The organism is Roseicella sp. DB1501, assembly GCF_013112485.1.
Taxonomy (GTDB): Bacteria; Pseudomonadota; Alphaproteobacteria; order Acetobacterales; family Acetobacteraceae; genus Paracraurococcus.
This window is the reverse complement of sequence record NZ_JABFHG010000001.1, coordinates 166,314-610,143: the sequence shown is the minus strand read 5'-3', so window position 1 is coordinate 610,143 and position 443,830 is coordinate 166,314. Positions and strand designations below refer to the sequence as shown.

Here is a 443,830-nt window from a genome sequence, read left to right as displayed (position 1 = left end):
CTGGTCGACCGGCCGGACCGCGGCGGCCGGGTGCAGATCCTGAACGTGCATCTCCGCCGGGTGAAGCTGGCGCCGGAGGTGGAGCCGGAGAAGATCGCCGCCCTGACGCCGGGCTTCACCGGCGCCGACCTCGCCAACCTGGTGAACGAGGCGGCGCTCCTCGCCACGCGGCGCGGTGCGACGGCGGTGGGCATGCAGGATTTCGGCAATGCGGTGGAGCGCATCGTCGCCGGGCTCGAGAAGCGCAACCGGCTGCTGAACCCGCGCGAGCGCGACATCGTGGCGCATCACGAGATCGGCCATGCCCTGGTCGCCATGTCCCTGCCCGGCAGCGACCCGGTGCACAAGGTCTCCATCATCCCGCGCGGCATCGGCGCCCTCGGCTACACCATCCAGCGCCCGACCGAGGACCGCTTCCTGATGACGCGGGAGGAGCTGGAGCGGAAGATGATGGTCCTGCTCGGCGGGCGGGCGGCGGAGCTGGTGGTCTACGGCCATCTCTCGACCGGCGCCGCGGACGACCTGCAGCGCGTGACCGACATCGCCCGCGGCATGGTCACGCGCTACGGCATGTCCGAGGCGCTCGGGAGCGTCGCCTATGAGCGCGACCCGCGCAGCATGCTCGCCGGGCCGACCCCGCTGCTCGGCGGGCCGCCCGGCCATGACTATGGCGAGGCCGCCGGCAATGCGATCGATGCCGAGGTGCGGCGCATCGTCGATTCGGCGCTGGAGCGGACCGTGGCGCTGATCCGCGAGCGGCGCGAGGCGCTGGAGCGGACGGCGCAGCGGCTGCTGGAGAAGGAGACGCTGGAGGAGGCCGAGCTGGTCCAGCTCCTCGGGGTGACGCCGCGACCGGCGAAGGAGGCGGCGGAATAGAAGCCGGCCGGCGCTTCAGCCGCGCGCCGGGCCGAAGATGCGGCCGAGATGCGCCTCCAGGCCGGGCTCCCGCCAGTCCGGTCCGCGCCAGCCGATATAGCCGTCCGGTCGTATCAGGTGGCAGGCCGCGGCCGCGCCATAGGCCCGGGCCTGGTGCCCCTCGGCATCCTGCACCAGGGCGATGCCCGGTTCCTCGCCAAGCCCCTCCACGCCGGTGACGGCGACCACCCGCAGCCGATCGCCCAGGCGGTCGCGCAACGCCCGCACCCGGTCGCCGAGCGCCGCCAGTTCTGCGGCGGCACCCGCTTCCGGCAGGCGGACCAGCAACACATGCGCCGTGCCGCGCAGCAGGTCGAAGAGGCGCAAGGGAAAGCCGAAGCCGCGGCGGCGCAGCCCCTCGGCGTCCGGCGCGCGGTCGCCGGCCATCGGCAGGGCCAGCTCCGCCGCGCCGCCCGCCTCCGTCACCCAGGCCGTGCCGCGATAGGTCAGCGGGATCTGCGTATCCGCCAGCCGGTCCGGCGCGCCGCCCGCCTCCCGTCCGAAGCCGGCGGTGGCCGCGGTGGTGCGGGCGATCACCGCCGCGCCGACCGGCCGTCGCTCCGCCTCGTAGCTGTCGAGCAGGGCGGGCAGCGCAGCGCCGTCGAGGACCAAGGCCAGCTTCCAGGCGAGGTTGTAGGCGTCCTGGATGCCGGTGTTCATGCCCTGGCCGCCGGTCGGCGGATGGATATGCGCCGCATCGCCGGCGATGAAGCAGCGCCCCACCCGGTAATGCGCGGCGAGCCGCATGCTGATGCGGAAGATGGAGGACCAGCGGAGATCGGAGAGCGGCGGGCGATCCGGCAGCAGGTCGTCCGCCACGGCCTGGAGCTGCGGCAGGCTGGGCCCTTTGGTTTCGGCCTGGATTCCGTGGCCGGTGCCGCCCGCCGGAACGAGCTCGGGCGGCGCCACCATGGTGACGCGGTAGCGGCCATGCTCCGGCAGCGGCACGGCGACGAGGAGGTCGGGCGGCGCGTCCTCATGCAGGCGGAGCGCCCGGAAGGCCGTGCCATAGGGGAGGTCCCAGCCGATATGCACGTCGCCCAGCATGAAGGTCATCGGCAGGGCCTCGCCCTCGAAGCCGATGCCGAGCGCGCGCCGCACCGCGCTATGGGCGCCGTCGCAACCGATGACGTAGCGGAAGCGGGCCTCCCCCTCCCGGCCATCGGCGCCGGCGAGGCGGGCGGAGACGCCCTCCGCCTCCTGCGTGAGGCCCGTCAGGGCAATGCCGCGCTCGATGCCGATGCCGAAGCGATGGAGATGCGCGGTGAGCAGGCGCTCGGTCTCGTATTGCGGCAGGCCGAGCTGCGAAAAGGGCATGGCGGGCAGATCGGGCCGGGCATCCATGGGGGGACGGCCATGGATCACGGAGCGCAGGCCGGTGAGCCAGAGCCCGGCATCGACCATCTCCCGGGCGATGCCCATATCCTCCCAGACCTCGATGGTGCGCGGCGTGACGCCGATGGCGCGGCAATAGGGCGAGGGGGCGGGCATCCGGTCGATGATGCGGCAGCGCCTGCCATGCCGGGCCAGCTCGCAGGCCATCGTCAACCCGACCGGCCCTGCGCCGACCACCAGAACGTCTTCCATGCGCGCCTCGCCGTTGCGGCGGCGAGCTTAGCGCTAGGCTCGGCCGGCGCCGTGCGGGAATCCGGGCCGGCCCAGGATTTTCAACGAGGACTGGAGCGTGATCGCTTGAGGTGGAAACACCGAAAAGCGTGACTCACGCGATCAAACAGCGGCCTGGACCATGATCCGCGACCCTGTGTGAGCGGATCATGGTCCAGGGGCGGCGGGGCCGCGTCTCGCCCTGCGGTCGTCATGGCGCCTGCCACCTCCCCGGTTCACGCCTTGCCCACGCCCTTGTTGACCAGGGAGAGATCGAAAGCCTGCCGCCAGTCGAGCCCCTTCGGCAGCACCCCCACCTCGGCCATGGCGGCGTAGAAGCGGCCCCAGCGCTCCTCCGTCATGGCGCCGATGCCGAGCCGGGCGGCGTCGCCGGAGCGGAGGATGCCCGCCTCATTCATCATGCGCGTGCCGAAGGCGATCAGCTCATCGCCCATCTCGGGATTCTGCGCCTTGATCAGGGCATTGGCGGCCGCCGTGTCGAAGCCGCCGGCCGGGCCCTTCAGATACTGGTCCCAGCCTTCCATCGAGGCATCGACGAAGCGCTGGATCACCTCGCGCCGCTCGGCGAGCGTCTTCGCGCCGATATTGATGGTGGTGCCGTAATTCTCGAAGCCGGCATCGTGCAGCAGCAGCGTGTCCGGCGTCAGCCCGGCCTGCCGGAGGGAGAAGGGCTCGCTGCCGAGATAGCCCTGCTGCACCAGCATCCGGTCGGCCAGGAAGGGCTGCAGGTTGAAGGTATAGGGACGGATCTGCTCATCCTTCAGCCCGTATTTCCGCCGCAGGAAAGGCCACCAGGTCACCCGCGGCTCGGCGCTGATCAGGATGGTGCGGCCGCGCAGCGCCTCGAATCCGGTGAAGCCGGTGCCCGGGTGCGCGATCAGCACCACCATGTCCTTCTGGAAGACCGCGCCGATGCAGAGGAAGGGCAGCTTCTCGCGCACGAAATTCAGGGCGGCGAGCCCGTTGCCCATCGCCATGTCAACCCGCCCGCCGAGCAGGAGCTGGGCCGGGTTGATCTGCGGGCCGCCGGTGCGCAGCTCGACCTCAAGCCCGGCCTTGCGATAAAGGCCGGCGGCCTCCGCCTGGTAGAAGCCGCCATGCTCGGCCTGGGCGCGCCAGTTGGTGATGAAGCTCACCTTGTCCAGGCGCGGCTGGGCCCGCGCCGGCCCGGCGGCGACCAGCAGGGGCGCCCCGGCGCCGAGCAGGCCGAGCGCGGCGCGGCGCGAGACGATGTGGCGTTGCGCGGTCATGCGGTCCTCCCCCGACAGGCGGTGGCCGAGGGTGCCACGCCCGGCCGCCGGCGCAAGCGCCGGCCGTCTTCAGGGGCGCAGGCGCAGCGGCCGGATCAGCATGAGCGCCGCGCCGAAGCCCCAGGCGCCGTTGTAGAGCAGGCCACGCCAGGGGATGGCGCCTTTCCAGAGCGGCAGGCCCTTCAGCCAGGGCACTAGCGACACCGCGACGGCGGTCAGCGCCAGGGCCCCGAAGACGGTCGAGAACAGGATGGCCCGCACCCGCGCCCAGGTGAGGAGCAGGGCGAGGACCCCGCCCCAGACCCCGCCCCAGAAGCTCTGCGAGAGGATGGTCGGCACGCCGAGCGGGCGGGTCGGCGCCATGTTGAAGGGCGGCGCGGTCCGGCCGAGGGCCGCGACCACGGCGGGAATGTCGTTGCCGACATGGTAGAGCAGGAAGGCTGTGCCCTGGTGGAAGATGGGCACTGCCAGGAAGCCGGCGACGAAGCCGGCGAGGATGATGCGACGCATGGCGACGGTGGTGGCTCCCTCTGTCCGGGGCACCTTGCCGTGCGGCGCCGGCCCGCGCACCCTGCCGCACCGATAGGTCCTGAGAGGGGGATGCCGTGAACGGAGCCGAGAGTCTGGTCAAGACCCTGTTGGGGAGCGGCGTCGATGTCTGCTTCGCCAATCCGGGCACCAGCGAGATGCATTTCGTTGCCGCGCTGGACCGGGTGCCCGGCATGCGCTGCGTCCTCGGCCTGCAGGAGAACATCGTCACCGGCGCCGCCGATGGCTACTGGCGCATGGCCGGGAAGCCGGCCTGCACGCTGCTGCATTGCGGCCCGGGCCTCGCCAACGGCCTCGCTGGGCTGCACGACGCGCGCCGGGCCCGCTCGGGCATCGTCAACGTGGTCGGCGACCAGGCGGTCTATCACCGGCCCTTCGACGCCCCCCTGACCGCCGATACCGAGGGCTGGGCGCGGGGCGCCTCGGCCTGGGTCCGCACCTCAAGCCGGTCCGAGGATGTCGGGGGCGATGCCGCGATCGCGGTGCAGGCGGCGCGCACCTCGCCCGGCCAGGTGGCCACCCTGGTGCTGCCCTCCGACAGCTCCTGGAACGAGGGCGGCGTGGTGGCCGCGGCGCTGCCCGTGCCGGCGGTGCCGCAGGCCGATCCGCACGCCATCCGCCAGGCGGCGCGGCTGCTGCGGGAGAAGCGCAATGTCCTGCTGCTGCTCGGCGGCCTCGCCCTGCGCGAGGGGGCGCAGCGCGAGGCGCAGCGCATCGCCGCCGCCACCGGGGCGAAGCTGCTGGCGGAGGGCTCCAACGCCCGGATCGAGCGCGGCCGGGGCCGCCTGCCGCTGGAGCGGGTGCCCTATGTGAACGAGCTCGCGGTGAAGACCCTCGAGCCCTACGAGCACATCATCCTGGTCAATGCCAAGGAGCCGATCGGCTTCTTCGGCTATCCGGGCAAGCCCAGCCGCTTCTGGCAGCCGGGCTGCGAGCTGCACCTGCTGACCCGGCTGGAGCAGGATGCCGAGACGGCGCTGCGGGCGCTGGCCGAGGAGCTCGGCGCGCCCGCCGCCGCCATGCCCGATCCCGGCCGGCGGCCGGAGGCGCCGCGCGGCGCGCTCAGCCCGGAAGGCCTCGCCCGCGCCGTCGCCGCGCTGATGCCCGAGGGGGCGGTCGTGGTCGATGAATCCGTCACCTATGGCCGCGGCTTCTTCGCCGAGACCCATGCCGCCCCGCCGCATGACTGGCTGCAGAATTGCGGCGGCGCCATCGGCTATGGCCCGCCGGTCGCGACCGGGGCGGCGATCGGCGCCGGCGGCCGGCGGATCATCGCCCTGCAGGCGGATGGCAGCGCCATGTACACGCCGCAGGCCCTCTGGACCCAGGCGCGGGAGAAGCTGCCGATCACAACCGTGATCCTCTCGAACCGGAAGTATCAGATCCTGATCGGCGAGTACCAGAATGTCGGCGCCAATCCGGGCCGCACGGCCATGGACATGCTCGACCTGGGCAATCCCGATATCGGCTGGGTGCAGCTTGCCAACAGCATGGGTGTCGAGGCGACCCAGGCGGCGAATCTCGAGACGCTCGGCGATCTCATGGCGCAGTCCTTCAGCCGCCCCGGTCCCTTCCTGATCGAATTGCTGATCTGAGCGGATGGGCAGCGGCGCCCGCCGGAAGGGGCGCCGCCGGACCGGAGACCCTGCCGGCGCGGCCTCATCCGGCGCATGCTGTGCCGCAATATGAGACTGCGCGCGTGAAACAAGATGTCCTACCGTTCAGGTTTCGCGCAATGTGCGGGTAAGTCGCCTTGGTGCATGGTCGTGCCAGGTCCGGGACAAGCATGTCCCGGCGGCCCCACCTGCGTTATCTCGGCGCGTCAAGGCAGGGCAGGGGGCACGAGACATGCGGCAGGCGGCGAGTTTCGAGCAGACATGAATATGGTGCACCAGCCGCATCCAGCGCCCGAGGCCAAGGTCGCGCGACCATCGGCGCCGAATGCGGCGCCGCCGCCCGCGCCCGCCGCCCCACCATCCCCGGCCTTGGTCGAGTCGCCCGCCGCGCGGCCATCGGCGCGGCGCTACTGGCTGCCCTCGGTGCTGCTGCTCGCCGCAGCCCTCGGGGTCGGCGGCTACTACTACACGCATCGCGAGCGCCCGGTGCCCACCTCGCCGCCGGCCACAGTCACCGAGCCGCTGTCGCAGGGCGAGTTCCGCCTGTCCGACAACGAGATGCGCGCCCTCCGGATCGAGGAGATGCATCTGCGGGACTTCCGCGCCGAGCGGGTCGCGGAAGGGCGTATCGCCTATAATGACGACCGCGCGACGCCCGTCTTCTCGCCCTATAACGGCCGCGTGATCCGTGCCGAGGCGCGCATGGGCGACATGGTGAAGGCCGGCGACACCCTGTTCGAAATCGAGACGACCGATCTCGCCGGCGCCGCCAACGACCTTCTCTCGGCGGCCGATGCCGCCAACAAGGCGCGCGCCACCCTCGACCAGGCGAAGCGGGAGGAGACGCGGCAGGCCAATCTCTTCTCCGCCCGCGCCGCCTCGCAGCGCGATGTCGAGCAGGCCCGCGTCGGCGCCGCCACCGCGGCCGACGACCTGCGCAGCGCCCAGGCGACCCTCGCCGCCGCCCGGGACAAGCTGCGCGTGCTCGGCCGCAGCGCCGAGGAGATCGCGCGCATCGAGCAGACCCGCATGGTGAATGCGGTGGTGCCGGTGCTCGCCCCGATCGGCGGCACGGTGACGCAGCGCAAGGTCGGCCCAGGCCAGTGGCTCTCGAGCGGCTCTTCCGACCCGGTCTATACCATCGCCGATCTCTCCACCATGTGGCTGATCGCCGCGGTGCGGGAGCTCGACGCTCCCCTCATCAAGGTCGGCCAGCAGGTGCAGGTCTCGGTCGGCGCCCTGCCCGACCGGGTCTTCGATGCGAAGATCACCGCGACCAGCGCCGGGCTCGACCCGGCGACGCGCCGCATGACGGTCCGGGCCGAGGTGAAGGATCCCGACCGGCTGCTGAAGCCCGAGATGTTCGCCACCTTCCGCATCGAGGTGGGCGAGGAGCAGCGCGCCGTCGCGGTGCCGGTGAATGCCCTGATCTTCCGCGGCCCCGAGGCGAGCGTCTGGGTGGCCCTCGACGGCAACCGCTTCATGCTGCGCAAGGTCAAGACCGGCATCCGCAGCGGCGACATGGTCGAGGTGACCGAGGGGCTGAAGGAAGGCGAGCACGTGGTGACCGGCGGCGCCTTGTTCATCGACCGGGCCGCGAGAATCGACTGACCGGCGTCAACGGCTGGCGAAGCCGGCATCGCTTCGGTCATGATGCCGCGGGGCGCGGCATCAGGCCGCCCCGCACGCGGCCAGGACAGGACCAATGCGCCAGATCGTCGCCTTCTCGCTGCAGCGCCGGCCGCTGGTCATCCTGCTGTTCTTCGTCTTCATCATCCTCGGCCTGGTGGGCTTCACCCGCCTGAACATCGAGGCCTATCCGGACCCGGTGCCGCCGCAGGTCGTCATCATCACCCAGAATCCCGGCCAGAGCGCCGAGGAGATCGAGCGCTACGTCACCATCCCGATCGAGGTGGCGATGGCCGGCCTGCCGAACCTGACCTCGGTGCGCTCGACCAGCCTCTTCGGCCTCTCGGACGTGCGGGTGCAGTTCAACTTCAACTTCACCTATGACCAGGCGCTGCAGCAGGTGCTCAACCGGCTCGGGCAGCTCCAGGGCCTTCCGGAAGGGGTGGAGCCCGAGATCTCGCCGCTCAGCCCGATCGGCGAGATCATGCGCTACCGTCTGGTCGGGCCGCCCGGCTACTCGCTCGCCGATCTCAAGACCCTGCAGGACTGGGTGCTCGACCGCCGCTTCAAGCGCGTGCCGGGGGTGATCGACGTCACCTCCTTCGGCGGCCTGACCAAGAGCTACAACATCATCGTCGACCTGCACCGCATGGCGGCGCACAACCTGACCCTGCCGCAGGTGATCGAGGCGGTGCGCTCGGGCAACGCCACCGTCGGCGCCGGCATCATCCGCATCGGGCCGCAGGCGGCGGTGGTGCAGGGGATCGGCCTGATCCGCAGCCTCGACGACATCCGCGGCGTGGTGGTGGCGGCCGAGGGCGGCATGCCCGTGCTGCTCTCCGACATCGCCGATGTCGAGATCGGCAACACGCCGCGCCTCGGCATCGCCGGGCATGAGGGGGATGACGACGTGGTGCTGGCCACGGTGCTGATGCGCCGCGGCGAGCAGACCCTGCCGACCATCCGCGGCGTGCAGCGGGAGGTGGCGCGGATCAATGCCGGCGGCATCCTGCCGCCCGGCGTCCGGATCGTCCCCCTCTACGACCGGGAAGACCTGGTCAAGATCACCACCCGGACCGTGGTGCACAACATCATCGAGGGCGTGCTGCTGATCCTGGTGATCCAGTACCTCTTCCTCGGGGATTTCCGCGGCGCCCTGGTGGTGGCGGCGACCATCCCCTTCGCCTTCCTCTTCGCCATCCTGCTGATGCTCATCCGCGGCGAGAGCGCCAACCTGCTCTCGCTCGGTGCCCTCGATTTCGGCCTGCTGGTGGATGCGACGGTCATCATGGTGGAGAACATCTACCGCCATCTCGGCCTCGCCCGGCAATCGGCGCACCGCTACGTGCCGCCGGCCGGCTCGAAGGAGCTCTCCGGCCTCTCGCTCACCGTCCTGCGGGCGGCGGGGGAGGTGGACAAAGCGATCTTCTTCTCGGCGCTCATCATCATCGCCGCCTTCATCCCGCTCTTCACCCTTGGCGGCATCGAGGGGCGGATCTTCGGCCCGATGTCGAAGACCTATGCCTATGCGATCATCGGCGCCCTGCTGGCGACCTTCACCGTCACCCCCGCCCTTGCCGCGGCGATGCTGAAGGAGGACAGCCGGGAGCGGGACACGCCGGTGGTCCGCGCCCTCCGCTGGGGGCATCGGCGGCTCTACGGCCTCGCCATGCGCGCCCGCGCGATCTGCCTCGGCCTCGCCGCCATCACCTTCGCCGGCGCGCTCCTGCTGCTCTCGACGCTCGGCGCCGAGTTCCTGCCGGCCCTCGAGGAGGGCAATCTCTGGGTCCGGGCCACCATGCCCGGCACGATCTCGCTCGAGGAGGGCAACGGCACGGTCAACCGTATCCGCGCCGCGCTGCTCGAATTCCCCGAGGTCATCACCGCCACCTCGCAGCAGGGCCGGCCGGATGACGGAACCGACAGCGCCGGCTTCTTCAATGCGGAGTTCTTCCTGCCGCTGCGGCCGCCGGAGGAATGGACCACCGCGCCGACCCGCGACGGGCTGGTGCATGCCATGCAGGAACGGCTCTCGCGCGAGTTCGTCGGCATCGAGTTCAGCTACGCCCAGGCGATCAGCGACAACGTCCAGGAGGCCGCCTCGGGTGTGAAGGGCGCCAATGCGATCAAGGTCTTCGGGCCGGAGCTCGACATCATCGCCCGCAAGGCGGAGGAGATCCGGCGGGTCCTGGCGGGGGTGGAGGGCGTCGCCGACCTCGCCGTCTTCCGCTCGCTCGGCCAGCCGACCGTCGCGGTGCAGATCGACCGGGCCCGGGCCGCGCGCTTCGGTCTCTCGGTCGGCGACATCAACGAGGTGGTGCAGGCGGCCATCGGCGGCGCCGAGGCCGGGCGCGTCTACGAGCCGGGCGGCGACCGCAATTTCCCGCTCATCATCCGCTTCGCCGCGCCCTTCCGCGACAGCCTCGATGCGATCGCCCGCATCCCGATCGGCGCCGGCGGCGCGGCGACCCTCGCCGATGTGGCGACGATCCGCCTCGTCTCGGGCGTTTCCTACATCTACCGCGAGGATGCCAGCCGCTACGTCCCCATCCGCTTCTCGGTCCGCGGCCGCGACCCGGCGAGCACGGTGGCCGAGGCGCAGGAGCTGGTGGAGCAGCAGGTCGAGCTGCCGCCGGGCTACCGGCTGGACTGGGTGGGCGAGTTTCGTAATCTGCAGGATGCGATCGGGCGCCTGATGGTGGTGGTGCCGGCGGCGCTCGCCCTCATCCTGGTGCTGCTCTATGTGCAGTTCAACACGCTGCGCGAGACGCTGCTGGTCTTCGCCATCGTGCCGCTCTCCCTCACCGGCGGCATCGCGGCGCTGGCCGTGGCCGGGCTCAATTTCTCGGTGCCGGCGGCGATCGGCTTCCTCGCGCTGTTCGGCATCACGGTGATGGAGGGCATCATCATGCTCTCGCATTTCAACCATCTGCGGCTTGAGGGGATGCCCTGGCGCACCGCCCTCGACCAGGCCGGCACCGACCGCATGCGGCCGGTCTTCATGACCTGCTTCGCCTCCTTCACCGGCCTGCTGCCCATGGCGCTGGCCACCGGCATCGGCGCGGATGTGCAGAAGCCGCTCGCCCTGGTCGTCGTCGGCGGCATCGGCCTGGTGCCGCTCTTCATCCTCGTGGTCTTCCCCGTCATGATCGATCTCTTCGGCAAGCCGCGGCATCTGCGGCAGGAGTCCCTCGGCACCCGGTCGGTGGGCGCGCGGGCATGACGGGGTGGCGGGCCTGGCTGCTGCTCGGCCTGGCCGTGCTGGGCCCGCCCATGCCCGTGCCGCAGGCCCTGGCCGAGACGAAGCCGCCATCCGGGCCGCCATCCGGGCCGCCATCGGGGCCGCAGCCGGCGGGCAGCCTGCCCCTGCCGGTCGGGCACGGAGCCCAGCCGCTGACGCTCGAGCAGGCCGAGCGGATGCTGATCGACCGCAACCTCGCCGTCATTGCCGCGCGGCGGGGCGTGGACGCCGCCCGCGCCAACCAGCTCGTCGCCTCTTCCCTGCCGCCGCCGCAATTCCAGGTCGGCAACAGCTTCGCGCAGTTCAACGAGACCAGGGCCGGCGCCGTCAAGGGCGCGCGCTTCCTCAGCCCGTCCAACAACATCGCCGTCGGCCTGCAGGTGCTGGTCGAGCGCGGCAGCAAGCGCACGCTGCGCACCCGCCTCGCCGAGACCCAGATCGGCACCGCCGAGGCGCAGGTGCTGGACACGCTGCGCATCCAGCTCTTCACCCTGCGCCAGGCCTTCCTCGGCTCGCTTCTCGCGCGGGCCAATCTGGAAGTGGCGCTCGGCAACCGGCTGAGCCTCGACCGGACGGAGACGCTGCTGCGCCGGCAGCTCCGCGACGGCGCGATCCCGGAGGGCGACCTGCTGCGCTTCCAGGCGAGCCGGCTGCAATTCGAGCCCGACGTCACCAACAACGCCCAGGCCTATGCCGCCGGCATCGCCTCGGTGGCGGCGCTGCTCGCCGCCGATCCGGCCGCCTTCCAGCCCGGCGCCGGGCAGATCCAGGCGCTCGGCATCCGTCCCACCGTGCCATCGGCCCTGGCGCCGCCGCCGCCCGGCCCGCGCGGCCCGGCCGGCACGCCGCCCGGACCGGCCAGCGCCCCGACGACGGTGCAGACCATCCTCTCGCCGGTCGCCTTCGACCTGCGCGGCCGCTTCGACCTGGTGCCCTCCCTCGGCATCGGCCGCGACGAGCTGGCGCAGGCGATCGAGAACCGCGCCGATGTGGTGGCGGCGCAGCGCCAGGTGGCCGCCGCCAATTCCAACCGGCTGCTGGCCGAGGCGTCGCGGTCGCGCGACGTCACGGTCTATGGCGGCTGGTCGCGCTCCCGCCTGTCGCAGGACCTGCCGAATTCCCGCGACCAGCTCAATGCCACGGACAGCTTCGCCGTCCAGCTCTCGGTGCCGATCTTCACGCGCCAGATCGTCGAGGGGAATGTCGGGATCGCCGCCGCGCAGGCCGGGCAGGCCGAGGCCCAGGCCCGGGCGGCGCTGCTGCAGGCACGGGCCGACTTCGCCACGGCCTGGGCCAGCTACGAGCAGGCGCGGGCGTTGCTGAACCTCTATACCGGCGGCGCCCTGAACCGGGCCGAGGAGGCCTATCGCAGCACCGAGCAGGCCTATCTGGCGGGCGGGCGGACGCTGCTCGACGTGCTGGATGCGTTGCGGACGCTGAATGCGACGCGGGTGCAGGCGAACCAGGCGCGCTACGCCTATCTGCTCGCCCTGGCGCAACTCGAACAGGCGACCGGCGTCTCCGGCATCGCGCCGCGGCTGTGAGGCGGTACCGCACGACCGGCGCGGTGCGGTATCACCCGGAGGGGAGGGAGGTGCTCGCCAGGTTGCGGCGACACCGAATTCTCCCCACCCTGTGCCGGGCAGTCAGAAGGGAAGAATCGCGCATGGTCCGTATCGCATTTTGCATCGGCGTCCTTGGCCTCCTCGCGGCCTGCAGCCCGAGCTTCGGCAGCGGCCAGCCGCGCGAGGTCGTCTACGTGCCGGCGGGCAGCCCGCCGCCGCGCTGACGCCGCGCGTCAAGGCGCTCCGCCAAGGGGCCGCACGGCTGGGACGTGATCGTGCGGGGCGCGGTGGAACGCCCCGCCGCCGGTCCGTCCGGCAGGCGGGCCAGCCGAGACGCCGCCGGCGCCGCCACGCAGGCGATGGGGCGCGCGAGCTGCGCCAGCACCTCGCCGGCCAGCAGGGCGCTCTCCGGTCGCACCGGCAGCCCCGCCGCCTGCAGCCCCTCCGCCGCCCAGCGGTTGCAGGTGTAGAGCAGCGAATAGCCGCGCGCGGCTTTGTAGAAGAAGCTGCCCATCAGCGCCTCCTCGCGGGCCGGCAGCATCCGTCCCTCGGTATCGCGGGCGAAGCTGTCGGCCAGGAAGCGGACCATCCCCTCGCGCCCCCCGGGCGGCAGGGCGAGGGCGAACACGCGGCCCGGATAGGCCTCGGGCGGCGGGACGGTCAGCCCTGTCACCTGGATGACGCCGGGCCCGGGAATCGGGCCGAGCAGCCATTCCTCGAAGGCGCCGGTTCCCGCCAGCATGAATCCGTACTTGCCGAAGCCGAAGGCCAGCGCATCGGCGCCGGGAAAGGCGGCGGCGAAGCGGGCGAGCGGGCCGTCGAGGGCATGGCGGCGCATGGCCAGCTCCAGGTGCCAGCCATGGCTGACCACCCAGGCCTCGGTTTCCGCGGCAGCCTCCGTCGGGCAGGGCGGCGGCGGGGGCAGGGCGCAGCCGGCAAGGACCAGGGGAGCAGCCAGGGGCGCGAGCAGGGCCATGGCCTGGCGTCGCCCCACAGCCTTGCGACACCCCGGAGCGAAGCCGATAGTCATGCCGAATGCCGGGATCCCGCGCAGCCCGCGGCGGTGGATCGCATGCGGCGGGGGAGGGCGGCAAGCGGGAGAGACGATCCATGGACATGCAGATCCGCGGCAAGCGGGTGCTGGTCACCGGCGGCTCGAAAGGCATCGGGCTGGCCTGTGCCGAGGCCTTCGCGGCGGAGGGGTGCGACCTCGTCCTCGCCTCGCGCGACGCCGCGGCGCTGGAACAGGCCGCCGGGACGATCCGCGGCCGGCACCAGGTGAACATCGCCATCCAGGCCGGCGACCTCGCCGATCCGGCGGCGCGCATCGCGCTGCAGGCGGCGCATCCGGAGATCGACGTGCTGGTGAACAATGCCGGCGCCATCCCGGGCGGCACGCTGCACGACATCAGCCTGGAGCGCTGGCAGCAGGCCTGGGCGCTGAAGGTCTTCGGCTACATCCATCTGACGCAGCTCTACCTGCCGGCCATGGAGGCGCGGCGCGACGGCGTCGTCGTCAACATCATCGGCATGGCGGGCCGGGCGCCGCGGGCCGACTACATCTGCGGCGCCGCCGGCAATGCCTCGCTGATCGCCTTCACCGCGGCGCTCGGCGGTAAGGCGCCGGACAGCAATGTCCGCGTCGTCGGCATCGCGCCGGGCGCCACCATGACGGAGCGGATCATCACCCTTTCGAAGTCGCGGGCGAAGACGAAATGGGGCGATGAGGGCCGCTGGGAGGAGATGCTTTCCGGCCTGCCGCTCGGCCGGGCGGGCAAGCCGGAGGAGATTGCCGACCTCGCCGTCTTCTGCGCCAGCCCGCGCGGCGGCTATCTCTCCGGCACGACCATCGAGGTGGATGCCGGCGCGCAGTTCCGCGGCTGACGGCGGGGGACGCGGCGATGGAGTTTCGTCTGACCGAGGCGCAACGCGCCCTGATCGCGCCGGTGCGGGAGATGGCGCAGACCCGCTTCCGCGCGCGCGCGCTCCGCTGGATGGATGGCAGCTTCCCCTGGGAGAACATCCGCGACCTGGCCGGGCTCGGCGTACTCGGGATGACGGTGCCGGAGGAGTATGGCGGCCTCGGCCTGCCGGTCTTCGAGACGGCGCTCATCCTCGAGGAGATCGCCAAGGTCTGCTACCCGACCGCCATGGCCGTGCTGGGCGAGGCCGGGGTGCAGACGCGGGTGATCGCCCGCTACGCGCCCGAGGGCATCCGTGCCCGCATCCTGCCGGCCGTGGTCAGCGGCGACTGCATCCTCTCGATCTGCATGACCGAGCCGCATGCCGGCACCGACGTGGCGAATTACCGCACCAACGCGGTGATCAAGGGCGATCGCGTCCTGGTGAACGGCGCGAAGACCCTGATCTCCCGTGCCGAGGAGGCGGGGATGTTCGTGGTCTTCACCCGCATCGACGGAAGGCCGGGGCGGGAGGGCATCGGCTGCGTGCTGGTCGAGCGCGGCACGCCCGGCCTCGCCGTGACCGGCACCTACCACACCTTGGGCGGCGAGAACCTGCACGAGGTACGCTTCGAGGATGTCGAACTGCCGCTCGAGAACCTCGTCATCCGCGAGGACGGGTTCAAGCGGCTGCTCTCCGCCTTCAACACCCAGCGCTGCCTCAACCCGGCGATCAGCCTCGGCCTCGCCGAGGGCGCCTTCGACGAGGCCTTGCGCTATGTGCGGGACCGCCCGGTCTTCGGCCGGCCGATCGCCGACTTCCAGGGCGTGCGCTGGAAGCTCGCCGACATGTACAAGGAGATCGAGGCGGCGCGCGGGCTGCTCTGGCGCGCCTGCATGACCGCCGACCCCTTCCCCGATCCCTTCCTGGCGGCGACCGCCAAGGTCTTCTGCAACGAGATGGCGATCCGGGTGACGAGCGAGGCGGTGCAGCTGCATGGCGGCTTCGGCTTCACCGACGAATACCCGGTCTCCCGCCTCTATCGCGGCGCCCGCTACGGCAGTCTCGGCGGCGGCGCCACCGAAACGCTGCGCGACCTCATCGGCCGCAAGCTGACGGGCGAGGAGCCAGGGCCGGACGGCATCATGGGCCTCGGCTATTTCTAGAGCAATTTGCCTTCAGAGCATCTTCACCCGATCAGATGGGTCCATCTGATCGGGAGCTGCTCTGAGGCGCCGCCTCCAACGCCGCGACGAGGAGCTGCAGCAACTCGCGGCCGAAAGCGCGCATGTTGGCGACGCGGTCGGGGCTGCCGGTCTCGATGGTGAGGGTCTTCGCCACCGGCCCGGCGACGGCGAAAACGCCATGCCCAGCGGCATGGCCATAGCGGTTGCCGGTGGGACCAGCGGCTCCTGCCTCGCCAAGCGCCCAGGTGGTGCCGAGGCGGCTGCGCGCGCCCTCGGCGAGCAGCGCCGCCATCTCCTCCGAGGCCGGGGCGGCGCCCTTCAGCGCGGCGGTGGGGATGCCGAGCAGCGCCTCCCGCGCCGCCCGCGTGTAGACCACGCTGCCGCCGAGGAAATAGGCGGAGGCGCCCGGCACCGCGAGCAGCGCGGCGGAGACGAGGCCGCCGCTCGAGCTCTCGGCGACGGCGATGGTCTCGCCGCGCGCCTTCAGCAGCGCCCCGGCCCGGGCGGCGATCGGAAGCAGGCTGTCCATGGTGTTCCTCCGGTGTCGGGGGGGAGGCTATCGCGGCCGGCGGCGCGGCGGAACCGCAGGCCAGGCGAAGAGGACGTCGCCGGGACTTTTGCGCTGCCGAATGATTGACAGATATATCACCGCCATGCTCGCCTCCGTATCAAGCCCCGGCACGGGGCGCGGAGGACGTCGTGCATGCCCGCATCCCTGTCCGATGCCGAGGTGGCGGAGTACCGAAGGCTCGGCTACCGCTTTCCGATCCGGGCCTTCTCCGCCACGGAGGCGGAGGGGCTTCTGGCGCGGTTGCGGGCGACCGAGGCCAGGCTCGGCGGCAGCCTGTCCGGCCGCATGAACCAGAAGCCGCATCTGCTCTTCCCCTGGGCGCATGCGGTGGTCACCCATCCGGCGGTGCTCGATGCGGTGGAGAGCGTGCTCGGCCCCGACCTGCTCTGCTGGGGCAGCCAGTTCTTCATGAAGGGGGCGGGCGACCCGGCCTATGTTTCCTGGCACCAGGACGGCACCTATTGGGGCCTCTCCAGCCCCGACGTGGTCACCGCCTGGATCGCCCTTACCCCGAGCCTGCCGGAGAGCAGCAACATGCGGGTGGTGCCGGGCACGCATCTCTCGCCGGTGCCGCATACCGATACCTTCGCCGCCGACAACCTGCTCTCCCGCGGCCAGGAGGTGGCGGTCGAGGTGGATGAGCGGGATGCGGTCGACATCACCCTGCAGCCCGGCGAGATGAGTCTGCACCACGTGCTGATCGTGCATGGCTCGGAACCCAACCGGGCGAGCTGGCCGCGCATCGGCTTCGCCATCCGCTACGTCCCGACCCATGTCCGCCAGCAGGGCGGCGAGAAGGACAGCGCACTGCTGGTCCGCGGCACCGACCGCCACGGGCATTTCGAGCATGAGCTGCCGCCCGAGGAGGAGCTGCATCCGGCGGCGCTGGCGCGGCACGCGGCCATCCTCGACCGCCAGCTCGCCATCCTCTACCGCGGCGCCGGGCAGACGGGAAAGCTGGGGGCGACGGTCAAGGCGATGTAGCGCCGGCAAGCCGGGGAGGGGACAGATGAGAACCACACGCCGCGCGGTGCTCGCCGCGACGCTCGCCGCGCCGGCCCTGGCGCGGGCGCAATCGACCATCCGCATCCGCTTCGCCCACAGCCTCTCGACCGTCGAGCCGGCGCATCAGGCGGCGGAGTTCTTCGCCAGGAACGTCGCGGCGCGGACCAACAACCGCGTGCAGATCGAGGTCTTCCCGGGCGAGCAGCTCGGCAGCGGCCGCGACGTGAACGAGATGATCCGCCAGGGCGCCAATGTGATGAACATCACGGACCCGGGCTACCTCTCGGATTTCGTGCCGGATGTCGGCATCCTGAACGGCCCCTATCTGGTCGAGGAGTATGACCAGTTCGGCCGGCTGCTCGACAGCGACTGGTATCGCGGCGTGGATGCGGCGCTGCAGAAGGCGGGCTTCCGGATGGTCATGATGGGGGCCTATTTCGGCGCCCGGCACATGATCGCCGACCGGCCGATCCGCCGCCCCGCCGAGATGGCCGGCATGACGGTGCGCGTGCCGCCGAACCAGATGTGGATCGAGACCTTCCGCAGTCTCGGCGCCCGGCCGACCACGGTGCAGTGGAGCGACATCTACAACGCGCTGCAGCAGAACGTGGTGCAGGCGGCCGAGGCGCCCTATGGCTCGCTCTGGGGCGCGCGGCTGCAGGAGGTGCGCAAGGTCATCTCCGCCACCGGGCATTTCCAGGCGCTGACCGGCTGGCCGATCAACAACGGCTATTTCAACCGCCTGCCGGCCGAGGTGCGGACCGTGCTGCTGGAGGAGGGCGGCAAGGCGCAGCAGGAGCAGACGCGCCTCACGCGCGAGCAGGAGGCGGGCTTCGTCGAGCGCTTCCGCGGCGCCGGCGTCGAGATCGTGACCGATCTCGACCATGCCGCCTTCCGGAACGCCTCGGCCGCGACCTACAAGGCCTTCCCGAAATGGACGCCCGGCCTCTACGACACCGTGCGGAAGCTGCTGGCATGAGCCTCGGCATCCGCCGCGCCCTGGGCCGGCTGGACGAGCTCATCGCCATGCTCGCCCTGCTGGTCACGGTCGCTGCGGTCGGCTGGGGCGTGGTGACGCGCTACGTCACCGCCCAGCCCGCCGTCTGGTCGAGCGAGGTCGCGGCCATCGCCTTCGCCTGGCTGACCTTCTTCGGCGCCTCCGCCTGCTTTCGGTACAACGCGCATCCCTCGATCGACATGCTGGTGCAGCGCCTGCCGCGCGGCCCGCAGCGCTGGGTGCGCTTCGGGGTCGATCTGCTGGTCGCCGGCTTCCTCGCCTATTTCTGCTGGCTGGGGATCGACTTCTCGCTCGCCGCCTGGGAGAACCCGACCGCCGTGCTGCGCCTGCCGATGACGGTGGTCTACGCCCCGGTGACGTTGGCGACGGCGATGATGTTGGCCCGCCACCTGTCCAACATGCGCCGGCCGCTGGCCCTGCCCGAGAGGGCGATGGCATGATGCGGCACCGCCCGGGGGAGGCCCGCGCATGACCATGGCGCTGCCCTCGATCCTGCTGGTCCTGCTCTTCGCGCTGAACCTGCCGGTCGCCTTCGCCATCGCCATCTCGGCGCTGTCCTTCTTCTTCCTCTCGGACGGGCTGCCGCTCGACATCTTCTTCCAGAAGATGGTGGCCGCGACCGAGAGCTACCCGCTGCTGGCCGTGCCCTTCTTCGTGCTGGCCGGCTCGCTGATGAACGCCGCCGGGATCACCCGGCGGCTGCTGCACCTGGCGGATGCGCTGGTCGGGCACCTGACCGGCGCGCTGGCCCAGGCCTGCACCGTGCTGGCGACGCTGCTCGGCGGGCTTACCGCCTCCTCCTCGGCCGATGCGGCGATGCTCTCTAAGCTGTTCGGGCCGGAGATGCTGCGCCGCGGCTATTCCGCCGCCTTCGCCGCCGCCATCACCTCCTCGGCCGCCATCATCACCGCGCTGATCCCGCCGGGAATCGGGCTGATCATCTACGGCTACCTGGCGGATGTCTCGGTCGGGCGGCTCTTCCTCGCCGGCGTCGTGCCCGGGCTGCTGCTCGCCGGCTCGCTCTTCCTCACCACCTGGTGGATCGCCCGCCGCCGCGGCTACCGGCCGTCGCGGCCGCATTTCGCCGGCTGGGGCGAGGTCGGGCGGGCGGCGAAGGAGGCAATCTGGGCGCTGCTGATCCCGGTCTTCATCATCCTCGGCCTGCGCTACGGCATCTTCACCGCCACCGAGGCCGGGGCCATCACCGTCCTCATCACCCTCCTGATCGGCGCCCTGGTCTATCGCGAACTCTCCTGGGCCAAGCTGCCCGGCGTGCTGCGGGAGACGGTGCTCGACACCTCCTCGGTGATGCTGCTGATCTGCGCCGCCTCGGCCTTCGGCTTCTACCTGGCCTGGGAGCGGCTGCCGCCAGCCATGGCGAGCTGGATGGTCGGGCTGACGCGCGACCCGCAGATGCTGCTCCTGCTGATCAACGTGTTGCTGATCGTGCTGGGGACGGCGGTGGAGGGCACCGCGGCGCTGATCATCCTGACCCCGATCTTCGTGCCGGTGATCCTGCAATTCGGCATCGACCCGGTGCAGTTCGGCATCGTGCTGGTGACCAACCTCACCATCGCCGGCATCACGCCGCCGGTCGGGCAGATGATGTTCATCTCCTGCGCCGTGCTGCGGGTGCCGATGGAGGTCTATTCCGTCGAGATCCTGCCCTTCCTCGGCGCCATGACGGCGGTGCTGCTGCTGATCACCTTCCTCCCCGGCCTCTCGCTCTGGCTGCCAAACCTGGTCATGGGGCCCTGATCCGCGGGCGTTGACGCCGGGGCGGGGGATGCCAGGATCGGCGGCCGGAGGACACGCCATGCCGAGGACCGGGCCAGCCAGCATGCGGGGGGGCGATGCGCCCGGGCCGGCCGGCCTGCCGGCGCTCCGCCGCCGCACCCTGCTCGGCGCGGCGCTGGCGGTGCCGCATCTCGCCCGGGCCGAGGCGGCGGGCTGGCCGGATCGGCCGGTGCGCGTCGTCGTGCCCTTCCCGCCGGGCGGCTCCAACGACGTGGTGGCGCGGCCGTTGGCCGAGCGGCTGCAGGCGAAGCTCGGCCAGCCCTTCGTCGTCGAGAATCGCGGCGGCGCCGGGGGCGCCATCGGCGCGGCGCAGGTCGCCCAGGCGCCGGCGGATGGCTACACGCTGATGGTCACCTCCTCCTCCTTCGCCACCACCGCCGTGGTGCAGAAGCCGGCCTGGGATGCCGAGGGCAGCTTCGATGCCATCGCCGTCCTCGCCCGCGCGCCCTTCTTCATCATGGTGAATCCGACCCTGCCGGTGCGCGACCTGCCGGGGCTGATCCGCCTGGCACGGGAGAAGCCGGGCGGGCTGGACTATGGCAGCTCGGGCGCGGGCGGGATCAACCACTTCATCAGCGAGTATTTCTGCCAGGCGGCCGGCATCCGCATGAGCCACGTGCCCTATCGCGGCACCGCGCCGGCGGTGACCGACCTCGTCGCCGGCAACATCCAGGTGATGATCACCACCGTCGCCAGTGCCAATGCCGCGATCCGCGACGGGCGGGTGCGCGTCATCGCCGCCACTGCCCCGAGCCCCACCGAGCGCGGCGGCCTGCCGCCCGAGGTGCCGGCGGTGCCCACGGCGCGCGAGCTCGGGGTGGATTACGAGGTGGCGATCTGGTGGGGGCTGCTGGCGCCGAAGGGCGTGCCGCCCGCCATCCGCCAAGCGATCCACGCCGCGGCCAATGAGGCGCTGGCCGATCCCGGCCTGAAGCGGGTCTATGACGCCGAGGGGGCGGTGCCCGCACCCGGGCCGCCTGAGGAATTCGCCGCCGTGCTGCATGCCGATCTGGCCCGCTGGCGCAAGCTGGCCGAGGCGGCCAATATCCGCGCAGAATGACCACGCACCACATGCCGCATCGCCGCGACTTCGACCCCGACGCCACCGGCGCCCTGCAGGGGCTGAGGGTGGTCGACCTCTCCCGCCTGGTGGCGGGCAACCTGTTGACCAAGGTGCTGGCCGATCACGGCGCCGAGGTGATCAAGGTCGAGCCGCCTGAGGGCGACACGCTGCGCGCCTGGCGGACGCAGGGCATCTCGCTCGACTGGAAGACGCTCAGCCGCAACAAGCTTTCGGTCTGTCTGGCGCTGCGCGACCCCGCGGCCGTCGAGGTGGTGAAGCAGCTCGCCGCCACGGCGGCCCTCTTCGTCGAGAGCTTCCGCCCCGGGGTGCTGGAGGCGATGGGGCTGGCGCCGGCGGTGCTGCTGGAGATCAACCCGCGCCTCGTCATCACCCGCGTCAGCGGCTGGGGCCAGGACGGGCCCTACCGGCACAAGCCCGGCTTCGGCACGCTGGTGGAGGGGTATTCCGGCTTCGCCGCGGTCAACGGCTTCGCCGACCGCGAGCCGGTGCTGCCGCCCATGTACATGGCGGATGGCTATGCCGGGCTCTACGGGGCCGCCGCGGCGATGATCGCACTGCGCCATGCCGAGGCGACGGGGCAGGGGCAGGTGATCGACCTCGCCCTGTTCGACCCCATCCATGTGATGATGGAGCCGCAGCACGCGAAGTGGCAGCTCACCCATAAGCTGAAGCCGCGCACCGGCAGCCGCAGCACCAACGCCGTGCCGCGCAACGCCTATCGCACCAGGGATGGCGGCTGGGTCTGCCTCTCCGCCTCGACCCAGGGGATGACGGAGAAGCTGCTGCGCTCCATGGGCCGGGAGGAGCTCATCGCCGATCCCCGCTTCCGCACCAATGCCGACCGCGTCCGCCATGCCGAGGCGCTGGATTGCATCATCGCCGACTACATCTCCGCCCTGACGCTGGAGGAGACGCTGGCGCATTTCGACCGGGCCGGCGTCACCATCGGCCCGATCATGGATGCCGAGATGCTCTCGCGGGACCGCTATGTGGCGGAGCGGGAGGCCGTCATCGAGGTGCCGGATGCCGAGATGCCCTCGGGCTGGTTCCCGATGCATGGCATGGTGCCACGCCTCTCCGGCACGCCCGGCATCCTGGCCCGGCCGGCGCCGCGGCTCGGCGAGCACAACGAGGCGATCCTGGCGCCGGTCCTGGGCGAGATGGAACTGGCGCGGCTACGATCGGCGAGGGTGGTGCAGGACCCCTGAGGCGGGGAACGGCCCGGCGCCCTCGGGGGCTGAAAAAGCCCGGATGCGGAACCACAATTCGGCCCTGGGGTTTTGCGATCAGGTGGCAATGCGTCAGGAGGTACCCCGAGATGCGCCTCGAAGGTGAACGCGAGAGCGAGAACGTCGAAGACCGTCGCGGCGGCGGCGGCTTCGGCGGCGGGCGCGGCATCCCGATCGGGGTCACCGGCGGCGGCCTCGGCACGGTCGCCATCATCCTCCTTGCCCTCTTCTTCGGCGTCGATCCGCGCGTCATCCTGGGCGGCGGCGATGCCCCGCCGCCGCAGAGCCAGGTGACGGAGAACCGGCCGGGACCCGACGCGACCCAGGACGACGGCCAGCGCCGCTTCGTGTCGCAGGTGCTGGCGACGACCGAGGACACCTGGACCGACATCTTTCGCCGGGCCAACCGGCAATATGATCCGCCCAACCTCGTGCTGTTCAGCGGCGGGACACAGAGCGCCTGCGGCTTCGCGCAGACGGCGGTCGGCCCCTTCTATTGCCCGAACGACCGTAAGGTCTATCTCGACACCGCCTTCTTCCGCGACATGGAGCGCAAGCTCGGTGCGCCGGGCGAGTTCGCCCGCGCCTATGTCATCGCGCACGAGGTCGGGCACCACGTGCAGAACGAGCTTGGCATCCTGCAGCGCGTCAACCAGGAGCGGCGCGGCATGAGCGAGGCGGAGTCGAACGCCTTGCAGGTGAGGGTGGAGCTGCAGGCGGATTGCTTCGCCGGCATCTGGGCGAACCATACCGAACAGATGCGCCGGTTCCTCGAGCCAGGCGACGTCGAATCCGGGATCGGCGCCGCCGCCGCGGTGGGCGACGACCGGCTGCAGCGCCGCGCCCAAGGCTATGTGGTGCCGGAAGGCTTCACCCATGGCAGCTCGGCGCAACGGGTGCGGTGGTTCCGCACTGGGCTCGAGAGCGGCGATGTCCGACGCTGTGACACCTTCAGCACTGACCGGTTGTGACGGAACGCGTCGTGTAATCCGCCGTTAGGGGGAGGCTTGCGGGCGTCAAGCCCGCGCCGACCAGTCAAACGGGAAAACACAGATGCGCACGACGCTTTTTCGCCTGGCGCTGCTGGGCTCGGTAGTTGCCGCCCCGGCTCTGGCACAGACCTCTCCCGCAACGCCTGATCGTACCGCGCCGCCGGCTGCGACTGAGGGCAGCACGCGCCCCGGCATGACGCCGGCCGTGCCCGAGACCCGCAGCGGCGCCACTATGCCGGGCCGCGATGCCACCTCTGGTGCGGCCACGCCGAATCGTGACGCGAACAGCGGCAATGCTGCCGTGCGGCTCGATGATGGCACCCGCACCGCTGCCTCGCCTGCCCCTGGTGCCAACAGCTTCACCGAAGGTCAGGCGAAGAGCCGGATCGAGGCCGCCGGCTTCACCAATGTCTCCGACCTGCAGAAGGACGACCAGGGCGTCTGGCGCGGCCGCGCCCAGAAGAATGGTCAGCAGATGAGCGTCGCCCTCGACTATCAGGGCAACGTCGTCCCGCAGGCTGGCCGCTGACCTAGACACAGGAAACGGAGTAGTCCCATGGCAACCCGCACCATTGCGCGGCTTTTCGACAGCTACGCGGATGCCTCCGCGGCCGTGCGCGATCTTGAGGCCGCGGGCTTCGAGCGTGACGATATCAGCCTGATCGCCAATCGCGGCGAGGAGGCCCCAGCCGGTACCACGGCGGCTGATACCACGACGACGACCGGCAGCGAGACCGGCACGGGCGCCGGCACTGGCGCCACGCTCGGCACCCTCGTCGGCGGCGGTGCCGGCCTGCTCGCTGGCCTCGGCTCTCTCGCCATTCCGGGGATCGGTCCGATCGTCGCCGCTGGCTGGCTCGTCGCCACCCTGACCGGCGCCGGCGTCGGCGCGGCGGCCGGCGGGTTGCTCGGCGCGCTCACCGGCTCCGGCCTCTCGGAGGAAGAGAGCCATGTCTATGCCGAGGGCGTGCGCCGCGGCGGCAACCTCGTGACCGTGCGGGCCGATGAGAGCCGCGCGGCCGAGGTCGAGACGATCATGGCGCGCCACAATGCCACGACGGCCGAGACGCGCGGCGCGGATTATCGTGCCGGTGGCTGGAGCCGCTACGACGACACGGCCGATCCGGCGACGGGTCTGGGGACCGGGGCCGGCGTCGGCACCACCACGGCGGCAGGCCAGATGGGCACGCGGACAAGCGATTATCCTTCGACGGATGCCGCGATCGGTGGCCAGCCGGACGGCACGCCTGGCAACCCGCCCGGCACCAAGCTGTCGCGCGCGGCCGACAGCGCGCTCGGCACCAATACGAGCGGCGCGCATCCGGAGAACGAGGTGCCGCGCGACACCAAGGACCCGGCGCCCCGCATCGGCCGGTAAGTATTCCGCCAGGGCATCGCGCCCCGGCTCCTGCTCAGCGGGCACGCGCCAGCAGGCGTCGTGCCCGTTCGACAACCGGCTCGTCGATCATCTGGCCCTCGAAGGAGACGGCGCCGAGACCCTGGGCCAGCGCGGCCTCGAAGGCCGCGACCATGCGGCGCGCCCGCTCCACCTCCTCGGGCCGCGCGCCATATTCCTCGTTCACCACTGGGACCTGGGCCGGGTGGACACAGCTCGCGCAGGCGAAGCCGAGGGCGCGGGAGCGCCGCAGCATCTCCCTGTAGCCGTCGAGATCGGAAATCCCCGCGACGGTGCCGATAAAGCCGAGCGGCAGGATGCCGGCTGCCCGCGCCGCGAGCACCGCCAGCATCTTCGGCACGTAGAGGGCATCCGGCGTCGGCTCCATGCCGAGATCGGTAGCGAGGTCCTCGCCGCCGGCGCCGAGCGCGACCAGACGCGCATCGGCCCGCGCGATCGCTTCCATTACGGCCAGCGCGTGCGCCGTCTCGACCAGGCCGATGAAGCGGGTGCGCCCGACCGGCACGCCATGCGCCGCCTCGGACTCGCCTGTCATCTCGGCCAACAGCCGGACATGGTCTGGGCCCATCAGCTTGGTCAGCACGAGCACATCGGCCCCGGCCGCCACGGCCGCGTCGATGTCGAGCGCCGCCATGCGCAGCGGCCGGTTGATCCTCACGCAGACATCGGCCCCACCCTGCCGCACCATGGGCACGGCGCGGTCCAGCGCGGCGCGCGCGGCCGGCTTCTCGGCTGGCGCCACGGCATCCTCGAGATCGAGGATGATCGCATCGGCGCCGCGGCTATGCGCCTTGGCCACGAAGCTCTCGCGCGTGGCCGGGACGTAGAGAAGGGACCGCCAGGAGGGAAGGGTGCGCATGGCGGCAGGCTAGAGCAGATCGCGGGAGGGCGCGAAGGCCCGGACGCATGAATCGGCTCTAGAAACAACAGGCTACAGCGGGTTGCGTTCGCTCTTGAAGGCAACCCGCTGTAGATGCAGATCGCGGGAGGGCACGAAGGCCTGGATGCGTGAAGCTGCTAGCGTAGCGCGGCCGGGCGCCCTGCCGGCGAGTTTGCTTGCGGCACCCGCGCATGCGCGCGTATGCAGAAGCATGCCACGTTTTGCGAAATCCCCGATGCCGGAGCCGGCCGGCAGCCTCGCCGAGCGGGCCTACGACCTGTTCCGCGACGGGTTGCGGCGCGGCGCCTTCCGCCCCGGTCAGCGGCTGCTGGAGACCGATCTCGCCGAGCAGCTCGGCATGAGCCGCACCCCGGTCCGGGAGGCCATCCGGCGCCTGCAATCCGAGGGGCTGGTCGCGCATCTCCCGGCCCGCGGCCTCTGCGTGGCCATGTACGACGCGGCTGAGGTGGACGAGCTCTATGTCATGCGCGAGGCGCTGGAGGGCACCGCAGCCCGTCTTGCCGCCCAGCATGCTGGCCGGGCCGAGATCCTGCTGCTGCAGGCCATGCTCGACCAGGAGGCGGGACTCACCGGCGAGGCGGCGGCCGAGCACAACCGCCGCTTCCATCGCGCCCTGCACCAGGCGGCCCATAACCGGTACCTGCTGCGCTCGCTCTCGGCCATCTCGGATGCATTGCTGCTGCTCGGCCCGACCACGCTCCAGACCCCCGGCCGCGCGGTGGCGGCGCGGGAGGAGCATGCGCGGGTCGTCGCGGCCATCGCGGGACGCGACAGCGCCGCGGCGGAGAACGCGGCGCGGGCGCATATCGCCGCGGCCCATGCGGCACGGCTGGCGATGGCGGCGGCGGAGCCGGCCTGACTTCCACCCCCTTTTTGGCCCCCTTGGGCCGTGCGGCCGGATCGGCGGTGGACTCTGCGGTGGGTCTCTGTATACATGCGTGCACAAAGAGGCGCCAGGAAGGACAGGCGAATGGCCACGACCGGAACCGAGGAATTCGACGTCATCGTGGTGGGCGGCGGCAATGCCGCCTTCTGCGCCGCGCTCTCGGCCCAGGAGCAGGGGGCGCGGGTGGTGGTGCTCGAGCGCGCGCCCGAGGACGAGGCCGGGGGCAACACCCGCTTCACCGCCGGCAACATCCGCTTCGCCTATCGCGGCGTCGAGGACCTGAAGGCGATCATGCCTGAGCTGACGGAGGCCGAGATCGCCATCACCGATTTCGGCACCTATACCGAGGACCAGTTCTTCGACGACATGTTCCGGGTGACGCGCAACCGGACTGATCCGGACCTGTGCGAGATCCTAGTGCGCCGCAGCTTCGAGACGATGAAGTGGCTGCACGGCAAGGGCGTGAAATTCGCCCCCATCTGGGGCCAGCAGGCCTTCAAGATCGATGGCAGGTTCAAGTTCTGGGGCGGGCTGACCGTCGCCGCCTATGGCGGCGGGCCGGGCCTGGTGCAGGCCGAGACGGAGGCGGCGAAGAAGCGCGGCATCGAGATCCGCTACGCCACCCGGGCGCAGAAGATCCTGTATGACGGTTTCAAGGTCGAGGGCGTGCGGGTGAAGTCGCCCGGCCGCATCTACGACATCAAGGCGCCGAGCGTGATCCTCGCCGCCGGCGGCTTCCAGGGCGATGCCGAGATGCGCACCCGCTATCTCGGCCCCGGCTGGGAGCTGGCCAAGGTCCGCGGTACCCGCTTCAACACCGGCGACGGCATCAAGATGGCGCTCGATATCGGCGCCTCGCCCTTCGGCAATTACTCGGGCTGCCATGCCGTGCAGTGGGACTTCAACGCGCCGGAATATGGCGATCTCGCCGTCGGCGATGCCTTCCAGAAGCATTCCTATCCCTGGTCGGTGCTGATCAACGCCAATGGGAAGCGCTTCCTCGACGAGGGGGCGGATTTCCGCAACTACACCTATGCGAAATACGGCCGCGTGGTGCTGGAGCAGCCGGGCAATTTCGCCTGGCAGGTCTTCGACGCGAAGGTGCAGAAGCAGCTCCGCGACGAGTACCGCATCAAGCAGGTGACCAAGGTGCGAGCCGACACGCTGGAGGAGCTGGCCGGGAAGCTGGAAGGCGTCGACGGCAAGGCCTTCCTCGAGGAGATTCGCGCCTACAACGCCGCCGTGCGCCGGGACATCCCCTTCAACCCGAACATCAAGGACGGGCGCTGCACCGAGGGGCTGGCGGTCAACAAGAGCAACTGGGCCAACACCATCGATGAGGGGCCCTTCGAGGCTTTCCAGGTGGGCTGCGGCATTACCTTCACCTTCGGCGGCCTGCGCATCGACACCGAGGCGCGGGTGCTGGATGCCGATCAGGAGCCGATCCAGGGGCTCTATGCCTGCGGCGAACTGGTCGGCGGCATCTTCTACTTCAACTATCCGGGCGGGTCGGGGCTCATCAACGGCGCGGTCTTCGGCAAGCTTGCCGGCGCGACGGCGATGGCCGACCTGAAATCCAACGCCGGTGGGGCAGCGGCCCCGCAGGCCGCCCGCGGCTGAGGCGGGATGGGGAGGGGGCGCAGCGTCGCCCCCTTCATGGTTATTCGGGGCGGATGTTCGCCGCCTTCACCACCGGGCCCCAGCGCTCGTATTCAGCGGCGACGAACCGGCCGGTCTCGGCCGGCGACATCCAGATCGGCTCGCTGCCCATGTCGCTCAGACGCTGGGCGATCGCCGGGACGCCGAGGATCTCGTTGAGTGCGGGCGCCAGTTTCTCGGCCACCTCCGGCGGCGTGCCGCGCGGGGCGAAGAGGCCGGTCCAGGACCGGACCGCATAGTCGGGGACGCCCTGTTCCTGGATGGTCGGGATCTCCGGCCGGCTCCGCACCCGCTCGGCCGAGCCGACGGCGAGCATCCGCACCTGCCCGGTCGCGGCGGGGCCGGAGACGGTGGGCAAGTTGAGGAAGACCATCGGCACCGTGCCGGCGATGAGATCGGCGATGGCCTGGCCGCCGCCGCGATAGGGCACATGCGTCAGGTCGAGGCCGGTGCGCAGCCTGAACAGCTCCCCCGCCAGGTGGTTGGAGGAGCCGACGCCCGAGGAGCCGAAGCTGACGCCGCCCTTGGTGCCGCGCGCCTTCTCGATCAGGGCCGGGACGCTGTCGACGCCGAAGGCCCTGGACACGGCGAGGACGTTCGGCACGTCGACCAGCATGCAGACCGGCTCGAGCGCCTGCTGCACGTCATAGCCGAGGTCGCGGGCGATCAGCGGATGGAAGACATGGTTCGAGGCGGAGGAGACGAGGAGCGTCAGCCCGTCCGGCCGCGCCCGCGCCGCGATCCCCATGCCGAGGCTGCCGCCGCCGCCGGGCCGGTTCTCCACCACGAAGGGCTGGCCGAAGCGGGCTTCCAGCACCGGGGCGAGCAGCCGCGCGGCGACATCGTTCGACCCGCCAGGCGCCCAGGGCACGATCAGCGTGACCGGCCGGGAGGGCCAGGCCTCTTGCGCCCGGCCGGGCAGCGGCAGCAGGAACGCGGGAGCGGCGAGGGTGGCGCGGCGGCCGATGCCCGGCATGCGAGGGAGCTCCGTCAGTCCAACGCCACGCTATAGGGCCGCGCCTCCGGGCGTGGAAGCGGCGTGCGGCGCCAGGGGCGGGACCGGGGCCACTGGGGCGGCCAGCATCAGCCCTTGAACAGGCTGAGCAGCGATTGCGGCGCGCCATTGGCGATGCCGAGCGCCTGGGTGCCGAGCTGCTGGCGGATCTGCAGGGCCTGCAGCCTGGCGCTCTCCTTCGCCATGTCGGCATCGACCAGCGCGCCGAGGCCGCTTTCCTGGGCGTCCAGGATCGCCTTGTTGTAGCTGATCTGGCTGTCGATGTAGTTCGAGTACGAGCCGAAATTGTTGAGTTGCGTCAGGGTGTTGGTGATCGCCTTCCCGACCGCGCCGCCGGAGGTCAGGGCCGCCTTGGCCGCGCCCGCGCTCCAGCTATTGGCGCCGGAGACCGCGCTGTAGACCTGGGCGAGGGCGGAGAAGCTGTTGAAGCTGTACAAGGTGCCGCTGTCGTTCGAGACCACCTTGATGGCGGTGGCATTGGCATCGTCGAGGATGTTCAGCCCGTTGTAGCTGGCATCCTTGATGAAGGCCTGGATGTTGTTGGTCAGCTCCTTCGCCGTCGCCTGGTACTGGGTGCGCTGGTCGTCCGTCAGGGTGCCGTCGGCGAGCTTGACGACGAGGGTCTTGAGCGTCTGCAGCGTGGTCGAGACCTTGTCGAGCGCGGCCTGGGTCACGTCCAGCAGGCCCTTCACGCCGCCGAGCTGCTGGTTGGCGGAGGTGGTGGCCGCCATGTCGCCGCGGATGCGCTCGGCCACCGCATAGGCGGCGCCGTCGTCGCGCGCATCGGAGACCCGGTAGCCGGTCGAGATGCGCTTCTGCGTCGCGGCAAGCTCGTCCGAGGTCCGGTTCAGGGACTGCAGCGCCACCATGGCGCCGGTATTCGTGTTCACCGAATTCAACGGCATGGAGATTTTCTCCGCAAGGGCAACCCGCTTCCTGGGTCTCGTGCGGCAGGATCAGGGAGGCGGAATGAAGACCCAGTTAAGCCGGTGGTCGATACGTCGCCACACGCAACGACCCGCATGCAGAGAACGGCACGCAAAGAATTGACCCCCCACTGGGCCCACGGCCCGCTAGCGGTGACCCGGAATGGAACGGTACGCGGCGCCGTCGCGGCATCAACCCAGGGGGCGAAGCGAGGGGGGCGAGGCGACATGACGGGGCTTGACGCGGCATCGCCGGAGAGACGACTGACACGGCCATGAGCGATGCTGCGCGCCAATCGGGCAATTTCACCGCCACCCGATTCCCGATTCCGGGACCTGTCCTGGTGACGCCGAAGCGGTTCGGCGACCACCGCGGCTTCTTCCTTGAGACCTACAGCGCCCGGGACTTCGCCGTGCTCGGCATCCCGGACGTCTTCGTGCAGGACAACCACTCCCTCTCGGCCCAGCCCGGCACGATCCGCGGCCTGCACTTCCAGCTGCCGCCGCATCCGCAGGCCAAGCTGGTGCGGGTGCTGCGGGGCGCCATCCTCGACATCGCAGTGGATATCCGGCGCTCCTCGCCAAGCTACGGCCGCCATGTCGCGGCCGAGCTCACGGCGGAGAATGCGCAGCAGCTCTATGTGCCGGTCGGCTTCGCGCACGGCTTCTGCACCCTGGTCCCGGACACCGAGGTGGCCTACAAGGTCACCGATCTCTATGCACCGGAATGCGACCGCGGCATTGCCTGGAACGACCCAGACCTGGCGCTGCCTTGGCCCTTCGATGCCGCTTCCGTCCATCTCTCGGACAAGGACCGGCGGGCGCCGCGGCTCCGCGATCTTCCCCAGGGCTTCGACTGAGGCGATGCGGGGCCGGACCGGCGACGGCGCCATCCGGCATGGCGGCCCCTCCGGGCCGGATCCGGGGCGCTGGCGGGCATCCCGCCATCATCCGGCCGGCGCATGACCGGCCCCCTCTCCGCCGCCGGCAGGCTCGTCCCGGCGGGCGAGGCATGTAGACCAGACAGAGGTTTCTTCCATGCGAATCCTGGTCACCGGCGGCGCCGGCTTCATCGGCTCCGCCGTTACCCGGCTGCTGGTCCTCGAGCGCGGCGCGACCGTGCTCGTCGTCGACAAGCTCACCTATGCCGGCGACCGCCGCTCCATCCGCGACTGCGAGGGCCGGAACGGCTTCCGCTTTCTTGAAGCGGATATCTGCGACCTGGAGCGCATGCGCGCGACGATGGCCGAGTTCCGCCCCGATGCGGTGATGCACCTCGCCGCCGAGAGCCATGTCGACCGCTCCATCACCGGCGCGGCGGATTTCATCCAGACCAACATCAACGGCACCTTCGCGATGCTCGAGGCGGCGCGCGCCTACCATGCCGGGCTGGACGCGGCCGGGCAGGCCGGCTTCCGCTTCCACCACATCTCGACCGACGAGGTCTTCGGCTCGCTCGGGCCGGAGGGGGCCTTCAGCGAGACCACCGCCTATGACCCGCGCTCGCCCTATTCGGCGAGCAAGGCGGCCTCCGACCACCTGGTGCGCGCCTGGCACGAGACCTATGGGCTGCCGGTGCTGGTCACCAATTGCTCGAACAATTACGGGCCCTACCATTTCCCCGAGAAGCTGATCCCGCTCATCATCCTCAACGCGCTCGAGGGCCGGCCGCTGCCCGTTTATGGCGACGGCAGCAACATCCGCGACTGGCTGCATGTCGAGGACCATGCCCGCGCCCTGGCGCTGGTGGTCGAGCGCGGCCGGATCGGCGAGACCTACTGCATCGGCGGCCGGGCGGAGCGGCGGAACCTGCAGGTGGTCGAGACCATCTGCGACCTGCTGGACCAGCGCCGGCCGGCAGCGACGCCGCGGCGGGCGCTGATCCGCTTCGTCGCCGACCGCCCGGGCCACGACCGGCGCTACGCCATCGATTGCGGCAAGATCGAGCGCGAGCTCGGCTGGCGGCAGCAGCAGAGCTTCGAGACCGGCATCGCCGCCACCATCGACTGGTATCTGGCGAATGAGTGGTGGTGGCGCCCGCTGCGCGAGGGAAAATACGCCGGCGAGCGGCTGGGCCTGATCCCAGAGGCCGCCGGGAAGGGAGGCGCCTGATGCGGGTTCTCGTCATCGGCCGCACCGGCCAGATCGCCACCGAGCTGCTGCCGCGCCTGGCCGCGGCAGGGCACGAGGCGGTGGCGCTGGAGCCGCCGGAATTCGACATGACCGATGCCGGGCAGGTCGCCGCCGCCTTCGCCCGCCACCGCCCGGAGGCGGTGGTGAACTGCGCCGCCTACACCGCCGTCGACCGCGCCGAGGACGAGCGGGACCTCGCCTTCGCGGTGAACGCGACGGGGCCCCGCCTGCTCGGCGAGGCGGCGGCCGCCGCCGATGTGCCGGTCGTCCACTACTCCACCGACTACGTCTTCGACGGCAGCAAGGACACGCCCTATACCGAGGCGGACCCGCCGAACCCGGTCGGGGTCTACGGCGCCTCGAAGCTCGCCGGCGAGCAGGCGCTGCACGCGGCCCAGCCGCGCTCCGTCACGCTCCGCACCGCCTGGGTCTGCTCGCCGCACGGCAACAACTTCGTCAAGACCATGCTGCGCTTCGGACGCGAGCGGCCGGGGATGCGGGTGGTCGCCGACCAGCACGGCGCCCCGACCTTCGCCGCCGATCTCGCCGCGGCGGCGGTCGCGCTGCTGCCGCGCCTCGCCGCGGCGCCGGCCGGCGACCCGCTCTTCGGCGTCACGCATCTCACCGGCATGCCCTACACCACCTGGCACGGCTTCGCCGAGGCGATCTTCGCCGGCGCCGCCCGCCGTGGCCAGAAGGCGCCGAGGCTCATCGCCATCACCACCGCCGACTACCCGACCAAGGCGCGGCGGCCAGCCAATTCCCGCCTCGACTGCACGCGCGCCGCCACGGTGCTCGGCCTGCCGCCGCAGGACTGGCGCGCCGGGCTCGAGCGCTGCCTCGACGCATTGATGAAGGAGTCCGCAGCATGAAGGGCATCGTCCTCGCCGGCGGCAGCGGCACGCGGCTCTACCCGGCGACGCTCGCCGTCTCCAAGCAGCTGCTGCCGGTCTACGACAAGCCCATGGTCTACTACCCGCTCTCGGTGCTGATGCTGGCCGGGATCCGGGAGATCATGGTGATCTCCACTCCGCATGACATGCCGCTCTTCCAGCGCCTGCTCGGCGACGGCAGCCAGTGGGGCATCCGGCTGGAATACATGGTGCAGGAGACGCCGAACGGCATCGCCATGGCGCTGGTCCTCGCCGAGGAGTTCCTCGCCGGCGGCCCCTCCGCCCTGGTGCTCGGCGACAACATCTTCCATGGCGACGAGCTCGATGCCCGCATGGCCTCCGTCGCCACCGAGCGCGGCGCCGCCGTCTTCGCCTACCGCGTCGCCGATCCCGAGCGCTACGGCGTGGCGGAGTTCGACGCCGAGGGCCGGGCGTTGTCGATCGAGGAGAAGCCGGTCAAGCCGAAATCCGACTGGGCGGTGACCGGCCTCTATTTCTACGACGGCCGGGCGCCACAGATCGCCCGGCAGCTCAAGCCCTCGCCGCGCGGCGAGCTTGAGATCACGGATCTCAACAAGGCCTATCTCGCCGAGGGCACGCTGCGCGTGGCGCGCCTCGGCCGCGGCTATGCCTGGCTCGACACCGGCACGCATGACAGCATGTTGGAAGCGGCCGAGTTCGTGCGCGCCATCGAGAAGCGCACCGGCCAGAAGGTCGCTTCGCCCGAGGAGGTGGCCTGGCGCAAGGGCTTCATCACCGACGAGCAGCTCCTGCAGGTGGCAAGGCCGCTGCGCAACAGCGGCTATGGCCGCTACCTGGAATACCTGCTGCAGCACGCGAACGGCTGAGAACTCCCCACAAGACCGCTTCGCGGCTTTGTGGGGGGCCATGACGCCCCTCGGGCAAGGCACGTCACAGCCTGCTGCGGCCAGGCCGCGGCAGGGCAACGGGCAGCGACGGTTCTGATAGAGCGTGATCGCTTGAGGTGGACTCACCGAAAAGGAGTGAATCAGGCGGTCAAACAACGGCCTGGACCATGATCCGCGACTCTGTGTGAGCGGATCAGGTCCAGGCGCTCTGAACCCCGCCGCGGGGCTGAACCCGAGGCCCCGCCCTCAACCATCGGGCGGGGCGGCGTGAAGGCTGCTCGGTGGCAGGTGGATCACGCAGCGTAGGCCGCGATCCCAGTCCCGCTCGATCCGGCCGCCGAGCTGGTCGCGCACCGTCGCCTCGACGATGCGCTGCCCGAGGCCGCCGCGCATCGGCTCCGGCCGCGCCGCCCCATCCTCCCGTGCCTCGTCCTCCTGCTCCTCCCAGGCCAGCCGCAGCCCGCCTTCCGGGGTGAGGGACCAGGCGAGGGCGAGCCGCCCGCCCGGATGCGACAGCGCGCCGTGCCGCCGCGAATGGCTTGCCAGCTCATGCAGCACCATGGCGAAGGGCTGCGCCGCGATCGCCGCCAGCGTCACCTCCGGCCCCTCCAGGCCGGGCGGCGGCGGACCATCAGCGGCGGGACGGGCGAGCTCGCCCTCCAGCAACGGCCGCAGCGGCGCCCCCTGCCAGCGGGACCGGGCGAGGAGGGTATGCGCCCGCGCCATGGCGGCGATCCGCGCCTCCACCCGCGGCACCAGCGTCGCCGGCTCCTCGTTGCGGCTGAGCCGCAGCAGGGCCTGCACCACGGCGAGGGTGTTCTTCGCCCGGTGGTCGACCTCGCGCAGCAGCAGGTGCTGGTCCTCCTCCGTCCGGCGGCGGGCGGTGATGTCGGCGAGCACGCCGTGCCAGGTCGTGCCCCAGGGATGCGGGACCGGCTGGGCGCGCAGCTCGATCCAGCGGGCCGCGGCGCCCGGCCGGCTGGCAAGGCGGAGCGTGCACTGCGCCGGCGCGCCCCGGCTGCGGGCTTCCTCGATCGCGGCGGCGAGGCGGGGCCGGTCGGCCGGGTCGATGCGCGACTCCAGTGAGGCGAGGCCGTCGCCGCTGGCCGGGCAGCCGAGGATCGTCTGCGCCCGGGCGTCGCAGCGCAGCCGGTCCTCCTCCTCCGCCCAGGACCAGCAGCCGAGGCCGGAGGCGCCGAGGAGCAGGCGAAGCTGCGCCTCGCTCTCCGCCGCCGCCGCGGCATGGCGCCGCTCGCGCCGATGCAGCAGCAGGGCGCCGCCGAGCAGCGTCAGCGTCAGCGCGCCGGCGAGGAGGGGCAGCAGCCCAGCATGTGGCGCCGTGGCGACCCGCATGGCGCGGACGCGCAGGGGCCAGCCGGGGACCGCCTGCTCGACGGCGAGGATCGCCGAGGCGCCCGCCGGCGCCGCGGGGCTGCGCCCGAGAACGCGCCCCTCCGCATCGAGCAGCGCGATCCAGGCATCGGGCGGGGCCGCCTCGGCGAGGAGCGTCGCCAGCGCCGAGGCCTCGGCCAGTCGCCGCGCCGCCGCCTGCGAGGGCAGGACGCTGGCCAGGTGGGCCGCCGTCGCGCCGGCCTGCCGCGACAGCCGCGCGGTCTCGGTGGCGAGCAGCGGCGAGAGCTGGCCGAGGGGCAGCAGCGCCAGGGGCAGCAGCACCGCCGCCAGCATCAGCAGCGAGGATCCCCGCAGCCGACCCGCGCTGGCGCGGGGGCGGGAGGGAGTCTCGGATCGCGCTGCCGCGGGCAGCCTTTGCATGGTTACGCTGAAGCCCACCCTGGGCGCCTGTCACCGCTCCGTCGCGCCCCGTGCGCAACGCCGTCGGATAGAAGTCTTACTCATTGCGAAGCCGATCACAGGTAGAAAGACCGTGAGAGAATATCTCGTCGCAGAGCCGTGGCCAGAGCAGATCCCCTTCGAGTGGAGACACTCGCACGGGTGCAGGCGCTCCGGGCAGGCTGCATCGACAGCTCCGGCCGGGGCTCCTATCCTGCGGCGCCGTCGCGGCTGCATCCCGGCTGCCGGCGATGCGAGCCGGACGGCCGCGCCGGGTATCCGGCGCGCCCCTGCCTGCGGCGGAGATCCGACCGGATGCCCGATGCCCCCCGTGACCTTGCGCATGACGCCCCGGCCCCCGGCGAGGTGCGACTCGTGCAGCCCGGGCTGTTGCGGGCCCGCATGCCGCTGCCCTTCCCGCCGAGCCATGTGAACATCTGGCTGCTCGAGCATGAGGGGGGCTGGCTGGCGATCGACACCTCGGTCTCCGGCCGCGCCTCGCGCGAGCTCTGGGACCAGGTTCTGGCGCAGCCGGAGCTCGGCGGCCGGCCGCTGACCGCCCTGCTGGTCACGCATTTCCATCCCGACCATATCGGCCTGACCGGCTGGCTCTGCGCCCGCTTCGGCATCCTGCCGATGATGACCCGCATCGAATGGCTGATGGCCCGGGCGCTCTGGTACGACAGCGGCCCCGACATGATGGCGCAGCAGATCGCGCATTACACGCGGGCCGGCTGCCCGGCCGACTACCTCTCCTTCGTCGAGGGCCGCGGCGCCCTCTACCAGCGGGCCGTGGGCGAGCTGCCGCGGGCCTTCCACGCGCTGAAGGACGGGCGGGAGGTGCGGATCGGCGGCAGCGCCTGGCAGGTCATCACCGGCGCCGGCCATGCGCCGGACATGGCGACCCTGTTCTGCGCCGAGCGCGGCGTGCTGATCTCGGCCGACCAGATCCTGCCGCGCATCTCGCCCTATATCGGCCTGCATCCCGGCGAGCCGGAGGCCGATCCGCTCGGCGACTTCCTCGCCAGCAACGAGCGCTTCCGCGCCCTGCCGGAGAACACGCTGGTGCTGCCCTCGCATGGCGAGCCCTTCTCGACCCTGCATCGCCGCCTCGACCAGCTCGCCGGCCACCATGCCGAGCGGCTCGACACCCTGGCCGAGGCCTGCCGCGAGCCGCTCACCGCCTTCGAGGCGGCGCAGGTGCTGTTCCCCCGCGCCTCGGGGGAGATCGCGCAGACGGGCTTCACGGTGGGCGAGACGCTGGCGCATCTTCGCCGGCTGGAGCGGCAGGGCCGGCTGGCCGTCGAGCCCGGCCCCGGCGAGACGGCGCGGTTCCGGACGCGGAGCTAGTGTCCAAGGTTCTGCATGGAGCCTGACGTCCTCATCGTTGGCGCTGGCGCGGCCGGCATCGCCGCGGCGCGCCGGCTGCAGGCGCTCGGCCGCAGCGTCCGGCTGCTGGAGGCCGGGCGGCGCCTCGGCGGCCGCGCCTGGACCGAGGCGGCCCAGCTCGGTGCCCCCTTCGACCATGGCGCCTCCTGGATCCATGTCGCCGAGCGCAACCCGCTGACGCCCATCGCTCGCCGCCTCGGCTTCATCCTGCGCGACGAGCGCCGACGGGTGCGCGACATCCTGCTCTGGCGCGGCCAGGTGGCGGGCGCGGCCGAACGCGCCGCGCATGACGCCGCCTGCGAGGCCTGGGAGGCGGCGGCCGAGGCGGAGGATGCCCGCCGCCGCGCCAGCGGCGAGCCCGACATCGCCCTCGCCGCCGCGGTGCCGCGCGACGGGCCCTGGGATGCCACCGTCTCGCACTGGTTCAGCGCCATCATCTCGGGCGTCGAAGCGGAGCGGTTCAGCCTGCGCGACTACGTCGCCACCGCCCTCGACGGCGCTAACCTGCAGCTCGCCGAGGGCTTCGGCACGCTGGTCGCCCGGCTCGGCGAGGGGTTGCCGGTCAGCTTCGGCGCCGCGGTGGAGCGGCTGCGCTGGGACGGGCCGGGTGTGGTGGCAGAGGGCGGGTTCGGGACGCTGCGCGCCGGCGCCGCCATCGTCACCGTCTCGACCGGCGTGCTGGCCGCGGGCGGCCTCCGCTTCACGCCTGGCCTGCCGGCGCCGGTGCAGGCGGCGATCGAGGGATTGCCGCAGGGCCTGCTGAGCAAGATCGCGCTGCGGGCGGCGGGGCCCGGCCGGCTCGGCCTCGGCGCCTTCGCCCGGCTCGGCCGCAGCCTCGATGCGCCCGGCGATGCGCCGCTTTCCTGGATGCTCTGGCCCTGGGGGCGCGACCACGCCATCGGCTTCCTCGGCGGCGAGGCGGCCTGGGCGCTGGCCCGGGAGGGGCCCGCCGCGGCCGAGGCGCATGCGCGGGCGGAGCTCGCCCGCTATGTCGGCGCCGCCGAGGTGGCACGCTGCTTTGGTCCCGAAGCGAGGGGGCCGGGCGCGGTGGTGACGGGCTGGGCGGAGGACCCGCTCTTCCTCGGCGCCTACAGCCATGCCCGCATCGGCTGCCACGGCGCCCGCGCCGCGCTGCGCGATGCCGAGCTGGCGGCCGGCCGGCTCCGCTTCGCCGGGGAGGCCTGCCACAGCCGCCTGGCCGGGACGGTTGGCGGCGCCTGGGAGAGCGGCGAGCGGGCGGCCGGGGCGGTGCACGCCGCGCTCGGCTGAGGCCGGCGCGGCAGGGGAGGCGCAGCGTGCCAGCCGCATGACGCCGGGCCCGCTTCGAGGCATGCTGGCGACAATGTCGACTCCGCCACAAGCCGCTGCGGCAAGGGCGCTGCCGGCCACGGCCGCATCCCTGCCGCTCCCCGCCGCCGGCAGCGTGCCGCAGGCCATGCTGTGGATGCTGGCCTCCGGCCTGCTCTTCACCGCGCTCAACGCCCTGCTGCGCAGCCTGGCACAGCAGCTCGACCCCTTCGTCGTGCAGTTCCTGCGCTATGCCGCGGGGGCGCTGGCGATGCTGCCCTTCATCCTGCGCTCGGGCTTCGCCGCCTACCGGCCGAAGGGGCTCGGCGGCCAGCTCTGGCGCGGCGCGGTGCATGCCTCCGGCCTGGTGCTGTGGTTCTTCGCCATCCCGCACGTGCCGATGGCCGAGATGACGGCGCTCGGCTTCACCACGCCGCTCTTCATCATGCTCGGCGCCATCCTCTTCCTCGGGGAGCGCATGGTGGCGGCGCGCTGGCTGGCGGCGCTGGCCGGCTTCCTCGGCGTGCTGGTGGTGGTCTCGCCGGGGTTGACCGGGGCGGGCGGGCCCTATGGGCTGGTGATGCTCGCCTCCTCGCCGCTCTTCGCCGCCTCCTTCCTCATCACCAAGGCGCTGACCCGGCGCGACCCGCCGCAGGTGATCGTGGTCTGGCAGGCGCTGACCGTCATGCTGTTCAGCCTGCCCCTGGCGCTGCTCGCCTGGGACTGGCCGACGCCGCTGCAATGGGGGCTGTTCCTCATCACCGGCATCCTCGGCTCGGCCGGGCATTTCTGCCTGACGCGCGCCTTCTCGCTGGCCGATCTCTCGGCGACGCAGCCGGTGAAATTCCTCGAGCTGCTCTGGTCCGCCGGCGCCGGCTTCCTGGTCTGGGGCGAGGTGCCGGGGCCGGCGACCCTGCTCGGCGGCGCCATCATCTTCGCCGCGACGAGCTGGATCGCGCGGCGGGAATCGCGCCGGCGGCGGTGAGCCGCCGGCCCCCCTCCTCCGTTCAGCCTCCCTTGTTCAACCCTGCGCCTTCGCCTCGCGACGGCGCTTGTGCAGGATGAACTCGGTGTAGCCGTTGGGCTGGGTCGTGCCCTCGAAGACCAGGTCGCGGGCCGCCTTGAAGGCCGGGCCGTCGAAGCCCGGCGCCATCGGCCGGTAGGCCGGGTCGCCGGCATTCTGCTTGTCCACCACGGCCGCCATACGGCGCAGCGTCTCCTCCACCTGCTCGCGCGTGGCGATGCCGTGGCGCAGCCAGTTGGCGATGTGCTGGGCGCTGATGCGCAGCGTCGCCCGGTCCTCCATCAGCCCGACATCGTTGATGTCCGGCACCTTGGAGCAGCCCACGCCCTGATCGACCCAGCGGACCACGTAGCCGAGGATGCCCTGGGCATTGTTGTCGAGCTCGGCCTTCACCGCATCGGCGGGGAAGTTGGTGTCCGCCGCCAGCGGCAGGGTGAGGATGTCGCCGAGCTTCGCCCGCGGCCCGCCCTTGGCCAGCTCCTCCTGCCGCGCCGCGACATCCACCTCGTGGTAGTGCAGCGCATGCAGCGTCGCGGCGGTGGGGGAGGGGACCCAGGCGGTGTTGGCGCCGGCCTTGGGGTGGCCGACCTTCTGCTCCAGCATCGCCGCCATGGCGTCCGGCGCCGCCCACATGCCCTTGCCGATCTGCGCCCGGCCGCGCAGCCCGCAGGCGAGGCCGGTATCGACGTTGTTGTCCTCATAGGCCTTGATCCAGGCCGCGCCCTTCATGTCGTTCTTGCGGATGACCGGGCCGGCCTCCATGGCGGTGTGGATCTCGTCGCCGGTGCGGTCGAGGAAGCCGGTGTTGATGAACACGACCCGGTCGCGCGCCGCCCGGATGCATTCCTTGAGGTTCACCGTGGTGCGGCGCTCCTCGTCCATGATGCCCATCTTGATGGTGTCGCGCGGCAGGCCGAAGGCGTCCTCCACCCGGCCGAACAGCTCGTTCGCCCAGGCGACCTCCTCCGGCCCGTGCATCTTCGGCTTGACGATGTAGACGCTGCCGGCGCGGCTGTTGCGGCCCTTGCCCGGGCCGCGCAGGTCGTGCAGCGCGATCGCCACGGTGCACATGGCATCCAGGATGGTCTCGGGCGTCTCCTGACCGCCCTCGGTCACCACGTCGGTCATCATGTGGTGGCCGACATTGCGCACCAGCATGAGCGAGCGGCCATGCAGCGTCACCGCCCCACCCGCCGGCTTCAGATAGGTGCGGTCCGGGTTCAGCCGGCGGATCAGGGTCTTGCCGCCCTTCTCCAGGCTCGCCTCGAGCGCGCCGTTCATCAGGCCGAGCCAGTTGCGGTAGACCTCGACCTTGTCCTCGGCATCCACCGCCGCGACACTGTCCTCGCAGTCGATGATGGTGGTGACGGCGCTCTCCAGCACCAGGTCCGCGATGCCGGCCGGGTCGTCCTTGCCGATCGGGTGGTCGCGGTCGATCCTGAGCTCGGCATGCAGCCCGTGATGGACGAAGAGGATCGCCTCCGGGGCCGCCGCCTCGCCCTGGTAGCCGACGCACTGGCCGGGCTGGGCGAGGCCGAGGCTGCGGCCATCCTTCAGCGTGACGGCGAGCGCCCCGGCGGTGATGGCATAGCCCTTGGCGTCGCGGTGCGAGGCGCCGCCGGCCAGCGGCGCGATGCGGTCGAGCACGCCGCGGGCGTAGTCGATCACCTTCTTCCCGCGCGCCGGGTTGTAGCCCTTGCCGCGGGCGGCGCCGTCGGTCTCCGGGATGGCGTCCGTGCCGTAGAGCGCGTCGTACAGGCTGCCCCAGCGGGCATTGGCGGCGTTCAGCGCGTAGCGGGCGTTGGAGACCGGGACGACGAGCTGCGGGCCGGCGATCTGGCCGAACTCGGCATCGATGTCGGTGGTGCCGACCTGGAAATCCGGCCCGGGCGGGACGAGGTAGCCGATCTCCTCCAGGAAGGCCTTGTAGGCCGCGGCATCGACCGGCCTGGCCGGATGCGCCTTGTGCCAGGCATCGATCTTCGCCTGGATCTCGTCGCGCTTCCGCAGCAGCGCCGCGTTGCGCGGGCCGAGATCCTTCAGGATGGCGGCATAGGAGGACCAGAAGCGGTCGGAGGTCACGCCGGTGCCGGGCAGGGCCTCCTTCTCCAGGAAGTCGTACAGGCTCCGCGCGACCTTGAGGCCCGCAACCTCCATCGTATCCGCCATCGATCGCCTCCGTCTCTGGGAGCCCCGGCCCGGCCGGGGAAAGGATGGGCGCGCCCCAGGGGACGCCGCCGCTGCCGGCCCGCCCCCGGGCAGCCGCCCGGTGATCCGCTTCGCGCCGCGGCCGGATCCGGCCGCGGCGGCGAGACCACTAGGCGGAAACCCCAGACGACGCAAAGGGGTCGTGCAAGTGGGGACGCGCGGGACGGGGGCCGCCGCATCCACGGCCCGGCCTGGGCTTCCGCATCCCCGGATGGGGGCGCAAATTAGCGCCCGGTGTCCCGATCTCGATGTCCTGCGGACCTCGCCATCAGGCCACTGGCCTTTCATTTCAGTGGCCTGCTTGTCATTTCAGTGGCCTGCTTGTCCGCCGCGTTCTTGGGTGAACCCACGAACGCAGCGGGCAGGACACCAGCAGGTCCAGGAGCCGCGATGACCCCGACCGATCCCGCCCTCATGTCGGCCGAGACCTTGCTCGGCCTCTATGCCCGCCGGGCGCTCTCGCCGGTGGAGGCGCTGCAGGCGGTGCTGCAACGGGTGGCGCTCTACAACCCCTGGGTCAATGCCTTCGCGGTCATGAACCCACGCGCCCTGCAGCAGGCGGGGGAGAGCGAGGCGCGCTGGAGGGCGGGGCGGCCGATCGGGCTGCTCGACGGCGTGCCGGCGACGGTGAAGGACCTGCTGAACCTCGCCGGCTTCCCGACCCGGCGCGGCAGCAAGACCACCGCGGCGACGCCCGCCACTGAGGATGCACCGGCCGTCCTCGGCCTGAAGGAGGCGGGCGCGGTTATCCTCGGCAAGACCACCACCACCGAATTCGGCTGGAAGTCGCCCGGCGACTGCCCGCTGCACGGCATCACCCGCAACCCCTGGAACCGCGAACGGACGGTCGGCGGCAGCAGCAGCGGCGCCGGCGCGGCCGGGGCGGCCTGCTTCGGGCCGCTGCATGTCGGCACCGATGCCGGTGGCTCCATCCGCATCCCGGCCGCCTTCTGCGGGCTGGTCGGGCTGAAGCCCTCCTTCGGCCGCATCCCGCAATGGCCGCTCGGCGCCTTCGCCGGCGTTGCCTGCGCCGGGCCGATGACCCGCACCGTGCGCGACGCGGCGCTGATGTTCTCGGCCATGGCGCGGCACGACCTGCGCGACCCCTTCTGCCTGCCGGACGTGTCCGGCATCCCCGGCGGCGACTGGCGGCAGGGTATCGAGGGCGGCGTCGCCGGCATGCGCGTCGCGCTGGTCCGCCGCCTCGGCTTCGCGCCGCCGCTGGATGCGGATGGCGAGGCGGCGCTGGCCGGCGCGGCGCGGCTGCTGCAGGAGCAGGGGGCGATCGTCGAGGAGGCGGATCCGGAGCTGCCGGATACGCGGCCGATCTTCGGCCGGGTCTGGGGCGTCGCCCTGGCCCGGTTGGTGGCGACGACGCCGCCCGAGAAGCGGGCGCTGCTCGATGCCGGCCTCGCGGAGGTGGCCGAGCGCGAGGGCGGGATGCTCGCCACCGACTTCCTCGGCGCCGAGGCGCTGCGGATCGAGGCGGCGCACGCCATGGCGCGCTTCCAGCAGCGCTACGACCTCCTGCTCACCGCCTGCACCCCGACCGCCGCCTTCGCCGCCGACCAGCCGACGCTGCGGCCGACCGAGGCGCTGTGGCGCGACTGGGCGCCCTGGACCTTCGCCTTCAACCTGACCCGGCAGCCGGCGGTCAGCGTGCCGGTCGGGCTCGACGCGCATGGCATGCCGCGGGCGGTGCAGGTGGCGGCGGCGCTCTACCGCGACGACCTGGCGTTGCGGGCGGCCCGGGCGCTGGAGCGGGCGGCGGAGATGCCGCTGGCGGCGCCGGGCTGATAGTCCCTTGATTATATCCCCTGGTCATTTGGGCCCGAGCCGGCATGCTCGTCGGCCATCGCCGGGCAGGAGGAGACGCGCCGGATGCGGCTGGTGACCTTCAGGAAGCCTCAGAAACTCGGGACGCATATCGGCGCGCTGCGCGAGGACGGGGCGGTGCTCGACCTCGCCGCCGTCGATCCGGCGCTCGCGGGCGGCAACATGCCGGCCTTCATCGCCGGCGGCGCCCCGGCGCTGCAGCATGCGCGGGCGGCGCTGGCCAGGGCGCCGGTCGCCGAGGATGCGGTGCTCTGCGCCCCGATCCCCCGCCCGCCGAAGAACGTCTTCTGCGTCGGCAAGAACTACCACGAGCATGCGAAGGAGTTCGCCGGCTCCGGCTTCGATGCCTCGGCGAAGGAGGTGGTGCCGGAGGCGCCGGTGGTGTTCAGCAAGCCGGCCACCGCCATCATCGCCCATGGCGAGACCATCCCGGCGCATCTCGACCCGACCGGCTCGACCGATTACGAGGGCGAGCTCGCCGTCGTCATCGGCCAGGGCGGCCGCGGCATCCCGGCGGAGCGGGCGCTGCGGCACGTCTTCGGCTACACCATCGTCAACGACGTCACCGCCCGCACACTGCAGCACCGGCACCGGCAATGGGTGCTGGGCAAGGGCATCGACGGCTTCTGCCCGATGGGCCCGGCGATCCTGACGGCGGATGCGGTGCCGGACCCGAAGGCGCTGCGGGTGGTGACGCATGTGAACGGCGAGAAGCGCCAGGACGCGCCGGTGGCCGACCTCATCTTCGACATCCCGACGCTGATCGCGGCGATCTCGGCCGGCATCACGCTCGAGCCAGGCGACGTCATCGCGACCGGTACGCCGGTCGGCGTCGGCATCGGCTTCACCCCGCCGAAATTCCTGAAGGCGGGCGATGTGGTGCGGGTGGAGATCGCGGGGATCGGAGTGCTGGAGAACCCGGTCGGCTGAGGATCGGGGCCGGCTGGCAAGGATTGAATCACGCTCGGCCCGGCCGGGCCGGCCATGCTCTACTCGCCCGGCAGAAGAACCGAACCGGGAGACGTCCTTGCATCGCCGCCCCTTGCTGGCCGCCGCCCTCGCCGCGGCGGCGCTGCCCCGCGCCGGCACCGCCGAGCCCGATTTCCCCGGCCGCGCCGTCACCCTCGTCGTCGCCTTCCCACCGGGCGGGCAGGGCGATGTGGTGGCGCGGCCGGTCGCGGCCGGGCTGGAGCGGCTGTGGCGGCAGCCGGTGCCGGTGGTGAACCGCGCCGGCGCCTCCGGGGAGATCGGCTACGCCTCCGTCGCCCGCGCCGCGCCGGATGGGCACACGCTGCTGATGGGCCTCGCCTCGCTCGCCGTCATCCCGGAGGCGGCCCGGCTCTTCGGCCGGCAGGCCGCCTATGAGATCGACCAGCTCGCCCCCATCGCCCTCCTCACCGCCGACCCGACCTTCCTCGCCGTGCCCGCCGGCGCGCCCTGGGGGAGCCTCGACGATTTTCTCGCCGATGCGCGGCGCCGGCCGGGGGCGATCGCCTATTCCTCCTCCGGCCATTACGGCGCGCTGCACCTGCCGATGGCGATGCTCACCACCGCCGCCGGGATCGAGCTGCTGCACGTTCCCTTCCAGGGCGGCGGCCCGGCCCTGACGGCGCTGCTCTCCGGCCAGGTGATGGCCATGGCGAGCGGGCCGGGGCCGCTGACGCCGCATCTGCGCTCCGGCGCGCTGCGCGTGCTGGCGAGCTGGGGGGCCAGGCGCATCCCCGGCTTCGAGGCGGTGCCGACGCTCCGCGAGGCGGGCTTCGCCGAGGCGGAATACTATATCTGGGCCGGCATCCTCGCCCCGGCCGGCACGCCGCCGGCGCTGCAGGCGGCGCTGCGGCGCGGCATGGCCGCGGCGGCGGCCGATCCCGAGGTGCGGCGGGCCCTGGCGGCCGGCGGCAATGCGCTCGACTACCGCGACGGCAAGGCCTTCGCCGCCTTCTTCCGGGAGGATACGGCGCGGCTGGTGCGCGCGGTGAACCGGATCGGCAAGGTGGAGTAGAGCAGATCGCGGCAGGGCAGGACCGCCCGGACGCCTGAATCCGCTCTTGAAACAACACGCTGAAGCGGAGAGCGTTCGATCTTGAACGCTGCTCCGCTGTCGCCGCCCGGCGAGGCTTGCCAGCGACGGCCCCCGGACGCAGGCTCCGGCCCCGTCCATCGACGGAGCGCCGCATGACCGCCGAGAGCCCGGAAACCGCCATTACCGCCTGGCTCGCCACGCAGCAGGGGGCGATGCTGCGCCTGCTGGAAGCCATGGTGAACACCGATGGCGGCAGCTACGACAAGGCCGGCGTCGATGCCGTGGGCGCGCTGGTCCGCGCCGCGCTGGCCGAGCACGGCATCCCGGTCGAGGTGGTGCCGCGGGCGAAGCATGGCGATTGCCTGAAGGCGCGGGTCGAGGGCGGCGATGGCCTCGCCGCCGGCAACCAGCAGCGCGCCATCGTGCTGATGGGCCATCGCGACACGGTCTTCCCCAAGGGCGAGCCGGAGCGCCGGCCCTTCCGCATCGAGGGCGGCATCGCCACCGGCCCCGGCGTCGCCGACATGAAGGCGGGGCTGGTGATGAACGTCTTCGTGCTCATCGCCTTCCGAAAATTCGGCGGCGCCCCCGGGCCGCTGCTCGGCCTCTTCACCGGCGACGAGGAGATCGGCAGCCCCGAAGGACGCGAGGTGATCGAGGCGGTGGCGCGCGAGGCGCGGGTGGTGTTCAACGCCGAGCCCGGCCGGCCCTCGGGCAATGTCGTCACCGGGCGCAAGGGCGGCGTCTTCTCCATCTTCGACATCGAGGGTAAGGCGGCGCATTCCGGCGGCAATTTCGAGGCCGGGATCAGCGCCATCGAGGAGCTGGCGCGCAAGATCCAGGCGATCCACGCGCTGACCGACCTCAGGCGCGGCATCACCCTGAATGTCGGCCTGGTCTCGGGCGGGCAGAGCGTGAACACCGTCGCTCCCTGGGCGCAGGGGCAGATCGACCTGCGCTATGTCGAGCCCGGCGACCGCGACGAGATCATGGGCAGGATCCACGAGATCATTGCCCGTAGCCATGTCCCCGGCACGCGGGCGCGGCTCGCCATCCGGGGCGAGTTCCTGCCGCTGACCCAGAGCCCGGCGGCGGCGCGGCTGTTCGAACTCTATGTCGGGGCGGCGCGCGAGAGCGGGCTCGCGGTCGGCGGCGAGTTCTCCGGCGGCTGCGCCGATTCCGGCTTCACCGCGGCGGTCGGGGCGCCGACCATCTGCGCCGTCGGGCCGATCGGCGGCAAGGCGCACAGCCCGGAGGAGTATCTCGAGGTCGCCAGCATGGTGCCGCGCGCCCAGGCCATGGCCCGGGCGATCCTGCATCTGGATGCGGCCGGGCTATAGTTCTCCCCACAAAGCCGCTTCGCGGCTTCGCGGGGGCCCCATGGAGTCCCTCCTGCCCAAGATGCGTCACAGCCTGCCGCGCCAGAGCCGCGGCAGGGCAACGGGCGGCGACGGTTCCGATGGGCGCTTTTGGGCGGGGCCGTGTCGGCGGCTCTCGTGCCGCCTTGGGAACGCCTGGAGTGTGATCGCTTGAGGTGGACTCACCGGAAAGCGTGACTCACGCGATCACACAACGGCCTGGACCATGATCCGCGATCCTGTGTGAGCGGATCATGGTCTAGCGCAGGTCGGCGTCGTTGCGCCGGCTGACCTTCATCGCCAGAACGACCACGCCGCCGATGAGGAAGAGCACGCCGAGGATGGTGAGCCAGGTCGGGCCCTGGCCGGCTCCGAGCATGAGCGCCAGGAGGCCGATGATGAGGAGGACGATGTCTCCCGGCTTCTTGGCCAGCAGATTGGGCCTGTCGGCGGCAGTGGTCGGCATGAACGGCCTCCCAGGTCAGTGAGGGAATGCATCGGCCACGCCAGGATGACGCATCTATCGGAGTGCCAGCCGGGGATGTCGTTGGCGGCGTTGCGCGCCTGCCGCCCGGATGCCAGTCTTGCCGCAGCGCAGCATGGCCGGAGCGGAGATGCAGTTCGCCCTCTTCAACCTGATGAGCCTGAACCATGCCGGCGAGCAGCCGGCGGCGGTGCTGGCGAATGCCGTCCGGCAGGTGCGCATGGCGGAGGAACTCGGCTTCGATGCCGCCTGGTTCGCCGAGCACCACTTCTCCTCCGCCTCGGTCTGCGCCTCGCCGCTGATGATGGCCATGCATTGCGCCGCGGTGACGCGCCGCATCCGCCTCGGTCCCGCCGTGGTCGTGCTGCCGCTGCACCACCCGCTCCGCGTCGCGCAGGAGGTGGCGATGCTGGACCAGATCAGCGGCGGGCGGGTGCTGCTCGGCTTCGGGCCCGGGCACCAGCCGCATGAGTTCCGCAGCCTCGGCGTGCCGCTCGAGAGCCGCTACGACCGCCTGCTCGAGGGCTGGGACATCGTCGAGCAGGCGCTGACCACCGGTCGGGTCCGGCATCTCGGCGCGCAGTACCGGATCGAGGACACGCCGGTCGTCGCGCGTACCCTCTCGGGCGCGATGCCGCCGATGTTCGTCGCCTCGGCGACGCCGGCGGTGCTGGCGCGTGCCGTGCGGGCCGGCGCGACGCCGATGATCAGCCAGGGCTACCGCACCGGGGCGCAGGCGGTCGCGATGCGGGAGGGCATCCTCGCCGCCTGGCGCGCGGCCGGCGGGCCGGAGCCGATGCCGCTCGGCATCCAGCGCTATCTCTTCGTCACCGAGGATGCGGCGGAGGCGCGGCAGGCGGCGGAGGGCATGCTGAACCTCGCCCGCAACACCCTCTCGCTCCGCAACGAGACCCCGCCGCGCGACGGCGCGCGCCTCCGCCCCGTGCCCTTCGAGGGGGAGCCGAGCATCGACTGGCTGCTGGAACACGGGCTCATCGGCGCGCCGGAGAAGGTCGCCGCGCAGCTCGCCGCCGATATGCGGCTGCTGCGGCCGACGCATTACAGCCTCTATATGGGCTTCTCCGGCCTGCCCGCGCCGGCGGTGGAGCGCGCCCTGCGTCGCTTCGGGGAGGAGGTGCTGCCGCGGCTGCGGGAGGCGGCGAGCCGCCAGGCGCTCGCCGCCTGACGGCGACAGCGCCTGCATCGAGGCGGGGAGGGCCCATACTGCGGAGACGTGACGCCGCCAGACTGCAACGGGGCGGCATTCTGCAGGCAAAGCAATCCGCTGTAGTATGCTGCAGCCGGCGGCGTGACCCAGGCGCCGCGCCGCGAAGGCCGGTTGCCGCGCCTCGATGCAACCAAACTGGATTGACATTTCGCCCCGTCACCTGGATTAGCGGCGCAGGCCGCATGCCATGCTTTGGGGAATCAGATGGACCGCGCGCAGGCTGAGCGCATCCTCCTAGGCAAGGGCTGGCTTGCCGCGCAGACGCCGGATTTCCGCAACGCCTTCCTGGCCGGCGCCGAGCTCGTGCGGCTGGAGAAGGGCCGGTTCCTCTTCCATGCTGGCGATCCGCCCGACGGAATCTACGGCGTCGCCGCCGGAAGCCTCGCCGTCTACGTCATGACGTCGCGCAACGGGCCGGATCTCGCGCATATCCTGCATCCGGGCTGTTGGTGCGGCGAGGGATCGGCCCTGGACACGCCCCGGCATCTCCTCACCGTCTGCGCCATGGAAGCGGCCACCGCGCTGCACCTGCCGGTGGATGCGGCGCGGCGGCTCCTGTATTCGAGCGCCGAGGCGGCGCGCCGCTTCGGCGCGCTCGGGCAGATCGCGCTGCAGACGGCCTATGCGAATGTCTCCGATCTGATGATCCGCCGGGTCGATCGCCGAGTCGGCGCGGTGCTGCTGCGCGTATCCGGCGCGCTGTCCGAGGAGGTGCTGGCGCCGACCGGCGACATCCGGCTGACGCAGGGTCAGCTCGGCCAGATGGCGAATGCCTCGCGCGACCTGGTGAACCGGACCCTGGCGGAATTCGAGGCCGCGGGCTGGGTGCGGCTGGGCTACAACCGCATCGCCATCCTCGATCCGGTCGCCCTGGCGGATTTCGCCTTCGCCCGGGCCTGAGCGCGGCCGGCGGCGCGCCGCCTCGCCTCATACCAACGGCCGTTGATGTCGACCCATCAGCGGCCCCTGTCGCTGCCCCTGGGCGCCGGGCGGTTTGCTCCGCAAACCTTGGCTAGGCCACACTGGCGGCGGCGCCCATTCGGGCGCTCGGCATGAATGGGTCATTCATGCCGTTGGCATCAGGCGGCGAGCCGGACATGGCTCCGGCACTGCATCAGCGGCTGGATGCGCTGGCCGAACTTGTCCATGCCGAGCAGGAAGTCGTCGAAGGTCAGCATCAGCCCCTTCACGCCCGGCATGGTCGCCGCCTCGTCCAGCATGCGCGCGACATTGGCGTAGGAGCCGACCAGCGTGCCCATGTTGAAGTTGATCGGCGAGGGCGAGCGCTGGATCGCCGCCGCCATGGAGGTCGCCTCGGTGTTCACGTCATTGGCGGCATGGCCGAGCAGATGCGCCAGCGCCTCGCGGTCGGCGCCCTGGTTGTAGAGGTCCCATTTGGCCAGCGCCGCCTCGTCGGTCTCCTCGGCGATGACCATGTAGAGGATGTAGCTGCCGACATCGCGGCCGGTCTTCGCCGCCTGGGCCAGCATCCGGCGCGGCACGTCGATGCATTTCTGCGGCTCGTTCACCCCCTCGCCAAGGGCGAAGTTGTAGTCGCAATACTGCGCGGCGAACTCCATGCCGCGGTCGCTCTGCCCGGCCGAGACCAGCCGGATCGGCGCCATCGGGGCGGGTGAGAGGCGGCAGTCCTCCATCTGGAAGAACTCGCCCTTGAGGTCGGAACGGCCGGTCCCCCACAGCTCCTTCATGACGCGCACATATTCGGTGCTGTAGTCGTAGCGCCTGCCGAAATACTGGTCGCCGGGCCAGAGGCCCATCTGGCTGTACTCCACCTTGTGCCAGCCGGAGACGATGTTCACCCCGAAGCGGCCGCCGGAGATGCTGTCGATGGTGACCGCCATGCGGGCAACGATCGCGGGCGGGATGGTGAGCACGGCGGTCGAGGCGAAGAGGCGGATCCGCTTCGTCACCGCGGCGAGGCCGGCCATCAGGGTGAAGCTCTCGAGCCCATGGTCCCAGAAGCCGGTCTTCCCGCCGAAGCCGTGCAGCTTGATCATCGAGAGGGCGAAGTCGAAGCCGTAGCCCTCCGCCTTCTGCACCACCTGCCTGTTGAGCTCGAAGCTCGGCATGTACTGGGGCGAGGTGGCGGAGATGATCCAGCCATTGTTGTTGATCGGGATGAAGACGCCGATATCCATGGCGGCACTCCTCTCGCTGCGGGCCGCCATGGCCCAGCAAGCGGCGTGCCGCCCCGGGGCGTGGAGCCCGGCGTGGAGCCGGGCGTGGGGCCGGGCGCGGGGCCGGGGCAGGGGCAGACACCGGCGCCGCGATCGGGCAGCCTCGGTGCCTCACCGCGAGGAGAACGGGCGCATGCCGAACGGCACCACCCCCCAGGCCCCGGCTTCAGGCCCAGGCGCCCAGCCCTGGGAATGGCCCGAGCCGGAATGGCGCCGCATCCTCGGCCATGCCCGCGCCGGCCGCAGCCTGCGCCCCGCCGCCTGGCCGGGCGGCGCCCGCTGCTGCGTCGCGCTGTCCTTCGATGCCGACCACGAGACGCTGACGCTGCGCGACGGCGATACCAGCCCGATGCGGCTCAGCCAGGGGCAGTACGGCCATCGCCAGGGCGTGCCGCGACTGCGCGCGCTGCTCGCCCGCCACGGGATCCCCGCCAGCTTCTTCTACCCCGCCGTCTCCGCGCTGCTCTATCCTGAGGAGGTGCGGGCGGTGGCCGATGAAGGCCATGAGATCGGCATCCATTCCTGGATCCACGAGGCCAATACCGGCCTGCCGCCCGGCATCGAGCGCGACCTGACCTTCCGCGCCGCCGAGGTGCTGGAGCGCCTCGCCGGCCGCCGCCCCGTCGGCATCCGCACCGCGAGTTGGGACTTCTCCACCGACACGCTGCCGATCATCCGCGAGCTCGGCCTGCTCTACGACAGCAGCTGATGGCCGATGACGATCCCTACGAGCTGCTCGACCAGGGCCAGCCGACCGGTATCGTCGAGCTGCCGCCGGAGTGGATCCGCGACGACGCGCCCTATTTCAACTTCCTCCGCTTCAGCGCGCTGCGCCCCTACACGCCGCCCTCGGCGGTGGAGGAGATCTTCCGCGCCGAGTTCGACGCTGCCTGGGAGGAGGGCGGGCTGTTCCTGCTCACCATGCACCCGCACATCATCGGCCATCGCAGCCGCATCGGCCTGCTCGACCGGCTTGTCCGGCACATCCGCGACCGGGGCGATGCCTGGTTCGCCACCCATGAGGCGGTGGCGCGGCATGTGAAGGCCGCCGCCGGCTCCTGACGCGGCCGCGGCGGCGGACAGGGGGGATCAGGCGGCGGCGGCGGATGGCGGGAAGCGGGTTCCGGTCAGCGCCTCGAAGGCCTGGCGGTAGGCCGGCGTCGCCGCCTCCTCGGCGAAGGTGAGGCGGATGCCGCGCATGTCCACCTCCCGCACCTCGAAGGCGATGCGCGCCTGGTGCTGCGGCAGCGTCAGCACCCCGGCGGTGCCGGGCGGCACCGCGGGAACGCCGGTGACCAGGGCGCCATGCGCCGAGAGATTGAGCAGCACCGCCTCCGCCCGCACCGTGCCGGCCTCGATCAGGCAGGGCTCGCGGACCGGGAAGCATGGTTCCAGCCGACGGTCGGCCTCGCCCATGGAGCTGCGCACCACGCCCTGCAGCGCGGCCCGCAGCAGGCGCAGGCCGCGATCCACCTCGCCGGTGCCGTCGCGCAGCTCCGTCGCGCGCGCGCCGGCGGCGAGGGCATCCCGCGCCACCGCGTCGATGCGGCCGGCCATCTCCCGCACCTCCTCGCCATTGGCGGCGACGTTGCGGGCGATCTCCTGCGTCGCCGCGCCCTGCTGCTCGACCGCCGCGCGATCACCCCGGCGCTGTCGGAGATGCGGCCGATGGCCCGGCCCATCCCGGCGACCGCATGCACCGCCGCATCCGTCGCCGCGGCGATGCCGCTGAGCTGGCGCGAGATGTCCTCGGTGGCGCGGGCGGTCTGCGCCGCGAGCTGCTTCACCTCGCCCGCGACCACCGCGAAACCCTTGCCGGCATCGCCGGCGCGGGCCGCCTCGATGGTGGCGTTGAGGGCGAGCAGGTTGGTCTTGGCGGCGACGTCGCCGATCAGGTGCACCACCTCGTTGACCCGCCCGGCCGCCTCGGCGAGGGAGGTGATGGTGGTCTCCGCGGCGCGGCCCCCTTCCACCGCCTCGCCGACCACCTCGCGCGCATGCGCCGTCTGCGCCGTGATCTCGCGGATGGAGGCGGCGAGCTCCTCGGTCGCCGCCGCCACCGCCTGGGTGTTCTCGAGCGCCCGGCCGGAGGCCCGCGCGGAGGCCTCGGCATGCTCGCCGAGCCGGGTGGCCGCCTTGGCCACCTCGGCCGCCTGCGAGGCCATGCTGCCGGCGCGGCTGGCGACCGCATCGACCGCCGCCTCCGCCTCCGCCTCCACCTTGCCCGCCATCTCCCGCACGGCAGCGCAGCGTGCCTCGGCGCGCCGGTCGAGTTCGCTATGCTCCTGCTCGGCATAGGCGAGGCGGGCGCCGAGGGCCCGCAGCAGGCTCACGACCCGGCGGAATTCCCGTGCCTCCGGATGGGCGACGCGGTCCTGCTGCTCGCCGCGGCTCATCGCCTGCAGCGTCGCCTCGACGGCGCCGAGATGCCACCGCAGGCTGCGGAAGCCGAGCAGCCCGAGCCCCGCCAGGATGGCCAGCCCGGCCAGCCCGACGGCCGGCACCAGCCAGAGCCGCCAGAGGAAGCTCGCCTCCGATGCGGCGCGCGCCGCTTCCGTGCCCTCGGCCTGCAGGGCCGACAGGCGCAGGCCGAGCGCCGCCACCGCCTCGGCGAGCGGCACCAGCCGCGCCCGCAGATGCGCCCGGAGCCCGAGGCCGTCCTTCCGCTCCGCCAGGGCGAGGGCGGGCTCGATGCCCTCGGCCAGCAGGCGCTGCCGTGCCGTGACGAACTCCGCGGCCAGCGCCGCCTCCTCGGGCGCGCGGAGATGCGCGGCGATCCCCGGCCAGGCCGCGGCGATCCGGTCGAGCTGCTGGCGCACGGCGGCGATCCGCGGCGCGACATCGGTGCCGCTCAGCAGCTCGCCGGGCATGAGGGAGACCTGCAGCACCGCCTCCCGGCCGAGGTCGCGCGTCTCCGCGAGGCTCACCGCCGGCAGCATGTGCTCCTCATAGACGCGGCGCAGCCCGGCATCGCTCGCGGCCATGCCCGACATGCCGAGCCAGCCGACCAGGCCGAGGGTCGCCACCGCCGCGGCGGCGGCGGCGCAGAGCCGGCCGGTGACGCTGCGGCCCAGTTCGGCCAGGCGATGCTGCCAGCCTTGCCGCACCAGCTCGCCGTCGCGCAGGCCGATCCGCCGGCTGCCCTGGCGCAGCGCCGCATGGGCGGCCTCGGCCGCGGCGACCGCGGCCCGGTCGGGGCGGGTCCGGATGGAGATGTAGCCGGTGACCTTCCCGAACTCGACCAGGGGCGTGACATTGGCCCGCACCCAATAGAAGTCGCCGTTCTTGGCGCGGTTCTTCACCAGCCCTTCCCAGGGCCGGCCGGCCTTGAGCGTGGCCCAGAGGTCGCGGAAGGCCGCCTGGGGCATGTGCGGGTGCCGCACCAGGTTGTGCGGCGAGCCCTCCAGCTCCTCGGCGGTGAAGCCGCTCACCTCGACGAAGGCCGGGTTGGCGAAGAGGATGCGGCCGCCGGTATCGGTGCCGGAGACGAGCACCTCGGTTTCGGGCACCAGGATCTCGCGGTCGGTGATCGGCTCGTTCAGCCGCATGAAGGGGCTCCTCGGGAAGCGTGCGTCCCGGGGAGAATGCGGCGCGGTAGGCTAATGCCCCTTCAACGCCCGCCGGCTCCTCACCCCCCCGCCACCGCCGCGCTCCAGGGGCTGGCGGCGTCGCTGATGCCGACCACCTCGCCGGGGCCGCGGCGGATCAGGTTGGGGCAAGCGAAGTTGATCGGCATGACGCCATGCTCCACCAGCTCGACCGGTCCCGCCCCGCGCAGCGCCGCCAGCACCGGCTCGGGCAGCCGGCGGTCGGCGCTGATGCCCTCGGGACCGGAGACGTCGATGCGCGGATGATGCGCCGCCGCCTCCGGGTCCATGCCGAAATCGGCGACGAAGGCGAGGAGCTGGAACACCGCGGCCATGATGCGCCGCCCGCCCGAGGCGCCGACCGCGATCTCCGGCTGGCCACCGCTCGCCGCGATGACGGGGCACATGTTGTTCAGCGGCCGCTTGCCGGGACCGATGGCGTTCGGCGTGCCGGGGATCGGGTCGAACCACATGACGCCGTTGTTCATCATGATGCCCGTGCCGGGCAGCATGACGCGCGAGCCCATGGAGGAGAGCAGCGTCGTCGTCATCGCGATGGTCAGCCCGTCCTTGTCGCAGGCGGTCAGGTGCGTGGTGCAGCTATCCGCGCCTTTCGGCTCGGCATCGCCGAGGCCGGCGAGGCGCTCGGCATAGGCGTCCTGCATCGCCCTGCCGAGGCTGGCATACCAGGCCGGCGAGGGTTCGGCGCCCGACCAGTCGGCATCGGCCATGCGCTCCAGCACGCGGCGAAGCGTCGGCGCGGCGGTCAGCCCGTTGACCAGCATCAGCTCGCGCCCACGCCAGGGAACGGCGACGGAGGGCAGGAGGCGGGCCTGGCACCCGGCCAGGTCGGCGGCCGAGAGCACGCCGCCCATCGCCCGGACATCGGCCGCGATCTGCGCCGCGATCTCGCCCTCGTAGAAGTCGCGCAGCCCGGCCTGCTGCAGCCGCTCCAGCGTCGCCGGCAGCTGGCCGAGCAGGAAGCTGCCGGGCGTGCCCTGATAGGGTGGCACCGGCGGCAAGCCGTTCGGCAGGTAGACCCGCGCGCTCTCCGGATAGAGCCGCAGCACGGCGGCGGAGGAGGCGACCTTCAGCGTGGTGTACCAATCCTGCGGCAGGCCGCGCCGGGCCAGCGCCAGGGCCGGGGCCAGCACCTCGCGCATCGGCAGCCGCCCGTAGCGCTCGTGCAGCAGGGCGTAGCCGGCCACCGCCGAGGGAATGACGAAGGAGAGCGGGCCGTGGACATTCCGGTCGCCCTCCACCTCCGGCCAGGGGAAGAGGTCGCGCTTCATCCCGCCGGTCAGCGGGAAGGCGCTGGGATCGAGGCCAGCGGGCGAGACCGGGCCGAAATCCAGCGTCTCGGCGCGGGCCATGCCGGGCTTCATCACCTGCGCGAAGCCGATGCCGCCGAGGCCAGAATTCCACGGCTCGACCGCGGCGAGGGCGAAGGCGGCGGCGACCGCGGCATCGGCGGCGGTGCCGCCGGCCTCGAGCATGGCGGCGCCGGCCTCGGCCGCCGACTTCACCTGCGAGACCACCATGCCGCCGGCGCCGCGCGCGGCTGGCTTGCGCAGCAGCCAGTTCTGGGTGACGTGCGGGGGGAGGGTGTCCGGCATGGCCTGGCTCCGGCGAGTGGGGCGGTCACCGGCATGCTCCCGCTGCTCGCCGCCGGCCGCAAGCCCAGGCAGCGGTGCGCGGGGCCGTGGCGAACCGCCCGGCGCGAACCCGCCCGCGCCCCTGCGACGCCGCCGCGCGGGGGGGGGGCGTTCAGAGGGCCGGGATGCGGCGCCGCTCCGCGACCAGCGTCTCGAAGTCGAGCCGTGCATAGCGCTCGATATGCTCGACCAGGGTGGCGATCGCGGCCGCCTCGTCGCCGGCATCGAGCGCCTCGAGCAGCGCCTCATGCGCCTCGTTCTGCGGGATGCCGCCCTGCAGGTGCAGCGCTAGGCCCCAGACCACGGCGAGCTGCCGCGCCAGGCCCTGCCAGAGGGCCAGCAGGGAGGGGTTGCCGGAGGCGCGGCAGAGCTCGGCATGGAACTCCACCTCGGCCAGCACCGGCATGGCCGGGTCGGTTGCCTCCAGCGCATAGGCGAAGGCGGCGGCAGCGACGCGCAATCGGTCGAAGCGCTCCCGGCCGCCGGGCTGGGCCAGCGCCTCGCGCACCGCCAGCGTCTCGAGCGAGAGGCGGACCCGCATCAGGGCGGCGACGCCCCGGTTGCTGACCCGCATGAGCCGCATGCCCTTGTAGGGCGTGCTGACGACGATGCCCTGGCTCTCGAGCAGCCGCAGCGCCTCCCGCACCGGGACGCGGCTGATCCCGAGATCGCGGGCGATCTCCGCCTCCACCAGACGGTCATCGGGCAGGAAGATGCCGCGCGCGGCACCGGCCACGATGGCTTCCGCCGCCTGCTCGACCATGGTCCGCGGTTGTACCGGCACCAGGCGGCGCGGTTCGGCGCCGATGCCGGATCTTAGCAAACCCACCGGCGCGCCGGCCCGCGCGCGGAGGTCTCGAACTGTCACTGACATGGCTCCCGATCCGCTCGCGAACACGAGAAGTCTAAATTCAACTTCCTGGTTTTGGAAGCAAAGCCGCAGCGGGAGCCGCGGCCGGGGAAACGCCACATGGCTGTTCAGGCGTTGTCCTATACAACCATAAGTAGAATTTCCGGACAAGAATAATCGTGTCGAGGCCTTTCCGACCCTGCGAATCAGGCGAATGCATACAGTATGTCTCGTATTCGATACGGACTGCGCAACGCAACGCAGGCCCAGGCTGGCCGCGACAAAGCTGCAACAGTAGCGTGATAAAATTCCTGCCGGTCTATTCCCGCCAGGGACGGCGACTCCAGAGGCGGCGCAGATTCGCCTCCATCTCGCCGATCATCGCCGCATAGGCGCCGCCCAGCAGGATGCGCAGCGGCATGCCCGCCCGCTCGGCATCCCGGCGGAAATCCGGCTCGTCCAGCGCCGCCGCGAAGGCCGCCTCCAGCCGCGCGCGCATCGGCCCCGGCAGGCCGGGGGTGCCGATGAAGCCGCGGCTGGCCCCGGCGATCAGGTCGAAACCCTGCTCGCGGAAGGTCGGCACCTGTGGCAGCGGCGCGAATCGGGCGGCGGCGGCGAGGCCGAGGGCGCGGATCCGCCCCTCCTGCTGCAGCGGCAGGTGCTCGCTGATATTGCCGACCAGCAGGTCGAGATGGCCGCCGAGCAGCGCCTGGATCGCCGGCGCGCTGCCGGTGAAGGGGACATGCACCATGGGGGGCGTGCCGGCCCAGTCCTCGAAGGCCAGCATGGCGATGTGGTCGTCCCCGCCGACCCCGGTGCTGCCATAGGTGAGCGCCCCCGGCCGCGCCCGTGCCGCGGCGACCAACTCGGCGAGGCTCCGCAACGGCGAGCCGGCGAGCACGAAGACGGTGTTGGGGTCGTCGACGACATTGGCGAGCCACGTGAAATTGGCGCTGCGGTAGCGGACCTGCCGTTCGATCGGCAGGGCGGGCAGGGCCGGCGCGGTGATGCAGCCGAGCGTGTAGCCGTCCGGCGCCGCGTTGAAGATCGCCTCGTTGCCGATCTGCGTGCCGGCGCCCGGGCGGTTGATCACCAGGAAGCGGGCGCCCTCGCCGAGATGCGCGCAGACATGCGGCATCAGCAGCCGCGCCAGCGCATCCAGCGCGCCGCCGGGCGGGACCGGCACCACCACCTCGATCGGCCGCTCGGCCGGCCAGGCCGGGGCGGCGGGCTGCGCCCGGCCGATGCCCGGCAGGAGGGCGGGGCCGGCGAGCGCGGCGAGGCGGGCGACGGCCTGGCGTCGGCGGATCATGATGGGCGGTCCTCCCGGGACGATTTTGCCCCGAGCCTCGCCGCCCGGCCCCGGCTGCGCAAGCGGCTACTCCTTCCAGGGATGCCTGGCCCAGAGCCGCCGCAGCGTGGCGAGGTCGGCCGCCATCATCGCCGCATAGGCCTCGCCGATCAGCGGGCGCAGCGGCAGGTTCAGCTTCGCCGCCTCGGCGACGAAGGCCGGGTCGGCCAGGGCAGCGCGGAAGGCGGCGCGCAGCGCCTCGGCGATCTCCACCGGCAGGCCGGGCGGGCCGGCGATGCCGCGGGCGCTGCCGCCGAGGATGTCGAAGCCCTGCTCGCGGAAGGTCGGCACCGCCGCCGCGGCAGACCAGCGCTGCGGCCCGGCCTGGCCGAGGCAGCGCAGGCGGCCCTCCCGCAGCAGGGGCAGGCCCTCGCCCATGTTGAAGCTGCCGATCGGCAGGCGGCCGCCGAGCAGGTCGCGCAGGGTCGGCGCCGTGCCGTTATAGGGGACATGGACCAGCCGCGTGCCGGTGGCCTCCTCGAAGGAGAGTTGCAGGATGTGGTCGTCCGACCCGACGCCGGCCGTGCCGACCCCATAGGCCTCGGGCCGCGCCCGCGCCGCCGCGGCGAGGTCGGCGAGGCCCTGCCAGGGGCTGTCGGGATGCACCCAGAAGGCGGCCGGGTCGTCGACGACATTGGCGATGTAGGTGAAGGCCTCCGGCCGGTAGCGGGGTGTCCGCTCGATGCTGATGGCGTTCATCGCGGTGTTGGTGGCGGCGCCGAGCGTGTAGCCGTCCGGCGCGGCGTTGAAATTCGCCTCGAAGCCGAGCTGCCCGCCGGCGCCGGGCCGGTTGGTCACCACGAAGCGCGCCCCGGGCAGGTGCGGCGCCACCGCCTGCAGCACGCCGCGCACCATGGTGTCGACGCCGCCGCCGGCCGGGAAGGGGACGAAGACCTCGATCGGTCGGGCGGTCGGCCAGGACGCCCCGGCGCCGCTCTGGGCCAGGGCAGGGGTGGCGAGGAGGCCGAGCGGGGCGGCGAGCAGCCGGCGGCGTGATGGCATGGACATGGTCTCCCTCGGCCCGGTCCCGGCCGCCCGGACATCTCTCCGCTGGCCTTCGCCGGTGTCATCCCCGGCTCCTCCCCTGGGCATCGCCGGCAGGCTGCGGTACCCCCTGCGGCAGAGGCAAGGGCGGGGGCAGGACATGACGCCGGCGGAACGCAAGGAATTCGGGGTCGAGGGCGACTGGGCCGCCTGGCGCCGGCACCGCATCCGCTGGTCCGAATGCGATGCGCTCGGCCATGCCAACAACACGGCTTATCTCACCCTTTGCGAGGATCTCCGCGTCGGGCCGGGCTGGTCGGCGCTCGGCGGCCGCTTCGCCGGCGATGCGGTGAGCCCGGTCGTGGCGCAGATCGAGGCACGCTACCTCCGCGCCCTGGTCTTCGAGGACGAGGCGCTGCTGACGCTCCGCTTCGCCTCGGTGAAGCGCACCAGCTTCGTGCACGACTACGCGGTGTGGAAGGGCGGGCTCTGCTTCTCCTGCCGCACCGTGCTGGTGGCGGTGCGGCAGGATACCGGCGAGCGGGTGCCGGTGCCACCGGCGATCCGCGCCGCCATGCTGGCCGCCGGCGCGAAGGACGAGGCGGGCTAGGATGCTGCGGCGGCTGCGCCGCTGGGCCCGGGGCATCCGCCGCGACGCGCATGCGCTCTGGCTCGCCGCGCACGACCCGCGCACCCCCTGGTCGGCGCGGCTGCTCGCCTTCCTGCTCGCCGCCTATGCCCTCTCGCCCATCGACCTGATCCCGGATGCCATCCCGGTGCTTGGCCTGCTGGACGAGGCGGTGCTGCTGCCGCTCGGCCTGCTGCTCGCGGCGCGGCTGATCCCGCCGCCGCTGCTCGCCGAGTTCCGCGCCCGGGCCGCGGCCGCGGCGGCGCGGCCGGTCAGCCGGGCCGGCGCGGCGTTGGTCGTGTCGCTCTGGCTGCTCGGCGCGGCCGGGCTGCTCTGGTGGCTCTGGCCGCGGCTGGCGGGCTGAGGCCGCCGCCCGCCGCCGGCATCAGAGGCCACGCTCGGCCCGCGTCGCCGCCAGGTCGTCCGCGATGAAGGCCTCGATGATCTCCTCCAGGCTCTCCTGCTCGGAGAAGCCGAGCAGCCGCCGCGCCCGCTCGGCGGTGAAGCTGGCCGGCCAGGTGCCGACGATCGCCTCGATCGCCGGGTCGGGCGCGTGCCGCACCCGCGCCCGCGCCTCCGGCCCGGCGACGGTCTCGAGCGCGCTCAGCATCTTGCCCACCGTCGCGCTCCGCCCCGGCGGGTTGATGCCGCGGTCGAGGCCGAGCGCCTTGGTGTCCATGGTCATGGCGTGCAGGAACCAGTCGACGGCGCGGCGCGGCGAGCAGATCCAGAGCGCGAAGGCCTCGCCCACCGGCAGCTCGGTCTCGAGGCCGAGCAGCGGCTCGCGCAGGATCGCCGAGACGAAGGAGGAAGCGGCCTTGTTCGGCCGGCCGGGGCGGATGATCACGGTGGGCAGGCGGATGCTCACCGCATCGACGAAGCCCTTGCGCGAGGCGTCCTGCAGCAGCAGCTCGCCCATCGCCTTCTCGGCGCCGTAGCTGTTGCCGGGGAGCTGGCGGGCATCGTCCTCCAGCCGCGCCTCCTGCCCGCCGCTGAAGCTGGCGACGGAGGAGGTGAAGACCACCCTGGGCGGCGCCGGCAAGGCGCGGCAGGCCTGCAGCACCGCCAGCGTGCCGTGCAGGTTCACCGTCAGGCCGAGGTCGAAATCCGCCTCGGCCTGGGCCGAGACCACGGCGGCCAGATGCACCACCACCTCTGTCCCCGGCGGCAGGGCGCCCTTCACCGCCTCCGGATCGGCGATGTTCCCGGCCAGGCAGCGCACGGGGAAGGGGGCCTCGAGCGGCGGCGGGGCGTCGAGGTCGAAGAGGGTCAGGCCGGTGATCGCCTTGCCGCCGAGCTGCCCGTCCTGCGCCAGGCGCCGCGCCAGCTTGCGGCCGAGGAAGCCCCCGCCGCCCAGGATCGTGATCTGCATGGCCACCTCCCCTCCTCGCGCCGCGCGCGGACCGCCTTCCATGTCGCGCCTTGGCAGGATCGGTGCAAGCGGGCCATTTTCGCCCCGCCATGACCATTCCCCGTCGCTCCTACCGATTGCTGCTCAACCGCCATGCCGGGGTCCCCGGCGTGGTCGTCCTCCCCGAATCCGGTTTCCGCCGGGCGAAGGAGGAGATCACCGCCTGGCCCGGCTATGCGCCGACGCCCCTCCTCGCCCTGCCCGAGCTCGCCGCCGGCGCCCGGGTGGCGGAGATCCGCTGGAAGGACGAGGGCAGCCGCTTCGGCCTCGGCAGCTTCAAGGCGCTTGGCGGCGCCTATGCGGTGATGCGTCTGCTGCAGGCCGAGCTGGCGCGGCGCGGCATCGCCAATGCGGCAACGGCGGCGGAACTGGCCGAGGGCACCTACCGGGAGGCGACGCAGGCCATCACTGTGACCTGCGCGACCGACGGCAACCATGGCCGCAGCGTCGCCTGGGGGGCGCAGCGCTTCGGCGCCCGCTGCGTCATCTTCGTCCATGCCGAGGTGAGCCAGGGCCGGCGCGACGCCATCGCCCGCTACGGCGCCGAGATCCGCGAGGTGCCCGGCACCTATGACGACGCGGTGCGGGCGGCGCAGCGGGCCGCCGAGGCGGAGCGCTGGTTCGTCGTCTCCGACACCTCCTATGCCGGCTATACCGAGGTGCCGCGCGACGTCATGCAGGGCTACCGACTGATGGCCGAGGAGGCGGCCGAGGCGCTGGACCGGCCGCCGACGCATGTCTTCATCCAGGGCGGCGTCGGCGGCCTCGCCGCTGCCGTCTCGGTGCAGATGCGCGCCCGCTACCGGGCGGAGGCGCCGCGGCTCATCGTGGTGGAGCCGGAGCGGGCGGCCTGCCTGCTGGCCAGCGCCGAGGCGGGGCAGCCCACCGCGATCGAGGGCGAGCTCGACACGCTGATGGCCGGCCTTGCCTGCGGCGAGCCGAGCCTGCTCGCCTGGCAGGAGCTGGAGCGGGCGGCCTTCGCCTGGATGGCGGTGCCGGACGAATCGGCGGTCGACTGCATGAAGCTGCTGGCGCGGCGCGAGCCGAAGGTGGTGGCCGGGGAGAGCGCGGTGGCCGGCCTGGCCGGGCTGCTGCTCGCCGCCCGCGATCCCTTCGGCCGCTCCATGCTGGGGCTGGAGGAGGGGAGCCGCATCCTGCTCTTCGGCACCGAGGGCGCGACCGACCCGGCGCTCTACGAGCGGCTGGTCGGCTGACCCGGGCGGCGTAACGAGGCGCCCCGGCCTGCATCCCGGCGGGGCCTGCGCCGTTTCCGCCCCGTCCCACTGGGAGGAGGCAGGCTCATGCGACCGACGCGCGAGAACATCCGCGAGCATATGGAGGTGATCGGGGCGGATGGCGGCCATGTCGGCACCGTCGACCACCTCGATGGCGAGCGCATCAAGCTCACCCGCACCGATCGCGGCTCGGGCGGCCGGCATCACTGGCTGCCGCTCTCCATGGTGGCGGATATCGAGGGCGAGACCCTGCGCCTCACCGTGCCGCTCGACCGTGTCGCCGGCTACTGGCAGAACGAGGACGGCTATACCGGCCCGATCGAGAGCGACGAGGCGGAGACGCGCGGCATGGGCGACGCGCTGCGGGGCAAGGAGCCCGGCCGCTAGACCATGATCCGCTCACACAGGATCGCGGATCATGGTCCAGGCCGTTGTTTGATCGCGTGATTCACGTTTTTCGGTGAGTCCACCTCAAGCGATCACGCTCCAGCACCGGACGCGGTTAGGGCGGCCGGCGGGCCGCCCTGCCGTTCAGCAGCACCCACCCGGCGGCACACAGTGCGGTGCGATGACCCTGGCTGGCGCGTCATCATGCTTGCCCCCTTCATCGTTCTGTCGTTCTTCTGTCACAGCGACGCAATCGATGGCGGCTACTGGCCGCCCACCGCAGAACGGGACAGGGAGAGACCACGCCGCCATGCAGCGCCGTTCCTTCATGGCCGGGGCCGCCGCCCTCGGCCTCGCCACGCCGACCTCGCTCCGGGCCCAAAGCCGCACCGAGATCCAGTTCTGGCACGCCATGCCGGGGGTGCTGGGCGAGGTGGTCGCCGAGCAGGTGAAGCGCTTCAACGCCAGCCAGTCGGCCGTGACCGTCGTGCCGAGCTTCAAGGGCGGCTACATCGACACCATGACCGGCGCCATCGCCGCCTGGCGGGCCGGCAACGCGCCGCATATCGTGCAGGTCTTCGAGGTCGGCACCGCGACGATGATGTCGGCCGGCCCCGCCATCCGGCCGGTGCACGAGCTGCTGGGCGAGAACGGCGTGGCGCTCGACCCGAAGCGCTACCTAGCGGGAGTGCGCGGCTATTACAGCGACACGAAGGGCCGGCTGATCTCCATGCCCTTCAACTCCTCCTCCGCCATCATGTTCCTGAACCTCGACGCCTTCGCCAAGGCCGGGCTCTCGACCACCGATCTGCCGACGACCTGGGCGCAGCTCCGCCAGGCCTCGGAGAAGCTGAAGGCGGTGACGGCCACCCCAGTGCCGATGACCACCTCCTGGCCGACCTGGGTGATGTTCGAGCAGATGGCGGCTATGCACGACGTGCCCTTCGCCACCCTGGCCAACGGCTTCGAGGGGCTGGGGACCGAGCTGCGGCTCACCGGCCCGCTCTTCGTCAAGCAGGTCGAGTACCTGCTGGCGGCGCAGAAGGACGGGCTGTTCCGCTATGGTGGCCGCGACAACGCTGCGGACGGGCTCTTCGTCGCCGGCGAGGCGGCGATCAGCTTCATGTCCTCCTCCCTCCGCTCCCGGCTGGAGAAGGAGGCGAAGTTCAAATGGGCCGCGGTGCCGCTGCCCTATCACGACGACCTGACGAAGAGCCCGAAGAACGGCGTCATCGGCGGCGCCAGCCTCTGGACGCTCACCGCCCGCAACCGCACGCCGGCGGAGTACAAGGCGGTCGCCGCCTATTTCCAGTTCATCTCCGAGGCCGAGCAGGACCTCTGGTGGCACAAGTCGACCGGCTACGTGCCGATCACCCTCGCCGGCTACGAGAAGGCCAGGGCCGAGGGCTACTACGCGCAGAACCCGGGCGCCGATGCCGCCATCATCCAGCTCTCCCGCGCCGAGCCGACGCCGAACAGCATGGGCTTCCGGCTCGGCGGCATGGTGGAGATCCGCAACATCATCCAGGAGGAGCTGGAGAAGGCGCTGCAGGGCCAGCAGGGCGCGGCCCAGGCGCTGGAGAGCGCCAACCGGCGCGGCAACGTCGTGCTGCGGAATTTCGAGAAGGCGAACAAGGCCTGATAGGCCGGAGGCCGGCGGGGTGGAACGCAAGACCGTCTTCAAGGGCAGGCTGCTGCCCTACCTGCTGGTGGCGCCGCAGCTCCTCATCACCATCGTCTTCTTCTTCTGGCCGGCGGGGCAGGCGGTGTGGTTCGCCTTCCTGCGCCAGGACGCCTTCGGCATCCGCACCAGCTTCGTCGGCCTCGAGAATTTCCAGGACCTCTTCGCCGATCCGCTCTACCTCGAGACCTTGCGCAACACCCTGGTCTTCGCGGCGGGGGTGAGCTGCATCGCCCTCGGCACCGCGCTGCTGCTGGCGGTGATGGCGGACCGGCAGATCCGCGGCGCCGGCCTCTACCGGACCCTGCTGGTCTGGCCCTATGCCATCGCGCCGGCCATCGCCGCGGTGCTGTGGATCTTCCTGTTCCACCCGCAGATCGGGATGCTCGGCCGCGCCCTCAACGGCGCCGGCATTCCCTTCGACTACAAGCTGAACGGCAACCAGGCGATGCTGGTGGTCATCCTCGCCGCCGCCTGGAAGCAGGTCTCCTACAACTTCATCTTCTTCCTGGCCGGGCTGCAGAGCATCCCGAAATCGGTGCTGGAGGCCGCCGCCATCGACGGCGCCCGGCCGGCCTACCGCTTCTGGACCGTCACCTTCCCGCTGCTCTCGCCGACCACCTTCTTCCTGCTCGTCGTCAACCTGGTCTATGCCTTCTTCGAGACCTTCGGCGTCATCGACGCGCTGACCAAGGGCGGGCCGGGCCGGGCGACGGAGACGCTGATCTACCGCGCCTATATCGATGGCCGGGTGAATCTCGACCTCGGCATGTCCTCGGCCCAGTCGGTGGTGCTGATGCTCGTCGTCATCCTCCTCACCGCCGTCCAGTTCCGGTTCATCGAGCGCCGTGTCCACTACTGACGCCCGCGCCGCCCGGACGGCCGCGCCCGGGCGCGAGGGAGGCACGGACTGGCTCGCCCATGCCGTCCTGCTGCTCGGCACCGTGCTCTTCGCCCTGCCGCTCTGGATCGTGCTCATGGGCTCGAGCCACGACGCCGCCACCATCGGCCGCGGCGAGGTGCCGCTGCTGCCCGGCCCGCATGCGGCGGAGAACTACGCCGCCGCCTGGAGCCGCGGCACCACCGGCGTGCCGGTCGCCCGGATGCTGTGGAACAGCACTGTCATGGCGCTCTGCGTCGCGGTCGGGAAGATCGCCATCTCCATCCTCTCGGCCTATGCGGTGGTCTTCTTCCGCTTCCCCGGCCGCAACCTGGTGTTCTGGTCGATCTTCATCACCCTGATGCTGCCGGTCGAGGTGCGGATCTTCCCGACCTTCAAAGTCGTCTCCGACCTCGGCCTGGTGAACACCTATGCCGGCCTCATCGTCCCGATCATCGCCTCGGCCACCGCGACGCTGCTGTTCCGGCAGTTCTTCCTCACCATCCCCGACGAGTTCGTCGAGGCGGCCAAGATGGACGGCGCCGGGCCGCTGCGCTTCTTCCGCGACGTGGTGCTGCCGCTGTCGCGCACCAACATGGCGGCGCTCTTCGTCATCCTCTTCGTCTATGGCTGGAACCAGTATCTCTGGCCGCTGCTGGTCGCCACCTCGGAGGATGTCGAGACGGTGGTGATCGGCATGGTGAAGATGATCGGCTCGGAATCCAACACCGACTGGAGCCTGGTCATGACCACCTGCGTGCTGGCGCTGCTGCCGCCCGTCGCGGTCGTGCTGCTCATGCAGCGCTGGTTCGTCAAGGGCCTGACGGAGACGGAGAAGTAATGGCGACGCTGGACCTCGCGGGCATCCGCAAGTCCTTCGGCCCGGTGGAGGTGCTGCACGGCGTCGACCTCGCCGTCCGGGACGGCGAGATGATCGTCATCGTCGGCGCCTCGGGCTGCGGCAAGTCGACGCTGCTGCGCATCGTGGCGGGGCTGGAGAGCCCGAGCGGCGGCCGCGTCGCCATCGCCGGCCGCGACGTCACCGCGCTCGAGCCGGCGGAGCGGGACATCGCCATGGTGTTCCAGAACTACGCGCTCTACCCGCACATGACCGTCGCCCAGAACATGGGCTATGGGCTGAAGATCCGCGGCCTGCCGCGGGCCGAGATTGAGCGGCGGGTGCGCGAGGCGGCGGCGCTGCTCGGCATCGAGGCGCTGCTCGACCGCCGGCCGCGGCAGCTTTCGGGCGGCCAGCGCCAGCGCGTCGCCATGGGCCGCGCCATCGTGCGTGAGCCCAAGCTTTTTCTCTTCGACGAGCCGCTCTCCAACCTCGACGCCAAGCTGCGGGTGCAGATGCGCGCCGAGATCCGCCGGCTGCAGAAGCGGCTCGGCGTCACCAGCCTCTTCGTCACCCATGACCAGGTGGAGGCGATGACCCTCGGCGACCGCCTCGTCGTCATGCATCAGGGCCATGCGGCGCAGGTGGCGACGCCGATGGAGGTGTTCGAGCGCCCGGCCGACACCTATGTCGCCGGCTTCATCGGCAGCCCGGCGATGAACTTCCTGTCCGGGCGGCTGGCCGAGGGCGGACGGGCCGTCGCGCTCGGGGCCGGGCCGCTGATCCGCTTCGCCGACGGGCCGCGCCCGGGGCAGGAGGGCGAGCCCGTCACCATCGGCATCCGGCCGGAGCATGTGCGGCCCGATCCGGCGGGCCTGGCCCTGGCGATCGACCTGGTCGAGCCGCTGGGCTCGGAGACGGTGGTGCATGGCCGGCTGCCAGGGGGCGAGGCGCTGGTGGTGAAGCTGGCCGGCGCCGCGCCGCGCGACGGGGCCCTGGCCGTCGCCCTCCCGCCCGAGGCGCTGCACGTCTTCCGCGCCGAGGATGGGAAGCGCCTGGATCCCTGAGCGCGGAACGGCAAGGGGGCAGCCCCGGGCGGAGCCGCCCCGCGCTGTCGCCGGAACCGTCGGTCTCAGGCGCTGATCATCAGCAGCGCCTGCCGCCGCACATCCTCGACCCGCCGAGTCCAGCCGCGGCCGAAGCGGGCGAAGGTCGGGAGGCCGCGATAATGGTCGAGCCGCGCCTGGGCCAGCGCCTCGACCAGCGGCGCCGCCTCGGCCGCCGTCGTCGCCCGCAGCGTATAGGGCCCGACCGCGCCGTCCGGCTTCACGCCGACCGCCCGCTGCAGCATCTTCACCGAGGTGCCCGGCCCGGCATTCACGCCGAAATCGAAGACCATCAGGTCGATGCCGCGCGGCAGGTCCTCGCAGCGCATCAGGTTCCAGTACTGGGCGCGGTAGATCTCCTTCGCCTCCTCGGCCGAGAGGTTGCGCACCTCCTCCGCCGTCACCGGCCGGCCCCGCCAGGCGGCGAGGCAGTGCTCGGTGATGCCCATCTGCGTCGCGCCGCCCGGATCGGCGGCGTCGTTGGAGAAGCCGCCCTCCTGCTTCAGCACCACCTGCAGGCAGAGGTCGAAGCGGCTGGGCTGGCCGGGGACCGGGGCCGTCTTGCTGCCGGCGAGCCTGGCGAAGGGCGCCGCGGCCAGGGCATCGAGCGCGCCGGCCGGGACGCGCGGCGCGCTCGCCTGGGCCTGCTGCAGCGTGGCGACCGTGCGGTCCTTCTCGCGCGAGCCCTGGCTGGAGCCGAGCCAGAAATTCACCACCGCCGTGAAGCCCGCGACCAGCGCGCCGACGACGACGTTGAGCAGCGTCAGCGTCGTCGGGTCGCCGCCCGCGGGCGGGAAGCGCACCAGCCAGGCGGTGAAGCCGAAGAAGCCGGCCAGCACCAGGGCCGAGACCGCGGCCGGCGTGGCGGCGACGATGCTGGCCGAGACGCCCGGGGCGAGCAGGGCGGCCGACAGGGTCGAGCCAGCGCGGGCGCGGTCGGCCACCTCGGCGCGCAGCGTCTCCAGCAGGGATTGCCGCTCCGAGGCCGCGTCCTGGACCTGCAGCGCCTGGTACTGCACGCGGATCTCCTCCAGCCGGAGGCGGAGCGCGGCGGCCTTGGCGGCATCCTCCTGCACCTGGCGCGCGGCGGCCGCCGGATCGGCGGTGCCGGCCACCTGCTGGACGGCATCCGCGACCTTGCCGGCAAGCTCGCCGGCGCGGCGGCCGCCGAACAGGCCGACCAGCTCCGGCACCAGCGCGCCGGCCAGGGAGATGAGGGGGATGAGGGGAAGCATGGGGGCACTCCTTCCCGGCCATGGCCCCCGCCGGGCGCGGGCGCCTCGTTAGGAAAACGTACCCAATTCGCGCGCGCAATTACAAGGAAATTATTCTCCTGCAGGAGTAGAAGGGTATATCTTTCAGCCGACCGCGCCCATCCGTCCCTTCAGCGGCGCCACCGCCGCCTCGGCCGGACCCACCGCGACCTGCCGGCCGCCCTGCCATTGCAGCAGGATGGGCCGCGCCCGGGTGTTCTGTCCCTTCTCGTCGAAACGGATGCCCCAGCCGTTGATGGTGCCGCCCTCGGCGATGTCGGTGGCCTGCAGGGCGGCGCGGATCTTCTCCTTCTCGGTCGCCGCGGCGCGCTGGATGGCATCGAAGGCGGCCCGGGCGCCGACATAGTTCGACATGCTGCTGCCCGAGCGCGGATCGCTGCCGTAGCGCTTGCGGTAGAGCTCGAGGAAGGGCTTCACCCCCGGCGCCAGCCGCTCGTTCACCTCGAACTGCGGCACGTCCACATTCAGCGTGCCCTCGAAATCCGGGCCGATCGCATGCGCCGTGTCGGTCAGGCTGTAGCCGGCGCCGGCGCCGACCACCATGCGCGGCCGCCAGCCCGCCTCGTGAAAGCCCCGGTAGAGCAGCAGGATGTCGTTCTGGTAGCCGGTATGCAGCAGCACCTCGGTCTTGAGGTCCTTCAGCCGCTGCACGAGGGGCGGCCATTCGACACTGCGGATGGAATAGGTGAGGCGCTCCGCCAGCGTCATGCCGCGGGCCTTGAGCTGCGCCTCCTGAGCGCCGGCGACCGACTGGCCGTAGAGACTGTCCTCGTGCAGCACCGCGACGGTGAGGCTGCCGAGCGGCTTGTTCCAGGCCGCGCTCAGCGGCTCAGCGACGGCATCGACGGCCATCCGCCCCACTTCCGAGGCGCGCGGGCAGGTCCGCACCAGCAGGCGGAAGCCGCGATCGGTGATCGGGTCCGCGATGGCGCCGAGCTCAATATAGGGCACGCCCTGCAACTCGGCGGCCTGGGTCGCGGCGAAGGAGAGGGGCGAGGCGCAGGTGCCGAACAGCGCCACCACCCGCTCCGTGCCCTGCAGGCGCTTCACCTCGGCCTGGGCCTGGGCGGCCTCCGCGGCATCGCCCCGGACCAGGCGGATCGGCTTGCCGAGCAGCCCGCCGGCGGCGTTGCGCTCCTCCGCCGCCAGTTCGAGGCCGCGGAAATGCTCGTCGCCGAGCAGGGCGAGCGGCCCGGTGAAGGGAAAGAGGGCGCCGAGGCGGAGGCTGTTGCCACCCTCGGCCTGCTGCGCCAGCGCGGGGGCGCCGAAGGCCAGGGCGGTGAGGCCGCCGAGGAGCGGGCGGCGGGCGATCCGGGCCATGCCAGTCCCTTCGACGCGTGGCGGTAGGGCCGGATACTCCCCGTGCCGGAGCGCCGACGCAACCCCGTGCGGCATCGGGCCTCGCCGGCTTGACGGTGCCGGCTTGACGGGGCGCGGCCTGGCGCGGAACCTCCGCCGCCCGCCCGGAGGATGAGGAAACGCCATGCCGCCCCTGCCCGAGACCATGACCTTCATCGACCATGGGGCCGGCGGCGCGGCGGAGGTGCTGGTGCCGAAGACCGGCCCGCTGCCGCGGCCCAAGGCGGATGAGGTGCTGATCCGGGTGCTGGCCACCGGGGTGAACCGGCCGGACGTGCAGCAGCGCAAGGGCGACTACCCGCCGCCGCCGGGCGCGAGCCCGGTCATCGGCCTCGAGACGGCCGGCGAGGTGGTCGCGGCCGGCCCCGAGGCGGCGCCCTGGAAGCCCGGCGACCGGGTCTGCGCGCTGACCAATGGCGGCGCCTATGCCGAATACTGCGTCGCGCCGGCGGCGCAGTGCCTGCCCTGGCCGAAGGGCTACGACGCGATCCGGGCGGCGGCGCTGCCCGAGACCTTCTTCACCGTCTGGGCCAATCTCTTCGGGCATGGAAGGCTGCAGGCCGGGGAGACGGCGCTGATCCATGGCGGCACCTCCGGCATCGGCGTCACCGCCATCCAGCTCGCCAAGGCCTTCGGCGCGCGGGTGATCGCGACCGCCGGCAGCGAGGAGAAGTGCCGCGCCTGCCGCGAGCTCGGCGCCGATGTCGCGGTGAACTACCGCGCCGAGGATTTCGTCGAGGCGGTGAAGCGCGAGACCGGCGGCAAGCTCGCCGATGTGGTGCTCGACATGGTCGGCGCCGAGTATTTCGGCCGCAACCTGCGCTGCCTCGGCATGGATGGGCGCCTCGTCCTCATCGCCTTCCTCGGCGGCTTCGAGGCGGCGAAAGTGGATCTCCGTCCCATCATGACGCGGCGCCTGACGGTGACCGGCAGCACCATGCGGCCGCGCACCACGGCGCAGAAGGGCGCGATCGCCGCGGCGCTGCGCGAGAAGGTCTGGCCGCTGCTCGAGGCCGGCAAGGTCGCGCCGCCGATCTACAAGGTCTTCCCGCTGCGCGAGGCGGCGGCGGCGCATGCGTTGATGGAGAGCAGCCAGCATATCGGCAAGATCATGCTGCAGGTGGCCGATTAGGGCTGCGGCGCATGGCGGCGGCTGAACCGCTCGCGGCGCGTCCGCCGGCGGCGCCCCACCCGGCCGCGGACCGGCGGCTGGCGGCGGGCCTGCCCTATCTCGCCGTCTCCGTCTGCCTGTTCGGCGGCATCTGGCCGGTGACCAAGGCGGCGCTGGCGCATGCGACACCGCTCTGGTTCGCGGTGAACCGGGCCGGGCTGGCCGCCATCGCCTCGGCCCTGCTGCTCGCCGCGATGCGCCGGCTGCGCTGGCCGGAGCGCGGCGACCTGCCCTGCATCATCGGCATCGGCCTGCTGCAACTCGGCGCCTTCTTCGCCCTGACGCATCTGGCGCTGGCCTGGGTGCCGGCGGGCCGCACCGCCATCCTCGCCAATGTCACGGTGTTCTGGCTGATCCCGCTCTCGGTCTGGCTGCTCGGCGACCGGGTCTCGCGGCAGCAATGGCTGGCGGTGCTGGTCGGGCTGTGCGGCGTGCTGGTGCTGATGCGGATCTGGGACGTGCTCGACCAGGCGGGTGGTCTCGGCTCCGGCATGCTGCTCGGCTATGCCATGCTGCTCGGCGCGAGCCTGTGCTGGAGCCTCGCCATCCTGGTCACGCGGCGCTTCCCGCCGCGGCAGCCGGTGCTGCACCTGCTGCCCTGGAGCTTCGCCATCGGCACCGCGCTGCTGCTGCCGCTCGCCCTGTGGCGCGAGCCGGCGGGGGGGATCGGCGCCGCCTCCTGGCCGCATGCCGCCTTCGTCGGCGCCGTCGCGGCGCCGATCGGCACCTGGGCGACGATCGAGGCCGGGCGCCGGCTTTCGGGCATCATGGCCTCGGTCGGCTTCCTCGCCGTGCCGGCGCTCGGCGTCGCCCTGTCGAATCTCTGGCTGGGCGAGGCGCTGGGCTGGGACGTGCTCGCCGGCGGCCTGCTGATCGGCGGGAGTGTCGCGCTGGCAGCGCGCGGATGAGGCGATGGGGCAGGGAGGGCGCGGCATGCGGCTGAACGCGGTCGAGGCTGGGGAGGGCGCGCCCCTCGCCTTGCTGCACGGGCTCTTCGGCGCCGCGGGGAATTGGGGGACGATCCAGAAGCGCCTCGCCGCGGCGCACCGGGTGATCGCGCTCGACCTGCGCAACCATGGCGCCTCGGGCCGCGACGCCGCCATGGACTATCCGGCCATGGCGGATGACGTGGCGGCGACGCTCGAGGCGCTCGGCGCCGCGCCGGCGGCGGTGCTCGGCCATTCCATGGGCGGCAAGGCGGCGATGGCGCTCGCCTTGGCCCGGCCGGCGCTGGTGCGCCGGCTGATCGTCGCCGACATCGCGCCCGTGGCCTATCCGCCCGGCCTGCGGGAGTATGTCGCGGCGATGCAGGCGGTGCCGCTGCATCCCGGCCTGACCCGGCGGGAGGCGGATGCGGCCCTGGCCCCGGCGGTGCCGGAGGCCGGCATCCGCGCCTTCCTGCTGCAGAACCTCCGGCTCGGCGGGGAGGGGCCGCAGTGGCGCCTCGGGCTCGCGGAGATCGCCGACGCCATGCCGGTGATCGAGGGCTTCCCGGACCTCGCCGGCCGCTACGAGGGCCCGGTGCTGGTGCTGCGCGGCGAGCGCTCCGCCTATGTCCGGCCGGAGCACGAGGCCCGTTTCCGCGCCCTCTTCCCCGCGGTGGAATTCGCCACCGTGCCGGCGGCCGGGCACTGGGTGCATGCGGAGAACCCGGCGGGCTTCCTCGCCCTGGTCGAGCCTTTCCTCGGCGCCGGCTGACGGCGCCGGCCGCGGCTCAGGCCGCGACGCCGCCGAGCTCGACCAGCGTCAGCTCGGGCGGCATGCCGAGCCGCAGCGGCAGCATGGAATTGCCGAGGCCGCCGGAGACGACCAAGTGCCGGCCCTCCTCCTCGATGGCGCCATAGGCGTAGCGGTTGCCGAAGCGGCTCGGCACCACCGGGGAGTAGCCGCCGATGCGCACCTGGCCGCCATGGGTATGGCCGGAGAGCGTCACCGCCACCCGCGCCGGCACCTGCGGGAAGATGTCGGGCTCATGCGCGAGCAGGATCGCCGGCGCGTCATCGGTGAAGGCGGCGAGGGTCGCGGCGAGGTCGTCGGCGCCGCGATAGGCGCCGCGCCGCGCCCGGTAGGCCCATTGGCTGCCGAGGCCGCCCAGCCAGACCGGCTGGCCGCGATGCACCAGCCGCCGCGCCGCATTGTGCAGCACCGGCAGGCCGGCGTCGGCGAAATCGTCCGCGGCCTCCGGCAGCCCCGGGCCGCCGGCCTGGGTCGCGGCATCCTCCCACCAGTCATGGTTGCCGAGGATGGCGTGCACGCCGAGGGGCGCGCGCAGCCCCGCCAGCACCTCGGCCACGGCGCGGAAGCCGGGGCGGCCGGGGGTGAAGCGGTGGTCGGCCAGGTAGTCGCCGAGCAGCACGACGAGGTCCGGCCGCAGCGCATTGGTCGTCGCCACGACCTGCGACAGGCGGCCGAGCGTGGCCAGCGGGCCGCCGCAATGCGGATCGGCGATGAGGGCGATACTGAGGGGCAGGTCCGCGGGCCAGCTGGCGGGCGCCAGCCGGTGGCGCACCAGGCGCAGCGGCGGCTGCGGCACCGCGCCGGGGTCACGGCCGAAGACGATGCCGCCGAAGGCGCCGAGGCCGGTCCCAGCACCGGCGCCGCGCAGCACCGTGCGCCGCCGCAGGCGCGCCCGCCAGCGGAGCCCGGTCATCCCCTCGCGGGCCAAGGCCGCCACATCACCGTCCATTCCAGTCCCCGTCCTGCCCGACCTCGCCGCCGCCCGGCGCATCCCACGCCCAGGCGACTCAATCCCCGCCCATGGCGCGGCCGCGCCCGGCGGCGACCATGCCTTGCTGCGTCCCTGCGTCCCGTGCGGATTGCTGCGCGTCCGGCCGCGATCCGGGGTGCCGAACCCGGCCGGGCCCGTCCCCCAATCTGCCTCGCGAGTTGCTGCCGAACTCCGAAGCGTCCGGCGCGACGCCGTGCCGCGGCGCCCGCGAAGCGGCTGCTTCTTACACAAGCCGGCGCGGCGACGCCACCGGAAGCGGGTAGCGTGGCATCGCCGGAGTGGGGGGGCGCGATGCCGAACCCGCATGGCGGCGCCGGCCCGGGCCGCCGGTGGCTTGCGCGACCCGGTCAGGCCAGCGGGCAGCCGCCCTCGGCGAGAGGCCGGAAGGCCTCCTCCGCCGGCGTGGTGGCGACCAAGCGGTAATAGTCGAAGGGCGCCCGCGACTCCTCCGGCCGCTTTACCTCGAAGAGATAGGCGGGGTGCAGCTTGCGCCCGTCCTTGCGGATGCTGCCGGCGCCGAAGCAGTCGTCATCGGTCGGCATCGCCTTCATCGCCGCGACGGTCTCCTGCCCGCTCTCCTTCGCCCGGGCGGTGCCCATCGCGGCGCAGGCCTTCAGGTAGTGCAGGGTCGCGGCATAGCCGCCGGCATTCATCTGGTTCGGGCAGGCGCCGCCGGTCCGCGCCTTCACCCGGTCCCAGAAGGCGCGGGTGCGGTCGTTGAGGTCCCAGTAGAAGCTCTCGGTCAGGCGCAGCCCCCGCGCCACCGGCAGACCCATGGTGTGGATGTCGGTGAGGTAGGCAAGCATGAGCGCGATCTTCATGCCGCGCTTCGGCAGGCCGAATTCCTGCGCCTGCTTCACCGCATTCACCGTGTCGTTGCCGGCATTGGCGAGGCCGAGCACCTTCGCCCCGCTCGCCTGCGCCTGCAGCAGCAGGGCGGAGAAATCCGTGGTCTGCGGGAAGGGGTAGCGGACCGCGCCCAGCACCTTGCCGCCCGCCGCCTCGATGAAGCCGCGCGCCTCGCGCTCGATGATATGGCCGAAGGCGTAGTCGGCGGTGATGAAGAACCAGGAGGTCCCGCCATCCTTCACCATCGCCGCGCTCGTCGCCTTGGAGAGCATGTAGGTGTCGTAGGTCCATTGCACCGTGTTCGGCGAGCATTGCGCGCCGGTCAACGCCGCGGTGGAGGCGCCGGAGGCGAGGAAGACCTTGTTCTTCTCCCGCGCGACGCCGGAGACCGCGAGCCCGACGGCCGAGTTGTTGACATCGACCACCGCATCGACCTCGCGCTGGTCGAACCACTGCCGCACGGTGTTGGCGCCGACATCGGTCTTGTTCTGGTGGTCGGCCTGCAGCAACTCGACGCGCAGGCCGGGATGCGCGGCCATCGCCTCGGCCACCGCCTGCTGCACGCAGGCAAGGGTGGTCGGGCCGGACCAGTCGCGATAGGGGCCGGAGAAGTCGGAGAGCACGCCGAGCCGGATCACCGGCGCCGCCCCGGTCTGGGCGCGGGCGCGGGCCAGCGGCAAGGCGAGGCCGGCGGCGGCAAGGCCGCGGCGGGTGAAACCTCGGGTCATGGACGATGCTCCCGGCGTCGTTCTCGTTGCGCCGGCAGCATGCGCGAAAGCCGCGTTCCTGGGAACCGAGCCTATTGCGGCTTGAAGGTGCTGCGCTTGGCGGCATCCGCCGTGCGCCAGAGATACCAGGCGGCGACGCTGCGCCAGGGCGCCCAGGACTCGCCGATGGCGGCGAGCTCCTTCGGCTTCGGCTGGACCTCGAGCCCGACCGCGACCTTCCAGCCCTCGCGCACGCCGAAATCGTCGACCGGCAGGATGTCGGGCCGGCCAAGGGTGAAGATCAGCAGCATCTCGACCGTCCAACGGCCGACGCCGCGGATGGCGACGAGGCGCTCGATCAGCGCCGCATCCGAGAGCTGGGCGCAGCCCGCGCGCGTCGGCACCAGCCCGCCCACGGATTTCTCGGCGATGTCGCGGATGGCGGCGATCTTGGATTGCGAGAAGCCGCAGGCGCGCATCGCCTCGGCGCTGGTCGCCAGCACCGTCTCGGGCGAGGGGAAGGCCTGCGTCGGATGCAGCGCCAGGAAGCGGCCGAGGATCGCCTCCGCCGCCCGGCCATGCACCTGCTGATGCGCGATGGCGCGCACCAGCGCCTCGTAGGGCTCGCGCTCCACCGGCGCCAGGGTGCAGGCGCCGATCCGCTTCATCCAGGGTTTCAGCGCCGGGTCCTTGCGGAGATGCCGCTCCGCCTTGGCCCAAGGACCGGCAGGCTGGCCGCCGCGGCCGAATTGGGCCGGCGCCGCACCCGTGCCGACGGTCTCGACCATCAGTCCACCGAAACCCCGGCCTCCTTGGCCATTTTCAGCCAGGTCGATTGCTCGCGCTCGAGCCAGGCCGGCACCTCGGCCGTCGGCACCAGCAGCGGATCGACATAGCTGGCGCGCAGCTTGGCCTGGGTCGCCTCGTCCATCGCCGCGGCGAAGGCCTGGCGGAGGCGCGCCACCACCGGCTCCGGCGTGCGGCGATGCACCAGCAGCGTGTTCCAGACCGAGACGGCATAGCCCTTGATGCCCGCCTCGGCGATGGTCGGCACCTCGGGCAGGGCTGAGGCGCGGGTCGCGGTGCTGACGCCGAGCGCGCGGAAGGTGCCGGCCTGCACCTGCTGCGTCGAGGTGGCGGTGGTGTCGAAGAGGAAGTCCACCTCGGCGGCGAGAAGCGCGGCGACGGCCGGCGAGGAGCCGCGATAGGGCACATGCGTCGCCTCGAAGCCGGCGAGGCGCTGCAGCAGCGTCGCGCAGAGATGCGAGGAGCTGCCGTTGCCGACCGAGCCGTAGATCAGCCCGCCCTTCTTGCCGCGCGCCACCAGCTCGGCGACCGAGCGGACATCGAGCCGCTTCGGGTTGACCGAGAGCACGTTGGCCATGTCGTTGATGGTGCCGAGCGGCAGGAAGTCCCGCATCAGGTCGACGCCGGAATTGGCGTAGAGCAGCGGATTCACGCCGAACATGGCGGCGGTGCCGATCAGCAGCGTGTAGCCGTCCGGCTCGGCATTGCTCGCCGCCTGGGCGCCGATGTTGCCGCCGGCCCCGGCGCGGTTCTCCACCACCACCGGCTGGCCGAGGCGCTGGCCGAGCGGCTCGGCGAGGATGCGGGCGACGATGTCGGTCACGCCGCCGGGCGGATAGCCGACGATCATCCGCACCGGATGGTCGGGGAAGCCGGATTGGGCGCCGGATTGGGCGAGGGACGGCGTGGCCAGCAGGGCGGCAGCGGTGCCGAGCGCGGCGCGGCGGGTGAGCATCGGAGGTTTCCTGGCTGGGTGCTGCTCCCGATCCCGGCCGCGTGGCGCGCCGGGAAGGGAGATGCGGCATCTTGGCGCCCAGGGATGAACGCGCTGTTGCTCTAGCAAGCGGCCTTCAACGCAGCAACAGCGTGGCTGCCCAGCCGATGCCGAGCACCATCGCCAGGGAGGGCCAGAGCAGCCGCCAGAGCTGCGCCGGGCGGGTGCCGTCGGCGAGCAGGCCGCAGACCAGGGCGGTGACGCCGAGGCTCGCCGGCACGCTGGCGGCGCCGGCGAAATTCTGCACCGCCGGGGCAAGCAGCGGCGGCAGGCCGGCGGCCTCGCCGAGCGCGACCTGCACCGGCATCAGTGCGCCGTTGGAGCCGACATTGCTGCCGGTGACGAGGCCCGAGAGCAACGCGAAGGGCGCGATGGCGAGCGGCGCCAGCGGCCCGAGCGCTGCCGCGGCGGCCCCGGCCAGCGCCGCGGCGGCGCCGCTCGCCGCCAGCAGCCGGCCGAGCAGGACATAGAGCAGCAGCGCGATGGCCGGCCGCCGCGCCCGGCGCAGCGCCTCGTGGGTCCGTGCCAGGCCGTCGCGGCGGCCAAGCAGCAGCCCGCCCGCGACCAGCCAGAGCACCACGGCGACATGGGTGAGCGGCAGGCCGGGATAGTCGGGGAAGGGATGCAGCGCCGGCGCTCCGGGCCAGAGCCGCGCCGCCAGCAGGCAGAGGGTCAGCAGCAGGTAGGGCGCCGCCCGGTCGAGCGCAGCCCGCGGATGCCGCGGCGGGTCGGCGCGCCAGAAGGCCCAGAGCATGACGGGCCCGGCCGAGAGGATGCCGGCCAGCTCGAAGGGCAGGGTCGCGGCGGCCAGCAGCAGCAGCCCGCCGAGCGCACCCAGCATGGCGGCTTGCGCCACCCGCTCGCGCCCGGGCACCGGCAGCCCGGCCCGCGCCGAGAGCGACCAGAGGAGCGGCGCCAGCAGCAGCAGCCAGGCCGCGGTCATCCAGGCATTGAGCCAGGACAGGGTCTGCGCCGGCACGCCGGCCAAGGTGGCGCCGAGCGCGGTGCCGGGGCCGAGGCCGCCCCAGGGGATCATCACCAGGGATTGCAGGGCGAGCGCCCCGGCCGCCCCCCCGCCGAACCCCATGCGCCGGAGCGCGGAGAGGGCGAAGACGGCGCCCACCCCGAAGCCGGTGACGCTCTCGAGGAAGGCGCCCATCGGCAGGGCGACCGCGAAGACCCGCGCCGGGCTGGGCGGACGCGCCCCGGCACCCTCTTCCTCCGGCGCGGTCGCGGCGGCGTGGAACAGCAGGCCGCCCGTGACGACGGCGACCGGCTGCAGCCCGAGGAAGAGCCAGCGCAGCGCCTGGTCGCGCAGGAAGCCGGGCAGCGCCGTGGGATCCGGCAGCGAGACCAGCACCGCGGGAAGGCTGGCGGCGAGGGCGATCAGGCAGGCGCCGACCGGCCCCGCCCGGCCGCTGCTGAGCAGGCCGAGAAGCAGCAGCAGCGGCAACGCCTGCAGCGCCAGCGTCACCGGCTTGCCTGGCCGGGCGCGGCGCGGGAGGCTCGCCGCCCATGGCCGATCTCTACGCCGCCTATGGCAGCAATCTCCAGCACGCGCAGATGCGGCAGCGCTGCCCCGGCGCAGAGGCGGCGGGCGCGCTGCTGCTGCCGGGCTGGCGGCTGGTGCTGCGGCGCTTCGCGCGGATCGAGCCCGATCCGGATGCCTCCTGCCCGGTCGGGCTCTGGCGCGTGGCGCCCGCGCATCTCGCCACGCTCGATCGGCTTGAGGGCACGCCCCGGGTCTACGAGCGCCGGCGCCTGGCGCTGCCGGACGGGGGCGCGGCCTGGATCTATATCGAGCGCCTGGACCGTCCCGGCCCGCCCGTGCCCGGCTATGTCGAGCGGCTGCGGCAGGGCTACCGGGATTTCGGCCTGGATCCGGCGCCGCTGGACGCGGCCATCGCCCGCGGCGGCTGAGGCCCGGTCGCCGGGTTGTTCGGCCGGCATCCCGATGCCCCGGCCGGCGTTGCCCTGCCGCCCGCCACGTCCCTCGCCGCCCGCCATTCCGTTTCCCCTCGGGCCGGCAGCCTGAGGCGGCGGGGCCGTGCCGGCAAGCCGGGCGGCCGATCGAGGAGCGAGACGCGATGGCAGGGGAGGAGGCGGCGCCGCTGGTCCTGACGCTCGGCCTGGATGCGGCGACTCAGGCCTGGCTGGAGGCGCTGCGGCAGCGGCATTTCCCGCCCGATCGCAACCGGGTGCCGGCGCATGTCACGCTCTTCCACGCGCTGCCGGGCGGCGCGGCGGCGGAGATCTGGGCAACCCTGGCCGATGAGGCGGCGGCGCTGCCGCCGGCCCCGGTGACGGTCGGGCCGCCGCGGCTGCTCGGCCGCGGCGTTGCGCTGGCGATCGCGTCGCCGACGATCGCCGCGCTGCGGGCGCGCCTCGGCGCCGCCTGGCAGGGCTGGCTGACGGCGCAGGACCGGCAGCCCTGGCGCCCGCATGCCACGGTGCAGAACAAGGTCGCGCCCGAGGCGGCGCGCGCCCTGCACCGGCAGCTCACCGTCGAGACGGCGGTGCGAAGCGCGCGGGCGGCGGCGCTGCTGCTCTGGCACTATCGCGGGCCGCGCGCCGGTGGGGAGAGCGACTGGGAGGCGGCGGCGCGGCTGCCCTTCGGCGCCAAAGAAAGAGGGCACTGAACGGGGCTACTCGCGCGGGCCCGCATGAATGGCGTTGGCATGAAGGCGCCCATCGGAACCGTCGCTGCCCGGTGCCCTGCCGCGGCGAAGACGCGGCAGGCTGTGATGTCCGTTGGGCGCGGCTCGCCGCGGCAGGCCGTGACGTCCCTTGGGCGCGGCTTCGCCGCGGCGGGCCGTGACGCGCTCGGGGCAGGCAGCGAATCACGGCGCCCCCGCAAAGCCGCGACGCGGTTTCGTGGGGAGTCTCACGCCACCTGCAGCAGCCCGGCGATCAGCTTCGCCCGCGGCACCAGGCTGGAGATCAGCAGGTGCTCCTCCAGCGTGTGCCCTCCCGCGCCCTGCACGCCGAGCCCATCGAGCGTCGGGATGCCCATGGCGCCGGTGAAATTGCCGTCCGAGCCGCCACCCGCACTCTGATGCGCGATGTCGAAGCCGATGCGCTGGGCGATCTGCCGCGCCGTGCCGTAAAGCGCCATGACCTTCTCGTCCGGTTCCCAGACCGGCCGCGTCACGCCGCGCGTCACGGCGAGCTGCACGTCGTTCCCGGTCGGGCGCAGCGACAGCATCTTCTCCACCGCCTCGTCGAGATCCTCCTGCCGCTTGGCCATGGAGAGGCTCTCGGCATCGCAATAGGTGGCGACGCAGTTCACCCATTGCCCGCCATGGATGACGCCGACCGAATAGGTGACGGCGTCGCTGGTCATCGCCTCGATCGCCACCACCTGCCGGCACATCTCGCGGATCGCGCTGCGGCCATCGGCGAGGCGCGCGCCGGCATGGCTCGGCTTGCCGGTGGTGCGCAGGTTGAAGCGGGCGATGGCGTAGCGGCCGGTCACCACGCCGCCATCCGGCCGCGCCGGCTCCGGCACCAGCACCACGGCATGCCTGGCCGCTTCCGCCTCGATCAGGTCGCGCGTCGAGGGGCTGCCCACCTCCTCGTCGCTGGTCAGCAGCACCGTCACCGGCCGGCGGGTGGCGATGCCGGCGCGGATGAGCTGGCGGATCGCCTCGACGGCGATCCAGTTGCCGCCCTTCATGTCGTAGACGCCGGGGCCGTAGAGCCGGTCGCCCTCGCGCCGCCAGGGCAGCGGCTCCAGCGTGCCGATCGGGTGCACCGTGTCGAGATGGCCCATCACCAGGATGCCGGGCTCCTGCGGGCGCGGATGCGGGAAGCTTGCCCGCACGCAGTCGCCGAAGCCCATGCGGCCGGGGATGGTCTCGACCCGCGCGCCCATCAGGGCGAGGTCGCGGGCGGCGATGCCCATCATCCGGTTGACCGCGGCGGCATCGAAGGTCGGGCTCTCGCACTCCACCCAGTGGCGCAGCCCGGGCAGCATCGCCTCGGCATCGAAGGGCAGGTCGAGGGCGGGCGCGTCCATCGCTATCTCCTGGCTTGTCGCGGCAAGCCTCCCGCGCCCGGGCCGCGGCATCAAGGGGCCGGGCCCCAAGGCGGGATCGGCTGGCGCCGAGGGAGGGAGGGCGCCGCCGGGGCGGGCACGCCACGGCCCGGATCATTTGCAGGCTGCACGGCCGACGTGCATTTGCACGCTCTACGCTTGTCCTGTCCTTGGTCTAGACTGCCGGCATGACCCCCCCTCGTCGCCTCGTGCCGCAGGCCGGCCCCTCCGTCTGGACCGGCGCCGCGCTCACCCCCGCCGATTGGATGCTGCCGATCGGCGTGGATGCGACGGCCGCGCTCGCCGCCGCGCTCGCCGCCCTCGATGGCCGCCCGCCCGCGGGCCCGGCCGATGCCGCGCTGCCCGGCCTGGCGCCGGTGCTGCGCGAGGTGGCCGAGCGGCTCGAGCACGGCCGCGGCTTCGTCCTGCTCCGCGGCCTCGACCTGGAGCGGCTGCCGGGTCCGGCCGCGGAGGGGGCGCTGCTGCTACTCGGCGCGCATCTCGGCATCAGCCTGCCGCAGGATGCGGCGGGCGGCTGCATCGGGCGGCTCGCCGGCCCCGGCACGGAGGCCGCGACGCCGCCGCGCTTCCACGCCGATCCGGCGGATGCGGTGGCGCTGCTCTGCCTGCGGCAGCGGCGCGAGGGCGGCGCGGTGACGCTGGTCTCGGCGCCGGCGCTGCACAACGCGCTGCTGAAATCCGACCGCGCGGCGCTCGCCGTGCTGCATGCCGGCCTGCCGCACCGGACCGGCGAGGGCGCGACGGCGCAGATCCCGGTCTTCAGCACCGCGAGCGGCAGCTTCGTCGGCCGCTACGACCGGGCGGCGCTGCCGGAGACGGGGCTGGAGCCGGCGCATGACCAGGCGCTCGCGGCCCTCGACGCGGCCGCGGCGGCGCCCGGCCAGGCGCTCTCCCTCGCCTTGCATGCGGGCGACGTGCTCTTCCTCAACCCGCATCTCGTCTGGAAGCAGGTGATCACCGGCGAAGCGCCGGAGAGCCCGGGCGCGGCCCGCGAATTGCTCCGCCTCTGGCTGGCCGTGCCCGGCTCGCGCGCCCTGCCGGAGAGCTTCGGCGTGGTCTTCGGCCCGACGGCGGCCGGCGCGACGCGCGGCGGCGTGCCGCAGGCGGGCGGCATGGTCGGCGGCTGAGCGCGTCGCGCCGCCCCTTCATCCCGCCGCGCCGAAGGAGACCGTTCTATGCCCGCCCCGATCCGACTCCTGGTGGCGAATGCCAACACCACCGACGCGATCACCGATCTCTGCGCCGCGGCCGCCCGCGCCGCCGCCGCGCCGGGCACCGAGATCGTCCCGGCGACGCCGCGCTTCGGGCCGGCGGTGATCGCCACGCGGGCCGAGGGCGCGATCGCCGCGCATGGCCTGCTGGCGCTGCTCGCCGAGCATGCCGGCGCGGTGGATGGCGTCCTGCTTGCCGTCTCGCATGACACGGCGCTGGAAGCGGCGCGGCAGCTCCTGCCCTGCCCGGTGGTCGGCATGACCGAGGCGGCCTGCTTCGCCGCCTGCCTGCTCGGCGGCCGCTTCGGGTTGGTGACGATGGGCAGCGTCGATCCCTACCGCGAGCGGATCGCGCAGCATGGCCTCGCCACCCGCCTCGCCGCGCTGCGCGGCATCGCTCTGACGCCGCAGGATGCGGTGCGCGACCCGGAGGCGGTGGCGCGGCAGATGGATGCGGCGATCGCCGAGGTGGTGGCGGAGGGGGCGGATGCCGTGGTGCTCGGCGGCGCCGCGCTCGCCGGCATGGGGCCGAGGCTGCAACGCGCAGCGCGGGTGCCGCTGCTGGATGGCATCGCCTGCGGCGTGAAGCTGCTGGAGATGCTGGTCGCGCTCCGGCCGCCGAAGCCGCTGACCGGCAGCTATGCGCCGCCGCTGGGACGGGAGAGCAAGGGCCTGGATCCGGCGCTCGCCGCCCTGCTGCGGAGGGCCTGAGCGCGCCGGCTGGTCGCCGCGCCGCCGGGTCGATACGGGTCGGGCAAACCACGGGAGGTTCGTTGCTTCGTCCTGTCCTGTCAGGCCTCAGCGTGCTGCTCTGGCTGCCGGCGCTCGGCCTCGGCGCCATCCTGCTGCTCGGCCATCTCGACCTCGCCGGCTTGGCGGCGGCCCGGGCCGCCGCCACGCTGGGCCGGGCGGTGACGATCGAGTCGCTGCGCCTGGCGCCCGATCGCTGGCTGCGACTCGAGCTGCGCGGACTGCGGGTCGCCAATCTCGAGGGCGGCACGCGGCCGGAGATGCTGGTGCTGCACCGGGCGGCGCTGGAGCTGGACCTGCTCTCCCTCCTCCACGGCCCGCCGCATCTGCGCGCGGTCGAGGTCGAGGGCGCGAGCCTCTATCTCGAGCATGTCCGCGACGGCCGGAAGAACTGGCAATTCGGCCCGGCCCGGCCGGCGGCCGACGCGCCGCCCGACCGCAGCGGCGTGCCGATGCTCTTGGACGCCGCGCTGCGCGACAGCGAGATCGTCATCCGCACCAGTCGCGGCCATCTGCTGCGCACCGCCCTGCACCGGGCGACGATCCGGGCCGAGGATGCGGCGAGCCCGATCCGCATCGAGGCCGCCGGCGCCTATAACGACATCGGCGTCGGGCTCGAGGGCGAGCTCGACTCCATCGCCCGGCTGCGCGATGCCGGCCGGCCCTTCGGCACGCGCCTGCACCTCGCCTCGGGCGATACGCGGCTCGACTTCACGGGCGAGATGCAGGACCCCTTCGACATCGATGGGGCGGAGGGCCATGCGGTGCTGCGCGCGCCGACGCTCGACCGGCTGCTCGCGTTCGGCGGCGCCGATTCGGCGATCGCGGGCGGGCTCGATCTCGAAGGGCGGCTGGTGCATCGCGGGCCGGTCTGGCGGCTGACCGAGGGGCGCGGGCGGCTGGAGGGCGAGACGGTCGCGGTGCGCCTGGCGCAGTTCACCGAGGGCGTCCGGGGCGAGCCGGATGCCGTCGCGCTCGATCTCGGCCTCGGCCGGCTCGACCTCAACCGCCGGCTCGCCGCCGGCCCGCGCCAGAGCGAGGCGGAGGCGGACCTGCCGCTGGCCGTCAGTGCCTCGCCCGATCCGCTGCTCGCGGCCCGGATCACCGTCGAGGAGCTGCTCTATTCGCGGCTGGAGGCGCGCGACGTCGTCCTCGAGGCCTCGCTCCAGCCGAGCCGTATCGCCGTCACCACCCTGGCGCTCAGCACCAGCGGCGCCCGGCTGCGCGCCAGCGGACGCGTGGATGGCCGCGGCAATGGCGGCGTGGTGAATGCCGAGGTGCGCATGGAGGAGGGCGATGTCGATACCATGCGGCGTGTTCTCGGCCTGCGGCCGCTGCCCCTCGCCGGGCGGCTCGATGGCTGGGTCACGGCCCAGGGCGAGGGCGAGCGGCTGAATGCCGCGGCGCGTGGGGCGCAGGTCTCGGCCGTGCTCGCCATGCAGCAGGGGCAGGTCGCGCGCGAGGTGATCGAGATGGCCTCGACCGATATCCGCCTGCTCTTCCGCCGCGCCCGCGGCATGACGCCCGTCTCCTGCCTGCTCGGCGTGCTGGAGATGCGGGCCGGGGTCGGCGAGGTGGCGCCGCTGCGCATCCGCTCGGCCGAGGGGCAGGTGGCGGGCACGGCCAGCTTCGACCTGAACCGCCGGCAGCTCGACCTGGTGATCGGCAGCCTGCGCAGCACGACGAGCTTCTGGGCGCTCGACATCCCGATGCGCGTGTTCGGCAGCTTCGCCAATCCGACCATCCGGCCGGCGCGCTGGTCGGCGGATGGCCGGGCGCGGCTCGCCGCCGCCGATGCGGTGGCGCCGCTGCCGCCGCGGCTGCGCGACTTCGCGCAGCGCAACCCCTGCTTCCAGGCGGCGGCTATTCCAGCCGCGCCCCCGAGATCCGCACCACCTCCGCCCACTTCGCGTTCTCGCTCGCAATGAAGCGGCCGAATTCCTCGGGGTCCATCGGCCGCGGCGCGCTGCCGATCTCGCGCAGCTTCGCCTGCACTGGCGCCTCGGCGAGGGCGCGCAGGGTGGCGCCGGCCACCGCGTCGATCACCGGCCGCGGCACCTTGGCCGGCGCCTGCAGGCCGAACCAGGCCACCGCCTCGAAGCCCTTGAGGCCGAGCGTCGCGCCCGCCTCGGCAACCGTCGGCGTCTCCGGCGCGGTGAACCAGCGCTCCTTCGAGGTGACGGCGAGCAGGCGGAGCGCGCCGGAGGCGAGGTGCGGCAGATAGGCCGGCAGGTTGTCGACCGCGACCTGCAGGCGCCCGGCGAGCAGCTCCGGGATCACCGCGCCGGTGCCGCGATAGGGCACGTGCTGCAGGTCGATGCCGGCGCGGGACTTCAGCAGCTCGCCGCAGAGATGGCCGGAGGTGCCGTTGCCCGGCGTGCCGTAATTCATGCCGCCCGGATCACCCTTCGCCAGGGCGACCAGCTCGGCCAGGCTCTGCGCCGGCACCCGGGCATCGACGATGATGCCGTTCGCCACCTCGTTCACCAGCGCGATCGGCGCGAGGTCCTTCTGCGCGTCATAGGGCAGCTTCTGGTAGAGGTACTGGTTGATGCTGGCCGTGCCGATCGTCGCCATCAGCAGGGTGTGGCCGTCCGGCTCCGCCTTGGCGACGGCATCGGCGCCGAGATTGCCGCCGGCGCCGGCGCGGTTGTCGATCACCACCGGCTGGCCGAGCAGGGTGCCGAGCTGCTCGGCGATGACCCGGGCGGTCACGTCGGTGGCGCCGCCGGCCTGGAAGGGCACGATGAGCCGGATCGGCCGGTCGGGCCAGGAAGCGGCGGCGGCCGGCCGGACATGCAGCAGGCTGGGCGCGGCGAGGAGGGGAAGGGCGCCCAGCAGGGTGCGGCGGGTCGTTCTCATGGGGCGGGGCGGTTACCCCGCGGCAGCGTCTGCGGCAAGGCCGAACCGACCGCCGCAGGGGTTGCGGCGCGCGCCGCCCCGGCCTTCGATGCCGCCGATGCCTTGCCCACGCGCGCAGACGAAGGATGTCCATGGGATGCCAAGGCGCCGGTCGCCGCCCGGCGCCGGCGCGGTGGCACGGCCGGGCCGTGGCGGCTGGCGCCGCCGCCTGGCGCTGTTGGCCGCCGGCCTGGCGGGTCTTGGCCTCGCCGGTCTCGCGGCCGGGTGGGCGGGCCTGTGGCCGGAGGATGCCGTGGCGCGCGGCGGCCGGCTCTATGCCGCGAATTGCGCGGCCTGCCATGGCGCCGCCTTGCAGGGCGTGGAGGCTCCGCCGGCCATGGGGCGTGAGCCGCGGCGCGCCGCCCCGCCGCTCGGCTCTTCCGGTCATGCCTGGCAGCACGGCGATGCCGAGTTGCTGGCGATGATGATGGATGGCTCGGGGGATGCCGCGGGCATGCCGGGCTTCGCCGGGCGGCTCGAGGTGGCGGAGGCGCGCGCCATCCTCGCCTTCGTGAAGCAGCACTGGCCGCCGGGCATGCGGATCGCCCAGTCGCTGCTCAATCCCGGCGCGGAGAGGGTGATCGCGGCCCTGACGCGGGAGGGGACCGAGTGGACCTTCCCGCCGGACTGCCGGCCGCCGGGGCAGTCTCTGCCGGCCGCCCCCCCGAACCAGCCGTAAGGCCCGGCGCCGCGCCTATTCCGCCGAGGCGCCGGAGCGCTTGACCACCTCGGCCCATTTGGCGATCTCAGCGCGGACGAAGGCCTTGAAGGCGGCTGGGCTGGTGCCGCCATCCGCGGTCAGGCCCGGCGGCATGCCGCCGAGATCGGCGACCTTCTCCCGCGTCGCCGGCTCCTTCATGATCGCGTCGATTTCCTTCCCGAGCCGGTCGATGATCGGCTGCGGCGTCTTGAGTGGCACCTGGATGCCGAACCAGGCGGTGGCCAGCACGTCGGGGAAGCCGGCCTCGGCGGTGGTCGGCACGTTGGGCAGGGCGGGCGAGCGGGTCTTGGTGGTGACGGCGAGCGGGCGCAGCCGGCCGTCCCGGATATGGCCGATCACCGAGGGCAGGTTGTCGATCCCGACCTCGATCCGGCCGGCGATGACCTCCTGCAGCATCGGCCCGGCGCCGCGGAAGGGGACGTGGATGAGGTCGATGCCGGCCACGGCCTTCAGCAGCTCACCGGTCATGTGCAGCGAGGTCCCGGCGCCCGAGCTGCCGTAATTGAGCTGGCCCGGCTTCGACTTGGCGAGGGCGACCAGCTCCTGCAGCGTCTTCGCCGGCAGGGCGTTGGTGACGAAGATCAGGTTCGGCACCTGCGTCATCAGCCCGACATCGATCAGGTCATCGGGCTTGTAGGGCATCTTGGCGCCGTAGAGGCTGTAGTTGATGGCGCCGGAGGAGACGGTGCACATCAGCAGCGTGTAGCCGTCCGGCTCGGCCTTCACGACATAGTCCGAGCCGACATTGCCGCCGGCGCCGGGACGGTTCTCCACCACCACCGGCTGGCCGAGATGCGCGGTCAGGCGCTCGGCGAGGATGCGGGCGGCGATGTCGGTGGTGCCGGCCGGGGTGAAGGGCACGACGATGCGCACCGGGCGGGACGGCCAGGGCTCCTCGGCCCTGGCGGGGGCGATGGCAGGGGTGATGGCGGGGAGGGCGAGCAGCCCGGCACTGGTGGCGAGCGTGGCACGGCGGGTGATCATGGTGGCTTTTCTCCCGGTCTTCGGCGCCGCGCCCCGGCAGGAGGGGGCGGCGCCGTTCTTGCGTTTCTCTTGCGTTCCCGGCGGCACGATGCCGGAGGGGCATGCCGGCAGGCCCGGCCCGCCGCCCTATCCCTATCCATCGGCCGGTATCCATCGACCGGCCCGGGCGATCAATCCGGTATTGTGCCGCTCGGCGAAGGATCATGCCACCGGATGCTGTATGCGCGGTGAACGCCGCCCGCCCCGTCCCGGTGCCGCGGCGGCGCTTCCGCCCTGGGCGGGGGCTTCCCCCTCGACCGATCACATTCGGCAGATGACCGGCAGCCCGGCCGGGGGCGGCCGGTACCGCGCCGGTGCTGCCCGCCCGACGCAGCGGGACGCGCCTCAGCCCGCTCCGGCCGGGCTTCGGCGGCCTTGTCGCGGGGGAACTCCCCGCCGCTTCGACCGATCACCCGGCGGGGTCGCCGCGCGGCTGCCGGGCCGGCGAGGCTTGCCCAATGGGCGGGACGGACTGTAGGCAGCGCGCGACGAAGTCCTGTGGCTGCTGCATGATGGGCAGCTGGTGATCGGGGCAGACGGGGGCGCCGCCGGATGCAACTTGTCAGGCTGTATGGACGGGTCCTGGGACTGCTGAAGTCCGACAAATGGGTGGCGATCGGGATGACCGTCGCCAATGTCGCCATGGCCGGGCTCATCTTCCTCGAGCCCGTGCTGTTCGGCCGGGTGGTCGACGTGCTGACCCGCGCCGCCTACATGACGCGCGAGGCGGTCTGGTCCGAGGCGCTCGCCCTGCTCGCGCTCTGGGCGGCGGTCGGGCTGTCGGGCATCGGCGCCAATGTGGCGGTCTCGCTGCTCGCCGACCGCATGGCGCACCGCAACCGTCTCGCGGCCATGGCGCGCTACTTCCAGCACGTTCTGTCCCTGCCGCTCTCCTTCCACGGCGACATCCAGTCCGGCCGGCTGATGAAGGTTATGCTGACGGGCACCGACAACCTGTTCAGCATGTGGCTCAGCTTCTTCCGCGACCACATGTCGACCTTCATCGCGGCGCTGATCCTGATGCCGCTGACGCTGGCGATGAACTGGCGGCTGGGCCTGCTGCTGGTGGTGCTGGTGGTGGTCTTCGCGGTGCTGATCACCCTCATCATCCAGAAGACCGAGAACGCCCAGGCCCAGGTGGAGCGCTTCCAGACCCAGCTCGCCGGCAATGCGCAGGACGCGCTCTCGAACGTCGTTGTCGTCCAGTCCTTCACCCGCCTGAACTCCGAGGCGCGGATGTTCGGCGACATCGTCCGCCAGGTGCTGGACCACCAGTTCCCGGTGCTGAACTGGTGGGCGCTGGTTTCGGTGCTGACGCGCGCCGCCAGCACCATCACCACCATCTCGATCTTCATGCTCGGCACGGTGCTGCACCTGGACGGCAAGGCCTCGGTCGGCGAGATCGTCAGCTTCATGGGCTTCGCCAACCTCGTCATCGGCAAGCTCGAGGCGGCGGTCGCCTTCGTCTCGCGCCTGGTCTTCCAGGCGCCGGCCATCCAGCAATTCTTCGAGGTGCTGGACGCCAGGAGCAGCGTGCCGGAGAAGCCGGGCGCCGCGGCGCTCTCCGACGTGAAGGGCGAGGTCGCCTTCGAGAACGTCTCCTTCGCCTATCCCGGCGGGCCGCGCATCCTCTCCGACGTGTCCTTCCGGGCGGCGCCGGGGCGGACCCTGGCGCTGGTCGGGCAGACGGGCGCGGGCAAGTCCACCGCCATGGCGCTGCTGCAGCGGCTATGGGACCCGAGCGGCGGCCGGGTGACGATTGATGGCCACGACCTGCGCGACGTCACCATCGAGAGCCTGCGGCACAATATCGGCGTGGTGTTCCAGGAGAGCATGCTCTTCAACCGCACCATCAGGGACAACCTGCTGGTCGGGCGGCCGGGCGCGACCCAGGACGAGATCGAGCGGGCCTGCCGCATGGCCGAGGCGCATGACTTCATCACCCGCCAGCCGCGCGGCTACGACACGCTGGTCGGGGAGCGGGGCGCCAGCCTCTCGGGCGGCCAGCGGCAGCGGCTCGCCATCGCGCGCGCCCTGCTGAAGGACCCGCCGATCCTGATCCTGGACGAGGCGACCAGCGCGCTCGACGCCGCGACCGAGGCCCGGGTGCAGAAGGCGCTGAAGGCGCTGATGGCGGGCCGCACCACCTTCATCATCGCCCATCGGCTCTCCACGGTCCGGGATGCGGACGAGATCATGGTCTTCGAGAGCGGCCAGATCGCCGAGCGGGGCACCTTCGATGCGCTGGTCCGCCAGGGCGGCCGCTTCGCCGAGCTGGTGCGGACCCAGCTCACCAGCGCCGAGCCGATGAACGAGGCCGTGAAGGCGGCCGAATAGGCCTCGCCGACCGGAGCGGATGGTTGCGAGGCGCGTTTTCCTTGCAACCGCGCGGCCGGCGGGCGCAGCCTTGCCCCACGGCGCGGAGCGCAGCGTCCGGGAGGGCTGGCACATGATCATTGGCGCGATCCTGAAGGGCAAGGGCACCGAGGTGGTCTCGGTGGGCCCGGCCGATACGGTGCTGTCCGTCGCCCGCGTGCTGAGCGAGCGCCGCATCGGCGCCGCCCTGGTGCGCGACGCCGGCGGCGCGCTGCTCGGCATCGTCAGCGAGCGGGATATCGTGCGCGGCATGGCGGCGCATGGCCCTGGCACCACGGGCCTGGCTGTCGAGGAGTTCATGACGCGCGAGCTCGTCACCGTGGCGCCGCAGACCTTGGTGACGCATGCCCTCGCCCTCATCACCCGTCGGCGCATCCGCCACCTGCCGGTGCTGGAGGGCGAGAAGCTGGTCGGGCTGGTGTCGATCGGCGACCTGGTGAAGGCGCGGATCGATGAGGCCGAGCAGGAGGCCGAGGAGCTGAAGGCCTATGTCGCCGCGGCGGGATAGGCCGCGGGCCCGGCCCTGCCGGGCGGCTTGACCTGCCGCAAGGACGGGTGCGAGAGGCCGGGCCGATACTCCTGCGATCGCAAGCGGAGGAATCCGATGAGCAACCGCAAGACCCTACAGGCCCTGTTCGCGCATCCGGTCAGCGCCAACCTCGACCCGAAACATGTCTTCGCGGCGATCGAGGATCTCGGCGCCGAGGTGACGCATGGCGGCCATGGCCAGATCATCGTGAGCCTCAACGGCCATACCCATGGCTTCCATGACAGCCGCCACAGCCTCTCCAAGGACGAGGTGGTGGCGATCCGCCAGTTCCTGCTCGGCGCCGGGGTCGAGCCGCCGCGGCATTGAGCCCGGCCGCTTGGCCGTGGCATGGGGCTTGCCGGCCTGGGCCCGCCGCGCCTTGATGGCGCGGCAGCCAGACCCGGGGTACCGACCATGCCGATCTCCCGCCGCGCCGCCCTCGCGGCGCCCGCCTTCCTTGCTTTCGCCCGCGGCGCCCATGCCCAGGGCGCGACGCGCTGGCAGATGGCCACGCCCTATCCGGACGGGAATTTCCATACCCGCAACATCCGTGAATTCGCCGAGGACATCGAGAAGGCGAGCGGCGGCCGCCTGGCGATCACAGTGCATAGCAACGCCTCGCTGCTGCCCATGCCGCAGATCAAGCGCGGCGTGCAGACCGGCCAGGTGCAGCTCGGCGAGATCCTGCTCGCCGCCTATTCCAACGAGGATCCCTTCTTCGACGCGGATTCGCTGCCCTTCCTGGCGCCCGACCTCGCCGGCGCGCGCAAGCTCGCCGGCCTGCAGCGGCCCTTCATCGAGCAGCGCTTCGCCAAGCAGGGCGTCTCCCTGCTCTACACCGTCGGCTGGCCGGCGGCGGGCTTCTACACCCAGGTGCCGATCACCAGCCTCGACGTCTTCAAGGGCAGCCGCTTCCGCACCTTCAGCCCGATGACCAACCGCTTCGCTGCGCTGATCCAGGCGAATCCAGTGCTGGTGCAGCAGGCCGAGCTCGCCCAGGCCTTCGCCACCGGCATCGCCACCGCCATGGTGACGAGCGCGCAGACCGGCGTCGACACCTCCGCCTGGGATTACTGCAAGGTCTTCACGCCGGCGAATTTCTCCATGACGAAAAATGCGGTGATGGTCTCGCGCCGCGCCATGGAGACCCTGCCGAAGGATGTGCAGGAGGTGGTCGTCGCGGCGGCGAAGCGCGCCGAGGATCGCGGCTGGGGCTATGCGCAGGAGGCCCAGGATTCGACGCAGGCGCGCCTGGCCGAGAAGGGGCTGACGATCGGCAGCATCCCGCCCGAGGTCCGCGCCGAGCTGCACAAGATCGGCGCGACCATGGCCGAGGAATGGGTCGTCAAGGCCGGCCCGGATGGGCGCAAGCTGATCGATTCCCTGCACGCGAGCTGACATCCCCGGGGCCGCATCCCCGAATTCGTCCCTGGATGCGGCGGCCCGATCGGGGCGGCGGCACGGCGATGCCCGGATCGCTGGCGGCGCGCCGGCCGCGCCTCGGCAAGCGGCATCCGCTGCACAAGCTCGCGGCAAGCCCTGCACGGCGCGGCGCGATGGGCGGGGCGAGGCCCCTTGCCTGGCCCCGAGGCCGCACGCATCGTGCGGCCGTCGCTTTCTGGAAAGGGCGTCCCGCATGCGCCGCCTGCTCGATGCCCTCTATGCCGTCGGCGCCGCGCTCGCCGCGCTGTCGCTCTTCGCCATCTTCCTGGTGATGATGGCGCAGGTCGCGATGCGCGAGATGGAGATGCAGCTTCCCGCCGCCGACGACATCAGCGCCTATCTCTGCGTCGCCACCACCTTCTTCGCCCTGGCCGCCACCTTCCGGCGCGGCGAGCTGATCCGGGTCGGCATGCTGATCGAGCGGTTCGGCCCCGGGGCCCGGCGCATCGCCGAGGCCGTGGTGCTGGTTCTGGCCGCGGTGATCATGGCCTATGTCACCCGCTGGACCTTTTCCGACATGCTCTTCTCCTACGAGATCGAGGAGGTGGCGCAGGGCACGGTGCCGATCCCGCTCTGGATCCCGAAGCTCGCCATGCCGATCGGCGCCGGCCTGCTGCTGGTGGCGATCCTCGACGAGCTGGTGACGGTGCTGCGCGGCCGGAAGCCGGGTTATGTGGTCGCGGCCGAGGAGCGCGCGGCGGCCGGCGACTTCTCGGCGGAGGTCTGAGCGGTGGATCTCCTGACCTTCGCCCTGCTGCTGCTCGTCCTGCTGTGCCTGCTGCTCGGCGCCGGGCTGTGGATCTCGATGTCGCTCGCCGCCGTCGGCTATGTGGCGATGGCCTTCGTGCATCCGACGCCCGGCCTCTTCCTCGCCTCGGCCTTCTGGGAGTCGACCGGCTCTTGGACCCTCGCGGCGCTGCCGATGTTCGTCTGGATGGGCGAGATCCTGTTCCGCACCAAGCTGTCGGAGGAGCTCTTCAACGGCCTCGCGCCCTGGGTGCGCCGCATCCCCGGCGGGCTGCTGCATGTCAACATCCTCGCCTGCGGCATCTTCGGCAGCGTCTCCGGCTCCAGCGCAGCCACCTGCGCGACCGTCTCCAAGATCGCGCTGCCGGAGCTGAAGCGCCGCGGCTATGACGAGGATGTCGCGATCGGCAGCCTCGCCACCTCGGGCACACTCGGCATCCTCATCCCGCCCTCCATCATCATGGTGGTCTATGCGGTGGCGGCCGAGGTCTCGATCATCCGCGTCTTCATCGCCGGCTGCCTGCCCGGGCTGATCGTGATGCTGCTCTTCAGCGCCTATATCGCCATCTGGGCGCTACTGAACCCGGACAAGCAGCCGCCGCCGGAGCCGCGGATGCCGCTCTTGTCCAAGCTGCGGCAGAGCGCGCAGCTCATCCCCTGCACCATCCTCATCATCGTGGTCATCGGCACCATGTTCGCCGGCTGGGCCACGGCGACGGAGGCCGCGGCCTTCGGCGTGCTTGGCTCCCTGCTGATGGCGCTCGGGCGGCGCACCGGCTGGGGCGTGCTGGCGCTCGGCGCCCTGCTCTGGATCGGCGGGGTGATCGTGTTCCACCAGGCGCTGGCCTTCGCCTTCTTCGCCCTGCTCGGCATCGCGGCCGGGGAGCGCATCCTCACCTGGCAGAACTTCCTCGACAGCGTGAAGGGCGCGACCCGGCTGTCCTGCATGATCATGTTCATCCTGGCCGGCGCCGCCTTCCTGACCAAGGCGATGGCGCTGACCGGCATCCCGGCGGCGCTCGCCGAGGCGGTCGCGCACATGAATCTGGGGCCCTATGGCCTGATCGCGGTGCTGACGGTCGTCTATGTCATCCTCGGCACCGCGCTCGACGGCGTCTCGATGATCGTGCTGACCACCTCCATCGTCATCCCGCTGGTCCAGCATGCCGGCTTCGACCTGGTCTGGTTCGGCATCTTCATCGTGCTGCTGGTCGAGATCGCCGAGATTACCCCGCCGGTCGGCTTCAACCTCTTCGTCATGCAGACCATGACGGGGAAGGAGCAGACCGAGGTTGCGATGGCCTCGCTGCCCTTCTTCCTGATGCTGGTGCTGACGGTGGTGCTCTGCACCCTGTTCCCGGTGACGCTCGTCACCGGCCTGCCCGACTGGCTGCTCGCGCGTTGACCCGCCCGGACCTCGATCCGGGCGGGCCTCTGGGCCCGAGCATTTTCCGCTCACCTGCGTTCGCGGCAAATACTCCGGCCTGTCATTTCAAAGCATCTTCACCCGATCAGGTGGTTCCACCTGATCGGGATGTGCTCTAGAGCGTGATCGCTTGAGGTGAAACACCGAAAAGCGTGAATCACGCGATCAGACAACGGTCTAGCGAGCCGGCGCCGGCGCGGAGGAGCCGGACGGCGTCGTGGCGGCAGAGCCGGTGGTCGCGGTGCTGTTGCTCGAGGCCGGCGTGCCGACCATGCCGCCGCCCATGAAGGCGCGGTCGCGCTCATTGCGCGGCTCGTTGCGGGCGGCCGTCTGAGACGACTTCCTTTGGGTCCTGGCGCTGCTCTTGCTCTTCTCGTCGAGCGGCGTGCGGACCTCGGGGTTCTTCCAGACCGGCTTGCCGAGATTGACGTCGCTGGGCGAGGTCGTAGCGCCGGCCACGGCGCCCGCGCCGCCGCCGATCGCCGCGCCGGCCAGCGCGCCGACCGGGCCGCCCAGGGCGCCGATGCCGGCACCGGTCGCCGCGCCGGCCGCGGCGCCTCCCGTGGTCCTGTCCGTGCTGTTGGTGCCGCAGGCGGCCAGACTCGTCGCCAGAGCCAGGGCACCGAACAATCTGCCCATCATCCTTGCGCCTCCTCATCCATCTCCGGGCAAACGCAATTCCGGCGCTTTGCACGGAACCATCGTCGGCCCGCAACGGCGCAACGTGGCGCCACGGATTTAGTTGCGTATCCGGCTACTACCCGGCCTTGTGATGGCAGCGCGGCCAGCGGCGCCGGCTGCGGCGGCAACCGGCCCGGCGGGCCGGGCTTGTCTCGCCGGCCTGCATCAGGGCTCTGGACGCTGGCCTGCCACGCGTCTTGCATAGGGGCGGATCGCCGGCCGGCGCCCTGGAACCACGGCCCCGGTCCCGGACACGAGGCGGAGATGAGAACCCGATGCAGCCACCCATTCCCATCCGCGAGCCGGCCTGGCTGCGGGAGTTCAAGGCCTTCATCATGCGGGGCAGCGTGGTCGACCTCGCGGTCGGCCTCGTGGTTGGCGCCGCCTTCACCTCGATCGTCACCTCCTTCGTCGAGGACATCATCAACCCGCTGATCGGCCTGCTCATCGGCGGGGTCGATTTCTCGAACGTCTTCGTGGTGATGAGCGGCGAGCGCCGGGCCTCGCTGCAGGCGACGCGCGACGGCGGCGCCGCGGTACTCGCCGTCGGCAGCTTCATCAACACAATCATCAAGTTCCTGATCGTGTCCTTCGCCATCTTCTGGGTGGTCAAGGCGCTGTCGAAGCTGCGGGTCTCGGAGCTGGGCAAGGTCGAGACGCCGCCGCCCGGCCCGACCCCGACCGAGAGCCTGCTCGCCGAGATCCGCGACGAACTCAAGACGCAGCGCGGGCTGCCGGGCGCCCCACCCGCCACGCCCCGGCCATTGGCCTGAGGCGGAGGCCGACGCCCCGGTCCGGCCCGCCGGCCGGGGCGTCAGGCCCAGCGGCCGGCCTTGGCCTCGGTGATGCGGTCCTCGACCCGCCGCACGCCCGGCACCCCGGCCGCGATCGCCTCCAGGCCGCGGCGCACGGCCCGGGAATGGCAGAAGCCGTAGAGGGTGACCACGCCCTCGGCGACCTCGAAGAACACATAGGGCGCATCGGCCCAGGGCAGCCGGGCCATCTCGGCGGAGACCGCGCTGCGGATCGCCTGGTCGGATGTCTCGGCGGCCGGGGAGAGCAGGGCGCGCAACAAATCGGCGCGTGACAGGATCCCGACCAGGATGCCGTCCTGCACCACCGGCAGGCGGCGTATGTTGCGCGCTTCCAGCATATGCGCCGCATGCTCGAGCGGCACTTCCTCGGTCACGGTGACGACCTCGCGGGTCATGATGTCGCCGGCCGTCGAGCCATGCCCGGCGGCATAGCGGGCGGCGGCCCGCTCGCGATCGTAGAAGAGGGCGCGCCAGAAGCCTGTCTCCGGCCGGTCGCCGGTGGAAAGCCGGCGGATCAGGTCGGCTTCGGAAACGATGCCGTGCAGCATGCCCCAGCTATCGGTGACGGGCACGGCGGAGATGCCGCGATCGGCGAGCAGCCGGGCGACGGCCATCACGGGGGTGTCGGCCGGAACCGAGATTACCTTGCGGCTCATGACGTCACGGACCTGCATGGTCTTGCCCTTCCCTCAGGAGGTGCGGCGGCGGTCCGCCGCATGGGCTGAAACTGCCACGAACACAGGCAGGTTGCCTTGCGCAGGGTCAAGTCCCGCCTGCCGATCCGAACCGAATTCCCCTGGGGAAACCTGGCCCGGGCCTGGAGCGGCGAACCCAGGCGGCCGGTGCCCGGCGCTGCGGCTCAGGCGGCGTCCTGCTGTGCCCGCCGCACCGCATCGGCGGCCCGCTCCGCCGGGCCGCGCGGATCTCCGAGCACGGCGCGGATCCGCGTCTCCTCCAGGTCGAGCTCCCGCTCGAGCCGGTACAGCGCGTGGGCGTGCAGCTCTCCCGCCCGGGCATGCGCGATCAGCCGCTTCCGCGCCGCCTCGATCGCCGCCAGCCGCAGGCGCCGGCGCGAGGCGCGCTCGGCCGTGGCCGCGGCGTCGTGCGAGGCGACGCGGTGGAGATGCATCGCCCGGTCGCGGAATTCCGGCACGAGCTCGCGGGCGATCGCGCCCTCCAGCGGATCGTCGAGATGGCGCTCGATCTCCGCGAGGGCCGCGGCCGCGATGATGCGCCGGCCTTCCGCCTCATCCGGATCGACCCCGCCCTCGGGCGGCGGTTCCTCGAGCCCGAGCCGGCGGATCAGCCATTCCAGCGTGGTGCCCTGCAGGACCAGGGTCGCCAGGATCGTGACGAAGGCGAGGAAGACCAGCAGGTCCCGCTCCGGGATCTCGAGCGGCAGGGCGAGCGCGGCGGCGAGGCTGACCACGCCCCGCATGCCAGCCCAGGACAGCACCGTGGCGTGGCGCCAGGAGGGTACGGGGTCATGCCGGGCGATGGCCGGGATCAGCCGGGTGAGCCAGCTGCTCGGAAAGACCCAGAGGAAGCGCGAGAGGATGACGGTGGCGGCAATCGCGCCGCCGATCAGCAGCAGCTGCGTCGCGCCCTTGCCGGCGATGTCGGACAGGACCTGATTGAGCTGCAGGCCGATGAGGATGAAGACGAGGCTGTTCAGCACGAATTCGACGAAGCCCCAGACCGCCTGGGCGCTCAACCGGCTGCGCGAGGTGAGCAAGGTGTGCTGCGCCTGGCCCATCGCCAGGCCGGCGGTCACCACCGCGAGCACGCCGGAGACGCCGGCGCTCTCCGCGGCGAGATAGGCGGCATAGGCGGCGAGGAAGCTGGTCGTCACCTCCAGCATCGGGTCGTCGAGCCGGCGCATGGCCGCGATGGTCAGCCGGCCGACCGCCCAGCCGATGGCGATGCCGCCGGCGCCGAGGAGGAGGAAGGTCAGCCCGCCATCGAGGGGCATGATGCTGTCCCGCGCCACCGCCGCCGCGACGGCGAGCCGGTACAGCACGAGGGAGGAGGCATCGTTCACCAGGCTTTCCCCCTGCAGCACGGTGACGATGCGCTTCGGCAGCCGCAGGCGTTGCAGCACCGCCTCCGCCGCCACCGCATCCGGCGGGGCGACGATGGCGCCGAGCGCGATGGCGACCGACCAGGGAAGCTCCGGCAGGAATTGCCGCAGGACGCAGGCGACGCAGAGCGCGGTGAAGAACACGGCCCCGATTGCCAGCGCCAGGATGGGCCGCAGGCTACGCCGGAAGGCCCGCCAGTCGGTGCGCCAGGCGCTCGCCTGCAGCAGCGGCGGCAGGAAGAGGGCGAGAGCCAGATCGGGATCGAGCCGGATCGAAGGCAGTCCCGGAACCAGCGCGATCACCATGCCGCCGATCACCAGGATCACCGCATAGGGCAGGCCGAGCCGGCGGGAGACCAGGGCGAAGCCGATGCAGGCGGCGACCAGGACCAGCAGCGTCTCGACCAGGCCCATGCACCGCCCCCGGAACACGTCGTAGCGCAGCGCGACGGTCCGTCCGTATGGAGCGGTCGCCTGATGCGTCGTCTCGCGGGCTTTCCGCCCATCCGGGCGACGCCGCCCGGGCGGTACCGGGTCTAGCCCGGATCACGGGCGGGCGCGAACGCCCGGATGCGCGAAAAACAAGGAGCTGCGGCGATGCCGCGCCGATCCGGGCCGCCATCCTGCCCGAACGGCGGAGTGGCCCCGCTGCCGCGCCCCGCCCATCTTGTTGTCACCATGCTGGATATACCTCAATCCTCGGGCGATGCGCCGCTGCTGGACGCCTATTCCCGCGCCGTGACGGCTGCCGTGGAGGCGGTCGGGCCGGCCGTGGTGCATGTGGCGGTGCGCGGAAACCGTGGTGGCGGCGCCGGCTCCGGCGTCATCGTCTCGCCGGACGGGCTCGTCCTGACCAATGCGCATGTCGTCGCCGAGGCCGGGACGGTGCAGGTCACCGCGGCCGAGGGCCGGCCGATGGCGGCGCAGGTCCTCGGGATGGATGCCGATACCGATCTCGCCCTGCTGCGGGCGGAGAGCGCGGCGGCGCTGCCGGCGGCCTCGCTCGGCGACTCGGCGGCGCTGCGGGTCGGGCAGGTCGCCATCGCCATTGGCAACCCGCTCGGCTTCTCCTCGACCGTCACCGCCGGCGTGGTCAGCGCCCTCGGCCGCAGCCTGCCGGGGCGCGGCGGCCGGCCGATCGAGGATCTCGTCCAGACCGATGCGGCGCTCAATCCGGGCAATTCGGGCGGCGCACTGGTCGACAGCGCGGGCCAGGTGATCGGCATCAACACGGCCATCATCGCGGGAGCGCAGGGCCTCTGCTTCGCCGTCGCGGCCAATACCGCGCGGCTGGTGCTCGGTCAGCTCATCCGCTTCGGCCGGGTGCGCCGCGCCGCGCTCGGCCTCACCGGCCAGCGCGAGGCGGTGCCGCGGCGCTTCGCCCGCGCTCTCGGGATCGAGCAGGCGCATAGCGTGCTGGTCGCCGCCGTGCAGCCGGGCGGTCCCGCCGATCGCGCTGGCATCGCACCCGGCGATCTGCTGATCGCCATTGCCGGCGAGCCGGTGACCGGGGTCGACGCCCTGCTGCGCTGGCTCACCGGCGACCGGGTCGGGGTGGCGGCCGAGGCGCTGGTCCTGCGGCGCGGCGATCCGCGGCGGTTGGCCGTGGTGCCGTCCGAGCGCGCGTGAGGCCGGGACGATCCGCGCCGGCGGCACGCCCGGTCAATGCGATGCATCCGCCTGGAGCGTGATCGCTTGAGGTAGCCTCGCCGAAAAACGTGAATCACGCGACCAAACCACGGCCTGGACCATGATCCGTGAACCTGTGTGAGCGGATCATGGTCTAGCGGCGGCGGCCGAGCAGCACCATGGCGAAGACCAGCGTGGCGATGATGGCGATGCCGACCATGCCCTCGATCACGTCGAAATTCGGCGCGTCGCGGGCCACGAAGAGGGCGGTGATTGCCCCGGCGCCAAGCAGCACGACCCTGACAAGCATGGCCTCGGCTCCTTCATCGGCCAGCCCGGCACGGTTCGCCGCGGCCGGCCAGCCAGCCTCGGGCGTCGTCAGGCGTCCCGGTCGGCATCCTTCGGAATGATGGCCTGCACCGGCTCGAAGCCTTCGAACTCGGGATGGCCGAGATAGAGCGGCCGCGTCGTGCCGGCATGGCGATGTGCCAGGCGGAAGGCCTCGGACCGCGTCCAGGCCTCGAAATCTTCGCGCGAGCGCCAGATGGTGTGCGAGGCGTAGAGGACGTGATCCTCCCGCTGCGGCCCCTTCAGCAGGTGAAATTCGACGAAGCCTGGCACCCCGTCCAGATGGCTGTCGCGGGTCAGCCACATGGTCTCGAACTCGGTTTCCAGGCCGGAGGCGACGCGGAAGCGGTTCATGGCGATGAACATGGCATTCTCCTCGCTCGGCGGCTGCCATCACAGCAGGCGAACAGTCTCCCGGCCACCCTGCGGCTCCGGCATGGAAAAGAAAAGGCCGCCCCGGATGCCGGGGCGGCCTGCAAGGTCGGGTCGCGGCCGGCGGCTCAGCCCGCCATCGCCGCTTCCTTCCCCTTGCGCAGGTTGGGCAGCATCATCGCCAGCAGGGCGATGGCCGCGATGGCCAGCAGCGTCGCGCTGATCGGCCGCTGCAGGAAGACCATCGGGTCGCCGCGCGAGAGCAGCATGGCGCGGCGGAGATGCTCCTCCATCATCGGGCCGAGCACGAAGCCGATCAGCAGCGGCGCCGGCTCCATCCGCAGCTTGTTGCAGAAGTAGCCGAAGATGGCGAAGAGCACGGTGGAGTAGACGTCGAAGACGTTGTTGTTCACCGAGTAGGCGCCGATGCAGCAGAAGACCAGGATCGACGGGTAGAGGAACTTGTAGGGCACCTGCAGCAGCTTCACCCACATGCCGATCATCGGCAGGTTGATGACCAGCAGCATGACATTGCCGATCCACATGGAGCAGATCAGGCCCCAGAACAGGTCGGGCTGCGATTCCACCATGCGCGGCCCGGGCTGGATGCCCTGGATGATGAGGGCGCCGACCATCAGCGCCATGACGGCGTTGGCCGGAATGCCGAGGGTGAGCAGCGGGATGAAGCTGGTCTGCGCCGCGGCGTTGTTGGCCGCTTCCGGCCCCGCCACGCCCTCGATCGCGCCCTGGCCGAACATGTGCCGGCCCTTCGACATCTTCCGCTCCATCATGTAGGAGCCGAAGGCCGCGAGCGAGGCGCCGCCGCCCGGCAGGATGCCGAGCACCGAGCCCACCACCGTGCCGCGCAGCACCGATGGCGTCGCCCGCTTCCACTCCTCCTTGGTCAGCCAGAGGCTGTCGACCTTGGTCTTCAGCACCGACCGCGCCTCGGGCCGCTCGAGGTTGAGGATGATCTCGGCGATGCCGAACATGCCCATGGCCAGCGCGACGAAGCTGATGCCGTCAGACAGCTCGGGGATGCCGAAGGTGAAGCGCTGCTGGCCGGTCTGCACATCCGTGCCGACGAGGCCGAGCAGCACGCCCATCACCACCATCGCCACCGACTTCAGCACCGAGCCCTGCGCCAGCACCGCCGATATGATCAGGCCGAGCAGCATCAGCGAGAAGTAGTCGGCCGGGCCGAAGGACAGGGCAACCGAGGTCAGCAGCGGGCCGGAGGCGGCGACCAGGACGGTGGCGACCGACCCGGCGAAGAAGGAGCCCAGTGCCGAGGTGGCCAGCGCCGCGCCGGCCCGCCCGTTGCGGGCCATCTTGTAGCCCTCGAGCGTCGTCACCACCGAGCTGATCTCACCGGGGAGGTTCAGCAGGATGGCCGTGGTCGAGCCGCCATACTGCGCGCCGTAATAGATGCCGGCGAGCATGATGATGGCGGTGGTCGCCGGCTGGCCGAAGGTGATCGGCAACAGCAGCGAGATGGTGGCGACCGGCCCGATGCCCGGCAGCACGCCGATGGCGGTGCCGATCAGCGCGCCGATCAGCGCAAAGAGCAGGTTCTGGAAACTCAGCGCGACGCCGAAGCCGTGCGCCAGATTGCCTAGGATATCCATGGTCCGTGTGGCTCCCTCCCGGCGCCTGGTTCAGAATTGCGGCCAGACGGCCACGCGGATGTCGAGCTGCTTGATGAAGACCCACCAGCAGAGCGCGAGCAGGAACACCGCCATGCCCAGCACGCCGAGCGGGCGCTGCCGGTGCTCCGGCTCGGCCATGGCGGAGAGGATGATGGTGGCGATCAGCGCCAGCATCAGCCCGCCCCGCTCCAGCAGCAGGCAGAAGGCGCACATCGCGGCGCAGATGTAGCCCATCAGCCGCCAGCCCCTGGCGATGCAGATCACCAGGAAGCCGACCAGCATCCCGAGGCCGAGATCGGCATAGGATGTGGTGAAGAAGCTGCTGAGATGCGGCGCCGCCAGCATCGCAGCGGTGCCCGCGACGATGCCGAGCGCCAGGGTGCCGATCTCGAACCCCGTCCATTTCTCCAGCGGGTCCGGCCCGTTGAAGAAGGCGATCCCGAGCACCAGGATGCCGAGGCCGATCTGGATCCAGAAGACCAGCATCGGCATGTAGCCTGGACCCATCCGCCGGGCGCTGCCGAGCGCATGGTCCTGATTGAGCCAGAGGCCGACTGCCGCCAGCAGAATCAGGAACACGCCTGCGGCAATGTCCTTCGCGTTCAGTTTCATGCGACGACCTTTCTCGGCTCCCACCGTCCCGGCGCGATGCTCCGGGCGTTGTCTTCCCCATAGCCAGCCCGCCAGCGCCCGGAGGGCCTGTCAGGCTCACCCAATGGCCGCGCGGATCCCCCGCCGCCCGCAGGACCGATGCCTGGCGCGGGTGGCGGATCGAGCGCGGCCGGTCTCAAGCGACCTGCGCGCCGGCGGCGAGGGCCACCGGCGCCCGGCGGACGCAGCCTGTCCGCAGGCATTCCGCATCGGCGAATGGGCCGTGCATGCCAGCCGCCTCGCCGGTCTCGGCGAAGCCGGCCCGCGGCGCCGGCGCGGCCAGCACCAGGCGGACCGTGGCGGCCGCCGGCAGGCCGGCCGGCTTCGACAGCCAGGAGCGGGACGGGCCGATCGGATCAGCGCCCCGTTCATGACATGCCGGCAAGACCAGGAGCGCTGCGTGCCGCGTCTCGGCGGAAAGCGCAAGAGTGCAGGCCGCGCCATGCCGCTTCGCGGCAGGACCGATGCCGGGCGGCGAGGGCGGGAGAAGGACGGCCGGCCAAGCGATTGGCGAGACCATGCGCCGGCGACGCTGGCGGTTCACATCTGCGCCGGCGGCAGCGGCCAGGCGGGCCGCATAGCGAAGCGGCGCGCGCGCGACGCCCTCCGACGACAGCGCAATCCCGCCGGGCTCTGCCACCGTGACGCCATGGTCCCGGTCCAGGATGTGCTGGCCGCCCGGCGAGACGGCGCCGATTGCCGCTTGCCGAACGGCGCGATCCGCGCGGCGAAGCCGGGCTTGCTCGCGACGGGAAGCGCCGGCCATCCGCGCGCGCGCAGCCTCGGGCAGCGCCAAGAAGGCGCCGCCTGCGAGCAGGGCTCGGCGTGACGGAAACCCGGACATTCTCCTCCCCAGACGGGCGCGTTGCGTATCGCATGCCGGGCGGCGGGCCGGCAAGCCGCGCCCCGGCGTGTTGCGCCGCGGTATATGGGACGCACTGCGCTGGACAGGGCACCGGCTTCCCGCGATCCTCCGACCCTCCGCTGCCTGGGATTGCACCATGTCGGCCGCTCACTCCGAACGATTGAAAAATGACCCCGAGACGCGCATCCGCGATGCGGTCGCGGCGATCGAGCCGGGGTTGGTCGCCATCCGCCGCGACATCCATGCCCATCCCGAGCTCGGCTTCGAGGAGGTGCGCACCAGCGGGATCGTGGCGGCGGAGCTCGCGCGCATGGGCATTCCGCACCGCACCGGCATCGGCCGCACCGGCGTGGTCGGCGTGATCGAAGGCGGCCGACCGGGGCCGACGCTGGCCATCCGCGCCGACATGGACGCGCTGCCGATCCAGGAGGAAACGGGCCTCGACTTCGCCAGCACCGTACCGGGGAAGATGCATGCCTGCGGCCATGACATCCACACGACGACGCTGCTCGGCGTCGGCGAGGTGCTGAAGGATCTGGCGCCGCAGCTCGCCGGGCGGGTCCTGCTGGTCTTCCAGCCGGCCGAGGAGGCGCTGGGCGGCGCCGCCGCGATGATCGCCGACGGCGTCCTCGATGGCGTGGACATGGCGCTCGGCTTCCACAACCACCCGGACATAGCGGTCGGCCGCTTCGCCTATGTGCGCGGCTCGACCCTGGCCGCCGCCGACCGCTTCGACCTCATCATCCGCGGCAAGAGCGGCCATGCGGCGCATCCCGAGCTCGCGGTCGATCCCATCGTTGCCGCCGGCGCCTTCATCGGCCAGGCGCAGACCGTGGTGAGCCGGGAGATCGACCCGCTGCTGCCCGCCGTCGTCACCATCGGCATGGTGCATGGCGGCACCGCTCCCAACATCATCCCCGAGACGGTGACGCTGAAGGGAACGGTGCGCACGCTGCACCCGCAGGCGCGCGACGCGGCGGAGGCGGCGTTGAAGCGGCTGGCGGCCGGGCTGGACGCGATGCACCGTACGCGCTCGCAGATCGACTACCGCCGCGGCGTGCCGCCGCTGGTCAATGCCGAGAGCGTGCTGGAGCCTGCCCTCGCCGCGGTCCGCCGGCAGCTCGGCGACGTCCTCGCCGAGGGGCGGCCGAGCATGGGGGCCGAGGATTTCGCCGAATTCGCCGAGCGGGTCCCGGCCTTCCACCTGCGCGTCGGCAGCGGCGCGCCGGGCCGCGACGACCATCTGCACAACGACCGCTACCAGCCCGACGAGCGCTGCATCGGCCTCGGCGTGCAGGCCCTCTCGCGCATCGCCCTGGACATGCTGGCGTGACGCCGGCTTCACGCCGCGCATGAGGGTCTGCGTCTACGGCGCGGGCGCCATCGGCGGCCATGTCGCGGCCCGGCTGGCCCGTGGCGGCGCGGAGGTCTCCGTCATCGCCCGCGGCGCCCATCTCGCGGCGATCCGCGAGCATGGGCTGACCGTCGAGGCGGCGGATGGCGTGCTGCAATGCCGGCCGCGGGCGAGCGAGGAGCCCGGCGCGCTCGGGCCGCAGGATGCCGTCATCGTCACCGTCAAGGCGCCCGCCCTGCCGCAGGTCGCCGCCGGCATTGCGCCGCTGCTCGGCCCGGAGACCGCAGTCGCCTTCGTCATGAACGGCCTGCCCTGGTGGTATTTCGACCGCACGGAGCGGGAGGGCGAGCGGCTGCCCGCGCTCGATCCGAGCGAGGCGCTGCGTCGGGCGGTCGGCATCCCGCGCACCCTCGGCGGCGTCGTCTATGCCGCGGCCAGCGTCACCGCGCCCGGCGTGATCCGGGCGCTGGCGCCCGACAGCCGGGTGGTGCTCGGCGAGCTCGACGGCGCCATGACGCCGCGGCTGGCGGCGCTGGCCGGGGCCATCTCGGCCGGCGGCATGCGCGGCGAGGCGGTGCCCGATATCCGTCGGGCGGTCTGGACCAAGCTGCTCGGCAACCTGATGACCGGGCCGCTCTGCCTGCTCGCCCGGTCCTGCATGCAGGACACGCTCGCCGCGCCGGCGCTGCGCGCGGCGGCCGTGACCATCGCGCGGGAGGTCTTGGCCCTCGCGGCCGCCCATGGCCAGCCGATCGCCGGCGACGCGCCCGAGGCGCGCATCGCCCGCTCCGCCGGGCTGCGCCACCGCCCGTCCATCCTGCAGGACCTGGAAGGCGGGCGGCCGATGGAGGTGGAGGCGCTGTTCCAGGCGCCGCTGGCGCTGGCCCGCGCCGCCGGCGTGCCGGTGCCGATGCTGGAGGTGATGGTCGCGCTCGCCGCGCGCGCCGCGACCGAGGCCGGGCTCTACGCGCCGCCCGGCGGACTGGCGGACAGGAAGGGATAGGGAGGCGATGCGGCTCTGCATCTTCGGCGCCGGGGCGATCGGCGGGCATCTGGCGGGCCGGCTCGCCAAGGGCGGCGCCGAGCTGTCGATCGTGGCGCGCGGCGCGCATCTGGCGGCGATCCGCGAGCGCGGGCTGCTGGTGCGCGCCGCCGATGGCGAGATCCATGTGCGGCCCAAGGCCAGCGACGACCCGGCCGCGCTCGGGCCGCAGGATGCCGTCATCGTCTGCACCAAGGTGCCGGCGCTCGGCAGCGTCGCCCGCGCCATCGGCCCGCTGCTCGGGCCGGAGACGCCGGTCGCCTTCGTCACCAACGGCATCCCCTGGTGGTACTTCGCCGCGCATGGCGGGCCGGAGGAAGGGCAGCGCGTGCCGGAAGCCGATCCGGATGGCAGCGTCTGGGAGCGGATCGGGCCGCGGCGCGCCATCGGCGGCGTCATCTACTCCGCCTGCCACGTGCCGGAGCCGGGCGTGATCGAGGTGACGAGCAAGGGCAGCAAGCTCATCCTCGGCGAGCCGGATGGCAGCCGCTCCGACCGCGCTACCGCCCTGGCGGGCGCCTTCAAGGCTGGCGGCCTGCCCTGCAGCGTCTCGGAGAAGATCCGCACCGAGGTCTGGGGCAAGCTGCTGAACAACCTCTCCAACGGCCCGATATGCCTGCTGACGCGGCGCGACATGCGCGACACCTTCCGCGACGCCGCGGTGCGTGAGGCGGCAGTGCAGGTGGTGCGCGAGGGCATGGCGATCGCGGCCAGCCTCGGCCGGCCGGTCGGCGGCACGCCGGAGGAGCGCGTGACCCTCTCGGCCGACATCCCGCACAAGCCCTCCATCCTGCAGGATCTCGAGGCGGGGCGGCCGATGGAGGTGGATGCGCTGTTCCAGGTGGTGTTGCGCCTCGCCCGCGAGCGCGGCGTTCCGGCGCCGACGCTCGGCCTCTTCGTGGCGATGGCGGCGCAGGCGGCCGAGGCCGCCGGCCTGTACCGGCGCGCGGCGGGCTGAGTCGTGGCGCCCCTCTCCGATCGCCCCGTGCTCGACCATCTCGTCATCGATGTGCGCGACCGGATGGCGGCGGGGGCAGCGCGCCTCGCCGCGCTCGGCTTCCAGCTCACGCCGATGGGCCGGCACAGCCTCGGCTCGGCCAACCATCTCGCCGTCCTTGCCGAGGATTACCTCGAGCTGCTCGGCACCGACGTGCCGGGCGGCGCGCTGCGGCCGGACATCGCCTCCTATCCTATTGGGATGAACGGGCTGGTCTTCAGGACCGCGGATGCCGAGGCGCTCTCGGCCCGGTTGGTCGCGCGCGGCGTGCCGGCCCTGCCGGCGCAGAGCTTCCACCGGCCGGTCGAGCTGCCGGATGGCGGGCGCGAGGATGCGCGCTTCCGCACCGTGCGCATGGACCGCGCCGCCGCCTTCGACGGCCGGCTCTACTGGTGCGAACACCTGACGCCGCAGCATGTCTGGCGCCCGGAATGGCAGCGCCATCCGAACGGCGCGCAATCCATCGCCCGGGTGCTGCTCGCCGTCCGCGACCCCGAGCGCCAAGCGGCGATGGTCCGCCGCATCCATGGCGAGGCGGCGGTCACCATCGCGCCGGATGGACGCGCTCGGCTGCCCTGCGGGCCGGTGCTGGTCGAGTTCGCGCCGCATGCCGCGGTTGCGGCGGAACTCGGTGCGGCGGCGCCCGATCCCGCCGGGCGCGGCGATCACCTCGTCCTGGTGAGCTTGCGGGTGCGGGATTTGGCGGCGACCGCCGCGGTGCTGCGGGCGGCCGGCATCGCGGCGGAGACGGTGCCCGGCGGGCTGCGGGTGGCGGCCGAGTCCACCCTGAACGTCGCGGTCGATTTTACCACCTGATCTTTCCGTTGCGCCGCTGCCGCGCTGCCGGCTTCTCGTGCAACGGGCCTGTCACGGTGGAACGGAAGGCAGGTTTCGGGCGTCTCCCCTCTAGCCCCGCGCGAGCCTGGTCCCAGGCGAGGGAGAGTGCCGCATGGATCTGTCTCTGAGTTCCAAGGATCGCCTGAGCGATACGGCAGGGCGTTGCGACCCGCCGCCACCACCGCCGCGCGACGATGCGAGCGCCGCGTCCCGGTCACGGGCAGGGGATCGCCCCTGGCGCGATCGTCGCAAGGCGGTCTTCGACATCGCCGATTTCCGCGCCATCGCCGATTTCGCCGGCATCCGGCAAAAGCCGCGACGCGGGCGCTAGACCATGATCCGCTCACACTGGGTCGCGGATCATGGTCCAGGCCGTTGTTTGATCGCGTGATGCACGTTTTTCGGTGAGTCCATCTCGAGCGATCACGCTCTAAGGCAACCCTACCCGGTCGGGCTCCACACCGGGCAGGCGGGGCAGGGCGGTCTGGCCGAGCACCCATCCCTCCCAGCGCCGGATCCAGGGATCCGCCGGCACGAAATCCGGGCGGATCCCGTCGAGGACGCCGATCAGGCCGAGCAGGCCAATGACGGAATCGAATCGGTCCTCGCCCGCCGCATCAGCGCCGAAGCCGGTGCGCACTGCCGCCTCCAGTGCCGGGTCAGGCACCACCTGCCGGGCCACCATGGCGGCGAGCAGGGCAGGCGCCAGGGCTTGCCGCGCCGACACGACCCGCTTGCTGCCGGCGAGTTTGAGGCCGCAATGGCGCAGCGCCTCCGCCGGATAGACCTCGGCCAGCACGGCGCATCCCGGCGCCAGCAACGCATGCAGACCGCCCTCGAAGGGCCAGAGCCGGATGGGCGCGCCGCTGCCCAGGGCCGGGAGCAGCCAATCCCGCCAGGCGGTGATCGCCGCCTTGCCCGACTGGTTGGCGCCGAGCGTCCAGAAGAGCGGCGCCCCGGCCGGCCGTTCCGCCGTCGCCCGATCGCACCAGCGGGAGAGATCCTGCGGCCCGGCGAGGCCGAGCGCCGCGGCATGCGCCGCCCGGGTCATGCCGGCGATGCCGCGGGCGGGATAGAAGGGGCTGGCGGCGGCGACCGTCTCCAGCCCGGCATTCACCACGAAGAATTCCGGGCGCGCGGCGAGGCCGTGCAGGAAATCGGGAAAGCCGGATTCCGGCCGCGCCGCGGCATAGGCCCGCGGCAGGCCAAGCGGCAGGTCGAGCCCGAGCGCCACCGGCAGCCCAGGGCGCAGCAGCCGCGGCAGCAGCGCCGGGAGATCGCCGACCGGCTCCGGCGCGGCCGCCCGCCATTGTCCTTGCGTCCAGCGGGCCCAAGTCAACCAACGCTTGCGCGGATCCATGCTCCAATCCGCATGCGCGGCGATCATGTCGCCATGGTGGGCGGAGCGAGCGACCGGGCGATCCTGGGCGTCGCCATTGGCAGGAGGGGAGAGCGTCATGGCGGAAGTGGCTGAGGCTGGCGTCCGGATGCCGGCGGGATCGGCGCCCGCAAGCTATGGCACCGGCGCCAAATGGTTCCACTGGATCACGGTGCTGCTGCTGGCGATCGCCCTGCCGGTCGGCTTCGTCATCCAGCACATCAAGGACGACCACAAGACGATCTTCTACACGATCCATGAATCCGCAGGGCTGACCATCCTCCTCGTCGCCCTGGCGCGGCTGGCCTGGCGGCTGCGGCATCCGCCGCCACCCCTGCCGCCGCATGTGCCGCGGGCCCTGCAACGCGTCGCCGCCGCGGTGCATCACAGCCTCTACGCGCTACTGATTCTGCAGCCGATCCTCGGCTTCGTCGCCACCAATGCCTGGGGCTTCCCGCTGCGCGGCGACAGCGCCTATCTCGGCTTCATCGACCTGCCGCAGATCATGGAGAAGAACGAGGGCCTGGCCGGGGTGCTGCAGACGCTCCACACCATCGGCGGCTGGGCCATCCTGGTGCTGCTGGTGCTGCATGTCTGCGGCGTGGTCTTCCACCAGGCGATCCGCCGCGACGGAACGCTGCTGCGGATGGTTTGATGCTCCGGGCTGCCAGCGCCCCGCCGGCGGGCCGGTCCAAGCCGGCCCTTAAAACGTCTATCAGAACTGTCGCTTCCCGTTGCCCTGCTGCGGCTTGGCCGCGGCAGGCTGTGACGCATCTTGGGCAAGGGGAGCCTCATGGGGTCCCCGCAAAGCCGCGAAGCGGTTTCGTGGGGAGTACTTATCTCGAGTTTGGCCATTCAAGCGGCGTGGCAGAGCGCGTATGCGATGCCCTCGCGGAGAGCTGGCGAGAGTTTTGTGGTCTCGACGGACTGCCGGGACATGACAAAACCCTGCTCGCTCCAGATCGCGCGTCGTACTGCGGCGAGGCTGTCGGCAAAGGTCGGCCGCTGCTTGTGGTATCAAGCGCTGGTCGAGACCGCGATCCGGGCACGGTCGTCGAGGCGCGACGCCAGCAGGGTGACGATCGAGAACAACCCGAGCAGGCATGGCGTGGTGCGGGCGATGGCCTTGTCCGACCACTGCCGCTGGGTCTCCACACCGAGGTGGTCGCGGACCTCGCGGAAGGTGACCTCGAGCTGCCAGCGCTGGATGAACCAGCGGATGATCTGCAGCGGCTCCTGCGCTGGATTGGTGCAGAGCAGGGCCTGCGGGTCGAAGCGTCGGCAGGGATCGCGCAGCAGCACCCAGCGGATCGGCACGACCGGCATGCCGCTGTGGCGCCAGACGGCGGTATCAGAGTAGATTTCCACCACGCGATCGCCCTCGCCGTACCAGCCCGGCACGGTCAGGCGCTGCCAGCGGGTGGTCCTGTCGGCCAGCACCTCGGCCAGGGTCGGCAAGCGCTCGCCCTTGATCCGAGGCCGCCCGAGGGTGCCGGGCCGCCGCGGCGGAGCCGGCTGGTAGAGGGCCGCGTCGAGGCGCAGGCGGGTGACGCAGGTGACCTCCTGCCGGAGCAGGGCAGCCAGGAACTCCAGGGCGGAGAAGCCGCTGTCGGTTACGAGAACAAGCTGCCGCTCCGGCATCCAGCGGCGGGCCTGCAGGACCAGTTGCCGGCCCCGGTCGGTGAGCTTCTTGTGGCGCAGCCCGCGCTCGCGGCAGTACCGCTCCGAAGGGGCGAGGGCGGTCAGGAACGGCAGCGCCCAGACCCGCCCGGCCCAGGAGACCGGCACCAGCAGCATCAGGCTGAGCCAGCGCAGGCCGCTGGCCTTGACGAAGTGGCCGTGGCTGGAGCGGACCGGGTCCCGGTAGATGCCCTTGGCGCTGATGCGCTTGCCACGCCGGCGCTCGATCGTGTCATCGAGGCCCAGCAGCACCGGCCCCGCCGGCACGAAGGCGTCCAGCAGCAAGCCAAGCAGCACTCGCGCCGCTGCCCGGCCGCTCCAGGCGGCCCGGCTGAGGATGCGATGGTAGTTGACGAATCGCCGCTCCCGGCTGCGTCCGGTGATCCGCAGAATGCTCGTCACCGTGCGCTGGCCCGGAGCGAGAATGGCCCCGGTCAGCAGAACCTGCGCATGCCGCCAACTCCGTTGGAAGAACAGCGGCGCGAAGCATAGGATCACCGCGGCGAAGCGGGCCGGCAGGCGTGGCATGGTGGCTGTCCTTTGGCCGGGACGCCCCAGCTTAGCCAGTCACTCGCTCCGCCGCTTCAGCCCCCGCAAATGGCCAAACTCGAGCTTAGAGCGGCTTCTGGGCCTTCTCGAGGAGCCGGGCGAAGAAGCCGGGCTTCCGGCCGGGCGGCGCCGCCTGGCGGGCCTTCTCCAGTTCCGCGCGCTCCAGCGCGGCATCCTTTTCCTTGTTGGCGAGCCACTTCTCCAGGCTCATGCCCGCCTTGGCCGCCCGCTTCGCCTCATAGGCACGCTGGGCTTCCGTCATCTTGCGTTGATCCATGGGACCCTCATCGGTGCCTGCCCATGTGCCGGCAACGCCGCCGCTCGGCAAGCAGGGGCTTGATGCCGAGGGAGGATCGCGTCCCTATGCGCGCCATGGAAGCGCGCGTGAAAGCGGGAATCTGGGTCTCGATGGCCCTGCGCCTGGCGGATATCGCCGGCCGGAGCGGCGCCGTGCTGCGCAAGGGGGACCCGGATTCGGGCGGCATCCTTTGCGTCCTGCGCGGCCGGGAGGGCCTGGTCGTGCTGAGCCAGGTGCGGGATGCCGAGGGCCGGCCGGCTTGGCTGCGCGGCACCGGCGCCCAGCCGGTTGATCAGGCTGCCGCTGACGCTTATGTCGAGCGGCAGGTCAAGCGCGACCCGGATCTCTGGGTGGTGGAGTTCGAGGCGCCGGACCTGGCGCCGCCCTTCGAGGGCCGCATGTTGTAGGCCCCTTCGTTCTGTTTTCCGGACACATCTGGAATCGCAACATTGTGTTGGCGATCCAACGCTTCCGTGAGGTGCGTTTTTTCGCGCGACAGTTTCAATTGCGCGCAACGGATCGGGAGTCGCGCAGGTTTGCGCATATCCTGGTCAGCCTGCCCATCAATTGCCGGAGGTCGATTTGGCAACGCCCCGCCCCATCCTGATCGTGGAGGACGATGCCGCCCTGCGCGCGACCCTCGCCGAGCAGATCGCCCTCGAAGGCGATTTCACGGCCGACGAGGCCGAGAGCGCGACCGAGGCGGCGGCCAAGCTGGCCGATGCCGATGCCCGCTACGACGCGATCCTGCTCGATATCGGCCTGCCCGATGCCGATGGGCGCGACTTCTGCGCCAAGCTGCGGCGCGATGGCATGCGCATGCCGGTCATCATGCTGACCGGCGCCGATGCCGAGCAGGACATCGTGCGCGGCCTCGATTCCGGGGCCAACGACTATGTCGCCAAGCCCTTCCGCCTGCCGGAATTGCTGGCGCGGGTGCGGGCGCAGCTGCGGGTCTTCGACAATTCCGAGGACGCCGTCTTCACCATCGGGCCCTATCTCTTCCGCCCCTCCGCGAAGGTGCTGCTGGAGCCGACCCGGAACCGCAAGGTGCGCCTCACCGACAAGGAGAGCGCGATCCTGAAATTCCTCTACCGGGCCGGCGGCAAGCCGGTGCAGCGGCAGGTGCTGCTGAATGAGGTCTGGGGGTATAACAGCAATGTGACCACCCACACCCTCGAGACGCATATCTACCGCCTGCGCCAGAAGATCGAGCCGGACCCGACCCGCGCCCGGCTGCTGCTGACCGAGGGCGGCGGCTACAAGCTCGAGCCGGGCACCAGCGCCGCCTGACCGGCGCCGCTACCGGAGCCGGATCGGGGCCGCGGCAGCGATGCCGCGGCCCTTTCGCGTTTTCCAGTCGGCTCGGTCAGCGGTCGGTCAGGCGGAATTCGATGCGCCGGTTGCGCGCCAGCGCCTCGGGCGAATCGCCCGTGTCGATCGGCTGGTTGTCGCCGAAGGCCGTGGCGGCGACGCGGTTGGCCGGCAGCCCCTCCGCCATCAGCAGCTGCGCCACGGCGATGGCGCGGGCGGCCGAGAGCTCCCAGTTCGTCGCATAGCGCGCCCCCGGCAGCATGGGCGTGCGGTCGGCATGGCCGTCGACGCGCAGCAGCCAGTTCACGTCGGGCGGGATCTTCCGCGCGATGTCCTGCAACACCCGGGCGATGGCCCGGATCTGCTGCTGGCCGGCGGTGGAGAGATCGGCGGAGCCCGGCGGGAAGAGCACCTCCGACTGCAGCACGAAGCGGTCGCCGACGATCCGCACCTCCGGCCGGTCGCCGAGCACGTCGCGCAGCCGGCCGAAGAAATCGCTGCGGTAGCGCTGCAGCTCCTCGACTCGCGCCGCCAGCGCCGCGTTCAGCCGGGCGCCGAGGGTAGTGATCTGCGCATCCTTGTCGCGGCCCGCGGTCTCCGCGGCATCGAGCGCCGCGGCCAGCCGGCCGATCTGGTTGCGCAGCTCCTCGACCTGGCGGGTCAGCAGCGCCACCTGGGCGCGCGCACTCTCGGCCAGCCGCGTCTGTTCCGCGGCGTTGCGCTCCGCCGCCTCGCGCCGCTGCGCCTCGGTCGCGGTGGTGCCCTCGGCGGCGGTCCGGGCGCGGGCCTGGTCATCGGCGCGCTGCATCGCCTCCTGCGCCTGCTTCTCGAGCTGATCCCGCAGGGCGGTGAGGCTGCGCACCTGCTCGGACAACCGGGCGACATCGGCGAGGCGCGCCTCGATCGTGGCCTTGTCGGCCGTCACCGTGCGGTTCAGCGTCGCCATCTCGGCCTGCATGGCGGCGAGCTGCTTCTGCGCCTGGGCGAGCCGCGCCTGGGCGTCCTGCAATTGCCGGGCGAGGCCGGCGAGCTCCTGCCGCGCCGTCTCGGTCGCGCCGCGGCTCTCGGCGAGCTGCCGGCCGAGCTCGGCCACCCGCGCATCGCTCTGCTGCCGCGCCGCCTGCTCAGCGGTCAGGCTGCGGCCGGTCTCGGCCAGGCGCCGCACGGTCTGGGCGGCGTCGCCGCCGACATTCTCGGCCCGGCTCAGCGCCGCGGAGAGCTGCTGCTCCAGCGAGGCCACGCGCTCGGCATTGCCGCGGCCGGCGAGCTCGAGATCGATCAGCCGCACCGCCAGCCGCTCGCGCTCCGCCTGCGCCGCGTCGCGCTCGCCGCCGAGCCGGTCGCGCTCCTCGCGCGTCTCCCGCAGCTGGGCGGTGAGCTGGTCGCGGGCGGTGGCGGCGTCGCGCAGCTCCTCCGTCGTGCGCGCGAGGGTGCTGCGCAGCTCTGCGGCCTGGCCGCGCTCCAGCGCCAGCATCTCCGCCAGCTCGGCGACCTGCGCGTTCAGCCGGTCCAGCGCCCGGTCGCGCGAGGAGAGGGCGACGCTGAGGAAACCCTGGGCCAGCACGAAGACCAGCAGGACGAAGATGATGACCATGAGCAGCGTGGACAGCGCGTCCACATAGCCCGGCCAGGCATCCAGCCCGCCGCCGCGCGAGCGGCGCGAGCTCAGCGCCACGGCGCGCGCGCCCGCCTCATCGCGGCGCCTCCTCGGCGAGTGCTGCGATGGTGCGCGCGACCAGCTTGATCTCGCTGCGCAGCTCCGCCGTCGCCTGGGCGCGGCCGTTGGTCAGCTCCTCCAGCAGCCGCGCGAGATAGATCTCGGTGTTGCGCAGATGGCCACGCACCACCTCGTCCCCGGCCGGCGCGCCCGACGCATCGGCGAGGCGCTGCAGCACCGGGCCGAGCGAGGCCTGCTGCTCGGCGACGCGCAGCATCAGCGACTGGCTGGTGCGGATCTGGTCGGTCAGCACGGAGAGCCGCTCGGTCAGCGTCATCATGGCGTTGCTGGTCTGCGTCCGTCCTTCCTCGCCGCGGGCCAGGATGCGTTGCAGCCCTTCGAGGTTCTCGGCCGTCTGCTCGAGCAGCGCCTGGACATAGGCGGGCACGTTGCCGCCCTCGCCGCTGCCGTCGCCGAGTACGCCGGAGGAGAGGCGGGTGATGCCGGCCAGCCATTCCTCCAGCTCGTAATAGAAGCGGTTCTGCGCCTGGCCGGCGGTGAGGTCGAGGAAGCCGAGGACGAGGGCGCCGGCGAGGCCGAGCATGGAGGAGGAGAAGGCCGTCCCCATGCCCTTCAGCGGCTGCGCCAGCCCGCTCTTCAGCTGGGTGAAGAGCTGGTTCAGGTCGCCCGACCCGACCGACATGTTGCCGATGACGTCGGAGACCGAGCCGATGGTCAGCAGCAGGCCCCAGAAGGTACCGAGCAGGCCGAGGAAGATCAGCAGCCCGGTCATGTAGCGCGACAGCTCGCGGCTCTCGTCGAGCCGCGAGGCGATGCCGTCCAGCACGCTTCGCATCGCCGGGGCCGAGAGGCTGAGGCGCTCGGACCGCCGGGCCTGGAACATGCTCGCCATCGGCCCGAGCAGCCGCGGCACCGGCATGGCCGGGGCGCCGAGCTTCGGGCTGCGGAAATGCTCCAGCCAGTCCACCTCCGGCCGCAGGGTCAGCACCTGGCGCAGGTTCCACAGGATGCCGATGAACAGCACGCCGAGGATCAGGCTGTTCAGCACCAGGTTGGTGGCGAAGGCGGCGGCGAGCTGCGGTGCGAGCAGCGCGGCAAGCGCGATGACCACGGCGAGGAAGCCGAGCATGCGCCAGAGGAAGCGGAGGGGAGGGGTCATCGGCCCTGGCCTTGCCCGTCAGCGCTGCGGGGGTGCGGCCGGGAGACCCGGCGGCTGCACGTCGACGGCATCCGCCGCCTCCGGCGTCCGGCCCATCGGCCGCACGTCGATGCGGGTGGCGGCGAGGCCGCCGCTCACCAGCGCCTCCTTCACCGCGAGGCCGCGGGCGAGGCTGAGCCGGCGGGCCGCCGAGACATCCTTCACCGGGCCGCTGACCTGGGCGAGCAGCGTCACCCGCCCTTCCGGCACGGCGGCGAGGCCGCGGCCGAGCCTGGCGAGCGAAGCCTCGGCGCCCGGCGGCGGCGCCTCCGTCCCGGCGGGGAAGCTGAGGCGCCAGCCGCCCGCGGGCAGGGCTTCGAGGCCGGCCGGCATCGGGATGGCCAGCACGGCTGGCGAGGGGCCGGTGGCCTTGCCCCTGGCCGGGCCATGCGAGAGGTCGGCGGGATGCGGCGGGGCGGGCGCCGGATCGGCAGGGCTCTCCTCGGCCGTGGCGGGGCTGCGTGCCGGCTGTGCGCCCGCGGCGGCAGGGAGGAGCAGGGCCGCGAGGAGGATCACCCCGGGCGGTCGCCCTCTCCGGACTGGCTTGCTGCGCAACACGCCCGATTCCGCCCCCGTTCCTGCCGCTGAAGCAGATCGCCGCAGGGTGGAATCACCCGGAGGCGAGACTCTGCTCTGCAAACAACCAGTTAAAGCGCGTTCCGCTGTTCCGGTCAGAGTGAATGCGCTGTAGCGGGCGCGGCATGCCCAGCCTGCCCCGATGGCCAGGGTAGGGGATCGGCTTCGGCTTGGAAACTCAACCCACGGAGGGGGGCGCCACGGAAGGGTGGGCTTCGGCGCTGCGGCTGCGGGCGGCGCCGGCCGCGGCGATCCCTTCCTGCACCACCTCGCGCAGCTTCGGCTGCAGGGTCGGGTTGCCGGCCACCACCATGCCCTCGGCATAGGGATCGCCGCCTTCGGGATCGGTGACGAAGCCGCCGGCCTCGCGGAGCAGGATCAGCCCCGCCGCGATGTCCCACTTCTTCAGCCCCAGCTCCCAGAAGCCATCATAGCGGCCGGCCGCGGTCCAGGCGAGGTCGAGCGCCGCCGCGCCGAAGCGGCGCACCCCCGCCACCTGCGGCATGAGCCGCGCCAGGATCTGCGAGAACTCCGCCTTGCGCGGCACGCCGGCGAAGGGGATGCCGGTGGCGAAGAGCGCCTCCTTCATGTCGCGACGGGCGGAGACCCGCAGGCGGCGGTCGTTGAGGAAGGCGCCGACGCCCTTCTCGGCCCAGAACATCTCATCGGCGGCGGGATTGTAGATGACGCCGGCCATGATCTCGGTGCGCTCGGCGTCGATGCGCTTCTCGATGCCAACCGAGACCGCCCAGTGCGGGATGCCGTGCAGGAAATTGCTGGTGCCGTCGAGCGGATCGACCACCCAGCGCCATTCCCAGTCGGCGGAGCCGTGCTCGCCGCTCTCCTCCATCAGGAAGGCGAAATTCGGCCGCGCGCGGGAGAGTTCGGCGCGCAGCGTCTCCTCCGCCCGCAGGTCGGCGGCGGAGACGAAATCGCCGGGGCCCTTCACCGAGACCTGCAGCTGCTCCACCTCGCCGAAATCGCGCAGCAGGCGGCGGCCGGCCTTCTGCACGGCGTTCACCACGACGTTGAGGGCGGGGGAGAGGCGGGGGGAGGGGGGCATGGGGAACCGGGCGGCAGGATGAAGAAGGGGATGGGCGGCGGTGCGCCCCGCCGCGGGCCGCGGGGCGGCGCCCGCGGCGGGGCGGCTCAGGTCGCGGCGCTACTTCGCGCGCTCGACATAGGAGGCGTCCTCGGTCTTCACCACGATCTTGTCGCCCGCGGTGACGAAGGGCGGCACCATGGTCTTCACGCCGTTCGAGAGCATGGCCGGCTTGTAGGAGGAGGAGGCGGTCTGGCCCTTCACCACCGGATCGGCCTCGGTCACCTCGAGCACCACGGATTCCGGCAGGGACATCGCCACCGGCTCGCCCTCGATCAGGCGGACGTTGACGGTCATGCCCTCGACCAGGAAGGGCAGCCGGTCGCCGAGGATGTCCTTCGAGACATGCGTCTGCTCATAAGTCTCGGGATGCATCAGGACGAGCTGCTCGCCCTCGGCATAGGAGAAGGTGTATTCCTCATCCGCCGTCTCCAGCCGCTCCACGGTATCCGCGGTGCGCCAGCGCTGGTCCTTCTTGGCGCCGGTCTTGACGTTGCGCATCTCCACCTGGATGACGGCCGCGCCCTTGCCCGGGATCATGATGTTCTGCTTGAGGATGGTGTAGCGCTGGCCTTCGAATTCGATGACCATGCCGGCACGCATCTGGTTGGCCTGCATCTTTGCCATGGGTGGGCGACCTGTCCGGTGGATGAATGAGCGGGCGCGCACCGGCACCCTGCGACGGCAGGGCCTGCACGGCACGGCAAGGGGCCGGGTTTTAGGGGGTCGGGCGCGGCGAGGGAAGGGGGCGCGGCCGATGCCGCCGGCGCCCGGGCTGCCGGCCGTTCAGTTGCGGAGCAGCGCCTTCAACGTCCAGACCGTGCCCTGCGCCAAGCCAGCCGGCATGACGGGCCGGCCCGCGACCCGGACCTCGACATCGGGATCGTAGAGGCCGGGCATCGTCACCACGCTCAGCCGGATGTTCGGCCCAACCAGCCGGCAGGTCTCGGCGATGATGCGGTCGATCGCCGCGCGGTCGTTGTCGTCGAGGGCGCGGCGCAGCGCCGCGACCTGGTCCTGGCGGCGGCAGAGCGCCGTCGCATCCGTGGTGAAGACGGGGCGGTCGAACCGCACCCCCTCCTGTGCCCGGCCGGGGCCGCCAGGGGCGATGAGGGCCGAAGCCACGAGGAAAGAGAGAAGAGCGCCGCGCATGGGCCGCCTCCATCGACCGGATGCCCGGTTGGTGCCACAGCGCCGCGCCCGGCAGGCATCACCGTTGCGCAATGAAACCGGTCTGTGAAGGGCGCTGGATGCCTTCGATGCGGTCCAGAGACGGGAACGCCATCGCCCGGGAATATCACGTCATCGGGAGTGAGCGGGGGCGCAATCCGATCCAGACCGGCGGATATGCGGCACTCCAGGGCTTTTCGTATCCCAAAGGACCCGATAATCAATCAAAACGATCAAGTCGCGGCCTGCTGTGCCGATACCGTTGAGCAGTCGGGCTTCAAAAGCTTTATAAAAGCTATGTCGGAATGATCTGGTTCACGCATGGTCATGCTGCGGTGCCACACGCAGAGCGCGAATTTCTCTCCGCAACGCACCTGAATCCATCATTGGCCCGTTCCCCAGGCGGTTGCGATCAGGCTATAATCCAGCCCGCCGGGGCGACCCCCCTTGCCCCTGCCACGACTGGACGAAGCAAAGCGAGATTCTGGGATGGAACGTGTGACCAGCCTCCCGGGCATCCGCCCGCTGGCACTGCCGCGCCTGCCGGCCGACTTCTTCGCGCCGCCCCGCGATCCAGGGGCCCCCGAGCCGCTCGGCCTCGAATGGCCCCGGCGGGGCGGGCCCTTCCGCCTCACCGGCTGCCCGGAGAGCCAGGCGGCCTTCCGCGCCGCGCTGGCCGAGTACGAGGCGGCCGAGGCCGCGGCGGCCCTGGCCCGGCGCTCGGGCGACCTCCGAGGCTTCTTCGCCGCGATGACCGAGACCCATCGCTGCTACGCCGTGCTCGAGGGCTTCGGTCTCGCCGGGGCCGATCTGGCGCGGCTGCAGGCGCTGGCGCGGCGCCGCGGCCGCGAGGCCGCCCGGCGCGAGCGGACCGCCGAGGCGGCCTGACGCCCTCCGGCCGGGCCGGGCACGATCCGGCCCCGCCAGAGGACTGCTATTCCCGCTCGTAGATGAGCCGCGCCCGCACCGTGCCGGGCAGCGCCCGCAGCTCGGCCAGGATCGCCTCCGCCTCGCTCCGCGCCTCGACGCTCTCGACCACGACGTAACCGAGCTCGCCATAGGTCTGGTAGTATTGCGCGGCGATGTTCAGCCCGCGCCGGCCGAAGGCCTCGTTGATGCGCGAGAGCATGCCGGGCGTGTCGCGGTGGACATGGGTCCAGCGCGCCCCGGTCGGCCGGGCCGGGAGCTGCACCTGCGGGAAGTTCACCGCTCCGACCGTCGAGCCGCTGTCGCTGTACTCGATCAGCTTGCGCGCGACCTCCTGGCCGATGCGCGACTGCGCCTCCTGCGTGCTGCCGCCGATATGCGGGGTCAGGATGACGTTGGGCAGGCCCTGGACCGGGCTGCGGAACGGCTCGCCGTTGCGCGCCGGCTCCTCGGGGAAGACATCGGCGGCGAAGCCGAGCAGGTGCCGCGCGCGCAGCGCCGCCGCCACCGCATCGAGATCGACCAGGGAGCCGCGGGCGTTGTTGATCAGGATGCTGCCCGGCTTCATGGCGCGGATCTCGGCGGCGCCGATCATGCCGATGGTCGCCGGCGTCTCCGGCACGTGCAGGGTCACGATATCGGCCTCGGCCAGGAGCTCGCCGAGCGAGGCGCAGGGCCTGGCATTGCCGTGCGGCAGTTTGGTGGTGTGGTCGAAATAGAGCACCCGCATGCCGAAGGCCTCGGCGAGCACCGAGAGCTGGCTGCCGATATTGCCGTAGCCGACGATGCCGAGGGTGCGGCCGCGCACCTCGAAGCTGCCCTCGGCCGACTTGTCCCAGCCGCCCTGATGCGCCGAGCGCGAGCGGTCCGGGATGCCGCGCAGCAGCATGACGATCTCCCCCATCACCAACTCGGCGACCGAGCGGGTGTTGGAGAAGGGGGCGTTGAAGACCGGGATGCCGCGGGTGCGGGTGGTCTCCAGATCGACCTGGTTGGTGCCGATGCAGAAGCAGCCCACCGTGATCAGCCGGTCCGCCGCCGCCAGGGCCTCGCCCTTGAGCTGGGTGCGGGAGCGGATGCCAAGCATGTGCACGCCGTGCAGCGCCTCGGCCAGGGCCGGCCCGTCCAGCGCCTTGGTCAGCCGGGTAACGTTCTCGTAGCCCGCCGCGGCCAGGAGCTCGACGGCGCTCTCGGAAACGCCCTCAAGCAGCAGGACGCGGATGCGCTCCTTTGGCAGGGAGATGCGGTCGGACATGGCGGGCTCCGGAAGGCCGGCGCCGCCCAGGACGGAAGGGGGGCTCGGCCGCGAGGGCGGGCTTCTAGGCCGGATCGGCGGCTGGCGGAAGCATGCCGGGCGCGACCCGGGCCTGTGCAAATCGAGGGGCTCTATCCTGGGGCTGGCGCGGCGCCGGATCCCGGCTGCGGTAGCGGGCGACATCCTGCCCCGCCGGCACCTTCTGGAAGACCAGGAAGTAGCTGTGGTTCTTCCGCGCATGCACCTGCCGCAGCAGCCGGGCGATGCCCGGCCGGTTCGGCCGCATCAGCACGAAGAGATCGCGGGCATAGAAGCCCAGGCCCGCCAACCCGGTGACGATCTGCACATGGGTCAGCTCCTGCCGGTTGGCGCTGACCTCGTCCTGGCATTTGACGATGAGGATGCCGTGGTCGCGCAGCACCCGCCGGGCTTCGCGCGCCGCATCCAGGTAGAGGTCGAGCACCGCCTGGTGCCAGCGGCCGCCGCCCGGCCCCTCGCGCCCGCCGCCGGCATCGTAATAGCGGCGCAGCGCGGCATGGCTGCCGAGCCCGCCGCGGGTCTCCGCCTTCGGGCGCAGCAACCCCTCCATATAGGGCGGGTCGAGCACCAGCGCGTCGAGGCTGCCATCGGCATGCGGCAGGGCGCGGCAATCCGTGCCGGTGGCGAGGTCGCTCGCCAGCACCCGGTAGCGGCCGGGCGGCACCTCGCGCCAGAAGACGCCGCCGCCATAGGTGACGTCGGCGACGAGCGAGCCTTCCGGCACGTGCAGGGCGAGGATCTGCGAAAAGAGCGCGGCATTGCCGCCGGCATGGGCGGAGAGCACGACATCGGCGCTGGCCGCGCCGCCCTGCACCCGCCGCTTCCGCGCCGGCGGCGACGCCGTCGCCGGTCCTGGCGCGGAGCCTGGTGCCTGTCCTGGCGCGGGGCCTGGCGCGGGGCCTGGCGCCGGCGCATCCTCGGCCTCGCTCACGCCTCCTCCGGCCCTCCGGACCGCAGGCCGCGGATCGCGGCCTCGAGCGCCGCCGGATCGGGCGCGGCGTGCCAGGTCGCGGTGGCGTTCACCGCATGCGCGAGGCGTCGCTTGTACTCGGCGCGCGGGATCTCATGCGCGCCGAACTGCGCCAGGTGCTCGGTGAGGAACTGGCTGTCGAGCAGGGTGAAGCCGCCGAGGCGCAGCCGCGCCACCAGGTGCACCAGCGCCACCTTCGAGGCGTCGCGGGCGCGGCTGAACATGCTCTCGCCGAAGAAGGCGCCGCCGAGCACCACGCCGTAGAGGCCGCCGATCAGCGCGTCCTCCTGCCAAACCTCGATGGAATGCGCATGGCCCTGTCGATGCAGGGCGAGGAAGAGGAACTCGATCTCCGGGTTGATCCAGGTATCCTCCCGGCCCGGGGCGGGGGCGGCGCAGCCGGCGATGGCGGCGGCGAAATCCGCATCCGCCGTCACCCGGTAGGGACCCGACAGCACGGTGCGCAGCAGGCGCCGCGGCATGTGGAAGCCGGCATCGAGCGGGATGACGCCCCGCCGCTCCGGGTCGAGCCAGTAGAGCCGGTCGCCGCGCCGGCTCTCCGCCATGGGAAAGAGCCCGGCGCGGTAGGCGCGCAGCATCAGGTCGGGTGTGATGTCGATCTGCCGGCGGCTCATGCGGCGACGCCCCCCGCCCCGCCGCCCGGGGGCGCGGGATGGCTCGGCACGGGGGGGTGGTCCCGCACAGCGGCGGGACGATGGCTCGGCATGTGGCAAGTATAGACAGCGGCGGGCTGGCGCGTCACGCCGGGCGTCGCGGCCCGGCCGGGGCGCTACCGGGCCGGGTTGCGGCGGGCGACGAACTGCTCCAGCCAGTGGATCGTGTAGTCCCCGGCCTGGAATTCCGGGTCCTCCATGATCGCCAGATGCAGCGGCAGGGTGGTCTCGATGCCGTCCACCACCATCTCGGCGAGGCTGCGCCGCAGCCGCGCGATCGCCTCGGCCCGGGTCCCGCCATGCACCACCAGCTTGGCGATCAGGCTGTCGTAATGCGGCGGCACGGCGTAGCCGGAATAGAGCGCGCTGTCGACGCGCACGCCGAGCCCGCCCGGCGCGTGGTAGGTGGTGACGCGGCCCGGCGAGGGCAGGAAGGTGTCCGGGTTCTCGGCGGTGATCCGGCACTCGATGGCATGGCCCTGGAAACGGATCTCCGACTGGCCGTAGCCGAGGCGCTCGCCGGCGGCGACGCGGAGCTGCTCCTTCACCAGGTCGATGCCGCAGACCATCTCGGTCACCGGATGCTCGACCTGCAGCCGGGTGTTCATCTCGATGAAGGCGAATTGCCCGTCCTGCCAGAGGAATTCGAGCGTGCCGGCATTGCGGTAGCCGAGCTGCTTGAGCGCCCGCGTGACCTGCGCGCCGAGCGCGTCGCGCTGCGCCGCGTCGAGCACCGGCGAGCCGGCCTCCTCGACCAGCTTCTGGTGGCGCCGCTGCAGCGAGCAGTCGCGCTCGCCGAAATGCACCACATGGCCATGCGTGTCGGCCAGCACCTGCAACTCGATGTGCCGCGGCCGGTCGAGATACTTCTCCAGGTAGACGGCGTCGTCGCCGAAGGCGGCCTTGGCCTCGGTGCGGGCGACGCGCCAGGCCTCCTCGAGCCCGGACTCGTCCTGCGCCACCTTCATGCCGCGGCCGCCGCCGCCGGCCGCCGCCTTGATCAGCACGGGATACATCACCTCCGCCGCCACCTGCCGCGCCTCCTCGAGCGAGGCGAGGGCGCCGAGGCTGCCGGGGACGAGCGGCACGCCGAGGCGCCGCATCGCGTCCTTGGCGGCGATCTTGTCGCCCATCATCCGGATGTGCTCCGGGCGCGGGCCGATGAAGACGAAGCCGTGCGCCTCCACCATCTCGGCGAAATTCGCATTCTCCGAGAGGAAGCCGTAGCCGGGATGGATCGCGTCCGCCCCGGTGATCGCCGCCGCCGAGAGGATGGCGGCGACGTTCAGGTAGCTCTCGCGCGCCGGGGGCGGGCCGATGCAGACGCTCTCATCGGCGAGGCGCACATGCATCGCCGCGGCATCGGCGGTGGAATGCACCGCGACGGTGCGGATGCCCATCTCCTGGCAGGCGCGGTGGATCCGCAGCGCGATCTCGCCGCGGTTCGCGATCAGCACCTTTCCGATCTTCATACGGCCCTCATGCGGCGCAGCCGCGGCCGGAGGCTGACCAGGAAATGCTGGCCGCGCCTTCCCGCCCCGCGGCGCATCACTCGACGATCATCAGCGGCTCGCCATATTCCACGGGCGTGCCGGTCTCGATCAGGATGCGCGTCACGGTGCCGGAGCGCGGCGCCTTGATCTGGTTGAAGGTCTTCATCGCCTCGACCAGGAGCAGGGTCTGCCCCTGCGTCACCCGGCTCCCGAGCGCGACGAAGGGGGGCTGGCCCGGCTCCGGCGACAGATAGGCGACGCCGACCATGGGCGAGGCGACCAGCCCCGGATGCTTGGCAAGGTCGATGCTCTCCTCGGCCGGCGCCGCCGCCGGGGCCGGCACGGCCGCGGGCGCCGCCGGGGCTGGCGCGGCCTGCGGCAGGCCGGCGGGCCAGGCCATCTGCATCGCCGGCGCCGGCGCCGGCGGCAGGGTGCGCGCCACCCGGATGCGGCTGTCCTTCTCGACCAGCTCGATCTCCGTCAGGTCAGTGTCCTTGAGGATCTGCGCCAGGGCGCGGATCGCCTCGGGATCGAACTGGATGCCGTTGCTCATTCGTCGTCGTCCGGATCCTCGGCGTCCTCGAGCAGCCCCGCCATGGCCTGCATCGCCAGGGCGTAGCCCCGGATGCCGAGGCCGGCGATGACGCCGGTGGCCGCCTTCGACACATAGCTGTGGTGCCGGAATTCCTCCCGGCGGTGGATGTTGGTGATATGCACCTCGATCACCGGCAGGCCGACGGCCAGCAGCGCATCGAGCAGGGCGATGGAGGTGGTGGTGTAGCCCGCCGGATTGATGATGATCCCGGCCGCCCGCCCGCGGCATTCCTGGACCCAGGTGACCAGCTCGCCCTCGCCGTTGGTCTGCCGGAAATCGATCGCCAGCCCCAGCTCGTCGGCGGTCTCGGCGCAGAGCGCCTCGACGTCGTCGAGCGTCGCACGGCCGTATTTCTCCGGCTCGCGCGTGCCGAGCATGTTCAGGTTCGGGCCGTTCAGAACGGCAATGAGCGGCGGGTTCACGGCAGGGTGTCCTGTCGGGGAGGAAGCGGGGCTAGCACGGGGGGTTTTCGTGCCGCAAGCGGCAGGGGGCGCCCGGCGGCCCGGGCGCCTTGTCGCGGGGGGTCGGCTTCGCCATCTTCGCAGGCATGGAGGACACGATTTCCATCATGGTGAATGGCGAGCCACGGGAGATTCCCGGCCCCGCCACCGTTGCCGACCTGCTGGCGCGAATCGGCCTCGACACGCGCAAGGTGGCGGTCGAGCGCAACCTCGAGATCGTCCCCCGCTCCACCTATGCCGCCACGGCCCTGACCGCCGGCGACCGGCTGGAGATTGTGCATTTCATCGGCGGAGGCTGAGCATGGATGGCATCCCGACGGGGACGGCGGCCCAGGACGACAGCTGGGAGGTGGCCGGCCTGCGCTTCCGCTCCCGGCTCATCGTCGGCACCGGCCGCTACAAGGATCTGGAGGAGACCGGCCGGGCGATCGAGGCCTCCGGGGCGGAGATCGTCACCGTCGCGGTGCGGCGGGTCAATCTCGGCGACCCGAACGCCCCGATGCTGCAGGATTACGTCGACCCCAAGCGCTACACCTACCTGCCGAATACGGCGGGCTGCTTCACCGCCCAGGATGCGGTGCGCACCCTGCGCCTGGCACGGGAGGCCGGGGGTTGGAACCTGGTGAAGCTTGAGGTGCTGGGGCCGCCGCCCTTCCTCTATCCCGACATGCGGGCGACCTTCGAAGCGCTGGAGGCGCTGCTGAAGGACGGCTTCCAGGTCATGGTCTATTGCTCGGACGACCCGATCGCGGCGAAGCGGCTGGAGGAGATGGGCGCGGTCGCGGTGATGCCGCTCGGGGCGCCGATCGGCTCCGGGCTCGGCATCCAGAACCCGGTGATGATCCGGGCGATCATCGAGAACGCCAAGGTGCCGGTGCTGGTCGATGCCGGGGTCGGCACGGCGAGCGATGCCAGCCTCGCCATGGAGCTCGGCTGCGACGCGGTGCTGATGAACAGCGCCATCGCCCATGCGAAGGACCCGGTGCGCATGGCGCGGGCGATGAAGGCGGCGGTGGAGGCGGGAAGGCTGGCCTGGCTCGCCGGCCGGATGCCGCGGCAATACGCCGCCGATCCCTCGAGCCCGCTGCAGAGCGGGCTGATCACCCGCTGAGGCGCGGCGCGGCCGTGGCGCCGCGCCGTCTGCCCAACCACCGCAATCCACCGTCCTGACCTGCTTTCCCCCGCCGGCGGCCTTCGCCGGCGGGGCGCCGGCATGCGCCCTGGCGACGCGGCCGGTGCCGCTGCCGATGGCGAATCGGCGCCTCATCCTGGCCGGTGAATTCCCGGCCACAAAGGCCTCCCGCAGGGCTTTCAGCCTGAGGGCAAGCGCCGCCCCGGGGGAGATTCCGGCCGGTGCCGATGGTTCCTGGAAAAATATCCGGCCGACCGTGTTTTTCCGCTTTGCAGTCCCGAGGGCGGACCCTATATGCCGCGTCAGACGCAGTACGCACGTGCCTCTGGCCCCAAGCCCACGGAATTCCGGCGCCCCTCCACAACGGCGCCATACTCGGGATCACCGCGGCGCAAGGTTTACGCAACGACGTCAAGCGTTCTGGCAACCCCGTTTGGCCCGTCCCGTAAGGGAGGCAGGCCGGACGGTTCACTTGGTCGCTGGTTCGTTCGACCGTTTCGTCAACTTGGGGCCGCCATACCCGGTCGGGGGGCGGTCCTTTCCGTCTCTGGAGGGTGTGGCATGACCCCGAAGGTCGCCCGCTACCTGCGCGACATCGCGCCTGCTACCCCGTGTCTCGTCCTCGACGTGGACCGCGTGGAAGAGAACTATCGCCGGTTGATGGCGGCGATGCCGCTGGCCCGCATCTACTACGCCGTGAAGGCCAATCCGGCGGCGCCGGTGCTGGCGCGGCTGGCGGGGCTCGGCTCCTCCTTCGACGCCGCCAGCCTCGAGGAGGTCGAGGCCTGCCTGGCCGCCGGGGCGCGGCCGGAGGCGATCTCCTTCGGCAACACGGTGAAGAAGGAGAGCGCCATCTGCGCCGCCCATGCGGCCGGGGTGCGCATGTACGCCTTCGATTCCGAGCCGGAGTTGCGCAAGCTCGCGCGCAGCGCCCCAGGCGCGCGCGTCTATTGCCGCATCCTGGTCGGCAATGACGGGGCGGAATGGCCGCTCAGCCGGAAATTCGGCTGCGAGGTCGAGATGGCGAAGGCGCTGATGGTGCAGGCGGGCGAGCTCGGCCTCGACCCCTACGGCATCTCCTTCCATGTCGGCAGCCAGCAGACCCGCACCGGCGCCTATGAGGCGGCGATTGCTCGCGTCGGCATGCTCTTCACCGATCTGCGCGAGGCCGGGGTGAACCTGCGCATGGTCAATCTCGGCGGCGGCTATCCGGTGCGCTATCGCTCCGAGGTGCCGGCGATCGACGAGATCGGGGACGCCATCATGGGCGCCATGGTGCAGGCCTTCGGCAATGCGCTGCCGGAGATGGTGATCGAGCCGGGCCGCTTCATCGTCGGCGATGCCGGCGTCGTCTCCTCCGAGGTGGTGCTGGTCTCCCGCAAGGCCGAGAACGACCCGGTGCGCTGGGTCTATCTTGATATCGGCCGCTTCGGCGGCCTGGCCGAGACCGAGGGCGAGGCGATCAAATACGCCTTCCGCACGCCGCATGACGGCGACGCGGACGGGCCGGTGACCATCGCCGGGCCGACCTGCGACAGCACCGACACGCTCTACGAGAAGTCGAATTACCGGCTGCCGCTGGCGCTCGAGAGCGGTGACCGGATCGAACTGCTCTCGACCGGCGCCTATGTGACGACCTATGCCAGCCAGGCCTTCAACGGCTTCCGTCCCCTGGCCGAGCACTACGTATAACGGTGGACCGGGGCAGGCAGCGTCCTGCCCTGGTCGCACCAAAATCCTTACGTTCACAACTCGTGCCGGGGCGATTAAGCTCCCGTCATGGACGAGATCGACCGGAACCTGACCGTTGCCCTGCAACTCGATGGCAGCGCCGGGCTGGCCGAGCTTGCCAAGGTCGCTGGCCTGTCAGTCTCGGCGACCGCCGAGCGGGTGAAGCGGCTGGAGGAGCGCGGCGTGATCCGCGGCTGGCGGGCCGATCTCGATCCCGCCCAGGCCGGCTGCCCGCTGCTGGCGCATGTCCTGGCTGCCGTCGCGCCCGGCGCCGAGGATGCCGGCTTCCGCGAGGCCATCCAGCAGCAGGAGGCGGTGCTGGAATGTCATGCCGTCAGCGGGAGCTGGACCTATCTGCTGAAGCTGCGCCTGCCCGATCTCGCAGCGCTCGACCGTTTCCTGAACGAGCAGCTGCGCGTCCTGCCCGGCGTGCAGCGCATCGAGACGCTGCTCACCATCGCCACGGTGAAGGAGACCTCGATCCTCCCCGTGGCGCCGGCCGATCCGGAGGAGTGAGGGCGGGCAAAAGCCCGCCGCCCGTCACTTCGCCCGTTACTTCGCTGGCCGCGTCGACATCGCCAGGGTGCGCTCGTCCATCCGCGCATCGTAGGCGAGGCCTTTCCGCAGTGCCCAGCTGTTCACCAGCTGGAAGAGTGGGATGATGGCGACATCGTCCGTCGCCATCTTCACCGCCTGGCGCAGCAGCCCCTCCCGGGTCTTGTCGTCGATGGTCGAGGCGGCGCGCGCGGTCAGCGCATCCAGCTCGGGATTCGCGTAGCGGCCCGAATTGCTCGCCCCGGTCCGTTTCTCGCGGTCGAAGGTGCCGAGGATGTTGACGAGCGCGTAGCTCGCCTCGCCGGTGACGCTGCCCCAGCCGGCCAGGCGGATGGCGTAGTCCTGCCGGTTGGAGCGCAGCGAGAAGCTGGCCCAGGGCACCGCCTCCACCTCGGTGCGCAGGCCGATACGGCTGAACATCTGCGCCACCGCCTGCGCGGTCTTGGCGTCGTTCGGATAGCGGTCGTTCGGGCTGTGCAGGGTCATGCGGAAGCCCTGCGGGAAGCCGGCCTCGGCCAGGAGCTTCCTCGCGCCGTCCGGATCATAGGCGGGCGGCCTCACCTCCGGATTGTAGCCGAAGGTGCCCTCCGGCAGCCATTGCCCGGTCGGCTGCGCCGTCCCCTCCATGATGCGCTGCGCCAGGGCCTCGCGGTTGATCGCCATGGAAAGGGCGCGGCGGATGCGGAGGTCGTTGAACGGATTGCCGGGCAGCGGCTTGCCGTCATTGTCGCTGACGAAGGGCACGTCGCCCTGCCGCGAGCGGTCCATGACGAGGTAGATCATCCGCAGCCCCTGGATCTCGGAGACGGTGATCCGGCTCTCCCGCTTCAGCCGGGCGAGATCGGTCGAGGGCACCTGGTCGATCAGGTCGACATCGCCGGCGAGCAGCGCCGCGCTGCGGGCGCCGTCATTGCCGATGAAGCGGTAGTTCACCCGCTCCCAGGGCTCCGGGCCGCGGAAATAGGCCTCGTTGCGGGCGAGCTCGGTGCGGTCGCCGGGGCGGTAGGCCAGCATGCGGTAGGGGCCGGTGCCGATCGCCGCCTTGCCGCTGTTGAAATCCTCCGTCGAGGCGCCCTCGGCCGCATGCTTGGCGATGATGGCGACCGAGGCGAGCTCGGTCGGCAGCAGCGGATGCGGCCTGGCGGTGTGGAAGCGGAGGGTCAGCGGGTCCACCACCTCCACCCGCTCGATGGCGCGGACGAAGCCGCCGAAGCCGCCCGGGCTGCCCGGCACGTTCGGGGTGCGCTGAATGGTGAAGGCGACGTCCTCGGCGGTGAAGTCGCGGCCGTCATGCCATTTGACGCCGGGGCGGAGCCTGAACTCCCAGACCGTGTCAGAGAGGACGCGCCAGCTCTCGGCGAGCCCCGGATAGGGCTGCGCCCTGGCGTCGCGCTCCACCAGCCGGTCGAAGATGTGCATCGACAGGCTATTGTTCGGCGAGGCGTTGTAGAAATGCGGATCCACCGAGGTGACCGCGCCGCCGATGCCGATGTTCAGCACCCGCCCTTCCTGCTGCGCGGCAGCGGGAGCGGCCGCCCCGAGCAGGAGGGCGATCGCGGTGGGCAGCATGGGTCGGCGGCGCATGGGGTTCTCCTCGGCTGGCCCGAGCCTAGCGGCCGCTTGGGGACCGGCCAACGGCCATGTCCGTGGCAGCGCGGGCGATGGCTGGCGCGAAATCGGGCAGGGGCGTCTGGACCGGCGCCGCCCGCAGCGGGCGGCCATGGCGCTGCGTCTTTCGGCCGCCGAGGGAAGGCTGCTAGCATCGCCGGTGCTGGGTTCCGGGGGGCGATATGGGCGGATGCTTTCGCGCGGCGCTGAGCGGCGCCGTACTCGCATGGATGCTGCTGCCCGGCATGCCGGCCCGGGCGCAGGAGCTGACCATGGCGGTTGGCGCGCCGGTCACTTCGCTCGACCCGCATTACCACCAGCTCTCGCCCAATACCGCGGTCGCGCAGATGATCTTCAGCGGGCTGACCGCGACCGACGGGCATGCCCGCATCGTCCCGGATCTCGCGGAGAGCTGGCGCGCGGTGGATGCGACGACCTGGGAGTTCAGGCTGCGCCCCGGCGTCCGCTTCCACAACGGCAGCGACTTCACCGCAGAGGACGTCGCCTTCACCTTCCAGCGCGTCCCGAACGTGCCGAACTCCCCCTCCTCCTACGCGATCTACACGCGGCCGATCCGCGAGGTGCAGGTCGTCGATGCCCATACGCTGCGGCTGAAGACCGCCGCGCCCTATCCGCTGATGCCGACCGACCTCGTCAGCGTCATGATCCTCGATGCCGAGACGCATGCGAAGGCGACGACGGAAGGCTTCAATGCCGGGCCGATGGCGGTCGGCACCGGCCCCTTCCGTATGGTGAGCCACCGCAATGGCGACCGCATCCTCTTCGAGCGCAACGAGGGATACTTCGGCACGCCGCCCGCCTGGCAGCGGGTGACCTACCGCATGATCACCAACGACGCGGCGCGCACCGCGGCGCTGCTCGCCGGCGACGTCGCCTTCATCGACCAGGTGCCGACCAGCGACCTGGCGAAGCTGCGCGGCGATGCCCGGGTGGCGCTGTCGGAGATCACCGGCCTGCGCCTGATCTATCTCGCGCTCGACCATGCGCGGCGCGAGGCCTCGCCCTTCGTCGCCGACAATGAGGGCAAGCCGCTGCCGCGCAACCCGCTGCAGGATGTGCGGGTGCGGCGCGCCCTGTCGATGGCGATCGACCGCGGCGCCATCGTCGAGCGGGTGATGGAGGGGGCGGCGATCCCGGCCGGGCAGTTCCTGCCGGAAGGCAGCTTCTCCTACGTCTCCGACCTCGCGCCGACCCCCTACGACCCGGAGGGTGCGAAGCGGCTGCTGGCGGAGGCCGGCTTCCCGCAGGGCTTCCGCATCACCCTGCACGGGCCGAACGACCGCTACCCGAACGATGCCCGCATCATCCAGGCGATCGGCCAGATGTGGAGCCGGGCCGGGGTGCGCACGGCGGTCGAGGCGCAGCCCTGGACCACCTTCATCGCCCGCGCCGGGAAGCAGGAATTCTCGATCTTCCTGCAGGGCTGGGGCAGCAGCTCGGGGGAGGGGTCCAACCCGCTCCGCAACCTCACCGCGACGCCGGACCGGGAGAAGGGCTACGGCGCCTCCAACCGTGGCCGCTATTCAAATCCCGAGGTCGACCGCCTGCTCGGCGAGGCGATGCAGGAGCTCGACGACGCGAAGCGGGAGGCGCTGCTGCAGGCGGCGACGCGGGTCGCCTTCGAGGATGTCGGCATCCTGCCGCTGCACATCCAGAAGAATGTCTGGGCCATGCGCAAGGGGTTGGCGCATGGCCCGCGGGCCGATGAGCTGACGCGGGCGCAGGACATCCGCCCGGCGGGGGCCACGCGATGACCGTCTTCCTGCTGCGCCGGCTGCTTCAGGCGGCCGCGGTGGTGCTGGTGATGTCGCTGCTGGTCTTCCTCGGCGTCTACGCCATCGGCGACCCGGTCGAGATCCTGATCAGCCCCGAGGCTGACCAGATCGAGCGCGAGCGGGCCATCCAGGCTCTCGGTCTCGACCTGCCGCTCTGGCAGCAATACCTCGTCTTCCTCGGCCGGGCGCTGCAGGGCGATCTCGGCCTCAGCTTCGTCTTCAACGAGCCGGCGCTGCGGCTGATCCTGGACCGCATGCCGGCGACGCTGGAGCTGGCGGTTGGGGCGACGCTGGTGGCGCTGGTGATCGGCCTGCCGCTCGGCCTCTATGCCGGGTTGCGGCCGCATTCGCCCGTCTCCAAGGGCATCCTCGCCGGCAGCATCCTCGGCTTCTCGCTGCCCACCTTCTGGGTCGGGCTGATGCTCATCATGGTCTTCGCTGTGCAGCTCGGCTGGCTGCCGAGCACCGGGCGGGGGGAGACGGTGACCGTGCTCGGCATGCGCTGGAGCTTCCTGACGCGCGACGGGCTGGCGCATATGGTCATGCCGACGGTCAATCTCAGCCTCTTCAAGACCAGCCTCGTCATCCGCCTGACCCGCGCCGGGGTGCGGGAGACGATGCTGATGGACTACGTGAAATTCGCCCGCGCCAAGGGGCTCTCGCCGGCGCGGATCACCTTCGTCCACGTCTTCAAGAACATCCTGATCCCCGTGGTGACGGTGGTCGGGCTGGAATTCGGCGGCACCATCGCCTTCTCGGTCGTCACCGAGAGCGTCTTCGCCTGGCCGGGCATGGGCAAGCTGATCATCGACAGCATCAACGTGCTCGACCGGCCGGTGATGGTCGCCTACCTGATGATCATCGTGCTGATGTTCATCACCATCAACCTCGTGGTGGACATCACCTATTCGCTGCTCGATCCGCGCGTCCGGCTGGAGGGCAAGTCATGAGCAGCACCGCCGCCGGCTCGCCCCTCGCGCGCCCGCAGGCCGCCGCGGTCGAGACGCCGCTGCGGCGCTTCATCTCGGAATTCGCCGAGAGCCGCCTCGCGCTCTTCGGCCTCGGCCTCTTCCTGCTCATCGTCGCCGCCGCCCTTCTCGCCCCCTGGATCGCGCCGCAGAATCCCTACGATCTCGCCCAGCTCGACATCATGGACGGGCGGCTCGAGCCAGGCTCGCGCAACGGCGCCGATACCTTCATCTACTGGCTCGGCACCGACGACCAGGGCCGGGACATGCTCTCGGGCATCCTCTACGGGCTGCGCATCTCGCTCAGCGTCGGCGCCGGCTCGGCGATCCTCGCCTGCCTCGTCGGCGCCTCGCTCGGCATGCTCGCCGCCTATGCCGGCGGCCGGACCGACGGGCTGATCATGCGGCTCGTCGACCTGCAGCTCTCCTTTCCGGCGATCCTCGCGGCGCTGATGATCCTCGCCTTTCTCGGCAAGGGCATCCTCAACGTCGTCATCGCCCTCGTCGTGGTCGAATGGGCCTATTACGCCCGCACCGTCCGCGGCACGGCACTGGTCGAGCGGCGGCGGGAGTACATCGAGGCGGCGCAATGCCTCGCCCTGCCGACGCGGCGCATCATCTTCCGCCACCTGCTGCCGAACTGCCTGCCACCGCTCATCGTCGTCGGCACCATGCAGGTCGCCCGCGCCATCGCGCTGGAGGCGACGCTCTCCTTCCTCGGCCTCGGCGTGCCGATCACGGAACCCTCGCTCGGCCTGCTCATCGCCAATGGCTATGAATACATGCTCTCGGGCAAGTACTGGATCAGCTTCTATCCGGGAATCGCGCTGCTGGTCACCATCGTCTCCATCAACCTCGTCGGCGACCAGCTCCGCGACGTGCTGAATCCGAGGCTGAAGAAATGAGCCCGCCGACCCTGCAGGTGCGGAACCTGAAGACGCATTTCTTCACCCGCGCCGGCGTGGTCCGGGCGGTGGACGACGTTTCCTTCACGGTCGAGAGCGGCAAGGTGCTCGGGCTGGTCGGCGAGAGCGGATCGGGCAAGTCGGTCACCGGCTTCTCCATCCTCGGCCTGGTCGATCCGCCCGGCCGCGTCACCGGCGGCAGCATCCTGTTCAAGGGGCAGGATCTCGCGACGCTCTCGGAGGCAGCGATGCGCCGGCTGCGCGGCAACCGCATCGCCATGATCTTCCAGGACCCGATGATGACGCTGAACCCGGTCCTGCGCATCGACACCCAGATGATCGAGACGGTGCTGGCGCATGCGAAGGTCAGCCGCGAGGAGGCGCGGCAGCGCGCCCGCGACGCGCTCGGCCAGGTCGGCATCCCGAGCCCGGAGGAACGGCTGCACGCCTATCCGCACCAGTTCTCGGGCGGCATGCGCCAGCGCGTCGCCATCGCCATCGCCCTGCTGCACAAGCCCGACCTCATCGTGGCGGACGAGCCGACCACCGCCCTCGACGTGACGATCCAGGGGCAGATCCTGGCCGAGGCGCAGAAGCTCTGCGCCGAGAGCGGCACGGCGCTGATCTGGATCACCCATGATCTCTCGGTCGTCGCCGGCCTCGCCGACGACATCGCGGTGATGTATGCCGGGAAGGTGGTGGAGCAGGGGCCGGTCGTCGACGTGCTGGACGCGCCGCTGCATCCCTACACGGTCGGGCTGATCGGCAGCGTGCCGAGCCGCAACCATCGCGGCGAGCCGCTGCGGCAGATCCCCGGCATGACGCCCTCGCTGCTGAACCTCCCCGCCGGCTGCGCCTTCCGCGCCCGCTGCCCGCGCGCCGAGGCACGCTGCGCCGAGCCGCCGCCCTTCGCGGAATACCGGCCCGGCCGCTTCGCCCGCTGCATCCACCCCTACCAGGAGGCGGTGGCGGCATGAGCGAGACCCTGGCGCCGCCGCCTCCTGCCCTGCAGGAGGCGCCGCCGATCATCGAGCTGCGCGGCGTCTCCCGCCGCTTCGCCACCAGCCTCGACTTCGCGGCGAAGCTGGCGCGGCGGCTCGGCCTGCCGGTGCGGGAGGAGGTCGTCCATGCCGTGGACGGGGTCGATCTCAGCATCCGCAAGGGCGAGGTGGTGGGGCTGGTCGGCGAGAGCGGCTGCGGCAAGTCGACCCTCGGCCGCATGGTCGCCGGCATCCTGCCGCCGAGCGCGGGCAGCGTGCTCTGGTGGGGGCGCGACCTGCATGGCCTCTCGGGGGCGGAGGCGCGGCAGGCGAAGCTGCGCACCCAGATGATCTTCCAGGATCCCTACGCCTCGCTCAACCCGCGGCTCAAGGTGGCAGAGATCGTGGGAGAGGCGCCGCAATATCACGGCCTGGTCCGGCGCGGCGGGCTGGATGCCTATGTGGACGAGCAGCTGCGCCGCGCCGGGCTCGACCCCACGCTGAAGCGGCGCTACCCGCACCAGTTCTCCGGCGGCCAACGGCAGCGCATCGGCATCGCCCGGGCGCTCGCGGTGCAGCCGGACTTCCTGATCTGCGACGAGGCCGTGGCGGCGCTCGACGTCTCGATCCAGGCGCAGATCCTCAACCTCTTCATGAAGCTCCGGCGCGAGCTCGACCTGACCTACCTGTTCATCAGCCACGATCTCGGCGTGGTCGAGCATCTCTCGGACCGGGTGGTGATCATGTATCTCGGACGGGTCGTCGAGGAGGCGCCGGCCGAGGAGGTCTTCCAGCGGCCCAACCACCCCTATACGCGCGCCCTGCTGGCCGAGGTGCCGCGGATCGAGGCGCGCAAGCGCGCCTTCTCCGGCGTGAAGGGCGAGATTCCCTCGCCGCTCAACCCGCCCCCCGGTTGCCACTTCCACCCGCGCTGCCCGCATGCCTTCGAGCGCTGCCGGATCGAGCGGCCGGCGCTGCGCGAGGTCGCGCCGGGCCATCGCTCCGCCTGCCACCTGAACGACGCCGCATGACCCGCATCCTCGCCCCCGTTCTCGCCTGCATGCTGCTCCTAACCCTTGCCGCCTGCGTCGCCGGCGAGGGGTCGAGCGGCCCCTATGTCGGCGGCAGCCTCGGGGGCAATGTCCGCACGCCGTCGCGCGACCGCTGAGGGTTCAGCCGCGCCGTGCCGCGACGGTGAAGGCGGCGGCGGCGAGCAGCGCCAGGGCGGCGAAGAGCCAGGGGACCGGCGCATAGCTCCCGGCGCCCTCCCAGATCAGGGCGAGCAGCAGGGGCGCCGCGGTGCGCGGCAGCACGGTCGCCACGCTGAGGGCGCCGGTGATGGCGCCATAGCCCTCGCGGCCGAGGATCTCCGCCACGCCCGCAGCGCGCACGATGGTCATCAGCCCGTCCGCCACCGCCCAGGCCAGGGCGTAGAGCGCCAGCCAGGCCAGCTCCGGCGGGGCCAGCGCGAGGATGAGCATGCCGAGCGGCGCCAGCAGCGTCGCCAGGGTGCCGACGCCGCGCATGGTCACCCGCCGGCCGAGGCCGAACAGCGCCAGCCGGGCGGCGACCTGGAAGGGACCGTGCAGCGCGACGACCAGCAGCACGCTCGCCTCCGGCAGCGCGCGCTCGCGCAGCAGCGGGATGGCATGCGCGCCGAGGCCGGTGGCGATGAAGGCATGCGCCGCGAAGCAGGCGGCGAGGCCGAGGAAGGCGGGGCCGCGCACCACGGCGCCAAGCCGGAAGGGCGCCGCCGGGCGTGCCGGGTCGCGCGGCTGCGGCGGCGGCAGCAGCCAGAGCGCCAGCAGGCCGGGGATGAGCTGCAGCCCGGCGAGGCCGAGCAGCGCGCCGCGCCAGCCGAGCGCCGCGATCAGCGCCGCGCCGAGCGGGACGAAGACGGTGCCGGTAAAGCCGGTGATGAAGGTGATGCCGGCGATGCTGCGATTGGCGTCGCGCGCCGCATTGACGACGACCGCCATGGCCGGGCCCCAGAGCGCCGCCGCCTGGGCGAGGCCCATCGCCGCCCAGAGCAGCCAGTAGAGCGCCAGGCTGTCCGTCGCCGACCACAGCGCCAGCAGCGCGGCGCCCAGCCAGGCGCCGGCGGCGAGCAGGCCACGGCCGCCATGCCGGTCGACATGCCGGCCGACCGGGATGGCGGCGATGCCCGAGACCAGCAGGGCGAGGGTCAGCCCGGCATTGATCTCGGCCCGCGACCAGCCGAGCTCGGCCTCCATCGGCGCGCCGAAGAGCGGGAAGACGGAGAAGAGCGTGCCCCAGCCGATGGTCTGGCCGATGGCGATACCGAGGACGAGGCGGAGGTCGCTCGCCGGCGTCACGGGCGGCAGGTCCAGCTGGTCGCTGTTCTGGTGTCGAGCCTGGCGTCGGGACCGGTGGGAGGGCGGCTCGGCAGGGCGGGCATCGGCGTCCAGGGCTGCGGCGCGTTGCTCTATACGGTGAACTGCTCGGCGATGATCCGCTCGCTCAGCCCGTGATCGGGATCGAAGAGCAGGGTCAGCGCGACGCTGCGATCCTCCCGCACCTCGACGCGGCGGACGTCCCGCACCTCGGTATAGTCGGCGACCGCCGCGACCGGGCGCTTCTCCGCCTCGAGGATCTCGAACACCACCGCCGCCTCGCCCGGCAGCAGCGCGCCGCGCCAGCGCCGCGGCCGGAAGGCGGAGATCGGCGTCAGCGGCATCAGATTGGCGCCGAGCGGCACGATCGGCCCATGCGCCGAGAGGTTGTAGGCGGTGCTGCCGGCCGGCGTCGCCACCAGGACGCCGTCGCAGATCAGCTCCGGCAGCCGCACCTTGCCATCGACCAGGATGCGCACCTTGGCGGCCTGGCGGGTCTCGCGCAGCAGCGAGACCTCGTTGATCGCCAGCGCCTCGGCGGTGCCGCCGATCTCGGTGCTCGCCCGCATGCGCAGCGGGTGCAGCACCGCCGCCTGCGCCTCGGCCAGCCGCTCCTCCAGCCGCTCCTCGCGGAACTCGTTCATCAGGAAGCCGACGCTGCCGCAATTCATCCCGTAGACCGGGATGTTGTGGCCGAGCCAGCGATGCTGCGTCTCCAGCATGCCGCCGTCGCCGCCGAGCGCGACGATGGCCGCCGCCTGCTCCGGCGGCACCTCGCCATAGCGGGCGACGAGCCGCGCCCGGGCGGCGCGCGCCACATCGGTGGCGGCGGCGTGGAAGGCAATGCGGCCGCGGACATCCTCGGTCCGCCGGGCGACGGGCTGCGGGAAGGGGAGGGGGACCGGGACGTCGCTCACGCGGCGCTCACAGCGCGATCGGTCGCGCTACGCGATGCTCAAGGACCGGCATGTCGCGTCGGACGCGGGCGGTGACCGCCGGGTTGATCCGCGCCGTCGCCCAGCCGATCCCGTCCGAGGCCTTGGCGACCACATGGCCCCAGGGGTCGGCCACCAGCGAATGCCCGTAGACCGATCGCATGGCGCCGCGCTCCTCGTACTGGCCGGTGGAGGCGGCGGCGAGGATCCAGCACTGGCTCTCGATCGCCCGGGCGCGCATCAGCACCTCCCAGTGGTCCTTGCCGGTCTGCAGGGTGAAGTTGGAGGGCACGAAGATCGCCTCCGCGCCGAGCCGGCGCAGCGCCAGGTATTCCTCGGCGAAGCGGATGTCGTAGCAGATGGTGCAGCCGAAGGTGATGCCGCCGGCCTCGAAGGTCACCAGCCGGTCGCCGGCGCCGTAGAGGGCGCTCTCGCGATAGCCGGTGCCGTCCGGCCCGGTGATGTCGAAGAGGTGGATCTTGCGGTAGCGCGCGATCTCGCGGCCGGAGGGGTCGAAGACGACCGTGGTGTTGAACAGCCTCTCGCCGCCATCCTCGATCATCGAGCCGCCATGGACATGGATGCCGTGCTCGCGCGCGAGGCCGCGCAGCAACTCGTAGGCCGGCCCGCCCGGCGCGGCGGAGCCTTCGGGCGGCAGCACCTCCGCCGCGGCCCGGCGGCTGTCCCGCCCGCCGCCGAGATTGGTCCAGGTCTCCGGCAGGGTGACGAGGCCCGGCCGGTCCGCCTCGACCGCCGCCGCGACCAGCCGGCGCGCCTGATCGAGATTGGCCGCCTTGTCGCTGCCCTGGTTCATCTGGATGACGCTGACGCGCATGCGACCCCCCTTGCCGGTGCCGGCATCAAGCCCCGGCGGGGCGCCGGGGGCAAGCGAGGCCGTGCCGCCTGGTCGCGCCGCTCCCGGTCAGCGCCGTCCCCGTCAGCGGCGACGGTCGCCCGGCCAGTCCAGCCGCGGCTCGGCCCGGCCGCCGCGCGAGGGCTCCGGCCAGGCGGCGGGCGGCGGCACGGGGGGAGTGACCCGGGGCGGCTCCTCCTCCGCCCGGTTGCGCCGCGGCAGCTCCACCCAGTCATCGGCGACGGCCCGCCGCGGCGCCCCGGAGAGCTGCAGGGAGAGACTGCGGATCTCGGCCTGGATCTCGTCGAGCTGCGCCTCGAGCGAATCCAGCCGGCCCTTGAGGCCGAAGACGCTGAAGGGCATCAGCAGATAGGCGAGGCCGGCCAGCAGCAGCAGGAGCAGGGCGAGCAGCCCGGTCCAGCCCGGCAGGCCGGGGATGGCGAGCCGCGATGCGAGTTCCTGCAGCAGGGCCATGGGCGGTGCACCTCGGCATGGGGCGCCGGGATTGCCGCCCCGGCCGGATCAGCCGCCGGTCACACTCATGTGCCGGCCGACCGAAGGTCGGTTATGCCGCCGGTCGATGATGAAGTCATGTCCCTTCGGCTTCCGCGCGATCGCCGCGGCGATGGCGGCCTGCAGCTGGGCGTCGTCCACCGAGGGGTCGCGGAGCAGGGCGCGGAAATCGGCCGAATCCTCCTGGCCGAGGCACATGTACAGCGTCCCGGTGCAGGTCAGCCGCACCCGGTTGCAGCTTTCGCAGAAATTATGAGTCATCGGCGTGATGAAGCCGATGCGGGTGCCGGTCTCCTTCACCGCGTAGTAGCGGGCCGGGCCGCCGGTGCGGTAGTCGGTCTCCTCCAGCGTCCAATGCTCGCGCAGGCGGGAGCGCACCAGGGAGAGCGGCAGGTACTGGTCGGTGCGGTCGCCGGTGATGTCGCCCATCGGCATGGTCTCGATCAGGCAGAGATCGAAGCCGTGCTCGCCGCACCAGGCCAGCATGCGGTCATACTCGCCCTCGTTCACCCCCTTGAGGGCAACGGCGTTGATCTTCACGGCGAGGCCGGCCGCCTTGGCGGCGAAGATCCCGTCCAGCACCTTCTCCAGCGCGCCCCAGCGGGTGACCGCGTGGAACAGGCCCGGATCGAGCGTGTCGAGCGAGACATTGATCCGCCGCACCCCGGCCGCGTAGAGCGGCTCGGCCATCTGGCCGAGCTGGGTGCCGTTGGTGGTGACCGTCAGCTCCCGCAGCCCGCCGGCGCCGATCCGGGCGCCGAGGCTCCGGAACAGCGACAGCACGTTCTTGCGGACCAGCGGCTCGCCACCGGTCAGCCGGATCTTCTCCACCCCGAGCCCGATGAAGGCGCCGCACAGCCGGTCCAGCTCCTCGAGCGTCAGCACCTCCCGCTTCGGCAGGAAGGTCATGTCCTCCGCCATGCAGTAGACGCAGCGAAGGTCGCACCGGTCGGTGACGGAAACGCGCAGGTAGGAGATCCGTCGGCCGAACGGATCGATCATGGACAGCATTCCCCGTGCAGAGGGTTTCGGTTCATTGCCAGGCATTTGGGCCGCGCCCCCGGCGGACCGCAAGCCCCCGGCCCGCCGCGCCCGGCGCGGGGCTGCCCTGCGCCCGATAGCTCGCGCCCGGTAGCTCGCGCCCGATGGCCTGCACCCGTGCCCCGGCCGGCGGTCAGCCCTCCTCCACCACCTCCAGCTCGACCAGCGCGGCATTGATCAGCAGCTTGCCGGCATGCTCGAAATTAACGGTGATCCGGTTGCCGATGACGGACTGGACCTGCCCCTCGCCCCAATCGGGGCGGTCCGGATGGCGCACGCGCATGCCCGGTTCGATGATGCTGGGCACTTCCCCTCCTGGTTCATAAATGATGACAGGTCCCGCCAAGTTCCGGCAATCTAGACACGTTTGGCGGGATATGGAGCCGCCCGGACCGATTTGCGGTTGCTCATGGCCGGCAGGGTCGCGCCAGCGAAGGACGCCCCCGGCCGGGCGGATGGTCGGCCCCGTCGCACGGGTCGCGCGGGGGCAGACGGCGCTCCCGCGACAGGACAGGAAGCGTTCCATGGTTGCGGAAACCCAGCTTGCCGAGGCGCTGGCCGCCCGTCTCTGCCACGATCTCGGTGGCGCCGTCGGCACCCTCGCCGGCACGCTCGACCTGGTGGGCGAGGGCGATACCGATCTGCTCGGCCTGGCGCGCGAGACGGCCATCGGCCTGCGCCAGCGGCTTTGCCTCTTCGCCGCCGCCTGGGGCGGGGTTGCCTCCGAGCTCGGCGCCGAGGAGATCGCCGCCCTCCTCGCCGGGGCGCCGAGCGCCGGGCGCGTCGCCTTCCACCTGGCCGCGCTGGCGCCGGGCACGACCCTGCCGGCGCCGCTGGTGCCGCTGGCGTTGAACGCGGCGCTACTCGGGGCGGAGGCGCTGCCGCGCGGCGGCACCGTGCTGCTCGGCGGCTCGGCCGAGGATGGGCTGGTGGTCAGCCCGGCCGGCCGCGACGCCGCCTGGCCCGCCGGGCTGCGCGCACTCTTCGCTGGCGCGACGGCCACCGAGGGGCCGCGCGGCATCCTGGCGCCGCTGCTGCTGGGGCAGGCGGCCGAGCGCGGCTGGCAGGTCGCCTTCGGGCCCAGCGTGGCGACGGGGCTGCCGGCGCTGCGGCTGGAGCCGCCGGGCGGCTGAGCGTGATCGCCGGATCGGGCAAGCCCCTCCGATCGGCGGCACGCGTTCCCCTATCCGCTTTACGAAATCTTCGCCCGCATCGCCCAGTCTGTCGGCTCGCCCGGCGCCGTCGCGGCGCGCCAGCGAGGGATGAGAATGGACGACCTGCTCGCCGACTTCCTGACCGAGACGAATGAGGGGCTGCTCGCCCTGGATGCCGCCCTGGTGCGGCTGGAACGCGCACCGCAGGGTGCCGCGACGCTCTCCGAGGTTTTCCGGATCGTCCATACCATCAAGGGCACCTGCGGCTTCCTCGGCCTGACGCGGCTGGAGCGGGTGGCGCATGCGGCGGAGAACGTCCTCGGCCGCTACCGCGACGGCACGCTGCCGGTGACGCAGGGGGGCATCTCGCTGATCCTCGCGGCGCTCGACGCCATCCGCGGCATCGTCGCGGGGCTCGAGGCGACGGGGCAGGAGCCGGCCGGCGAGGATGCGCCGCTGATCGCCCGCCTCGATGCCGAGGCCGAGGGACAGGCGCCACCCGCCGCCCTGGCGCCCCCATCGGCGCCGTCCCCGGCCGCCGCGCCCGAGCCGGACCCGGTGCCGGCCGCGCCCGGCGGCGCCTCGCCGCCGCAGACGATCCGCGTCTCGGTCGAGGTGCTCGAGGATCTGATGATGCTGGTCTCGGAGCTGGTGCTGACGCGCAACCAGCTCCTGCAGCTCGCCCGCGCTCGCGAGGACAGCGCCTTCGCCGTGCCGCTGCAGCGCCTCTCGCACATCACCACCGATCTGCAGGAAGGGGTGATGAAGACGCGCATGCAGCCGATCGGACATGCCTGGGCGAAGCTGCCGCGCCTGGTCCGCGACCTCGGCCTCGAGCTCGGCAAGAAGATCGCGCTTGAGATGCGCGGCGCCGAGACCGAGCTCGACCGGCAGGTGCTCGAGCTGATCAAGGATCCGCTGACGCACATGGTCCGCAACTCCGGCGACCACGGGCTGGAACGGCCGGAGGAGCGGCTGCTGGCTGGCAAGCCGGAGACCGGCCGCATCACGCTCGATGCGCGGCACGAGGGCGGGCACATCGTCATCGAGATCGGCGATGACGGTCGCGGGCTGAATGCCGAGCGCATCCGGCAGAAGGTGCTGGCGCAAGGCCTGGCCACCGAAGCCGAGCTCGCCGGCATGTCGGAGCGCGAGATCCACCGCTTCATCTTCCGGCCGGGCTTCTCGACCGCCGCCGCGGTGACCGCCGTCTCCGGCCGCGGCGTCGGCATGGACGTCGTCAAGACCAACATGGAGCGGATCGGCGGCACCATCGACATCCGCTCGCGCGAGGGCCGCGGTACCAGCTTCGTCATCAAGATTCCGCTGACGCTCGCCATCGTCTCGGCGCTGATCGTCGAGGCGGGGGGCGAGCGCTTCGCCATCCCGCAGATCGGCGTGGTCGAGCTCGTCCGGGTGGGCAGCGAGGGCGCGGCGCAGATCGAGCACATCAAGGACGCGCCGGTGCTGCGGCTGCGCGACCGGCTGCTGCCGCTCGTCGACCTGGCGGGGCTGCTGCGGCTGCGGCCGGCGGCCGGGGCGGGCAGCGGCTTCGTCGTCGTCACCCAGGTCGGCGCGCATGTGCTCGGCATCATCGTCGACCGCGTCTTCGATACCGAGGAGATCGTGGTGAAGCCCGTGGCGCCGATCCTGCGCCATGTGACGATGTTCGGCGGCAACACCATCCTCGGCGACGGCAGCGTCATCATGATCCTCGACCCGAACGGGATCGCCCGGGCGACCGGCCTCGGCGCCGATGCCGCCGAGGCGGAGGCCGAGCGCGAGGCGGTGCCGCAGGCCGGGGCGACCTCCGAGGCGGGCACGGCGCTGCTGCTCTTCCGGGCGGGGGACGCCACGCCGAAGGCGGTGCCGCTCGGCCTCGTCGCGCGGCTCGAGGATGTCGAGGCGGGGCGCATCGAGCAGGTCGGCGGCCGCCCGCTGGTGCAGTATCGCGGCCGGCTGATGCCGCTGCTGCCGCTTTCCGGCCATTGGGACCCGGCGCTCGCGCCGCCGCGGCAGCCGGTGCTCGTCTTCGGCGATGGCGAGCGCTCGATGGGCGTCATGGTCGACGAGATCCTCGACGTCGTCGAGGCGCGGCTGACCATCGATCCCGCCGGCGAGCGGCCAGGCTATCTCGGCAGCGCGGTCGTCGCCGGGCGGGTGACGGAGCTGCTCGACACCGCCTGGTGGCTGCGCGAGGCGGGCGAGGACTGGTTCGGCGGCGCGGCCAGGACCGGCAGCGGCCGGCGCGTGCTGCTCGTCGAGGACAGCGCCTTCTTCCGCAACCTGGTCGTCCCGGCGCTCAGCGCCGCCGGCTATGCCGTGACCGCGGTGCCCGATGCGGCGGAGGCGCTGCGGCTGCGCGACGGCGGCCAGGGCTTCGACGCCATCCTGTCGGACATCACCATGCCGGGCATGGACGGCTTCGCCTTCGCTCGCGCCCTGCGGCAAGAGGGTCCCTGGCGCGACCTGCCGCTGATCGCCCTGACCAGCCGCGGCGCGCCCGAGGATATCGAGCGCGGCCGCAGCGCCGGCTTCACCGACTACGTGGCGAAATTCGACCGTGCGGCGCTGCTTGAGAGCCTCGCCCAATGCCTCGCGGCACCGGTCCTGGCCTGAGCGAAGGAGGAGGGCGTGATGCACCAGGACATGGCCGCCGTCGCCGGGGGCCTCGCCGCCGCGCGCCCGGGGCGTGGCCCCGCCGCGGCGGACGAGGCCTTCCTCACCCTCGTCGTCGCCGGGCAGCTCTGCGGCGTGCCCGTGCTGGCCGTGCGCGACGTGCTGGGCAGCCAGGCCATCACCCGCATCCCGCTCGCGCCGCCCGAGGTGGCGGGCAGTCTCAACCTGCGCGGCCGCATCGTGACGGCGATCGATCTCCGCCGCCGGCTGGGCCTGCCTCCGCGGGAGGAGGGCACCGCGATGAGCGTGGTGGTCGAGCGCGAGGACGAGCTCTACTCGCTGCTGGCCGATTCGGTGGGCGAGGTCCTGCCGCTGCCGGCGCGGGATCGGGCGCCCAACCCGCCGACGCTCGATCCGCTCTGGCAGGGCGTGGCGCGCGGCGTGCACCGGCTGGGCGAGAAGCTGCTGATCCTGCTCGATGTCGAGCAGGTCCTGGCGATCGGCGCGTGACCATGGCGGGGGCGGAGGGCACCATCCTGGTGGTCGATGACAGCCGGGTGGTGCGGAAGGCGGCGCGGCGCATCCCCGAGACGCTCGGCTTCCAGGTGAGCGAGGCGGAGGACGGCGCCCAGGCACTGGCGGCCTGCCGCGCGGCGATGCCGCGCGCGGTGCTGCTCGACTGGAACATGCCGGTCCTGGACGGCATCGGCTTCCTGCGCGCCGCCCGCGCCGAATTCGGGCCGGACCGGCCGGTGGTGGTGCTCTGCACGACGGAGGCGGCGATGGAGCGCATCATGGAGGCGCTCGAGGCCGGGGCCCAGGAATACATCATGAAGCCCTTCGACGCGGTGCTGCTGCAGGACAAGCTGGTCCAGGCCGGGCTGCTGCCGGACCTCGCCGCGTGACCGATCCCAGCCCGTCCGCCATCTCGGTCATGCTGTGCGACGACAGCGCGACGGTGCGCAACGCCTTGGCCCGGCTGCTCGAGACCGATCCGGCGATCCGCGTCACCCTCAGGGCGGCGAACGGCGCCGAGGCGGTCTCGGCCCTCGCCCGCCTGCCGGCCGCGGCGCGGCCGCAGATCGTGCTGCTCGACCTCGAGATGCCGGTGATGGACGGCATGACCGCCCTGCCGCTGCTGCTGCGGCAGGCGCCGCGTCCGGCGGTGATCGTCGCCAGCGCCCTGACGCAGCGCGGCGCCGCGGCGGCGATGGCCGCGCTTCGCGCCGGCGCCGTCGACTACATCCCGAAACCGGCCGCGGCCGGGGGCGGCCTCGCCGATCCCGCCTTCCGCGCCGAGTTGCTGGCCAAGGTGCGGGGATGGGCGCGCATGGGCCGCGCCGCCCGGCCGGCCGCGGCGCCGCCCTCGATCGAGCCGGCGGCGCTGCGCCGCGGGATGCGTGCCATCGGCATCGGCAGCTCGACCGGCGGGCCGGCGGCGCTGACGGCGCTGCTGCAGGGGCTCAGCCGGCCGCCGCCGGTGCCGGTGCTGGTGACGCAGCACATGCCGGCCCGCTTCACCACCATGCTGGCCGATCATCTGGACCGGCTCGGGCACCTGCCCTGCGCCGAGGCGCGGGATGGCGAGGCGCTGCGGCCGGGCCGCCTCTACCTCGCGCCCGGCGACCGGCACCTGTTGGCCGAGAGCCGCGGCGGCGGGCTTGTCGCCCGGCTGTCCGACGCGCCGCCCGAGCATTTCTGCCGGCCGGCGGTCGATCCGATGCTGCGCAGCCTGGCCGCCGCCTGCGGCGGGGCGGTGCTGGCGGTGATCCTCACCGGCATGGGACAGGACGGGCTGCTCGGCTGCCAAGCTGTGGCCGAGGCCGGCGGCCTGGTGCTGGCGCAGGACGAGGCGAGCTCGGTGGTCTGGGGGATGCCGGGCGCGGTGGCCCGCGCCGGGCTCGCGCAGCGGCTGCTGCCGCCGGCCGGGCTGGCGGCGCAACTCCTCGCCCTCGGCGCGGCGCGCGCGGGATGCGCGGCATGAACCCGCGCAGCTTCGCCTTCGTCGCCGAGCTGGTGAAGGGCCGCTCCGGCCTCGTCCTCACCGCCGAGCAGGGCTACATGCTGGAGACGCGCCTCGGCCCCATCCTCAGGCGCGAGGGGCTGGCGGGGCTGGAGGCGCTGGTTGAGCGGCTGAAGGGGCCCGGCGGGCACCGCCTCGCCGAGGCGGTGACCGAGGCCCTGACCACCAACGAGAGCTCCTTCTTCCGCGACGGCAAGCCCTTCGAGCATCTGCGGCGCATCCTGCCGGGGCTGGCGGCCGCCCGCGGCGCCGGGGCACCCTTGCGGATCTGGTCGGCCGCCTGCTCGACGGGGCAGGAGGCCTATTCCATCGCGATGATCCTGGCCGAGCTGGCGCCGCTGCCGGGCGGCGTCCGCGCCGAGATCCTCGGCACCGATATCGCGCAGGAGGTGGTGGCGCGCGCCCGGCAGGGGCTCTTCTCGCAATTCGAGGTGCAGCGTGGCCTGCCGGCGCGGCTGCTCGTCCGGCATTTCCGCCAGGAGGAGGGGCGGTGGCAGGTGGCGCCGGAACTCCGCGGCATGGCCCGCTTCGAACGCTGGAACCTGCTCTCCGACCTGCGGCCGCTCGGCCGGTTCGACGTGATCTTCTGCCGCAACGTGCTGATCTACTTCGATGCCCCGACCAAGACCCGGGTGCTCGAGGCGATGGCGGCGCAGCTCGCCCCGGATGGCGTCCTCTATCTCGGCGGGGCGGAGACGGTCCTCGGCCTGACCGGGCGGCTGGTGGCGGTGCCGGGCGAGCGCGGCGTGTACCGGCGGGCGGAGGCGGTGGCGCTGGCGGGATAAGCCGCGCCGCGGCGCGATGGGCGTATCGCGTCAGGACATGCCGGCCCGGCGGCGCGCATTCGCCGCGGCCAGGGCGCCAGGCGGGGCGGGTCGATCATCCATGGCAGCGATGGGATTGGCGGCGATCGCGCCGGCGCCGTGGCGGATGGGGCAGGGTGGGCCGCCGACGCGGACAGGCCCGGCGCGCCCGGCCTTGGGCGGGGCAGTCTTGCGGCTCCGACCCGGCTCAGGCGGCGGCCGCCGTTGTCGTCGTCTCCACCGCCGGCGCCATGTCCATTCGGGCCGTCGCCGCGCTCGGCTCGCGCAGCACGTAGCCGCGGCCCCAGACCGTGCCGATCAGGTTGTCCGCGCCGGCCTGGGCCAGCTTCTTGCGCAGCTTGCAGATGAAGACGTCGATGATCTTCACCTCCGGCTCGTCCATGCCGCCATACAGGTGGTTGAGGAAGCCTTCCTTGGTCATCACCACGCCCTTGCGGAGCGTCAGCAGCTCGAGGATGGCGTATTCCTTGCCGGTCAGGTGGATCTCCTGGCCGTTCACCGTCACCTCGCGCGAGTTGAGGTTCAGCACCAGCGGGCCGGCGGTCAGGCTCGGCTGCGAAAAGCCCTTGGTCCGGCGCACCACCGCCTGGATGCGGGCGACCAGCTCCTCGCGGTCGAAGGGCTTGGTGATGAAGTCGTCGGCGCCCATGCTGAAGGCCTTCACCTTCGCCTGCGGCCGGTTGAGGCCGGAGAGGATCAGCACCGGCGTCTCGACCCGCGCGGCGCGCAGCCGGCGCACCACCTCGTAGCCCTCCATGTCCGGCAGGACCAGGTCGAGGACGACGACGTCGTAATCATAGAGCCGCGCCAGTTCGAGGGCCTCCTCGCCGGTGTCGACCGCGTCGACGACCATGGCGGCCGCTTTCAGCAAGGCGACGATGCCGCGAGAGACGGCCAGATCGTCCTCAACCAGTAGAGCGCGCATCCTTGGGTTCTCCACACGTTCCGCGTGCAAAAACTATCATCTCCGCGCGATGTGTGAAGGAGAAATTCACCTGAAAGTTGTCTTATTTTCCGAGACTTGCCCTTTGAAAGGTGAAGCTTATTAGCCCGCTCCAAAACGCAAGGCCACAAAATCAGCGGCTTGTCCGGCAACAGGTCGCCATCGGGGCGCTTCGGCGCCTGCCGCCCATTCAAAGACACGGCAGGGTTGTATCCGTCGATAGCGTCTCATTTACCATCGAGGGTCTCGCGCCCTGGCTTGCCCTCGGTGCCCGGCTCGACCTGCCCGGTGCGGGAGGCGAGCCCGTGCCGGGCGAGGTCGTGGCCCTGCGCCATGGGTTCGCCACGGCGCTCGCCTTCGCGCCGCCCGAAGGCATCGGCATCGGCACCCCGGCCAGGCTCGCGCCGCCCGCCGCCCTCGCCGTGGATGCAAGCTGGCTCGGCCGGGTGCTCGACCCGCTGGGCCGGCCGCTCGACGGCCTCGGCCCGCCGCGCCCGGGACCCCGCCTGCGCCCCCTGCGCGCGGCGCCGCCCGCGGCGGGGCAGCGGGCCCGGCTCGGGCCGCGGCTCGATCTCGGCGTGCGGGTGCTGGACGCCTTCGCCACCTGCCGCCGCGGCCAGCGCCTAGGCCTCTTCGCCGCATCGGGCGTCGGCAAGTCCACCCTGCTGTCGATGCTGGCGAGCGGCGCCGATTGCGACGTGGCGGTGCTCGGGTTGGTCGGGGAGCGCGGCCGCGAACTGCGGGAATTCCTCGAGGACGACCTGGGGCCGGAGGGCATGGCGCGCGCCGTCACCATCTGCGCCACCTCCGACAGCTCCGCCCTGATGCGGCGCGAGGCCGCCTATGCCGCGATGACCGTCGCCGAGCATTTCGCGGCGGAGGGCAAGCAGGTCCTGCTGCTGATCGACAGCGTCACCCGCTTCGCCATGGCGCTGCGCGAGATCGGCCTCGCCGCGGGGGAGCCGCCGGCGACGCGCGGCTACACGCCGGGTGTCTTCGCCGAGCTGCCGCGGCTGCTGGAGCGGGCCGGGCCGCGCGAGGACGGCAATCCGGGCGCCATCACCGGTCTCTTCACCGTGCTGGTCGAGGGCGACGACCATGACGAGCCCGTCGCCGATGCCGTGCGCGGCATCCTCGACGGCCATGTCGTGCTCGACCGCCGCATCGGCGAGGCCGGGCGCTACCCGGCCGTGGACGTGCTGCGCAGCCTCTCGCGCACCGTGCCCGGCTGCCTGCTGCCGGACGAACGGGTCCTGATGCAGCGGGCCCGGCGCATCCTGGCGCTGCAGGCGGAGATGGCGGACCTCGTCCGGCTCGGCGCCTATCGCGCCGGCACCGATCCGGCGGTCGATGAGGCGATCCGCCTGGCGCCGCGGATCGAGGCGATGCTGGCGCAGGGCAAGGGCGAGCGCGGCACCGTCGCCTCCGCCTTCGCCGCCCTGGCGGATGCGCTGGAGGGCGCGGATGATGGCGGCTGACGGGCTCGGCGCCCTGGCGCGGCTGCGGCGGCTGCAGGTGGCCGAGGCGAAGCGCCGGATGGGCCAGATGCTGGCGCAGGAAGCCGCGGCGACGGCGCGGCTCGAGACGGCGAGCCTGGCGCTGCGGGCCGAGGCGGCGGCGGATGCCGTGGCCTGGCGTGGCTGGCTCGGCCGCGGCCTGGCCGAGCGGGATCGCGCCGCATTGGCGCAGGACCAGGCGGCGGCGCGGCGCGATCAGGCGCAGGCGGCCCTGGCCGAGGCGCGTGCCGCCGAGCGGGCGGTCGAGATGCTGCGCGAGCAGCGGGCCGCCAGCGCCAGGCGCCGCCGCCTGCGCCGGGAGCAGGGGCTGCTGGACGATGCGGCCCGGCGCGGCGCGGCGTCGCGGTGAGGCGCGGCATCCCGGCCGTGGCGCCGGAGAACGCAAACCCGGAGTGCGCAAACCCGGACAACGCATGCCCGGCCAGCCGCGTTGGGGGTGATGCGCGATCCGCGGATCGGCGCGGAAAGCAACAGGCCAGGGCCTGTCCCGAGCACCGACATGCGCGGGACATGCGCCAGGGATAAGGGAGGTCAGGCCGTGCGCTGGCTTCGGAACGGCGCGATCGTCGCCATGCTGGCACCGCTGCCCGGCGGCGCCGCCTCGGCACAGCCCGCCCCGCAGGCGGCACCGCCGGAGCGGATCGGGCCGGTCTGGGATCACCGGGAGCATCAGCCCAACCCGGCAGAGATCGAGGCCCGCGAGCGCGCCCGCGGCGTGATCGGGGAGACGCGGCAGGACGGCGCGCGGGAGGTTGACCGGCTCTTCCGCGATCTCACGGGCAGCGATCCGGCGGCGCAGCCGCAATCCACTCGCATGCGGGACGCCGACCGGCGCTGAACCCGTCATGCCGGACAGCACCACCGATTGTGCATCGGGGCCGCTTGCGCCCATGCTGCACCGCTACCGGAGGGTTCCCATGCGCGCCCGAATTCCAGCCGTCCTGTGCATCGCCCTCGCCATCGGGGCTCTCGGCATGGCAGGGGAGGCCACGGCGCAGCCGGCCGGCCCCGGCGCCCAGCCGCTCGACAACCGGGAGCCGCAGCCCGGCCAGGTGCGCGAGCGCGAGCGGGCGATCGGCATCATCCCCGACCAGCAGCAGAGCCGGAAACAGGAGCAGACGGTGGACCAGCTCTATCGGGAGCTCACCGGTTCCGAGCCGAACGCGCCACAGAAGCCGCAACCTGCGCGCCCGGACCGGACCGCGCCCGCGCGCTGAGCCGGCCCCGGGACCTCGCCCCGCCTATTGCGCCGCCAGGACGCCGCGGCGGATCTGATCGAGCTCGATGCTCTCGAACAGGGCGCGGAAATTGCCCTCGCCGAAGCCCTGGTCGCCCTTGCGCTGGATGAGTTCGAAGAAGATCGGGCCGATGACGGTGCCGGTGAAGATCTGCAGCAGCCGCCCGCCCTCCGGCGTCGGCGCGCCGTCGGTGAGGATGCGGTTCCGCGCCAGCCGGGCGATCTCCTCCGGCGCGAGGTCCGGCATGCGCTTCGGCAGCAGCTCGTAATAGGTGTCGGGCGTGTCCATGAAGGCGATGCCCGCCGCGCGCATGCCCTCGACGCTGGCGAAGATGTCCTGGGTGCCGAGGGCGATGTGCTGGATGCCCTCGCCGCCATAGGCGCGGAGGTATTCCTCGATCTGCGACTTGTCGTCGCTGCTCTCATTGATCGGGATGCGGATCTGGCCGCAGGGCGAGGTCAGGGCGCGGGACTTCAGCCCGGTCAGCTTGCCCTCGATGTCGAAGTAGCGGATCTCGCGGAAATTGAAGAGCTTCTCGTAGAACTGCCACCAGACATCCATGCGCCCGCGATGGACGTTGTGGGTGAGGTGGTCGATGACGGTGATGCCCTGGCCCTGCGGCCGGGCCTCGGCGTCCTCGATCCAGCGAAAGTCGATGTCGTAGATGCTGCCGCGCGGCCCGTAGCGGTCAACGAAATAGAGCAGCGAGCCGCCGATGCCCTCGACCGCCGGGATGTTCAGCTCCATCGGCCCGACCTTGCCGGTGACCGGCTTCGCACCGAGCGCGATGGCGCGCTGGTAGGCGGCAGCGGCATCGGCGACGCGGAAGGCCATGGCGCAGGCCGAGGGGCCGTGCACGCGCTGGAAGGCGCTCGAGAAGCTCTCCGGTTCGGCGTTCAGGATGAAGTTCACCTCGCCCTGGCGCCAGAGGGTCACCTGCTTGCTGCGGTGGCGCGCGACGGCGGTGAAGCCGAGCTGCGTGAACAGCGCCTCGAGCGCCGGCAGGTCGGGGCCGGTGAACTCGACGAATTCGAAGCCGTCGGTGCCCATCGGATTGGCATCCGAGACGATGCCGGCCAGGGGCGTGCGATCGGGCGGGATGTCCATGCGGCGTTTCCTTCGATGGGTGTGGTGTCAGGACACCGGCTGGTCCTCCGGCGCGGCCGCGCCCGGTGGGATCGGCGGCGCGTCGCGTGCCTCAGCGAGCAGCGCGGGCAGGCGCGGCATCGCCGCGAACAGCTCGGCATAGCTGTCGAGGACGAAATAGGTCGGTTGCAGGTCGTCGATGAAATACTCGCTGCGCAGCACGCGGCGCGGCTCGAAGCGCAGCCGGCGGGGCGTCCGCGAGGTGGTGGCGTGGACCGTCTCGGCCGAGGAGCTGAGGATGCCGGCACCATAGGCGCGGATCTGGCCGGCCTCGCGGATCAGGCCGAACTCCACCATATGCCAGTAGAGCCGAGCGAGCGGCTTCAGCGCGCCGAGCCGCGCCGCCGTCTCGCCCAGCCGGCCATAGGCTTCGAGGAAATCGGCGAAATCAGGCTGGGTCAGCAGCGGCACATGGCCGAAGGCGTCGTGGAAGATGTCCGGCTCGACGACGTAGTCGAGCTCCTCCGGACGGCGGATCCAGCGCGTCACCGGGAAGCGGCGGGCGGCGAGATGGCTGAAGAAGGCGGCGTCGGGGATCAGCCCCGGCACGGCGACCAGCGTCCAGCCGGTAGCGGCGCGGAGGCGACTGGAGGTGAGGGCGAAATCGGGGATGCCGCCGGCGAAGTCGAGCTGCGCCAGACCGCTGCGATAGGCGATGGCGGCATGTTGCGGCAGCAGCCGCGCCTGCCGGGCATGGAGGGTCCGCCAGGTGGCGTGATCCGCCTCGGCATAGTCGCCCCAGCGTTGCGGCAGGGTGAAGTCGGGCCGGGCGGCGGCATAGTCGCCGCGCAGTCCGGCGGGCAGGTTCCAGAGGCTCCCTTCCATCGTTGCCGCTCCCCGTCTCGCAGCAAGAATGCCGCAAGGGCCGGAGGGGTTTTCGGCGAATTTTGGTCCGCGCCAGACTAGACTTGGGGAAAATCACCAGAAGGCAGCCCGGCCATGGCGAAATCCGCCATCGAACTCGATGCCATCGACCGCCGCATCCTGCGCGCCCTGCAGCGGGACGGGCGCCTGCCGGTGGTGGCACTGGCCGAGCAGGCCGGCCTCTCGCCGACGCCCTGCCAGCGCCGGCTGCGGCGGCTGGAGGAGGCCGGCGTCATCGCCCGCTATACCGCGATGCTCGATCCCGGCCGGCTCGGCCTGCCGCTGCAGGCCTTCGTCATGGTGGCGCTCGAGAGCCATGCCGAGGAGGTGGTGGAGCGCTTCCACAAGGCGCTGGCCGAGCGGCCGGAGGTGCTCGCCGCCTATGCGATGAGCGGCGAGATGGACTACCTGCTGCACGTCCTGGCGGCGGATTTCGAGGCCTATGCCGAATTCGCCCTGAAGGCGCTGCTGCGCATGCCCGGGGTGAAGGAGACCCGCAGCTCCTTCGTGCTCACCGCCCTGAAGCCGCCGGGCGACGTGCCCGTATAATCATCCCCACGACGTCGCTGCGCGACGCCGCTGGGGGCCCGGTGAGTCCCCTCGGGCCCGCGGTGCGTCACAGCCTGCCGCGGCGAAGCCGCGGCAGGGCAACGGGCGGTGCCAAGGCGGCCTGGTGAATCAGGCCGGACGGGGGACCGACCAGCTCTCGCGCCGGTTCAGCGTCTCCGGGTCGAAGCCGGCGATGCGCTTGTAGCCCATCACGGTCGCCTCCAGCTCCGCCCGCGGCACCACCGCGTCGAGATCGGTGAAGCCCTCCGGCGCGCGCGCATGCACCAGGTCCATCACCCGGTCCGGCCCGTCGCCGCGATTGGCCTCGACCACCGCCGCGGTGGCCGGCCGGCGCAGCGCCTCGTAGGCCGCGAGCGCCGCCGGGATGTCCGGATGCGTCGCCAGTTGCAACGCCAGGAAGCGGGCATCGAGGATCGCCTGCGAGGCGCCGTTCGAGCCGATGGGGTACATCGGATGCGCCGCGTCGCCGAGCAGCGTCACCCGGCCCTGGGTCCACCAGGGCAGCGGGTCGCGGTCGACCATGGGGAATTCATAGACCGCCTCGGCGGCTCGGATCAGCCCCGGCACGTCCAGCCAGTCGAAGCGCCAGTCGGCGAAGATCGGCAGGAAATCCTCCACCTTGCCCGGCCGGTTCCAGTCCTCCCGCGCCCAGGGCGTGTCGGCGGGGAAGCGCCGCTCGGCGATCCAGTTGACCAGCAGCCTGCCATCCGGCGCGGCGCCGATCGGGTAGCAGACGAATTTCGTGTCCCGGTGCCCGGCCTGCACCATGGAGGCGCCGGTGAGGAAGGGCGGCGCCCAGCTCACCGCCCGCCAGAGCAGCGCGCCGTTCCATTTCGGTGGCCCCTCCGCGGGGAAGAAGGCGGCGCGGACGGCGGAGTGGATGCCGTCGGCGGCGATCAGCACCTCCCCCCGCGCCGTGCCGCCATCGGCGAAGCGGGCGGTGACGCCGGCGCCCTCCTGCTCGAAGCCCGTTAGCCGCCGCCCGGCCTGCACCCGCTCCGCGCCGAGCCGCGCCCGCGTCGCCTCCCAGAGCAGCATCTGCAGCCGGCCGCGATGGATGGAGTATTGCGGCCAGCGATAGCCGGCGGCGAGGCCGCGCGGCTCGGCCCAGATGGTCTGGCCGAAGCGGTTGGCGTAGCGGAACTCGCGCGTGGCGATGCCGGTCGCGGCCAGCGCCTCGCCAAGGCCGAGCTCGGTTAGCTCACGCACCGCATGCGGCTGCAGGTTGATGCCGACGCCAAGCGGCCGGACCTCGGCGGCGCTCTCGAACAGATGCGCCTCGATGCCAGCCGCGTGCAGCGCCAGCGCCGCGGTCAGGCCGCCGATGCCGCCGCCGATGATGATCGCCCGCATGCCGCTCCTCCCGCGCCCCGCATCATAGCGGCGGCGGCGCCTCGCCGCCCAGCAGGCGGCGCAGGGCGGCGACGAAATCCGCGACCGCCTGGCGATGCGCCCGGTCGGTCTCGGGCGGGACGTGCGGCGCCTGCGGGAAGGCGCCGAGCGTGACCACGGCCAGCCGTTCCGCCCGCAGGATGTCGATGCGCTGGCCGGCGAAGCCGAGGGCCGAGATCAGCCCCTTGCCGAGCCACCAGCAATAGCCGTAATGGGTGATGCCCGGCGCGCGCGGCTCCGGCACCGGGAAGCGCGGCGCGGCCATCGCCTCCACCCAGCCCTCGGGCAGGATGCGGCGGCCGGCGATCACGCCGTCATCCAGGACGAATTGCGCGATGCGGCCGAAGTCGCGCAGCGCCATGCCGGCGCGGCTGCCGCCGATCTCCTGCCCGCCTTCCGATTCCAGCGTGTAGAAGGCCTCGAATTCCATCCCCGCCGGCTGCCAGAGCCGCGCCGAGAGGTAGTCGGCGAGCGGCATCCCGACCGCGCGGGTGAGGCAGGCGCCGAGCAGGAAGGTGTCGCCGGAGTTGTAGAGGAAGCGGCTGCCCGGCGGGCAGTCGCGCGGCAGCGCCGCCATCTGCCGCAGCACCCCGCCCGGCTGCCTGGCGGCGAGGGCGCGGCTGTAGCGGTTCACGTCGCTCTGCGGGTCGGAATAGACCTCGGTCCAGCGGATGCCGGAGGACATGGTGAGCAGGTGCTCCAGCGTCACGCTGTCATAGGCGGTGCCGCGCAGCTCCGGCAGGTGGCGCGTCGCCGGCTCGGCGACCGAGGCGATGGCGCCGTCCCGGATCGCCGCGCCGACCAGCAGGGCGGTGAGCGACTTCACCGTCGACATGGTGCTCCAGCGATCGCCCTCGCCGAGGCCGAGCCCGTAGCGCTCCAGCCGGATGCGCCCGTCCTGCACCACCAGCAGCCCGGCGAGGCAGTTCCGGGCCATGAAGGCATCGACCGCATGCCCGGCGGCGGCCAGCGCCGCGGCGATGTCGGAGCCGCGCTCCCAGGCGCGCGGCGTGCCGCGCCGGACCACGCGATGCGCGAAGAGCCGGTCGACGATGCGATAGCCCCAGGGCTGCAGGCTCGGCGGGTAGAGCAGGAAGTCGCCGGCCGGCGGCAGGCAGTCGGCGGGCAGGGCAGGGGGCAAGCGGCGGGTCTCCCCAGGGATCGGCCCGGCATCCTGCCGTGGGTAGCGGCGCCTGTCATGGCGGCGGGATGTCGTGGAAGCGGGCCTGGGCCGCCCCCGGCCGGCGGGGTGCAGGCTGGGGTCGGCCGGGCGTGACGCGCGGGCGCGGCTTCCCTACCCTGCGCCGAGGCATCGGGAGGAAGACGCCATGGCACGCATCGGCTTCGTCGGCTTGGGCAACATGGGCGGGCCGATGGCACGCAACCTGCTGAAGGCGGGCCATGCGGTGGCGGGCTACGACCTCGTCCCGGCGGCGCTCGAGGGTTTCGCCGCGGCGGGCGGCCAGCGCGCCGGCAGCGCCGCCGAGGCCGCTTCCGGCGCCGAGATCGTCATCACCATGCTGCCGGCCGGGCGGCATGTGCGCGAGGCCTGGCTCGGCGCCGGCGGCATGGCGGCGGCCTGCATGCCTGAGGCGGTGCTGATCGACTGCTCGACCATCGACGTGGCGACGGCGCGCGAGGTCGCCGCCGGCGCCGGCCGGCCGATGCTCGACGCGCCGGTCTCGGGCGGCACCATGGGCGCCGAGGCGGCGACGCTCACCTTCATGGTCGGCGGGCCGGCGCCGGCCTATGCCACGGCGCTGCCGATCCTGCAGGCGATGGGCCGGACCATCGTGCATTGCGGCGATGCCGGCGCCGGCCAGGCAGCCAAGGTCTGCAACAACATGATGCTGGCGGCGAACATGATCGTCACCGCCGAGGCCTTCGTGCTGGCCGAGAAGCTCGGCCTCACGCATCAGGCGCTGTTCGACGTGGCGAGCAAGTCTTCCGGCCAGTCCTGGGCGCTGACCTCCTACTGCCCGGTGCCGGGTCCGGTGCCGAACAGCCCGGCCAACCGCGACTACCGGCCGGGCTTCGCCGCCGCGCTGATGCTGAAGGATCTCGGCCTGTCGCAGGAGGCCGCGGCGACGGCCGGGGCGGCGACGCCGCTCGGCGCCCAGGCGCTGGCGCTGTACCAGCGCTTCGTCGAGGCGGGCGGCGGCGAGGTGGATTTCTCCGGCATCATCCGCCTGCTGCGCGAGGGCTGAGGCTCGCCCGGCATCCGCCGGCGAGTATCGGGGAGGCGCCGTGGGCGCCGCGCGACCGGGACCGAGCCGCGGTATTTCGTTGCTTTCGGAGCGGATTCACGCTTCCGGGTGCTCACACCCGTCCGCGATCTGCCATAGCCCTGCCCTTATGGTCCTTCGCCCCGCCTCCAGCCTCGCCAGCCTCCTCGGCGCCCTCGATCTGCTGCCCGTGCCGACGCTCCTGCTCGAGCGTCCGGCCCTGCGCCTGCTGGCCGGCAACCGCGACGCGGCGGCGCTGCTCGATTGCGAGGCCGGGCAACTCGCCGGGCGCTGGGCCGCCCTGCTCGGCAGCGCGGCTGGGGCGGCGCTGCGCGAGCGGCTCGCCGCGGTCACCGGCGGGGACCAGGCCGAGGCCTTCGAGGCCCAGCTCCCCCTGACCGAGACCAAGGCGCGCGCAACGCTGGTCCGGGTCCAGGCGATCGAGATCGAGGGCCGCAGCTTGCTCTCGGTGGGGCTGACCGACGTCACCCGGCAGCAGCGGGCCGAGGCGCGGCTGGCGCGGCTGCAGCGGCGGCTGGATGCGGCGCTGGCCGGCGCCGAGCTCGGCGCCTGGCATCGCAACCTGCGCACCGACATGGTCGAGGTGTCGGGGCGCTGGTGCGCCATGCTCGGCCTGCCGCCGATGCGGGCGCTGCCGATCCCCGCCTGGCGCGAGCTCGTCCATCCCGCCGACCGGACGGTGCTGCGCGACCACATGGAGGCGATCCTCGGGGGCGAGGTTGACCGCTACGAGCTGGTGCTGCGGCTGCGCCATGCCGATGGCCATTATGTCCCGGTCCTCTCCCGCGGCGTGGTGATCGAACGCGACCCGGCCGGCCGGCCGCTGGTGATGACCGGCACGCATCACGACCTCACCGCCCTGCACGCCTCCGAGGCGGCCCGGGTCGAGAGCGAGCGCCAGGCCCGGCGCCGGCTGGTCGAGCTTGAGACGCTCTACCATCTCGCGCCGCTCGGCCTCGCCCAGTTCGACCGCTCGCTCCGCTTCGTGCGCATCAACGAGGCGCTGGCCGAGATCAACGGCTTTCCGGCCGAGGCGCATATCGGGCGGCTGGTCTGGGAGCTGGTGCCGGACCTGCGGGAGGCCGCCGAGCCGCTCATGCGGCGGGTGCTCGACCAGGGCGAGACCATCACCGATATCGAGTTCACCGGCGAGACCGCGAAGGCGCCCGGGGTCAAGCGCGACTGGCTGGAGCAATTCTACCCGCTGCGCGATCCGGAGACGCAGGAGATCATCGGCTTCGGCATCGTCTGCGAGGAGGTGACGGAGCGCAAGCGCGCCGAGCGGACGCGCGAGCTGCTGCTGCGCGAGCTGGATCACCGGGTGAAGAACCTCTTCGCGGTCATGAGCGGCCTGGTGACCTTCAGCGCCCGCGAGGCGGTCTCGCCGGGGTCGATGCGCGAGACGCTGCTCGGGCGGATCGGGGCCCTGGCGCGGGCGCATGACCTGGTGCGGCCGGCGATCGCCGGCGGTGTCGGCGGCGCGCAGTCCACCAGCCTGGCCGCCCTGCTGCGCGCCCTGCTGGCGCCCTTCGGGGGCGAGGAGGACGCGGCCGGGCGGCTGCGCCTCGAGGGACCGGAGATGCCGCTCGGCCCGGCCGCGGCGCCGCCGGTCGCGTTGGCGCTGCACGAGCTGGCGACGAATGCCGCGAAATACGGCGCGCTGTCGCGGGAGGGCGGCACGGTGCTGATCGGCTGGTCGGCCGAGGCGGACTGCCTCTCCCTGCGCTGGACGGAATGGGGCGGGCCGGCGGTGGCGGTGCCGGCGCGGCGCGGCTTCGGCCACCGGCTGGTGACGCAGAGCGCCGCGCAGCTCGGCGGCTCGGCGCAGTTCCGCTGGGCGCCGGAAGGGCTCGCGGTGGAGCTGCGCCTGCCGCTGGAGCGGTTGGCCGGTTAGAACTCCCCCTGAAGCCGCTTCGCGTCTTCTGGGGGCCTCGTGAGTCGCCGCCTGTCCGAGAACCGTCACAGCCTGCCGCGGCGAAGCCACGGCAGGACAACGGGCAACGACGGCTTTGACGGCCACCTTATGGCCCGGGCATCTCGCCCGGCCCGGCGAACCTGCCACGTCCGGCGGTCAGCCGCCCGGCAGCCGCCCGGCATCGCGCCGCTGCTCATAGGCCTTGGCGTGCAGATAGGCGGCCTCGTGCAGCTCGTGCGGCACGCCGGCCGCGCGCGCGGCCTCGAGCAGGAAGCCGAGGATGTGGTCGGCCTCGATCCGCCCGCCCGCTTCCAGGTCGCGCAGCATCGAGGTGGCGTAGCTGCCCTTCGGATCGGCGAAAAGGGCGCGGAACTCCGCCATGAAGGCCTCGGGCATCAGGTGCCCGTTGGCGGCGGCGATGGCGGCGTTGCGCTCCAGCATCCGGTGCATGACGCCGACGCCGCCCGGCGCCCGCGCGATCTCGCCGGTATTGGCCCGCAGTAGCACCGTGCCGATGGCGCTGGTGCCGAGATGCACCAGCTTCTCCCACATGCGCTGCAGGATGTCCGGCACCGCGCTCGCGACCATGCCCTCGGCGCGCGCGGCCAGCGCCGCCAGCGCCTCGACCCGCGGGCTCATCCGCCCGTCCGTCTCGCCGAAGGTGAGCCAGCGCCAGTCGTTGAGCTGGCGCACCACCCCCTCGGCGGTGAGCGTCGCCTGGATCTTGGCGAGGCCGCCGAGCACCGCGCCGACGCCGAACTCGGCCTGCAGCCGCGCGACATGCGCGAGGCCATTCAGCACCGGCAGGATGGCGGTCTCCGGCCCGACCGAGGGGCGGATGGCGGCGATCGCCTCCTCCAGGTCATAGGCCTTGCAGGTGAGCAGCACGATGTCCCAGCCGGTGCCGCCCTCGCCGGGGGCATGGGTCGTGACCGGCAGCCGCGCCGCGCCGAAGGGGCTCTCGATCACCAGCCCCTCGCGCGCGAGCTGCTCGCGCCGCCGCGGCCGGACCAGATAGGCCGTCTCCGCCCCGGCCTGCTGCAGCCGCCCGCCGAAATAGCCGCCGAGCGCGCCGGCACCGAGCACCAGGATCCGCATCGCCTTTCTCCCTTCGATCGCCTTACCGCCAGCGGCGATGCATCCAGAGCCATTGCCCGGGATGCTCGCGCACCCAGCCCTCGACGATGCGGTTCAGCAGCGCCGTCGCCGCTTCGACATCCACCCGCCCGCGGGCGTCGCGCGGCAGCAGGATGGCCTCGGTCAGCTCCAGCCGGAAGCCGCCATCCGGCTCGCGGATCGCCCGCGCCCCGTGCACCGGGCAATCGAAGCGCCGGGCGAGATGCGCGACCAGCGGGTTGGCGGCCGCCGGCCGGCCGAAGAAGGGCACGCGCGGGCCGCGGCCGAAGCGCTGGTCGATCAGCATGCCGACATGCAGCCCCTCGTCCAGCGCCTCCATCATCCGGAGCGGCGCCTCGATCCCGGCCGGGATCAGCCGGCCCATGCTGCCGCTGCGCAGCGCCACGATGTCGCGGGCGACGAAGGGGTTGTTCGGCCTGCGGTAGAGCACCGCCGCCGGCAGGCCGTGCCGCGCCGCGGCGATCGCCGGCAGCTCCCAATTGGCGAGATGCGCGGCGAAGATCAGCGCCGGCTTGCCATCCTCGCGCAATTGCAGGAAGCGGGCGGCGACCTCCGGCGCGATGCGGATCCGCCCCGGCCGCGCCGCCTCCAGGTCGAAATCCCAGAGCCGGTCGAGATGCGGGTATTCCGCCGCGGTGCGGCCGAGATTGTCCCAGGCCTCGCGGGCGATCCGCGCATGCCCGGCCGGCGGCAGCTCGGGGAAGGCCTGGCGGATGTTGTCGAGCGCCGTGCGGTGCACCGGCAGCCAGGGGCCGATGCCGCGGGCGAGGGCGGCGCCGAACGCCGCCGAACGATCCGGGCCGAGGGCGCGCAGCAGGGCGAAGAGCCCGCGCACCAGCAGGGCGAGGGCGGCATCGGCCGCGCGGCGCAACCGGTTCCGCATGCTCAGGCGGCGCGCTGCGGCGGGATGGACATCGCCGCTACAGGGTGACGAGGATCTTGCCGAAGACCTGCCGGCTCTCCAGCCGCTGCAGCGCCCCGGCGAAGCCTTCGAGCGGCGCGACGGTGTCGAGCACCGGCCGCACCCCCGCGGCCATCCGCGCCAGCCCGTCGCCGATGCTGCGCATCGGGGCGCCGAAGCTGCCGATGATGCGGAGCTGCCGCTGGAAGAGCATCATCAGGTTGGTCTCGGCCGTGACGCCGCTGGTTGAGCCGCAGGTCACCAGCCGCCCGCCCATGCGCAGCGAAAGCAGCGAGCCGGCCCAGGTGGTGGCGCCGACATGCTCGAAGACGACGTCGACGCCGCGCTTCTTCGTCACCTTGCGGGCCACCGCCTCGAAGCGGTCGGTCGCGTAATTCACCACATGGTCGGCGCCGAGCGCCCGGGCGCGGTCGCATTTCTCGTCCGACCCCGCGGTCGCGATCACCGTGCAGCCGATCGCCTTGGCGATCCGCAGCGCGGCCGTGCCGATGCCCGATCCCGCCGCCTGGATCAGGATGGTCTCGCCGGGCTCGAGCCGGGCATTGTCGAAGAGCATGTGCTCGACGGTCGAGAAGGTGATGCCGGCGCAGGCGGCGTCCTCCGTGGCGACCTCCTCCGGCACCGGCAGCAGCAGCCGCGCCTCCTGGTTCACCAGCTCCTGCGCGAAACCGTCGAGGTGGAAGCCCTTCACCCCCCGGACATTCTCGCAGAGATTGTCGCGGCCCTCGCGGCAGGCGCGGCAGGTCCCGCAGGTGAGGGCGCCATAGGGCACGGCGCGCTGGCCGATCCGCCAGCCCTCGACGCCCGCGCCGAGCGCCACCACCTCGCCGACCGCCTCGGCGCCGACGGTCAGCGGCAGTTGGCGCCTGGCGAAGGCCATGCCGCGCCAGCCCCAGACATCGATATGGTTGAGCGCGACCGCGCGCATGCGCAGCCGCACCTCGCTCGGGCCGGGTGGCGGCGGCTCGGGGCGCTCGACCAGCCGCGTGTCGCGGTCGCCGAAGAGCTGCAGGGCGCGCATGCCGGCTCCTATGCCTGGGGCGCCGCGCCGAGGACGAGGCAGACATTCTGCCCGCCGAAGCCGAAGCTGTTCGACAGCACGTGCCGCACCGCCGCCGGCCGGGCCTCGTTCGGCACGACATCGAGCGGGATGGCCGGGTCCGGCGTCTCGTGGTTGATCGTCGGCGGCAGCATCCCGTCGCGGATGGCCAGCAGGCTGAACACCGCCTCGATGGCGCCCGCCGCCGAGAGGGTATGGCCGATCATCGACTTGTTGGAGGAGATCGGCGGGCAGGCCTCGCCGAAGACGGCGCGCATGCCGAGCGTCTCCATCTTGTCGTTCTCCGGCGTGCCGGTGCCATGCGCGTTGACGTAGTCGATGGCGGCGGGCTCCAGCCCGGCATCGGCGATCGCCGCCCGCATGGCGCCGATGATGGCGCCGCCATCGGGGTTGCTGCGGGTGCGGTGGAAGCTGTCCGCCCGCTCGCCGCAGCCGAGCACCAGGCCGAGCACCGTCGCGCCGCGCGCCATGGCGCCCTCCAGGCTCTCCAGCACCAGGGCGGCCGCGCCCTCGCTCATCACGAAGCCTTCGCGGTTCTTCTCGAAGGGGCGAGAGGCGCGCTCCGGCTCCTCGTTGCGGGTGGAGAGGGCCGAGAGCAGGGAGAAGCGGATCAGCGCCTCCGGCTGCACGCTGCCCTCGGCGCCGATGCAGAGCGCCGCCGGCGCCTCGCCGCGCTGGATCGCCTCGACGCCGAGCTGGATGGCGGAGGCGCCGGTGGCGCAGGCGGTAGTAATCTCGACCGGCGCGCCGGTGGTGCCGAAGCGGGCGGCGAGCCGCTCGCCGACGCCGCCGAACAGGCATTGCTCGAAAAGCGCCTCCTGCCCCGTCGCCGCGGCGGCGAGCGCCGGGTAGCGCAGCGGGCCCGGCTCCCGGTCCAGGGCCTGGCGGGCGAGGGCGATCCGGTGCGGCCATTCCACCTCGACCGGCGGCATGCCGAGGCAGAGCGGCCCCGGGAAGCGCTCCTCGCCGGCGAGGCCGGCGGCGGCAATCGCCTCGGCAGCGGCCAGCCCGGCCATGCGTTCGACCCGCGCCGGCGAGGTCAGGACCTCGCCCGTCGCACCCTCGGGCAGCGTCACCTGGCCGGCGATGGTGGTCTTCAGATGCGCGGTCGGGAAGCGGGTGATGCGGCGGATGCCGGAGCGGCCGGCGAGCAGCGCGGCCCAGCTCTCGGCGACACCGAGGCCGAGCGGCGTCACCAGGCCGATGCCGGTGACGGCGACGCGGTGGCGACCGCGATGGTCACGCAGGGATGCGGGCGGCGGGGCGGTCTCGGTCATGCGACGGGCTCCAGCAGGGCCAGCGCCTCGCCGCGCCAGACGCCGAAGCCGGTGACCAGCGCCTGCGGGGCGTCGCCGGCGGCGAGGGCCAGGGCGGCGAGGGCCAGGTTGGCCGGGAAGGCGGCCTCGACCGCATGGCCGATGAGGTCGGCGCTGTGGACGACCTGGCCCGGCGCCGGGCCGGCGGCGCGCAGCCCGGCGAGGAAGCGCCGCTCGGCGGCGGTCGGCAGGGCGGCGCCGCTCGCCCCCGAGATCACGGCATGGCCCGGCCGGAGCGGCAGGCTCTGGGCCAGCGCGGCGGCCGAGGCCTCGGCGCTGTCCTCGCCCTGGCGCCGCGCCGCGCCGCTCCGCACCGCGCCGAGCCGGGCGAGGCCGGCGGCGCCGCGCGCCCGGGCATGATTCTCGGTCTCGAGCACGAGGAAGGCCGCGGCGCTGCCGGTGACGAGACCGCCCCCTTCGGCGCGCTCCGCCAGCGGCGCCCAGCCGCCTTGCCGCAGCTCGCCCGAGGCGGCGTAGAGCAGCAGCATGTCCCAGCGCCCGGCGACATAGGCGCCGCCGACAAGGGCGATGCCGCCGCGCCCCTCGGCGAGCCGCGCCGCGGCGATGCGCACTGCATCCGCCGCCGCCGCCTCCTCGCCCATGAAGGTGCGGGAGGAGCCGGTCACCCCATGCACGATGGAGATGTTGCCGGCCAGCAGGTTGGAGAGCTGGGCCAGGAAGAGGGTGGGCCGCAGGCCGGAGGCGAGCATCGCATTCAGTCGCTGCCCGGCCTCCTCCGCCGGCAGGCGCGCGATCTCGGCGCAAACCGCCTCGTCGAGCGCGGTGTCGCGCTCGCCGCCGCCGGCGGCGACGAGAAGATGCATATCGGCGACGAGCGCCCGCGCCCCGGCCTGGTCGATGGCGAGGCCCGCGGCATAGGTGCCGAGGCGCTGCCACGGCTCCATCTGGCGCTGGTCGCCCCGCTTCGGGATCTGCCGGTCGAGTTCGAGCGGCGGCAGCGGATGGATCGGGTAGGGGGCGAAGCCCTCGGCATCGACCACCGGCGCGCGGCCGGCGAGGGCGGCGCGGTGGATCTCCGGCCCCTCGCCGAGCGAGGAGACGAGGCCGATGCCGGTGATCCAGATGCTCTCGGTCATGCGGTGCTCGCTCGGGTCATGCCTGGACGGCCGTGGTCAGGCCCGCGCTGCGGCGCCGAGCCCGATGCGCTCCGCCTGGGCGCGCATGGTGGCCTCGAGCTCAGCCGCCGGGAAGGGCAGGATGCGGAGCGTCAGCTCGGCATCGCAGATCCGCTGCCCGTCCCGGGTGACGCCGGCGCGGGTGACCGCGTAGCCCGAGCCGTCATGCTCGATGCGCGCCGTGACCTCGAGCCGCGTCCCGGGCGGGACGAAGCTGCGGAACTTCGCCTCCTTCACCGAGGCGAGGAAGGGCATGCGGGCGAAGCCCAGGCGGTGCAGCAGCAGGTAGCCCGAGGCCTGGGCCATGGTCTCCACCAGCAGCACGCCGGGGACGAGCGGATGGCCGGGGAAATGCCCCTCGAAGACCGGGCTGGCGTCCGGCACCAGCGCCTCGGCCCGGATGCCGTCAGGATCGACCGCGAGCACGCGGTCGATCATCTGGAAGTATTCGAGGCGCACGGCCTGGCGTCAGCCGCCCGCCGCCTTCGCCGCCACCAGCTCCTCGATGCGGGTCGCGAGGTTCTTCATGACGAAATACTGCTCGGCGGGCGCCTGGCCGGAATTCACCTCCTGCGTCCAGGCCTCGACCGGCACCTTGATGCCGAAGGCCTTGTCGATGGCGAAGACGGTGTCGAGGAAGTCCAGGCTGTCGATGCCCAGGTCCTCGATCACATGGCTGTCCGGCGTGATCGTCTCGCGGGGGACGTCGGACGTCTCCGCGATGATGTCGGCGATGCGCTCGAACGCCGAGGCCATTGCGTTTCTCCAGACTGGGCTGTGCAGGGAGCGGGTCTTTCGCCCGAACCGCCCGGCTTGTCCAGCAGCCCGGCGGGCCGCCCGCGGACGCGGTCCGGGGCGGCGCCGAGAGGTGGGCAGCGGGCCGGGCGAGGCGGGGAAGGGCGGGAGTAGGGGTGGCCGGACTCGAACCGGCAAGACCTTGCGGTCGGGGCATTTTGAGTGCCCTGCGTCAACCAATTCCGCCACACCCCCGCGGCGCGGACCTGGATAGGGCCCGCTCGCCGGCAAGGCAAGGATGCAGGCGCGGCGGCGCCGCCCGGGGATCCCCGGGCGGCGCCACGTTGCTCACAAGCAATAGATGGTGGGCCTCCCTGGACTCGAACCAGGACGCCTCTGAGGCCCGCGACACTCATACCACTTCGGCTTTCGCCGCCCCGTTGCCGGGTTCGTGGTCTGGACTGTCCCTTCACCCTGCCACTCACGTGGTGTCAGGTGCCGCCCGTCCAGTCTCTACACCTTCCCATTTCTGGGCTTGGCTCGGGATCAACAGTGAAGTCTTCCCCGACTTTGAGCGGTTCTACTCCTGATGTTTCCACCAGGGCACCCAGTACTTATCCTAGGGTCGCGGTCGTCTACCATTTCCGACAGAGGCCCGATGGCCGCTTGTTAACCGAACTCATTAATGTCGTGCAAGCTTTAATTCAGGAATTCGACCTGGCAAGTCCGTGATCTGTGCCGTGGAGCGAAACAGGCCCCCCGACCAAGCCGCATCGTCCCACTCGGCCAGCGGCTTCAGAACAGCGAATTGCATGAAAAAACTTGCTATTCGGTTGCTGAGCTGTCGCGTGAGGACCACCTGAGCGAGAATCGCGCCGGCTGTCTGTCGCTTATGGCGAACGCTTGCGATTCATTTGCTCGGTCTGCGGTAGGGCGCAGATAGCGTTGAAGTTAGAATATTATCGAGTCCGATATCATACATTCGCCGGGGAGGGACCAGATGCGGGCGGGGGGGTCGGCAGCGGGCGGGGTCCGATGCGGCAGCGCGGCGAAGGGCCAAGACCTCGCCGGCGCCGGTGAAGTCCTGGCGTGGCACCGTCCTGGACACTGGTGGCGCCGCGTCGCATGGCACCCCCCCGCCAAGGCAGTCTTCGGACCCGCGGCGAGGGCGCGCCGTAGCGACCGCCTCCCACGCGTGGCTCCCTTTTTCGTGTGCAAGCCTCACGAGAGCGTGTATTAGAGGATTGTACCGTCCTTCGGGCGGGCGCTTTTGCAATGCTTTTTGGGCTGAAGGGACTCCGCCGATGCGGGACGCTTCCCGGCAACAGGCGCGCGCCGAGCAGCGTGCGCTGATCCTCGCCGTCGCCTGGATGCTCGTGGTGCAACTCGCCTGCGTCGCGCTCTGGGATGCCGGCTGGCTGGCGCGTCAGGCGGCCCTGGTCCATTGGCTTGTCGTCGGCGTCCTGCCGCCCGCCTTTGCCCTCTGGGGCATGCGGCACAGTGATGCGGAAACCGCCCGCTAGAGCGTGATCGCTTGAGGTGGACTCCCCGAAAAGCGTGAAGCACGCAATCGAACAACGCCCTGGACCATGATCCGCGACCCTGTGTGAGCGGATCATGGTCCAGGGCATCGTTTTCCGGGGATCGCCCCCTGATCGGGTCATCCGGCCCAAGGCCTTCCCAGCCACCAATTGCATGCCTCTTGCATGCCTCGCGCGTTCGCGACGCAACCGCTGCGCCCAAGCGGGCTTGTCCAGGAAGTATGGCTGGACCGTTCCTCCTGCCGCCGCCTCCAGGCATGCCCGGAATGGGCCCCATCGAGCGCGCGGCGCTATTCCTCGATTTCGACGGCACCCTGGTGGAGATCGCCGCCACCCCTGATGCCGTTCGCGTGGCCCCGCAGCTCCCCGGGCTCCTGCACCGCCTGACGGATGAGCTCTCGGGCGCCCTGGCGATCGTCAGCGGGCGCTCGCTGCGCGACCTCGACTTCTTCCTGCCCGTGCCGATCCCGATGGCCGGCGACCACGGCGCCTCCCTGCGCCCCGATCCCGCCGCCCCGGCGCTGCGTCCCGACCTGCCGCATCCGCCCGCCGCCTGGCGCAGCCGGGCCGTGGCGCTGGTCGAGCGCTATCCGGGGGCGCTGATCGAGGACAAGGAGCACGGCTTCGTCCTGCACTACCGCCAGGCGCCGGCGATGGGCCCGGAGGCCGAGGCGCTGCTCGCCTCCTTCGTCGCCGAGGATCCCGGCGCCTTCGACCTGCTGGAGGCGCGGATGGCCTGGGAGATCCGGCCACGCGGCGCCTCGAAGGGCACGGCGGTGAACGCCCTCATGGGCCGGCCGCCCTTCCAGGGCCGCGTTCCGGTCTTCATCGGCGACGACGTCACCGACGAGGAAGGGATGGAGGTCGCCCGGCGCTTCGGCGGCTACGGCTTCAAGCTGCAGGACGCCTTCGGAAGCCCCGCCGCCCTGCGCGATTGGCTGGCGCGGGCGGTGGCTCCGCCGGGACCGGCCGGGACCACGCCGTGAATCGGCTCGTGATCGTCGCCAACCGCGTTCCCAATCCGCGGGAGCGCGGTGCCACGGCGGGTGGTCTCGCCGTCGCGCTGAAGGATGCCCTGGCCAGGCGGGAGGCGCTCTGGTTCGGCTGGTCCGGCCAGACGGCCGATGTCACCGGGGCGGAGCCGCACGAATACCGCACCGGGCGCCTTACCTATGCGACGCTCGATCTCGGACGCGAGGATTACCGCCGCTACTACCAGGGCTTCTCCAACGCCTCGCTCTGGCCGACCCTGCACTACCGGCTCGGCCTCGTGCAGTTCTCCCGCGACGACCATGCCGGCTACCGGCGGGTGAACGCCGCCTTCGCCGAGGCGCTGGCGCCGATGTTGCGCCCGGACGACACGATCTGGGCGCATGATTTCCACCTTTTCCCCTTCGGCGCCGAGCTGCGGCGGCTCGGCTGCCGGCAGCGGATCGGCTTCTTCCTGCACGTCCCCTTTCCGCCGGCGGCGCTGTTCTGCGCCCTGCCGCGGGCCGAGGAGCTGCTCGCCGACCTCGCCGCCTACGACGTCATCGGCGTGCAGAGCGAGGACGACGCGATCAACCTGCGCGGCGCGCTGGCCGCCATCGGGCGGGAGGAGGCGGTCTCCCGCGTCGCCGCCTTCCCGATCGGCATCGAGGCGGACTCCTTCACCGCCCTCGCCGAGAAAGCGATGGTCAAGCGCGAGACGGAGCGCTTCCACCAGAGCCTGGTCGGGCGTTCGCTGATCATCGGCGTCGACCGGCTCGACTACACCAAGGGCCTGCCGCAGCGCTTCTGCGGCTTCGGGCAGCTCCTCGCCCGCTTCGCGGAGCATCGGTCCAAGGTCACCTATCTGCAGGTCGCCCCGGTGTCGCGCGGCGATGTCGCGCAGTACCGGACCCTGCGCCGTGAACTCGATGAATGGGTCGGCCGCATCAATGGCCAGTATGCCGAGCCGGACTGGATGCCGCTGCGCTATATGACGCGGGCCGTGGCGCGGCCGGTGCTCGCCGGCTTCATGCGCCTCGCCCGCGTCGGCCTCGTCACGCCGCTCCGGGACGGCATGAACCTGGTGGCGAAGGAATACGTGGCGGCGCAGGACCCGGAGGATCCGGGCGTGCTGGTGCTCTCGCGCTTCGCCGGCGCGGTGGCCCAGCTTCCCGGCGCCCTGCTGGTCAACCCCCTCGATCCCGACGAGATCGCCGAGGCGCTCGACCAGGCGCTGGTCATGCCGCGCGGGGAGCGGCGGTCGCGCTGGGAGGACTGCATCGTCTCGGTGCGCCAGGACGGGGCGCAGGCTTGGTGCCACGACTTCCTCAGCCGGCTGGAAGGCGCCAACGACGCCTGACACCGCGCCGGGACGATAGCGGGTGCTGATCGGGTTCCTGCGGAAATCCTCCCGTCGATCGGCGTTTGCATCCTCCCGGCCGTCGGCACGTGCCTGCTTCCCGCCATCGCGGTGCGCCGCGCATGCGGGTCGGCACGGCATGGGTCGAGCAGGTGAGGAGCCGCATGCCGAACAGCCAACCGATCGAGGACGTCCCGCCGCGCCTGCCCGGCACCGAGCCGCCCGGCCTCCGCGCGCTGATGACGCTCGCCGTCGGCGTCGTCGTGGTGGCGGCGCTCTACCTCGCCCAGGAGGTGCTGATCCCGATCACCCTGGCGGTGCTGCTCTCCTTCGTGCTCGCGCCCCTGGTGGAGCTGCTGAGGCGGCTCTGGCTCGGCCGGGTGCTGGCAGTGCTGCTGGCGGTGCTGCTCGCCCTCGGCGCCATCCTGCTCGTCGGCGGGGTGATCGGCACCCAGGTCGCCTCGCTCGCCGCCGAGGCGCCCCGCTATGCCTTGACCATCGAGCGGAAGGTCGAGGCGGTGCGCGAGGCGACCGTCGGGCGCCTCAATGCCATCGCCGGCCGCTTCCTGCATTCCGAGGCGGTGGAGGAACCGGCGGCGGCACCGGGCCCGGCGCAGCCCGAGGCGCCGGCAGCCCCGCGGGCGGCGCCGGCGCAGCCGCAGCAACCCGGCTCGGGCACCACCACCTCGCCGCTCGACCTGGCGCAGCGCATCCTCGCCCCGGTCCTCGGCCCGCTCGGCACCACGGCGATCGTGCTCGTCGTCACCGTCTTCATGCTGCTGCAGCGGGAGGACCTGCGCGACCGCATCATCCGGCTGGTCGGCGCGACCGACCTGCACCGCACCACCACGGCGCTCAACGATGCGGCGCGGCGGCTCAGCCGCTACTTCTTGGCGCAGCTCGGCATCAACCTGCTGTTCGGCTGCATCATCGGCCTCGGCCTCTTCGCCATCGGCGTGCCCTCGCCGCTGCTCTGGGGCATCCTCGCGGCGTTGCTGCGCTTCGTCCCCTATATCGGCGCGCCCCTCGCCGGCGCCCTGCCGGTCGCCCTCGCCGCCGCCGTCGATCCCGGCTGGTCGCTGGCGCTGTGGACCGCGGTGCTGTTCCTGGTGACCGAGCCGCTGATGGGGCAGGTGGTCGAGCCGATGGTCTACGGTCACAGCACCGGCCTGTCGCCGATCGCGGTGATCATCGCCGCCATCTTCTGGAGCTGGCTCTGGGGACCGATCGGACTGATCCTCTCGACGCCGCTGACGCTCTGCCTCGTCGTGCTCGGCCGGCATGTCGAGCAGCTCGAATTCCTCGATGTCATGCTCGGCGACGAGCCGGCCCTGACCCCGGTGCAGAGCTTCTACCAGCGCCTGCTGGCCGGCGACCCGGACGAGGCGCTCGACCAAGCGGAGCTGATGCTGAAGGAGGCGCCGCTCTCGGCCTATTACGACGAGGTGGCGCTGCCGGGGCTGCAGCTCGCGGCGCGGGACGTCAATCGCGGCGTGCTGCCGCGCGAGCAGCTGCGGACGATCCGCGAGGCCATCCAGGGGCTGATCGAGGATCTCGAGGAGCATCCGGATATCGATCCGAAGGCGGTGAAGGCGGCGAAGGCCGCCAGGGCGGCCGGCCGGGGCGGCCAAGCGGCGCCGGAGCCGCCGGCGGCTGAGACTGCGCCTGCCGCCTGGCGGGAGGAGGCCTCGGTCCTCTGCATCGCCGGCCGCGGCCCGCTCGATGAGGCCGCCGCCGCGATGCTGGCCCAGCTCCTCCGCAAGCACGGCTTTGGCACCCGCGTCCTGTCCTACCAGACGGTTTCGCGCAGCCGCGTTCGGGCGCTCGAGACCTCGGGGGCGCGGATGGTCTGCCTCACCTATCTCGAGCTCGGCGGCAGCCCGGCGCATCTGCGCCACCTGTTGCGCCGGCTGCGGCAGCGGCTGCCGGACCGGCCGGTCCTGGTTGGACTCTGGCCGCCGGGTGAGGCGGTGCTGCAGGACCGGCCGATGCAGGCGGCGCTCGGCGCCGACCAGGTCGTCTCCTCGCTGCGCGCCGCGGTGCAGGGCTGCCTGCAGGCCGCGCGGCAAGCGGATGGACGCCAGCCGGACGGACGGCAGCCGGATGTCGCAAAGCCCGCCGCGCCGGCGTGACTCAGCTCAGCGGCACCGCGACATGCTTGGCATAGGGCGGGCGGGCCAGCAGCCGGTCGTACCAGCCGCGCAGCCGCGGCAGCTCGGCTCGCTCGATCGGCAGCGCGAACCAGCGGTGCAGGAAGCCGCCGATCGCCATGTCGGCGATGCTGAATTCGCCGGCGATGTAGTCGCGCCCTTCGAGCTGCGCCTCGACGATGCGCCACAGCCGCTCCGCCGCGTCACGGGCGCGCGCCACCGCCCGCATGTCGCGCTCGGCCTCCGGCGTGCGCACCAGCGACCAGAAGATGACCCGCAGCGGCTCGTTCAGCGAGGCGAGGGTCCAGTCCATCCAGCGCTCGACATCCGCCCGGGCCTCTGGCGCCTCCGGGTAGAAGACGTTGCCGCCCGGCTGGGTGCGGCAGAGATAGCGCAGGATCGAATGGCTCTCCCACAGCGTGTAGCCATGCGGCATCACCAGCGTCGGCACGGTCGCGTTGGGGTTCATTGCCGCGTAGTCGGGGTCGCGCGTGCGGCCGAAGGCGCCGCCGGCATCGATGCGGTCGAAGGGTAGGGCAAGCTCGTCGAGCAGCCACAGCACCTTCATCACATTGACCGAGTTCGCCCGTCCCCAGACCGTCAGGATCTTCGGCTGGCTCATGTCATCGGCACCGCGACATGCTGCGCGAAGCCGGCATGGTTCGCCTGCAGCCGCTCGTACCAGGCCTCGAGGTTGGGCATCGGCGCGCGGCTGACCGGCAGGGCGAACCAGCGGTGCAGATAGGGGCCGAGCACGATATCGGCGAGGGAGAAGCTGCCGGCGACGTAGTCGCGGCCGTCGAGCTGCCGGTCGACGATCCCCCACAGCGCCTCCGCCGCATCGCGCGCCTTCGCCGCCGCGGCCAGGTCGCGCTGCGCCTCCGGGGTGCGGACATAGGTCCAGAAGAGCGGCGTCATCGGCCCGCTCAGGCTGGCGAGCTGCCAGTCCATCCAGCGCTCGACATCGGCGCGCTGGCGCGGCGCGGCAGGATGCATCGGATCGCCTGGCCTACGCGTCGCCACCAGATAGCGCAGGATCGAATGGCTTTCCCAGACCGAATACCCGTCCGGCTCCTCGATCACCGGCACCAGGGCGTTCGGGTTCATGGCGAGGTAGAAGGGCTCCCTGGTCCGTCCATACTCGCCGCCGACATCGATCCGTTCGTGGTCGATCGACAGTTCCTCGCAGAGCCAGAGGACCTTCATGACGTTGCTCGAACTGGCGCGGCCCCAGATCTTCAGCATGGCGCATCCCCTCTTCGTCCTCGCCGGACCCTAACATCTGCCATCCAGCGGCCCAACCGGGGGCCGCTGCCCCGTCTTGCCAGCCGGCTGACCGCGCGGGAGAAGGGCGGCATGCCATCGATGCTGATGCTGGCGCTGCTTGCCGCCGCCGCGCCGATCTTCGCCCGGGCCAGCGAGGGGATCTGGGGCATCGCGCCCTGCGAACTCTGCCTGTGGCAACGCTGGCCCTATCTCGTGGCGGCGGGGCTGGCAATGGCGGCGGCGCTCTGGCCGCGCGGCCGGCGGGCGCTCGGCCTGCTGGCGGTGCTGGCGGTGCTGGCCTCCGGCCTTGTCGCGGCCTTCCATATCGGCGTCGAGCAGGGCTGGTGGCCCTCGCCCCTGGCGGGCTGCCAGGCGCCGCATGCCGTGGGCGGCACCAGCGTCGAGGACATGCTGCGCTCGCTGCCGGTCGCGCCTTCGAAGCCCTGCGACGCGCCGACCTATCTGATTTCCGGCCTGCCGCTCTCCATGGCGGCGATGAACCTGCTCTACGCGCTTGCCCTGGCCGGGCTCGGCCTCATTTCTCTCCGCAGAGGAGCCAGAACATGACGGATGCGGCGAATGCGGACGGATCCCGTCCGGCACGGGGCAGGCGGACCGGGGAGGGGCGGCTGCCCGGCGACCCGACGCCGCGGCAGGTGGTCGAGCGCGCGATCCGCGTCGACCATGCCGGCGAATACGGCGCCAAGCGGATCTACCAGGGTCAGCTCGCCGTGCTGCGCGGCACCCGCTGGGAAGGAATGATCCGCCACATGCAGGCGCAGGAGCAGGTGCATCTCGATACCTTCGCGCGGCTGATCCCGGAGCGCCGGGTGCGGCCGACGGCGCTGCTGCCGGTCTGGCACGTGGCGGGCTTCGCCCTCGGCGCGGCGACGGCGCTGCTCGGCCATCGCGGCGCCATGGCCTGCACTGTCGCCGTCGAGGAGGCGATCGACGAGCACTACCAGGCGCAGGAGCGGGAGCTGGGCGAGGACGAGGCGCCGCTGCGCGCGCATATCGCGCAATTCCGCGCCGAGGAGCTGGAGCACCGCGATATCGGCCTCGAGAACGAGGCCGAGCTCGCCCCCGCCTACCGGGCGCTGAGCGCCGCGATCAAGGCGGGCTGCAAACTGGCGATCAAGGTGAGCGAGCGGGTGTGAGCCGCGCCGACGGGCAGGCTTGACCCGCCCGCCCGCCTGCCGCGCCATGGCGCGATCCGAAGGCAAGAGGAGCCGCGCCATGACCGACCTGCCCCTGCCCGAGGCGGATGCCGAGACCACCGCCGCGATCCGCGACTGGCTCGACCGCTTCGCCGCCCGCGTCCGCGAGGTGGACTATGCCGGCGCCACTCCCTTCTGGCACGAGGACATCGTCATCTTCGGCACCTACCAGGAGCTGGTGAAGAGCCGGCAGGCCTGGACCGACCGGCAATGGGACAATGTCTGGCCGCGCACCGCGGAGTTCGCCTTCGACCTCGGCAACACCCTGGTGCTGGCCTCGCCCGATGGCGGCATGGCGGTGGCTGTCGCCCCCTGGACCAGCACCGGCTTCCATCCCGACGGCACGCCCTTCCCGCGGCCGGGCCGCGCCACCATCGTGCTGGCGCGGCAGCCGGACGGGCGCTGGCTCGGCGTGCACAGCCACATGTCGCTCGGCAAGGGCGTGCCGCAGGACAGCCACGGCAAGCGGCCGATCAAGGCGCGGTAGATCATACCGCGCCCCGGTGGAGGCATCCGCACGCAGCATGCTCCGGCGCCGCCCGGCCCCGGTTGTGGCGCGGCCGGGGCTGCGCCACCCTTCGGCGCAAAGACCGAGGAAGGAAGGCCCGCCATGCCCGTCGATCCGCAGATCCAGGCGCTGCTCGATGCCGGCCGCCACCTGCCGCGCACCGAGAGCCTGCCCGTCGCCGAGGCGCGGGCGATGTACGAGGCACGCACCGCCGCCTATGCGCCGCCGGCGCGCGTCGCGCGGGTCGAGGAGCGGATGATCCCCGGCCCGGCGGGCGCGCCGCTGCGCCTGCGGGTCTACACGCCGGAGGGGCCAGGGGAGAGAGACGGGGAGGGAGACGGGGAGGGGCCTTTCCCGCTGCTGGTCTTCTTCCATGGCAGCGGCTTCGTGCTCTGCAGCCTGGATACGCATGACGGCACCTGCCGCAACCTCTGCGCCGGGGCGGGCTGCGTCGTCGCCTCGGTCGATTACCGGCTGGCGCCGGAGCACCGCTTCCCGGCGGCGCCGGAGGACTGCCTCGCCGCCACCCGCTGGTGCGCCGCGCAGGCCGCCGAGCTCGGCGCCGATCCGGCGCGGGTCGTCATCGGCGGCGACAGCGCCGGCGGTAACCTCGCGGCGGTCACCGCGCTGCGGCTGCGCGACGAGGGCAGGCCGGCCGTGCTCGGCCAGATGCTGCTCTATCCGGTGACCGACTGGCACACGCCCGGCTGGCCCTCCTATGCCGAGAATGCCGAGGGCTACGGGCTCGGCCGGGCGACGATGGAGTGGTTCTGGGGCCATTACCTGGCCGACCCGGCGCGCGAGGCCGCGCATCCGCATGCCGCGCCGATCCGCGCCGAAAGCCTCGCCAAGCTGCCGCCTGCCCTCGTCACCACCGCCGAATACGACCCGCTGCGCGACGAGGGCGAGGCCTATGCCGAGGCGCTGCGCAAGGCGGGCGTCACGGTCGCCTGCACGCGCTGGCTCGGGCTGAACCACGGCTTCTATTCCTGGACCGGCAAGGTGGACCACGCGACGGCGGCGATGCGGGAGGCGACGGGCTGGCTGCGCGAGGTCTTCGCCGGCCGGCCGCCATCCTGGGAGACGCGGCACCGCTGAGGCGCGGCCCCCTCCCAGGACGCCCTCAGCTCTCCAGCTCGGAATCCCAGTAGAGATAGTCCCGCCAGCTCTCATGCAGGTAGTTCGGCGGGAAGGCGCGGCCATTCTCCTGCAGCTCCCAGCTCGTCGGCTGGCGCGGCGCCTGGCGCGGCTGCATGTGGCATTCGCGCGGCAGCTTGTTGCCCTTGCGCAGGTTGCAGGGGCCGCAGGCGGTGCAGACATTCTCCCAGGTGGTGCGGCCGCCGCGGCTGCGCGGGATCACATGGTCGAAGGTCAGGTCGTGGGTCGGCCGCCCCTCGCCGCAATACTGGCATTCGAAGCGGTCGCGCAGGAAGACGTTGAAGCGGGTGAAGGCCGGCCGCCGCGCCGCCGGGATGTATTCCTTCAACGCGATCACGCTCGGCAGGCGCATGGACAGGGTCGGGGAATGGACCGCGACCTCGTATTCGTTGAGCACCGAGACGCGGTCGAGGAAGACGGCCTTCACCGCATCCTGCCAGGCCCAGATCGATAGCGGGAAATAGGAGAGCGGGCGGAAATCCGCGTTCAGCACGAGGGCCGGGAAGGACTGGCCGGTGATGAAACTACCGCCGTCTGGCAAGTGCCGCTCCTTTTCGAAGCGGTGCCAACTACAGATAGAGGGCCGAACAACGATTGGGCCCCATATCCTGTGGCACCGCCGTGTTACCCGGCATTCTTGCCCCCCTCGGTGCGACTGCGCAAGCTGCCCGACCGGCGGGGGTGTGCCTTTCATCCCATCGTCATGCCAGGGCCGGCCCGGCGAAGGCCGCCTTCAGGGCCCTGGCGCCGGCCTCGATGCCCACAATATCGATGCTATGGGCGAGGCCGGGGCGGTACAGCGCCTCCACCGGGACGCCCGCCGCCCGCAGCGCCGACTCGGCGGCCCGGCTCGCCGCCGCCGGCACCACGTCATCCGCCTCGCCATGCACCAGCAGCACCGGCGGCCGGCCGGTCATCTCGGCGGCCAGCGTCTCGGGCGCGACCAGGGCGCCGGAATAGCCGAGGATGGCGGCCGGCGGCACCGCCCGGCGCAGCCCGGCATAGAGCGCCATCATGCAGCCCTGGCTGAAGCCGGCGAGGGCGAGGGCCGAGCCCGGCAGGCTCAGCCGCGCCAGCTCGGCATCGAGGAAGGCATCGAGCGCGCCGCGTGCCGCCCGCGCCCCAGCCGCCATCCTTGCCGGCTGGCGGTCCTGCAGGCTGAACCACTGCCGGCCATAGGGGCCCATGTCGCAGGGATCGGGCGCATCGGGCGCGACGAAGGCGGCGTCCGGCAGCGCCTTGGCCCAATGCGGCGCGAGCTCGATCAGGTCCTGGCCATCGGCGCCGAGACCGTGCAGCACCACCACGAGCTGCTGCGCCGGCCCCTTGGACAGGGGGCCGAAACGGGGTCCGCTGAGTTGCACCATGCCTCTTGCTCCTCTCCTGCCCCGGCCGCCGGAGCATTTTCCGCTCACCTGCGTTCGCGGCAAATACTCCAGCCTGTTGTTTGCAGAGCATCTTCAGCCGATCAGGTGGTTCCACATGATCGGGATCTGCTCTACGCGCAGGCCCCGATGCCAGTCCCGGCCAGCCTGCGCCCCCTGCTGCCCGACCTGCCCGCGGGCGCCGTCACCCGCTTCGCGCCGAGCCCGACCGGGCTGTTGCATCTCGGCCATGTCCATGCCGCGCTCTTCGCCGACGCCCTGGCGCGGGCGGCGGGCGGCCGCTTCCTGCTGCGGCTCGAGGATATCGACGGCACCCGCTGCCGTCCCCACTTCGCCGCGGCGATCGAGACCGACCTGGCTTGGCTCGGCCTCCGCTGGGCGGGGCCGGTGCGGGTGCAGTCGCGGCACATGCCGGAGTATCGCGCCGCGCTCGCCCGGTTGGAAGCGCGGGGCCTGCTCTATCCCTGCTTCTGCAGCCGGGCCGGGATTCAGCGCGAGATCGCGGCCGCCGGCGGCGCGCCGCAAGGCCCGGACGGCCCGGCCTATCCGGGCACCTGCCGGCGCCTCTCCGCGGATGAGCGGGCAGCGCGGCTGGCCGCAGGGGCGCCGCATGCGCTGCGCCTCGACATGGCGGCCGCCCTGGCCGCGGCGCCGCCCGGCCTCTCCTTCCACGAACTGGGGGAGGGGCGGCTGCCCTGCGATCCGGCGCCCTTCGGCGACGTGGTGCTCGCCCGCAAGGAGATCCCGGCGAGCTACCATCTCTGCGTCACGCATGACGATGCGCTGCAAGGGGTGACGCTGGTCACCCGCGGCCTCGACCTGAAGCCGGCGACGCATCTGCACCGCCTGCTGCAGGCGCTGCTCGGCTGGCCGGAGCCGGCCTATGCGCATCACGGCCTGATCCTCGGCGCGGATGGGCGGCGGCTGGCGAAGCGCGACCGGGCGCCGAGCCTGCAGGCGCTGCGCGCGGCCGGCCACGGCCCGGAGGAGGTGCGGCGCCTGGCAGGATGGTGACGGCCGGATGCGGATCGTGTCACATGCGAGTGAAGCATATTCCCTCGCTTGCATCGGCGCCGAATATTCCGAGCGCTCGTTTTAGAGCCGAATTTTCCTGCTTAAGCCTTGCAAACCATTTGAGCCGCTTCGAAGGAGCCATGCGATGTCCTGCATGTTCGCCCCGATTCAGGGTGGCAGCCCGATGCGGGAGATCTTCCCGCTGCCGCTCGACGACGTGGATGCGCTGTGCAAGCTCGGCGAGACCGAGATGCGCGGCATGCTCGGCATCTCGGCCATCAAGGACCTGGATCGCGCGCCGCTCACCTATGCGCAGTTCTTCGGCGCCGCGCTGAAGCCGGACGGCGCCGCCTTCTACCTGACGACCCTGGCGCCCACCGCCACCGGCACGCCGCAGGGGATCCCCTCCTGGCGCGGCGCCTTCTTCGCGCATTTCGGCGTCGGCGACATCGTCGGCACGGTCGAGGGCACGCTGCAGGGCCCGTCCGAGCCGACGCTGCTCACCGTCGCCGCCGAGCTCCGCCTCGACGAGGGCAAGGCGCGCGCCGCGCCCTCGCCGCAGCGCATCGCCGAGGCCAGCGCCAGCTGGACGGTGCGCGGCTCGCAGGCGACGCGGGCCAACAAGCTCGGCCTCATCGGCAAGGTCGACGTCACCAATCCTGGCCCGCACGACCCGGCCGATATCCGCCGCTGCATCGCGCTGCACGCGCCCGACCGCGCCTTCGGCGAGTTGCGCGCGGTGGTGGCCATGCAATGCGGGGTGGCCGCGGCGGCCTTGATCGAGGCAATCTGCTGACCGACGAAGGACGGATCACCGCAGCGGCGCATGAGCGATGACGAGCCACGAGACCGGTTCCCCGCGCCATCCTCGCTGACCGAGGGCGCCGGGGATATGGCGCCCTCCGCCTGGCCCATCGCCGCCCTCGCGCCGCTCCGAGCGCCTGCCTGGACTCGCGCCGTCCCGATGCCCGTGGGCTCGATGCCCGCGCCCTCGATGCATGCGCCGATCCGCGGCACCGAGCGGCAGGTGGGTCCCGGGATCCTGTCCGAGCGGAAGCTCGTCACCATCCTCTTCGCCGACATCGTCGATTCGCTCCGCGCCATCGAGGGCGTCGACCCGGAGGAGGCGCATGCGCTCCTTTCCGCCACGCTCGACGCCATGGCGCAGGCGGTGCGCGCCTATGGCGGCAGCGTCGCTAACACCATGGGCGACGGGATCATGGCCGTCTTCGGCGCGCCCCTCGCGCAGGAGGACCACGCGATGCGCGCCTGCCATGCGGCGCTGCTGCTGCATGATTGGGTGGCGGGCATCCGGCCCGGCAGTGGCCGCGTCGCGGTGCGCGTCGGCCTGCATTCGGGCGAGGTGGCGATCGGCACCGCGCCGGCCGAGATCAGCGCGACCGGCGCGGCGGTGCACATCGCCTCCCGTCTGCAGCAGCTCGCGGCGCCCGGCCGCACCGTCCTCTCGGCCGAGACCAGTATGCTCGTGCAGGCCGAGATGCTCACCGAGCCGCTCGGCCGCTTCGCCCTGAAGGGGCTGGAGCGGAGCGTCGACCTGCACCGCCTGCTCGGCCCGCTGCCGGCGCAGCCGCGGCCGGAGCACCGCCGGCAGGCCTCCTTCGTCGGCCGCGGCGCCCCGCTGGCGGCGCTGCTGGAGGCACATGCGGCGGCGCTGCAGGGCCGCGGCGCGCTGCTCGCGGTGAGCGGCGAGGCCGGCATCGGCAAGACCGCGCTGGTCGAGCGCTTCCTCGCCGCGCGGCCCCCGGCGGCGCGGCTGGTGCGCGGCGCCGCCGAGCGCTACCTGAGCGCGGCGCCCTTCCAGCCGCTGCGGGCGCTGATGCTCGACCTGCTCGAGCTGCACCAGGTCGCGCCAGAGGAGCGACGCGCCGCCCTGCTGGCGCGGCTGCAGGTGCTGGACCTGACGCCGGAGATCAGCGCCCCGCCGCTGCTCGAGCTCTTCGACCTCGCCAGCGCCGATGCGGAATGGGCGCGGCTCGGGGCGCAGCAGCGCCGGGCACGCATGGCGGCGAGCTTCGCCGAGCTGCTGCTGCGCGAGAGCCGGCACTGCCCGCTGCTGGTCGTCCTCGAGGACCTGCAATGGGCCGATTCGGCGACGATCGACCTGCTGGGCCTGCTGGCGCGGCAGCTCGGCACGCATGGCATCCTGCTGCTGCTCACGCACCGGCCGGAATTCCAGCCGCCCTGGGCCGACAGCCCCATCTTCCGCGCCCTGCGGCTCGACCGCCTCGACGAGGAGGAGACGCGGGCGCTGATCCGGCACCAGGCCGGCGCCGGGCTGCTGCCGCTGCTCGAGCGGCGCATCCTGGCGCTGAGCCGCGGCAACCCGCTCTTCCTGCGCGAGAGCATCAACGCGCTGATCGAAGCGGGCATGGTCGCGCCCGGGCCCGCCGGGGCGCCGGCGGCCACGCTGCCGGATCCCGAGACGATCGCCATCCCGCGCTCGGTCACCGCGGTCATCGCCGAGCGCATCGACCGGCTGGCGCCGGACGCGAAGGCGGTGCTGCTGGCGGCGAGCGTCATCGGGACGCAATTCTCGCTCGACCTGCTCGCCCGCCTCACCCGCGAGCCGCCGGAGCGGCTGCCCGAGCAGCTCCGCATCCTGGAGCGGGCCGAGTTCCTGCGCAGCGTCGATCCCGCGGCCGGGCTGTACGCCTTCGACCATGCGCTGTTCCAGGAGGTCGGCTACGCCACCCTGCTGAAGGCGAACCGGCGCCGCCTGCACGAGGCGGCCTTCCTCGCGCTGCGGCAGCGGCAGCGCGAGCCGGAGGCCGCCCAGGTCGAATCCCTCGCCTTCCACGCCCTGCATGGCGAGCTCTGGGAGGAGGCCTTCCGCCTCTGCTGGCGGGCCGGGCGGCGGGCCGCCGCGCGCTACGCGCATCGCGAGGCGGCGCACCACCTGGAGAACGCGCTGCACGCCCTCGGCCAGGCCGATCCGGACGGGCTGCGGCTGGAGAGCGCGCTCGAGCTGCGGCTGGAACTGCGCGCCGCCAGCCTGCCGCTGCTGCGCCTCGACCGGGTGGGCGGGCTGCTCGAGGAGGCGCGGCAGCTGGCGCAGCGCCTCGGTCATCGCGACCAGCTCGCCCGGATCACCGGCTTCCTCGCCGGTCATGCCTATCTGACCCGCAGCGCCAAGCCCTCGGAGGCGCTGTGCCGCGAGGCGCTGCAGCTCTGCCGGGAGGGCACCGACCCCAATCTGCGCATCGCCCCGAGCCTCTACCTGGCGCAGGCGCTCTACGGGCTCGGCCGCTATGGCGAGGTGCTGCGGGTCCTCAACCCGGTGCTGCGCAACCTCGATGCCGGCCTGCCGGGCGCGGCGCTCGGCCTGCCGGTGCGGCCGCTGCTGATGGGCTGGTACTGGCTGGCCATCGCCCAGGCCGAGCTCGGCCGCTTCGCGCCCGCCCGCCAGCTCTGCGAGCGGATGCTGACCATCGCCGACGAGCTGCTGCCCTTCGAATACATCTATGCCGAGACCGCGGCCGGCTTCGTGCTGATGCTGGAAGGCCAGATGGCGGCGGCGCGGGAGGCGAGCGCGCGCGCCCTCGCCGCCGCCGATGAGCGCGACATCGCCTTCATCATCCCGGTGCTCGGCTCGCAGCTCGGCTACCAGATGGCCGCGACCGGGCAGGCCGCCGAGGGGGTCGCGCTCGCCCGCCGCGGCATGCAGGCCGCCGAGCGCATCGGGGTCTATGCCGGCCGCTCGCGCTGGTGCGCCCGCCTCGCCGAGGCCTGCCTCGCCGCCGGCCTGCCGGAGGAGGGGATGGCGCATGCCGAGACCGCGCTGCGCCTCGCCGAGGCGGGGGAGGAGACCGGCTATGTCTGCTCCGCCCTGCGGCTGCGGGCGAAGGCGAGGCTGTGGCGGGGTGGATCGGCGGAGGCGGCGCGACAGGACCTGCTGCAGGCGGCCGAGACGGCGCGCCGGCTGCATATCGGCCCGGCCCTGGCCAAGGCGCAGCTCGATCTCGGCCTGCTGGAGCGGATGCTCGGCCGGCCCGGCCCGGCCCGGCAGCACTGGCGGCGCGCCGAGGCCGGGTTCCGCCGCCTCGGCATGGAGGTCTGGGCGGGCGAGGTGGCGGCGCGGCGGGACCGGTCGGACATCGGCCCGGCGGCGCTGACCGGCAGCGCCGAGTGAGGGCGGCTGCCTAGAGCGGATCCCGTTCGAGTGGAAGCACTCGAACGGGTGAAAATGCTCTAGCCGACTGCGATGTTGTCCAGCAGCCGCACGCTGCCGAGGCGCGCGGCGGCGACCAGGCGGCCGGGCAGCGCCGTGGTCTCGCGCAGGCTCTCCGGCTCGACCAGCGCCAGGTAGTCGAGGCCGAAGCCCGCCGCGGCGAGGCGGCTCCGCGCTGCCGCCAGCACCGCATCGGCCGGCTGCCCGGCGCCGAGCGCCGCCGCCGCCTCGGTGAGCGCGGCATGGAGGCCGGCCGCCTGCCGCCGCTCCGCCGGCGCGAGGAAGCGGTTGCGCGAGGACATGGCCAACCCATCCGCCTCCCGCACCGTCGGGCAGCCGATGATCCGCAGCGGCAGGTCGAGATCCGCCACCATGCGCCGGATCACCTGCAACTGCTGCCAGTCCTTCTCGCCGAACATCGCCGCCCGGGCGCCGGTCTGCAGGAAGAGCTTGGCGCAGACCGTGGCGACGCCGCGGAAATGCCCCGGGCGCGCCGCGCCCTCCCAGCCCTCCGAGGGGCCGCCGACCTCGATCGTGGTGGCGCGGCCGGGCGGGTACATTGCCTCGACGCTCGGCAGCCAGGCGAGGTCGCAGCCCGCGCTCTCCAGCGCCGCCAGGTCGCCGGCCTCGTCGCGCGGGTAGCGGGAGAGGTCCTCGTTCGGGCCGAATTGCAGCGGGTTGACGAAGATCGAGGCGGCGACCGCGCCGCCCATCGCCGTGGCCTCGCGCCGCGCCGCGCGGATCAGCGACAGATGCCCCTCGTGCAGCGCCCCCATGGTGGGCACCAGGGCGATGGGGCCGAGGCGTGCCGTCTCGGCGCGCAGGCTGCTCAGGTCTCGGGCGATCCTCATGCCCCAGCATCTGCACCGTTGCCGATTGCGCCGCAAGGCCCGGCCGGCGCATACCCGCGGCCCCATGAGCGACACGCCCGCAGACCGCCCCCTGATCCGCCTCCTGCCCGGCCATGACCGCCGGGTGAAGGCCGGCCACCCCTGGGCCTTCTCGAACGAGATCGCCATGACCCCGGCGATCCGCGCCCTGCCGCCGGGCGGCGCGGTGCGGCTGGAGGGCGATGATGGCTGGCGGCACGGCAGCTGGAGCTTCAACCCGCACAGCCTGATCGCCGCCCGGCTGCTCGACCGCGATCCGGCGGCGGCGCTGGATGCCGCCTGGGCGGAGCGCCGCCTCGGCGCCGCCCTGGCGCTGCGCGAGAGGCTCTACGACGCGCCCTTCTACCGCCTCGTGCATGCCGAGGCGGATGGCCTGCCCGGCCTCGTCATCGACCGCTACGGCGATGCCCTGGCGCTGCAGGCCAATACCGCCGGCATGGAGGCGCTGACGCCGGTGCTGGTCGAGGCGCTGCGGCGCCTGCTCGCGCCGCGCCTCGTCGTCGCCCGCAACGACGCCGCGGTGCGCCGGCTGGAGGGGCTGGAGGAGGGCGTGGCGCCGCTGCTCGGCAGCGACACCACCGCGCGGGTCGAGGAGGGCGGGCTCGGCTTCGCGGTGGACCTGCTCGGCGGCCAAAAGACCGGCTGGTTCTACGACCAGCGGGAGAATCGCGACCGGGTGGCGCGGCTCGCCCGCTCCGCGACGGTGCTCGACGCCTTCTGCCATACCGGAGGCTTCGGCCTGCGCTGCGCCGCGGCCGGGGCGGCGCGGGTGACGCTGCTCGACCGCAGCGCGCATGCGCTCGACCTCACCATGGAGACGGCGCGCGGCAACGGCCTGGCGGAGCGGGTGGAGGCGCAGCGCGGCGAGGCGCTGGAGGCGCTGGAGCGGATGGGCGCCGCCGGGACGCGCTTCGACATCGTCGTCGCCGACCCGCCGGCCTTCGCCAAGTCGCGCAAGGACCAGCCGCAGGCGCTGCGCGGCTATGGCAAGCTGGCGCGCCTCGCGGCGCCGCTGGTGGCGCCGGGCGGCTTCCTCTTCATCGCCTCCTGCTCGCATCACGTGGCGCCGGGGGACTTCGCCGATGCGGTGATCTGGGGCCTCGGGCGGGCCCGGCGGGAGGCGAAGCTGCTCTTCCAGGGCGGCGCCGGCCCCGACCATCCGGTGCATCCGCAGCTGCCGGAGAGCGCCTATCTGAAGGCGCTGCTCTTCCAACTGCCGTGACCACCGCGCTCGGCGCCGCCTACCGGGCGAGCGCGTACGAGGCGGCGGGCGCGGTGGCGCGGATCGGCCGGCGCAGCCCGGCGGTGGAGGCGCTGCTGCGCCGGTTCGGCGCCCGGGAAGGCGGCTTCGTCGGCGCCTGGAATCCCGGCAGCCGCCGGCATCCGCCCGGCTGGAACGCGCGCCGGCACGCGGCGCTGCGGGCGGCGGCGCGGCGCCTGCCGGGTGTCGAGGGCTGGGGCGGCACGCCGCGCTGGCGCGAGCGCCACCTGCTGCTGGCCGGCGATCCGCGCCGCCTCGCCGTGCTCGGCCGGCGCTTCCGGCAGCGGGCCATCGTCACGCTGCGCCTCGGCCAGCCGGCCCGGCTGCGCTGGTTGCGTGCCGGCTAGAGCAGATCGCGTTCGGATGGAGTCATCCGAACGCGTGAAGATGCTCGCAAAATCACACGCTGGAGCATGCTGCGTGAACGCATGTGAACGCAGCATGCTCCAGCCCCCTCGCGCCGCCCGGCCTCGCGGCGTAGCCTGCCGCGCAAGGCGAGAAGGGGAGAGACGCCATGCCGAAGCTCGAACGCATCGAGGCCGGGCATTACCGCATCCCGCTGCCGGAGGTGCTGACCGACAGCACCCATGGCGCGATGACGCATTTCGAGCTCGTCACCTGCCGCCTGCGCGACGCCGACGGGGCCGAGGGCAGTGGCTACACCTACACCGTCGGCCGCAATGGCGGCGCGGCGCATGACATCCTGGCGCGCGAGATCGCCGAGCTCGCCATGGGCCACGAGGCGGATGCGATCGAGGCGCTGTGGCAGCATCTCTGGTGGGGCCTGCATTACGGCGGCCGCGGCGGGCCGGCGGTGCTGGCGCAATCGGCCATCGACATCGCGCTCTGGGACCTGAAGGCGCGGCGCGCCAGGCTGCCGCTCTGGCGGCTGCTCGGCGGCTACGATCCGCGCGTGCCCTGCTATGCCGGCGGCATCGATCTCGAGCTCGACGCCAAGGCGCTGATCCGGCAGACCGAGGGCAACCTGGCGCGCGGCTTCCGCGCCATCAAGATGAAGGTCGGCCGGCCGCGCCTCTCCGAGGATGTGGCGAAGCTCGCCGCCATGCGGGCGCATCTCGGCGAGGGCTTCCCGATGATGGTGGACGCCAATATGCGCTGGACCGCCGATGTGGCGATCCGCGCCGCCCGCGCCTTCGCGCCGCACGACCCGACCTGGCTGGAGGAGCCGGTGGTGCCGGAGGATGTCGCCGGCCATGCCCGGGTGCTGCGCGAGGGCGGGGTGCCGATCGCCACCGGCGAGAACCTGCGCTCGCTCTGGGACTTCCAGGCGCTGATCGCCGCCGGCGGCGTCTCCTATCCCGAGCCGGACGTGACCAATTGCGGCGGCGTCACCGCCTTCATGAAGATCGCGCATCTGGCCGAGGCGCATCACCTGCCGCTGACCAGCCATGGCGCGCATGACGTGACGGTTCAGCTCCTCGCCGCCTGCCCGAACCGCTTCTACCTGGAAGCGCATGGCTTCGGCCTCGACCGCTTCATCGAGCAGCCGCTGCGGATCGAGGAGGGCATGGCGGTGGCGCCGGAGCGGCCGGGCCATGGCATCGGCTTCGACTGGGCGGGGCTGGAGAAGGTGCGGGCCTGACCGGCCGCCCTGGGGAGTGCCGCATGTCCGACGCGCTGATCCGCCTGACCGCCACCGAGGCCGTCGCCCGCCTGCGGCGGCGGGAGGTCTCGCCGCTCGAGCTGATCGACGCCGCCGAGCGGCGCATCGCCGCGGTCGAGCCGGCGGTGAACGCCCTGCCGACCCTCTGCCTCGACCGGGCGCGGGCGCATGCCCGGCGGCTGATGGCCGGCGAGGGCGCGAAGCGGGAGGGCGAGCCCGGCTGGCTCGCCGGGCTGCCGGTGACGATCAAGGACCTCACCGATGTCGCGGGCGTCCGCACCACCTATGGCTCGCCGCTCTTCCGCGACCATGTGCCGGAGCGCTCGCACCCGCTGGTCGAGCGGATCGAGGCGCTCGGCGGCATCGTCGTCGGCAAGTCCAACACGCCGGAATTCGGCGCCGGCGGCTCCACCTTCAACGAGGTCTTCGGCCGCACCCGCAACCCCTGGAACACCGCGCTCACCCCTGCCGGCAGCACCGGCGGCGGGGCGGTGGCGCTGGCGACCGGCGAGTGCTGGCTGGCCCAGGGCACCGATCACGGCGGCAGCCTGCGCCGGCCGGCCACCTATTGCGGCGTGACCGGGCTGCGGCCCTCGCCGGGGCGGGTGACGCGGGGCACGGTGAACGCGCTGTTCTCGCCGCTCTCGGTGCAGGGGCCGATGGCGCGCAGCATCCCCGACCTGGCGCTGTTCCTCGACACCATGGCCGGCTGGGACGCGCGCGACCCGCTGACCTATGACGCGCCGGCCACGCCCTATGCGGCGGCCGTCGCGGCGGCGCGGCCGCCCCGGCGCGTCGCGTATACAGCCGATTTCGGCAGCCTGCCAATCGACCGCGAGATGCGCGCCCTGTGCGATGCGGCGGTGCGCCGCTTCGCCGAGGCGGGCTGCGCGGTGGAGGCGATCGACCTGCCGCTCGGCGCGCTGCAGGAGGCCTTCCTGGTGCTGCGCAGCCAGCAATTCGTCATCGACCGCGAATTGCAGCTCGCCGCGCACCGGGCGCGGATCAAGCCGGATATCGTCTGGAACACCGAGCGCGGCCTGGCGGCGACGCCGAGCCAACTCGCCTGGGCCGAGCGCGAGCGCGCCGCCTGGTACCGCCGGGTCAGCGCCGTCTTCGCGGCGTTCGACGTGATCGTGACACCCGGCGCCGGCACGCCCGCCTTCGACGTCATGCTGCGGCATCCGGAGAGCATCGGCGGCCGCAAGCTCGAGAATTACATGGCCGGCTCGATGTGGAACGCCGCCTTCACCCTGGCCGGCTGCCCCGCCGTGGCGGTGCCTTGCGGCCAGGACCGGTATGGCCGCCCGGTCGGGCTGCAGGTGGCGGCGCCGCCGCGGCGCGACGCGGTGGCGCTGGCCGCGGCGGCGGTGTTCGAGCGCATCGTTGGGCTGGACCGGGCGCTGCCGATCCTGCCGCGCGAGGGGGTGGTGCCGCCGGTGGAGACAGCCTGAAGGCCCCGTCTCACGCCGCCCGCACATGCTCCTTCAGCCGCGGCATCAGCTCCACCAGGTTGCAGGGCCGGTGCCGGGCATCGAGCTGGAACACCAGGATGTCGTCCCAGGCATCCTTGCACGCGCCGGTGCTGCCGGGCAGGGCGAACAGGTAGGTGCCGTCGGCGACGCCGCCGAGCGCCCGGCTCTGCATCGTGCTGGTGCCGATCTTGCGGTAGCTCAGCATCCGGAACAGCTCGCCGAAGCCCTCGATCTCCTTCTCCAGCACGCGCTGGAAGGCCTCCGGCGTCACGTCGCGGCCGGTGATGCCGGTGCCGCCGGTGGTGATGACGCAGTCGATGGCCGGGTCGGCGATCCAGCGGCGCAGGATGGCCTCGATCGCATCCGCCTCGTCGCGGGTGATCTCGCGGGCGGCGCAGCGGTGGCCGGCGCCCTCGATCCGTTCCTGCAGGGTCTGGCCGGAGCGGTCGCTGGCCAGGTCGCGGGTGTCGGAGACGGTCAGCACCGCGATGTTGACGGGGAGGAAGGGCAGGCTCTCGTCGATCGGCATGGGGGCTCCGGGGCGTGGGATGGGCGGCGGGTGGGGCGCCGTTCATCCCCTAAGGGTGGGGACGGTCCCGCCCATCCAGCAAGGCCGCCACCTGCTCCGGCCCGGCGAAGCGCGGGAAGCGCCCCGCCGCCAGCGCCTCCAGGCTCGGCGCCGGCAGGCCGAGGCGGGAGGCGTAGATCCAGGAAAAGGCCAGCACCCGCTGCACGTAGAGGCGCGTCTCCTCGAAGGGGATCGCCTCGATGAACAGGAAGGGGTCCTCGCGATGGCCATGCGCCGGCAGCCATCTCAGCAGGTTGCCTGGCCCGGCATTGTAGGCGGCGAGCAGCCGGACGAGGTTGCCCTCGATCCCCTCATGCTGCGCGAGATGGTGCAGGTAGCGCTGCCCGAGCTCGAGCGAGAGACCCGGATCGTGCAGCCGCCGGACGGCCTCGCCCCGCAGGCCCGGGTCATGCGCCACGAAGCTCGCCGTGGCCGGCATGATCTGCATCAGCCCGCGGGCGCCGGCGGGCGAGACAGCGCCGGCATCGAAGCGGCTCTCCTGCAGCGCCACGGCATAGAGCAGGGCCGGGTCGATGCGGTAGCCGCCTTGCGGCTGCAGCACCGGCAGCGGGAAGCGGGCGAGGTCGCGCGGGCCGTCCCCGGCGGCCTCCGGCGCGGCGGCGAGCTGCGCGGCGAGGCCGTGCAGCCCCGCCTGCCCGGCGACCATCCGCATCGCCCGCAGCAGGGCGGGGTTGCGGCCGGCCTGGGCCTGAAGCTGGCGCAGCTCGGCCTCGGCCGGGTCCGTCGCGCCGATTTGCAGCAGGGCGAGGGCCCGCCAGCCGCCGGCACTCTCGGCCAGGGGGGCGAGGGGCGAGGCGGCGGCGCCGGCCGGCGCCTCCCAGGCGAATTGCGCGCCGATGCCGAGCGCCCGGCGGGCCAGCAGCCCGTAGAAGCTGCGCGGCGCCTGCGCCGCCTGCAGCATCCAGGGCACGTATAGCGCCGGCTGGCGGGCCCGCACCGCGGCGCGCGCGGTCCAGAAGGCGGCGGCGGCCCGCAGCGCCGGCGGCGCCCCCTCCTGTCGCGCGGCGCGTTCGAGATAGGGCAGGGCGGCGTCCGGCTGGCCGGCGCCCCAGGCGGCCAAGCCGGCGGCGAAGGCAGCGAGGCCGCTGGCCTCGCCGGCGCGGGCCGCCTCGGCGGCGATGCGCAGCGCCGCCTCGTCGTGGCCGGCGCGGAACAGGCCGATGCCGAGCTCGGCCTGCAGCCGTGCGGCATAGGCGGGGGCGATGCCCTTCGCCTCGGCGATGCGGGCCAGGCCGCCCGCCGCATCGCCGGCCGCAGCCCGCTCGCGCACCGCGCGCTCCAGGGCTGGGTCGCGTCGCAGCGCCGGGTCGGGCGGCGACTGCTCAGGGACGGCGAGGTCGGCCTCGGAAGCGGGGGCGGCCTCCGGCGGGACCGCGTCGCGCGGCGGCAGCCGGCGGAGCAGGGCCTGGATCGCACCCGCCTCGGGATGGTCGCCATAGAGCGCGAGCCAGGATTGCAGCGCGGCGCGGCCCGGGTCGGCGCCCGGCCGCAGGTAGCGGTCGGCCAGCACATGGCCGAGCAGCCGCCGGTCGGCCAGGCGCTCCGTCTCCTGCTGGGCGGCGGCGAGGTCGCCTTGCGCCTGCAGCGCCAGGATGCGCCGCAGCCGCGCCGCCTCGGCGGGGGCGAGAAGCTGCGGCAGGGCGGCAGGGCCAGCCGCGATGGCCTGCTGCGGCGTCGGCTGCGCCGAGGCGGGCGCGCCGGGCAGCGCCAGGGTGAGAGGCATGGTGAGCGGCATCGCGGCCAGCAGGGCGCGCAGGGCCCCGGGAAGAGTCACGGGCATGGCACATTCCCGTTACCATTCAGTGTGAATTCAATACAACAAGGAAGCCCCCCATGGTCAGGCCAGTGTCCTGCCCCGGACGTTCGTGGGCTTCGCCCACGAACGGAAGGGACAAGCAGGCCACTGAATACGAAGGCTGGTGGCCTGAGAGTGACGTCCGAAGGACGTCTCGATCAGGACGCCAGGCGCCGTTGCAGCAGCAGCAGGTCGCGCCAGGCCTCCCGCTTGGCGGAGGGGGTCCGCAGCAGATAGGCCGGGTGCAGCGTCGCCAGCGCCGGCCAGGCCTGCCCGTCCTCCGCCGTCACCTCGTGCCAGCGGCCGCGCAGCCGGGTGATCCCCTCGCGCGAGCGCAGCAGCGACTTGGCCGCGACGCCGCCGAGCAGCACCAGGTGCCGCGGCCGGGCCAGGGCGATGTGGCGCAGCACGAAGGGCAGGAAGAGCGTGATCTCGGCATCGGTCGGGGTGCGGTTCCCCGGCGGCCGGAAGGGCAGGATATTGGTGATGTAGAAGCCGCCCGCCTCCCGCCGCAGCCCGATCGAGGCCAGCATCCGGTCGAGCAGCTGGCCGGAGACGCCGACGAAGGGCCTGCCCTGGCGGTCCTCGTCGCCGCCCGGCGCCTCGCCGATCAGCATCAGCCCGCTCTCCGGCGCGCCATCGGCGAAGACGAGGTTGGTCGCCGTCTCGCGCAGCGGGCTGCCGTCGAAGCGGGCCATGGCCTCGCGCAGCGCCGGCAGGCTGTCCGCCGCCGCGGCGAGGGCGGCGGCCCGGCTCGCTGCCGGCGGCGCGGCGATGGCAGCCCGGCGCGGCGTGACAAGGGCCGGGCGCGGCGGCCGGGCGCCGGGGGAGGTGGCATCGGGGAAGGGGGCGGCGGCCGCGGCATCCGCCGATTCGGGGCGGCCGGCCGGCCGGGTGCGGTCGAGCGGCGCCGCGTCCAGCGCCTCGTCCGCCCCCCAGTCGATCTGCAGCCTGAGCGCCGCGAGCAGCGCCTCCGGCGTCACGGCCTCCATGCTCGCCCGATGCTCCCGCCCGTTGCTCTCGCCCGTTGGGTCTCCCGGCCGGTATCGCGCCGGGACGGGGTTCCGCGCAACCCGGCGCGGGGCTACATGCCTCAGCACAATGGAGGAGCCGGGCATGTCGGAGGCGGAACAGCGCGAGGCGATGGAGTTCGACGTGCTGATCGTGGGTGGCGGTCCCGCCGGGCTCGCCGCGGCGATCCGCCTCAAACAGGCCGCGCCCGACGCCACAGTCTGCTTGGTCGAGAAAGGCAGCGAGATCGGCGCCCATATCCTCTCGGGCGCGGTGGTCGAGCCGCGGGCGCTGGACGAGCTGCTCCCCGACTGGCGCGAGGACCCGCCGGCCCTGGCGACCCCCGCCACCGACGACCGCTTCATGCTGCTGACGGAGACGAAGGCCTACAAGCTGCCGACGCCGCCGCAGATGAACAACCACGGCAATTACATCGTTAGCCTTGGCAATGTCTGCCGCTGGCTCGGCGCCAAGGCCGAGGCGCTCGGTGTCGAGATCTATCCGGGCTTCGCGGCCTCCGAGACCATCGTCGAGGAGGGGCCAGGGGGAGCCACGGTCAAGGGCGTCATCGCCGGCGTCGCCGGCATCCTGAAGGACGGCACCAAGGGCCAGAATTACGAGCCGGGCATGGAGCTGCGCGCCACCTACACCCTCTTCGCCGAGGGCTGCCGCGGCTCGCTCACCAAGCAGCTCTTCGAGCGCTACAAGCTGCGCGAGGGCGTCGCGCCGCAGACCTTCGCCCTCGGCATGAAGGAGCTGTGGGAGATCCCGAAGGAGCGGCACACACCGGGCCTGGTCTGGCACTCCACCGGCTGGCCGCTCGCGAGCGACACCTATGGCGGCTCCTGGCTCTACATGCTGGGCGAGAACCTGGTCTCGATCGGCTTCGTGATCGGGCTCGACTATCCTAATCCCTGGCTCTCGCCCTTCGACGAGTTCCAGCGCTTCAAGACGCACCCGGAGGTGCGCAAGATGCTGGAGGGCGGCAAGCGCATCGCCTATGGCGCGCGGGCGCTGAACGAGGGCGGCTTCCAGGCCATCCCGAAGCTGGTCTTCCCGGGCGGCATGCTGATCGGCGACACCGCCGGCTTCCTCAACGTGCCGAAGATCAAGGGCACGCACACCTCCATGAAGTCCGGCATGGTCGCGGCCGAGGCGGTGGCCGCGGCGCTGGCCGGCGAGGCGCGGCCGCCGGTACTCGAGGCCTATCCCGAGGCGCTCAGCAAGAGCTGGGTCTGGACCGAGCTGCAGGGCGTGCGGAACATCCGCCCGGGCTTCGCCAAGTACGGCCTCTGGGGTGGGTTGGTGAATGCCGCGCTCGACACCTACCTCTTCCGCGGCAAGGCGCCCTGGACCTGGGGGCATCATGCGGACAACGAGACGCTGAAGAAGGCCTCCGAGGCCAAGCGGATCGTCTATCCGAAGCCGGACGGCAAGCTGACCTTCGACCGGCTCTCCTCGGTCTTCCTCTCCAACACCAACCACGAGGAGGACCAGCCGGCGCATCTGAAGCTGCGCGATCCGGGGCGCTGGAAGGGCGTGAACTGGGACCAGTTCCGCAGTCCGGAGAGCCGCTACTGCCCGGCCGCGGTCTACGAGGCGGTGGGGCCGGAGGCGGAGCGGGAGCTGAAGGGCACGCCGGATGCCGAGGCGACGGGCGAGGGCGCCGAGGTCGAGGCCGGCGATGCCGGGGCGCGGCTGGTGATCAACGCGCAGAACTGCGTGCACTGCAAGACCTGCGACATCAAGGACCCGTCGCAGAACATCGACTGGACGACGCCCGAGGGCGGCGGCGGCCCGAACTACATCGGCGGCATGTAGGCTGTTCCCCGCGACGTCGCTGCGCGCCGTCGCGGGGGCCCGTGATTCGTCTTGGGCCCGAGATGCGTCACGTCCTGCCGCGGCAAAGCCACGGCAGGGCAATGGGAGACGCCGTCTATTCCACCGCCGCGCCGGAGATCCGCACCAGCTCCGCGGTGCGGCGGATCTCCGCCTGCTGGAAGCTGGCGAACTCCTCCGCCGTGCTGCCGACCGGCTCGTAGCCCAGCTCGGTCATGCGGCTGCGCATGGCGGGCTCGCGCATCGCCGCCTGGATCGCCGTCGAGATCCGCTCGACGATCGGCGCCGGCGTGTTGGCCGGCGCGAAGACGCCGAGCCAGCTCTGGAAGCCGTAGCTCGGCACCGTCTCGCGGATGGTCGGCACGTCGGGCAGTTGCGGCGAGCGTTCCTGCCGGGTGATGCCGAGCGGCCGGATCTGGCCGGCGCGGACCTGCTGGATGCTCTCGACCACCGGCGCGAAGACGAGCTCCACCCGGCCGGAGACGAGATCGGCCATGGCCGGGGCGCCGCCGCGATAATGCACCTGGGTGAAGCGGACCTTGGCCTCGTGCTCGAACAGCGCCAGCGCGAAATGCTGCGAGCTGCCCGAGCCGCCGGTCCCGGCATTCAGCGATCCCGGCTTCGCCCGGGCCAGCGCCAGCAGCTCCGCCACGCTGCGCGCCGGCACCGAGGGGTGCACCACCAGCAGGCAATGGCTGAGCGCGACCAGCGAGATGGGGGTGAAGTCCCGTGCCACGTCGAAGGGCAGGGAGCGGTAGAGCGACTGGTTCACCGCATGCGTGCCCATCGAGCCCATGACCAGCGTGAGCCCGTCCGGCTCGGCCCGCGCCCCCGCCTCGGAGGCGACGTTGCCACCGGCGCCGCTGCGGTTCTCGACCACCACCGACTGGCCGAGCGCCGGGGTGAGGGCCTGCGCCACGATCCGTGCCGTGGTGTCGGTGCTGCCGCCGGCGGCGAAGCCGACGAGCATGCGGATCGGCCGGTCCGGCACCCAGCCCGGCCCGGCCGCGGGCTGGGCCTGGGCGGGGCGGATGGCGGTGGCGACCCCGGGCAGAGTGGTCCAGGGCAGGGCCGCCAGGCCCGGCAAGAGGCGGCGTCGGTGCATCGTGGTTTCCTCCCGTGGGGCGCTGCGGCCCCATCCGCCCGGGATGCTACAGCGAAGCGCGATCCAGCGGGACCGGGCTTCGCCGCCGGCCCGCTTCCCGGACCAGGCTGCGGCGGCCCGGGCGTGGCGAAGAAGCAACCCGCCGGCGGCGATTGCGGCATCGGCGCGGAGCGAGTTTCGCGCTAGCCTCGACCGGCAGGAACCGGCAGCCATGGCCGGCGCGCAACGCCCAGGGAGAGGCTCGATGACCGACGCCACCGCCTTCGAGGCCGCGCTGCGCGCGGACGGGTTCCAAGAGACGGTGCGGCGGGAGGTGCCGGCCGGGATGGCGCTCGACGAGCACGACCATGACTGGGAGGTGCGCGGGCTGGTCCTGCGCGGCCGCTTCATCATCACCGCCGAGGACCGGCGGCAGGATTGCGGCCCGGGCCAAGTCTTCACCCTGGCGGCCGGGCACCGCCACACTGAGGCGGCCGGGCCGGCGGGGGCGGAGCTCCTCGTCGGCCGCCGCCACCCGGCCTGACGCATGACGCCGGCGGCGGAGCTGATCGCGGCGGCGCGGCTGCTGGATGCGATGGGCTTCATGCCCTCGAAATCCGGCAACCTCTCGCGCCGCCTCGAGACCGGCTTCCTCATCACCCCCGCCGGCCTGGCCTATGCCGAGACCACCGAGGCGGATCTGGTGGCGCTCGATCCTGCGGGACGGGTGCTGGCCGGGCATCGCCGGCCCTCCTCGGAATGGCAGCTTCACGCCGCGGTTTATGCGGCGCGGCCGGAGGCGGGGGCGGTGGTGCATACCCACAGCCCCTTCGCCACCGCGCTCGCCTGCGCCCGGCAGGGCATCCCGCCCTTCCACTACATGATCGCCCTCGGCGGCGGCGACGACATCCGCTGCTCGGCCTATGCCACCTTCGGCACCGCCGCCCTGGCCGAGGCCTGCGTCGCGGCGTTGGCCGGGCGGAAGGCGGCCCTGCTGGCCAATCATGGCGTGGTGGCGCTGGGCGCCAGCCTGGCGGGGGCGCGGGTGCTGGCGATCGAGGTGGAGAACCTGGCGCGGCAATACCTGGCGCTGCGCAGCGCCGGCCTCGCCCCGGTGCTGCTGACCGAGGCGGAGCTGGCCGAGGTGCATGCGCAATTCGGCGGCTATGGCCGCGTGCTGTGACACCGGCCTGCACAAGTTCTGGCCTGCAGCCGGCTGAGCGCCCGAATGGGCGGCGCCAAGCGTGGCGTAGCCAAGCGAGCCGGAGGCTTGCGCCCGGCGATCGAGGGCCTCGCTGGGTCACCATCGAGGTGCGCCGCCATGAACCTCCGCTGGAATGACCCGCCGGCTGTCCTGACCGTGGCGTGCGCGCCGTGCCGCTGCTAGCCTCGGCGCATGCAGCTTCCCGCCCTGCCGTCGCGGCTCGCCGTCCTCGCCGCCCTGCTTCTCTCCGCCGGCGCTGCCGCGGCGCCCAGCGAGCGCGGGGCGCGGGGCGCCTCCGGCCCGCCGGGCGCCGGGGCCTTCGGCGCCTATCTCGCCGGGCGCTTCGCCGCCGCCGAGACCGATACGGCCGCGGCGGCCACCAACATGCTGGCGGCGCTGCGGGCCGATCCGGACCAGCCGGAGGTGCTGAACCGCGCCTTCCTCGCCACCCTGCTGGACGGCCGGCCGGAGGCGTCGCGCCTGGCTCGCCGCCTGACCGACAACCCGGCGGCGAACCTGCTGCTGGCCGGCACCGACGTGCAGGCCGGCCGCTGGGACAAGGCGGAGCAGCGGCTGCGAAGCATGGGCCGCACCGGCCCGGTGCAGATGCTGCAGCCCGTGCTCACCGCCTGGGTGCAGTTCGGCCGCGGCCAGCCGGAGCAGGCCATCGCCACCCTGCGGCCGCTGGTTGAGCAGAACCGGGTGCGGGCGCTGAACAGCCTGCATGCCGCCCTGATCGCCGACCTCGCCAACCGCCCGCGCGAGGCGGAGCGCTTCGCCCGGCTTGCCGTCGCCGACCAGCCGCAGCCCTCCTGGCGGCTCGCGGTGCTGGGGGCCGGGGTGTTCAACCGCGCCGGCAAGGTGCAGGAGGCGCAGCACCTGCTCGACCAGATGGCCGAGAGCGGCGACGACGCGGCGCTGGCCGTGACCGAGCAGAACCGCCGCACGCTGCTGGCGCAGCGCAGCGTCGCCTCGCCGGCTGATGGCTGGGCCGAGGCCTATACGGCGCTCGCCTCGGCGCTCAGGGCGCAGGGATCGGGTGATTTCGCGCTGGTCCTGGCGCAGCTCGCCAGCCGGCTGCGGCCCGGCTTCGCCCCCGCCCTGGCGCTGACCGCCGATACGCTGGCTGATCAGGGGCACACCGCCGAGGCGCTGGCGATGCTGGGCCGCATCCCGGCCGATGATCCGCTGACGCCGGTGATCGATCTCCGCCGCGCCGTGCTGCTCGACAAGCTCGACCGGGCGGAGGAGGCGGTGACCTTGCTGCGCCGGCTGACCGATGCCTATCCGTCGCTGCCGCAGGCCCCGGCGCGGCTCGGCGACCTGCTGCGCCGGCGGAGCCGCTTCGCCGAGGCGGCGGCGGCCTATGACCAGGCGATGGCCCGCAGCGGCGAGATCACGGCGCAGGACTGGCCGCTGCTCTATTCCCGCGGCATCGCCCTCGAGCGGTCCGGCGACTGGCCGCGGGCCGAGGCGGATTTGCTGCGGGCGCTCGAGCTGGCGCCGGAGCAGCCCTATGTCCTCAACTATCTCGGCTATACCTGGGCCGAGCAGGGCAAGAACCTCGACCGGGCCAAGGCGATGCTGCTGCGGGCGACCGAGCTGCGGCCGCAGGACGGCAACATCGCCGACAGCCTAGGCTGGGTGCTGTACCGCCTCGGCGACCTGCCGGAGGCGGTGACCTGGCTGGAGAAGGCGGCCGAGCTGGAATCGCGCAACAGCGTGGTCAACGACCATCTCGGCGATGCCTATTGGGCCAGCGGCCGGCAGCGCGAGGCGCGCTTCCAGTGGCAGCGCGCCCTGACCATGGATCCCGAGCCGGACGAGGTGGGGAAGATCGAGGCCAAGCTGCGCGACGGCCTGGCCGGGGACCCGTCCAGCACCGCGCAGCGGTGATGCTCGCCGAATTCGCGCCGGCCAAGGTCAACCTCTACCTGCATGTGACCGGCCGGCGGGAGGATGGCTACCACCTGCTCGACAGCCTCGCGGTCTTCGGGCCAGCCGGCGACCTGCTCACCCTGGTCCCGGCCGCGACTCTGACCCTCGCGCTCGACGGGCCCTTCGGCGGCGCGCTGACGGCGGAGCCCGACAACCTCGTGCTGCGCGCGGCGCGGGCCCTGGCGACGGCGGCCGGGCGGGTGGCCGGGGCGAGGCTCACCCTGAGCAAAGGCCTGCCCGTCGCCTCGGGCATCGGTGGCGGCTCGGCCGATGCCGCGGCGGCGCTGCGCGGGCTCGACCGCCTCTGGGGCCTGGGGCTGGAGGCCGCGGCGCTCGCCCGCATCGCCGCGCCGCTCGGGGCTGATATCCCAGTCTGCCTGCTCAGCCGGCCGACGCGCATGGGCGGCATCGGCGAGGTGCTGAGGCCGGCGCCCATTCTGCCCGAATGCGGGTTGCTGCTGGTCAATCCGGGCATCGCGCTGGCCACGCCGGCGGTCTTCCGGGCCCGGCAGGGCGCCTTCACGCCGCCGGCCGTCCTGCCGACGCGCTGGCCCGATGCCGCTGCCATGGCGCGGGACCTGGCGGCGCTGCGCAACGACCTGGAGGCACCGGCGATCGCGCTCTGCCCGCAGGTGGCCACCGTGCTGGCGGCGCTGCGCAGCCTGCCGGGCTGCCTGCTGGCGCGGATGAGCGGCTCCGGCGCGACCTGCTTCGGGCTCTTTCCCGATGCGGCGGCGGCCCGTGCGGCGGCAGGCGGGCTGCCGGCTGCCTGGTGGCGCGAGGCGGGGGGGCTTTACGGCGGGGGCGGCTGACGCCTATTCAGCGCCCAGGCGACGGATGGGGCGTAGCCAAGCGGTAAGGCAGCGGTTTTTGGTACCGCCATTCCCAGGTTCGAATCCTGGCGCCCCAGCCAGCCAGTCTGCTTGACGCGGACGGTTCCGGTTTTTGCGCGGGCGGCCGACGAAAGACGCGGTTTTCCGGCCCCACAAGGTCTCGCGTTGCGTGCCGTGGCCCGGCCGCTGCCGCTGGCTGGCCAAGCCCTCGACTGCGGAGAGGATCCTGCGCTGATCCGCGCCCTCTGCCGGAAGCACCATTGCGGACCGCGGCGCATCGAGCAGTTCCGGCCCATTGGCAAGGAAGTGGGCGATCCTCGTCATGACGACCTGCTCCAGCGTGGCCGCGGGCAAGCGAGGGGCATCGGCGTGGTCATCCCGCGTGCCGCTGACCAGGCGGTTCGAGACAAAGTACCGACACCATCGCCCGGCTTTGCATGCTCCCTGGGGTTACAAGCCTGGCTCATAGGAAATTTCCCGTATTGGCGACCTCTTAAGGATCACGCTGGAGTTGCGGGGAAATACAATAAAATGCGCACAACGATCGATTGGGCCGGTAGGGCAAGCCGGTACTCCAGCTCGACATGCCAGAAAGTAGCTATGGGAAGCGGTTCGATCTCGCGCGGGCTGTTGGCACTGCATCGGCGCAGCGAGCAACAGAACTCGTCATGCAACTCCTGCTCCTCGTCCAATATATGACAGCGTCATAATAGAGGCTGCGAAGTGCCTGCATCTTTGTGGTGTAATTTCGATCCGAGCCGCCTTTGCCACAAATGGCCCACTCAATGCTTGATTGAAGGCATGTACGATCGAGTGACTGTAGAGAAGACGTTTATCGCCTCCTGATTGATTGGCTTGGCTTAAAAAAGCTGAGGTGTCAGCCCCGGCCCTCATGCGCCCCTGCCGCTGCGGTCAGCGCGGCGTGACCACGAATGGATAGAGGACGGGCACGCCCTGGCCTTCGACATCGGCGGCGTTGCGGGTGACCAGCGCCAGACCAAGTACACGAGCAGTGACGGCTGATAGTGCATCGCTTGTCGGAACAGTACGAACCGCTGCCATCCGCCCCCGGGCTGTAGCTCTGGCCGCATCCATGGTCAGCACGCGGGATCCGAAAACCTTCGTGACCTCACTGAGCCAGGTCTCCAGGACGATGGCTCTCACCGGGTCGCGTTGCCGCACCCCTTCGATGCTCTCGCGGATCTCACCGAGGGTGAGGGCGTTGAGGAACAGGCCCCAGTTCGCAGCACCGACCCACCACACGGCAACGTCTCGGTGGCAGCGCACGTCCTTGCAGACCTCCGAGATGACGTTGGCGTTGATCCGCCAAGTCGTGGCTCCATGTCGCGCCCGGCGTCGCGCGAGCGGTTGAGTTCCACAACTCCAGCAGGATAGCGGCGAGCAGGTCCTTGAGGCTGCGGGCCGGTGCGAAGCAGCCGCGCAGGAGACTGCGCGCTGCGGCGGCCCGCTCAGGATCGGCCGGAGCCACGGCGCGTACCAGTGCGGCATCCTCCTGTCATACCTGCATCTCAACCCGCTGCAGGCCACGGCCACGAAGGCGCCGGCTGTTGGCCAGGGAAGACATGACGGGCGGTTCGGACTTCAGCAGCATGGCGAGAACGTCCACATTCCCGGAAACATTGTCCGGAAATCCCTGCAAACTCGATCGAACAACCGGTGCTCTCGCTCGCCTCATTGGGAAGCCCGGATCGGGTCTGCACCCGATGGAGCCGGACCTGCCTGGGCGCTACCCTCCTTCAGGGTCAAAAAGGCTAGAGCAGGTCGTGGGAGGGCGTGAATGCCCGGGCGCGTGAATCTGCTCTGGAAACAACAGGTTGCGGCGGCACCATGGCATTCATCGATCAGGTCTCGGCAGCGGACAGGCAGGCCGTGCCCGACCCGTCCGTCTCCGATGCGGGCATGGTGCGAATTCCGGGCGGACGCTTCCTGATGGGCTCGGATGCCCATTATGCCGAGGAACGGCCGGCACATGCCGTCCAGGTCGATCCGTTCTGGATGGATGCCAGCGCGGTCACCAACGCCGATTTCGCCAGCTTCGTCGCGGCGACCGGCTACCGCACCGTCGCCGAACGTCCGCTCGATCCTGCCGTCTATCCCGGTGCCGACCCTGCCATGCTCGACCCCGGATCGCTGGTCTTCCGCATGACCGAGGGACGTGTCGATCTGCGCGACATCAGCCATTGGTGGCAATGGACTCCCGGTGCCTGCTGGCATGCCCCGGAAGGGCCCGGCAGCACGATCCTGGGGCGGGAACGGCACCCGGTCGTCCAGGTCGCCTTCGAGGATGCCGCGGCCTTCGCGCATTGGGCCGGCAAGGCATTGCCGACCGAGGCCGAGTGGGAGTGTGCCGCACGCGGTGGGCTCGATGGCGCCGAATTCGCCTGGGGCAACGAGTTCGCGCCGAACGGCCGGCATCTGGCGAATACCTGGCAGGGTCCCTTTCCCTGGCGGAATTTCGAGGCCGATGGCTTCGCCGGCACCTGTCCCGTCCGCAGCTTTCCCCCCAATGGCTACGGATTGTTCGAGATCTGCGGCAATGTATGGGAGTGGACGACGGATTGGTGGGGCGGAGGTCACGGCGCCGCCGCGGCCCATCCCTGCTGCACGCCGCAGAATCCCCGCGGGCCGGCGCTCGAAGGCTCCTTCGATCCCGCCCAGCCCGCCATCCGCGTGCCGCGCAAGGTGGTCAAGGGCGGATCCTTCCTGTGCGCACCCTCCTATTGCCGTCGCTACCGTCCCGCGGCGCGCCATGCGCAGATGGTGGATAGCGGCATGAGCCATATCGGCTTTCGCTGCGTCCGACGCGACGCGCCCTGAAGGCGCCATGAGGACGGCGCGGCACGACATCCCGGGACGGAGGCTCTTTCGGTCATGAGGCTGCTGCCGCGCGCCATCCTGGACGGGGCCTTGGTGGTCGTCCCTCTCGGCGCGATCGCGCTGCTCCTCATTCACCTCATCCGCTCCCTGCAAGGCGTGGCGGATCCGCTGCTGGGCGGATACCTCCACCCGCTGCTCGCCGCCGCCGCATTGCTGCTGCTGCTGCTTCTCGTCGTCGGACTGGCGGTGCGGTCGGCGATCGGCCATTGGGTCAGGCAGGCGCTCGAGACCAACCTGTTCGAGCGCGTTCCCGGCTATCGTCTCGCAAAGGCGCTGCTGGGCAACGGGCTGCCCGAGGCCGCCGGGAGAAGCCGGATCCGCCCGGCCCTCGCCGCTGTCGAGGAGGGGCATTGCCCCGCGCTGGTCATGGAAGAGTTCGCCGATGGCAGCCTGCTGGTCTTCGTGCCAGGCACGCCAGCCCCGATGTCGGGCGCGCTCTACATCTTCGGGGTCGAGAAGGTCATCTTCCTCGACGTGCCGCTGCTGCCCTTTCTGCGGGCGATCTCGTCCTGGGGCCTCGGCATGCGCGAATTGCTGGAAGGGGCCCCGGCGAGGCCAGCCCGGGATGCAGCGGCCGGACCTCCGTAAGCTCGAGGAAAGGGCGGCCCATGCCGTCGCCGATGGAACGGTGCTCAGGATGGGGGCCGCGCGACGCAGTCATTCCCGCGGCTGGTGAAGCTCTGCACGCGATCCCGCTCGATCTCGAAGGTCACATGGCAATCCAGGACCTCCACCGTCGGGCCGCCCCAGCGCCAGCCCCAGCCGGGATAGGCATCGGCGAGGATCTGCTGCCGGTCATACTGGATGAAGCGCTGCCCATCGGCCTGGTAGGTGCGGGTGGGAACGCCGAGGGCGGCGACGAGGTCGCCCTCGCTTCGGCCGATATGGGCCGCCATCCGTTGCTCGAAACCCTGCCTGGTCGAGCAGGCGGCGGTGGCGGCCAGCAGGCCGAGGAGCAGAACCCATCGCCCGCGATTGTAAGCCTGCATCGCAATCGTCTCCATGATGACCGCCGCTTTCCGGGACAAGTCGGGGCATGTCGCCGGCTGCCCTCCCAGCTTCCATCCGCCCTGCACCGAGGCGGCAATACCGGAAGCGATGCTGCGGACGTCATCCTAACCGACCGGTCTCGCTACGAAATCGGGACGACCGGCGACGTGCCGGGAGGTCTTCGGCAAATTGCCATGGGGCACCTGCGCGACGATCCTGGTACCGTGGCGATCGGAGGTGATCGCCAGATTCCCGCCGAGTTGCCGCAGCCTGGCCCGCATGCTGGGGATGCCGACGCCGAGCACGGGGCCGGCTGCACGTTCGGCCCTGCGCAAGCCTCGCCCGTCATCGATGACGGTCATGACCGCCATGCCATTCGCATCGGCGAGATGGAGTTCAACATGGCGCGCCATGGCATGCCGGTGGATATTGCCGAGCGCCTCCTGCGCCACGCGGAACAGCACCGTCTCCACGGCCCGCGGCGTGTAGTCCGGCCAGGTCGTGGCATGCAGGGTGATGGCGAGGCCGGTGCGGCGCGCGAAGCCCTCCGCATAGACCCGAAGCGCCATCGCCAACCCGCATTCGTCGAGAAGCGGCGGCTGCAGCAGGAAAGCGAGCGTCCGCAACTCCTCCCTGGCATGGTCGAGGGCATCGCGCGCATCGGCGAGCGAGGCGATTGCCTCCGCCGGCTGGGTGGAGGCGATGCGAGCCTGGGCCACGCCGATCATCATGGCCGCCGCATGGAGGTCCTGGGCCGTTCCGTCATGGATCTCCCGGGCGATCCGTCGCCGTTCGTCATCCTCGGCATTCAGCAGGCGGCCGATGGTATGCTCGAGCGCGGCCGTGCGTTCCGATACCGTCGCCTCGAGGCACGCGGCGACTTCCGCCATCATGGCGAGGCGCGCGGCCTGCTGCGTCCGGTCCTCGAAGCTCGAACGTGCGGCTCTCAAGCTGTCTCGCAGCAGGCAAAGCTCGCTGATGCGCGGGCCCATGGAATGCGCAGCCGGCGCAGGCATCCTGGCACCGGCCACCGACACCAGCTCCTGCGCCTGGCGCAGCAAGGTCCGCGACAGAAGGGCGGCCAGCAGCGCCGCGATGAGCAGCCCGGCGATGCCGGCGCAGAAGATGAGGCGCAGCGCGCGGTCCGCCGGCATGGGCGACGCGTCTTTCGGGATGCCGACGATCACACCCCAATCTGTTCCGGGTACGGCGGCGGACGCATGGCGCACGCCCTTGGTTTTGAGGGCGGGCAGGGCGGGCAATGCCGTCCCGCCGCGTGCGGGATCCGTGGCGGCGCCATCGCCCTCCGGCGTCGGTGCGGCGGCGACAACCCGGCCTGCACCATCGACGACGGCGGCGAAGGCACCCGGAACCTCCGGCACCGGCAGCACGGCGGCGAGTTGCGCGGGTTCGACGGATGCACCGACGCCCCAGGGATCGGAACCGGGCGGGCGGGCGGCGATGGCGACCAGCGCCACCGCACCACTGCCGCGCGGGCGCTGATAGACTTCCGTGAGAAAGGCATCCTGGCGAGCGATCGCCCGCCGCGCGACGCCTGGACCGGGCGGCAGGCTGGCTTCCACGCCCTGCGGCACGGTCGTGTTGACGATTTGCCGCCCTTCGGCCGTGCCCACGATGATATGGATTCCCGTCGCCGCCTGGACCTCGCGCGCCGCCGCGGCGATCGCCTCGCGATCGGCCCCGAGCCGCTCGACGCTGCGCGCGAAGGCGCGAACAAGGGTGAAGCGCTCGCGGATCGAGATCTCGACGGCATTCACGGCATGCACGGCCGCGCGGGCGAGTTCCATCCGCTCCCGTGCGGCCTCCCCGGATGCGGCCCACCAGGCGGCGCCGAGCGCGAACAGCAGAAGCGGAAACATCGTCGCTGCCGTAAGCAGGAAGAGGAAAGTCCGAAGCTTCACGTTCCTCTCCTGTCGCGACGGGGTTGCGGGCCGAGCAGAACGCCGCGGGCCTGCCTTGGACGAACCGCGGCTTCGCCGAGGTGCGGGCAAGTCGCACGAAGCAATCCCCGCCAAATTATTTCATTGTGGGCAAAAGCAACCCGAAAAGCCATGCCTCAGGTGTGGACCCGATAAACACCGGCCTCCGGATCGTCTAAACTACCTGACGACAGACCTGCATCACCTCGCGCGTTGATTGTATGCACGGTGCCGAGACCGGGGAGGTGAACCCTTGGTGAATATCCTGATCCTCGATGATCATGGCGTGGTCCGGCGCGGCCTGCGCGCGATGCTCGAGACACGGGCGGATTGGACCGTCGTCGGCGAAGCGGCTGACGGACGAGCCGGCATAGAACTGGCACGTGACCTGCAGCCGGATGTCGTCATCATCGACATTGCCATGCCGAAGATGAACGGATTGGACGCAACCCGCCACCTCAGGCAGGTCAGCCCGAAGAGCGCAGTCCTGATCTTCACCATGGTAGACAGCGAGGAACTCATCCGGGAAGTGTTTTCTGCCGGGGCGCGGGGCTATCTGCTCAAATCCGATGCGGACCGCTTGATCATGGCCGCCGTCGAAGCGCTGGCGGCCGGAAAGCCGTTCCTCAACCCGTCCGCGTCTGTCCATATACTCGATGAGTATCTGCGCGGCGCCGGCACCAAGCTCGCCGAGCAGGAGCCGCTTACCCTGCGGGAGCGGGAGGTGGCGCAGGCGATCTGCGAAGGCCTCGCCAACAAGGAGATCGCGCACCGGCTCGGCATCAGCTTCAAGACGGTGGAATCGCATCGCGCCTCGCTGATGCGGAAGATCCACGCGCATAGCGTGCTGGATGTCGTGCGCTTCGCCGAGCGGAACAACATCACCTTCGCAGGGCCGGGACGGCCGGATCGGTAGCCGGCCCTCGAGAACAGCCTGCACTCCATGCCAGCCCATGGCTCCCCGGGGTGACGAAGCGCATCGCCTGGGGTCGTCACCTCATACCGGCACTCACGCGGCACAAATAGAATTTCCGCAGCGACGGATTGCGGGGATGAGGACATGGATCCGGCTTTCCGGCCAGGAGCGGCAGCGGCCTCGCTTCCCGTCTCGGTCGCGTGGCGGAAGACGCCCCGACCGAGCGCCCGCCGGCCGCCTCTCCCGCAATCGGCCGAGCGTTCCGAACGGCGGCATGGAGCATCGCGCCGCACCGAAGCGCGTCGACGGACGCCGCGTCGCAGGATCGCGGACGCGGAGTGATGGAGGGGAACCGGATGAGTCAGGCACCGAACCGCCGCAGCATGCTGCTCGGCAGCATCGCCGGCGTCGCAGCACCCGCCTTCGCCGGGCCGACGCTCGCCCAATCGCAGCAGCCGGCGGCTCGGCCCGCGCCATCCGCGCAGGGCACGGCGTCGGCATCGGGCGATCGGAAGCCGAACATCGTGGTCATCTTCGGCGATGACGTCGGCCAGTCGAACATCAGCTACTATACGCGCGGCCTGATGGGCTTCCGCACGCCCAATATCGACCGCGTCCACAACGAAGGCATGACCTTCACCGACTACTATGCCGAGCAATCCTGCACCGCGGGCCGCTCCACCTTCATCACCGGCCAGTGCACCTTGCGCACCGGCCTGTCGAAGGTCGGGCTTCCTGGCGCGAAGGCCGGCATGCAAGCCGAGGATCCGACCATCGCCACCGTCCTGAAGGGCATGGGCTACGCGACCGGCCAGTTCGGCAAGAACCATCTCGGCGACCGCGACGAGCACCTGCCGACCGCGCATGGCTTCGACGAGTTCTTCGGCAATCTCTACCACCTGAACGCCGAGGAGGAGCCCGAGAATCCCGACTATCCGCAGAATCCCGAATTCCGCCGTCGCTTCGGCCCGCGGGGCGTGATCAAGAGCTGGGCGGACGGGCGCATCGAGAATACCGGACCGCTCAACAAGAAGCGCATGGAAACGGTCGATGACGAGTTCCTCGTCGCCGGCCTGGACTTCATGGATCGCCAGCACGCGGCCGGCAAGCCGATGTTCGTCTGGCTGAATGCCACGCGCATGCACCTCTATACGCATGTGCCGGAAGCGTGGCGGGGAAGATCCGGGCTGAACGAATATGCCGACGGCATGCTGCAGCATGACGACTGGGTCGGGAAGATCCTGAAGAAGATCGACGACCTCGGCATCGCCGACAACACCATCCTCGTCTACTCGACCGATAACGGCCCGCATTTCAATGCCTGGCCGGATGCGGCCGTCACCCCCTTTCGGAGCGAGAAGAATTCGAATTGGGAAGGCGCCTATCGCGTGCCGGCGGCGATCCGCTGGCCCGGCAAGATCCAGTCCGGCGTCACCAACCAGCTCTTCGCCGGGATGGACTGGTTCCCCACCCTGGTCGCCGCGGCCGGCGACACCGACATCAAGGACAAGCTGAAAGCCGGCTTCGCCGTGGGTGGCCGGACCTACAAGGTGCATCTGGACGGCTACAACCAGCTGCCGCTGCTGACCGGCCAGACCCAGGAGGGTCCGCGCAAGGAATTCTTCTACTTCAACGACGACACCCAGCTCGTCGCCATGCGCTACGAGCGCTGGAAGGTCGTGTTCATGGAGAACAGGGGCGTCGGCTTCGGCGTGTGGCGCGAGCCCTTCGTCGATCTGCGGGTGCCGAAGCTCTTCGACCTGCGCATGGACCCCTATGAGCGGGCCGATGACAGCAGCAACACCTATAATGACTGGCTGATCCGCCGCGTCTTCCTGCTGGTGCCGGCCCAGGCCATGGCGGGGCAGTTCCTCCAGACCTTCCGCGATTTCCCGCTGCGGCAGAAGCCGGACAGCTTCAACCTGGACCGCGTGATACAGCAGATGGAAAGCGCGGCATCCGGCGGCGGCGACTGACGGCGCATCCCTGCCGGCGACACGGCGATTGCGGCGGCCGTTGATGGCACCCCATCAACGGCCGCTGTCATGAATCGCCGCCGGCCGTCACGGAAGCACCTGCCCCCAATCCTGCCGCATCGAGATCAACTGCCAGCCCGCCGCCGGCGCATCGCGCAGCGCGCGGTCGAGCCGGCCGATGGGCGAGAGCCGGTCGTAAGCGAATTCGCGCTCGGCATCATCGTGGTGCACGATCATGCCGAGGCGCCGGCCATCGCCCGTGGTCGTGTATTGCAGCATCTCGTAATCGCCATCGGAATTGCCGAAGGCGGCGAGGGGCCGCTGGCCGATGAAGCGCGAGATGCCCACGGGCTTGCCCGGCCCGTCATCGACCGCGTCGATCTCCGGCAGGGTCAGCAGCTCGCCCCGGTTCCGCTGCAGCTCGTAGCGGAGCTTGAAGGTGGTGCCGACCACCTGCCCCGGCGGCACGCCATAGACCCGCTCGGCCCAGGGGCGCATGAACTCGGTGGTGCCGCCGGAGACGATGCAGGTGCGGAAGCCCTGCGCCCGGAACAGCCGCATCACCTCCAGCATCGGCTGGTAGATGCATTCGGTGTAGGGCCGGTCGAAGCGCGGGTGGCGGGCGGTCGCCAGCCAGTCCAGCGCGGTCTGGCGGAAGGCTTCCGGCGTCATGCCGGTATGCGTCGCGGCGATGATCTCGACGATCGCCTTCTCGCCGGCCGCGGCGAGGGCCGCCTTGTCCCCGGAGATCGCCGCGCGGAAGGGCTCGCGGCTCGCCCAGTCCGGGTGCTGCGGCGCCATGGCGCGCAGGCGGTCGAAGGCGAAGACGACCTGGGTGTAGATCGGCTGCTCCACCCAGAGCGTCCCGTCATTGTCGAACACGGCGAGGCGCTCCTCCGGCGGCCGGTACTCGCGGCCGCCCTCCGTCGTCACCGCGCGCAGGAAGTCGAGGATCGCCCGCCTGGCCTCGCCGTCGCGCCAGGAAGGCAGCGGATCCGCCTGCGCCTGCGCGTGGACCTGGGCCGGGGCCGTGGCCGCCGCAGCGAGCAGCAGCCCGGCAAGGCTCCGGCGGGGCAGGGTGGAGATAGGCGACATGCGATCCTCCTGCTTGCTATCGCGCCCAGCGTGGTTCGGTCAGCCGCGGCGCGGATGCGGCGCCCGAAGGGTTGAGCGGCGGCAGCGCGGCCTTCGTCCCGCCGGCCCGCGCGGGATGGCGCAGCCGTCGCTCCGCCTGCCGGGCCGCGGCGAGCAGCGGCTCGCCACGCCAGGTCGGGCCGGGGGCGCCGCCATAGAGCCTCGCCTCGAGCGCGGTCGCCTCGGTCGCCAGCGCGGGCACGCCCGCGCGCTCGGCCAGGCTCGCCACGCCCCGCTCCTCGCCGCGCGCCGAATGGGCCTCCGCCCAGCGGTAGAGCGCCGTCATGGCCGCCTGCCCGTCATCGGCCCGGCAGGCGAGGGCGAGGGCGGCGAGCGGCGAGGGCAGGCGGCGGGCGCGTCGCCGGGCCAGCCACCAGCCGAGCGCGCCGATGGCCAGCAGCCCCGCTGCGAGCGCGGCCAGGAGCGCCGGGGAGCGCCGCCCCGCCGGGGCGACGACCTCGGCGGCGGGCAATGCGGTGAAGCGAACCGGCGGCACCGCCAGGCTCTGCAGGGTGCCGCGGCGGGGGTCGAACCATTGCACGGCGAAGCCCGGCAACTCGACCGGGCCCGGCTGCTGCGGCACATAGGCCGCGCTCTCGCGCCGCTCGGCATGCAGGGTGCCGCGTTCGGTGCGATCCTGCAGCACCGGCGGATCGGCATAGACGCGCAGCCTCGCGGGCTCGCCCCAGGGGGCCGGCGGCAGCAGCATGGCGGTGCTGTCCTCGGCCGCCATGCGCAGCCGGCGCGTCACCGCCTGGCCGACGCGCACCGTGCCCTCGGCGCCCTCGGTCGAGCTCTCCAGCCGGAAGTCGGGCGAGACGACGAGGCGCCCGACATCGCCGATGCCGGGCGGCAGTCGCGCGGTGAGGCGCGCCGGCGCGGTGGCGGCACTCGCCTCGACGGGCTGGCCTGCGGCGCCGCCCACGCGCAGGCGCATCTCCACCGGCGCCAGCACGATCTCGCCGGGGCTCGCCGGGAACAGCGCGTAGCTGCGTTGCAGCGCCGCATAGCTCGCGCCGCCGACCCGCTCGGTTCCCGGCACGGTATCGGCCTCGGGCAGCACCACGGCACGGCCGCTGGCGATGACGAGATCGGGCCAGCGCGGCGGGTCGATGAAGCGCACTGGCGTCAGCGCCGTCAGCGTCACCGTCACCCGCTGCTTCACCGCCACGGGCTGCTGCGGCGAGAGGGTGAGCCGCAGCAGCAGCTCCGGCTGCTCCTGCGCCATCGCCGCCGGCGGGCCGAGCAGCGGCAGCAGCAGGGCGAGGCGCCTCACGGCGCGCCGCCCGCCGCCTGGCGGGCGAAGCGCAGGCGCAGGAAATCGGCCGGGGTGCCGCCGACGCGGCGCATCCACATCGCCTGGATCTCGCCATCCGAGAGGCCCTGGCCGGGCGTATCGCCCGGCTGCTGCGGCTGCTGCCCCGGGGGCTGCGGCGGCTGGTCGGCCACCAGCTGGCTCGGATCGGGCGGCCGGGCGCCGGGGTCGTCGGTCTGGTTGGCGGCGCGATCCGCCGAGGCGGCCTGCCAGACACGCAGGAAGGCCTGGGCCAGTTCGCGGTTCGCGCGGGCGGCCGAAAAGTCGGGCTGCAGCGCCAGCGCGCGGTCATAGGCGGCGATCGCCGCCTCCCAGTCGCGCGGCAGCATCATATGGGCATTGCCGAGGTCGTAGGCCGCCATGGCCGTGCCCGCCTGGGCGAAGGCGGTGGCCGCGCCCTGGTAGTCGCCGGCCTGGTAGAGGGCAACGCCGCGCCGCACCGGGTCGGTGAACAACCCCGCGGCGCGCGCCGGCTCGCCGCGGTCGAGCAGCAGCTGTGCCCGCTGGTCGGGGGTCAGCCAGAGCCGCCAGAACCAGCCGAGATCGCCATCGGCTGCCATCGCCGGCGCCGCGCCGAGCAGCAGCAGCAGCAGCGCCATTGCCAGGAAGCCGCGGCGGGCGAAGAGCAGCGCCAGGGGCGCGGCGAGCAGCGCCACCCAGGGGCCCATATCCTGCCAGCGCTGGGTCGGGTCTTCGGCCCGCGCGGCGGCGAAGTGGCTGAGGGCGAGGCCCGCGACCCGCGCGACATCGGCGCCGTTGGGCGTGGCCGCGACCAGCCGGGCGCCTGGCGCGCCGGCGAGGGGGCCGGGACCGGTCGCCAGCACCACCACCGCATGCGGCCCTGCCTCCGCCGCCGCGGCCCGGAACGCCGCCGCCTCGGTCGCCGGCACGCCGGGCGTGACGAAGACCACCGTGCCCGCGCCGCCCGGCGCGTCGCCGAGCATCGCCAGCGCGGCCCGGAGGGCGGCGCCCGCGGCCGTGCCGTCGCGCGGCATCACCTGGGGCGAGAGCGCGTCGAGATAGCTCTCCACCAGCCGCGGATCGTCGGTCGGCGGCAGCGCCGGATGCGCGGTGCCGGCATAGGCGAGAAGGCCGATGCGCGTCCCGGCGCGGGCGATCAGCAGGTCGCGCACCTTGCGCTTCCCGGCGGCGAGCGCGGGCTCGGCGGCGCGGGAGAGATCGAGGGCCACCACCAACCGCGCGCTGTCGGCGACGAAGGGGCTTGGCTCGCGCCGCCAGGTCGGGCCGGCGAGAGCGAGGGCCAGCACGGGGAAGAGCAGCAGTGCGACGGTCGCCGGGCGGAGGCGCGGCCGCGCGCCATCGGCGACCAGCAGCGCCCGGAGCAGATGCGGCGCCACCACGCCGCGCCAGCCGCCCGCCGCGCGCCGGCTGGCCCGCTCGAGCCACAGCGCCGCCGGCCCGGCCAGCGCCAGCAGCAGCCACCAGGGGCGAAGGAAATGGAAGGCGGCGAGCAGCGCGCTCATGCCGCCCGCCGCCCCGCGGGGGCGAGGCCGGGACCGAGCAGCAGCACGGCCAGCCCGGCGAAGCCGCCGAGTGGCCAGGCGAAGAGCGGGCTGCGCGGCCGCCAGGAGACGGCCTGGGCCGGCGTCGGCTCCATGGCGTCGATCTGCCGGTAGGCCTCGGCCAGCGCCGCCGGATCATCGGCATGCAGATGCGCGCCGTGGGTGGCCGCCGCGATCGCGTCCAGCGCCGCGAGGTCGAGCGCGGTCTCGCCCGCCGCCGCCGGATCGCCGAGCGAGACCGCGTCGATCTTCACCCCGAACCCGGCGGCGATCGCCGCGGCGCGGGCCGGCGGCACGCGGCTGCCGGTGTCGTTGCCATCGGTGAGCAGCACCAGCAGCCGCCCGGACACCTGCGCGCGCTCGAAGCTCTGCGCGGCGAGGCCGATGGCGTCGCCGAGCATCGTCTGCGGCCCGGCCATGCGCGGGAAGGTCTCGTCGAGCAGGGCGAGCAGCGCGTCGTGGTCGCGGGTGAAGGGGGCGAGCACGAAGGCCGCGCTGCCGAAGACGATGAGGCCGAGCCGGTCGTCCTTCCGCCGCGCGACGAACTGCTTCAGCACCGCGCGCGCGGCGTCCAGCCGGCTGAGCCTGCCGCCGTCCGGCCCGGCCATGTCTTCGGTCGCCATCGAGCCCGAGAGGTCGAGGGCGAGCAGCACGTCGCGGCCGCCGGTCTCGCGCGTCAGCGGCGGCTCGATGCGCACCGGCGCGGCGAGGGCGATGACGAGCAAGGCCCAGGCGAGCAGCGCCATCGCCGCGCGCCAGCGGCCCAGACGCGCCGCCGCGGGCGGGGCGGCGCCGGCCCCGGCGGTGAGGCGGCCGAGCGCGGGCAGGCGCAGCGCCACCCCGGGCGGGCGATAGGCGGGCAGCAGCAGCCAGGCAAGCAGCGGCAGCGGCAGCAGCGCCAGCGCCCAGGGGTGATCGAGCGCGAACTGATCAGAGCCGAGGGTCATGGCGGCGGATCCAGCGGGCGGCGGCATCGCGCAGCCCCGGCGTCGCAGCCGCGGCGGGCGCATGCGCCAGGGCGGCGAGCGCCGCCGCCGTCGCCGCGTCGAGCCCGGCGCGCGGCGCGCTGCGGCGCAGGAAGGCGGCCCAGCCGGAGCCGCTGAGCGCCGCCACCCGCTCGCGTGGCCAGGCGGCGAGCGCGGTGCGCTTGAGGATCGCGGCGATCGCCGCCGGCCCAGCCCCGGCGAGCGCCCGCAGCGCCTCCCGCCGATAGGCGTCGCGGCGCCAGGCGCGCCAGCCCCGCCAGGCGAGCCAGCCGATGAGGGCGAGCAGCAGCAGCAGGAGCGCCGCCCAGGCCGGCGTCGCCGGCCAGAAGGGCACGGGCGGCGGCGCCAGGAGCCCCTGCATCGCCTCGCGGCTCGGCATGTCGGCCGGGTTCATGCGCCCGGCCCGCGGCGATGCGGCGCCGCCGCCCCGCCGAGCAGGCGGCGGAGCTGCGGCGCGGCGTCTTCCTCGGTCCCGATCGGCAGCACCGGCGTCTGCAGCCGCAACCCGCCCCGCCGCACCGCCTCGATCCGGCGTGCATGCTCGGCGGCGACCTGCGCGCCGAGCCCGCCCCGCGCCGGGTCGAGCACCACGACCCGGCGGCCGTCATCGGTGGCGCGGCCGCGCCAGGGGGCGGCCGGCAGCGCGCGCTCGAGCGGGTCCGAGACGCCGATCGCCACCACGTCGTTGTGCCGCGCGAGCCGACCGATCGCCCGCCCGGCGGCGAGGTCGAAGGCCTGCAGGTCGGCCGCCACCAGCACCAGCCAGTCATGGCCGGCGACCGCCTCGGCGCGGGCGAGCGCGGCATTGAGCGGCGCGGCCTCGACCGGCCGCGGCGGCGCCCCGGCCAGGGCCGCAGCGCGCCCGGCGATCGCCCCCAGCACCCGCATCACCGCCGCCCGGCTGCGCTGCGGCCGGTGCTCCTCCAGCCCGTCATCGCCGAACAGGATGGCGCCGACGCGGTCGCCGAAGCGCAGGGCCAGCCAAGCGGCGAGGGCGGCGCTCTCGGCGATCACCGCCGTCTTGGTGGCGTGCACGCTGCCGAAGACCGTCGCGGCGGTGAGGTCGACCAGCAGCAGGGTGGGGCGGTCGCGCTCCTCGGTGAAGACCCGGGTCTGGGTGCGGCCGGTGCGTGCGCTGGCCCGCCAGTCGATCTGCCGCACGTCGTCACCCGGCCGGTAGGCGCGGATCTCCTCGAAGGCGAGGCCACGGCCGCGGATGCGCGAGGCGCGACGGCCGGCGAGCAGGCTGGTCACCGGCTGGCGGTGCAGGAAGGAGAAGCCGCGCGCCTGGAACTGCGCCCGGATCAGGCTGCCGAGCGTCGGGATCAGGCGCGGATCGGGAGCGGCCTCCGCCATGCGCTCAGGCCACCGCAACGAGCGAGAGCAGCTTCTCCACGGCCGCATCGGCGGAGACGCGCGCGGCGCTCGCTTCATAGCTGAGGATCAGCCGGTGGCGCAGCACGTCGGGGGTCACGGCGCGCACGTTCTCGGGCGTGACATAGGCCTGCCCGGCGAGCCAGGCATGGGCGCGGGCCGCGCGGTCGAGCGCGATGGTGGCGCGCGGGCTGGCGCCGACCTCGATCCAGCTGCCGAGCTCGCGGTCCAGCGCGGCCGGCGCGCGGGTGGCGCAGACCAGCGCCACCACGTAATCCTCCACCGCCTCGGCGACGGCGAGATGCGCCAGCTCGGCGCGGGCGGCGAAGACCGCCTCCTGCGCGATGGGCGGCGGCGGTGCGGCCCGGTCCGTCGCCTGGCGCGCCTGTTCCTCGCCGCGCACCAGCCGCAGGATGGCGCGCTCGTCGGCATCGGGCGGGTAATCGACATCGACCTTCATCAGGAAGCGGTCGAGCTGCGCCTCGGGCAGCGGGTAGGTGCCCTCCTGCTCGATCGGGTTCTGCGTCGCCATCACCATGAACAGCCGAGGCAGCGGATGGGTGGTGCCGCCGACGGTGACCTGCCGCTCCTCCATCGCCTCGAGCAGCGCCGACTGCACCTTGGCGGGGGCGCGGTTGATCTCGTCCACCAGCACGATGCTGCCGAAGACCGGGCCGGGCTCGAAGCGGAAGGCGGCGGTCTGCGCCTCGTAGATGTCGCTGCCCACCACATCGGCGGGCAGCAGGTCCGGCGTGAACTGGATGCGGCGGAAGGGCGCCTCGAGATTCCGCGCCAGCGCTTTCACCGCCCGCGTCTTGGCGACGCCCGGAAGCCCTTCGACCAGCACGTTGCCATCGGCCAGCAGGGCGATCAGCAGCCGCTCGATCACCCGCTCCTGGCCGATGATGGCCTGGCCCATGCGCGCGCGCAGCTCGGCGAAGGCCGCGCGCGCGGCAGTGCTTGGCGCGGCTGCGATGTGAGGTGCGGCCGCGCCGCCGCTCATTTCCCGACCCCGCTCGCCGCCCGCGTCATCTGCCGCAGGATCTGGTCGACGTTGAAGGAGGCCGGCTCCTGCCGCGGCGGAAACTCCTTGAAGCTCTCCACGAACCTGGCAACGATTCCCTGCGACGCCTGGATCAGAAACGCGTTGGTGATCAGCCAATGGTTGTAGTTGTTTGAGTCAACCGGCGCCCGCTCGAAAGGATCCATCTTAAGGTCGATGAGCAAGGGCACGCGCAACCGCACGAAAGGTTCCGACCAGACCTGGAACTGGTGCGCGCGTTGCTCGCCGAAGATGATCTTGAAGCGCTCGTGGCGCACGGCGACCAGATCACCATCATCGTTGAAGTAGAAAAATTCCTTGCGCGGGCTCGGCGTGTCACCGGTCAGGGTGGGAAGCTGGTTGTAGCCGTCGAGATGCACCTTGAAGGTCTTGTCCCCCGCGGCATGGCCGGTCAGCAGCTTCTCCTTGATATCCGGTACGCCGGCGGCGGCGAGCAGGGTGGGCATCCAGTCATTGGCCTGCACGATGCCAGTGATGCGCTTGCCGGCCGGGATCTTCCCGGGCCAGCGGACGGCGCAGGGCACGCGGTAGCCGCCTTCCCAATTCGTGTCCTTCTCGCTGCGATAGGGGGTGATGGCGCCGTCCGGCCATTCGTTGAAATGCGGGCCATTATCCGTGGAATAGACCACGAGGGTGTTGTCGGCGATGCCGAGGTCGTCGAGCTTCTTCAGGATCAACCCGACATGGTCGTCATGCTGCACCATGCCGTCAGCATAGAAATTCAGGCCCGTCTTACCATCATAGGCCGGCGGGACGTGCGTGTAGATGTGCATGCGCGTGGCGTTGTGCCAGATGAAGAAGGGCTTGCCCGCGCGGTGCTGGCGGTCGATGAAGTCGATGCAGGCGGCCGTCGTCTCGTCGTCGATCGTCTCCATCCGCTTCTTGTTGAGCGGCCCGGTATCCTCGATGCGGCCATCGGCGAAGCTGCGGATCACGCCGCGCGGGCCGAAGCGGCGGCGGAATTCCGGGTCCTGCGGATAGTTCGGCCGCTCCGGCTCCTCCTCGGCGTTCAGGTGGTAGAGGTTGCCGAAGAACTCGTCGAAGCCGTGCTGCGTCGGCAGGTACTCGTCCTTGTCGCCTAGGTGGTTCTTGCCGAACTGGCCGTTGGCGTAGCCGAGCGGCTTCAGCAGCTCGGCGATGGTGGGGTCTTCCTTCTGCAACCCGATCGCCGCGCCCGGCACGCCGACCTTGGTGAGGCCGGTGCGCACCGGGGACTGGCCGGTGATGAAGGCGGCACGGCCGGCAGTGCAGCTCTGCTCGCTGTAATAGTCGCTGAAGGTCGCGCCCTCGGCATGGATGCGGTCGATGTTCGGCGTGCGGTACTGCATATCGCCGCGGTTGTTGTAGCTGATGTTCCACAAGCCGATATCGTCGCCGTAGATCACCAGGATGTTCGGCTTCTGACCGGAACCGGCGCCCGGCTGCGGCGCCGGGGCCGGGCTCTGCTGTGCCCTGGCCGGCGCGAAGAGCGTGGCGGCGAGGCCGGCCGCGCTGCCGAGCAGCATGTCGCGCCGTGCGGAGCGGGAGGCCTGTGGTTTTGCCGTGTCGTCGCTCATTCTCTCGTCTCCTCGGTTGGGACCTTCTGCACCTGCGGCCGATGCAGCCGCGCAGGCGTCAGGGCCTGGCGCGTCGGATGCAGCGGAAGCCAATATGGCTCGATCCGGAATCGACCATCTGCGCGTGCCGGGCCGCCGGCCGGTAGCGGCGGCAATAGCTGGGCGCGCAGAGGAAGGAGCCGCCCTTGACCACCTTGCGTGGGATGCGGATGGCAGGCTGTCGCGGGTCCATGCTCGCCTCCCGCGCGGCAAGGACCGCCTCGGCGCCGCAGCAGGAGGGGTCGGCGAAGGCCAGGGCGTCCTCATAGGCCACCTGCACCACCGGATGGTCGGAACGGCCAGTCAGATCGCTGCCCGGCCCCTCCGGGAAGCGCCAGCAGGCACCCGGCACCCAGCTCCACCAGTTCCGGACATCGGAGGTGTCCACGGGCCCGTCGGTCTTGCGGAAGACCAGGCTGCCGGGCGCCAGAAGCTCCGGCTGCACACCGGGATACTGCGCCGGGTCGATCGGGCGTTCGGCCACCGTGACATAGCCCGTCGCCGCGACGAAGGCGGCGAATGCGGCATTCGTCACCGCGGTCGCGTCCATCGAGAAGGCAGCCACCTGCATGCGGTGGGCCGGGCGTTCCTCGGGGTAATGGCGGTCCGACCCCATCAGGAACCCGCCGCCCGGCACCGGCCGCATGGCGCGCTGCGCCGCACCCGTCCCGGCCCCTGGCTGGCCCTGCGTCATCCCCGCCGCACTCCTCCGGCATGCGCGTCACCCCTTCAGAAGCGAATGTTCAGGCCGATGACGGGGCCATGCATGGTCGTGTCGTAGACGAGCTTGGCGCTCTCATAGTCCTGCGAGAGGGCGCGGTAGCCGAGGAGCGCCGTGCTCTCGAGCCCGAACATCGTGAAGCGGTAGCCGATGGTGGAGACGACCTGCCAGGCGAAGCGGCTGCCGCCGATGCCGCCGCCTATGTCGCCCCGCAGGATGTATTCCCACCTCTCGCCCAGGCGGCCACGCAGCCGCGCGCCGGCGAAGGGATCTACCCAGTCGGTCGTGCTCTTCGTCGTCGAGACCTGGACGATCGAGATCTTGTTGTGCAGGTGCATCCACCTGCCGCCGCCCAGCAGGTCGACCGCCCATGGGAAGTCCTGCGTCCGGCCGAAGCGGCCGCCGGCCATCTCATAGGCCGCGCCGAATTCGAGCATGCCTATCACGCTGGTCGCATCGACCCTGGCCGGGCCGAGGCGGACGTCGTCATAGCCGAGATCGGAATACTCGCCATCCAGGAAGAAGCCGAGCCGGCCGCGCCGCAGCTCGCCGCGCGCCATGAAGGACAGCAGCGAATCCGACTGGCGGATGGTATCGATGGCGCTGTTGTCGATCTTCACCTGCAGCGGCCCCGCGCCGGTGGTGCCGGTGACGGCCGTGGCCCAGCTGTAGACCGAGAGATCGAGCGTCCAGCCCGATGCGAGTTGGCTCGGTTGCGCCTGTCCCGGCGACGGCATCGTCAGGGGGACCAGGGCGGTCAGGATGAGGATCGGCTTGCGCATGCCGTCGGCCTTCAATGGAGAACGAAGACGGCCGCGAAGCGCAGGCCCCATTGCGGTGCGTCGCTCGGGCCGTCGAGCCAGTAGCGGGCTTGGCCGACGAGGTTCATCGGCACCTTGCCGAGCTTCACCAGCTGGCTGCCGCCGATGGCGAGCGGCAGCGTCCATTGCCGGTCGCTCCAGTCGTAGGTTGCCTCCAGCGTCGCGGTCAGCGCGAAGCCGCCCTTGAAGTTGTGCGATACGAAAGGCTGGAGGAAGGTCTGGTTGAGGTCGGGCCGACCCTGCCGGTTGGCGGAATCGGCGAAGCCCCAGAGGTGATTGGCCAGGGCGCCGAAGGTCCAGGACCCGATCGTCTGCACCAGGATGCCGGTTGGCCCGATGCCCCATTGCCGTGCCTGGAAGGCGGGGCGGGTCGCGGTCGGCCAGAGCACGGCCGGCCCGACGCCCCAGGTCAGGCCAGGGACGCTCGTGCGGCGCGAGAAGAAAAAGCTCTGCGTGACGTCTCCGAGCCCGGCCTCGTGGTCCGGCGTGTAGCGCTCGCGGTAGATGAACGGCACGATGGTGCGGGTGATCAGCGTCCAATCGTCGGTCAGGCGAAAGGGAATGACCGGCTGCAGGTTGAGCGTGTAGCCGAAGCCGTCATCCTTGCTGCCGGCACCGAAATCCAGGTTGTTCTGGAAGGGTACGCTGATCAGGTCAGCGATGGGATTCTGCAGCTTCTGGGCCAGTTCCGCGTCGCTGCCAGGCGGGTCCGAGGTCTGCGCCGCCGAGCGATGCCCCGTCACGGCGACGGCCAAGATCGCCGCGGCGAGAGCCAGGATGCTCCCGTGCGGCACCAGATGCGTCATGGGGCATGCCGCTCCGAACCGCGTCCCGGGGCGGCGCAGAGGCGGTGGCTGGCGACGGCGTGGCGCGCCCTGCTCGGTCGAGCAATCCGCATCGTCATCCGACCGGCCATGGCGCTTCCCCATATCGACGTCGTTGCGACGGCAGGATCCCTTGCCACGTCGCAGCTTAATCGTGCTGCGAAGGTGCTCCCATCGGGGAAAACCCTGAGACGATGGCGCATCGCACCCGATGAATGCCTGCTCGGCTTCATCGGCCGGAGCAGGGCAGGGCCATCGAAACCGACTGATGCGGCTCATTTTTGCGATTGTGCCGGAGGACGTCCGGGAAAATGATCCGGCCTGGGCGTGTTCGGTAGAATTTTCCCAGACGTAAGCTACGAAATCGGCCTAGGGTCTAATACGGACGATCCTAGGGGGAGGCCCGCATTTCGCCGGCCGCAGTCGGGCCTGTAGCCTGCCGGTCTTCGACTGCACGAAGATTTCCTGTCGCGACACGGGGCGATGGAGCCCACTGATTGATCCGCATCCCGCCGGCTGACGACGCCATCGCCGACATTCGACAGGGCATGCCAGGCCTTCGTGCAGCGGGCATGCGCCAGGCCCGAACATGGCGATGGGCCGGCCTTCGGTCGGCCACGGCGCGCTGTCCGTGCCCGGTTGCGCCCGCGGCATCCCGGTCGCGTCGTTGATGGAGAGGAGAAGACGGATGCGATCCTCCCGTGCCATGGCGTTTCCCCTCGCCATGGGCGCAGATCCTGGCGCGGCCTGACATGCGGTGCGCAGGCAGAAGGCTGCAGGCCATGCCGCGACCGTGGCAGGGGCTGTTGCCGGGGCTGGTCATGCTTGTCATGGCAATCCCCGCGGCGGTGCCGGCCTGGGCGCAAGGCAGCGTCGCGCCAGTTGGCAGCCCGGGCGCGGTGTCCGCGGCTGGCAGCCAGGCCCTGAGCGCCGAGGCGCTGGACCGGCTGCTCGAACCCTTCGCGGGAGCGCCGCAGGATTCGCTCGGCATCGTCCTCGACGCCGGTCGCTATCCGAATGACCTGATCGAGGCGTCGCTCTGGGCCCGGACGCCGGAAGCGTCGCGGGGAGCGGTCAAGGAGTCCTGGGCGCCGACGGTGCGCATCCTCGCGGAACGGGCGCCGCAAACGCTGGACTATCTGACGCGAGACCTGGCGACGACCGCGGCGCTCGGCTCAGCCTATGGGAGCCAACCGAATGATGTCTGGCTCGCCTATGGTCGCGTGACCGAGCGTCACGCACGGGTGCAGGCCCAGCTCCAGAAGGAGCCTGTTCCAGCGACGGAAGCGCGCCCCGCTGGGTCGGATCGAGCCAGGTCGAGCGACGGCCCGCATCGCGCTCCGGCGAGTGCGCCGCCCGCTGCCGCGCCGGCGCCATCGGCCTCAGCGCCGGCGGCCCCGCCGCAGGCCGTCGTGGTTCCGCCGCCGCCGGCGACCGGCCCCAGCCCCGCGGGCGCGGCGTTGGCCGGTGGCGCGATCGGCCTTGGGGCGGGGTTGCTGATCTCGGAACTCGCCCATGACAACGATGGCTGGGGCTATCCCGGCCCCTACGGCGTGCCGCCGCCCTACATGCCCTATGGGGGCGGCAACGCAGCCGGGCTTCAGGCGAACCGCATCGCGGCGGCGAGCAACCTGCAGAACAATCGCGTCGCCGCGGCGAGCAACCTGCAAGCCAATCGCCAATCCTTCGAGGCGGCGCAGCGGCAGCAGCAGCAAGCCGCGACGAGCCAACGCCAGGCCCAGCGACAATCGGCACAGGCTGCACGGCAAGCGCAGAGACAGCAAGCCACGACGACGGGCGCGCAGCGTCGCGCCGCGGCAATCGCGGGGCAGCATCCGTTGACCGGCAACGCCGCGCGGCGGCCTCGACCGGGCGCGCCAGAGCCGGCGTTCCAGGGCGCGATCCACCATTCGGGATGGGGGCCGACGCGCGGCATGTCGGACGCCATGGCGGCATCCCGGGCGCGCGTCCCCACGGCCGGCTTCCATGGTCGCGGCGGCATGCGTCGTCGGTAAGCGGGGAGGACAGGGTGGTAGCTGGCGACGAAGCGGCACGATCCAGGATGTGGCGGAAGGCGAGGACCATCATGGCGGCCTTCGCCCTCGCATCCGCCTTGAGCTCGCCGGGCGGGGCCGAGACCGCCCCCCGCGCCGCAGCAGCGATCCGGCATTTCCCGACGCCGGAAGCCGCCGTTCAGGCGCTGGTCAGCGCGATCCAGGAACCTCGGCTGGCCGCGCTGGAAGCGGTGCTCGGACGCGCCGTACTGGACGACATTCCCCTTGGCGAGCGGCAGCAGGCGGCGGTCCGTCGCGCAGCGGGCGCCAAGCTGGCATCGGAACGGTTCGAGATCCGCTACCTCGATGGCGAAGACCGTCGGGCGGTCGCCGAATTCGGGGATGCGCATGCGCAACTGCCGGCGGTGCTGCGGAAATCGTCGCGGGGTTGGGCCTTCGATCAGGCGGCGACGATGCAGGCCATGCGCGAGCGGCGGATCGGCGTGCACGAGGCGAATGCGATCCGCGCCTTGCATGCGCTCGCCGCGGCGCAGCAGCGGTTCCGTACCAGCGACCGGAGCGGCGATGGCATCCTGTGCTATGCCGCCCGGATTCGCAGCTCGCCAGGACGGCGCGACGGGCTGGTCGTCGGCGATGGCGATCCCGTCCCCGGGCCGACCTCGAGCCTGCTGAACGATGCCTTCGCCGCCGCGGAGGCGCCGCGCGGCCAGAGGATGCCTGATCCGCCCGGCGGCTATGTCTATCGCATCCTGTCGGCGCAGGGGCAGAATGCCGAAGGCGGGGCGAAGTCCTACCTCACGCATGACCGCCTGACCGAGGGATTCGCCGTCATCGCCTGGCCGGCCCAGCCCGGCACCAGCGGCCTGTCGACATTCATCATGAACCAGGCCGGCACGATCTACGAGCGCGAATTCGGCGCCGGGACGGCCGGGGAGGTAGCGCGCATCACCGCCTTCGACCCGGCGCCGGGATGGACGCGCGTGAGCGACGAGAAAGGGTAGCGGGCAGCGGCCGGACAGGCCGGGGTTGAACAGACGGATGCATGCCCGGCGGCGACGCAACGCGGTTGCATCCTTCGCCCTGCGATCCGGCCGGGACGGATGCCGTCCTCCCGCCGCACGCTTTGGGGAGCGAGCGGCGTCATTGCCGCATCGCGCCTGAACCGCCGCCCCTCCTGGCCTGTTGACGGGACAGCCGACCTTCAGGAAACCCGCATGTTCTATACCGACGGCAAGTTGCAATATCCCGTCCGCGCCGAGACGCCGAACCCGATCTTTGCCCGCGCGCTGCAGCAGGCGATCGGCGGCGTGGAGGGCGAGATCCGCGTCATGATGCAGTATCTCTTCCAGGGCTGGGGCAGCCGTGGCCCGACGAAGTACCGCGACATGCTGATCAACACCGGCACGGAGGAGATCGGCCATATCGAGATGCTCTCGACCGCCGTCGCGCTGAACCTCGAAGGCGCGCCGCTGTCGATGCAGGAGGATGCGGCCAGGGACGGCGTCGCCGGCGCGGTGCTGGGCGGGATGAACCTGCGGCACATTCTCTCGACCGGCCTCGCCGCGACGCCGGAGAACTGCAACGGCGTGCCCTTCAATGCCAGCCATGTCTATGCCAGCGGCAACATCGCGGCCGATATGTACGCCAATGTCGCCGCCGAGGCGACCGGGCGCGCCCTGGCGACGCGCCTCTACGGCATGACCGAGGATCCGGGCATGCGCGACATGCTGTCCTTCCTCATCGCCCGCGATACCATGCATCAGCAGCAATGGCTCGCCGTCATCGAGGAGCTCGGCGGCGAGACGGCGCAGCTGCCGATTCCGAACAGCTTCCCGCAGAGCCAGGAGGCGAGCCGCTTCTCCTACGCCTATTTCGGGCATCGCACCGACAAGCGCTTCCCGATGGGACGTTGGACGGAAGGCAGCTCGCTCGACGGCAAGGGCCAGTTCGAGCCGATGATCTCCGAGCCGCTGGGCGGGGAGCCGGTTCTCGCGCCGCCGCGGCCGGATGGCGGCGCCCAGACCGAGCAGGTGCAGGCCAGTCCGGTCAAGTGAAGGCTCGGCCTCGCCGCGGCAGCCCGGACAGCGGAACGGCCCGAAGGGTGAGCTGGCTGCAAGGAGATTGACGTCTCCTGGTCCCACCGGCGAGCATTTCGCCGGATGATGCCTGCGACCGGACGCATCGCCGATCGATGCGCCGCCGCCGGCCGGGGGAGGAGACGGGCGATGCCGGTGATGCGATTGGCGAGGGCGGCCGTGCCGCGTCTCGCTACGGCTGACCTTGATCGCTGACGCCGGCCAGCATGGATCTCGCCCGTCGCCTCGCGCCGCGCCTGCCTTTCTACTACGGCTGGGTGGTCATCGCCGTCGCCTTCGTCACCATGGGCGTCGCGGTGAGCGCGCGCACCGCCTTCTCGCTCCTCCTGCCGCCGCTGCTCAACGAATTCGGTTGGGAGCGCGGGATCGTGGCCGGCGCCTTCTCCTTCGGCTTCCTCGTCTCGGCCGTCCTCAGTCCCGTGGCCGGGCGGGCGGTGGACCGGCAGGGCCCGCGCTTCGTCATCGGCATCGGCGTCTGCATGATGGCCGCCGGCCTGCTCCTGGCGCCGATGATCGCGGCGCCCTGGCATCTCTATGCGACGCTCGGCGTGCTCGTCGGGGCCGGGACGAACCTCATGGGCTTCACCGTGCAATCCCTCTACCTGCCGAACTGGTTCGTGCACCGGCGCGCCATGGCCATCGGCCTCGCCTTCGCGGGCGTCGGCGCCGGGGCGGTGGTGTTGCTGCCGTGGTTCCAGGCGACCATCGACCAGGCTGGCTGGCGCGCGGCATGCCGGGCCATGGGCCTGCTCGTGCTGGTGGTCATCGGTCCGCTGGCGCTGCTGGTCCGGCGCCGGCCGGAGGATCTTGGCCTCCTGCCGGATGGCGCGCCGCGCGCCGCGGAGCCCGGCGGCCCGCGGCGTGGCGCCGCCATCATGGATCCCGCCTGGGCCTCGGTCGAATGGACCTTGGCGAAGGCGCTGCGGACGGGCCGCTTCTGGTGGATCGCGCTCGGCTATTCCTGCGCGCTCTTCGCCTGGTACGCCGTGCAGGTCCACCAGACGAAATACCTTGTCGAGATCGGCTTCAGCCCCGCCGTCGGGGCCTGGGCCCTGGGCATCGTCGCCGTCGTGGCGATCCCGGGGCAGATCGGCCTCGGTGCGCTGTCGGACCATATCGGGCGCGAATGGGTTTGGTCGATCGGCTGCCTCGGCTTCGCGGTCTGCTACGCCACGCTGATCGCGCTCGGCCATGCGCCGTCGCCGGCATTGCTCTGGATGATGGTTCTCTCCCAGGGATTGCTCGGCTACGCCCTAACCTCGGTGATGGGGCCGATCGTTTTGGAGATCTTCGAGGGTCCGCATTTCGGCACCATCTTCGGCACGCTCAACGTGGCGATGATCGCGGGCGGGGCCGCCGGCCCCTGGGTCGCCGGCGCGGTCCACGACGTGACCGGGCGCTACGACCTGTCCTTCGCCCTGGCCGCCGCGCTGTGCGTGGTATCCGCCGCGGCGATCTGGATCGCCGCGCCGCGCCGCGTCAGGCTGGTGCCGGGCCGGATCGCCGCCTGAGGAGATCGCCCGGCCCGCCCTCCCGAGGCGGCATGACAGGATCGTGTTGCGGAGATGTGTCAGGTCTCGCTACGGTCGGCAGCAACGAAGCGCTTGGGGAGGATCCACATGGGCAAGCATGTGGTTGCCGCCGTGTCCGAATTGCCGCCGGGAAGCCGCAGGCTCGCCGTCGTGCGCGGCCGCCCCATCGCCGTGTTCAATCTGGATGGCGAGTTCTTCGCGCTCGTGAACCGCTGCCCGCACCAGGGGGCCGGCTTGTGCGAGGGCGAGGTGACGGGCCTCGTCACCGCCGACGGGCCCGGCCGTTATCGGCTGGAGCGTCCCGGCGAGATCATTCGCTGCCCCTGGCATGGCTGGGAATTCGACATCCGCACCGGCCAGTCCTGGTGCGATCCGGCCCGCATCCGCACACGGCAGTACCCGGTGGAGGTCGCGCAGGGCAGTACCGTGGTGAAGGGCCCCTATGTCGCGGAGACGCTCTCCGTCATGGTCGAAGAAGACTACGTCGTCGTCGAGGTTTGACACCCAGCGCTGCAAGCAGTCGCAACGGCGCCGAATAAGGAGAGCGCCGGACGGGAGGAGGCATGAGCGAGATCAGCGAGGCCGCGGCACGGCCTTTCGCCGAGCTGACCGGGAGGCCGATGCCGAACGGCCTGCGGACCGCATCCCTCGACCGATTTTTCCTGCCGCTCGCGGTGGCGCCGACCTTCCTGGTGATGCTGGCCGTCTTCGGCCTGCCGCTGCTCTTCTCGCTCTGGCTCAGCCTGACAGGCTGGTCGCCGCAGCAGAGCATGTTCGACGGCGCCTATGTGGGCCTGGCCAATTTCGAGGATCTGCTGTCCGACCGCGTCTTCACCGCCAGCCTCGGCGTGACGCTCGGCTTCACCCTCGCCACGGTCGCGGCACAGATGCTGCTGGGCCTCGGCATCGCGCTGCTGCTCAACCTCGACCTGCCGGGCATCCGGGCCTTCCGGACCGCGCTCGTCTTGCCGATGATGGTCACGCCCATCGTCGGCGCGCTGTGCTGGAAGCTGCTGCTCGATCCGAATCATGGCGTGGTGAACCACTGGCTCGGCACGCATATCGTTTGGCTGGGAGTGCCGGAGACGGCGCTGGTCGCGGTCTGGCTGGTCAATGTCTGGCACAGCACGCCCTATGTCGCACTGATCCTGCTCGCCGGGCTGCGCTCCCTGCCGCAGGAGCCGCATGAGGCGGCCGAGATCGACGGCGCCAGCCGATGGCAGGTGTTCCGCCACGTCACCGCGCCCCTGCTGCAGCCCTTCCTGCTGGTGGCGCTGCTGCTGCGGACGATCTTCGAGTTCCGCGCCTTCGACAATGTCTATGCCATGACCGGCGGCGGCCCCGCCAACGCCACCATGCTGCTGTCCATGTTCACCTACCTGACCAGCTTCGTCCGCTTCGACTTCGGGCTCGGCGCCGCCGCGGCCTGGCTCATGCTGCTGATGTCCCTGGTGATGTGCCTGCTCTTCATCGCCGTGCTGCGGCGCCGGGAGCCCCGCTGATGGCCGCCGTCACCGGCTCCCGCCGCGCCCGGCAGATCCGCGCCATGCTGGTCTATCTGGCGCTCGCCGCGCTCACCGCCTTCTTCCTCTTCCCGCTGCTCTGGATCCTCGGCCTCTCGCTCAAGACCCGGGCGCAGACCTTCGCCGAGACGCCGGTCTGGCTGTGGTGGCCGACCTTCGAGCATTATGCCGACGTCCTGTTCCGCAAGGATTTCCTGAAGGCCTTCCTGAACACGCTGATCGTCTCGGGCAGCGCCGTCCTGCTCTCGCTCTGCGTCGGGGTTCCCGCCGCCTACGCCTTCGCCCGCTTCCCCTTCCGCGGCGGCAGCTTCCTGTTCTTCTCCCTGCTCGTCATGCGCATGCTGCCGCCCGTGGCCGTGCTGGTCCCGATGTATGTCATCCTCAGCGATATCGGGCTGACGACGACGCATCTCAGCGTCGTGCTGGCCTACACGACTTTCAGCCTGCCCCTGGTGGTCTGGGTGATGCGCGGCTTCTTCGACGACCTGCCCTCCGAGGTGGAGGAATGCGCCTGGATCGACGGCGCGACGCGCCGCCAGGCCTTCCAGCGCGTGGTCCTGCCGCTGGCCAGGCCGGGCATGGTGGCCTCCGCCATCCTCTGCCTGCAATTGGCCTGGAACGACTTCCTCTTCGCCGCGGTGCTGACGAACAATGACACCCAGACCCTGCCGGTGCTGATGGCCGGCTTCACCGGCGGCGATTCCGGCGTGGATTGGGGGCCGATGACGGCCTCCGGCGTGCTCGTCATCCTGACGGTGATCGTCTTCTCCTTCATGGCGCAGAAGCATCTCGTCGCCGGGCTCTCCTCCGGCGCGGTCAAGGGATGAGGCACAACACGGGAGGGCGGGCATGATGGCGACGGGTCGCAGGCGCGTATTGGAAGCCGGGCTGGCGGCCGGGGCGCTCTCCGCCCTGCCGGCGCCGGCCTTGCGCGCCCAGGGGAAGCCGGAGAAGCTGGTCTATATCGGCGACAACCAGGGCGGCTGGAAACGCGCGCTGGTGGAGGAGGTGGCGCCGGCCTTCGAGAAGGAGACGGGCATCAAGGTGGAGTTCACCCTGCTGCCAACCGATCCATGGCGCGCCCGGCTGAAGGCGGAGCTCGGCGCGCGCTCCTCGGCCGTGGACGTGGCGCAATGGTCCGTGCAGATGGCCGGCTGGATGGCGCCGCATGTCCTGGACCACGAGGAGGTGCTGGCGAAGATCCGCGCCCGCGACCCGGACTTCGACTGGGACGACTTCCTCGGCGGCAGCAAGCGCGCCGGGAGCTATGACGGCAAGCTCTGCGGCATCCCCTACCGCATCACCACCGGCATCCTCCACTACCAGAAGCCATTGCTGGAGCAGGCCGGCTTCGCCCGCGCGCCCGGCACCTTCGAGGAATTCCTCAAGGTCGCGCTGGCAGTGAACGCGCCGCCCGAGCGCTACGCCGTCGGCATCATGGGCAAGCAAGGCTCCGGCAGCTACACCAGCTTCGCCTCCTGGCTCTACTCCGCCGGCGGCCAGCTCTGCGATTTCAAGACCGGCGAGGTCTTCATCAACCAACCCAAGGCAGTCGAGGCGCTGCAATTCTACGCCGATCTGATGGCGAAGCATAAGGTCGTGCCGCCGGAAGCGACGACCTGGGAGTATGACGAGATCATCGGCGGCGGCCAGCGGGACCGATACGTGATGGCGCAGACCTTCGCGCCCTACGGCACGCTGATCAACGACCCAGCCAATTCGAAAACAGCCGGCTGCTGGGCCTGGGACATCGTCCCCGGCCATACCGACCGCGAGCAGAGCCGCACCTGGATCGACGGCCATTTCCTGGCGGTGCCGCGCTACACGAAGAATGCCGACTGGGCCACCGAGTTCATCCGCATGGCCTGCAGCAAGCAATGGCTGCGGCGCTCGGCCGAGCGGGCCAATGCGCCGCCACGCGGCTCGGTGCTGCGCGATGCCGACCTGACAGCGAAGCTCGGCTGGACCCCGGTCGCGGCGCAGGCCATCGAGACCGGCATCCCAACCCCCGCGCATCCCGCCTGGGACACGCTGGACATCGCGCTGCGCACCGGCATCTCCGCCGCGCTGCTGGGACAGAGGAGCGCGAAGGACGCGCTGGACGAGGTGGCATCCGACTGGCGGCGTGGCTTGCGGCGGGCGGGGATTGGGCGATGACCGCGATGCCTCCCGGCGCGGTGGATTGCGACATCCATCCGGGCGTGCAGGGGATCAGGACGCTGCTGCCCTATATGGACGAGCATTGGCGCGACCACTTCGTCCGCCGCGCCGCCGACGACTTCGACCTGGCGAGCTACCCACCGCGCTCCCCGCTGGTCTGCCGGGAGGACTGGCGGGTGCCCCAGGGCAAGGCGGGCACCAGCTTCGACCAGTTGCGGCGCCAGGCGCTGGACGCCTTCGGCCTGCGTTACGCCATCTGCAATCCGCTCTATGGCGGCGCGGTCGCGGTCAGCGACGCCATGGGCGCCGCGATCTGCCGCGCCATGAACGACTGGATCGCCGCCGAATGGCTGGCGCGGGACCACCGTCTGCGCGCCTCCATCATCGTGCCCGCCCAGGCGCCGGACCTGGCGGTGGAGGAGATCGAGCGCCTGGCGCCCGACAGGCGCTTCGTGCAGGTATTGCTGCCGGCGGCGGCCGAGCTGCTCTACGGCAAGCGCTACTACTGGCCGATCTGGGAGGCGGCGGTGCGGCTCGGGCTTCCGGTCGGGCTGCATGCCGGGCTGGCCTATCGGTACGCGCCGACCTCGAATGGCTGGCCCTCGCACCATCTGCACGACTATGTCGCGGCGTCGCAGGTCTTCGAGGATCAGCTGCTCAGCCTGGTGACGGAGGGCACTTTCGGGCGCTTCCCGGCCTTGAAGGTGGTGCTGCTCGAATCCGGCGTGACCTGGCTGCCGAGCTTCCTCTGGCGCCACCTGAAGACCTGGCGGGGCGTCCGGCCGGAAGTGCCCTGGGTGGACCGCCCGCCGCCCGAGATCATCCGCGACCAGGTGCGGCTGACCATGCAGCCCTTCGATGCGCCCTCCGATCCCGAGGCCGTGGCGCAGGTGATCGAGCAGATCGGCTCGGACGACATGCTGCTGTTTGCCACCGACTACCCGCACTGGCAGTTCGAGGGGATGGAGGCGGCGCCCGCCGGCATCCCGCCCGCCGTGCTTCGGAAGGCCATGCGGGACAACCCGCTGGCCACCTATCCCCGCCTGCAGGAGGCCCCCTGATGAGCGACGTCCTCGAACGGACAGCGACGCAGGACGCGAAGCTGCGCATCATCGACAGCGATATACACCCGTCCTTGCGCTCGGACGCCGATCTGCATCCCTTCCTGTCGGAGCGATGGCGGCGGCACATCGCCGAATACGGCAAGCTCGGCCGCGCGCCCTATGCCAACCGCATCGCCTATCCGCGGCTGGCCCCCAACACCGCGCGACGCGACGCCTGGCCGCCGGGCGGCGGCCCGCCGGGCTCGGACCTCGCGCTCATGCGGGCGCAGCTGCTCGATCTCTTCGACATCGAGATCGGTATCCTCGAACCGCTGATGCCGAGCAACCTGGTGCGCAACCTGGAGCTCTCGGTCGCCCTCTGCTCCGCCATCAACGATTGGCAGCTGGCGGCCTTCACCACGCAGGAGTCCCGGCTGCGCGCCTCCATCCTCGTGCCCTTCGAGGATCCGAAGGCGTCGGTCGCGGAGATCGAGAAGCGGGTGCGGGATCGGTCCTTCGCGCAGATCCAGCTCACCTCCCGCAGCACGGAGCCGATCGGGCGGCAGCGCTACTGGCCGATCTTCGAGGCGGCGGCGCATTACGGCCTGCCGATCGGCATGCATATCGGCGGGGAGGCGGGACATGCCCCGACGGCGGCCGGCTGGCCCTCCTACTACATCGAGGACCATCACGGCCTGATCCATTCGATGCAGTGCCAGGCGACCAGCATGGTGCTGGAGGGCGTCTTCGAGCGGTTCCCGACGCTGAAGGTCATCATGATCGAGGGCGGTTTCGCCTGGCTGCCCAGCCTCGCCTGGCGGCTGGACGCCCATTGGCGGAAGCTGCGCAGCGAGGTGCCGCAGCTGCGGGAGCCGCCCTCGGCCTATATGAAGCGCAACCTCTGGGTCTCGACCCAACCGATGGAGGAGCCGGAGAAGCCGGAGGATCTCCGGCGCATCCTGTCCTGGATCGGCTGGGACCGGGTTCTCTACGCCTCCGACTACCCGCACTGGGATTTCGACGACCCGCGCTACGCCTTCCCGTGCCGGCTCAGCGAGGCCGAGCGACGGGCGATCTTCCGTGGCAATGCGGAGGCGGTGTACCGGCTCGCCTGACACCGGGGCCGCAGGCACGGCGCAGGGCCAAAGCCATGGCGCTGCGCCGCGCCCGGCGCCATGCTCCGCATCCATGCACGCGTTGCCATCCCGCAGGACCGCCGCCGCCGGCGGTGACGGTCCGCTGATCCCCATCGGGGCCCTCGCCCGCGAGGCAGATTGCAAGGTCCAGACCATTCGCTGGTACGAGCAGGTCGGCCTGCTGCCGAGCCCGGCCAGGACCAGGGGCGGCCATCGCCTGTATGGCCGCGCGCACCGGGAACGCCTGGCCTTCATCCGCCACGCCCGGGAGTTCGGCTTCGGCCTCGATGCGATCCGGCAACTCCTCAACCTGGCTGCCAAGCCCGAACGCCCCTGCGGCGACGCCCATGCCCTGGCTGTCGCCCGGCTTGGCGAGGTCGAGGCCAAGCTCCGGCGGCTGGCCGTCCTGCGGGACGAGCTGGCACGCCTCGTGGAAGCCGGATGCCGCGATGGCATGGCCGCCGAGTGCCACATCCTTGAGACCCTCGCCGACCACAACCATGGGCATTGCCTCTCGGCCGCCCATGCGGCGTCCGGCGAGCCTCTCGCTTGAACCTCCAGTCGCTGTAGGGTCTATATCTCCCGGCATGACGACGCTCGTCGCCGGCCGCAGCCGCGGCGGGACGGGTTGCGGGCGAAGAAGGAGAGGGGCGTGCGGCGAGGCCGAGCCAGGCTGGTCATGCGCAAGGCGGCGCAGCAGGCGAGGGGGTGGGCGGCGATCGCCCGCCTGATCGCCGCCGCCGTCCTGATCGCCTCCCTGCTCGTCCCGCCCTGCACCGAGCCCGGCTGCGCCGGCGTGCCCGCCACGGTGGCGGCTTCGGCCCCGGCCGCGCTCGGCCAGGATGACAGCCCGGGCACGCCTGCGCGCCCGCACGGCATCCTCCATGCGGGCTCCCACTGCGCCTGCCAGCTGGCGGACCGCCTGACGCCGCCGCCGCCCATCCGGCCCGGCGCCCTCCTCGCCATGCGCCAAGCGGCCGTCGCGGCGCCTGCCTACGCCTCCTTCGAGGCCGAGCCGCCCGCCCGCCCGCCCCGGGCCTGATCGAACCGCAGTCGTCCTGGCCGCCTGCCCCGAAGACCGGGGAAGGCGGCTCGCCTGCCTGTCGTCAGCCCTGGGTGTCATGCCTCCTCGATTCCAGTTCCTGCTGTCGCTCGCCCTGCCGGGCGCGGCGATCCTCGTCACGACCCTGCTGCCTCCCGCGGCGGCGGAGCAGCCGGCACGCCGCCAGGCGGCCCCGGCAATGCCCGGCCCCGCGCCGGAGACCGGCAGCCGGCTTGTCGTAACCTCCCCGGCGCAGGCGGTGGAGCTCGCCATGGCGCGCGCGCCCATCCTGCGCAGCGCCGAGGCGGGCCGCCGGGCGGCGCAGGGCGACCGCGTCACCGCAGGGCTGCGGCCGAATCCGGACCTTTCCCTCAACGCCGAGAATATTGGCGGCAGCGGCCGCTATGGCGGCCTCTCCACGCTCGAGACCACCTACAGCCTGTCCCAGCGCATCGAGACCGGCGGCAAGCGGCAGGCCCGCATCGAGGCGGCGAACCGGGCGGTGGGGCTGACCGGCCTCGATGTCGAGGCGGTGCGGCTCGATCTCGCGCGCGAGGTGGTCCGCGCCCTGGCCGCGGCGGTGGCGAGCGGCCGGGCGGTGGAGATCGCCCGGGAGCGGGGGCGGCTGGCCGAGGAGGTGCTGCGCGCCACGCGGGCCAGGGTCGAGGCCGGACGGGAAGCCTTCCCGCAGCAGCGGCGCGCCGAGGTGGCGCGCGAGACCGCCCTGCTGGGTCTCGACCGCGCGCAGCGGGAGGCGGCGGTGGCCTTGCGCGCCCTCTCGGTGCTGCTGGCCATGCCCGGGATCGAGGTCATGCCGGGCCGGGCGAGCTGGTTCGACGAGCTCGGCCCGCGCCCCGATCCCGCCCGCGCGGTGGCCCTGCCGCCGGGGCAGCTCGACCGCGCCCGGCTGGACGCGCTCATCGAGCAGCGCCGCGCCGAGCTGGAGCTGCAGCGGCGGAACGCCATCCCGGATGTTGCCATCGGCGCCGGGCTGCGCCGCTTCCGCGAGGCGGGGGGCGACACTGCCTTCGTGCTCGGGCTCAGCCTGCCGCTGCCGGTCTTCGACCGGAACCAGGGCAACATCCTGCGCGCGGATGCCGAGCTGAGCCGGGCCGAGGCGGAGGCCGAGCGCGGGCGGCTCTATCTCGACGCGGCCCTGGCCGATGCCGAGCGGCGCCTGGGCCAAGCCTGGCACGCCGCGGATGCGCTCCGGCGCATCGTCCTGCCCGCGGCCGGGGAGGCCGCCGGCGCGGCACGGGAGGGCTATGCGGCGGGCAAGTTCTCGCTGCTCGAGGTGCTCGACGCCCAGCGCGCCCTGTCCGATGCCCGCGAGCAGCTCAATGCCGCCTTGCTCGAGGTGCAGCAGGTGCGGGCCGATATCGACCGGCTGCGCGGCCGCGCGGCGGTGGCCGCCGCGCCCATGGGGAGGCCGTGACCGTGAAGCCGCTTCCCTCCTTCCTCGCGGGCGCCGCCCTCGCCCTCGGCGCCTCGGCGCTGCTCCCCGGCCTTCCCGCCACGCTGCGGTCGGGCCTTGGCCTGGCCCCGATCGCGGCCCCCGCCAGCAAGACCGGGTCGCAAGAGGACCACGACCACGCCCATCCCCATGCCCATGGGCCGGACGATCCCCATGACGAGGAGGCCCCCGAGGGCACCCTCCGCATGACGGAGGCGCAGATCGCCGCGGCCGGGATCGCGCTGGCCGAGGCGGGGCCCGGCATGGTGGCGCGGCGCGCCGCCCTGCCCGGGACCGTGGCCGCGAATGCCGACCGGCTGGCGCATGTCCCGGCCCGGGTGGCGGGCATCGTCACGGCGCTCAACAAGCGCCTCGGCGAGATGGTGGCGGCCGGCGAGGTGCTGGCAGTGGTCGAGAGCGCCGAGATCGCCATCGCCAAGGGCGAGTATCTCGCCGCGCTGCGCACCACCGAGCTGGCCCGCCTCACCTTCGAGCGCGAGCAGCGGCTGTGGCAGCGCAAGGTCTCCGCCGAGCAGGATTTCCTGAAGGCGCGCACCGACTGGCAGGAGGCGCAGATCCGCCTCGACCTGGCCCGCCAGAAGCTGGCCGCCATCGGCCTGGGCCAGGCGGAGATCGAGGCCCTGCCGCGCCAGCCGATCGAGGCGCTGCGGCGGCAGGAGGTGCGGACGCCGATCGCCGGGCGGATCACCGCCCGCCCCAAGATGCTCGGCGACGCGGTCTCGGCCGAGGCGGAGGTCTACACCCTGGCCGATCTCTCCACCGTCTGGGTCGAGATGGCGGTGCCGCCCGCCGATCTGGGCTTCGTGACGGAGGGCATGGCGGCGCGGATCCAGGGCGAGGGCGAGGCGCGCGGCGAAGGCCGCATCGTCTTCCTCAGCCCGGTGCTGGACCCGGAGACGCGCTCGGCCCGCGCCGTGGTCGAGGTGCCGAACCCGGAGGGCGCCTTCCGGCCCGGCGGCTTCGTCACCGCCGAGGTCGAAACTGGGGAGCAGCGCGTGCCGGTGCTGGTGCCCCGCGCGGCGGTGCAGCGGATCGGGACGGAGAGCGTCGTCTTCCTCCGCGGGCCGGAAGGGTTCGGGCGGCGGGAGGTGGTGCTCGGCCGCGGCGACCGGGAGGCGGTCGAGGTGGTCTCCGGCCTCGCGCCGGGCGAGCGCTACGCCAGCAGCAACACCTTCCTCCTCAAGGCCGAGTTCGGGAAAGCCGAGGCCGAGCATTCGCACTGATCCTCATGGCCCGCATGCGTGGCCGCATGCGGGCCTCCTCAGACGCCGGGCGCGACCCTCTGGTTCGCTTGGCTTCGCGACATAAGTCGCGGGCCCCGTTTGGGGCCTCGGGCCGGTCGGAAGACCGGTCCGTCAGTAAAAGGGCGACGGCATATGATCGCACGCATCCTCGACCTCTCGGTCCGCCAGCGCTGGCTGGTGGTGCTGCTGGTCGCCGCCGCCGCCGGCTTCGGCCTGCGCGCGCTGCACACGCTGCCCATCGACGCCGTGCCCGACATCACGAACACCCAGGTGCAGATCAACAGCCTGGCGCCCGCCCTCTCGCCCTACGAGGTGGAGAAGCAGGTCACCTTCCCGGTCGAGACGGCGCTGGCGGGCATCAAGGGGCTGCAATCCACGCGCTCGCTCTCGCGCAACGGCTTCAGCCAGGTCGTCGCCATCTTCCGCGACGAGGTGGATATCTACTACGCCCGCCAGCAGGTGCTGGAGCGGCTGACCGAGGTGCGCGCGCTGCTGCCGGAGGGCGTCGAGCCGCGCCTGGGACCGATCTCGACCGGGCTCGGCGAGATCACCATGTGGACGGTGGACTGGGCGCCACGCCGCGAGGGCGACACGGCGCGCGAGGGCCGCCCCGGCTGGCAGCCGGACGGGAGCTACCTGACCCCCGAGGGCCAGCGCCTGGGGACCGAGCTGGAGCGGACGGCTTATCTCCGCACGCTGCAGGACTGGGTGATCCGGCCGCAGCTCCGCACCGTGCCGGGCGTGGCCGGGGTGGATTCGATCGGCGGCGCGGTGAAGCAGTTCCATGTCGAGCCCGACCCGGCGAAGCTCATCGGCCTTGGCCTGTCCTTCGCCGAACTGGCGGAGGCGCTGGAGCGCAACAATGCCAGCCGCGGCGCCGGCTATATCGAGCGCGGCGGCGAGGGCTATGTGGTCCGCTCCGGCGGGCGGCTCGAGACCATCGAGGAGATCCGCGACGTCGTGGTGGCGACGCGCGAGGGCGTGCCTGTGCGGGTGCGCGACATCGCCCGGGTCGAGGTGGGACGGGAGCTGCGGACCGGCAGCGGCAGCGCCAATGGGACGGAGGCCGTCATCGGCACCGCGCTGATGCTGATCGGCGAGAACAGCCGCACCGTCGCGGCGGCGGTGGAGTCGCGGCTCGGGGAGATCGCCCGCTCGCTGCCGCCCGGCATCGCTCTCCGCACCGTGCTGAACCGCACCGAGCTGGTGGACGCCACCATCCGCACCGTGGCGAGGAACCTGGCCGAGGGCGCCCTCCTCGTGGCCGTGGTGCTGTTCCTGCTGCTGGGCAACCTCCGCGCCGCGGTGGTCACGGCGCTCGTCATCCCGGTGACCATGCTGCTCACCGCGACCGGCATGCTGAAGGCCGGCATCAGCGCGAATCTGATGAGCCTCGGCGCGCTCGATTTCGGCCTGATCGTCGATGGCGCCGTCATCATCACCGAGAACAGCCTGCGGCACCTGGCCGCGCGGCAGCACGCGCTCGGGCGGGTGCTCGCCCTGGAGGAGCGGCTGGAGACCGTGGCCGCCGCGGCGCGAGAGATGATCCGGCCCTCGGTCTTCGGCCAGGCCATCATCATCCTGGTCTACCTGCCGCTGCTCACCTTCCAGGGGGTCGAGGGCAAGATGTTCGCGCCCATGGCGCTGACCGTCATCATGGCCCTGGCCATGGCCTTCATCCTCTCGCTCACCTTCGTCCCGGCCATGGTGGCGTTGGCGGTTACCGGCCGGGTGCAAGAGAGGGACAACCGGCTGGTCCATGCCCTCAGGCGCGGCTACGCCCCGGCGCTCGACCTCGCCCTGCGGCGCCCGGTCCCGGTCCTTGGCGCCTCGTCGCTGCTCTTCCTCGGCGCGCTGCTGCTTGGCACGCGGCTCGGCTCGGAATTCATCCCGCAACTGGATGAGGGCAACATCGCCATGCACGCGCTGCGCATTCCCTCGACCTCGCTGACCCAGTCGCAGGCGATGCAGCTTCAGGTCGAGCAAACGGTCTCGCGCTTCCCCGAGGTCGCGGTGGTCTTCTCCAAGACCGGCACCGCCGAGGTGGCCGCCGATCCGATGCCGGTGAACGTCTCGGACACCTTCATCATCCTGACGCCGCGCGACCGGTGGCCCGACCCGGCGCTGCCCAAGACCGAGCTCGTCGCCCGCATCGAGGCGGCGGTGAAGCGCCTACCCGGCAACAATTACGAGTTCACCCAGCCCATCCAGATGCGCTTCAACGAGCTGCTGGCCGGCACCCGCAGCGATCTGGCGGTCAAGGTGTTCGGCGAGGAATTCGCGCCGATGCTGGTGGCCGCCAACCAGGTCGCGGGCATCCTGCGCGGCGTCGCGGGCGCCGAGGATGTCCGCGTGGAGCAGGCGACGGGCCTGCCCTTCCTCGAGATCACCGTGGACAAGGGGGAGATCGCCCGGCGCGGCCTCAGCCTGGATGCGGTGCAGGAGGTGATCGGCACCGCCATCGGCGGGCGCGAGGCCGGCTGGATCTTCGAGGGCGACCGGCGCTTCGCCATCCTCGTCCGGGTGCCGGAGGCGGTGCGCGCCGATCTCGAGGCGCTGCGCAACCTGCCGGTCGCCCTGCCCGGGGCGCGCCGCGTGGATGGCGCGGCGACTGGCGCGGCGACCGTGCCGCTGCGCAGCCTCGCCGCCTTCCGCCTGACCGAGGGACCGAACCAGGTCAGCCGCGAGAATGGCAGGCGCCGCGTCGTGGTCACCGCCAATATCCGGGGGCGCGACATCGCCTCGGTGGTGGCGGAGGCGCAGGCGCGGGTCGCGGCCGAGACGCGGCTGCCCGCCGGCCATTCCGTGACCTGGGGCGGGCAGTTCGAGAACCTGCAGGCGGCGCAGCAGCGCCTGATGGTCGTGGTGCCTGCCGTGTTCTTCCTCATCTTCCTGCTGCTCTACACCGCGCTCGGCTCGCCGCGCGATGCCCTGCTGGTCTTCAGCGCGGTGCCCCTGGCGCTCACCGGCGGCATCGCCCTGCTCTGGCTCCGCGGCATGCCGCTCTCGGTCTCGGCGGCGGTCGGCTTCATCGCGCTCTCCGGCGTCGCGGTGCTGAACGGCCTGGTCATGCTGAACCACATGAAGCATCTCCGCGGCGCGGGCCTGGACCGGGAGGAGGCGATCCGGCAGGGCGCCATGGACCGGCTGCGGCCGGTGGCGATGACGGCCCTCGTCGCCTCGCTCGGCTTCGTGCCGATGGCGATCGCCACGGGAGCAGGGGCCGAGGTGCAGAAGCCGATCGCCACCGTGGTGATCGGCGGCCTCGTCACCGCCACCCTGCTGACCCTGATGGTCCTGCCGGCCCTCTATGCGCGGTTCGGCAGCGCCGATGCCGCGCCGGGATCGGCGGGGGGCGTCACGCCGGCCCCGCCACCCGCGCCCTGACCGCCGCGGCAACCGCCTCCGCGGTGATGCCGAAATGGCGCCAGAGATCCTCCTCCGCGCCCGAGGCCCCGAAGCCGGACATGCCGATGAACGGCCCCTCGGCTCCGATCCAGCGGTCCCAGCCGAGCCTCACCGCCGCCTCCACCCCGATGCGCGGCGCTTCGCCGAGCACCGCGGCGCGGTAGTCCCGCGGCTGCTGCTCGAACAGCTCCCAGCAGGGCATGGAGACGACGGCGACGGACAGCCCCTCGGCGGCCAGGAGCGCACGCGCCTGCAGCGCCAGCGCGACCTCCGTGCCGGTCGCCAGGATGGTCGCGGCGCGCGGCCCACCCTCCGCCTCGGCGATGACATAGGCGCCGCGGGCGCTGCGGTTCTCGCCGGCCTCTCGCCGCACCGCCATCTGCGGCTGGCGGGCGAAGATCAGGCAGGACGGGCCGCCGCGATGGCCGATCGCCAGCTCCCAGCATTCCGCCGCCTCCACGGCATCGGCGGGGCGGAAGACCAGCAGGTTCGGGATGGCGCGCAGCGAGGCCAGGTATTCGACAGGCTGGTGCGTCGGCCCGTTGCGGCCGATGCCGATGCTGTCATGGGTGAAGGCGAACAGGACCGGCAGGCCCATCATCGCCGCCATGCGGAAGGCCGGCCGCTCGTAATCCGAGAAGACCAGATAGGTCACGCCGGAGGGCACCACGCCGCCATGCGCGGCGATGCCGTTCAGCATCGATCCCATCGCATGCTCGCGCACGCCGTAATGCAGGTAGCGGCCCGCGCGGTCCTTGGCGGTGAAGGCGTGGAGCCGGCGCTTGTGCTGCGTCGCCGCCTCCAGGTCCGGCGCGCCGGCGAGCATCTCGGGGATCGCCGCGGCGGCGAGATCGACCAGCTCGCCGCAGGTCTTCCAGCCATGCTGGGTCAGGCCCTCCGCCGCGGCGCGGCCGGCATAGGCGCGCAGCCCGTCCGCCCAGCCCGCCGGCAGGCGGCCCTCCCGCAGCCGGTCCAGCAGGCGGCGCTTCTCGACCGGGAGCGCGGCCACGCGGCCCCGCCAGGCGTCGTAGTCGGGCAGGCTGCGCCGTCCGGCCTCGCGCCAGGCGGCGGCGATCTCGGCGGGGATCTCGAAGGCGGGATGGGGCCAGTCCAGCGCCCGGCGCGCCGCATCCGTCAGCGCCCGCGTGAGCTTGCCGCTATGCGCCGCCCTGGTGCCCTCGACGCCCGGCAGGCCGCGGCCGATGACGGTGCGGCAGGCGATGAGGCTCGGCCGCGGGTCGCGCCGCGCCAGGCTGAGCGCGGCATCCACCGCGTCGATATCGTGGCCGTCCACCTCCAGCACCTGCCAATGGGCGGCGCGGAAGCGCGCGGGCAGGTCCTCGCTCTGCGCGATGCCGATGGCGCCGTCATCGGTCATGTGGTTGTCGTCCCACAGCCAGCACAGCTTGCCGAGGCGCAGATGCCCCGCCAGGGAGGTGACCTCCTGCGCCACGCCCTCCTGCAGGCAGCCATCCCCGAGGATGGCGTAGCTGCGGTGGTCGACGATCCCGGGGCCGAGCTGCGCGGCGAGGAAGGCTTCGGCGACCGCCATGCCGGCGGCATTGGCGACGCCCTGGCCGAGCGGCCCCGTCGTCGCCTCGATGCCATGCGCCGGGCAGTATTCCGGATGCCCCTCGCAGGCCGAGCCGAGCTCGCGGAAGCTGCGGATCGCCTCGATCGGCATGCTGGCATAGCCGGTGAGGTGCAGCAGCGCGTAGAGCAGCATCGAGCCATGGCCCGCGGAGAGCACGAAGCGGTCGCGATCGAACCAGAGCGGATCGGCAGGGTTGAATTTCAGGTGTCGGGTGAACAGCGCCGTCGCGATGTCCGCGGCGCCCAGCGGCGTGCCCGGATGGCCCTCCCCGACGCGTTCGCAGGCATCCATGGCGAGGAAGCGGATGGCATGGGCCAGGCGGCGGGGATCGACGGACATGGATTCCTCCGGGTTTTGGCCGGGATGTGCCCCCGCATCGGTTTCACCGACAAGCGAAAAGATTGCGTGCATCGGTGAGCAGGGTTCATGCTTGGCCATGGCTCCGCACCTGCCCCTGACCGCGCTGCGCGCCTTCGAGGCCGCGGGGCGCACCGGCTCCTTCCGGCTGGCCGCCGATGATCTCGGCCTGACGCCGAGCGCCGTCAGCCATGCCATCCGCGGCCTCGAACGCGATCTCGGCGCGCTGCTGTTCGAGCGCGAGGGACGCTCGATCCGCCTGACGCCGGAGGGCGAGACCCTGATGCGCCATGTGGAGCGCGGCTTCGGCGAGCTGCAGCTCGGCATCGGCAGCGTCGCCTCCCGCCGGCCGCAGCTCCTGAAGCTGCACAGCGCGCCGAGCTTCGCGGCGCAATGGCTGGTGCCGCGGCTCGGGCGGCTGCTGCAGGACTGCCCGGGGCTGGAATTGCGCATCGCCGCCGGCACCGACTACACGAAATTCCTCGCCGACGAATTCGACGCCGACATCGTCTACGGCGCCCCGCCGGCCGAGTTCTTCGGCGCCGCCGGCCATCCCGGCATGCTGGTGCTGCCCCTGGGGACGGAGACCGTCACGCCGCTCTGCTCCCCCGGCCTGGCCGCGGCGATCCGCACGCCCCGCGACCTCTTCGGGCAGCCGCTGATCGAGAGCGACAACAAGCGCGTGCGCTGGCCGGCCTGGTTCGCCGCCAACGGCCTGGCGGCGCCACCGCCGCGCGGGCCGCGCTTCGATCGCAGCTTCATCTCGCTCAGCGCCGCGGCGGACGGGCTCGGCGTCGCGCTGGAATCGACGCTGCTGGCGGAGCGGGAGCTGGACTCCGGCCGGCTGGTGCAGCCGCTGCGGAGCATCGCGGAGGATGTGGTCTATACGGGACACTGGCTGCTGGCGCCGCGCGCCAAGCGCTATGCCCGGTCCATGGTGCTGTTCCTCGGCTGGCTGGCGAAGGAGCTGCGCCTCGACATCCATCTCGACGAGCTGGAGCGGATCGCGGGCGAGCGCGAGCGGGCAGGGGGGCGACCAGGGGTTGCCGGATGACACCCGCCCGGGCGCAACCTGCTGGTTGATGAATCAAAGTCACCGGTCGGCGCAAATTTCTCGTTTGCTGGTGAACCGGCTGCTGCGGCATTCCTCCGGGAAGAAACAAGGAGGACGTCGCCCATGCTGCTCGCCAACAAGACCGCCGTGATTTCTGGCGCCGCCAGCGCCCGCGGGATCGGCCGCGCCACCGCGACGCTGTTCGCCGAGCACGGCGCGCGCGTCGCCATCCTCGACCTCGATGCCGAGGGCGCGCGCAAGGCCGCTGCCGAGCTCGGCGAGGGGCATGTCGGCATCGGCTGCAACGTCGCCGATCTCGGCAGCTGCCGCCAGGCCGCGGAGCAGGCCATCGCCGCCTTCGGCAAGATCGACGTCCTCATCAACAACGCCGGCATCTCCCAGCCCGTGAAGACCATGGAGATCACGCCGGAGGACTGGCAGCGCGTCGTCGACGTCAACATGACCGGCGTGCTCTATCTCAGCCAGGCCTTCATCCCGCACATGCGGGCCCGCAAGCAGGGCGCCATCGCCTGCATGTCCTCGGTTTCCGCGCAGCGCGGCGGCGGCATCTTCGGCGGCCCCCACTACTCCGCGGCGAAGGCGGGCGTGCTGGGCCTGGGCAAGGCCATGGCGCGGGAACTCGGGCCGGACGGCATCCGCGTGAACATGGTCACGCCCGGCCTGATCCAGACCGACATCACCGGCGGCAAGCTGACGCCCGAGATGAAGGCGGAGATCCTGAAGGGCATCCCGCTGAACCGGCTCGGCGACGCGATCGACGTGGCGCGGATCTATCTGTTCCTCGCCTCCGACCTCTCGGCCTATGTCACCGGCGCCGTCATCGACGTCAATGGCGGCATGCTGATCCATTGATGCCGGGCCGCGGCGGCTGTCGCGGCCTTTTCCACGAAACATCAGGAGGAAGCGCGCCATGGAAGCGCCATCGGCGGTGCGTGCCAACGCACCGAGCCTGGAGGAGCGTGCCTATCGCATCCGCCGCAACGCGCTGCGGATGGGCGAGGTCCAGGGCCAGGGCTACATCGCCCAGGCGCTCGGCATCGCCGACGTGCTGGCGGTGTCCTATTTCCACGCCCTGCGCTACCGGCCGGAGGACCCGCATTGGGAGGGCCGCGACCGCTTCCTGCTGTCCATCGGTCATTACGCCATCGCGCTCTATGCCGTGCTGATCGAGGCCGGGGTGATCCCGGAGGCGGAGCTCGAGACCTATGGCACCGATGACAGCCGCCTGCCGATGTCGGGCATGGCGAGCTACACGCCGGGCATGGAGATCAGCGGCGGCTCGCTCGGCATCGGGCTCGGCATCGCCGTCGGCATGGCGCTGGGCCTGAAGCGGAAGCGTTCCGACCGCTTCGTCTACAACCTGATGTCGGATGGCGAGCTGGACGAGGGCCCGATCTGGGAGGCCGCGATGTCCGCCGGCCACCACAGGCTCGACAACCTGATCTGCATCGTCGACGTGAACCGGATGCAGGCCGACGGCGTCTCGACCGGCGTGCTGAATTTCGAGCCGCTGCCCGAGAAGTGGCAGGCCTTCGGCTGGTTCGCGCAGCGCGTGGACGGCAACGACACCGCGGCGCTGGTCGCGGCCTTCGATGCCGCGCGCCGGCATGCCGCCCCGCAGCCGCGCGTCATCATCTGCGACACCAGGATGGCGAAGGGCGTGCCCTTCCTGGAGGCGCGGGAGAAATCGCACTTCCTGCGCGTCGAGGCGCATGAATGGGCAGAGGCCATCAAGGCCCTGGACGACGGGAGGACAGCATGACCCGCACGCAGCGCCGCCCCTGGCGCGGCCTCCCGGCCACGCCGCAGGACCCATCGAAGCCGCGCCTGACGACCTCGGCGATGATCGCCTCGCTGGCGGGCGCCGATCAGCGCACCAGCCCCGCGCCCTTCGGCCGGGCCCTGGTCGAGCTCGGCAGGACGCGCCCCGAGGTGCTGGGCCTGACCGCCGACCTGGCGAAGTACACCGACCTGCACATCTTCGCCCAGGCCCATCCGGACCGCTTCTACCAGATGGGCATGGCGGAGCAGCTGCTGATGCTGGCCGCGGCCGGCCTCGCGCATGAGGGCTTCGTGCCCTTCGTCACGACCTACGCCGCCTTCGCCTCCCGCCGCACCTTCGACTTCATCAGCCAGGGCATCGCCGAGGAAGGCCTGCCGGTGAAGATCTGCTGCGCCCTGCCGGGCCTGACGACCGGCTACGGCCCCAGCCACCAGGCGACCGAGGATGTCGCGATCTTCCGCGGCATGCCGGACCTGACCATCGTCGACCCCTGCGACGCGCTCGACATCGAGCAGGCGGTGCCCGCGATCGCCGCGCATGACGGCCCGGTCTACATGCGCCTGCTGCGCGGCAACGTGCCGCTGGTGCTGGACGAGTACGACTACCGCTTCGAGCTGGGCAAGGCGAAGCGCCTGCGCGACGGCGCCGAGGTGCTGATCATCTCCTCCGGCTTCATGACCATGCGGGCGCTGGAGGTGGCGAAGCGGCTCGAGGCCGACCGGATCGGCGCTGCCGTCCTGCATGTCCCGACCATCAAGCCGCTGGACGAGGCGACCATCCTCGCCGAAGCCGGTCGCAGCGGGCGCATGGTGGTCGTCGCCGAGAATCACAGCGTCATCGGCGGTCTCGGCGAGGCCGTGGCGACGCTGCTGCTGCGGAACGGCGTAGTCCCGCCGCGCTTCCGCCAGGTGGCGCTGCCCGATGCCTTCCTCGACGCCGGCGCGCTGCCGACGCTGCACGACCGCTACGGCATATCCGCCGAGGCGATGTCCGCCAACATCAAGGGCTGGCTTGGCTAGGCAGACCCCGTTCGAGTGGAAACACCCGAACGGGTGAAGATGCTCTGAGAACAACAGGCTGGAGCATTTGCCGCGAACGCGCAGGTGAGTGGGAAATGCTCCAGCACCCACAAAAATGGAGGAAACGACCATGAACATCCCGACCACCCGCCGCGCGGTGCTGCTCGGCGCCGCGGGCCTGCTCGCCATGCCCGGCCTGCTGCGGGCGCAGGGCCAGCTCAAGCTCACCCTCGGCCATGGCGCCGCGCCGGGCAATCCGCGCAGCCTCGCGGCCGAGCGCATGGCGGCGCTGCTGAAGGAGCGCAGCAACGGCCGGATCGAGCTGCGGGTCGCCGGCTCCGCCCAGCTCGGCGACGATGCGGCGATGCTGACGGCGCTGCGCACAGGCACGCTCGACCTGTCGGTGAACAGCCAGGGCGCCGCCTCGGCGGTGCTGCCGGAGCTCGCCGCGCTCGGCCTGCCCTTCCTCTTCGCCGATGCGACGGCGGCCTATGGCGTGGTCGACGGGGCGATCGGCGAGGAGCTGGCCAAGCGCTTCGAGGGCGTCGGGCTGATCTCGCTCGGCTTCTGGGACAACGGCATCCGCCACACCACCAACAGCAAGCGCCCCATCGCCCAGCCCGCCGACCTGAAGGGGCTGAAGATCCGGACGCCGCCCGATCCGATGACGATCGACATCTTCCAGTCGCTCGGCGCCGCCACCCAGCAGATCAATTTCGGCGAGCTCTACGTCGCCCTGCAGCAGGGCGTGGTGGACGGGCAGGAGAATCCGCTGGCGAACATCCAGTCCTCCAAGTTGTTCGAGGTGAACAAGTACATCTCCCTGACCGGCCACAAGTGGGAGTGCAACCCGGTCCTGGTCTCGCGCATCGCCTGGGGCCGGCTGAAGCCGGAGGATCGCAAGCTCCTGCAGGAGACCGCGCGGGAGGCCACGACCTATCAGCGCGGCCTGTCGCAGGAGATCGACCGCAAGCTGCTGGCGGAGTTCCGCGCCAATGCCGCGCTGGCGGTGAACCAAGTCGATCAGGGACCCTTCCGCGCCGCAACCGCCACGGTCGCCGACCGCTGGGAAGCCAAGCCCTTCGGCGATTTCGTGAAGCGCCTGCGCGCGGCCGCGGCGGCGTGACATGGCAAGACCCGAGGAAGCCGAGGCCGCCGCCGCCGACTCGGCCATGGCATCCGGCGGCGTCGCGCCGAAGGGTGGCCTGATCGCGGCGACCGAGGCGGTCGACCGCGCCATCGCCCTGCTCTGCCAGGGCGTGCTGCTGCTGGCGGGCACGGCGCTGATGACGGTGCTGACCGCCAATGTCATCGCCCGCTACGTGCTGGCGACGGGCGGCTTCGACTGGGCCGAGGAGGTTCCGCAGCAGATCTTCCCCTGGTTCATTATGGCCGGCGTTGCGCTGGCGGTGCAGCGCGGCGGCCATATCGCCGTCGAGTGGCTGCTGGGCAAGCTCGGCCGCGGTGGCAAGCGCGTGTTGCTGCTGGCGGGCCATGCGCTGGTCATCCTGGCCTATCTGGCGCTGTGCCGCGAGGCGCTGGAGGTGGCGGAGATCGTCGCCATCGAGCGCAGCCCCGCCCTCGGCCTGCCCGGATCCTATGGCTACTGGGCGATCGCCGCGGGCTGCGCCCTGCTGGCGCTCGGCACGCTGACGATCCTGCTGCGCATCGCTGTCCTGGGGCCAGAGGCCCTGCCGCAACCCGTGCCGGAGGAGCAACCGACATGAGCCTCGCCCTCATCCTCTCCTTCACCGTGCTCATGGTGGCGGTGGTCCCGGTGGCGCATGCCCTGGTCATCGCATCGGGCGCGGCGCTGCTCTGGGACGGCAACATGCCACTGATGCTGGTGGCGCAGCAGATGTTCCAGCAGACGCAATCCTTCCCCATGCTGGCGCTGCCCTTCTTCATCCTCGCTGGCACGCTGATCATGGAAGGCAAGCTCGGCGAGGAGCTGCTGCGCTTCTCGGGCGAGATCATGCAGCGGCTGAAGGGCGGCGCGCTGTCCACGACCGTCGTCGGCTCGGTCGTGTTCGGCGGCGTCTCGGGCAGCGCGGTCGCCAATGCCAGCGCCCTCGGCTCGGTGCTGATCCCCTGGCAGAAGCGCCAGGGCTATCCGGCCGGCCTCTGCGCCGCCAACAACGCGACCTCGGCGGTGATCGATATCCTGATCCCGCCCTCCATCCCGATGATCCTCTATGCCGTCGTCAGCGGCGTCTCGATCGGCGACCTGTTCATGGCCGGCGTGCTGCCGGGGATCATGATGGCCGGCGGCTTCGTCGCCGTCTGCTGGTGGCAGGCGCGGCGGCTGAACGTCGCATCCGAGGCGCCGCCGCTCGATCTCGGCCGGCTGTTGCGGCTCGGCCTCTATGCCCTGCCTGCGCTGATCCTGCCGGTGCTGATCCTGGTCGCGCTGCGCTTCGGCTTCGCCACCCCGACCGAGATCGCCGTCATGGCGGTGCTCTACGCGCTGGTTGCCAGCCTGGCGCTGTACCGCGACATGTCCTGGGCGCGCTTCCGCAAGGCGATGATCGATGCCGGCATCGCCACCGGCATCGTCATGATGGTCATCATGGGCAGCGCGGCGGCGAGCTGGATCCTGACCTATGACGAGGTGCCGCAGCGCTTCGCCGACTGGGTCTCGACGACGCTGCATGCGCCCTGGCTGGTGATCCTGGCGATGAACCTGATCATGCTGGCGATCGGCGGACCGCTGGACCTGGCCCCGGCGATCCTGCTGCTGGCGCCGATCTTCGTGCCGTTGGCGCAGACGATCGGGCTGGATACGCTGCAGCTCGGCCTGATCATGGTGATCAATCTCGGCATCGGGCTCTACACTCCGCCGGTCGGCACGACGCTGTTCATCTCCTCGACCATCGCCGGGAGTTCGATGGCGGAGACGACCCGGGCGCTGTGGCCATTCTTCTGGGTGGCGATCGGCCTGCTGGCGCTGATCAGCTACGTGCCTGCCCTCACCATCCGGTTCTGACCGCGCGGACCCGACCCATTGATCGGGCGCCTGGGAAGCGACGCATCCAGGCGCCCTTCATCTTTATGATGCCGCGCTTCGCCGCGCATCCGCAACGATACGGCATTTCGCCTCGACGCTGACGCGGCGAAGGCGATACGCTCGCCCGATGTGCAACTGCTCGAGTCACGGGTGAATGATGAGCGCCATGCTCAGCCAACACGCGGAGCAGGACGGGTCCACCAAGCACGCAGGAAGCGCGGCCGGACAGGTGCTCGCGGTCCGTGGCGCGGTACTCGATATTCGTTTTGCCGCCGGGGCGCTGCCCGCCATCGACGATGCGTTGCGGATCGCGCGTCCCGGCGCCGAGGACATCCTGCTCGAGGTCCAGTCGCATCTCGGGCCGGCGGAGGTCCGCGCCATTGCGCTGAACGCGACAGAGGGCCTGCAGCGCGGCATGCCGGTCGAGAGGCTGGGCGGGCCGCTGATGGTGCCGGTGGGCGAGCCGGTCCTCGGCCGCCTGCTCGACGTCGCGGGCCGCACGCGGGACAAGGGCGAGGCCCTGCCGGCGAATACGCTGCGCTGGCCCATCCATCGCCCGCCGCCGCCCCTGGCGCGGCAGAGCGCGGCCGTCAGCGTCTTCGAGACCGGCATCAAGATCATCGACCTGCTGGTGCCGCTCGGCCAGGGTGGCAAGGCGGCCATGTTCGGCGGCGCCGGCGTCGGCAAGACGGTGCTGGTGATGGAGCTGATCCGCGCGATGGCCGAGCGCTATCGCGGCATCTCCGTCTTCGCCGGCATCGGCGAGCGCTCGCGCGAGGGGCATGAGCTGCTCAACGACATGCGCGGCTCGGGCGTGATCGACCGGACCGTGCTGGTCTACGGGCAGATGAACGAGCCGCCGGGCGCGCGCTGGCGCGTCGGGCTGACGGCGCTCACCGTCGCCGAGTATTTCCGCGACGCGGAGAAGCGCAACGTCCTGCTGCTGATGGACAATGTCTTCCGCTTCGTGCAGGCGGGCAGCGAGGTCTCCGGCCTGCTCGGGCGGCCCCCCTCCCGCGTCGGCTACCAGCCGACGCTGGCAACCGAGGTCGCCACGTTGCAGGAGCGCATCGCCTCGGTCGAGGGCGCGGCGATCACCGCGATCCAGGCCGTCTATGTCCCGGCCGATGATTTCACCGATCCGGCAGTGACCGCCATTTCCACCCATGTCGACAGCATGATCTCGCTGTCGCGCGCGATGGCCGCGGAGGGCATGTATCCGGCGATCGATCCTCTCGCCTCCGCCTCGGTCCTGCTCGACGCCGAGGTGGTCGGGCAGGAGCATGAGGCGCTGGCCGGCCGCGCCCGCCAGGTCTTGGCGCGCTACCGCGAATTGCAGGATGTCATCGCCCTGCTCGGCGTCGATGAGCTGGGCAGCGCCGACCGCCAGACCGTCAATCGCGCGCGGCGATTGCAGCGTTTTCTCACGCAACCCTTCGGCGTGACGGAAGCCTTCACCGGCACGCCCGGCCGCTCCGTGCCGCTCGTGGAGACCCTGGCGGGCTGCCGCGCCATCCTAGATGGCGAGACGGATGAGTGGGCGGAAAGCTCGCTCTACATGATCGGCACTCTCGACGAGGCGCGGGAGAAGGAGAGGGCCCGGCAGTCGGCAGGCGCGGCGTGAAGCTGCTTCTGACCGACACCCTGCGGGTGATCGTCGATCACGACGACATCGTCTCATTGCGCGCCGAGGATGCGAGCGGCAGCTTCGGCATCCTGCCGGGCCATGCCGACCTGCTGACGGTCCTGGCGGTCTCCGTCCTGTCCTGGCGCCATGCCGACGGCCGGCAGCGCTTCTGCGCCGTGCGCGGCGGTATCATGACGGTGCGCGGCGGGCGGGAGATCGCCATCGCCACGCGCGAGGGCCGGCTCGGCGACAGCGCCGAGGCGCTGGAGCGCACGGTGCTCGCGGAATTCCTCGCCGCCGTTGACGCCGAACGCACGCAGCGGGTCGCGGAGGCGCAGATGCAGCTTCGGGTGGTGCGGCAGGTGGTGCGCATCCTGCATGCCGGCCATGACAGCCTCGGCCTGTCCTCGTGACCGGACCTGATGAGGCAGGGGAGGATCCGCTGCTCCGCTCGGTGCAGTTGCGCGCGGCGCGCGAGCGGCGGGCGCGGCGGGAAGGGCCGCCCAGCACCGCGCGCTACCTGGCGCAGATCGGCACGCTCGGCTGGATGATCGTCGTGCCGGCGCTGATCGGGCTTTTCATCGGCCGCTGGATCGACCGCAGCTTCGGCACCGGCATCTTCTGGAGCGCGCCCCTGCTGATGCTGGGCGTCGGGCTCGGCTGCTGGTCCGGCTGGCGCTGGATGCAGAAGCAATGAGCCTCGCCTGTCAGGCCCTCTGGCTGCTGCCAGGCCTGCTGCTCGGGCTGCTGCATTTCCGCGGCCTGGAGCGCAATGCCGATCTCTATGCCCATGGCCGGACCGGACCGGGCCTGGCGCTTCAGGGTCTGCGCATGGCGGTGACCGCTTGCGCCCTGGTGGCGGCCGCCTTGCAAGGCGCCTGGCCGCTGCTGGCGACCTCGGCGGGCTTCCTGCTCGCCCGGCTGCTGCTCGTGCGCCCGCCCCCTCCGTCCCTTGGGCCGCCCCTTGGGCCACCGCTCGGGAAGCAGCCGCGATGACCTCGCCCCTGGAAACGCATCCCGTTTGGCAGCTCGGCCCGGTGCCCCTCTCCATGCCGGTCCTCGTCACCTGGGGCCTCATGCTCGTCCTCGCCGGCGGAAGCTGGCTGCTGACACGGCGGCTCGCGCTAAGGCCGGGCAGGGCGCAGGCGGCGATGGAGCTGGTCGTCGAGGCGGTCGAGCAGCAGATCCGCGAGACGATGCGAGTCGAGCCGCGCCCCTATCTGGCGCTGATCGGCACCTTCTTCCTCTTCGTGTTGACCGCCAACTGGTCCTCCCTCATCCCCGGGATCGAGCCGCCGACGGCGAGCATCGAGACGGATGCCGCGCTCGCCCTGATCGTCTTCGTCGCCGTCATCCTCTACGGTTTGCGCGTGCGGGGATGGCGGGGCTATCTCGGCAGCTTCCTCTATCCCAACATCATCATGCTGCCCTTGAACCTGATCGAGAATTTCACCCGGACCTTCGCCCTGATGGTCCGCCTGTTCGGCAACGTCATGAGCGGGGTCTTCGTCATCGGCATCGTGCTGTCCTTGGTGGGCTTCCTGGTGCCGGTTCCGCTGATGGCGCTGGAGCTCCTGACCGGCGCCGTGCAGGCCTACATCTTCAGCGTCCTGGCCATGGTCTTCATCGGCGGCGCCGTCGAGGGGGAGGGCGGCAACGCGCGGGAAAGGAAAGACGCATGAACCTGATCGAAGTCGCAAGCATCCTCGGCGCGGCCTTCGCGGTCGGGATCGGCGCCATCGGGCCGGCGCTCGGCCAGGGCCGGTCGATCGCGGCCGCCATGGACGCCATCGCGCGGCAGCCGGAATCGGCGAACATCATCTCGCGCACGCTCTTCGTCGGCCTTGCCATGATCGAGACCTGCGCGATCTACTGCCTGGTCATCGCCCTGCTGCTGCTCTTCGCCAACCCCTTCCGGGGCTAGGCCCATGCATATCGACTGGTGGACCCTGGGTCTCCAGACCATCAATGTCCTGATACTCGTCTGGCTGCTGCGGCATTTCTTCTTCCAGCCGATCAAGGCGGTGATCGAGGCGCGCCGCGCCGCCGCGGCGCGGATCACGGAGGAGGCCGAAGCCCTTCGCACGGCCGCCAAAGCGGAGCTGGCGGCGCTCGAGGCGAGGCGGCGCGACTTCACCGCGGAAGGCGAGAAGATCCTCGCCGAGGCGCATGCGCAGGCCAGCGCGGAACGCGGTGCCATGCTCGACCAGGCGCGCGCGGAGGCGGGCCGCATCGTCGCCGAGGCGCGCGAGGTGCTCGGCCGCGAGCGCGAGGCGCAGCGCCGGACGCTCGAGGCCCAGGCTGCCGAGCTCGCATTGGCCATGGCCCGTCGCCTGCTCGACCTCCTGCCGCCGCGGCAGGTCACGGCGGCCTTTCTCGAAGGCTTGGCGGCGGAGATGGAGCGGTTGTCGGACGCGGCGCGGAACGACCTGGCCACGGCCGGTGCCATCACCATCGCCACGGCGACGCCGCTGCCCTCCGAGCTGCAGGCGGAGTGGCGGGACCGCCTGGCGCAGCTGCTCGGCGCCGGCCCGCGCCTCGCCTTCCAGCACGAGCCCGCCCTGATCGCGGGCGTGGAGCTGCGCGGGCCGCATACCCTGCTGCGCCGGAACTGGCGCGCCGATCTGGAGCGGCTGGCGCGCGCCCTTCCCCTGACCCCGCAGGTCCATGATGTCCAGCAGCTGGCTTGAGGAGGCTCGCCGCCGGGTCGAGGCCGCCGACCTGACGCCGGAGCGCGAGGAGATCGGCCGGGTCGAGCGGGTCGGCGATGGCATCGCCCTCGTCTCCGGCCTGCCGCATGCCCGGCTCTCCGAGCTGCTGCGCTTCGACAAGGGCCAGCTCGGCTTCGCGCAGGTCCTCGAGGCCGACCGGATCGGCTGCGTCCTGCTCGACGACGACACCGGCATCGAGGCGGGCGATGTCGTGCGCGGCACCGGCGAGGTCGTGCGCGTGCCGGTCGGGGCCTCGCTGCTCGGCCGGGTGGTGGACCCGCTCGGCCGCCCGCTCGACGGCGGCGAGGCCCTCGCGGACGTGGAGCGGATGCCCATCGAGCGGCCGGCGCCGAGCATCATCGAGCGGGAGCTGGTGACCGAGCCGGTGCAGACCGGCCTGCTGGTCGTGGACGCGCTCTTCGCCCTCGGCCGCGGCCAGCGCGAGCTGATCGTCGGCGACCGCACCACCGGCAAGACCGCGATCGGCATCGATACGATCATCGCCCAGCGTGCCAGCGACATGATCTGCGTCTATGTCGCCATCGGGCAGAAATCGGCGACGGTCGCGCGGGTGATCGACGCTGTTCGCCGGCACGGCGCGCCGGAGCGCTGCATCTTCGTGATCGCCGGCGCCGCCGACGCGCCGGGCCTGCAATGGATCGCGCCCTTCGTCGGCTTCACCATGGCGGAGTATTTCCGCGACCGCGGCCAGCATGCCCTCATCGTGGTCGACGACCTGACGAAGCATGCGGCGACCCATCGCGAGATCGGTCTGCTCACCGGCCAGTCGCCCGGGCGCGAGGCGTTTCCCGGCGATATCTTCTACCTGCATTCCCGGCTGCTCGAACGGGCGGGGAAGCTCTCCGCGGAACTCGGCGGCGGCTCCCTCACCGCCCTGCCCATCGCCGAGACCGAGGCCGGCAATCTCAGCGCCTATGTCCCGACCAACCTGATCTCCATCACCGACGGCCAGATCGTGCTCGATGCCGGCCTGTTCAATGCCGGCCAGAAGCCGGCCGTTGATGTCGGCACCAGCGTCAGCCGCGTCGGCGGCAAGACCCAGGCCGCCGCGCTGCGCCAGGTCACCGGCACGCTGCGGCTGGACTACACGCAGTTCCTCGAGCTGGAGAGCTTCACCCGCTTCGGCGGCGTCACCGACCAGCGGGTGAAGGCGCAACTCGCGCGCGGCGAGCGGATGCGGCAATTGCTGAGCCAGCCGCGCTTCGCCGCGCTGCGGATGGTCGACGAGGTGGCGCTCGCCCTGGCCCTGCGGGAGGGCGTGCTGGACAGCCTGCCACCGGAGCGCATCGCCGCCTTCCGCAAGGCCTTGCCCGCCTGGATCGATGCGGAGGCACCGGCACAGGCGGAGGTCATCGCCCGTACGCGGCAGCTCGATGCCGCCAGCCGCGAGGCGCTGCTGGCGGTGCTGCGTCGGCTCGCCGGGCAGCAGGCCGGGGCCGCGGCTTGACGGAGCGGCTGGCGGAGGTCTCCACGCGCCTCGACACCGTGCGGCAGCTCGGCATGGTGGTCGGCGCCATGCGCGGCATGGCGGCCGCCCGCGCCCAGCAGAGCCGCAATCTGCTGCCGGCGATCCGGACCTATGCGCAGGTGGCACTGGACGCCATGGCGCAGGGCCTGTCGCTGATGCCGCCGGGCGACCCGGCGCCGCCGGCGCGCGGCGGCGCGGCGGGGCTCATCGCCTTCTGCGGCGAGCAGGGCTTCGCCGGCGCCTTCACCGAGAGGGTCCTCGATGCGCTCGCCACGCGGCCGGGAGGCAGCCTGCTGTTCCTGATCGGCACGCGCGGCACGTCCCGTGCGGCCGAGCGCGGCCTGGCGGCCGCCTGGAGCGCGCCCATGGCCTCGCATGTCGATGGGCTGCCGCGCCTGGCGCGCCGCTTGGGCGAGGCCGTCTACGCCGCCATCCGCGACCGTGGCATCGCGCGCATCGACCTCATGCTGCCGGATTGGAGTCCGGAGCGCGGGTTGCGCGTCGAGACCCGCGCCCTGCTGCCGCTGGACTACCGCCGCTTCGCCGGCCGGCGCCCGGCGCAGCCGCCACTGGTCAACCTTCCCCCCGCGGTGCTCGTCGAGGGCATCGCCGAGGAATACGTGCATGCCCTGTTACAGGAGGCGGTCGCCATCGCCTTCGCGGCGGAGAACGAGGCGCGCGTCGCGGCCATGGCCTCGGCCCGCAGCAATATCGACCGGATGCTGGCGGAGCTCGGCGCCGAGGAACGGCAAATCCGCCAGGACAGCATCACCGCCGAGGTGATCGAGCTGGCGAGCGCCGCCCGCAGCGCGTCGCAGCGTTCTCATACCGAGGGCCGTTGATGGTGATACATCAACGGCGTCCATTCGGGCGCTCGGCATGAATGGATCATTCACGCCGTTGATATCGGGGCTGAGGCCGGCGGCGGCGGGGCTGCTCGCCGCCGCCGCGCCATCGCTCAGGCTGCCACGAAGACGTAGTCCTGCGCGGTGAGCGTGCCGGTGCTGCCGGCGAGCTGGACCGCGATCACCGGCGAGGTCGTCGCGCCATCGACGACGACATAGTATTGCAGCGCGCCCGAGCTGCTCTTGTAGTCGAGATGCGCCGCGGCGGAGAACCCCTCGAACCGCAGCATGTCGTGCTCGCCGCCGGTCGGCAGCGCGCGATGGAAGTCGATGATGTGGTCATTGGCGACGATCGACCCCTTGGTCAGGACGAAGGTGTCGTTGCCGGCCCCGCCGCCGACGCGCGACAGGCCCTTGCCGAAAAAGAAGACGTCGTCCCCGGCGCCGAGCGTGGCGTTCAGCGGTCCGGCCCCGGCATGCACCTCATCGGCGAAGCTGCTGCCCGTGACGGTATGCGTCGCCTTGGTGGACATGGTCGCGGCATCGAGCGTCACGCCCGCCCGGGCCTTGCTGAAGTCGTAGAGGTCGCTGCCATCCGGCCGCAGCGTGTAGCTGCCGCCCAAGGCTGCCGCGCTGTCCGGGCCGGTGACGATGCTGACGGCCGGGGCCTTCGCCGCCGGCGCGGCGATGCCGGTCTGCCAGACATGCACGTAGTCCACCAGCATATGGCCCGTCGGCAGGCTGGCATCGTATTTCCCAGGCCAGCTCCCGGTATCGCCGACCGCGAGGTTGAGCAGCATGTACATCGGCCTGTGCATGTCGGCCGGCGTCGCCGCCTGGGCGACGAGGTTGCCGTCGACATACCAGCGGATGGTGTCCGCCGCCCAGTCGAGGCCATAGGTGTGGAAGCCGCCCGAGAGATCGGGCAGCAGGCTCACCTTGTTGGTGCCGCCGCCGGCGACGGTGCTGTGCAGGCTGAAATAGGCAGTGGTCGGGTCGTTGCCCAGCACCTCGAAGATGTCGATCTCGGGCGGCCAGCCACCATCGGCCGGCAGCAGCCAGAAGGCGGGCCAGAAGCCCTGGCCGGCCGGAAGCTGCGCCCGCACTTCGAAATAGCCGTATTGCTGCGCGAAGGAATGCGCGCTGCTCAGCAGGCCGGAGGTATAGGCGAGATTCAGCGGGTTGCCGCCGGGCGCGGCGGTGATGTCGAGGATGCCGTTGCTCAGCGAGAAGGGGTTCACGCCCACCGAACTGTCGGAATAGTACTGCGCCTCGTGGTTGGTCGTCAGCGTGCGCAGCTGGTCGAAGATCTTGAGGCTGGTCTTCCAGGTGGTGCCGCCCCCACTTGCCGAGGCGCTGAGGCTGTTGAACTCATCGGCGAAGGTGAGCCGCATGCCGGGATGCGAGGGGTTGACCGGCAGGCGGAAGTCACCGGCGGTGAGGCTGCTGGCGAGGGTGTTGCGCAGCAGCAGGCTCTCGCCGCCGCCGAGGCTGAGGATGGTGTCGGCGCCCGACTGGCGCAGCCCTGCCTGCACGCTGGCGAAGTCGTAGAGGGCGTAGCCCTGCAGCAGGATCTTGTCGATGCCGGCCTGGAAGTCGGTGATCAGGTCGGTGCCGCTGCCCCGGGCGATGATGAAGGCATCGGCATCGGCGCCGCCGGTGAGGATGTCGTTGCCCGCGCCGCCGTCGATGGTCTGGCTGCCGGTGCCGCCGGCGATGATGTTGTCGAGCGCATTGCCGCGGCCGGCGGTGTTGCTCCACATCAGCTGCAGGTTCTCGACGAAGTCCGGCAGCAGGATGGCGTTGGCATAGGATTGCAGCGTGTCGATGCCGCCGCCGGCGGTCTCGAGGATGCGGACGGTGTCGTGCCAGACCGTGTAGGTGTCGTCCCCGGCGCCGCCGGCCAGCGTCGCCTGGCCGTTCGGGGCGGAGAAGGCCTCGGCGCCGGCCGTGCCGTTGACGGTGGTCTTGGCGGCAGCGGTCAGCCAGGTTTTCGGCGTGGCCGATGGTTTCAAGTCGATGGCGAGCGCATTCAACATGCGACCTCGGGTCCTTCGCGGCGATCGGTCAGCGGCCCGCGGCTTTTTGTGATGCGCCGGGAGGGCAGGGGATGGGGTTCACAACCCACCGCCAATCTGCGTCGGCCTGGTTAAGAAGTCCGCAAGAGAACGTTTCGAATTTGCGGCAATGGCTCAAAATTGACATCAATCCGCCACTGATATGATTCTTATGGATAAATCTCCCTGGGGTATTATCCTATAGGTTGTGCCGGCCTCGTGCCGCCGCAGGGCTCCCGCGCGCAGTTCCAGGGTTGCCGCGCCGCCGTGCCTCGGGGCATGAACCCTCTCCATCCTGGAGCCCCGTGCCCTTGGCTAAACCGACCACCGCCGGACTGCGATGACGCGCGTCCTCCGCCTTGCCATCGGCAGCCTCGCCATGGCCTGCCTGGTGCTCGGCCTCAAGCTCCTTGCCTGGTGGCTGACCGGCAGCGTGGCGCTGCTCGCCGATGCGCTGGAGAGCGTGGTCAACGTCGCCGCCGCCGCGGCGGCGCTCGTCGCCGTGCGGTATTCGGCCATCCCGCCAGACGCCAACCACCCCTATGGCCATGCCAAGGCGGAATACTTCTCGGCGGTGCTGGAGGGGGCGCTGATCATCGTCGCGGCGCTGGCCATCCTGCGGGAGGCCTGGGGCGCCTTCCAGGCGCCGCACGCGCCGGACCAGCCGGCGCTCGGCCTGCTCATCTCGGCCGCTGCCACGGCCTGCAATTTCGGCTGGGCGACGCTGCTGCAACGGGAGGGCCGGGCGGCCCGCTCGCCGGCGCTGCTGGCCGATGCGCGGCACCTGATGGCCGATGTCGTCACCTCGCTCGGCGTGCTGGCCGGCGTCGCCGCGGTGGCGGCGACCGGGCGGCTTTGGCTCGACCCGCTGCTCGCCGCGGCGACGGCGCTGAACATCCTGTGGTCGGGCAGCAAGCTGGTGCGGGACTCGGTCGGCGGGCTGATGGACGAGGCGGTGGAACCGGACCTGCTCGCCCGCATCCGCCGCGCCGTCTCGGCCAGTGCGGATGGCGCGATCGAGGCGCATGACCTGCGCACCCGCCATGCCGGACGGCTCACCTTCATCGAGTTCCACCTGGTGGTGCCGGGCAGCATGAGCGTCGACGAGGCGCATGTGATCTGCGACCGGATCGAGGCGGCGCTGAAGGCGGAGATCGAGGGCGCCACCATCACCATCCATGTCGAGCCGGAGGGCAAGGCCAAGCATCACGGCGTGCTGGTGCTGTGACCGCCGCGGCCGGCCCGGCGGCGCCGCTGGCGACGGGCGGGCGGATCGCGGGCGCGGCGTCTCTCCGGGGTCCCCGCATCCTGCAGCTCGCCGCCGGCCTGTCGCTGCTGCTGCATGCCGCGGCGCTCGGCGCGGTCGTCCTGCTGCTGCGGCGGGAGGCGCCGGCCGAGCCGCAACCGCAGACCGGCCTCGCCTTCGTCTGGGAGGAGACGCCGGTCGAGGCGCAGGCGGCCGCGCCCGCGCCGCCCCCGGCCGCCCCGCCGCCCGGCGCGGCGCCCTCGGCCCCGCCGCCGCCCGCGCCGCCGCCATCCCCGTCCGGTGCCGATGCGGCGTCACCTGCGCCGCCGCCACCCCCGCCGGGCGAGGACGCCGCGTCGCCCGTCCCGCCGCCCGCACCCCCCGGGGCCGCCGCCCCGCCGCCGGCCGCGCCGCCCGCCGAACCCCGACCCTCGCCGCCCGGCCCGGAGGCACCGGCGGCCGCGCCGCCGGGCGGCAGCCGCGCCCTCGGCCCGCTGGTGCCGCCGGGGGTGCTGCCGGGTGTCCGCAATGCCGAGCCGGACTATCCGGCCCTCAGCCGCCAACTCGGGCATCAGGGGGCGGTCCGCCTCATCCTGCATGTCGATTCGACCGGCGAGGTGGTGAGCGTCGAGGTGGCGCAGAGCTCGGGCCATCCCGAGCTCGACGAATCGGCCCGCCGCGCCGCCCTCGGCTGGCGCTTCCAGCCGGCGCGGCGGGACGGCATCGCGGTGCCGAGCACGGTCGGCAACACCGTGCATTTCCGCCTCGGCGGCTGATCCGGCACACTCGCGCCGACAGCGCTTCAGGGAGCATGCGATGGTCCGGCTCGATGTCATCACCACCCGCGGCGGGGACCGGGGCGAGACCTCACTCGGCGACGGCACGCGGCTGCCGAAGGATGCGCCGCGGATCGAGGCGATCGGCGCGGTGGACGAGGCGAATGCGGCGCTCGGCCTGCTGCGCCTGCAGACCGCGGGCCTGGCGGAGGCGGATGCGATGCTGGCGCGTATCCAGAACGACCTCTTCGATCTCGGCGCCGATCTCTGCATGCCCGGTGATGGAGAGAGGGAGGGCGGCGAGAGGCTGCGGGTGACGGCCGCGCAGTGCCTCAGGCTGGAGCAGGAGATCGCGGCGCTGAACGCAAGGCTGCCGCCGCTGCGGAGCTTCGTGCTGCCCAGCGGCAGCCCGGCCGCGGCGGCGGCGCATCTGGCGCGGACCCTGGCGCGGCGGGCCGAGCGGCGGGCGGTGACGCTGGCCGCGGCGGAGGCGCTGAACCCCGAGGTGGTGCGCTACCTCAACCGCCTCTCCGACCATCTCTTCGTGCTGTCGCGGCACCTGAACGGCGACGGGGCGGGCGACGTGCTCTGGGTGCCGGGCGGCGGGGCGGGGAGGTGATCCTCAGCCGCGGCCGGCGCCCGCCAGGATGATGCCGGCCCCGGCGAGGCAGAGCGCCGCGCCGGCGAGGTCGGTCGGCCGCGGCGCCTGGCCCTCCACCGCCCAGAGCCAGGCGAGCGAGGCGATGATGTAGACCCCGCCATAGGCGGCGAAGGCGCGGCCGGCGGCATCCGCCTCGACCCAGGTGAGCGCCCAGGCGAAGAGGCCGAGGCTGAGCGCGCCCGGCAGCAGCCAGGCGGCATGCGCGCCCTGCCGCAGCACCGCCCAGGCGGCGAAGCAGCCGGCGATCTCGGCGAGGGCGGCGAGGGCATAGGCGAGGGCGGTGGTCATGCCGCCCCGGCCAGGGTCCGTTCACGCAGGGTCACGGCCCTGGTCTAGAGCGTGATCGCTCGAGGTGGAAACACCGGAAAGCGCGAATCACGCGATCCAACAGTGACGCAGACCATGGTCCGTGCACCGGAGTGAACGGATCATGGTCCAACGGCACAGGCGCGCTTCGGCCATGCCGTCCCCTGCCGCCGCGCCGCCCGGAGCCATCCGGCGCCTGCCTCGTTCTCGCCGGCGGTGGGCGAGGAGCGGAGCATGGCGGCGCAGCAGGGCGGGCATGGCGGGTCGCGCCGGGTGATCTACGCGGCGTTGGCGGGCAACCTGGCGATCGCCGTGACCAAGCTCGCCGCCGCGCTCTACACCGGCTCCTCCGCCATGCTGAGCGAGGCGATCCATTCGACCGTCGACACCGGCAACCAGGGGCTGCTGCTGCTCGGCCTGCGCCGCGCCGCCCGGCCGCCGACGCCGCGGCATCCCTTCGGCCATGGCATGGAGCTGTATTTCTGGTCCTTCGTGGTGGCGCTGATGATCTTCGCCTTCGGCGGCGCGGTGGCGATCTACGAGGGCTGGCAGAAGATCCGCGCGCCGCATCCGGTCGGCAGCGCCTGGGTGAACTTCCTCGTGCTTGGCGCCGCGATGCTGTTCGAGGGACTCTCCTTCCGCGTCGCCCTGCGGGAATTCCGCCGCAGCCATGCCGGCGAGCCCTTCTGGGCGGCGATCCGCCGCAGCAAGGATCCGGGCGTCTTCGCCGTGCTGCTCGAGGATGCGGCGGCGCTGGCCGGGCTGCTGCTCGCCCTGGTCGGCCTCGGCCTCGCGGAATGGCTGGACCTGCCGGTGCTGGACGGCGTCGCCTCCATCGGCATCGGCCTGCTGCTGGTGCTCGCCGCCGGCTTCCTGGCGAACGAGACCCGCAGCCTGCTGACCGGCGAGGCCGCGGCGCCGCGCCTGGTCGAGGCGGTGCGGCGCATGCTGCTGGCCGATCCGCGCGTCGCGGCGGTGGAGGAACTGCTCAGCATGCATCTCGGCCCGCGCGACGTGCTCTTCGCCGTCACCCTCGATTTCCGCGACGACCTGCCGGGGGAGGAGGTGGAGCGCGCCGCGGCCACCCTGATCCGCGAGGTCGAGGCGACGCATCCGATGGTCACGCGCCTCTTCCTGCGGCCGCGCCGGCTGCCGTCCGGCGGCGCGGCCGCGTGACGCGCCGGCCTGGCGACCTGCGACGTCGCGGGGAACTCCTATAGCGCGAAGCGCGTGCCGACCAGCACGCTGCGGCCCGGCGTCATGAAGCCGTTCACCGGCTCCCAACGGCTGTTGCCGAGGTTGCGCGCCTCGAGGAACAGCGCCACGCGGTCCATCGCCTGCCAGGTGGCGGTGAGGTTCACCACCGTCCCCGCCGGGTTGCTGCGGGGATAGGCGTAGGCGGTGCCGTCATTGGCGTAGGAAGCGAAGGCCCCCTCCGGGCTGCGGCCGGTGAAGAGCAGCGTCGGCGCGATGACGAGCTTCGGCAGCGGCACGAGGCGGGCGGTGAGGCTCACCACATGCTCCGGCCGCCGCGGCAGGCGCCGGTCGGTCGCGGCGTCGAAGGCCTCGGTGATGGTCCAGGCGGCCGTCGCTTCCAGCCAGCGCGCCGGGCGCAGCGTCAGGCCAAGCTCGGCGCCGTGGATATCGGCGCGGTTGACATTGGCATAGGTGCTGAGCCCGGCGGCGGTGCTGACGCTGACGATCTGGTCGCGCACCCGGCTCTGGAAGAAGGTCCAGCTCGCCGTGGCGAAATTGTTGCGGCCGAAGCCCGGGATGTCGGTGTCGCTGCCGATCTCCCAGCCGAAGCTGCGCTCCGGCTTCAGGTCGGGATTGCCGGTCGAGACCACGAAGCCGTCGAAATTGCCGATGCCGAAGCGCTCGAAGAGCGAGGGGGCGCGGAAGGCGGTTCCGAGGGCGAGGCGCAGCCGGGTGTTCACCTCCGGCAGGGCCAGCACGGCGCCGAGCTTCCAGGTGGTCTCGCCGGTGACGCCGGTGACGGAGTCGTGCCGCAGCCCGGCCGAGAGGTCGAGCCGGTCGAGCAGCCGGTATTGCAGCGAGCCCCAGCCGGAGGTGGTGTGCTGCTGCGCCCTGAGGCTGCTGGTGAAGTCGCCGAAGGCGGAGGGGAAGCTCTGGGTGGTGCGCGCCTCCTCCAGCGCATGCGTCAGGCCGAAGCCGAGCGCGCCGTCGCTGAGCGGGCCGAAGCCAGGCAGGCGCAGCGTATTGCCCCAGTCGAGCCCGCTGCGGGTGCCGCGGAAGCGCGAGGCCTCCTGGGTGAACGCGTCGTACTGGTCGGGCAGGTTGGTGTAGGTCCGGCGCTGCTCGGTCGAGAAGACGCGCAGGCCGGTGGTCCAGGCGCCGTCCAGCAGCCGGGTCTCGCCGCGGAGCTGGCCGGACCAGCGGCGGTCCTCGCCGGTGTAGTTCGGGTCGTCCTGCGGCACGTTGTCGAGGCCGAAGGTGTTCTGCCGCCAGCGGAGCTGTCCCTCGATCCGCGTGCCCTCGGCCGGGGTCCAGCCGAGCCGCGTCGTGGTGGTCGCGCCGCGGAAGCCGTCGCGCTCGGGGATGTTGCTCTCGAAGCGCGGCGCCAGGGCGTTGAAGCCGCGGGTCGATTGCGAATAGCCGGAGAGGAGGTAGTCGAAGGCGCCGACCGTCCCGGTGGCGCCGAGGCCGCCGTGCAGCGTGTTCTGCGTGCCCCCGGCCAGCTCGCCATAGCGGGCGAAGGCACGGTCGGGCGGGGCGCGGCGGGTGACGAGGTTGATGACGCCGCCGATGGCCGAGGAGCCGTAGAGGGAGGAGAGCGGCCCGCGCACCACCTCGATCCGCTCGACGTCGAAGAGCAGGTCCTGGCCGAAATCGAAGCCGCCGGCCGGGGCGGAGACGTCGTTGGACGGCACGCCGTCGATCAGCACCAGCACGTTGGCGCTGCCGGTGCCGCGGAGGAAGCCGCTGGCGATCTGCCCGGCGCCGCCCTGCGGCGCGATGCGCAGCCCGGGCACGGCGGTCAGCGCCTCGGCGAGCGTCTGGTAGCCGCGCTCCTCGATCTCCCGGCGGGTGATGACGGTGGTGGCGGCCGGCACGCGTTCCTGCGGCGTGGCGAGGGGCGTCGCGGTGACGACGGTCTCGGGCAGGAGGGTGACGGCGGGCGGCTGGGCTTGCGCCCGGGCCTGGCCCGCAGGGATGAGCAAGGACAGGCCGCCCGTGAGGGCGAGGGTGAGGCGTCGCACGGTGTGTCTCCGCGGCGAGGGACGAACCAGCCCCGACCGGTCGCCCGGCCGGGACGACATGCGTCGTTCTCGCAGACGGCAAGTGCCCGGCTTGGCCGGGCGCCCGTGCGCCGCCGCGCCGGTGCACCCCGCCCGGCACGCGCGAGACAACTTTGCGCCGGCCGGTCTCCTGGCTCGCGGTGGGGGCCATATGGGTCCCATGCCCCTGCCGCCTTCTCGCATCCGGACGGATGCAATGGCCTTTGGCAGGGCCTCACCGCCTACAGTTGCGGGGGCAGCCGCGGCTTCGCCGGGCGGGGCCCGGCTGTACGCGTTCCCGTTTCAGCCCTTGCGGGCCACCGGCGCATGGCGGCGATGTAGCAGAGGGCGAGGAGCACGGGCAGGCCCGGACGACCGATCCGCCACACCCTGTGGCACCTCAGACACGGCGGCCAACCAGACCGCCTCGATCATCAAGCCGCCCCTCGAACCCGTCGCTTCCCGTTGCCCTGCCGAGGCTTTGCCTCGGTAGGCTGTGATGGATCCCAGGCATGCGGCCAATCACGGGCCCCCCGCGACGGCGCGCAGCGACGTCGTGGGGAGGTCTCACGGGGCCCCCGCGACGGCGCGCGGCGACGTCGTGGGGAACGCTAGAATATCCAGGCAAAGGCCTTGAGGCCGAGCCAGCAGACCATGACGAGGACGAAGGTGGCGATGGCGCAGCCGGCAATGGTCAGCGCCGCGCCCCAGCCGGTGACGCGGCTGTCATGCTCCACCAGGCCGAGCGCCATGACGATGTTGCCGAAGGCCGGCGGGCCGTTGGTGCCGGGGCCGGGCAGGATGAGCATCAGCGCCACATAGGCGGTGAGCCAGCCGAAGAGCCGGTCGCCGACCGGCGAGGTGAAGAAGCCCGGCCGCGGCCGGACGAAGCGCTCCACCTTGCGCAGCCAGCTCGAGGAGGCGCCGGCGAGGCGGAGCAGGTCGTCGCGCTTGATGCTCTGGCGGGCGATGAAGCGCGGCAGCTTGGGCACCCGCCGGCCGAGCCCCATCTGCACGCCGAGGATCAGCACCGGCAGGCCGAAGACCGAGGCCATGCCTGGCAGCAGCGAGGGCAGCAGGAGCAGCAGGATCAGCAGGCCGAAGGCGCGGTCACCGAAGGCCTCCGCCATGTCGCCGAGGCTGATGCGCTCGCCCGGGAAGCGGGCCGCCACCTCGGCCACGATGCGCGAGATCGGCGCGCCGGCGCATTCCTGCCCATGCCCCAGCGGCCCATGCCCGTGCTGACCATGCCCATGCGCATGGTCCTGCGCATGCGATTGGCCATGGGCATGCGCCGCCACGATCGGCGCCTCGATATTGCCGTCCATTCCCGGTCTCAGACCCCTCGTCCCAGTCGCCCTGCCCAGTCGTCCTGCGGGGTCGCGGTGCGCCCCGGCTTCGTGCCTCGGCCTGCGGCCCTTCTTTCCGGGCCCGTCATGGCTGGCGCATCCTAGGCGGAACCGATGCCGCATGCATCGGGAATCTGTGGATTCCCGGCAATGCGCGGGGGCCGCCGCGCCGATGGCACGATCATGTCATCGGCGGGCTCCGGCCGGGCCGGTCGCGGCCAGGCGCCCCGCGAGGCCGGGGCGGCATCGCGGGGGAGAACCCATCAGCGCCCGGCGAAGGCCGGCTTGCGCTTCTCCATGAAGGCGCGCCGCCCCTCGCGGTAGTCCTCGCTGTCGAAGCAGGCAGCCATGGCGGTGCGGATCGCCCCCATGTCGCGGTCGGCCGGGTCCTGCAGCACCGCCTTCACGGTCTGCTTGTTGGTGGTAAGCGAGAGCGGCGCATTGGCGGCGAGCGTCGCCGTCAGCTTCGCCACCGTCGCCTCCAGCTCCGCGACCGGCACCACCTTGTTCACCAGCCCGACCCGCTCCGCCTCGCGCGCGTCGAAGCGCTCGCCGGTCATCAGGATCATGTGGGCATGCGCCGGGCCGACCAGGTCGACCAGGGCGCGCACCATGTCGAAGCCATAGGCGATGCCGAGCTTCGCCGCCGGGATGCCGAACTGGCTGTCATCCGAGGCAATGCGGATATCGGTGCTCATCGCGATGCCGAGGCCGCCGCCCATGCAGAAGCCGCGGATCTGCGCGATCACCGGCTTGCGATAGGCCGCGAGCTTGGCCCGGCCGGCGCTGGTCAGCTTGTCGTATTCCCGCTGCGCATCGGCATTGGCGCGGTTCTTCTCGAATTGCGAGATGTCGGCGCCGGAGACGAAGGCCTTGTCACCGGCCCCCTGCAGCACCACGCAGCGCACCGAGGCATCCTCGGCGAAGAGGTCGAGCGCCTGGCCCATCCCCTCCCACATGTTCACCGACATGGCATTGCGCTTCTCGGGCTGGTTGAACACCACCCGTCCAACGCCGTTCTCGATGCTGGCGAGGATCTTGCCGTCCGCGAATTCCATCTGGCTCATGCCCCGCCCAGCGCTCCCTTGGCCTTCAACTCGCTGATCTCCTCCGGCGAGAGCCCGGCCTCGGCCAGGATCTCCGCCCCGTGCTCGCCGAGCTCCGGCACGTCGCGATAGACGCCGGTCTCGAGGCCCTCGACGTTCAGCGGGCTGGCGACGATCCGGATGTCGCCGCGCGTCCGGTGGCGCATCGGCATCGCCATCTCGAGATGCTGCACCTGCGGGTCGTCGAAGACGTCCTTGATGTCGTTCACCGGGCCGCAGGGGATGCCGGCCTCCTCCAGCCGCTCGATCCACCATTCGGAGGGCTTGGTCCGCGTCACCTCGGCGATGGTGGCGTTCACCCGGGCGCGGTCCTTGCTGCGGCCCTGCAGGGTCTTCCACTCCTCGACCTCGAGCCAGTCCTCGCGGCCCGCGGCCTTGCAGAAATTGGTCCAGAGCTTGCCCGAGGAGGCGGCGATGTTGATCGGCTTGTCGGCGGTCGGGAAGACGCCCATCGGGATGTTCACCGGGTGGTCGTTGCCCGCCTGGCCGGCCACCTCGCCATCCATCAGGTAGCGGCTGGCCTGGAAGTCCAGCATGAAGACCTGCGCCTCCAGCAGGCTGGTATGGACGTAGCCGCCCTGGCCGGTGCGCTCGCGGTCGTAGAGCTTTATCATGATGCCGAGGGCGAGCAGGTTGCCCGCCGTCAGGTCGTTGATCGGGATGCCGACCCGCATCGGGCCGCGCCCCTTCTCGCCGGTGATCGACATCAGCCCGCCCATGCCCTGGGCGATCTGGTCGACGCCGCCGCGCTTGGAATAGGGACCGGTCTGGCCGAAGCCGGAGATCGAGGCGTAGATCAACCGCGGATTGAGCGCCTTCAGGTCGTCATAGGCGATCTTCAGCCGGTGCTTCACCTGCATGCGCATGTTCTCGACCAGCACATCGGCGGTCGCGGCCAGCTTGAGGAAGGCCGCATGCCCCGCCGGGTTCTTGAGGTCGAGCGCGATGCCGCGCTTGTTGCGGTGCAGGTTGACGCTGTCGAAGCCGTCGCGCGGCCCGCCCAGCCCGTCGGTGCTGCTCGGCGGCTCCACCCGGATGACATCGGCGCCCCAATCGGCCAGGTGGCGGACGCAGGTGGGGCCGGCCCGCGCCAGGGTGAGGTCGAGCACGCGCAGGCCGGCGAGCGGCAGCCGCGTCTCGGTCATCAGCTTGGGGTCGATCGGGCTCTCGGGCATCGCTTCCTCCGCGCAGGAGGCCGAGACTAGAACCGATCGCCGGAGGGCGAAACCGCCCGGCGGCCCGCCAAGGGCCCAAGGCCGGACCGGATACCGGCCGGCCGCTCAGCCCCCCGGGCCCGGGGCGCCTCACGGGGCCCACGAAGACGCGCAGCGGCTTCGTGGGGATCTAGAGCCGTTCCCAGAGCGCCGTCTCCTCCTCGATCCGCGCCTGCTCGGCGCCGAGGAAATCGCCGCGCGAGACGATGCCGACCAGCCGCTCCCCCTCCAGCACGGGGATGTGGCGGAAGCCGCCGTCGCGCATCAGCCGCAGCGCCTCGATGGCGCGGCGATGCGGCGCGCAGCAATGCGGCTGCGGCGTCATCACCGCCTGCAGCCGGGTGGTGGCGGCGTCGCGGCCCTCGGCCAGCACCCGGGCGATGGCGTCGCGGCCGGTGAAGATGCCGAGCAGCCGCCCCGCCTCGTCGGTCACCAGCACGGCGCCGATGCGGTGCTGGCGCATCGCCTGGCAGGCCTCCTGCACGCTCGCCGCCGGCGGCAGCGTCACCGGCTGGCGACGGGTGATCACCTCATGCATGGGGCGGTTGGTCATGCTCTCCTCCCTGCGACCGCGGGCGGCCGCCTGCGGCAGCATCGCGGGCGGCGCCGCCGGCCGCCTTGATCATCCGCAACGCCCAGGGTGCGCCAGGGCGGCCTCACGCGGCGAGGGCCAGGATCTCCCGCACCGCCGCCGGGCCGGCGATCGGCCGCGGGTTGCGCGGCACCCAGGGCGTCGCCATGGCGGCCTCGGCGATGGCGTCGAATTGCGCGGCCCCGATCCCGACATCGGCCAGCCGGCGCGGCATGCCGAGCCCGGCGATCAGCCCCTCCAGCAAGGCGGCCGCCTCGGCCCCCGGCACCCCCATCGCCGCCGCCACCAGCGCCTGCCGCCCGGCATTGACCGGGTGGTTCCAGCGCAGCACCGCCGGCAGCATGAGGCAGGAGGTATGGCCGTGCGGGATGCCATGCGCGGCGCCGAGCACATAGCCGATGCCATGGCTCGCCCCCATCGGCACGCCGGTGGCGAGCGGCGCCATGGAAAGCCAGGCGCCGAGCTGGCAATCGAGCCGCGCCGCGAGGTCGGCGGGATCGGCCTTCACCCGCGGCAGGCCGGCGGCGAGCAGGGCGAGGCCGCGCAGCGCCTGGGCATCGGCGAAGGGATGCGCCTCGCCCGAGCAGATGCCCTCGACGCAATGATCGACGGCGCGGATGCCGGTCGAGAGGAACAGCCATTCCGGCGTGTGCCGGGTGATGGCGGGGTCGAGCACCACCGCCCTCGGGATGATCGCGGGGTGGCGGATCAGCGCCTTCACCCGCGTCGCCTCGTCGGTGACGCCGGCGATGGCGCTGAACTCCCCGGCCGAGAGGGTGGTCGGCACCGCCACCTGGCGGATCGTCGGGGGGCGGCAGCCGGGCGGCGGGCCGAGGCTGCCATCCGCCTGCGCCACCGGCAGCAGCGCCGCGATCGCCTCCGGGCTGCGGATGTCGTTGGCGAGGCAGAGCTGGATCGCCTTGGCGGCATCGGTGACCGAACCGCCGCCGAGGGTGACGATGAGATCGGCCCCCGCCTCCCGCGCCATCTCCGCCGCCGCCACCACGGCGGCGCGCGGGGTGTGCGCCGGCATCCGGTCGCAGACCGCGGCGACCCGGCCGTCGAGGGCGGCGCGGAGCCGGGCGACCTCCTCGGTCTCGCGGTTCAGCGTGCCGCTGACGAGGAGGAAGACGCGGCGGGCGCCGGCGCGCGCCGCGATCTCCGCCACCGCCTCGGCCGCGGGGCGGCCGAAGACCACCTCCTCCATCCGGCTGAAGACGACGCGCCCCTGCTGCGGCATGGCCCGGTCCTCCCGCCTAGACCATGATCCGTTCACTCTGGTTCACGGACCATGGTCGCGGTCGTTGTTTGATCGCGTGAGTCTCGCCTTCGGTGAGTCCGCCTCAGACGATCACGCTCTAGATGGCGAGATCCTTGGTGTTGTAGTCGCGGATCACCCGGTCGAAGACCTCCGGCGTATAGCGGAACTCCTCCTCCAGCCCGGCGAAGGGCTGGTAGCGGAAGGCTGGCTCCTCCGGGCGGGCCTGGTGCCGCGCATCGATCGCCACCTGGATGACGGCGGAGCGGTCGAAGATGCGCTGCGCATCGTAGATGGCGTTGGTGTCGGCGATGGAGAGCGCCGCACGCTGGCCCAGCACCGAGCGCCGGCGGTGGAAGCCGAAGGTGAGCGAGATGCGGATGTCGGGCGAGGAATTGGCGAAGGAGCCGTGCACCGTCTGCCGGTTCACCATCGTCACGTCGCCGGCCTTGCAGACCAGCGGCACCGCGCCCGGGAGCTGCTCGCTGCCGCCATTGGCCGCGACCATGCCCTTGATGTCGGCCTTGCCGCGCTTGTGCGTGCCGGGGATCACCCAGAGGCAATTGGCCGGCGTCGTCGGATAGAGCTGGACCTGGTAGTTGAAGCCGTGGATGCCCTCGTCCCAGGCGGGGTTGTTCCAATGCGTCACCCCGTCCTGGTGCCAGGCGACGGAGCCGCCGAGGCCTGGCTGCTTGACGAAGATGGCGTCGTTGAAGGGCACGAAATCCGGCCCGTTGATCGACTGCGCCGCCGCCAGCAGCTTCGGATGCCCGTAGAGCCGCAGGCCCGAGGGCATCGCCTGGCACATCGCATACATCAGGAAGACCACGTGCTCCGGCGCCCCCGCATCCGGCACCGGCTGCGACATCTGCGCCGGGTGCCGGCCGTTGAGCAGCTGCGTGCCGCCCCACGGATCGCCGAGCGGCTTGCTGAAGCGGTAGGGCAGCCGGGCATAGTCGAGGCCGAGCGCCGGGCGGCCCTGCGCATCGACCTTCGCCTCCGGCCCCACCGGGGCGCGGGCCAGCATCTCTCCCGCATCGGCGCGCAGCGCGGCGACCTCCTCCGCGTCGATTACGCCCTCGAAGATGTAGTAGCCGTGCGTCCAATAGGCGGCCTGGATGTCGGGATGCAGCTGCCCGTCCGCGGTCAGGCGCAGCGGGCCGCGATTGTTGATCTCGGCGGCCAGCGTCTCGCCAGCGGCCTGGTAGGCGGCCATGCCGGCGGCATGCGCGGCGCGGGAGAGGGGTTGCGGCGCCGCCACGGACGCGGCCAGCTGGTTCATGGCGCGGTTTCCTTCCCTGGATTTTGCGGCATGGTCGCCGAGAAGCCCACCGCCCGGCAAGCCGCAATCGGCCCGCGCCGCTGCCTGGTATCCCCGGCTGCGGCAAGGAACGGGCCTCCGCGTCCGCAGCCCCCGCCGGAACCGCCGTCTTCCGTTGCCCTGCCGGGGCTTCGCCTCGGCAGGCTGTGACGGATCAAAGATCAGAGGCGACTCCCGGGGGCCCGCGAAGACGCGGAGCGGCTTCGTGGGGATAGAATCAGGCGGGCGGCGGCCGCCGCAGCTCGGGCTCCACCAGCCGCTCGAAACCCGCCTCGCCGGCGGCGGCAAGGCCCGCCTCGCCCACCGCCGCGCGGGGATCGGCCGCGTTGCGCCAAGCCTTGTAGCCATCCTCGGCCGGCCAGCCTGCCGCCATGGCCAGCAGATGCACCCAGTTGAGCACGCGGATCGGGCGCCCGCGCTCGAGCGTCACCGCATCTCGGTGGCAGCTATGGAAGATGGTGCAGAGCGTGTCGGCGCCGCTCGCCGCCATCGCCTCCAGCGTCGCGCGCTGGGCACGGGCGAGGGCGCCCGGCACGGTGGCGAGGCTCGAGCACATATGCCCCGGCACGGCGAGCGGATGCTCGACCAGCGTCAGCCCCGGCACCAGCGCCAGCAGCCCGGCCACCATGCGGTTCACCGGCACCCGCCCGCCGAAGCCGAGATGCCGGTGCAGCAGCACCCGCGCCGGCACCGGATGCACGAGCAGCGGCCGCAGCGCCGCGCGGCGGGCATGCAGCACCTCGGTGAGGTGCAGCGTCTCGAAATTGCGCGGCATCCCCGGCGCCATCCAGTCCTGCATGTTCATGTGGCAGGAGGGGCACCAGGTGGCGACCTGCGGCGTGCCGCTGGCGTTGAACTTCGCCACCGTGCGCTCGGCCATGCCGCCGCTGATGCGCGCATCCGCCTCCTTCGGCGAGCCGCAGCAGCTCGCCGGGCCGCCGGTCGCCTCGGCCTCGATCCCGACCGCGTCCAGAAGACGCATGGCGAGGCGGATCACCTCGCCATGCCGGGTCATGTTGCAGCCGTACCAGAAGGTCAGAGCCATCGCGTCTGCTCCTCCTCGGTCAGCGTCATGCGGGCGAAGGCCTTCACCCGCGCCGCCCAGCCGGCATCGCCCGGCACCGGGAGGCGCGGCGGCTCGCCCAGCGCGCCTTTCAGCCGCATGCCGGCGAGGCGCAGCATGAGGGCGACGTCGAGCGCCTCGGGGCAGGCGGCGTTGCACTGGCCGCTGCGGGTGCAGGCGCCGACCCAGGCGAGGCCCTCGGGCGAGACCGGCTCGCCACGCAGCGCCGCCCGCATGCCGGCGGCGACAGCCGTCGGCGCGGCAGGAGCGAGGCCGGCGAAATCCGGCATCGGGCAGGCCTCGACGCAGGCGCCGCAGGCGGTGCAGGCCGCGGCGAGCCGCGCGCTCTCCGCCTGGATGCTGGATGCGAGGGGCACCGGGCGCGACATCGCCGCTCCTTCTCGATGAAGCCAGCCTGCGGCAAGGGAGGGGTCCTTCGCAAGTTGTGGCCGATGGGCGCCCCGGATTGCGCGGCCCGGGCGGGCTCCGCATAGTGCGGCGCGAAGGGAAGGATGCCAGGCGGCACGGCCATGCTGGCCACCAGCCGGGGATTGCCCATGCCTAGCCATCGCCGCCTCGCCCGCGAGGCCCGCCGCCGATGAGCGCGCCGCGCCGGATGCATCTCGTCGCCTATCTGAAGACGGGCCCCACCGCGAACCATCCGGGCGCCTGGCGCCATCCGGAAGCGCCGCTCGACGACCTCTTCGCACCCGAGCGCTACGAGCACATCGCGCGGGTGCTGGAGGCGGGGCGCTTCGATGCCTGCTTCTATGCCGACACCTTCGGCATTCCCGACATCCATGGCGGGAATTTCGACGCCTATCTGCGGCTCGGCGGCCAGATCTCCTATATCGACCCGCTCGCCATCCTGCCGGTGATGGCGCGGGTGACGCGGCATCTCGGCCTCGGCGCCACCCTCTCCACCACCTTCTTCCCGCCCTATTACCTGGCGCGCACCCTCGCCTCGCTCGACCTGCTGACGGGCGGGCGCGCCGCCTGGAACGTCGTCACCTCGGCGACCGATCTCGAGGCGCGCAATTTCGGCCTCGACGGCATCCCGCCCAAGCATCTCCGCTACGACCGCGCCGACGAGGTGCTGGAGGCCTGCAACGCGCTCTGGGACTGTTGGGACGAGGATGCGGTCATCGCCGACCGCGAGCGGGGCGTCTTCGTCGACCCGGCGAAGGTGCGCTACGCGGAGTTCGAGGGAAAATGGGTGAAGACCCGCGGCCCGCTCGCCATGCCGCGCACGCCGCAGGTGCGGCCGGTCTTCCTGCAGGCCGGCGCCTCGGAACGCGGCCGGGAATTCGCCGCGCGCTGGGCGGAGATGGTCTTCTGCACCCCGCACAGCAAGGCCGATACCATCGCCTTCCACGACGACATCAAGTCCCGCATGGCGCGCCACGGCCGGACGCTGGAGGCCTGCAAGGTGCTGCCCTCCTTCGCCGTGGTCGTGGCCGAGACCGACGCCATCGCGCAGGAGCGCTACGAGTATTTGCAATCGCTGATCGACCCCGAGGCGCAGCTCATGCTGAACTCCTCCCTGCTTGGCGCCGATCTCTCGCGCCACCGGACGCCGGAGGCGATGGCGGCGGCGCAGGGCAACCAGGGCATCACCGGCTCGGTGGACCGGGTGCTGCAGCTCATGCAGCAGGAGGGGATCAGCTTCGCCGAGGCGGCGACCAAGCCGCGCGGCCTGCTGATCGGCAGCCCCGGGACCGTCGCCGACCAGCTCGAGGACTACTTCACCTCGGGCGCCTGCGACGGCTTCATCATCTGGCCGACGGTCTTCCCGCGCATGTTCGAGGAATTCTGCCGCCTCGTCGTGCCGGAGCTGCAGCGGCGCGGGCTGTTCCGCACCGAGTATCGCGGCGCCACGCTGCGCGACAACCTGCGCAACCCGTGACGCCGCGTCACGGCGGCGGCGCCCCGGTGCGCGCCCGGCCCGTGGGGCAAAGATCGAGCAGCACGCAGCGGGCGCAGGCCGGGTTGCGGAAGAAGCAGCAGCGCTGGCCGTGCCGCATCATGACCTGGTGGTTGTCATAGACCTGCTGCGCGTCCCACGCCTCCGGCAGCAGGGCGAGCAGCCGGGCATGGGACGGGCCGACGGCGCAGCTCGCCGGGATGAGGCCGAGCCGCTGCGCCACCCGGTGGTGGTGGCTGTCGACCGGCAGCGCCCGCCGCCGCAGCGTGCTGAAGGAGAGCACCGCCGCCACCGTCTTCGGCCCGACGCCGGGCAGGGCGGCCAGCCAGGCCTCCGCCTCCGCCGCCGGCAGCGTCGCCAGGTGCGACAGGTCGAGCGCGCCGCGCCGCTCGGTGATGGTCCGCAGCACCCGCTGCAGCGCCGGCGCCTTCGCCTCCGGCCAGGTGACGCCGGCGATCGCCCGTTCCACCTCCGCGACCGGCGCGTCCCGCACCGCCGCCCAGTCGGGGAAGGCGGCGCGCAGGCTCTCATAGGCGCGGTGGCTGTCCCGGTTGCGGGTGCGGTGGGAGAGCAGCGAGGAGACCAGCTCGTCCAGCGGCGCCAGGGCGTGGAAGTAGTCGATCGGGCAGCCGTATTCCCCGCAGAGCCGGCGATGCACGGTGAGGGCGAGCTCGCGCCGGTCCGCATCCGGCGCGGCGGGCGGCGGCGGTGCGGCCCCGAGGCCGGGCAGCGGCGGGGGCGGGGTGGGCGCGACGCGGCGGGGGAGGGGCATCGCCTTCCAACGGGGCCGGCGCCCGCCGGTTCGGTGCGGCCCTCGCGGCGCTCGGCGCCGGTCTATCCCTCGGCGCTCGGCGCTCGGCGCCGGCCCGGCCATGGTCCATGCTGGCGGCGATGCAGCCCGTCGATCTCGCCCTCTGCCTCGCCGTCGATGTCTCGGCCAGCGTCGATTTCGACGAATTCGGCCTGATGATCGGCGGCTATGCCGCGGCCTTCCGCGATCCCGCCCTGGTCGCCGCCTGCACCGCCGGGCCGCGCGGCGCCATCGCCGTGGCCATGCTGTTCTGGTCCGGCACCTGGCCCAGCATGCGGCGGACGGCGGTGCCGGAGCTGGCGGTGCCCTGGATGCGGGTGGCGGGGGCGGAGCCGGCGGAGGCGCTGGCGGCGGCGATCGAGGCGGCGCCGCGCCTGCCGCAGCCCGGCGCGACGGCGCTCGGCGAGGGCATGGCGGCCGGCCTCGCCCTGCTGGCGCGCTGCCCGGCCGAGGCGGCGCGGCTCGTCCTCGATGTCTCGGGCGACGGGCGGCACAACCAGGGGCCGCCGCCCGGCCTGGTGCGCGATGCCGGCGTCGCGGCCGGCGTCACCATCAACGGCCTCGCCGTGCTGAACGAGGAGCCGGACCTGCTGGAGCATTACCGGGCCGAGGTGATCGGCGGGCCGGGCTGCTTCGCCATGGACTGCCCGGACTATGCCGCCTTCGCCGCGGCGATCCGCGCCAAGCTGGGCCGGGAGATCGGCGCGCCGCTGCTGGCCGCGGGGAACATCGCCGGCGCGCCTTCCGTCTGAATGGCCCGGGGCGGGGCCAGGCGTGGCGGGCTATGCATTTTCGCGCCATCTTGCCGGCGCCAGGATGGCCTGGATCGTCGAGAGCCGAGCGGAGTTGCGATGCTGTTGCTCATCCCGGGGCCGGTGCAGACCCGACCCGAAACCCGCGCCGCCATGGCGCAGGACATCGCCCCCTGGGACAACGACTTCCGCCCGGTCTATGCCGGCATCCGCGAGCGGGTGCGGGCCATCGCCGGCGGCCGGGAGGGCGAGCACGCCACCCTGGCGCTGCAGGGCTGCGGGCATTTCACGATGGAGGCGGCGCTCCGCACCTTCATCCCCGCCGGCGGGAAGGTGCTGATCCCGCAGAACGGCGCCTATGCCGACCGCGCGGTGCGGCTGGCAAGCGAGGCTGGGCGACAGGTGGTGGCGTTGGCCGGGCCGGATACGCGGCCGGTGGCGCCGGAGGAGATCGCCGCGGCGCTCGCCGCCGATCCCGCCATCTCGCATGTGGCGATGATCCACAATGAGACGGGCAGCGGCATCGTCAACGATCCGGAGGCGATCGGGCCGGTGGTGCGCGCGGCCGGGCGGCGGCTGATCCTCGATTCCGTCTCCGGCTTCGGTGCGCTGCCCTTCTGCCTCGCCGACCATCCGGAATGCGATGCGGTGATCTTCACCAGCGGCAAATGCCTCGAGGGGCTGCCAGGCATCGGCTTCGCGGTGGCGCGGATCGAGAGCCTTCTCGCGGCGGCGGGCAATGCCGGCTCCTGGGCCTTCGACCTCGCCGATGTCTACCAGCACGCGCTGCGGGCCGGCTGGGGCAGCTTCCGCTTCACCCCGCCGGTGCAGGCGCTCGCCGCCTTCGCCGTGGCGCTCGACCTCTACGCCGCCGAGGGCGGGCAGCCGGCGCGGCTCGCCCGCTACCGCGAGACCATGCGGGTGCTCTATGAGGGGGTGCGCGGCCTCGGCCTCTCGCCCTATCTGGAATGGCGGCACCAGGGGCCGGTGATCGTCACCATCCACCAGCCCGCCGACCCGGCTTTCGCGCTGCAGCCCTTCGTCGATGCGCTGAAGCGCCGCGGGGTGCTGATCAGCAATTTCTGGAACACCCGCACGCCCACCTTCCGCATCGGCTGCATCGGCGCCATCACGCCGGACGACATGCGCCGCGCGGTGGCGGCGATCGGCGAAGCGCTCGACGAACTGGGCGTCAAGGAGCGCGTCCCGGCCCTCTGAGCCCCCACCCGTTGCCCTGCCGAGGCTTCGCCTCGGCAGGCTGTGACGCGCCTCGGATCAGGAGCGAATCCCGGGGCCCCCGCGGCGTCGCGCAGCGACGTCGTGGGGATGAAGGCGTCCCCGCGGCGTCGCGCAGCGACGTCGTGGGGATGAAGGCGTCCCCGCGGCGTCGCGCAGCGACGTCGTGGGGGATGCTAGAACCGGTACCGCACGCTGGCCCCGACCACCCAGGGCTCCAGGTTGGCGCGCGCCGTCACCGTGCCGGAGTTCAGGCTGACATCGGTCCGCAGCATGATCTTCTTGGCATCGACATTGAGCAGCCAGTTCGGCGCCAGCTCGTAATCCAGGCCGACATTCATCGCGAAGGCCGGGCTGTTGTCGATCCGCACCCGCGAGACCGGCGCCGTCTTGTCGCCGCCATAGCCATAGAAGAAGGTCCAGTTCAGGCCGGCGCCGACATAGGGGCTGAACCGTGCCGCCGGGAAGGGGTGGATCTGCGCCGTCAGGGTTGGCGGCAGCACCCAGACATGGCCGAGCTTCACGTCGCCAAGCGCCGTGCCCTTGGCGCTCACGTCATGCTGCGTGGTGGCGGCGATCAGGTTCAGCGACAGCATCGGCGAGAGGAAGTAGGTGAAGTCGAGCTGGGCCGTCGCGGCATTGCTTGCCTCCGGCGTGCCGCCGATGCTGGTCGAGCCGCCGTTGTTCGGCAGCACGCCGATGGCGCCGAGGCCGATGAGGAAATCCCCCGCCTGCTTGCCGCGGGGCGCCGTCTGCGCCGCGGCGCCGGTCGCGACGGCGGCGCTCAGGGCCAGGGCGCCCGCCAGAAGTCCAAAGCTCTTGCGCATGTCTCTCAATCCATCCAGGGCAGCAAAGCCGCCACGGAGGGGCATAGGCGCCCGCGCCCGGCCTGGATTTGCGACGGATCAACCGCCCCGCGGATGCGGCTCGCCCCGCCTCGGCGTGGCATTCCGGCCACAGGGGCAGGGGAGGGACAGAGGTGCCGCCCTAACCCACCGGGTCGGGCGTAGCTGCTTCCTGCCTGTGCTTCTTCTTTTTCTTGCCCGCCGCCTTGCCGGTGACCTCCCCGGCCATCGCGAGCTCGGCCAGCCGGCCCGGGAGCACGGCGCGGATCTCCGGCCGGCGCTCCTTCTCCTTCTTCCAGTGCTTCTTGTCCTTGCGGGTCATGCCGCAGCCGAGGCACCAGCCGGTGGCCTCGTCATAGCGGCAGACATCGATGCAGGGGCTGGCCATGCCTGCCAGAAGCCACAGGGCCCGTCCGGTTGCAAGGGCGCCTTGCCCCCATGGCACGGGGGCGATAAGCGCGAGGGCCCGACCGGGAGGATTGCGATGGCCACCGACCTCGAGATCGCGCGCGCCGCGACCCTGCAACCGATCGCCGAGATCGCCGCCCGCGCCGGCATCCCCGAGACGGCGCTGATCCCCCATGGCCGGACCAAGGCGAAGATCGACTTCGACTTCATCGCCGCCCAGGCGGCGCGGCCTCGGGGCAAGCTGGTCCTCGTCACCGGCATCAGCCCCACCGCGGCGGGGGAGGGCAAGACCACCACCACCATCGGCCTCGGCGATGCGCTGAACGCGCTCGGCACCCGGACCATGATCTGCCTGCGCGAGCCCTCGCTCGGCCCCTGCTTCGGGGTGAAGGGCGGGGCAACCGGCGGCGGCCGGGCGCAGGTGGCGCCGATGGAGGAGATCAACCTCCACTTCACCGGCGACTTCCACGCCATCACCAGCGCCAACAACCTGCTCTCGGCGATGGTCGACAACCATCTCTACTGGGGCAACGGGCTCGGCCTCGACCCGCGCCGCGTCACCTGGCGGCGCGCCATGGACATGAACGACCGCAACCTGCGCAACCTGGTGCTCGGCCTCGGCGGCGCGGCCCAGGGCGTGCCGCGGGAGGACGGGTTCGACATCACGGTGGCGAGCGAGGTGATGGCGATCTTCTGCCTCGCCCGCGACCTCGCCGACCTGCAGGCGCGGCTCGGCCGCATCATCATCGGCCAGACGCGCGATGGGCGCAGCATCACCGCCCACGACGTGAAGGCGGACGGCGCCATGGCGGCGCTGCTGCGGGACGCGCTGCAGCCGAACCTGGTGCAGACGCTGGAGGGCTCGCCGGCCCTCGTGCATGGCGGCCCCTTCGCCAATATCGCGCATGGCTGCAACAGCGTCATGGCGACGACGCTCGGCCTCGGCCTCGCCGATGTGGTGGTGACCGAGGCCGGCTTCGGCGCCGATCTCGGCGCCGAGAAGTTCCTCGACATCAAATGCCCAAGCGCCGGCCTGGCGCCCGATCTCGCCGTCGTGGTCGCGACCGTGCGGGCGCTGAAGATGCATGGTGGCGTGGCGAAATCGGCGCTCGGTGCCGAGGACGTGGCGGCCGTCGAGCGCGGCGTGGTGAATCTCGAGCGGCATGTCGAGAACATGCGGAAATTCGGCCTGCCGGTGCTGGTGGCGCTGAACCACTTCACCTCGGATACCGAGGCGGAGATCGAGGCGGTGCGGCACGCCATGGCGCGCATCGGCGCCGAGGCGGTCCTCTGCACGCATTGGGGCGATGGGGCGGCGGGCGCGGCCGAGCTGGCGCGGCGGGCGCGGCAGCTGCTCGAGGAGGGGCATGCGAAATACCGCCCGCTCTACGCGCCCGAGCTGCCGCTGGCCGAGAAGCTGCGCACCATCGCGCGCGAGATATACCACGCCGCCGAGGTGCAAATCCCGCCCGCCATCGCCACGCGCCTCGCCCGCTTCGAGGAGATGGGCTTCGGCCATGTGCCGGTCTGCGTGGCGAAGACGCAGTACAGCTTCAGCGCCGATGCCGGCCGCATGGGCGCGCCCTCGGGCCATGTGCTGCCGGTGCGCGAGGTGCGGCTTTCCGCCGGGGCGGGCTTCGTCGTCGCGGTCTGCGGCGACATCATGACCATGCCAGGCCTGCCGCGGCACCCGGCGGCGGAAGGGATCGGCCTCGATTCGGCCGGACGGATCGAGGGGCTGTTCTGACGCGGCGGTGCAGCTCTTGCGAAAGTATTCTGCGTCTTGCGCGCGTTATGGTTGTGAAACGCCGGGTTGTGCGCCGGATGCGTAGCGCCTGTGTCAGGGGATCGCGCGACGCGATGCGCAGGGGTTCCGGTTTCCCCGGTGCGGCCGCTGCCGTTTTCGCAGAGTGATGACCGCCCCACGGAAGCGTGCACCGCAATAAAGCCGGTCACACGCAAGGGTGTGCCGATCGTTACGCAATGCGCCTCAGTCATCGGATAATCTCGCTTCCGACGAGATTATCGTGCGAGAGGGGGCCGCTGTTTCGCATGCAGGAAGACAGGGCGCCCGAGGCGGACGCCTTCGCGAACGCTGTTGCCGCCGAGATCCCACGGTTGCGCCGCTTCGCGCGCGTGCTGGTGAAGAATGGCGACGCCGCCGACGACCTTGTGCAGGAGACGTTGGTGCGCGCCATCGGCGCGCGCGCGCAGTTCCACGACGGCACCAACCTGCGTGCTTGGCTTTTCACGATCCTGCGGCATGCCCGCGCTGCGGCGCTGCGGCGCGCCGCGCGCAGCCCCTTCCTCTCGCCCGACACAATGCCGGAGGCAGCGATCTCCGGCGGGCAGGAGGAGCGGCAGGCGATGCGCGATGTCATCGCCGCCTTCCGCCGCCTGCCGCCCATCCATCGCGAGGCGCTCTGGGTCGTGGTGGTGGAGGGGCTGGACTATGCCGAGGCGGCGACGGTGCTCGGCGTGCCGGCGGGCACCCTGCGCTCGCGTCTCTCCCGCGCCCGCGAGGCGCTGCGGCGCAGCGTTGGCCTCGATGAGCGCGAGGGCGGCGAGGTGGAGGAGGCCTGAAGGCAGGAGGTGATGGGAGCGCTATCCCGCGCGGGGCCGCAGGCCGAGGCTCGCCAGGAAGCGCGCCGGCGGCGGCTCCGTCAGCACATCGGCATGGAGATCCGCGAGGTGGTGGCGCAGCCAGTGATCGAATGCGGCGTCATCGGCCGGTGCCGCGGGGCGCGGCGGGGAGGCCGTCTTCTGCATATCCGTTCCAATGCCGTCCCGGCGCGCAGGTTCCGCGCGGGGCATGGCCGGGCGGGATCGGCCGGGTCCGGGCATGGGCTTCGGGTCGGCCATCGGTGCGGCGGCTCCGGTGCCGGCCAGAGGGCCGAGCAGAACGTAATGGTAGATAAACGACTCTTCTCGAGCAAGTATTAGTTACCGGGTCCCACCATTCCGCTCCGGCGCCGGATCGCTCCCCGGATTGCACCGCCGCCCCGGCGGCCGGCAGAGTGCCGCCATGCCCGAGGACCCGATCGCCCTGCTGCAGGCCGGCGCCGCACGCCATGCCGAAGGCGCCCTGGCCGAGGCCGAGCGCCTCTACCGTCAGGTGCTGAAGCGTCGCCCGCAGGAGCCCAACGCCCACAACCTCCTCGGCGTGCTGGCGCGGCAGCGCGGCGACGTCGCCGGGGCGCTGCGCCATACCGAGCGCGCCCTGGCGGCGGCGCCGGAGGAGCCGGTCTTCCTTGCCAATCGCGGCGCCGCCCTGGCCGAGGCGGGGCGGCTGGCCGAGGCGGTGATCGCGCTTCGCGCCGCGCTTGTCCGCCGGCCCGGGGATGCGGTGGCGCTGCGCAATCTCGGTCAGGCCCTGGCAGCGCTTGGCGACCCGGCCGCGGCCCTGCCGGTGCTCGAACAGGCCGCCGCCCTGCAGTCCGAGGCGCCGGAGCCGCTGCTCGCCCTGGCGCATGCCCGGCGTGAGGCCGGCGATGCCACGGGCGCGGCCGAGGCGGCCCGCGCGGCGCTGGAGCGCGCCGGGACGCGGCCCGGCCTCGCCGGCCAGGCGCGCTTCCTGCTCGCCGGGCTCGGCGCCGCCCCGGCGCCCGACCGCGCCCCGGCCGCCTATGTGCGGGGCCTCTTCGACCAGTTCGCGCCGCGCTTCGAGGCGGAGCTGACCGGGCGGCTCGCCTATCGCACGCCGGCCCTGCTCGCGGCGCTGCTGCCGGCGGCCGGGATTGCGCCGCAGCGGCGGCTGCGGGTGCTCGACCTTGGCTGCGGCACCGGCCTCTCGGGCGCCGCCCTCGCCCCCTTCGCGCGGCGGCTGGAGGGGCTCGACCTCTCGTCGCGCATGCTGGCCGAGGCGCGCCGCCGCGGCCTCTACGACGCGCTGCACGAGGCGGACCTGCTGGACTGGCTGCCGCGCCAGGCGGCGGGCTTCGACCTCGTCGCCGCCGCCGATGTGCTGAACTATCTCGGCGACCTCGCTCCGGCGCTGGCCGGCATCGCCGCGGCGCTGGCGCCGGGCGGGCATGCGCTGTTCTCGGTGGAGGCCCAAGGGGAGGCGGGCGAGGGAGCGCCCTTCACCCTCGGCGAGGCGCTGCGCTACCGCCACGACCCGGCGCACGTCGCGGCGCTGGCCACGGCGGCCGGCCTTGTCCCGGTGGCGCGGCAGGCGGCGGTGCTGCGGCAGGAGCGGGGCGCGCCGGTCGCCGGCGCGCTGTTCCTGCTCCGCTGCGGCTGAAGGCCCGGGTCAGCCCTCGAGGATGGTCGCCGCGGCCAGCAGCTTGCGCACCTTCTCGCTCTCCGTCGCGCCGGCTTCGACGGCGGCGACCGCCTTCGCCTCCGCCGCGCGCACCGCATCCAGCGCCCGCAGCACCGCCTCGGCCTGCTCGATGGGCACGACGACGACGCCATCCGCATCGCCCACCACGATGTCGCCGCTCCGCACCGGTACGCCGCCGCAGACGATCGGTGCGCCGACCACGCCCGGGCCGTTCGCCGCCGGCGAGGCGGGGACGATGCCGGCGGCGAAGCTCGGCAGGCCGGTCGCGACGATGCCGGCCCGGTCGCGCGCGAGGCCATCGGTGACGAAGCCGGCGACGCCCTTGTTGCGCATCATGCCGATGACGAGGTCGCCGATCACCGCCGTGGTGCGGTAGCCGTCATTGGCGACGACGATGACGTCGCCCGCCTGCGCCTCGCCCAGCGCGCCCATCACCGCGACCACATCGGCGGGATAGGCGAAGGCGGTGAGCGCCGGGCCGACGAAGCTGGCGCAGTTGGCATCGAGCGGCTTGATCTGCCAGTCCATGGCGCCGCGCCCGTCCATGGCATCGGCAAGATGCGAGGTCTGCGCGCCGCGGAAGCGTTCCAGCAGCGCCGGATCGGGGCGGCGATGGCCGCGATGGATCTTCAGCAACGGCGGGTTGTCGAGCATGGCGGTCCTCCCTTGGATGGTGGCGCGACCTTCGCCTGGCGCGCCGCGGCGTGCAACGGAGCAGCCCGCGCGCCGCCCGGCATTCCCGCGTCGTGCCGCCCGCCCTAGAATCCAGGTTCCAACCCGGATGCGGAGGCTTGCATGGCCGAACCCGATCTCGCCGCCCTGTGGGAGGCGCATTGCCGGCACGAATTCGAGACCCGCGACGTCGACGCCACCATGGCGACCATGGTGCCCGAACCCTATGTCAACCACATCCCGACCCTGACCGGCGGCGTCGGGCACGACCAGCTCAAGCGCTTCTACAAGTACCATTTCGTCGGCGGCAATCCGCCCGACACCAGCCTGACGCCGGTGAGCCGCACCATCGGCAAGGACCAGCTCGTCGACGAGATGATCTTCGCCTTCACCCACACCACCGAGATCGACTGGATGCTGCCCGGCATCCCGCCGACCGGCCGGCGGGTGGAGGTGCCGCTGGTCGCCATCGTGCGCTTCGAGGGCGAGAAGCTGGTGCATGAGCACATCTACTGGGACCAGGCCTCGGTGCTGGTGCAGATCGGCCTGCTCGATCCCGCTGGCCTGCCCATCGCCGGAGCGGAGACAGCGCGGAAGGTCCTCGACACCAGCCTGCCGAGCAACCGGCTGATGGCGCGCTGGGCGGAGAGCGAGGGCAGGCCGCCATAGGGACCTGGAGCGTATCGCTACCTGGGCATTTCGTATGATGAGGTGCGTTGCCTCCTGGCTGCGCAGGCGGACCGGCTGGTGGGTAGGCCGCGGGCGGCGCGGGTGACCGACGACACGGCGCTGCCGAAGAAGGGCGCGCTCTCGATCGGCGTGGCGCGGCAGTATTGCGGCCAACCGGGCAAGCGGGCGCGTTGCCAGGCGCTGGTCTCGCTGACTCTCGCCGGGCAGGAGGTGCCGGTCCCGTGGGGCTGCGGGTTCAGGGCAGTGCCCCGAACCGCGATCGAGGGATGGACCAGCGATGCCGAGCGCTGCGTGGCCGCCGGCGTGCCGGAGGACGAGGTGGTGGCCCGAGCCAAGGGCGAGATTGCGTTGGCCGTGCCGAATGGGATCGCGGCAGGCGGCGCCACGGCCTGACATGCGCTGGCTTGGCAAAGGCTGCATGTCCGGAGGCTGGCCTGAAGGCAGTCGGCCAACGCCCGCCGGCCAGAGCCGCATGCCCGCCTGCGTTGCGCGGCTGTCGAGAAGGTCGGCGATAGGGCTTCACGCCAAGGCCGACATCCATGTCTCCCGCGCCGGTTCGGCCGTCTCAGCGTGCCGTCGCTGCGGAACGCTCATCCACCACGCCGGGAATGGGCTGCGTCGGCCTGCCAAACCGACCCTGCAGCGCATCCACCCCGGCCTGTGGATGCGCGAGCGGCACCAGGTCCTGGCGCGCGCGGCGCCGCTCGGCGGTGTCGATGCCCGTGCGGCGGTCGCGCTCTTCCACGAGGCCGGGCCGCGCCTCACCCTCGCGATTGAAGGACCAGGCCAGGCGCGGCGGCCCGAGCGGCAGCGAGCCGCCTTCTACACCCTTGGCGGAGACATCCCAGGTGTGCCAGGTCTTGCCGTAGCTGTTCAGCTTGCTGGACATCAGCGCATGCTCCGCCGCGGCCGGGATGCCCGGCGCGACCAGCTGGCCGGAGAGGATTTCGCCGTTGTGGGGGTGCCAGTAGCGCCGCTCCTGCCGCGGCAGCTGCCCGAAGAGCCGTTCGGAGATGATGTACTCGATCCCGGTGAGGACGGCCGTGCGCGTGTTGCCGTCGAACAAGGCGCATTGCATCAGATCCTCGTTCACCACGTGGCAGAAGTGGTGTGCCTCGAACTGGTGCGAGGGATCGTCCTTCATCGGGTGGAAGCCGAGCAGGTAGACGTCGAGATTAGCCGTCGGTGCATCGCGCTGCACGGCAGAGGCTGCCGTTGCCAGAGCGCTGGTCCGTGCGCTCTCCGGCGCGCCCGCGGGACGAGCGGTCGAGTCCACCGCCCCGGAGCCGGTGCAGGCGGCGAGTGCGGCCAGGAGCGCGAGCGGGAGGCCGGGGACGTGCGGGGCGAGCTGCGGCATGGGGACCTCCACGGTGATGGTCGACCGATGCGACAACAGCCCGGCGCCGTGCGGGGTTGCCGACGGCGTACGCATGCCGCCAGCGAACGCACCTGTCTCGCTTGGCGTTCTGACCCTGCCACTGCGCCCGGTTCGGGTTTGCTGGTGGATGTGGAGGAAACGCATGAGGTCCAGCACCATCGCGGGTCTGACGCTGCTCGTCCCGCTTCTCGTAACGCCAGCTGCTCTGGCGCAGGCGCAACAGGGCGGCGCCGGTCGCGCACCGGAAGGCAACCTGCAATCCGGTGCCGCAATGGGTAAGGCGCAGGAGCGGTCATCGGGAACGGCGGGCACCGGCACTGCGGCCCAGCCAGCGCCCGCCACCCACAGCCCTCGTCCGGCAAACGCGAGCGACACCCCGGCCCGCAACCGACCGGAGGGCAATCTGGGTTCCGGCGCGGCAATGAGCGGCGCCCAGAGGAACTCGGCCGGTGCGGCCGCCACAGGCGGTGCGCCGCCGCCGACGGCTCCGGCACCCGCCTCCAGCCCACGATAGCCGGACTCAGGACATCGCCCCGCCTCTCTCGGACGAGGCGGGGCTCGGCGAGGCAGCGAGATCTGACGAACCGGGCTCGCTCCTTGCGTCCCCATGCTCGAGAAGGAAGAGGAAAACCCATATCCGACACCGAACAGGATCTTGAGCGGCGGATCCGAGAGCGGGCCTACGCGCTCTGGGAGGAGGACGGCCGTCCCGATGGGCGGGCAGACGAGTACTGGGAGCGGGCGCGCCGGTTCATAGAGGCGGAGGACGATCCCAAGGGCCCCGACATGGTCGCCGACCCACCGCTCTGAGGCGGGCGCCGGCGCCCTGCGGTGTCGCGGCCCTTTAGCCTTGCAGGACTGGCTGGCGCAGTGTCGGAGCGGTGAACGGCCGGCGCTGTGGTCACGGCGATACGGCGGCGGCAACAGGGTCGTTAGCACACGGCTTCATACGTAACCCTGCATTTCGTTGTGGCGGCGGTTGGCCCGGAAGAACGCGTCGCCGACCACACCCGCCACCGGCGTCGCGCCGATCAGGCCATCCAGCCTCACATTGCCGATCATGCGCAGCACCGTCCCGATCGAGACGCCCGGGCCTGCCCTGGCCCGATCATGCCGAGGCGGCGGCGTGTGGATGCTCGAGGAAGAACCGGAGCATCTCGCGCGACGCATCCGGGCCGCGCGGATCGGTGTAGGACCCGGCGGCGCTGCCGCCGGACCAGGCATGCCCGCCGCCATGGACCAGCCATTGCTCGAGCACCGGCTGGTCGTTGGCGTCCAGGTGGAGGGTGCGGGTATAGGCATGGCCGTCGGGCACCTGGCCGCGCTGCACGGTGGTCCGCAACTCGCCCGCTGCGGATTGGGCGATGACCTGGTCGCCGTTGCGCGGGTTCACCGTGTGGTCCCGGTCCGCATGGAAGACGATGGTCGGGACGATGCGCCGGTTGCTGTTGGCGGCCGGGCCCTGGCCGGGTCGCCGCAGCCCGCCGGCGCCCTGCCGCATGGCGGCGAAGGCCGAGGGCATGTCGTGCGCCGCGCCGCAGGCGAGGCCGGAATGCACGCCCACCGCGGCGTAGAGATCGGGATAGGCCTGCGCCATGATGGCGGCCGCGGCGCCGCCGGCGGACAGCCCGGCGACGTAGACCCGCCGCGGGTCGACGGCGTGGTCGCGCATGACCTGGCGGGTGATGCCGGCGATCAGGGCTGGTTCGCCCCGGTCGCGTTGCTGGTCACCGGGGCTGAACCAGTTCCAGCATTTCTGCGCATTGGCCGCCTGGGTCTGGCCAGGATAGACGATCAGGCAGCCATGCTCCTCGGCCAGGGCGTTCATCCGCGTGCCGGCGGCGAAGTCGTCGGGCGACTGGGTGCAGCCGTGCAGCATGACAACCAGCGGCGCCGCCGCGCCGCGATGCGTGCCGGGGATGTAGAGTTTGTAGCCACGGCTCCCGGTCTCACCGGTGAAGCGCCCGGCCAGGAACCTGGCCCCGTCCGGCAGCGGCTCGGCCCGTGCCATGCCCCCCTGCGCCAGGCCGCCCTGATGGATCCGGTCGAGGACGCCGCGCAATGCTTCCGGCATTCGCGGCGGAGCGGTCGTCCCCACGCCGCCGGCGGGCCGCTGGAACGCCGCCGCGCGCGGCGCCGTGGCGGCTGGCGCCGACGCCTCGCCCGTCGCGGGATCGATGTCGATGATGCGCGGCTGGCGCACGGGCGCCGGGTCCGCCGCGGTCCCCGGGCTGGCCGGTGCGGCGCCGGCCGGCACCTCGCCTTGCAGCAGGCGCTGCAGGAGGGCGGTGGCTTCGGTCAGCTTGCCGTCGCGGGTGAGGCGGGTCGCCTCGAGCATGGAGGCCGGGAGGATCGCGGTCATGTCTGCTGCTTTCGATGCGCGGGTAGGGGCCTGCCCTGGTCGCGAGCGAGCCAGGCCGGCATCCCCGCCTGGGATGCCGGTGATGGAAGCGGATGGTCGCCGTGCCGCCGGTTGCCGGCGGTCAGCGGAATACGGTCCGGGCTGGTCCGGTCAGCGGGTTCGGTCGGCGAGCGCGGCCTTCACCGCGGCGCTGGCCTGCAGCGTGCCCAGGACGGAGATCGAGGCGATCGTCGCCTGGGCGAGCTCCGGCGTGACATCGGCGGCGATGCTGGCGAGCCCGAGCACCCGGATGTCGAGCCGCTGCTCCGCCGCGCGCGCCGCCTCGAGATCCGCGCGGCTGAAATGCCGCAGCCCGAGATCCAGGCTTTTCCGGGCGACCGCCTGCCGGGTGGCATCGGCATGCCGTTCGATCTGGTTGCGGATGGCGGTGCGGATGAAGTCGGTGCGGTTCGAGTAGAAGCCGTCCTGGACCAACAGGTCGATATGGCCGAGATCGACATAGCCGAGGTTGATGGTGATCTTCTCGGTGTCGCTGCCGGTTTTGGGCCGGAGCTCATGCACATTGCCCGCCATCCGCTATCACTCCATCACCATCTGACTGGATGGTATATGGATGGTGATAAGCTGGCTGCAAGGGCAGGAGCCGCGGGCAGGGTGCCGTTGCCGTGGCATGCGGGGAGGCGTCCGGCTGGGCCAGGACCCGCACCGGGCTGCGCAAGGCCCGGCACCGCGGCCTGCCCAAGGCCGGCTGGCCGTTCACCCTCGCCATGGCCGCGTACAAGCTGGTCGGTTGCTCAGGCTGCCTGGCGCAGCGGCGTGACACCCGATGACCGCCCGCATGACGCGCTTCAAGGAGAAAAAGGCGCTCCACTCCCGCGCGGCAGCAGGCTTTTCAGCAGCCTGCTGGAGCGTGATCGCTTGAGGTGGAAACGCCGAAAAGGGTCAATCACGCGATCAAACAACGGCCTGGATCATGGTCCAAAGGCCGAGCGATCCTAAGCAGGGTACCAAAGCGCCGTGGCGCAAAGACTGGAGGACAGAACGCTGCGCAGCCTGGCTTCGTAGCAATGAGCGGCGGCGGCGGCGCGTGCCTTGTCTTGTGGACAGACTGACGCATCAGCCGCCATGCTGTAGTAGCCCATTTGAAAAGCCAGGTAGCAGGGCGTCAGGAACGCGATCAAGACCGGCAGGGGCGCAACGCCGGCCTCCTGCGCGACGATCGCGCGGAGGCTCTCCGCCTCCGCTGGCGAGAGCGACCATTCGACGCGGGCGCCGACGATGTCCCAGGCGATGTCCTGGCAGCCGACGAGGTCATGCGCGTCCGCGTGGTCCAGCGCGTCGGTCTTCAGCAGGCCGCCTCCCGGGCGCAGCAACCATTCCCAGACATGCATGCGGTTGTCGGTCCAGACCGGGCGACGCTGGCGTTCCAGCCCGGGGATGGCCGGGCGCAGCGCGTCGAGGGGGCGGGCCTCCGCCTCGCCCAGAACCATGGAGGCGTTGTGGCGCGCCATCTGCCAAAGGCTGTCGAGCGAGGCGCCCGCCGCGGCCGGGGCGGGAAAATGCCGCGCGCGAAAGCCGAGATACCGGCCCAGCCGTTCCACCAGCCGGTCCCGCGGCAAGGCGGCGGGCACCGGAAGAACCGCGTCCTCGATATGCCGCTCGACCAGGAAGCCGTGGCAGAGGCCCACCGGCTCGGGCGTGAAGCCCGCGACGTGCAGAAGCTGGGCGCGGCGCAGCCGCGCCGTCGCGGCCCGGCCCAGCCCGGCGAATTTCAGTCGCCAGCTCCCGCCCTCGGCGCGCAGCAGGAATTTCCGGCGCTCCATATAGGGATGAATGGGCGGCCATTGGGCGTGCGGCAGGCCACGCGCCGCCCGCCAGGCGCCGCCGGAGAGATCCTGCAGCGGCGCCTCCGCCACGCCGAGGAGATCCGCGGCCCAGCGGCCCAGCCGATGCTCGGCGCGGGGCGAGTGCAGCAGGTCATCGAACCGTGCCGGGTGCCGCTGCAGGCCTGGCCAGCGCGCGCGCAGCGTCGGGCTCGCCTGGCCGCCGGGCGGCCCCGCATGGCCGGGCAGCAAATGAATGCGCGCCGCGGGGATGCCTGTGCCCTCCAGCAGGTCGAGCCCCGCCGCGAAGCTGCTGCCGGACAGGCCCGGCCCTTCATCCACCAGGGCGAAGCGGGCGGCGGGGTCGGCGAGGATGGCGGCGCGCAGTGCCGGCGCCAGGTCGAGCCTCCGCTGAAAGGGATGGCCGGTCGGTCGCAACGTCCAGCACGCCGCGGTGCCGAGCGCCGCCGCGACCATCGGCGCCAGCACGGTGCCAATGCTGCGCAGGCCGATGACGCGAACCCGCCTCGGCTCCGCCGGCAGGGCGGCGGCGGCATTCAGATAGGCTTCGGGATACAGGGCATAGAAGGCGAAGCCCTCTGCCTGCCGGGTGTGGATGGCCTCCGGCAAGGCGCTGGCCAGGACCGTTGCCAGCTCCGCCGCCGGCCAGGACGCCAGTTGCAGGAAGCCGCTTTCCCAGGAGGCGCGCACCGCGCCGGCGAGGCGCAGCAGCAGCGCCATGATGGCCGTCTCGGACGGGGCAAGGGCATCGTGCCCCTCCGCAGCGAAGGCGGCGTCTGCGACTCCCTGGGCCAGTTCCCCTGCCTCGATCAGCGCGCCGACCAACGCCGTGTGGCGGGCCAGCCCCGACGGCCGGGACCAAGCCTGCCGCAGCGCCCTGGCCATCGCCATACGCTTGGGGTGTGTCGCCTCCAGCCGCGTCGTATCGCCGTAAAGCAGCATCTAGCGGTCATGGCTGGCGAGTATCGGCCGTGCCGGCGGCAACGCGCCGCCCGGACCGTCCATTCCGCCCTCAGCCCGTCTCCAGGTCCAGTGGCGCCGGCCGGCTGCGCAGCGCCGGCGCAATCTCGCGGCGGAACCAGGCGACCGTCGCCCGCAGCCCCTCCTCCAGCGGCACGCGCGGGTGCCAGCCCAGCAGCGCCTGCGCCCGGTCGATATCGGGGCGGCGACGACGCGGGTCGTCCGTCGGCAGCGGCAGTCGCAGGATGCGGGAGCGGGCCCCGGTCAGGGCCAGCACCCGCGTCACCAGATCGGCCACGGTCAGCTCCACCGGATTGCCGAGATTGACCGCGCCCTCAGGATCGGTGTCGCAGGCCATCAGCCGTGCCAGCCCGTCCACCAGGTCGTCCACATAGCAGAAGGAGCGCGTCTGGCTGCCATCGCCATAGACCGTGATGTCCTCTCCTGCCAGCGCCTGACAGATCACGTTGGACACCACCCGCCCGTCATCCGCGCGCATGCGCGGCCCATAGGTGTTGAAGATGCGCGCCACCCGGACATCGGCACGGCGGGCGCGGCGGAAGTCGAAGATCAGCGCTTCCGCCGCGCGCTTGCCCTCGTCGTAGCAGGCGCGGGGCCCTGTCGGGTTGACATGGCCCCAGTAGTCCTCCCGCTGCGGATGGACGTCGGGATCGCCGTAGACCTCGCTGGTGGAGGCCTGGAGGAAGCGCGCTCCCGTTTCCTCGGCCAGACGCAGCAGGTTGCGCGTGCCCATGACGCAGGTGAGCATGGTGTGCTCGGGATCCGCCTGGTAGTGCGGCGGCGAGGCGGCGCAGGCGAGGTTGAAGATCGCGTCTGGGTGCTTTCGCATCCTCGACACCGCCTCGGGCAGCGGCGCCGCGATATTGGCCTCGACGAAGCGGAAGCCGGGTCTCGCCTCGAGATGCCGCAGGTTCTCCCGCCGCCCCGTGCTGAGATCGTCCAGGCAGACGACCTCCAGCCCCGAGGCGAGAAGCGCGTCGCAGAGATGCGAGCCGAGGAAGCCGGCGCCGCCGGCGACGATGGCGAGTCTTGCCTTGCCGTTCTTCAACGGACCACCTGTGCGTCAGCGGGGAGGGAGGGAAGGGTGGACACGGACCGGAGATACGTCTCCAACGACGCGGCCCGATGCTCGGCGGTGTGCTCCGCCAGAACGCGGGCGCGCAGCGCGCGGGCCATCGCCAGCCGGCGCGGCTCCGGCAGGCCGAGCAGGGCATCGAGCACCGCTGCGGGCGTGTCGGCCAGCACGATCTCCTTGCCGGGCGCCAGCAGCGTCCCGATGCCATCCCAGATATCGGAGATGATCGGCACGCCGCAGGCCCCCGCCTCGAACAGCCGCACGCTGGGGCTGTAGCCCGCCTCGACCATGTCGGCGCGGGTGACGTTTAGGGTGAAGCGGCTCTGCGCGTAGAAGGCGGCATGGCCGGCCGGTGGGACATGCTCCAGCCGCTCGACATTTGCGGGCCAAACAATGTCGGTCGGGTATTGCGGCCCGGCCACCACGAAGCGCAATTCGGGGGCGCGTCGCGCCGGCTCCAGCAGCAGCCGCTCCAGCACCGGCTGGCGGTCGGGGCTGTAGGTGCCGAGATAGCTGAGATCCCAGCGCGGCGGCAGGTCCAGCGGCTGATAGGCCTCGACGTCGACGGAGCAGTAGAGCTGCCGCGCGGCGGGGGAACCGTACTCCGTCTCGAGCCGCCGCAGAACCGGGCCGCCGGTGAAGGAGAGATACAGGTCGTAGCCCGGGATCAGCGCGGGCGAGAGGTACTCCTCGTCGCCACGCCGCAGCTTGCCGAGCGTCACCGGCGTGTCGATGTCGTAGAAGGCGGTCACGCCGCGCGCCCAGTCCTGCACCAGCCGGCCGACCACCACGCCCTCGGGGACGTAGGAGCCGACGATCACCGCATCCGCCGCGGCGATGACCTCGCGCCAGCCTGCCAGCGCCGCGAGGTCTGGATACAGCGCCAGGCGGCAGAAACCGGGGGCAGGGAGGTCGCGCTGCGCGGCGTACCAGGGCATGTCGCGCTCCAGGAACAGCACCTCGTGCCCGCGCCCGGCGAAGGCGCGCAGCAGGGCGCGGTAGGTGGTGGCATGGCCGTTGCCCCAGGAGGAGGACAGGCTCAGCCCCAGCACCACCAAGCGCAGCGGCGGGCCCGTCACGCTGCGCTGCCCTGCAGGCGGCGCGCCCGTTCGCGGCGCAGCAGCGCATCCACCTCGGCGCCGCGCCGGGCATAGGTGTGCCCGTCCAGGATGCGGGCGCGCGCGGCCTGGCCGATCGTCCGCGCCCGCTCCGGGGTCAGCGACCGCAGATGCGCCGCGACCTCGGCGCCGTCGCGGGCGACGAGCACCTCCTCGCCCTCCTTGAGGAACAGCTCCAGCCCGATCCAGGCATCGGTGATAAGGCAGGCGCCGGCCCCTGCCGCCTCGAAGACCCGCGTCGCCGGCGAGTAGCCGGTGCTCGCCATGCTGTCGCGCGCAATGTTCAGCACCGCGAGCGGCGACGTGTTGAAGGCATTGTGGTCACGCGTGTAGACATGGCCGATATGGCGGACGTTGGGCGGCATCGCCTTGTCCTGCCAGCCATTGCCGCCGATCAGGAAGGACCGCTCCGGCAGACGCGCGGCGGCATCGAGGAAGAATCGCTCCACCCGCGCCTCGCGGTCCGGCAGACGGTTGCCGAGGAAGGAGAGGTCGGCGGCGAAGCGCCGGTCGGCCGGCACGGGGTGGTGCGTCTCCGGATCCAGGGCGTTGTAGATGGGAATGCAGCGCCGGGCGCCGAGCGCCTCATAGGCCGCGATCACCGGCGGGCCGCCGCCATAGGTCAGCACCAGATCGAGCGAGGGCAGGGCGCGGCGCAGCGGATGCCCCGGCTCGTCCCGGATCTCCGCCAGCGTCGCCGGCGCGTCGACATCCCAGAAGATCCGCACCGCCTCCGGCCGTGCCCGGGCCATGACGCCCTCCAGCAACGCTTCGTCGAAGACGCCGACGCCGCTGGCCTTCACCACCACATCGGCCCGCGTCGCCTCCTCGGCCACCGCGCGCATCGCCTCCTCGCGCGCCGGGTAGACGCGCACCTCGGCCCAATCCGGCGGCTCCATGTCGCGGTGCTGCTGCCGGTCGAAGGCGTCGGGCTCGTAGAAAGTGATCGCATGGCCGCGGCCGGCAAGGTCGCGCAGCAGGCCGCGATAATAGGTGGCCGCGCCATTCCAGTAGGAGGACAGCAGGCTCGATCCGTAGAAAGCGATCCTCATGCCGTCACCGCCTCTGTGCCGCACGCGTTCAGACCGAGCACCTTGCCGCCCCCCGGCCAGACCGCCAGCGCGCTGACGGAGGCGGGGGCGATCTCGAACCGCCAGATGTCATCGAGGGAGAGGCCCAGGAAGGCGGCCAACGCCGCCTTGATCACGTCGGCATGGCTGACAACGGCGACGCGCCCGTCCGGAATTGCGCGCCGCAGATCCTCGATGCCCGCTACGGCGCGCGCCTGCACCTCGGCCATGCTTTCCCCGCCCGGCGCGCGCGCCGTTCCGCGTGCCTCGTTCCAGCGCCGCCAGCGCGGGTCCGCCGCCAGGGCAACGAAGGCGACGCCGGTCCATTCGCCGACATCGATCTCGGCGAAGGCGGCCTCGGTGCGGAGCGGCAGGCCGAGCCGCGCGGCGAGCGGCGCCGCTGTCTCCTGCGCCCGCTCCAGCGGGCTGGCATGGACTGCCCCGATCCGCTGCGTCGCCAGCCGCGCGGCGAGCGCCGCGGCCTGGGCGCGCCCCGCCTCGCCCAGCCGCACGCCGGGCATGCGGCCGCACAGGATATGGTCCACCCGGTCATGCACGGCGTGGCGGACCAGGAAGACGGTGGCGGCCAAGGTCGCGCCTCACCCCTCGCCCGCCACGAAGCGCAGTGTCCGCTCACGCGCCTCGCCGTCGTGGAATTGCTGCGGCGGCGACTTCATGAAGTAGCTGGACGGCCCGACCAGCGCGCCGCCAATGCCGCGGTCCAGCGCCAGCTTGGCGCAGCGGACGGCATCGATGACGACGCCGGCGGAGTTGGGCGAATCCCAGACCTCCAGCTTCAGCTCGACATTCAGCGGCAGGCCGCCGAAGCCCGTGCCCTCCAGCCGGATCTGCGCCCATTTGCGATCGGCCAGCCAGGGCACGTGGTCGCTCGGGCCGATATGCACGTCCTCGGCAGGCAGCGGCACGTCGAGCTCGCTGGTCACTGCCCGGGTCTTGGACAGCTTCTTCGATTCCAGCCGCTCGCGCTCCAGCATGTTGAGGAAATCGGCGTTGCCACCGAAATTGAGCTGGTAGGTCCGGTCGAGCCGCACGCCGCGCTCGCGGAACAGGTTGGCCAGCACGCGGTGGATGATGGTGGCGCCGACCTGGCTCTTGATGTCGTCGCCGATGATGGGCAGGCCGCGCGTCTCGAAGCGCGCGTGCCAGTCCGGGCTGGAGGCGAGAAAGACCGGGATGCAGTTCACATAGGCACAGCCGGCCTTCAGCGCCTGCTCCGCATACCATTCGGAGGCGCGTTGCGATCCGACCGGCAGGTAGGAGACGAGGACATCGGCGCGCGAACGCTCCAGCGCCGCCGCGACATCGACGATGGGCGCGTCCGATTCGGTGACCCGGTTGCTCAGATAGCGGCCGATGCCGTCCAGCGTCGGGCCGCGCTGCACGATGACGCCGCTGCGCGGCACCTCGGCGAAGACCTGGGTGTTGTTCGGCTCGGCGAGGATCGCCTCGGACAGGTCACAGCCGACCTTCGAGGCGTTCACGTCGAAGGCAGCGGCGAGTTCGATGTCGCTGACATGGTAGCCGCCCAGTTCGACATTCATCAGGCCGGGCACGGGCTCGTTGGCGGCAGCATCAGCGTAATGCGTGAGTCCCTGCACGAAGGAAGACGCGCAGTTGCCGACGCCGACCAAGGCGACACGAACTTTTCTGCGGCTCACGCCGCCGTCCCGAGGAAGACGCAGCAGGGGCACGCTGAACATCCCGTTGCTGCAGCATGACGTTCCGCAATCATGCCCTCATCCCCATCATGACACTCCCCCGTGCCGGCAGGCGAAACAGCCTGACAGCAACATAGTTCCCGAGCGCCGCGCGGCACAACTGACATACCAGCACCTCGATGTTGCGACACAACGCAACGTGAACGCGGCGCGATCCGCTTCGCAGGCCGCGCTACTTCAAAGCCTGCTGCGACAATGAGAAGCTTCGAAGCCGCGATGCGCGATCCGGGCAGGCAAATCCAGACGCGCAACCGATCCGCCCCGCGCGCGTACGCTGTGGCGTGTCGGTCGGCAGCACCTCCTGCAGCCCGGACGATTGGCAGCATAACGGAGCCTCCGCTTTGGCAGAGACCATTCTGATCACCGGCGGTGCGGGCTTCATCGGCCGGCATCTCTCGCGTGCCCTGCTCGCGCGCGGCGACCATGTGCGCGTGCTCGACAGCTTCATCGAGCAGGTGCATGCCGACCGCGGCGCGGATGGGCTGGACGCGGATGTCGAGATCGTCACCGGCGATGTGCGTGATCCGGAGGCGGTGCGCCGCGCGTTGCAGGGCGCGGACAAGGTAGTGCACCTGGCGGCGGAGGTCGGCGTCGGGCAGAGCATGTATGCGGTGGACCGCTACGTCTCGGTCAACGACCACGGCACGGCGGTGCTGTACCAGCAGATGATCGAGAGCCCGGTGCGCCGGGTCGTCGTCGCCTCCTCCATGAGCATCTACGGCGAGGGGCTGTACCGCGACGCCGAGGGCGCGCTGGTGGAGGATGCGGTGCGCGTGCCGCGCCCCGGCCCGGACGCGTCCTGGGACCCGCTGGACGCGCATGGCCGGCCATTGGTGCCGGTGCCGACGCCGGAATGGAAGCGGCCGAGCCTCGCCTCGGTCTACGCCATCACCAAGTTCACGCAGGAGCGGCTGACTCTGACCCTCGCGCCGGCCTACGGCAGGGAGGGCGTGGCGCTGCGGCTGTGGAATGTCTACGGCGCCGGTCAGGCGCTGTCGAACCCCTATACCGGCGTGCTGGCCATCTTCGCGGCGCGCCTGCAGAACGGCCAGCCGCCGATGATCTTCGAGGATGGCCGCCAGCGCCGCGACTTCGTGCATGTGGAGGACGTGGCGCAGGCCTTCCTCCTCGCGCTCGACCGGCCGGAGGCGGCGGGCGAGGTCTTCAACATCGGCAGCGGCGTGGACCGCACCGTGGAGGAGGTGGCGCTCGAGCTCGCCGCCGCCATGGGGCGGCCGGAGCTGCGGCCGGAGATCTCCGGCAAGGCGCGGGCCGGCGACATCCGCCACAACATCCCCGACATCACCCGCGCCCGCGAGCGCCTCGGCTACGCGGCGCGGCACGGCGACTTCCGCGCCGACCTGGCGGAGCTGGCCGAATGGGTGGCCCGACAGCAATCGCGCGACCGCGTGCATCAGGCACGCAGCGAACTGGAGCTGCGGGGCCTCGTCGCGTGAGCCTCGGCACGCCGCTCGCCGCTCCGGCCCTGCGGGGCGCCGCGGCCGGGCCGGTCCTGGTCACCGGCGGCGCCGGCTTCATCGGCTCCAACCTCGCCGACCGGCTCGCGGCGGCGGGGCACGACGTGCTGGTCTACGACGCGCTGCTGCGGCCGGGCGTGGCCGCCAACCTCGACTGGCTGCGCCGCCGCCACCCGCAGCGCGTCACCGCCGTCATCGCCGATATCCGGGAGGCGGAGACGCTGGCGGCGGCGGCGGGCGAGGCCAGCGCGGTCTTCCACCTCGCCGCGCAGGTGGCGGTGACGACCAGCATGGCCGAGCCCGCCGCGGATTTCGACATCAACCTGCGCGCCACCTTCCACCTGCTCGATGCGCTGCGCCGCCGCGGCGAGGCGGTGCCGCTGATCTTCGCCAGCACCAACAAGGTCTATGGCGACCTCGCCGACGTCGCCCTCGACCGCCTGGGCGATGCCTACCTGCCGCGTGACCCGTCGGTCCGCGCGCGTGGCATCGGCGAGGATCGGCCGCTCGACTTCCACACGCCCTATGGCTGCTCCAAGGGCGCGGCCGACCAGTACGTGCTGGATTTCAGCCGCTCCTTCGGCCTGCCCACCGCGGTGCTGCGCATGAGCTGCATCTACGGCCAGCGCCAGATGGGCACCGAGGACCAGGGCTGGGTGGCGCATTTCCTGATCCGCGCCCTGCGCGGCGAGCCGGTCAGCATCTACGGCGACGGCTGCCAGGTGCGCGACGTGCTGGATGTGGGCGATGCGGTGGACGCCTATCTCGCTGCCTGGCGGAGGATCGACGCCGTGAGGGGGCAGGCCTTCAACCTCGGCGGCGGGCCGGACAACGCCGTCAGCCTGCGCCAGGTGCTCGGCGCCATCGGCGCGCTGACCGGCCGGCCGGTGGAGACCCGCTACGCCGACTGGCGGGCGGGCGACCAGCGCTACTACGTCTCCGACACGCGCCGCGCCACGCAGGCGCTCGGCCTGGCCGCGCCGCGCCCCTGGCGGGAGGGGCTCGCCGCCCTGGCCGGCTGGCTGCGCCAGGCGCCGGACGGGCCGATCGCCGCATCGCCGCAGGCGGAGATGGCGGCCGGCGCCTTGTCGTGAGCGTGCCGACGTGAAGCCCGGCATCGCGCCCATGCGCCTGCTCATGACGGCCGATGCGGTCGGCGGTGTCTGGACCTATGCGCTCGACCTGGCCGGCGCCCTGGCGCCGCTCGGCGTGACGACGGCGCTCGCGGTGCTCGGTCCGCCGCCTGCCGCCGACCAGCAGGCGCAGGCCGCGGCGGTGCCCGGGCTGAGCTTGCGGCAGACCGGATTGCCGCTCGACTGGCTGGCAACGAAGCCGGAGGCCGTCTTCGCCGCCGGCGCCGCCCTCGCCGCGCTGGCCCGGGCGGAGGGGGTAGACCTGCTGCATCTGAACAGCCCGGCCCTGGCGGCCGGGCAGGCGGGCGGCTTCGGCTGCCCCGTGGTCGCCACCTGCCATTCCTGCCTGGCGACCTGGTGGGAGGCCGTGCGGGGCGGGCCGCTGCCGGCGGATTTCACCTGGCGCACGGCGCTGCTGCGGCAGGGCTACGCCGCCGCCGACGCGCTGACCGCGCCGAGCCACGCCTTCGCCGAGGCCACGGCCCGGTGCTACGGCCTGGCGCGACCGCCCGCGGTGGTGCGGAACGGCCGGCCGCCGTCCAGGCCGGCGGCGCCACCCGCCGGGGCGCCGGCGCGCTTCGCCCTGACCGCCGGCCGGCTCTGGGATGCCGGCAAGAACCTCGACACCCTCGACCGGGCGGCGGCGCGCCTTTCCTGGCCGGTTCTGGCGGCGGGGCCGCTGCGCGGGCCGGAAGGGTCCGAGGCGGCGCCGCGCCATGTCCGGCCGCTCGGCCGGCTCGACGCGACGGCGCTGTCGGCCTGGATGGGCGCCGCGCCGGTCTTCGTCTCGCTCGCGCGTTACGAGCCCTTCGGCCTCGCGGTGCTGGAAGCGGCGCAGGCCGGCTGCGCCCTGGTGCTCGCCGACATCCCGAGCTTCCGCGAGCTGTGGGAGGGCGCGGCCCTCCTGGTGCCGGCGACGGAGGCGGGCCGCGCCGCCGAGGCCCTCGCCCATCTGCTGGACGATCCGGCGGCGAGCGCCCGGATGGGCGCCCTGGCCCGCGAGCGCGCCCGCCGCTACAGCGCCGATGCCATGGCGGCCGGCATGCTCGGCATCATCCAGCCGCTGCTGGCCCGCTCCGGGCCGCGCAGGGAGGCCGCCTTCGCGTGAGACTCGTCTACTTCACCCATTCCCTCGCCTCCTGCTGGAATCACGGCAACGCGCATTTCCTGCGCGGCGTGCTGCGCGAGCTGGCGCATCGCGGCCATGATGTCCTGGCGATGGAGCCGGAGGGCGCCTGGAGCCTGGAGAACCTGCTGCGCGACCACGGCGAGGCGGGGCTCGAGGCCTTCCGCGCCGCCTATCCAACGCTGGCGTCGCGCGCCTTCCGCGGGGCGGTGGCGGCCGAGGCGGCGCTGGAGGGGGCCGATGCCGTCATCGTCCATGAATGGAACGACCCGGCGCTGGTCGCCGCCCTCGGCCGCGCGCGCCGGCGCGGCGGCCGCTTCACCCTGCTGTTCCACGACACCCACCACCGCGCCGTCAGCGAGCCGGAGGCTATCCGGCAGTTCGACCTCGAGGGCTATGACGGCGTGCTGGCCTTCGGCGCGACGCTGGCCGAGGTCTATCGCCGCTGGGGCTGGGGCGGCCGCGTCTTCGTCTGGCACGAGGCGGCGGATACCCGGCTCTTCCGCCCGCCGGCGCAGGAGGGGCCGCGCGAGGGCCTGGTCTGGATCGGCAATTGGGGCGATGGCGAGCGCACGGAGGAGCTGGAGGCCTTCCTCCTGCGTCCCGCCCGGGCCGCCGGCCTGCCGCTCGACATCCACGGCGTGCGCTACCCGGAGGAGGCGCTGGCCCTGCTGGCGCGGCACGGCGCGCGCTACCGCGGCTGGCTGCCGAACGCCCGCGCGCCGGAGGTCTTCGCGCGGCACCTCGCCACCGTGCATGTGCCGCGCCGCTTCTATGTGCGGCTGCTGCCGGGCATCCCGACCATCCGGGTGTTCGAGGCGCTGGCCTGCGGCATCCCGCTGGTCAGCGCGCCTTGGCAGGACAGCGAGGGGCTGTTCCGCACCGGGCAGGACTATCTGGCCGCGGCCGACGAGGCGGCGATGACGCGCCATCTCCAGGCGCTGCGCGCGGATCCGGCGCTGCGGCGCGCCCTGGCGACGAGCGGGCTGGAGACGATCCGCGCCCGCCACAGCTGCGCGCATCGGGCGGCGGAGCTGCTGGCGATCCTGGCGCGGCTGGGCGCAGCGCCATCGTTCCATGCAGCGACGGAGGGTGCCCCATGAGGCACGCCATCAACCGGCCGGCCGAGGAGGTCCGGCGGCGCGCCGAGGCGCTGGGCGCGTGGTTCCACAACCTCGACCTCGGCGGCGTGCGCACCGCCCCGGACCATTTCCTCTACGACTACCCGGCGAACAAGTTCCGGCATTTCGCCCATGCCATCCCGGCCGACCTGTCCGGGCGCAGCGTGCTCGATATCGGCTGCAACGGCGGCTTCTACGCGCTGGAGATGAAGCGGCGCGGGGCGGCGCGCGTGGTCGGCATCGACAGCGACGAGCGCTACCTCGCCCAGGCCCGCTTCGCAGCCGAGGTGACGGGGCTGGAGATCGAGTTCCGCCGGCTGGATGTCTACGACGTCGCCGCGCTCGGCGAGCGCTTCGACCTCGTGCTGTTCATGGGCGTGCTCTACCACCTGCGCCACCCGCTGCTGGCGCTGGACCTGATCCACGAACACGTGGCCGGGGACCTGCTGCTGTTCCAGTCCATGCAGCGCGGCGCGAAGGAGCCGGCGCCGGTCGCCGAGGATTACGGCTTCGCCGAGACGGCGGTGTTCGACGCGCCGGGCTATCCGAAGCTGCATTTCGTCGAGCATCGCTACGCGCACGACCCGTCCAACTGGTGGGTGCCGAACGCCGCCTGCTCGGCGGCGATGCTGCGCTCGGCCGGCTTCGCCATCCTCTCCCGCCCGGAGGAGGAGGTCTATCTCTGCCGCCGCGCCGCGGCCCCTTGGGGCGCGGCCGCGGTCTATCCCGCGAAGGAGGCGCGCCGGTGATCGAGGCCGCGATGATCTGGAACGAGCCCAACAACAAGTCCCACTGGGACCCTGAACTCGATCCGGGCTGGGCGCTGTTCGCGGAGACGGCCAGGGCGGCGGGGCAGGCGATCCGCGCGGCGAATCCGGCGCTGCCGCGCGTGCTGGGCGGCATCTCCCCCATCGATCCCGCCTTCATCGTGAACATGGCCGAGCGCGGCGTGCTGGAGGCGGTGGACGCGGTTGCGGTGCACGGCTTCCCGCTCGACTGGAACCTTTGGCAGATCCAGGAATGGCCGGCCAAGATCGCCGAGATCCGCTCGGTGACGGAGAAGCCGATCTGGGTCTCGGAGGTCGGCGTCTCCTCCTTCGGCGCCGAGGAGGTGCAGGCCTGGGGCGTGGACCGCACGGCCGAGCTGCTGCTGGGCCAGGCGCCGCGCATCCACTGGTACAGCCTCTACGACCTGCCGCAAGCCTGGGGCGCCACCACGCGGCACAGGGAAGCGGAGGGCTCCTCCTACTACCGCCACTTCTACATGGGGCTGCTGCGCGAGGACGGCACACCGAAGCCGGCGCTGGAGCGCTTCGCCCGGCATGCGCCCGCCATGGGGCTGTGCCAGTGGTTCCACTTCGAGGACCACCGGCTGGACGAAGCCGTGGCCTGGATGAAGCGGCTCGGCGTCACCTATCTCCGCACCGGCCTGTCCTGGGCCGACAGCTTCCGACCCAACGCGCTGGACTGGTTCGACCGGCAGATGGCGGCGCTGGCCGGGTTCGACGTCACCGTGACCTTCTGCTTCACGCCGGAGCATCGCGGCCTCGCGCCGCACCACACCAGTCCGCCCCTGGTGCCGGAGGAGTTCGCGGAGTTCTGCGCCGCGATGGTCCGCCGCTACGCCCCCGCCGCGGCGCCCGCCCTCCTGCCAGTACCGGCATGAGCCGGCCGATGATGCGGGCGGCCGTGCTGACCGGGCCGGGCGCGCTGCGCATCGCCGAGGTGCCGCGCCCCGAGCCCGGGCCGGGCCAGGTGCGGCTGCGGCTGGAGGGCTGCGGCGTCTGCGCCTCCAACCTCACCCCCTGGGCCGGACCGGACTGGATGCGCTTTCCGACCGCGCCGGGCGATCTCGGCCACGAGGCCTGGGGCGTGGTCGACGCGCCGGGCGAGGGCGTCATCGACCTCCCGCCCGGCACCCGTGTCGCGGCGCTGACCTATCGCGGCTATGCCGAGTACGACCTGGCCGAGGCGGCGGCCGTGGTGCCGCTGCCGGCGGCGCTGGAAGGGCTGCCCTTCCCGGGCGAGCCGCTGGGCTGCGCCATGAACATCTTCCGCCGCTGCGACATCGCCGCGGGGCAGACCGTGGCGATCCTCGGCATCGGCTTCCTCGGCGCCATTCTGACGCGGCTGGCCACCGAGGCCGGGGCGCGCGTGATCGCCATCTCCCGCCGACCCTTCTCGCTCGACCTCGCGCGGGCGATGGGCGCGGCCGAGACCATTCCGATGGAGGACCATCACGGCATCGTCGCCCGGGTGAAGGATCTCACCGGCGGCGCCTTCTGCGAGCGGGTGATCGAGGCGGTGGGCAAGCCCTGGCCGCTCGACCTCGCCGCAGAGCTGTGCCGCGAGCGCGGGCGGCTGATCGTGGCGGGCTACCACCAGGACGGGCCGCGGCAGGTGAACATGTGGCTATGGAACTGGCGCGGTCTCGACGTCATCAACGCCCATGAACGCGACCCGGCGGTCTATCTGCGCGGCATGCGCGAGGCCGTGGCGGCGGTCGCGGCCGGGCGGATCGATCTGGGCCGCCTGGTCACCCACCGCTTTCCGCTGGAGCGGCTGGGCGCTGCGCTGGATGCCACGCGCGACCGGCCGGACGGGTTCCTCAAGGCCGTGGTCGTGCCGTGACGCCGGACAGGCCGGCCGGGGCGGCGCCGCCTCCCGCCTCGCGCCGTCCGCTCCGCCTCGGCTTCCTCGGCCTGGGCTGGATCGGCCGGCACCGTATGCAGGCCCTGCTGGCCTCGGGCCTCGCCGAGGCCGCGGTCATCGTCGATCCCTCGCCCGGCTGCATGGAGGAGGCGCTCCGCCTCGTCCCCGACGCCCGCCCCGCGGCGTCGCTGGAGGCGATGCTGGCGGCGGGCCTGGACGGCGTGGTGATCGCCACGCCCAGCGCGCTGCATGCCGCGCAGGCGATCCAGGCGCTGGAGCACGGTGTCGCCGTGTTCTGCCAGAAGCCGCTGGGGCGTCGGGCCGACGAGGTGGCGGCGGTGGTGGCGGCCGCGCGCGCGGTGGACCGGCTGCTGGCGGTGGACCTGTCCTACCGCTTCACCACCGGCATGCAGCGGATCCGGGAGCTGATCCGCGCCGGGGCGCTGGGCCGGGTCTATGCGGCGGATCTCGTCTTCCACAACGCCTACGGTCCGGACAAGCCGTGGTTCCGCGATCCGGCGCTATCGGGCGGCGGCTGCCTGATGGATCTCGGCGTGCATCTGGTGGACCTCGCCCTCTGGGCGCTGGACTTCCCCCGCGTCACGGGCGCCGCCGCGCGGCTCTTCGCCGGCGGCGCGCCGCTGCGGGAGCGGGCCGGACAGGTGGAGGACTACGCGGTGGCCACGCTGGACCTGGAGGGCGGCGCGGTGGTGCGCCTCGCCTGTTCCTGGAACCTGCCGGCCGGCCGCGACGCCGTCATCGGCGTCGATGTCCATGGCACGGAAGGCGGCGCGACGATGCGCAACATCGACGGCTCCTTCTACGACTTCCGGGCCGAGCGCCACCAGGGCACCCGATCGGAGCCGCTGGCTGCCCCGCCGGATGACTGGGGCGGGCGCGCTGCCGTCGCATGGGCGGCGCGCCTGGCGGCGGGAGAGCGCTACGATCCCGCGGCCGAGCGCCTCGTGGAGGTCGCCGAGGCGCTGGACCGGCTGTACTTGCCCGCCAGCATGGCCTGATCAGCGTCGGCACATTGAATGGCGCCGTGGGGAGAACGATGTGCGGCAGCACAGTCTTCCAGATGGGACACGATCCACTGCAAGATGGGTGCCCGCTGCAAGATGGGTGCCCGGCTGCATCGCCGGCCGGACAGGATGGGCTTGGCCGGATGGCTGGAGAGCACCGGCTCGCCAGTCAGTGGGAGCATCCTCGGCACGCGCCGCTGATCCTGAAGCCAGGCCGCTGGCAGGTGGCTTCCAATCGGGTTGGGATTGGGCGCTGGATCGGTGGCCGATAGGGGAGGCCGGTCACCCCTCCAAGAGGTCCCCATTCGGCTCTGGCGCCGGTGTCGCGCTGGTCATGCTGCTGCGCACCGAGGGCTGGCGAGTGAATGCCAGGCGGGTGCAGCGGATCTGGCGGCGCGAGAGGCGGAGGGCAGCACGGCGACAAGCTGTCCATACGCAACCGCCACCGGCCAGGATGGGGTCTCGCACGCTCCCTCGCGGCGGGTTGCAACCGCGCTTCGGCACGCGGCGTCTCCATGGCAGACGTGGAGGATGAGGATGGAGATGATCAGGCATGGGACAGGCGGCGGAGGCGGTGCAGCATTGACAGCGCATCTCTGGCCCTCGTTCGGACTTGGTGTCGTGACCGGGATGCGCAGCATGACGGCGGTGGCCGCGCTGAGCTGGGCCGCCTCGCTTGGGCGGGCGCGCCTGGCCTGGCTTCCGGCCGGCGCCGAGGCGCGCGGCCTCGCAACGCTGGCGGCGCTTGCGGAGATGGCAGGCGACAAGATGCCCTTCGCGCCCGACCGGCGCATCGCGCCATCATTCATCCTGCGCCTCGGCCTCGGTGCGGTGGGCGGTGCGGCATTGGCCGGGCCTGGTGTGTCGTCGACCACGGGCACGCTGGCCGGCCTGACAGGCGCCGTCCTGGGCACGTTGCTGGGCCGCGCGGCGCGCGGCGGCACGACGCGGTCCGGCGGCGACTGGGCCCGCGCCCTCGGTGAGGACATGCTGGCGGCCGGACTGGCCGTGGCCTTGGTTCGCTCGGCGGGGCGCCCGGGCCGGCTTTAAGCTGGTGACGCCAGCAAGGGCCTCGGGCCGCGAGCGGCTGTCGCTGCACGGGCTCAGGCCTGGCTTCATCACCGGAGTCTACAAAGCCGGCACCCGCTATGGGGCCATCATGGCCTACACCCGCCACATGGGCAGCCGCGCAGGACTGGTCGGGCCATGAAGCGGGATGGCGGCATCATCCTGATTCGAGGGCGCGCCGGATCTGCTGTTCCTCGAGGTCGAGTTCCTCGCCCATCGCCCTGTGGGCCTCGGCATCCATCGTCTCCGCCCGTTCGGCCAGCTTCTCGCGCGCCGCGGTGATGGCCAGGAGCCGCAGACGCTGCTGTGCCTCCAGCTGGCTGCTCCTGGTCTCGAGGTCCTGCCCCTCGATGCTCGCCCTGTCAGCGCGCACCTCGTACTCCTGCACCAGTTCCGCCGCGGCCTCGGTGTGCTCGGTGGCCTCGGGGCCATCCAGGTGCTCCCGAACCGCCTCCAGCGCGGCCGCCGTGATCTCGGCTCGGGCCTGGGCGGTTTCCGGTTCAGGCAATGTGGTCAGCTCCTCGGTGACGCCGAGCCTCCTGACCAACCAGCCCAATGTTGTCCCCTGAACGACCAGGGTCACGAAGATCGAGCAGAAGGCCAGGAACAGGATGACGTCCCGGCCGGGAAAGGGCTCGGGCAGCGCGAGCGCCGCGGCCAGACTGACCACGCCGCGCATCCCCGTCCAGGAGACGACAGTCGCGTGTCGCCACGGCGCCGGATCCTGCTCCCGCAGCTGCCGCGACAGCGCACGGGTCACCCAGACAGCGGCGAAGACCCAGACGAAGCGGCTGACGATGAGAGTGACCGACACGGCCGCCGCCAGCCAGGCGAGTTGCCGGAGGTCGTCATCGGCGAGGCGCGCGACGATGTCCCGCAGCTGCAGTCCGATGAGAATGAAGACGAGGCTGGTGAGGGCGAACTCCAGGAAGTTCCAGACGGCTACCAGCTCGATGCGCGTGCGCGCGGTGAACTCGGCGTGCTGCTGCCGCCCGAGCACGAGGCCGCAGACGACGGCCGCGAGCACACCGGAGGCATGGGTCGCCTCGGCCAGGAGGTAAGCAGCGAAGCCGGCGAGGATGGTGATGGCGAGGTCGAGCAGGGTGTTGTGGAGGTGGGTGAAGATCCACATCGCGGCCCGGCCGACGAGCCAGCCCACCAGCGCGCCCCCGATTGCCACGCCGAAGAACTGCAACGCGCCGTGCCCGTAGCTGACCGTGCCAACCCCGACCGCGGCGACCGCGAACTTGTACAATACGAGCGACGAGGCGTCGTTGATCAGGCTCTCGCCCTCCAGCACCGTCACGATCCGCTTGGGCAGCTTGAACTGCTTCAGGACGGAGGCGGCGGCAACAGCATCGGGCGGTGCCACGATGGCGCCGAGGGCGATCGCGGCCCACCATGGCAGGGTGGGCAAGAGCAGCTTGGCGGTGATCGCCACCAGCCCGGCCGTGAAGAATACGGCCCCGATCGCCAGCAACAGGATTGGGTGGAGATGGTTGCGGAAGGCGGGCCAGTCCGTCCGATAGGCGCTGACCTGCAGCAGCGGTGGCAGGAAGAGGGCCAGTACGAGCTCGGGGTCGAGGACAAGAGCCGGCAGGCCCGGGAGGAAGGCCAGCCCCATGCCGCCGAGCACCAGGGCGACAGCCGCGGGGAGGTTCAACCGGTCCGCCAACACTGCGAGGGCGACGCACGCCGCGAGAAGTATCAGGAGAAGCTCGAAGACATGCATCGGTTCAGGACACGGCGGGATTGGCCCAGGCCGCCTTTCCTTGTCTGTATCGCCCCGGCGCCATGGAAAAGCGACTGCGCTCGTCCGGCTGCGGGAAGGGCTAGCCTCGGCGGCGCTGCTTCAGACGCGACGCCCGGACCCCTTGCCGCAGGAGCGGAACATTGGGGCGGCTGGCTGGTCCTGGCGCAGCATTCTTCTCAGTCAGGCATTCCGCCGGCGCCCAGCGGTGAGGTCTCGTACTCCTCCAATAAGTGTGCGGGATCGCGATAGATCGCAATGCAGCCGGCGTCGCGCAGGGCCTGTTCCGGGAAGCCGCCGCAGAGCACGCCGATCGTTCGAATACCCACCTTGCCTGCGGCCTCGGCATCATACGGTGTGTCCCCGATGGCGATGGTCTCGCCCGGACTCACACCGGACAGCCGAGCCAGGGCGGCCTCGAAGATGTCAGGGAAAGGTTTCGAATGTTCCGCGTCGTTGGACGAGGTCTCGGCATCCAGCCGGTCATCCTCGATGCCGACGATGCGCTTCAGCGCGGCGAGTTCCTCATCCTTGGCGGAGGAGGCGAGGGCGGTACGCAAGCCGGCCTTGTCCACGTGCCGCAACAGCTCGGCCGCGCCAGGAAATGCGCGGACCCGCGGAAGGTAGCCCTGCCGGAAGATCTCGCCGCGGCGCTTCTCGAGGGCCTCGCCTTTTTCCTTCAGCTCCTCGGGCGAGAGAAAGACGGGCATGAGCTGGTCGCCGCCCTTGCCTATCTGCTCTCTCATATCCTCAAAAGAAATGTCGTGGCCGATTTCCTTGAAGGCATCGACCCAGGCCTGCGCGTGCAGGTCCACGGAGTCTACCAGCGTCCCATCGACATCGAAGAGCACGGCTTTGATCAGCATATCAAATCTCCTGCCGGATCTTTCGATCCGATCAATGATCGTCCGAGGGGCTTGTGCCGGCTTGGTCAGATGCATGAGCTTGTGTGTGTGGGCGCGGAAAGCAAGTTCGCGGCCTGAGCCTCGACGTGCGCAGCTTGGCCAGGACTGAGCCGGCCCATGCGCTGTCGGCTTTCCCTGCGTGTCGTGCTGGAGGTGTCGTAATACTTGCCCGCCTGCCGGCAAGCTGTTGGAATCGCACCGTGTCCGAGCCTGCCACCGTGCCCGCGCTGGCTTCACCGCTGCCGGTCACCCGCCCGGCCGGGGCCTGTCCCCGGGCCTCGCTCGCGCCGGCGGCGCTGCGCGCCTACCACAGCGGCCGGCAGGCCTTCCTCACCGCCGAGTACGAGAAGTGGGGCCAGGTCGCCCGCGATGCTCGGCTCCAACCGGACTGACCGGGCCAGTGCCGGAAGGCCCGCCTTGGGATTGCAGCAGGCGGCTATACTGAGTTTCGTGCCAGGCACTCGCCATTGCTTATGGATTGGGCGCGGGCGCTTGCGCGCCCGATGGAATCAGCCGCGCCGATGAGAATGCGCTGGCCGGCCGTATGGCCAGGCGGGACCAGTCGAATGGCGCCACCGCCCGTCCCTCGACATGGATCCACAGCAGCCTCGCAACGCTCATGGCCACTTGCGCGCTGTCTCGTCGCATATCCATCCGGCCTGAACGGCGGCTTCGAGACCCCGGGAATAGGAGAAGCTGCCCACGGGCAGGCTCTGGCGGACCAGGCGCGGCAAATCCAACAGCGTCGCATCTCGACCACGGTCGAAGACCGGAGCGGCATCCATCGCTCAGGTCTCGGCCAGGTCGGTGTCCCCGCGCATCCTCGCCGGCAGCCCGCCATGTTCGAGGATGAAGTTGATGACGTCGTCGAGCCCCTTGCCACGCGACAGATCGGTGAAGCCGAACGGACGGCTTCCACGCATCCGCGCCGCGTCCTTCCGCATGACCTCGAGATCGACGTTCACATAGGGCGCCAAGTCGCTCTTGTTGATGACCAGGAAGTCGGAGCGCGTGATGCCGGGCCCGCCCTTGCGCGGGATCTCCTCGCCCTGACAGACGGAGATGACATACAGCGTCAGATCAGCGAGGTCGGGCGAGAAGGTCGCCGCCAGATTGTCACCGCCGGATTCGATGAAGACGATGTCGAGATCAGGTATCCTGCGATTGATCTCGGCGATGGCCTGCAGGTTGATCGAGGCATCTTCGCGGATGGCGGTGTGCGGGCAGCCGCCCGTTTCGACGCCGACGATGCGCTCCTCGGGCAACGCCTGGAGACGCGCCAGGATCATGGCGTCCTCCTTCGTGTAGATGTCGTTGGTGACGACAGCGATCGAGAACCTGTCCCGCATCGCCTTGCACAGCTTTTCGGTCAGCGTGGTCTTGCCTGAGCCGACAGGACCGCCGATGCCAACGCGGAGGGGACCGTTCTTCGATGTCATCGATGCAGATGCCTTGGCTTGCCGGACCGATGCTTCGCGGCGTCAGCACGGATCCGGCGGCGCGCACGCAATCGATGCCAATCGAGCACTAGCGCAAAGCCTGCGACCGCGCCAGCGACCAATCGGGCATCCGCGATGACCGCGTCCGGCAAAAGTCCGGCTTCATGGAACGGGATGCACAGAACTGGGATGTTGGACAGGTTGCTGGATCGCCGGTTCGGTTGATCCTCATTGTCCTTTGCTGGCCTGCAAAGTCCATAGGATGAAACCAACTGAGTTCATTCTTTGTCCGAGGGAATGGGCTGGGGGAGCGGCTCATGGACACGGTCATGCCAGTTCCTGTTTCCGAAGCCGTGCGCCTGCCTGCCGCCCCGGGCGCATGTGGGTTACGGGGCGCAGCCAAGCCAGCGGCTCGCTGGACTGGAGCCACGGTTCGCAGTGAGTGCCGGCAAAAGCCGACTCATGCGCCGCCATTACCAACCTGGTCATCCTCGATCACTGGCGCATCGTGAAGGCCGATATCGGCATCAAGGGCAGACCGATCGCCGCGATCCGCGACCCTGTGTGAGCGGATCATGGTCCTGGGGCGGCGGGCCAGATGGTCGACCGAGACGTCGACAGCAGGGAGCAGTTGGGGAGTCACCGATGGAAGGTGGCACGGATACCGGCCCGGCTCGCCCAATCAGCCCCTGCGCCGCTGACCAGGCTGCCGCCCGGCAGCCGCGGCCGGTCAGAGGGTGATGTGCCTGTCCCGGATGATGCGGCCATAGAAGTCCTGCTCGCGCCGGATCAGCGCGGTGAAGTCGTCGAGCAGCACCGGGCTCACATCCATGTCTGGCGGCAGCTTCGCCCGCAGCTCCTCGGTTCGCAGGATGCTGGCGACGGCTTCGGCCATGCGCGTCAGGATCGGCGCCGGCACGCCGGCCGGCGCGACCATCCCATGCCAGTAGCGCAGCACCAGCTCGGGATGCACGGTCTCGCGGAAGGTCGGCACCTCCGGCAGCACCGACAGCCGCTCCGGCGCGGAGATCGCGAGGATGCGGAACTTGCCGCCGTCCAGATGCGGCAGCAGGGAGTTGGTCGAGCCGGCGTAGAAGGGGATGCGGCCGGTCATCAGGTCGGCGATGATCGCCTGCTCGCCGCGATAGGCGACATTCTCGAGCCTCACCCCGGTGAGGCCCATCATCATCTCCATGGCCACATGCGGCGAGCTGCCATTGCCCACGCTGCCGACGCCGAGCCCTGGAGTCCGGCGGACATGCTCGATCGCTGCCGCGACGTCCGCGATCGGCAGCGCCGCCGTGACGGCGAAGGCGACCGGTGCGCGGTAGGCCAGGCAGAGCGGCGCGAAATCCTCCAGCCGATAGGTGATGTTCGGGTAGAGGTTCGGATTCATGACCAGCGTGCTGGTCGCCACCCAGCCGAAGGTATAGCCATCCTTCGGCGCGCGGGCCGCGGCCTCGGCGCCGATCATGGTGTTGGCGCCGGGGCGGTTGTCGATCACCAGGCTCTGCCCCAGCATCGGACGGAGCTGCTCGGCGATGCTCCGCGGCACGAGGTCGCCGGCTCCGGGAGCAAACGGATAGATCAGGCGGATCGGTCGGCTGGGCCAGCTCGCCTCCTGGGCTCTGGCGAGGGCAGGCGCGGCGAGGATGGCGGCCCCGAAGGTGCGGCGCCCGATGCCAAGGACCATTCTTGTGCTCCCTCCTGTCCGCCTGGGCGGCCGGCCGTTCAACCCACGGCGGCGCGTGCCTTGCGCGCGGAGACGGGAACCGCCTCCGTGCCGATGATGCCGGCCGCCTTCAGCCTCTCGATCCGGGCCTCCGGCAGACCGAGCAGGCCGCCCAGCACCGCCGCATTGCTCTCGCCCAGGGTCGGCGCCGGCCGGCGTACCGGGAAAGGTCCGGCCCCGGCCTCGCGGAAGGGCGCGGAGGGCTGATCGTGCTGGCCCAGCCAGGGACGCTCCGTCGGCTGCCAGAAGCCGCGGGCAACCAGGTGCGGATCCTGCGTCAGCTTGGTCGGCCGGCGGATCGCACCGGCGGCGACGCCCTCGGCCTGCAACGCCGCCATGGCGGCGTCCGCCGTGTCCCCGGTAGTCCAGGCGGCGAGCGCCGCCTCCAGCTCCCCCTCGCGCTCGCGCCGTCCGGCCGCCGTCGCCAGCGCGGGGTCGGCGGCCAGGTCCTCCCGGCCCATCGCGCGGCAGAGCCCCTGCCAGGCGGCGTCATCGGTGACAGCCACGGCGATCCAACCGTCCTGGGCGCAGGGGAAGCAGCCATGCGGCACGTTCACCGGGTGGCGGTTGCCGAGCCGGGGCCCCGGCGAGCCGGTGGCGGACTGCGCCAGGATCCAGGGCGCCACCAGGGGAAATATGCATTCCACCTGCGCCAGGTCGATATGCTGGCCTTCGCCGGTCTCGCGCCGATGCAGCAGCGCCGTCAGCACCGCAGCGGCGGCGTTCAATCCGCCGATCGGATCGCCATAGGCAAGCTGGTTGGTAGTTGGCGGCCAATGCGCCTCGCCCGAGACGCTGGGCAGGCCGGATGCGTGTTCGAGGGTCGAGCCATAGGCCCGGGCATCGCGCCAGGGCCCGGTGCCGCCGAAGGCCGGCATGGACACCATGACCAGGTCCGGCCGCTCCGCCGCCAGGATCGGGTAGTCCAGGCCAAGCTTCGGCAGCACTTCCCGCGCATAGTTCTCGACCACCGCATCGGCCTCCCGCACCAGGCGCTTCAGCAGCGCTGCGCCCTCGGGTGCGGTGAGGTCGAGGGTGATGCCGATCTTGTTGCGGTTCAGCAGGCCGAAGCGCAGGTCCTTCTCGTATTGCCGCTCTTCGAAGAAGGCAGGACGGGGATCGACACCGCGCCACCAGTCCGGGTACTGGCAGGCCTCGACCTTGATGACCTCGGCGCCGAGATCGGCGAGCTGGCGGGTGCAGAGCGGGCCGGCCCAGCCCATGGAGAGGTCGATCACGCGCATCCCGGCCAGTGGCAGCCCCGCCGCCCGCGCCGGCTTGCGGGACGGGCGGGCGGGGAGAGCCTGCCCGTCATGCTCGCCGGGCTTCGGCGCGGTGCCGCCGGCCAGCGGCGGCGTCCGCGTCAGGCGCTGCGGCAGGGTCGGGCCCTCGAATTCCGCGCCGCCGATCCGCACCGTGCCGAAGGCGTCGCGCGCCCGGTGGGTGGGGGTGGCGAGCAGGGTCGCCATGTCCGGCACCACGGCGAGGGGCAGGCGGCGGCGCAGCGCCTCCTCGAACCACGCCTCCGCCGTGCGTTCGGCAAGGCGCGGCACGAAGAGCGCCTCCAGCTCCTCGACATGGCGCAGCCGGTCGAAGCCGATGACGAAGCGCGGGTCCTGCCCGACCTCCGGCGCGCCGATCATGTCGCAGAAGGCCCGGAACTGCGCCGGCGTGACGATGGTGACGCCGAGCCAACCTTCCTTGCAGCGATAGACGCCGAGCGGGCAGGTCGGGGCGAAGCGGTTCACGCCGTACCGGTGCTCAACCATCGGATGGGTGACGCCCTGGGCGGCCTGGTATTCGGCGATGGCGATATTGGCCTCGTGGATGCTGACCTCGAGCCGCCGCGGCGCGCCGGAGAGCAGGGCGGCGGCCACGGCGTTGAAGGCAGCGATGCCGCCTACCGCCGCGCCGGCCATGCCGCCGAGCATGGACGGTGGGCCCTCGGCCGGGCCGGTGCCGGCGAAGATGCCGGCAAGCGCCCGGCAGGTGGTGTCGGTCGCGGCGAAGTCGCGATAGGGGCCGCTCTCGCCGAACCAGGAGATGCCGGCTTGGATGGTGGCGGGCAGCGAGGGACCGTCCCGTTCCACCGGCGGCCGCCCGTCCAGCAGCACGTCGCAATCCCCGATGCCGTCCAGGCGGGTGACGCTGCGCTTATTGGTGTTCAGCCAGGCGAAGAGCGCGGATTGCGGCCCTTCCGCAGTCCCGACCAGCGGCGGCTCGCGCCGCAGCGGATCGCCCCCGGGGGGCTCGAGCTTGATGACCTGGGCGCCGAAATCGCTGAACAGCTTGCCGGCATAGGCGAGGGCGACGCCGCTGCCGCGCTCGACGACGCGGAGATGGACGAGGGGCAGGGGGGCGGCGCTGTCGCGCGGCATGGCGTTCCTCCGTGCCGGTGGGCCGGCCTGAATTTGTGATCATAAAATCCAGGCCGCTGCCGCTCCGTCAACCCCTCGTCACCGTTCCTGGGTGGCGTTGATCTCCGGCAGGCGGCGGAGGAGGGCATCCGCATAGAGGGTGATGTCACGCTGTGCCGCGAGCCGCGCGAGGCCTCCATCCCGCTGCCGGATGCCGCGGATCACCTCGTGGTGCGGGTGGTCCTCCGGCCGGTGGAGGAAGCGCATGTGCTGCAGCCCGGCATTCAGCGGACCGCATTGCAGCCAGAGCCCCTCGACCATGCGGAGCAGGACCGGCATCCTGGCCAGGGCGCAGAGCTGCATGTGGAAGCGCTCGTTCTCCACCAGCATCTCGGCCATCCGGCCCTCGACCCGCGCCTGCGTCATCCGGGCATGGATGGCCGCCAGCGCCTCGGCATCGGCGGGTCCGGCCCGCTCCGCCGCGCGCTCCGCGGCCTTGCCCTCCAGGTCGCAGCGAAGCTCGCAGACCTCCCGCAGCCGCACGTCCGAGAGCACCGGCACCCGGGCGGAGCGGTGGTCGACCTGCTCCAGCGCCCCCTCGCTCACCAGCCGGGCCAGGGCTTCCCGCACCGGCGTCGGGCTCACGCCCAGCTCCTCCGCGAGGGTGCGCAGCTTCAGCTTCTCGCCGGGGCGGAAGCGGCTGCGCATCAGCTGCTGGCGCAGCCAGTGATGGACCCGGATCGCAACGCGCTCGCCGCTGATCGGAAGTGTCTCGGCGTCCATGGTCGGGCCTCCCCTTCAGCGGCTTGACAGTCGCGGATAACGGTTCGAGTTTTGTGATAACAAATTTGCTCCCGTGGAGGAATCCCATGGCCGAGATCGCCGTATCCGCCGAAATGGCCGCATCCGTCTGGAAGATCGAGGCCAGTCCGGGCGCGCGGGTGGCGGCAGGCGACACCCTCATCATCCTCGAATCGATGAAGATGGAGATTCCGGTCGAATCCCCCCGGGATGGCACCGTGGCCAAGGTGCTGGTGGCCGAGGGCGATCAGGTGAAGGAGGGGCAGGTCGTTGTCCTCCTGGAGGGCTGAGGTGCTCGGCCCGGTCCTGATCGCCAACCGCGGCGAGATCGCCTGCCGCATCGCCGCCTCCTGCCGGCGGCTCGGCCTGCGCAGCATCGCGGTCTTCTCGGATGCCGATGCGACGGCAATGCACGTCGTCGCCGCCGATGCGGCGGAGCGGATCGGCCCGCCGCCACCGCGCGAGAGCTATCTCTCGATCCCGGCGATCCTCGACGCGGCCCGCCGCAGCGGTGCCCGCATGGTGCATCCGGGCTACGGCTTCCTCAGTGAGAACGCGGCCTTCGCCCGCGCCTGCACCGAGGCCGGGCTGGCCTTCATCGGTCCCTCGGCCGCGGCGATCGAGGCGATGGGCGGGAAGGCGGCGGCGAAGGCGGTGGCCCGCCGCGCCGGGGTCGCCGCCGTGCCGGGCTATGACGGCGAGGACCAGTCGCCGGAGCGGCTGGCCGCCGAGGCCGCCGCCATCGGCTATCCCGTGATGATCAAGGCCGTCGCCGGCGGCGGTGGCCGCGGCATGCGCCGGGCGGAGACGGCCGAGACCTTCGCGGCGGCGCTCGCCGGCGCGAAGCGCGAGGCTGCCGCCTTCGGCGACGGCCGCGTGCTCATTGAGAAGCTGGTCGCCAGCGCCCGCCATGTCGAGGTGCAGATCCTGGCCGATGCGCATGGCACGGTGCTGCATCTCGGCGAGCGCGACTGCTCCCTGCAGCGGCGCAACCAGAAGCTCGTCGAGGAATCCCCGGCACCGGGCATCGACCCGGCGCTGCGGGCGGAGCTCGGCCGGCGGGCCGTCGCCCTGGCGCGGGCCGTGGACTATGTCGGCGCGGGCACGGTTGAGTTCGTCGCCGATGCCGGCGGGCCGCTCTCGGCCGACCGTATCTGGTTCATCGAGATGAACACCCGCCTGCAGGTGGAGCATCCGGTGACGGAGATGGTCACCGGCCTCGATCTGGTGGAATGGCAGCTGCGCATCGCCGCCGGCGAGAGGTTGCCCTTCGCGCAGGCGGACCTCGCACCGCGCGGCCATGCGGTGGAGGCGCGGCTCTGCGCCGAGGATCCGGCGCGGAATTTCCTGCCCTCCCCCGGCACCATCGCGGCGCTCGCCCTGCCCGAACCGGGCGATGGGCTGCGGATCGATGCGGGCGTCCGGTCCGGCGACACGCTCACCCCCTTCTACGATTCGATGATCGCCAAGGTCATCGCTCATGCGCCGAGTCGGGCGGAGGCGCTGGAGCGGCTGGCCGCGGCGCTCGATCGCTGCGCCGCGGAGGGCATCCGCATCAACGCCGCCTTCCTCGCCCGCGCGCTCCGCAGCGCGGAGATGCAGGCCGGTGCGGTGGATACGCATCTCCTCGAGCGCCTCCGCAGCCGCGAGGCGGCAGCACGCTCCGTCGCCTGAGCGCAGACAGATCAAGCAACGAGACAGGTCCAAGCATGCACAGCCTCGACAAGGCCATCACCGGCACGTTCACGCGCCTGCGCCCGGCTTTCCTCGCCCTCGGCGGCAGCCTGGCCATCGCCGCCTCGGCGCAGATCCAGGTGCCGCTCTATCCCGTGCCGATGACGCTGCAGAGCCTCGTCGTGCTGCTGGTCGGCGCCGCCTATGGCTGGCGCCTCGGCGCCGCGACGGTGCTGCTCTACCTGGCCGAGGGCGTCGCCGGCATGCCGGTCTTCGCCGGCTTCGCGGCCGGCCCGATGGCTCTGGCCGGTCCGACCGGCGGCTTCCTGCTTGGCTTCGTCCCGGCCGCCGCCCTGGCCGGCTGGCTGGCCTCCCGCGGCTGGACCGAGACCATCTGGCGCAGCGGCGCCATGTTCCTGGCCGGGCATGCGGTGCTCTTCGTCGGCGGGATCGCCTGGCTGGGCATGCTGATCGGCTTCGATCGCGCCATTGCCGTCGGGCTGCTGCCCTTCCTGCCGGGCAGCGTGGTGAAGATCGCCCTGGGCGTGTCGCTGCTGGCCGCGCTGCGCGCCCGGCATCGCGGCTGAACCAGCATCACGGTCGGGAGGAAGCGCCATGGTCTGGCAGGCGGAACTGGACGAGCTGCGGCAGCGCGAGGCGCTGGCGCATGACATGGGCGGCGCCGACAAGGTGAAGCGCCAGCACGATGGCGGCCGGCTGACCGTGCGCGAGCGGATCGACTGGCTGGTCGATGCCGGCAGCTTCCACGAGACCGGCGCCATCGCCGGCAAAGCGAGCTATGACGCCGCGGGCAAGCTGAAGGAATTCACCCCCTCCAACTGCGTCTTCGGCCGGGCGATGGTCGATGGCCGGCAGGTGGTGGTGGTGGGTGACGACTTCACCGTCCGCGGCGGCTCCGCCGACGCCACCATCCGCGAGAAGCCGATCATGGCGGAGCGGCTGGCGAACGAGTTCCAGCTGCCCATCATCCGCATCATCGAGGGCTCGGGCGGCGGCGGCTCGGTGAAGACCATCGAGACCACCGGCCGCGCCAACCTGCCGAACGGCGTGGGCGGCGGGCAGCTGTTCAACTACACGACCCTGAACCTGTCCGTCGTGCCGGTCGTCGGCCTCGGCCTCGGCTCGGTCGCCGGGCTCGGCGCCGCCCGGCTCGCCGCCAGCCACTACTCGGTCATGACCAGGTCCTCGGCCATGTTCGTGGCCGGGCCGCCGGTCGTGGCGCGGCTCGGCCAGGATCTCGGCAAGCAGGAACTCGGCGGCTGGGAGGTCCAGTGCAAGGCCGGCGGCGTCGACCATGCCGTGGACACCGAGGAGGAGGCCTTCGCCTGCGCCCGGCGCTTCCTCTCCTATCTGCCCTCCTCGGTCCATGGCGTGCCACCGGTTCTGCCCTGCGAGGACGATCCGGAGCGGCGCGACGAGACGCTGATGGATGCGGTCCCGCGCGACCGGCGCCGCGTCTACCAGATGCGCCCGATTGTCGAGAGCGTGGTGGACCAGGGCAGCTTCTTCGAGATGGGGAGGCTTTTCGGCCGCCCCGTCATCACCGGCCTCGCCCGGCTGGGCGGGCATCCGGTGGCGCTGATGGCGAGCGACCCCTTCTTCTACGGCGGCTCCTGGACCACGGATGCCTGCCAGAAGGTGGTGCGCTTCGTCGATCTGGCGGAGACCTTCCACCTGCCGGTCGTCTATCTCGCCGACTGTCCCGGCTTCATGATCGGACTGGATGCCGAGCGGTCGGCCACCATCCGCCACGGCGTGCGCGCCATGGCGGCGGTGAACCAGACCACCATACCCTGGTGCACCGTCATCATCCGCAACGCCTTCGGCGTCGCCGGGGCGGTGCACCAGCCGGCGGGGCGGCTCTCGCTGCGCTACGCCTGGCTGTCCTCCCGCTGGGGCTCGCTGCCGCTCGAGGGCGGCATCGAGGCCGCCTACCGCGCCGAGATCGAGGCCGCGGAGGATCCGGCGGCGAAGCTGGCGGAGATCGAGACGCGGCTCAACCAGCTCCGCTCCCCCTTCCGGACAGCCGAGACCTTCTGGGTGGAGGAGATCATCGATCCGCGCGAGACGCGGCGCCTGCTCTGCGACTTCGCCAGGCTGGCGGAGCCGCTGCGACGGCCGCAGCCCTCGCGGCTGCAAATGCGTCCCTGACGCTGTCGCCGCGCGGCCTCGACGGGAGGACATGAAGAATGAGAACGACGATTTTCGTCGCCAGCCTCATGCTGCTGGGCGCCAGTCTGCCGGCCGGGGCCTTTCCCGACCGGCCGGTGCGCATCCTCGGCGGCTTCGCCGCGGGCGGCACCGGCGACCTGATCAACCGGCTGATAGCGGAGGCGGTCGCGCCAGCCTTCGGCCAGCGGCCGGTGGTGGAGGTTCGCAGCGGCGCCAACGGCTTCATCGCCGCCGAGGCAGCGGCGCACAGCCAGCCGGACGGGCATACGGTGGTGCAATGCTCTACCGGCATGATGACGGTCAGCCCGCAGCTGCCAGGGGCGCAGCTGCCCATCGATCCGGCGCAGGACCTCGTCCCCATCGCCAATATCCTGCATTCCACCCAAACCATGGTGGTCTCCGCCCGCTCGCCCTATCGCAGCGTGGCGGATGTGGTGGCCGCGGCGCGGGCGAGGCCGGGCACCATCTCCTATGCCAGCGCCGGCATCGGCTCCGTCTCGCACCTCTCGGGCGCACGCTTCGCGCAGCTCGGCCATCTCGACATGGTGCATGTGCCCTACCGTGGCGCGGCGCCGGGCGTGCTGGACGTCTCGGCCGGACGAGCCGACCTGATCATCACCAACCTCGGCGACGTCATCGGGCAGATCGGCGAGGGGCTTCGTCTGTTGGCCTTTGCCGATGGCATCGGCTCGCCTCGCTTCCCGGACACGGGACAGATCTCCGCTGTCTTGCCGGGCTATGCCGTGAGTGGCTGGTTCGGCCTCTGCGGCCCGCGCGGTACGCCACCGGAGGTGGTGGCCCGTTGGTTCGCCGCCCTCCGGGACGGCTTCGCCAGCCCGGCGCTGCAGCAGCGCCTGCTGGAGAACGGGCTCAGCCTGCGGCTCGAGGATGCCGCGACCTTCGCCCGGAGCATCGAGCAGGATCGCGGCATGTGGGGCGAGGTGATCCGTGCCGCAGGAATCCACCTCGACTAGACCGGATCGCGGGCGGGGGTGAACGCCTGGACGCGTGCCTCCGCTCTGGACGCAGCAGGGTGCAGCGCACCGTCGTTCCAACCGGCATGAGGCGCTGAGCAGGCCGGGGCGCAAGAAAGGAAAGCAGGACATGAAAGCATGGATCGGGGTGGTGCTGCTCGGCGCCATGATGCTTGCAGGTCCCGCGGCGGCCCAGCCTGCCGACCGGCCTCTGCGCATCCTTGCAGGCTATGCGGCGGGTGGGACCTCGGACATCGTCGCCCGCGTGGTGGCGGAAGGCGTCGCGGCAAAGCTGGACCAGCGGCCGGTGGTCGAGAACCGCACCGGCGCCAACGGGTTCATCGCGGCCGAGGCGGTGGTGCGCGGCCCGGCCGACGGCTCCGTTGTGCTGCAATGTCCGATGGGCAACATGACCATCAGCCCGGAGATCCCGGGCATGCACATCCCGATCGATGTGGCGCGCGACCTGGTGCCGGTCGCCAATGTGGCCCGCTCCAGCTATGCCGTGGTGGTCGGGGCTCGCAGCCCTTACCGCAGCCTGGACGAGTTCCTGGCTGCGGCGCGGGCGAGGCCGGGGGCGCTGACATATGGCAGCGCCGGCATCGGGACGGCGCAGCATCTGTCGGGCGAACGGCTGAAGCGCATGACGCAGATCGATCTCTTGCACGTGCCCTATCGCGGCGCCGCGCCCGCCGCGCTGGAGGTGATCGCCGGCCGGACGGATCTGCTCATCACCAATCTCGGCGATGTCATCCGACAGATCCAGGGCGGGGAGCTGCGCCTGCTGGCGCTGGCGGATGCGGAGGGTTGGCCGGAATTTCCTGATGCCCCGCGCCTGCCGCAGCTGGTGCCTGGGCTGGAGGTCGCCGGCTGGTTCGGCATATGCGGTCCGCGCGGCATGCCAGCCAAGGCGATCTCCGGTTGGGCGGACGCCATCCGGGCGGCGCTGGAGGATCCGATGGTCCGCAAGCGGCTGCTGGACAGCGGCCTTACGCCGCATTTCGAGGATGCCGGCACCTTCGCCCACACCATCGCACGTGATCGGCAGGCATGGGGCGAGGTGATACGGGCGGCGAATGTGCGCGCGGAGTAGCGCCCCGGACTGAAGATGGAGGCGCTCGGCGTCGTGCTGGCGATCCGCGCGCTGGCAGATGTCGGCCTCGCCTCCGGCGCCGACGGGTGCGCGCGGGTGCCGGCGATGCCGCCGCCAGGCGATTCCCTCCGCCCGCCCATCCCGACCGGGCTTCCCGCCCGTCCGGAGCGCTGTAGCATGGAGGCATCGAGGGGAGACCGCCAGGAATGGACGCACCGCTGCTCTTCACGCCGCTGACGCTCCGCGGCGTGACGCTGAAGAACCGTGTCGTCGTCGCGCCGATGCACCAATATGCCGCCGAGCGCGGCTTCGCCACCGACTGGCACCTGATGAATGCCGGGCGCTACGCCGCCGGCGGCGCCGGCCTCGTCATCATGGAGAGCACCAAGGTGGAGCGGCGCGGCTGCGGCACGCTCGGCGATCTCGGCATCTGGGAGGATGCGCATGTGCCCGGCCTCGCCCGCTGCGCCCGCTTCATCCGCGAGCACGGCGCGGTGCCCGGCCTGCAGCTCGGCCATTCCGGCCGCAAGGCGCGGCGCTTCCGCCCCTGGGAGGGCGGGGCGCCGCTGACGCGGGAGGCGGCGGTCGCGGCGCTCGACCCCGCCTCCTGGGAGGCGTGGGAGCTGGTCGCCCCCTCGGCGCTGGCCGCGCCGGAGAGCGACCCGCTGCCGCGCGCCCTCTCGCGCGCCGAGATCCCCGAGGTGATCGAGCATTGGGGCCAGGCGGCGCGACGGGCGCGCGAGGCGGGCTTCGAGGTGCTGGAGATCCATGGCGCGCATGGCTACCTCATCCACCAATTCCTCTCGCCCTTCGCCAACCGCCGCAACGACGAGTATGGCGGCAGCCTCGAGAACCGCATGCGCTTCTGCCTCGAGATCGTGGAGCGGGTGCGCGCCGAATGGCCGGAGGACAAGCCGCTCTTCCTCCGCCTGTCGGTCGAGGATGACAGCGGCTGGGGCCCGGCCGAGAGCGTCGCGCTGGCGCAGCGGGCGAAGCCGCTCGGCGTCGACGTCATCGACTGCTCCTCGGGCGGGATGAGCGGCGCGCCGGTCGTCTCCACTGGCCCGGTCACCTATGGCTACCAGGTGCCCTATGCCGAGCGGCTGCGGCGCGAGGCCGGGATCATGAGCATGGCGGTCGGCCTCATCGTGCATGCCGACCAGGCCGAGGCGATCCTGCAGGAGGGCAGGGCCGATCTCATCGCCCTGGCGCGGGAGCTGCTCTACAACCCGAACTGGGCGATGGATGCGGCGCAGAAGCTCGGCGTCGATCCGCGCTTCGCCCTGGTGCCGCCGGCCCAGGCCTATTGGCTGGAGAAGCGGGCGCGGCAGGTGCGGGAGGTGGTGCCGAGCACCTATATGGCGCCGCGCTAGAGCGTGATCGCTTGAGGTGGCGTCACCGAAAAAACGTGACTCACGCGACCGAATGACGGCCTGGACCATGATCCGCGACCCTGTCTGAGCGGATCATGGTCCAGAGCAGATCCCGATCGGGTGAAAATGCTCCCGCATTCCCCACGAAGCCGTAGCGCGCCTCCGTGAGGACCCCGGGATGCGCCTCCGGCCAGAGGCGCGTCACGGCCTGCCGAGCCCAAGCCTCGGCAGGGCAATGGCAGGCGGCAGGCTTCCGGTCACTCCGGCTCGATCCAGGCGGCGGCGGTGCCGAGGGTCAGGGCCGCGCCATGCGCCACCACCGGCGGCCAGCCCAGCCCAGTCAGGGCGACGAAGCCGAGGAACTGGCCGAGGAAGACCGCGCCGGCGATGTTGTGCAGCGCCAATGGCGCCCGCAGCCGCCGGCCAAGATTGAGCGCGGCCACCAGCCCGGCCAGCAGGGCAAGGAGAAGGAAGGCGCAGTGCTGCGCCACCATGTCGGTATGCGGCATCCGATACCAACGCCCGCGACGGCAACGGTTGCTCCGGATCGCCCTGGCGTGAGGCTGCGCCTATACTCCCGCCGATGCCGCCCCGCCGCCCGTCCCGCCCCGCCGCCTTGCCCGAGGCCGCCGCCGACGCCCCCGCCGAGGACCTCTTCGGCGGCCCGCCGGCGCCGCGGCCGCAGCGCGAGCCCGAGGGGCCGCGCCCGCTCGCCGACCGCCTGCGCCCGCGCGCGCTGGAGGAGGTGGTGGGCCAGGATCACCTGGTCGGGCCGCAGGGCGCGCTCACCGGCATGCTCGCCCGCGGCAGCCTCGCCTCGCTCATCCTCTGGGGGCCGCCCGGCACCGGCAAGACCACCATCGCCCGGCTGCTGGCCGAGCGCGCCGGCCTCGTCTTCGTCTCCCTCTCGGCGGTCTTCTCCGGCGTCGCCGACCTCAAGCGCGCCTTCGACGAGGCACGGCAGCGCAGGCGGATAGGGCAGGGCACGCTGCTCTTCGTCGACGAGATCCACCGCTTCAACCGGGCGCAGCAGGACGGCTTCCTGCCGGTGGTCGAGGACGGCACCGTCACCCTGGTCGGCGCGACGACGGAGAATCCCTCCTTCGCGCTGAACGGCGCGCTGCTCTCGCGCTGCCAGGTGCTGGTGCTGCGCCGGCTCGACGACGCGGCGCTGGAGCGGCTGCTCGCCCGCGCCGAGGCGGAAGGGGAGCGCGGCCTGCCGCTCGACGCAGCGGCGCGCGCCACGCTGCGCGCCATGGCCGATGGCGATGGCCGCTACCTGCTGAACCTCGCGGAGCAATTGCTGGCCTTGCCGGCCGGGACCGCGCCGATGGACCCGGCCGCCCTGGCCGAGCTGCTGGCCCGCCGCGCCGCGCTCTACGACAAGGACCGGGAGGAGCACTATAACCTCATCTCGGCCCTGCATAAGTCGCTGCGCGGCTCCGACCCGGATGCGGCGCTCTACTGGTTCGCCCGCATGCTGCAGGGCGGCGAGGATCCGCGCTACATCGCACGCCGCCTCACGCGCTTCGCCGCCGAGGATGTCGGCATGGCCGATCCGCGCGCCCTGCCGCTCGCCATCGCCGCCTGGGAGACCTATGAGCGCCTCGGCTCGCCGGAGGGCGAGCTGGCCCTGGCGCAGCTCGTGGTGCATCTCGGCACCGCGCCGAAGTCGAACGCCGTCTACGCCGCCTGGGGTCAGGCGCAGCGCGCGGCGAAGGAGACCGGCAGCCTGATGCCGCCGGCGCATATCCTGAACGCGCCGACCAAGCTGATGCAGCAGCTCGGCTACGGCGCCGGCTATGCCTACGACCATGACGAGGCGGAGGGCTTCTCCGGCGCCAATTACTTCCCCGACGGGATGCCGCGCCGGCAGTTCTACCGCCCGACCGAGCGCGGCGCCGAGGCGGCGATCGGCGAGCGGCTGCGCCACTGGGCGGCGCTGCGGGCGAAGAAGGCCCGGCGGACAACGGAAGGGGAGGGATGATGCGCGAGCGGATCATCGGCGTGTGGCGGCTGCTGACGGTGGAGGCGCGCGACCCGGAGGGCCGCATCGTCGCCTCGGATTTCGGACCATGCCCCATTGGCACGGTGCAATTCGGCCCCGAGCGGATGATGGCCGCGCTCGGCGACGGCCGGCCGCCGGCCGAGGGCGATCGCCGCTACTGGGTCGCTTATACGGGCGTCTGGGAATTCGATGGCGCGGTGCTGCGCACCCGCGTCGACGCCGCGCATCCCCCCGACCGCTTCGGCACCGACCAGGTGCGGCAATGCCGCTGGGACGGGGAACGCCTGGTCTTGTCGCCGCCGCCGCGGATGGTGCGCGGGGTGATGGTGCAACTCGAACTCACCTGGGAAAAGCTCGCCTGATCCGACCGGCGGATCGGTCCCGCTCCAGCAACGCCGATTCCGATCGTCGCCACCCGTTGCCCCGCCGCGGCTTCGCCGCGGCAGGCTGTGACGGATCAGGGGTCAGGAGCGAAGCACGGGCCCCCCGCGACGGCGCCAGCGACGTCGCGGGGATTAAATCATTGCGCCGCGACGCGCTGGTTCTGCGGCGGCACCTGCACCGGCTGCACCACCACCGGCGCCGTGCCCTCCTTCTTCATGTCGAGCCGCTCGGCGATCTTCGGGCTGACATCGATCACCCTTCCGCCGTGATAGGGCCCGCGATCCTCGATCTTCACCTCGGCGGTCTTGCCGTTCTCCAGATTCGTCACCTTCGCGGTGGTGCCGAGCGGCAAGGTCTTGTGCGCCGCCGAATTGCTGTTCGGATTGAAACGCGCGCCGTTCGCCATCTTGCGGCCATTGAATTTCGGCGCGTAGTAGCTCGCCTTGCCGCGCTGTGGCTTCAGCGTCTGCCCTGGCTTGCCGGCCGAGCGCTCGGCGGCCGCGGCTTGGCTGAAATTGAGGTCCGGGGCGGCGACGCCGAGGACCAGGAATGCCGCGGCTGCGGCCAGTCTCGTTCTGTGCGTCATGGCCGCCCCTGACGCCTCAGCGCCGCCCCGGTTCCGCCGCCGGGCCAAAAAGGCGCTCTTTTTCGTGATGCGATAGGTGCGGCCCGGCATCCCCTTCAACCCTGCCGCAAGCGCCCGCGCGCGCCCATGTTTCGCGGTGGACCCGCCGAGGTGGTAAGCCCCGCGCCACCATGACCATCGCCCACCGCACCGTGACCCCGGACGAGGCCGATAGCCGGCTCGACCGCTGGTTCCGCCGCCACTTTCCCCAGCTCACCCAGGGGGCGCTGCAGAAGATGCTGCGCACCGGCCAGATCCGCGTCGACGGCAAGCGGGCGGAGGCGAATACCCGCCTCGCCGCCGGGCAGGAGGTGCGCATCCCGCCGCTGCCCGAGGGGCCGCGGCCGGAGCCGCAGGGCACCGGCCGCCGTCCCGTCCCGCCGGAGGAGGCGCGGGCACTGGAGCGGCTGGTGCTGCACCGCGACGCCAGCCTGATCGTGCTCGACAAGCCGCACGGCCTGCCGGTGCAGGGCGGCCCCGGCATCGCCCGGCATCTCGACGGGCTGCTGGACGCCCTGCAATTCGAGGCCGAGGAGCGACCGCGCCTGGTCCATCGGCTGGACCGCGACACCTCCGGCGTGCTGGTCCTGGCCCGCACCGCCGGCGCCGCCGCCTTCCTCGCCCGCGCCTTCCGCGGCCGCGACGTGGAGAAGACCTACTGGGCGGTGGTGACGCCGCAGCCGGAGATCGCCGAGGGCCGCATCGACCTGCCGCTGGCGCGCCTCGCCGGGCCGCGCGGCGAGCGCACCGAGGTGGTGGAGGAGGGGGAGGAAGGCGCCCGCGCCATCACCGATTTCCGCACCCTGGATGCCGCCCGCCGCCGCGTCGCCTGGCTGGAGATGCGCCCGCTCACCGGCCGCACCCACCAGCTCCGCGTGCACGTCGCCGCCGGGCTCGGCACGCCGATCCTCGGCGACGGCAAGTATGGCGGCGCCGCGGCGCATCTCGACGGGCTGCCCAACCAGCTCCACCTGCATGCCCGGGCGCTGCGCCTGCCGCATCCCGAGGGCGGGACGCTGGAGGTGGCGGCGCCGCTGCCGCCGCATATGCGCGAGACCTTCGGCTTCTTCGGCTTCGAGGCGCCGCGCACCCCGAAGCCGCGGCACCGCGACCCGGTCTCCCGGCGTTAGACCATGATCCGTTCGCCCGAGTTCACGGATCATGGCCTGACGCCTTGTTTCATCGCGCGATCCACGCCTTTGGTGATGCCACCTCGGGCGATCGCGCTCTAGCCCGCCATGCCGCGCGAGGACATCATGCCCGATCCCGGACCGCTTCCCCCGCCGCGCCGCCGCCGGCGCTGGCCCTGGGTGGCCGGCGCCGCGGTCGGCCTGCTCGTCGTGCTGCCCGCCATCGGCGCCGGCATCGCGCTCGCCCGCTTCGACCCGGACAGCCTGAAGCCGCGGATCGAGGCGGCGGTGCAGCAGGCGACGGGGCGGCGGCTGACCCTGGCCGGGCCGATCGGGCTGAAGCTCGCCCTGGTGCCGACCCTGACGGTGGAGGGCGCCGCGCTGGCCAACATGCCGGGCGGCAGCCGGCCGGAGATGGCGCGGGTGCGGCGGGTGGAGGTGGAGCTCGCCCTGCTGCCGCTGCTGCGGCAGCGGGTGGAGGTGCGGCGGCTGCGGCTGGTCGAGCCGGACATCCTGCTCGAGACCGACGCCGCCGGCCATGCCAACTGGGTCTTCGCCGGGCCCGCCGCCCCGCCGCCGGCCGCCGGGCCCGCCGCCGGGCCGGCGCCGGCGGGAAGCCGCTTCGAGCTGGTCATCGACCGGGTCTCGATCGCCGAGGGGCGGCTCACCTGGCATGACGGCGCCGCCGGCAGCACGCGCATCCTCGGCATCCCGAGCTTCCAGCTCGAGGGCGGCGACGGGCGCGGGCCGATGCGCGGCTGGGGCAGCCTGGCGCTGGATGGCGTGCCGCTCGCGGTCGAGGGGCAGGCCGGCTCGCTCCAGGCGCTGACCGCGCCGCAGCCGGGGGCGCCCTGGCCGGTGCGGGCGCGGCTGGCGACCGCGGGCGCCACGGCGCAGCTCGACGGCCAGCTCAGCGACCCGGCGCGCGGCCGGGGCTGGAGCGCGACGCTGGCCGCCGAGGTGCCGGCGCTGCAAAGCCTCGCCCCGCTGCTGCCGAGCATCGCCCTGCCGCCGCTGCAGGCGGTGACGGCGCGGCTCACCCTGGTCGATCCGGCGCCCGGGGGAGCAACCCAGGGCCGCGCCAGCGGGCCGGCGCTGACGGGGCTCGACCTCAGCATCGGGCCCTCGCCGCTGGATGCGGTGCTGCCCGGCCTCGCCCTCAGCGGCCTCACCGCGCGGCAGTCCGGGCCCGGCGCGCCGCTCGCCCTGGCCGGGCAGGCGGTGCTGCGCGGCCTGCCGATCACGCTCGGCGGCACGCTCGGCCTGCCGGCCCTGGCCCCGGCGGGCGCGGCGCAGCCCCTACCGGTGGACCTGACGCTCACCGCCGGCGGCGCCACGGCGACGGCCAAGGGCAGCATCGCCGATCCGCGCCGGCTCAGCGGCGTCGGGCTGCTGGTCGCGCTCGGCGTGCCGGACCTCGCCGCCCTCTCGCCGCTCGCCGGCCGGCCGCTGCCGCCGCTGCGCAACCTCACCGCCGGCGCCAGCCTCAGCGAGCGCGGCGCCGGCCTCGCCGAGGGCGCGCTGCTGCAGGGGCTGCGCATCGCCTCCTCGGCCGGGGATGCGGCGGGCGCGCTGGCCTTGCTGCCGGCGGCAGGTCCGGGGGGCCGGCCGGGAGTCCAGGCCAGCCTCGCCTCGCAGCGGATCGACCTCGACGCGCTGCGGCTGCCGCCGGCGCCGCCCGCCCCGCCGGGGGCGGCGCCCGCCGCCACCCCCGCGCCGCCGCCTCCGCCGGCGCCGGATGGCCGGGTGATCCCGCCGCTGCCGCTGCCGGTCGGCCTGCTGCGCCTGACCGACAGCACGTTGCGCTGGACCATCGGCACGCTGCAGTCGGGCGGCGTCACCCTGCGCGACACCACGCTGCAGGCTTCGGTGCAGGGCGGGCAGGGGCGGATCGACCCGCTCACCACCACCCTGCCGGGCGGCACCGTCACCCTGCGCGCCGCCGCCGATGCCAATGCCGCGCCGCCGGCCTTCCAGCTCGCGGCGCGCTCGGACGGGATCGAGCTGGCGCCGCTGCTCGCCGCGCTGCGCCTGCCGGGCGGCACCGGCGGGCGGCTCGAGCTCGATGCCGATCTGCGCGGCCAGGGGCCGGAGCTGCGCGCCGTCGCCGCGACGGCGACCGGGCATCTCGGCCTCGCCCTCACCAATGGCGAGATCGAGACCGGCGCCGGCAGCCTGCTCGGCCAGGGGGCGGGCGCGCTGCGCCAGGCGCTGCCGCAGCTCGGCAACGAGATCCAGGGCCGGATCCGCCTCGCCTGCGCCGCGACGCGCTGGCGGGCCGAGGGCGGCGTCGCCCGCGCCGAGACGCTGCTGCTCGATACCAGCCTCGGCAGGATCGGCGGCGGCGGCACCGCCGACCTGCGCAACGAGAGCCTGGCGATGCGCCTGCAGCTCGACCTGCGGCTGCCCATCCCGGGGACGAACGGGCTGCGCATCCGCGCGCCGCTGCCGATCACCGGCAGCTTCGCGCATCCGCGCGCCGATTTCGGCCCGGCCAGCGCCCGCGGGGCGATCGGCGCCCTGGCCGAGCGGGCAGGGGCCGAGGGGCTCGGGGGCGGCAAGGCCGGCGAGCTCGCCGCCGGGATCCTCGGCGCGCTCGGCGGCGCCGGCGAGGGCAAGACCACCGAGGCGCTGCCGGATTGCGGCCCGGCCCTGGCCGCGGCGCGCGGCGGCCGCGCCGGCCCGGTGCCGGCCTCCGCCGCCGCCACGGCTGCGGAGGCGCCGGCGCAGAAGGCGCCGGACCTGCGGGACCTGCCGAAATCGCTGCAGGAGCCGGCGCAGGAACTGCTGCGCGGCTTCCTGCGCGGCCGCTGACCCCTTCGGCCGCGGCGGCGGCGCGCCTATCTTTCGGGACACCAGGCCAGGACGGCAGGGAGATCGGATGACACCGAGCCTAGGAGGGTCCGCGCGGATGAGCGCCGCGAAGCCAGGCCGCGCGGCGGCGCGGCGCCCGGCGCCCGAGGGACAGGACGGCAAGGCCGTCCTGCACGCACCGTGAAGCGCTTCTGGGACAGGGCCGCCGCGGAACCCGCGGCCGGCGGCTTCCGCGTGCTGCTGGACGGGCGGCCGGTGCGGCTGCCCGGCGGCGCCCCGCTGCTCGTCGAGGCGGCGCCGCTCGCCGAGGCGATCGCCACGGAATGGGCGCTGGCCGGCGGCGCCAAGGGCGGCGAGATGTCGCCGGCCGACATCCCGCTCACCCGCCTCGTCGGCACGGCGCAGGAGCGCGTGGCGCCCGACCCGGCGCCGATGGTGGACGGCCTGGCGAAATACGCCGAGACCGACCTGCTCTGCTACCGCGCCGAGGAGCGGCGGCTGGCGGCGATGCAGGCGGCGGAATGGCAGCCGCTGCTCGACTGGCTGGCGATGCGCCACCGGGCGCCGCTGCGCGTCACCACCGGGCTGATGCCGGTGCCGCAGGACCCGGCCTCGCTGGCCGCGGTGCGGCGGGCGGTGGCCGCCCTCTCGCCGCTCGAGCTCACCGCGCTCGGCGTGCTGGTGCCGGGCTATGGCAGCCTCGTCCTCGGCCTCGCCGTGGTCGAGGGGCATGTCGATGCGGCGGAGGCGCACCGCCTCGCCACCCTCGACGAGAGCGCGCAGGAGGAATTCTGGGGCACCGACGCCGAGGCGGCGGTGCGACGCGCCCGCATCGCCGCCGAGGCGGCGCAGGCCGAGCGGCTGCTGCGCCTCGCCCGCGGGCAGGAGACGGAACCAGGGGGCGGGGAACCGGAGGGCGGGGCGTGAAGGCGCGGCACCTGCTCATCGCCGGCCGGGTGCAGGGCGTCGGCTACCGCGACTGGATGCAGCGCGAGGCCGGGCGGCTCGGCCTCGCCGGCTGGGTGCGCAACCGCCCCGATGGTCGGGTGGAGGCGGTGATCGCCGGGCCGGAGCCGGCGGTGGAGGCGCTGCTGACCCTGGTGCGGCGCGGCCCGCGGCTGGCCCGCGTGGATGCGGTGGAGGAGACCTTCTGGGAGGAGGAGGTGGCGCCCGGCTTCGCCCGCCTCTGAGCGGCGGAGTTCCGTTCAACTCCGCCGGAGCGGGGATTGCGGATCGCGGCCTCCCCCTGCGTCCCAGACCGGGGCGGCAACGCCCGGGACGCGGCGCCGCCCCTGCCGGGACACCGCGCCCAGGAGTCCCGCGACAGGGAGGGAAGCCCGCGATGGCCGAGACGCATCTGCACCCACTCCTCGATGGCGGCATCAAGCCCGGCGCGGCGAGCTTCGCCGGCGGCACGCTGTCCTGCCGCTGCGAGCGCGACCAGGTGAAGGCCCGGGTCGAGAGCAACATCGCCCACAACCACGCCTGCGGCTGCACCAAGTGCTGGAAGCCGGAGAATGCGATCTTCTCCGTCATCGCCGTGGTGCCGCGCGACAAGCTGCGGGTCAGCAGCCATCCGGAGAAGCTGCAGGTGGTCGATCCCGCGGCGGCGATCCAGCGGCATGCCTGCACCGTCTGCGGCGTGCATGTCTTCGGCCGCATCGAGAACCAGGACTATCCCTTCTACGGGCTCGACTTCGTGCATCCCGAGCTTTTCGCCGAGCCGGGCGCGCCGCCGCCCGGCTTCGCCGCCTTCGTCTCCTCGGTGATCGAGAGCGGGGTGCGGCCGGAGCGCATGGAGGGCATCCGCGGCCAGCTCCGCGCCCTGGGCCTCGAACCCTATGACTGCTTCTCGCCGCCGCTGATGGACGCCATCTCGACGCATGCGGCGAAGCAGAAGGGCGTGCTGCCGGCGTGATGGGTGGCCGCGGACCGGTCGGGCGACCGGTCCGCCGGCATGGCTCGGCCCGCGTCTTTGTAGCGAAACCGATTGCGTGACGGCATCGGCCTCGCGCATGCTCCGCCCGCCACGGCGGAGACCGGCGGCCAAAAGGCACAGGGAGCCAACGTCATGCATCGCCGCCTTCTGCTGGGCGCCGCTACCGCGGCCCCGGCGCTGGCCACGCCGGCGCTCGCCCAGAGCCAGACCCCCGAGATCCGCTGGCGCCTGACCAGCAGCTTCCCGAAGAATCTCGACATCCTCTACGGCGGCTCGGAAGCGCTCGCCCGCCGCGTCGCGCAGATGACGGACAACCGCTTCCAGATCCGCTGCTTCGCCGCTGGCGAGGTCGTGCCGGCGCTGCAGGTGCTGGACGCGCTGCAGGCCGGCACGGTGGAATGCGGCCAGACCGCCTCGCTCTACTATGTCGGCAAGGACCCGACCTTCGCCGCCTTCACCGCCATCCCCTTCGGCATGAACATGCGGCAGATGAGCGCCTGGCTGCGCCATGGCGGCGGCAACGAGATCGCCGCCGAGCTCTACCGCGACTACAACGTCGTCGGCATTCCCTTCGGCGATACCGGCGTGCAGATGGGCGGCTGGTTCCGCAAGGAGATCCGCAGCCTCGACGATCTGAGCGGGCTGAAATTCCGCATCTCCGGCTTCGCCGGCCATCTCTTCGCCCGGCTCGGCGCGGCGCCGACGCAGATCGCCGGGCCCGACATCTATCCCTCGCTCGAGCGCGGCACGATCGACGCCGCCGAGTGGATCGGCCCCTATGACGACGAGAAGCTCGGCTTCGCGCGCATCGCCCGCTACTACTACGCGCCCGGCTTCTGGGAGGGCTCCTCGCGCGGCGTGCTGATGATCAACCAGCGCGCCTGGGACAGCCTGCCGGAGGCCTACAGGGCGGTGCTCGAGGTCGCCTGCGGCGAGGCGACGATGGAGATGATGGCCCGCTACGACGAGGGCAACCCGAAGGCGCTGCGCCGGCTGGTGGCGGCGGGCGCGCAGCTCCGCGCCTGGCCGCGCGAGATCCTGCAGGCCGCCTGGCGCAACTCCCTCGAGCTCTACGAGGAGACCTCGGCGCAGAACCCGCGCTTCCGTCGGATGTGGACCAGCTACCGCGCCTTCCGCGACGAGCAGTTCCAATGGTTCCGGGTGGCCGAGAACGCCTACGAGACCTTCGCCTTCGCCGCCGCGGCGCGGAGCTGAGGGCCGCCGCGGGCGGACCCCGTGGCGGGCGGCGCGCCCGCGGCCGGTCGTGGCGAAAGCGATCGCGCATCCGGTCCGGCACCCCGCATCCTCCGCCGGGCCCGCGCTGGGGCCGGTCCCGAACCCGGTCGGGCGACCACGTCCTGGCCATTCGGGGCCAGCCGGGGCCATGCGGGGCCGGGGAGGCATGCCATGCCCTGCTGCCTGGCGGCGCTATCGACCGCGCCGCCCCCGCTTTCCCTTGCTTTCGCAGGTGCGAAACCCCATAGTCGGGGCGTCGGCGCGGAATGGCGCCGGCGGTGCCCGGCCGCGTGAGCGGCCCGCGGGCGCGGCCCCATCGGGGTCCCCGCGGATCAAGCCGAACTGCCGGCGCACGCGACAGCTTCCCACCGGACCGGCCCAGCCACGCGGGGTCTCCAACTGCAACCCGCGGCGCGCCGCCCCAGAGCCGGGCGCGTCCGGCGCCGCGCGACCGGATTGACTGCTACCCGTGACAGACTTCACCACGCTCGGCCTCGCCGCGCCCATCCTGCGCGCGCTCGAGGAGGCCGGCTACACCACCCCCACCCCCATCCAGGCCCAGGCCATCCCGACCGTGCTGGAAGGTCGCGACCTGCTCGGCATCGCCCAGACCGGCACCGGCAAGACCGCCGCCTTCTCGCTGCCCATCCTGCACCGGCTGAATGCCAAGGGCGGCCGGCCGCCGCGCGGCGGCTGCCGCGCCCTGGTGCTCTCCCCGACCCGCGAGCTCTGCGCCCAGATCGCCGAGAACGTCCGCACCTATGGCGGGCATCTCGGCCTCTCGGTCGCGGTGGTCTTCGGCGGCGTGCCGCACGGCCCGCAGCGCCGCGCCCTGTCGCAGGGCGTCGACGTGCTCGTCGCCACGCCGGGCCGGCTGCAGGACCATCTGGACCAGGGCACGGCGCGGCTCGACCGCGTCGAGGTGCTGGTGCTCGATGAGGCCGACCAGATGCTCGACAAGGGCTTCCTGCCGGCCATCCGCCGCCTGGTCCGCGCCCTGCCGGCCGGCGGCCCTGGCGGGCGGCAGACCCTGTTCTTCTCCGCCACCATGCCGTCCGAGATCGGCCGCCTCGCCGGCGAGCTGCTGCATGAGCCGGCCCGGGTCGAGGTGGCGCCCGTCGCCACCACCGCCGAGCGGGTGGCGCAGCGCGTCGTCCATCTCGAGCAGGGCAACAAGCGCCGCATCCTGGCCGAGCTGCTGCGCGGCGAGGGCGTCGGCCGCACCCTGGTCTTCAGCCGCACCAAGCACGGCGCCGACCGCGTGGTGAAGCAGCTCGACCAGGACGGGCTCTCGGCCAACGCCATCCACGGCAACAAGAGCCAGGGCCAGCGGGAGCGGGCGCTCGCCGCCTTCAAGGACGGCAGCGCGCCGATCCTGGTGGCGACCGACATCGCCGCCCGCGGCATCGATGTCGACGGCGTCACCCATGTCGTGCAGTACGACCTGCCGGAGGTGCCGGAGACCTATGTGCACCGCATCGGCCGCACCGCCCGCGCCGGCGCCTCGGGCGAGGCGGTGGCCCTCGTCTCCTTCGAGGACCTGGACAAGCTCTGGGCGGTCGAGAAGCTGATCCGCCAGAGCATCCCGGCCGAGGACCGGCGCGAGGACAAGTCGCGCTCGCTGGCCAAGCCGGGGCTGCTGCAGCGCCAGGGCCATGCCGGCGGCGGCCGGGGCGTCCAGGCGCCGAAGCCGGCGGGGAGCGGCCGCGGCCGCGGCCCGCAGGGGGCGCCGCGCCAGGGCCAGCACCCGCCGCGTCCTGCCGGCGGCGAGCATCGCGGCCAGCCGCGCCACGGCCAGCCGGCCCAAGGGAACGGGCCGAAGCCGGGCGGCGAGGCGACCCGGCGCCGGCCGGCCGCCCAGGGAGCGGAGGGGCGCGAGGGGCCGCGCCGCGACCGCGACGCCTTCCGCAACGGCGACTTCCGCGACAACGCGCCGGCCTTCCTGACGCGCGGGCGCTAGGAAATCCCCACAAAGCCGCTTCGCGGCTTTGTGGGGGCCCCGTGGAGTCCCCTCCTGCCCGGGCTGCGTCACAGCCTGCCGCGGCGGAGCCGCGGCAGGACAACGGGCAGCGACGGTTCCGACAGGCGCCTCAAGGCCAAACGCCGCCGGGCTTCCTGGCCCGGCAGGCCCTCTGGCCGGGACGCCGCCGGCCCGGCATCCTCCCGCGCGACTCGCCGGGAGGACACACCGCATGCGCCGCCGCCACCTGCTCGCCGCCCCCTTCGCCGCGCCGCTGATCCTGCCCGTCCAGGGCCAGGCGCAGGCCCAGCCCTCCTGGCCGGACCGGCCGGTCACCATGGTCGTGCCCTTCGCCCCCGGCGGCACGCCGGATGTCGCGGCGCGCCTCGTCGCGCCGAAGATGACCGAGGCGCTCGGCCAGCCGGTGGTGGTGGAGAACCGCGCCGGCGGCGGCTCGACCATCGGCACGCGCAGCGTGCTGCAGGCGAAGCCGGACGGGAACACGGTGCTGATGGGCAGCATCAGCTTCATGATGGCGCCGCTGACGATGGACCCGCCGCCCTTCGATTCCGCCAAGGGCTTCCGCGTCGTCTCGCTGATGGCGAGCGTGCCCTACATCCTCGTCGTCCGCGCCGACGCGCCGCCGCAGGACATCGCGGGTTTCCACAAATGGGTCGCCGACAATCCCGGCAAGCTCAGCTACGGCTCGGCCGGCAACGGCACGCCGCTGCATCTCGGCGGCGCCATCTACGCGCTGCTGACCGGCGCCGACCTGCTGCATGTCGCCTATCGCGGCAGCGGCCCGGCGCTGGCCGACCTGCTGGCCGGGCAGGTGAACATGGTCTTCGCCGATGTCCCGGCGGCGACGCCGCACATCAAGGCCGGCACGCTGCGGCCGCTTGCCTCGCTGGTGCAGCACCGCATCGCCGCCTTCCCGGATGTGCCGACGATGGCCGAGAGCGATCCGCGCCTGGCCGAATACGACATCTACACCTGGGCGATGCTGGCGGCGCCGAAGGCGACCCCCGACCAGCCGGTGACGCGGCTGCACGCGGCGCTCGCCGCGGCGGCGCGCGAGCCGGCGCTGCAGCCACGCTTCGCCGATCTCGGCTTCGACATGGTGATGAACACGCCGGCCGAGGGCGATGCGCTGCTGGCGCGCGAGCAGGCGAAATGGGCCTCGCTGATCAAGCGGGCGGGGATCAAGGCGGATCTCTGAGCGGGAGCCGCCGAACCACGGCCCCGGCACGGCGTTGCCGGCGCATGCGCGAGACCAGGCTGGAACGGGCGGGCGAGTGCCGCGTGATGCGCACCGACGACGCCGGCACGATGCTGCTGGATGGCGAGGGCAAGGTCGCCGGCGAGTACGGCACCGACCGCCACGAGATGTTGCTGTCGGACCTGCGGGCCGATGGCTGGCAGGTGACGGCGGATGGCGACCGGGTGCCGCCCGGCGTCCCGGCCCGGCCGCCCGGCTCCGTCGCCGGCGACGGCGGCGCACCGGGGCTGCGGGCGACGGAGAACGACGCGGCATCGAGCTGAAGGAAAGGGGAGAGGACGCATCATGAAAGCCATTGCCGCCGCCCTGCTGGCCTGCGCGCTCTCGCTGCCCATGGCCGCGCCGGCCCGGGCGGACCAGCCCGGCGCGGACTGGATCAGCCGCGAACGGGTCGCCCAGATCCTGAAGGAAGCAGGTTACGGGCCGATCGTCTCCATGGAGGCGGATGACGGCCACTGGGAAGGCAAGACCACCCGCGACGGAAAGCCGATCGAATTCCACGTCGACCCGCATACCGGCAAGATCACCAAGGCCGAGCCGGACAAGTAGGCCCGCCCGCCGGCCGCCGCCAGCCGCCGTCGCTGCCCGTTGCCTTGCCGCGGCTCCGCCACGGCAGGCTGGGACGGATCTGGGACCCAAGGCGATTTCGCGAGGGTCTAAAACACCTCCCCCCACGCCGCCATCAGCGCCGCATCCGCCTCCTCCATCGTCGCCGGGATGCCGAGCCGGTGCAGGCTCGTCACGCCGTATTCCTTCAGCCCGCAGGGCACGATGCCGGCGAAATGCGAGAGGTCCGGATCGACGTTGAGCGCGATGCCGTGCCAGCTCACCCAGCGCGTCACCCGCACGCCGATGGCGCCGATCTTCGCCTCCGTCCCCCGCGCGGGGTCCGCCACCCAGATGCCGACGCGGCCCTCCCGCCGCTCGCCGCGGATGTTGAAGCGGTCGAGCGCCCGGATCACCCACTCCTCCAGCGCATGCACATAGGCGCGCACGTCGCGCCCGCGCCGCGCCAGGTCGAGCATGACATAGGCCGTGCGCTGCCCCGGCCCGTGATAGGTCCACTGCCCGCCGCGCCCGGCCTGGTAGACCGGGAAGCGGGCATCGAGCAGGTCGCCGGGCCCGGCCGAGGTGCCGGCGGTGTAGCTCGGCGGATGCTCGACCAGCCAGACCAGCTCCTCCGCCGTCCCCTCGCGGATGCCCGCCACCCGCGCCGCCATCGCCTCCAGCGCCAGGGGGTAGGGGGTCAGGCCATCCGAGACGCGGAATTCCGGTCGCGCCATGCCGTTTGCCGCCCGGGCCACCGTTGCCCCCGCCGCGGTCATCGGTTATACGCCCCGCCTCGCCCGGTTCTGCGGTCGTGGCGGAATGGTAGACGCGCCAGCTTGAGGTGCTGGTGGGGGAAACCCCGTGGAAGTTCGACTCTTCTCGACCGCACCATCCTCGCTCCCGCCTGTCGCCGGCCCGGCCGGCCCGCCGGGGTGAGATAGCCCGGCCGCCCGCCGCTGTCGCGGCCGCCGCCATCCCTCCCGCCCATGCCTGCCGCGCCACCCCCGGGATCGTCCGGCCGGAACACCGCCGTTCCGATGGTTGCGGCCCCGCCGCATCGGCCGCATCTTCCCCCTCCGGAACGGGGACGAGGCATGGACGAGGATTTCCGCAAGGCAGCGCTCGACTATCACCGGCTGCCGCGACCCGGGAAGCTGAGCGTCGAGCCGACCAAGCGCATGGCGACGCAGCGCGACCTCGGCCTCGCCTATTCCCCGGGCGTCGCCGCCGCCTGCGAGGAGATCGCCGCCAATCCCGACGCGGCCTGGGACTACACGGCGCGCGGCAACCTCGTCGCGGTCGTCTCCAACGGCACCGCCGTGCTCGGCCTCGGCGCCATCGGCGCGCTGGCCTCGAAGCCGGTGATGGAGGGCAAGGCGGTCCTCTTCAAGAAATTCGCCGGCATCGATTCGATCGACATCGAGGTGGAGGAGCGCGACCCGCAGCGGCTGATCGAGGTGGTCGCCACCCTGGAGCCCTCCTTCGGCGCCATCAACCTCGAGGACATCAAGGCCCCCGAATGCTTCGAGGTGGAGCGGGTGCTGCGCGAGCGCATGCAGATCCCGGTCTTCCACGACGACCAGCACGGCACCGCCATCATCGTCGCCGCCGCGGTGCGCAACGGGCTGCTGCTGCAGGGCAAGCGGCTCGAGGAGGTGAAGCTGGTCAATACCGGCGGCGGCGCGGCGGCGCTCGCCTGCCTCGACCTGCTGGTGGCGATGGGGCTGCGGCGGGAGAACGTGACCGTCTGCGACATCCACGGCGTGGTCTATGAGGGCCGGCCGGAGGGGATGGACCCCTACAAGGCGCGCTACGCCCGCCGCACCGATGCGCGGAGGCTGGAGGAGGTGCTCGACGGCGCCGATGTCTTCCTCGGCCTCTCGGCGCCGCGCGTGCTGAAGGCGGAATGGCTGCCGCGGCTCGGCCCGAAGCCGCTGATCATGGCGCTGGCGAATCCCGAGCCGGAGATCCTGCCCGAGGCGGTGCGCGCCGCCCGGCCGGACGCGATCGTCGCCACCGGCCGGTCGGACTATCCGAACCAGGTCAACAATGTCCTCTGCTTCCCCTTCATCTTCCGCGGGGCGCTGGATGTCGGCGCGACGGCGATCAACGAGGCGATGAAGGTCGCGGCGGCCGACGCCATCGCGGCGCTGGCCCGCGTCGAGGCGAGCGAGGTGGTGGCCGCGGCCTATGGTGGCAACGCCCCGGTCTTCGGCGCCGACTACATCATTCCGAAGCCCTTCGACCCGCGCCTGATCCTCGAGATCGCGCCCGCCGTCGCCCGCGCCGCCATGCAGACCGGCGTCGCCCGCCGGCCGATCGAGGATTTCGCCACCTATCGCCGCGAGCTGGAGCGCTTCGTCTTCCGCTCCGGCTACCTGATGCGGCCGCTCTTCGAGGCAGACCGCAAGGCGCCGCGCCGGGTGGTCTACTCGGAAGGCGAGGACGAGCGGACGCTGCGCGCGGTGCAGACGGTGTTGGACGAGGGGATCGCCGAGCCGGTGCTGCTCGGCCGGCGCGAGGTGATCGAGGCGCGCGCCCGCGCCATGGGCCTGCGCATGGATTTCTCCGAGTCGGTCGAGATCCTCGATCCCGTCGCCGATGTGGCGAAATTCGCGCCGCTGACCGAGATGTACCAGCGCCTGGTCGGCCGCCGCGGCGCCCCGCCCGAGGCGGCGGCGCGGCGGGTGACGACGCGCGCGACCGTCGCCGCCGCCCTGCTGCTCGAGGCCGGGATGGTCGATGCCGCCCTGGTCGGCGGCAGCGGCAACTGGATGCGGCAATTCCACTACGCCTTCGACGTCATCGGCAAGGGCGATGCCAGCTCGCGCGTCTATGCGCTCTCGGCCGTCATCATCCCGACCGGCACGCTGTTCTTCGTCGACACGCATCTGATGGTCGAGCCGACGGCCGAGCAGATCGCCGAGATGACGCTGCTCGCCGCCGAGCAGGTGGAGGCCTTCGGCCTGACGCCGAAGGTGGCGCTGCTCAGCCATTCCTCCTTCGGCGGCTCCAACGCGCCGACCGCGCGCACCATGCGGGCGGCGCTGGGGCTGCTGCGGGCGCGGGCGCCGCATCTCGAAGTGGATGGCGAGATGCATGCGGATGCCGCGCTGGTGCCGGCGATCCGCGCCCGCGCGGTGCCGGACAGCACGCTGACGGACACCGCCAACCTGCTGGTCTTCCCCAACCTCGATTCCGCCAATATCAGCTTCAACCTGCTGAAGGCGGCCGCCGACGGGCTGCAGGTGGGGCCGGTGCTGCTCGGGATGAGGAAGCCGATCCACGTGCTGGTGCCGAGCGTGACGGCGCGCGGCATCGTCAACCTCACCGCCGTCGCGGTGCATCAGGCGAATGCGCTGCGGGCGCAGGCGGGGTAGGGCGGGCTGCCGTCGCGGTCAGCGCCGCGACGGCAGCGGACCGGCCTTGGCCGGTCAGGCGATCACGACGTGATTGATGAAGAGGCGCGGAACGTTGCCATTGTCGGCCATGCCGTCGGCCACGATGAAGGCCAGGCTGTGCATGCCGCTCGCCGCGACGGTGAAGCTGCCATGCACCCAGCCGGCGGAGCCAGGATCGCCGGCATCCTGGCCGTTGGCCAGTGCCATGGGAGAGCCGTCCAGCACGACATAGGCGGAGTCGTCCCGCTGGGCGGCATCGTAATTGTCGAACATCCAGTCGAAGGAGATCGTCTGCCCCGCCTCCATGTAGACATCGGCCCGCGTGGCCGCGCCGGCGACCGGATCGTGGCCGAGCCCTGCCAGGGCACCGGACGGAAGGCCCGTGAAGTCCTCGATCCCGGCGATGCTGGCCCCCATGGAGATGAGGAGCGATCCCATGGGGGTGAAGACGCCAGTGCCGAGGACCGGAAGCTCCCCGAGCGAAATCTCCTGCGACTCCGGCGCCACGTCGCGGATCGGCCACACGGTGCCGTCCAGGCGGATGCTGACGGCCTCGACATGGACCATGTCGAGATGCAGGAGATCCGAGACGAAATGCCGCTGCGGGTCGTCCAGCAGATACTCGTGCAGGCGCAGCAGCTCCGCCCGGACCGCGGCCGTCATCTGGCTGCCGGCGATGGTGATAGTCAGCGTGTCGTTGCCGTCGCCGCCATCCACCAGGTCATGGGTCGCGCTCGCCCGCTGGCCCAGCGTGGCGAAGGCCAGGTCGTTGCCGGCGCCGAGCTTCACGGTGCTGCCGAGGCCTGACAGCGCGGCCCGGTCGTTGCCGGCGCCGCCGAGCGCTGTGTCGCCCGCGCCGATGTTGCGGAACACCGCGATGTCGGTCGCCGCCTCGCCGGAGGCGTCGAGCAGATCGATCGCGGCCGTTCCCATAAAGATAGATTGTGCCATATATTTTGCACCACAGGTTGCGACGCTGTTTACATCGACTCTGGCGCCTCGGCAAAGACATTCGCGCCGGGCGGCAGGCGCCGCCGGCCTCTGCCGCGCCCCTGCCGGCCCCGCCGCCCATCCCCCTGGCGCCGCCGCCGCACCGGGCCCATCTCCGCTTCATGAGCAACCTGCCCGACAAGCCGGCCTCGGCCGCCGTCGCGGCCTTCCTGCAGCGCGTCGAGGCCATGCCGCAGGCGCGGCCGGCCGCCGGGCGCCGCGGCCGCCTCGTCTTCGCCATCGATGCCACCGCCTCGCGCCAGCCGACCTGGGACCGCGCCTGCCAGTTGCAGGGCGAGATGTTCGGGGCGACGCGCGACCTCGGCGGCCTCGCCATCCAGCTCGCCTATTACCGCGGCTTCCGCGAATTCGCGGCGACGCCCTTCCTCGCCGATGCCGCCGAGCTGACGCGGCGCATGGCCGGCGTGCAGTGCCTCGGCGGCCAGACCCAGATCCAGCGCCTGCTGGAGCATGTGCTGGCCGAGACGCGGCGCGAGCGGGTGAACGCCCTGGTCTTCGTCGGCGACGCGGTGGAGGAGGCGGTCGATCCGCTCTGCCATGTCGCCGGCCAGCTCGGCCTGCACGGCACGCCGGTCTTCTGCTTCCACGAGGGCGGGCATCCGGAGGCGGCGGCGGCGCTGCGCCAGGTCGCCCGCCTCTCCGGCGGCGCCTATGCGCCCTTCGATGCGGCGAGCGCCGCGGCGCTGCGGGAGCTGCTGCGGGCGGTCGCGGTCTATGCCGCGGGCGGGCGGCAGGCGCTGGTCCGGCTGCCGGGCGGCGCGGCGCAGCGCATCGCCGGCCAGCTGCCGGCGCCGCAGCGCTGAGGCGGCGATGGTCTGGCTGGCCCTCGGCGCCGGGCTGCTGCTGCTGCTGCTCTGGCTGGCGCGGCTCTTCGCCACGGCGCGGGTCGAGACCATCCGCAAGGCCGCGATCTATGGCGGCGCCACGCTCGGCGCCGCGATGGTGCTGCTGGTGCTGCTGAGCGGCCGCGGCGCGCAGGCGATCTGGACCGCCGGCCTCTTCGCGCCGCTGCTCTGGCGCTGGGGGCAGGGGGCGCTGGCCAGCCGGCGCTTCCGCCGCGAGACCGGCGGGACGGCGGGCGGGCCGGGCGAGACGGCGGTGGAGACGGCGACGCTCGCCATGCGGCTCGACCATGCCAGCGGGCGGATGAGCGGCACGGTGCGGCGTGGCCGGCAGGCGGGGCGCGACCTCGCCGCGCTGAGCCTGGCCGAGCTGCTCGGCCTGCTCGCCGAATGCCGTGGCGCCGATCCGGAGAGCGTGCCGCTGCTGGAGGCCTGGCTGGACCGGGCGGAGCCGGACTGGCGGGCGGCGGAGGCGGCCGGGGCAGGGGCAGGGGGAGCAGGGGATGGCGGCGCCGGGCCGCGCGCGCCCTCGGGCGGGCGGATGACGCGGGAGGAGGCGCTGGCGGTGCTTGGCCTGACGGAGGACGCCGATGCGGCGGCGATCCGCGCCGCGCATCGCCGGCTGATGCGGGCGGCGCATCCCGACCAGGGCGGCAGCGACTGGCTGGCGGCGCGGATCAACCAGGCGCGGGACGCGCTGCTCAGCTAATTATCCCCATGACCTCGCTGCGCGCCGCCGCGGAGGCCCCCTGATTCGCTCGGGGCCCGAGATGCGGCATGGCCTGCCGCGGCGAAGCCTCGGCAGGGCGACGGGAGGCGACGGAGCTGGCCGGTGGCGCCCCATGGGCAGGTGGGGGGGCCAGGCGAGGTGTGGGCGATCTGCCGCAGTTGTGCCCCACTCCGCTCACAGTGTCGTAGCAATTGCCCCGCAAATGTGGGTTGTCGGCCGGATGGCGACAGGTCAAGGCTGCCGGCGCATGCCACGCCCCGCGCCGCGCGGCCGGGCATGAGCAGGCGCCGGGAGCCAGGCCTGCCGGTCAGGCTTGCGGGTCCCGGATGCGCGTGGCACTCCTCGCCGCCCGCGCCCGGAGCGCCGGCCGCTCCCGTTCGACGCCACTGCCAGGAGAGGCACGTGTCCGCATTGAAGCCGTTGAAGAAGGCCGTCCTGCCGGTTGCCGGGCTGGGCACCAGGTTCCTGCCCGCCACCAAGGCGCTGGCGAAGGAAATGCTGCCGGTGGTTGACCGGCCGCTCATTCAATACGCGATCGACGAGGCGCGGGCCGCCGGCATCGAGCAGTTCTGCCTCATCACCGGCCGCGGCAAGACCTCGATCGTCGAGCATTTCGACGTGGCCTATGAGCTTGAGCGCACGCTCGAGGAGCGCGGCAAGGCGAAGGAGCTGGCCGAGCTGCGCGCCCAGCAGATCGAGCCGGGCGCCCTGGTGACGGTGCGCCAGCAGGTGCCGATGGGCCTCGGCCACGCCATCTGGTGCGCCCGCGCCTTCATCGGCGACGATCCCTTCGCCATCCTGCTGCCCGACGACCTGATGCTCTGCGAGACCTCCTGCACCGCGCAGCTCGCGGCGGCCTATCGCGAGACCGGCGGCAATGTCGTCGCCATCGAGGAAGTGCCGCGCGAGCGGGTGAACCGCTACGGCGTGCTCGACATCGCCGAGGACAAGGGAAGGCTGGTCTCGGTCAAGGGGCTGGTCGAGAAGCCGCCGGTCGAGAAGGCGCCCTCCAACCTCACCGTCATCGGCCGCTACGTGCTGATGCCGGAGGTGATCGGGCATCTGGCGAAGATGGAGCGCGGCGCCGGCGGCGAGGTGCAGCTGACGGACGGCATGGCCAAGCTGATCGGCCAGCAGCCCTTCCACGGCCTGCGCTATGAGGGCCGGCGCTTCGATTGCGGCGACAAGGCGGGCTGGCTGGAGGCGCAGATCGCCTTCGCTCTGGAGCGGCCGGACATGGCGCCGGCGGTGCAGGCCTTCCTCAAGCGCTATACGTAACGCCCCACGACGTTGCTGCGCGCCGCGGTGGGGGTCGCCTCAAGTCGCAGGGGCGTCACAGCCTGCGGCGGCGAAGCCGCGGCAGGGCAACGGGTGGGGGCGGGCTGTGACGGGCGGCTGCCCGGCGGCGGGTCGGCCGGCGGCGAGGGTGCTACAGGAGGAGCCAGCGGCGGGGTCGCCGCCGGTGGAGGGCGTCGATGCGGATTGCCATGGTGGGCGCCGGCTATGTCGGCCTGGTCTCGGGGGCCTGCTTCGCCGAGTTCGGCGTCGATGTCAGCGTCATCGACAGCGACGCGACGAAGATCGAGGCGCTGCGCGCCGGCCGCATCCCGATCTACGAACCCGGCCTCGACAGCCTGGTGGCCGAGAACAGCCGCGACGGGCGGCTGCACTTCACCACCGACCTCGCCACCGCGGTGCAGGCGGCGGATGCCGTCTTCCTCGCCGTCGGCACCCCCTCGCGCCGGGGCGACGGCCATGCCGACCTCTCCTTCGTCTTCGCCGCCGCCGAGCAGGTGGCGCGGGCGGCGCGCGGCCCGCTGGTGCTGGTGACGAAATCCACCGTTCCCGTCGGCACCGGCCGGCAGGTGCAGGAGATCGTCCGCCGGGTGCGGCCCGACCTCGCCATCGAGGTGGCGTCGAATCCGGAATTCCTCCGCGAGGGCAGCGCCATCGGCGACTTCATGCGGCCCGACCGGGTGGTGATCGGCACCCAGGACGGGCCGGACGGCGAGCGGGCGCTGGCGGTACTGAAGCGCCTCTACCGGCCGCTGAACCTGATCGAGGTGCCGATCCTGGCGACCCGGATCGAAACGGCGGAGCTCATCAAGTACGCCGCCAACGCCTTCCTCGCCACCAAGATCACCTTCATCAACGAGATCGCCGATCTCTGCGAGCGGGTCGGCGCCGATGTGCACGACGTCGCCCGCGGCATGGGGCTGGATGGCCGGATCGGCCGGAAATTCCTGCATGCCGGCCCGGGCTATGGCGGCTCCTGCTTCCCGAAGGACACGCTGGCGCTGGCCCGCACCGCGCAGGATGCCGGCGCCCCGATGCGCCTCGTCGAGACCACCATCGCGGTGAACGAGGCGCGCAAGGCGCAGATGGCCGATCGCGTCATCGCCGCCTGCGGCGGCAGCCTCACCGGGCGGACGGTCGCCGTGCTCGGCCTCGCCTTCAAGCCGGAGACGGACGACATGCGCGACGCCGCCTCGCTCGCCGTCATCCCCCGCCTGATCGAGGCCGGCGCCGCGATCCGCGCCTTCGACCCGGCGGCGATGGACCATGCGCGGGCGCTGCTGCCGGAGGGCGTGCACTACGCGACCGGCGCGCTCGACGCCGCGGCGGGGGCGGATGCGCTGGTGCTGCTGACGGAATGGAACGAGTTCCGCGCCCTCGCGCCGCAGCGGCTGCGCCAGGCGATGCGCGGCGACATCCTGCTCGACCTGCGCAATGTCTGGGACCCGGCGGTGATGCGCGAGGCGGGCTTCCGCTACCACTCCATCGGCCGACTCTAGACCATGATCCGCTCACGCAGGGTCGCGGATCATGGTTCAGGCCGTTGCTTGATCCCGTGAGTCACGCTGTTCGGTGAGCCACCTCAAGCGATCACGCTCTCATTCCCCGCGAAGCAGCTGCGCGGCTTCGCGGGGTCCTGCGGGGCCTGGGCGCCTGCCACACCCGCGCCACCTTCGCGGTGCAATTCCACCGCGAAATCCATTAGACCATCTCAGCGACCATCGACGCGGCCCGGGCCGCCGGCAGCGCCCGCGGCGCCCGGCCGGCGCGGCGGCCGCCAGACCCGGAGAGTTCCAGCATGACCGCCTTCCACCACAGCTTCGACCGGACGGTGCTGCGCGAATACGACATCCGCGGCATCGTCGGGACGACGCTGCAGCCGGAGGACGCCTTCGCGATCGGCCGCTGCTTCGGCAGCCTGGTGCATCGCGCCGGCGGCACCAAGGTCGCGGTCGGCTATGACGGCCGGCTCTCCTCCCCGGATCTGGAGCCGCAGCTCGTCGCCGGGCTGCGCGCCTGCGGCCTCGAGGTGATCCGCATCGGCCTGGTCGCCACGCCGATGCTCTACTTCGCCGCCTACCACTTCTCGGCCGATGGCGCGGTCATGGTCACCGGCAGCCACAACCCGCCCGACTACAACGGCTTCAAGATGATGCTGGGCAAGAAGCCCTTCTACGGCCAGCAGATCCAGGAGATCGGCCGCATGGCGCGGGAGGGCGACGTGGTGCCCGTCTCGACCGAGGGCCATGACCACCAGGTCGATGTCATGGAGGCCTATGTCGCCCGCCTGCTCAAGGACTACGATGGCGGCGACCGCCAGCTCAAGGTGGTCTGGGACCCGGGCAACGGCTCCGGCTCCAACGTCACCCGGGTGCTGGCGGCGAAGCTGCCGGGCGAGCACTACGTCATCAACGGCGAGGTGGACGGCACCTTCCCGAACCACCACCCCGACCCGACCGTGGCGAAGAACCTCGAGCAGCTCATCGCCGAGGTGAAGCGCGAGGGCGCCGATCTCGGCATCGCCTTCGACGGCGATGCCGACCGCATCGGCGTGGTGGACAATGAGGGCCACATCCTGTTCGGCGACCAGCTCCTCGTCGTGCTGGCGCGCGACGTCCTGAAGAGCAAGCCTGGCGGCACCGTCATCGCCGATGTCAAGGCGAGCCAGGTGCTGTTCGACGAGATCGCCAAGGCCGGCGGCACGCCGCTGATGTGGAAGACCGGCCATTCGCTCATCAAGGCGAAGATGGCCGAGACCGGCAGCCCGCTCGCCGGCGAGATGTCGGGTCACATCTTCTTCGCCGACAAGTGGTACGGCTTCGACGACGCGCCCTATTCCGCCGTGCGCCTGCTCGGCATCATCGCGCGGATGCCGCAGACGCTCAGCGCCGTCCGCGCCGCCCTGCCGCAGGTGATCAACACCCCGGAGCTCCGCTTCGACTGCCCGGAGGAGCGGAAATTCGAGGTGGTGCGGGAGGTGAAGGAGCGCCTCACCGGGGCCGGCGCCAAGGTGCAGGACGTGGACGGCGTGCGCGTGCTGACGCCGGATGGCTGGTGGCTGCTGCGCGCCTCCAACACCCAGGCGGTGCTGGTCGCCCGCTGCGAGGCGAGTTCGGAGGCGGGGCTGGAGCGGCTGAAGGGCATGCTGGTGGAGCAGCTCACCGCCAGCGGCCTCGCCGCGCCGGACTTCTCCGGGGAGAATGCGGGGCACTAGATCCCCACGAAGCCGCTGCGCGTCTCGCGGGGGCGCCGCTGTTTCTCTATGGCACGCTGCTCGATCCGTTGGTGCTGGAGCGCGTGGCCGGGGCGCCCGGCCTCGCCCGGCGGCTGCGCCTGGCCCTGCTGCCGGGCTGGGAGCGGGTGGCGCTGCGCGGCACGCCCTATCCCACCCTGCGCCGCCGCCTCGGCGTGCTGACGCCGGGCGCCGTGCTGCGCCCTGACCCCGTCGCGTTCGCCCGCCTCACCGCCTATGAGGGCGCCGAATACCGGCTCGTGCCGGTGCGGGTGGCGCGGCTGCGGCAGGCCGGGGGCGGCGCCTCGACCCCGCTCTGGGCCCGCGCCTGGGTGGCGCCCGCCTGGCGCGCCGGGGCGCCCGGCTGACGCCCCGCTTCAGCCGCCCCTCTCCGCCGCCTTCCTCTCGGCCATCTCCGTTCCCGCCAGATCCGGGCCGACCAGCTCCATCCGCGCCCGGCACAGCGTCCCGAACCAGCCGGTGAAGGCGCGCAGCCGGCGCGAGAGGTGCCGGCGCGCCGGGTAGAGCAGGGTGATGGGCATCGGTGGCGGCGGCCAGCCTGGCAGCACCTCCACCAATAGCCCGGCCTGCAGCAGCGGCCGCGCGTCATAGGCGGGAAGCTGGATCAGCCCGAGTCCGGCCCGGCAGCAGGCGAGATAGGTCTCGGCATCGTCCACCGCGACCACGACCGGCAGCCGCATCGCCATCGGCACGCCGTCCGGGCCAAGGAAGTCCAGCGCCGCGCCCCGCCCGTCCTGCGGCACCCCATAGCCCACCGCCAGATGCCCCGCCGCGACCAGCGCCTCCGGGCTCGCCGGAAGGCCATGCCGCGCCAGATAGGCCGGAGCGGCGCAGCTCGCCTGCCGCAGCGCGCCGAGCCGCCGCGCCACCAGCCCCGACTCCGCCAGCGGCCCGACCCGCACCGCGACATCCACCCCCTCGGCCACCAGGTCCACCGGCCGGTCCGTCACCCCGATCTCCAGCGTGATACCGGGATAGCGGGCGAGGAAATCTGGCAGGGCGGGGGCGATCAGGCGGCGGCCGATCCGCCCCGGCACGTCGATGCGCAGCCGGCCGCGCGGCGCCTCGCCTGGCGGCCGGAACAGCGCCTCGGTCTCGGCCAGATCGGCCAGCAGGCGCTCGGCGCGGGCGCGGAAGGCCTCGCCGTCGAGCGTCAGCCGCATCCGCCGCGTGGTGCGATGCAGCAGCCGCGTCCCGAGATGCGCCTCCAGCGCACGGATGCGCAGCGAGACGGTGGAGCGCGGCAGGCCGAGGCTGTCAGCGGCGCGGCCGAAGCTGCCGGCCTCGACCACCCGCAGGAAGATCTCCATAGCCGCCAGCCGGTCCATCCGCGCCTCCCCGCGACGATTATGCAGCAAGACCGAACAGTGAAACCAGATGGCGGGGATTTATCCGGCCAACGCGACGGACGAGTCTCCCGGTCACGCAACAGCCAGAGAGAGACGCGCCATGCCAGCCATCGGGCTCAAGGGCCGCAACGTGGTCATCGCCGGCGGGGCCAAGAATCTGGGCGGGCTGATCAGCCGCCAGCTCGCCGCCGACGGCGCCAATATCGCCGTCCACTACAACAGCGAGGCGAGCCGGGCGGCGGCGGAGGAGACGGTGGCCGCGGTGCGCGCCGCCGGCGCCGAGGGCTTCGCCATCCAGGGCGACCTCACCCGGATCGCCGACGTCACCCGCCTCTTCGACACCGCGGCCGAGCGGCTCGGCGGCATCGACATCGCCATCAACACCGTCGGCCGGGTGCTGAAGAAGCCGATCCTGGAGACCACCGAGGCGGAATACGACGCGATGTTCGCGGTCAACGCGAAATCCGCCTATTTCTTCCTGCAGGAGGCGGGGCGGCGGCTGAACGACAATGGCCGCATCGTCACCATCGTGACCTCGCTGCTCGCCGCCTTCACCGGCCTCTATTCGACCTATGCCGGCGCCAAGGCCCCGGTCGAGCATTTCACCCGCGCCGCGGCCAAGGAATTCGCGCCGCGCGGCATCTCGGTGGTCAATGTCGCGCCGGGGCCGATGGACACGCCCTTCTTCTACCCGGCCGAGGACGCGGCCTCCATCGCCTACCACAAATCCCAGGCGATCGGCGGCGCGCTGACCCGGATCGAGGATATCGCGCCCATCGTGCGCTTCCTCGTCACCGAGGGCTGGTGGATCACCGGCCAGACCATCTTCGCCAATGGCGGCTACACCACGCGCTGATACCGAGGGCACGAAGGGTTCACCTTCGTGCCTCTCAAATGCCAGGCGCTCAGCCCGGCGGGCCGCAGGCCGGAATGTCCTGCGCTCGGCAGAAGGCCGGCGGCGGCGCGGCGGTTGACCGACGCCGCGCGATGCGCCGATCGGCCGCTTCGGGCGTTGCCGTCGCGCGGCGCCGGGAGGCCGCCGCGCGAGGACAAGGCCGCCCATGCCGCAGATCATCTATGACGACCCGGACTTCTTCGCCGCCTATGCGGGGCTGCGCCGCTCGGTGGAGGGGCTGGACGGCGCCCCGGAATGGCCGCGGCTGCGCGCCCTGCTGCCGCCGCTTGCCGGGCGCGCGGTGCTCGATCTCGGCTGCGGCTATGGCTGGTTCGCCCGCTGGGCCCGCGCCGCGGGCGCGGCGAGCGTGCTCGGCATCGACCTCTCGGCGGCGATGCTCGCCCGCGCCCGCGCGATGACCGGGGATGCCGGCATCGCCTACCAGCAGGAGGATCTCGAGACCGCGGCGCTGCCGGAGGGCGCCTTCGACCTCGCCTGGAGCGCGCTCGCCCTGCACTACGTCGCGGACCTTCCCGGCCTGCTCGGTCGGATGCGCGCCGCGCTCCGCCCCGGCGGCCGCTTCGTCGCCTCCATGGAGCATCCGGTCTACACCGCGCCGGCGCATCCCGGCTGGACCAAGGACGCGAGCGGCCAGCGGATCTGGCCGCTCGAGGGCTATGCGCGGGAGGGGCGGCGGCAGGTGCGCTGGCTCGGCGCCGAGGTGGTGAAGCAGCACCGCATGCTGGGGACGATCCTGGCGGCGCTGCGCGGCGCCGGGCTGGTGCTCGACCATCTGGAGGAATTCGCCCCCGACGCGGCGCAGATTGCGGCCGAGCCGGCGCTGGAACCGGAGCTGGACCGGCCGATGTTCCTGCTGCTGGCGGCGTACCGGCCGGATGATGCCGATTAGAGCAGATCCCATTCGAGTGGGAACACTCGAACGGGTGAAGATGCCCTGAAAACAGAAGGCTGGAGCATTCGCCGTGACCGCAGGTGAACGGAAAAGGCTCTGGAGCAGATCGCGGGAGGGCGTTGCCTGGCTGGCCGGGCTGATCGCCGGCGAGGCGCGGCTATGCGAGCCACTGCGGGCGGTCGCGGCGCTCGGCCTGCCGGATGCCTGGATCGACGCCGGCCTGCTGCGCAACGCCGCCTGGGATGCGCTGTCGGGCTTTCCCCCGGGCCGCAACCCGCCCGGCGATATCGACGTGGTCTGGTTCGCGGCGAATGCCGGCCCGGAGGCGGATGCGGCGGCCGAGGACGCCCTGCGCCGGATGCGGCCGGGACTGCCCTGGTCGGTGCGCAACCAGGCGAGGATGGCGGCGCGCAACGGCGATGCGCCCTATGCCGATACCCGCGACGCCGCGGCGCATTGGCCGGAGACCGCGACGGCGGTGCTGGCCCGCCGGACGGAGCAGGGGGTCGAGGTGGCCGCCCCCTGGGGCCTCGCCGATCTGATGGCGATGCTGGTGCGGCCGACGCCTGATTTCGCGCGGCTACCAGCGAAGCGGGCGGTCTTCGCCGCACGCTGCCGGGCGCAGCGCTGGCGGGAGCGCTGGCCGGCGCTGCGGGTGGCGGAGGGGTAGGGGCCCAGAGGAGGGACCCGGGGAGGGACCCGGGGAGGGACCCGGGGAGGGGCCCGGGGGAGAGGCCTGGGAAGGGCGGCAAAGGAACGCTTGCAAGTTTTCCCATTTTCTGGTTTCGTTCTCTCGAACCCGGACGGCAACGTCTCCCCAACCCCCTGCCGTCCCGGGGTCTAGTACGCCTCGGTTCGACCCATCGATCGGCCACTCCCCGCGCCCGCCTCCCCCAGGCACCCCCCCGGCGCAGGCCGTTCGATGGGATCGACCGAGGCCCATTGCCTCGCGGCTGGAGCCGGGAGGAGGGCATGTCGGCCAGGGCGGCGGCTGCAACGCTGCGTTGAATTTTTTCCTATAATCCGTTACGATCCCGCCTGCTCCTCGGGATCGCCGCCATGCCTCGCCCCTCCCGCTGCCGCTCTCCCCCAGCTCCCACCCCCCTCCTGCCGCCCGACTTCCTCCTCCGCCACGACCTCGTCCGCCGCCTCTACCTCGACCCGCTCACCTGCCACACCGCCCCTCACGGCTGGGCCCCGCTCACCGATGCCGAATGGGAGGCCCTCGTCCCGCACCTCGCCGCCACCGGCTGCGGGTTGCACGCCCCCGGCGCGCCCGGCCGGCCGCTGCCCGATCCCCGCGCCCGGCTCGACGCCATCTTCCGCGCCGTGATGCTGAAGCGCCCCAACACCGAGGGCGGCGGCCGCGCGCCCTGGCGCATGCTGCCGCCCGAGTTCGGCAAGGCGCCCACCATCGCCCGCTGCTACCGCCGCTGGACCCGCGCCGGCCTCTGGACCCGGCTGCTCCGGGCGCTCGCCACGGCCGCGCCCGGCAGCCCGCTCGCCCGCCTCGACTACCGGCTCTGCTGCGCCTTCCGCCGCGGCGTGCGGATCATGGGGCTCTCGGCCATCGTGCTGGCGCGGCGCCTGCGCCTGCACAGCGCCCTGCCGGCCCCCTCGCAATACCTGCCCGATCCGGATTTGTCCGAAAGCTACAGCGAGGTGTTCCTTCGCATCGCTAACTTGGCGAAGGCCAACCCCGGCTGGTGGCCGCCCAGGCCCTGGCGAAGGCTGCTCGCCGACATGCACCGCGCCATCGGCGGCCGGACGCGCATCCCCGGCGCGTGGGAGCCGGCCTGAGATGGTTGCGGTGGGCCTCGCAGCGGATCATGGGAAGGGGAGACGGGCCGCACCGGCCCGCCTCCCTTCGTGCCTGACGGAGACGCCGATGCTGCAGCCGCCACCCGCCGAGCCCGGCATGCGCGAGGAGGAGGTCGATACCCCGGCCCTCCTGCTCGACCTCGATGCGCTCGAGGCCAATCTCGACAGCATGGCGGCGCTGCTGGCGCCGACCGGCGTGAAGCTGCGCGCCCATGCCAAGACCCATAAGTCGCCGGTGATCGCGCATCTGCAGATGGCGCGCGGCGCGGTCGGGCAATGCGTGCAGAAGGTGGGCGAGGCCGAGGCGCTGGCCTGGGGCGGGGTGCCGGACATCCTGGTGAGCAACCAGGTGGTCGGGCCGTCCAAGCTGGCGCGGCTGGCGGCGCTGGCCCGCATCGCCCGCATCGCCGTCTGCGCCGACGATCCGGCGCAGGTCGCCGCCATCGCGGCGGCGGCCGAGGCGGCCGGGGTGCGCATCCCGGTGCTGGTCGAGATCGATTGCGGCGCCGGGCGCTGCGGCGTCTCGCCAGGGCCGGCGGCGGTGGCGCTGGCCGAGCGCATCGCCGCCAGCCGGCACCTCCGCTTCGGCGGGCTGCAGAGCTACCACGGCAGCGCCCAGCACAAGCGGACGCCGGCGGAGCGCGAGGCGGCGATCGGCCATGCGGTCGAGGTCACCCGCCGCACCGTGGAGCAGCTCCGCCAGCGCGGCCTCGCCTGCGAGATCGTCGGCGGCGGCGGCACCGGCACCTTCGCGCTGGAGGCGGCGAGCGGCGTCTATACCGAGATCCAGGCCGGCTCCTACGCCTTCATGGATGCCGACTATGCGCGGAACGAGGCGCCGCCGCCCTTCCGCCAGGCGCTCTTCGTGCTGGGGACGGTGATGAGCCGGGCGCTGGAGTGCGTCGCGGTGGTAGATGCCGGGCACAAGGCGGTGGCGGTCGATAGCGGCCTGCCGCTGGTGCATGGCCGGCCGGGGCTGCGCTATGCCGGCGCCTCGGACGAGCATGGCAAGCTGCTGGTCGAGGGCGGCGAGGCGCCGCGGCTGGGCGAGAAGCTGCGCCTGGTGCCCGGGCATTGCGACCCGACCATCGACCGCTACGACTGGTATGTCGGGGTGCGGCAGGGCCGGGTGGAATGCCTCTGGCCGGTCGCCGCCCGCGGCGCGATGGCCTAGCGCGTGACTCACGCGATCAAACAACGGCCTGGACCATGATCCGCGACCCTGTGCGAGCGGATCATGGTCTAGCGCGGCGATGCGGCCGGGCCCCCGGAACGACGAATGGCCGGGGCGGGCCCGGCCATGTCGAGGCGGCGGCGCCGCCCGGTCCGCCCCACCGGGGCGGGGGATCCTGTGGTCAGCCGCCGCGGCGGCTGTTGCCCGCGGTCTTCACCGGCTTGGCGGCGCCGGCCTTGCCCGTGGGCTTCCCGGTGACGGCCGGCCCGCGGCGCAGCGGCGCGTTGCCGCCGGCATCGCCCTGCTCGAGCCGGGCCGGCTGGCGCGCGGTGCGGACCGAGGTCATGCGGAGCAGCGTCGGGCGCGCCTCGCTGGCGCGGCTCGTGGCGAGGCGCGGCGGCGCGCCGCGAACGGCGATGGCGGCGCGGGCCTGGCCGCGGGCGATGCGCGTGGCCGGCTTGGCCGCGGCGCGGGCGCTGACGCTGACGCGCCTGGCGGCGGCGCCGCTGGCGCGGGCGCTGCTGCTGAGGGTCGCGGCATGCGCGCTCGCCAGCAGGCCCGGCGTGGCGCGGCGGGCGATGAGCATCTCGCGCGGCGCGACGCCAACCGAGGTGAAGCCCTGGTCGAGCAGCGCCATCATGTGCCGGTCGCGCTCGCGCCCGGTGCGGCCGCCGAAGACCGCGGCGACGAGGCGGACGCCGTCGCGCTCGGCGGAGGCGACGAGGTTGAAGCCGCTGTCGTCGACATAGCCGGTCTTGATGCCGTCGGCGCCGTCATATTCCTGCAGCAGCCGGTTGTGGTTCCACAGCGTGCGGCCGCGGAAGACGAAATTCGGCGTCGAGAAATAGGAATAGCGGTCCGGGAAGTCGCGGATCAGGCGCTGGCCGAGCAGCGCCATGTCGCGCGCCGTCGAGACCTGCTCGATATCCGGCAGGCCCGAGGCGTTGCGGAAGGTGGTGCTGCGCATGCCGAGCGAGCGGGCGCGCAGCGTCATCATCTGCGCGAAGCGGTCCTCGGAGCCGCCGCCGAGCAACTCGCCGAGCGCGGCGGCGGCGTCGTTGGCGGATTTGGTGACGAGGGCGAGGATGGCTTCCTCGACCGTCAGGCTCGTGCCCGGCGAGAGGCCGAGCTTCGAGGGTGCCATGGAGGCCGCCGAATAGGAGACCGGCACCGGTGTCGAGAGGGTGATGCGACCGTCCCGCAGGGCCTCGAAGGCCATGTAGATGGTCATCATCTTGGTGAGCGAGGCCGGATAGCGGCGCTCATCCGGGCTGGCGGCGATCAGGGCGTTGCCGCTGCGGGCATCCACCACGATGGCCGAGTATCGTTCACTGCCGATCTGTGCCGCGGCGGGTGCCGCGATGCCCAATCCACAGGCGAGCGCGAGGGCACGAATGGCCCTTGAGCGCCATGACGCGCTGGTCCCCAACATAGGCAACCCCCTGATACGCGGCACCGCCCCCCCGGCATGCCAGCGAATCGTGCAAACGATACGGTGCGACCACCGCACCTGTCCATCGGAATGCGGTGGGAACCTTGCCAAAGCAATAACTTGCAGTCGGGAATTGCCGAGGAATGTAAGATTTTCAGCGGGTTCGTTACGAATTCGGCTTTTATCTAGAAAGTTGCAACATCACGGTTCTGTTACATGAAGGATTATTGTGCAGCGCAAAAAATGCTTGCTCGCGATGCAGGCGAAATCGTAGAAGCTGCGCATATTGCAGTGCAGCAAAACGCGGTGCGGCGGGCCTTCAGCCCAGTTTGGTGACCGCGAGAGCAGGGCAACAGGCAGGGACGAGGCGAGCCATGGCAGCACGACAAGGCAAGGCAGTGGCGATGGCGGCTGCGACCGAGACGAAGCTGGCCAAGGTCCCGGCCGCGCGTCCCGTGAAGACCCCGCCCGCGCAGACCCCGAACGAGACGGCCGCGCCCGTGCCCGCGGCGGCCGAAGCCCCGACCGAGGCCGCCGTGGCGGCGATCGGCGAGGCCATGGCCAGCGAGGCAGCATCCACCGCGGTGCAGGCCGGCACGAACCTTCAGGCAGGATCCACGCAGTTGGGCGTGACGATGGAGAAGACGATGGAGCAGGTGACGAAGACCGCCGATGGTCTGTTCAAGGCGGCGGAAGAGGCGGCGGAGTTCTCCCGCGGCAATCTCGAGGCGATGGCGAAGGCGACCCAGCTCTATGTCGCCGGCGTGCAGGATCTCGGCAAGCAGACCCTGGCGCTGGTCCAGGGCCTGACGGATCACACGGTCGCCGGCGCCAAGGCGCTCGGCTCGGTGAAGAGCCTCAAGGAGGCCGCCGAGGTCCAGGCGAGCTATGCCCGCACCGCCATGGAGAAGAGCTTCGCCGAAACCGCGAAGCTGCAGGAGGCCGCGCTGAAGCTGGCCGAGGCGTCCTTCGCGCCGATCTCCGCTCGCATGACGCTCGCGGTCGAGAAGTTCTCCAAGCCGATCGCGGCCTGAGTCAAAGGCTTCGCGGCGGCTGGCGCCCGGGATCGGGTGCCAGCCGCCGCGGGGCATGGCCTGGAGGGGCGCCGTCGGCGCGGCGTCGCGGTCTCCTCCAGTCGCTTGTTTTCAGAGCATCTTCGCCCGTTCCGGTGACCCCACCCATCGGGCTCCGCTCGATCGGCCCGGCGCCGGCCGCCCATCCCCATGCGGGGCGGACGGCCGGGCCGGGCCTTTTCCGTTCCGGCCCGCCGGCCTTTGCCCACCGCCGCTCCGCCCCATATCTTTGCGCGAGGTCGCGCGTGGCACTTCACCTCGCGCCACGCGCGGCATTATCCTCGGCCGCGACAGTCACAGGCCGGCGCCGGGGCGCCTTCGGCCGCGCGGCCCCCCTGTCCACCAGGATCTTCGATGAGCGATCAAGACAAGCGACCGAACGGAGGGAATACGCCAGGCGACACCACGCCGAACACCGGCGTCGTGGTGAAGACCCGGCCGCGCACCAAGAAGCCGGCCATGTACAAGGTGCTGATGCTGAACGACGACTACACCCCGATGGAGTTCGTCGTGCATGTGCTCGAGCGCTTCTTCCAGAAGAACCGGGACGAGGCGACCCGGATCATGCTGCACGTGCATCGGAGGGGGGTCGGGGTCTGCGGCGTCTACACCTACGAGGTGGCCGAGACCAAGGTGACGCAGGTGATGGACTTGGCACGGCAGAACCAGCATCCTCTGCAGTGCACCATCGAGAAGGAATAGGGCGATCGGCGCCCGCCGTCCCGGCCCTCTCGCCGGCTCGTCCCGGACCGGGAACCGAAGGGTCCAAGCCGTGGCGGCCCGCCGCCCCGGATCGAATCGGGTGATGGCCATCGGCCGGGCCCGGACCACCCCGCCGAACGGGGGGGATGCCGCATGGGGGGCAAGCGCCAAGATGTTCAACTGGGGCAACCCCCCACCCTTGCCGGGCGCTGCCCGGGATGGTGGATCTCAACGGGAGCGTCTCTAGCATGTTGTCACGCAACCTCGAGCAGACGCTCCATCGCGCCCTCGGCCTCGCCAATGAACGGCGGCACGAATACGCGACCCTGGAGCACCTGCTTCTCGCCCTGACGGACGACGCCGACGCCTCCACCGTACTCAGGGCCTGCGGCGTCGATACCGAGAAGCTCAAGCGCGACCTGACCGAGTTCCTCGACAAGGACCTCGCCGGCCTGGTCACCGAGCGCGCGGGCGATCCGAAGCCGACCGCCGGCTTCCAGCGCGTGGTGCAGCGCGCCGCCATCCACGTCCAGTCCTCCGGCCGCGACGAGGTGACGGGGGCCAATGTCCTCGTCGCCCTGTTCAGCGAGCGCGAGAGCCATGCCGTCTACTTCCTGCAGCTGCAGGACATGACACGGCTCGACGCGGTGAACTTCATCTCGCACGGCATCGCCAAGGCGCCGGGCCGGGCGCAGAACCGGCCGGTGCAGGGCACGCCCACCACCTCGCAGAGCGAGGAGCCGGAGAAGGAGGAGAAGCCCGCCCGCGGCCGCGGCCAGGACGCGCTCTCCAACTACTGCGTCAACCTCAACAAGAAGGCGCAGCAGGGCAAGATCGACCCGCTCATCGGCCGTGAGCAGGAGATCGAGCGCACCATCCAGATCCTCTGCCGCCGCACCAAGAACAACCCACTCTATGTGGGCGATCCGGGCGTCGGCAAGACCGCCATCGCGGAGGGGCTGGCCAAGCGCATCATCGAGGGCGACGTGCCCGAAGTGCTGGGCAAGTCCACCATCTTCGCGCTCGACATGGGCAGCCTGCTGGCCGGCACCCGCTACCGCGGCGACTTCGAGGAGCGGCTGAAGGCCGTCGTCTCCGAGCTCGAGCAGCAGCCGGGCTCGATCCTGTTCATCGACGAGATCCATACGGTGATCGGCGCCGGCGCGACCAGCGGCGGCGCGATGGACGCCTCCAACCTGCTGAAGCCGGCGCTGGCCCAGGGCACGCTGCGCTGCATCGGTAGCACCACCTACAAGGAGTACCGCAACTACTTCGAGAAGGACCGCGCGCTCGTCCGTCGCTTCCAGAAGATCGACGTGAACGAGCCGAATCTCGAGGATGCGGTCAAGATCCTGCAGGGGCTGAAGACCAATTACGAGAAGCACCACAAGGTGCGCTACACGCCCGAGGCCATCCGCGCCGCGGTCGAGCTCTCGGCCAAGTACATCCATGACCGCAAGCTGCCCGACAAGGCGATCGACGTGATCGACGAGGTCGGCGCCAGCCGGATGCTGCTGCCCGAGAACAAGCGCAAGAAGACCGTCACGCTGAAGGATGTCGAGGAGATCGTGGCGAAGATCGCCCGCATCCCGCCGAAGACCGTCAGCAACGACGACAAGGAGACGCTGAAGACCCTCGAGCGCGACCTGAAGGCCATGGTCTTCGGCCAGGACAAGGCGATCGAGGCGCTCTCGGCGGCGATCAAGCTCTCCCGCGCCGGGCTGCGCGACCCGGAGAAGCCGATCGGCAACTACCTCTTCTCGGGCCCGACCGGCGTCGGCAAGACCGAGGTGGCGAAGCAGCTCGCCAAGACCCTCGGCATCGAGCTGATCCGCTTCGACATGTCCGAGTATATGGAGCGGCATTCGGTCTCCCGCCTCATCGGCGCACCGCCGGGCTATGTCGGCTTCGACCAGGGCGGGCTGCTGACGGATGCCATCGACCAGCACCCGCATGCGGTGCTGCTGCTCGACGAGATCGAGAAGGCGCATCAGGATCTCTACAACATCCTGTTGCAGGTGATGGACCACGGGAAGCTGACCGACCACAACGGCAAGACCGTCGATTTCCGCAACGTCATCCTCATCATGACGACGAATGCGGGCGCGGCAGACCTGGCCAAGCCGGCGATCGGCTTCGGCCGTGAGCAGCGGGTCGGCGAGGACCAGGATGCGATCCAGCGCATGTTCACGCCGGAATTCCGCAACCGGCTCGACGCGGTGGTGCCCTTCTCCGGCCTGACGCCGGAGATCGTCGGCCGCGTGGTCGAGAAGTTCGTCATGCAGCTCGAGGCGCAGCTCGCCGACCGCAACGTGACGATCGAGCTTTCCTCCGCCGCCAAAGAGTGGCTGGCCGAGAAGGGTTTCGACCCGCTCTACGGCGCGCGGCCGCTGGCCCGCGTCATCCAGGAGCACGTCAAGAAGCCGCTGGCCGAGGAGTTGCTCTTCGGCAAGCTGGTCAAGGGCGGCGCGGTGAAGGTGCACCTGAAGGACGGCACGCTCGGCTTCGAATACATCGAGGCGGCGCCGCCCGCCCTGCCGAAGCCCGAGGAGGGCGATGGCGAGGCGGAGCGCGAGCCCGAGGTCATCGAATAGCGCGGTCTGTAGCCGCTGCGGCCGAATGCCGGTACGAGGGAAGGCGCGGGGTTCGTACCCGCGCCTTTCTCATGTTCGGGGAGGATCCGGATGAGTGCCGTGAAGGATTGGGACGCCTACAGCGCCGGGCTGCGCACGCAGGGCAAGGCGCTCTCCGCGCTGCATCCCGACCTGGTCAAGGGTTTCGCCGCGCTGAACCAGGGCGCCGCCTCGGCGCGGCATCTCGATGCCAAGACGCGCGAGCTGATCGCCCTCGCGGTCGCCGTGACCACGCGCTGCGACGGCTGCATCGATGCGCATGTCCGCAAGGCGAAGCATGCCGGGGCGACGCGCGAGGAAATGGCCGAGGCGCTCGGCGTCGCCATCGCGCTGAATGCCGGCGCCGCCTTCACCTATTCACTGCACGTGCTCGACGCGGCCGGCGAGTAGGAGCTTCTCCACAAAGCCGCTTCGCGGCTTTGCGGGGGTCCGTGCTTCGCCTCCTGCCCCGGGTGCGTCACAGCCTGCCGCGGCGAAGCCGCGGCAGGGCACAATGGGCAGCGATGGTTCCGACAGGCACCTTCAACCCGCGGGCTGGGCTTCCAGCTCCAGCATCAGCCGGCTGAGGGCGCCCTCCTTCACTGCGGCGGCGGCTTCCGCGATGGGAAACCAGCGGCGCTCCCGCTCATCCTTCTCCGGCCAGTCCTCGAGCAGCGTCTCGACCTCGAGCGGGAAGACCTCGACCACGCAAGTGACGCTCCCGCCATCCGGCAGCCGCTTGCTGTAGGCATACTGGCCGATCGCCTTGGCGGCGATGCGGCCGCGGATGCCCGCCTCCTCGAAGGCTTCCTGCGCCGCCTGGCTTGCCGCGCCGCGCTTGCTCACCCAGCCCTTCGGGATCACCCAGCGGCGGGTCTCGCGGCTGGTGACCAGCAGTACGCGCAGCTCGCCATCTTCGCGGACCAGCGGCAGGGCGGCGCATTGCCGGCGACGGGACCGTGACAGGCGATGCGGCATCTTACCCCTTCTGGTTGAGCGGGCATGATCGCATCCGCTGGCTTGTCCGTTCCATAGACAAGTTGCGAAGTGGTTGCGGCGACGCCATAAAACCAATGTGTTCGCATAAATTTTAGCGCAAAGGGGGATTGCGCTGCAACTATTGCGTCGCAGCGAGCATCACTCGCACCTGGCGCCGCGCGGCGAGTCAGCCGATCGGCTTGCCGTCGCGCCGGGTGATGGCGATCACCGAGGGTCGGGGCGGCCTGCCCTCGCGGAAGTCCGGCCAGCGCGTCCCCGGCGCCTCGAAGGTGCCGGCATCCGCATCGCCGGGATGCTGGATCGAGAGGAAGATCGTCGCGTCATCCGGCGTGAAGCAGGGGCCGCAGACCTCGGCGCCGACCGGCGCCTGATAGAAGAGCCGGGTCAGCGCCCTTCCGGGCCCGGCGGTGTCGGCGGCATAGAGCCCGTCGGCGACGCCCGAGGTGACATGCGCCCCGTCGGTGGCGATCCAGATGCGGCCACGGCTGTCGAAGGCGCAGTTGTCGGGGCAGGAGAGCCAGCCCTGGTCGCTGGTGGCGCGGTGATACTGCGTGCCCGGATCAATGCCCGGCTTGCCGGCGGCGAGGAAGACGCTCCAGCGCGCCTCGGTCGCGGCATGGTCGACACGGTCGGTGCCGGCGCCGGGCGGGATGAGCTCCAGCACATGGCCGTGGATGTTCGCCGGGCGCGGGTTGGCCGGGTTCACCTGCTCCGGCTTGCGCCGGGAATTATTGGTCAGCATCACATAGACCCGGCCGTTGCGGCGATTGGTCTCGACATCCTCCGGCCGGTCCATGGGCGTGGCGCCGAGCAGGTCGGCGGCGCGGCGCGCCTCGATCACCACGTCGCCCTGGTCGTGGAAGCCATTCTCCGGCGTCAGCGGGCCCTCGCCCTGGACCAGGCGCAGCCAGCGCAGCGTGCCGTCCGCCTCGAAGCGGGCGACATGCAGCACGCCGTCATCGAGCAGGTCGCGGTCGGCGGCCGGGTCGCCGGGGGTCCAGGCGCGGGCGGTGACGAATTTGTAGAGGTAGTCGAAACGCTCATCGTCGCCGGAATAGAAGGCGACGCGGCCATCGGCGCTCACCGCATGGGTGCAGCACTCGTGCTTGAAGCGGCCGAGGGCGGTGCGCTTCACCGGCACGCTCGCCGGGTCGTAGGGGTCGAACTCCACCACCCAGCCAAAGCGGTTCGGCTCGTTCGGCGTCTGGTCCAGGTCGAAGCGCGGCTCGAAGCGGCGCCAGCCATAGACCGGCTCCTTCCGGATGCCGTAGCGCCGGTAGGCCGGTGCCTGCGGTCCCGCCTCGGCCGCGGCGCCGCCGAAGTAGTAGTTGAAGTTCTCCTCGCAGGTGATGACGGTGCCCCAGGGCGTGTTGCCGCCGGCGCAATTGTTCATGGTGCCGCGCACCTGCGTGCCGGTCGGGTCCTCCGCCGTCCGCAGCCGCGCATGCCCGGCCGCCGGGCCGCTGAGGCGCATCGGGGTCTCGGCGGTGATGCGGCGGTTCCAGCGGCCGCCGCGCACCGGGGTCCAGCGGCGGCCCTCGCGGCGCAGCTCGACCACCGAGAGGCCCATGGCGGCGCGCTCGATCGCGCCGTGCTCCGCGGTGACGCGGCCCGGCGCCTCGCGCTCGGTGCCGAGGCCGGGGAACATCAGGTTGGTGCTGGTGTATTCGTGGTTCACCACCAGCAGCCCGTGATCGGCGCTGCGGGAGCCGGCGGGCAGCGGGAAGAAGTCGAGATAGTCGTTGTTGTAGCCGAATTGCCGCGCCTGGGCCTCGGCGCTCTGGTGCAGCGGGTCGTGCTCCGGCGCATCGGCGAGGATCGGGTCGCCCCAGCGCAGCACCACCTGGATGTCGTGCCCCTCGGCGACCGCATCGCGCGGCGAGAGCTGGTGGCGGAGCTCGGGGAAGGTGAGGCTGGAGGGGCCGCCGTCCGGGGTATTGCCGGTATCCTGGGCCGCGGCCGGCCCAAGGGGCGGCCAAAGCGCCACCCCGGCCGCCCCGAGCAGGCCGCGGCGCGTCAGGCGCTCGGCGATCAGCGCGCCGATGGGCCGATGCGGCGCCGGGTTGCTGCCGATATCCTCGATCTCCGTGGGTTGGTCATCGCGCTCGGCGTCACTCATGGCCATCCCCACGAAAAAGGATCCCGCTGGCAGGCGTCATTCCGGTGATGTCATCCCTGTGCCGCGGAAAGTCCAGCGACAGACTGATGACACCGCCGCCATGCCGGGCGGGCTCTCGGGCTTCCCCCGGCTGGCGCGGCACGCCATCCTGCCGGGCGGGAGGACATCGTCCATGGCAGCCAAGCCCGAACCCTTCACGCTCGGCGTCCCGGACGCCGCCATCGCGGATCTGCGGGATCGGCTGGCGCGCACGCGGCTGCCGGACCAGGCGCCAATTCCCGCCGGCGCCGGCCCCTGGGCCTATGGCACCCCCGCCGACTACCTCGCCGAGCTCCTCGCCCATTGGCGGGAGGGCTTCGACTGGCGGGCGCAGGAGGCGGTGCTGAACGCCTTCCCGCAATACAAGGTGCCGCTGCACGGCATCGACCTGCACTACCTGCATGTGCCAGGGAAGGGGCCGGCGAAGGGGCCGGACCCGATGCCGCTGCTGCTGATGCATGGCTGGCCCGGCTCGGTCTACGAGTTCATCGACATCATCCCGCGCCTGACCGACCCGGCGGCCTTCGGCGGCGACCCGGCCGATGCCTTCACCGTCGTCGTCCCCTCGCTGCCGGGCTACGGCCTCTCCTTCGCGCCGGGGCAGAAGCGCTTCGCCATCGCCGACATCGCCGATTGCCTGGCCGAGTTGATGACCGAGGTGCTGGGCTACCGGCGCTTCGCCGCCCAGGGCGGGGATTTCGGAGCCTTCACCGCCTCCTGCCTCGGCGCCGTGCATGCCGAAAAGCTGATCGGCATCCATATCAACCTGCTTGCCATGCGGCGCGACCTGTCGCTGCTGCGGGATGATGATCCGGCGGAGCGGCGCTACCGCGAGGAGCTCGATCTCTGGCTGAAGGAGGAGACGGGCTACCAATGGATCCAAGGCACGCGACCGCAGACCCTGGCCGCCGGCCTCACCGACAGCCCGGCCGGCCTCGCCGCCTGGATCGCCGAGAAGTTCCACAGCTGGACCGACAATGACGGTCGGATCGAGAGCGCCGTGCCGCGCGACCGCATGCTGGCGAACATCTCGCTCTACTGGTTCACCGGCTGCATTGGCGCCTCCTTCTGGCCCTATTACGCCCGGCTGCACGGGCCCTGGCCGATCCCGGACGGGAAGACGGTCGACGTGCCGGCTGGCTACGCGCAATTCCCGCGCGAGATCCTGCATCCGCCGCGGAGCTTCGCGGCGCGCACCTATACCGATATCCGCCGCTGGACGGTGATGGAGAAGGGCGGGCATTTCGCCGCCATGGAGCAGCCTGCGGCGTTGGCGGCGGAGGTGCAGGCCTTCTTCCGGGACCTGCGGGAGGGTTGAGCATGCGTGCTGTTGCCGTCACCAGGAAGGCGCTGCCGATCGATGATCCGGCGGCGCTGGTCGATCTCGAACTGCCTGATCCTGGCCCGCCACAGGGCCACGACCTGCTGGTGCGGGTGCAGGCAGTCTCCGTCAACCCGCGCGACATGAAGAGCCGCATGAGCATGGAGGCCTCGGCCGAGAGGCCGCTGGTGCTCGGCTATGATGCGAGCGGCGTGGTCGAGGCGGTGGGGCCGGACTGCACCCTGTTCCGCCCCGGCGATGCGGTGATCTATGCCGGCGTGCTCGACCGCCCCGGCTCGAATGCCGAGTTGCAGCTCGTCGACGAGCGCATCACCGGCCGCAAGCCGGAGACGCTCGATCACGCCGCCGCCGCCTCGCTGCCGCTCACCGCGCTCACCGCCTATGAGATGCTCTTCGACCGGCTGCGCCTGCCGCGCGACGCCGCCGGGGCGGGCCATGTGCTGCTGGTGATCGGCGGCGCCGGCGGCGTGCCCTCCATGGCGATCCAGCTCGCCCGGGTGCTGACGCAGATCACGATCGTCGCCACCGCCTCGCGCCCCGAGAGCGCCGCCTGGGTGCGGCAATGCGGCGCGCATCACGTGGTGGACCACAGCCAGCCGCTGCCGCCGCAGGTCAAGGCGCTGGCGCCCGGACCGATGCCCTGGATCTTCTCCACCCATACCGACACTGCGCGCTGGGCCGAGATGGCGACGATGATCGCGCCGCAGGGGGCGATCGGCCTGATCGACGACCCAGAGCCGCTCGACCTGCGGCTGCTGAAGTTCAAGAGCGCCTCGGTGCACTGGGAGGCGATGTTCACCCGCCCGATGTGCCGCACCGCCGATATGGTGCGGCAGCACGAGATCCTCAACGATGTGGCGGCGCTGATCGACTCCGGCCGGCTGCGACCAACGGGGACGCAGAATTTCGGCGCCATCAACGCCGCCAATCTCCGCCGCGCGCATGCGGTGATCGAGCAGGGGCGGACGGTCGGCAAGATCGTGCTGGCCGGCTTCTGATCGGACGGGACGGGAAGGGGGACGGGAATGCTGGACGAGGCCGCGGCGCGGGAGGCCGCCGCGCTGATCTGGGAGAGCCGGCGAACGGCCCGGCGCCTCGCGGCGCTGCCCGGGCCGCTGCGCCCGGCCGACCGCGCCGCGGGCTACGCCATCCAGGCGCAGTACGAGGCGCAGAGCGCGGAGCCGCTCTTCGGCTGGAAGATCGCCGCCACCAGCCTGGCGGGCCAGGCGCATATCGGCGTCGACGGACCGCTCGGCGGCCGGATTCTGGCCGAGATGCTGGTGCCGGAAGGTGGCACGGTCGGCCTCGCCGACAACGCCATGCGCGTGGCCGAGCCGGAATTCGTCTTCCGCATGGCGCGCGACCTGCCGCCGCGCGAGGTCGCCTATGCGCAGGCGGAGGTGATGGCAGCGGTTGCGGCGCTGCATCTCGGCATCGAGGTGCCGGACAGCCGCTTCGAGGATTTCGCCCATGCCGGCGGGCCGCAGCTCATCGCCGACAATGCCTGCGCCCACCGCTTCTGCCTGGGCCCGGAGGCGCCGGCGGCCTGGCGCGGGATCGACCTCGCCGCGCATCGCGTGCAGTGCCGGGTCGGGGAGCGCTACGCGCGGGAGGGGATCGGCGCCAATGTGCTCGGCGATCCGCGCATCGCCCTCACTTGGCTGGCCAATGAGCTCTCGCGCCACGGCGTGACGCTGCGGGCCGGGCAATACGTCACCACCGGCACCTGCGCCGCGCCGCTCGAGATCCAGCCGGGCGACGCGGTCCAGGTCGATTACGGCCCGCTCGGCCGCATGGGCCTCGCCTTCGGCGCCTGAGCGGGGGCCGCGCCGGGCGTTTCCGTCCGGCGATCTTCTGCTGTAATGACCATCGATGCCCGCCGACCCGGTGGCTGGCGGGAAACCCTGAGGAAACCGCCCCATGGCCGAGGCCGTGCCCGATGCCGATACCTTCGACTACGTCATCGTCGGCTCCGGCGCTGCCGGCTCGGTGCTCGCCAACCGGCTGAGCGCCGATCCCGGCGTCACGGTCTGCGTGCTGGAGGCGGGGCCACCGGACCGCAACCCCTTCATCCATATCCCGGCCGGCTTCATCAAGACCCTGGCCGATCCGGGCGTGACCTGGCAGTTCAAGACCGAGCCGCTGCCGATGACCGGCGGGCGACGGATCAGCACCGTGCAGGGCCGCACCCTCGGCGGGTCCTCCTCCGTCAACGGCATGATCTACAACCGCGGCCAGCCCGCCGATCTCGACAATTGGGCGCAGCGCGGGAACCGCGGCTGGGGCTATGCCGATTGCCTGCCCTATTACCGGCGCAGCGAGAATCGCATCGGCACCTGCGACGCCTCGCGCGGGCAGAATGCGGACGGCATTCCGATCACCGACATGGACTGGATCAGCCCGATCTCGGAGGCCTTCATCCAGGGCTGCGTCGGGCTCGGCATCCCGCGCGCCCGCGACTACAATTGCGGCGACCAGGCCGGGGTCGGCTACTTCCAGCGGGCGATCCGCAAGGGCCGCCGCGTCTCGGCCGCCGTTGCCTTCCTCAAGCCGGCGCTGTCGCGGCCGAACCTCGAAGTGCGGACCAATGCGCGGGCCAGCCGCATCCTCTTCGAGGGCAAGCGGGCGGTCGGCATCGCCTATCTGAACGCCCCGGGCGCGGCGCCGCAGGCGGTGCGGGCGCGGCGCGAGGTGATCCTCTCCGCCGGCACGGTGAACACGGCGCGGCTGCTGCAGGTCTCGGGCGTCGGCCCGGCCGAGCTGCTCGGCCGGCTCGGCGTGCCGGTGGTGCACGAGCTGCGCGGCGTCGGCAGCAATTTCCGCGACCACTACGCCTCCCGCTTCGTCATGCGGGCGAAGCCGGGCGTGGAGACCTTGAACGAGCTGGCGCGCGGCCTCAAGCTCGGCGCCCAGATCGCCCGCTGGGCGCTCGGCAAGCCTAGCATCCTGGCGACGGCGCCGAGCCATGTGCACGTCTTCTGGAAGAGCTTCGAGGGACTCGACGCGCCGGACCTGCAATGCGTCTTCACCCCAGGCTCCTATGCCGAGGGCAAGGTCTATGTGCTGGACGACTATCCCGGCGTGACCGCCGGCGCCTGGCAGCACCGGCCGGAGAGCCATGGCTGGGTGCGGGCGCACAGCGCCAATGTCTTCGAAGACCCGGAGATCAACCCGAACTATCTCTCCGACCCGATGGATGTGCGGGTGCATCTCGGCGGCATGCGGCTGCTGCGGCGCATGCTCGGCACGCCCGAGCTCGCCCGTTTCCTGGAAGCGGAGACGCTGCCCGGACCGCAGGTGCAGTCGGATGACGAGCTGCTCGACTTCGCCAAGAAGAACGGCAGCACCACCTACCACCTGATCGGCACGGCGCGGATGGGACCGGAGACCGATCCCACCACCGTGGTCAATGACCGGCTGCTGGTGCATGGCATGCAGGGGCTGCGGGTGGTGGATGCCTCCATCATGCCGGGCATGCCCTCGGCCAACACCTATGCGACGACGCTGATGATCGCCGAGAAGGCGGCGGATTTCATCCGCGGCCGCGAGGCGGCGGCGCCCGACGCGGCCGCGGCGGCCTGAGGCGGGGGCCCGGCATGGCATCCACGAAGCCCGCCCGCAGCCGCAGCCGGTCCACGGCCGCGCGATCCGAAGCCGAGGCGCCGGCGGCAACGACGCCCGTCCCGGACGTGGAGGAGACCGCCAGGGAGGCGGCCGAGCTGCCGGTGCGCCGCGCCGAGCGTCCGGCCGAGCCGGCGCCGGTCGAGCGGCCGAATCGGGACGCGGCGAAGCCCGCGCCCGAGGCGGCGCTGACGCATCCCGAGGAGATCCGCGGCACCCTGACGCTCACCATCGGCGAGCGCGCGGTGCTGCAGGCGAGCGGCCGCCTCACCCCGGCGGGGCTGGTGACGACCGGCATCATGGTCGCCTCCATCCTGCTCTCCGCCGCCTCGCTGGTCTGGTCGGCGCGCCGGCGGCCCTGACAGGACGCATCCGGCGCGGCGTCAAACCACCTTGTCGCTGATCACCTGCGGCACCGGCACCGAGCCGGCGAAGGAGGGCCGCGCCTCCAGCCGCGCCGAGAGGGCGGCGAGGTTCGGGTACTGGCTGCGCCAGGGATGCTCGGGGAAGCGGACATCGAGGTAGCGCAGCACCGTGCCGGTGACGATGTCGGCGAGGCCGAAGCGTTCGCCGACCACCCATTCGCGCGTGCCGGCGGTCTCGGCGAGGGCCTTCAGCCCGCCATCCACCTTGCGGCGCTGCCGGGCGATCCACTCCGCGCTCTGCTGCTCCGGCGCGCGGTGGCGCTCCCAGAACAGCAGCACGCAGGCATCGCAGACGCCGTCCACGATCACCTCGACCTTGCGCGCGGCGAGCCGCTCCCAGGGATCCGCCGGGACCAACGGCGGCTCGGGCCATTTCGCCTCGATCACCTCGAGGATGTAGCGGCTCTCATAGGCGCTGCTGCCGTCCTCGAAGATCAGCACCGGCAGCTTCTCGAGCGGGTTGTGGCGCGGCGTCTGGGTGGTGCTGTCCCAGGGCACCTCGGTTACCAGCTCGAAGGGGATGGCCTTCTCGGCGAGGGCGATGCGCACCTTGCGGGCATAGGGGCTCGGCGTGGCGCTGATGAGCGTGAGCATGACGGTCTCCTCCCTGTCCTGGGGCCGCCGCCCCGGGCCCTATACCGAGGCCGATGGCACGGCCGCAATGCGGCGCGGGGAGGGGGCCGGCGCCCGGCCCGGGATTGCCCCGGCCGGCCGCCGCGCGCAGCATCCGGCGCGGCAAGACCAAGGGGGACGCCATGCGCCGGAGCGACGACCGGATCCTGACCACGCATACCGGCAGCCTGCCGCGGCCGGCCGCGCTCACCGCGCTCTATGCGCGCCGCGCCGCCGGCGAGGCGGTGGACGATGCCGCGATCGAGGCCGAGGGGCGGGCGGCGACAAGGCATGTGGTGCGCCGCCAGATCGAATCCGGCATCGATGTCGGCAACAATGGCGAGCAGATGCGCGAGGCCTTCTTCCTCTATGTCCGCCACCGGATGAGCGGCTTCGGCGGCGGCTGGTCGCGTCGCAGCTTCGCCGATGTGGCGCGCTATCCCGGCTTCCGCGCCTGGAACGACGCCCTCGCCTCCGGCCGGCCGAATGTCAGCAACCGCGACAACGTGCCGGAGGCGGTGGGCGAGGTGCGCTACCTCGACCCGGCTTTGGTGCAGGCGGAATGCGACGAGTTCCAGGCGACGCTGCGCGAGCTGGCGCCGCAGGGCTTCGCCGAGGCCTTCATGACCGCGCCCTCGCCCGGCATCATCGCCGCGGCGATGCGCAACCGGCACTACGACACCGAGGACGCCTATCTCGCCGCCCTCGGCCGCGCCCTGCAGGTGGAGTACGAGGCGATCGTCGGCAGCGGCTTCCTGCTGCAGATCGACGCGCCGGACCTGGCGATGGAGCGGCACCTCTCCTACCAGGACCGGCCGCTCGGTGATTTCCTCGATTTCGCCGAGCGGGTGGTGGAGGTGATCAACGCCGCCCTCGCCAACATTCCGCGCGAGCGGGTGCGGCTGCATGCCTGCTGGGGCAACTACGAGGGGCCGCATGATTGCGACGTGGCGATGCACGAGATCCTGCCGGCGATCTCCCGCGCCAGGGTCGGCGGCTGGGTGCTCCCCATCGCCAATCCGCGGCATGCGCATGAGCATCGCTGCCTGAAGGACCTGCCGCTCGGCGACGGTCAGGTGGTGGTCGCCGGGGTGATCGACCCGCTGACCAATTTCGTCGAGCATCCGGAGGTGGTGGCGGAGCGGCTGCAGCTCGTGGCGCAATCGGTCGGCGATCCGCGGCGGGTGCTGGCCGGCACGGATTGCGGCTTCGACACCTCGGCCGGGCGCGGCCGGGTGGCCGAGGACATCGTCTGGGCCAAGCTCGCCGCCATGGCCGAGGGCGCGCGCATCGCCTCGCGCCGCCTTGGCCTGCCGGGCTGACCTCGCCCATGCCCGAGGGGTTGACCGAGGCCTTCGGGGAACGGCTGGCCGGGATCGCCCTCGGCCATGTCACGCGCGAATACCCGAACAAGCTCGACCATGTGCTGGCCGGGCCGCAGGACCTGCTCGGCCCGCGCGCCCTGCATCCGATCTTCTTCGGCAGCTTCGACTGGCATTCCTGCGTGCATGCGCACTGGATGCTGGCCCGGCTGCGGCGCCGCCTCCCCTCGATGCCATCCGCGCCGGCGATCGCCGCGTTGTTCGACAGGCTCTACACGCCAGAGGCGGTGGCGGGCGAATGCGCCTATCTCGCCCGGCCGCTTCGAGCGCCCCTATGGCTGGGCCTGGCTGCTGATGCTGGCCGCCGAGCTCGCCCGGCAGCCCGATCACCCTTGGGCGGCGCGGCTCGAGCCGCTCGCGCGCGCCTTCGCCGGGCGCTTCCGGGCCTGGCTGCCGCGCGCCACCTATCCGGTGCGGGCGGGCACCCATGCCAGCTCCGCCTTCGCCCTGGCGCTTGCCGCCCCCTTTGCCGCGGCGGCCGATCCGGCGCTGCTGCGCCTGCTGCGCGGGACGGCGCTCGCCTGGTACGGCGCGGATGCCGATTGCCAGGCCTGGGAGCCGAGCGGCGAGGATTTCCTCTCCCCCGCCCTGATCGAGGCGGAATGCATGCGCCGGCTGCTGCCGGCGGCGGAATTCGCGTCCTGGCTCGACCGCTTCCTGCCGCGCCTCGCCGCCGGCGAGCCGGCAGCGCTGTTCGAGCCGGCGCTGGTGAGCGACCGGACGGATGGCCGCATCGTGCATCTCGACGGGCTCAACCTCAGCCGCGCCTGGTGCTGGCGGGCCCTGGCGCGCGGCTGGGCGCCGGAGGACCCTCGCCGCGCCCGGGCCGAGGCGGCGGCGCGGCGGCATCTCGCTTCCAGCCTGCCGCATCTCGCGGGGCACTATATGGGCGAGCACTGGCTGGCGAGCTTCGCTCTTCTCGCCCTGGATGAGTGAGGCGCCGACCGCTTCCGGCGGTGCCACCGCCGTGCTGCTATGGGGGCGGCCGGCCGGATGGCGCCCGGCCCGGGGACCGGGAGGGGAGGGGCGATGCGGCATGACGGGCTTCCATGCGCCGCCCCGCGGATCGACGCCTGAGGCCGGCCCGATGACACAGTGTCTCGCCCGGCCAACCCGCCGCTGGCGACTGGCGGTGGCACTCGGGATCGCGCTGCTCGCCGGCTGCGACCGGCCGGAGGAGGACGCCGCCGCCGAACCGCCGCGCGTGACTGTCATGGCGCCGCTGAAGCGCGAGATCACCGACTGGGACGAATTCACCGGCCGCTTCGCCAGCACCGAGCGTATCGAGGTCCGCGCCCGCGTCAGCGGCTACCTCGATGCGGTGAGCTTCGCCGATGGCCAGGTGGTGCGTCGCGGCGACCTGCTGTTCCGGATCGATCCGCGGCCCTTCCGCGCCACCGTCACCGAGGCCGAGGCGCGGCTCGTCGCCGTCCGCTCGCAACTCAGCCTGGCCGAGCAGGAGCTCGCGCGGGCGAAGAACCTGCTGCAGTACCGCGCCGGCTCCGAGGCCAATCTCGAGCAGCGCAGCCAGGCGGTGGAGGCGGCGCGGGCCGGGGTCACCCAGGCCGAGGCGGCGTTGCAGCGGGCGCGGCTCGACCTCGAATTCACCGAGATCCGCGCGCCGCTCACCGGCCGCATCGGCCGCCACCTGGTCAGCCCGGGCAACCTCGTCGCGGGCGGCGAGGCGAGCACGGCGACGCTGCTCGCCACCATCGTCACCATGGACCCGATCGACGTCGTCTTCGACATCGATCAGGGCGCGGCGCTGCGCTACACCCGCATGGCCGAGACCGGCGGCCGGCCCTCCTCGCGCGACGTGGCCAATCCGGTGAAGCTCGCCCTCGCCGACGAGACCGACTTCCCGCATGAGGGGAAGGTCGTCTTCGTCGACAACGAGGCCGATCCCGGCATCGGCACCATCCGGCTGCGGGCGCGCTTCGCCAACCCGCAGGACCAGTTCGCGCCCGGCATCTTCGCCCGGCTCCGCCTGGTCGCCAGCCTGCCCTACCAGGCGCTGCTGGTCCCCGACGCCGCGGTGGCGACCGACCAGTCGCGGCGCATCGTCTACGTGCTGGGGCCGGAGAACACGCTGCTGGCGCGGCCGGTCACGCTCGGCCCGCTGGAGGGGACGCAGCGGGTGATCCGCGCCGGCCTCAAGGGCGACGAGCAGGTGGTGATCAGCGGGCTGATGCAGGCCCGCTCCGGCCTGGTGGTGACGCCGGTGCGGGCCTCCGGGGCGGAGGCCGCGCCCTGAGCAATCTCGGCGTCCTCTCCGTCCGCCAGCCGGTCCTCGCCTGCGTCCTGTCGCTGGTGCTGCTGATTGTCGGCGGGCTGTCCATGCTCTCGCTGCCGATCTCGGAATATCCGGACGTGGTGCCGCCGACCGTGGTCGTCGCCACCGGCTATCCCGGGGCCTCGGCGCAGGTGGTCGCCAACACCGTGGCGACGCCGATCGAGCAGGAGGTGAACGGCACCGAGGGCATGCTCTACATGTCCTCGCAATCCACCGCCGACGGGCGGATGAGCCTCGTCGTCACCTTCGGCCTCGGCACCGATCCCGACCGGGCGCAGATCCTGGTGCAGGGGGCGGTGGCGGCGGCGCTGCCGCGCCTGCCGGAGGAGGTGCGGCGTTGGGGCGTGACGACGCGCAAGCTGGCGACCGACCGGCTGATGGTGATCTTCGTCAGCTCGCCGGATGCCAGCTACGACCAGCTCTACGTCTCCAACTTCGCCCTGCGCCAGGTGCGCGACGAGCTGCTGCGGATCGACGGCATCGGCGATATCGACATGCAGGGGGCGCGCGACTACGCCATGCGCGTCTGGCTCGACCCCGGCCGCATGCAGGCCAACAACGTCATCGCCGAGGACGTGATCGCGGCGGTGCAGGCGCAGAATGCCGAGGTGGCGGGCGGGCAGATCGCCGAGCCGCCGGTCGCCGACCAGGCCTTCCAGCCGAACCTCGTCTTCCGCGGCCGCCTGTCCGATCCGGCGGAGTTCGAATCGATCGTCATCCGCACCGGCGCCGATGGCCGCCTGCTGCGGCTGGGCGATATCGGCCGGGTGGAGCTCGGCGCCGCCTCCTACACCACCGCGAGCACGTTGCAGGGCCGGCCGGCCGTGGCCCTGGCGGTGACCCAGCGTCCCGGCTCCAACGCGCTGGCGACGGCGCAGCAGATCCGCGACCGGCTCGCCGCCATCACCGCCGGCTTCCCGCCCGGCATCCGGGCGGAGATCGCCTACGACCCGACCCGCTTCGTCGCCGAGAGCATCCGCGAGCTGGTGCAGACGATCGGCGAGGCGATCTTCCTCGTCGTCTGCGTGGTGCTGCTCTTCCTGCAGAACTGGCGGGCGGCGATGATCCCGATCCTCGCCATCCCGGTCTCGCTGATTGGCACCTTCGGCGTGATGATGGCCTTCGGCTTCACCCTGAACGTGCTGACGCTGTTCGGCCTGGTGCTGGCGGTCGGCATCGTCGTCGACGACGCCATCGTCGTGGTCGAGAATGTCGACCGGCATCTCCGCAACGACCCGGAGGTGCGGCGCGCCGCCTCCACCACCATGCTGGAGGTGGGCGGCGCACTGGTCTCGATCGCCCTCGTGCTCTGCGCCGTCTTCGTGCCGACCGCCTTCCTCGAGGGCATCACCGGCCGCTTCTTCCGGCAATTCGCCGTCACCATCGCGGTGGCGACGGCGCTCTCCTGCTTCTGCTCGCTCACCCTGAGCCCGGCCCTGGCGACGCTGATCCTGCGCCGGCACGAGGTGCGTCCGCCGCCGCGCCGGCACGGCCCGGCGCGGCTGCTGCGCTGGCTGCTGGCCCGCTTCAACCGCGGCTTCGACCGGCTATCGCGCGGCTACGCCGCGCTCACCCGGCGGCTGGTCGGGCACATCCTGCCGATGCTCGGCCTTTATGCCCTGCTGATCCTCGGCGCAGGCTGGCTGCTGATCTCGGCGCCGCAGGGCTTCCTGCCGGCGCAGGATCGCGGCTACGCCACCGTCTCGATCGAGCTGCCCGGCGGTGCCTCGCTGGCGCGCACCACCGCCGTGGTCGAGCAGGCGGCGCGGATCGCGCGCGAGGTGCCCGGCATCGCCAGTGTCTCGGCCCTGGCCGGCGTCTCCGGCGCGACCAACACCGCGGGCGGCAACCAGGGCACGCTGACGCCGGTCTTCGCCCCCTGGAGCGAGCGGGCGGCCGAGGGGCTGACGGCGCCGCGGATCATGCGCGAGTTGCGCCGGCGCCTCTCGGTGCTGCAGGAGGCGGCGGTGCTGATCATCCCGCCGCCGGCCGTGCCCGGCATCGGCAGCGGCGGCTTCGCGCTGCGGCTCGAGGACCGCACCGGCCGCGGCACGGAGACGCTGGCCGCGGCGGCCGGGAACCTCGCCGCCGCGCTGCGGCAGCATCCCGGCATCGCCGGCGCCTACACGCCCTTCCGCATCGATTCGCCGCTGATCGCCGTCGATGTGGATCGCGCTCGCATCGAGATGCTCGGCGTGCCGGTCTCGCGCCTCAGCCAGAGCATCGAGACCCTGCTCGGCTCCTCCTACGTCAACGACTTCACCGCCTATGGCCGGAACTGGCGCGTGGTGGCGCAGGCGGCGCCGGAATTCCGCCGCCTCGACACCGATCTCGCCCGCGTCTTCACCCGCAACAATGCCGGCGAGATGGTGCCGCTGGCCAATGTCATGACCCTGCGGGAGATCACCGGGCCGCAGCGCGTGCCGCGCTACAACCTCTATCCGGCGGCGGAGCTGGGCGGTGAGATCCGCCCCGGCTTCGGCTCGGCCGCGGCGCATGCGGCGATCGAGCGCACCGCCCGGCGCGTGCTGCCGGACGGCATCGGCTTCGAATGGACCGACCTGTCCTTCGAGCAGACCCAGAGCGGCAATGCCGGCCTGCTGGTCTTCCCGCTCTGCGTGCTCTTCGTCTATCTCGTCCTCGCCGCGCAATACGGCTCCTGGAGCCTGCCCTTCGCCGTCATCCTCATCGTGCCGATGTGCCTGCTGGCCTCGACCCTCGGCGTGCGGATGCTGGGGCAGGAGGTGAACATCCTGACCCAGATCGGCTTCGTGGTGCTGGTCGGGCTGGCGGCGAAGAATGCCATCCTCATCGTCGAATTCGCCCAGCAGCGCGAGGAGGAGGAGGGGCTGAGCGCGGTCGATGCCGTGGTCGAGGCCTGCAAGCTGCGGCTGCGGGCGATCCTGATGACATCGCTCGCCTTCATCCTCGGCGTGCTGCCGCTGGTGATCGCCAGCGGCGCCGGGGCGGAGATGCGGCGCGCTGTCGGCACCGCGGTCTTCTTCGGCATGATGGGCGTGACGCTGTTCGGGCTGCTCTTCACGCCGGTCTTCTACATCACCATCCGCAAGCTGGTCGGGCCGCAGCCCTCGGCTTTGCGGGAGATGCGCCGCAAGGGGCAGTAGGTCGCCGCGCTGGACCATGATCCGCTCACACAGGATCGCGGATCATGGTCCAGGCCGTTGCTTGATCGCGTGATGCTCGCTTTTCGGTGAGTCCACCTCAAGCGATCACGCTCTAATGCGCGCAGTCGAGCAGCGGGCCGAGCTGCGGCACGCGCCGCTCGATCACCGCCGCGCGCTGGCGGAGGGCCGGGTCCGGCGCGCCGGCCGACCAGTGCAGCGGGCTCGGCAGCACGGCGGCGAGTCGCGCCGCCTCCCGCCGCGTCAGCAGCCGCGCCGGCTTGCCGAAGAAGCGCTGCGCCGCCGCCTCGGCGCCATAGGTGCCGGGGCCGAACTCGACGATGTTGAGATACACCTCGAGCACCCGCCGCTTTGGCCAGAGCAGGGCGAGCTGCGGCGTCAGCCAGGCCTCGATCGCCTTGCGCAGCGGGTCGCGGCCCGGCCAGAGCAGCAGGTTCTTCGCGGTCTGCATGGTGATGGTGCTGGCGCCGCGCGGCCGCTCCCCCCGCCACCAGGCTTCGATCTGTCCGCGCAGCGCCGCGAGGTCGAAGCCGATGCTCTGCTCGCAGAACAGGTTGTCCTCGGCGGCGATGACCGATTCGGCCAGCGCCGGCGCGATCTCGGCATAGGAGACCCAATCCTTGTGCAGTCCATGCCCCTCGACGAGGCGGATCAGCATCAATGGCGTGACCGGCGGCGGGACGAAGCGGAAGACAAGGAACAGGCCGGGCGGCCCGGCGAGCAGGACGAGCAGCAGGATCCGCAGCACCCGCTTCGGGCTACGCGGCAGCGGCAGGCGCATCAGGCGATGAGGCCGATGGAGAGGGGCACGGGCCTCATATCAACGGACCGGTCGCTTGACCGGTCCGAGGCCCCGAACGGGTCCCGCGCCGTCACGCCGTGAGGCGCGCCTGACGGCGTGACGCCGCGAAGCCAGGCAAACCGGAGGTTTGCGCCCGGCGCTTGAGGAGGCCTCATCCGGTCACGCATGGAGGCCATCAGTATCACGACAGGTCGTGCAGGGCCTTGTCCGTGGCCGGGCCGAGGGAGAAGGCACTGAACCGCACGCGCAGCCCGGCGCGTTCCGGCGAGCAGCACATCGGCCCGACCAGCAGCGGGCCTTCCAAGGGAAAGGGGCAGAGCCGCAGCAGCGGCCAGTGCCGCCCATCGCCCGAGGCCTGCAGGCGCAGCACCCCGGCCGAGAGGGTAAGGCGCAGCCAGACATCGGTGGGATCGCCGCGGCAGGGGCCGGTCGCCCAGTCGGAGCGGCCGAGGGTGAGCACGCTGCCGAGCAACGCCTCGCCATCCGACCATTCGACGCCGGCCTTCAGCCAGGTGGCGGCATCGCGCCGCAGCATGAGGCCGACCTGGTCGTAGAGCTGCTCGTAGCGCGCCTGCACCCGCAGCGTGGCGGTGAAGGCGGCGGGGGCCGGGATGCCGAGGAAATGGCCGCTATCGCGGGTGAAGCCGTAATGCGTCTCGCGCCAGAAATCGCCGCCATGGTCGGTGACGACGGCGAGTCCCTCGGCATCGCCCCGCCATTCGGCCGGCTCGTTCAGCCAGCGGCCCGCAGCGAACATCCTTCCTCCCCCGGCTTGGCGGCGGCGCAGCATCGCATGCCGCAGCCGCGGGGCGAAGCGGCGCCGGGGCGGCGAGGGTCGATGTCGCACGGGTGGCGGCCCGTTCTCGCGACCGCCGCGGCCGGCGCAGAGACCGGCCGCGGCGACCTAATGCACCCTGGTTGCAATGCCTGGTCTGGAAGTCCGGCCCCGGCGATCCACTGTGGCGGAAGGCCGGGGCCAGGGCTGAAATGCCAGCATCGAGGCGGAGGGGAAGTGTCGCCTCGTTTGTCGTCGTTGCAGCAATTTCGCCCGGCGCGCTGTGCGCCGGCGCACAGCGCGGGATGACCGCCTGGGGCAGCCGGGCGATGATGCCGCCCGCGCGGTCCGCCGGCCGGCGGACCGCAGGCACAGCAACGGGCCGGCGCCGCCCCGCCGACTGCGGCGCGGCGCCGGCCGGGAGGCCCGCATGAGCGACGTCACCATCTGGCACAACCCCTCCTGCGGGACCTCGCGCACCACGCTGGCGATGATCCGCGCCGCCGGCATCGAGCCGCGCATCGTCCCCTACCTGCAATCGCGGCCCGACCGGGAGACGCTGCGGGCGACCATCGCCGCCGCCGGCCTCACGGTCCGCGAGGCGCTGCGGGCGAAGGAGAGGCTCGCCGCCGAACTCGGGCTCAAGGATCCGGGGGTGGACGAGGCGGCGCTGCTGGAGGCGATGCTCGCGCATCCGGTGCTGATCAACCGGCCCTTCGTGATCGCCCCCGGCGGCACGAGGCTCTGCCGGCCGGCCGAGCGGCTGCGCGAGATCCTGCCGGGGGCGTGACGGCAGCGCCCTCGAAGGTCGGGCACCAAAGGCGCCCATCAAAGCCATCGCCTCCCGTTGCCCTGCTGCGGCTTTGCCGCAGCAGGCTGTGGCGCGCCTTGGGCAGGAGGGAACCCTACGGGGCCCCCGCAAGGCCGCGAAGCGGTGTTGTGGGGAGTTCTACAGCGGCAGCCGCACCGCGATGGCGGCGCTGGCGATCACCGCCGGGTCGTCGCGGCCGGGATCGGGCACGTCCAGCCCGCCCCGCACCACCCGGACCGTCACCTGGCCATGCGGCAGGGAGGCGCGGACCCGCTCCGCCTCCACCCGCTCCGGGCGCTGCACGCCGATGGTCACCTCCACCAGCATCGCCGCCGGATCGACGCCGAGGGAGCGCAGCATGGTGAGGGAGGAATGGTGCAGCGCGTCCTGCACCGCCCGCAGCGCCGCCTTGGTGTAGTCGCCGCCATGCAGGTCGTTGCCGGTGCCGAGCTCGAGGATGACGCGGCGCGGGCTGGCCTTGGGCGCGCTCATGCCCGGCCTCCCGCCGGCGCCGGCCCGGGTAGGTCGAGAAAGACCTCGGCCGCCGCCTGGGCGAGCAGGGTGACGCCGCTGCCATCCTCGGTCGGAATCTCGAGCCCGCCCGCGACCACCTCCACCGTGCCGGTGCCGTGCGGCAGCACCGCCAGCACCGCCTCCCGGTCGACTTGCTCCGGATGCGGCACCCCGATGGTCACCTTCACCTGCATGGAATCGACGTCGACGCCGAGGGCATGGGTGACGGTGAGCGAGTTGTGCCAGAGCGCGTCGCGCAGCGCCCGCACCGCGGCCTTGGTCGGCTCGCCGCCGCGGATATCGGTCCCCATGCCGATCTGCAGCACCATGCGCTTCAGGCCCATCGCCGGCTCCCCGCTCCATCCCAGGCGCGAGTCTCGCCCGCGGCGGGCGCGGCGTCCATGCCCGGGCGCCGCCTGGCATGGGGCGTTTGGGGCGGGGCGCTGCACCGCGGGCCGGGGCTCCCTATCTATGGGGCCAGGACGAAGCGGGAGGTAAGGGCATGAGCGGAGGCACGAGCGGGACGAGGCCCACGGGCACTACCGAGGTCGCCACCCTGGGGGGCGGCTGCTTCTGGTGCCTGGATGCGGTGTTCCGCGACCTCAAGGGCGTCACGGCGGTGCATTCCGGCTATGCCGGCGGGCATGTGGAAAATCCCAGCTACGAGATGGTCTGCGGCAAGCGCACCGGCCATGCCGAGGTGGTGCAGGTCACCTTCGATCCGGCGGTGATCTCCTACGAGGATCTGCTGCGGGTCTTCTTCACCATCCACGACCCGACCACCAAGGACCGCCAGGGCAACGATATCGGGCCGCAATACCGCTCCATCGTCCTCCATCATTCGCCGGAGCAGAAGGCGGCGGCGGAGCGGGTGATGGCGGAGGTGACGGCGCAGGACATCTGGGGCGCCCCGCTCGTCACCGAGCTGGTGCCCTTCGACCGCTACTGGCCGGGCGAGCCGGAGCATCAGGACTACTTCGCCCGCACCCCCTGGAGCGGCTATTGCCAGGTGGTGATCGCCCCCAAGGTGGCGAAGTTCAGGAAACTCTATGCCGACCGGCTCAAGCGGCCGGCGGCCTGAGGCACAGGAGGGCCGATGTCGCTCTTTCGCAAGGAAGCGCCCGAGGCGCATTACCCGGTGGAGAAGCCGGATGCCGAATGGCGGGCGGAACTGCCGCCCGACAGCTACCGGGTGTTGCGCCAGCACGCCACCGAGCGGCCGGGCAGCAGCCCGCTGAACGCCGAGAAGCGCCCCGGCACCTTCCTCTGCGCCGGCTGCGGCCAGGCGCTCTTCGACACCGCCACCAAGTACGAGAGCGGCTCGGGCTGGCCGAGCTTCTGGGCCCCGAAGGAGGGGGCGGTCGGCACCACCACCGACCGGAGCCTCTTCATGGTGCGGACCGAGGTGCATTGCGCCCGCTGCGGCGGCCATCTCGGCCATGTCTTCCCGGACGGCCCGCGGCCCACGGGGGAGCGCTATTGCATGAATGGCGTGGCGATGAAATTCGAGCCAGCCTCGGACTGAACCACCATGGCCCGCCCCGGGAATGATAGCTTGCATTAGCGATCCGGCGGAGAGATTTTCCCGCCCGTAGTTAGGGATACTGGGCCATGCGGCGCGCCCGCCTCGCGCTTTGTCTCGGGCTGGCGGGCCTCGTGCCCGCCACTGCCCGGGCCGACCTCGTCTATGTGCTGAACAGCGCCGACGCCTCCATCAGCGTGATCGAGAGCACCACGCGGGAGGAGGTCCGCCGCATCCCGGTGCTGCGGGAGGCGCACCACCTGATCCTCACGCCCGACCGCGGCGAGCTGCTGGTGGGCGACAGCGGCGGCAACGAGCTGATCGCCATCGACCCGGCCTCGGCCACGGTGCTGAAGCGGGACCGGTTCAGCAACCCCTACCACATGGAGCTCAGCCCGGACGGCAAGCTGCTGGTCGTCACCAGCCTGCGGCGCGATCAGGTCGACATCTACGAGGCCGCCAGCCGCACCCTGCTGGCCCGGCTGAAGGTGCCGGACAAGCCGAGCCATCTCGCCTACACTCCGGACAGCCGCACGGTCTTCGTCACCCTGCAGGGCGCCCGCGGCTTGATGGCGATCGACCTCGCCACCCAGAAGCCGCTCTGGACCGCGGATGTCGGGCCGCAGCCGGCCGGCGTCACCTGGCACAACGGCAAGCTGCTGGTCGGGCTGATGGGCAGCGACCATGTCGCCGTGGTGAGCCCGGCCGACGGCAAGGTCGAGCGCCGGATCTATGTCGGCCGCGGCGCCCATACCATCTTCCCCTCGCCCGACGGCAAGCTGCTCTACGTCAACAGCCGCGTCGACAGCCGCATCACCGTGCTCGATGCCGAGACGCTCGACCCCCGCGTCACCTGGCCGCTGCCGGGCGGGCCGGACTGCATCGCCTTCGACCCGGAGGGGCGGCTCTGGGTGACGCTGCGCTGGATCGCCCGCGTCGCCGTCATCGACCCGAAGACGGGCGAGACCGACAGTTTCCCGGTCGGCCGCTCGCCGCACGGCATCTTCGTCGAGAAGCGGGCGACGCCGCTGCCGCCGCTCGCGGTCTCGGAGACGCTGCCGGCGGCGCAGCCGGCCCATGACGCGCCGGCGCCCCTGGTGCAGACCGAGGACGACATGCCCGCGCGGCCCGAGGCGGCGGCCGCGTCGGCGCCCCGGCCGGCGAGCCAGCGGCGCCTCTGGAGCCGATGAGGCGCCGCGCCCTGCTGGCCGCGGCGGCGCTGCCGCTCGCGGCCCCCGCCGCGGCGCAACCCGCCTGCCGCGGCCAGGTCTATCTCACCATCGATACCGGCTGGGGGCGCGAGGCGGAGCAGATCGCCGCCATCCTCCGCCGCCGCGGCGTGCCGGCCACCCTTTTCCTTGCCGACGAGCCGAGCTGGCGCGGCGACCGCACGCTCGACGAGGCCTGGGCGCCCTTCTGGCGCGCCCGCGCCGCCGAGGGCCATGCCTTCGCCAGCCATACCTGGCACCACTGGTACTTCCGCGGCGATCCGGGGCCGGGCCGGGTGCGCTACGCCGCTCGCCACGCCTCTGGGGGCAATGGGGGCGAGACGGTGCTCGACGGGCCGGCGCTCTGCGCCGAGCTGCGCCGGCCGGTGGAGCGGCTGCGCGCCATGGCGCCGGAGGCGCGGGTGCTGCCGCTCTGGCGGGCGCCGGGCGGCTTCACCACGCCGAACGCCCTGGCGCTGGCCGCTGCCTGCGGGCTGCACCACCAGGGCTGGACCGCCAACGGCTTCTGGGGCGACGAGCTGGACAGCGCCAAACATCCCAATGCCGCGCTCGCCCGCCGCGCCATTGCCCGCACCCGGCCGGGAGAGGTGGTGGTGATGCACTGGGGCGTCCGCAGCCGCCGCGAGCCCTTCGCCGAGGTGCTTGAGGAGATCATCGCCGGCCTGCAGGCGCGCGGGCTGTGCTTCGCCATCCTGCCGTCCGAGGGGATTGCCTCGGCCGGCCCGTCCTAGGCCCGCAGCAGACCGATGATGAGCCGCATCGCCGATCTCTACGCGCAGGCCACGGGCTGGATCTTCGAGCACGCGCTGCAGCCGCTGCTCTACGCGCTCGGGCTGATGGACTGGGCGGAGGATGCCTATGCCTGGCTCGACTTCGCGCTCTTCGGCCTGTTCGGCATCCTCGTCGTCGTGGCCGTGTGCCGGCCGCTCGAGGCCTGGCGGCCGGTCGAGCCGCGCACCGATCGCCAGGCGGTGCGGACCGACATGCTCTACACCTTCCTCAGCCGGCTCGGCCTGCTGCCGCTGCTCGCCTTCGTGCTGCTGGCCTCCGCCCAGACCGCCTGGGAGGCCTGGCTGACCGAGGCGGGGCTGCTGCCGCCGACCCTCGAGGAGCTGGTCCCGCTGCTGCGCGAGCAGCCGCTGCTCGCCTTCGCCGCCTATGTCGTCATCCTCGACTTCGCCGAGTACTGGCGGCACCGGGCGCAGCACGGGCTGCGCTGGTGGTGGGCGCTGCACGCCATCCACCATGCCCAGCGGCAGATGACCTTCTGGACCGACGACCGCAACCACGTGCTCGACGACGTGCTGGCCGCGGTCTGGTTCGGCGCCATCGCGCTGCTGATCGGCGTGCCGCCCGGGCAGTTCCCGCTGATCGTCCTGCTGCTCCGCCTCGCCGAGAGCCTCAGCCATGCCAATGTCCGGCTGGATTACGGCCGGCTCGGCGAGCGGCTGCTGGTCTCGCCGCGCTTCCACCGGCTGCACCACGCGCCGCTCTCGGCTGGAGCGCATGGCAAAAACTACGCGGTGCTGCTGCCGGTCTGGGACTGGCTTTTCGGCACCGCGGATTTCCGCCGTGGCGTCTTCCCCCCGACCGGCACGCCGGAGGAGCCGGAGGCGCTGGCGAGCGGCGGCTGGCTGCGGCAGCAGGCGGTCGGGCTGCGGCGGATGGTCGCCGCCCTCGCCGGCCGCTAGAGCGCGATCGCTTGCGGTGGAAATACCGAAAAGCGTGACTCACGCGATCAAACAACGGCCTGGACCATGGTCTAGAGCATTGTTTGCAGCACTGAGTCTCGCCTTCGGGTGACTTCACCCTGCGGCGATACGCTCTGAGGCCGTCTGTTAGCGCCGCCCCGGGCGGCAACAGCCAGATTTCTAGAATTGTCGCGGCAGCCCGCGCGGGCCTGCCGCGTTTCACGACCTCAGGAGGCACCAGCCGCCGCCCATTCCGGCCGCGTCACAGAGGGACGCATCCTGTACGAGACAGCCAAATCGCCGCTCGCGCTCCTCGCTCCCTGGCGTCCGGTCCTGCGCATCGCGGGCGGGATCGCACTGGCGCTCGCGGTCGGCCTCGGGGCGCGGAGCATTCCGGGTTTCGGCGTCGCGGAATGCCAACTCCTGCTCATCGCCGCCGTGGCCGCCGCCGCCTATGGGCTGGGCCTTGGGGCCGGGCTGGCCGCCGCAGCGGCCGGCTTCGTCTCGCTGCTGCTTCCGGCCGCCGCGGCAGGCGGGCTCGATTTGGCGACGCTGCTGCGCGCCGTGCTCTGGTTTGCGCTCGCCAAGGCGCTGGCGGCGGCGATCGCCCTGCCGCGTGGCCGGCTCGCCCGCCTGGCCGGAAGGCTGCGCGGCACCGAGGCGGTGGCGCGCCAGCGCGGCCTGCTGCTCGAGGAGATGTCCCACCGGGTCCGTAACGACATGCAGCGGCTCATCAGCCTGTTGCAGGCCCAGGCGGGGGCCGACCCGGCCGCGGCGGCGGCGCTGCTGCAGGCGGCGGGGCGCATCCAGGTGCTCGGCCGGGTGCATCGCCGGCTGGCGACGCGGCGGAACGGCGGCCGGGTGGATAGCCGCATCTTCCTCGAAGGGCTGGTGGACGATATCGGCGCCGCCCTCGGGCCGCAGAGCGGCATCGCCCTGACTGCCCAGGCCGAGGCGCATCCGCTGCCCGTCGCGGTGGCAGGCGATCTTGGCCTGGTGGTGAACGAGCTCGTCACCAACGCCCTGAAATACGCCTTTCCGCCTGATCGCGGCGGCATCGTACGGGTCGGCTTCCGGCGGGAGGACAGCCAGTACCGGCTGGTCGTCTCGGATAACGGCGTCGGGCTCGGCGCCGAGCGGCGCGCCGGGCTCGAGGGCGGCAGCGGCATGCGTCTGGTGCAGGCCCTGGCCGGTCAGCTCGGCGGCCGGGTGGAGCTTTGCGGCGGCGAGGTCGGCGGCACGATCTGCACGCTCCGCTTCCCGGTCGAGGTCGCGCGCGGGCCCGATGCGCGCGAGGCGCCGGCGGCCGAGGAACTCGAGCCGCTGCCGCATGACGAGCGGCGGACCGCGGGCGGCAAGGCCTGAGGTCCGGCGCTCCCGCCTGACCAAGGCATGAGAAGCGCCTGTCGGAAGCGTCGCCACCCGTAGCCCTGCCGCGGCTTCGCCGTGGCAGGCCGTGACGGATTCTGGGCAAGAGGAAACCTCATGGGGTCCCCACGGAGCCGCGAAGCGGCTTCGTGGGGGATTCCAGAGCGTGATCGCTTAAGGTGGACTCACCGAAGGTCGAGACTCACGCGATCAAGCAACGGCCTGGACCATGATCCGCGACCCTGTGTGAGCGGATCATGGTCTAAGGCCGGCCGAGCAGCCAGCCGAAGGCGAGCCGCAGCACCATCCCCGCCAGGGCGGTGAGGGCGAGGCTCCGCAGCATCGGCACGCGCATGCGCAGCAGGCAGACCGCCGCCAGCAGCACCAGCAGCGCCGCCACCGGGTCGAGGCTGGCCGCCAGCGGCAGCTCCAGCCGCAGCGGTCCGAGCGTGACCTCGCGCAGCGCGCCGAACAGCACCCGCAGCCCGAACCACAGCGCGAGGCTGGCGATGACGCCGACCAGAGCCGCCGTCACCGCCGCGAGCGCCCCCCGCAGCCGCGCCGCCTCGTGCAGCTGCTCGGCATGCGGCGCGGCCAGGAAGATCCAGGCGAAACAGGGCAGGAAGGTCACCCAGAGCGTCAGCGCCGCGCCGGCCAGGCCGCCAAGCAGGCCCGCCGCCGCATGGCCGGCCAGGGTGCCGATGAATTGCAGCACCAGGATGAGCGGCCCCGGCGTGGTCTCGGCCAGGCCGAGCCCGGCCAGCATCTGCGCCGCGCTCAGCCAGTGATGCTGCTCGACCGCCTGCTGCGCGGCATAGGCAAGCACCGCATAGGCGCCGCCGAAGGTGACGACGGCAAGCTTGGCGAAGAACCAGGCGAGGTCGCCCCAGGGCGGATGCCCCGCCAGCAGGACGACCGGCAGGAGCCAGAGGAGAAGCGCCAGCAGGCCCGCCCGCCGCGCCGGACCGGCGGCGCGGGCGATGCGGTCCGGCTCCGCCGCCAGCAGCAGGTCGAGCAGGACGGGCGGCCCAGGCTTCGCCGCGCGGCCATGATCGGCGAGGAAGCCGGCGGGCCAGAGCAGCCCCACCAGCCCGGCCGCCAGGACGACCAGCGGGAAGGGCAGGCCGAAGAAGGCGAGCGCGAGGAAAGCGCCGAGTGCGACGGCCAGGGCCGGCGGCCCCGCCAGCGTGCGGCGCGCAAGCCGCAGCAGCGCCTCGACCACCAGCACCAGCACGGCGCATTGCAGGCCGTAGAACAGCCCGGCGATGGCCGGCACCTCGCCGAAGCCGATATAGAGGGCGGAGAGCCCGAGCATCACCAGCGCGCCGGGCAGCAGGAAGAGCAGTCCGGCCGCCAGCCCGCCCGGCACGCCATGCAGCAGCCAGCCGAGATAGGTGGCGAGCTGCGTCGCCTCCGGCCCCGGCAGCAGCGTGCAGACGTTCAGCGCATGCAGGAAGCGGGCATCGGAGACCCAGCGCCGCTCCTCCACCACCTCGCGGTGCAGCAGCGCGATCTGCCCGGCCGGTCCGCCGAAGGAGAGGCAGCCGATCCGCAGCCAGAGCCACGCCGCCGCCGCCAAGGATACCGGCTGCGGCGGGGAGGCGGCGCTCACGCCCCGCCGCTCGCCGCCGCGCTCGTCTGCCGGATCATGCCATCCTCTCCCTGCCTGTCGCAGCAGGGGCCGGTCATACCCGCCCGGCACGCCGGCCGCGAGGTGTCACCGGGTCAGGCGCTCGCCGCGTCGAGCTTCGCCACCGCCTCGGCCGGCAGGACCAGCTTGGCCGCCTTCACCAGATCGTCCACCTGCGCCGCGCTGGTGGCGCTGGCGATCGGCGCGGTGATGGCGGGCTTGGCGCGCAGCCAGGCGAGCGCCACCTGGGCCGGGGTCGCTGAGAGCTCGCCGGCGACGGCGTCGAGCGCGCCGAGCACCGCCTTGCCGCGCGGCGTCAGGTACTTCGCCATGCCGCCGCCGCGGGCGCTCTTGCCGAAATCCGCCTCCGACCGGTACTTGCCCGAGAGGAAGCCGGAGGCCAGCGCGTAGTAGTTGACGACGCCGAGCCCCTGCTCCTGGCAGAGCGGGCCGAGCTCCGCCTCGAAGCCGGCGCGCTCCATCAGGTTGTAGTGCGGCTGCAGCGATTCGTAGCGCGGCAGGCCGAGCCGGGCGCTGGTCTCGAGCGCCTGCCGCAGCCGCGGCGCGGTGTAGTTGGAGGCGCCGATGGCCCGCACCTTGCCGGCCTGCACCAGCTCGGCGAAGGTGCCGAGCGTGTCCTCGAGCGGCGTCTCCGGGTCGTCCTTGTGCGCCTGGTAGAGATCGATCACGTCGGTCCGGAGGCGCTTGAGGGAGGCATCGACCTCCTCGCGGATCCAGGCGGGCGACAGGCCTTCCCTGCCATTGCCCATCTTCATGCCGACCTTGGTGAAGATCGTGACCCGGCTGCGGTTGCCGCGCGCGGCGAGCCAGTCGCCGATGATGCTCTCGCTCTCGCCGCCCTGATTGCCCGGCGCCCAGGCGGAATACATGTCGGCGGTGTCGATCGCGGTGAGCCCGACCTCGACGAGCTGGTCGAGGATGCGGTGCGAGGCCGCCTTGTCGAGGGTCCAGCCGAAGACGTTGCCGCCGAAGACGATGGGCGGGACGGTGAGGCCGCTGCGGCCGAGGCTGCGGTGCTCCATGGGTCTTCCTCCGTGAGTGGGCGCAGGATGCGCGTGCCCGGATCAGCGGTCCAGCAGGCCGGCGGCGCGCAGGGCGCGCCGCAGCAGGGGCCTTGGGTCAATGCGGTCCAGCAAGCCGGGGGCCGGGCCAGAGGAGGGGTTGGGCAGGGGCTTGGCCGGGGCCGCCTCGGCGGCGGGCGCGGCGCCGAGGCCGAAGAACGCGGCGATCGCCGCGGTCGAGGCGATGCCGACATCGAGCATGAAGGGCCCCGCCTCGCCGAGCGGCGGCGCGCCGGCCTGCGGCGCGATCGGCACGCCATGACCCATGCCCTCGATCCGATGCAGCTCGATCAACACCCGGCCATCCGAGCCGCGCCAGAGGGCGAGGCGGTGGCCGGGCGCGAGCAGCCGCTCGGCCTCGGCGGTCGCGGCCGGCCCGTGCAGGGCGCGCCACTGCGCCAGGATCTGCTCGGCATTGACCGGGCGCACGGTGGCATCGGCGCTGCCCTGCCAGATCGAGACGCGCGGCCAGGGGCCGCGATGCGGCGAGGCGCGGCGCACCGCCTCGGCCCAGGCCTCGGGCGGGCGGGGACGGCCGGTGGCCATGGCCTCGAAGGCCTCGGGGATGGACTGCGCCGCGCCATAGGGCAGGCCGGCAATGATGGCGCCGGCGGCGAAGCCGTCGGGATAGGCGGCCAGCATCACCGAGGCCATGGCGCCGCCGGCGGAGAGGCCGGTGACGAAGACCCGGCGCGGATCGAGCCGGTGCCGCGCCAGCATCCAGGCCACCATCTGCCGGATCGAGGCCGCCTCGCCGGCGTCGCGCCGGGTATCGGCCGGCCTGAACCAGTTGAAGCAGCGATTCGGGTTGTTGGTCGGCCGCTGCTCGGGGAAGACCAGGGCGAAGCCGAGCCGGGCGGCCAGCGCCGACCAGCCGCTGCCGCGGTCATAGCCGCCGGCGGTCTGGCCGCAGCCATGCAGGACGAGGACGAGCGGCGCGCCGGCCGGCAGTCCCGGCGGCACGAAGGCCAGCATGCGGAGCTGGCCGGGATTGGGGCCGAACTCGCCGATCTCGCGCAGCGCGCCGTCCCCCGCCGGCGGGCCGGCGAGGCCGGCGGCGCGTGTCATGGCTTGGCTGCGTCGGACCAGATCGCCGAGGTCGAGATGGGGCTGGGACAAGGCGGGGATCCTTCTTGGGGCCGCAGCCGGGTCGGGGCGGCCCGCCGATCGTGAGCAACGCCGGTGCATTTATGCTGCAACGCAGCAATTGCTTCATGTGCCATGTCAAGAAACGCGGCGCCGGTGTGAACGTTAAAGGAACAGAGAGCCAGCACCGAAGGAGAGCAGCATGGCGAAGCAGGCGCAGCCGCAGCAGGACGAGAATCCGAAGCGCGACCCGGAGCCGGGGTCCAACACCATCAAGGATCCGGCGGACTGGACCACCGGGGAGGAGGAAATGACCGGCGCTCAGGCGAGTTACCTGAAGACCCTGAGCGAGGAGGCCGGCGAGCCTTTCGATCCTGGCCTCACCAAGGCCGAGGCCTCCCGCCGCATTGACGCGCTGCAGGAGAAGACCGGGCGCGGGCGCTAACCTCCGCGCCAGGGTGGCGGCTTAGAGCATTTCCGGTCACCTGCGCTTACGGCAGATGCTCTGGCCTCTCGCTTTCAGAGCATCTTCACCCGTTCGGATGTTTCCACTCGAACGGGATCTGCTCTAGGCGCGATCGCCTGAGGTGACTCACCGCAGGCATGAATCACGCGATCAAACAACGGCCTGGACCATGGTTCGTGAACCTGTGTGAGCGGATCATGGTCTAGCGCAGCGGGAAGCCGAGGCTCCGCAGCGTCGCCGCCAGGTGGTCGCGGCCGCGCAGCGCCCGGATGGTGCCGATCCGGGCGATCACCCGCTGGGTCCAGCTATCGGCCGCCATCTCGTTGCGGCGGGAGAAGGCGGACATCTCGGCGTCGTAGGCCGCCCTCGCCGCCGGCTCGGCGCCGGCATCGTAGCGACCGTGATGCAGCACCACGGATTGCGGCAGCCGCGGCTTCACCTCGCCTTCGGCGCCAGGCTTCGGGTAGCCGATGCAGAGGCCGAAGACGCCGGCGGCGCCGGGCGGCAGGCCGAGCAGCTTGGCCACCCGCGTCGGGTCGTTGCGCAGCGCCCCGATATAGACGGTCGAGAGGCCGAGGCTCTCGGCCGCCACCACGGCATTTTGCGCCGCCAGCGCGGCATCGATGGCGGCGACGAGGAAGGTCTCGAGGTAGGGCAGGCCCTCGAGTTCACGCCCCTCGGCCTCGCCCAGCCGCGCGTTGCGCGAGACATCGGCGAGGAAGACGAGGAAGAGCGGGCATTCGGTGATATGCGCCTGCCCGCCGGCGATCTCCGCCATCGCCGCGCGTGTCGCGGGATCCCCGACCGCCACCACCGACCAGGTCTGCAGGTTCGAGGAGGTGGCGGCGGATTGCGCTGCGGCGATCAGTGTCGCCAGCGTGCCGGGTGGCACCGGATCGGGACGGTAGCCGCGCACCGAGCGGTGGCCGAGCAGTCCGGCGATGGTCGCGTTCCAGGGGCCGGCCTGCGGCACCGCCCCGCCATAGCGGGCCGCGAGCGCCGCTGCCTGCAAAGCCTCCATCCCGGTCGTGCCATCCATCGCCTGCGCTCCCACGGGCTTGCCCGGTGGCCGGCGCGCACACTGACCCCGCGCGACCTGGCGGCCGCGGGCCAGGGAGGGCGGGGCGGGCAGGGCATCCGGGCCGGGATTTGCAGCCGCATCTCAGGGTCGGGCCGACCCCGCTCCGGGCAGCGTACAGCGGATCGCGGGCCGGTGGGAATGGCCCGGCAGGGTCATACCGCTGGCCCTCATGCGTGGCCGCATGAGGGCCCCCTCGGACGCCGGGCGCGAACCTCCGGTTCGCTTGGCATCAGATCAGGCCGAGCCGGCGGCCGAGATCGCGGTAGAAGGTCACCTGGCCGCGGACATAGTCGCGCGTCTCCTCGGGCGGCAGCAGGCGAGGGATGCCGCCGGCGGCCCGCACCGCCCCCTGCCAGGCGGCGTCCTCGCGCAGGGCCGCGAGCGCCGCCAGCCAAGCGCGGCGCGGTGCCTCCGCGAGGGCCGGCGGGGCGAAGAGGGCGCTCCAGCCGGTGACGCTGACCAGGGCCGGCATCTCGACCTCCCGCGCCATGGGCACGGCCGGCAGCACCCGCAGCCGCTCGGTCGTGCCGATGACGAGGCCGCGCAGCCGACCGTCGCGCAGCGGCGGCAAGGCCTCGTTCAAATTGGTGCCGAGCACCTGCACGCGGCCATCGAGCAGCGCCGCCACCGCCTCGCCGCCGCCGCGGAAGGGCATCGCCAGCCCGGCATCGATCGGCAGGCCGGCCGTGGCGAAGAGGTGCCGCATGCCGAGATCCTGCACTGTCGCCGGCCCGGTGGTCGCGAAGGCGATACGGCCTGGCTGCTCCCGCAGCACGTTGAGCAGGTCCTGCAGCCGGTCCCAAGGCGAATCGGCCCGGACGCAGACCACGAAGGGCGTCTCCTCCAGCAGGCCGAGCATGGTGAACTCGTCCCAGGCATAGGGGGTGCGGGGGTCGATGGCCGGCAGGATCGCGGCCGAGGCGACGCGCGCCGCCAGCAGGGTCAGCCCGTCCGGCCGGGCCCGGGCGACGTATTGCGTGCCGATGGCGCCCGAGGCGCCGGTCTTGTTCTCCACCACCAGTTGCGCGCCGCGATTCGGCAGATGCGCCGGCGCGTGGCGGGCCAGTAGCCGCGCCGTCTGGTCGGCGGCGCCGCCCGCGGAGAAGGGCGCGACCAGGGTTACCGGCGCGGCGGGATAGGCCTCCGGCGCGGATGGCTGCGCCCGGCCAGGTCCGGCCGCCAGGCCAGGCAGGGCGGCGAGGACTGCGCGGCGGGGCAGGCGGCGCATGGCTTCACTCCCGATTCCGGTACAGAATGCCTGCGCATCTGGTCGGATTTGCGGCGGCCCGGATGGCGGTAGCCGGTCGATGCGGAAAAACAAGGTTTGCCGGGGGTCGGCCTGCGTGATAGCGCGGTGGTGATGACGTCTGCCCATGGTTGGCCGGAGGACGCACTCCGGCGGTCCGACGCGCTGCCCTCGCGCCTGGCGGAGAGGGTCGGTTGCGGCCGGGCGCGCGCGGGATGGGCCGGGCTGTGCCTGGCTGCCATCCTGCTCGCCACGGCCCCCGCGATGTTGCCCGGCGAGGCGCGGGCGACCGGGGCGCTGGTCATGGTGAAATCCGCCGGCCAGAAGCCGCCGCCGCGGCGGCCGGCCCTGCGCGTGCCGCGCATCCTGCCGCCGCTGCCCGAGCCGACCGAGGAGGTGGCGGTGCCGCGCATCACGCATGCCTTCCGCATGGCGCCGGTGACTCGGGAGCCACGGTCGCCCTGCCTCACCAGCCTGCGCCGGGATACGGCGGTGAGCGCCGACAAGCGTGGCGCGGCGCGACGGCCGAAGCGGCTGCGGGCGAAGGCCGGTCCCGCAGTGCCGCTCTGCGTGCGTCTGCCCCGGCGCGAGATCGGCTAAGCGGGTCGCGGCTGCGCGCGATCGTCGCGGGCCCGCGCGGCGCGGCCGCCGACACGCGCCCTTTCGCCGATGCTCGCAGGACGGTGCAGCACCTGTGTTCCGTCGTCGCATTGCGACGCTGCCGCCATGTGAAAGCAACTTCGCAATACTGTCCGTTCGTGGTTATGCGGAGACGTGGCCTCGCCACGACGGACGCCATTGCCCATCGCGGCGACGCTGACTAGACGTTGCGATATGGCGATTGTGCCGTAGCGGGCATCATGACGGCGTCGTCGATGCCGGCGCGCATGATGCGGCATCGCCCGCCATCGACGATCCGCCGCGGTCGTCGATCCTTGCGTCGGCAACTCGATCCTCTCGAAGTGATATGCAGCCATACCGGGCATTGCCACATCGCAATGCGACGCATGACGACGGGATCACATCTTCTTAAGAGTGCTGCTGTGTGAAGATGCGCGCCACGCGCTCATGCCATAGAAACTTCCCAGCAGGTTTGCGGAACGGCAGCGGTGGCGTGACAAATTGTCTCCGCGATGCAACGGAAAGCAGTGCGTAAGCAGGTTTTTCGATCATGCAATGGACGCAGGGGTGACGGCGCAGTCACGCGCTCGTCACAGCGCTGCAGGGCAACGGAGCCGGAAGTCGGCGCTTGCCTAGGGCGAGGCAGGGGGAACCCAGGGAATGCAGGCCGAACCACCCGTGCTGCTCGTGGTCGAGGATGACTTTCTTGTTCGTCTTACATTGGTCGATGCGCTCAGTGATGGCGGCTTCGAGGTGCTGGAGGCCGCCGATGCGAAGGAGGCGCTGACGCTTGTCTGCGACCGCGACGATATCGCGGCGATGCTGACCGACATCAACCTGCCGGGCGGTTCCGATGGATTCGCGCTGGCGCGGGCGGCGCGGGTGATCCGGCCGCAGCTGCCGGTCGTCTACGCCTCGGGTCGCTATGGCGGCGCGGAGGAAGGACAGGCGGTGAACGGCTCGCGCTTCCTCGCCAAGCCCTTCACCCCCTCCCTTGCCGCCGCCGTGCTGCACGACATGATCGGGCCGGATGCGAAGCACGAGCCGGTGTTGCGGACGAGCGATGCCGACCGGCATGTCTGACTGTCCCGACCGGGTCTGAGTGAGCAAATCTGTCCTGCATCATGGGGGATGATGCAGGGCAATGACGCTCCTGCCCAACTGGGTGACAGCGGGACTATTGAACCGTCTGCCGATCCGCGGCCCACATGGATTCTCCCATGAGGGCCGCGCAGCCGGCTAGTTGATCGTGCGATCGACCGAACGGCCGAGACGCTCGGCCGGGCCTTTCGGCGGATCGACGGTGTCGCGCACCGTCTGCCCCGCCTTGTCGAGGCTGCGGCCGGCGCGCTCCGCCGGACCTTCCCGCTGGCAGGCGGCGAGGCTCAGCAGCAACAGGGCCGGCAGGATCAGGAAAAGGCGCGGCATCATTCACTCCGTCACGGTGCGTCGGCGACAGAGCGTGCGAGCCGTGCCGAAGTTCGCCTGTAGCGGCATCACGAGCGCTTCCTCATGAGCCTTGCTGCGCGCCTGTTTCCTCACGCCGGATCGGGCGCCGGGCCACGCACCGGCAACTCCGACGGCAGGGGCGGGATGGCTTCCGGCCTGCCGCTTTCGGCCGAGCGGACAATCGCCTCCATGATCTGCTGGTCGCGCAGCCCTTCCTCGCCCGGCGTGTGCGGCCGCCGCGACTCGCGCACGCAGCGCGCCATGTGGTCGAGCTCGAGCGCGAACTGGTTGCGAGGATGCAGCTGCGGCATCTGTTCGAGGCCGGCATCGCCCTCGCGCCGGAACAGCCGCAGCCGCTGGCCGCGATAGGCGAAGGCGTCTTCCAGCAGCAGGCTGCCGCGCTCGCCGGCCAGGCGGCAGGATTTCTCCTGATAGGCGCCGTAGCTGGATTGCGCCTGCGCCAGGAAGCCGGAGGCGAAGCGGAGCGTGAAGGCCATGCTCTCCTCCACCTCGGCGAAGCGCGCATCGCCCGGCGGGCTCCAGGCCTGCGCCACCACCTCGACCGGCTCCTCGCCGCTGAGGTAGCGGGCGGCGTTCAGGCAGTAGAGGCCGATGTCGGGCAGCGCGCCGCCGCCGGCGAGCTGCCGGCTGTAGCGCCATTGCGGCCCGGGACCGTTGGATTGCAGGTTCGCGGCCTGCAGGAAGCGGAGCCGGCCGAGCGCGCCGGATTGCACGGCGCGGATGGCGGCGCGGTTCACCTGCTCGTACTGGCAGCGATAGGCGACCATCAGCCGCACATCCGTCTGGGCGCAGGCGGCGATCATCGCGGCGCAATCCTCGGCGCTCGTGGCCATCGGCTTCTCGGTCAGCACATGCTTGCCGATCGCCGCGGCGCGCTCGGTGTATTCGCGGTGCATCGCATTCGGCAGGGCGATGTAGACGGCCTGCACCGCCGGATCGTCGCGCAGCCGCTCGAGCTGCGCATAGCCATGCACCGCCTCCGGCCGGATGCCGTATTGCCGCGCGACCAGCGCCGCCTTCTCCGGCGAGCCGCTGACCAGCGCCGTGGGGCGCGCGAGGCGGCAGCTTGCGAAGGCCGGCAGCACCTGCTCGAGGCTGATGCGGCCGAGGCCGATGACGGCGAAACCAACCCGTTCCCCGGGCGGCAGCGGCGCCGGCGGCGGCTCGCCCGGCGGGTCCGCCTCGCCGCGCCAGGGCGGGAAGGCGACCCGGCCCTCCTGCACGCCGCCGGCATCAAGCGGCGAGGGGGGCGGATAGCCCGGCGCGCCGGCGCCCCCCGTGGCGAGGCCCGCGGCGGCGAGACCGCTCGCCTGAATGATCCCGCGCCGTGTCTTGCCCTCGCCCATCCCGCCTCTCCCATCGACCGGCCGCCAACGCCCGGCCCGATGCAAGGTTGATGGCGCGTGGCCGGCCATCCGACCGGCAACCGGACGCGCATCATTCTGGCCGTCCTGAGGGACGCTCGATCGGGGTGCTCGACTGCGCGCCGGAGACGCGGCCGCTGCCGGCGAATGGGCACGAGCTTGCGGCGGCGCGCCATCTGCGCTCCCATCCGCGGCCACCGACCGAGGAGGGCCTCGTGCTGAAATTTTACTACAACACCGCACCGAACCCGATGAAGGTCGCGCTCTTCCTCGAGGAAAGCGGCCTGCCCTACGAGGCCGTGCCGCTCGACACGCGCAAGGGCGAGCAATTCGCTCCCAACTACGTCGCCATCAACCCGAACTCCAAGGCGCCCGCCATCGTCGATGACGGCGAGCCGGTCTTCGATTCCAACGCCATCCTGCTCTATCTCGCGGAGAAGACCGGGCAGTTCCTGCCCGAGGGCGCGCATGCCGGGGAGACGCTGTCCTGGCTGATGTTCATCGCCACCGGCATCGGCCCCTATTCCGGCCAGTGCGTGCACTTCCGGCATTTCGCGCCGCCGGGCAACGACTATGCCGTCTCGCGCTACGAGTTCGAGGCGAAGCGTCACTGGGGCATCCTGAACGACCGGCTGGAGGGGCGGGAGTGGCTGGTCGGCGACAGCTATTCCCTCGTCGACATGGCGGCCTGGGGCTGGGAGCGGGCGGCGCCCTTCGTCCTGGGCGAGGCCGGCTGGGCCGCGCTGCCGAATGTGCGGCGGCATTTCGAGGCGATCAGCGCCCGGCCGGCGGCGCAGCGCGCGGCGGCGATCAAGGACAGGCACGCCTTCAAGACCGAGATGGACGAGGAGGCGCGCCGGTTCATGTTCCGCCACACCGCCGCCTGATCCGGACGCTCATCCTGGCGGGCCTTGCGGCATCCGCCAGCGCCCCGGATAGTCCGCCCTCAAGCAGAATGAGTGGAGGACGCGGTGTTCAGGCTGGATGGCAAGGTGGCACTGGTCACCGGCGCGGGCTCGGTCGGGCCGGGCTGGGGCAATGGCAAGGCGACCGCGGTGCTGCTCGCCCGCGCCGGCGCGCAGCTCTTCGGCATCGACGTCAACGAGGCGGCGGCCGCGGAGACGCGTGACATCATCCTCGGCGAGGGCGGCACCGCCATTGCGCATCGCGCCGACATGCTGGCGGCGGAGCAGGTCGAGGCGGCGGTCGCCGCCTGCCTCGACCGCTTCGGCCGCATCGACGTGCTGATCAACAATGTCGGCGGCTCGCATCCCGGCGGGCCGGCCGACATGCCGGAGGAGGTCTGGGATCGGCAGATCGACATGAACCTGAAGACCGCCTTCCTCGGCTGCAAATACGTGCTGCCGGTGATGGAGCGGCAGGGCGCCGGCGCGGTGGTGAACATCTCCTCCGTCGCCGGGCTGCGCATGTCGACCGCGCGCGTGCACAGTGCCTATTCGGCGAGCAAGGCCGGCATCATCGCCTTCTCGAAATCGGTCGCGCTCGGCTATGCGAAGAAGGGCATCCGCTGCAACACCGTCGTGCCCGGGCTGATGCACACGCCGCTGGTCGAGCACCGGCTGGTGCGCCAGCTCGGCGCCAACGATGCCGAGGCGCTGATCGCCAAGCGCCATGCCAGCGTGCCCGTCGGCCATATGGGCACGGGTTGGGACATCGCGCATGCCGTGCTCTTCCTCGCCAGCGAGGAGGCGAAATACATCACTGCGACCGAGATCGTGGTCGATGGCGGCCTGACCTCCGCCGGACCGGTGTGATACCGGGCGCCATCACTCGCGCGCCAGCGCCGCCCATTCCGCGACGCTGTAGCGCGGGGTGATGTGCTGCGGGCAGTTCCACTCGAAGCCTGCCACCTCGATCAGCATCGCCGCCTCGGCGCGCGGCGCCCGGCCCGGCGGCGCGAGCCGCGCCAGCAGCGCCGGATCATCCTCCACCAGCCGCGCATGGCCGAGCAGCTTCAACCGCCGGCGGTTCGGATAATCCATGAAGAACAGCGCCACGCGGCCATCGCCCGCGAGGTTGCCGCGCGAAACCTGCTGGCGGTTGCCGGCGAGCTCGGCGAAGGCGATGTGCCGCGCATCCAGCACCGCGACGAAGCCGGGCGGCCCGCCGCGATGCTGCAGATAGGGCCAGCCGCTCTCCGAGACGGTCGCCATGTAGACGCTGTCGCGCGCCGCGATGAAGGCGGCCTCGGCCGCGGTGAGGGCGTCATCCTCGCGTCCCGCCTCGGCCATCCGGGCGTAATGCGCCTGCGAGCCGATCCGCTGCTGCTCGGCCTGCACGGCGGGCGTGAAGGCGATGCGTGCGTAGTGCCGGCCCATATCCGTCCTCCTGCTGCGTCGCCGGAAAGGATGGGCATTGCGCCGCAGGCCAGGAATGGGGCCTGATCGCAAGGCAGCATTCCAGATGGCGGAAGAATGGATCGGCTCGACGAATTGCGCCTCTTTCTGGCGGCGATCGAGGCCGGCAGCCTCGCCGCGGCCGGGCGGCGGCATGGCCAGTCGCCGCCTGCCATGTCCCGCATGCTGGCCGGGCTGGAGGAGCGGCTCGGCGTCCGGCTGCTCGAGCGCAGCACCCGCCGCCTGGCACCGACCGAGGCGGGGCGCCACCTCGCGGACCGGGCCCGGCGGCTGCTGGCCGATTATGCCGAGGCGGTCTCGGCGGCGGCCGGCGAGGCGGCGTCCCTGCGCGGCCGCCTGCGCGTCACCGCGCCGCTCGTCTTCGGCCGGCTGCACGTGGCGCCGGTCGTCACCGCCTTCCTCGGCGAGCAGCCCATGGTGACGGCGGAGCTGCAGCTCAGCGACCGCAATCTCGACCTGGTGGAGGAGGGGATCGATGTCGCGCTGCGCATCGGGCCGCTGACCGAGGGCGGGCTGGTGGCGCGGCGCCTCGGCAGCGTCCGGCGGCTGGTCGCGGCGAGTCCGGACTACCTGGCCCGGCGCGGCGTGCCGGCGCGGCCGGAGGACCTCGCGGCGTATGACGTCATCCTCTTCCACAGCCGCGCGACGCCAGCGGAATGGCGCTTCCGCGGGCAGGGCGGGGAAGCGGCGACGCTGCGCCTGCCCGGGCGCTTCGCGGTGAACGAGGCGCGCGCCGCGGTCGCCGCCGCGGTGGCGGGGCATGGCGTCCTGAGCGCGCTTTCCTATCAGATGGAGGCGGAGCTCGCCTCCGGCGCGCTGGTGCGGCTGCTGCGCGAGGCCGAGCCGCCGGTGCTGCCGGTCTCGCTCGTCTTCCCCTCGGCGCGGCTGCTGCCGGCGCGGGTGCGTGCCTTCCTCGACTTCGCCGCGCCACGCCTCGCCGCCCTCCCGGTGCTGCGGTCGGAGCGCTGAGCCAGCATCGCAGCACCCGTCGCCGCCCGTTGCCCTGCTGCGGCCAAGTCGCGGCAGGCTGTGACGGATCAAGGTTCAGGAGGGATCCCAGGGGGGCCCCACGACGGCGCGCAGCGACGCCGTGGGGAGTTCAGAAGACTGTGCCATCGCTGACGATGCGCAGCGGCGGGCCGCCATCGGCGCGGCGCTCGCGGGCGAGGCGGCGGCCGGCCCACCAGGTGCCGCCCTCCAGCACCCGGGCGAGGGGGAAGGCCGCCTCGTCCAGCCCGAGCCTCGCCCGCACCAGCGGTGCCACGGCATCGAGCAGCGCAACGGTCAACGCCCGCCATTCGACGATCGCCAGGTCGCCGGGCGCGTGCTCCATCTCCAGCAGCGAGGGGTCGCGCGGCGCGATCACCCTCAGATCGAGGAAGAGGCCGCCATTGCGGTATTCCGGCAGGCCTGTCAGCGCCTCGGTGCCGGAGACCGCGATGCCGGCCAGCTCCAGCGTCTCGATCAGCGAATAGGCCAGCCATTGCGAGAGCTTGTGGAAGGGGATCAGGCCGTTCGTCGCATCGGCGCGGCGGATGCCGGGATGGCGCCAGCAATCGCCGAGATTGACGCCGCCCAGCGCCTCCCGCCCCGGCCAGATCGGGCCGAGATGCCGCAGCAGCGCGATGAGGATGCTGCGCGCCGGCAGGCTGCCCTCGGTGATCTCGGCGGTGAGGCCGTCGATCAGCCCGCTCGGCCGCGGCGGATAGACCTGGCCGAAGACGCCGGGCGATGCCGCCATGGTCTCGCCGAGCCGGCGGAGCAGCGCGGCGCGGCCCTCCAGCCCGGCCAGAGGGTTGTCCGGCCCGGCCTGGAAGCCGCGGCCCAGCGCCTCGGCCGTCATGCCGGCGAGCCGCGCCGCATCGGCGCGGGGGGAGCGGCCGTCATCGGCGAAGTCGCCGCGGGCGAACATGGCGAGGCTCGCCAGGGCCAGCCCCTCGGAGCGCGTGTGGCAGCGGCCCGTCTCGAGGTCGATGTAGCGCCAGCTCATCCCCGCCCCGGCATCGAGCAGCACGGAGAGGATGATGAGGTCCATCCGCGCCCGCAGCAGCGCCGCCGGGTCGTGGTCGAGCCGCGCGGCGATCAGGGCCAGCAGCGAGGCGCCGTCCGGCAGCAGGTGACGCCAGCGCGTATGCGGCGGCACCCGCAGATCGGGATGCCGGTCCCGCACCACCGCCGCCACGGCATCGGCCGCCGCCGCCAGCCGCTCCGGCTGCAGGCGCCAGGCCTGCAGCCGGTCCTCCAGGCCGAGGGCGTGGATCTCCGCCGCGCGGCTGCGCACCGCCTCGGGCGTCAGCAGCGCCGCGGCGGCCGCCGCCTCCGGCGTCACATCTCCCCCAGGGCGCGGCCGACGGTGCGCTGCAGCGCCGCCGGGTCCGGCACCTCCGGCGCGTAATAGCCCGCCGCCTTCTTGGCCTCGATCTCGACCGAGGCATCGGGCGGGATGCGGTCGGGCGGGATCGGCACCCGCTCGCCGATCTCGATGCCCTGCTCCACCATGGCGTCGTGCTTCATGTTGGACATGGAGACGAGGCGGTGGATCTTCGTCACGCCGAGCCAGTGCAGCACATCCGGCATGAGCTGCTGGAAGCGTGCATCCTGCACGCCGGCGACGCATTCGGTGCGCTCGAAATAGGTGGCGGCCTGGTCGCCGCCCTCCTGCCGCTTGCGGGCGTTGTAGACGAGGAATTTCGTGACCTCGCCGAGCGCCCGGCCCTCCTTGCGGTTGTAGACGACGAGGCCGACGCCGCCCTCCTGCGCCGCGCGCAGGCTCTCCTCGATGCCGTGGATGAGATAGGGGCGGCAGGTGCAGATGTCGGAGCCGAAGACGTCGGAGCCGTTGCACTCGTCATGCACGCGGCAGGTCAGCGGCACGCGGCGGTCCGCCAGATGCGCCGGGTCGCCGAAGATGTAGACGCTGATGCCGCCGATGGGCGGCAGGAAGACGGAGAGGTCGGGCCGCGTCACCAGCTCGGGATACATGCCGCCGGTCTGCTCGAAGAGCACGCGGCGCAGCTCGTGCTCGGCGGTGCCGAAGCGCTCGGCGATGCCGGGCAGCCACCAGACCGGATCGATCGCCGCCTTGGTGACCGAGACGTCGCCGCCCGGATGCAGCACGCGGCCATCGGACTTCAGCTTGCCGCTGGCCAGCAGCGCGTTCAGCTCGGCCATGTTCAGCCGGGCGCGGGTGATGGCGATGGTCGGGCGGATGTCGATGCCCTCGCCGATGGCATCCGCGAAGGCCTCGCCGACCACATGGCCCCAGGGGTCGAGGGAGACGATCCGCCCCGGCTCGCTCCATTGCGGATGGGGCCCGATCGCGGTCACCGGATGGGTGTTGGCGAGGTCTGGCCGCTGCAGCGGCGAGAGGGCGCCGGCGGAGACGGCCAGCGCCCGGTAGAGGGAGTAGGAGCCGCCATGGGTGCCGATGACGTTGCGGTCCTGCGGCCGGGTGACGGAGCCGATGACCGGGCCGCGCGCCACCGGCGTCGCGGCGCCCCAGTTGATCTGCCAGCGATGGGCCTGCGGCTCGGGATGCGAGGTCAGGCGGATATGGCGGGTCTGGTTGAGACTCATGCGGGTCCGATCGGGTCTGGACACGCAATTTCGTCTGTTGGTTGCGCGGCTTCAAGGGCTTTGCCAGGGGAGGCAGGCCGGGTGGGCAGGCCGGGGAGGCAGGCCGGTCGCGCCGCTTCAGCAGCCGAGCTTGTGGGCCAGATCCTGGAAGTCCCGCGCCACCGCGTCCCAGGGCTCGCTCGGGGCGAGGTCGGTCGTCTGGTCCGGCCCGTGCTCGGTGGGACGGGTGACGAAGGCGGTGGCCAGGCCGCAGCCGCGCGCCGCCTTCAGGTCGCCGTTATGCGCCGCCACCAGGCAGAGCTCGTCGGGCTTGATGCCGAGGATCTCGGCGGTGCGCAGATAGGCCTCGGGCTGCGGCTTGTAGGCCTGCGCCACCTCGGCGCCGAGGATGGCGTCCCAGGGGATGCCGGCGCGCTTGGCCATGTTGGTCATCAGCGCGATGTTGCCGTTGGAGAGCGGCGCGATGATGAACTTCCGCTTCAGCCGGGTCAGCCCGGCCACCGCCTCCGGCCAGGGATCGAGCCGGTGCCAGGCGCGGTTGAGGTCGTCGAGCCCCGCCTCGCCGAGCATCGCCGGGTCGATGCCATGGTCCTGCAGCACGCCCTCGAGATTCTCCCGGTGCAGCACGTCGAGCCGGGTGAAGGCGCGGCGGCCGCTGCGGCATTCCTCCATCGCCGGCTGGTAGCGCTTGCGCCAGGCATCGGCGAAGGCGCGGGGGTCGATGTCCCGTCGCCCGAGCTTCGCCAGCACCGGCGCGGCGTCCCGCGCCACGCCCTCGCGCCAGTCGACCACCGTGCCGAAGACGTCGAAGACCAGCGCCTTCACGCTCTCGAACCGCGTCATGCCCCCTCTCCCATCCTGGCTTCTCCCGTCCCCGCATCCCGGGCCCAGCGCTGCTCGAACTCCCAGACCTCCGGGAAGCCCATCAGCTCGGTCATGCGGCGGAAGCCGTAGCTCTCGCCGATCGCCATGCTGTCGCCGGTCTCCTTCAGATGCGCATAGGCCTTCTCCAGCGCCGCCGCGGCGGCGAGGAAGCCGATCGCCGGATAGATCGCCATGGCGTAGCCGAGCGCCCGCAGCCTCTCGGCCGGCAGGATCGGCGTGCGGCCGCCCTCGACCATGTTGGCGAGCAGCGGCCGGTCGATGGCGCGGCCGATCGCCTGCATCTCCGCCTCGCTCTCCGGGCTTTCGATGAAGATGACGTCCGCGCCCGCTTCCGCGTAGAGCCGGCCGCGGCGGATCGCTTCCTCGAGGCCGAGGGTGGTGCGCGCATCGGTGCGGGCGACGATGAGGAAGTCCGGGTCGTTCCGCGCCTCGGCCGCCACCTGGATCTTCAACGCCATCTCCTCGGCCGGGATGACGCGGCGGCCGGGCGTGTGGCCGCATTTCTTCGGCATCTCCTGGTCCTCGAGCTGGATGCCCGAGACGCCCGCCGCCTCGTAGCCCATCACCGTGTGACGGACGTTGAGCAACCCGCCATAGCCGGTATCGGCATCGGCGATCACCGGCGTGCGGCAGCCGCGCGCCATGGTGCCGACGCGCGCGACCATGTCGCTGTAGGTGGCGATGCCGGCATCGGCGAGGCCGAGATGCGAGGCGACGGTGCCGAAGCCGGTGACGTAGAGGCAGTCGAAGCCCATGCCGTCGGCGATGCGCGCCGAGATCATGTCGAAGATGCCGGGGGCGACGACGAAGCGGCGCGCGGCGAAAGCGGCCTTGAGGCGCGGATCGGCCATGCTGGATTCCTATTGCTCTCGCTTGACGTGGCCGGCGGCGGCCGCCGCGGCCCAGAGACGGTCCTCGCGCTCCGCCATGGCGGCGAGGCCCTCGGCCGGACGCAGGTCGGGCTCGATGCCCATGCCGGTGAAGCGCTGCCGCAGCGTGGCATCGGCGAAGGCGCGCTCGAGCGCCGCCTGCAACCGCTGCGCCACCGCCGCCGGCAGCCCGGCGGGCCCGTAGAGCCCGACCCAGCCGGCGAGGTCGAAATCGGCGATCCCCTGTTCCTGCGCGGTCGGCAGGTCGGGGAAGAAGGGCGTGCGCGTCGCGGTGGAGACGGCGAGCGGCCGCACCCGGCCGGTCTGCATATGCGGCATGACGCTGGCGGTGCTGGTCCAGCCCACCGGCAGATGGCCGGCGACGATGTCGTTCATGAGCTGGCCGCCGGAGCGGTACTGGACATCCGGCATCTCCACCCGCGCCCGCCGCGCCAGCTCCTGGCCGATGAAGGAGGAGAGGCTCTCGGTGCTGCCGGTGCCGACCCGGCCCGGATGCTGCCTGGCATGCGCCAGCATCGCCGGCAGGTCGGCATAGGGCTGCGCGGCGCCGGTCACCAGCACCATGGTGTTGCGGCTCAGCAGCGCCACCGGGGTGAAGTCGCGCAGCGGGTCGTAGGGCAGGGCGGCGAGGAAGTAGCGGTTGGCGACATGCGTCGAGACCACGGCCATGAGGGTGTGGCCGTCCGGCTCGGCGCGCGCCACGAGCTCGGAGCCGATCACCCCGGCGCCGCCGGCGCGGTTCTCCACCACGATCGGCTGCGGCAGGGCGGGGCGCAGCGCCTCGGCCAGGGCGCGCGCCAGCAGGTCGGTGCCGCCGCCCGTCGCATAGGGCACGACGAGGCGGATGGGCCGCGCCGGCCAGGCCTCGGCAGCCCGCGCGGCTGCGGGCAGGACGGCGCCGGAGGCCAGGGTGGCGGCCAGCAGCCCGCGGCGGCCGAGAGGCATGGACGGCGTTCTCCCTGGTCGATGGCGCGGCCGAGTATCGGTCCGCGGGGGAGGGATGCAAGGCCCCGCCGCCCGTGCCAGGATGGGCGCGGGAGAGACAGGAGAGCGCCCATGCCGGATGCCAGCGGCCGCCCCATGGCGGCGAGCGCCGTCGCCGAGATCGAGGCGGTGATCCAGACCTATTTCGACGGGCTCTACGAGGGCAATGTCGAGATGCTCGCCGCGGCCTTCCACCCGGTCAGCCATCTCTACTGCGAGAAGGATGGCGAGGTGCTGGACGTGCCGCGGGCGCAGTGGTTCGAGGCGGTGCGGCAGCGCGAGAGCGCGGCCAGCAAGGGCCTCGCCCGCGACGACCGCATCCTGATGCTCGACATCAGCGGGCCGGAGACCGCCTTCGTGAAGGTCGCCTGCCAGATTCCGCCGCGCTACTTCACCGACTACCTGGTGCTGAACCGCACCCGGGAGGGGTGGCGGATCGTCAGCAAGGTCTACCGGGCCGAGACGCGCGGATGAGCGCGCCGCCCGCCGATCCGCGGCTGCGGCACATCGCCGGGCTGCTGACCCTGCGGGCGGAAGGCCGCTACGGCCTCGCCGAGATCAACCAGCGGCAGCACGCGCTGCAGGCGGCCTGGCTCGCCGAGCAGGCGGGCTGCGGCGATGCGCTCGTCGCCGCCAGCCTGCTGCACGATATCGGCCATCTGGTGCACGACCTCGGCGAGGATCCGGCGGCCGAGGGAGTGGACGACCGGCACGAGGAGCGGGGCGATGCCTTCCTCCGCGCCTGGTTCGGGCCGGAGGTGACCGAGCCGGTGCGGCTGCATGTCGCGGCCAAGCGCTATCTCGTCGCGACCGAGCCGGACTATGTCGCCCGGCTGGCGCCGGATTCGGTGCTGAGCCTCGCCTTGCAGGGCGGCCCGATGTCGGAGGCGGAGGCCGCCGGCTTCATCGCCTTGCCCGGGGCGCGGGAGGCCGTGCTGCTGCGGCGCTTCGACGAGCAGGCCAAGGTGAAGGACCTCGCCACCCCGCCCGTCGAGCATTTCCTGCCCGCCGTCGCCCGCTGCCTGCGGCCCATCGGGTCATAGGCCGCCCGCCGGAGCCGTCGCCGCCCGTTGCCCTGCCGTGGCTTCGCCGCGGCAGGCTGTGACGGATCCGAGCCGATCGGGGCTGCATCGAGGCCCCCGCGACGGCGTGCGGCGACGCCGTGGGGATGATTACTCGTTCGGCCGCAGCAGATAGGGCGCGCCGCTGCGCTCGCAGATGCCGCGGATCAGCGCGTCGAGGGAATCCGGCACCGGCACGCCCTCGGCCAGGCGCTTCTCGCGCATGATGTCCTCCGGCTCGCCCGGCACCAGCACCGGCTCGGCCGGATCGGCGGGCGGCGTCGCATGCAGCACGTCGAGGATGCTGTCGAGCTCGGCCTCGAACGCGCCCTCCTCGCGGAAGGCGCGCGGATCGAGGGCGAGGAAGAAATGGCCGATATTCTGCGGCTTGTCCGGCGTCCATGTCCGCTTGTGGATCGGCGAGAAGGCGGCGCCGGTCAACGCGCCGCCCAGGATGTGCACCATCATGGCGAGGCCGTAGCCCTTGGCGCTGCCCTGGGTCTCCGTGCCGCCGAGCGGGGTGATGCCGCCCTCCTTGCGCTGGAAGACATAGGCGTTGCCCTCATGCGGGTCGGTGACGGTCCGGCCGGTGCCGTCCACCACCCAGCCGGGCGGCAGCGGCGCGTCGTTCAGATGGTGCACCTTCACCTTGCCGGCGGCGACCGTCGTCGTCGCCATGTCCAGCACGAAGGGCTTGTTGCGCCCGGCCGGGGCGGCGAAGGCGAGCGGGTTGGTGCCGAGCACCGGCATGGCGGCGCGCGTCGGCACCATGGTGATGCCCTGGGCCGAGCTGGTGACGAGGCCGATGACGCCGCGCGCCGCCGCCATCCGCGCATAGGCGCCGGCGGCGCCGAAATGGTGGCTGTTCACCACGCCGACGACGCCGATGCCGTATTGCAGCGCCTTGTCCACCGCCATGCCCATGGCGAGCGCCGAGACGGGATGGCCGAGCCCGTCCCCGGCATCGAGCAGCGCCGTCGGGCCGGTGTCGCGGGCGACGCGCGGCTTCGCCTGCATCTGCAGCCGGCCGGCCCGCACGCCCTCCTCATAGGTCATCAGCATCGACAGGCCGTGGCTGTCGACGCCCATCAGGTCGGTCTCGACCATCACCTGCGCCGTCGTCGCCGCATGCTCCTCCGGCATGCCCCAGGCGGTGAGGATGGCGTGGATCTGGGCCCGGATGCTCTCGGCCGGCACCGGCCGGCCGCTGGTCACGTTCTTCGCCATGGCGTTCCCCTCCTGCGGCCGGCAACCACGGCGGACTGCGTTCAGGATCGAACGCCGCTCCGCCGTGGCCTGCTGCTTCCGGAGCGGAGTCACGCCTCCGGGCGGTCTCGCCCTCCTGCGGTCTGCTCCAGGCCGGCCCCGTCACGGGCGCCAGTCTATGGCCGCCCGGCCGCAGGCGAAAACGCCAGGGCCGCATGATTCCCCTGCGGCCGTATCCCTCCGCGGGCTATGGCATGACGGGCCGTCCGAAGGCGGCGTCCACGATGCCGGCCAGGGAGGCGTCCAGGGCGGCGAGCAGCGAGCGCAGATCCGGCCGCGCGGCGGTGGCCAGCGCGCACCAGGGCAGGGGGCGCATCGCCGCCGCGATGCGCGGGCTCAGCGCCACCCCGACCATGCCGCGACAGGCCGATTCGAGCCGCGTCGCCAGGACCAGGTCGCGGAAGGCCATGGCCGTGCGGCAAGAGAGGAAGGGCGCGAGCTGGATCCCGCCATCCGCCAGCGCGGCGCGGAGCTGCGGGCTCAGGCGGGTGGCCGGCCGCGCCGCATAGACGACGTGCCGCTCCACCGCATAGCCATCGGCGGCGAGGGCGGCGCCGAGGTCGCAGGCGATGGCCTCGCCGCTCAGATGGAGGACAGGGCCGCCCCGCGGGTCCAGCCGGCGCCGCACCAGCCGCAGCAGGTCCGCGGCATCGCCGCCGGCGGCCTCGATCCGCCGCAATCCGAGTTGCAACCCGGCGCGGCACAAGGGGCGCGCCGTCGCCGGGCCGACCGCGAGGATGGGTGGCAGCGGCAGCGCCCTGCCGGCCACGGCGCGCAGCAGCGCCTCCGCCGCATTGGCGGAGGTGAGCAGCACCGCCTGCGGTCCGGCCAGGAGCGGGCGCGGATCCCAGGGCCGGGGCAGGATCTCCAGCATGGGCTCCACTAGGCAGGCGATGCCGCGTGCCTGCAAGCCGGCGACGAGCTCTCCGGCCTGGTGGCGCGGCCGCGTGACCAGGGCGCGCAGCATCGCCGCCGCGTCCCGGCTCAGGCGAGGGGCGGCGGGTTGGGGGGCACCGTCCCCGGCTGCAGCGCCTCGACATGCAGCACGGTGAGGCGCCGCAGCCGCCCGTCCTGGGTCGGCCATTCGATGGATTGCCCTTCCGACAACCCGATCAGCCCGGCTCCGACCAGCGACAGGACCGAGATGCGGCCGGCGGCGATATCGGCCTCGCCCGGCAGCACGAGCTGCACCCGGCGCGTCTCGCCCGCCGCCGTGTCGCGGAACTCGACCTGCGAGCCGAGGCCGACGGTGCCCGCGGGCAATTCCCCGGCCGGAACCAGCTCGGCGCGGTCGGCCTCCTCCAGCAGCAGCCGGGAGAGCAGCGGGTTGCGCCGCGCCATGATCCCGGCCAGCGCGACCAGCCGGTCGTGATCCGCCACGGAGAGCAGCAGGGGCGGGCGCTGGGCCACCGCTTCCGATTCCGCCGTCATGCCCATGTTCCTTCCCGGCCCGGCGCGGGACGCGTCCGGCGCGGCAGGTCGGAGGAGCGGTCCACCGCCAGGAGATGCACGGTCCGGCGGCGCCCGTCGCGCTCCACCACCTCCATCCGGTGCCCAGCGGCGGCGCCGAGCAGCGCGGCGCCGAGCGGCGCGGAGACGGGCAGGGTCCAGCCGCCCGAGGCATGCTCCTCCGGCATCGCCAGCACCCGGGATTCCACCCCGCGGCCGGGGAGGGCGAGGATCAGCCGCGCGCCGAGGACGGCGACAGAGGCCGGCACCGCCTCCGGAGGCAGGACGTGGCAGGCGCCGAGCTTCTCGGCCAGCATCCGGCCGACCGGATCCGCGAGGCCGAGCCGGTGATGCGCCAGGGCCTTCAGGCGGGAATAGTCGCGCGAGGCCAGGACCGGCGCGGCGTCGGGCTCGTCGCGGAGGCCGGCGGTGATGCCCGGCACGACGGGGGCCGTGGCGGCCGATGGCGGGTGGTGGTGCAGGTGGTTGGTACGGGTCGGCATGACCGGTGCGCCCTTCCAAGGCGCCGCGCGGCCGCGCCGAGGGGGCGGGCCGCAGGCGGCTGCTGTTGCTGGGAGAGGGGGAACCCCGGGTTCGGAGACGCGGCGGCGCGCTGCGGCCGGCCCGGGGCTAGTTGCCCGCGATCAGGCTTCCCGCATGCGCAAGGCGGCGTCGGAAGGTCGCGCTGAGCCACATGATGAAAGAGAGATTACCATTTATCCACACGAAATCAAGTCACGCTTCCGCCGGTAGGGGCTGGCCTCAATCCACCCGCGCGCCGCTCGCCTGGACCAGCGGCACCCAGCGCTCGATCTCGCCGGCGATGAAGGCGCGCGTCCGCTCCGGCGTCATGCCCTCGGGGATGGTGTTGCCGAGCTGCAGCAGCCGGTCGCGCACCGCCGGCACGCGCAGCGCCGCGGCGATCTGCTCATAGAGGAATTGCCGGATGACCAGCGGCGTGCCGAGCGTCGCGCTCCAGGGCGTCCAGGTCGTCGCCTGGTAGGCCGGCAGGCCGGCCTCGGCGCTGGTCGGCACCTCCGGCGCCATGGGCGAGCGCTCGGGGGTGGCGATGACGAGGCCGCGCACCTCGCCGCTGCGGAAATGCTCGGAGAGGAAGGAGATGGTGTCGGCCTGGAAGGCGGTGCGGCCGGCGGCGAGGTCGGCGAAGGCGGCGGCCGAGCCGCGATAGGGCACGTGCTGCGCCTGCACGCCGAGCAGCTGCACCAGCATGGCGCCGGCGATGTGCCCGGTGGTGCCGTTGCCGGAGGAGCCGTAATCGTACTTGCCGGGATTGGCGGCGAGCAGCGCCCGGAACTCCGCCAGGGTGCCGACGCCGAGCGAGGGATGCACCGCGACGGCGATCGGCGAATGGCTGCTGATGGTGACATGGTCGACGCCGGTCAGCGGATGCACCCGCAACCGGTCGCCATAGAGGCCGACATTCAGCGTGTGCGAGCCGAGCGCGCCGACCAGCAGCGTGTAGCCATCGGGCGGCGTCGCCGCGAGCGTCTCGAAGGCGACGGTGCCGCCGCCGCTCGGCCGGTTCTCCACCACGAATTGCTGGCCGAGCTGGGCCGAGAGCTGGCCCGCCACCAGCCGCGCGTTCAGGTCGGCATTGCCGCCGGGGGCGAGCGCCACGATGATCCGCACCGGGCGGTTGGGATAGTCGGTTCCCGGCGCCCGCGGTTCCGCCGCGGCGGCGCCGAGAAGGGGCGCGGCGAGGCCGCCGGCCAGGAGGCCACCGAGGCTGCGGCGCCTCATGCCGCGTCCCCCGTTTCATGCCCGCCGATGCCGTGCTCGAGCACGCCGACCTTCTCCACCTCCAGCCGCAGCCGGTCGCCGGGCTTCAGGTAGCGCGGCGGGTCGCGGAAATGCCCGACCCCGGCGGGCGTGCCGGTGGCGATCACGTCGCCTGGCTGCAGCGTGACGAAGCGGCTGAGCCAGGTGATCAGCGTGGCGACCGGGAAGATGAGGTCGCGCGTGTTGCCGTGCTGCACCTCCTCGCCGTTCAGCGTGCAGCGGAGGTCGAGCGCCCAGGGCTCGCCCACCTCCTCCGGCGTGGCGATCCAGGGGCCCATCGGGCAGAAGCCGTCCAACCCCTTGCCGAAGCTGGTCATGCCGATCGGGTGGTCGAATTGCAGCGCCCGGTCGGTCAGGTCGTTCAGCACCGTGTAGCCGGCGACATGGTCGAGCGCCGCGCCCTCCTCGACCTGCCAGGCCGGCTGGCCGATGACGACGCCGAGTTCCACCTCCCAGTCCGGCTTCAGCGCCGCGGGCGGGATGCGCACCACATCGCCCGGGCCGCTGACCGAGGAGGTCGGCTTGAGGAAGATGCGCGGCGCGGCGAGCTTCGGCCCGCCCACCTCCTTCGCATGATCGGCGTAATTGCGGCCGACGCCGAGGATCTTGCCCGGCTGCAGCGGCGCCAGCAGCCGCACCGCGGCGAGGGGGCGGCGCAGCGCGGCATTCCCCGGCCGCGCCGCGAAGGCGAGGGCGCGCGCCGCCGCGGCCATCGCCGCCTCGCCGGACGCGAGCAGCCCGCGCATGTCGGCGGGCAGCGCCTGCCGCGGCTCGCCGGCCGCCGCCCTCGCCGCATCCAGCGCCGGCTGGAACGCCACCACCGCATCGCCGAGCACGGCGCCGATCTGCCGGGCGCCCTCGGCCTCGAAGCTCGCCAGCTTCATCTCAGGCGGCCAGCGCCGCGTAGTCGCGCGTCGCCATCGCCTGCACCCGCAGGATGTAGCGGTGCTCCTCCGGCCCGTAATCGGCCTTGGCGTTGTGGACCGTGCCGATATTGTCCCAGATCAGCAGGTCGCCCGGCCGCCAGGCATGGCTGTAGAGGTATTTCGCCTGCGCCTGGTGGCGGAACAGGTATTCCAGCATGGCGTCGCTCTCGGCCGGCTCCAGCCCCTCGATCCGCACCGCATAGCCGGGGTTGCAGTAGAGCACGCGCCGCCCGGTGATCGGATGGGTGCGGAGGATCGGCTGCGGCACCGGCGGCTTCTTCGCCCGTTGCTCCGGCGTCAGCGGCTTGCGGATGCTGCCGGGGCGGGTGCGCATGACGTCCCAGAACTTGCCGAAGTCGTGGATCGCCACCCGGCCTTCCAGCCGCTGCACGATCTCGGCCGGCAGGTCGTCATAGGCGGCGTGCATGTTGCGGAACTGCGTATCGCCGAGCGGGCGGCCGTCGCGCATCGGCACCTGCTTCGCGTGCAGCGCGTTCGCCAGCGCGATCTCGCGGGAATAGGACATGTCGGTGTGCCAGCCCTGGCCGGCATCGTGCAGGCCGATCGGCTGGCCCGCCGCGTCCTTCATGTTGGAGAGGATCATCACCTCCGGATGGCCGGGGGCGTGGAACATGTTGGCGACGTTCACCTCCAGCTCGCCGAAGCGACTGCCGAAGGCGGAGAGTTGCGGCGCGTCCAGCTCCTGGCCCGGGAAGCAGAGCACGCCGTACCGGCCGAGCGCCCGCAGCAAGGTACGGAAGCCGTCCTCCCCAAGCGGCTGCGCGAGGTCGATGCCCTCGATGCGCGCGCCGAGCCCGGCATTGTTGGGTGTGATCCGCATGGCCGTCTCCTCCGGAGCGGCAGACTCCGTCAGGCCCCGCGGGTGGTCAAGCGCCCGACCGGGCGCTATCGCGGGCTCGGCGTGGTCAGGTAGCCCTGCTGCTTGGACCAGACGGTCCCCTCGCTGCTGATCGTGCCCATGGCGCGGTTGCGCTGGGCATCGCCGATGATGGTGTCCGGCACGCCGGAATACCGGGCGCCCGGCTGCAGCCCCCCAGGGCCGCAGGCGCTGAGGGCGAGGAGCAGGAGGCAGAGGCTGGCGAGGCGCATGACCGTTCTATGGGTGAAGCGCCCCGCCAAGGCAAGCGGCGGCGATGGGTCGCCGCCTCCGCCCGGTCTTCTCGTTACTGCGCCGCGGCTTATTGCGCCGCGGCGAGCGAGCCGGCGGCCGGCTTCGGCACCAGGTGCTTCACCCGCGGCGCCACCTCCTCCTGGATCAGCCGCAGCGAGTTCCGCCAGGCCTGCGGGTTCTCGACATAGTCGAAGCCGAAGACGAGGAGCTGGCCGAAGCCGCCGACATCCTCGTAGATCCGCTCCAGCTTCTCGGCGACGGTCGCCGGCGAGCCGACCAGCCAGTTCCGCTTCGCGCAATACTCCACCGTCACGTCGCTGTCCGGCACCTCGGGACTGTGCTTGAGGTATTCCTTGAAGCCGAAATTCGCCAGCAGCGGCAGGAAGTACTCGCCCATCATCCGGCCCATCATGCCGCCGACCGAGAGCCGCCACGCCTCCTCGTCCGTCTCGGCGACGAAGATCTCGCGCACCAGCCGCCAGTCGCGGCGATCCGCCGTGCGGCCGCCCTTGCGGGCCCCGGCCTCGACGCTCTCCCAGTGGCTCTTCACATAGCCCGGGTTGAGGTTGAGGCTCATCGGCAGGAAGCCGTGCTCGCCCGCCATCTTCAGCGTGTCGGAATTCTTCGAGAGGCCGGCGACGCCGATCGGCGGATGCGGCGCCTGCAGCGGTTTCAGATGCGGCTTGAGGAAGCCGAACATCGTGTCCGGCCTGTCGACCTTCCAGTACTTGCCCTCGAAGTGGAAGGGCGTCTCCGAGGTCCAGAGCTTCAGGATGATGTCGAGCGCCTCGCGCGTCATCTCGCGGTTGGCGCCGGACATGCCGTCCACGTTGAACATCGCCCAGTCGCTCGGCAGGCCGCTCGCCGCGATGCCGAAATTCAGCCGGCCTTTCGAGAGATGGTCGAGCATGGCGACGCGGTTCGCCAGCTCGGCCGGGTGGTGGTAGGGCAGCAGGAAGCCGCCGGGGCCAAGGCGGATGCGGCTGGTCTCCATCATCGCCTGGGCCAGCAGCAGGTCGGGCGCCGGATGCGGCTCCCAGGGCGCGGTGTGGTGCTCGCCGATCCAGACCTCGGAGAAGCCGAGCTCGTCGAGCCAGCGGATGGTCTGGAGGTCCCAGTCATGCCCCTCCTTCAGGCCCCGCTCCGGCGGGTGGGAGGGCATGGAGAAATAGCCGAATTCCATTGGGTCCGTCCTCCTCTGCCGGGGTCGATGGCGGCCTGGCAGCGGGCTTCGACCTCCCGTTGCCGTCCCTTCCTGCTTGCGGAGCGGTGTCGCGCGGTCGCGGCCCGCCCCGGCCCCGGTTGCCCGCGATGCTCGCGCCGGTCGCGCCGGATGCGCAAGGGGGGATGCGCCTGCCGGCCATGCCGAGGCGCTACGGGACGAGGCCGGCTTCGGCATCGATCTCCCGCAGGGCGACCGCGGCGCCATGGGCCAGCAGCGCGAAGCAGGCGGCGTAGAAGCCGTGCAGGCTGCGCGCGAGATCCGGCAGGACGAGGACGGTGTCCCGGCCCGGCGCGCGCCGGATCAGCTCGGCCTCCGCCAGATGCTCGAGCAGGCCGCGCGCATGCGCCCGGGCGATGCCGAAGCGCGACGCCAGGGCCGAGATCGAGACGGGAACGGCAGCGCCATCCTCCGGCAGCTCGTCCGGCGCGGCGAGGATCAGGCTCGAGGCCACGAGCAGCCCGGCATTCCGCTCCACCAGCTGCGCCAGTTCCGGCGCGTAATGCAGGAGGCGGAAGCCGGCCCGGTAGCAGCGGGCCATCTCGCCGAGGAAGGCCGCGGCGAAATCGGCCCTGCCGCAGGCCGCATGCGCCGTGCGCGCATGCGGCACGAGGGCGGTCATGGCCGCGAATTGCTGGCTCCAGCGCTGGTGCTGCAACTCGGTCAGCCGCTGGGTCGGGACGAAGCGGCGTTGCCGGCGATCCGCCACCGGGCCGGGATCGGCGGCGATGTAGCCGGTGACCTGCAGCAGGATGAGCAGGGCGCGCGCCCGGCCGCGGCTGCAGAGGCCGATATCCAGGCAGAGCGCCTGGAACCGGCCGAGGGTAAGCCCCTGCTGCCCCGTCCCGCCATCGGGACAGAGATGCAGGTAGAAGGCGGCGAGGCTGCCCATGAAGCGTCCCCGGTCGCTGAAGACGCGGTTCCAGACGCTGTTGCGGCTATAGGCCCCGATCAGCGCCTGCAGCAGCCGCCGGATGGCGGCCGGCAGCTCGGGATGCGCTCGCATGAGGAGGACGGCCTGCGGGGTCGGATGCGTCTCGGCGCTCATGCGGACCGATCCTTTGGATGCGGTGACGGTGCCCTCGTGGCCTTCTTCGGGCATCCGCGTCGCGGAGCCCGGGGCCTGCGCCGTGTCCCATCGAAATTCTGCCAGCGGGATACGCCTGGGGCCGTAGGTTACAGCCATTGCGTTCCTTCAAGAAACGGGAAATGCCGGCGGGTTGGCAGTCATGCAGCGGGCTGGAATGGCGACCGGTAGTTGAATTTTTCTTTGTATGACTTTTGATGGTGCCGCGGCCCGCAGCGCTTCAAATGAAATTTCCGGTTCCGTTTCGCATGCCGGTCGGCTGCCGGCACGGATAGTCACGGCCGCGGCTGGCCGGGTGATGTCCTCGCCCGCTTCCCGCACGACGTGGCAGCCGCTGCCCGGCGTCAATGGCGTCAGCGGCGAGGACCTCCGTCGCCTGCCAGGCTTCGCTTCGGCGACGCGTTCCGGCGCCGCGCCGTCCTCTCAGCGCATCAGCCGCAGGATCGCCGCCACATCCTCCGTGCCCTGGACCGGCCGCGGATTGGTGGCGATCGGCGGCCCGCCATCCCAGCGGGCGGCGAGGCCCTCGATCTCCGCCTCGGCGATGCCGACCTCGGCGAGCGTCGTCGGCAGGCCGAGGCCGCGGATGAAGCGTCGCAGCGCCTCATGTCCGCTGCCGCCGCCGAGGATGGCGGCGACCTCCCGCTGCTGCGCCGCGTTCACCGGCTCGTTCCACTGCATCACCGCCGGCAGGCCGAGGCAGGAGGTGATGCCGTGCGGCACGCCGCGCGCCCCGCCGAGGATGTAGCCGATGCCATGGCTGGCGCCGGTCGGCACGCCGGACCAGCCGCCCATGATGGAGAGCCACATCGCCTGCTGCGCCGCCGAGCGCGCCGCCAGGTCGGCCGGGTCGCGCCGGATCGCCGGCAGCGCCTCGGCCAGCATGGTCAGCGCCTGGCGGGAGACGGCATCCGAGAAGGGCGCCCGGACCCGGGCGCAGAGGCGCTCCACCGCATGGTCGACGGCGCGGATGCCGGAGGAGAGCAGCAGCTCGGCCGGCGTCTCGAGCGTCGCCGCCGGGTCGAGCACCACGGCGCGCGGCACCTGGCTCGCCTGCACCGCCCGCAGCTTCCGCCCGGCCTCGAGATCGGTATAGCCGGCATGCGGGGCGAATTCGGCGGCCGAGAGGGTGGTCGGCACCGCCACGATGCGCGGGCTCGGCTCCCTGGCATCCCAGCCCTCCGCCTCGGCGCCGCGCGAGACGGCGAGGCCGAGCAGCCCCGCCCGGTCGGCGACGCCGGCCCAGAGGGCGCGACAGGCCACCTTGCTGCCGTCGATGACGCTGCCGCCGCCGAGCGCCACCACCCGCTCGGCGCCGCTCTCGCGCAGCAGCCCGGCCAGCGCCAGCACGTCCTCGACCGGGGAATGCGCGCGCATGGCGGCGAACTCGCCGACGAGCCTGTCGCCGATGGCGGCGCGCACCGCCTCGGCGATCCGGCTCCGCGCCAGGGAGCGCGTGGTCGCCAGCAGCACCCGGCGGCAATCGCCGAGCTCGGGCGGCAGCGCCTCGGCGACGGGGCCGGTGCGGACGCGCTGCTGCGCCGGCCAGAGATGGATATGCGTGCTCATTCGGCGGTTGCTCCTGCGTCGCGCACGACCTCGGCCCAGAAGGGCATCTGCTGGCGGATGAAGGCGTCGAATTCCGCCGGGCTCTCGCTCGGCCAGGCGCGCAGCCCCTCGCCGGCGAAGCGCGCCCGCACCGCGGGATCAGCCAGCGTCTTGCCGAGCGCGGCGAAGGCGCGGTCGCGCTGCAGCGCGGGCAGGCGCGCCGGCGCCCAGATCCCGTACCAGCCGGCGATGTCGAGCCCGGGCAGCCCGGCCTCCGCCGCGCCGGGCACGTCCGGGATGGCGGCGGAGGGTGCCGCCGTGGTGAGGCAGAGGGCGACCGCCTTGCCGGCGCGGACATGCGGCAGGATCACCGGCGGGGTGGCGATGATCACCTCGATATCGCCGGCGAGCAGGGCGGTGAGGGAGGGGGCGCCGCCGCGGAAGGGCACATGCGTCCAGTCGAGCCCCGTCACCCGCGCGAATTTGGCGCCGGCGAGATGGCTCGGCGTGCCGATGCCCGGCGTGCCGTAATTCCAGCGCCCCGGCTCGGCCCGCATGCGGGCGAGGAGATCGGCGAGGCTGGCGATGCCGCTCGCCGCGCTCACCGCGATGACCGTCGGCAGGTCGCAGACGCGGCCGATGGCGGTGAAATCGGCGATCGGGTCGAAGGCCACGCGCCGGTACATCACCGGGTTGACCGCGTGGCTGAAATTGCCGCCGAGCAGCAGCACCGAACCGTCCGCCTCGGCGCGCGCGACATGCTCGGTGGCGAGGTTGGATCCGGCGCCGGGGCGGTTGTCGATCACCACCGTCGCGCCGAGCGCGGCGCCGAGCGGCTCGGCCATGGCGCGGCCGAGGAAATCCGCCGAGCCGCCAGGCGGGAAGCCGAGGACGAGGCGAAGGACCCGCGTCTGCGCGGCGGCGCGGCGCGGCACCGTGGCCGGCGCCGCGAGGGCGGCCGCGAGCAGCGCGCGCCGCCGGGGGCCGCTGCCGCCTACCGGCATGCGGCGCATCCCGCCGCGTCGCGGACGCGGCCTTTCCTGGACATCCTCTCCCTCCTCGCTCGTCTCGGCCCTATGCTGCCCGCAAAGCGCAGGGATGGGGAGGGCCATGACGGAACGGAAGGTGCTGCTGGTGACCGGCGGCGGGCGCGGCATCGGCGCCGCGGTGGTGCGGCTGGCCGCGGCGCGCGGCTACGACGTCGCCTTCACCTATGCCGGCAATGCGGCGCGTGCGGCGGAGACCGAGGCGGCGGCGAAGGCGGCCGGGGCGCGCACGCTGGCGATGCAGGCCGATGTCGGCAATCCGAAGGCGGTCGCCGTCACCTTCGAGGCGGTGGACCGGCAGTTCGGCCGGCTCGACGGGCTGGTGAACAATGCCGGCATCACCGGGCCGAAGGCGCTGCTGCGCGACAGCACGGACGAGGTCTGGGAGAGGGTGTTCCGCACCAATGTCCTCGGCCTCGCCGCCTGCTGCCGCGCGGCGCTGGCGCGGCTGCCCTCCGGCGGGTCGATCGTCAACATCTCCTCGCGCGCCTCCGCGCTCGGCGGCGCCGGCGAGTGGATCCACTACGCCGCGACCAAGGGGGCGGTGGACACGCTCACCATCGGCCTCGCCAGGGAGGTCGGGCCGCAGAACATCCGGGTGAATGCCGTCAATCCCGGGCTGATCGACACCGAGCTGCACGCCAATGCCGGCATGCCGGACCGGGTCGAGCGCATGTCGGCCGGCGTGCCGCTCGCCCGCGGCGGCAGCGCCGAGGAGGTGGCGGAGGCGGTGCTCTGGCTGCTCTCCGACGCCGCGAGCTATGTCAGCGGCGCGCTGCTGCCGGTCGGCGGCGGACGGTAGGGAACTCCCCGCGAAGCCGCGAAGCGGCTTCGCGCGGACCCTGTGATTCGCCCCACGGCCCGAGCGCGTCACAGCCTGCCGCGGCAGGGCACCGGGCGGCGACGGTTCCGATGGGGATCTTCAGGGCGGCGTGGTGCCGGGCGGTTCCTTCGGGGCGGGCGTCGGCAGGAAGGCGCCGGTGCTGCTGGTCACCGCCGGGCCGAGCCGGTTCTCGATATCCGCCTGCCGCCGCTGCCGGTAGGCGCTGCGATAGGTGACATAGGGGTCGAGCGAGCTGCGGCGCAGCTCGTCCACCGGATCGATCAGCGCCTCGCGGGTATCGACCAGGCTCATCGCGCCGCGGGTGGTGCGCAGCGCGTCCACCACGGCGCCCTGGCCGAACCAGGTGATCAGGTTGGCCGAGCCGTCGACGGTCGAGCCCGCGAGGTCGCGCGGATTGGTCGGGCCGAAGAGCGGCAGGAAGACGTAGGGGCCCTCGCCGACGCCCCAGACCGCCATGGTCTGGCCGAAATCCTCGGTGTGGCGCGGCACGCCGAACCAGCTGTCGGCGACGTCGAAGATGCCAGCGACGCCGACCGTGGTGTTGAGCAGGAAGCGCCCGAGCGTGTCGCCGGCGCGGCGCGGCTCGCCCTGCAGCATGTCGTTGAACAGGATCACCGGGCTGCGGATGTTGTTCAGGACGTTGCGGATGCCGCTGCGCACCGGCCGCGGCACGGCGCGGCGATACTCCACCGCGACCGGCCGGGTCACGGCCCGGTCGAGCCATTCATTGGCGGCGTAGAGCTTGCGGTTCGCCGGCTCCAAGGGGTCGTTGTTGGCCCTGAACTCGGCCAGCGCCTCCGGGTCGGAGGCCGGCGGCGGCGTCGCGCAGCCGGCCAGGGCGAGGAGCAGGAGGCCGAGCGGGGCGGCCGCGCGCCATGGCCGGATGCCGCGCCCGCCCTTGCCCGGCTCAGACGTGCTGGCCGCCATTCACATGGATCTCCGCCCCGTTCACATAGGAGGAGGCCTCGGTGCAGAGGAAGTAGATCGCCTTGGCCACCTCGGCCGGCTTGCCGAGGCGGCGCAGCGGGATCTGCTCCTCGACGATCTTCTCCGTCCCGGGCGAGAGGATGGAGGTGTCGATCTCGCCCGGGCTCAGCGCGTTCACCCGGATGCCGAGCGGGCCGAAGTCATGCGCCATCTCGCGCGTCAGGGCCATCAGCGCCGCCTTGGAGGTGGCATAGGCGGCGCCGGCGAAGGGATGCACCCGGCTGCCGGCGATGCTGGTGACGTTCACCACCGCGCCACGGGTGCGCTGCAGCTCCTCGATCAGCCCGCGCGCGAGCATGATCGAGGAGAAGAAATTCACCTGGAACACCCATTTCCAGTCGTCGAGCGCGGTCTGGATGGTGCCGAGCCGGGCGCCGGCCGCCCCCTTCGGCGAGATGCCGGCATTGTTCACCAGCGCATCCAGCCGGCCGCCCTCCGGCTCCAGCCGCTGACGGATCTCGGCGATGGCGCGCTCGGTGTCCTCCGGGCTCGCCAGGTCGCACTGGATATGGTCCTCGGGGCCCATGGCCCAGGGGCATTCCTCGGGGAAGGGCTGCCGCGAGACGGTGATGACCCGCCAGCCGGCGGCGGAGAACACCTTCACCGTGGCATGGCCGATCCCGCGCGAGGCGCCGGTGAGCAGCATGACCCGGCGCGCCTGGTTGGACAGGCGGTGGTGTCCGGCGATGGACGTCGACATGGGGGTCTCCTCGGGCCACCCCCAGGGTAGAGCAGAAGGCCGGGATGCGGAAACGCCCGGTCGGCGGAATTCATCCCTGCGCCGGGCTCCCCGCCGCCAGCAGCGGGCCGCGCGCCGCCAGGAACTCCTCCACCGCGGCGAGGAAGCGGGCGCCGTCCGCCTCCGTCACGGCCAGGGAGAGCGCCGCCATGCCGCGCCGGGCGAGGTAGATGCCGGCGGCCAGCATGTCGAAGAAGAAGAGCTCCCGCAGCCCGTCCTCGGCCGGGCCCGCGGCATAGGGGGCGGTGATCGGGCCGGGGCGGAAATGCGCCGTCAGCATGGAGCCGCGGCCGGTGAACTGCATCGCCCCGCCGGCGCGCCGGCAGGCCTCGTTCAGCGCCGCGCGCAGCGCCTCGCCGCGGGCGTAATGCGCCTCGGCGACGGCGGGGGTGAAGATCTCGCCCATGGCGACGCAGCCGGCCGCCATCGACCAGACATTGTTGTTGAAGGTGCCGGCATGCGGCAGCGTCCCCGGCCGGTGGCCGTCGAACACCGCCATGATCTCGCGCCGGCCGCCGAAGGCGCCGAAGCTCATCCCGCCCGCCATGTACTTGCCAAGCGTCGTCATGTCCGGAGTGACGCCTGTCATGCCCTGCAGCCCGGCAGGGCCGTGCCGGCTGGTCATCACCTCGTCGAAGACCAGCACCGCGCCGGTCCGCCGCGTCGCCTCGCGCAGCGCCCGCAGGAAGGCCTCGCTCGCCGGGATGCAGCCGCCGGAGCCGAGCATGGGCTCGACCAGCACGGCGGCGAGCCCGTCCCCCTCGGCGAGGATGTCGCGCGTCGCCCTCTCCGGATCGTTGTAATCGGTGAAGGCCAGCGGGATCGGCAGGTTCACCGGGTTCCGCTCGCTGGCGAAGGTCAGCACGCCGCCATGGTAGCCGCCGCGCATCACCAGGGTCTTCGGCCGGCCGGTGAAGGCGCGGGCGGCGGCGAGCGCCATCAGATTTGCCTCGGTGCCGCTGTTGGTGAAGCGCACCTGTTCGATCGAGGGGAAGCGCCCCGCGATCAGCCCGGCGAGCCGCGCCTCCGCCTCGCCGACTGCGCCGAGATTGATCCCGGCATCGAGGGCGGCTTTCACCGCCGCCAGGATCCGCCGCTCGGAATGGCCGAACAGCCCGGCGCTGTACTCGCCGAGCAGGTCCAGATACTCGCGGCCATCGGCATCCCAGAGCCGGGCGCCCTCGCCGCGCCGCATGGCGGTGGGGAAGGGGGCGTAGAACAGCACGCTGCGGGTATTGCCGCCGGGCATGACCTCGCGCGCCCGGGCATGGATGGCGGCGCTTTCCGGCCGCGCCGCGGCATAGGCCTCCCGCGCCTCGGCCAGCGCCGCCTCAAGGTCGCTGTTGCGGCCATGTGCGGCCTGCGGCGGGGCGATCGGATCGAGCGGGCTCATGGCGCGGACTCCCGGAGGGCGGCCGAGGCTCCCGCGGGTGGGCGGGCGCGTCAACGCGGCGGCCCGGCCCGGCCCGCCGCCGCTTGTGCTTGGCGGCGCCGGGTGCCGCCATGTATCACTGTATCGTGCGCATCCTGCTTGCCCTTGCCCGGCTCACCGCCCCGGCCGCCGCTGCCCTGGTCGCGGCGCCCCTGGCCCATGCCTCGCCGCCGCCCGGCGCGCCCGCCCGGGGCGCCACGCCAGGCGGGGCGGCGATGGTCGTGCCAGCAGGGGTCGCGCCAGGGGTCGCGCCAGGGGGCGTATCGGGGATCGAGGCGCAGCAGCGGCTCGCGCAGCGCCTGCAGCGGCTGGCCGAGGACGGGCTGGAGCCGCGCGACTACGCCATCCCGCCCGATGCGCTCGCCCGCACCGATCCGGCCGGCTATGCCGCGGCGCTGCGCCATGCCGCGGTGGCGGCGCTGGCCGACCTGCTGCACGGCCGGGTGCGGGAGCTGCCGAACCGGCCGGATATCCGCCGCGAGACCGCCTCCCTGCCGCTCGCGCCCTGGGTGGCGGAGCTGGCCGCCGCGCCGGAGCCGGCCGTGGTAATCGAGCGGGCGGCGCTGCTGCCGCCCGGCGCCGCGCCGCTGAAGCGTGCGCTCGCCGCCGCCCGCGCCCGGGTCGCGGCCGGGGGCTGGCCGGTGGTGCCGCCCATGCCAGGGATCGAGGCGCTGGAGCCGGGCATGGCCGATGCCGAGCGGGTGCCGGCGCTGCGGGCGCGCCTCGCCGCCGTCGATCCGGCGCTGGCCGCCGCCGCGCCCGAGGATCCTCTGGTCTATGACGAGGCGCTGGTCGCCGCGGTGCAGCGCTTCCAGGCGGGCGAGGGGCTGGAGCCGGACGGCCGGATCGGCCGCATGACCTTCGCCGCGCTCAACCGCCCGGCGGAGGTCGCGGTCCGCCAGCTCCGGGTCGCCCTCGACATGCGCCGCGCCACGGCCCCGCCCGGCGCCGACCGGCGCATCGAGGTCAACATCCCCTGGCAGCGCCTGCAGGTGATCGAGGCCGGCCGGGTGGCGCTGGAGATGGCGGTCATCGTCGGCAAGCCGGCGCGGCCGACGCCGGTGATGCGGGTGCGCCTCACCTCGGTGATGTTCAACCCGCCCTGGGGCGTGCCGGAGCGCAACGCGCGCGAGGACCTGCTGCCGAAATTCCGCGCCAACCCGCGCGCCATGATGGAGAAGGGCTTCCGCGTCTACGGCTTCGCCGACGGCCAGCGCGTCGAGCTCGACCCGCTGGCCATCGACTGGCGCAGCGTGCAGAAGGACCGCTTCCCCTACCTCATCCGCCAGGATGCCGGCGACGCCAATGCCCTCGGCCGGATCAAGTTCGTGATCCCGAACGGCGAGGACATCTTCATGCACGACACGCCGGATCGCGGCCTCTTCCGCCGCGCCGAGCGGGCTTTCTCCTCCGGCTGCATCCGGCTGGAGAAGCCGATGGAGCTGCTCGGCATCGCGCTGCAGGGCACGCCCGGCTGGGACCGGGCGCGGGTCGAGCAGGTGCTGGCCGGGCGCCAGACGGCGGTCATGACGGTTGGCCGGTCGATCCCGGTGCGGCTGCACTACACCACGGTGACGATCGAGGGCGGCGAGGTGCGCATCCGGCCGGACCTCTACGGGCTCGACGAGGCCTATGCCCGCGCCCTCGACGCGCCGCGCCTGCCGCGGCTGGCCGAGCTGCGCACGCATTGAGGCTGGCCCGCCTGCGGCGCCCCTTCGCGGCCCCGGACCGGTCGAGGGACCGGTCCGCTGCCAGGAAGCGGGCGACGCGGCGGGAACGGGGCGGCATGCGCCGCGCCTCCTGAGGAACCGGAAGAGGGGGTGGCGTTGCGCGCCTCGGCGGTGCAGACCCGCGCCTCCTCGCCCCCTGATCGCGGCCGCCCTGCCGCCGATCGCCCCGGAGCCACTGGACATGCGCTTGACCGGCCTGACCCGCCCCTGCATCGGCCTGCTCGCCTTGCTGCCGCTGTTGGGATGCGTCCCGCCGGCCGCGCCGCCCGCGGCTCCCGCCGGGCCGCAGCCGCCGGCGCTCACCCTGGCGCCGCGCGCCGCCTGGCAGTCGATCCCGCTCGACCGGCGCGGCGGCATCGCCGGCGCCTTCGCCGCCTCCGAGGTCGCGCATTGGCGGGAGGGGGTGCGGCGGGTCTGGATCGTCCTCGACCTCGCCGCGCCGATCCGCTTGCCGGAGACGGGCGGCCAGGCTCGCAGCGTCGCCTTCCTCGCCGATTACCGCTGCGCCGAGCAGAGCTGGAATCCGATCGAGGGCAACTGGTACCGCGAAGCCGACGCCGCCGGGCTCGAGCTGGAGGAGCGGCCACGGGACACCGGCGAGCGCGGGGTGCGGCCTGGCACCCTCATCGCCGCCTTCCTGGACGCGGCCTGCCGGCTCTGATGGCCGGGCTGGGCAGCCTGTCGATCGAAGGGAGGGGCGATCCTTCCGCGGCCTGATGCGTTGCCCCGGCATATAGGGGCGCGGGGCTTGCCGTCGAGCGGCCGCCGGCGCGCCGGCGGCCGGGCCGACGGGCAGGAAGGAGAGCCGATGCGGGTTTTGCTGATCGAGGACGACGCGCTGGTGCGGAACCTGCTGTCCGAGACGCTGGACGGCGACGGGTTCGAGGTAGACGGGCTGGCCAATGCCGAGGATGCGCTGATCCTGCTCGGCGCCGGGCAGGTGCCGGACGTGCTGGTGGCGGACATCAATCTCGGCGCCGGGCTGAACGGCTTCGACCTCGCGGAGATGGCGCGGGCGCGGCATCCCGATGTCGAGGTCATCCTGATCAGCGGCGCCGCGCCGGAGCCGGCCAGGCGGAACGGCGGCCGGCGCGAGCATTTCCTGCAGAAGCCCTTCGCACCCGACCGGCTGGCGGCGATGATCCGCGAGGCGGGCGCCGCGCGCGGCGCCGAGCAGGGCTGCTGAGCCGAAGGTCCCGGCCCGCCAGCCGCCTCGTCAGCCTCCCCGGCGCGGCTTGATCAGCCCCTGTTCGTGCAGCGCCTCGGCGATCTGCACCGCGTTCAGCGCCGCCCCCTTGCGGAGGTTGTCGGAGACGCACCAGAAGGCGAGGCCGTGCGGCACGGTCGGGTCGGCGCGCAGCCGGCTGACGAAGACGGCATCCTCCCCGGCGGCATCCACCTGGGTCACGTAGCCGCCGTCCTCGCGCTTGTCGACGAGTTGCACCCCCGGCGCCTCGCGCAGCGCCTCGGCGGCCTGCTCCTCGGTGATCGGCGCCTCGAACTCGACATGCACCGCCTCGGCATGGCCGATGAAGACCGGCACGCGCACGCAGGTCGCCACCACCGCGATGTCGGGATCGAGGATCTTCCGCGTCTCCGCCGCCATCTTCCACTCCTCCTTGGTCGCGCCGTCCTCGAGGAAGCGGTCGATATGCGGGATGCAGTTGAAGGCGATCGGCTTGCTGAACTGCTCCGGCGCGGTCGGGTCATTCACGTAGATCGCGCGGGTCTGGTTGAAGAGCTCGTCCATCGCCTCCTTCCCGGCGCCGGAGACGGACTGGTAGGTGGCGACGACGACGCGCCGGATGCGGGCGATGTCGTGCAGCGGCTTCAGCGCCATCACCATCTGGATAGTCGAGCAGTTCGGGTTGGCGATGATGTTGCGCCGCGCGAAACCCTTCAGCGCCTTGGGGTTCACCTCCGGCACGACCAGCGGCACGCCCGGCTCCATGCGGAACTGGCTGGTATTGTCGATCACCACGCAGCCGGCCTCGGCGGCGCGCGGCGCATGCACCGCCGAGACGCTGGCGCCGGGCGAGAAGAGCGCGATCTCCGTGCCCTTGAAGTCGAAGCGCTCGAGCGCCTGCACCTTGAGGACGGCCTTCTCGCCGAAGGAGACCTCGAGGCCGGTGGAGCGACCGGAGGCGAGGGCGATGACTTCGCGCACGGGGAAGTCCCGCTCGGCGAGGGTCTTCAGCATCTCGCGTCCCACCGCGCCAGTGGCGCCGACGACCGCGACCCGGTAGCTCATGTCACGACTCCTGCACTGTTGCGCGGCCGACCGGGCAGGGCCGGCCCGATTGGGTGTCGGGGGCTGTAGCCTGCGAAGGCCGCATGGGGGAGGGTGCCCGGGAGGGCGTGGCCGGCCGCGAAACCTGCCCAACGGGCGCTTCACCGGCGGCAGGCGGTTCGTGGGGAAATCTTAATCGGCTGCGAAGGATGGTCGCGGCATCCGTAATTTCAAGCCCTTGCCCGAGGACCGGGGGGGGGCCGGCAAGGGGCGTGGTCCGGCCGGGCGGGCGATGCACGAAGGGATCACTTGATCTGGCGCGACCGGTTTCCCAAAATACGAAAAGGCGATCACCGCCTCGATGGAGGAAATCATGGCCTGGAAGAAGCCCCGCGTGACCGAGGTTTCCCTCGCGCTCGAGATCAACAGCTACGCCTGCGCCGAAATCGGCTGAAGCCCTGGCCGGCCTCGGCCGGCTTGGCGCCTCGGCTGCAGCGGGCGGCACCAGGACTCTGCGGCGCTGATCCCAGGGGCCTGAGATCCGTTTGCGGAAAAAGGATTGGCCAGAGCCCCTGGCAGGCAGCCCGGCTGGGCGTGCCCGTGCCCGGCCGGTCCAGGCCCCGCGCCCAGCGTGCGGGGCTTTTTTCTTGCCTGCCGGTAAGCCAGGGGAAGCGGCATGGCCGACCGGCCGGCCAGGAGGCGGCGGCGGTCCAAAAGCGCCTCCCGGAGGAGAACGACCAAGATGACCCGCTCGATCCTGCCCGCCGCATCGGCCGGCTGAGCGCCCGCCCGTGCTGCGCGCCATCGTCCTCGGCGCCGCCGCCGGCGGCGGCTTCCCGCAATGGAACTCCGCCGGGCCGGGCTGCCGCCGGGCGCTGGCCGGCGACCCCGCCGCGCCCGCCCGCTCGCAGGCCTCGCTGGCCGTCTCCGCCGATGGCGAGCGCTGGGTGCTGCTCAACGCCTCGCCCGACCTGCGGCAGCAGATCATCGCCACCCCCGCCCTGCATCCACGCCCGGCACCGGGCGAGATCCGGCATTCGCCGATCGCCGCGGTGGTGCTGACCGGCGCCGAGGTGGACACCATCGCCGGCCTGCTGACGCTGCGCGAGCGGCACGCCTTCGCCCTCTACGGCGCGCCGCAGGCCCTCGCCGTGCTCGCCGCCAACCCGATCTTCCAGGCGGTCAACCCAGCCATCGTGCCGCGCCGGCCGCTGCCGCTCGAGGCGCCGCTGGCGCTGCAGGATGCGGCGGGCGCGCCGCTCGGCCTGACGGTCGAGGCCTTCGCCGTCCCGGGCAAGGTGCCGCTCTTCCTCGAGGACGCCTCGGGCGCCGATCCGGGCCGAGCGGAGGAGGGCGAGACGATCGGCCTCCGCGTCGCGGCCGGCGGCGAGGCGCTGTTCTTCATCCCCGGCTGCGCCGCCATGACGCCGGCGCTCGCCGCGCGGCTCGAGGGCGCGGCCTGCGTCTTCTTCGACGGCACGCTCTGGCGCGACGACGAGATGCTGCGTGCCGGCGCCGGGCCGAAGACCGGGGCGCGCATGGGGCATATGAGCATCGACGGGCCTGAGGGCGTGATCGCCGCCTTCGCCCGGCTCGGCGTGCGCCGGCGAATCCTGATCCATATCAACAACACCAACCCCGTTCTCCTGGCAGACAGCGCGGAGCGCGCCGCGGCCGTGGCGGCGGGCTGGGACGTCGCGGAAGACGGCATGGAGGTGACGCTGTGAGCGAGACGGAATTGCTGCCGCCGGAGGAGCTGGAACGGCGGCTCCGCGCCATCGGCGAGGAGCGCTACCACATCCTCCACCCGTTCCATCACCTGCTGCATGGCGGCAAGCTGAGCAAGCCGCAGGTCCAGGCCTGGGCGCTGAACCGCTACTACTACCAGGCCAGCATCCCGGCGAAGGACGCGGCGGTGCTGGGCCGGCTGCCGACGCCGGAGCTGCGGCGGGAGTGGCGCCGCCGCATCGTCGACCATGACGGCGACGGGGTGAAGCCGGGCGGCGTCGAGCGCTGGCTGAAGCTCACCGACGGGCTCGGCCTCGACCGCGGCTACGTCACCTCGCTGCGCGGCCTGCTGCCCGGCACGCGCTACGCCGTCGATGCCTATGTGCATTTCGTGAAGGAGCGCAGCCTGCTCGAGGCCGTCGCCTCCTCGCTGACCGAGATGTTCTCGCCGAACATCATCTCCGAGCGCGTCTCCGGCATGCTGCGCAACTACGACTTCGTCTCGGAGGCGACGCTCGCCTATTTCACGCCGCGCCTGACCCAGGCGCCGCAGGATGTCGCCTTCGCCCTGGCCTATGTGAAGGAGCATGCCCGCACCCGCGAGCAGCAGGAGCAGGTGATGGCGGCGCTGCGCTTCAAATGCGACCTGCTCTGGGCGCAGCTCGATGCGTTGCAGCATGCCTATGTCGAGCCCGGCCACATCCCGCCCGGCGCCTGGCGGCCCGGTGAGGGGGGTCTGGGCGCGGCGGGTGTGGGCGCGGCGTGAGCGGCCGGGCATGACCCTCTCGGGCGCCAGCGTGCTGCGGCTCGGGCGCGGCATGAGGCTGCGCGAGGACAAGGCGCGCGGCCAATGGGTGGTGCTGGGGCCGGAGCGCATGTTCGTCCCCGACGAGATCGCGCTCGAGGTGCTGCGGCTGGTGGATGGCGCCCGCCCGGTCGATGCCATGGTCGACGACCTCGCCACTCGCTTCGCCGCGCCGCGGGAGGAGATCCTCGGCGACGTCCTCGCCATGCTGGAGGATCTCGCCGCCAAGGGGGTGGTCACCGCATGAGGGGCGCATCCCCATATGGAGGGGCATCATGACGGTCCCCGCCGCCCCTCCCGCCGCCCCTCTGGCCGCCCCACCCGCCGCCCCTCTGGCCGCCCCACCCGCTGCTCCCTTGGCGCTGCTGGCCGAGCTGACGCATCGTTGCCCGTTGCGCTGCCCCTACTGCTCCAACCCGACGGCGCTCGCCCGGCCGGGCGAGGAGCTCGACACCGCCACCTGGGCCCGCGTCTTCCAGGAGGCGGCGGCGCTGGGCTGCCTGCAGGTGCATCTCTCGGGCGGCGAGCCCACGGCGCGGCGCGACATCGTGGCGCTGGTGCGGGCGGCGAGCGAGGCCGGGCTCTACACCAACCTCATCACCTCGGGCGTGCTGACCGGCGAGGCGAAGCTGCAGGCGCTGGCCGAGGCGGGGCTCGATCACGTGCAGCTCTCGGTGCAGGATGCCGAGCCCGTCTCGGCCGACCGCATCGGCGGCTATCGCGGCGGCCATGCGAAGAAGCTGGATTTCGCCCGGCTGGTGCATGCCTCCGGCCTGCCGCTGACGTTGAACGCGGTGGTCCACCGGCAGAATCTCGACCGCCTGCCGCAGCTCATCGAGCTGGCGCTGGACCTCGGCGCCGGGCGACTCGAAGTGGCGCATGTGCAGTATTACGGCTGGGCGCTGGCCAACCGCGACGCGTTGCTGCCGACCCGGGCGCAGCTCGAGGCGGCGACGGCGACCGTCGAGGCGGCGCGGCGCGCGCTGAAGGGGCGGCTCGTCATCGACTATGTCGTGCCCGACTACTACGCGAAGCGGCCGAAATCCTGCATGGGCGGCTGGGGCCGGCAATTCCTCGCTGTCTCGCCGGCCGGCCGGGTCCTGCCCTGCCATGCCGCCGAGAGCCTGCCGGGCTTTGACTTTCCGAATGTGCGGCAGGTCTCGCTGCAATGGGCCTGGGAAGACTCCGAGGCCTTCAACCGCTTCCGCGGCACCGGCTGGATGCCGCTGCCCTGTCGCGGCTGCGAGCGGGCGGAGCTCGACTGGGGCGGCTGCCGCTGCCAGGCCTTCGCCCTGACCGGCGATGCCGCCAGCACCGATCCGGCCTGCGCCCTGTCGCCGCATCACGGCGTGCTCTCGCTGGCGGTCGACGCAGCCATCGAGGCCGGCACCGCGTTCACATACCGCGAACCGCAGAAGATCCCCGGCTGAGGCCGGGTTGCGGTGACGATCCGACGGGCCACTATCACTCTCATCGATCAGGAGAAGGGCATTCCATGTTCCTGCCGCGCTGCACTCCCTTCGGCTTGCCTGGGGGCCTGCCGGGGCCGATGACCGTGGCCGGCACCGCCATGGGCGGCATGGCGGTGCTCGCCGGCATCGGGCCCTTCCTGGCGGGTGTCGGCGTCGGCGCCGGCATCGTTGGCGGCGCCCTGCTGGCGCGGAAGGCCATGGAGCGCCGCTCCGGCTGGCGCGACGAGCCGGAGGACAGCCTGCCGGACCTGCCCGATGAGGGCGAAGCGATGCAGCCGATGAACCCGGTCTGATGTCGACGGCCGTTGATGGCAACCCATCAACGGTCCCTCAAACCCTGGGCGCAAACCTTCGGTTTGCTTGGCTCCGCCGCACCTGCGGCGGGCCCCATTCAGGGCCTCGGACCGGTCAAACGATCGGTCCGATGGTATGAGCTTCGCCGCCCGCCCGCCGCATCAGGCAGCGGGCGGGATGCTCAGCGGCCGGGCTGGGCGAGGCCTTCGCCGGCGATGGCGAGGCCGCTGGCATGCCCGGCCCGCATCGCTTGGCGTGCCCAGGGCGGTGCCGTCGGCAGCCAGGCGGGCAGGGCGCCGTTGCGCAGGCCGAGCCGGACGCCGAGCGTGTAGCAGGCGGCCGAACAGGCCGCGTCGAAGGCGCGCTTGCGCCGATGCGCCAGCAGGTCGCGGAGGGCCGCATCCTCCTGCAGGGGCGGGTCCGGGCGCCGCGGCTCGAGCGGCCACCGCAGGGTTGCATCCTCGACGTCCATCCCGCCTCCTCGCCTCTCGCAGCAGACTCGCGCGACCATGGCCTCGGCGTCCATTCACGCCGGCGCCGATGGGCGGAACGTGATGATATCGGATCGAAAATGGGTGCCGGCGCGCCTCGGCAACCATTGATCGGGAGGAGGGAAGGAATCATGCCAGGAGAGATTCGCGTCGAGATCCGCGAGGCGCCGGCGACCGGCCGCGTCGCCGTCGTGAGCATCGCGCATGAGGCCAAGCTCAACACGCTGAACCCAGCGCTGATGCGCGACTTCATCGCCGCGATGGAGCGGCTCTCGGCGGATGCGACGCTGCATGCCGCGGTGCTGACCGGAGCCGGCGGGAAGGCCTTCGTCGGCGGGGCGGATATCACCGTCATGGCCGACCTCGCCGATGGCGAGGCGGCGCAGGCCTTCATCACCCTGGTGCATGGCTGCTGCCGTGCGGTGCGCGACTGCCCGGTGCCGGTGATCGGTCGCCTCAATGGCTGGACGCTGGGGGCCGGGCTGGAACTGGCGGCCGCCTGCGACATGCGCATTGCCGCCGAGCATGCCCAGTTCGGAATGCCCGAGGTGCGGGTCGGCATCCCCTCGGTGGTCGAGGCGGCGCTGCTGCCGGGGCTGATCGGCTGGGGCCGCACCCGCCGCCTGCTGCTGCTCGCTGAGACGATCGGCGCCGCGGAGGCGCTATCCTGGGGGCTGGTCGAGGCGGTGGTGCCGGCGGCGGAGCTGGATGCGGCGGTGCTGGACTGGCTCGGCCATCTCGGCGCCGCCGGGCGGCAGGCGCTGCGGCTGCAGAAGCGGCTGATCCGGCAATGGGAGGACCTGCCGATGCGGGATGCGGTCGCGGCCGGCATCCCCGCCTTCGCTGCTGCCTGGGAGACGGATGAGCCGCGGCGCATGCTCGGCGCCTTCCGGCAGCGGCGCGCGTCATCTACCTGATATCATACCGAGGACACGAGGGTTTCACCTTCGTGCCCCCTCAAGTGCCGGGCGCCGTTCGAAGCAGTGCCCCGACCCGCGCGGCTTGGCTTCGCCGCATCACGGCGCGACCGGCAGCGCCCATCGGGCGCTCGGCACCGCGGGCCGCAAGTCGGAATGCCGTGCGTCCAGTATCAGCCGCCCTTGCAGGCAACCCATGCCGCTGGCATCGCGCGGATGGCCGAAGGGTCAGCCGGCCCGGCCGCGATCGATGCCGGCGGGCGCCAGGCTGGGCGCAACCGGCCGCCCGGCGGCGCGCCGGGCAATCAACCAGCGGCCAATGGCCATGCCCGGCCGCTCCACCAGCCGGTAGCCGAGGGCGGCGAGGACCAGCAGTGGCGGCAGGGTGATGGCGAGGCTCGCCAGATAGGCCGCGCCGCCCTGGCCCAGCGCCTCGGTGATCCGGGCATAGGCCGGGCGCAGGGCCAGGATCAGCAGGAAGTGAAAGAGGTAGAGGCTGTAGCTCCGTTCGCCCAGCCAGAGCGCGGCGCGGCAGCGCAGCAGCCGCGAGGGCCGCAGCGCCTGCCAGAGGCAGAGCGCGGCGAAGACGATGCCGAAGAGCAGCAGGTCCGGATTCCCCGGCCTGGCCAGGGGCGCGGCAAGCGGCGAGAGGAGACCGGCGCCGAGACCGAGGGTGAGAGCGGCGGCGAGGCCGGCGGTCCGGCCCGCCCAGGCCCCGCCGCGGACGCGTTCGAAGATGCGGAAGGCGAGCAGCGACAGCACGAAGGCGAAGAGGTTGGCGAGGAGCGCGGTCTGCGGATAGTCGCTGCCGGGCATGCGCGCTTCCAGCCAGAGGCGCGCGCCCCAGGACAGCAGCGTGGCCAGCGCCGCCGCCGCCGCCATCCCGCCGATGCTGCGGATGCGCAGCAGCAGGGGCAGGATCAGGTAGAAGGGCATCTCCACCCCGACGGTCCAGCCGGCGGGCACCAGGCCGCCGGCCCAGCCGGGGACGAAGTTGAAGAGGAAGGCGAATTCGGCGGCAGCGCGCAGCAGGCCGGGCCAGGCGCCGATGCCCAGGATCAGCATCGCCATCAGCCAGTAGAGCGGCGCAATGCGGAAGACCCGCTTGATGAGATAGGGGCCGGGCTCGCTGGCCGCCCGCGGATTGGCCCAGGCGAGCGAGAAGGCCGAGAGCGCGAAGAAGAGGTGCACGCCCAGCCCGAAATGGCTGGCGATCCAGGGCAGCGCCGCCGGGACGGCGAGATGCGGGATCGCGTGCAGATGGAACAGCAGGATCATCATCGCCGCCATGGCGCGCAGGCCGTGCAGCCCCGGCAGCAATTCCCGTCCGTCCCGTGCCATGCCGTCCCCTCTCCGGGCACCGCCTATAGAAGCAGGGGCCGGGCGGTGGAAGGACGGGACCGGGCGGCGGGCGCCGCCATGGCGATGCCGTGATGATCGCGGGGCCTCGCCGCGATATCGCCGGCCCGGCTTCGCAGGCAGCATGCGGCGATGCGAATCTACCTGGCAGGGCCGGAGGTCTTCCTGGCCGATGTCGAAGCCCTGGCGGCCGCCAAGCGCGCCCTGTGCGCCGAGCATGGCCTGACCGGGGTCTTCCCCCTCGACCCGCCGCCCAGGACGCTCGATGGGGCGCCCGATGCGGACTGGCCCGATTGGCTGCGCATCTCCCAGGCGAACGAGGCGCATATCCGCTCCTGCGACGCGCTGATCGCCAACCTGACGCCCTTCCGCGGCCCCTCCGCCGATGTCGGCACGGTCTATGAGCTCGGCTTCATGCGCGCCCTCGGCCGGCCGGTCTTCGGCTACACCCAGGTGGCGCGGCGCTTCGGCGCCCGGACGCTGGCCCATCTCGGCCCGGCGGCGCGGCGGCGCGCCGACGGCGCCTGGGAGGATGCCGAGGGCATGGCGGTGGAGGAGTTCGACCGCCACGACAACCTGATGTTGGAGGGCGGGATCGTCGCGTCCGGCGGCTGCCTCGTGGTCGAGGAGGTCGAGCCCGGGCGGCGCTGGCACGACCTCGCGGGCTTCGCCCGCTGCGTGGCGGCGGCGGCCCGGCTGCTCGGCGCCCGCGGCTGACCTTCCGGCGCCCGGCATTTCGCGGCATGACGAGGGGAATAACCGGAGGATCCGTCATGCGCCTATCGCGTCGCGCGGCGCTCGCCGCGCTCGGCCTGCCCGCCATCGCCCGAATGGGGGGCGCCCGGGCGGAGGCCGCCTGGCCCGACCATCCGATCCGGGTCGTCGTCGCCTGGCCGCCGGGCGGCAGCACCGATGTGGCGGCGCGCCTCGTCACCGCGCCGATGCAGCCGGCGCTCGGCCAGCCGATCGTCATCGAGAACCGGGGCGGCGCCACCGGGGCGGTCGGTTCCGGCGTCGTCGCCCAGGCGGCGCCGGATGGCTACACTTGGCTGATCGACGCCTCGGGCCAGGCGGTGAACCAGTTCCTGATGAGCGGCCTCGGCTTCGACTATGCGACGGCCTTCGCACCGGTGACGCAGCTCACCGTCCTGCCGGCGCTGCTCCTGGTGCGGAGCGCGGCGCCCTATCGCAGCCTCGGGGCGCTGCTCGACCACCTCAAGGCCAATCCCGGCCAGGAGAGCTATGGCAGCAGCGGCATCGGCACGGGCTCGCACCTCGCCTCGGCGCTGCTGCTGAAGCGGGCGGGGCTGACGGCGACGCATGTGCCCTATCGCGGCGGCGCGCAGCAGATCCAGTCGGTGCTGACCGGCGAGACGCTCTTCACCTTCTCGACCATCCCGACGCCGGCGCCGCTGATCCGCGACGGCCAGCTGCGGGTGCTGGCCCTCTCGACGGCGCGGCGGACGCCGGCCTTCCCCGAGGCGGTGCCAGTCGCCGAACAGGGCTTCCCGGGCTTCGCGATCGGCGATTGGCACGGGCTGCTGGCGCCGACGGGAACGCCCGCCGCCATGATCGCCAGGATGGCCGATGCGGCCGTGGCGGCGCTGCGGCAAGAAGAGGTGCAGCAGCGCCTGACCTTGCTCGGCGCCGAGCCGGCCGGGCAGGGGCCCGAGGCCTTCGGCGCCTTCCTGGCGGCGGAGCGCAAGCGCCTCGGCGCCTTCATCCGGGAGGAGGGCATCCGGGCCGATTGAGCGGCGCGGCGCGAAGAAAAAGGGTGCCCGACGGAATCGGGCACCCTAGGGGATCAGTGATCGCAGGGACCGGGTGTGGCGTCCCGATCCGCTCACAGAACGTCGCTGCGCGACGCGAGTTCGAGCGGGAGCGGCATAGTGCTGCGAGGAGGCCAGGGCCAGGATCGGGCGGGGCAGGTGGTGGGCGCACAAGGACTCGAACCTTGGACCCGCTGATTAAGAGTCAGCTGCTCTACCAACTGAGCTATGCGCCCGCGGGCGGTGGCCGAGGCCGCCGTCCGGGAGGGGGGTTTTAGCGTTCGCCGCCGCTTTGTCCACCCCCCAATTGCCGGTCTGCCGCGACGATCGCGCATCGCCTCGGCAAGCCTGGCGGCGCCGTGCTACGCCGCCGCCGAAGACATGGAGGCAGTGACGCCGGCATGACCGCGATCCCGAATTTCTCCGAATTGTCCTTCCCGCAGCCGACGCGCGAAAGCCTGGCCGCAGCCTATGCCGACATCGCCGCGCGCCTCGATGCCGGCGAGCTGGGCGCGGCGCTGGCCGAGTGGGACCGGCATCGCCGCGACCTCGAAAGCTGGTCCTCCCTCACGCATTTGCGTTTCTCCCAGGACACGACGAGCGAGGCGGCGAAGTCGGCGCGTGAATATGCCGACGCCCTGGCGCCGGTGGCGGCGGAACACGAGACCGCCCTGAAGCGGCGCCTGCTCGCCTGGCCGGACCGCGCCGCCCTCGCCGCGGCGGCGGGGGACTTCGCTCTCCGCTTGTGGGAGATGGACGTCACCACCTTCGAACCGGCGATCGCCGCCGATCTCGAGGAGGAATCGCGCCTGGGCGCGCGCTACACCGAGCTGCTGGCCGGCGCGAAGCTCGAGATCGACGGCAAGGTGGTGAATCTCTCCGGCCTCGCGCCCTATGCCGAGGATCCCGACCGCGCCACGCGGCATCGCGCCGAGGCGCTGCGCTGGGATTTTTTCGCGGCGCATGGCGAAGCGCTCGACGGCATCTATGACGAGCTCGTCCGGCTGCGCCACGGCATGGCGCGCAAGCTCGGCTACGAGACCTACACGCCGCTCGGCTATCGCCGCATGCGCCGCACCGATTACGACGCCGCCGATGTCGCGCGCTACCGCGACGAGGTGGCCAGGCATGTCGTCCCGCTGGTCGCCCGGTTGCTGGAGCGGCGGCGGCAGGCGCAGGGCTGGGACCGGCTGCGCTTCTGGGACGAGGCGCTGGTCGATCCGCGCGGCAATCCCGGGCCGGTCGGCGACCATGACGTTCTCTGCGCCAGGGCGCAGACCATGTTCGACCGCATGGATCCGCGGCTCGGCGACTTCTGGCGGCTGATGGAGCAAGGCGGCTTCACCGATCTGCGCAACCGCCCGGGCAAGGCCGGAGGCGGCTTCTGCACCAGCTTCCCGAGCGTCGGCGTGCCCTTCATCTTCGCCAATTTCAACGGCACGCATCACGATATCGGCGTCTTCACGCATGAGATGGGGCATGCCTTCCAGAATTGGGAAAGCCGCGCCCTGCCGGGGCTCGACTATCTCTGGCCGACCATGGAGGCGGCCGAGATCCATTCCATGTCGCTGGAATTCCTGACGCATCCGCAGATCGGCCTGCTGGTCGGGGAGGCGGATGCCGAGCGGTTCCGCCGCATGCACCTCGAAGTCTCGCTCGCCTTCCTGCCCTATGGCGTCTGCGTCGATCACTTCCAGCACGAGGTCTATGCCCGGCCGGAGGCGACGCCGGCGGAGCGGCATGCGATCTGGCAGCGGCTGGAGCGGCACTACATGCCCTGGACCGATTACGGCGACCTCGCCTATCCCGCCAAGGGTGGGCGTTGGCAGGCCAAGCCGCATATCTACCGCTCGCCCTTCTACTACATCGACTACACCCTGGCGCTGTGCTGCGCCCTGCAGTTCTGGGCGCGCTCGCGCCGCGATCCGCAGGCGGCGCTCGCCGACTACATCGCGCTCTGCGGCCGCGGCGGCTCGGCGCCCTTCACCGAGCTGGTCGCCTCGGCGGAGCTCAGCTCGCCCTTCGTGCCCGGCGCGCTGCGCAGCGTGGTCGAGGAGGCGGAGGCGCTGCTCGGCGCGGTATAAACGGTTGCCGCAGGCTCGCGGCGAAGGCGCTCGGCCCGGGCGAGGCGCGGCGTGCAGGTGTCATACTCGGCGGCCGAGCAGTCCACCTGGTTGCAGCTCAGGCACATGTTCATCTCGTCCGGCACGGGCGCGACGATGTGCCGCTGGATGAAGCTACGGAGTCGTGGCAAGCGCATCGCCAAGCCCTCTGCGTGACAGGCCGAGGGTGGGACGCGCCGCGCTGCCGGGCCTTGCGATACCGCAAGGCCCGCCTCAACTCGACGCGAGCGACGCAAAAAAGAAGGGCGCCAGCCCGTGAAGGCGGCGCCCGAAGTCAACAGGGAGGCTTCACGTCTGGGAGACGAAGGGGTTCGGGGCAGGCCCCGAGTTACCCTGACCGGCCTCATCGACCGGACAAGAAGGAGCCTACGCCTCTCGTTGCCATGCAGGTCTGGTCAATGCGGCCAGCACCTATGCGAAAACAACATATCAACCATTCGTAGATAGTTCAGAGATCAGGAAATCGCGGAAGACGGAGACGCGCTTCGAATGCCGCATCTCCTCCGGATAGACGAAATAGGCATCCAGCCGCGGCGTCTTGAGCTCCGGCAGCACCTGCAGCAGCCCGTCGAGCTCGGCGCCCATGTAGTCCGGCAGCGCGGCGAGGCCGAGGCCGCTCTGCACCGCCCGCAGCATGCCGGTCAGGCTGTTCACCTCGACCGCCGCCCGGCGGGGCGCGCCGGGGCGGCGCCCGGCCTCGCTCAGCCAGTTCACCTCGTCGATCGGCGGCCGGTGGTCGCCCCAGACGATCAGCCGATGCGCGTCGAGATCCTCGGCCCGCTGCGGCATGCCAGCCTGCTTCAGGTAGGAGGGGGCGCCGCAGACCCGCCAGCCGAAGCTCGCCAGATGGCGCTGGATCAGGTCCGGCTGGCGCGGCGGGTGCATGCGGATGGCGACATCCGCCTCGCGCATGGCGAGGTCGAGGTCGCTGTCATCCATCAGCAGGGTGACGCTGACCTCCGGGTAGAGCTGCAGGAAACGCGCCAGCCGTGGCGCCAGCCAGGTGCTGCCGAAGCCGGTGGTGCTGGTGACCTTGAGCCGCCCCGCCGGTCGCTCGCGGCTCTCGGTCAGCAGCGCCTCGGTCATCGCCAGCTTGGCGAAGACCTCGCGCACCGTGCGGTTCAGCGTCTCGCCCGGCTCGGTGAGGATCAGGCCGCGGGCATGGCGGTGGAAGAGCGGCACCTGCAGCGCCTCCTCCAGCGCCTGGATCTGGCGGGAGACGGCGGACTGGCTGAGGTTCAGCGTCTCGCCGGCATGGGTGAAGGAGCCGGCTTCCGCGACCGCGTGGAAGACGCGCAGCTTGTCCCAGTCGAGCGGCATCGGCGTGTCAGGTCCAGGCTTCCAGGGCGGGCGCCGATTCGGGCAGGTGCGCCAGCCATTTCTCCGCCTCGAGCGCCGCCATGCAGCCGGTGCCGGCGGCGGTGACGGCCTGGCGGTAGATGCGGTCCTGCACGTCGCCGGCGGCGAAGACGCCCGGCAGGCTGGTGCGGGTGCTGTCGGGCTCGGTCACGATATAGCCCTCGGCATCCATCCCGATCTGGCCGCGGAAGAGCGCCGTCGCCGGATCATGGCCGATGGCGACGAAGACGCCGTCGAAGCCGCGCTCCGTGACCTCGCCGGTCTTCACGTTGCGGGTCCTGAGGGCGCGCAGCGCCGGGAAGCGCCCCTCGCTCGCCAGCATCGCCTCGACCACCGTGTCCCAGACCACCGTGATGTTCGGCTTGGCATGCACGCGCTCCTGCAGGATGCGCTCGCCGCGGAAGGCATCGCGCCGGTGGATGAGGGTAACGGACTTCGCCAGGTTCGACAGGTAGAGCGCCTCCTCCATCGCCGTGTTGCCGCCGCCGATGACGGCGACCTCCCTGCCGCGGAAGAAGAAGCCGTCGCAGGTGGCGCAGGCGGAGACGCCGAAGCCACCGAGCTCCTTCTCGCCCGGCACGCCGAGCCAGCGGGCCTGGGCGCCGGTGGCGATGACCAGGCTCTGCGCCAGATAGGCGTCGCCCGAATCGCCCTCGGCGCGGATCGGCCGCTCGCCGAGGGTGACGCGGGTGATCACGTCCTGCACGATCTCCGCCCCGCAATGCTCGGCCTGGGCCTTGAACTGCTCCATCAGCCAGGGGCCCTGGATCGGCTCGGCGAAGCCCGGGTAATTCTCGACATCGGTGGTGATGGTGAGCTGCCCGCCGGGCTGCATGCCGGCGACGAGGATCGGCTTCAACCCGGCGCGGGCGGCATAGATCGCGGCGGTGTAGCCGGCCGGTCCGGCACCGAGGATGAGGAGACGCGTGCGATAGGTCTTGGGCAAGGTGCGATTCCCGACGGTCGGCGCGAAACGACCATAATTTGGCATCGGCGGGGCGGCCACAAGCGCAAGCCTTGCGGCAGAAGCAATGAGCAATGATATTGCGCCCGAAGCCAGTTCACGGCAACGAATCATGAAAGCATGAGTAGTGCGGCTCCAGATCCTTCCCTCGACGATGTCGATCGCCAGATCCTGGCCGAGCTGCAGGCCGATGGCCGGATGACCAATGTGGAACTCGCCCGCCGGGTCGGGCTTTCCGCCCCGCCCTGCCTGCGCCGGGTGCGGCGGCTGGAGGAGGAGCGGATCATCCGCGGCTACCATGCCGATCTCGATCCCGTGGCGCTCGGCTACGAGATCACCTTCTTCGCCCTGGTCGGGCTGGAGAGCCAGAAGGAGGCGGTGCTCACCGCCTTCGAGTCGCGCATGCGCCACTGGCCCGAGGTGCGCGAGTGCCACATGATCCGTGGCGGCGGCGATTTCCTGCTGCGCCTCGTCGCGCGCGACACCGCGCATGAGAATGCGCTGACGGCGCGGCTGACGGGGGCGGAGGAGGTGGCGCGGGTGCAGACCCTGCAGACCATTCGCACCTCGAAGGACGAGGCCGGGGTGCCGATCGCCGGCTGAGCGCTGACGATCGGCCTCATATCAACGGACCGGTCCCCTGACCGGTCCGAGGCCCCGGTTGGGGCCCGCGCCATATGTCGCGCAGCCAAGCGAGTCGGAGGTTTGCGCCCGGCGACTGCGGGCGAAGATCAGCCCGGCGCCGGCGCGCTGCAGCCCCGGCGGACCACGTAGCAGCCGGCCTCGAGCGCTGCCACGATGGCGTTGCCCTGCGCCGTGTCGCGCACCTCGACCATCAGCTCCAGCTCGGCGCTCTGCACGCTGGGCGCGGCGAAGAGCCGCTGGTGGCTCACCTCGATCACGTTGCCGCCGGCGGCGGCGACCCGGGCGGCGATGTCGGCCAGCACGCCCGGCCGGTCCGGGATGTCGAGATGCAGCCGCAGGATCCGGCCGTCGCGCAGCAGGTTGCGCAGCAGGACATTGGCCAGGATACGGGCATCGATATTGCCGCCGCAGACCGTGGTGCCCACCGCCTTGCCGGCGAAGCGCCCGGGATGGGCGAGGATGGCGGCGAGGCCGGCGGCGCCGGCGCCCTCGGCCACCACCTTGGCGCCCTCAGCGAGCAGGGCGATCGCCTGCTCCACCGCGCGCTCGGGCACCACCAGCACCTCGACGCCGAGCTCGCGCAGCAGGGCGAGCGGCAGCTCGCCGACATCGCGGACGGCGATGCCCTCGGCGATGGTCGGGCCGCCCACCGCGACCGGGCTGCCGGCCAGGCGTTGCGCCATGGCCGGATAGCCCGCCACCTCGACGCCATAAACCGGCAGGCCGGGCCGCAGCTCGCGCGCCGCGGCGGCGCAGCCGGCCAGCAGCCCGCCGCCGCCGACCGGGAAGACCACGGCATTGAGCGCCGGGGCGTCCTCCAGCATCTCGAGCACCATGGTGCCCTGGCCGGCGATCACGCCCGGATCGTCATAGGGGTGGATGAAGGTGAGGCCGTCGCGCAGCGCCAGCTCATGCGCATGCGCCGCCGCCTCGGCCAGCGTCTCGCCATGCAGCACGACCCGGGCGCCCCAGCCCTCGGTGCGGACCACCTTCGTGGCGGGGGTGAAGCGCGGCATGACGATGGTCGCCGCGATCCCGGCCAGGGAAGCATGGCGGGCGACCGCCTGGGCATGGTTCCCGGCCGACATGGCGATGACGCCGGCCGCTCGCTCGCGCGGCGTGAGCAGGGCGATCCGGTTGGCGGCGCCGCGCTCCTTGAAGGCGCCGGTGGCCTGGAGGTTGTCGAGCTTCAGGAAGACCTGCGCGCCGGTCGCCCGGGAGACCGCATGCGAGGGCAGGGTCGGGGTGCGCAGGATGGCGCCCGCGATGCGCGCGGCGGCAGCCCGTATGTCGGCGAGGGTGATGGGGGCGGCGGGCGAGGGGAGGGGCAGCGGCGGGGCACCGCCATCCAGGGCCAGGGCGCGCAGGGGCAAGGTCGGGGTCTTTCGCGGCAGGTCTCTCGCTGGGCCGCCGGCGGCGGGCGCCGTCCTATAAGCCTATCGATAGCGACGGGCGATGCATGTCGCTGCGAGGTCGGAACACATTCCGGGCAGGCACCGAGCGGCCGGCGCGGCCAGTCGGGCCGGCCGCGGCGCCCTCAGCGGAAGGCGACGGCCGTGATCTCGTAGGCGCGGGCGCCGCCCGGGGCGGGCACCTCGACGCTGTCGCCGATCTTCTTGCCGATCAGCGCCTTGGCGAGCGGCGAGGAGATGGAGATCGACCCCACCTTCATGTCCGCCTCGTGCTGGCCGACGATGCGGTAGGTCTTCTCCTCCTCCGTCTCCTCGTCGACGACGGTGACGCGGGCGCCGAATTTCACCTGGTCGCCGGAGAGCTTGGAGATGTCGATCACCTCCGCGGCCGGAATGATGGATTCCAGCTCGGCAATGCGGCCCTCGATGAAGGACTGCTTCTCGCGCGCCGCGTGGTACTCGGCATTCTCGGAGAGGTCGCCATGCGCCCGCGCCTCGGCAATGGCGCGGATGACCGCCGGGCGCTCCTCGCCCTTCAGCTGCTTCAGTTCCTCCTCAAGCTTCGCCAGACCTTCCGCGGTCATGGGGAACTTCTGCACGGCAAGCCCTTCCTTACGAGCAATGACGGGCGAGGGTCATGGCATTCGCCCGCGGTCACGCACTTCATCCTCCGCCGCGCCGCCCCTGCCGCAAGACAATGGCCGTGTGGCGGGCGACGACGGAAAACCGAGCGAATCAGCGGGAAGTTCCGCGCGTCCCGCTCAGGGTTGCCGAAGCGGCGCGCCGCAATTGACAACCGCCGGGCTGCGCCTCGATCGCGCCGTCCGCTCAAAACGAACGGTTAAAATAGGACTGTAGCGGCGCCACATCAAGGGTTCCGGCGCGCAGCGCCGCGATGGCATGCACCGCCGCCCGGGCGCCGGCCGCCGTCGTGTAGTGTGGCACGCCCTGGGTGAGGGCGGAGCGGCGGATGTCGAAGCTGTCGGCGATGGACTGGCCGCCGCCGGTCGTGTTGATGACGAGTTGGATATCGCCGGACTTGATGGCGTCCACGCAATGCGGACGGCCTTCCAGCACCTTGTTCACCGTCTCGCAGGCCAGCCCCGCCTCGCGGATGCGGGCGGCGGTGCCGCGCGTGGCGACGATGCCGAAGCCCATGTCGATCAGCCGCCGGGCCAGCACCACGGCGGCCGGCTTGTCGCCCTCCTTCACCGAGATGAAGGCGGTGCCGGTGAGCGGCAGCTTCACCCCGGCGCCGAGCTGCGACTTGGCGAAGGCCCGCTCGAAGGAGGTGTCGAGCCCCATCACCTCGCCGGTCGATTTCATTTCCGGCCCGAGGATGACGTCGACATTGGGGAAGCGGTTGAAGGGGAACACCGCCTCCTTCACCGCGACATGGCGGTAGATGGCCTCGCCATCGAGACCGAATTCGGCGAGCTTCGCCCCGGCCATCACCTGGGCGCCGATCTTGGCCACCGGCACGCCCGTCGCCTTGGCGACGAAGGGCGCGGTGCGCGAGGCGCGGGGATTGACCTCGAGCACGTAGATCTCGCCGTCCTTCACCGCGTACTGCACGTTCATCAGCCCGACGACCTTCAGCGCCCGCGCCATCGCCTCGGTCTCGGCGCGCAGCTCGGTTACCACCGCGGGCGGCAGGGAATAGGGCGGCAGGGAGCAGGCGCTGTCACCGGAATGGATGCCGGCTTCCTCGATATGCTCCATGACGCCGGCGACGTAGACCGTGCCGCCGGCATCGGCGATGCAATCCACATCCACCTCGATCGCGTCCTGCAGGTACTGGTCGATCAGGATCGGGTTCTCGCCCGAGACCTTCACCGCCTCCTGGCCGAAGCGCAGCAGCTGCTCCCGGTTGTAGGCGATCTCCATGGCGCGGCCGCCGAGCACGTAGGAGGGGCGGACCACCACGGGATAGCCGATGCGCTCGGCCTCCCGCACCGCTTCCTCAAGGTCGCGCACCGTGCCGTTCCGCGGCTGCTTCAGGCCGAGGCCCTTCAGCAGCTGCTGGAAGCGCTCGCGGTCCTCGGCGATGTCGATCGCCTCGGCGCTGGTGCCGAGGATGGGGATGCCGGCCTTGTGCAGCGCCTGGCTGAGCTTCAGCGGCGTCTGGCCGCCATACTGCACGATGCAGCCGAGCAGCGTGCCCTTCTCCTGCTCGCGCCGGATCAGGGCGGTGACGTCCTCGCCGGTCAGCGGCTCGAAATACAGGCGGTCGGAGGTGTCGTAATCGGTCGAGACCGTCTCGGGGTTGCAGTTGACCATGATGGTCTCGAAGCCCGCATCCTTCAGCGCGTAGCAGGCATGGACGCAGCAATAGTCGAACTCGATGCCCTGGCCGATGCGGTTGGGCCCGCCGCCGAGGATGACGATCTTCTGCCGCTCGGTCGGACGGGATTCGCAGACCGGCGTGCCGAAGCCGCCCTCATAGGTCGAGTACATGTAGGGCGTCTCGGAGACGAATTCCGCGGCGCAGGTGTCGATGCGCTTGTAGACCGGGGTGACGCCGAGGGCGAGGCGGGCAGCCTCCACTGCGGCCTCGGCCTGGCCGGTGAGCTGGGCGAGGCGGCGGTCGGAGAAGCCGAACGCCTTCAGGCGGCGCAGCGCGGCGGCCGTCCGCGGCAGCCCGCCGGCGGCGACCTCGCGCTCCGCCGCGACGATCTTCTCGATCTCGCGCAGGAACCAGGGATCGAACTTGCTGGCCTCGTGCACTTCCTCGAGCGACACTCCTGCGCGCATCGCCTGCGCCGCCATCAGCACCCGGTCCGGCTTCGGCGTGGCCAATGCCGCGTGGAAGGCCTGGGCGGAGCCGTCGCCGGGCGCCGCCACCTCGTCGAGGCCGGAGAGGCCGGTCTCCAGGCTGCGCAACCCCTTCTGCAGGGCTTCCGCGAAGCTGCGGCCGATCGCCATCGCCTCGCCGACCGATTTCATGCTGGTGGTCAGCACCGGCGGGGTGCCAGGGAATTTTTCGAAGGTGAAGCGGGGAATCTTCACCACCACATAGTCGATGGTCGGCTCGAAGCTCGCCGGGGTGACGCGGGTGATGTCGTTCGCCAGCTCGTCCAGCGTGTAGCCGACCGCGAGCTTGGCCGCGACCTTGGCGATCGGGAAGCCGGTCGCCTTGGAGGCGAGCGCCGAGCTGCGCGAGACGCGCGGGTTCATCTCGATGATCACCATGCGCCCATCGGCCGGGTTGATGCCGAACTGGACGTTGGAGCCGCCGGTATCGACGCCGATCTCCCGCAGGCAGGCGATGGAGGCGTCGCGCATGCGCTGGTATTCCCGGTCGGTCAGCGTCAGCGCCGGGGCGATGGTGACGGAATCGCCGGTATGGACGCCCATGGCGTCGAGATTCTCGATCGAGCAGATGATGATGCAGTTGTCCGCGCTGTCGCGGACCACCTCCATCTCGTACTCCTTCCAGCCCAGCACGCTCTCCTCGATCAGCACCTCGCTGGTCATCGAGGCGGAGAGGCCGGCGGAGACGATCTGCTCGAACTCCTCGCGGTTGTAGGCGATGCCGCCGCCCGTGCCGCCGAGGGTGAAGGAGGGGCGGATGACGCAGGGCAGCTTCACCAGATCGAGCCCGGCCCGCGCCTCCTCCATGCTGTGAGCGATCGCCGAGCGCGGGCTCTCGATGCCGATCTTGGTCATGGCGTCGCGGAATTTCAGCCGGTCCTCGGCCTTGTCGATGACCTCCGCGCGGGCGCCGATCAGCTCGCAGCCATACTTCTCCAGCACCCCCGCCTCGGCGAGCTTCAGCGCCGTGTTCAGCGCCGTCTGCCCGCCCATGGTCGGCAGCAGCGCGTCGGGCCGCTCCTTGGCGATGATCTTCTCGACCATCTCGACCGTGATCGGCTCGATATAGGTGGCGTCCGCCAGGCCCGGATCGGTCATGATCGTGGCCGGGTTGGAGTTCACCAGGATCACCCGGTAGCCCTCGGCGCGCAGTGCCTTGCAGGCCTGGGCGCCGGAATAGTCGAACTCGCAGGCCTGGCCGATGACGATCGGGCCGGCGCCGATGATGAGGATGGAGGAGATGTCGGTGCGCTTCGGCATGGGGGCGTTCCGGTCGTCGGGGCGATCAGGGTGTGGCTGGCGGCGGGCGGCGCGTCATGGCCGCTGGCCCTCCCGCTGGCCCTCCCGCCGGGCCGCGAGCAGCAGCGGCGGCAGCAGCAGGGCGTGGCAGAGCAGGATGAGGATCACGGCCGAGAGCGGCTCGCCCGGCGTCGCATAGGCGGCGCCCATCGTGTTGACGGCGAGGCTGAGGCCGAAGGCGCGCCAGGCCGCCTGTCGCGGCGGGCCGAGCCGCTTCATCAGCATCGCCAGCACGGCAAGCGATAGGCCGGTCCAGGACAGGGCGAGCAGCGCGATGAAGACGAGCGTCACGGCGCCCGCTCCGTCGTCGCCAGCTTCACCGCCAGCAGGCCGAGCGCGCCGCCGAGCAACCAGCGCTGCGCCGCCATCCAGCGCGGATGCGCGCCGAGCAGGCGGGCGGTGCCGGCCGCGCCGAGGACGAGCAGCGCATCGAAGAGCGTGCAGACGGCGATCTGCACGCTGCCGAGCACCGCGCCCTGCAGCAGCACATGGCCGCGCGCCGTGTCGATGAAGGGCGGCAGCACCGCCATGTAGAACAGCGCCACCTTCGGGTTGAGCGCCGCTGTCGCGGCGCCGATGCCGAACAGCCGCGCCGCCGGCTCGCGCGGCAGGGGGCAGGGCGCGAAGAGCGGCTGGCCGCCCGGCCGCAGGCTCTGCCAGGCGAGCCAGAGCAGATAGGCCGCGCCGCCGAGGCGCAGCACGTCCCAGGCATAGGGGATGGCGAGCAGCGCCGCGGTGATGCCGGCCGCGGCGCAGAGCATGATGACGAGCGAGCCCGCCTGGCAGCCGAGCAGCGAGACCATGCCCGCCCCGGTCCCCTGCGCGAGCGAGCGGGAGACGAGATAGAGCATGTTCGGCCCCGGCGTCAGCGCGAGGCCGAGCGACAGGGCGGCGAAGACCAGCAGGGCCTCGGGGCTCGGCACGGCTCAGCCGTTGACCGAGAAGCCGCCATCCACCGGGATGGCGGTGCCGGTGATGAAGCCGGCCGCGTCGCTGGCGAGGAAGGCGGCGATGCCCTCGAAATCCTTCGGGTCGCCCCAGCGGCCGCGCGGCGTGCGGGCGAGGACGTTGTCGTTCAGCGTCGGCATGTCTGACCGCGCCTTGCGGGTGAGGTCGGTGTCGATCCAGCCCGGCAGCAGGCAGTTCACCGTGATGCCGTCCGGCCCCCAGGCCACCGCCATGGAGCGGGTCATCTGCACCACGCCGCCCTTGCTCGCGCCGTAGGCGGCATGGAAGGGCAGGCCGAAGATCGAGAGCATGGAGCCGTTGTTGATGACGCGCCCATGGCCTCCCGCCTTCAGGTGCGGATGCGCCGCCCGGCTCGCCAGCATGGCGCTGGTCAGGTTGGTGGCGATCACCTTGTGCCAGTCGGCGAGCTCATAGACCTCCGGCCGGTTGCGGATGTTGATGCCGGCATTGTTCACCAGGATGTCGAGCCGGCCGAAGCGCTCGACGCAGCGGGCCACCATGGCGTTCACGCTCGCCTCCTCGGTGACGTCGGCGACCACCGCATCGGCCTCGGCGCCGAGCGCGCGGAGCGCCGCCACGGCCTCGGCATTCTTCGCCTCGTTCCGCCCGGCCACCATCACCGCCGCGCCGGCCTTGGCCAGGCCGCGGGCGAGGCCGAGGCCGATGCCGCCATTGCCGCCGGTGACGAGTCCGACGCGACCCTTCAGCTCGAACATGCCTTATCCTCCCTTGTGCTTCTCGATCATGTCGACGAAGCGGTGGAACAGGTAGTGGCTGTCGCTCGGCCCGGGCGAGGCCTCGGGATGGTACTGCACCGAGAAGGCCGGCCGGTCGGTCGCGGCGAGGCCCTCGTTCGAGCCGTCGAAGAGCGAAACATGCGTCACCCGCACGCTCGAGGGCAGGCTCTTCGGGTCGATGGCGAAGCCGTGATTCTGGCTGGTGATCTCGACCTTGCCGGTGGTGAGGTCCTTCACCGGCTGGTTGGCGCCGCGATGGCCGCGCTCGAGCTTGTAGGTCCGGCCGCCGAGGGCGAGGCCGAGGAGCTGATGGCCGAGGCAGATGCCGAAGACCGGCACCTTGCGCTCCAGCACGCCGCGGATCGCCGGCACGGCGTAGTCGCCGGTCGCCGCCGGGTCGCCGGGGCCGTTGGAGAGGAAGACGCCGTCCGGCCCGTGGCGCAGGATCTCCTCCGCCGTCGCGGTCGCCGGCACCACCGTTACCTCGAGACCGGCGGAGGCGAGGCAGCGAAGGATGTTGCGCTTGGCGCCGTAATCCACCGCGACCACCTTGTGCCGCGGTGCCGTCTGCCGGCCAAAGCCGGCGGGCCAGGCCCATTCCGTCTCGTCCCAGTGATAGGGCTGGCGGCAGGAGACCTCCTTCGCCAGGTCCATGCCCTCGAGCCCGGGCCAGGCGGCGGCCTGGGCGCGCAGCGCCGGGATGTCGAAGCGGCCATCGGCCGGATGGCAGAGCACGCCGTTCGGTGCGCCGCCGTCGCGGATGCGGATGGTCAGCGCCCGCGTGTCGAGGCCGGCGATGCCGGGCACGTCGTGGCTCTTGAGCCAGAGATCGAGGTGGCGGGTGGAGCGGTAATTCGCCGGCTCTGTCACGTCCTGCTTGACGACGAGGCCGCGGGCGACCGGCGTCGCTGCCTCCAGGTCTTCGGCATTCGTGCCGACATTGCCGATATGCGGGAAGGTGAAGGTGATGATCTGGCCGGCATAGGAGGGGTCGGTCAGGGTCTCCTGATAGCCGGTCATGCCGGTGTTGAAGCAGACCTCGGCGACCGGCGGCTGGCCGGGCCGGGTATGGGCGCCGAAGCCGCGGCCCCAGAAGACGCTGCCGTCGCCGAGGACGAGGCAGGCCGTCGCGCCTTCTGGAATGGCGTCGGGGGCGGTCTCGGTCTGGGGCATGGGGGTCTCCGCACGGGAAGCAGGGCCGGCTTCCGGGACGCCAGGGGGCGGCGCGCCAGGAAGCTCGGACAGGGACAGGCCGGTGGCGGCCAGGATGGCCGGCCAGTGGCGGGGCGGGATAGCTCGGGCTTGGCGCCATTTGCGCACCGCCTCGGTTCCGATGCCGCAACGCTGCGCGGCGGCGTCCGGGCCGCCGAGGAGAGCGATGATATCTTCGACCGTCCGCATGATGCAGGTATGTGGGAAAGTATTTCCCAGATCAATGGCGCCGACGGAAATTGGGAAAACGATTCCCGTAGGCGAGCCTCCCGAGCCACTGCCCGGCATGCTACAGCCGGGCGATCACCCCCATTCCGTGAGGATCGCCATGGCCGAGGACCTTCGCAGCCGTTTCACCGCGGCGCTCAAATCCGCCATGCTGGCCAAGGATGCGGCGCGGACCTCGACGCTGCGCATGATCCTCGCCAGGCTCAAGGATACCGACATCGCCGCCCGGCCCCTGGGCGTCGACCAGGTGCCGGAGGAGCAGATCGTCGCCATGCTGCGAGGCATGGCCAAGTCTCGCCGGGAGAGCGTCGAGCTCTACCGCCAGGGCGGCCGCGAGGAGCTCGCCGCCAAGGAGGAGGCGGAGATCGCCGTCATCGAGAGCTTCCTGCCGCAGCAGATGGACGAGGCCGCGACCCGCGCCGCCATCGAGGCCGCCATCTCCGAGACCGGCGCGACCGGCGTGAAGGAGATGGGCAAGGTGATGGCGGTGTTGCGCGCGAAGCACGCCGCCAGCATGGATCTCGGCAAGGCCGGCCCGCTGGTGAAGGCGGCGCTCGGCGGCTGATGCGCCGGGCTCGCGCCGCCGCTACACTGTTCCGCAGCGATGGCCCTCCCGCCCGCCTTCCTCGATGAGCTGCGCGCCCGGACCCCGTTGCACGGGCTGATCGGCCGCAAGGCGCGGCTGGTCCGCAACGGCCGGCAGTGGAAGGGCTGCTGCCCCTTCCACAATGAGAAATCGCCCTCCTTCTACGTCTATGACGACCATTTCCACTGCTTCGGCTGCGGCGCGCATGGGGATGCCATCACCTTTCTGATGCGCGCCGAGGGGGCGAGCTTCCCCGAGGCGGTGGAGCGGCTCGCCGCCGAGGCGGGGATGCAGGTGCCGAAGCCGACGCCCCAGGCGGCGGCGCGGGAGCGGCGGGCGCGCGACCTGCACGAGGTGCTGGCCGCCGCCGCCGCCGCCTATCAGCGCCGCCTCGCCCAGCCGGACGGGCGGGCGGCGCGCGACTACCTGCTCCGCCGCGGCCTCACCGAGGCGACCATCGCCCGCTTCGGCCTCGGCTGGTCGGGCGAGGGGCGGGGGGCGCTGGCCGCCGAGCTGAAGCCCGAGGGGATCGAGCCGGCGCAGCTCGTCGCCGCCGGGCTGATGAAGCCGTGCGACCCGGAGCGGCCCGAGGCCGGCCTGGTCGACATGTTCTTCGGCCGGGTGATGTTCCCGATCCGTGACCGGCGCGGCCGCATTATTTCCTTTGGCGGGCGTATCCTCGGCGACGGCCAGCCGAAATACGTCAATGGACCGGAAACCGAGCTCTTCCAGAAACGCCGGGGCCTCTACGGGCTGGACTTGGCGCGGGAGGCGGCCTTCCGCGGCGCGACCGTGCTGGTGGTGGAGGGCTATATGGATGTCATCGCCCTGCACCAGGCAGGCTTCGGCGGCGCCGTGGCGCCGCTGGGGACCGCCCTGACGGCGGAGCAGCTCGGCCTGCTCTGGCAGCTCACGCCCGAGCCGGTGCTCTGCTTCGACGGCGATGCCGCCGGCGCCCGCGCCGCCGCCCGGGCGGCCGAGGTGGCGCTGCCGTTGCTCGCCCCGGATCGCAGCCTGAAGCTGGCGACCCTCAGCGGCGGCGAGGATCCCGACACGCTGCTGCGGAAGGAGGGGCCGCGGGCCTTCGAGGCGGTGCTCGAGGCCGCGAAGCCGCTCTCGGTCGCGCTCTACGACCTGCTCTCCGGCGGCCGGCCGCGCGCGACGCCCGAGCAGCGCGCCGCGTTGCGGGGGCAGCTCGAGGCGGCGGCCCGGCTGATCCCGGACCGGGTGCTGTCGGGCGAGTATCGCCGCGTCCTGCTCGACCGCTTCTTCGAGGAGCAACGCCGCCCGGTCTCGGGCGGCGCGCGCCGGTCCCCGGCGGACCGCCGCGGCAATGCGATGGCGCCGCCGCCCGGGCTGCAGCGCCGGCCGATCGATCCGGCCGGCATCCGGCTGGAGCGGGCCCGCAACCTGCTCGCCATCCTGCTGCGCCATCCCGCCCTGCTGCCGGAGGTCGAGGAATCCCTCATGGCGCTCGACCTGCCGGCGGGTCCCTGCGAGGCCTTGCGCCAGGCCATGCTGGGCTGGCTGCAGGAGGCGGAACTCCTTGACTCGGAAGCCCTGGCAGGCCACCTCGCCCAGAACGACATGGAGGATGCCCACGCCTGGGCCATTCGGGCCTCCGGGCTCTGCGCCGCGGCGCACCCCACGGCCCAGCCGAAAGAGGCGCTGGACGGCTGGTGGCATTTCTTCGGCCTGCTGCGAGGCGAGGCGGAACTGATCGAGGACCGGACCGAGGCGCAACGGCTCCTGGTGGAGCGCAACGATCCGGCTGCGCAGCAGCGCCTGATCCGGCTGTCGGAAGCGCTCGCCGCCCTGCGGGGGGGCGAGAGCGACGCGGCGGCCGAGGATTCGTCCCTGGGTGGGGCGCCGGCGGGCGTCCCGATGGGCTCCGAGGCAGCACGGGACGACACCATAGGGTAGAGGGCAAGCACGGGGGTCCCGGGGCGCCGGGAGACCCGTCGCGTCGATGGAGCGGACAGTATGGCGAGCAAGGTCGCGAGCGGCACCGAGATGGTCGAGAGCCGTGACGAGGCGGTGGAAGGCGTACTGATCGATATCCAGTCGGCCGCGGTCAAGAAGCTGATCGCTCGCGGCAAGGAACGCGGCTACGTCACGGTGGACGAGCTGAACGCCGCGCTGCCCTCGGACCAGGTCTCCTCCGAGACGATCGAGGACCATCTCGCGACCCTGAGCGACCTCGGCATCAACGTCGTCGATGCCGAGGAGAACGAGGATGGCGAGGCCCCGGCCGCCAAGCCCGCCGCCGAGGACCGCGACAAGGAGGAGGACGAGGAGTCCGGCGGCAATGTGGACGAGGAGAGCATCGGCCGCACCGATGACCCGGTCCGCATGTACCTGCGCGAGATGGGCTCGGTCGAGCTGCTCTCGCGCGAGGGCGAGATCGCCATCGCCAAGCGCATCGAGGCCGGCCGCGACATGATGATCGGCGGGCTGTGCGAGAGCCCGCAGACCTTCAAGGCGATCATCGCCTGGCACGAGGCGGTCAAGGAAGGCCGCATGCTGCTGCGCGACGTCATCGACCTCGAGGCGACCAACGCCGCCGACACGCCGGATGGCGGCCCGACCGAGCAGGCGGAGGAGTTCGAGGAGGGCGAGGAGGGCGAGGGCCTCGGCCTTTCTCTCTCGGCGCTCGAGGAGAAGCTGAAGCCCGAGGCGCTGGCCGCCTTCGAGGCGATCGAGGCCGCCTATTCCAAGCTGCAGAAGCTGCAGCACAAGCGGATGGAGGCCTATACTGCCGGCGAGGACCTCGTTGGCAAGTCGGAGAAGACCTACGAGAAGGCGCGGGCGGAGCTGGTCGCGCTGGTGCAGAAGGTGCAGCTGCACAACAACCGTATCGAGGAACTGGTCGAGCAGCTTAAGCACATCAACCGCAAGCTGACCGCGCTCGAGGGCCAGGTGCTCCGCATGGCCGAGGCCAGCAAGGTCAAGCGCGAGGAATTCCTCGAGCAGTGGCGCGGCAACGAGCTCGATCCCGGCTGGTTCGAGCGGCTGGCGCGGCTGAAGGGCAAGGCCTGGGCCAATTTCATCCTCCGCTCGCAGGAGGATGTGGAATCCGTGCGGGCGCAGATGTCGATCATCGCCAACGACACCAACCTGCCGATCGGCGAGTTCCGCCGGGTCTATGCCACCGTCTCGCGCGGCGAGCGCGACATGACCCAGGCGAAGAAGGAGATGATCGAGGCGAACCTGCGCCTGGTGATCTCGATCGCCAAGAAATACACCAATCGCGGCCTGCAATTCCTGGACCTGAT

General features: G+C 72.1%; 424 protein-coding genes, 4 tRNA genes, 2 pseudogenes and 1 riboswitch (2 of these 431 only partly in view). Of the genes and pseudogenes, 248 read left to right on the top strand and 182 right to left on the bottom strand.

Translation table 11 applies throughout. From position 1 onward, the window contains the following. A protein-coding gene (ftsH, locus tag HJG45_RS02940; protein WP_171610556.1) for an ATP-dependent zinc metalloprotease FtsH crosses the window boundary here: on the top strand, window positions 1-876 show its 3' end. 966 nt of this gene lie to the left of the window's left edge; the window shows 876 of its 1,842 coding nt (coding positions 967-1,842); its start codon lies off the left edge, out of view; the stop codon is at window positions 874-876. A gap of 15 nt (window positions 877-891) precedes the next feature. Here the strand turns inward: ftsH and HJG45_RS02935 are convergent, their stop codons facing one another. From HJG45_RS02935 to HJG45_RS02925, 3 genes are all read right to left on the bottom strand, one after another. Further along, on the bottom strand, window positions 892-2,502 hold the full coding sequence (locus HJG45_RS02935; RefSeq protein ID WP_171610555.1) for an FAD-dependent monooxygenase: 1,611 nt from the start codon (window positions 2,500-2,502) through the stop codon (window positions 892-894). 254 nt (window positions 2,503-2,756) lie between these two features. Next, window positions 2,757-3,791 (bottom strand): ABC transporter substrate-binding protein, encoded by a 1,035-nt coding sequence (locus HJG45_RS02930; protein ID WP_171610554.1) that lies wholly within the window; start codon window positions 3,789-3,791, stop codon window positions 2,757-2,759. A gap of 69 nt (window positions 3,792-3,860) precedes the next feature. After that, entirely contained in the window at window positions 3,861-4,301 is a 441-nt protein-coding gene (locus HJG45_RS02925; protein WP_171610553.1) for a hypothetical protein, read from the bottom strand. Between the two features lie 95 nt (window positions 4,302-4,396). Here HJG45_RS02925 and HJG45_RS02920 point away from each other — a divergent pair, with 95 nt between their 5' ends. The 4 genes from HJG45_RS02920 to HJG45_RS02905 all read left to right on the top strand — a co-directional run bounded on the left by HJG45_RS02920 (window position 4,397) and on the right by HJG45_RS02905 (window position 12,370). Then, the gene (locus tag HJG45_RS02920; RefSeq protein ID WP_171610552.1) at window positions 4,397-5,935 is read left to right on the top strand and encodes an acetolactate synthase large subunit; all 1,539 of its coding nucleotides are present in this window, start codon (window positions 4,397-4,399) and stop codon (window positions 5,933-5,935) included. Between the two features lie 288 nt (window positions 5,936-6,223). Then, window positions 6,224-7,567: an efflux RND transporter periplasmic adaptor subunit gene (locus tag HJG45_RS02915; protein ID WP_171610551.1), complete on the top strand. Its 1,344-nt coding sequence runs from the start codon at window positions 6,224-6,226 to the stop codon at window positions 7,565-7,567. Between the two features lie 94 nt (window positions 7,568-7,661). Next, entirely contained in the window at window positions 7,662-10,808 is a 3,147-nt protein-coding gene (locus HJG45_RS02910; protein ID WP_171610550.1) for an efflux RND transporter permease subunit, read from the top strand. Continuing rightward, entirely contained in the window at window positions 10,805-12,370 is a 1,566-nt protein-coding gene (locus tag HJG45_RS02905; RefSeq protein ID WP_171610549.1) for a TolC family protein, read from the top strand. Before HJG45_RS02910 ends, HJG45_RS02905 begins: the two co-directional genes overlap by 4 nt. Before the next feature lie 211 nt (window positions 12,371-12,581). Here the strand turns inward: HJG45_RS02905 and HJG45_RS02900 are convergent, their stop codons facing one another. Continuing rightward, complete coding sequence (locus HJG45_RS02900) at window positions 12,582-13,367, bottom strand: DUF2459 domain-containing protein (RefSeq protein ID WP_171610548.1); 786 nt, start codon at window positions 13,365-13,367, stop codon at window positions 12,582-12,584. Window positions 13,368-13,501: 134 nt separating this feature from the next. Between HJG45_RS02900 and HJG45_RS02895 the strand changes: the two genes are divergently transcribed. Next, complete coding sequence (locus tag HJG45_RS02895; RefSeq protein WP_171610547.1) at window positions 13,502-14,275, top strand: SDR family oxidoreductase; 774 nt, start codon at window positions 13,502-13,504, stop codon at window positions 14,273-14,275. A gap of 17 nt (window positions 14,276-14,292) precedes the next feature. Further along, window positions 14,293-15,459, top strand: a complete 1,167-nt coding sequence (locus tag HJG45_RS02890; protein ID WP_171610546.1) for an acyl-CoA dehydrogenase family protein — start codon at window positions 14,293-14,295, stop codon at window positions 15,457-15,459. 31 nt (window positions 15,460-15,490) lie between these two features. On the opposite strand, the gene HJG45_RS02885 is transcribed toward HJG45_RS02890, so the two are convergent. Continuing rightward, window positions 15,491-16,009, bottom strand: a complete 519-nt coding sequence (locus HJG45_RS02885; RefSeq protein WP_171610545.1) for a CinA family protein — start codon at window positions 16,007-16,009, stop codon at window positions 15,491-15,493. Between the two features lie 174 nt (window positions 16,010-16,183). Here HJG45_RS02885 and HJG45_RS02880 point away from each other — a divergent pair, with 174 nt between their 5' ends. The 9 genes from HJG45_RS02880 (at window position 16,184) to HJG45_RS02840 (ending at window position 24,554) form a co-directional block, all read left to right on the top strand. Further along, window positions 16,184-17,035: a phytanoyl-CoA dioxygenase family protein gene (locus HJG45_RS02880; protein ID WP_171610544.1), complete on the top strand. Its 852-nt coding sequence runs from the start codon at window positions 16,184-16,186 to the stop codon at window positions 17,033-17,035. A 25-nt stretch (window positions 17,036-17,060) separates the two neighbouring features. Continuing rightward, on the top strand, window positions 17,061-18,035 hold the full coding sequence (locus HJG45_RS02875) for a C4-dicarboxylate TRAP transporter substrate-binding protein (protein ID WP_171610543.1): 975 nt from the start codon (window positions 17,061-17,063) through the stop codon (window positions 18,033-18,035). After that, a complete protein-coding gene (locus HJG45_RS02870) occupies window positions 18,032-18,514 on the top strand; it encodes a TRAP transporter small permease (RefSeq protein WP_171610542.1) in 483 nt (160 codons plus the stop codon). Before HJG45_RS02875 ends, HJG45_RS02870 begins: the two co-directional genes overlap by 4 nt. A gap of 28 nt (window positions 18,515-18,542) precedes the next feature. Then, the gene (locus HJG45_RS02865) at window positions 18,543-19,832 is read left to right on the top strand and encodes a TRAP transporter large permease (protein ID WP_171610541.1); all 1,290 of its coding nucleotides are present in this window, start codon (window positions 18,543-18,545) and stop codon (window positions 19,830-19,832) included. Window positions 19,833-19,890: 58 nt separating this feature from the next. Then, window positions 19,891-20,931: a tripartite tricarboxylate transporter substrate binding protein gene (locus tag HJG45_RS02860; RefSeq protein ID WP_171610540.1), complete on the top strand. Its 1,041-nt coding sequence runs from the start codon at window positions 19,891-19,893 to the stop codon at window positions 20,929-20,931. A gap of 11 nt (window positions 20,932-20,942) precedes the next feature. Continuing rightward, window positions 20,943-22,163, top strand: a complete 1,221-nt coding sequence (locus HJG45_RS02855) for a CaiB/BaiF CoA-transferase family protein (RefSeq protein ID WP_254452229.1) — start codon at window positions 20,943-20,945, stop codon at window positions 22,161-22,163. Window positions 22,164-22,273: 110 nt separating this feature from the next. Beyond that, window positions 22,274-23,155, top strand: a complete 882-nt coding sequence (locus HJG45_RS02850; RefSeq protein ID WP_171610538.1) for a neutral zinc metallopeptidase — start codon at window positions 22,274-22,276, stop codon at window positions 23,153-23,155. 82 nt (window positions 23,156-23,237) lie between these two features. After that, on the top strand, window positions 23,238-23,705 hold the full coding sequence (locus HJG45_RS02845) for a PepSY domain-containing protein (protein ID WP_171610537.1): 468 nt from the start codon (window positions 23,238-23,240) through the stop codon (window positions 23,703-23,705). 27 nt (window positions 23,706-23,732) lie between these two features. Continuing rightward, entirely contained in the window at window positions 23,733-24,554 is an 822-nt protein-coding gene (locus HJG45_RS02840) for a general stress protein (protein ID WP_174890351.1), read from the top strand. Between the two features lie 34 nt (window positions 24,555-24,588). Here HJG45_RS02840 and HJG45_RS02835 read toward each other — a convergent pair whose 3' ends face one another. After that, complete coding sequence (locus HJG45_RS02835; RefSeq protein ID WP_171610536.1) at window positions 24,589-25,452, bottom strand: CoA ester lyase; 864 nt, start codon at window positions 25,450-25,452, stop codon at window positions 24,589-24,591. 256 nt (window positions 25,453-25,708) lie between these two features. On the opposite strand from HJG45_RS02835, the gene HJG45_RS02830 reads away from it, so the two are divergent. Both HJG45_RS02830 and tcuA read left to right on the top strand, forming a co-directional pair. Further along, entirely contained in the window at window positions 25,709-26,353 is a 645-nt protein-coding gene (locus HJG45_RS02830; RefSeq protein WP_217362800.1) for a GntR family transcriptional regulator, read from the top strand. A 111-nt stretch (window positions 26,354-26,464) separates the two neighbouring features. Continuing rightward, a complete protein-coding gene (tcuA, locus tag HJG45_RS02825) occupies window positions 26,465-28,000 on the top strand; it encodes an FAD-dependent tricarballylate dehydrogenase TcuA (RefSeq protein WP_171610534.1) in 1,536 nt (511 codons plus the stop codon). Between the two features lie 40 nt (window positions 28,001-28,040). On the opposite strand, the gene HJG45_RS02820 is transcribed toward tcuA, so the two are convergent. Next, the gene (locus tag HJG45_RS02820; protein ID WP_171610533.1) at window positions 28,041-29,015 is read right to left on the bottom strand and encodes a tripartite tricarboxylate transporter substrate binding protein; all 975 of its coding nucleotides are present in this window, start codon (window positions 29,013-29,015) and stop codon (window positions 28,041-28,043) included. A gap of 107 nt (window positions 29,016-29,122) precedes the next feature. Next, window positions 29,123-29,959: a flagellin gene (locus HJG45_RS02815; RefSeq protein WP_171610532.1), complete on the bottom strand. Its 837-nt coding sequence runs from the start codon at window positions 29,957-29,959 to the stop codon at window positions 29,123-29,125. 296 nt (window positions 29,960-30,255) lie between these two features. Here HJG45_RS02815 and rfbC point away from each other — a divergent pair, with 296 nt between their 5' ends. From rfbC to rfbA, 4 genes are all read left to right on the top strand, one after another. Beyond that, a complete protein-coding gene (gene rfbC / locus HJG45_RS02810; protein ID WP_171610531.1) occupies window positions 30,256-30,840 on the top strand; it encodes a dTDP-4-dehydrorhamnose 3,5-epimerase in 585 nt (194 codons plus the stop codon). A 178-nt stretch (window positions 30,841-31,018) separates the two neighbouring features. Beyond that, window positions 31,019-32,092 (top strand): dTDP-glucose 4,6-dehydratase, encoded by a 1,074-nt coding sequence (gene rfbB / locus HJG45_RS02805; RefSeq protein WP_171610530.1) that lies wholly within the window; start codon window positions 31,019-31,021, stop codon window positions 32,090-32,092. Beyond that, complete coding sequence (gene rfbD / locus HJG45_RS02800; protein ID WP_171610529.1) at window positions 32,092-32,985, top strand: dTDP-4-dehydrorhamnose reductase; 894 nt, start codon at window positions 32,092-32,094, stop codon at window positions 32,983-32,985. The genes rfbB and rfbD overlap by 1 nt, the downstream gene beginning before the upstream one ends. Beyond that, window positions 32,982-33,854 carry a glucose-1-phosphate thymidylyltransferase RfbA gene (gene rfbA / locus HJG45_RS02795; RefSeq protein WP_171610528.1) on the top strand — a complete coding sequence of 291 codons (873 nt, stop codon included), beginning with the start codon at window positions 32,982-32,984 and terminating at the stop codon, window positions 33,852-33,854. Before rfbD ends, rfbA begins: the two co-directional genes overlap by 4 nt. Window positions 33,855-34,121: 267 nt before the next feature. Here rfbA and HJG45_RS02790 read toward each other — a convergent pair whose 3' ends face one another. Then, window positions 34,122-35,561 carry a sensor histidine kinase gene (locus HJG45_RS02790; RefSeq protein WP_171610527.1) on the bottom strand — a complete coding sequence of 480 codons (1,440 nt, stop codon included), beginning with the start codon at window positions 35,559-35,561 and terminating at the stop codon, window positions 34,122-34,124. Window positions 35,562-35,981: 420 nt separating this feature from the next. On the opposite strand from HJG45_RS02790, the gene HJG45_RS02785 reads away from it, so the two are divergent. The 3 genes from HJG45_RS02785 (at window position 35,982) to HJG45_RS02775 (ending at window position 39,327) form a co-directional block, all read left to right on the top strand. Continuing rightward, window positions 35,982-37,016: an MBL fold metallo-hydrolase gene (locus HJG45_RS02785; RefSeq protein WP_171610526.1), complete on the top strand. Its 1,035-nt coding sequence runs from the start codon at window positions 35,982-35,984 to the stop codon at window positions 37,014-37,016. A 15-nt stretch (window positions 37,017-37,031) separates the two neighbouring features. After that, entirely contained in the window at window positions 37,032-38,324 is a 1,293-nt protein-coding gene (locus HJG45_RS02780; protein ID WP_171610525.1) for an NAD(P)/FAD-dependent oxidoreductase, read from the top strand. A gap of 73 nt (window positions 38,325-38,397) precedes the next feature. Beyond that, window positions 38,398-39,327, top strand: coding sequence for a DMT family transporter (locus tag HJG45_RS02775; protein WP_217362799.1), 930 nt, complete (start codon window positions 38,398-38,400; stop codon window positions 39,325-39,327). 36 nt (window positions 39,328-39,363) lie between these two features. Here the strand turns inward: HJG45_RS02775 and HJG45_RS02770 are convergent, their stop codons facing one another. Further along, a complete protein-coding gene (locus HJG45_RS02770; RefSeq protein WP_171610524.1) occupies window positions 39,364-41,535 on the bottom strand; it encodes a malate synthase G in 2,172 nt (723 codons plus the stop codon). A gap of 429 nt (window positions 41,536-41,964) precedes the next feature. On the opposite strand from HJG45_RS02770, the gene HJG45_RS02765 reads away from it, so the two are divergent. From HJG45_RS02765 to HJG45_RS02750, 4 genes are all read left to right on the top strand, one after another. Continuing rightward, window positions 41,965-43,371, top strand: a complete 1,407-nt coding sequence (locus tag HJG45_RS02765) for an amidase (protein ID WP_171610523.1) — start codon at window positions 41,965-41,967, stop codon at window positions 43,369-43,371. A gap of 84 nt (window positions 43,372-43,455) precedes the next feature. Beyond that, window positions 43,456-44,340, top strand: a complete 885-nt coding sequence (locus HJG45_RS02760) for a fumarylacetoacetate hydrolase family protein (protein WP_171610522.1) — start codon at window positions 43,456-43,458, stop codon at window positions 44,338-44,340. A gap of 97 nt (window positions 44,341-44,437) precedes the next feature. Further along, entirely contained in the window at window positions 44,438-45,412 is a 975-nt protein-coding gene (locus HJG45_RS02755; RefSeq protein ID WP_171610521.1) for a tripartite tricarboxylate transporter substrate binding protein, read from the top strand. A gap of 173 nt (window positions 45,413-45,585) precedes the next feature. Further along, complete coding sequence (locus HJG45_RS02750; RefSeq protein ID WP_171610520.1) at window positions 45,586-46,773, top strand: M20 family metallopeptidase; 1,188 nt, start codon at window positions 45,586-45,588, stop codon at window positions 46,771-46,773. 277 nt (window positions 46,774-47,050) lie between these two features. On the opposite strand, the gene HJG45_RS02745 is transcribed toward HJG45_RS02750, so the two are convergent. Further along, entirely contained in the window at window positions 47,051-47,257 is a 207-nt protein-coding gene (locus HJG45_RS02745) for a hypothetical protein (RefSeq protein WP_171610519.1), read from the bottom strand. Between the two features lie 118 nt (window positions 47,258-47,375). Between HJG45_RS02745 and HJG45_RS02740 the strand changes: the two genes are divergently transcribed. Together HJG45_RS02740 and HJG45_RS02735 are read left to right on the top strand one after the other, a co-directional pair. After that, window positions 47,376-48,461, top strand: coding sequence for an LLM class flavin-dependent oxidoreductase (locus tag HJG45_RS02740; protein WP_171610518.1), 1,086 nt, complete (start codon window positions 47,376-47,378; stop codon window positions 48,459-48,461). Between the two features lie 246 nt (window positions 48,462-48,707). Further along, entirely contained in the window at window positions 48,708-49,403 is a 696-nt protein-coding gene (locus tag HJG45_RS02735; RefSeq protein ID WP_171610517.1) for a Crp/Fnr family transcriptional regulator, read from the top strand. A gap of 179 nt (window positions 49,404-49,582) precedes the next feature. Here HJG45_RS02735 and rutA read toward each other — a convergent pair whose 3' ends face one another. After that, on the bottom strand, window positions 49,583-50,662 hold the full coding sequence (gene rutA, locus HJG45_RS02730; RefSeq protein WP_171610516.1) for a pyrimidine utilization protein A: 1,080 nt from the start codon (window positions 50,660-50,662) through the stop codon (window positions 49,583-49,585). Between the two features lie 172 nt (window positions 50,663-50,834). On the opposite strand from rutA, the gene HJG45_RS29620 reads away from it, so the two are divergent. Both HJG45_RS29620 and HJG45_RS29615 read left to right on the top strand, forming a co-directional pair. Then, complete coding sequence (locus HJG45_RS29620) at window positions 50,835-51,410, top strand: polysaccharide deacetylase family protein (RefSeq protein WP_408902008.1); 576 nt, start codon at window positions 50,835-50,837, stop codon at window positions 51,408-51,410. Next, the gene (locus tag HJG45_RS29615) at window positions 51,410-51,763 is read left to right on the top strand and encodes a hypothetical protein (RefSeq protein WP_408902007.1); all 354 of its coding nucleotides are present in this window, start codon (window positions 51,410-51,412) and stop codon (window positions 51,761-51,763) included. The genes HJG45_RS29620 and HJG45_RS29615 overlap by 1 nt, the downstream gene beginning before the upstream one ends. Window positions 51,764-51,790: 27 nt before the next feature. On the opposite strand, the gene HJG45_RS02720 is transcribed toward HJG45_RS29615, so the two are convergent. From HJG45_RS02720 to HJG45_RS02695, 6 genes are all read right to left on the bottom strand, one after another. Beyond that, on the bottom strand, window positions 51,791-52,117 hold the full coding sequence (locus HJG45_RS02720; protein ID WP_171610515.1) for a PilZ domain-containing protein: 327 nt from the start codon (window positions 52,115-52,117) through the stop codon (window positions 51,791-51,793). Further along, window positions 52,060-54,249 carry a methyl-accepting chemotaxis protein gene (locus HJG45_RS29145; protein ID WP_171610514.1) on the bottom strand — a complete coding sequence of 730 codons (2,190 nt, stop codon included), beginning with the start codon at window positions 54,247-54,249 and terminating at the stop codon, window positions 52,060-52,062. Before HJG45_RS29145 ends, HJG45_RS02720 begins: the two co-directional genes overlap by 58 nt. A gap of 80 nt (window positions 54,250-54,329) precedes the next feature. Continuing rightward, on the bottom strand, window positions 54,330-55,904 hold the full coding sequence (locus HJG45_RS02710) for a gamma-glutamyltransferase (protein ID WP_171610513.1): 1,575 nt from the start codon (window positions 55,902-55,904) through the stop codon (window positions 54,330-54,332). A 151-nt stretch (window positions 55,905-56,055) separates the two neighbouring features. Beyond that, entirely contained in the window at window positions 56,056-56,727 is a 672-nt protein-coding gene (locus tag HJG45_RS02705) for a GntR family transcriptional regulator (RefSeq protein WP_171610512.1), read from the bottom strand. 385 nt (window positions 56,728-57,112) lie between these two features. After that, the gene (locus tag HJG45_RS02700) at window positions 57,113-58,105 is read right to left on the bottom strand and encodes a tripartite tricarboxylate transporter substrate binding protein (protein WP_171610511.1); all 993 of its coding nucleotides are present in this window, start codon (window positions 58,103-58,105) and stop codon (window positions 57,113-57,115) included. Between the two features lie 66 nt (window positions 58,106-58,171). Continuing rightward, on the bottom strand, window positions 58,172-59,146 hold the full coding sequence (locus HJG45_RS02695) for a tripartite tricarboxylate transporter substrate binding protein (protein WP_171610510.1): 975 nt from the start codon (window positions 59,144-59,146) through the stop codon (window positions 58,172-58,174). 142 nt (window positions 59,147-59,288) lie between these two features. Between HJG45_RS02695 and HJG45_RS02690 the strand changes: the two genes are divergently transcribed. After that, entirely contained in the window at window positions 59,289-59,738 is a 450-nt protein-coding gene (locus HJG45_RS02690) for a thioesterase family protein (protein ID WP_171610509.1), read from the top strand. Between the two features lies 1 nt (window position 59,739). Then, window positions 59,740-60,120, top strand: coding sequence for a YkvA family protein (locus HJG45_RS02685; RefSeq protein WP_171610508.1), 381 nt, complete (start codon window positions 59,740-59,742; stop codon window positions 60,118-60,120). Window positions 60,121-60,141: 21 nt separating this feature from the next. On the opposite strand, the gene denD is transcribed toward HJG45_RS02685, so the two are convergent. Next, window positions 60,142-61,128, bottom strand: a complete 987-nt coding sequence (denD, locus tag HJG45_RS02680; RefSeq protein WP_171610507.1) for a D-erythronate dehydrogenase — start codon at window positions 61,126-61,128, stop codon at window positions 60,142-60,144. An 89-nt stretch (window positions 61,129-61,217) separates the two neighbouring features. Here denD and HJG45_RS02675 point away from each other — a divergent pair, with 89 nt between their 5' ends. The 6 genes from HJG45_RS02675 to ugpC all read left to right on the top strand — a co-directional run bounded on the left by HJG45_RS02675 (window position 61,218) and on the right by ugpC (window position 67,255). Beyond that, complete coding sequence (locus HJG45_RS02675; protein WP_171610506.1) at window positions 61,218-62,381, top strand: diaminopropionate ammonia-lyase; 1,164 nt, start codon at window positions 61,218-61,220, stop codon at window positions 62,379-62,381. 87 nt (window positions 62,382-62,468) lie between these two features. Further along, the gene (locus HJG45_RS02670) at window positions 62,469-62,789 is read left to right on the top strand and encodes a DUF2171 domain-containing protein (RefSeq protein WP_171610505.1); all 321 of its coding nucleotides are present in this window, start codon (window positions 62,469-62,471) and stop codon (window positions 62,787-62,789) included. Between the two features lie 310 nt (window positions 62,790-63,099). Further along, entirely contained in the window at window positions 63,100-64,431 is a 1,332-nt protein-coding gene (gene ugpB, locus HJG45_RS02665) for a sn-glycerol-3-phosphate ABC transporter substrate-binding protein UgpB (RefSeq protein WP_171610504.1), read from the top strand. A gap of 19 nt (window positions 64,432-64,450) precedes the next feature. Further along, on the top strand, window positions 64,451-65,332 hold the full coding sequence (gene ugpA / locus HJG45_RS02660) for a sn-glycerol-3-phosphate ABC transporter permease UgpA (RefSeq protein WP_171610503.1): 882 nt from the start codon (window positions 64,451-64,453) through the stop codon (window positions 65,330-65,332). Beyond that, entirely contained in the window at window positions 65,319-66,191 is an 873-nt protein-coding gene (gene ugpE / locus HJG45_RS02655; protein ID WP_171610502.1) for a sn-glycerol-3-phosphate ABC transporter permease UgpE, read from the top strand. Before ugpA ends, ugpE begins: the two co-directional genes overlap by 14 nt. Continuing rightward, window positions 66,191-67,255: a sn-glycerol-3-phosphate ABC transporter ATP-binding protein UgpC gene (ugpC, locus tag HJG45_RS02650; RefSeq protein ID WP_171610501.1), complete on the top strand. Its 1,065-nt coding sequence runs from the start codon at window positions 66,191-66,193 to the stop codon at window positions 67,253-67,255. The genes ugpE and ugpC overlap by 1 nt, the downstream gene beginning before the upstream one ends. Window positions 67,256-67,320: 65 nt before the next feature. Here the strand turns inward: ugpC and HJG45_RS02645 are convergent, their stop codons facing one another. Together HJG45_RS02645 and HJG45_RS02640 are read right to left on the bottom strand one after the other, a co-directional pair. Then, entirely contained in the window at window positions 67,321-68,529 is a 1,209-nt protein-coding gene (locus tag HJG45_RS02645; protein WP_171610500.1) for a glycoside hydrolase family 108 protein, read from the bottom strand. Between the two features lie 123 nt (window positions 68,530-68,652). Continuing rightward, on the bottom strand, window positions 68,653-69,888 hold the full coding sequence (locus tag HJG45_RS02640) for an ABC transporter substrate-binding protein (protein WP_171610499.1): 1,236 nt from the start codon (window positions 69,886-69,888) through the stop codon (window positions 68,653-68,655). A 163-nt stretch (window positions 69,889-70,051) separates the two neighbouring features. On the opposite strand from HJG45_RS02640, the gene HJG45_RS02635 reads away from it, so the two are divergent. The 3 genes from HJG45_RS02635 to HJG45_RS02625 are packed head-to-tail and all read left to right on the top strand — an operon-like array spanning window position 70,052 to window position 72,796. Continuing rightward, entirely contained in the window at window positions 70,052-71,059 is a 1,008-nt protein-coding gene (locus tag HJG45_RS02635; RefSeq protein ID WP_171610498.1) for an NAD(P)H-quinone oxidoreductase, read from the top strand. A gap of 11 nt (window positions 71,060-71,070) precedes the next feature. Further along, complete coding sequence (locus HJG45_RS02630; protein WP_171610497.1) at window positions 71,071-72,006, top strand: DMT family transporter; 936 nt, start codon at window positions 71,071-71,073, stop codon at window positions 72,004-72,006. A 25-nt stretch (window positions 72,007-72,031) separates the two neighbouring features. Beyond that, window positions 72,032-72,796 carry an alpha/beta fold hydrolase gene (locus HJG45_RS02625; protein ID WP_171610496.1) on the top strand — a complete coding sequence of 255 codons (765 nt, stop codon included), beginning with the start codon at window positions 72,032-72,034 and terminating at the stop codon, window positions 72,794-72,796. 16 nt (window positions 72,797-72,812) lie between these two features. Here the strand turns inward: HJG45_RS02625 and HJG45_RS02620 are convergent, their stop codons facing one another. From HJG45_RS02620 to HJG45_RS02600, 5 genes are all read right to left on the bottom strand, one after another. Next, entirely contained in the window at window positions 72,813-73,784 is a 972-nt protein-coding gene (locus HJG45_RS02620) for a metallophosphoesterase (RefSeq protein WP_217362797.1), read from the bottom strand. 389 nt (window positions 73,785-74,173) lie between these two features. After that, entirely contained in the window at window positions 74,174-75,403 is a 1,230-nt protein-coding gene (locus tag HJG45_RS02615; RefSeq protein WP_171610495.1) for an ABC transporter substrate-binding protein, read from the bottom strand. 71 nt (window positions 75,404-75,474) lie between these two features. After that, window positions 75,475-76,050 carry a DNA-3-methyladenine glycosylase gene (locus tag HJG45_RS02610; protein WP_171610676.1) on the bottom strand — a complete coding sequence of 192 codons (576 nt, stop codon included), beginning with the start codon at window positions 76,048-76,050 and terminating at the stop codon, window positions 75,475-75,477. Between the two features lie 119 nt (window positions 76,051-76,169). Then, window positions 76,170-77,144: a tripartite tricarboxylate transporter substrate binding protein gene (locus HJG45_RS02605; protein WP_171610494.1), complete on the bottom strand. Its 975-nt coding sequence runs from the start codon at window positions 77,142-77,144 to the stop codon at window positions 76,170-76,172. 115 nt (window positions 77,145-77,259) lie between these two features. Beyond that, window positions 77,260-78,657 carry an L-lactate permease gene (locus HJG45_RS02600; RefSeq protein WP_171610493.1) on the bottom strand — a complete coding sequence of 466 codons (1,398 nt, stop codon included), beginning with the start codon at window positions 78,655-78,657 and terminating at the stop codon, window positions 77,260-77,262. 41 nt (window positions 78,658-78,698) lie between these two features. On the opposite strand from HJG45_RS02600, the gene HJG45_RS02595 reads away from it, so the two are divergent. After that, the gene (locus HJG45_RS02595; RefSeq protein ID WP_171610492.1) at window positions 78,699-79,103 is read left to right on the top strand and encodes a gamma-glutamylcyclotransferase family protein; all 405 of its coding nucleotides are present in this window, start codon (window positions 78,699-78,701) and stop codon (window positions 79,101-79,103) included. 167 nt (window positions 79,104-79,270) lie between these two features. Next, window positions 79,271-79,822, top strand: a complete 552-nt coding sequence (locus HJG45_RS02590; protein WP_171610491.1) for a 2'-5' RNA ligase family protein — start codon at window positions 79,271-79,273, stop codon at window positions 79,820-79,822. A 245-nt stretch (window positions 79,823-80,067) separates the two neighbouring features. On the opposite strand, the gene HJG45_RS02585 is transcribed toward HJG45_RS02590, so the two are convergent. Then, window positions 80,068-81,201: a M20/M25/M40 family metallo-hydrolase gene (locus HJG45_RS02585; protein WP_171610490.1), complete on the bottom strand. Its 1,134-nt coding sequence runs from the start codon at window positions 81,199-81,201 to the stop codon at window positions 80,068-80,070. Window positions 81,202-81,407: 206 nt separating this feature from the next. On the opposite strand from HJG45_RS02585, the gene HJG45_RS02580 reads away from it, so the two are divergent. From HJG45_RS02580 to HJG45_RS02570, 3 genes are all read left to right on the top strand, one after another. Continuing rightward, on the top strand, window positions 81,408-82,367 hold the full coding sequence (locus tag HJG45_RS02580; RefSeq protein ID WP_171610489.1) for a TauD/TfdA family dioxygenase: 960 nt from the start codon (window positions 81,408-81,410) through the stop codon (window positions 82,365-82,367). Window positions 82,368-82,415: 48 nt separating this feature from the next. Further along, window positions 82,416-83,162, top strand: coding sequence for an aspartate/glutamate racemase family protein (locus tag HJG45_RS02575; protein WP_171610488.1), 747 nt, complete (start codon window positions 82,416-82,418; stop codon window positions 83,160-83,162). A 62-nt stretch (window positions 83,163-83,224) separates the two neighbouring features. Then, window positions 83,225-85,129 (top strand): AsmA family protein, encoded by a 1,905-nt coding sequence (locus HJG45_RS02570; protein WP_171610487.1) that lies wholly within the window; start codon window positions 83,225-83,227, stop codon window positions 85,127-85,129. On the opposite strand, the gene HJG45_RS02565 is transcribed toward HJG45_RS02570, so the two are convergent. Further along, window positions 85,065-86,063 carry a tripartite tricarboxylate transporter substrate binding protein gene (locus tag HJG45_RS02565; RefSeq protein ID WP_171610486.1) on the bottom strand — a complete coding sequence of 333 codons (999 nt, stop codon included), beginning with the start codon at window positions 86,061-86,063 and terminating at the stop codon, window positions 85,065-85,067. The two genes, HJG45_RS02570 and HJG45_RS02565, sit on opposite strands and share 65 nt — an antisense overlap. A gap of 136 nt (window positions 86,064-86,199) precedes the next feature. On the opposite strand from HJG45_RS02565, the gene HJG45_RS02560 reads away from it, so the two are divergent. Continuing rightward, the gene (locus HJG45_RS02560; RefSeq protein WP_171610485.1) at window positions 86,200-86,781 is read left to right on the top strand and encodes a cytochrome c; all 582 of its coding nucleotides are present in this window, start codon (window positions 86,200-86,202) and stop codon (window positions 86,779-86,781) included. A gap of 15 nt (window positions 86,782-86,796) precedes the next feature. Here the strand turns inward: HJG45_RS02560 and HJG45_RS02555 are convergent, their stop codons facing one another. After that, window positions 86,797-87,807: a tripartite tricarboxylate transporter substrate binding protein gene (locus HJG45_RS02555; protein ID WP_171610484.1), complete on the bottom strand. Its 1,011-nt coding sequence runs from the start codon at window positions 87,805-87,807 to the stop codon at window positions 86,797-86,799. A 591-nt stretch (window positions 87,808-88,398) separates the two neighbouring features. Here HJG45_RS02555 and HJG45_RS02550 point away from each other — a divergent pair. The 6 genes from HJG45_RS02550 to HJG45_RS02525 all read left to right on the top strand — a co-directional run bounded on the left by HJG45_RS02550 (window position 88,399) and on the right by HJG45_RS02525 (window position 94,346). Then, on the top strand, window positions 88,399-90,183 hold the full coding sequence (locus HJG45_RS02550) for a glucan ABC transporter ATP-binding protein/ permease (RefSeq protein WP_171610483.1): 1,785 nt from the start codon (window positions 88,399-88,401) through the stop codon (window positions 90,181-90,183). A 112-nt stretch (window positions 90,184-90,295) separates the two neighbouring features. Further along, window positions 90,296-90,730 (top strand): CBS domain-containing protein, encoded by a 435-nt coding sequence (locus tag HJG45_RS02545; protein WP_171610482.1) that lies wholly within the window; start codon window positions 90,296-90,298, stop codon window positions 90,728-90,730. 96 nt (window positions 90,731-90,826) lie between these two features. Continuing rightward, complete coding sequence (locus HJG45_RS02540; protein ID WP_111470164.1) at window positions 90,827-91,078, top strand: hypothetical protein; 252 nt, start codon at window positions 90,827-90,829, stop codon at window positions 91,076-91,078. A gap of 87 nt (window positions 91,079-91,165) precedes the next feature. Next, window positions 91,166-92,149 carry a TRAP transporter substrate-binding protein gene (locus HJG45_RS02535; protein ID WP_171610481.1) on the top strand — a complete coding sequence of 328 codons (984 nt, stop codon included), beginning with the start codon at window positions 91,166-91,168 and terminating at the stop codon, window positions 92,147-92,149. 238 nt (window positions 92,150-92,387) lie between these two features. Next, window positions 92,388-92,921: a TRAP transporter small permease gene (locus tag HJG45_RS02530; protein WP_171610480.1), complete on the top strand. Its 534-nt coding sequence runs from the start codon at window positions 92,388-92,390 to the stop codon at window positions 92,919-92,921. 3 nt (window positions 92,922-92,924) lie between these two features. After that, a complete protein-coding gene (locus HJG45_RS02525) occupies window positions 92,925-94,346 on the top strand; it encodes a TRAP transporter large permease (RefSeq protein ID WP_368040495.1) in 1,422 nt (473 codons plus the stop codon). Between the two features lie 198 nt (window positions 94,347-94,544). Here HJG45_RS02525 and HJG45_RS02520 read toward each other — a convergent pair whose 3' ends face one another. Continuing rightward, entirely contained in the window at window positions 94,545-95,009 is a 465-nt protein-coding gene (locus HJG45_RS02520; protein ID WP_171610479.1) for a hypothetical protein, read from the bottom strand. A gap of 314 nt (window positions 95,010-95,323) precedes the next feature. On the opposite strand from HJG45_RS02520, the gene mscL reads away from it, so the two are divergent. Continuing rightward, entirely contained in the window at window positions 95,324-95,821 is a 498-nt protein-coding gene (gene mscL, locus HJG45_RS02515; RefSeq protein ID WP_171610478.1) for a large-conductance mechanosensitive channel protein MscL, read from the top strand. 41 nt (window positions 95,822-95,862) lie between these two features. Here the strand turns inward: mscL and HJG45_RS02510 are convergent, their stop codons facing one another. Both HJG45_RS02510 and HJG45_RS02505 read right to left on the bottom strand, forming a co-directional pair. Then, window positions 95,863-96,537 carry a CBS domain-containing protein gene (locus HJG45_RS02510; protein ID WP_171610477.1) on the bottom strand — a complete coding sequence of 225 codons (675 nt, stop codon included), beginning with the start codon at window positions 96,535-96,537 and terminating at the stop codon, window positions 95,863-95,865. A gap of 185 nt (window positions 96,538-96,722) precedes the next feature. Continuing rightward, window positions 96,723-98,357, bottom strand: a complete 1,635-nt coding sequence (locus HJG45_RS02505) for a Na+/H+ antiporter (RefSeq protein ID WP_171610476.1) — start codon at window positions 98,355-98,357, stop codon at window positions 96,723-96,725. A gap of 264 nt (window positions 98,358-98,621) precedes the next feature. Here HJG45_RS02505 and HJG45_RS02500 point away from each other — a divergent pair, with 264 nt between their 5' ends. Then, a complete protein-coding gene (locus HJG45_RS02500) occupies window positions 98,622-99,572 on the top strand; it encodes a S1C family serine protease (protein WP_171610475.1) in 951 nt (316 codons plus the stop codon). Between the two features lie 154 nt (window positions 99,573-99,726). On the opposite strand, the gene HJG45_RS02495 is transcribed toward HJG45_RS02500, so the two are convergent. From HJG45_RS02495 to HJG45_RS02475, 5 genes are all read right to left on the bottom strand, one after another. Next, window positions 99,727-99,882, bottom strand: a complete 156-nt coding sequence (locus tag HJG45_RS02495) for a hypothetical protein (RefSeq protein ID WP_171610474.1) — start codon at window positions 99,880-99,882, stop codon at window positions 99,727-99,729. A 68-nt stretch (window positions 99,883-99,950) separates the two neighbouring features. Further along, on the bottom strand, window positions 99,951-100,286 hold the full coding sequence (locus HJG45_RS02490; protein WP_171610473.1) for an antibiotic biosynthesis monooxygenase: 336 nt from the start codon (window positions 100,284-100,286) through the stop codon (window positions 99,951-99,953). A 134-nt stretch (window positions 100,287-100,420) separates the two neighbouring features. Then, on the bottom strand, window positions 100,421-101,920 hold the full coding sequence (locus HJG45_RS02485) for a tripartite tricarboxylate transporter permease (RefSeq protein ID WP_171610472.1): 1,500 nt from the start codon (window positions 101,918-101,920) through the stop codon (window positions 100,421-100,423). 30 nt (window positions 101,921-101,950) lie between these two features. After that, window positions 101,951-102,520: a hypothetical protein gene (locus HJG45_RS02480; RefSeq protein WP_368040494.1), complete on the bottom strand. Its 570-nt coding sequence runs from the start codon at window positions 102,518-102,520 to the stop codon at window positions 101,951-101,953. Window positions 102,521-102,728: 208 nt separating this feature from the next. Then, complete coding sequence (locus HJG45_RS02475) at window positions 102,729-103,388, bottom strand: hypothetical protein (protein ID WP_171610470.1); 660 nt, start codon at window positions 103,386-103,388, stop codon at window positions 102,729-102,731. 205 nt (window positions 103,389-103,593) lie between these two features. Here HJG45_RS02475 and HJG45_RS02470 point away from each other — a divergent pair, with 205 nt between their 5' ends. From HJG45_RS02470 to HJG45_RS02450, 5 genes are all read left to right on the top strand, one after another. Next, window positions 103,594-104,790, top strand: coding sequence for a M20 family metallopeptidase (locus tag HJG45_RS02470; protein ID WP_171610469.1), 1,197 nt, complete (start codon window positions 103,594-103,596; stop codon window positions 104,788-104,790). A 19-nt stretch (window positions 104,791-104,809) separates the two neighbouring features. Continuing rightward, window positions 104,810-105,814 (top strand): ketopantoate reductase family protein, encoded by a 1,005-nt coding sequence (locus HJG45_RS02465; protein ID WP_171610468.1) that lies wholly within the window; start codon window positions 104,810-104,812, stop codon window positions 105,812-105,814. Window positions 105,815-105,821: 7 nt separating this feature from the next. Beyond that, a complete protein-coding gene (locus HJG45_RS02460) occupies window positions 105,822-106,811 on the top strand; it encodes a ketopantoate reductase family protein (RefSeq protein WP_171610467.1) in 990 nt (329 codons plus the stop codon). A gap of 3 nt (window positions 106,812-106,814) precedes the next feature. Next, window positions 106,815-107,666 carry a VOC family protein gene (locus tag HJG45_RS02455; protein ID WP_171610466.1) on the top strand — a complete coding sequence of 284 codons (852 nt, stop codon included), beginning with the start codon at window positions 106,815-106,817 and terminating at the stop codon, window positions 107,664-107,666. Between the two features lie 133 nt (window positions 107,667-107,799). Continuing rightward, window positions 107,800-108,018 (top strand): hypothetical protein, encoded by a 219-nt coding sequence (locus HJG45_RS02450; protein WP_171610465.1) that lies wholly within the window; start codon window positions 107,800-107,802, stop codon window positions 108,016-108,018. Window positions 108,019-108,117: 99 nt separating this feature from the next. On the opposite strand, the gene HJG45_RS02445 is transcribed toward HJG45_RS02450, so the two are convergent. Next, window positions 108,118-109,047, bottom strand: a complete 930-nt coding sequence (locus tag HJG45_RS02445; RefSeq protein WP_254452228.1) for a hypothetical protein — start codon at window positions 109,045-109,047, stop codon at window positions 108,118-108,120. 97 nt (window positions 109,048-109,144) lie between these two features. On the opposite strand from HJG45_RS02445, the gene HJG45_RS02440 reads away from it, so the two are divergent. Then, complete coding sequence (locus tag HJG45_RS02440) at window positions 109,145-109,720, top strand: cytochrome b (protein ID WP_171610464.1); 576 nt, start codon at window positions 109,145-109,147, stop codon at window positions 109,718-109,720. A gap of 362 nt (window positions 109,721-110,082) precedes the next feature. On the opposite strand, the gene HJG45_RS02435 is transcribed toward HJG45_RS02440, so the two are convergent. After that, a complete protein-coding gene (locus HJG45_RS02435) occupies window positions 110,083-111,273 on the bottom strand; it encodes a transposase (RefSeq protein ID WP_217362795.1) in 1,191 nt (396 codons plus the stop codon). Between the two features lie 85 nt (window positions 111,274-111,358). Beyond that, on the bottom strand, window positions 111,359-111,571 hold the full coding sequence (locus HJG45_RS02430) for a hypothetical protein (RefSeq protein WP_254452227.1): 213 nt from the start codon (window positions 111,569-111,571) through the stop codon (window positions 111,359-111,361). Window positions 111,572-111,666: 95 nt separating this feature from the next. Here HJG45_RS02430 and HJG45_RS02425 point away from each other — a divergent pair, with 95 nt between their 5' ends. Beyond that, a complete protein-coding gene (locus HJG45_RS02425) occupies window positions 111,667-111,999 on the top strand; it encodes a DUF1491 family protein (RefSeq protein ID WP_171610672.1) in 333 nt (110 codons plus the stop codon). 175 nt (window positions 112,000-112,174) lie between these two features. After that, window positions 112,175-112,885 carry a response regulator transcription factor gene (locus tag HJG45_RS02420; protein ID WP_171610463.1) on the top strand — a complete coding sequence of 237 codons (711 nt, stop codon included), beginning with the start codon at window positions 112,175-112,177 and terminating at the stop codon, window positions 112,883-112,885. 76 nt (window positions 112,886-112,961) lie between these two features. Here HJG45_RS02420 and HJG45_RS02415 read toward each other — a convergent pair whose 3' ends face one another. The 6 genes from HJG45_RS02415 to HJG45_RS02390 form a co-directional block, all read right to left on the bottom strand. Further along, window positions 112,962-114,581 (bottom strand): peptidoglycan -binding protein, encoded by a 1,620-nt coding sequence (locus HJG45_RS02415; RefSeq protein ID WP_171610462.1) that lies wholly within the window; start codon window positions 114,579-114,581, stop codon window positions 112,962-112,964. Window positions 114,582-114,597: 16 nt separating this feature from the next. Beyond that, on the bottom strand, window positions 114,598-115,743 hold the full coding sequence (locus tag HJG45_RS02410) for a flagellar motor protein MotA (RefSeq protein ID WP_171610461.1): 1,146 nt from the start codon (window positions 115,741-115,743) through the stop codon (window positions 114,598-114,600). Between the two features lie 18 nt (window positions 115,744-115,761). Continuing rightward, window positions 115,762-116,298, bottom strand: coding sequence for a hypothetical protein (locus tag HJG45_RS02405; protein ID WP_171610460.1), 537 nt, complete (start codon window positions 116,296-116,298; stop codon window positions 115,762-115,764). A gap of 238 nt (window positions 116,299-116,536) precedes the next feature. Beyond that, entirely contained in the window at window positions 116,537-117,421 is an 885-nt protein-coding gene (locus HJG45_RS02400; protein WP_171610459.1) for an inositol monophosphatase family protein, read from the bottom strand. A 99-nt stretch (window positions 117,422-117,520) separates the two neighbouring features. Further along, window positions 117,521-118,087 carry an elongation factor P gene (gene efp, locus HJG45_RS02395; protein WP_171610458.1) on the bottom strand — a complete coding sequence of 189 codons (567 nt, stop codon included), beginning with the start codon at window positions 118,085-118,087 and terminating at the stop codon, window positions 117,521-117,523. 159 nt (window positions 118,088-118,246) lie between these two features. Then, window positions 118,247-118,612, bottom strand: coding sequence for a hypothetical protein (locus tag HJG45_RS02390; RefSeq protein WP_171610457.1), 366 nt, complete (start codon window positions 118,610-118,612; stop codon window positions 118,247-118,249). 516 nt (window positions 118,613-119,128) lie between these two features. On the opposite strand from HJG45_RS02390, the gene HJG45_RS02385 reads away from it, so the two are divergent. After that, window positions 119,129-119,518 (top strand): hypothetical protein, encoded by a 390-nt coding sequence (locus HJG45_RS02385; protein WP_171610456.1) that lies wholly within the window; start codon window positions 119,129-119,131, stop codon window positions 119,516-119,518. A gap of 46 nt (window positions 119,519-119,564) precedes the next feature. On the opposite strand, the gene serA is transcribed toward HJG45_RS02385, so the two are convergent. The 6 genes from serA to aroQ all read right to left on the bottom strand — a co-directional run bounded on the left by serA (window position 119,565) and on the right by aroQ (window position 125,005). Further along, entirely contained in the window at window positions 119,565-120,812 is a 1,248-nt protein-coding gene (gene serA, locus HJG45_RS02380; RefSeq protein ID WP_171610455.1) for a phosphoglycerate dehydrogenase, read from the bottom strand. Between the two features lie 64 nt (window positions 120,813-120,876). Beyond that, a complete protein-coding gene (locus HJG45_RS02375; RefSeq protein WP_174890350.1) occupies window positions 120,877-121,665 on the bottom strand; it encodes a site-specific DNA-methyltransferase in 789 nt (262 codons plus the stop codon). Window positions 121,666-121,778: 113 nt separating this feature from the next. Then, window positions 121,779-122,456 carry a leucyl/phenylalanyl-tRNA--protein transferase gene (gene aat, locus HJG45_RS02370; RefSeq protein WP_171610454.1) on the bottom strand — a complete coding sequence of 226 codons (678 nt, stop codon included), beginning with the start codon at window positions 122,454-122,456 and terminating at the stop codon, window positions 121,779-121,781. A 155-nt stretch (window positions 122,457-122,611) separates the two neighbouring features. Next, the gene (accC, locus tag HJG45_RS02365; RefSeq protein WP_171610453.1) at window positions 122,612-123,967 is read right to left on the bottom strand and encodes an acetyl-CoA carboxylase biotin carboxylase subunit; all 1,356 of its coding nucleotides are present in this window, start codon (window positions 123,965-123,967) and stop codon (window positions 122,612-122,614) included. A 76-nt stretch (window positions 123,968-124,043) separates the two neighbouring features. Then, window positions 124,044-124,541 (bottom strand): acetyl-CoA carboxylase biotin carboxyl carrier protein, encoded by a 498-nt coding sequence (gene accB, locus HJG45_RS02360; RefSeq protein ID WP_171610452.1) that lies wholly within the window; start codon window positions 124,539-124,541, stop codon window positions 124,044-124,046. Further along, window positions 124,538-125,005 (bottom strand): type II 3-dehydroquinate dehydratase, encoded by a 468-nt coding sequence (aroQ, locus tag HJG45_RS02355; protein ID WP_171610451.1) that lies wholly within the window; start codon window positions 125,003-125,005, stop codon window positions 124,538-124,540. The genes accB and aroQ overlap by 4 nt, the downstream gene beginning before the upstream one ends. Window positions 125,006-125,094: 89 nt before the next feature. On the opposite strand from aroQ, the gene thiS reads away from it, so the two are divergent. The 4 genes from thiS to HJG45_RS02335 all read left to right on the top strand — a co-directional run bounded on the left by thiS (window position 125,095) and on the right by HJG45_RS02335 (window position 128,423). After that, entirely contained in the window at window positions 125,095-125,343 is a 249-nt protein-coding gene (gene thiS, locus HJG45_RS29340; protein ID WP_254452226.1) for a sulfur carrier protein ThiS, read from the top strand. Window positions 125,344-125,345: 2 nt separating this feature from the next. Next, a complete protein-coding gene (locus HJG45_RS02345; protein WP_171610450.1) occupies window positions 125,346-126,155 on the top strand; it encodes a thiazole synthase in 810 nt (269 codons plus the stop codon). A 582-nt stretch (window positions 126,156-126,737) separates the two neighbouring features. Then, on the top strand, window positions 126,738-127,868 hold the full coding sequence (locus HJG45_RS02340) for a type III PLP-dependent enzyme (RefSeq protein ID WP_171610449.1): 1,131 nt from the start codon (window positions 126,738-126,740) through the stop codon (window positions 127,866-127,868). A gap of 87 nt (window positions 127,869-127,955) precedes the next feature. Next, entirely contained in the window at window positions 127,956-128,423 is a 468-nt protein-coding gene (locus HJG45_RS02335) for an Lrp/AsnC family transcriptional regulator (RefSeq protein WP_171610448.1), read from the top strand. 36 nt (window positions 128,424-128,459) lie between these two features. On the opposite strand, the gene HJG45_RS02330 is transcribed toward HJG45_RS02335, so the two are convergent. Continuing rightward, the gene (locus tag HJG45_RS02330) at window positions 128,460-130,046 is read right to left on the bottom strand and encodes an ABC transporter substrate-binding protein (RefSeq protein WP_171610447.1); all 1,587 of its coding nucleotides are present in this window, start codon (window positions 130,044-130,046) and stop codon (window positions 128,460-128,462) included. A gap of 254 nt (window positions 130,047-130,300) precedes the next feature. Here HJG45_RS02330 and HJG45_RS02325 point away from each other — a divergent pair, with 254 nt between their 5' ends. Genes HJG45_RS02325 through HJG45_RS02300 form a run of 6 tightly spaced genes read left to right on the top strand, consistent with a single transcriptional unit; the run spans window position 130,301 to window position 135,887 of the window. Continuing rightward, a complete protein-coding gene (locus HJG45_RS02325) occupies window positions 130,301-131,845 on the top strand; it encodes an ABC transporter substrate-binding protein (RefSeq protein ID WP_254452262.1) in 1,545 nt (514 codons plus the stop codon). Further along, complete coding sequence (locus HJG45_RS02320) at window positions 131,842-132,816, top strand: ABC transporter permease (RefSeq protein WP_171610445.1); 975 nt, start codon at window positions 131,842-131,844, stop codon at window positions 132,814-132,816. The genes HJG45_RS02325 and HJG45_RS02320 overlap by 4 nt, the downstream gene beginning before the upstream one ends. Further along, window positions 132,813-133,739, top strand: a complete 927-nt coding sequence (locus tag HJG45_RS02315; RefSeq protein WP_171610444.1) for an ABC transporter permease — start codon at window positions 132,813-132,815, stop codon at window positions 133,737-133,739. Before HJG45_RS02320 ends, HJG45_RS02315 begins: the two co-directional genes overlap by 4 nt. Beyond that, window positions 133,736-134,716, top strand: coding sequence for an ABC transporter ATP-binding protein (locus HJG45_RS02310; protein ID WP_171610443.1), 981 nt, complete (start codon window positions 133,736-133,738; stop codon window positions 134,714-134,716). Before HJG45_RS02315 ends, HJG45_RS02310 begins: the two co-directional genes overlap by 4 nt. Further along, window positions 134,713-135,750: an ABC transporter ATP-binding protein gene (locus tag HJG45_RS02305; RefSeq protein WP_171610442.1), complete on the top strand. Its 1,038-nt coding sequence runs from the start codon at window positions 134,713-134,715 to the stop codon at window positions 135,748-135,750. Before HJG45_RS02310 ends, HJG45_RS02305 begins: the two co-directional genes overlap by 4 nt. Continuing rightward, window positions 135,747-135,887, top strand: coding sequence for a hypothetical protein (locus HJG45_RS02300; RefSeq protein ID WP_171610441.1), 141 nt, complete (start codon window positions 135,747-135,749; stop codon window positions 135,885-135,887). Before HJG45_RS02305 ends, HJG45_RS02300 begins: the two co-directional genes overlap by 4 nt. A 4-nt stretch (window positions 135,888-135,891) precedes the next feature. On the opposite strand, the gene HJG45_RS02295 is transcribed toward HJG45_RS02300, so the two are convergent. The 6 genes from HJG45_RS02295 to HJG45_RS02270 all read right to left on the bottom strand — a co-directional run bounded on the left by HJG45_RS02295 (window position 135,892) and on the right by HJG45_RS02270 (window position 140,698). Beyond that, complete coding sequence (locus tag HJG45_RS02295; RefSeq protein ID WP_171610440.1) at window positions 135,892-137,055, bottom strand: MFS transporter; 1,164 nt, start codon at window positions 137,053-137,055, stop codon at window positions 135,892-135,894. 110 nt (window positions 137,056-137,165) lie between these two features. After that, window positions 137,166-137,918: an NAD kinase gene (locus tag HJG45_RS02290; RefSeq protein ID WP_368040502.1), complete on the bottom strand. Its 753-nt coding sequence runs from the start codon at window positions 137,916-137,918 to the stop codon at window positions 137,166-137,168. 79 nt (window positions 137,919-137,997) lie between these two features. Beyond that, entirely contained in the window at window positions 137,998-138,843 is an 846-nt protein-coding gene (locus tag HJG45_RS02285; protein ID WP_171610438.1) for a carbon-nitrogen hydrolase family protein, read from the bottom strand. Between the two features lie 102 nt (window positions 138,844-138,945). Next, window positions 138,946-139,335: a hypothetical protein gene (locus tag HJG45_RS02280; RefSeq protein ID WP_171610437.1), complete on the bottom strand. Its 390-nt coding sequence runs from the start codon at window positions 139,333-139,335 to the stop codon at window positions 138,946-138,948. A gap of 48 nt (window positions 139,336-139,383) precedes the next feature. Continuing rightward, a complete protein-coding gene (moaA, locus tag HJG45_RS02275) occupies window positions 139,384-140,376 on the bottom strand; it encodes a GTP 3',8-cyclase MoaA (protein WP_171610436.1) in 993 nt (330 codons plus the stop codon). A 172-nt stretch (window positions 140,377-140,548) separates the two neighbouring features. Then, the gene (locus HJG45_RS02270; protein WP_174890375.1) at window positions 140,549-140,698 is read right to left on the bottom strand and encodes a DUF3553 domain-containing protein; all 150 of its coding nucleotides are present in this window, start codon (window positions 140,696-140,698) and stop codon (window positions 140,549-140,551) included. Window positions 140,699-140,939: 241 nt separating this feature from the next. Here HJG45_RS02270 and HJG45_RS02265 point away from each other — a divergent pair, with 241 nt between their 5' ends. The 6 genes from HJG45_RS02265 (at window position 140,940) to HJG45_RS02240 (ending at window position 146,996) form a co-directional block, all read left to right on the top strand. Further along, on the top strand, window positions 140,940-141,548 hold the full coding sequence (locus HJG45_RS02265) for a histidine phosphotransferase family protein (RefSeq protein WP_171610434.1): 609 nt from the start codon (window positions 140,940-140,942) through the stop codon (window positions 141,546-141,548). A gap of 135 nt (window positions 141,549-141,683) precedes the next feature. Next, complete coding sequence (locus tag HJG45_RS02260; RefSeq protein WP_171610433.1) at window positions 141,684-144,188, top strand: chemotaxis protein CheW; 2,505 nt, start codon at window positions 141,684-141,686, stop codon at window positions 144,186-144,188. An 18-nt stretch (window positions 144,189-144,206) separates the two neighbouring features. Next, the gene (locus HJG45_RS02255; protein ID WP_254452225.1) at window positions 144,207-144,698 is read left to right on the top strand and encodes a chemotaxis protein CheW; all 492 of its coding nucleotides are present in this window, start codon (window positions 144,207-144,209) and stop codon (window positions 144,696-144,698) included. Window positions 144,699-144,700: 2 nt separating this feature from the next. Beyond that, a complete protein-coding gene (locus tag HJG45_RS02250; RefSeq protein ID WP_171610432.1) occupies window positions 144,701-145,093 on the top strand; it encodes a response regulator in 393 nt (130 codons plus the stop codon). Beyond that, entirely contained in the window at window positions 145,090-146,172 is a 1,083-nt protein-coding gene (gene cheB, locus HJG45_RS02245) for a chemotaxis-specific protein-glutamate methyltransferase CheB (protein ID WP_408902005.1), read from the top strand. The genes HJG45_RS02250 and cheB overlap by 4 nt, the downstream gene beginning before the upstream one ends. Then, window positions 146,169-146,996: a protein-glutamate O-methyltransferase CheR gene (locus tag HJG45_RS02240; RefSeq protein ID WP_171610431.1), complete on the top strand. Its 828-nt coding sequence runs from the start codon at window positions 146,169-146,171 to the stop codon at window positions 146,994-146,996. Before cheB ends, HJG45_RS02240 begins: the two co-directional genes overlap by 4 nt. A 226-nt stretch (window positions 146,997-147,222) precedes the next feature. On the opposite strand, the gene ctrA is transcribed toward HJG45_RS02240, so the two are convergent. Next, window positions 147,223-147,960 (bottom strand): response regulator transcription factor CtrA, encoded by a 738-nt coding sequence (gene ctrA, locus HJG45_RS02235; RefSeq protein WP_171610430.1) that lies wholly within the window; start codon window positions 147,958-147,960, stop codon window positions 147,223-147,225. Between the two features lie 179 nt (window positions 147,961-148,139). Between ctrA and HJG45_RS02230 the strand changes: the two genes are divergently transcribed. From HJG45_RS02230 to HJG45_RS02215, 4 genes are all read left to right on the top strand, one after another. Beyond that, a complete protein-coding gene (locus HJG45_RS02230) occupies window positions 148,140-149,456 on the top strand; it encodes a FliI/YscN family ATPase (protein ID WP_171610669.1) in 1,317 nt (438 codons plus the stop codon). Further along, on the top strand, window positions 149,443-149,844 hold the full coding sequence (locus HJG45_RS02225) for a hypothetical protein (RefSeq protein WP_171610429.1): 402 nt from the start codon (window positions 149,443-149,445) through the stop codon (window positions 149,842-149,844). The genes HJG45_RS02230 and HJG45_RS02225 overlap by 14 nt, the downstream gene beginning before the upstream one ends. A gap of 189 nt (window positions 149,845-150,033) precedes the next feature. Next, window positions 150,034-150,333 carry a hypothetical protein gene (locus HJG45_RS02220; protein WP_171610428.1) on the top strand — a complete coding sequence of 100 codons (300 nt, stop codon included), beginning with the start codon at window positions 150,034-150,036 and terminating at the stop codon, window positions 150,331-150,333. A gap of 7 nt (window positions 150,334-150,340) precedes the next feature. Then, window positions 150,341-150,712 (top strand): hypothetical protein, encoded by a 372-nt coding sequence (locus HJG45_RS02215; protein ID WP_171610427.1) that lies wholly within the window; start codon window positions 150,341-150,343, stop codon window positions 150,710-150,712. A 24-nt stretch (window positions 150,713-150,736) separates the two neighbouring features. Here the strand turns inward: HJG45_RS02215 and hppD are convergent, their stop codons facing one another. Together hppD and phhA are read right to left on the bottom strand one after the other, a co-directional pair. Then, a complete protein-coding gene (gene hppD / locus HJG45_RS02210; protein ID WP_171610426.1) occupies window positions 150,737-151,840 on the bottom strand; it encodes a 4-hydroxyphenylpyruvate dioxygenase in 1,104 nt (367 codons plus the stop codon). 27 nt (window positions 151,841-151,867) lie between these two features. Continuing rightward, a complete protein-coding gene (phhA, locus tag HJG45_RS02205; RefSeq protein WP_171610425.1) occupies window positions 151,868-152,704 on the bottom strand; it encodes a phenylalanine 4-monooxygenase in 837 nt (278 codons plus the stop codon). Window positions 152,705-152,818: 114 nt separating this feature from the next. Here phhA and HJG45_RS02200 point away from each other — a divergent pair, with 114 nt between their 5' ends. Then, window positions 152,819-153,292, top strand: coding sequence for an Lrp/AsnC family transcriptional regulator (locus HJG45_RS02200; RefSeq protein WP_174890349.1), 474 nt, complete (start codon window positions 152,819-152,821; stop codon window positions 153,290-153,292). A 129-nt stretch (window positions 153,293-153,421) separates the two neighbouring features. On the opposite strand, the gene HJG45_RS02195 is transcribed toward HJG45_RS02200, so the two are convergent. Continuing rightward, window positions 153,422-154,666 carry a flavin-dependent oxidoreductase gene (locus tag HJG45_RS02195; protein ID WP_171610424.1) on the bottom strand — a complete coding sequence of 415 codons (1,245 nt, stop codon included), beginning with the start codon at window positions 154,664-154,666 and terminating at the stop codon, window positions 153,422-153,424. A 22-nt stretch (window positions 154,667-154,688) separates the two neighbouring features. After that, window positions 154,689-155,846: a serine hydrolase gene (locus HJG45_RS02190; RefSeq protein WP_171610423.1), complete on the bottom strand. Its 1,158-nt coding sequence runs from the start codon at window positions 155,844-155,846 to the stop codon at window positions 154,689-154,691. Window positions 155,847-156,033: 187 nt separating this feature from the next. Here HJG45_RS02190 and mmsB point away from each other — a divergent pair, with 187 nt between their 5' ends. Together mmsB and HJG45_RS02180 are read left to right on the top strand one after the other, a co-directional pair. After that, window positions 156,034-156,912 carry a 3-hydroxyisobutyrate dehydrogenase gene (mmsB, locus tag HJG45_RS02185; protein ID WP_171610422.1) on the top strand — a complete coding sequence of 293 codons (879 nt, stop codon included), beginning with the start codon at window positions 156,034-156,036 and terminating at the stop codon, window positions 156,910-156,912. A 148-nt stretch (window positions 156,913-157,060) separates the two neighbouring features. Beyond that, window positions 157,061-158,845 (top strand): PAS domain-containing protein, encoded by a 1,785-nt coding sequence (locus HJG45_RS02180; RefSeq protein WP_171610421.1) that lies wholly within the window; start codon window positions 157,061-157,063, stop codon window positions 158,843-158,845. Between the two features lie 177 nt (window positions 158,846-159,022). On the opposite strand, the gene HJG45_RS02175 is transcribed toward HJG45_RS02180, so the two are convergent. The 8 genes from HJG45_RS02175 to HJG45_RS02140 form a co-directional block, all read right to left on the bottom strand. Next, window positions 159,023-159,964 (bottom strand): 2-dehydropantoate 2-reductase, encoded by a 942-nt coding sequence (locus HJG45_RS02175; RefSeq protein ID WP_171610420.1) that lies wholly within the window; start codon window positions 159,962-159,964, stop codon window positions 159,023-159,025. A gap of 22 nt (window positions 159,965-159,986) precedes the next feature. Beyond that, on the bottom strand, window positions 159,987-160,886 hold the full coding sequence (locus HJG45_RS02170; RefSeq protein WP_171610419.1) for a lipid A biosynthesis lauroyl acyltransferase: 900 nt from the start codon (window positions 160,884-160,886) through the stop codon (window positions 159,987-159,989). Between the two features lie 37 nt (window positions 160,887-160,923). After that, window positions 160,924-161,946 (bottom strand): zinc-binding dehydrogenase, encoded by a 1,023-nt coding sequence (locus HJG45_RS02165; RefSeq protein ID WP_171610418.1) that lies wholly within the window; start codon window positions 161,944-161,946, stop codon window positions 160,924-160,926. A gap of 8 nt (window positions 161,947-161,954) precedes the next feature. Next, window positions 161,955-163,262, bottom strand: a complete 1,308-nt coding sequence (locus HJG45_RS02160; RefSeq protein WP_171610417.1) for a beta-ketoacyl synthase N-terminal-like domain-containing protein — start codon at window positions 163,260-163,262, stop codon at window positions 161,955-161,957. Next, window positions 163,259-164,398 carry a beta-ketoacyl-ACP synthase gene (locus HJG45_RS02155; protein WP_171610416.1) on the bottom strand — a complete coding sequence of 380 codons (1,140 nt, stop codon included), beginning with the start codon at window positions 164,396-164,398 and terminating at the stop codon, window positions 163,259-163,261. The genes HJG45_RS02160 and HJG45_RS02155 overlap by 4 nt, the downstream gene beginning before the upstream one ends. 36 nt (window positions 164,399-164,434) lie before the next feature. Next, window positions 164,435-164,896 (bottom strand): beta-hydroxyacyl-ACP dehydratase, encoded by a 462-nt coding sequence (locus HJG45_RS02150; protein ID WP_171610415.1) that lies wholly within the window; start codon window positions 164,894-164,896, stop codon window positions 164,435-164,437. Window positions 164,897-164,905: 9 nt separating this feature from the next. Further along, the gene (locus HJG45_RS02145) at window positions 164,906-165,193 is read right to left on the bottom strand and encodes an acyl carrier protein (protein WP_171610414.1); all 288 of its coding nucleotides are present in this window, start codon (window positions 165,191-165,193) and stop codon (window positions 164,906-164,908) included. 150 nt (window positions 165,194-165,343) lie between these two features. Further along, window positions 165,344-165,427 (bottom strand) — tRNA-Leu (locus tag HJG45_RS02140). A gap of 1,049 nt (window positions 165,428-166,476) precedes the next feature. Between HJG45_RS02140 and HJG45_RS02135 the strand changes: the two genes are divergently transcribed. From HJG45_RS02135 to HJG45_RS02120, 4 genes are all read left to right on the top strand, one after another. Beyond that, entirely contained in the window at window positions 166,477-166,695 is a 219-nt protein-coding gene (locus tag HJG45_RS02135; protein ID WP_171610413.1) for a hypothetical protein, read from the top strand. Window positions 166,696-166,979: 284 nt separating this feature from the next. Next, window positions 166,980-167,699: a trehalose-phosphatase gene (otsB, locus tag HJG45_RS02130; RefSeq protein WP_254452223.1), complete on the top strand. Its 720-nt coding sequence runs from the start codon at window positions 166,980-166,982 to the stop codon at window positions 167,697-167,699. After that, window positions 167,696-169,042, top strand: a complete 1,347-nt coding sequence (locus HJG45_RS02125; protein WP_171610411.1) for a trehalose-6-phosphate synthase — start codon at window positions 167,696-167,698, stop codon at window positions 169,040-169,042. Before otsB ends, HJG45_RS02125 begins: the two co-directional genes overlap by 4 nt. A 164-nt stretch (window positions 169,043-169,206) precedes the next feature. Continuing rightward, window positions 169,207-171,174 carry an AI-2E family transporter gene (locus tag HJG45_RS02120; protein ID WP_171610410.1) on the top strand — a complete coding sequence of 656 codons (1,968 nt, stop codon included), beginning with the start codon at window positions 169,207-169,209 and terminating at the stop codon, window positions 171,172-171,174. A gap of 1 nt (window position 171,175) precedes the next feature. Here the strand turns inward: HJG45_RS02120 and HJG45_RS02115 are convergent, their stop codons facing one another. Both HJG45_RS02115 and HJG45_RS02110 read right to left on the bottom strand, forming a co-directional pair. Beyond that, window positions 171,176-171,814 carry a glutathione S-transferase family protein gene (locus tag HJG45_RS02115; protein WP_171610409.1) on the bottom strand — a complete coding sequence of 213 codons (639 nt, stop codon included), beginning with the start codon at window positions 171,812-171,814 and terminating at the stop codon, window positions 171,176-171,178. Further along, window positions 171,811-172,437, bottom strand: coding sequence for a glutathione S-transferase family protein (locus HJG45_RS02110; RefSeq protein ID WP_171610408.1), 627 nt, complete (start codon window positions 172,435-172,437; stop codon window positions 171,811-171,813). Before HJG45_RS02110 ends, HJG45_RS02115 begins: the two co-directional genes overlap by 4 nt. Window positions 172,438-172,548: 111 nt before the next feature. Here HJG45_RS02110 and HJG45_RS02105 point away from each other — a divergent pair, with 111 nt between their 5' ends. The 4 genes from HJG45_RS02105 to HJG45_RS02090 all read left to right on the top strand — a co-directional run bounded on the left by HJG45_RS02105 (window position 172,549) and on the right by HJG45_RS02090 (window position 175,281). Next, window positions 172,549-173,025: a disulfide bond formation protein B gene (locus HJG45_RS02105; protein WP_171610407.1), complete on the top strand. Its 477-nt coding sequence runs from the start codon at window positions 172,549-172,551 to the stop codon at window positions 173,023-173,025. Beyond that, window positions 173,022-173,615: a demethoxyubiquinone hydroxylase family protein gene (locus HJG45_RS02100; protein WP_171610406.1), complete on the top strand. Its 594-nt coding sequence runs from the start codon at window positions 173,022-173,024 to the stop codon at window positions 173,613-173,615. Before HJG45_RS02105 ends, HJG45_RS02100 begins: the two co-directional genes overlap by 4 nt. 79 nt (window positions 173,616-173,694) lie before the next feature. After that, window positions 173,695-174,162 (top strand): nuclear transport factor 2 family protein, encoded by a 468-nt coding sequence (locus HJG45_RS02095; RefSeq protein WP_171610405.1) that lies wholly within the window; start codon window positions 173,695-173,697, stop codon window positions 174,160-174,162. Between the two features lie 123 nt (window positions 174,163-174,285). Further along, on the top strand, window positions 174,286-175,281 hold the full coding sequence (locus HJG45_RS02090; protein ID WP_171610404.1) for an alpha/beta hydrolase: 996 nt from the start codon (window positions 174,286-174,288) through the stop codon (window positions 175,279-175,281). A gap of 25 nt (window positions 175,282-175,306) precedes the next feature. Here HJG45_RS02090 and HJG45_RS02085 read toward each other — a convergent pair whose 3' ends face one another. Together HJG45_RS02085 and HJG45_RS02080 are read right to left on the bottom strand one after the other, a co-directional pair. After that, a complete protein-coding gene (locus tag HJG45_RS02085) occupies window positions 175,307-175,882 on the bottom strand; it encodes an HNH endonuclease (RefSeq protein WP_171610403.1) in 576 nt (191 codons plus the stop codon). 160 nt (window positions 175,883-176,042) lie between these two features. After that, window positions 176,043-176,708, bottom strand: coding sequence for an alpha/beta hydrolase (locus HJG45_RS02080; protein WP_171610402.1), 666 nt, complete (start codon window positions 176,706-176,708; stop codon window positions 176,043-176,045). 147 nt (window positions 176,709-176,855) lie between these two features. On the opposite strand from HJG45_RS02080, the gene gluQRS reads away from it, so the two are divergent. The 3 genes from gluQRS to HJG45_RS02065 all read left to right on the top strand — a co-directional run bounded on the left by gluQRS (window position 176,856) and on the right by HJG45_RS02065 (window position 181,890). Beyond that, on the top strand, window positions 176,856-177,740 hold the full coding sequence (gluQRS, locus tag HJG45_RS02075; RefSeq protein WP_171610401.1) for a tRNA glutamyl-Q(34) synthetase GluQRS: 885 nt from the start codon (window positions 176,856-176,858) through the stop codon (window positions 177,738-177,740). 145 nt (window positions 177,741-177,885) lie between these two features. Further along, window positions 177,886-178,536, top strand: coding sequence for a hypothetical protein (locus HJG45_RS02070; protein WP_171610400.1), 651 nt, complete (start codon window positions 177,886-177,888; stop codon window positions 178,534-178,536). A gap of 183 nt (window positions 178,537-178,719) precedes the next feature. Further along, window positions 178,720-181,890, top strand: a complete 3,171-nt coding sequence (locus HJG45_RS02065) for an AAA family ATPase (RefSeq protein WP_171610399.1) — start codon at window positions 178,720-178,722, stop codon at window positions 181,888-181,890. Between the two features lie 59 nt (window positions 181,891-181,949). Here HJG45_RS02065 and panC read toward each other — a convergent pair whose 3' ends face one another. Continuing rightward, the gene (gene panC, locus HJG45_RS02060; RefSeq protein WP_171610398.1) at window positions 181,950-182,780 is read right to left on the bottom strand and encodes a pantoate--beta-alanine ligase; all 831 of its coding nucleotides are present in this window, start codon (window positions 182,778-182,780) and stop codon (window positions 181,950-181,952) included. Between the two features lie 64 nt (window positions 182,781-182,844). Here panC and HJG45_RS02055 point away from each other — a divergent pair, with 64 nt between their 5' ends. The 4 genes from HJG45_RS02055 to HJG45_RS02040 all read left to right on the top strand — a co-directional run bounded on the left by HJG45_RS02055 (window position 182,845) and on the right by HJG45_RS02040 (window position 187,158). Then, window positions 182,845-184,041, top strand: coding sequence for a class I SAM-dependent rRNA methyltransferase (locus tag HJG45_RS02055; protein WP_171610397.1), 1,197 nt, complete (start codon window positions 182,845-182,847; stop codon window positions 184,039-184,041). Continuing rightward, window positions 184,038-184,427 (top strand): DUF3293 domain-containing protein, encoded by a 390-nt coding sequence (locus HJG45_RS02050; RefSeq protein WP_171610396.1) that lies wholly within the window; start codon window positions 184,038-184,040, stop codon window positions 184,425-184,427. Before HJG45_RS02055 ends, HJG45_RS02050 begins: the two co-directional genes overlap by 4 nt. A gap of 167 nt (window positions 184,428-184,594) precedes the next feature. Next, window positions 184,595-185,683, top strand: a complete 1,089-nt coding sequence (locus HJG45_RS02045; protein WP_171610395.1) for a mandelate racemase/muconate lactonizing enzyme family protein — start codon at window positions 184,595-184,597, stop codon at window positions 185,681-185,683. Window positions 185,684-185,706: 23 nt separating this feature from the next. Further along, complete coding sequence (locus tag HJG45_RS02040; RefSeq protein WP_171610394.1) at window positions 185,707-187,158, top strand: amidase; 1,452 nt, start codon at window positions 185,707-185,709, stop codon at window positions 187,156-187,158. A 10-nt stretch (window positions 187,159-187,168) separates the two neighbouring features. On the opposite strand, the gene moaB is transcribed toward HJG45_RS02040, so the two are convergent. The 3 genes from moaB to HJG45_RS02025 all read right to left on the bottom strand — a co-directional run bounded on the left by moaB (window position 187,169) and on the right by HJG45_RS02025 (window position 190,555). Then, window positions 187,169-187,708 (bottom strand): molybdenum cofactor biosynthesis protein B, encoded by a 540-nt coding sequence (gene moaB, locus HJG45_RS02035; protein WP_171610393.1) that lies wholly within the window; start codon window positions 187,706-187,708, stop codon window positions 187,169-187,171. A gap of 49 nt (window positions 187,709-187,757) precedes the next feature. Beyond that, complete coding sequence (locus tag HJG45_RS02030) at window positions 187,758-189,548, bottom strand: lytic transglycosylase domain-containing protein (RefSeq protein ID WP_171610392.1); 1,791 nt, start codon at window positions 189,546-189,548, stop codon at window positions 187,758-187,760. A gap of 173 nt (window positions 189,549-189,721) precedes the next feature. Continuing rightward, window positions 189,722-190,555, bottom strand: a complete 834-nt coding sequence (locus HJG45_RS02025) for a uracil-DNA glycosylase (protein ID WP_171610391.1) — start codon at window positions 190,553-190,555, stop codon at window positions 189,722-189,724. A 124-nt stretch (window positions 190,556-190,679) separates the two neighbouring features. Between HJG45_RS02025 and HJG45_RS02020 the strand changes: the two genes are divergently transcribed. Then, window positions 190,680-192,395 (top strand): electron transfer flavoprotein-ubiquinone oxidoreductase, encoded by a 1,716-nt coding sequence (locus tag HJG45_RS02020; protein ID WP_171610390.1) that lies wholly within the window; start codon window positions 190,680-190,682, stop codon window positions 192,393-192,395. A gap of 115 nt (window positions 192,396-192,510) precedes the next feature. On the opposite strand, the gene HJG45_RS02015 is transcribed toward HJG45_RS02020, so the two are convergent. Next, window positions 192,511-193,518 (bottom strand): tripartite tricarboxylate transporter substrate binding protein, encoded by a 1,008-nt coding sequence (locus HJG45_RS02015; RefSeq protein WP_171610389.1) that lies wholly within the window; start codon window positions 193,516-193,518, stop codon window positions 192,511-192,513. 244 nt (window positions 193,519-193,762) lie between these two features. Here HJG45_RS02015 and HJG45_RS02010 point away from each other — a divergent pair, with 244 nt between their 5' ends. The 5 genes from HJG45_RS02010 (at window position 193,763) to HJG45_RS01990 (ending at window position 197,552) form a co-directional block, all read left to right on the top strand. Further along, window positions 193,763-194,041: a cupin domain-containing protein gene (locus HJG45_RS02010; RefSeq protein ID WP_171610388.1), complete on the top strand. Its 279-nt coding sequence runs from the start codon at window positions 193,763-193,765 to the stop codon at window positions 194,039-194,041. Window positions 194,042-194,044: 3 nt separating this feature from the next. Then, window positions 194,045-194,680: a class II aldolase/adducin family protein gene (locus HJG45_RS02005; RefSeq protein ID WP_171610387.1), complete on the top strand. Its 636-nt coding sequence runs from the start codon at window positions 194,045-194,047 to the stop codon at window positions 194,678-194,680. Window positions 194,681-194,893: 213 nt separating this feature from the next. Next, window positions 194,894-196,597: a tetratricopeptide repeat protein gene (locus HJG45_RS02000; protein WP_171610386.1), complete on the top strand. Its 1,704-nt coding sequence runs from the start codon at window positions 194,894-194,896 to the stop codon at window positions 196,595-196,597. Then, entirely contained in the window at window positions 196,597-197,451 is an 855-nt protein-coding gene (locus tag HJG45_RS01995) for a 4-(cytidine 5'-diphospho)-2-C-methyl-D-erythritol kinase (RefSeq protein WP_171610385.1), read from the top strand. Before HJG45_RS02000 ends, HJG45_RS01995 begins: the two co-directional genes overlap by 1 nt. Before the next feature lie 26 nt (window positions 197,452-197,477). Further along, window positions 197,478-197,552 (top strand) — tRNA-Gln (locus tag HJG45_RS01990). Between the two features lie 832 nt (window positions 197,553-198,384). On the opposite strand, the gene HJG45_RS01985 is transcribed toward HJG45_RS01990, so the two are convergent. Further along, window positions 198,385-198,735: a type II toxin-antitoxin system VapC family toxin gene (locus tag HJG45_RS01985; RefSeq protein WP_171610384.1), complete on the bottom strand. Its 351-nt coding sequence runs from the start codon at window positions 198,733-198,735 to the stop codon at window positions 198,385-198,387. A 585-nt stretch (window positions 198,736-199,320) separates the two neighbouring features. Between HJG45_RS01985 and HJG45_RS01980 the strand changes: the two genes are divergently transcribed. Both HJG45_RS01980 and HJG45_RS01975 read left to right on the top strand, forming a co-directional pair. Further along, the gene (locus HJG45_RS01980) at window positions 199,321-200,310 is read left to right on the top strand and encodes a formylglycine-generating enzyme family protein (RefSeq protein WP_171610383.1); all 990 of its coding nucleotides are present in this window, start codon (window positions 199,321-199,323) and stop codon (window positions 200,308-200,310) included. A 54-nt stretch (window positions 200,311-200,364) separates the two neighbouring features. Continuing rightward, the gene (locus HJG45_RS01975) at window positions 200,365-200,958 is read left to right on the top strand and encodes a hypothetical protein (protein ID WP_171610382.1); all 594 of its coding nucleotides are present in this window, start codon (window positions 200,365-200,367) and stop codon (window positions 200,956-200,958) included. Between the two features lie 44 nt (window positions 200,959-201,002). On the opposite strand, the gene HJG45_RS01970 is transcribed toward HJG45_RS01975, so the two are convergent. Together HJG45_RS01970 and HJG45_RS29335 are read right to left on the bottom strand one after the other, a co-directional pair. After that, window positions 201,003-201,374, bottom strand: a complete 372-nt coding sequence (locus HJG45_RS01970; RefSeq protein ID WP_171610381.1) for a hypothetical protein — start codon at window positions 201,372-201,374, stop codon at window positions 201,003-201,005. Between the two features lie 111 nt (window positions 201,375-201,485). Continuing rightward, window positions 201,486-203,282, bottom strand: coding sequence for a histidine kinase (locus tag HJG45_RS29335; RefSeq protein WP_171610380.1), 1,797 nt, complete (start codon window positions 203,280-203,282; stop codon window positions 201,486-201,488). A 274-nt stretch (window positions 203,283-203,556) separates the two neighbouring features. On the opposite strand from HJG45_RS29335, the gene HJG45_RS01960 reads away from it, so the two are divergent. Beyond that, a complete protein-coding gene (locus tag HJG45_RS01960) occupies window positions 203,557-204,216 on the top strand; it encodes a response regulator (protein WP_368040501.1) in 660 nt (219 codons plus the stop codon). A 356-nt stretch (window positions 204,217-204,572) separates the two neighbouring features. Continuing rightward, window positions 204,573-206,192 carry an arylsulfatase gene (locus tag HJG45_RS01955; RefSeq protein WP_217362794.1) on the top strand — a complete coding sequence of 540 codons (1,620 nt, stop codon included), beginning with the start codon at window positions 204,573-204,575 and terminating at the stop codon, window positions 206,190-206,192. An 87-nt stretch (window positions 206,193-206,279) separates the two neighbouring features. Here the strand turns inward: HJG45_RS01955 and HJG45_RS01950 are convergent, their stop codons facing one another. Genes HJG45_RS01950 through HJG45_RS01900 form a run of 11 tightly spaced genes read right to left on the bottom strand, consistent with a single transcriptional unit; the run spans window position 206,280 to window position 217,530 of the window. Further along, complete coding sequence (locus HJG45_RS01950; protein ID WP_171610378.1) at window positions 206,280-207,287, bottom strand: HAD family phosphatase; 1,008 nt, start codon at window positions 207,285-207,287, stop codon at window positions 206,280-206,282. Window positions 207,288-207,303: 16 nt separating this feature from the next. Then, window positions 207,304-208,602, bottom strand: a complete 1,299-nt coding sequence (locus HJG45_RS01945; protein ID WP_171610377.1) for a BatD family protein — start codon at window positions 208,600-208,602, stop codon at window positions 207,304-207,306. After that, window positions 208,599-210,125: a VWA domain-containing protein gene (locus HJG45_RS01940; protein ID WP_171610376.1), complete on the bottom strand. Its 1,527-nt coding sequence runs from the start codon at window positions 210,123-210,125 to the stop codon at window positions 208,599-208,601. Before HJG45_RS01940 ends, HJG45_RS01945 begins: the two co-directional genes overlap by 4 nt. After that, window positions 210,122-211,111, bottom strand: a complete 990-nt coding sequence (locus tag HJG45_RS01935; protein WP_171610375.1) for a VWA domain-containing protein — start codon at window positions 211,109-211,111, stop codon at window positions 210,122-210,124. Before HJG45_RS01935 ends, HJG45_RS01940 begins: the two co-directional genes overlap by 4 nt. Then, on the bottom strand, window positions 211,095-211,544 hold the full coding sequence (locus HJG45_RS01930) for a DUF4381 family protein (protein WP_171610374.1): 450 nt from the start codon (window positions 211,542-211,544) through the stop codon (window positions 211,095-211,097). The genes HJG45_RS01935 and HJG45_RS01930 overlap by 17 nt, the downstream gene beginning before the upstream one ends. Beyond that, window positions 211,541-212,506 carry a DUF58 domain-containing protein gene (locus HJG45_RS01925; protein ID WP_171610373.1) on the bottom strand — a complete coding sequence of 322 codons (966 nt, stop codon included), beginning with the start codon at window positions 212,504-212,506 and terminating at the stop codon, window positions 211,541-211,543. The genes HJG45_RS01930 and HJG45_RS01925 overlap by 4 nt, the downstream gene beginning before the upstream one ends. 4 nt (window positions 212,507-212,510) lie before the next feature. After that, entirely contained in the window at window positions 212,511-213,527 is a 1,017-nt protein-coding gene (locus tag HJG45_RS01920; RefSeq protein WP_171610372.1) for a MoxR family ATPase, read from the bottom strand. Further along, window positions 213,524-215,143, bottom strand: a complete 1,620-nt coding sequence (locus tag HJG45_RS01915; protein ID WP_171610371.1) for an arylsulfatase — start codon at window positions 215,141-215,143, stop codon at window positions 213,524-213,526. Before HJG45_RS01915 ends, HJG45_RS01920 begins: the two co-directional genes overlap by 4 nt. 58 nt (window positions 215,144-215,201) lie before the next feature. Beyond that, a complete protein-coding gene (locus HJG45_RS01910; RefSeq protein ID WP_217362793.1) occupies window positions 215,202-215,876 on the bottom strand; it encodes an SUMF1/EgtB/PvdO family nonheme iron enzyme in 675 nt (224 codons plus the stop codon). Between the two features lie 35 nt (window positions 215,877-215,911). Beyond that, entirely contained in the window at window positions 215,912-216,685 is a 774-nt protein-coding gene (locus HJG45_RS01905) for a hypothetical protein (RefSeq protein WP_171610370.1), read from the bottom strand. An 11-nt stretch (window positions 216,686-216,696) separates the two neighbouring features. Beyond that, window positions 216,697-217,530, bottom strand: coding sequence for a hypothetical protein (locus HJG45_RS01900; protein WP_171610369.1), 834 nt, complete (start codon window positions 217,528-217,530; stop codon window positions 216,697-216,699). A gap of 800 nt (window positions 217,531-218,330) precedes the next feature. Here HJG45_RS01900 and HJG45_RS01895 point away from each other — a divergent pair. The 15 genes from HJG45_RS01895 (at window position 218,331) to HJG45_RS01825 (ending at window position 236,200) form a co-directional block, all read left to right on the top strand. Next, the gene (locus tag HJG45_RS01895; protein WP_171610368.1) at window positions 218,331-219,563 is read left to right on the top strand and encodes a DUF3300 domain-containing protein; all 1,233 of its coding nucleotides are present in this window, start codon (window positions 218,331-218,333) and stop codon (window positions 219,561-219,563) included. Then, entirely contained in the window at window positions 219,464-220,564 is a 1,101-nt protein-coding gene (locus HJG45_RS01890; RefSeq protein WP_171610367.1) for a DUF2950 family protein, read from the top strand. The genes HJG45_RS01895 and HJG45_RS01890 overlap by 100 nt, the downstream gene beginning before the upstream one ends. Window positions 220,565-220,777: 213 nt before the next feature. Further along, window positions 220,778-221,617, top strand: coding sequence for a manganese catalase family protein (locus HJG45_RS01885; RefSeq protein ID WP_171610366.1), 840 nt, complete (start codon window positions 220,778-220,780; stop codon window positions 221,615-221,617). 248 nt (window positions 221,618-221,865) lie between these two features. Further along, window positions 221,866-223,170: an MFS transporter gene (locus tag HJG45_RS01880; protein WP_171610365.1), complete on the top strand. Its 1,305-nt coding sequence runs from the start codon at window positions 221,866-221,868 to the stop codon at window positions 223,168-223,170. Window positions 223,171-223,278: 108 nt separating this feature from the next. Further along, complete coding sequence (locus tag HJG45_RS01875) at window positions 223,279-223,692, top strand: Rieske 2Fe-2S domain-containing protein (RefSeq protein ID WP_171610364.1); 414 nt, start codon at window positions 223,279-223,281, stop codon at window positions 223,690-223,692. Between the two features lie 62 nt (window positions 223,693-223,754). Further along, window positions 223,755-224,693, top strand: coding sequence for a carbohydrate ABC transporter permease (locus HJG45_RS01870; protein WP_171610363.1), 939 nt, complete (start codon window positions 223,755-223,757; stop codon window positions 224,691-224,693). Next, window positions 224,693-225,541, top strand: coding sequence for a carbohydrate ABC transporter permease (locus tag HJG45_RS01865; protein WP_171610362.1), 849 nt, complete (start codon window positions 224,693-224,695; stop codon window positions 225,539-225,541). The genes HJG45_RS01870 and HJG45_RS01865 overlap by 1 nt, the downstream gene beginning before the upstream one ends. 22 nt (window positions 225,542-225,563) lie before the next feature. Further along, window positions 225,564-226,871, top strand: a complete 1,308-nt coding sequence (locus tag HJG45_RS01860) for an extracellular solute-binding protein (RefSeq protein ID WP_171610361.1) — start codon at window positions 225,564-225,566, stop codon at window positions 226,869-226,871. Next, window positions 226,868-227,935, top strand: a complete 1,068-nt coding sequence (locus tag HJG45_RS01855; protein WP_217362792.1) for an amidohydrolase family protein — start codon at window positions 226,868-226,870, stop codon at window positions 227,933-227,935. The genes HJG45_RS01860 and HJG45_RS01855 overlap by 4 nt, the downstream gene beginning before the upstream one ends. Then, window positions 227,935-229,032: an amidohydrolase family protein gene (locus tag HJG45_RS01850; protein WP_171610360.1), complete on the top strand. Its 1,098-nt coding sequence runs from the start codon at window positions 227,935-227,937 to the stop codon at window positions 229,030-229,032. The genes HJG45_RS01855 and HJG45_RS01850 overlap by 1 nt, the downstream gene beginning before the upstream one ends. Window positions 229,033-229,156: 124 nt before the next feature. Further along, window positions 229,157-229,606 (top strand): helix-turn-helix domain-containing protein, encoded by a 450-nt coding sequence (locus HJG45_RS01845; RefSeq protein ID WP_171610664.1) that lies wholly within the window; start codon window positions 229,157-229,159, stop codon window positions 229,604-229,606. A gap of 99 nt (window positions 229,607-229,705) precedes the next feature. Then, on the top strand, window positions 229,706-230,095 hold the full coding sequence (locus HJG45_RS01840; protein WP_171610359.1) for a hypothetical protein: 390 nt from the start codon (window positions 229,706-229,708) through the stop codon (window positions 230,093-230,095). A 79-nt stretch (window positions 230,096-230,174) separates the two neighbouring features. After that, window positions 230,175-231,530 carry a TolC family protein gene (locus HJG45_RS01835; RefSeq protein WP_171610358.1) on the top strand — a complete coding sequence of 452 codons (1,356 nt, stop codon included), beginning with the start codon at window positions 230,175-230,177 and terminating at the stop codon, window positions 231,528-231,530. Between the two features lie 2 nt (window positions 231,531-231,532). Then, entirely contained in the window at window positions 231,533-232,792 is a 1,260-nt protein-coding gene (locus HJG45_RS01830; protein ID WP_217362791.1) for an efflux RND transporter periplasmic adaptor subunit, read from the top strand. A gap of 153 nt (window positions 232,793-232,945) precedes the next feature. Beyond that, window positions 232,946-236,200 carry an efflux RND transporter permease subunit gene (locus HJG45_RS01825; protein WP_171610356.1) on the top strand — a complete coding sequence of 1,085 codons (3,255 nt, stop codon included), beginning with the start codon at window positions 232,946-232,948 and terminating at the stop codon, window positions 236,198-236,200. Here HJG45_RS01825 and HJG45_RS01820 read toward each other — a convergent pair. Next, window positions 236,172-238,154: a transketolase gene (locus HJG45_RS01820; protein WP_171610355.1), complete on the bottom strand. Its 1,983-nt coding sequence runs from the start codon at window positions 238,152-238,154 to the stop codon at window positions 236,172-236,174. The two genes, HJG45_RS01825 and HJG45_RS01820, sit on opposite strands and share 29 nt — an antisense overlap. A 97-nt stretch (window positions 238,155-238,251) precedes the next feature. On the opposite strand from HJG45_RS01820, the gene HJG45_RS01815 reads away from it, so the two are divergent. From HJG45_RS01815 to HJG45_RS01740, 16 genes are all read left to right on the top strand, one after another. Then, the gene (locus tag HJG45_RS01815; RefSeq protein ID WP_171610663.1) at window positions 238,252-239,226 is read left to right on the top strand and encodes a LysR family transcriptional regulator; all 975 of its coding nucleotides are present in this window, start codon (window positions 238,252-238,254) and stop codon (window positions 239,224-239,226) included. A gap of 123 nt (window positions 239,227-239,349) precedes the next feature. Beyond that, window positions 239,350-240,099 carry an SDR family NAD(P)-dependent oxidoreductase gene (locus tag HJG45_RS01810; RefSeq protein WP_171610354.1) on the top strand — a complete coding sequence of 250 codons (750 nt, stop codon included), beginning with the start codon at window positions 239,350-239,352 and terminating at the stop codon, window positions 240,097-240,099. A 58-nt stretch (window positions 240,100-240,157) separates the two neighbouring features. Then, window positions 240,158-241,009 carry a transketolase gene (locus tag HJG45_RS01805; RefSeq protein ID WP_171610353.1) on the top strand — a complete coding sequence of 284 codons (852 nt, stop codon included), beginning with the start codon at window positions 240,158-240,160 and terminating at the stop codon, window positions 241,007-241,009. Then, window positions 241,006-242,049 (top strand): transketolase family protein, encoded by a 1,044-nt coding sequence (locus HJG45_RS01800; protein ID WP_171610352.1) that lies wholly within the window; start codon window positions 241,006-241,008, stop codon window positions 242,047-242,049. Before HJG45_RS01805 ends, HJG45_RS01800 begins: the two co-directional genes overlap by 4 nt. Window positions 242,050-242,179: 130 nt before the next feature. After that, on the top strand, window positions 242,180-243,175 hold the full coding sequence (locus HJG45_RS01795; protein WP_171610351.1) for a TRAP transporter substrate-binding protein: 996 nt from the start codon (window positions 242,180-242,182) through the stop codon (window positions 243,173-243,175). 1 nt (window position 243,176) lies between these two features. Continuing rightward, window positions 243,177-243,776 carry a TRAP transporter small permease gene (locus tag HJG45_RS01790; RefSeq protein ID WP_171610350.1) on the top strand — a complete coding sequence of 200 codons (600 nt, stop codon included), beginning with the start codon at window positions 243,177-243,179 and terminating at the stop codon, window positions 243,774-243,776. Beyond that, window positions 243,773-245,035 carry a TRAP transporter large permease gene (locus HJG45_RS01785; RefSeq protein WP_171610349.1) on the top strand — a complete coding sequence of 421 codons (1,263 nt, stop codon included), beginning with the start codon at window positions 243,773-243,775 and terminating at the stop codon, window positions 245,033-245,035. The genes HJG45_RS01790 and HJG45_RS01785 overlap by 4 nt, the downstream gene beginning before the upstream one ends. 187 nt (window positions 245,036-245,222) lie before the next feature. Beyond that, window positions 245,223-246,680, top strand: coding sequence for a F0F1 ATP synthase subunit beta (gene atpD / locus HJG45_RS01780; RefSeq protein ID WP_217362790.1), 1,458 nt, complete (start codon window positions 245,223-245,225; stop codon window positions 246,678-246,680). Then, a complete protein-coding gene (locus tag HJG45_RS01775) occupies window positions 246,677-247,096 on the top strand; it encodes a F0F1 ATP synthase subunit epsilon (protein WP_171610347.1) in 420 nt (139 codons plus the stop codon). Before atpD ends, HJG45_RS01775 begins: the two co-directional genes overlap by 4 nt. Beyond that, a complete protein-coding gene (locus HJG45_RS01770) occupies window positions 247,093-247,380 on the top strand; it encodes an AtpZ/AtpI family protein (protein ID WP_171610346.1) in 288 nt (95 codons plus the stop codon). The genes HJG45_RS01775 and HJG45_RS01770 overlap by 4 nt, the downstream gene beginning before the upstream one ends. Beyond that, a complete protein-coding gene (locus HJG45_RS01765; protein WP_171610345.1) occupies window positions 247,377-247,679 on the top strand; it encodes an ATP synthase subunit I in 303 nt (100 codons plus the stop codon). The genes HJG45_RS01770 and HJG45_RS01765 overlap by 4 nt, the downstream gene beginning before the upstream one ends. Further along, window positions 247,676-248,365 carry a F0F1 ATP synthase subunit A gene (locus tag HJG45_RS01760; protein WP_171610344.1) on the top strand — a complete coding sequence of 230 codons (690 nt, stop codon included), beginning with the start codon at window positions 247,676-247,678 and terminating at the stop codon, window positions 248,363-248,365. Before HJG45_RS01765 ends, HJG45_RS01760 begins: the two co-directional genes overlap by 4 nt. Beyond that, entirely contained in the window at window positions 248,362-248,607 is a 246-nt protein-coding gene (locus HJG45_RS01755) for a F0F1 ATP synthase subunit C (protein WP_171610343.1), read from the top strand. The genes HJG45_RS01760 and HJG45_RS01755 overlap by 4 nt, the downstream gene beginning before the upstream one ends. Window positions 248,608-248,611: 4 nt before the next feature. Then, on the top strand, window positions 248,612-249,373 hold the full coding sequence (locus HJG45_RS01750) for a F0F1 ATP synthase subunit delta (RefSeq protein WP_171610342.1): 762 nt from the start codon (window positions 248,612-248,614) through the stop codon (window positions 249,371-249,373). Continuing rightward, complete coding sequence (locus HJG45_RS01745) at window positions 249,354-250,862, top strand: F0F1 ATP synthase subunit alpha (RefSeq protein WP_254452221.1); 1,509 nt, start codon at window positions 249,354-249,356, stop codon at window positions 250,860-250,862. Before HJG45_RS01750 ends, HJG45_RS01745 begins: the two co-directional genes overlap by 20 nt. After that, window positions 250,859-251,725, top strand: a complete 867-nt coding sequence (locus HJG45_RS01740) for a F0F1 ATP synthase subunit gamma (RefSeq protein WP_171610340.1) — start codon at window positions 250,859-250,861, stop codon at window positions 251,723-251,725. The genes HJG45_RS01745 and HJG45_RS01740 overlap by 4 nt, the downstream gene beginning before the upstream one ends. Window positions 251,726-251,841: 116 nt before the next feature. Here HJG45_RS01740 and HJG45_RS01735 read toward each other — a convergent pair whose 3' ends face one another. After that, window positions 251,842-253,767, bottom strand: a complete 1,926-nt coding sequence (locus tag HJG45_RS01735; protein ID WP_171610339.1) for a family 16 glycosylhydrolase — start codon at window positions 253,765-253,767, stop codon at window positions 251,842-251,844. Window positions 253,768-254,125: 358 nt separating this feature from the next. Here HJG45_RS01735 and HJG45_RS01730 point away from each other — a divergent pair, with 358 nt between their 5' ends. The 3 genes from HJG45_RS01730 to HJG45_RS01720 are packed head-to-tail and all read left to right on the top strand — an operon-like array spanning window position 254,126 to window position 256,426. Next, window positions 254,126-255,013: a cation diffusion facilitator family transporter gene (locus HJG45_RS01730; protein WP_171610338.1), complete on the top strand. Its 888-nt coding sequence runs from the start codon at window positions 254,126-254,128 to the stop codon at window positions 255,011-255,013. Further along, entirely contained in the window at window positions 255,010-255,807 is a 798-nt protein-coding gene (locus tag HJG45_RS29330) for an energy transducer TonB (protein ID WP_171610337.1), read from the top strand. Before HJG45_RS01730 ends, HJG45_RS29330 begins: the two co-directional genes overlap by 4 nt. A gap of 40 nt (window positions 255,808-255,847) precedes the next feature. After that, on the top strand, window positions 255,848-256,426 hold the full coding sequence (locus tag HJG45_RS01720) for a cob(I)yrinic acid a,c-diamide adenosyltransferase (protein ID WP_171610336.1): 579 nt from the start codon (window positions 255,848-255,850) through the stop codon (window positions 256,424-256,426). 3 nt (window positions 256,427-256,429) lie between these two features. On the opposite strand, the gene HJG45_RS01715 is transcribed toward HJG45_RS01720, so the two are convergent. Then, window positions 256,430-256,756: a YnfA family protein gene (locus HJG45_RS01715; protein ID WP_171610335.1), complete on the bottom strand. Its 327-nt coding sequence runs from the start codon at window positions 256,754-256,756 to the stop codon at window positions 256,430-256,432. A gap of 252 nt (window positions 256,757-257,008) precedes the next feature. Between HJG45_RS01715 and HJG45_RS01710 the strand changes: the two genes are divergently transcribed. Further along, the gene (locus tag HJG45_RS01710; protein ID WP_171610334.1) at window positions 257,009-257,950 is read left to right on the top strand and encodes a cation diffusion facilitator family transporter; all 942 of its coding nucleotides are present in this window, start codon (window positions 257,009-257,011) and stop codon (window positions 257,948-257,950) included. A 38-nt stretch (window positions 257,951-257,988) separates the two neighbouring features. Here the strand turns inward: HJG45_RS01710 and HJG45_RS01705 are convergent, their stop codons facing one another. The 9 genes from HJG45_RS01705 to HJG45_RS01665 form a co-directional block, all read right to left on the bottom strand. Then, window positions 257,989-259,995, bottom strand: coding sequence for a TonB-dependent receptor domain-containing protein (locus HJG45_RS01705; protein ID WP_171610333.1), 2,007 nt, complete (start codon window positions 259,993-259,995; stop codon window positions 257,989-257,991). Window positions 259,996-260,136: 141 nt separating this feature from the next. After that, a riboswitch (cobalamin riboswitch) is annotated at window positions 260,137-260,353 on the bottom strand. Between the two features lie 271 nt (window positions 260,354-260,624). Further along, window positions 260,625-261,341, bottom strand: a complete 717-nt coding sequence (locus HJG45_RS01700; protein ID WP_217362789.1) for an exopolysaccharide biosynthesis protein — start codon at window positions 261,339-261,341, stop codon at window positions 260,625-260,627. Between the two features lie 284 nt (window positions 261,342-261,625). After that, window positions 261,626-262,429: an enoyl-CoA hydratase gene (locus tag HJG45_RS01695; RefSeq protein WP_171610332.1), complete on the bottom strand. Its 804-nt coding sequence runs from the start codon at window positions 262,427-262,429 to the stop codon at window positions 261,626-261,628. Beyond that, the gene (locus tag HJG45_RS01690) at window positions 262,426-263,643 is read right to left on the bottom strand and encodes a CaiB/BaiF CoA-transferase family protein (protein WP_254452219.1); all 1,218 of its coding nucleotides are present in this window, start codon (window positions 263,641-263,643) and stop codon (window positions 262,426-262,428) included. The genes HJG45_RS01695 and HJG45_RS01690 overlap by 4 nt, the downstream gene beginning before the upstream one ends. Window positions 263,644-263,812: 169 nt before the next feature. Continuing rightward, window positions 263,813-264,235, bottom strand: a complete 423-nt coding sequence (locus HJG45_RS01685; protein WP_171610331.1) for a cyclic nucleotide-binding/CBS domain-containing protein — start codon at window positions 264,233-264,235, stop codon at window positions 263,813-263,815. 103 nt (window positions 264,236-264,338) lie between these two features. Continuing rightward, on the bottom strand, window positions 264,339-265,514 hold the full coding sequence (locus tag HJG45_RS01680) for an iron-containing alcohol dehydrogenase (protein ID WP_217362788.1): 1,176 nt from the start codon (window positions 265,512-265,514) through the stop codon (window positions 264,339-264,341). Window positions 265,515-265,632: 118 nt separating this feature from the next. After that, the gene (locus tag HJG45_RS01675; RefSeq protein ID WP_171610330.1) at window positions 265,633-266,814 is read right to left on the bottom strand and encodes a phytanoyl-CoA dioxygenase family protein; all 1,182 of its coding nucleotides are present in this window, start codon (window positions 266,812-266,814) and stop codon (window positions 265,633-265,635) included. A gap of 256 nt (window positions 266,815-267,070) precedes the next feature. After that, the gene (locus HJG45_RS01670) at window positions 267,071-267,898 is read right to left on the bottom strand and encodes a (Fe-S)-binding protein (RefSeq protein ID WP_171610329.1); all 828 of its coding nucleotides are present in this window, start codon (window positions 267,896-267,898) and stop codon (window positions 267,071-267,073) included. Next, entirely contained in the window at window positions 267,889-268,305 is a 417-nt protein-coding gene (locus HJG45_RS01665) for a 4Fe-4S dicluster domain-containing protein (RefSeq protein ID WP_171610328.1), read from the bottom strand. The genes HJG45_RS01670 and HJG45_RS01665 overlap by 10 nt, the downstream gene beginning before the upstream one ends. Window positions 268,306-268,514: 209 nt before the next feature. On the opposite strand from HJG45_RS01665, the gene HJG45_RS01660 reads away from it, so the two are divergent. Further along, the gene (locus HJG45_RS01660) at window positions 268,515-269,822 is read left to right on the top strand and encodes an NtaA/DmoA family FMN-dependent monooxygenase (protein ID WP_171610327.1); all 1,308 of its coding nucleotides are present in this window, start codon (window positions 268,515-268,517) and stop codon (window positions 269,820-269,822) included. A gap of 7 nt (window positions 269,823-269,829) precedes the next feature. Here the strand turns inward: HJG45_RS01660 and nth are convergent, their stop codons facing one another. Further along, window positions 269,830-270,612: an endonuclease III gene (gene nth / locus HJG45_RS01655; protein ID WP_171610326.1), complete on the bottom strand. Its 783-nt coding sequence runs from the start codon at window positions 270,610-270,612 to the stop codon at window positions 269,830-269,832. A gap of 119 nt (window positions 270,613-270,731) precedes the next feature. On the opposite strand from nth, the gene HJG45_RS01650 reads away from it, so the two are divergent. Both HJG45_RS01650 and HJG45_RS01645 read left to right on the top strand, forming a co-directional pair. Then, window positions 270,732-271,403, top strand: a complete 672-nt coding sequence (locus HJG45_RS01650) for a DUF1194 domain-containing protein (protein ID WP_171610325.1) — start codon at window positions 270,732-270,734, stop codon at window positions 271,401-271,403. Between the two features lie 99 nt (window positions 271,404-271,502). Further along, window positions 271,503-272,621: a 2-aminoethylphosphonate--pyruvate transaminase gene (locus HJG45_RS01645; protein WP_171610324.1), complete on the top strand. Its 1,119-nt coding sequence runs from the start codon at window positions 271,503-271,505 to the stop codon at window positions 272,619-272,621. Window positions 272,622-272,815: 194 nt separating this feature from the next. Here HJG45_RS01645 and HJG45_RS01640 read toward each other — a convergent pair whose 3' ends face one another. Both HJG45_RS01640 and HJG45_RS01635 read right to left on the bottom strand, forming a co-directional pair. Then, on the bottom strand, window positions 272,816-273,466 hold the full coding sequence (locus HJG45_RS01640; RefSeq protein WP_171610323.1) for an OmpW family protein: 651 nt from the start codon (window positions 273,464-273,466) through the stop codon (window positions 272,816-272,818). A gap of 160 nt (window positions 273,467-273,626) precedes the next feature. After that, window positions 273,627-273,872, bottom strand: coding sequence for a DUF1289 domain-containing protein (locus tag HJG45_RS01635; protein WP_171610322.1), 246 nt, complete (start codon window positions 273,870-273,872; stop codon window positions 273,627-273,629). 96 nt (window positions 273,873-273,968) lie between these two features. On the opposite strand from HJG45_RS01635, the gene HJG45_RS01630 reads away from it, so the two are divergent. Beyond that, window positions 273,969-275,639, top strand: coding sequence for a formate--tetrahydrofolate ligase (locus tag HJG45_RS01630; RefSeq protein ID WP_171610321.1), 1,671 nt, complete (start codon window positions 273,969-273,971; stop codon window positions 275,637-275,639). Between the two features lie 305 nt (window positions 275,640-275,944). After that, window positions 275,945-276,475, top strand: coding sequence for an RNA polymerase sigma factor (locus HJG45_RS01625; protein WP_171610320.1), 531 nt, complete (start codon window positions 275,945-275,947; stop codon window positions 276,473-276,475). Between the two features lie 21 nt (window positions 276,476-276,496). Here HJG45_RS01625 and HJG45_RS01620 read toward each other — a convergent pair whose 3' ends face one another. Continuing rightward, complete coding sequence (locus tag HJG45_RS01620) at window positions 276,497-276,661, bottom strand: hypothetical protein (protein ID WP_171610319.1); 165 nt, start codon at window positions 276,659-276,661, stop codon at window positions 276,497-276,499. Between the two features lie 256 nt (window positions 276,662-276,917). Here HJG45_RS01620 and HJG45_RS01615 point away from each other — a divergent pair, with 256 nt between their 5' ends. Next, a complete protein-coding gene (locus tag HJG45_RS01615) occupies window positions 276,918-278,135 on the top strand; it encodes a methyltransferase (protein WP_171610318.1) in 1,218 nt (405 codons plus the stop codon). 9 nt (window positions 278,136-278,144) lie between these two features. Here the strand turns inward: HJG45_RS01615 and HJG45_RS01610 are convergent, their stop codons facing one another. Next, a complete protein-coding gene (locus HJG45_RS01610) occupies window positions 278,145-278,831 on the bottom strand; it encodes an RraA family protein (protein ID WP_171610317.1) in 687 nt (228 codons plus the stop codon). Between the two features lie 141 nt (window positions 278,832-278,972). On the opposite strand from HJG45_RS01610, the gene HJG45_RS01605 reads away from it, so the two are divergent. Continuing rightward, the gene (locus HJG45_RS01605) at window positions 278,973-279,518 is read left to right on the top strand and encodes an ester cyclase (protein WP_171610316.1); all 546 of its coding nucleotides are present in this window, start codon (window positions 278,973-278,975) and stop codon (window positions 279,516-279,518) included. 54 nt (window positions 279,519-279,572) lie between these two features. After that, a pseudogene (locus HJG45_RS01600) lies at window positions 279,573-279,893 on the top strand (transposase); the annotation flags it as partial. Window positions 279,894-280,104: 211 nt separating this feature from the next. Here HJG45_RS01600 and HJG45_RS01595 read toward each other — a convergent pair. Then, complete coding sequence (locus HJG45_RS01595) at window positions 280,105-281,076, bottom strand: OBAP family protein (RefSeq protein ID WP_254452218.1); 972 nt, start codon at window positions 281,074-281,076, stop codon at window positions 280,105-280,107. A gap of 438 nt (window positions 281,077-281,514) precedes the next feature. Between HJG45_RS01595 and HJG45_RS29140 the strand changes: the two genes are divergently transcribed. Then, on the top strand, window positions 281,515-281,727 hold the full coding sequence (locus HJG45_RS29140; RefSeq protein ID WP_174890347.1) for a DUF2934 domain-containing protein: 213 nt from the start codon (window positions 281,515-281,517) through the stop codon (window positions 281,725-281,727). A 135-nt stretch (window positions 281,728-281,862) separates the two neighbouring features. On the opposite strand, the gene HJG45_RS29135 is transcribed toward HJG45_RS29140, so the two are convergent. The 9 genes from HJG45_RS29135 to HJG45_RS01545 all read right to left on the bottom strand — a co-directional run bounded on the left by HJG45_RS29135 (window position 281,863) and on the right by HJG45_RS01545 (window position 291,088). Continuing rightward, a complete protein-coding gene (locus tag HJG45_RS29135; protein WP_302479697.1) occupies window positions 281,863-282,087 on the bottom strand; it encodes a DUF4112 domain-containing protein in 225 nt (74 codons plus the stop codon). Next, a complete protein-coding gene (locus HJG45_RS01580) occupies window positions 282,026-283,279 on the bottom strand; it encodes a PHB depolymerase family esterase (protein ID WP_171610313.1) in 1,254 nt (417 codons plus the stop codon). Before HJG45_RS01580 ends, HJG45_RS29135 begins: the two co-directional genes overlap by 62 nt. 150 nt (window positions 283,280-283,429) lie before the next feature. Next, window positions 283,430-283,852 (bottom strand): CopG family transcriptional regulator, encoded by a 423-nt coding sequence (locus HJG45_RS01575; protein ID WP_171610312.1) that lies wholly within the window; start codon window positions 283,850-283,852, stop codon window positions 283,430-283,432. 422 nt (window positions 283,853-284,274) lie between these two features. Then, a complete protein-coding gene (locus HJG45_RS01570; RefSeq protein ID WP_171610311.1) occupies window positions 284,275-286,065 on the bottom strand; it encodes a hypothetical protein in 1,791 nt (596 codons plus the stop codon). Window positions 286,066-286,135: 70 nt separating this feature from the next. Beyond that, window positions 286,136-287,152, bottom strand: a complete 1,017-nt coding sequence (locus HJG45_RS01565; protein ID WP_171610310.1) for an NAD-dependent epimerase/dehydratase family protein — start codon at window positions 287,150-287,152, stop codon at window positions 286,136-286,138. After that, window positions 287,149-288,258 carry a glycosyltransferase gene (locus HJG45_RS01560; protein ID WP_368040492.1) on the bottom strand — a complete coding sequence of 370 codons (1,110 nt, stop codon included), beginning with the start codon at window positions 288,256-288,258 and terminating at the stop codon, window positions 287,149-287,151. Before HJG45_RS01560 ends, HJG45_RS01565 begins: the two co-directional genes overlap by 4 nt. Further along, window positions 288,255-289,349, bottom strand: a complete 1,095-nt coding sequence (locus HJG45_RS01555; protein WP_171610309.1) for a glycosyltransferase — start codon at window positions 289,347-289,349, stop codon at window positions 288,255-288,257. Before HJG45_RS01555 ends, HJG45_RS01560 begins: the two co-directional genes overlap by 4 nt. Next, window positions 289,346-289,957 carry a histidine phosphatase family protein gene (locus HJG45_RS01550; protein WP_171610308.1) on the bottom strand — a complete coding sequence of 204 codons (612 nt, stop codon included), beginning with the start codon at window positions 289,955-289,957 and terminating at the stop codon, window positions 289,346-289,348. Before HJG45_RS01550 ends, HJG45_RS01555 begins: the two co-directional genes overlap by 4 nt. A gap of 9 nt (window positions 289,958-289,966) precedes the next feature. Next, entirely contained in the window at window positions 289,967-291,088 is a 1,122-nt protein-coding gene (locus HJG45_RS01545) for an inositol-3-phosphate synthase (protein ID WP_174890346.1), read from the bottom strand. A 359-nt stretch (window positions 291,089-291,447) separates the two neighbouring features. On the opposite strand from HJG45_RS01545, the gene HJG45_RS01540 reads away from it, so the two are divergent. From HJG45_RS01540 to HJG45_RS01500, 9 genes are all read left to right on the top strand, one after another. Continuing rightward, window positions 291,448-292,563, top strand: a complete 1,116-nt coding sequence (locus tag HJG45_RS01540) for an NAD(P)-dependent oxidoreductase (RefSeq protein ID WP_171610306.1) — start codon at window positions 291,448-291,450, stop codon at window positions 292,561-292,563. Further along, entirely contained in the window at window positions 292,560-293,678 is a 1,119-nt protein-coding gene (locus HJG45_RS01535; RefSeq protein WP_368040491.1) for an NAD-dependent epimerase/dehydratase family protein, read from the top strand. The genes HJG45_RS01540 and HJG45_RS01535 overlap by 4 nt, the downstream gene beginning before the upstream one ends. A gap of 31 nt (window positions 293,679-293,709) precedes the next feature. Further along, window positions 293,710-294,825 carry a glycosyltransferase family 4 protein gene (locus HJG45_RS01530; protein ID WP_254452217.1) on the top strand — a complete coding sequence of 372 codons (1,116 nt, stop codon included), beginning with the start codon at window positions 293,710-293,712 and terminating at the stop codon, window positions 294,823-294,825. Further along, window positions 294,822-295,946, top strand: coding sequence for a glycosyltransferase (locus HJG45_RS01525; protein WP_171610304.1), 1,125 nt, complete (start codon window positions 294,822-294,824; stop codon window positions 295,944-295,946). The genes HJG45_RS01530 and HJG45_RS01525 overlap by 4 nt, the downstream gene beginning before the upstream one ends. Then, a complete protein-coding gene (locus HJG45_RS01520; RefSeq protein ID WP_171610303.1) occupies window positions 295,943-296,713 on the top strand; it encodes a TIGR04290 family methyltransferase in 771 nt (256 codons plus the stop codon). The genes HJG45_RS01525 and HJG45_RS01520 overlap by 4 nt, the downstream gene beginning before the upstream one ends. Then, window positions 296,710-297,630 (top strand): beta-xylosidase, encoded by a 921-nt coding sequence (locus HJG45_RS01515; RefSeq protein ID WP_171610302.1) that lies wholly within the window; start codon window positions 296,710-296,712, stop codon window positions 297,628-297,630. Before HJG45_RS01520 ends, HJG45_RS01515 begins: the two co-directional genes overlap by 4 nt. An 8-nt stretch (window positions 297,631-297,638) precedes the next feature. Beyond that, window positions 297,639-298,595: a zinc-binding dehydrogenase gene (locus HJG45_RS01510; protein WP_254452216.1), complete on the top strand. Its 957-nt coding sequence runs from the start codon at window positions 297,639-297,641 to the stop codon at window positions 298,593-298,595. Then, window positions 298,592-299,635, top strand: coding sequence for a Gfo/Idh/MocA family protein (locus tag HJG45_RS29325; RefSeq protein WP_368040490.1), 1,044 nt, complete (start codon window positions 298,592-298,594; stop codon window positions 299,633-299,635). Before HJG45_RS01510 ends, HJG45_RS29325 begins: the two co-directional genes overlap by 4 nt. 645 nt (window positions 299,636-300,280) lie before the next feature. Beyond that, complete coding sequence (locus tag HJG45_RS01500) at window positions 300,281-300,691, top strand: hypothetical protein (protein WP_171610301.1); 411 nt, start codon at window positions 300,281-300,283, stop codon at window positions 300,689-300,691. A 175-nt stretch (window positions 300,692-300,866) separates the two neighbouring features. Here HJG45_RS01500 and HJG45_RS01495 read toward each other — a convergent pair whose 3' ends face one another. After that, a complete protein-coding gene (locus tag HJG45_RS01495) occupies window positions 300,867-302,441 on the bottom strand; it encodes a Na+/H+ antiporter (protein WP_171610300.1) in 1,575 nt (524 codons plus the stop codon). 197 nt (window positions 302,442-302,638) lie between these two features. After that, the gene (locus HJG45_RS01490; RefSeq protein WP_171610299.1) at window positions 302,639-303,325 is read right to left on the bottom strand and encodes an HAD family hydrolase; all 687 of its coding nucleotides are present in this window, start codon (window positions 303,323-303,325) and stop codon (window positions 302,639-302,641) included. A 239-nt stretch (window positions 303,326-303,564) separates the two neighbouring features. Here HJG45_RS01490 and HJG45_RS01485 point away from each other — a divergent pair, with 239 nt between their 5' ends. After that, window positions 303,565-303,756: a hypothetical protein gene (locus HJG45_RS01485; protein ID WP_171610298.1), complete on the top strand. Its 192-nt coding sequence runs from the start codon at window positions 303,565-303,567 to the stop codon at window positions 303,754-303,756. Between the two features lie 396 nt (window positions 303,757-304,152). Here HJG45_RS01485 and ureG read toward each other — a convergent pair whose 3' ends face one another. Continuing rightward, on the bottom strand, window positions 304,153-304,803 hold the full coding sequence (gene ureG / locus HJG45_RS01480) for an urease accessory protein UreG (RefSeq protein WP_171610297.1): 651 nt from the start codon (window positions 304,801-304,803) through the stop codon (window positions 304,153-304,155). Window positions 304,804-305,245: 442 nt separating this feature from the next. Here ureG and HJG45_RS01475 point away from each other — a divergent pair, with 442 nt between their 5' ends. Continuing rightward, window positions 305,246-305,371 (top strand): hypothetical protein, encoded by a 126-nt coding sequence (locus HJG45_RS01475; protein ID WP_368040489.1) that lies wholly within the window; start codon window positions 305,246-305,248, stop codon window positions 305,369-305,371. A 162-nt stretch (window positions 305,372-305,533) separates the two neighbouring features. Here HJG45_RS01475 and HJG45_RS01470 read toward each other — a convergent pair whose 3' ends face one another. From HJG45_RS01470 to HJG45_RS01460, 3 genes are all read right to left on the bottom strand, one after another. Next, entirely contained in the window at window positions 305,534-306,496 is a 963-nt protein-coding gene (locus HJG45_RS01470; RefSeq protein ID WP_171610296.1) for a tripartite tricarboxylate transporter substrate binding protein, read from the bottom strand. Between the two features lie 38 nt (window positions 306,497-306,534). Beyond that, the gene (locus tag HJG45_RS01465) at window positions 306,535-308,913 is read right to left on the bottom strand and encodes a CoA transferase (RefSeq protein WP_171610295.1); all 2,379 of its coding nucleotides are present in this window, start codon (window positions 308,911-308,913) and stop codon (window positions 306,535-306,537) included. 78 nt (window positions 308,914-308,991) lie between these two features. Next, window positions 308,992-309,675 (bottom strand): GntR family transcriptional regulator, encoded by a 684-nt coding sequence (locus HJG45_RS01460; RefSeq protein WP_171610294.1) that lies wholly within the window; start codon window positions 309,673-309,675, stop codon window positions 308,992-308,994. Window positions 309,676-309,761: 86 nt separating this feature from the next. Between HJG45_RS01460 and HJG45_RS01455 the strand changes: the two genes are divergently transcribed. The 7 genes from HJG45_RS01455 to HJG45_RS01425 all read left to right on the top strand — a co-directional run bounded on the left by HJG45_RS01455 (window position 309,762) and on the right by HJG45_RS01425 (window position 317,000). Beyond that, window positions 309,762-309,983, top strand: coding sequence for a biotin/lipoyl-binding carrier protein (locus HJG45_RS01455; RefSeq protein ID WP_171610293.1), 222 nt, complete (start codon window positions 309,762-309,764; stop codon window positions 309,981-309,983). Between the two features lies 1 nt (window position 309,984). Continuing rightward, entirely contained in the window at window positions 309,985-311,367 is a 1,383-nt protein-coding gene (locus HJG45_RS01450) for a biotin carboxylase N-terminal domain-containing protein (RefSeq protein ID WP_171610292.1), read from the top strand. Window positions 311,368-311,402: 35 nt separating this feature from the next. Then, the gene (locus tag HJG45_RS01445; protein WP_171610291.1) at window positions 311,403-311,954 is read left to right on the top strand and encodes a biotin transporter BioY; all 552 of its coding nucleotides are present in this window, start codon (window positions 311,403-311,405) and stop codon (window positions 311,952-311,954) included. 28 nt (window positions 311,955-311,982) lie between these two features. Continuing rightward, on the top strand, window positions 311,983-313,539 hold the full coding sequence (locus HJG45_RS01440; protein WP_171610290.1) for an acyl-CoA carboxylase subunit beta: 1,557 nt from the start codon (window positions 311,983-311,985) through the stop codon (window positions 313,537-313,539). Window positions 313,540-313,577: 38 nt separating this feature from the next. Then, window positions 313,578-314,534 carry a tripartite tricarboxylate transporter substrate binding protein gene (locus HJG45_RS01435; protein ID WP_171610289.1) on the top strand — a complete coding sequence of 319 codons (957 nt, stop codon included), beginning with the start codon at window positions 313,578-313,580 and terminating at the stop codon, window positions 314,532-314,534. Between the two features lie 130 nt (window positions 314,535-314,664). Then, window positions 314,665-315,627 carry a tripartite tricarboxylate transporter substrate binding protein gene (locus tag HJG45_RS01430; protein WP_171610288.1) on the top strand — a complete coding sequence of 321 codons (963 nt, stop codon included), beginning with the start codon at window positions 314,665-314,667 and terminating at the stop codon, window positions 315,625-315,627. A 206-nt stretch (window positions 315,628-315,833) separates the two neighbouring features. Then, window positions 315,834-317,000 (top strand): NADH:flavin oxidoreductase/NADH oxidase, encoded by a 1,167-nt coding sequence (locus HJG45_RS01425; RefSeq protein ID WP_171610287.1) that lies wholly within the window; start codon window positions 315,834-315,836, stop codon window positions 316,998-317,000. A gap of 257 nt (window positions 317,001-317,257) precedes the next feature. Here the strand turns inward: HJG45_RS01425 and HJG45_RS01420 are convergent, their stop codons facing one another. After that, window positions 317,258-317,509 carry a hypothetical protein gene (locus HJG45_RS01420; protein ID WP_171610286.1) on the bottom strand — a complete coding sequence of 84 codons (252 nt, stop codon included), beginning with the start codon at window positions 317,507-317,509 and terminating at the stop codon, window positions 317,258-317,260. 74 nt (window positions 317,510-317,583) lie between these two features. On the opposite strand from HJG45_RS01420, the gene HJG45_RS01415 reads away from it, so the two are divergent. Continuing rightward, window positions 317,584-318,987, top strand: coding sequence for a replication-associated recombination protein A (locus HJG45_RS01415; protein ID WP_171610285.1), 1,404 nt, complete (start codon window positions 317,584-317,586; stop codon window positions 318,985-318,987). Further along, window positions 318,987-319,370: a lipocalin-like domain-containing protein gene (locus HJG45_RS01410; RefSeq protein WP_171610284.1), complete on the top strand. Its 384-nt coding sequence runs from the start codon at window positions 318,987-318,989 to the stop codon at window positions 319,368-319,370. The genes HJG45_RS01415 and HJG45_RS01410 overlap by 1 nt, the downstream gene beginning before the upstream one ends. A gap of 158 nt (window positions 319,371-319,528) precedes the next feature. Here HJG45_RS01410 and HJG45_RS28520 read toward each other — a convergent pair whose 3' ends face one another. After that, window positions 319,529-320,068 carry a septal ring lytic transglycosylase RlpA family protein gene (locus HJG45_RS28520; protein ID WP_254452215.1) on the bottom strand — a complete coding sequence of 180 codons (540 nt, stop codon included), beginning with the start codon at window positions 320,066-320,068 and terminating at the stop codon, window positions 319,529-319,531. Window positions 320,069-320,148: 80 nt separating this feature from the next. Here HJG45_RS28520 and HJG45_RS01400 point away from each other — a divergent pair, with 80 nt between their 5' ends. From HJG45_RS01400 to HJG45_RS01355, 10 genes are all read left to right on the top strand, one after another. Next, window positions 320,149-321,147: an RluA family pseudouridine synthase gene (locus tag HJG45_RS01400; protein ID WP_171610283.1), complete on the top strand. Its 999-nt coding sequence runs from the start codon at window positions 320,149-320,151 to the stop codon at window positions 321,145-321,147. 126 nt (window positions 321,148-321,273) lie between these two features. Next, entirely contained in the window at window positions 321,274-323,961 is a 2,688-nt protein-coding gene (locus tag HJG45_RS01395) for an AsmA family protein (RefSeq protein ID WP_171610282.1), read from the top strand. 180 nt (window positions 323,962-324,141) lie between these two features. Continuing rightward, a complete protein-coding gene (locus HJG45_RS01390) occupies window positions 324,142-324,888 on the top strand; it encodes an ATP12 family protein (protein WP_171610281.1) in 747 nt (248 codons plus the stop codon). Beyond that, window positions 324,885-325,151 (top strand): acylphosphatase, encoded by a 267-nt coding sequence (locus HJG45_RS01385; RefSeq protein ID WP_171610280.1) that lies wholly within the window; start codon window positions 324,885-324,887, stop codon window positions 325,149-325,151. The genes HJG45_RS01390 and HJG45_RS01385 overlap by 4 nt, the downstream gene beginning before the upstream one ends. A 152-nt stretch (window positions 325,152-325,303) precedes the next feature. After that, window positions 325,304-325,879 carry an S-(hydroxymethyl)glutathione synthase gene (gfa, locus tag HJG45_RS01380; RefSeq protein ID WP_171610279.1) on the top strand — a complete coding sequence of 192 codons (576 nt, stop codon included), beginning with the start codon at window positions 325,304-325,306 and terminating at the stop codon, window positions 325,877-325,879. Window positions 325,880-326,032: 153 nt separating this feature from the next. Continuing rightward, window positions 326,033-327,115 carry a TRAP transporter substrate-binding protein gene (locus HJG45_RS01375; protein ID WP_171610278.1) on the top strand — a complete coding sequence of 361 codons (1,083 nt, stop codon included), beginning with the start codon at window positions 326,033-326,035 and terminating at the stop codon, window positions 327,113-327,115. A 490-nt stretch (window positions 327,116-327,605) separates the two neighbouring features. Continuing rightward, complete coding sequence (locus tag HJG45_RS01370; protein WP_171610277.1) at window positions 327,606-329,096, top strand: DEAD/DEAH box helicase; 1,491 nt, start codon at window positions 327,606-327,608, stop codon at window positions 329,094-329,096. Between the two features lie 232 nt (window positions 329,097-329,328). Continuing rightward, window positions 329,329-330,315 (top strand): tripartite tricarboxylate transporter substrate binding protein, encoded by a 987-nt coding sequence (locus tag HJG45_RS01365; RefSeq protein WP_171610276.1) that lies wholly within the window; start codon window positions 329,329-329,331, stop codon window positions 330,313-330,315. Window positions 330,316-330,359: 44 nt separating this feature from the next. Then, window positions 330,360-330,638 carry a hypothetical protein gene (locus HJG45_RS01360; protein WP_171610275.1) on the top strand — a complete coding sequence of 93 codons (279 nt, stop codon included), beginning with the start codon at window positions 330,360-330,362 and terminating at the stop codon, window positions 330,636-330,638. A 22-nt stretch (window positions 330,639-330,660) separates the two neighbouring features. Further along, on the top strand, window positions 330,661-330,924 hold the full coding sequence (locus HJG45_RS01355) for a PepSY domain-containing protein (protein WP_171610274.1): 264 nt from the start codon (window positions 330,661-330,663) through the stop codon (window positions 330,922-330,924). Window positions 330,925-331,031: 107 nt separating this feature from the next. Here the strand turns inward: HJG45_RS01355 and lipB are convergent, their stop codons facing one another. Continuing rightward, entirely contained in the window at window positions 331,032-331,658 is a 627-nt protein-coding gene (gene lipB, locus HJG45_RS01350; protein WP_171610273.1) for a lipoyl(octanoyl) transferase LipB, read from the bottom strand. A gap of 71 nt (window positions 331,659-331,729) precedes the next feature. Here lipB and HJG45_RS01345 point away from each other — a divergent pair. Both HJG45_RS01345 and HJG45_RS01340 read left to right on the top strand, forming a co-directional pair. Then, window positions 331,730-331,815: transfer RNA gene (locus HJG45_RS01345), tRNA-Leu, on the top strand. Window positions 331,816-332,018: 203 nt separating this feature from the next. Beyond that, window positions 332,019-334,304: an NADP-dependent malic enzyme gene (locus HJG45_RS01340; RefSeq protein WP_171610272.1), complete on the top strand. Its 2,286-nt coding sequence runs from the start codon at window positions 332,019-332,021 to the stop codon at window positions 334,302-334,304. Between the two features lie 54 nt (window positions 334,305-334,358). Here HJG45_RS01340 and HJG45_RS01335 read toward each other — a convergent pair whose 3' ends face one another. Beyond that, the gene (locus tag HJG45_RS01335; protein ID WP_171610271.1) at window positions 334,359-335,258 is read right to left on the bottom strand and encodes a hypothetical protein; all 900 of its coding nucleotides are present in this window, start codon (window positions 335,256-335,258) and stop codon (window positions 334,359-334,361) included. A gap of 179 nt (window positions 335,259-335,437) precedes the next feature. On the opposite strand from HJG45_RS01335, the gene HJG45_RS01330 reads away from it, so the two are divergent. The 6 genes from HJG45_RS01330 (at window position 335,438) to HJG45_RS01305 (ending at window position 341,804) form a co-directional block, all read left to right on the top strand. Then, the gene (locus tag HJG45_RS01330; RefSeq protein WP_171610270.1) at window positions 335,438-336,139 is read left to right on the top strand and encodes a VWA domain-containing protein; all 702 of its coding nucleotides are present in this window, start codon (window positions 335,438-335,440) and stop codon (window positions 336,137-336,139) included. A gap of 7 nt (window positions 336,140-336,146) precedes the next feature. Next, complete coding sequence (locus HJG45_RS01325; protein ID WP_171610269.1) at window positions 336,147-336,887, top strand: molecular chaperone DnaJ; 741 nt, start codon at window positions 336,147-336,149, stop codon at window positions 336,885-336,887. A 423-nt stretch (window positions 336,888-337,310) separates the two neighbouring features. After that, on the top strand, window positions 337,311-338,186 hold the full coding sequence (gene galU / locus HJG45_RS01320) for a UTP--glucose-1-phosphate uridylyltransferase GalU (RefSeq protein WP_368040488.1): 876 nt from the start codon (window positions 337,311-337,313) through the stop codon (window positions 338,184-338,186). A 197-nt stretch (window positions 338,187-338,383) separates the two neighbouring features. Continuing rightward, window positions 338,384-339,703 carry a UDP-glucose/GDP-mannose dehydrogenase family protein gene (locus HJG45_RS01315; protein ID WP_171610267.1) on the top strand — a complete coding sequence of 440 codons (1,320 nt, stop codon included), beginning with the start codon at window positions 338,384-338,386 and terminating at the stop codon, window positions 339,701-339,703. 299 nt (window positions 339,704-340,002) lie between these two features. Beyond that, the gene (gene pgmG, locus HJG45_RS01310) at window positions 340,003-341,418 is read left to right on the top strand and encodes a phosphoglucomutase/phosphomannomutase PgmG (RefSeq protein WP_171610266.1); all 1,416 of its coding nucleotides are present in this window, start codon (window positions 340,003-340,005) and stop codon (window positions 341,416-341,418) included. Next, the gene (locus tag HJG45_RS01305) at window positions 341,304-341,804 is read left to right on the top strand and encodes a gamma-glutamylcyclotransferase family protein (protein ID WP_368040500.1); all 501 of its coding nucleotides are present in this window, start codon (window positions 341,304-341,306) and stop codon (window positions 341,802-341,804) included. Before pgmG ends, HJG45_RS01305 begins: the two co-directional genes overlap by 115 nt. A gap of 9 nt (window positions 341,805-341,813) precedes the next feature. On the opposite strand, the gene HJG45_RS01300 is transcribed toward HJG45_RS01305, so the two are convergent. Continuing rightward, window positions 341,814-342,785, bottom strand: coding sequence for a LysR family transcriptional regulator (locus HJG45_RS01300; protein WP_171610264.1), 972 nt, complete (start codon window positions 342,783-342,785; stop codon window positions 341,814-341,816). A gap of 121 nt (window positions 342,786-342,906) precedes the next feature. On the opposite strand from HJG45_RS01300, the gene HJG45_RS01295 reads away from it, so the two are divergent. The 5 genes from HJG45_RS01295 to HJG45_RS01275 all read left to right on the top strand — a co-directional run bounded on the left by HJG45_RS01295 (window position 342,907) and on the right by HJG45_RS01275 (window position 347,609). Continuing rightward, a complete protein-coding gene (locus HJG45_RS01295) occupies window positions 342,907-343,662 on the top strand; it encodes an SDR family oxidoreductase (RefSeq protein ID WP_171610263.1) in 756 nt (251 codons plus the stop codon). 205 nt (window positions 343,663-343,867) lie between these two features. Continuing rightward, window positions 343,868-344,611 (top strand): bifunctional 2-polyprenyl-6-hydroxyphenol methylase/3-demethylubiquinol 3-O-methyltransferase UbiG, encoded by a 744-nt coding sequence (locus HJG45_RS01290; protein ID WP_171610262.1) that lies wholly within the window; start codon window positions 343,868-343,870, stop codon window positions 344,609-344,611. Window positions 344,612-344,684: 73 nt separating this feature from the next. After that, on the top strand, window positions 344,685-345,284 hold the full coding sequence (locus HJG45_RS01285) for a nucleotidyltransferase family protein (protein ID WP_368040487.1): 600 nt from the start codon (window positions 344,685-344,687) through the stop codon (window positions 345,282-345,284). Between the two features lie 389 nt (window positions 345,285-345,673). Beyond that, complete coding sequence (locus HJG45_RS01280) at window positions 345,674-346,414, top strand: transposase (RefSeq protein WP_171610261.1); 741 nt, start codon at window positions 345,674-345,676, stop codon at window positions 346,412-346,414. A gap of 88 nt (window positions 346,415-346,502) precedes the next feature. Beyond that, entirely contained in the window at window positions 346,503-347,609 is a 1,107-nt protein-coding gene (locus HJG45_RS01275; RefSeq protein WP_171610260.1) for a DSD1 family PLP-dependent enzyme, read from the top strand. 181 nt (window positions 347,610-347,790) lie between these two features. Here HJG45_RS01275 and HJG45_RS01270 read toward each other — a convergent pair whose 3' ends face one another. Beyond that, on the bottom strand, window positions 347,791-348,921 hold the full coding sequence (locus tag HJG45_RS01270) for a D-alanyl-D-alanine carboxypeptidase family protein (protein ID WP_408902004.1): 1,131 nt from the start codon (window positions 348,919-348,921) through the stop codon (window positions 347,791-347,793). Between the two features lie 524 nt (window positions 348,922-349,445). Between HJG45_RS01270 and HJG45_RS01265 the strand changes: the two genes are divergently transcribed. From HJG45_RS01265 to HJG45_RS01250, 4 genes are all read left to right on the top strand, one after another. Further along, entirely contained in the window at window positions 349,446-350,075 is a 630-nt protein-coding gene (locus HJG45_RS01265; protein WP_254452214.1) for a phasin family protein, read from the top strand. 393 nt (window positions 350,076-350,468) lie between these two features. After that, entirely contained in the window at window positions 350,469-350,816 is a 348-nt protein-coding gene (gene clpS / locus HJG45_RS01260; RefSeq protein WP_111470509.1) for an ATP-dependent Clp protease adapter ClpS, read from the top strand. A gap of 248 nt (window positions 350,817-351,064) precedes the next feature. Beyond that, window positions 351,065-353,410 (top strand): ATP-dependent Clp protease ATP-binding subunit ClpA, encoded by a 2,346-nt coding sequence (gene clpA, locus HJG45_RS01255; protein WP_171610258.1) that lies wholly within the window; start codon window positions 351,065-351,067, stop codon window positions 353,408-353,410. A gap of 99 nt (window positions 353,411-353,509) precedes the next feature. Further along, window positions 353,510-353,839, top strand: a complete 330-nt coding sequence (locus HJG45_RS01250) for a carboxymuconolactone decarboxylase family protein (RefSeq protein WP_368040499.1) — start codon at window positions 353,510-353,512, stop codon at window positions 353,837-353,839. Window positions 353,840-353,971: 132 nt separating this feature from the next. Here HJG45_RS01250 and HJG45_RS01245 read toward each other — a convergent pair whose 3' ends face one another. Next, window positions 353,972-354,406, bottom strand: a complete 435-nt coding sequence (locus tag HJG45_RS01245) for an NUDIX hydrolase (RefSeq protein WP_171610256.1) — start codon at window positions 354,404-354,406, stop codon at window positions 353,972-353,974. A gap of 187 nt (window positions 354,407-354,593) precedes the next feature. After that, on the bottom strand, window positions 354,594-356,546 hold the full coding sequence (locus HJG45_RS01240) for a PhoX family phosphatase (protein ID WP_171610255.1): 1,953 nt from the start codon (window positions 356,544-356,546) through the stop codon (window positions 354,594-354,596). Window positions 356,547-356,718: 172 nt separating this feature from the next. Here HJG45_RS01240 and HJG45_RS01235 point away from each other — a divergent pair, with 172 nt between their 5' ends. The 5 genes from HJG45_RS01235 to HJG45_RS01215 all read left to right on the top strand — a co-directional run bounded on the left by HJG45_RS01235 (window position 356,719) and on the right by HJG45_RS01215 (window position 361,910). Next, the gene (locus HJG45_RS01235; protein ID WP_171610254.1) at window positions 356,719-357,903 is read left to right on the top strand and encodes an epoxide hydrolase family protein; all 1,185 of its coding nucleotides are present in this window, start codon (window positions 356,719-356,721) and stop codon (window positions 357,901-357,903) included. A 2-nt stretch (window positions 357,904-357,905) separates the two neighbouring features. Beyond that, window positions 357,906-358,925 carry a zinc-binding alcohol dehydrogenase family protein gene (locus HJG45_RS01230; RefSeq protein ID WP_171610253.1) on the top strand — a complete coding sequence of 340 codons (1,020 nt, stop codon included), beginning with the start codon at window positions 357,906-357,908 and terminating at the stop codon, window positions 358,923-358,925. A 27-nt stretch (window positions 358,926-358,952) separates the two neighbouring features. Beyond that, a complete protein-coding gene (locus HJG45_RS01225) occupies window positions 358,953-359,744 on the top strand; it encodes a 2-keto-4-pentenoate hydratase (protein WP_171610252.1) in 792 nt (263 codons plus the stop codon). Window positions 359,745-359,847: 103 nt separating this feature from the next. Continuing rightward, window positions 359,848-361,509 carry a GMC family oxidoreductase gene (locus tag HJG45_RS01220; RefSeq protein ID WP_171610251.1) on the top strand — a complete coding sequence of 554 codons (1,662 nt, stop codon included), beginning with the start codon at window positions 359,848-359,850 and terminating at the stop codon, window positions 361,507-361,509. A gap of 14 nt (window positions 361,510-361,523) precedes the next feature. Then, the gene (locus tag HJG45_RS01215; RefSeq protein WP_171610039.1) at window positions 361,524-361,910 is read left to right on the top strand and encodes a hypothetical protein; all 387 of its coding nucleotides are present in this window, start codon (window positions 361,524-361,526) and stop codon (window positions 361,908-361,910) included. Between the two features lie 21 nt (window positions 361,911-361,931). Here the strand turns inward: HJG45_RS01215 and HJG45_RS01210 are convergent, their stop codons facing one another. Next, window positions 361,932-362,567 (bottom strand): glutathione S-transferase C-terminal domain-containing protein, encoded by a 636-nt coding sequence (locus HJG45_RS01210; protein ID WP_171610250.1) that lies wholly within the window; start codon window positions 362,565-362,567, stop codon window positions 361,932-361,934. 161 nt (window positions 362,568-362,728) lie between these two features. Between HJG45_RS01210 and HJG45_RS01205 the strand changes: the two genes are divergently transcribed. The 4 genes and pseudogenes from HJG45_RS01205 to HJG45_RS01190 all read left to right on the top strand — a co-directional run bounded on the left by HJG45_RS01205 (window position 362,729) and on the right by HJG45_RS01190 (window position 369,385). Then, window positions 362,729-363,907: a cobalamin-independent methionine synthase II family protein gene (locus HJG45_RS01205; RefSeq protein ID WP_171610249.1), complete on the top strand. Its 1,179-nt coding sequence runs from the start codon at window positions 362,729-362,731 to the stop codon at window positions 363,905-363,907. An 8-nt stretch (window positions 363,908-363,915) separates the two neighbouring features. Next, window positions 363,916-364,903 (top strand): annotated as a pseudogene (locus HJG45_RS01200) (DUF2891 domain-containing protein). Between the two features lie 196 nt (window positions 364,904-365,099). Next, a complete protein-coding gene (locus tag HJG45_RS01195) occupies window positions 365,100-366,221 on the top strand; it encodes an efflux RND transporter periplasmic adaptor subunit (RefSeq protein ID WP_368040486.1) in 1,122 nt (373 codons plus the stop codon). After that, the gene (locus HJG45_RS01190; RefSeq protein ID WP_171610650.1) at window positions 366,218-369,385 is read left to right on the top strand and encodes an efflux RND transporter permease subunit; all 3,168 of its coding nucleotides are present in this window, start codon (window positions 366,218-366,220) and stop codon (window positions 369,383-369,385) included. The genes HJG45_RS01195 and HJG45_RS01190 overlap by 4 nt, the downstream gene beginning before the upstream one ends. A gap of 112 nt (window positions 369,386-369,497) precedes the next feature. On the opposite strand, the gene mtgA is transcribed toward HJG45_RS01190, so the two are convergent. Beyond that, a complete protein-coding gene (gene mtgA, locus HJG45_RS01185; protein WP_171610247.1) occupies window positions 369,498-370,184 on the bottom strand; it encodes a monofunctional biosynthetic peptidoglycan transglycosylase in 687 nt (228 codons plus the stop codon). A gap of 202 nt (window positions 370,185-370,386) precedes the next feature. Continuing rightward, complete coding sequence (locus HJG45_RS01180) at window positions 370,387-370,962, bottom strand: DUF1349 domain-containing protein (protein WP_171610246.1); 576 nt, start codon at window positions 370,960-370,962, stop codon at window positions 370,387-370,389. Window positions 370,963-371,410: 448 nt separating this feature from the next. On the opposite strand from HJG45_RS01180, the gene arsC reads away from it, so the two are divergent. After that, window positions 371,411-371,770: an arsenate reductase (glutaredoxin) gene (gene arsC / locus HJG45_RS01175; RefSeq protein ID WP_171610245.1), complete on the top strand. Its 360-nt coding sequence runs from the start codon at window positions 371,411-371,413 to the stop codon at window positions 371,768-371,770. Window positions 371,771-371,929: 159 nt separating this feature from the next. On the opposite strand, the gene HJG45_RS01170 is transcribed toward arsC, so the two are convergent. Beyond that, on the bottom strand, window positions 371,930-372,283 hold the full coding sequence (locus HJG45_RS01170; protein WP_171610244.1) for a Lin0512 family protein: 354 nt from the start codon (window positions 372,281-372,283) through the stop codon (window positions 371,930-371,932). After that, the gene (locus HJG45_RS01165) at window positions 372,280-372,648 is read right to left on the bottom strand and encodes a Lin0512 family protein (RefSeq protein ID WP_171610243.1); all 369 of its coding nucleotides are present in this window, start codon (window positions 372,646-372,648) and stop codon (window positions 372,280-372,282) included. Before HJG45_RS01165 ends, HJG45_RS01170 begins: the two co-directional genes overlap by 4 nt. A 158-nt stretch (window positions 372,649-372,806) precedes the next feature. Here HJG45_RS01165 and msrA point away from each other — a divergent pair, with 158 nt between their 5' ends. The 6 genes from msrA to HJG45_RS01135 all read left to right on the top strand — a co-directional run bounded on the left by msrA (window position 372,807) and on the right by HJG45_RS01135 (window position 378,111). Further along, window positions 372,807-373,385 (top strand): peptide-methionine (S)-S-oxide reductase MsrA, encoded by a 579-nt coding sequence (msrA, locus tag HJG45_RS01160; RefSeq protein WP_171610242.1) that lies wholly within the window; start codon window positions 372,807-372,809, stop codon window positions 373,383-373,385. 15 nt (window positions 373,386-373,400) lie between these two features. Continuing rightward, window positions 373,401-373,829: a peptide-methionine (R)-S-oxide reductase MsrB gene (gene msrB / locus HJG45_RS01155; protein WP_171610241.1), complete on the top strand. Its 429-nt coding sequence runs from the start codon at window positions 373,401-373,403 to the stop codon at window positions 373,827-373,829. Between the two features lie 86 nt (window positions 373,830-373,915). Continuing rightward, window positions 373,916-375,016: a YncE family protein gene (locus HJG45_RS01150; protein ID WP_217362785.1), complete on the top strand. Its 1,101-nt coding sequence runs from the start codon at window positions 373,916-373,918 to the stop codon at window positions 375,014-375,016. Further along, a complete protein-coding gene (locus HJG45_RS01145; protein ID WP_171610240.1) occupies window positions 375,013-375,786 on the top strand; it encodes a polysaccharide deacetylase family protein in 774 nt (257 codons plus the stop codon). Before HJG45_RS01150 ends, HJG45_RS01145 begins: the two co-directional genes overlap by 4 nt. An 18-nt stretch (window positions 375,787-375,804) precedes the next feature. Beyond that, window positions 375,805-376,746, top strand: coding sequence for a sterol desaturase family protein (locus HJG45_RS01140; protein ID WP_254452213.1), 942 nt, complete (start codon window positions 375,805-375,807; stop codon window positions 376,744-376,746). 186 nt (window positions 376,747-376,932) lie between these two features. Further along, entirely contained in the window at window positions 376,933-378,111 is a 1,179-nt protein-coding gene (locus tag HJG45_RS01135) for a sensor histidine kinase (RefSeq protein ID WP_171610238.1), read from the top strand. A gap of 265 nt (window positions 378,112-378,376) precedes the next feature. Here HJG45_RS01135 and chrA read toward each other — a convergent pair whose 3' ends face one another. The 3 genes from chrA to HJG45_RS01120 all read right to left on the bottom strand — a co-directional run bounded on the left by chrA (window position 378,377) and on the right by HJG45_RS01120 (window position 381,945). After that, window positions 378,377-379,726 (bottom strand): chromate efflux transporter, encoded by a 1,350-nt coding sequence (gene chrA, locus HJG45_RS01130; RefSeq protein ID WP_171610237.1) that lies wholly within the window; start codon window positions 379,724-379,726, stop codon window positions 378,377-378,379. 113 nt (window positions 379,727-379,839) lie between these two features. Further along, a complete protein-coding gene (locus tag HJG45_RS01125) occupies window positions 379,840-380,787 on the bottom strand; it encodes an aldo/keto reductase (protein ID WP_171610236.1) in 948 nt (315 codons plus the stop codon). A 42-nt stretch (window positions 380,788-380,829) separates the two neighbouring features. Continuing rightward, window positions 380,830-381,945, bottom strand: coding sequence for a PHB depolymerase family esterase (locus HJG45_RS01120; RefSeq protein ID WP_171610235.1), 1,116 nt, complete (start codon window positions 381,943-381,945; stop codon window positions 380,830-380,832). 169 nt (window positions 381,946-382,114) lie between these two features. Here HJG45_RS01120 and HJG45_RS01115 point away from each other — a divergent pair, with 169 nt between their 5' ends. Then, the gene (locus HJG45_RS01115) at window positions 382,115-382,357 is read left to right on the top strand and encodes a DUF3072 domain-containing protein (protein ID WP_171610234.1); all 243 of its coding nucleotides are present in this window, start codon (window positions 382,115-382,117) and stop codon (window positions 382,355-382,357) included. Window positions 382,358-382,580: 223 nt separating this feature from the next. On the opposite strand, the gene HJG45_RS01110 is transcribed toward HJG45_RS01115, so the two are convergent. Together HJG45_RS01110 and HJG45_RS01105 are read right to left on the bottom strand one after the other, a co-directional pair. Beyond that, window positions 382,581-383,417, bottom strand: a complete 837-nt coding sequence (locus HJG45_RS01110) for a nitroreductase family protein (protein ID WP_254452212.1) — start codon at window positions 383,415-383,417, stop codon at window positions 382,581-382,583. A 271-nt stretch (window positions 383,418-383,688) separates the two neighbouring features. Beyond that, window positions 383,689-384,687, bottom strand: a complete 999-nt coding sequence (locus HJG45_RS01105) for a tripartite tricarboxylate transporter substrate binding protein (RefSeq protein ID WP_171610233.1) — start codon at window positions 384,685-384,687, stop codon at window positions 383,689-383,691. A gap of 132 nt (window positions 384,688-384,819) precedes the next feature. Between HJG45_RS01105 and HJG45_RS01100 the strand changes: the two genes are divergently transcribed. Next, a complete protein-coding gene (locus HJG45_RS01100; protein WP_171610232.1) occupies window positions 384,820-385,305 on the top strand; it encodes a hypothetical protein in 486 nt (161 codons plus the stop codon). 681 nt (window positions 385,306-385,986) lie between these two features. Next, complete coding sequence (locus tag HJG45_RS01095; protein ID WP_171610231.1) at window positions 385,987-386,409, top strand: response regulator; 423 nt, start codon at window positions 385,987-385,989, stop codon at window positions 386,407-386,409. A 156-nt stretch (window positions 386,410-386,565) separates the two neighbouring features. Here HJG45_RS01095 and HJG45_RS01090 read toward each other — a convergent pair whose 3' ends face one another. After that, window positions 386,566-386,754, bottom strand: coding sequence for a hypothetical protein (locus HJG45_RS01090; protein ID WP_171610230.1), 189 nt, complete (start codon window positions 386,752-386,754; stop codon window positions 386,566-386,568). 110 nt (window positions 386,755-386,864) lie between these two features. Then, entirely contained in the window at window positions 386,865-388,142 is a 1,278-nt protein-coding gene (locus HJG45_RS01085; protein WP_171610229.1) for a Gfo/Idh/MocA family protein, read from the bottom strand. Window positions 388,143-388,267: 125 nt separating this feature from the next. On the opposite strand from HJG45_RS01085, the gene HJG45_RS01080 reads away from it, so the two are divergent. Further along, complete coding sequence (locus HJG45_RS01080) at window positions 388,268-389,047, top strand: glutathione S-transferase family protein (protein ID WP_368040485.1); 780 nt, start codon at window positions 388,268-388,270, stop codon at window positions 389,045-389,047. Window positions 389,048-389,131: 84 nt separating this feature from the next. Beyond that, entirely contained in the window at window positions 389,132-389,935 is an 804-nt protein-coding gene (locus tag HJG45_RS01075) for an SDR family oxidoreductase (RefSeq protein WP_171610228.1), read from the top strand. 12 nt (window positions 389,936-389,947) lie between these two features. Here the strand turns inward: HJG45_RS01075 and HJG45_RS01070 are convergent, their stop codons facing one another. After that, the gene (locus HJG45_RS01070; protein ID WP_171610227.1) at window positions 389,948-390,499 is read right to left on the bottom strand and encodes a pyridoxamine 5'-phosphate oxidase family protein; all 552 of its coding nucleotides are present in this window, start codon (window positions 390,497-390,499) and stop codon (window positions 389,948-389,950) included. A gap of 96 nt (window positions 390,500-390,595) precedes the next feature. Between HJG45_RS01070 and HJG45_RS01065 the strand changes: the two genes are divergently transcribed. Then, window positions 390,596-391,507, top strand: a complete 912-nt coding sequence (locus HJG45_RS01065; protein WP_171610226.1) for a LysR family transcriptional regulator — start codon at window positions 390,596-390,598, stop codon at window positions 391,505-391,507. A gap of 130 nt (window positions 391,508-391,637) precedes the next feature. Here HJG45_RS01065 and HJG45_RS01060 read toward each other — a convergent pair whose 3' ends face one another. From HJG45_RS01060 to HJG45_RS01040, 5 genes are all read right to left on the bottom strand, one after another. After that, the gene (locus HJG45_RS01060; protein WP_171610225.1) at window positions 391,638-392,867 is read right to left on the bottom strand and encodes a DUF1688 family protein; all 1,230 of its coding nucleotides are present in this window, start codon (window positions 392,865-392,867) and stop codon (window positions 391,638-391,640) included. Further along, window positions 392,864-394,114, bottom strand: coding sequence for a GTP cyclohydrolase II (locus HJG45_RS01055; protein ID WP_171610224.1), 1,251 nt, complete (start codon window positions 394,112-394,114; stop codon window positions 392,864-392,866). The genes HJG45_RS01060 and HJG45_RS01055 overlap by 4 nt, the downstream gene beginning before the upstream one ends. A 117-nt stretch (window positions 394,115-394,231) precedes the next feature. Then, the gene (locus tag HJG45_RS01050; protein ID WP_171610223.1) at window positions 394,232-394,957 is read right to left on the bottom strand and encodes a haloacid dehalogenase type II; all 726 of its coding nucleotides are present in this window, start codon (window positions 394,955-394,957) and stop codon (window positions 394,232-394,234) included. Continuing rightward, window positions 394,954-395,850 carry an oxaloacetate decarboxylase gene (locus tag HJG45_RS01045; protein WP_171610222.1) on the bottom strand — a complete coding sequence of 299 codons (897 nt, stop codon included), beginning with the start codon at window positions 395,848-395,850 and terminating at the stop codon, window positions 394,954-394,956. The genes HJG45_RS01050 and HJG45_RS01045 overlap by 4 nt, the downstream gene beginning before the upstream one ends. A 9-nt stretch (window positions 395,851-395,859) precedes the next feature. After that, window positions 395,860-396,834, bottom strand: a complete 975-nt coding sequence (locus HJG45_RS01040) for a tripartite tricarboxylate transporter substrate binding protein (protein WP_171610221.1) — start codon at window positions 396,832-396,834, stop codon at window positions 395,860-395,862. Between the two features lie 111 nt (window positions 396,835-396,945). Here HJG45_RS01040 and HJG45_RS01035 point away from each other — a divergent pair, with 111 nt between their 5' ends. Both HJG45_RS01035 and HJG45_RS01030 read left to right on the top strand, forming a co-directional pair. After that, entirely contained in the window at window positions 396,946-397,347 is a 402-nt protein-coding gene (locus tag HJG45_RS01035) for a nuclear transport factor 2 family protein (RefSeq protein ID WP_217362784.1), read from the top strand. Beyond that, the gene (locus HJG45_RS01030; protein WP_217362783.1) at window positions 397,344-397,916 is read left to right on the top strand and encodes an HD domain-containing protein; all 573 of its coding nucleotides are present in this window, start codon (window positions 397,344-397,346) and stop codon (window positions 397,914-397,916) included. The genes HJG45_RS01035 and HJG45_RS01030 overlap by 4 nt, the downstream gene beginning before the upstream one ends. Before the next feature lie 129 nt (window positions 397,917-398,045). Here the strand turns inward: HJG45_RS01030 and HJG45_RS01025 are convergent, their stop codons facing one another. The 12 genes from HJG45_RS01025 to HJG45_RS00970 all read right to left on the bottom strand — a co-directional run bounded on the left by HJG45_RS01025 (window position 398,046) and on the right by HJG45_RS00970 (window position 409,368). After that, the gene (locus tag HJG45_RS01025; protein WP_171610220.1) at window positions 398,046-399,161 is read right to left on the bottom strand and encodes an Ldh family oxidoreductase; all 1,116 of its coding nucleotides are present in this window, start codon (window positions 399,159-399,161) and stop codon (window positions 398,046-398,048) included. 226 nt (window positions 399,162-399,387) lie between these two features. Beyond that, window positions 399,388-400,167 (bottom strand): uroporphyrinogen-III synthase, encoded by a 780-nt coding sequence (locus HJG45_RS01020; protein WP_171610219.1) that lies wholly within the window; start codon window positions 400,165-400,167, stop codon window positions 399,388-399,390. 17 nt (window positions 400,168-400,184) lie between these two features. Continuing rightward, window positions 400,185-400,631, bottom strand: coding sequence for a nucleoside diphosphate kinase regulator (gene rnk / locus HJG45_RS01015; RefSeq protein ID WP_171610218.1), 447 nt, complete (start codon window positions 400,629-400,631; stop codon window positions 400,185-400,187). Next, the gene (locus tag HJG45_RS01010) at window positions 400,628-401,152 is read right to left on the bottom strand and encodes a hypothetical protein (protein WP_171610217.1); all 525 of its coding nucleotides are present in this window, start codon (window positions 401,150-401,152) and stop codon (window positions 400,628-400,630) included. Before HJG45_RS01010 ends, rnk begins: the two co-directional genes overlap by 4 nt. Window positions 401,153-401,411: 259 nt before the next feature. After that, window positions 401,412-402,410, bottom strand: a complete 999-nt coding sequence (locus tag HJG45_RS01005; RefSeq protein ID WP_171610216.1) for a tripartite tricarboxylate transporter substrate binding protein — start codon at window positions 402,408-402,410, stop codon at window positions 401,412-401,414. Continuing rightward, entirely contained in the window at window positions 402,407-403,333 is a 927-nt protein-coding gene (locus tag HJG45_RS01000) for a fumarylacetoacetate hydrolase family protein (protein WP_171610215.1), read from the bottom strand. Before HJG45_RS01000 ends, HJG45_RS01005 begins: the two co-directional genes overlap by 4 nt. Window position 403,334: 1 nt before the next feature. Continuing rightward, entirely contained in the window at window positions 403,335-404,216 is an 882-nt protein-coding gene (locus tag HJG45_RS00995) for a TauD/TfdA family dioxygenase (protein WP_171610214.1), read from the bottom strand. 65 nt (window positions 404,217-404,281) lie between these two features. Beyond that, window positions 404,282-404,485 carry a hypothetical protein gene (locus HJG45_RS00990; protein ID WP_171610213.1) on the bottom strand — a complete coding sequence of 68 codons (204 nt, stop codon included), beginning with the start codon at window positions 404,483-404,485 and terminating at the stop codon, window positions 404,282-404,284. Between the two features lie 89 nt (window positions 404,486-404,574). Further along, window positions 404,575-405,690 (bottom strand): LLM class flavin-dependent oxidoreductase, encoded by a 1,116-nt coding sequence (locus HJG45_RS00985; RefSeq protein WP_171610212.1) that lies wholly within the window; start codon window positions 405,688-405,690, stop codon window positions 404,575-404,577. Window positions 405,691-405,880: 190 nt separating this feature from the next. Beyond that, window positions 405,881-406,777 (bottom strand): hypothetical protein, encoded by an 897-nt coding sequence (locus HJG45_RS00980; protein WP_171610211.1) that lies wholly within the window; start codon window positions 406,775-406,777, stop codon window positions 405,881-405,883. 462 nt (window positions 406,778-407,239) lie between these two features. Beyond that, complete coding sequence (locus HJG45_RS00975; RefSeq protein WP_171610210.1) at window positions 407,240-408,385, bottom strand: iron-containing alcohol dehydrogenase; 1,146 nt, start codon at window positions 408,383-408,385, stop codon at window positions 407,240-407,242. Further along, a complete protein-coding gene (locus HJG45_RS00970; protein ID WP_171610209.1) occupies window positions 408,382-409,368 on the bottom strand; it encodes a tripartite tricarboxylate transporter substrate binding protein in 987 nt (328 codons plus the stop codon). The genes HJG45_RS00975 and HJG45_RS00970 overlap by 4 nt, the downstream gene beginning before the upstream one ends. 106 nt (window positions 409,369-409,474) lie before the next feature. On the opposite strand from HJG45_RS00970, the gene HJG45_RS00965 reads away from it, so the two are divergent. Next, window positions 409,475-410,212 (top strand): SDR family oxidoreductase, encoded by a 738-nt coding sequence (locus HJG45_RS00965; RefSeq protein WP_171610208.1) that lies wholly within the window; start codon window positions 409,475-409,477, stop codon window positions 410,210-410,212. A gap of 120 nt (window positions 410,213-410,332) precedes the next feature. Here the strand turns inward: HJG45_RS00965 and HJG45_RS00960 are convergent, their stop codons facing one another. The 3 genes from HJG45_RS00960 to HJG45_RS00950 all read right to left on the bottom strand — a co-directional run bounded on the left by HJG45_RS00960 (window position 410,333) and on the right by HJG45_RS00950 (window position 413,373). Continuing rightward, window positions 410,333-411,181 carry a VacJ family lipoprotein gene (locus tag HJG45_RS00960; protein WP_171610207.1) on the bottom strand — a complete coding sequence of 283 codons (849 nt, stop codon included), beginning with the start codon at window positions 411,179-411,181 and terminating at the stop codon, window positions 410,333-410,335. Next, window positions 411,162-411,941, bottom strand: a complete 780-nt coding sequence (locus HJG45_RS00955) for an SDR family NAD(P)-dependent oxidoreductase (RefSeq protein ID WP_171610206.1) — start codon at window positions 411,939-411,941, stop codon at window positions 411,162-411,164. The genes HJG45_RS00960 and HJG45_RS00955 overlap by 20 nt, the downstream gene beginning before the upstream one ends. Before the next feature lie 70 nt (window positions 411,942-412,011). Further along, window positions 412,012-413,373 carry an aspartate aminotransferase family protein gene (locus tag HJG45_RS00950; RefSeq protein ID WP_171610205.1) on the bottom strand — a complete coding sequence of 454 codons (1,362 nt, stop codon included), beginning with the start codon at window positions 413,371-413,373 and terminating at the stop codon, window positions 412,012-412,014. A 110-nt stretch (window positions 413,374-413,483) separates the two neighbouring features. Between HJG45_RS00950 and HJG45_RS00945 the strand changes: the two genes are divergently transcribed. The 3 genes from HJG45_RS00945 (at window position 413,484) to HJG45_RS00935 (ending at window position 416,328) form a co-directional block, all read left to right on the top strand. After that, the gene (locus HJG45_RS00945) at window positions 413,484-415,103 is read left to right on the top strand and encodes a L,D-transpeptidase family protein (RefSeq protein WP_254452211.1); all 1,620 of its coding nucleotides are present in this window, start codon (window positions 413,484-413,486) and stop codon (window positions 415,101-415,103) included. 220 nt (window positions 415,104-415,323) lie between these two features. Beyond that, window positions 415,324-415,803, top strand: coding sequence for a surface-adhesin E family protein (locus HJG45_RS00940; protein WP_171610204.1), 480 nt, complete (start codon window positions 415,324-415,326; stop codon window positions 415,801-415,803). A gap of 147 nt (window positions 415,804-415,950) precedes the next feature. Then, a complete protein-coding gene (locus tag HJG45_RS00935) occupies window positions 415,951-416,328 on the top strand; it encodes a response regulator (RefSeq protein ID WP_171610203.1) in 378 nt (125 codons plus the stop codon). A 30-nt stretch (window positions 416,329-416,358) separates the two neighbouring features. On the opposite strand, the gene HJG45_RS00930 is transcribed toward HJG45_RS00935, so the two are convergent. Continuing rightward, a complete protein-coding gene (locus HJG45_RS00930; RefSeq protein WP_171610202.1) occupies window positions 416,359-417,393 on the bottom strand; it encodes an aspartate-semialdehyde dehydrogenase in 1,035 nt (344 codons plus the stop codon). Between the two features lie 340 nt (window positions 417,394-417,733). Here HJG45_RS00930 and pqqA point away from each other — a divergent pair, with 340 nt between their 5' ends. The 6 genes from pqqA to HJG45_RS00900 all read left to right on the top strand — a co-directional run bounded on the left by pqqA (window position 417,734) and on the right by HJG45_RS00900 (window position 421,670). Further along, a complete protein-coding gene (pqqA, locus tag HJG45_RS00925; RefSeq protein WP_207802898.1) occupies window positions 417,734-417,826 on the top strand; it encodes a pyrroloquinoline quinone precursor peptide PqqA in 93 nt (30 codons plus the stop codon). Between the two features lie 337 nt (window positions 417,827-418,163). Beyond that, entirely contained in the window at window positions 418,164-419,099 is a 936-nt protein-coding gene (pqqB, locus tag HJG45_RS00920; RefSeq protein WP_171610201.1) for a pyrroloquinoline quinone biosynthesis protein PqqB, read from the top strand. Continuing rightward, entirely contained in the window at window positions 419,096-419,866 is a 771-nt protein-coding gene (gene pqqC, locus HJG45_RS00915) for a pyrroloquinoline-quinone synthase PqqC (protein WP_171610200.1), read from the top strand. Before pqqB ends, pqqC begins: the two co-directional genes overlap by 4 nt. Before the next feature lie 10 nt (window positions 419,867-419,876). Further along, on the top strand, window positions 419,877-420,152 hold the full coding sequence (gene pqqD / locus HJG45_RS00910) for a pyrroloquinoline quinone biosynthesis peptide chaperone PqqD (protein WP_217362782.1): 276 nt from the start codon (window positions 419,877-419,879) through the stop codon (window positions 420,150-420,152). Between the two features lie 28 nt (window positions 420,153-420,180). After that, window positions 420,181-421,335 (top strand): pyrroloquinoline quinone biosynthesis protein PqqE, encoded by a 1,155-nt coding sequence (pqqE, locus tag HJG45_RS00905; protein ID WP_171610199.1) that lies wholly within the window; start codon window positions 420,181-420,183, stop codon window positions 421,333-421,335. A gap of 65 nt (window positions 421,336-421,400) precedes the next feature. Further along, window positions 421,401-421,670, top strand: coding sequence for a hypothetical protein (locus HJG45_RS00900; protein WP_171610198.1), 270 nt, complete (start codon window positions 421,401-421,403; stop codon window positions 421,668-421,670). Window positions 421,671-421,852: 182 nt separating this feature from the next. Here the strand turns inward: HJG45_RS00900 and HJG45_RS00895 are convergent, their stop codons facing one another. Next, window positions 421,853-422,143, bottom strand: a complete 291-nt coding sequence (locus HJG45_RS00895; protein WP_171610197.1) for a hypothetical protein — start codon at window positions 422,141-422,143, stop codon at window positions 421,853-421,855. 150 nt (window positions 422,144-422,293) lie between these two features. Here HJG45_RS00895 and HJG45_RS00890 point away from each other — a divergent pair, with 150 nt between their 5' ends. Then, window positions 422,294-423,079 (top strand): enoyl-CoA hydratase, encoded by a 786-nt coding sequence (locus HJG45_RS00890; RefSeq protein ID WP_171610196.1) that lies wholly within the window; start codon window positions 422,294-422,296, stop codon window positions 423,077-423,079. A 228-nt stretch (window positions 423,080-423,307) separates the two neighbouring features. Here the strand turns inward: HJG45_RS00890 and HJG45_RS00885 are convergent, their stop codons facing one another. Continuing rightward, a complete protein-coding gene (locus HJG45_RS00885; protein WP_171610195.1) occupies window positions 423,308-424,420 on the bottom strand; it encodes an acyltransferase in 1,113 nt (370 codons plus the stop codon). Window positions 424,421-424,570: 150 nt separating this feature from the next. Between HJG45_RS00885 and HJG45_RS00880 the strand changes: the two genes are divergently transcribed. Both HJG45_RS00880 and HJG45_RS00875 read left to right on the top strand, forming a co-directional pair. Then, complete coding sequence (locus HJG45_RS00880) at window positions 424,571-425,155, top strand: nucleoside 2-deoxyribosyltransferase (protein WP_171610194.1); 585 nt, start codon at window positions 424,571-424,573, stop codon at window positions 425,153-425,155. 56 nt (window positions 425,156-425,211) lie between these two features. Next, window positions 425,212-426,189: a tripartite tricarboxylate transporter substrate binding protein gene (locus tag HJG45_RS00875; protein WP_171610193.1), complete on the top strand. Its 978-nt coding sequence runs from the start codon at window positions 425,212-425,214 to the stop codon at window positions 426,187-426,189. A 178-nt stretch (window positions 426,190-426,367) separates the two neighbouring features. Here the strand turns inward: HJG45_RS00875 and HJG45_RS00870 are convergent. Next, window positions 426,368-426,443: transfer RNA gene (locus HJG45_RS00870), tRNA-Lys, on the bottom strand. A 165-nt stretch (window positions 426,444-426,608) separates the two neighbouring features. Between HJG45_RS00870 and HJG45_RS00865 the strand changes: the two genes are divergently transcribed. Then, window positions 426,609-428,291: a M3 family oligoendopeptidase gene (locus tag HJG45_RS00865; protein WP_171610192.1), complete on the top strand. Its 1,683-nt coding sequence runs from the start codon at window positions 426,609-426,611 to the stop codon at window positions 428,289-428,291. Window positions 428,292-428,759: 468 nt separating this feature from the next. On the opposite strand, the gene HJG45_RS00860 is transcribed toward HJG45_RS00865, so the two are convergent. Continuing rightward, a complete protein-coding gene (locus HJG45_RS00860; RefSeq protein WP_171610191.1) occupies window positions 428,760-429,650 on the bottom strand; it encodes a LysR family transcriptional regulator in 891 nt (296 codons plus the stop codon). Window positions 429,651-429,657: 7 nt separating this feature from the next. Then, complete coding sequence (trxB, locus tag HJG45_RS00855; RefSeq protein ID WP_254452210.1) at window positions 429,658-430,635, bottom strand: thioredoxin-disulfide reductase; 978 nt, start codon at window positions 430,633-430,635, stop codon at window positions 429,658-429,660. 138 nt (window positions 430,636-430,773) lie between these two features. Between trxB and HJG45_RS00850 the strand changes: the two genes are divergently transcribed. Beyond that, entirely contained in the window at window positions 430,774-431,256 is a 483-nt protein-coding gene (locus HJG45_RS00850; RefSeq protein WP_171610189.1) for an Lrp/AsnC family transcriptional regulator, read from the top strand. Between the two features lie 128 nt (window positions 431,257-431,384). Here HJG45_RS00850 and HJG45_RS00845 read toward each other — a convergent pair whose 3' ends face one another. The 7 genes from HJG45_RS00845 to carA form a co-directional block, all read right to left on the bottom strand. Beyond that, window positions 431,385-432,602, bottom strand: a complete 1,218-nt coding sequence (locus tag HJG45_RS00845) for a threonine ammonia-lyase (protein ID WP_171610643.1) — start codon at window positions 432,600-432,602, stop codon at window positions 431,385-431,387. A gap of 233 nt (window positions 432,603-432,835) precedes the next feature. Then, window positions 432,836-433,309, bottom strand: coding sequence for a transcription elongation factor GreA (gene greA, locus HJG45_RS00840; RefSeq protein WP_171610188.1), 474 nt, complete (start codon window positions 433,307-433,309; stop codon window positions 432,836-432,838). Window positions 433,310-433,538: 229 nt separating this feature from the next. After that, a complete protein-coding gene (carB, locus tag HJG45_RS00835) occupies window positions 433,539-436,784 on the bottom strand; it encodes a carbamoyl-phosphate synthase large subunit (protein ID WP_171610187.1) in 3,246 nt (1,081 codons plus the stop codon). 54 nt (window positions 436,785-436,838) lie between these two features. Further along, window positions 436,839-437,114, bottom strand: a complete 276-nt coding sequence (locus HJG45_RS00830) for a hypothetical protein (protein WP_171610186.1) — start codon at window positions 437,112-437,114, stop codon at window positions 436,839-436,841. Further along, window positions 437,111-437,746, bottom strand: coding sequence for a LysE family transporter (locus tag HJG45_RS00825; protein ID WP_171610185.1), 636 nt, complete (start codon window positions 437,744-437,746; stop codon window positions 437,111-437,113). The genes HJG45_RS00830 and HJG45_RS00825 overlap by 4 nt, the downstream gene beginning before the upstream one ends. A 3-nt stretch (window positions 437,747-437,749) precedes the next feature. Next, on the bottom strand, window positions 437,750-438,508 hold the full coding sequence (locus tag HJG45_RS00820) for an SDR family NAD(P)-dependent oxidoreductase (protein ID WP_171610184.1): 759 nt from the start codon (window positions 438,506-438,508) through the stop codon (window positions 437,750-437,752). 3 nt (window positions 438,509-438,511) lie between these two features. Beyond that, window positions 438,512-439,930, bottom strand: a complete 1,419-nt coding sequence (gene carA, locus HJG45_RS00815; protein ID WP_174890343.1) for a glutamine-hydrolyzing carbamoyl-phosphate synthase small subunit — start codon at window positions 439,928-439,930, stop codon at window positions 438,512-438,514. Window positions 439,931-440,069: 139 nt separating this feature from the next. Here carA and HJG45_RS00810 point away from each other — a divergent pair, with 139 nt between their 5' ends. The 3 genes in view from HJG45_RS00810 to rpoD are tightly spaced (at most 60 nt apart) and all read left to right on the top strand, a layout consistent with a single transcriptional unit that may run on beyond the window. Continuing rightward, window positions 440,070-440,534 (top strand): GatB/YqeY domain-containing protein, encoded by a 465-nt coding sequence (locus HJG45_RS00810; protein ID WP_171610183.1) that lies wholly within the window; start codon window positions 440,070-440,072, stop codon window positions 440,532-440,534. 39 nt (window positions 440,535-440,573) lie between these two features. After that, the gene (gene dnaG, locus HJG45_RS00805; RefSeq protein WP_171610182.1) at window positions 440,574-442,478 is read left to right on the top strand and encodes a DNA primase; all 1,905 of its coding nucleotides are present in this window, start codon (window positions 440,574-440,576) and stop codon (window positions 442,476-442,478) included. Between the two features lie 60 nt (window positions 442,479-442,538). Next, window positions 442,539-443,830, top strand: the 5' portion of a protein-coding gene (gene rpoD / locus HJG45_RS00800; RefSeq protein WP_171610181.1) for an RNA polymerase sigma factor RpoD. 628 nt of this gene lie beyond the right edge of the window; the window shows 1,292 of its 1,920 coding nt (coding positions 1-1,292); it begins with the start codon at window positions 442,539-442,541; its stop codon lies off the right edge, out of view.

Coding starts and splice junctions, on each gene's coding strand:
- HJG45_RS02935 (WP_171610555.1), bottom strand. CDS start 2,502: ATGGAAGACGTTCTGGTGGTCGGCGCAGGGCCGGTCGGGTTGACGATG.
- HJG45_RS02930 (WP_171610554.1), bottom strand. CDS start 3,791: ATGACCGCGCAACGCCACATCGTCTCGCGCCGCGCCGCGCTCGGCCTG.
- HJG45_RS02925 (WP_171610553.1), bottom strand. CDS start 4,301: ATGCGTCGCATCATCCTCGCCGGCTTCGTCGCCGGCTTCCTGGCAGTG.
- HJG45_RS02915 (WP_171610551.1), top strand. CDS start 6,224: ATGGTGCACCAGCCGCATCCAGCGCCCGAGGCCAAGGTCGCGCGACCA.
- HJG45_RS02910 (WP_171610550.1), top strand. CDS start 7,662: ATGCGCCAGATCGTCGCCTTCTCGCTGCAGCGCCGGCCGCTGGTCATC.
- HJG45_RS02905 (WP_171610549.1), top strand. CDS start 10,805: ATGACGGGGTGGCGGGCCTGGCTGCTGCTCGGCCTGGCCGTGCTGGGC.
- HJG45_RS02900 (WP_171610548.1), bottom strand. CDS start 13,367: ATGGCCCTGCTCGCGCCCCTGGCTGCTCCCCTGGTCCTTGCCGGCTGC.
- HJG45_RS02895 (WP_171610547.1), top strand. CDS start 13,502: ATGGACATGCAGATCCGCGGCAAGCGGGTGCTGGTCACCGGCGGCTCG.
- HJG45_RS02890 (WP_171610546.1), top strand. CDS start 14,293: ATGGAGTTTCGTCTGACCGAGGCGCAACGCGCCCTGATCGCGCCGGTG.
- HJG45_RS02885 (WP_171610545.1), bottom strand. CDS start 16,009: ATGGACAGCCTGCTTCCGATCGCCGCCCGGGCCGGGGCGCTGCTGAAG.
- HJG45_RS02880 (WP_171610544.1), top strand. CDS start 16,184: ATGCCCGCATCCCTGTCCGATGCCGAGGTGGCGGAGTACCGAAGGCTC.
- HJG45_RS02875 (WP_171610543.1), top strand. CDS start 17,061: ATGAGAACCACACGCCGCGCGGTGCTCGCCGCGACGCTCGCCGCGCCG.
- HJG45_RS02870 (WP_171610542.1), top strand. CDS start 18,032: ATGAGCCTCGGCATCCGCCGCGCCCTGGGCCGGCTGGACGAGCTCATC.
- HJG45_RS02865 (WP_171610541.1), top strand. CDS start 18,543: ATGACCATGGCGCTGCCCTCGATCCTGCTGGTCCTGCTCTTCGCGCTG.
- HJG45_RS02860 (WP_171610540.1), top strand. CDS start 19,891: ATGCCGAGGACCGGGCCAGCCAGCATGCGGGGGGGCGATGCGCCCGGG.
- HJG45_RS02855 (WP_254452229.1), top strand. CDS start 20,943: ATGCCGCATCGCCGCGACTTCGACCCCGACGCCACCGGCGCCCTGCAG.
- HJG45_RS02850 (WP_171610538.1), top strand. CDS start 22,274: ATGCGCCTCGAAGGTGAACGCGAGAGCGAGAACGTCGAAGACCGTCGC.
- HJG45_RS02845 (WP_171610537.1), top strand. CDS start 23,238: ATGCGCACGACGCTTTTTCGCCTGGCGCTGCTGGGCTCGGTAGTTGCC.
- HJG45_RS02840 (WP_174890351.1), top strand. CDS start 23,733: ATGGCAACCCGCACCATTGCGCGGCTTTTCGACAGCTACGCGGATGCC.
- HJG45_RS02835 (WP_171610536.1), bottom strand. CDS start 25,452: ATGCGCACCCTTCCCTCCTGGCGGTCCCTTCTCTACGTCCCGGCCACG.
- HJG45_RS02830 (WP_217362800.1), top strand. CDS start 25,709: ATGCCGGAGCCGGCCGGCAGCCTCGCCGAGCGGGCCTACGACCTGTTC.
- tcuA (WP_171610534.1), top strand. CDS start 26,465: ATGGCCACGACCGGAACCGAGGAATTCGACGTCATCGTGGTGGGCGGC.
- HJG45_RS02820 (WP_171610533.1), bottom strand. CDS start 29,015: ATGCCGGGCATCGGCCGCCGCGCCACCCTCGCCGCTCCCGCGTTCCTG.
- HJG45_RS02815 (WP_171610532.1), bottom strand. CDS start 29,959: ATGCCGTTGAATTCGGTGAACACGAATACCGGCGCCATGGTGGCGCTG.
- rfbC (WP_171610531.1), top strand. CDS start 30,256: ATGAGCGATGCTGCGCGCCAATCGGGCAATTTCACCGCCACCCGATTC.
- rfbB (WP_171610530.1), top strand. CDS start 31,019: ATGCGAATCCTGGTCACCGGCGGCGCCGGCTTCATCGGCTCCGCCGTT.
- rfbD (WP_171610529.1), top strand. CDS start 32,092: ATGCGGGTTCTCGTCATCGGCCGCACCGGCCAGATCGCCACCGAGCTG.
- rfbA (WP_171610528.1), top strand. CDS start 32,982: ATGAAGGGCATCGTCCTCGCCGGCGGCAGCGGCACGCGGCTCTACCCG.
- HJG45_RS02790 (WP_171610527.1), bottom strand. CDS start 35,561: ATGCTGGCGGCGGTGCTGCTGCCCCTGGCGCTGCTGCCCCTCGGCCAG.
- HJG45_RS02785 (WP_171610526.1), top strand. CDS start 35,982: ATGCCCGATGCCCCCCGTGACCTTGCGCATGACGCCCCGGCCCCCGGC.
- HJG45_RS02780 (WP_171610525.1), top strand. CDS start 37,032: ATGGAGCCTGACGTCCTCATCGTTGGCGCTGGCGCGGCCGGCATCGCC.
- HJG45_RS02775 (WP_217362799.1), top strand. CDS start 38,398: ATGTCGACTCCGCCACAAGCCGCTGCGGCAAGGGCGCTGCCGGCCACG.
- HJG45_RS02770 (WP_171610524.1), bottom strand. CDS start 41,535: ATGGCGGATACGATGGAGGTTGCGGGCCTCAAGGTCGCGCGGAGCCTG.
- HJG45_RS02765 (WP_171610523.1), top strand. CDS start 41,965: ATGACCCCGACCGATCCCGCCCTCATGTCGGCCGAGACCTTGCTCGGC.
- HJG45_RS02760 (WP_171610522.1), top strand. CDS start 43,456: ATGCGGCTGGTGACCTTCAGGAAGCCTCAGAAACTCGGGACGCATATC.
- HJG45_RS02750 (WP_171610520.1), top strand. CDS start 45,586: ATGACCGCCGAGAGCCCGGAAACCGCCATTACCGCCTGGCTCGCCACG.
- HJG45_RS02745 (WP_171610519.1), bottom strand. CDS start 47,257: ATGCCGACCACTGCCGCCGACAGGCCCAATCTGCTGGCCAAGAAGCCG.
- HJG45_RS02735 (WP_171610517.1), top strand. CDS start 48,708: ATGGACCGCGCGCAGGCTGAGCGCATCCTCCTAGGCAAGGGCTGGCTT.
- rutA (WP_171610516.1), bottom strand. CDS start 50,662: ATGGATATCGGCGTCTTCATCCCGATCAACAACAATGGCTGGATCATC.
- HJG45_RS29620 (WP_408902008.1), top strand. CDS start 50,835: ATGCCGAACGGCACCACCCCCCAGGCCCCGGCTTCAGGCCCAGGCGCC.
- HJG45_RS29615 (WP_408902007.1), top strand. CDS start 51,410: ATGGCCGATGACGATCCCTACGAGCTGCTCGACCAGGGCCAGCCGACC.
- HJG45_RS02720 (WP_171610515.1), bottom strand. CDS start 52,117: ATGGGCGAGGCCGACCGTCGGCTGGAACCATGCTTCCCGGTCCGCGAG.
- HJG45_RS29145 (WP_171610514.1), bottom strand. CDS start 54,249: ATGCGGCTGAACGAGCCGATCACCGACCGCGAGATCCTGGTGCCCGAA.
- HJG45_RS02710 (WP_171610513.1), bottom strand. CDS start 55,904: ATGCCGGACACCCTCCCCCCGCACGTCACCCAGAACTGGCTGCTGCGC.
- HJG45_RS02700 (WP_171610511.1), bottom strand. CDS start 58,105: ATGATCCGCCGACGCCAGGCCGTCGCCCGCCTCGCCGCGCTCGCCGGC.
- HJG45_RS02695 (WP_171610510.1), bottom strand. CDS start 59,146: ATGCCATCACGCCGCCGGCTGCTCGCCGCCCCGCTCGGCCTCCTCGCC.
- HJG45_RS02690 (WP_171610509.1), top strand. CDS start 59,289: ATGACGCCGGCGGAACGCAAGGAATTCGGGGTCGAGGGCGACTGGGCC.
- HJG45_RS02685 (WP_171610508.1), top strand. CDS start 59,740: ATGCTGCGGCGGCTGCGCCGCTGGGCCCGGGGCATCCGCCGCGACGCG.
- denD (WP_171610507.1), bottom strand. CDS start 61,128: ATGCAGATCACGATCCTGGGCGGCGGGGGCTTCCTCGGCCGCAAGCTG.
- HJG45_RS02675 (WP_171610506.1), top strand. CDS start 61,218: ATGACCATTCCCCGTCGCTCCTACCGATTGCTGCTCAACCGCCATGCC.
- HJG45_RS02670 (WP_171610505.1), top strand. CDS start 62,469: ATGCGACCGACGCGCGAGAACATCCGCGAGCATATGGAGGTGATCGGG.
- ugpB (WP_171610504.1), top strand. CDS start 63,100: ATGCAGCGCCGTTCCTTCATGGCCGGGGCCGCCGCCCTCGGCCTCGCC.
- ugpC (WP_171610501.1), top strand. CDS start 66,191: ATGGCGACGCTGGACCTCGCGGGCATCCGCAAGTCCTTCGGCCCGGTG.
- HJG45_RS02645 (WP_171610500.1), bottom strand. CDS start 68,529: ATGCTTCCCCTCATCCCCCTCATCTCCCTGGCCGGCGCGCTGGTGCCG.
- HJG45_RS02640 (WP_171610499.1), bottom strand. CDS start 69,888: ATGGCCCGGATCGCCCGCCGCCCGCTCCTCGGCGGCCTCACCGCCCTG.
- HJG45_RS02635 (WP_171610498.1), top strand. CDS start 70,052: ATGCCGCCCCTGCCCGAGACCATGACCTTCATCGACCATGGGGCCGGC.
- HJG45_RS02630 (WP_171610497.1), top strand. CDS start 71,071: ATGGCGGCGGCTGAACCGCTCGCGGCGCGTCCGCCGGCGGCGCCCCAC.
- HJG45_RS02625 (WP_171610496.1), top strand. CDS start 72,032: ATGCGGCTGAACGCGGTCGAGGCTGGGGAGGGCGCGCCCCTCGCCTTG.
- HJG45_RS02620 (WP_217362797.1), bottom strand. CDS start 73,784: ATGGACGGTGATGTGGCGGCCTTGGCCCGCGAGGGGATGACCGGGCTC.
- HJG45_RS02615 (WP_171610495.1), bottom strand. CDS start 75,403: ATGACCCGAGGTTTCACCCGCCGCGGCCTTGCCGCCGCCGGCCTCGCC.
- HJG45_RS02610 (WP_171610676.1), bottom strand. CDS start 76,050: ATGAAGCGGATCGGCGCCTGCACCCTGGCGCCGGTGGAGCGCGAGCCC.
- HJG45_RS02605 (WP_171610494.1), bottom strand. CDS start 77,144: ATGCTCACCCGCCGCGCCGCGCTCGGCACCGCTGCCGCCCTGCTGGCC.
- HJG45_RS02595 (WP_171610492.1), top strand. CDS start 78,699: ATGGCCGATCTCTACGCCGCCTATGGCAGCAATCTCCAGCACGCGCAG.
- HJG45_RS02590 (WP_171610491.1), top strand. CDS start 79,271: ATGGCAGGGGAGGAGGCGGCGCCGCTGGTCCTGACGCTCGGCCTGGAT.
- HJG45_RS02585 (WP_171610490.1), bottom strand. CDS start 81,201: ATGGACGCGCCCGCCCTCGACCTGCCCTTCGATGCCGAGGCGATGCTG.
- HJG45_RS02580 (WP_171610489.1), top strand. CDS start 81,408: ATGACCCCCCCTCGTCGCCTCGTGCCGCAGGCCGGCCCCTCCGTCTGG.
- HJG45_RS02575 (WP_171610488.1), top strand. CDS start 82,416: ATGCCCGCCCCGATCCGACTCCTGGTGGCGAATGCCAACACCACCGAC.
- HJG45_RS02565 (WP_171610486.1), bottom strand. CDS start 86,063: ATGAGAACGACCCGCCGCACCCTGCTGGGCGCCCTTCCCCTCCTCGCC.
- HJG45_RS02560 (WP_171610485.1), top strand. CDS start 86,200: ATGCCAAGGCGCCGGTCGCCGCCCGGCGCCGGCGCGGTGGCACGGCCG.
- HJG45_RS02555 (WP_171610484.1), bottom strand. CDS start 87,807: ATGATCACCCGCCGTGCCACGCTCGCCACCAGTGCCGGGCTGCTCGCC.
- HJG45_RS02550 (WP_171610483.1), top strand. CDS start 88,399: ATGCAACTTGTCAGGCTGTATGGACGGGTCCTGGGACTGCTGAAGTCC.
- HJG45_RS02545 (WP_171610482.1), top strand. CDS start 90,296: ATGATCATTGGCGCGATCCTGAAGGGCAAGGGCACCGAGGTGGTCTCG.
- HJG45_RS02540 (WP_111470164.1), top strand. CDS start 90,827: ATGAGCAACCGCAAGACCCTACAGGCCCTGTTCGCGCATCCGGTCAGC.
- HJG45_RS02535 (WP_171610481.1), top strand. CDS start 91,166: ATGCCGATCTCCCGCCGCGCCGCCCTCGCGGCGCCCGCCTTCCTTGCT.
- HJG45_RS02530 (WP_171610480.1), top strand. CDS start 92,388: ATGCGCCGCCTGCTCGATGCCCTCTATGCCGTCGGCGCCGCGCTCGCC.
- HJG45_RS02520 (WP_171610479.1), bottom strand. CDS start 95,009: ATGATGGGCAGATTGTTCGGTGCCCTGGCTCTGGCGACGAGTCTGGCC.
- mscL (WP_171610478.1), top strand. CDS start 95,324: ATGCAGCCACCCATTCCCATCCGCGAGCCGGCCTGGCTGCGGGAGTTC.
- HJG45_RS02510 (WP_171610477.1), bottom strand. CDS start 96,537: ATGCAGGTCCGTGACGTCATGAGCCGCAAGGTAATCTCGGTTCCGGCC.
- HJG45_RS02505 (WP_171610476.1), bottom strand. CDS start 98,357: ATGGGCCTGGTCGAGACGCTGCTGGTCCTGGTCGCCGCCTGCATCGGC.
- HJG45_RS02500 (WP_171610475.1), top strand. CDS start 98,622: ATGCTGGATATACCTCAATCCTCGGGCGATGCGCCGCTGCTGGACGCC.
- HJG45_RS02495 (WP_171610474.1), bottom strand. CDS start 99,882: ATGCTTGTCAGGGTCGTGCTGCTTGGCGCCGGGGCAATCACCGCCCTC.
- HJG45_RS02490 (WP_171610473.1), bottom strand. CDS start 100,286: ATGTTCATCGCCATGAACCGCTTCCGCGTCGCCTCCGGCCTGGAAACC.
- HJG45_RS02485 (WP_171610472.1), bottom strand. CDS start 101,920: ATGGATATCCTAGGCAATCTGGCGCACGGCTTCGGCGTCGCGCTGAGT.
- HJG45_RS02470 (WP_171610469.1), top strand. CDS start 103,594: ATGTCGGCCGCTCACTCCGAACGATTGAAAAATGACCCCGAGACGCGC.
- HJG45_RS02465 (WP_171610468.1), top strand. CDS start 104,810: ATGAGGGTCTGCGTCTACGGCGCGGGCGCCATCGGCGGCCATGTCGCG.
- HJG45_RS02460 (WP_171610467.1), top strand. CDS start 105,822: ATGCGGCTCTGCATCTTCGGCGCCGGGGCGATCGGCGGGCATCTGGCG.
- HJG45_RS02450 (WP_171610465.1), top strand. CDS start 107,800: ATGGATCTGTCTCTGAGTTCCAAGGATCGCCTGAGCGATACGGCAGGG.
- HJG45_RS02445 (WP_254452228.1), bottom strand. CDS start 109,047: ATGGATCCGCGCAAGCGTTGGTTGACTTGGGCCCGCTGGACGCAAGGA.
- HJG45_RS02440 (WP_171610464.1), top strand. CDS start 109,145: ATGGCGGAAGTGGCTGAGGCTGGCGTCCGGATGCCGGCGGGATCGGCG.
- HJG45_RS02435 (WP_217362795.1), bottom strand. CDS start 111,273: ATGCCACGCCTGCCGGCCCGCTTCGCCGCGGTGATCCTATGCTTCGCG.
- HJG45_RS02430 (WP_254452227.1), bottom strand. CDS start 111,571: ATGGATCAACGCAAGATGACGGAAGCCCAGCGTGCCTATGAGGCGAAG.
- HJG45_RS02425 (WP_171610672.1), top strand. CDS start 111,667: ATGGAAGCGCGCGTGAAAGCGGGAATCTGGGTCTCGATGGCCCTGCGC.
- HJG45_RS02410 (WP_171610461.1), bottom strand. CDS start 115,743: ATGACCCCTCCCCTCCGCTTCCTCTGGCGCATGCTCGGCTTCCTCGCC.
- HJG45_RS02400 (WP_171610459.1), bottom strand. CDS start 117,421: ATGCCCCCCTCCCCCCGCCTCTCCCCCGCCCTCAACGTCGTGGTGAAC.
- efp (WP_171610458.1), bottom strand. CDS start 118,087: ATGGCAAAGATGCAGGCCAACCAGATGCGTGCCGGCATGGTCATCGAA.
- HJG45_RS02390 (WP_171610457.1), bottom strand. CDS start 118,612: ATGCGCGGCGCTCTTCTCTCTTTCCTCGTGGCTTCGGCCCTCATCGCC.
- serA (WP_171610455.1), bottom strand. CDS start 120,812: ATGTCCGACCGCATCTCCCTGCCAAAGGAGCGCATCCGCGTCCTGCTG.
- aat (WP_171610454.1), bottom strand. CDS start 122,456: ATGAGCCGCCGGCAGATCGACATCACACCCGACCTGATGCTGCGCGCC.
- accC (WP_171610453.1), bottom strand. CDS start 123,967: ATGAAGATCGGAAAGGTGCTGATCGCGAACCGCGGCGAGATCGCGCTG.
- accB (WP_171610452.1), bottom strand. CDS start 124,541: ATGAGCAACGGCATCCAGTTCGATCCCGAGGCGATCCGCGCCCTGGCG.
- HJG45_RS02345 (WP_171610450.1), top strand. CDS start 125,346: ATGGATGGCATCCCGACGGGGACGGCGGCCCAGGACGACAGCTGGGAG.
- HJG45_RS02340 (WP_171610449.1), top strand. CDS start 126,738: ATGACCCCGAAGGTCGCCCGCTACCTGCGCGACATCGCGCCTGCTACC.
- HJG45_RS02335 (WP_171610448.1), top strand. CDS start 127,956: ATGGACGAGATCGACCGGAACCTGACCGTTGCCCTGCAACTCGATGGC.
- HJG45_RS02330 (WP_171610447.1), bottom strand. CDS start 130,046: ATGCGCCGCCGACCCATGCTGCCCACCGCGATCGCCCTCCTGCTCGGG.
- HJG45_RS02325 (WP_254452262.1), top strand. CDS start 130,301: ATGCTGCTGCCCGGCATGCCGGCCCGGGCGCAGGAGCTGACCATGGCG.
- HJG45_RS02320 (WP_171610445.1), top strand. CDS start 131,842: ATGACCGTCTTCCTGCTGCGCCGGCTGCTTCAGGCGGCCGCGGTGGTG.
- HJG45_RS02315 (WP_171610444.1), top strand. CDS start 132,813: ATGAGCAGCACCGCCGCCGGCTCGCCCCTCGCGCGCCCGCAGGCCGCC.
- HJG45_RS02310 (WP_171610443.1), top strand. CDS start 133,736: ATGAGCCCGCCGACCCTGCAGGTGCGGAACCTGAAGACGCATTTCTTC.
- HJG45_RS02305 (WP_171610442.1), top strand. CDS start 134,713: ATGAGCGAGACCCTGGCGCCGCCGCCTCCTGCCCTGCAGGAGGCGCCG.
- HJG45_RS02300 (WP_171610441.1), top strand. CDS start 135,747: ATGACCCGCATCCTCGCCCCCGTTCTCGCCTGCATGCTGCTCCTAACC.
- HJG45_RS02285 (WP_171610438.1), bottom strand. CDS start 138,843: ATGCGCGTCAGCGTCATCCAGATGAACCAGGGCAGCGACAAGGCGGCC.
- HJG45_RS02280 (WP_171610437.1), bottom strand. CDS start 139,335: ATGGCCCTGCTGCAGGAACTCGCATCGCGGCTCGCCATCCCCGGCCTG.
- moaA (WP_171610436.1), bottom strand. CDS start 140,376: ATGATCGATCCGTTCGGCCGACGGATCTCCTACCTGCGCGTTTCCGTC.
- HJG45_RS02270 (WP_174890375.1), bottom strand. CDS start 140,698: ATGCGCGTGCGCCATCCGGACCGCCCCGATTGGGGCGAGGGGCAGGTC.
- HJG45_RS02265 (WP_171610434.1), top strand. CDS start 140,940: ATGGTTGCGGAAACCCAGCTTGCCGAGGCGCTGGCCGCCCGTCTCTGC.
- HJG45_RS02260 (WP_171610433.1), top strand. CDS start 141,684: ATGGACGACCTGCTCGCCGACTTCCTGACCGAGACGAATGAGGGGCTG.
- HJG45_RS02255 (WP_254452225.1), top strand. CDS start 144,207: ATGCACCAGGACATGGCCGCCGTCGCCGGGGGCCTCGCCGCCGCGCGC.
- HJG45_RS02250 (WP_171610432.1), top strand. CDS start 144,701: ATGGCGGGGGCGGAGGGCACCATCCTGGTGGTCGATGACAGCCGGGTG.
- HJG45_RS02240 (WP_171610431.1), top strand. CDS start 146,169: ATGAACCCGCGCAGCTTCGCCTTCGTCGCCGAGCTGGTGAAGGGCCGC.
- ctrA (WP_171610430.1), bottom strand. CDS start 147,960: ATGCGCGCTCTACTGGTTGAGGACGATCTGGCCGTCTCTCGCGGCATC.
- HJG45_RS02225 (WP_171610429.1), top strand. CDS start 149,443: ATGATGGCGGCTGACGGGCTCGGCGCCCTGGCGCGGCTGCGGCGGCTG.
- HJG45_RS02215 (WP_171610427.1), top strand. CDS start 150,341: ATGCCGGACAGCACCACCGATTGTGCATCGGGGCCGCTTGCGCCCATG.
- hppD (WP_171610426.1), bottom strand. CDS start 151,840: ATGGACATCCCGCCCGATCGCACGCCCCTGGCCGGCATCGTCTCGGAT.
- phhA (WP_171610425.1), bottom strand. CDS start 152,704: ATGGAAGGGAGCCTCTGGAACCTGCCCGCCGGACTGCGCGGCGACTAT.
- HJG45_RS02200 (WP_174890349.1), top strand. CDS start 152,819: ATGGCGAAATCCGCCATCGAACTCGATGCCATCGACCGCCGCATCCTG.
- HJG45_RS02195 (WP_171610424.1), bottom strand. CDS start 154,666: ATGCGGGCGATCATCATCGGCGGCGGCATCGGCGGCCTGACCGCGGCG.
- mmsB (WP_171610422.1), top strand. CDS start 156,034: ATGGCACGCATCGGCTTCGTCGGCTTGGGCAACATGGGCGGGCCGATG.
- HJG45_RS02180 (WP_171610421.1), top strand. CDS start 157,061: ATGGTCCTTCGCCCCGCCTCCAGCCTCGCCAGCCTCCTCGGCGCCCTC.
- HJG45_RS02175 (WP_171610420.1), bottom strand. CDS start 159,964: ATGCGGATCCTGGTGCTCGGTGCCGGCGCGCTCGGCGGCTATTTCGGC.
- HJG45_RS02170 (WP_171610419.1), bottom strand. CDS start 160,886: ATGCGGAACCGGTTGCGCCGCGCGGCCGATGCCGCCCTCGCCCTGCTG.
- HJG45_RS02165 (WP_171610418.1), bottom strand. CDS start 161,946: ATGCGCGCCCTGCAGCTCTTCGGCGACCGCGACACGCGGCTGGTCGAG.
- HJG45_RS02160 (WP_171610417.1), bottom strand. CDS start 163,262: ATGACCGAGACCGCCCCGCCGCCCGCATCCCTGCGTGACCATCGCGGT.
- HJG45_RS02155 (WP_171610416.1), bottom strand. CDS start 164,398: ATGACCGAGAGCATCTGGATCACCGGCATCGGCCTCGTCTCCTCGCTC.
- HJG45_RS02145 (WP_171610414.1), bottom strand. CDS start 165,193: ATGGCCTCGGCGTTCGAGCGCATCGCCGACATCATCGCGGAGACGTCC.
- HJG45_RS02135 (WP_171610413.1), top strand. CDS start 166,477: ATGCGGGACGCTTCCCGGCAACAGGCGCGCGCCGAGCAGCGTGCGCTG.
- otsB (WP_254452223.1), top strand. CDS start 166,980: ATGGGCCCCATCGAGCGCGCGGCGCTATTCCTCGATTTCGACGGCACC.
- HJG45_RS02120 (WP_171610410.1), top strand. CDS start 169,207: ATGCCGAACAGCCAACCGATCGAGGACGTCCCGCCGCGCCTGCCCGGC.
- HJG45_RS02115 (WP_171610409.1), bottom strand. CDS start 171,814: ATGAGCCAGCCGAAGATCCTGACGGTCTGGGGACGGGCGAACTCGGTC.
- HJG45_RS02110 (WP_171610408.1), bottom strand. CDS start 172,437: ATGCTGAAGATCTGGGGCCGCGCCAGTTCGAGCAACGTCATGAAGGTC.
- HJG45_RS02105 (WP_171610407.1), top strand. CDS start 172,549: ATGCCATCGATGCTGATGCTGGCGCTGCTTGCCGCCGCCGCGCCGATC.
- HJG45_RS02100 (WP_171610406.1), top strand. CDS start 173,022: ATGACGGATGCGGCGAATGCGGACGGATCCCGTCCGGCACGGGGCAGG.
- HJG45_RS02095 (WP_171610405.1), top strand. CDS start 173,695: ATGACCGACCTGCCCCTGCCCGAGGCGGATGCCGAGACCACCGCCGCG.
- HJG45_RS02090 (WP_171610404.1), top strand. CDS start 174,286: ATGCCCGTCGATCCGCAGATCCAGGCGCTGCTCGATGCCGGCCGCCAC.
- HJG45_RS02080 (WP_171610402.1), bottom strand. CDS start 176,708: ATGGTGCAACTCAGCGGACCCCGTTTCGGCCCCCTGTCCAAGGGGCCG.
- gluQRS (WP_171610401.1), top strand. CDS start 176,856: ATGCCAGTCCCGGCCAGCCTGCGCCCCCTGCTGCCCGACCTGCCCGCG.
- HJG45_RS02070 (WP_171610400.1), top strand. CDS start 177,886: ATGTCCTGCATGTTCGCCCCGATTCAGGGTGGCAGCCCGATGCGGGAG.
- HJG45_RS02065 (WP_171610399.1), top strand. CDS start 178,720: ATGCCCGCGCCCTCGATGCATGCGCCGATCCGCGGCACCGAGCGGCAG.
- panC (WP_171610398.1), bottom strand. CDS start 182,780: ATGAGGATCGCCCGAGACCTGAGCAGCCTGCGCGCCGAGACGGCACGC.
- HJG45_RS02055 (WP_171610397.1), top strand. CDS start 182,845: ATGAGCGACACGCCCGCAGACCGCCCCCTGATCCGCCTCCTGCCCGGC.
- HJG45_RS02045 (WP_171610395.1), top strand. CDS start 184,595: ATGCCGAAGCTCGAACGCATCGAGGCCGGGCATTACCGCATCCCGCTG.
- HJG45_RS02040 (WP_171610394.1), top strand. CDS start 185,707: ATGTCCGACGCGCTGATCCGCCTGACCGCCACCGAGGCCGTCGCCCGC.
- moaB (WP_171610393.1), bottom strand. CDS start 187,708: ATGCCGATCGACGAGAGCCTGCCCTTCCTCCCCGTCAACATCGCGGTG.
- HJG45_RS02030 (WP_171610392.1), bottom strand. CDS start 189,548: ATGCCCGTGACTCTTCCCGGGGCCCTGCGCGCCCTGCTGGCCGCGATG.
- HJG45_RS02025 (WP_171610391.1), bottom strand. CDS start 190,555: ATGGAGGCCGTGACGCCGGAGGCGCTGCTCGCGGCGCTCAGGCTGCAG.
- HJG45_RS02020 (WP_171610390.1), top strand. CDS start 190,680: ATGTCGGAGGCGGAACAGCGCGAGGCGATGGAGTTCGACGTGCTGATC.
- HJG45_RS02015 (WP_171610389.1), bottom strand. CDS start 193,518: ATGCACCGACGCCGCCTCTTGCCGGGCCTGGCGGCCCTGCCCTGGACC.
- HJG45_RS02010 (WP_171610388.1), top strand. CDS start 193,763: ATGACCGACGCCACCGCCTTCGAGGCCGCGCTGCGCGCGGACGGGTTC.
- HJG45_RS02005 (WP_171610387.1), top strand. CDS start 194,045: ATGACGCCGGCGGCGGAGCTGATCGCGGCGGCGCGGCTGCTGGATGCG.
- HJG45_RS02000 (WP_171610386.1), top strand. CDS start 194,894: ATGCAGCTTCCCGCCCTGCCGTCGCGGCTCGCCGTCCTCGCCGCCCTG.
- HJG45_RS01995 (WP_171610385.1), top strand. CDS start 196,597: ATGCTCGCCGAATTCGCGCCGGCCAAGGTCAACCTCTACCTGCATGTG.
- HJG45_RS01980 (WP_171610383.1), top strand. CDS start 199,321: ATGGCATTCATCGATCAGGTCTCGGCAGCGGACAGGCAGGCCGTGCCC.
- HJG45_RS01975 (WP_171610382.1), top strand. CDS start 200,365: ATGAGGCTGCTGCCGCGCGCCATCCTGGACGGGGCCTTGGTGGTCGTC.
- HJG45_RS01970 (WP_171610381.1), bottom strand. CDS start 201,374: ATGGAGACGATTGCGATGCAGGCTTACAATCGCGGGCGATGGGTTCTG.
- HJG45_RS01955 (WP_217362794.1), top strand. CDS start 204,573: ATGAGTCAGGCACCGAACCGCCGCAGCATGCTGCTCGGCAGCATCGCC.
- HJG45_RS01950 (WP_171610378.1), bottom strand. CDS start 207,287: ATGTCGCCTATCTCCACCCTGCCCCGCCGGAGCCTTGCCGGGCTGCTG.
- HJG45_RS01940 (WP_171610376.1), bottom strand. CDS start 210,125: ATGAGCGCGCTGCTCGCCGCCTTCCATTTCCTTCGCCCCTGGTGGCTG.
- HJG45_RS01935 (WP_171610375.1), bottom strand. CDS start 211,111: ATGACCCTCGGCTCTGATCAGTTCGCGCTCGATCACCCCTGGGCGCTG.
- HJG45_RS01930 (WP_171610374.1), bottom strand. CDS start 211,544: ATGAACCCGGCCGACATGCCGAGCCGCGAGGCGATGCAGGGGCTCCTG.
- HJG45_RS01925 (WP_171610373.1), bottom strand. CDS start 212,506: ATGGCGGAGGCCGCTCCCGATCCGCGCCTGATCCCGACGCTCGGCAGC.
- HJG45_RS01920 (WP_171610372.1), bottom strand. CDS start 213,527: ATGAGCGGCGGCGCGGCCGCACCTCACATCGCAGCCGCGCCAAGCACT.
- HJG45_RS01915 (WP_171610371.1), bottom strand. CDS start 215,143: ATGAGCGACGACACGGCAAAACCACAGGCCTCCCGCTCCGCACGGCGC.
- HJG45_RS01910 (WP_217362793.1), bottom strand. CDS start 215,876: ATGACGCAGGGCCAGCCAGGGGCCGGGACGGGTGCGGCGCAGCGCGCC.
- HJG45_RS01905 (WP_171610370.1), bottom strand. CDS start 216,685: ATGCGCAAGCCGATCCTCATCCTGACCGCCCTGGTCCCCCTGACGATG.
- HJG45_RS01900 (WP_171610369.1), bottom strand. CDS start 217,530: ATGACGCATCTGGTGCCGCACGGGAGCATCCTGGCTCTCGCCGCGGCG.
- HJG45_RS01895 (WP_171610368.1), top strand. CDS start 218,331: ATGCCGCGACCGTGGCAGGGGCTGTTGCCGGGGCTGGTCATGCTTGTC.
- HJG45_RS01890 (WP_171610367.1), top strand. CDS start 219,464: ATGGGGGCCGACGCGCGGCATGTCGGACGCCATGGCGGCATCCCGGGC.
- HJG45_RS01885 (WP_171610366.1), top strand. CDS start 220,778: ATGTTCTATACCGACGGCAAGTTGCAATATCCCGTCCGCGCCGAGACG.
- HJG45_RS01880 (WP_171610365.1), top strand. CDS start 221,866: ATGGATCTCGCCCGTCGCCTCGCGCCGCGCCTGCCTTTCTACTACGGC.
- HJG45_RS01875 (WP_171610364.1), top strand. CDS start 223,279: ATGGGCAAGCATGTGGTTGCCGCCGTGTCCGAATTGCCGCCGGGAAGC.
- HJG45_RS01870 (WP_171610363.1), top strand. CDS start 223,755: ATGAGCGAGATCAGCGAGGCCGCGGCACGGCCTTTCGCCGAGCTGACC.
- HJG45_RS01865 (WP_171610362.1), top strand. CDS start 224,693: ATGGCCGCCGTCACCGGCTCCCGCCGCGCCCGGCAGATCCGCGCCATG.
- HJG45_RS01860 (WP_171610361.1), top strand. CDS start 225,564: ATGATGGCGACGGGTCGCAGGCGCGTATTGGAAGCCGGGCTGGCGGCC.
- HJG45_RS01855 (WP_217362792.1), top strand. CDS start 226,868: ATGACCGCGATGCCTCCCGGCGCGGTGGATTGCGACATCCATCCGGGC.
- HJG45_RS01850 (WP_171610360.1), top strand. CDS start 227,935: ATGAGCGACGTCCTCGAACGGACAGCGACGCAGGACGCGAAGCTGCGC.
- HJG45_RS01835 (WP_171610358.1), top strand. CDS start 230,175: ATGCCTCCTCGATTCCAGTTCCTGCTGTCGCTCGCCCTGCCGGGCGCG.
- HJG45_RS01825 (WP_171610356.1), top strand. CDS start 232,946: ATGATCGCACGCATCCTCGACCTCTCGGTCCGCCAGCGCTGGCTGGTG.
- HJG45_RS01820 (WP_171610355.1), bottom strand. CDS start 238,154: ATGTCCGTCGATCCCCGCCGCCTGGCCCATGCCATCCGCTTCCTCGCC.
- HJG45_RS01815 (WP_171610663.1), top strand. CDS start 238,252: ATGGCTCCGCACCTGCCCCTGACCGCGCTGCGCGCCTTCGAGGCCGCG.
- HJG45_RS01810 (WP_171610354.1), top strand. CDS start 239,350: ATGCTGCTCGCCAACAAGACCGCCGTGATTTCTGGCGCCGCCAGCGCC.
- HJG45_RS01805 (WP_171610353.1), top strand. CDS start 240,158: ATGGAAGCGCCATCGGCGGTGCGTGCCAACGCACCGAGCCTGGAGGAG.
- HJG45_RS01800 (WP_171610352.1), top strand. CDS start 241,006: ATGACCCGCACGCAGCGCCGCCCCTGGCGCGGCCTCCCGGCCACGCCG.
- HJG45_RS01795 (WP_171610351.1), top strand. CDS start 242,180: ATGAACATCCCGACCACCCGCCGCGCGGTGCTGCTCGGCGCCGCGGGC.
- HJG45_RS01790 (WP_171610350.1), top strand. CDS start 243,177: ATGGCAAGACCCGAGGAAGCCGAGGCCGCCGCCGCCGACTCGGCCATG.
- HJG45_RS01785 (WP_171610349.1), top strand. CDS start 243,773: ATGAGCCTCGCCCTCATCCTCTCCTTCACCGTGCTCATGGTGGCGGTG.
- atpD (WP_217362790.1), top strand. CDS start 245,223: ATGCTCAGCCAACACGCGGAGCAGGACGGGTCCACCAAGCACGCAGGA.
- HJG45_RS01765 (WP_171610345.1), top strand. CDS start 247,377: ATGAGCCTCGCCTGTCAGGCCCTCTGGCTGCTGCCAGGCCTGCTGCTC.
- HJG45_RS01760 (WP_171610344.1), top strand. CDS start 247,676: ATGACCTCGCCCCTGGAAACGCATCCCGTTTGGCAGCTCGGCCCGGTG.
- HJG45_RS01755 (WP_171610343.1), top strand. CDS start 248,362: ATGAACCTGATCGAAGTCGCAAGCATCCTCGGCGCGGCCTTCGCGGTC.
- HJG45_RS01750 (WP_171610342.1), top strand. CDS start 248,612: ATGCATATCGACTGGTGGACCCTGGGTCTCCAGACCATCAATGTCCTG.
- HJG45_RS01745 (WP_254452221.1), top strand. CDS start 249,354: ATGTCCAGCAGCTGGCTTGAGGAGGCTCGCCGCCGGGTCGAGGCCGCC.
- HJG45_RS01735 (WP_171610339.1), bottom strand. CDS start 253,767: ATGTTGAATGCGCTCGCCATCGACTTGAAACCATCGGCCACGCCGAAA.
- HJG45_RS01730 (WP_171610338.1), top strand. CDS start 254,126: ATGACGCGCGTCCTCCGCCTTGCCATCGGCAGCCTCGCCATGGCCTGC.
- HJG45_RS01720 (WP_171610336.1), top strand. CDS start 255,848: ATGGTCCGGCTCGATGTCATCACCACCCGCGGCGGGGACCGGGGCGAG.
- HJG45_RS01715 (WP_171610335.1), bottom strand. CDS start 256,756: ATGACCACCGCCCTCGCCTATGCCCTCGCCGCCCTCGCCGAGATCGCC.
- HJG45_RS01710 (WP_171610334.1), top strand. CDS start 257,009: ATGGCGGCGCAGCAGGGCGGGCATGGCGGGTCGCGCCGGGTGATCTAC.
- HJG45_RS01700 (WP_217362789.1), bottom strand. CDS start 261,341: ATGGACGGCAATATCGAGGCGCCGATCGTGGCGGCGCATGCCCATGGC.
- HJG45_RS01695 (WP_171610332.1), bottom strand. CDS start 262,429: ATGAGCCAGATGGAATTCGCGGACGGCAAGATCCTCGCCAGCATCGAG.
- HJG45_RS01690 (WP_254452219.1), bottom strand. CDS start 263,643: ATGCCCGAGAGCCCGATCGACCCCAAGCTGATGACCGAGACGCGGCTG.
- HJG45_RS01685 (WP_171610331.1), bottom strand. CDS start 264,235: ATGACCAACCGCCCCATGCATGAGGTGATCACCCGTCGCCAGCCGGTG.
- HJG45_RS01680 (WP_217362788.1), bottom strand. CDS start 265,514: ATGCCGCAGCAGGGGCGCGTCGTCTTCAGCCGGATGGAGGAGGTGGTC.
- HJG45_RS01675 (WP_171610330.1), bottom strand. CDS start 266,814: ATGAACCAGCTGGCCGCGTCCGTGGCGGCGCCGCAACCCCTCTCCCGC.
- HJG45_RS01670 (WP_171610329.1), bottom strand. CDS start 267,898: ATGGCTCTGACCTTCTGGTACGGCTGCAACATGACCCGGCATGGCGAG.
- HJG45_RS01665 (WP_171610328.1), bottom strand. CDS start 268,305: ATGTCGCGCCCGGTGCCCCTCGCATCCAGCATCCAGGCGGAGAGCGCG.
- HJG45_RS01660 (WP_171610327.1), top strand. CDS start 268,515: ATGAGCGCGCCGCGCCGGATGCATCTCGTCGCCTATCTGAAGACGGGC.
- nth (WP_171610326.1), bottom strand. CDS start 270,612: ATGCCCCTCCCCCGCCGCGTCGCGCCCACCCCGCCCCCGCCGCTGCCC.
- HJG45_RS01650 (WP_171610325.1), top strand. CDS start 270,732: ATGCAGCCCGTCGATCTCGCCCTCTGCCTCGCCGTCGATGTCTCGGCC.
- HJG45_RS01645 (WP_171610324.1), top strand. CDS start 271,503: ATGCTGTTGCTCATCCCGGGGCCGGTGCAGACCCGACCCGAAACCCGC.
- HJG45_RS01640 (WP_171610323.1), bottom strand. CDS start 273,466: ATGCGCAAGAGCTTTGGACTTCTGGCGGGCGCCCTGGCCCTGAGCGCC.
- HJG45_RS01635 (WP_171610322.1), bottom strand. CDS start 273,872: ATGGCCAGCCCCTGCATCGATGTCTGCCGCTATGACGAGGCCACCGGC.
- HJG45_RS01630 (WP_171610321.1), top strand. CDS start 273,969: ATGGCCACCGACCTCGAGATCGCGCGCGCCGCGACCCTGCAACCGATC.
- HJG45_RS01625 (WP_171610320.1), top strand. CDS start 275,945: ATGCAGGAAGACAGGGCGCCCGAGGCGGACGCCTTCGCGAACGCTGTT.
- HJG45_RS01620 (WP_171610319.1), bottom strand. CDS start 276,661: ATGCAGAAGACGGCCTCCCCGCCGCGCCCCGCGGCACCGGCCGATGAC.
- HJG45_RS01615 (WP_171610318.1), top strand. CDS start 276,918: ATGCCCGAGGACCCGATCGCCCTGCTGCAGGCCGGCGCCGCACGCCAT.
- HJG45_RS01610 (WP_171610317.1), bottom strand. CDS start 278,831: ATGCTCGACAACCCGCCGTTGCTGAAGATCCATCGCGGCCATCGCCGC.
- HJG45_RS01605 (WP_171610316.1), top strand. CDS start 278,973: ATGGCCGAACCCGATCTCGCCGCCCTGTGGGAGGCGCATTGCCGGCAC.
- HJG45_RS01595 (WP_254452218.1), bottom strand. CDS start 281,076: ATGGTGCTGGACCTCATGCGTTTCCTCCACATCCACCAGCAAACCCGA.
- HJG45_RS29135 (WP_302479697.1), bottom strand. CDS start 282,087: ATGCGTCGCGCGAGATGCTCCGGTTCTTCCTCGAGCATCCACACGCCG.
- HJG45_RS01580 (WP_171610313.1), bottom strand. CDS start 283,279: ATGACCGCGATCCTCCCGGCCTCCATGCTCGAGGCGACCCGCCTCACC.
- HJG45_RS01575 (WP_171610312.1), bottom strand. CDS start 283,852: ATGGCGGGCAATGTGCATGAGCTCCGGCCCAAAACCGGCAGCGACACC.
- HJG45_RS01570 (WP_171610311.1), bottom strand. CDS start 286,065: ATGCTGCTTTACGGCGATACGACGCGGCTGGAGGCGACACACCCCAAG.
- HJG45_RS01555 (WP_171610309.1), bottom strand. CDS start 289,349: ATGAGGATCGCTTTCTACGGATCGAGCCTGCTGTCCTCCTACTGGAAT.
- HJG45_RS01545 (WP_174890346.1), bottom strand. CDS start 291,088: ATGTTCAGCGTGCCCCTGCTGCGTCTTCCTCGGGACGGCGGCGTGAGC.
- HJG45_RS01530 (WP_254452217.1), top strand. CDS start 293,710: ATGCGCCTGCTCATGACGGCCGATGCGGTCGGCGGTGTCTGGACCTAT.
- HJG45_RS01520 (WP_171610303.1), top strand. CDS start 295,943: ATGAGGCACGCCATCAACCGGCCGGCCGAGGAGGTCCGGCGGCGCGCC.
- HJG45_RS01510 (WP_254452216.1), top strand. CDS start 297,639: ATGATGCGGGCGGCCGTGCTGACCGGGCCGGGCGCGCTGCGCATCGCC.
- HJG45_RS01500 (WP_171610301.1), top strand. CDS start 300,281: ATGACGGCGGTGGCCGCGCTGAGCTGGGCCGCCTCGCTTGGGCGGGCG.
- HJG45_RS01495 (WP_171610300.1), bottom strand. CDS start 302,441: ATGCATGTCTTCGAGCTTCTCCTGATACTTCTCGCGGCGTGCGTCGCC.
- HJG45_RS01490 (WP_171610299.1), bottom strand. CDS start 303,325: ATGCTGATCAAAGCCGTGCTCTTCGATGTCGATGGGACGCTGGTAGAC.
- ureG (WP_171610297.1), bottom strand. CDS start 304,803: ATGACATCGAAGAACGGTCCCCTCCGCGTTGGCATCGGCGGTCCTGTC.
- HJG45_RS01470 (WP_171610296.1), bottom strand. CDS start 306,496: ATGGTCCTTGGCATCGGGCGCCGCACCTTCGGGGCCGCCATCCTCGCC.
- HJG45_RS01465 (WP_171610295.1), bottom strand. CDS start 308,913: ATGCCGCGCGACAGCGCCGCCCCCCTGCCCCTCGTCCATCTCCGCGTC.
- HJG45_RS01460 (WP_171610294.1), bottom strand. CDS start 309,675: ATGGACGCCGAGACACTTCCGATCAGCGGCGAGCGCGTTGCGATCCGG.
- HJG45_RS01455 (WP_171610293.1), top strand. CDS start 309,762: ATGGCCGAGATCGCCGTATCCGCCGAAATGGCCGCATCCGTCTGGAAG.
- HJG45_RS01445 (WP_171610291.1), top strand. CDS start 311,403: ATGCACAGCCTCGACAAGGCCATCACCGGCACGTTCACGCGCCTGCGC.
- HJG45_RS01440 (WP_171610290.1), top strand. CDS start 311,983: ATGGTCTGGCAGGCGGAACTGGACGAGCTGCGGCAGCGCGAGGCGCTG.
- HJG45_RS01435 (WP_171610289.1), top strand. CDS start 313,578: ATGAGAACGACGATTTTCGTCGCCAGCCTCATGCTGCTGGGCGCCAGT.
- HJG45_RS01430 (WP_171610288.1), top strand. CDS start 314,665: ATGAAAGCATGGATCGGGGTGGTGCTGCTCGGCGCCATGATGCTTGCA.
- HJG45_RS01425 (WP_171610287.1), top strand. CDS start 315,834: ATGGACGCACCGCTGCTCTTCACGCCGCTGACGCTCCGCGGCGTGACG.
- HJG45_RS01420 (WP_171610286.1), bottom strand. CDS start 317,509: ATGCCGCATACCGACATGGTGGCGCAGCACTGCGCCTTCCTTCTCCTT.
- HJG45_RS01415 (WP_171610285.1), top strand. CDS start 317,584: ATGCCGCCCCGCCGCCCGTCCCGCCCCGCCGCCTTGCCCGAGGCCGCC.
- HJG45_RS01410 (WP_171610284.1), top strand. CDS start 318,987: ATGCGCGAGCGGATCATCGGCGTGTGGCGGCTGCTGACGGTGGAGGCG.
- HJG45_RS28520 (WP_254452215.1), bottom strand. CDS start 320,068: ATGCCGGGCCGCACCTATCGCATCACGAAAAAGAGCGCCTTTTTGGCC.
- HJG45_RS01400 (WP_171610283.1), top strand. CDS start 320,149: ATGACCATCGCCCACCGCACCGTGACCCCGGACGAGGCCGATAGCCGG.
- HJG45_RS01395 (WP_171610282.1), top strand. CDS start 321,274: ATGCCCGATCCCGGACCGCTTCCCCCGCCGCGCCGCCGCCGGCGCTGG.
- gfa (WP_171610279.1), top strand. CDS start 325,304: ATGGCCGAGACGCATCTGCACCCACTCCTCGATGGCGGCATCAAGCCC.
- HJG45_RS01375 (WP_171610278.1), top strand. CDS start 326,033: ATGCATCGCCGCCTTCTGCTGGGCGCCGCTACCGCGGCCCCGGCGCTG.
- HJG45_RS01365 (WP_171610276.1), top strand. CDS start 329,329: ATGCGCCGCCGCCACCTGCTCGCCGCCCCCTTCGCCGCGCCGCTGATC.
- HJG45_RS01360 (WP_171610275.1), top strand. CDS start 330,360: ATGCGCGAGACCAGGCTGGAACGGGCGGGCGAGTGCCGCGTGATGCGC.
- HJG45_RS01355 (WP_171610274.1), top strand. CDS start 330,661: ATGAAAGCCATTGCCGCCGCCCTGCTGGCCTGCGCGCTCTCGCTGCCC.
- lipB (WP_171610273.1), bottom strand. CDS start 331,658: ATGGCGCGACCGGAATTCCGCGTCTCGGATGGCCTGACCCCCTACCCC.
- HJG45_RS01340 (WP_171610272.1), top strand. CDS start 332,019: ATGGACGAGGATTTCCGCAAGGCAGCGCTCGACTATCACCGGCTGCCG.
- HJG45_RS01335 (WP_171610271.1), bottom strand. CDS start 335,258: ATGGGAACGGCCGCGATCGATCTGCTCGACGCCTCCGGCGAGGCGGCG.
- HJG45_RS01330 (WP_171610270.1), top strand. CDS start 335,438: ATGAGCAACCTGCCCGACAAGCCGGCCTCGGCCGCCGTCGCGGCCTTC.
- HJG45_RS01325 (WP_171610269.1), top strand. CDS start 336,147: ATGGTCTGGCTGGCCCTCGGCGCCGGGCTGCTGCTGCTGCTGCTCTGG.
- HJG45_RS01315 (WP_171610267.1), top strand. CDS start 338,384: ATGCGGATTGCCATGGTGGGCGCCGGCTATGTCGGCCTGGTCTCGGGG.
- pgmG (WP_171610266.1), top strand. CDS start 340,003: ATGACCGCCTTCCACCACAGCTTCGACCGGACGGTGCTGCGCGAATAC.
- HJG45_RS01300 (WP_171610264.1), bottom strand. CDS start 342,785: ATGGACCGGCTGGCGGCTATGGAGATCTTCCTGCGGGTGGTCGAGGCC.
- HJG45_RS01295 (WP_171610263.1), top strand. CDS start 342,907: ATGCCAGCCATCGGGCTCAAGGGCCGCAACGTGGTCATCGCCGGCGGG.
- HJG45_RS01290 (WP_171610262.1), top strand. CDS start 343,868: ATGCCGCAGATCATCTATGACGACCCGGACTTCTTCGCCGCCTATGCG.
- HJG45_RS01280 (WP_171610261.1), top strand. CDS start 345,674: ATGCCTCGCCCCTCCCGCTGCCGCTCTCCCCCAGCTCCCACCCCCCTC.
- HJG45_RS01275 (WP_171610260.1), top strand. CDS start 346,503: ATGCTGCAGCCGCCACCCGCCGAGCCCGGCATGCGCGAGGAGGAGGTC.
- HJG45_RS01265 (WP_254452214.1), top strand. CDS start 349,446: ATGGCGGCTGCGACCGAGACGAAGCTGGCCAAGGTCCCGGCCGCGCGT.
- clpS (WP_111470509.1), top strand. CDS start 350,469: ATGAGCGATCAAGACAAGCGACCGAACGGAGGGAATACGCCAGGCGAC.
- clpA (WP_171610258.1), top strand. CDS start 351,065: ATGTTGTCACGCAACCTCGAGCAGACGCTCCATCGCGCCCTCGGCCTC.
- HJG45_RS01245 (WP_171610256.1), bottom strand. CDS start 354,406: ATGCCGCATCGCCTGTCACGGTCCCGTCGCCGGCAATGCGCCGCCCTG.
- HJG45_RS01240 (WP_171610255.1), bottom strand. CDS start 356,546: ATGAGTGACGCCGAGCGCGATGACCAACCCACGGAGATCGAGGATATC.
- HJG45_RS01235 (WP_171610254.1), top strand. CDS start 356,719: ATGGCAGCCAAGCCCGAACCCTTCACGCTCGGCGTCCCGGACGCCGCC.
- HJG45_RS01230 (WP_171610253.1), top strand. CDS start 357,906: ATGCGTGCTGTTGCCGTCACCAGGAAGGCGCTGCCGATCGATGATCCG.
- HJG45_RS01225 (WP_171610252.1), top strand. CDS start 358,953: ATGCTGGACGAGGCCGCGGCGCGGGAGGCCGCCGCGCTGATCTGGGAG.
- HJG45_RS01220 (WP_171610251.1), top strand. CDS start 359,848: ATGGCCGAGGCCGTGCCCGATGCCGATACCTTCGACTACGTCATCGTC.
- HJG45_RS01215 (WP_171610039.1), top strand. CDS start 361,524: ATGGCATCCACGAAGCCCGCCCGCAGCCGCAGCCGGTCCACGGCCGCG.
- HJG45_RS01210 (WP_171610250.1), bottom strand. CDS start 362,567: ATGCTCACGCTCATCAGCGCCACGCCGAGCCCCTATGCCCGCAAGGTG.
- HJG45_RS01205 (WP_171610249.1), top strand. CDS start 362,729: ATGCGCCGGAGCGACGACCGGATCCTGACCACGCATACCGGCAGCCTG.
- mtgA (WP_171610247.1), bottom strand. CDS start 370,184: ATGCGCCTGCCGCTGCCGCGTAGCCCGAAGCGGGTGCTGCGGATCCTG.
- HJG45_RS01180 (WP_171610246.1), bottom strand. CDS start 370,962: ATGTTCGCTGCGGGCCGCTGGCTGAACGAGCCGGCCGAATGGCGGGGC.
- arsC (WP_171610245.1), top strand. CDS start 371,411: ATGAGCGACGTCACCATCTGGCACAACCCCTCCTGCGGGACCTCGCGC.
- HJG45_RS01170 (WP_171610244.1), bottom strand. CDS start 372,283: ATGAGCGCGCCCAAGGCCAGCCCGCGCCGCGTCATCCTCGAGCTCGGC.
- HJG45_RS01165 (WP_171610243.1), bottom strand. CDS start 372,648: ATGGGCCTGAAGCGCATGGTGCTGCAGATCGGCATGGGGACCGATATC.
- msrA (WP_171610242.1), top strand. CDS start 372,807: ATGAGCGGAGGCACGAGCGGGACGAGGCCCACGGGCACTACCGAGGTC.
- msrB (WP_171610241.1), top strand. CDS start 373,401: ATGTCGCTCTTTCGCAAGGAAGCGCCCGAGGCGCATTACCCGGTGGAG.
- HJG45_RS01150 (WP_217362785.1), top strand. CDS start 373,916: ATGCGGCGCGCCCGCCTCGCGCTTTGTCTCGGGCTGGCGGGCCTCGTG.
- HJG45_RS01145 (WP_171610240.1), top strand. CDS start 375,013: ATGAGGCGCCGCGCCCTGCTGGCCGCGGCGGCGCTGCCGCTCGCGGCC.
- HJG45_RS01140 (WP_254452213.1), top strand. CDS start 375,805: ATGAGCCGCATCGCCGATCTCTACGCGCAGGCCACGGGCTGGATCTTC.
- HJG45_RS01125 (WP_171610236.1), bottom strand. CDS start 380,787: ATGGAGCACCGCAGCCTCGGCCGCAGCGGCCTCACCGTCCCGCCCATC.
- HJG45_RS01115 (WP_171610234.1), top strand. CDS start 382,115: ATGGCGAAGCAGGCGCAGCCGCAGCAGGACGAGAATCCGAAGCGCGAC.
- HJG45_RS01110 (WP_254452212.1), bottom strand. CDS start 383,417: ATGGATGGCACGACCGGGATGGAGGCTTTGCAGGCAGCGGCGCTCGCG.
- HJG45_RS01105 (WP_171610233.1), bottom strand. CDS start 384,687: ATGCGCCGCCTGCCCCGCCGCGCAGTCCTCGCCGCCCTGCCTGGCCTG.
- HJG45_RS01100 (WP_171610232.1), top strand. CDS start 384,820: ATGACGTCTGCCCATGGTTGGCCGGAGGACGCACTCCGGCGGTCCGAC.
- HJG45_RS01095 (WP_171610231.1), top strand. CDS start 385,987: ATGCAGGCCGAACCACCCGTGCTGCTCGTGGTCGAGGATGACTTTCTT.
- HJG45_RS01090 (WP_171610230.1), bottom strand. CDS start 386,754: ATGCCGCGCCTTTTCCTGATCCTGCCGGCCCTGTTGCTGCTGAGCCTC.
- HJG45_RS01085 (WP_171610229.1), bottom strand. CDS start 388,142: ATGGGCGAGGGCAAGACACGGCGCGGGATCATTCAGGCGAGCGGTCTC.
- HJG45_RS01070 (WP_171610227.1), bottom strand. CDS start 390,499: ATGGGCCGGCACTACGCACGCATCGCCTTCACGCCCGCCGTGCAGGCC.
- HJG45_RS01065 (WP_171610226.1), top strand. CDS start 390,596: ATGGATCGGCTCGACGAATTGCGCCTCTTTCTGGCGGCGATCGAGGCC.
- HJG45_RS01055 (WP_171610224.1), bottom strand. CDS start 394,114: ATGAGTCTCAACCAGACCCGCCATATCCGCCTGACCTCGCATCCCGAG.
- HJG45_RS01050 (WP_171610223.1), bottom strand. CDS start 394,957: ATGACGCGGTTCGAGAGCGTGAAGGCGCTGGTCTTCGACGTCTTCGGC.
- HJG45_RS01045 (WP_171610222.1), bottom strand. CDS start 395,850: ATGGCCGATCCGCGCCTCAAGGCCGCTTTCGCCGCGCGCCGCTTCGTC.
- HJG45_RS01040 (WP_171610221.1), bottom strand. CDS start 396,834: ATGCCTCTCGGCCGCCGCGGGCTGCTGGCCGCCACCCTGGCCTCCGGC.
- HJG45_RS01035 (WP_217362784.1), top strand. CDS start 396,946: ATGCCGGATGCCAGCGGCCGCCCCATGGCGGCGAGCGCCGTCGCCGAG.
- HJG45_RS01030 (WP_217362783.1), top strand. CDS start 397,344: ATGAGCGCGCCGCCCGCCGATCCGCGGCTGCGGCACATCGCCGGGCTG.
- HJG45_RS01025 (WP_171610220.1), bottom strand. CDS start 399,161: ATGGCGAAGAACGTGACCAGCGGCCGGCCGGTGCCGGCCGAGAGCATC.
- HJG45_RS01020 (WP_171610219.1), bottom strand. CDS start 400,167: ATGCTGCGCGCCCTGGTCACGCGGCCGCGCCACCAGGCCGGAGAGCTC.
- rnk (WP_171610218.1), bottom strand. CDS start 400,631: ATGACGGCGGAATCGGAAGCGGTGGCCCAGCGCCCGCCCCTGCTGCTC.
- HJG45_RS01010 (WP_171610217.1), bottom strand. CDS start 401,152: ATGCCGACCCGTACCAACCACCTGCACCACCACCCGCCATCGGCCGCC.
- HJG45_RS01005 (WP_171610216.1), bottom strand. CDS start 402,410: ATGAGGCGCCGCAGCCTCGGTGGCCTCCTGGCCGGCGGCCTCGCCGCG.
- HJG45_RS01000 (WP_171610215.1), bottom strand. CDS start 403,333: ATGAAGCTGGCGAGCTTCGAGGCCGAGGGCGCCCGGCAGATCGGCGCC.
- HJG45_RS00995 (WP_171610214.1), bottom strand. CDS start 404,216: ATGCGGATCACACCCAACAATGCCGGGCTCGGCGCGCGCATCGAGGGC.
- HJG45_RS00990 (WP_171610213.1), bottom strand. CDS start 404,485: ATGCGCCTCGCCAGCCTCTGCCTCCTGCTCCTCGCCCTCAGCGCCTGC.
- HJG45_RS00985 (WP_171610212.1), bottom strand. CDS start 405,690: ATGGAATTCGGCTATTTCTCCATGCCCTCCCACCCGCCGGAGCGGGGC.
- HJG45_RS00980 (WP_171610211.1), bottom strand. CDS start 406,777: ATGAGCGCCGAGACGCATCCGACCCCGCAGGCCGTCCTCCTCATGCGA.
- HJG45_RS00975 (WP_171610210.1), bottom strand. CDS start 408,385: ATGAGCACGCATATCCATCTCTGGCCGGCGCAGCAGCGCGTCCGCACC.
- HJG45_RS00970 (WP_171610209.1), bottom strand. CDS start 409,368: ATGCCGGTAGGCGGCAGCGGCCCCCGGCGGCGCGCGCTGCTCGCGGCC.
- HJG45_RS00965 (WP_171610208.1), top strand. CDS start 409,475: ATGACGGAACGGAAGGTGCTGCTGGTGACCGGCGGCGGGCGCGGCATC.
- HJG45_RS00960 (WP_171610207.1), bottom strand. CDS start 411,181: ATGGCGGCCAGCACGTCTGAGCCGGGCAAGGGCGGGCGCGGCATCCGG.
- HJG45_RS00955 (WP_171610206.1), bottom strand. CDS start 411,941: ATGTCGACGTCCATCGCCGGACACCACCGCCTGTCCAACCAGGCGCGC.
- HJG45_RS00950 (WP_171610205.1), bottom strand. CDS start 413,373: ATGAGCCCGCTCGATCCGATCGCCCCGCCGCAGGCCGCACATGGCCGC.
- HJG45_RS00945 (WP_254452211.1), top strand. CDS start 413,484: ATGTATCACTGTATCGTGCGCATCCTGCTTGCCCTTGCCCGGCTCACC.
- HJG45_RS00940 (WP_171610204.1), top strand. CDS start 415,324: ATGCGCTTGACCGGCCTGACCCGCCCCTGCATCGGCCTGCTCGCCTTG.
- HJG45_RS00935 (WP_171610203.1), top strand. CDS start 415,951: ATGCGGGTTTTGCTGATCGAGGACGACGCGCTGGTGCGGAACCTGCTG.
- HJG45_RS00930 (WP_171610202.1), bottom strand. CDS start 417,393: ATGAGCTACCGGGTCGCGGTCGTCGGCGCCACTGGCGCGGTGGGACGC.
- pqqA (WP_207802898.1), top strand. CDS start 417,734: ATGGAGGAAATCATGGCCTGGAAGAAGCCCCGCGTGACCGAGGTTTCC.
- pqqD (WP_217362782.1), top strand. CDS start 419,877: ATGACCCTCTCGGGCGCCAGCGTGCTGCGGCTCGGGCGCGGCATGAGG.
- pqqE (WP_171610199.1), top strand. CDS start 420,181: ATGACGGTCCCCGCCGCCCCTCCCGCCGCCCCTCTGGCCGCCCCACCC.
- HJG45_RS00900 (WP_171610198.1), top strand. CDS start 421,401: ATGTTCCTGCCGCGCTGCACTCCCTTCGGCTTGCCTGGGGGCCTGCCG.
- HJG45_RS00895 (WP_171610197.1), bottom strand. CDS start 422,143: ATGGACGTCGAGGATGCAACCCTGCGGTGGCCGCTCGAGCCGCGGCGC.
- HJG45_RS00890 (WP_171610196.1), top strand. CDS start 422,294: ATGCCAGGAGAGATTCGCGTCGAGATCCGCGAGGCGCCGGCGACCGGC.
- HJG45_RS00885 (WP_171610195.1), bottom strand. CDS start 424,420: ATGGCACGGGACGGACGGGAATTGCTGCCGGGGCTGCACGGCCTGCGC.
- HJG45_RS00880 (WP_171610194.1), top strand. CDS start 424,571: ATGCGAATCTACCTGGCAGGGCCGGAGGTCTTCCTGGCCGATGTCGAA.
- HJG45_RS00875 (WP_171610193.1), top strand. CDS start 425,212: ATGCGCCTATCGCGTCGCGCGGCGCTCGCCGCGCTCGGCCTGCCCGCC.
- HJG45_RS00865 (WP_171610192.1), top strand. CDS start 426,609: ATGACCGCGATCCCGAATTTCTCCGAATTGTCCTTCCCGCAGCCGACG.
- HJG45_RS00860 (WP_171610191.1), bottom strand. CDS start 429,650: ATGCCGCTCGACTGGGACAAGCTGCGCGTCTTCCACGCGGTCGCGGAA.
- HJG45_RS00850 (WP_171610189.1), top strand. CDS start 430,774: ATGAGTAGTGCGGCTCCAGATCCTTCCCTCGACGATGTCGATCGCCAG.
- carB (WP_171610187.1), bottom strand. CDS start 436,784: ATGCCGAAGCGCACCGACATCTCCTCCATCCTCATCATCGGCGCCGGC.
- HJG45_RS00820 (WP_171610184.1), bottom strand. CDS start 438,508: ATGTTCGAGCTGAAGGGTCGCGTCGGACTCGTCACCGGCGGCAATGGC.
- carA (WP_174890343.1), bottom strand. CDS start 439,930: ATGCGGACGGTCGAAGATATCATCGCTCTCCTCGGCGGCCCGGACGCC.
- HJG45_RS00810 (WP_171610183.1), top strand. CDS start 440,070: ATGGCCGAGGACCTTCGCAGCCGTTTCACCGCGGCGCTCAAATCCGCC.
- dnaG (WP_171610182.1), top strand. CDS start 440,574: ATGGCCCTCCCGCCCGCCTTCCTCGATGAGCTGCGCGCCCGGACCCCG.